We start from the raw sequence: 417,763 nt of genomic DNA, 5'->3' as shown, positions 1-417,763 counted from the left end.
TCAGTCCCAGTGTGGCCGATCACCCTCTCAGGTCGGCTATGTATCGTTGCCTTGGTGAGCCGTTACCTCACCAACTAGCTAATACAACGCAGGTCCATCTGGTAGTGGTGCAGTTGCACCTTTCAAGAAGCTATCATGCGATATCTACTGTTATGCGGTATTAGCTATCGTTTCCAATAGTTATCCCCCGCTACCAGGCAGGTTACCTACGCGTTACTCACCCGTTCGCAACTCATCCGGAAAGAGCAAGCTCCTCCTTCAGCGTTCTACTTGCATGTATTAGGCACGCCGCCAGCGTTCGTCCTGAGCCAGGATCAAACTCTCATTAAAAGTTTGAGTTCTCACTCATTTCTGTCACTGACAGATTTATTGTTTTTTTCATTGTTCAGTACTACAACTTATAGTTGTAGTGCCCTGCACATTGGTTCGTCTTGTTCAGTTTTCAAAGGTCTTTGTCTCTCGTTCTTATCGAGCGACAACTATATTAGTATATCACAGTCACTTTTCTCTGTCAACAGGTTTTTTTAACTTTTTTATTCCTATTAACTCAACCGCGATACACTCATAGTCCGTACGGGATTCGAACCCGTGTTACCGCCGTGAAAAGGCGGTGTCTTAACCCCTTGACCAACGAACCCTGAGCTTTTTCAACTCTTTCTATTATATACACTTTTACAATCTTGTCAACTAGTTTTTTAAAAATTAGTCAACAGGATTCGAGATTTACAAGTAGATTAGTACCTGCTATTACAATTCAGCAATTTGATTCAAGTTTACTTCTGCTACAGTATCATTACCAAACATTGAAATAATCATTTTCACTTTGTTATTATCAATTTCAGTGATTTTTCCTGTGTAATCAGTAAAGGCACCATCAATGATTCGAACTGTTTGACCAACTTCAACATTGATATTGAATTCTTGAACCGTTTGTCCCATTGATACCAAGATATCTCTGATTTCTTGTTCCAAAAGCGGAGTTGGTTTAGATCTGTTTCCGTGTGAGCCGACAAATCCCGTAACGTTTGGTGTGTTGCGAACTACAAACCAAGCTTCATCAGTCATAACCATTTCCACAAGGACATATCCTGGGAAGCGATTTTCTTCAACTTCTTTTTTCTTCCCATTTTTTTCAACTTGCACTGTTTGAGTTGGAATTTCCACACGTAGGATATTATCCAACATATTGTATGTTTGTGCACGTTGCAAGAGATTTTCTTTTACTTTATTTTCATAACCAGAATATGTTTGTAGGACAAACCATCCTTTATCAAAACTATCCATCTTTTTTCCTTTCTTAATGGTAAACTTCTTTCAGCCTATTTATATTATCTTAAAAAATGTTAATGAATCGGATCAATCCGCTAACGATTAACTGGTCAAAAATATAAATGATGACAACAAAGAAGGCAGTGTATTCCATGATAGATTTGAAATCTACCCAACTTTGTTTTCTAGTTGGCCAAGTTGTATCTTTAAGAAGTGTAAAGATATCCTTAATAAAACCCATTCTTATCTCCTATCTCGTTTCTCGATGTGTTGTGTATTTACCACAATGTTTACAAAATTTGTTTACTTCTAAGCGAGTCGGTTTTGGATTCCCACTAATTTTAATCGAGTAATTTCGCGAACCACAAACCGCACAGGCTAAACTTGCTTTTTTAAGTGCCATAGCGCCTCCATCCTATCTATTATAACAAGAATCCTTGTCTTTGACAAGTTAAATTACACCTTGCGTTTTCCTATTTTTAAAATAAAAAAGCCTAGGAATAATCCTAGACTCTATTTTACATTATTTTCCGAGGTAGTATTCAGAAACAACGTTCAAATTTTCGTCAAATTCGAATACCAATGGTGGGAAGTTAGGGATTTCCACATCCATGATTTCATCGTCTGACAATTGTTTGATGTGTTTTACAAGGGCGCGGATTGAGTTACCGTGTGCACCTACGAATACATTTTTACCATCTTTAAGAGCTGGAGCGATTTTATCTTCCCAGAATGGAAGAGCACGTTCCAAAGTAACTTTCAAGTTTTCAGCATCTGGAATCACTGAGTCGTCAAGTGAAGCATAACGACGGTCAGTATGAGCTGAATACTCATCATCGCGAGGCATTGCTGGAGGCAATACATCGTATGAACGACGCCAGATGTGAACTTGCTCATCACCAAATTGCTCAGCAGCTTCAGCTTTGTTTTTACCAGTCAAACCACCGTAGTGACGTTCGTTCAAGCGCCATGATTTTTCAACTGGAACCCAAAGTTGGTCAGATGCTTCAAGTGCAAGGTTAGTTGTTTTGATTGCACGTTTCAATACTGAAGTGTAAGCTTGGTCAAATTCAATACCAGCTTCTTTGATCAATTTACCAGCATCGATAGCTTGTTGAGTACCTTTTTCAGAAAGATCTACGTCAGCCCATCCTGTGAAAAGGTTAGCTTTGTTCCATTCAGACTCACCGTGGCGAGCGAAAACCAATTTTACCATTAGTTGGATTCTCCTTTTATTTTTCGAGGTTGCCCTCATTTATCTATTCTATTTTACACAATTTTTCACAAAAAAGCTAGTTAAAATCAACGAAAAAGAGAAGAGCTCTTGGACTCTTCCCTAAAAAATAATTTATTCTTCAATTCTAAATTGTTTCAAGCTTGCTAGGTACAAAGCCCCACCAATGACAAGGACAATTCCACCAATCCACCCAAGGAAAGGAATCAAGGCGACTACAGATCCAACGATAAATAGAATCGATGGTGCTAGTGAAATACGATTGTCATCCTTATAGTAGACAAGTGAGAGGATTCCAAGAATGAGGGTTGCAATTTTCACTAAAGAGAATACAACGAAAATAATTCCCAAAATAAGCCCTGCAGCATCTTCGTCTTCAGAAATGGCTGCAAGAAATACCATAAAAATTGGTAAGAAAGCTAAAATAGCTCCTGCAATAATACCAATAAATCCATCTACTTGTGCAAGTGTTTTTGTCTTCATAAATGTCTCCTTTTATTTTGATAAAGTATATTATACCATATTTTTATTAAAGTTTTAATTTTTAAAAAAATACAGGAATTTCTCCTGTATTTTTGTTAGACTATTTAGCTTCAAATCCTTCTGCTACTGCATCCGCAAAGTTTTCTTCGACGATGCTTGCACAGTGATCACAGATGGTTGCGTGGTAGTGGCGTTCTGCAGTTGTTGGATCGATGCGACGGCAACGGTCACAAACTTCACCAACTGCACGTTCAACTGTGAAGGCTACATCTTCAAAGCTAACTGCACCTTCTGGGGCTGGTCCTTCTGCAATGGTCAACTCAGAAACAATCAAGAGTTGAGCGACATTGCTATCAACAGCTCCAAGAAGTGTTTTCACCACTTCATTTGGATAAACTGTCAAGTGAGCTTCAAGAGATTTACCAATCACTTTTTCATTACGTGCTTCTTCCAAGGCTTTTTGAGCTTGACCACGGAAGTCCATGAAGGCTGACCAAGTATCCAAGATTTCTTCTTGGTTGGCAAACGTTTGTGCTTCTGGCAATTCTGACAATTGAACGAAGTCTTCTGCTTCAAACTCAAGGTATGACCAGATTTCTTCAGCAGTGTGAGGAAGAATTGGTGTCAAGAGTTTGGTAATTTTCACAAGAATATCATAGAAGACTGTTTGCATTTGACGGCGTTCAAGTGACTTAGCCCCTTCAATGTAAACAACATCTTTGGCAAAGTCAAGGTAGAAAGCAGACAAATCAACGTTGATAAAGTTCACTAGGGCTTTATAGATTGTCAAGAATTCAAAGTTTGCATAAGCGTCACGAATGGTCTTAACAAGTTGGTTAAAGCGGATGGTCATGTACTTATCAACAGAACGAAGTTCTTCGTAAGCGACTGCATCCTCAGCTGGGTTAAAGTCAGATGTGTTGGCAATCAAGAAACGAAGGGTGTTACGGATCTTACGGTATGTTTCAGAGACTTGGCTCAAGATATCCATAGAGATACGTACGTCGTTACTTGAGTCTACACTGGTTACCCAGAGACGCAAGATTTCCGCACCAAATTGTTTTTCAACATCGCTTGGAGCAATGGTATTTCCAAGAGATTTAGACATCTTCTCACCTTTACCATCTAATGTGAAACCTTGAGACAAGATTTGCTTGTAAGGTGCTACGCCATGGTTAGCAACAGATGTGATAAGTGATGAGTTAAACCAACCACGGTATTGGTCAGAACCTTCAAGGTAAAGGTCAGCTGGGTATTTGAGTTCTGGACGGTTGACCACTACTCCATTCCATGATGAACCTGAGTCGAACCATACGTCCATGATATCTGTTTCTTTCTTGAACTCTCCATTTGGAGAACCTGGATGTGTAAATCCTTCTGGCAAGAGGTCTTTGGCATCACGTTCCCACCAGATGATGGAACCATGTTCTTCAAAGAGTTGAGCTACATGCTCGATGGTTTCAGCTGTCATGATAGGTGTTCCATCTTCAGCGTAGAAGATTGGAAGTGGGACCCCCCAAGCGCGTTGACGAGAAATAACCCAGTCACCACGGTCACGAATCATATTGTAAAGACGGACTTTACCCCACTCTGAGTGGAATTTTACTTTTTCAATTTCGTCCAAGATTTCTTGACGGAATTTTGATACAGAAGCAAACCATTGTGGTACTGCACGCCAGATGATTGGTTTTTTCGTACGCCAGTCAAATGGGTAGGAGTGAGAGATTTCTTCTTGGGCAAGTAGCAAATCACCAAGTTTTTCAATAACTGTTGGGACAACCTTATCATAGAATTGGCCTTCAAACTCAGCGCCTGCGTTAGCCATCATGATACCGCGTTCGTTAACAGTCACAGCAACTTCTAGACCATTGGCAACACCGACATTGTAGTCATCCTCACCAAAACCAGGGGCTGTATGGACAATACCTGTACCAGAGTCTGTTGTAACGTGATCGCCAAGAATCACCAACTCATCTACAGCTGTATCCCATGGGTGTTCTGTCACGATGTGGTTCAATTCTGAACCACGGTGAGTAGCCAAAACTTGAACGTCAGACCAACCAAATTTCTCAGACAAGCTGTTCAACAATTCTGAAGCAACCACAAACTTACGAGTTTCGCCAGCTGGTTGCACCAAGACGTAATCAATATCCGCACCAACAGTCAAACCACGAGAAGCTGTGATGGTAAATGGAGTTGTTGTCCAAACAACAATGTAAGTATCTGTATCAAGGACACCTTTGCCATCTTTAACCTTATTAGCATAGTAAAGAGAAGTTGAAACTAAGTCATGGTATTCAATTTCCGCTTCAGCAAGAGCTGACTCAGATGACCATGACCAGTAAACTGGCTTCGCACCACGGTAGATGTAGCCCTTGTTAGCCATCTCACCGAAGACACGGATTTGCGCTGCTTCATAGTCAGGGGTCAAGGTTACATAAGGATTTTCCCAGTCACCTGAAACACCCAAGCGTTTGAAGTCTTCGCGTTGTTTATCGACTTGAGAAAGAGCGTATTCACGACAAAGTTTCAAGTATTCAACCAAATCCATCTCTTTGCGTTTGACACCTTGTTTTGCCAAAACTTGCTCGATAGGTAGTCCGTGTGTATCCCAACCTGGGATGTATGGTGCGTAAAATCCTGACATAGACTTAGAACGAACAATGATATCTTTTGAAATCTTGTTCATGGCATGTCCTACGTGGATATTTCCATTGGCATATGGAGGGCCATCATGAAGAGTGAAGTGAGGTTTTCCTTCATTCAACTCTTGACGACGTTGATAGAGTTTTGCTTCTTCCCACTCTTTTTGCCAAACTGGCTCTTTTGTAGGAAGGCCTGCACGCATTGGGAAATCTGTTTTTCCTAGGTTTAGGGTATCTTTTAGTTTCATGTTTACTCCTTTAATGTAAATTGACAATATAAAAACCACGACTCGCTAAAAAGGACGAAAATCGTGGTACCACCTTTGTTCGGAAAAAGAACTAGTCTTTCTCCCTCTTTTCCCGTAACGTGGGTAACGTCAAATCCTACTAACTTCAGACTTGATAACTTGAGAGGATAAATTTACCAACAGGGATTGTAGGACTTCCACCATCTCCTACTCGCTAGAAATGTGTTTGATAAATTCTTGTTCTCTAATGAGATTCTTATAAAATTAGAACTGACTCTTGTTGAGTGTTAGGATCGTCTTGAGATCCTTCCTCATGCGATGGTTCAACAGGAGTTTCAGCAACTGGCTGAACTTCAACTTCAGTTTCAGTTGACTCTTCAGCAGTTTGTTGCGTTTCCAACAATTCCTTGTTAGCTGCTTCAATACGTGCTTGAAGTTCTGCAACTTCTTCTGGAGAGAATTGACGAGTCATGTCAATCGGCTCTTCTTCATGGTATGACGATACATCTTCACCTAGAACCTCTCGGACAACTTCCTTGAAAGCTTCGTCACTCGTTTGAAGATAAGTTGCAGTCGGACGCAAAATTTCTTCCCAATCTGATGAATCAACAATAGCCAACTGACTTTCGATTGTTGATTTCAAACGTTGGTGGAAGACGCGACTCTTGTTCTTCAACTCTTCAGTTTCCACAGCAACTTTTTTAGCATTATCTGTAGCTTGTCGCAAAATTTCATTGGCTTTATACTTAGCTTCATCAAGTAAACGTTGAGCATCTTGCTCAGCCTGCTTAATGATGTTATTAGAACGGTCATTCGCAGCTTGTTTTACACGTTCAGCTGTGTCTTGGGCAATCAAAACTGACTGACTCAACGAATCTTTGATTTCGTCAAAATAAGATAGACGCTCTTCTAAATTTTTGATATGTTGATCCTTTTCATGATTGCTACGAACTAAATCTTCATAGTCCCGAACAACAATATCTAAAAATTCATCAACTTCTTCACGGTTAAAACCTCTAAACTGAACACCAAAGGTTTTATCCTTAATTTCTAACGATGTAATTGGCATATTTTCCCTCACTTATTTAATAAAAAATAGAATCATTAATTGCTTCTGGTTCTTGCTCGTTTGTTACTGTTCTTTTAGGAATATCAGTCGTATAATAGGAAAGACGTTCTTCTAGTTTTTTGATATAGAGTTCAGTTTCCTCTTTGTATCGGATTAATTCCTCTAATTCAAAATAAATCTTATCTAGAAATAGGTCAACCTCTTCCTGATCGTAGCCTCTGAATTTTCTTGAGAATTCCTTGTCAGTAATATCTTGTGGTGTAATTGACATATTTTCTCACTTGCTTAAAAGTAGTTGGACTGTTAGTTTTATCTTATCTTTCTTGGTTTGACCATTTTCTTTGAGCAAGATTATTCGGCCAAAGCGTCTCACACTGATTAAATCACCAAATTTTAACTGATAGTCAGACTTTTCAACTATATGATAATTGACCTGAACCAGCTTCTTTTCAACCAGAGCTACAGTTTGTGAGCGTGATAATTTCAATATACTAGATAAAAAGGCATCTAGTCGCAGGCTTGAAACCAAGATTTCCTTTTCTTGATACTCATCTTTAGACTCTATCTTATCTGAAAAAGGACGTTCTACTAAACTTACAGGCAGCTTGGAAATCTTTTTAATCCCATCCTGGAAAAGAGTGGTAAATCTTCGATCGACAATAATTTGGGCTTTCTCTTCTGTTACCAGAATGTCTCCAAATAACTTTCGGTCAATACCTAGCCGATTGAGAACTGTTCCCAGAATTTTTGAATGGGTTAGTTGTTGAAACTTGCTGGAATACTCAATCTCAAGCAAGGTCATTTCAAAATCTTCCAAACTTGGCGTAAAGTAATCCGGCGCTAGAATGACCCGAGCATACTCTGAAGGTACAAAACTAGTACTAGCAAAAGTCTTTACTCCTCTATTATTTCCCAATGTTTCTAAGATAAAGATTTGGTGAGGGTTTATAAAAGGAGATAAAATCGGTGCGTAATGTTCTTCTACCTGTCCTAACCACTCCAAACCCTTGTCGATAAAAGGGATATCTTCTGTTGCGAAATGTTGGTAAAGTTCTTTACTCATAAAACTACCAACAAATTGATGAGATAGCGACTTATCATGCGCAAGAGAATTAGGGCTATCCAAACAGAGAAATCCAAACCTGCGATTTGAAGAGGTAGACGTTTTAGAGGTTCAAGAATTGGTTTACACAAAGTCTCTAAAAACTTCCCCAACTGGGTGTTATAGGCATTTGGAAACCATGATAATAGAGCAAAAGCTACAAGTATCAGCGAATAGATATCTGTAGCATTTTGGATAAAACGAATTATTAGAAACATTAACGTACTCTATTTCTCTTCATGTCAAAGTCGTATCCTTCGCTTTGAGCTTCTTCAGGTAAACGAATATCTTCAATGTTTACCACAACACCAACAGGTGTCAAAAGATACATTGTGTTCGCTACTTTTCTTAACTCACCAGCAAGAACATGACGTGCTCCATCCAAGTAATCCAAACAACGACGAGCTTGAACTTCTGTCATATATTGGAAGTCAATCAAGATACTTTCATTTCCAGCCAACAAATCAACAATATCTGTTGCATCTTCATAACGGCGTGGGTAACGAACATCGATGGTTACTTTTTCAGTAGAGTGATGGCTTTCAATTGCTAGTTGTTGCTGACGGGCATGAAGTTTTGTAATATTCTTCTCTTTTGTCTCAACTGGTGAAGGTTCTTGAGCAGCAGAAGCTTGCTGAGGTAATTCTCTCTTTGGAGGAACTGAAGCTAGTGGACGTTCAGAACGTGCAGCGACAACTTCTGAAGCAACTTCATCTCCATCTTCTGTAAAGTAATCTATAAATTTATCAAATTTATCTTTTAATGACATGATTATTTCCTATTTAAAAAATGCAGTACCAATTCGAACGAAAGTCGAGCCACACTGAATCGCTTCTTTATAGTCACGGCTCATTCCCATACTTAGTTCTGTCATTGGCATATTGGGGAGTTGTTGTTCACGAATGTATTGTTGCAACTCTTGCGTTTCTTTAAAGATTTTTTGCAACTCTTCTGTTTGGGCTTCAAAGGGAGCCATGGTCATGAGACCAACATACTCGATTTTATCCAAGCTAGACAAGTCTGGCAAGACTGTCAATAGTTCTTCTTTTGAAAAACCATGCTTGCTTTCCTCTCCAGAAATATTGACCTGCAAAAAACATTTAACCGTACGATTGGCACGTTTTTGAATTTCTTGAGCTAATTTCAAAGAATCTAAAGCGTGAAAATAATCAACATAAGGAATGATATCCTTGACTTTTCTTCTTTGTAAGCTACCAATCAAGTGCCAAGTAACATCTTTATCACTTAAAGCATGATACTTCTCAAGAAATTTGTCAACACGGTTTTCACCAATGTGTTTGACTCCTTGGTCAATCAAATTTGCTGCAGTTGCAATATCAACATATTTTGTTACGGCAATTACAGAAACCGAACCGTCTTCACGGCCGGTTTCTTGAATTGCTTTTGTAACCTGTTGAAATACCTGATTTGTATTTTCTTTTAAATCCATCTCTATTAACGGTTTTTAAAGAATGGTGGTGTTTCCAACTCATCTTCGTCAGAAGATGGTGCTTCGAAACGTTCAACTGGAGATACGACTGATTCACCTTGACGAACAATTGAATCACGTCTCAAGTCCCAATCACCAAAAGCCGATGCTTTAGGAGCTTCAGTTTGACGTTGTGAAGGAGTTGGAAGTTCAGCTGTTTCAGCCAAATCAAAATGACGGTCATAAGTGTGAGTGTGAGCAGTTCTTACTGGTTCACGGAATGACGCTTGTCTTGGTTGTGGCGCTACAACTTTATCGACTGCATCTTGACGAACTCCAGTAGCAACAACAGTTACACGGATTTCATCTTTCATTGATTCATCAATAGAAGTACCGAGCCAGATATTTACGCCATGTCCAGCAGCTTGATTGACGATTTCAGAAGCTTCTTCTGCTTCAATCAAAGTCATATCCAAACCACCAGTTACGTTCACGATAACATCTTCTGCTCCATCGATAGTTGTTTCAAGAAGTGGTGAGTAGATAGCTTTACGAGCCGCTTCAATAACGCGTTCTTCTCCGCTACCGATACCAATACCCATAAGGGCATTTCCTTTGTTTGCCATCACCGTCTTCACGTCTGCGAAGTCCAAGTTGATCAAACCAGGATTTGTAATCAAATCTGTAATCCCTTGAACACCTTGACGAAGAACGTTATCTGCTTCAGACAAAGCTTCAAGAAGTGGAGTTTTCTTGTCAACAATTTCTAATAAGTTGTTGTTTGAGATAATCAAGAGAGTATCAACATGTTCGCGAAGTTCGTTGATCCCTTCGACTGCAAATTGACCACGTTTGCTTCCTTCGAAACCGAATGGACGTGTCACAACAGCAACAGTCAAAGCACCTAAACCTTTAGCGATACGAGCGATAACTGGTGCAGCACCTGTACCAGAACCACCACCCATACCAGCAGTGATGAAGACCATATCTGCACCACTGATAGCTTCAGTAATTACTTCTTCGCTTTCTTCAGCAGCCTTACGACCAACTTCAGGCTGTCCTCCAGCACCAAGTCCACGAGTTAATTTTGGACCAAGTTGGATAACTGTTTCAGCTTTTGTACTGCTCAAGGCTTGTACATCTGTGTTGGCTGCGATGAACTCAACACCTGAAACGCCTTCGTCAACCATGCGGTTAATGGCGTTTCCACCGCCACCACCGACACCAATTACTTTAATTACTGCACCTTGTGCTGCTGCTGTATCAAATGAAAATGTCATATTTTATCCCTCTATCCTATTCATCAAACATGCTTCCGATTAAGCTACGGAATCGCTCAGTCAATTTTGGTTTTTCTTCTGATTGATTTGAAGTTGCTGAGTCAGCAGTATAAGTCGGTTCTGCTGATTCAGTTGAAGTTGTACCAAACACTGAACGTTGAGAAGTTGCAGGTTTTTCCTGACTTGAAGTTCTGAAATCAATCGGTTGTTGACGCAAAACTTGATCTCCTCTGATAGCTCTTTGAGCCAAAACATTAATTTCTGTAAGGCTTCCAGCAAATTCAGACAAACTAATCACATGAGCAAATGCAGGATTGCGGATACCCACTTGGTTTGGAACGTAAAGTTTTACACGAACTCCAAGTACTTCTTGGGCAAGCTCAACGATACCTGGTAGAATAGCATTTCCACCAATCAGAGCAATACCACCTGGCAAGTCCAACAAATGTCTTCTTTCCAAATCTTGTTTGATTTGTTCAAAGATGTGTTTCAATCGAGCTGAAATAATTTGAGCCAAGTATTCTTCTGTAACTTCTACAGGTTCTACTTCACCAATCACTTCAACTTGGAAAGTTTCTTTGCTTGCAAGTTGCGGATAAGCTTCACCATAGTTCAGTTTCAAACCTTCTGCAATTTTCTTAGAAGTTTTAAGAACTTTTGAAATGTCTTTAGTGACGTAATCGCCACCTTCTTGGTAAACATTTGTGTATTGAAGCTCTTGATTACGGATAGTAGCAACGCTTGTTTGGCCACCACCCATATCGATAACTGTTGCTCCAAACTCACGTTCGCCTTCGTTAAGAACAGAGTTTACAATTGCAAGTGGTGAAATAATCACGTTATCGACTTGAACTCCAACACGTTCTACAGTTTTACGAAGGTTGTGAAGAATGGTTCTTGGACCTGTATAGAGAAGTCCACGCATTTCCAAACGAACACCCATCATACCACGAGGGTCACGAATACCTTGGAAGCCGTCTACTACAAATTCTTCTGGCACAAACGTAATCACTTCACGATCAGGTGTCATGCTCTTTGTCAAAGCAGATTTGACAACATTCTCAACATCTTGATCTGTAATTTCTTTTGTATCTGATGTTACAGGAATCATTCCCTGAGTTGGTTCCACTTGCAACAAGTTTGCTGGAAGCCCAACGTTTACTGATTTGATTGAAATTCCTGCTTTTTCTTCTGCTTGAGAAATAGCAGATTTGATAGCCGTTGCTGCGGCCTCGATGTCAACGATAATTCCATCCTTGACACCTTTACTTTTGGCGTTGCTAACACCGATTACATTTACTTCACCATCTACAAGCTCAGCAACTAATACTTTAATTGAGCTTGTTCCAATATCTAAGCCTGTAAAGAAACCATTTCTAGTCATTACATTGCGTCCTCTCTATCTTCCAAGTTTCACACTTTGATTTTTTAACAGCTACAAGAAGGCATAGCTATTCACAGAATATTATATCACAAAAATCCGATTCGTGCCTAATTTTTTGTGATTTTATCGAAGGTTTTTCATTAAATTTATTTTAATATTCCATTACAAGTCCCTCTTTTTTATTTTTTCTATGAAAAACAGTGTAAAAGAGTCAGAAAAGCTGAAAAATGCGGTGTAATTTATTGTGTTTTTTCAAGTATTTTCATGCCCAGTTCATTTCAATTTTACGTTAAGATGAAGTACTTAATTTTCCCCTAAAAAATCGTTCTCTGCTGATCTAATTTTTATACAAAAATGATTAGTTGTAACAAAAAAAGAAGTCCAAAAAGACTTCTTATTTTGTTAATTCTTTAAGAGCACTGGTTAGGTAAAAACCATCTCGTATCTTTTTACCAATATTTTTTGCATTTGCAATCAATTCTTGATAATCTGCATCTGATAGATTTTCGATTGTGTTTTTTAAATAATGAAGCGATTCTACTGCAATCCCACAGCCATTCTCAAGCACAAAATGAGACAAGGCAGACTGTTCCCACACTACAAGTGGGAATCCAGATGCCAAATAAAGGGATGCCTTGTGAGAATTGTTATAACGGAGGTACTCTCCGAATACACCACTACATGTTTCAGCACTATCGCCATCCCATACTAGCCCAAAGCCACCCTCAAGGGCTGCAGGTAGTTCGTCAGGTAAGAAAGAACCAAAGTAAGCCTCATTCTCTAAAGCTCTACTCTTATCAAATCCAACACCATAGAGGTTATAGATTGGGGTTTCTGGAAGAACATAAAGATACCCAGCTTTCTCTTGTGCCAAATTACCTGCTACAATAATTGGTTGGTCTTTTGTTTGAGTTGTCTTTTCTTGAAAATCTGGAATCAAATAGTCGAAAATGCCAAGACTAACAATCTTATCTTCTGCAATCCCTTTGTCCACTAAAACAGATTTCATGATTGGATTATGGGCAATCACTCCATCAGCTATCTTCAACAAACTTGATTCTTGAAGATGAACCCGAATCTTATGTTTTAAAGGTACTGTATCCAAATTAGCATATCGTAAAGCTTCCAAATCATGGATAATAAAGTAGACTTTCACCCCACTTCGCTGGATTTTTCTTACCAATCGAGTGGTGAAAAAACTATGGTGGAGCATGGGAAATTGAATCAATAATTGATCCCCTGATTTCAACTGAGAGAAAGCTTGAGCTAGAGCTTTCGCCTTGTGTTGTTGAGCTTTAACGGTTCCCATATGGTACCAATTATCAACTGTTAACAACAAAGGTTGATAACCTTCTCGTTTGACGATCTCCTCGACATCATTTCTAGCCTTATTTCCGGCGTTACGAGCACCAGAATCTTTTAAAAACTCTTCTTTTAGAAAATACTTCATGGATCTCTGTTTCTTTCAATCAAATTCATTTGCTACGACTTCCAAAGCACGCTCAATAACCACATGCATATCGTAGTATTTATAGTCTGCTAGGCGTCCACAGAAGATGACCTTGTCATTTTTGGCTGCTTCTTCTTGATATTTAGCAAACATAGCGTTGTTCTTTTCATCATTGATTGGGTAGTAGGGTTCATCCCCACGTTTCCAGTCAGCTGGGTATTCACGGGTGATGACTGTCTTCGACTGGGTTCCATACTCGAAGTGCTTATGCTCGATAATCCGAGTATAAGGAATCTCACGCTCGGTATAGTTGACTACAGCATTCCCTTGATAATTTTCCTCATCCAAGATTTCGTGTTCAAAACGCAGGCTGCGGTACTCCAACTCCCCATGTTTGTAATCAAAGTACTGGTCAATCATCCCTGTGAAGACTACTTTTTCTGCTGATGCTTCCAGCTCTTCACGATTAGCAAAGAAATCAACCCCAAGCTCTACTTCGACGTCGCCCAACATGTTTTCAATGATGACGTTGTAGCCACCGATTGGAATCCCTTGGTAACGGTCGTTAAAGTAATTATTATCAAAGGTCAAACGAACCGGAAGACGTTTGATGATAAACGGAGGAAGGTCTGTTGCAGAACGTCCCCATTGTTTTTCTGTATAGCCCTTGATCAATTTTTCATAGATGTCCGGACCAATCAACTTGATGGCTTGTTCTTCCAAGTTTTTAGGCTCAACATCTTTCATATCAGCCGTTTGCTCGGCAATCTTGTCTTTGACTTCTTGGGGAGTCTTGGTCCCCCACATAGCGTAGAAGGTATTCATGTTGAAAGGAAGATTATAAAGGTTCCCCTTGTAGTTAGCCACTGGTGAGTTGATATAGTTATTAAATTCAGCAAACTGGTTGACATAATCCCACACTTTTTTGTTGGAAGTATGGAAAATGTGAGCGCCATACTTGTGGACATTGATGCCCTCAACATTTTCACAGTAGATGTTTCCACCGATGTGATCACGCTTGTCAATCACTTTTACTTTTTTGCCACGTTTTGTAGCTTCGTGTGCAAAGATTGCTCCAGACAAACCTGCTCCAACGATTAAATAGTCATACATATTAAAACTCCGTTAATAAACTCTACAATTTCTTATTAATGCCGACTCAGGATCAGCAAAGGTTAGTTACTTTTTTAGAAAGGTATCATTTCATGTATTAGACCCGCCTAAAATTTTGTACTAGAGCTAAGTCTCATTTGATGCAACAATATCATTTGATTCTTTTTTGCTAAAGGTATTTGTTGTAAATAGCAAAAACATGAATATATTATATGTAGGAACAAACCAAAAGGCTTCAATCATACAGTTAAAAGCAATCAATGATAAAATCGCAACGAATAAATATTGACCATCCTTATACTGTTTTCTCGAGGCGACAACATAAATTACGATCAATAGGACTACAGGAACTATTCCATATGTAAACAACATCTGCACATAAGAAGAATCCACATAGTTATACCCAATTACAGATTCTGTTTTTCCACCTGATCCGATAAATTGAACGTTTCTAGTCCCAAATAGATGCACTTCAAATGTAGTAAATGCATTCCTGCCTAGAGCCAGCCTTCCCGTAATTAATTTGTTTATCGATACTAAAAATGGATCAGACCATGAAAACTTGTATGATAAATAGGTAACAACTGAAGCGAATACAACAGCCGAATAAGGTAGCAAGGCAAATATTTTTAATTTTTTCCCCTTGCTATAATAAAAATATGTAAAAATAACTGTCGCTAACAAGATTGACAAAGCATTTAAACGTGCATCACAGTATTTTATAATAAAAGCTGATAGCAAGAAGCCAAACAGAGTTCTGGACCATATCAATTTATCTTTTAAAAGATAAGAAATTGCTATAAATAGATAGAAGCAATGTGATGCAAAGTCGGTAGGATAAATAAACCCAAACGAATTTCGAATAACACCCGCACGATTATATTGCAGGTTAGGAACAATGCCAACCAGCGATAAAAGAAAAACTCCAACTACAAGAACACCAGCTACAATTACATAGTTCCTCAAAACTACTTTCATATCCACATTAACCAAGAGGACTAGTAGCAGCGAATAGACTAGAAAATTAAGCCTATTCGTTTGAAAATACACTAAAATCCCCGAAAGCAACAATAGAATAGAAAATATTAGATATTTGTATGAGACCCGCATTTTATGTAAAAAACGAAGCCCTAAAAGCAATACAACTAAAAATAGGAAATTTAGTTTAACTTGAAAAAAAGTCCTATCCAGCATCGTAGTTGATATGGTATTAAAAAACACCACTACAGATACAACAATGCTGACTAGTAAGTTTTCAAATTTAATTTTTATCATATTTTTTGAAAAAGAATCATACAGGGTGAATTATAAGAAAAAGAAATATCGAATTGAATGAGAAAAATAGTATTTCTTTAATCCCCTAGTTCACTTATACTCTTCTATCCTCCCTTTCCTAACTATTTAATCAACCAAAGCGAATTTAATCTTTACAAGAGTTTATTTCACAATAAAACTATAAGCTACTGAGATCTCTTATTTATTCCATACAATGTCACTTATTCAATAACTGCCGTTTCAACTCTTTTGGACTAATTACTTTTAAGAATAGTATTTGAGAAATGTAAATCACCGCTCCTATTACAGCAAATACCATAACATTTATAACAGGCGTAAAATTCACTGTAGTTTTTACAACGAATAGTACACCGTACATGAGAGCTGATGCTCCTATAATTTTAACTGTCGAAGCAAGAAAAGGCACTTCCTTTAAATAGTTTCTTGTAAAATATAGTTGAATAGCCCATACTAAAGCTTCTGTTAATACAGAAACAATGGCTGCTCCGATGTAACCTAATTTAGGTAGTAATAATAAATTTAAACCGACACTCACAATAGCTGGAATTGTTGTCGAAATCATAAATTCTTTATTTTTATTATGTGGAATCAATATTTGAATACCCATAATATTTGTCCAACCAATAAAGAACATTCTAAAAATCATAATTGCTATCGCATACTTAGCATCTTGGAAATCCTGTCCTAAGAAAAATTGGACGAAATCATCATTAACAATCAACACTCCTGCAATGATAGGAAAAATGACTAAATTGTATATTAAGAAAGACATCTGATGCATTTTGTTTACAGCCTTGTGATCTCCAGTAGATAGGAGATTGGCAACACGAGGAAGCATCACACTTCCTAATGAAGTCACTAGTGTAAGCAAAATATTGACCAATTTTAAGGCTTGGTCGTAAATCCCGACGTCTTTAGTTGAAGCTAATGTTCCTAGCATAGTACGATCCAAAGTAACATATAGCGAAATAGCTATTTGAGGCAAAAACAAGAGAATAACTGGTTTCAAGTGTTGTTTAGCATAGGTCCAATCAAAATGTGGTTTCCCGATAAATTCTCTAGCTGGCAACCACATGCTCAACTGCCCCAGCAACTCAAATATAGTCAACAAAAAAACATATAAATATAAATCGTTTGCTGATTTAACAAACAAGAAAATCGAAATAACACCTACAAGTTTGACAGTAATATTTCTAACCGTTATCTTACGAAAGTCTTCCAATCCTTGGAAGAGCCAGGAGATATCCATCCCCTTAGATACCAAGCTCAATCCCAAAATATATGCAACTGGATTCTGCATAAATGAAAAAGAGAGACACACGATAATGTATAAGGTGATTGAAAGGATTGTGGCACCAAGTTGCAAGGTATATATGCCCCAAAAGTTTTTCCCGATATCCTTCCTATGGCCTGAAATTTCTTTTGTTCCGTAGTTGGCAACACCTAAAGTAGCTAAAAGAATAAAGTAGGTAACAATTGAATTAAAGTAGCCGTATATCCCTAAATCATTTGAGCTAAATACCCGGGTCACATAAGGTGTCGTTATAATTGGAAGAATTATGACTAGTAGTTGGTAAGAGAGATTATATGCATAATTTTTTAAAACCTTCATTCTTACCTAACCCATCTTCTCTCTAATTTTTTCATACAGTTTTGGAGAAACCAAAAGCATCAAGTATTTCACTTTATTTTTCCCTGTTGTATTTGGATTAGGAATAATATCGTTAAAATATCTAGTGTATTCTTTTCTGATTTTATTGACATCCAAATACATATCTGAACTGAGCATAGCATGGACAACATGTAGACCATTAAAGACGTAGCGGACATTTAAAGCTCTTCTCATTTCCTTATCATTAGGATAGTCTCGTTCGATATAACTTCTATTCCATTCCATGGCCTTGTAAAAATCTAAGAGACGTTCACTGTACTTCGAATTAACAGTACTGCCCATGCGTCGGTAGTATTTATAAACACTTCTATACCCAACCGCAATTTCAGTACAGTAATGAATATGCTCGTAAGCCATCGCTAAATCTTCGTATATCATTCCCTCTGGATAAGGATACTGAAGTAAAATCTCTTTCTTATAGAGTTTACCACCTGGATGTGTTCCAACACTATTTCCGTAAAACATACGAACAAGGCCTGTATAACGATCTAATTTCTCACTATTTTCAAGAGAAATGTCGTCAGTATTCAATTCTGTTTGATAATTTCGTACTTCAACAATTGACGTGACGACTAAATCGACTACGTATTTATCTCTCAAAGCAACTAAATACTCGACGGCTTTTAAATCGTAATAATCATCAGAATCTAAAAACATAATCCAATCAGAAGATGATGCTTGGACTCCAATATTTCTGGCACGAGATTGACCTCCATTATCAATATGAAGTACTTTAATACGCTCATCTTCTCGAGCATATTGGTCACAAATTTCTCCTGAAGAATCTGTAGAACCATCATCTACCAGTATAATTTCTATATTTTTATAGGTCTGTTGTCGTAGACTTTCTACACAATAACTCAGGCAGTCTTCAACATTGTACACAGGTACAACAATAGAAACCTTATCCATTATCCCTATCCTTCCAAAATAATATCGACGATTCTTTCACAAGCTTTTCCATCTCCGTATGGGTTGCTAGCCTTACTCATCTTGTTATATTCTGTTTGGTTTTCTAAAAGAAGTTTAAAATTAGAGTAAATATTTTCTTCGTCCGTACCCACTAATTTCAATGTTCCAGCAGCAATCCCCTCCGGACGCTCTGTTGTATCTCGCATGACTAAAACAGGCTTCCCTAAGGATGGAGCCTCTTCCTGCACACCACCAGAATCTGTTAAAATCATGTAGCTTTGGTTCATGAAATTATGGAAATCGATGACTTCTAAAGGTTCAATAATTTTCATGCGTTCATTATCCCCAAATACTTTACTGGCCAACTCTCGAACCTTAGGGTTTTTATGAATTGGGTATACAACCTTAACATCTTCAAATTCATTTAAAATACGGTTAACAGCATTAAACATATGCTCCATTGGTTGCCCAAGATTTTCACGTCTGTGAGCTGTCAACATAATCAACTTACTGTCCTTAGCCCATTCTAAAATTGGGTGGTCATAATTTTCCTGGACAGTTGTCTTCAAAGCATCAATAACGGTATTACCTGTTACAAAAATATTCTCTCTTCCTTCTTTTAGCAGATTTTCCTTTGCAACTTCTGTCGGGGCGAAATTATAATCTGCAATAATGGAAGTGGTTTGGCGGTTGAATTCTTCAGGGAACGGACTTTGAAGATTATAAGTTCGCAAACCTGCTTCCACATGCCCAACCTTGATACCCATATAAAATGCAGCTAAAGCCGTAGCAAAAGTCGTAGTTGTATCACCGTGAACAAGAACGATATCAGGATTTTCTTGTTCAAGCACAGCTTGAATCTTATCTAGAATACTAGTCGTAATTGTAAAGAGAGTTTGATTGGCCTTCATAATCCCCAAATCATAATCTGGAACGACCTTAAAGACATCTAAAACTTGCTCCAGCATTTCCTTATGTTGTCCAGTTACACAGACAATAGTCTTGATTGAATCATTTTCCTTCAACTCATTTACTAACGGACACATTTTGATTGCTTCTGGACGTGTCCCAAAAACCAACATTACTTTTTTCATTTTGGTTCTCCCTGTATTTCTCTATACAATGCTCGATAGTTTTCCAAAAACATAGGATAACTAAATCTGTTTTCATAGTCTTTTTTTGCTTGGCTAGCAAGTTCCTGTCTTAGTGTTGCATCTGTAGCTAATTTATCAATAGCAGATGCTAGAGCAGCAGGGTCTTTTGCTGGGACTAAAACCCCATTTTTATTTGTTACAACTTCGTTTAATCCCGGTATATCCGTCGCAACTAAGGTTTTACTATTCATAAATGCCTCAATGGCAACTAAACCAAATCCTTCAAAGACTGAAGGCAAAACACAAAAATCAAAACTATTGATACATTCGACGATATCCTTGCGATATCCTAAAAAAATTACCGAATCTTGAAGATTTAGTTCTTTAACCTTGTTTTCCAACTCTTCTCGAAGCTCACCTTCACCAACGATAAATAATCGAATATCCTTAATAGTCAGTAAAGACATAGCATCAAGGAGATAAGTCAAGCCTTTTTGCTCAGATAACCTAGCAATACAGCCAAGTTTAATCCCACCATAACTGATAATCTCATCGACCTGGTCATCCGTTTCTTTTAAAACGACTCCATTATAAATAACCCTGCTATCAGTAATACCTACATCTTCTTTTAAGTTTTTATTTACAGCTTCTCCCACTGCCACACTTTTAGCATTTTTTAAAGCAAATCCATATAGAGGCAGTTTATCTTTAAAGACATTGTGGGCTGTATAAACGTGTATCAATTTTGGATGAACAAGTTTTAATAAACGGATATAAAAAGCAGCCATCCGATGATGAGTGTGGACTATTGTTATCCCTTTTTGTTTGATAATCTGGTGAATACTAAAGAGTAGCTTTAATACCGTCACAGGATTTTTGCTATCGATATCTAAAATTTTATGATGTTGAATCCCTTGAGCAGCCAGTTCGCTCTCCCAAAGCCCACCCGTAGATGCGACATGAACACTGTCAAACTCATCTTTTAAATCTGAGCTCAACTGGTAAACAATACGCTCTGCACCACCTATATCCATGGTACGCGAAATATGTAAAATACTATTTTTTCGATTTTCGTTTTTCATCTAAAACTCGCTTAATAAAAGTGGCATTCCCTACAAAATAACGTTTAAAGAGGCGTCTAGGTTCATTTGCCACGCGGAACAGCCACTCAAGATGCGCATTTTGCATCCATAAAGGAGCTCGTTTAATATGGCCAGATAAAACGTCAAAACTACCTCCGACTCCCATAAAGACAGAATTAACACCTTGATCCATAAATTTTTGAATGATGTATTCTTTCTTAGGAGAGGTGATCCCAACAAAAACAAAATCAGGATTTTTCTCACGAATGTCTTCTTGAATGCCATATTCATCTTCTTCAGAAAAATAACCATTGCGATGTCCAAGAACTCGTAAATTCGGATAATCTTTCTTAAAGATTTCCAACATATCTATTAAAACTTCTTCCTTGGCACCAAAAAAATAAACCGAATATGACTTTTCATTGGCTAAATGGAGCAACTTTTGCATCAAATCAATCCCAGCGACTCTCTCAGGAACTTGATAACCCAAAAAACGGGAAGCTAGAACAACTGAAGCACCATCTGCATTAATGATTTCAGAATCGTTCACTATCTTTTTAATCGATTCATCTGTTTGGCATTGATTAATTTTATCTGCATTCACTCCCATTAGGTGGAGTGGACGTTGTTCAAGAACAAATTTTTCAACGGCTTGGACAGTTTCGTCCATTGTTAAGGGGTCAATTCTGACCCCCATTAAATCAAAACTATTCAATTCAATCTCCCCACGTAGACTCAAAATGACCCTTACGCTCAGCTTCTTTTGGCAGTTGCATGTAATCACCGTATATTTTTGTCAAATATTCATCGGGATTTGCATGACAACTTATTTGTAAACTTTCAAATTCTAGTAATTGCGGTTCCCCAAACACTTCTTTTCTTGCGAGTTCACGTTCTCGATAGGAACCCAAGACATTCCCGACCATAGTACTAGTCTCGTAATCATATTGTTTGATGATACTTTGCAATTTTTTATTAATTTTTGAAGTGTTTAAAAGTTTATTTAATTTTAAACTTTTTGAAACTTTTACAATCGCATTTTCGAACGAGCCTCTATCTCTCTCATGTATACGATCGATAACAGAAATTTTAGATAAAGCACGATAGAATTTTATTTTATTCGTATGCAACCAGTAATGGATTCCGTCTTCTGGGTAACCATCTAAGGGAAAGATATCAATAAAAGGACTACACCATTCATTACCAAATTGAATTTGGATTGAAGTATCCATAATCGAAGTATTACCTAGATTATCATCGTGAAGTCTTAAAATAACACTTTCAGGAAGCTCTTGTTCACAAATTGTCAAGAATTTTTCATAATCTTTTCTAGGCATTCCTAAATCCATATCATCATCCCATGGGATAAATCCTTTATGACGAATGGCACCGAGTAATGTCCCACCCAAGGCGTAATAACGCAAATCATGTCTTTTACAAAGATCGATATAACTTTCTAAAAGTGTTAACTCTCCTAATTGAATTTCTCTCACTTTATTCATAGAATCATTTCGCTCCATCTCTCATCAACACTACTTTTACTGTTTTTAATAAAATTTCGAAGTCTTTCCAAATTGTCCAATCATCGATATAAGCTACATCTAGTTTGACAACATCGTCAAAGTTGGTAATTCCACTTCTACCACTAATTTGCCATAGCCCAGTAATGCCTGGTTTAAAACTCAATCGGCGTTTTTGTTCAGGTGTGTATTTTTCGTATTCATCAACCGTTGGAGGGCGAGTCCCTACTAAGCTCATGTCCCCAATCAGTACGTTCCAAAACTGTGGCAACTCGTCAATACTAGTTTTACGTATAAAGCGTCCAATTTCTGTAACTCGAGGATCATTATCCATTTTAAACATACCACCTTGCATGGTATTTTGATCCATCAATTGTTGCTTGATTTCTTCCGCATCTACCCTCATAGATCGGAACTTATAAAAAGTGAAATAGCGACCATTTTTACCGACTCGGGTTTGAGAAAAGATTGCTGGTCCACCATCTTTTCGAATCATTGGAACAAGGACTATACTTACAAGTCCACAAATGATTAGCCCAACAATTGCTCCTAAAATATCAATGATTCGTTTGGCAATAATATGACTCGGTTTATATAAGTTTGTAGAAAAAGTTACTACATTTAAACCAGCCATCTCATGAATTTGCTTATTTCTACCTAAATTTTTATCAAAGGCATTTAGATTGACTGTAACATCAATTCCCATTGTTTCAAATTGTGAAATAATGCTACCGATATCATAATCCTCACTAGGTAGGTTTACAAATACTTCGTCTACTACCTCATGAGTTGCATAATTAATGAGGTTTTCTCGAGGAATAACCGTTACTTTACTGTGTTTAAAATCCGGTTTATCTAGTACACTTACAGCAACAAGTTTTCCGCCAACATCACTTGCAGTCAACAAGCGGTCTATCACTTTCTCAATTCGAGATGTCGCAGTAATCAAAATGATTTTACGACTTCCCTTTAAATTATGGTTAAAATGGACCCAATATTTTTTGATAACAAAACTCAGAAAATAATTAAACACTCCGTACAAAGACAGGAAGTAAATCATACCCCTTCTAGAAATCACAAATTGATTTTTCAGAAAAAAACTAGAAAAACTAATCAGCAATGCAAAAAAGATGATGTATTTTACTATTTCTATCAATTCGGCGGATTGACTACGTTTAAAAAAATCCTTACCGTAGCCACTGATATAGAAGGCTGCAAAATGAAGAAAATACAGAACAAAAACCGTTTTTGCAACAATTTCTGTTTCAGATACAGAGATTAGTATATAAGCTAATATACTGACCAGTATACTCTGTATAAACGCTAGAGTTACGTTGTAGAAACCCCTTCCTTCCATTTTTTTCTCCCTTATTACCTACTTATTTCTTTCCGTAGGAACCGTAGTTCCCATATGATCCGTAAGAACCATATTTTTCAAGCTGAATATTAAATTTATTCAGAATAACTCCTAAGAATGGTGTTCCTGTTTGCTCTAACTGATCTTTCGCTTTTTGAACTTCTCTCCGTTTTGTTGCAGAAGCTTCAGTCACCAGGATAGAGGCATCACATTTTTGTACGATAATAGCCGCATCAATGACAACTCCTATAGGGGCTGTATCTACAATGATATAGTCAAAATATTTGCGTAAAGTCTCAATCATCGCTTCAAATTTTTCACTTTGAAGAAGAGCAGTTGGGTTTGGTGAGACAGCACCTGATTGAATGACAAACAAGTTTTCTACGTTTGTTTCACACAAACCATGAGATAGATCTTTGGTTCCTGATAAGTAGTCTGTCAAACCTGTAATTTTTTCTCGAGACTTAAAGACACCTGACATGACTGAATTACGAATATCGGCATCAATAAGGAGCGTCTTGTAGCCTGCACGCGCGAAAGCCCAAGCTATATTGGTTGAAGTGGTCGACTTCCCTTCTCCAGGTCTAACCGACGAAAGGGCAATCACTTTGAGGCCATCTCCACTCAACTGGATGTTGGTCCGTAGTGCGTTATAATACTCCTCAGCTTTTTTTACAGAGTGTAATCGTTGTTCTGATAATTCTAACTTTGCCATATTTCCCTCTTTACTTTAATTTCTCAAGATTTGGAATAACACCTAAAAGCGAGAGGTGCATCACTTCTTCGATATCTTCTGGACGCTTCACTCGATCATCCAACAATTCAACTAAAAGCACGATAACCGTTACGAATCCTACGCCTGCTATAGTGGCCATCATTGTATTGCGACGAATATTTGGTGAAGATGGCGATGTCGCTGGTCTTGCTTCCTCAAGTGTGGTTACATCCGACACTCTTGTTACAGAAATGATTTTCTGAGCAGCTACTTCTCTAAGTGCATTGGCGATACGACTCGCTTCCTCAGGTTTCCCATCTCGAACTGAGATTGATACGATACGCGTATCTGCAGGGACTGTTACTGAAACTTTTCTTCCAAGAGTTTTGGCATCCATAGCTAAGCTTTGATCAGCCACCACTTTTTCAAGAACATCCTGAGAAAGAATGATCTCACGGTAGTCTTTTACCAAGTATGAACCTGCCTGCAAGTCTTGGTTGGTCAAACCTGGCTTATCTGCTTGGTTACGATTGACTACGTAGATACGAGTGGTACTAGTATACTGTGGCTGGATCACAAATGAGCTATAAGCAAAAGCTACTAGGCCTGCTATTATTGCAGTTAAGACGATGAGGAATTTACGTTTCCAAAGCACTTTTACCAATTGAAATACATCAATTTCAAATTTTTCTTGTTCTTTCATCATTTCTCCTAAATTAGTTGGTCATTTATAATGTTTGATGGGTTTGTTTCAAAAAGTTCACGAGCTTTTTCTGCTCCGTATTTTTTAGCAATAAGCTCATAAGCTTCTTTCATATAAGGCGGACGATTATCCAGATTATGCATATCGCTAGCCACTACATGAACTAAGTCCTTGTCCAAGAAATACCTAGCACGTTTTTTCATAAACTTATAGGTATCTCCAAAAAGGCGAGGTTTTAAAACACTCGAACTATTAATCTGCATATAGCAACCCATATTGATGAGTTCCCTTACCTTTTTTTCATCATTTTCTAAAGCGTGATAACGCTCAATATGAGCAACCACAGGCGTAATCCCTAACATGAGAACTTTTGTCAAGGCGCTATGAATATCTCTATAGGGAGTATTCATACTAAATTCAATCAAGGCAAAGCGTGTGTCATTAAGCCTTGGAATTAAATCTTTTTCTAACTTTTCCAAAGCATCACTAGAAAAATAAATCTCAGCTCCGTACACGATATTCAAATCCGGTGCAATTTCTTGAGCCAACTGTTTGACTTCGCTAAAATTAGCTGCAATTTTATCTTCTGGTGTTTCAAACATCCCTTTTCGACGATGAGAGGTCGAAACAATGGTTCGAACACCTTGTGCATAGGCTTCCTCAAGAAGAGCCTTGCTCTCAGCTTTATTTTTAGGCCCATCGTCAACATCGAAAACAATATGTGAATGAATATCAATCATCTTATTTTCCTTCCATGGTATCTTTAATGGCCGTTTTAACAGCTTCCAAGCTTGTTGGATCGATTTCTAACATGTAAAGATTGCTATCTGGCATGGCGTAAGACGGAAGACCCATACGTCCAGTCCCTTTCAGATCTTGATTGGTAACGGTATATTTTCCACCGCTTGCCAACTGAGTATTGACAAGACTAACCATTGTTTCTGGTGGCATATTAGTCTGAATCGAATCCTGCAAGCTTTGAATAATGCTGTCATAGTTTTTCAGAGATTCCGCTGAAGTCAATTTCTGGATAATAGCCGCAATGACTTTTTGTTGATTACGACCGCGATCACCGTCACCATTAGCAAGCGAATAGCGTTCACGAACAAATCCCAAAGCTTGCTCAGAATCTAAATGAACATTGCCAACTGGGAAATGGTATTGTCCGTGACGCGATGTGAACTCTTGGTCGTTATAGACATCCACGCCTCCGAGAAGGTCAATCAACTTCAAGAAAGAAGTGAAATTGAGACGGGCATAGTAGTTCAAGTCGATACCATAAAGATTTTCTAAGGTATGGATAGAAGCATCTACGCCATAGATACCCGCATGCGTCAACTTATCGTTTTGGTTGTTTCCACCATCTGCAATAGGGACATAGGCATCTCGAGGAGTTGTCGTCAAGAGAATCTTCTTGGTATCTTGATTCACTGTCATGATGATATTGACATCTGAGCGCGAAACAGAACTGATAGGACCATAGGTATCAATCCCGCTGATGTAGACATTGAAAGAATTTCCTGTAGCTACCTTAGGCGCTTCCACTTTCTTGGTCAAGTCCTTGGTATATATTTTCTTGATCTTTTTAGCGTGGTCGGGATATTCCTGCTCAATCAGATTTTCAAAAACACCGTTTAAGACGATTGCTTTGGTTTCTCCATCTAACAAACTCTTATAGGCTGCTAAATAAGAAGAAGCTTCCTCAACTGTCAATTCCTTGCTTTGAGTTGTTTTAATGTCATCTATCAATTTTTGAATATTCTCAGCATCTGTTCCTGTTGGAGCAGTTACACTGGAAAGCTGAGAAACATTATTGATTTCACTGTCTGCTAGCACCGCCACACTCATAGTGTAGCTTGAATAATTTGACGTTGCATTAAATTGATTGGCAATACCGATAAAGCGATTTACAGCTACCAAAGCTAGAGAGCTAAATAAGACCGATAGCAATAGCACTATCAAGGTAAAAATTTTGGCTTTTCGCTTGACTATCAGCAACAGAGACAATAAAGCGATAAGAACTAAAACAGCTGCCAAGATAACATTAAAATAGCTAACTGCTAAAATCTGATATCTAAAAATCAGAAACAATAAAAAAGAAGCAAGAACAGCATAGATTAGCAGCAAACCTACATTTAAACTCTGCTGAAACTTACTAGATTTACCTTTTTTAATACGCCTATTTTTCATGGAACACCTCTTCAAAACATTTTAATTTAATTATATCATAAATTGCCTCTTAAGGCTATCAATACTAGTCAAGGGAGCGCTTACTTTTTTGAAAGCATTTGCATTTTTTATATTTACTATAGTTTTTGATGCTTTTTATGTTTTCAAAACACAATCAAAATAAAAAATAGAGCTTTTGAAAAGCTCTATTTTTTATTATTTAACGTGACTTTCGAATTCTTTTTGACTCTTTTCGACTGAATTTTTACGTTCTTGTTCCCATTTGGCTTTGGCTTCGTCAAATTGAGCAGTTGTCACCACTTCTGTTTGCAATCTCATATACTTGTAGTTGCTTCCAGTTCCTTTAATACCAACTAATGAGTAAGCACGTGTAAATGGTGTCACGCGTGTCACCGAAGCCCCACCACCATTTGACACAACTGGGATTAGAAGAGAACTATCAATCAACCAAGCTTGTGCATCTGCATAGTTTTCATAGCGTTTAGCAACATCTGTATTTTCTGCATCTGCTGTTTTTAATTTTTGAGTATATTGGTCCAAACCTAGACTAGTAATCTTACCTGCATCTTTGCTTGGATCAAGTCCCAAAATCTTGAGGTAGAATCCGTCCTCAGCGTTGAAAGGATTGAGGTAAGTTGAAGGATCTTGGTAGTCAGCTGACCATCCATCCAAGTTCAAATCATAATCATGATCTGCTGGAGTTGGTGCTTGAACCGTTGCATTTGTATAATCATCCGTAGACAATTGGATAACATCAACCACAACATTTTCAGAACCAAGTGTTGATTCGATTGATTGCTTGATTGAGTTTGTTCCTGCAAGCAAGGTCTTATTAACTTGATCCACTGGCAAGTCCAAATGAATTGGGAAAGTTACACCTTGGTCTTCTAATTCTTTTTTAGCCTCTGCAAACTGAGCTTGTGCTTTTTCTTTATTGAAGTAGCCGTCTTGAGCATCTTCAAGATTCATATTTGACCATTGTGTGCCATAGTTGACCAATTTTGAAGCAACTGTTTCACCAAAAGTCTTGTCACCTACTTGCACGAAAGTTGGTGGCACAAGCGTGTTACGAAGAGTATTTTTAGCCGCTTCTTCACCGTTTGATTGAGCTGAGTATGCTGTACGGTCAATAGCAAAGTTGATGGCCTGACGGAAGTTTTTATTCAAAACTGCAGCTTGAGTTGCCTGTTTTTGATCGTCGCTTGTTTTCGCAGTGTGGTTATAAGCACCACGGTTAACGTTAAAGTTGTAGTACCAAGATGTCGCATCTTGCAAGCTATAGACGATGTTGTCCTTGTATTTTTCCTTGGTCTTCGCAAAGTTCGAACTGTTTGGATAAACACCTGCAGATGAGTAGGCACCACTTTCGAAGTTACGGATTGTCAAGTCTTGGTCTGAACCGTCAAAGTATGCCAATTTTACCTTTTCAATCGTTACTTTTTCTTGATCATAATAATGTGGATTCTTCACATACTCAATAGATGACTTAGATGTAAAATCTCTTAACAAATATGGTCCGCTATAAAGAATGCTATCAGGTTTCAATGTTCCGAAGTCTTTACCTTTAGAAGCTAGGAATTCTTCATTAACTGGGAAGAGGATGCTATTAGTTGTTTTAGAGTTCCAGAATGGTTCTGGACGTGTCAAAGTATATTGGACAGTGTAATCATCTATAGCTTTAACACCAACATTTGAAAAGTCAGTATTAGCACCTGTTACATAATCATCCAAACCCTTGATAGAGTTCTGAATCAAATCGAGAGCTTGCCCCTTGTTGTCAGCAGCGTATTTGATACCAGTTACAAAGTCTTGTGCTTTAAGGGGAGCGTATTCTTCACCGTCAGCTGTAAACCACTTGGCATCCTGACGAAGTTTGTAGGTATAAGTTAAACCATCCTTCGAAACACTCCAATCTTCTGCAAGGGCAGGAATGAGATTCCCATAATTGTCATTTTCAAGCAAACCATCTACTAAGTTGGTAATCACACTAGTATTGTCACCAGAATAATCCAAAAGGTAGTTGAAGGTTGTTGGATCTGCACCAAATGTTGACGAGTAGGTTTTAGCATCTGTTGCGGATTTCCCACATGCAGTCAATAAGACCGCAGCAGCAAGTGTCAATCCCGCTCCAATCAATCGTTTTTTAAGTTTCATGATTCAACTTCTCCTTATATGTTAGGTTTTATAACATAAGATGATTTTATCAAATTTTATCCTAAAAGTAAAGTTATTTAATTTTTTGCTACCCGTCACTAAGATGAAAAAAAGAAAGAAACCCAGCATAAAAACTGGATTTCTTTCAGTATTGTACAGATTATTTAACGTGGTTGGCTAACTCTTTTTGGTACTTGGCATTTGTTTCAATTTTCTCTTTTTGCCATTTTTTGAGTGCTTCTTCGTATTCTTTAGCGGTTACAATATCATTTTGCAACTCTAAACCTTTGAAGACAAATGGATCACCCTTGATTCCAACCTGAGAGTAGGCTTTTGTAAATGGCACTGTACGACTCACGGTCGGAGAACCACCTGAAGATGCTACGGGGATGAGAAGCGAGCTATCAGATACCCAAGCTTGTGCTTTGGCATATTTTTCATAGCGTTTGTTCAGATCGCTCGTTTCAGATGCTGCATCGTCCAAGAGTTTCTTGTATTCATCAAGTCCAACTTGAGCCAACACTTCTGGATCTTTACCTTTTGTAATACCCAAGTGTTTAAGGGCAGATCCCTTCTTAGCATCTAGGATATTGAGATAGGTAGCTGGGTCTTGATAGTCTGGTCCCCAACCAGTTCCGTTCAAATCGTAGTCTTTTTGAGAAGGAACCTTGGCTTGAGAAGTAATACTCATTTTCTCATTATCAGTCATTTGAAGTACATCGATGACGACATTTTCACTTCCAAGTGCTGCTTCGATAGACTGTTTAAGAGAGTTGGTTTGCTGTACAGCGATGACATCTGTTTGCTCAACTGGAATATCCAAGTGAATAGGGAAGGTTACACCCTTGGCTTGCAATTCTGATTTTGCTTTTTCAAAGGCAGCTTTTGCTTTTGTTGGATTGTAAAGAGTATCCTTACCATCTGTCAACGCTACATCTTTCCACTGGTCTCCGTATGTTACCAATTGCTCTTGAGCCAGTTCACCGAAGGTCTTTTCACCAACCTGAACAAAGTCATAAGGTACAAGACTGGTACGGATAATCTTGTCTGCACCCTCTTCACCATTCATCTGCGCAGAGTATGAATGACGGTCAAGGGCAAAGTTGATTGCCTGGCGGAAGTTTTTATTGAGAAGTGCTTCTTTTGTAGAAGTCTTTTGCGCTTCGTCTGTCTTGGCTGTTTTATTGTAAGACTGACGATTTACGTTGAAAGTAAAGTAATAGCTAGTCGCTTCTTGCGGGCTATAAACAATTTTATCGCCGTATTCTTTCTTAGTTGAATCAAAGCTTGAACTAGTTGGGAAAAGGCGTGCTGTTGTATAGGCCCCTGATGCAAAGCTACGAATCAATGATTCTTGGTCAGATCCATCGTAGAAAGTAAGCTTGACGTGGTCAATCTTAACATTGTCTTTGTCCCAATAATTTGGGTTCTTTTCGTACTCAATGACTGATTTTGAAGTGAAGTTCTTCAAAATATATGGCCCATTATAGAGAATCCCTGAAGGTGCAGCTGCACCATAATCTTTACCTTGTGAATTTAAGAACTCTTCATTGACTGGGAGCATAGTCGCTGTTGTTACCTTGGAATTCCAGAAGCTTTCTGGTTGATTCAAGGTATATTGAACAGTGTAGTCGTCAACTGCTTTGACACCGACAGTCGAGAAGTCATTTGTTTCACCGCTAACGTACTCTGCCAAACCTTTGATAGAGTCTTGGATAAGTGTAAGGCCATCTGACTTACCATCAGCAGCATGCTTCAAACCAGTCACAAAGTCTTGAGCCTTGACCTCGGCGTACTCTTCACCTTCAGAAGTATACCATTTGACACCTTTGCGTAGCTTGTAGGTATAGGTCAAACCATCCTGTGAAACCGACCAATCTTCAGCAAGAGATGGAATCAAGTTCCCGTATTTGTCATTTTCCAAGAGTCCGTCGATCAGGTTAGCGATGACGTCTGATGTCGAACTTTTACTAGTTACGCTATAGTCCAATGTTGTTGGATCAATGGCATATACATATGAAAATGTTGTAGGAGCATCTGCTTTTTTCTCAGTCTTGCTACAAGCTGCTAAAAGAAGAGCTGCACTCATCGTTATCCCTGCTACTGCAAGCAACTTTTTCGATTTCATCGGTATTCTCCTTTAAAATACTATTTTTCACCATTATACCCTATTTTTTTATAAAAGCAAGGGTTTTCATGCAATTTTTTAGAAAATTCAAAATAATATTTTTTTAAGAAATTTCTACACTTATTTTAGAAAAAACTCAAGCATCTTGGACACTTGAGTTTTTTAGGTTTAATTGGCCAATTCGACACAGAATGCATCCCAAGGAGCTAGTGTTAGTTGCTCGAGCTTTTCTTGAACCTCGGTGTTAGCAACTAAGATTGATTTGAGAACCCCATTAAATTGAAATTCTTGTTCTTGATTTGAGAGGTTAGCTACTACTAGGAAACGACGTTCCCCGTCCTTGCGAATATAGGCAAAGACTTTCTCAGCCGTTTCTAATAATTCAAAGTCAGCTTGAACTAGCCAGCTGTTTTCTTTGCGAATCTGAACTAATTTTTGATAAGTATAGAAGATGGAATCTGGATTTGCTAAAGCCTCTTCTACATTAATTTTCGCATAGTTTGGATTGACTCCTAACCATGGTTTCGCGCTTGAAAAGCCAGCATAGTCTGTAGTATCCCACTGCATTGGGGTACGCGCATTATCGCGTCCAATTACACGAATGCTATCTATAATTTGCTCTAGCGGTACACCTTGTTCTAGCGCTTCTTTGGCATAGTTGATAGATTCAATATCTTCTACTTGCTCCAAGTTTTCAAATGGGAAATTGGTCATGCCAATTTCTTCGCCTTGATAAATATAAGGTGTTCCTCTCATGAGATGAAGCAAGATTGCATACGCTTTAGCAGATTTTTCGCGGTATTCTCGGTCATTTCCCCAGATAGAGACGATTCGTGGAAGGTCATGGTTATTCCAGAAAAGGGAATTCCAGCCATCCTCAACTCCTAACTCTGTCTGCCACTTGTTGAAAATCTCTTTTAATTTCCCTACATTTAGCTCTTTTTGGTAGTGCCACTTAGGTTGTCCTTCCTGATACTGAAGACAGATATGTTCAAATTGGAAGACCATAGACAACTCTTGACCTTCTGGATTCGAATATTTCTTGGCCTCTTCTGGATTTGCTCCCCAAGTCTCCCCTACTGTCAAAAGGTCTTTGCCGCCGAAAGTAGCCTGATTCATTTCCTTAAGGTAGGGATGAAGCATGGGGCCATTGTTGACAACCTTCTGGTCAGGTATCTTCCCAATCATGTCAATAACGTCCATACGGAATCCACCAATCCCTTTATCAATCCAGAAATTCATCATCTCATAGATTTCATGGCGGAGCTCTTCGTTTTCCCAGTTGAGGTCTGGTTGTTTCTTACTGAAAAAGTGTAGATAGTATTGACCAGATTTTTCATCATATTCCCATGCAGAACCACTAAAAGTAGAGGTTAAATCATTGGGTTTATCTCGCCAAATATAGTAGTCACGTTCGGGACTTTGAGGATTTTCACGCGCTTCAATAAACCAAGCATGCTCATCGGATGTATGATTGACAACCAAGTCCATGATGATTCGAATATCTCGTTTTTTAGCTTCAGCAATCAGCTGGTCCATGTCTTCCATGGTTCCAAAGATAGAAGCGATGTCTTGATAATTGGCAATATCATAACCATTGTCATCCATAGGGCTATCATAAACTGGTGAAAGCCAAATTGCCGTAATTCCTAGCTTAGCTAGATAGTCTAACTTGCTAGTAATTCCTGGTAAATCACCAATCCCATCTCCATTACTATCCTTGAAGCTTTTAGGGTAGACTTGATAGACAACTGCATTATGCCACCATTTTTCTTGCATATTTTCACCTCTTTTAAATTCACTTTACTCCATCATAGACTTTTTCCTCTATTTGTGCAAGCGTTTGCTTTATCTTTTTTCTTACTTTTGTGACTCTCTAGTTTCTTATCTTCTATTTTTTTTATATAATAGAAAATAGAGGTAAAAAAATGAAAAAACAAGCTTTTAGTTCTGAACAATATTTGAATCTGCAACGCGACCATATCTTGGAACGCATCAACCAATTTGACGGCAAACTCTACTTGGAGTTTGGTGGCAAGATGTTGGAGGACTTCCACGCTGCTCGTGTCCTTCCTGGATATGAGCCAGATAACAAAATCAAGCTCTTGCAAGAATTGAAAGAACAGGTCGAGGTTGTTATTGCCATTAACGCTAGCAATATCGAGCACTCAAAAGCTCGTGGAGACTTGGGCATTTCTTATGACCAAGAAGTGCTTCGTTTGATCGATAAATTCAATGAACTCGGTATCTTTGTTGGTTCAGTTGTCATTACTCAATATGCAGGCCAACCGGCAGCTGATGCCTTCCGTAATCAATTAGAGAAAAATGGGATTGACTCTTATCTTCACTACCCTATCAAGGGGTATCCGACAGATATGGATCACATCATCTCTCCTGAAGGTATGGGGAAAAACGACTATATCAAAACGAGTCGCAATTTAATTGTCGTGACTGCTCCTGGGCCTGGTTCAGGTAAGTTGGCAACTTGTATGTCCAACATGTACCACGACCAACTGAATGGTATCAAATCCGGTTATGCTAAGTTTGAAACCTTCCCAGTTTGGAATCTACCTCTCCATCATCCAGTTAACCTGGCTTATGAGGCTGCTACAGCAGACCTTGATGATGTCAATATGATTGACCCATTCCATCTCCAAACTTACGGAGAAACTACAGTCAACTACAATCGTGATATCGAGATTTTCCCTGTTCTCAAGCGTATGCTCGAACGTATCTTGGGCGAATCTCCTTATGCATCTCCAACTGACATGGGTGTAAATATGGTTGGTTTTGCAATCACTGATAACGACGCTGCAATTGAAGCATCAAAACAAGAAATTATTCGTCGCTACTACCAAACAGTTCTCGACTTCAAGGCTGAGAAAGTTGCTGAGTCTGCTGTCAAGAAAATCGAACTTCTCATGAATGATCTTGGCATCACACCAGCTGACCGTAAGGTTGCTGTTGCTGCTCGACAAAAAGCTGAAGAAACAGATGGGCCCGCTCTAGCACTTGAGTTACCTTCTGGTGAAATTGTCACTGGTAAGAATTCAGAACTCTTTGGTCCGACAGCTGCAGCCGTGATCAATGCTATCAAGAAGTCAGCGAACATCGATGCCGAAACAAAATTAATTGAACCAGAAGTTGTGAAACCAATCCAAGGTTTGAAAATCAATCACTTAGGTAGTCGCAATCCACGTCTTCATTCTAATGAGATTCTTATCGCTCTTGCAATCACAGCTATGCAGAATCCTGATGCTGATCGCGCTATGAAAGAACTCGGAAACCTCAAGGGAAGCGAAGCTCATTCTACGATTATCTTAACAGATGAAGACAAGAACGTTCTCCGTAAATTGGGAATTAACGTAACCTTTGATCCATACTACCAATACGACCGTTTATATCGTAAATAGATTGAAGACTCGTAAGAACTTCATATCAAGCATCACCCCTCCTCGATAGATTTCGAATCTCTCTTAAGGGGTGACTTTCTTTTATGCTAGAATTCTGACAATCTCCAATTATCTTCTTTTCTAATTATTCTAACATTACTTCGGGAGTTTATTAAAAATGAGAGAATTACTCAGCCAAAAAGAGCAAAGGCAATTAAAGATTTTAGAATATTTGTTTGAAAACCCTGATTGGATTTACCTAGATGATTTATCTAAAACCATTGGACACAATGCTCGCATCATTAAAAGTGATATCAAAGAATTACGTGAAATCTTTCCTGATTTTGATATTCGACACTCAACTGCGGGAATTATGATGGTGAATACAAAAAATAATGGCATCGAGCGAATTTACCAATATTTTTTACAGACGTCTGAATATTTTCAAATTTTAAAAGCATTTTTCCTTTTGGGTAGCCCCTTTACCTATGAGCATCTTGCCGAATCTCTGGATATTTCCCTCCCTTCTTTGAGAAAGAAAATTGCGGATATCAATAAGACACTTGATGGAACTTACCGCTTTAAGCTCAAGGTAACCCCAATCTCTATTATTGGAGATGAAAAAGATATTCGATTTTTCTTCTCCCAATTTTTCCACGAAGCTTATAATTTTCTGGACTGGCCATTTGAGGAGGTTAAGGAAGAAAATATAAATGATTTTGTCTCTTTCTTTATCAATTTGGCGAAATTCCCTGCAAAATATCAAAATCTTTACCAAATCAGAAGGCAGGCTACAGTCGATTTGCACCGAATGAAGAGAGGATATTTCGTTCAGTTATCAGAACAAAACATTTCCTGGTTAAATCCTATTTTCGACCAACTACCCGATTTTCAGCATCAGTTACAAGATTTGGCCCAAGGACTTAACATTAAAATCAATCCGGAAAATATCTATCAAATCTTCAGCCCATTTGCTGAACCTAGCCTCTTCTTCACAGTCGAAGACTTCCTAGCTGCTCGTCAATCTGACGAAAAAGTTAATTTGTCCTATCATGCTGCACGAGACATTCTGGACAACTTAACTCGAAAATTTGGCGTCCAATTTGCAAATACGGATACTTTAATTTGGAATTTGCACAATACTGCCTTACTCGAGCGAAGAGAAATCAACTCCGAATCGATCATTTCACAAAATAAAGACTATACACTTGGAAAGATTAAAAAATTCTTCCCTAATTTTTATGAAGCAACTGTCTTTGAAATGATGCACTATAAGAGTATTATGGGACAAAAGGAGAAGATACCTGCTCTTTCTCACCTGATCTACACCCTGTTTACTCACGCAGAGGGGCTTACAGATCAATTATTTGAACACAAAAAGAAAGTCAAAGTCTTAGTCCTCAGTGAGTATGACTTTGCCCATCCAGAATTCTTGATATCTCTCTACGAATTCCATACTTCAAATAACATCCAGTATGAAACTTGGGATAAAGAAACCCTAAATATAGAAGAAATTAGGCAAAGTGACTATGACGCTATTATCACTAATTTTGATATTAAAGAAATCGATAATAAGCGAATCATGAACATTAGCCGACTATCTATTCTGCAAGTTGTCAACGAACTCAATAAGATTTCCATGCAAGATTTATAATAAAAAAGTCTAGTTTAACTAGACTTTTTTTATTATTCTACCGTTACAGACTTAGCAAGGTTCCGTGGTTTATCCACATCAAGTCCACGGTGGAGGGTTGCAAAGTAAGCGACCAATTGAGTTGGCACGACCATTGAGATTGGTGAGAGGTAAGGATGTACGGTCGTAAGGACGATGTCATCTGTTTCTTTGGCAACATTCTCTTCTGCGATGGTGAGTACCTTAGCGCCACGGGCAGCAACTTCTTGGATATTCCCACGAGTGTGGTTAGCAAGAACTGGGTCTGACAAGAGGGCCAAAACAGGGGTTCCATCCTCAATCAAGGCAATAGTTCCGTGTTTGAGTTCTCCAGCCGCAAAACCTTCACATTGGATGTAAGAAATCTCTTTGAGTTTGAGACTGGCTTCCATGGCTACATAGTAATCTTGACCACGTCCGATGTAAAAGGCATTGCGTGTTGTTTCAAGAAGGTCACGAACTTTGCTATCAATCATTTCTTTCTCTGAAAGGGTTGACTCGATAGACTGAGCCACGATAGACAACTCATGAACCAAATCGAAAGCTTTGGCTTTTTCATTCCCATTTGCTTCACCAACCGCTTTTGCAAGGAAGGCAAGGGCTGCGATTTGCGCAGTATATGCCTTGGTTGAAGCTACGGCAATTTCAGGGCCTGCATGAAGCAGCATGGTATGGTTGGCTTCACGTGACAGAGTTGAACCAGGCACGTTTGTCACTGTCAAGCTTGGGATACCCATTTCATTAGCCTTAACCAAAACCTGACGGCTATCAGCTGTTTCACCAGATTGACTGATAAAGATGAAGAGTGGTTTCTGGCTAAGAAGTGGCATACCATAGCCCCACTCAGAGGAGATACCGAGTTCAACTGGCGTATCTGTCAATTCTTCTAGCATCTTCTTAGAAGCAAATCCTGCATGGTAAGATGTTCCAGCTGCAAGGATGTAGATACGGTCTGCATCTTGAACAGCCTTGATGATGTCTGGGTCTACCACTACTTGACCAGCCTCATCTGTGTAGGCTTGGATCAGTTTACGCATCACCGTTGGTTGCTCATCGATTTCCTTGAGCATGTAGTAAGGGTAAGTTCCCTTGCCGATATCTGACAAGTCAAGTTCAGCAGTGTAGCTGGCACGCTCACGACTGTTGCCATCATAGTCCTGAACTTCGACACTATCAGCCTTCACGATTACCAACTCTTGGTCATGAATTTCCATGTATTGGTTGGTTTCACGAATCATAGCCATAGCATCAGAGCAGACCATGTTGTAGCCATCTCCAAGACCAATCAAAAGTGGTGATTTATTCTTGGCTACATAGATGACATCTGGATTTTCAGAGTCAATCAAGGCAAAGGCATAAGAACCACGAATGATGTGAAGGGCTTTTTTGAAGGCTTCGAGAACTGATAAGCCGTCTTCTTCGGCAAATTTCCCAATCAAATGTACGGCGATTTCCGTATCTGTTTGTCCCTTGAAGTGGTGTCCCGCAAGGTATTCTTCCTTGATTTCAAGGTAGTTTTCAATCACCCCGTTGTGGACCAAGACAAAACGTCCAGTCTCAGATCGGTGTGGGTGAGCGTTGTCTTCCGTTGGTTTTCCGTGAGTAGCCCAACGAGTATGTCCGATACCAGTTGTTCCCTCAACACCTGCAGTTTTAGCAGACAATTCTGCAATACGACCAACAGCCTTGACTAGATGGTTTTCAGCGCCACCTAGGACAAAAATCCCCGCAGAATCATAACCACGGTATTCGAGCTTTTCAAGCCCTTGAATCAAAATATCAGTTGCATTTGTGTTTCCAACAACACCAACAATTCCACACATAGTATATACGACACAGACAAGCTGTGCTTTCCCCTTATCGAAATTGGTATAGTCTGATTTTCTGTTTTTAGAATCAGTGAAAACAGTATATACTTGTTTCTTTTACTTGTCAAGAATAAAAATTGGTATAGTTCAATCGCTTTTAAACTACAAACAAAAAACCATTCAAGAAATAGCTCTCGAATGGTTGGATACAACATTATTGTTACAATAAAATATATGTACGCCTAGAATCTTTACTGATGATTTTGCCTGAGTCCCAGATAGACATAGGTTCGAGTACGTGGACAATCTTTTTCCATCTTCACCCTAAAATAAAACCGATGTTCCCTACCATCCTTGGCATTCTCCTTGTTTAAGACAAAGTAGTCCTTTTGGTTAATGGCCATGGTTCGTAGAATATCATCAATCAAGAAAGTCAAGGGTACATTCATGGCAGAGTATTTTTGGAAATCTTCCTCAAAACGAATATAGTCATCTGAAAAATAGTCCATCTGCAATTTGTTTTCATATAACTCTTTTCTAGTCATCAACTTCCTCCTGACACAGTTGGATTGTGAGAATATCATCTAGCCTGATTAATCGATAGCCTTCATCCGTTCTAATAGAGATTTCTTGAGGAGATAATTCTCTTACTTCACCCAATATCGTGCTTTTATGATTTTTCTCCTTGACCATAAAAGAGCCTTTTAGTCGCCCAACGTAGAGCTGGGAAAGTAGCAACAACTTCTCGACTGGATTCAAATCTGTCGATAAATCGACACGATTTTTTTCTGCACGGAGTGAACTGGTATGCTCCGATAGAAAAAAGCCCATCCACTTCTGCATGCCTGGATCTTGATAGTCCCTCGCGGATTGGAAGGGCAAATAAGAGCGATCAATCATTTTAGTCCATCTAATCCTCCAGCAGAGTGCCCTCCGATCAGCTTACTTCTGGCAATACTTCTCGACGCCTCCTCTAAAGCAGTCGCCTTCAAGAGAGAAGTAAAGCCGAATTGTTCTCGAATGGAATCAATGGCAGTCTGGAGCCTTTCTTCTTTTTCTAGCTTGTCAACCTCATCAAAAAGGGAAATCAACGCAAAGGATTCGTCCACAAATCCTGAATAACTAACGGCAACACTCCTGACAGCCCCAGAAGTATATTTGCTATGGAATAATTGCAGGACATGCCCGACCAAAATACTGGTGTTATTGGTTGGCTCCACCTTCATCTGGGTATGGATGGAGCGTTTTTGTTCCTGCTTAGAAAAGCCAAGATGGATAGACACCACTGTCGTCTTCTTTCTGGCCCGTCGAAGCCTGACAGCCACCTGTTCAGCCATCTCTCGAAGGATAATTTCGATGTCTCGCTGCTTGACATAATCTCTCGGTAAAATTTGCGAATTGCCCAAGCCGTGAGATTTGGCTTTATAGGGCTTATGAACATTACTCTCATCAATTCCATTGGCATGAAACCACAAGCGAAGTCCAGCTTGACCAAGTTCCTTCTTCAGGAAATCCGGATTGCTATTGGCTAATTCCTTAATCGAATAGATTTCCAAGCTATTCAAGCGCTTCTCCATCCGATGCCCAATCCCCCAAAAGTCGGTCATCTTTGGAATGGACCAGACCTTGTCTTCCACATCCTGGTAAGACCAATTGGCTCGCATGGTCGGTGTGTGCTTGGCTTCATTATCCAAGGCCAACTTAGCAAGCAGGGGATTGGCATTCGACATGCCGACCGTCGAGTAAATCCCGGTCTGCCGCCAGATATCTCTCTGGATACGAGCCGAAAGCATGTCCAGCTTATCTTTACGAGAAATCTGCTGGTCCGGGACAAAATAATTGAGCGAACTGGTTAGGTCAATAAAGCCTTCATCAATTGAATAAGGATAAATATCATCTGGACTGCCATAATTCTGGAAAATGCGCTGAATTTCCATGTTGACTGCGATATACTTATCCATCCGAGGAGGGACAATAACGGTCACCCGAGCCCAATCTTCGATAAATTTCACATAGTCCGGGTCTGTCCGTAAGCCTTGTTTTTTGGCATTACAGTAGGAAAATTTACGCGTCTTAATATCAAAGGGCAGGTCATAGGCACGTCCGACATTTGCTTTCCCAAAAACCTTTTTAAACATAGGCGAGGAGGCAAGAATCAGCCCAACAGAATTATCCGCCCGACTCATAACACAAAGGGAGGTTTTAAGGGGATGGAGTCCTCTTTCCACACACTCAACACTGGCATAAAAGGACTTCATATCGACAAAGGCAATATCACTTTGGGGCTCTCTGGAATAATCAAAGTAGCCCATAGGCTATCCCTCCATGGGTACGAAATTGCCCACGATAATACCCACAATCCGCGGATCTTCTTCGTAAGAAATGTGAATATCCTTATATTTAGGATTGATGGAAACCAAACGTAAGCCATCTTCTTCTCGGTAGACCCGTTTGATATAGGTCTGATTGTTGCAGACCACTGCATAGACAGCACCGTCATAATCAAATCCGGTCTCTCGAATCAGAGCTACTGAACCATTTTGATATTTGGGTTCCATGGAATCTCCAGAGACCCATGAAGCAAAATCGTGAGCTAGTTCCTCATTAAAGTAAACCGTATCAAAGTTTCGATCATCATAAACCGAAGCACCAATCCCAGCGGACATGCGTTCATAGACATGATACTCGAAAAGTTTTTCTGAAATAGCAGTCACCTTCTTGACTTGTTCTTCTTGAGCCAAGTCGCGAGCATAGACTATCACCTTTTCTTTTCCTTTATTGGAAAGGCTATTATAGAGACGGACAATCTCGATTTGAGTAAAATAGCCTTTTGGTACTTTTAAAATCTCTTCTAGCTGTTTAACTTTTTCTTTAGAAGGCTCCTTGACTCCACGCTCCCAAGCCGAATAGGCCTGAAAACTAATGCCAAGCTGCTCCGCAATCTCTTTTTGTGTTAACTTTAACTCTTTTCTTCGAGCCTTGAGTTTTTCTGGTTGGTACATGGTTTCCTCCTAGTGGGATATTTCATCGTAGGTTGACTTTTTTCGAAACTCAACCATTTTGGTTTAGTTTTATTATATAAAAAAAGTAGACGAATGTCTACTAGAAATGTTGAGTTTTGGCAAACGACTGGTAATGATGATGCTATAGATTTCTTATATCAAATACTGCCGTATGAATCCACTCGTTATGCATTTGAAAGTCATTCTCTATGATTCTACTAAAGGTGAAACCATTTTTTAAAAGCACTCTCTGAGAGATCAGATTGTCCGTTGCCGTCCCTGCGATAATCTTATGTAAACCATAAGTAGTAAAGGCCTTTTCTAAAACGAGTTTAACCGCTTCACTTGCATAACCTAAATTAGTAACATTTTCTCCGATCCTATATCCAAGTTCTGCTGTTTTTCGATCATCCTCTAAGACACTTAAATTGATTCTTCCGACCATAGTACCTTGTGCATCTCTAATAAGATGCATGTAGACATCATGATTCTCTTGTTCCCTTAACAATTCCCTTGTAATTTCTTTAAAACCTTCTGAATCAAAATAGGTAGCTGGTCTAGGAGGTAAATTCCGCTCAAAATACTCCCGATTTTCTTTTTCAAAAGAATAAACATCTATGCTATTTTCTTCAGACATCAGCTCTAAACTTATCATTGTAAACCACCTCCTATCATTCTATAAATTCAAATGTACTCATGTTCACACAAAGTGACATTTACAGAATTTACAGAGATATCTTAATTTATTCATATCGTATCTACATTATAACACAACATACTATGAAGAAAAATAATACCCGTCAAGGTCCTCATAAATTCCAACATCTTGCTAAACAGGCTGGAACGCTTATGGAAGCTATTTTTGAAGCATACTTGATTAACCTTCATAAAATGATCACAACTCACAAATAAAGAAGAAAACCACCTCAAATTTGATGAGATGGTTAATCATTTAGTCTACTTTATAAAAAACTTGTTCTGAGCTAGTTGGAGCAGCTTGACCAGCAGTAAGTCTGTTTTTACTTAAGTCAGAATCTAACCCATCTATAATAAGTCCAGCAGGGTAAACACTCATTCCATACCCTGTAAAACCAGATCTAACACTGAATTCAATAGTTCCATGGTTACCCATGCTCACTTTCTCAATGTTCCCACTGTTTACTAATCCATTTTTATCAAATGTAAACTCTTGGCCAAGTCCATTTCTCCACGTTCCAACTAGAGTAGAGAAATCTCCATTTAGAATGGCTTGCTCATCTATTTTTTGTGATTTAGCATTCGTTTGCTCTTCTTGTGTCGAGATTTTTTCCTCAGTAGTCGTAACACTATCTTGAGTAGTCGTTGAACTAGTGGTTGTTGTACTAGTCGTTGTCGTACTAGTAGTAGAGACCTGTTCTGTTGTAGTATTTACTGCTTCTGCATCATGCTTCTTATGATTAAAGAAAAACATAAAACTTATCAGTACTATAGCAATTAAGCAACTTAACAGAATCAAAATCCAATTGATACCTTTTCCTATTCTCATTTATAACTCCTTTATATTATTCGTATTTAATTATATCATACTAAACTGATACTAGGAACAAATTATATAAGACAAAGACTAGTGGTGTGATTTTTGGGGGTGAACTCTCTTATTGAGGCTTAAAAAAGAACACCCCGAAAGGTGCTCTGTGTAAGTATCGTCATTCTTTCGAAGAACGTTTACTAAATTGTGATGCTTTACGAGCTTTTTTCAATCCTAGTTTGAAAAGTTTGGCTTTTAGGACAGCTCAAAAGCGCTTGATAGGAAACGTCCGAAGAGTTTCTGCCGATTTTGATTTCAAGAAATAGGAATAGATGTATCTAAAATAGTGAAATTTCTTAACGCAAAACTTTCAATCCTATCCTCTTCCTTCTTATCCTAATAAAGTTTGTAATATTGGAATAACAACGATAAATAGAACCGTACTTAGAGTCACCACATTCGTAGAGAATTCCACATCTCCTTTTCCCTGACTAGCAAGGATCGGAAGAACGGCTAAAGCTGGCGTAGCAGACTGAATCATAAAGGTCTTAAATTCAGCCGTTACCATATTTGGGGCAAAGAACTTCAATACAAGAAGCATGATTAGGGGAGCTAAAATAAAGCGTCCAACCAAAGTGACAATTGTATCTTTATCAAAACGAATCGTATTCAAGCCTGCCTTTGCAAGAACGATACCAATATAAATCAGAGAGAGGGGAGTGACGATATTTCCAACATAGGTTAAGGTATTCGTTGCGAAATCTGGAATAGAGATTCGAAGAATCAAAAACAGTAGAGCCACAAGAAAACCTACAAGCGGAGCTGGTAGCAATTTCTTCCAATCAAATTTACTTGTCTTCTTGCTTTGACCCGATTTACTGTCACTCGTCATCAAATACACGCCCAATGTCCAGGTGGAAATCGTGTTGGTAATATAGTAAATTAAGAAATAAGGAAGAGCCTGATCCCCAAAAAGAGCAACGTTTAAAGGTAAACCAATAAAAATAGTATTGGCATTCACAAAGGTATTAATCATGGTTCCTCGCCGTCCTGTACGAACCTTGAAAACCACAACTGCAATATAAGCTACGATATAGCCCAAGATAAAGGCCACAAATGTATAAAGGAGACCTCCAGAAAGACTGATTAGTTTATCTAGTGTTAGGTATTTCATCACCGACACAAAGATTGACGCTGGCAAGGCTACATTCATGATCAAACGAGATAGGTTAGGTCCAAAAGCATCTCCAAACCATCCCTTCACCTGAAGAATATACCCCAAAACAATGATAGCGATAATCGGAATGATACTCGTAATCGAGGTTAAAAAGAGTGACATAGGTATCCTTTCTAAATTGCTTAAGTCCACAGCCCATACAAATCTGTCGCTAGCGAAGGATAGACAGCAGCAATGAATTATTTATACTCTGGATACCACTTCAAATCACGAACTGCTTTGGCCATATCTATTTCCTTAGCACGCGCAAGACCTTGCTCTTGCGCTTTTTTAGCGACTGCTTCTGCTACTTTAATAGAAACATCTGCTACATACTTGAATGGTGGCAAGACAGGAGCTCCTGGTTGGCCTGGATTGACAATACCACTCAACGAATGAGCCGCTGCTCCAATCATTTCATCTGTCAAAAGACTTGCTTCAGAAGCCAGCATACCTAGACCAAGACCTGGGTAAATCAAGGCATTATTGGCTTGACCAATCACATAGTCTACACCTTTATAAGAAACCGTATCAGCAGGAATTCCTGTTGCGACAAAAGCCTTACCATCTGACCATTCAATCAAATCTTTGGCACTAGCTTCAGCTAGTTTGGTTGGATTTGACAAAGGGAAGATCATTGGACGTTCTGTATTTTCACACATAGCTTCTACAATTTCTTTAGTGAAGGTATTTGGCTGAGTTGAAGTTCCTACTAAAATAGTTGGTTTAACAGTTTTAACGACTTCTAATAGATCTGTTAATTTATCAGCATTAGGAAAATCCGACCGTTTCTTCGCAAACGGTTTTTGCTGTGGTGTCAAGTCATCCATATCATCAAAGAGAAGACCTTGTTTATCCACCATAAAGAAACGTTTATAAGCTTCTTCTTCGGAAAGACCTTCACTCACCATTTCACGAAGAACACGAGAGGCAATTCCTGCACCCGCAGTACCACCACCATAGCAGAGATAAACTTGATCGGTTAATTTTTCACCACTAATATCCAGTGAACCAAAGATACCACCCAAGGTAACGATTCCTGTACCTTGGATATCATCATTAAAGGTAGGAATTTGTTTCCGATATTTCTCAAGAATATTGGCAGCATTAGAACGTCCGAAATCTTCCCAGTGAAGGTAAAGTTTAGGGAAAAGCCGTTCTGCTGTTTGAACAAATTGGTCAATGAAGTCGTAGTAACGATCTCCGCGGACACGTTCATGACGATTTCCTAAGTAATTAGGATTGTTCCGAAGTTCTTCACGGTTAGTTCCTGCATCAATGACTAAAGGAAGGACCATAGAAGGATCGATTCCAGCAGCACCCGTATAGACCATCAATTTCCCAACAGAAATATCGACACCATTTGTTCCCCAGTCACCGATTCCAAGGATTCCTTCTGCATCTGTTACTACAATGAGTCGAATCTCACGGTCCCCTGCTGCATTTTTCAAAGTGGCTTCAATGTTTTCAGGATGATTAATATCAAGATATCCCGCATATTGGGGATCTACAAAGAGGTCACTATAGCCTTCAATGGTATCTGCAATGGTTGGGTCATATACAATTGGATTGAATTCTTCCAAATGTTGAGAAAAGAGGTAATAGAAAAGAGTCCGGTTGGTATTAAAGATTTCCATTAAGAACAAACGTTTTTCCAGATCATTGACCTTTGTTTGCATTTGTGCATAGGTTTGTGCCGCTTGTTCCTCGATGGTTTGAACGTAAGGTGGCAATAATCCAATAAGGCCTAGTTCCTTTCGCTCCTCTAAGGTAAAGGCAGTTCCCTTATTAAGGAAAGGATTGTTTAAAATATCATGTGCAGTCATAGTGCAACCTCCTTTTTATTTCTATTATACCACTTAAAATGAATTGTTTGGAAAACTTTGTTGTTTAAAAAATACTATTGTGTACGCATATGTTATAATGAGTCTACGAAGACAATTTTCTAATAAGCTCTTTATACTTAAAACACTATTGTTAATGGCACTTTAAGTTGTTATATTTTATAAAGTTCTGAACTCATAAAACTCTCGATGATCACTCTTTACTAAAAGTTTCGAGTAAAAGAAACTAATCATACAAATTGGCAATCCGAATTAAAATAAATATTATATAAGTTTGTTATACAATACTTTGTATTTTTTAAGATGTTTTTTTGTCATGCAAAACTTGTATTCTATTTATATGACGAATAAAAACTATTTACAACACTATATTTCCCAAAAAGTGAAATATTTTCGAACACAGAAAAAAATGAGCCAGGAAGAACTTTCGGAACAAGCGGGGCTCGGGCTTAAGTATATCAATCAACTTGAAAACCAAAATGTGAATCTGACCATTCACAGTCTTGAAAAAGTGATTGTCGCCCTAAAGATGACCCCAGAGGAATTTTTCAATTTTGATAGCCTTGAATCAACCTCTGATAAGACCGACAATCTTTCACTCAAAAGAATCAACATGAAGGTTAAACAACTCCCTATTGATAAACGAGAAAAGATGTTGGTCATTTTTGAAAGTATCTTAGATAACCTTTGATATCCCTGACTCACTTACATTTTAACCGGCGAATACTCGTATAGTCAAATTGTAGGATACGGATAAGATTTATTTATCTGGTGATTTCCAATTTTTTCTCCATTTAATGAAAGTGAGCCCATATGAATTTAAAAGATCTACAATATTTTTATGACCTCTGCCAGCTTCAATCCTATACGGAAGTAGCAAAACAACACAAAGTCAGCCAACCATCTATTTCTTATGCCATCAAGCGCTTAGAAGAATCTTTTAATTGCAAATTGATTCACCATGATCCTTCGCATCGTTCCTTCAAACTAACTCCTCAAGGACAAATCCTTCTAAGGCATACAGAAAAGATCTTACCTGAGGTCATTTCTAGTCGCAAAGAAATCAATCGTTCCTTAGCCCAATACTCTACTGTAGGATTCCCTCCTATTATCATTCAGTATCTCTTTGCTGCCTTAAACGAAAAAGATAAATTCGATTTTTTAAAAAAAGTACGCCCTATCCGTGGTGGCTCCGTAGAGTTATTAAACCTTCTCCTCAAGGGAGACCTTGATGCAAGCCTACTCGGATTGATTGAACCACTCAATCATCCTTCAATAGAGACACATGAACTCTTTCATAAAGAACTGTATGTCGTTTTATCTAAGAACCATCCTCTTGCTACCGCTCCTTCCCTCACTTTTGAAGATTTAGTAGATCAATCCTTTATACTTTTAGACGAACACTTTGTTCACCTGAAAGCTTTTGAACTCCTTAATCAAAAGCATCAAAACAAGGCAGAAATATTCTTTAAGAGTGACGACATTGTCATCATTAAAGAACTTTTAAAGAAAGGGATTGGCCTTAGTTTACTAGCTGATATCGCACTTTCTGATGAAGATGATGATTTAATAAAAATCCCTCTAATACCGGAGGACCAGATAACATTTACAGTTTATTATGCTTATCTCAAATCAGCTACACTGTCATCAGAAGTAGAAGCCTTATTTCATCTCATTAAATCATATGAATAGAAAAAAACTCTAACTATCAACTACCTGATAGCTAGAGTTTTTTACATTATAGGTATTAGACTAAAGCACGAAAAAATAGGATATGATCGCCGAATTTTTCATTTACCTGATGCCCTTCAAGGAGATTTCTAAGTATAAATCTACAAAATATCAATAAAAAAGAACACCCCGAAAGGTGCTCTTTGTAAGTATAGTAATTCTTTCGAATTAACGTTTACTAAATTGTGATGCTTTACGAGCTTTCTTAAGACCTGGTTTCTTACGTTCAACTTTACGTGAGTCACGTGTAAGAAGTCCTGCGCGTTTCAATGAATCGCGGAAGTCTGGGTCTACTTGAAGAAGGGCACGAGCGATACCGTGACGGATAGCTCCTGCTTGACCAGCGTATCCACCACCTACAACATTAACGAAAACGTCGTATGAACCTGCAGTTGAAGTAACTGCGAATGGTTGGTTGATTACAAGACGAAGGTCAGCGTGTGGGATGTACTCTTCAACATCTTTTTTATTAACAGTGATTTTACCAGTTCCTGGAACAAGGCGAACGCGTGCAACAGCGTTTTTACGACGTCCAGTACCTGCATATTGTGCTTGTGACATACTTTATTGTTCCTTTCCTTAGATAAGTCCTGAAATATCAAGAACTTCTGGTTGTTGTGCAGCGTGAGTGTGCTCAGCTCCAACGAATACTTTCAATTTCATACCTTGAGCGCGGCCAAGAGTATTGTGTGGAAGCATACCTTTAACTGATTTCTCGATCAAACGTACTGCATTTTTAGAACGAAGTTCACCAGCAGAGATTGATTTCAATCCACCTGGGTGGTTTGAGTGAGTGTAGTAAATCTTATCAGTTGCTTTTTTACCAGTCAATTTAACTTTTTCAGCATTAATAACGATTACGAAGTCACCTGTATCAGTGTGTGGTGTGAATGTTGGTTTGTTTTTTCCGCGAAGTACGCTAGCAACAACTGCTGAAAGGCGTCCAAGAGGTACATCAGTTGCGTCAACAACGTACCATTTGCGTTCTACTTGGCCTGGTTTAGCCATGAATGTAGTTTTGTTCATGATTTCTCCTATATGAATGTCGTTTTTGTTTACAGGGCGGATGTTCCGGTCCGCAAGTTATTTGAAAGGTTCCGGGGCCTTACAAATGGGGTAAACAATACCGCCTACTATTGTATCAAAAATCTCAGATAAAAGTCAAGAGGTTGGAAAAATATTTTTTTATTTCTGCCAGATTCGTAGTCTTCTTTCCCCCTTCTCCTCAAGCATGGTCTGAAAAGCTTTAGAGACTATGTAAATGGCGAAAGTCAAGAATAGCGTAACGACTAGATAATTGATCAAAGGACCGTGGTCTCCAACCAATGGTGGTTTTGTCAAAAAGCCATAATCTCCACCCGTCATTAGATTAACCACAAAGATCAGCGCATTAAGCGAAGATGTGATGATTAGGATTCGTTTGAAGTCCAATAAGCTAGCATCATAGTCCTTCAAAAGATAAATCAAGGAATTTCCAAAGAGGGCTAGGTGTCCGAATATAAAGGACAGGATAGCGATGTGGGGGAAGGGATAGGGATCTGGCACTGGATAAACAAAGGCCGCCAAAGTCCCAAAGGTTCCCAGCACAGCAAAGTACTGTTTGACTCTAGAGACACCAGGAATCAAAAGCACTACAAACATTGCTAAACGGCAATGATAAAAGGGCAGACTTTCTGTTAGAGGCATCTGGTTGACCAAATACCAACCGTAGAGCAGGATTAACTGCAGAGCCTGTAAAATCTGGAAAAATCGTTGGCAAACTTTTTTATCACCATAGCGATAGGCAAGAAATACAGTCAATGCCAATAAAGTAAATAGACTTCCATACCAAAGAAGATCAAATCGGGGTGGCTCCGTCGGCTGCGTGCTAAATAAAGCATCCCAAACATTCATGTAACTTTCCTCATTTTCATATAAGCTATTTTCTTACTTATCTCCATAGAGCCTAGCTTACATTTATTTCTTATAATTTTGTGTAAAAGAAACTGTCGATCTTAATATAAAGCAAAGCTTCTAATCGACATATTGTTCCCGCTCACCATGATAGACCTGCCATAGAATTTCCATTTGTTCTTGGGTTATTCGTTTTTCAGATAGGGGTGGGAGATTCTCAATATTAAAAAATTCAAGTTCCGCAATTTCTTGATTTTCTTGAAATTGCCCATCTAATAACTGACAGTCAAATACGAACTTTGCATACTGCTTGTTCTGAAGTTGAAAGCGGTTGGTATCAAAAACTGCCAATAAAGAACCTACCTCTACAGAAAAGCCTGTTTCTTCCTGGACTTCTTTTCGGATATTTTCCTTAGGGGAATAGCCTACTTCACCAAAGCCACCAGGTAATGCCCAAGTATCCTCTCCTTGTCCTCTAACCAAACAAATCTTCTGGTCTTGAACAATCCAAGCCCTTACATCCATCAAGGGAGTTGCATAGCTACCTGACGGCTGAAAAATTGCAGTCAATTCCTCTTTATTAAGCTCTGTTTGATCCTGTAATAAGCTCCATAAAATCTGACGTAAATCCTCATAGCGTTCACGGTCAAAGGGGTCCTTTGTATAGGTTAAACCAGTATCAGTGATAGCCAACATCCTCTGTAGATACTTAGCAAAATTAGTTGCACTCATTTTCTAAACTTTCTACTAGCTTAGCTAGATTCATAGAATTCGAACCTTTAAGCAGAATTTGGTCTTTAGTTCCAAGACTCTCCTTGACCTGCTTGACCATGGCTTCAAACTGGTCTTCATGAGCTGTTTTCTTAAAGTAATAAACATGACCGATTGGGAACATTTGACTGGCTAGTTGGGCCAATTCCGCAATGTCTTCACCATAGAAAATAACGGTATCAAGGACATCTGGTGAAAGACTCAAAATCATTTGATTATGAAGTTGAACAGACTGGCCTCCAAGTTCTTTCATATCCGCCAAAACTGCGATTTTCTTGCCACCTTCATTAGCTGGGATAGCAGAGAAAGTTTCTAAAATCAACTTCATGGCTGTTGGATTAGCATTGTAAACATCTGATAGGATATCTGCTCCATTGGTAGCTTTTTTCCACTCGGTACGATTTCGGGTCAACTCTAGATTTTGGAAGGCTTGACCAATCTGCTCCTCAGTCACTCCCTCTTGCAGGGCAACGTAAGAAGCAATCATAGCATTAGTCGCATTGTACTTACCTGTTACTGGCAAATCAAGGGATTTCTCCAAGAAATTAGCCTTGAAAGTCAAGCTATCCTTACGCTCAGTTAATTCTGTAATCTCGAGTTCTGCACCCGGACCAAAACGAACTACTTTTTGGTCAGCAGGTAGATAATCCTCTACAATGGGATCAGCTGGCGCCAAAAGCAAGCTACCGTTCGCCATTCCATCAGCAATCTGTAATTTACCTTTGGCAATCTCTGAACGATCTTTGAAGAAGGCTAAATGTGCCTCTCCGACCAGAGTCACAATAGCTGTTTTCGGATGAGCCAGTTCAGACAAAAGATGAATATCTCCCAAGTGATCCTGTCCCATCTCCAAGACCAACTTTTCAGTATCATCCGGCATATGGAGAACTGTATAAGGCAATCCAATCTCGTTATTGTAATTTCCTTGCGTTTTGTAGGTTTTGTAGCTTGTAGAAAGCAAATGAGCCAACATATCCTTGGTCGTTGTCTTCCCATTTGAACCTGTAACAGCAAAGACATCTACTCCTGTTTTTTGAAGGTAATAAGCTGCAAGAGCTTGAAAGGCTGTCAAAACATCCTCTACTAAAATGTAAGGATGACCCGCTACTTCCTTTTCTGACAGGGTTACAGCAGCGCAGTTTTCAAAAGCAGTCTCGATAAAGTCATGACCATCACGCGCCCCCTTGAGTGGCACAAATAGATCACCAGGTCCAATCAAACGACTATCAAACTCAGCCTTGACTAGCGCGCTGTCCGCATAGCTTGTCACATCATTTTTTGCACCGACAACACGCGCAACTTCGTGAATCGTAAGTTTCATGTTTACTCCTTTAAAAAGGGGCAGGGAGTCTTATCCCGCCCTTATAGCTATCTTTACAATAGGTGCGCTTCACGCTTGTTAAAGCTTTCTTTAGCAAGCTCAACCAAACGCTCGATTAGTTCTGGATAGCTAATCCCCATATTGTCCCAGAGCAATGGATACATAGACCACTGGGTAAATCCTGGCATGGTGTTGAGCTCATTTAGGAAAACTTCTCCCTTATCTGTATAGAAGAAATCACAACGTGAGAGACCAAGCCCGCCAATAGCACGGAAGGCAGCTTCTGCATTTTTACGCATGACTGCTACTACATCATCACTAATCTTGGCTGGAATATCCATAGTAATCTTGTTATCAATGTATTTTGCTTCGTAGTCATAGAAGGCTACGTCCTTGACAACTTCACCAGGTAGAGTGCTCTTGACATCATAGTTTCCTAAAAGCCCAACTTCGATTTCACGCGCATTGACGCCTTGCTCTACCAAGACACGGCTATCATATTTAAAGGCGAGTTCGAGAGCTTGATGGAGCTCCTCTTTATTTTCAGACTTAGAAATACCAACACTAGAACCCATATTAGATGGTTTGGTAAAGACTGGATACCTTAATTTTTCTTCAGCTTCTGCGATTTTAGAAGCTAAGTCATCTCCTTCAACAATAGCTACGTAAGGGACTTGGGCAATGCCAGCAGATTCCAAGACACGTTTAGTCGTGATTTTGTCCATAGCAAGGCTTGAAGACAAGATGTTGCAACCGACATAAGGCATTTTCAAGACTTCTAGGAAACCTTGAACGGAACCGTCTTCTCCCATAGGTCCATGAAGAACTGGAAAAACAACTGCGCTTTCTTCGTAGATGGCACTTGGAGCAATTTTCTTGTCCCAATCAATCGTTTCATTGGTCATGAGACGTTCATCTTGGCCAGGAGTTTGGGTAAATTCTTGGGTTTTGATGAAATCACCAGACTGGCTGATAAAGAAAGTTTTGACTGCAAAATGGTCATAGTTAACCGCACGCATGACACTCTCAGCTGACAACACAGACACTTCACGCTCTGCACTGCGTCCACCATATAATAGAATAATTGTTTGTTTCATATGATTGTCCTATTTCTACTAGAATACTCGCTTTTTAGTATATCACATTTGTTTATTTTTTTAAACTTGAATAGCACAAAAGAGACTGGATTAAAAATAAATCCAGTCTCTTGATTTCTTAAAGTCTTATCTGCTAACTAATTGCCTGTTCTATATTCTTACAGACTAAAGTTCTGTACGATTTTCAATAGCTCTTAGGAGCGTTACTTCATCTGCATATTCGATATCAGCTCCGACTGCTAGACCTCGTGCTAGACGAGTAACCTTAATCCCTGCAGGTTTAAGAAGTCGAGAGATATACATGGAGGTCGCCTCACCATCTGCTGTTGCATTGGTGGCCACGATAACCTCTGAAACTTCGCTATCCATGAGGCGAGTCATGAGACTTTTGAGGTTGATGTCATCTGGGCTAATTCCATTCATAGGGGAAATGAGGCCATGTAAAACATGGTAAAGTCCGTGGTATTCCTGGATATTTTCCATAGCAGCAACATCTCGGCTATCCTCCAGGACCAGAATCGTAGACTGATCACGGCTAGGATCGGTACAGATAGAACAAGGATCCTCATCTGTCAAACGTCCACAAATAGAGCAATAGGTCAATTCTCGCTTGGCTGCAAGGAGATTTTTTGCAAATTCATTGACGTCATCATCCGACATCCCAATAGTATAAAAGGCCAGTCGGGTTGCTGTCTTAATCCCGATACCCGGAAGTTTAGAATAACTGTCAATCAGTTTAGCTATAGGTGTTGGGTAAAGCATGGCTTCCTTTCTAGTTCATTGGATGGTGTTGGTTGTAGAGATTGATAATATCTCGGGCAATGGATGGTCCGATAGTATTGCTTAGATTGGTATTATGCGGGAAAACAACCGCAACTGCAATCTGAGGGTTATCTGATGGGGCATAGGCAACTGCATTAGTGTTGGTTGCCTTTTTACCATCAGCTACATAACTTTCGGCTGTACCAGTCTTACCACTGATAGAGACCGTTGCCCCATCTAAAAGGGGACGCCCTGTCGTAAGTGCACTAGTCCCATGTGACACCTGGTAAAATCCTTTTTGTAGAATGGCCATATCTGACTCAGAAATATTGATTTTATTCATTTCTGTACTGTCAACTTGCTTAATGAGTTCTCCCAGACCACCTTGCTCGTTGTTGTCATAGACACCTTCTACAATACGAGGAGATAAGCGGACCCCATTATTAGCAATGGTCGCCACATACTGAGCTAACTGCATTGGTGTGTAGTTATCGAACTGTCCAAAGGCATTATTTAGATAGTTAGCCAAATCATAGTCTTTAGGGATAAAGCCTGTTGACTCATCTGGTAGGTCAATTCCTGTAGAAACTCCTAAACCATATTCACCAAAGGTTGAACGAAGTTTTCCCATGGCAGATTCAAGTTGGTTGGTTTTGACTGTCATCTCTGGTTGATAGGTCTGACCCATCATTCCTAACGCAGTTTGAACCATGTAGGCATTAGATGAATATTCTAGAGCCTCAACTGCTGTAATCGGGAAAGAACCATAATAAGGGGTATACCAGGAATTGATAGGCGCAGAGCCTTGGAAGACGATTGGTTGATCTGTCAAGGTTTGATTTCCTGACAAGACCCCATTTTCCCAACCTGAACTGATGGTAGCTGCCTTAACGACAGATCCTGGTACGAAGACATTGGTTACTGTACCAAGTGAGTCTGGTGTCAAGTCTCCTGTTTCTAGATTGTGTTTTATTCCTGACATTGCCAATACAGCACCTGTCTTAGGATTAAGGGCTACTGCATAAACACCTTCTGAGTATTTAGCACCACCATTTGCAAGTTCAGAATTAAAATAACTCTTCAAAAGGCTGTCTACGCTATCTTGGAAGGACAAATCAATGGTTAATTTGATGTTTTTCCCCTTGCTACCTTCTTCGATATTTTCTACGCTCTCCATGTCTCCGTGCTTATCCAAATGGATTTCCTTGACGGTCCGTTTCCCTTGCAATACCTCTTCGTATTGCTTTTCAAGATAGGAAGTCCCGACTCGGTCATTGAGCGAATAGCCTTTTTTCAAATAAGTGTCTACTTCTTCTGCTGGAAGACCGGATTTTTCACTAGAAACAGTTCCGACAATAGATGAAAGAGACGTCTCTAAGATCTTTCGATCCCATGAGGTAGAGATAGAAATACCTGGCAATTCCTTTGAAGCAGACGCAATCACAGCTACCTGTGTATCGCTCAAAGGATCGGTTTGAATATTCCCAGTCGCAAAATTACCAACTGCATTGAGCTGGTTAAAAAGGTAGATAATCTTCTTTTCATCCTCTGAATAGTTCAGCTGATCAGAAGTGATACTCTCAGCAGCGTTGTTATAAAGTTGAGCTTCGGACAGCTGATTGCCATCAGAATCAAAACGTTTATCCTTAGGAAGAGCTTCAACTGTCTTCTTATAAACTTCGGCATCCGCCAAGTAGTAGTCAGCCATTTGTCGGTCCGTCAACTCTGGAGAAGTGACTGTGACATAAGTCAACAATTTTTTAGAAATATCCTTCAAATCAGCCGCAGTCATCTTGTTACTTCGTGTGAATGAAACAACTTGTTTAACGGTGTTTTGGACTAAAGGTTTTCCTGTTGCATCATAAATTTCTCCACGAGCGGAACCCATGGTTACTCGAGTTTGGCTAGCAGAAGCTAGTTTATTTTCATAAAAATCCTTATGAAGAACTTGCATATAAAGCAAACGGCCAATAATTGTTAAAAAAAGCAAAATGACGATTGCAAATAACAAATTAAGCCGTATCGGTATCGAGTGGCTATTGAATTTTCTCATACACATCAATCTCATTTCTAATCAAAATCACACTCTTCATTGTACCATAATTTAATCAGAAAATTATGGTAAAAGAAAAGACTTTTCCTTTTTGGCCCAAAAATTATTTTCTATGATATAATGGAAGTGTGCACTATTTTATTTGTTAGATTTATCAAATAAATTCAGGCAAATAGCTGTCAAAGGAGTCCCATGAATAAGCAAGATATTTCTACAATCATTGAGCTTCACTTTGAAGAAATGACCGATTTAGAGCAAGAAATTGCCCGCTATTTTCTGCAGGCAGATACCATAAACGATGACTTATCCTCTCAACAAGTCACGCAAAAACTTCATATTTCCCAGGCGGCGCTCACTCGTTTTGCCAAGAAGTGTGGTTTTAAGGGCTATCGAGAATTCATCTTCAAATATCAACAACAAAAAGACACTCTTTCTGCTCCTCAACAGGATATGAATCCTTTGACTCAACGAGTTCTCAGAAGCTATGCAAATGTGCGAGAAATTTCTCAAGGATTGATTGACGATGAGCAGTTGGAACGTGTAGCTCAGATGATTGAACAATCAGAACGAGTGTATTTTTTCGGAACTGGGAGTTCTGGTCTAGTCGCACGTGAGATGAAGCTACGTTTTATGAGATTGGGTGTCGTCTGTGAAGCCTTAACAGATCCAGACGGTTTTGCCTGGACGACTAGTATCATTGATGAAAAATGTCTGGTCTTTGGTTTTTCCCTCTCAGGAACAACACCGTCCATCATCGATAGTTTATTAGATGCCCAGGATATGGGAGCTAAGACGGTTCTATTTACAAGTTCACCGAATAAGGATACTCAAGCATTTACAGAAACCATTTTGGTCGCAAGCCAAAACCAAGCATCTTATATTCAACGAATTTCTGCTCAGATTCCAATGCTGATTATCATTGATTTACTCTACGCTTATTTCCTAGAGATTGATCGTGAAAGTAAAGAAAAAATCTTTAATAGCTATTGGGAGAATAATAGATTGAATGGTTATCGCAGAAACACAAGAAATAGAAAGCCCTGAAATTGAAAACAATTCAGGGTTTTCTATTTAAAATATTTTTCCCCACAAAAAGGAGTCCACTATGGGACTCCCTTTTTTAGTGTTTAAAACACTTTCTTTGATTTAGTCTCTGCTAATCCTTCATATCTTTTTTGAAGAAGAATAGCATCATTCCTGAAACAAGAGTGAGGGCAGGCAAGAGAGCTGAACTTACTTCTTCTCCTGTTGCCGGCAACTGTTTGCTAGCAGAATCTGCTACAGTTCCCTTCGCTTCTGCTAAAGGCTTATCTTCTCCCATAGGTTGTGGAGCAGGAGTTTCTACATTTGCTGGTGCACTTGGTTGAGCTGCATCCTTGTACACTACCGCATAGACACCTAGGTGTGGAGCTACAAATTCAAGTGCTGAACCCTTCTGTTCAAACTTCACTTCCTGCAATTCTTGATTTGCATTCATAGCATAGACATTGGCTACATCAGACGCCACAGCAACTTGAATAAGGGCTGCACCTTTCAATTTAACAGGTTCGCCTTTCTCATTCTTCAATTGAATTTGATAAGCATCGAAACGGCGACCTTCCAAGACCTGGTTAGCAACCTTATCGACCTCTAGAACAGAACCACCATTGAGGTCCCCTTCTCGAGCAATCAGTTTCAAGTTTGTTGATGAATCTTTCAAGACCTTCAATGTGCTATCAGTTGATGGACTTTCTTCCTTGGTTCCAACTTCGACAATGCGGTCTTGGGCTTCCTCACGTTCAACCTTAAGAACCTTACGGTTGTCACCATCGACTTCTACATAAGTCGTTACTTGTCCGTCTTTTCCTTCAGAAACGACTTGTTCCTTACCTTTAGCTAAATCAGCATTCTCACGGCGAACAGTCTTGAAGGCGATTGGTTCTTTCTCTACTTTTAGATTTGGTAGATTAAAGTCCAAATTCATAACGCCTTCTGTCGGCATAGCAGTTCCTTCTTGAGTACCTACTTCAACGATGCGGTCTTGAGCTTCCTCACGTTCAACCTTAAGAACCTTACGATCGCTGCCGTCAACTTCTACATAGGTCGTTACTTGTCCGTCTTTTCCTTCAGAAACGACTTGTTCCTTACCTTTAGCTAAGAGAGAATTTTCACGACGAATAGTGTTGAAGGCAATCGGCTCTGTCGTTACTTCAAGGCTTGGTTGAGTTACACTCAATTCTTTAACACCTTCAGCTGGAAGATTTGAATGTTTCTCTTCCTCTTCTGGTTTGCTTGGCTCCTCTGGTCTTGCAGGCTCTTCTGGAGTAGGTTCCTCTTTTGGTGTCGCCTGAAGATTGTTGATAGATGTCAAAGCGTCTTGCAAGGCCTTATCTACTGCATCCTGAGTCTTTGCTTCTTCAATAGCAGCTAAGGCTTGTTCTGCTAGCTCAACGAGTTTTTTCTTAGCTTCCTTGTCATCACCCAACTCAGCAGTTTTACTTTTAATAGCTTCGGACAAGCTTGCCATAGCTTTATCGTAGTCAATCTTAGACTCTTCTGGTTTGCTTGGTTCTTCTGGTTTTGCAGGTTCTTCCGGCTTGCTTGGTTCCTCTTTCGGAGCCGCTTGAAGCTGATTGATAGATGTCAAAGCGTCTTGCAAGGCTTTTTCAACAGCATCTTGAGTCTTCGCTTCTTCAATAGCAGCTAAGGCTTGTTCTGCTAGTTCAACTAGTTTCTTCTTAGCTTCCTTGTCATTACCCAACTCAGCTGTTTTACTTTTAATGGCTTCGGACAAGCTTGCCATAGCTTTATCGTAGTCAAGCTTAGGCTCTTCTGGTTTGCTTGGTACCTCTGGCTGTGTTGGTTCTTCTGGTTTTGCTGGCTCTTCTGGTTGTGTTGGTTTTTCTGGAGCTGGCTCCTCTTTTGGAGTTGCTTGAAGCTCATTGATAGATGCCAAAGCTGCTTGCAAGGCCTTATCTACTGCATCCTGAGTCTTAGCTTCTTGGATAGTTGCAAGAGCTTGTTCTCCAAGTTCAACGAGTTTTTCCTGAGCAGCTACATCATCGGCAAGTTCTGTTGCTTTTTTCTCGATAGCTTCAGTCAAATCTGCAATTGCCTTATGGTAGTCAACTTTAGACTCTTCTGGTTTTGATGGTTCCTCTGGCTGTGCTGGTTCTTCTGGAGCTGGCTCCTCTTTCGGAGTCGCCTGAAGACTGTTGATAGATGCCAAAGCTGCTTGCAAGGCCTTATCTACTGCATCCTGAGTCTTAGCTTCTTGGATGGCTGTCAAGGCTTGCTCTGTTAATGCAACTAGCTTCTTCTTAGCTTCCTTGTCATCACCGAGCTCAGCTGTTTTTCTTTCAATTGCTTCTGTTAGACTTGCCATAGCCTTGTCATAGTTTGGTTCTTCTGGCTGTTTTGGTTCTTCTGGAGCCGGCTCCTCTTTCGGAGTCGCTTGAAGCTGATTAATTGATGCTAAAGCAGCTTGCAAGGCCTTATCTACTGCGTCCTGAGTCTTAGCTTCTTGGATGGCTGTCAAGGCTTGCTCTGTTAATGCAACTAGCTTCTTCTTAGCTTCCTTGTCATCACCGAGCTCAGCTGTTTTTCTTTCAATTGCTTCTGTTAGACTTGCCATAGCCTTGTCATAGTTTGGTTCTTCTGGCTGTTCTGGTGTTGGCGTATCATCTGTGCCATAATTTTCTTCCTTATCTAGGATCGTTTGCAAAGCTGTTGCTGTTTTCAGAACTTCTTGTGCATTGGCATCACTTGCTGAAAGTTGCTTAGACAATTTATCCAAGTTTGACTTGAAGGCTTGACGTGCCTCTGGAGTATTCTTCAAGCTTGTCTGGTCAAACTTAACCAACTCATCCTTCCAGCTCTTCATGGCTTGGATTAACTCTGCTTTGGTATAAAGAGCACTATCTTCACCATGAGTGATGAACTGGTCAACTTGGATACCAATATTTCTCGTAGTATCATTACGTTTTGGATCCAATTGCAAGGTTACAGCATGCCAACCTTCTTCGAGTCCAGTCAAACGAACGAGAGTCTGACCACCTTGACGGGTAGTAGCTGTACCACTGAAGTATTTCTTACCATTGTATTCAGACGCATTCCCTAAGCCATCTTGATACTCAAGTTCTTTACCATCTAGAGTAACCTTGTAGATACCATGTCCAGGATCAACAAAACCTTTGATTTCAAGACCTGTTCCGTAGAAGTAGGCTGTTACACTAGCATTTTTCTTTTGCTCGTCATTCAATCGACCGAATGATGCCCAAGACTCAGTGTTTTGGTATTTACCTGAAGAATTGGTTTCATGGTTCCAACCTGGGCTATAGTCAAGCTGAGTTGCTTGATCGTCATAGCTTGTCTGGTCTTTTTGGAGTAGTTCTGCCTTCATCACTCGAATCGTAGCTTCTGAAGCAAAACCAAGAAGGGCATTGTCAGAAACGCTAGTCATTTTCACTTTGAAGTCAAAGATTGAATCAGCTTGTTCTGTAAAGTCGATAGTTGGGATAGTGATTGTTTTCTCAGTTTCACCATCTTGGAAAGTCAAGTCAACTGTTGTGTCCTTGTACACTTTACCATGAACCCCTGTTCCTGGTTCTGTTACAACATGGACTGTTGCTGTTCCTTTGCTACCACCAACACGTTTGATGGTTACAGTAACTGGTTGGCCTTTTTGAACTTCATAGGTAGTTTCTTTCATCTCAAACATACCTTTGCCGGCATTGTTAAGAGTGTAGATACCTTCAGTCGCAATAGGTTTACCAGTCTTGTTAACAAGTTTGATGGTATGTTCACCTGGAGCCAAATCATCTGTTTCATAAACCATCTGGCTACGTTTACGAGATGCATTATTGGTTTGCACGTCTGCAACCTTCTGACCATCTACGTAAACTGACATTTCACCGTGGTTTGGATCCACTGTAGATACTACATATGCTTTTGTTCCAGTGAAGCGGTAGGTTACACTTGCATCTTTTTGGTTTGTCCACATAGATGTTCCGCGGATACCTTCAGATTCGTCATACCAAGTTGTATTTTCTTTATCAGCTGTTGTATTTGAATGGTAATCCAATCCTAGAGGGTAGCCGTCTGTTTTCTCAATACTGCTTGGTGTCTTATAAACAGAGAAGTTTGTCAAAATAGGTGTCGCTTGTGCACCAGTAATGGTCACGCGAATTTTTTGTGCTTCTACTGGTTGACCTTGGATAAGGCGACGATAACCAACAGTTGACCCTTCACCGTATGGTACCCAACGTCCATTGAGCTCAACTTCAACCTTGAAGCCAGAGATACGTTGACCTTTAGCGATATCTTCTTTGAGTTCGACTACGTCAAAGCGTCTCTTTTGACCAAGATCGACAGTGAATTCACCTGTCTTAGCATCATTTGCTAGTGCCCAGCTCGTATCATCCTTACCATCTGTTAGGTGGCTTGCTTGATACAAGTGATTCTTACGAGTAGAGCTTGCAGTAACTGTTGCACCCTTAGCGAAGTCAGTCGCATACATTTGATCCAATGTTGCTCGGAATTCTTGCAAGCGAGCGACATCTGCATCTGCGAATCTACCTTCTTTATTTGGTGGAATATTGAGTAGAAGTGGCGTTCCACGACCAACAGACTTGAAGTAAATATCCATCAAATCTTTGATTGATTTTGGTTGTTGATTGTCATGGTAGAACCAACCTGAACGGATAGAAACGTCTGCTTCACCGACTGAGTACATATCTCCTTCTGGATCCCCATGATTGAGATAATCATTCTTCACATCGTCGGTGATTTTAGCTTTCTTGACTTTATGCCAAACTGGATCTCCAGCGATTCCACGTTCATTACCAATCCAACGTACGCTTGTCGGTTGAGCAGAGAAGATAGCGATATCCCCTTCAGCTTTCTTGATGTACTCGAACCACTTGTCAAAGGTATAGGTTACTTTTTGAGCTCCACTACCACGCGCACCGTCCATCCATACTTCGATGAATTTACCATTATTCCCGTATTTAGGATTGCCAAGGATTTCCTTGAGTTGGTTAAGGTAGTATTCGTTGTACTCTTTTTCAGTATTCACGTGATAGTTTGGATTATTTGCATCCCATGGTGATAGGTACACACCCATATTCATGTCATACTTAGTTGCTGATTTTGAGATTTCTTCAAGAAGGTCACCCTTACCATTTTTCCATGGACTAGCAGCTACGGTATGTTTTGTGTATTGAGAAGGATAGATGACAAATCCGTCATGGTGTTTAACGACCATAATTGTTCGTTTGAATCCGGCATCCTTCAATGTCTTAATCCACTGGTCTGTATCAAGGTTAGTCGGGTTAAAGTTTTGAGGATTTTCTCTACCGTTCCCCCACTCAGAGTTAGTATAGGTATTCATACCATAGTGGATGAAGGCAGCCAATTCTTCCTTGTGGTAGTCCAACTGAGCCTTGCTTGGAAGTGGACCGTAAGCAGCAATTTCAGTTTCTTCATCTTTTGGATCAACCACTGGAGTTACAGGAATTGCTGGTTTTGGATCTTCAATCTTTTCGTATTCAAAAATAACTTCATTCACCCCTTTATGCTTGATAGTTGCTTCTTGACTTGCATTGACTGCACGATAACCTGCAATTTCTTTAGCTTGGAATTTATGAACAAAGGAAACATCGTATTCTTTACCTTCGTTATTGTCCACATCTGCAGTCGTCAACTCTTTATCAGAGTCTTTCAAGCGATAGTGAACCTCAAAGGAACCTTTGTTAACTTTATAGACTACTTTAATGACACGAGTTCCTGCGGGAGCCTTGCTCACAACACTATGATCCTCATCCCAAGCGTCTTTCAATTGTTTATTGACTGGAGAATCACCAATTGAAACAATCTCATATTTTTCTTTATTCTTCTTGTAGAAATCTGTTTTTTCAATCTCCGATTTGTAGTTATAATTGAATTGTGCTCCAACTTCTGCCCTGTCTACAAAAGTATCGTTTTCTTTGACTGGGTTATCATTTTGGTCCACATGTTCGATAACAACTCGTCCATAGTCAACACCTTCAACTAGGGTCGCAAGTCCACTATTATCAAAGGCATACTTGTTTCCACCGATGACAGCTGTGGTATTTCTGAGTAATTGTCCTTTTGAATCAAAGTAATAGCGATTATCGTTGTCCCCTTGATACCAGCCTTCTTTGACACCGTATTTTTCAATGATGCCTTTAGCCCATGCTAGTTGTTCTGGAGACAAGACCAGACCTCCACCAAAGCGATCTTTTTCAGCAATGTTCATATTGTCAACAGTACCACGTTGGTGAATTCCGATGACTTTGCCATCACCGTTGATAATACCGCCACCAGAAAGGCCTGATACAGAAGTCAAACGATAGGTAACACCTACTGTTCCCTTATCATCATATTTTTCAGTACCTTTAACAACACCGTCAGCCTTATACAACTGTCCTGGAACAATCGGCTCCTTCAATTCTGGTGAGCTTGAATCTGTAGGATAACCAATGGTACTAACAGGTTCTCCAGCTTTGTATTCCCGATGCTCTGCCAGAGGAGTGAAGGTTGCGGCCTTATTTGGACTAGCGATTTGAAGTGGAACAGGTGCTACGACCAAGGCTAGGTCATTCTTGTAACCTTCACCAAACTTATCTTTATTCCAAAAATGGATATCCTTTTCCTTGAAAATAACCGTCTTCCCTGAGTTTGGTAGAGATCTGACCTTTGGACTATTTGAACCGACATTGTAGTAGAATTTAGCAGTATCACCACCACGGATAGATCCCGCATTGGTATCCGCATCCTTGACTAAGAAGTTGTGTGCTACTGTCAAGATAATATTTGGTGCAACAAAGATACCAGAGCCAGAATTGAGATAATCCTGCTTCCCACCATTTGCAAGTGGAGAGCTAAAAATGCTATAAACCATAGTCGCAGATGTAGCTGGTTGTCCTTCATAGTCAATATGTTTGAGATCCTGACCACCATTGATAATGGCTCTATTTTCTTTCTCTCCTCCAGTTGCACTTGCTTCTTCAGCTTTTAGAATACTCTTAGTTTCTACTTTCGGGCTATCCTTTTCTGATACAATAGCTGAAGTATCAATTTTTTTCACTGGCGTATCAGGATAAGCACGGTCAGGAATTTCTTCTGGAAGTAAATCTCCAGCCTCTTCACTAGTTTTAGCCTCTTCTGTTACTTTTTCTGTAGCAGGAGCTGCTTGTTTAGCAACTTCTTCATTAACAGGACTCACTACTTCTTTAGTTTCCTTAACTGCTTCCGCTTTTTCTTTATCAACATCGATTACTTCTTTTGCTTGACCTTCTACTTCCAGTTTTGGCTCTGTCACAACTTCGTTAGCGGCAACATTTCCAGATGCAAAAAAAGCCAGTCCAACTGCCACAGAGGCTACACCAACCGTTAGTTTACGAATACTAAATATACGACTTCTTTCAAAAAAATACTGTTTCATCAAATTCTCCTAATGAACAAAAGCAGTCAGCTACTGCAAGAGCCCAGTTTCTCTGGCGACAATTCTATTTCTCAGTGCTACTTTAAAACTCCTCTTCCTCCCACTCTTATCTTCTGTTTAAATTCATTTTAGAAATCGCTTACATTTTTTCTGAATAAAAAAATGACTTGATTTTGCAAACGCTTTTTCGAGATTTCTCAGTATAATAAATATACTATATTATTCCAAGAAATGCAAGGACTTCCAAAGTTTTATTAAAGTTTTACCTAACTTTTTTCCTGCCAAAAAAAACCTAAATTGGCAAAGCCAATTTAGGACTGTTTGGTTCTGAAATGATAATATGCTCCGAGCATACCAGCAGTATTCTGATGGTGGGCAAATTCAAGTCGAGTCTTGTCTGCCAAACTTGGAACAAGCGAATCTTTCAAAGCCTTACGGATTTTTGGTTTTAGGATGGCTTCCTGTCCCATGATGCCTCCACCAAGAATGACAACTTCTGGATTGGCAACATAACAAATATTAGCCAGACCCTTACCAAGGTAATCCACCATACGGTCAATCCCCTTCATACAGAGTTTATTGCCTTCAGTAGCTTCTTTGAAAATTCTGCGACCGTTCCACTGTTCCACTTCATCTCCATGTGCGTCTGCTACATACTTAACAAGAGCTGTCGTAGACGCTAAATCCTGGAAAGCTCCATCTTGCATGTGCAGATAACCAACCTCACAGGCAGAATTACTAAAGCCATGGAAAACTTGTCCATCAATGATTAAGCAACCACCGATACCAGTCCCAATTGTCAAGCAAAGGGTAATACTTGCACCTTTTCCTGAACCAGAGACAGCTTCAGCAAGCCCTGCACAGTTGACATCGTTTTCAATTTCACAAGGAATATTAAAGCTAGCTTCAATTTCCTTTTTAAATTGGGTTCCGGCATAATTTGGAATCTGTGGACCAGCATAGAAAATTTCACCCTTATCAGGATCAACCATTCCCGCTGAGGAAATGGCTACACCTGACACTGGTCCTTTTTCTAGATAGCTAGCTACGATATCTTTTGTTTTCTGTAAGATGTGTGGACCACCCTTATGAGCCTCAGTCGCTACTTCGTTAGACTCTACAAGTTGTCCATCTTGGTCAATTAAACCGTATTTGATATTAGTTCCACCAATATCAATTGCAACGTAATTAGTCATAAAGCCTCCTATTGATTAGAGGAAACGCTCCTTAGTTTCACGAATCAATTGAGCAGCTGCTTCTACAACTGGACGATCTTCTTCGGTCACTGGTGTAAGTGGAGAACGAACTGATCCGATATTAAGCCCTTCATTGATTTTCAAGACTTCTTTAATCACACAGTACATATTACCATGAGCTGCAGTCAATTTACCGATGATAGCGTTGATAGCGTATTGCAATTCGCGCGCTGTTTCTAGTTCTTTATCTGCAATCAATTGGTTGAGTTTCAAGAAGAGTTCTGGCATAGCACCATAAGTGCCACCGATACCAGCTTTTGCTCCCATGAGACGTCCGCCTAGGAATTGTTCGTCTGGACCGTTAAAGACGATATGGTCATCGCCACCAAGGCTAACGAATGTTTGGATATCTTGAACTGGCATTGAAGAGTTTTTAACACCGATAACACGTGGGTTCTTCAACATTTCTGTGTAAAGACTTGGAGTCAAAGCAACACCAGCCAATTGAGGAATGTTATAGATGACATAGTCTGTATTTGGTGCAGCAGCACTGATGTCGTTCCAGTATTTTGCAACTGAGTATTCAGGTAAGCGGAAGTAAATTGGTGGGATTGTTGCAATAGCATCTACTCCCAAGCTTTCTGCATGACGAGCAAGTTCGATACTGTCTTTAGTATTGTTACATGCCACGTGAGCAATGATAGTCAACTTGCCTTTAGCAACTGCCATCACTTCTTCCAAGATCAATTTGCGGTCTTCTACGCTTTGGTAGATACATTCACCTGAAGAACCATTGACATAAAGCCCTTGAACACCTTTATCAATAAAGTATTGCACCAAGGCACGAGTACGTTCTGGGCTTACTTCACCCGCATCATCATAACATGCGTAGAAGGCAGGAATGACACCTTCATATTTTTTTAAATCTGACATAGATTTCTCCTAAGATTTCTTATTTTCTGCACTGAGCAGATGATTTTTTACTATTTTAGTATACACCTTGTAAAAAGCGCTTTCAATATATCTCAGCCACTTAGATTTTAATTTCTATTCATCTCCCATAGCTTTTCTTGTTTGAAAGTAGTTTCATATCGTTTTCAATCTGCTTGATATTTAGCAAACAATTTTTCCATTAATCCAGCTTGGCAAAAGGCAAGTAGACCAAAACCAAAGAGTAGAAATGCTGAACCACCAAGCACTAGAGTAAAGCCTGATAGATAGAGAAGCATAATGATTAACAAAATAATCGCAAGCATCAAGAAGAACCAAACGAAGTTAAAACTGACCAAAAGTAAGCCCTTTTGGAGCACTTCTTTCCAAGTTAATTCATAGCGTGCAGCAATTGGATAGCTAGCCAACATAACTAGTGTTAAAAATATCAGAATTCCCAAACAAATAGCTTTAATGAGTTGAAAGGCAACTCCAGTTTGACTCCAAAATAGTGATAAGTCAACCACACTGATTAAAAAGATTCCTAATTCCAGCAATCCTAACTGAAAACCTAATTTCAAATTTTGCTTAAAGGCTCTAATGTAGATTTTGAAAACAGGAATACGACGGCTGCGTTTCACTTCAAAGATTGTCTGATAGAGACTGATTTTAGCTACTCCAATAGTCACAATAGGCAAACAAGACACAACAAAGAGTAGGTTAACCGTCACGATATCTAACACTTTCTCACAAAAACGCATCAGAAAGTTATCCGTATCAAATGCCGCTTTTATCAATCCAGATCCTTTATGTGCCATTGTTTGCTCCTCCTAACTGACTAATCGATTAAAATTTTAAATAAATATTTGCGAACTGTATCTTCCATACCTGCATAACCGTTAGGCTGATGAGGTTCTCCTGGGAAGAAAACTGCAAAATTGTGATATCCCAACAAAAGTGGGTATTGTTCGTGACAATGAACAAAGCCAATATCACTGGCTTCATCAAAGGCTACAGCCTCATCTTTGATGCGAGAACCGTAGCTAGAATACTCATGTCCTTCAACTAACAAATGCAAATCTGCATAGTTTTTATGATGCTCAAAGCGATCATTTTCTTCTTTGTTGAGAACATTTTCCTGTACAACTAGAAAGACCTTATCCCCATCAATATCGTATTTACCTAATTCAAAAGTATCCTTACGATGCTCATAGAGATAATCTATAGCTTTGTCCAGATTTGGGTGAATTCCCTTGTAAAAGCTAATGTTTTTTAAATCATCAAAAATCATAGTAATTTCCTTCGCTTCTGATGCTTATTTCTAATTTGATTTATCTTTTTATAATTTCCCTTAAATAGTGCGGACGGAAGGTAAAATTATCCAGTGGATGATTTTAGAAAACCATGAAATGAAAGACCTAATTTTTGAGCTCCTCGCTCATTCATTTCTAAGCTCAGGCTAAAATAGTTCCCCGAACTATTTTACTCTCAAAAACTCCGTCCAAGATAAGTACAACATACTTATCTTGAATACCACTAAGATGGAAAATAACTATTCTAAATAGTATCTAAAAAGTCAAAAATTAAGTTTATAAGTGTCTAACAAAACTTCCTGAAGTAACCAACTCCTCTCCATTTTGTAGACACTTATAATACTATATCGTTTTCAATAAATAGATTTTCCTATTCTCGATTAAAAATGAAGAGCAAACTAGGAAGCAATCCGCAGGCTGCTCAAAACACAGTTTTGAGGTTGTAGATAAGACTGACGAAGTCAGTGCCAATATCTACGGCAAGGAGTCGCTGACGCGGTTTGAATTCAATTTTCGCAGAGTATCATCCTTTGACAGCTCCCATAGTAATACCTTGAGTGAAGGATTTTTGGAAGACAAGGAAGACTGTTACGATTGGCACAGCTGCAAGAGCAGCCCCTGCCATAATTAAACCATAGTTGGTTGCCATCTCGGCCTGCATAGTCGCAACCCCGAGCGAGATGGTCAAGTTGTTACGAGATGTCAACATAACCAACTGCATGAAGTAGTCATTCCATGTATTGATGAAGGTAAAGATTGCAAGAGCTGCAAATCCTGGTTTCACAATAGGGAAGGCTACGCTCCAGAAAGTACGAATCTCACCACATCCATCGATTTTAGCAGATTCGAGCAATTCTGTTGGAATGTTTTCACTGAACTGTTTCATGAGGAAGACCCCAAATGGCCATCCGATCAAAGGCAAGATAACCGCCCAAAGAGTGTCATGGATTCCCATGAAGTTGACGATACGTACCAATGGTACAAGGACAACTTGTTTTGGAAGAGCCATGGCAGCGATAAAGATAGCGAAGAGAATGCGTTGTCCATAGAAACGTTTCTTAGCCAATACATAACCTGCTAGTGAAGAGGTTGCACAAACCAAGAACATTGTTACCAATGAAATGAAGACTGAGTTCCACATCCATTGCAAGGCTGGGTTTTGAACCATCAATTGTTGGAAGTTCTCCATTGTTGGAGCTTTAGGGAACCATTGTGGTGGAATCATAATGGTATCTGGTTGTGATTTGAATGCACCTGTCAAAATCCAGTAGAATGGAAAGATAAACAGTACAGTCAATAAAAGCAAGAAGATAGTTGAAATAACAGTGAAGGCTGTTAAAGGTTTCTTTTGTGTAGATTGCATAGCTGTCTCCTTTCTATTAATATTCTACGTCGTTTCCAAGTACTTTAAATTGAACAAAGCTGACGATAGCGATCATAACTGCCAAGAATACACCAATAGTATTGGCATAACCATACTCAGTCAATTGGAAGGCTTTCTCATATAGGTAGTACATAAGTGTACTTGTTGAGTAGTTTGGACCACCGGAAGTCAAAAGCTGAATCAAAGCGAAACACTGGAATGAGTTGATTGTTGTAATGATTGCGATATAAAGAGTTGTTGGAAGGAGGCTTGGCCATTTAATCTTCCAGAAAACTTGTAACTCAGTAGCTCCGTCGACACGCGCCGCTTCTACAAGTGAGTTATCAATATTACCCATTGCAGCGATGTAAAGGATGATTGGCTGACCAACTGAGGTTGTCAAAAGAATAATCATAATCGCCATCAAAGCCCAGTTTTTATCACCCAACCAAGAAATGTTTTGGCTAATGATATGGCTTGACTTAAGCACGAAATTCAAAATACCTGATAGAGGATCATAAATCCATTTCCATACAACCGTTACGGCAACACTACCCGTTACAACAGGAAGGAAGAATACGAAACGATAGAAGGATCTAGCAACTGCATTTTGTTGGTAAGTTTGTGATGCCACAAATAGTGAGAAGAGTACAACGACTGGTACAGATCCGATAACTAAGATTACGGTATTAATCAAAGATTTTGTAAAGACAGGGTCTTTAAACATGCGGATGTAGTTGTCAAGTCCCACAAACTCAAAGCTAGTCATCGAGTAGTTAAAGAAACTAGTGATGAATCCCATGATCATTGGAGCTAGGACAAAGACGGTAAAGAAGATTAATACTGGTGCTAAGAAGGCATAAGAAACAATTGTTTCTCTCATGCGAATTTTATTGACTTTCACAGTCGGCACCTCACTTTCAAATAGTTTTTGTTTTTTTGATTGTTGTCTGACATTGATGTAAAATCAAAATGAAATTTTTTCCAAGAAAAGCCTATGTAAGAACTTCATTTTAATTTTGACCTGTCAGTTCCTTACATTTTTTAAACAAAACTCCCCCTTTTCGTACACAGATGTGCACAGGGAAAAGGGGGGATTTTACTTTTTATTTAGGGCTTATTATTTAGCTGCTTTTTTGATTGTTTCATTCGCTTTTTCAGTGAATGTTTTCAAAGCTGCAGCAGGTTCTTCGTCACCATTAGATACTGATTGAAGCATTGGGAACCATAGAGTTCTCATTTCAGCAAATCCATCGATTGTGTTGTAGTATGGAGAGTAGTATTTAGTCCAACCACTGATTGTTTCCATACGTTTATCGTCGTAAAGTTTACCAAATGAAGTACGAACTGGGAATGCTCCTGTACGAACTACGTCTTTAGGACCCCACTCTTTATCATCAGCGATGAATTGGATGAATTTCTTAGCTGCAGCAACTTTCTTTTCATCCTTGTTGTTGAATACTGCAAATCCGTTTACAAGGTATTCAAGAGCTGGTTTACCAGAATCAGATGGGAATGGAACTTCTACCACTTCAACTTTACTTGCTTCCAATAATTTAGCTTGGATACCGTTTTGAGCTGGTGCCCAAAGGATTGTGTATGATGTTTGACCATTTGCAAAGTTTTGGATGTCTGCACCACCGTCAAATTGTGAACCGTTGTTCAACAAACCGTCTTTGATCCAGCTAGATGCTTTTTCAAGACCTTTAACGAATTTAGGATCGTCAGTTGTGTATTTAGTTACTTCTTTATCAGTTACAGATCCGCCATAAAGGTTAGCGATGAAGGCACGTGTTCCTTGGTCTCCCCCTTGACCTGAACTGAACAATGAACCTGGTGTGTAGCCTTTATCTTTAAGCGCTTTCAAAACTTTTTCGAAGTCATCTGTTGTCCAACCTTCTTTTACAAGGTTTGCAACTCCTGCGTCTTCCAACATTTTCTTGTTCATAGCCATGTAGAATGGTGCAGAACTGATTGGATACATGTAAGCTTTATCGCCTGCTTTACTTGCTTGGATGATGTTTTCGTTGTTAACATCTTTCACAAATTCGTCTGTAAAGAGGTCATTCAACTCAGCCAATTTACCATTTTTACCGTAATTAATGATACGACCTGGTGCATCGAAAAGTACATCTGGAGCAGTTCCAGCTTCAATAGCTGTCGTAATTTTTTCTGGACCAGATTTGAAGTCGATTGTTTCTAGTTTAACTTTGATATCTGGGTTTGCTTTTTCGAAAGCTTCGATGATAGATTTTTCATAAGTTCCTACACCGTCACCAGATTTTTCTTGAGTGAAGACTGGGAAAGCCCACCAAGTGATTTCAGTTTGTCCTGCATCACTTGCAGCGTCTTTTTTAGCGTCTGATTTGCCACAAGCAGCAAGAGATAGGACAGCAGCACCCGCAAGTACTGTACAAGCTAGTTTTCTAAATTTCATTAGTATTCTCCTAAATGATGATAAGCGTATCCGAAACGGATAATGAGTATTGACAACTTTGTATACGTTTACATTTTGTTTTACTAATCAACCACTCTCCTCGTGTTTTAATTGTCTTATTTGAGACCCGCAACAAAGCGTTCCGTGATCTCTTTTGGTCTAGTAATAGCGCCACCAACTACGATGCCTCGCACTCCGTAACCTAGGATTTGCTTAGCCTGTTCTGGTGTGTGAATCTTACCTTCTGCGATGACGTCTACTCCTGCATCACAAAGTTTCTTAATCAATTCAAAGTCTGGACCATCCACTTTCGGGCTATAAGATGTGTAGCCTGACAAGGTTGTTCCAACAAAGTCAATTCCTGCTTCAACTGCTGTAAGCCCTTCTTCAAAGGTACTTGTGTCAGCCATCAAGAGTTGATTTGGGTATTTTTCTTTGATTTGACGGATGAATTCTTGAATTTCCAAGCCATCATGGCGTTCTCTCTTGGTACAATCAAGAGCAATCACCTCAATATCTAGAGCCGCTAGTTCATCAACTTCTTTCATAGTAGCAGTGATGAACGGTTCCTGTGGTGGATAATCACGTTTGATAATTCCGATAATCGGAAGATTTGTAACCTCTTTGATTTCCTTAATATCCCGAACACTATTTGCTCGGATACCGACTGCTCCACCCTGCTCAGCCGCTTTGACTAGCAAGGGCATTACACCTCCCGCTTCTGTATAAAGCGGTTCATGAGGAAGTGCCTGACAAGAAACGATGATTCCATCTTTAATCTGCTCAATCAAAGCTTCTTTACTGATCTGTGGCATCTACTTTCCTCCTTTTCTTTTTTCTTATGAGCCTATTATATATCATTTTTAAAGCGCTTTCAAGAACTTGTGCTAGAATAGATTGAAGTTTCAAAACAATTTTATGAAACAGAATCTCCTGAAAGTAGTTTCAGGGAGAACTGCCCGAGTTAAATTCTCCTTTCATCCGCTTATTTCTACTAGAATATTCGCTTTCTGCAAACAAAAGAGCCTGTAACGAATGAACGTTACAGACCCTTCTAATATAAGTCTAAACCTTTTTTATAGAGACTTTTTAGATTCAATGTTGCCATTAATCTTCTTTTTTCTTAGCCATTCCAAACAAGCCGAGAAGCATTCCAACCATTCCTACAGATACTAGAGGAGTAGAAACCTCACTTCCTGTTGCAGGGAGGGTTGGTTGTTGTGGTTGAGCTGCTGGAGCTTGATATGTCTTGTCTTGCTGTGCTACTAAAGTGACAAGCGGTTTTTCTTCAACCTTATATTCCGGAAGTTCGTTTTTGGCTGCTTCGACTGCATTTACTCCGCCTGTGAATTCTGGAAGTTCATGCTTAAGGACTTGAACTGCATTTGCTCCACCTGTGAATTCTGGAAGCTCATTTTTGAGCGCTTCAACTGCATTTACTCCGCCTGTGAATTCTGGAAGCTCATGAACTGCAGCTTCGACTGCATTGACACCACCTTCGAATTCTGGGATTTCCACCGTTGGTGCTGGTTCCTCACCTGCTGTTCCAATAGCTTCTGTGTACTCAGGTGCCTCTGTTACAGCCGCTTCCTCACCATTCACGCCACCTTCGAATTCTGGGACTTCTACAGTTGGTGCTGGTTCCTCACCTGCTGTTCCAATAGCTTCTGTATACTCAGGTGTCTCTGTTACAGCTGCTTCCTCACCATTTACGCCACCTGTGGATTCCGGAACTTCTACTGTTGGTGCTGGCTCGTCGCCCACTGTTCCAATAGCTTCTGTATACTCAGGTGTCTCTGTTACAGCCGCTTCCTCACCATTCACGCCACCTTCGAATTCTGGGACTTCTACAGTTGGTGCTGGTTCCTCACCTGCTGTTCCAATAGCTTCTGTATACTCAGGTGTCTCTGTTACAGCTGCTTCTTCGCCATTTACGCCACCTTCGAATTCTGGGACTTCATGAACTGCCGGTTCCCCTTTTGAGGTCTCCACTGGATTATATTCTGGAACTTCATGTACTGCCACTTCGTCACCATTGACGCCTCCAGTGAACTCTGGAACTTCATGAATGGCAGGTTCTTTACCATTAATTCCACCAGGGATTCCTGCATCTTCAAGGCTAACTGGCAAATTATGCATGCTCTCAATCGCACCATCAACTATCTCTGTAACTTCTTGGCCAATATCTTCTTTTTTGACAACAAATAGCAGTGTTTTTGTATCGTACTGAGTTAAGAAGGTTGCTAGGTTTCCATTCGCTAATTTTAGAACAGGAGCTTGGTTTACCAAGACTTCTGAATCAAATTCTAGTGCAACAATATTGTTACCCATATCTACTGCACTTTTTACTTTTGCTTTAGTTGGTGCAACCATATCTTTGCTCAAGAAATCCCAGTTGAATTTCTTATAAGACAAAGTATACTCATTTTGATTGGCATCTGCATGTTCATAAAGTAAGCCAAATTCACCATTCCCAAGATCTTGCAATGAGTTATAGGCAAATTTACCACTTTGAATTGGATTATGTTTAAGCCAAGTTAATTCTCCGTTAGCTTCCACACGTGCCAAGTGTACCAAACCGTTGTAACGTCCTGGTCCACCTGCGTTACTGAGGACGATATATTCCTTACCATCTTGTACAGTATGAATAGCTGACATTTGAACATAGACATCTTTGACATCTGAATAGCGTTTTACATCTTTTTCCCAGGTCGCTCCGCCATCTTTACTTGTTGCAACCTGCAAATCTCCTGTCAATCCACGCATGAAGAGTTTGAGGTCTCCGTTGTTCAACTGAACAACAGTTGACTCAGTATTTTGAGCACCTGGATTATTCATTGTTGAAGAGTGAATTGTTTGGTTACCTACTGGACGGTTATCATTGACTGCTTCACCTGCTTGCCAAGTTTCACCATGGTCATCTGAGTAAATAACACGTGAAGACTGAGAACCACTCAAGTAAGATACGTTATTTGTAGTATAGACTGGGATAACGAGACGACCTTTGTGAGGTCCTGAGTGCAAGGCAATCCCTGTACCAGGTCCAGTACCTAAGAAGTGCATCCAGTCCTTGCGAATACCGTATGTAATATCTTTAGGTGCAGACCATGTTTTCCCATCATCATCACTATAAGACATCCAGAGATAGTTGGTATTTGAAACTCTAAAGATATTCTTGTCACTGTATTCGAAATAGACATTACCAATCAGTTCTTCACCCTTGTATAGATCACCCTTATCGCTATAAGCTGGTTTTTTAGGATCAACTACAACACGGTATTCTGTTTTTCTATTTTCAGGGTCAAAAACTTCACCATTTTCACGGATAGTATAACGTCCCGCATCACCTTGTTTGTACAAGACTTGATAAACCTTATCTCCAATTTGCTCATAGGCTTGTGGAGCTTTCCCAGGAAGAGAGAACACTGCTTTCCCTTCAAGGAACATATCATAAATTGAGAAAATTCTCTTGGTTTTCGGATCTTGGACTAAAGCCATGTCAATATTAACCGGAGATGGCCATTCTGGATTTTTAGCTTTTTCATTGTCACGAGGATTAGAGATGGTAATTCTATCTCCCCATGTCTTCCCATTGTCATCACTACGACGAACAACCATACCAATATCACCCCAGTCAGAGTGATGCAAGCGTCTTTCATCCGTTCCGGCAATCAAGGTACCTTTATCTGTCTTTAGAAGTGCAGGTATACGGTAACTTGCAATACCATCTTTATTTGGCTTGCGGTTCACACCACCTTCAAATACATCTAACTTTTCAGTTACTTCTGCACCTTCAGGAAGTTTTTTCGCCAATTCACCTCTTTCAAAGAACTGGCTACGTTTTTTCACTTCTTCTGGAGAAAGGGTACGATCATAAATCGTTAAATTACGGACCTTAAGATTAGCGCCCCAATGGTTTTTGCCTTTACGTTTCAATGTACCAATTTGCATACGATTGACATCTGGCATGTCTTGGATGAAACGACCAGACTGAGGACTTGTTCGCGACAAGACACCATTTACATAGACGCGAACTTGACCATTTGGTTGGTCTGCATTTGGTCTTTCAACTGTAAAGGTTACAGAGTTCCACTCACCTGGCTTAATCTTCAAAGGAGCAGTTTTATAATCACCATAGAAATGTTTCCCATTGGCATCACGACCTTCAACGATAGCAGTGTTATTAAGGATTGCCATGGTGAAGTATTCATCTACTTTGGTATCACTAGAAACTGAGAAAAGACTGTATAAATTTGGTGCAGATGCATCTGGTTTGAACTCCATATGAATAGTCGCATTCTGAAGTTTTTTAACCTTGTCCAGCTCGTCTTTCATGTCAACTATTTGACCATTTGAAGGATTGGTTTCAACATCCTCTTTTTCAACGACAACATTGGCATTTTCTAATTCTCTTGCGTAGAAGTCACGTGGGACGCTACCAACTTCCTCATTCTCAGTTTCTGCTGCTGGAGTCTCTGCTGCTGGAGTCTCTGCTGGAGTTTCAGTTTCTGTTGGTTTTTCAGAACCTGGGTTTGCTTTCAGCTCTTCACGGTTTACTTCAGTTCCTTTATCCGTCGCTTTTGCCAACTTATCAGCAAGTTCCTTATCAAGATTTGCTAGATTTCCTGATTCTACTTCTTTTGGCAATTCTGGCAAAGCTTGTCCAGCTGTTTCACCACTGGTTGCTGGAGCTTCTTGAGCTAAAACTGGTGAAGCACCAAAAACAACTGCTCCAATGACTACTGATGCAGCTCCTACTGTAAATTTTCTAATCCCAAAACGTTGTTTCCGTTCAAAATCTCTCTGTGTCATATATTTCCTTCCATTTTCCACAAAAATAAAGCGCTTTCTTTTTTGCTTAAAAATTTTTGCCCCTAGGGCTTTGAGCAAGAAAGAAACTGTATTGTTGATGGGTTTTTCCCATTCTTTTCATCTGAATTTCTGTTGCGTTTTTCTACTTTATATCTTAAAGCAAGCAACAATTTTACTCCTTTCAAATTGATACTACACTTATTATATAATATTTATTCTAAATTTTAGCCTAAGTAATCTATAATAGAATTTACTTTCAGATATATTTCTATGTTTCAAACTTTTTGAAACTACTTTCTTTACTCCTCAACAAAGAAAGCCCTGTTTTAGCAGGGCTATTTTTCATTTTTTTAATGACCTACATAGGTAAAGGGAATCTCACTACCACACAACCAGTTGTAAACCTGGTCATTGACATGGACATTCATAGCTTCGTGGGCATATTCTGGCATGAGGCGATAACTCTTCTCACAAGTCAAACGATTATAGATGGCAAATTGAGTAATCGGATAGCAGACATCGTCATCAAGACCTGTAATCATTCTCACCTCACCTTTTATTCGATGGGCAAGGTTTTTCACATCGATATAGCCAAGTGTCTCCATGATCTGTTCTTCTGTCTCATGGAAAGGATCATGGAACTTAAAGTAACGAAAAAGCTCATCATAAGCTTCGCTGGTATTCCCAATTTCTAATACTCGTCTAAAGTCTGACAAGAATGGATAGATGGCAACTGTTCGTTTAATCCGTGGATTGAGCCCTGCAGCCACTAAAGCCAGCGCTCCTCCTTGCGAAGCTCCATAACTAGCCAACTGCTCTTCATCTACTTGCGGGAGACTAGCTACAATCTCAACCAATTGATAAATATCTAGATAGACATCTTTATAGAAGAGTTGCTCTTTTCCTTCTACTGCGCCACGAATGATTTGACCCTTAACTGTATTTCCGAGAGGCGAACGCAAGCCGTCTTGAGAGTAACCAGATTGCCCACGGACATCCATCGATACAACCCCATAACCAGCGACCGTAAAGGCTAACATATCTGTCCAATCCCAGCAACGTCCCATATAACCATGGAAGTGGAAAATAACCGGTACTTTCTTATCTAATTTTGGTAAGACTACACGTGCATAAACAAGTCCATCACGTGTACCTTTAAAGGTTAACTCATAGCACTTAACATTTGGAATATGAAAGTCACGTTCCTCTAGTTGGTAATCTGGCAAGACCGAAACCTTGTCAATCTCCCCATCCCAAAAAACATCAAAATCCTGAGGTACTTCATCTCTTCCTTTATATGTTTTCATTTCTTCAACTAATGCTGGATTTCTCATAGAACTCTCCTTTATTTTGTAACCGTTATCATAACTGTAGCACATATGGGGAAGCAATGCAAGAAAGAAAGGGAAACGGAAAGTGGATTTAATGTCCGATCCCAGCAAGAATCCCTCTGAAAGTAGTTTTAAAAAAATAAAAAAGAGCGATTTCGCTCTTTTCTTAGTATTTAGGAGAAGGTTGAGTTTCCTTCTGAAATCTCTTTTGGTAATTTACTTTAATAGTCATGAGAGAGTCCTCGTTTCTTTTTGATGACTCTAGTATAGATACTCACCCTAAAAGCAAACTTAACATTATCTTAGAAAAAGCTTAATCCAAATATTCTTTTTTCTCGAGATGTAAGGCAATCATGTGCCACTCTGGATCCTCTCTCCAATTTGGGAGGGAGCTGATATAGCTAGCTACCTTTCTAGCTTCCTCAAGGATTGGGAAGTCTTCGATGATATCAGCTACATGGAACTCTGGTAGACCCGACTGTTTGGTCCCAAAAATTTCACCAGAACCCCGCATTTTCAAATCTTCTTCTGCAAGGACAAAACCATTGGTCGTTTCCGTCATGATACGCATGCGGTCTTTCCCAGAGTCAGTTTTTGGATTGGCCACTAGAACTGCATAGGACTGCTTGTCTCCACGACCGACACGACCTCTGAGCTGATGGAGCTGACTAAGTCCGAAACGGTCAGCATCCATGATAATCATGACTGTCGCATTTGGCACATTGACACCGACCTCGATAACCGTTGTAGAGACCAGGATATCTGTCTTTCTCTCTTTGAAATCCTGCATAATCTGGTCTTTTTCATCACTCTTCATCTTCCCATGTAAGAGAGCAACTTTTGCTTTTCCTTCAAAATGAGTTGTTAACTCCTCTGATAGAGCAATAGCATTTTTAAGATCCAAGGCTTCAGATTCTTCAATCAAAGGAGAGATAACATAGACTTGGGAGCCTTTCTGAATCTCACCCTCCAACCAAATCAAGACCTGTGGTAATTGCTCATGCTTGATCCAACGAGTTACGATCGGTTTACGCCCTGCTGGCATCTGGTCAATAATAGAAACATCCATATCCCCAAAGGCAGTGATGGCTAAGGTCCGTGGTATGGGAGTTGCCGTCATCATGAGGACATCTGGATTTTCACCTTTTTCCCGTAAAATACGCCTTTGCCCTACACCAAAGCGGTGTTGCTCATCAATGATAATCAGGCCGAGTCGGGCATAGTCCACGCCGTCTTGTATAAGAGCATGGGTTCCGATAATCACATCGGCTTCCCCCTTAGCAATGGTTTCCAAGACCTTGCGTTTTTCTGCAGCTTTCAGCGACCCTGTCAGGAGAGCTAATCTCAAATCAGGAAAGAGACTCTCTAGACTTTCAAAATGCTGCTCTGCAAGAATTTCTGTTGGAACCATGAGGGCAGCCTGATACCCTGCCGTTACAGCTGCATACATAGCAAGACCTGCAACCACTGTCTTCCCACTTCCTACATCCCCTTGTAAGAGTCGATTCATGTGATGGTCCGACTTCATATCTGTTAGAATTTCTTGTAGGCTTTTTTCTTGGGCTTGGGTCAAGGCAAAAGGCAATTTCTCTTTCACTGCAGTTAGTTTTTCCTGAGACCAATTTAGGACCAGACCACTTCCATGAACCTTATTTTCAGACTTGAGGGTCTGTAATTGCATTTGGAAATAAAAGAGTTCCTCAAATTTGATTCGACGGAGAGCCTGTTTGTATTCTGCCAAATCCTTAGGAAAATGCATGGCACGAACAGCCTGACTACGGGGCATGAGTTTGTATTTATCGAGCAAGGACTGGGGGATGTTTTCTTCTATCAAGAGGTCCAGTCCTTGATCAAAGGCGGTTTTAATGATTTTAACAAGTCCTGCTTGACTGATGCCTTGCGCTAGGCGATAGACAGGCTGGAGGTCATCCTCGACTTGGGCTAAAACCTTCATTCCTGTGAGGCTTGCCTTGGCACGATCCCACTTGCCAAAGACAGCCAAGGTTGCTCCTAGTTCAATCTTGTCAGCTAGGTAGGGTTGGTTAAAGAAATTAACTGCAAAAACAACCTCCCCCTGCTTGAGGCTAAAACGTAGGCGATTGCGCTTAAAACCATAATATTGAACACTGGCTGGTGTCACTACCTGACCAGATAAAACAGCCTTTTCACCGTCTTCTAGCTCTAGCACCTGCTTGGTCTTAAAATCTTCATAACGGAAAGGGAAGTAGAGTAAGAGATCTTGCAAGTTTTCAATTCCTAGTTTTGCATATTTCTCTGCTGATTTAGGTCCTACTCCTGGTAAGACATGCAAGGGTTGATGTAAATTCATGCTCTACTCCTTTCCTACTGTTTCTTAATAATATTCTCTTGGAATTCGATCACTGAGGAGACAAACCACCTCATAATTGATGGTTCCTCGGTAAACTGCTACATCTGTTGCAGTAATTTCTTTATCACCGTCTGAGCCAATTAAAGTTACCTTGGTACCCAATGGGTAAAGCTTAGGTATGCGAATGGTGATTTGGTCCATGGATACACGCCCTACAATGGGACACAATTGGCCATCCACCAGAACTGAGAAATTCTGCATGTCTCGTGTCCAACCATCTGCATAACCGATTGGCAAAGTGGCAATGACTTGCTCACTGTCTGCCTGATAAGTCGCTCCGTAGCCCATACAAGCCCCTGCTGGAACTTTTTTGACATGAACGATGGCTGACTCCAAGGTTAAGGCTGGTTTTAGTTTATAAGGCAATTCCAAAACTTGTCCACTTGGATTGAGACCATACATGGAATCCCCCATGCGAACAGCATTAAAAATCGTTTCCGCATGCCATAAAGTAGTTGCGGAGTTACTAGCATGAACCAATTCTGGGACTTCCTTCAAGTCATCTAGGATTCCCTTGAAATACTCTAGCTGTTGCTTAAAGTAGGTATCTGACTCTTCATCTGCAGTAGCAAAGTGTGTAAAGATTCCCTCGACAGAAGCACCATGTCCCTTTAGTAAAGCTTGAGCTTTTGCTACCTCGTTTGCACTTCTAAAACCAATTCGTCCCATGCCTGAGTCAATCTTAAGGTGAACGGTTAAACCAGCTAAGTCTGACTCAGTATCAAGGAGATTCTTAATCCATTCCAATCCTGCCACTGTCAAGGTAATATCAAAATCCTTAGCCAATGAAAAAGATTCGACCTCAGATACTCCTAAAATAAGAATTTTCTTAGCGATACCTGCCTGACGGAGTTCGATGGCTTCATCAATATTTGACACACAATAGCCATCTACATCATCCTGGATAGCTCTTGCAACAGCTATCGCTCCATGTCCATAGGCATTGGCTTTCACAACCGCCCATTTGAGGGTGCCTTTAGGAATGTGTGCTCCCATTTGTTGGATATTGTAGCGGATTGCTTCTAGATTAATAAGGGCCTTGGTTGGTCTATGTGGACTAGTTTTCATGATTTTCCTCCAAAATAACACTAGCTGTCACAAACTGTTCTGTATGGCTAATCGATAACCAAACATTTCCTGAAAATGGGGATTTGCTGAAGTAGGGAGCTCCCTTCTCATCATTCAAGACTTCCAAATCCTGAAATCCAAGCTTCCCAATTCCCGTTCCCATAGCCTTTGAGAAAGCCTCTTTAGCTGACCAACGACCAGCCAAATACTCAACCTGTCTGCGACCTTTGAGACTGGCAAAGCGCTCCATTTCCTTGTCTGTCAAGACACGCTGCGCAAAACCTTCTCTTTTTTCAACTGCATTTTGTATGGAAGCTAATTCTTCGATATCGATTCCGTGTCCAACTATCATTTTCATCAAAAGGAGTTGAGATACCCACAACTCCATCCTTTTCACTTATTTTGTTAAGGTAGTATAGATTTCTTCTACCAGGGCTACTGTGTTTTCCCATCCTAGACACGGGTCTGTAATGGAACGTCCAAAGATTTCTGGCTGGTTTTGGCGACCATCTGCTAAGTAGGATTCAATCATGAAGCCTCGAGCTACCTTTTTAATCTTCTCATTCCAGTCACGGTTGAGAAGAGTTTGGCGAACAATTCGAACTTGCTCCATATACTGTTTCCCTGAATTATCATGGTTAGTATCAATCATGATAAAGGGATTTTCAAGACCCATAGACTCGTAACGTCCGATAGCATCTAAGAGAGTTTCATAGTAGAAGTTTGGTTCATTTTTCCCATATTCATTCACAGCTCCACGTAAGATAACGTGAGCCAAGGGATTCCCTGAAGTTTCAACTTCTTGGCCATGGAAGAGAAAGGTTTGTTTGTTTTGTGCTGCATAGATGGCATTAAACATAACAGACAGATTTCCAGAGGTTGGATTCTTCATTCCCACTGGTGCATCGATTCCTGAAGCAACAAAACGGTGTTCCTGATCTTCTACCGAACGTGCACCCACGGCATGGTAGCTAACCAAGTCATCAACCAAGACCAGATTGGCCGGATACAGCATTTCATCTGCTGTAGTCAATCCTGTTTCTGTAATCACTCGATAATGAAGCTGACGAACAGCCTGCAAACCATTGATTAAGCTTGGAGCTTTAGAAGTATCTGGCTGATGAACTAAACCCTTGTAGCCATCTCCATTGGTACGTGGCTTAGCTGTGTAAACACGCATGACCATGAAAATCTTATCGGCTACTTTTTTCTGCAAGTCTGCCAAACGACGAGCATACTCAAGTACTGCTTCTTCATTGTCAGACGAACATGGTCCAATGACCAACAAGATACGGTCATCCTTTCCTGAAAGGATATCTGCTAGTTCCTGGTCACGACTTTCCTTATGTTGCAAGGTTTCTGCAGATAGTTGTGTTTCCGCCTTGATTGCTTCAATATCGATTTCTTGACCCTTCTCGATAAATGCCATATTATTCTCCTAGTCTTTGGTAGATTTCACGAACAAGAGCTTCAGTATTTTCCCATCCAAGACATGGGTCAGTGATAGATTTTCCAAAGACCTCTGGTTCATTTTGACGACCATCTTCTAGATAAGACTCAATCATGAAGCCACGAACATGTTTTTTAATCTTTTCATTCCAGTCGCGGTTAATCAAAGTTTGACGTACGATACGAATCTGATCCATATACTGCTTGCCTGAGTTGTCATGGTTAGTATCAATGATGATAAATGGATTTTCAAGTCCCATCTTTTCATACTGGGCAATAGTATCCATTAAATTATCGTAGTAGTAGTTAGGAATGTTTTTCCCGTATTCATTGAGGGCACCACGGAGAATGGCATGAGATAGAGGGTTCCCTGTAGTTTCGACTTCTTTCCCTAAGAAAAGGAAACTCTGCTTGTTTTGAGCCGCATAAATACCGTTGAACATAACATTGAGATTTCCAGAGGTTGGATTTTTAAAACCTGTTGCAAAATCTGCTCCACTAGCTACAAAACGGTGTTGTTGGTCTTCAACCGAACGGGCTCCAACTGCCATGTAAGAAATCAAATCATCTACCAAAGGAAGGTTCTCTGGGTACAACATCTCATCTGCTGTTGTCATTCCTGTTTCAGAAATAACACGGTAGTGCAAATGACGAACTGCCTTGATCCCATTGATGAGGCTAGGTGCTTCTTTGGCATTTGGTTGGTGAATCAAGCCCTTATATCCATCACCATTAGTACGTGGTTTTGCAGTATAGACACGCATAACCATAAAGACACGGTCTTTGACTTCTTCCTGAAGTTTTGACAAACGCTTAGCATACTCAAGAACCGCCTCTTCATTATCAGACGAGCAAGGACCGATTACCAACAAAATACGTTGGTCTTCCCCACGAATAATTGCTTCAAGCTCTTGATCACGTTGGAGCTTGTTCGCAAGTACTTGTCCTTCTAGTTTAGACAAACTACGTACTTCATCAATATTAATTTTAGGGCTTTTTGCTGTAAATACCATTATCCATCTCCTTATAAAGCAAACGGACGCCAAGCGAAAATTCACTTTTCACTAGGCATCCGCCTGAAAATTAGTCATTCTTAACGTCGTTTACCGTGACAGTTTTTAAATTTCTTACCAGATCCACATGGGCATAAGTCATTACGTTTTACTTGACTGAGGTCCAAATCAGCTGGAAGATTTGTCTGTTGGGCAGCAATATTTCGAGTTGCTGTCGTACTAATATGATGTTCGGTTTGTGGTCGTTCTTGTTCATGAATTTGTGCTTTCATCATCAAGCGAGTCACATCAAACTCAATTGAACCAATCATATCATTAAACATACGGAAGCCTTCTGCTTGATATTCCACGACAGGGTTGTTTTGGGCATAACCACGAAGACCAACTGCATTTCTCAACTGATCAAGGGCATCGATATGGTCAGTCCACTTGTTATCTACAACACGTAGAATCAAGACTTTCTGGAATTCTTTCACAGCTTCTTCATCACGAAGCTTCGCAACTTGGCTATCGTAGACTTTCAATGCACGTTGGTATAATTCATCCTTGATAGCTTGGTCTGACAAACCTTCTAGGTCTGAAAGTGAAATCGAATCTTCTGGGAGCAAGTTGTACTTGGCAAAGTTCAAGATTGCTTCAAGTTTTTCATCTTGTTTAGAACGAGCATGCCCATCGACAATTCGTCCAATCGTACGGCGAATCATGGCGTGAATTTCAGGAGCCAAGTCACGTTCTGCAGTGATAACATCATAGCGTTGTGCGTAGATGATTTCACGTTGTTCACGCATGACATCATCATATTGGAGGACTTGTTTACGAGTATCGTAGTTATTTCCTTCAACACGTTTTTGCGCTGCTTCGACCTGACGTGTCAACATACGAGATTCGATGGCTTCGTCAGACATGTTGAGACGTTCAAAGACACCCTTCAAACGTTCTGAACCGAAACGCTTCATCAAATCATCTTCGAGTGACAAGTAGAACTGTGACTCACCTGGGTCACCTTGACGACCTGAACGTCCACGAAGCTGGTTATCGATACGACGGCTCTCATGACGTTCTGTACCGATGACACAAAGACCACCAAGTTCACGAACCCCTTCACCAAGCTTAATATCGGTACCACGACCGGCCATGTTGGTTGCGATTGTAATCGCACCACGTTGACCAGCATTCATGATGATTTGCGCTTCTCTGTAGTGATTTTTAGCATTCAATACTTCGTGAGGTACGCCTGCTTCAACCAATTTCTTAGAAAGAAAATCACTGGTTTCAACGGCAACAGTACCTACCAAGACAGGCTGACCTTTTTGGTAACGCGCCTTAACATCTTCTACTACAGCCTTGAATTTTGCATCAAGACTAGCGTAAAGAAGGTCTGAATGGTCGATACGTTGGATCGGACGGTTAGTAGGAATTGGAATAACACGAATGTTGTAGATTTCGCGGAATTCTTCTTCTTCTGTTTTACCAGTACCTGTCATACCTGCCAATTTTTTATACATACGGAAAAGGTTTTGGTAGGTAATCGATGCTGATGTCTTAGTTTCATCTTGGATTGGCACACCTTCTTTAGCTTCAATCGCTTGGTGCAAGCCATCAGAGTAACGACGACCTTCCATGGTACGACCTGTAAATTGGTCGACAATCAAGATTTCTTGTTCTTCGCTGACCACATAGTCAATATCAAGAATCATGATGTAGTTGGCACGAAGGGCGTTGTCGATAAAGTGAGTCAAAGCCACATTTTCGATATCATAAAGATTTTCTAGTTTGAAGAAACTTTCAGCCTTGTCAATACCTGAATCAGACAAACCGATTGTCTTAGACTGAATATCAATGATATAGTCATCTTTATCCAAAGACTTCACAAAGTGGTCAGCCATATGATAAAGTTGGCTTGTTTCAACTGCATTAGCTCCTGAAACGATCAATGGTGTACGAGCTTCGTCGATCAAGATAGAGTCAACCTCATCGACCAAGGCATAGTTGAGCGGACGTTGAACCATGTTCTCTGCACGAACAACCATGTTGTCACGAAGATAGTCGAAACCAATTTCTGAGTTCGTTGAGTAAGTAATGTCACAGAGATAAGCTTCTTTTTTCTCCATTGGAGATTTTGCAGCCAAATTGATCCCTACTGACAAACCAAGCCATGAGTACAATTCACCCATCTCAGTCGCGTCACGCTCTGTAAGGTATTCGTTGACGGTAACTACGTGTACACCTTTTCCTGAAAGGGCATTAAGGTATACCGGCATTGTCGCTGTCAAGGTTTTCCCTTCACCTGTACGCATTTCTGGAACGTCACCGTGGTGAAGAACAATACCACCCATAACCTGAACCTTGTATGGGAAAAGTCCAAGAACACGCTTAGCTCCCTCACGTACAACCGCAAAGGCTTCGTACAAGAGTTGATCAAGCGTTTCACCATTTTGATAACGTTGCTTAAATTCTTCTGTCTTAGCTTGCAACTGCTCGTCTGTCAAAGCAGCCATTTCATCTTCGTGTTTGAGGACTTTATCAGCCATCTTTTCTAAGCGACGAAGTTCCCCTTTATCATTTTCGATGATTGTTTTTAATAAATTTGCCATTTTTTTCCTTACTTTAAATTCTGAATATTTTAGAATGTTCTTTTTATTGTAGCATATTTGCTCAGCTTTTTCAAGAAAGAATCCGTGTTTATACAAGCTAAAAAAGGCTCATTTAGAGCCTTTTTTTGTAAATGTTCAAACTATTGCTAATCATTGATTTTCTTTTAAAAAATTCAAGCCTACTCTTTGGTTGTAGAAGTACTAAAGTCAACCTTTGGAGCTGTCTTAGCTTCTTCGCTTTCTTTAAAGGTTTCTGCCTCTTTAAAATTCATCATATTAGCAAAAAGAACTGTTGGGAAGCTTCTTAATTTTTGATTGTATTCTGTTGCCACTTGGTTGTAATCCTTGCGGGCTACAAAGATACGATTTTCACTTCCAGCCAATTCTGTCATGAGTTGTTCCACATTTTGATTGCTCTTGAGTTCTGGATAATTTTCTGTTAGCGATATCAAACGTGAAATAGCTGAACTTAACTCTCCTTGAGCCTCTTGGTTTTCTTTTGAAGTCACGGAGCCATTCCCAATTTTAGCACGAGCTTCCGCAATCTTGGTAAAAACCTCTGTCTCATGGTTCATCTGGCCTTTTACAGACTCTACCAAATTTCCAATCAAGTCAGAACGACGTTGAAGAGCTGTCGCTACATCAGCTTGCGCTTGTTCGACCTTGGTTTGTTCAGAGACAAGTCCGTTATAAGTGCCTACTACTGAGCAACCGCCAAGCAAGATAATAGCCAGCAAAATGCCCAACACATAAATAATTCCTTTATTTTTCATATCTAAACCTGCTTATTTCTTTAATTTTTATACTAACATTACCAATCATCAGATGAACCTCCTCCATCGAAGCCGCCACCGTCCCAGCTACTAGAGGAGTCTGAATCTGAATCTGACCAAGACGAACCTGAATCGGATGAGTCACTGAACCACCATCCGCCGTCAGAGGAACCTCCTCCTCGGCCACCGCCGCCTCCTCTAATAATGGCTATAAATACGATAATGAAATAAATGATTATCCCGACTCCGAACACGTTGTCCATAGGGTCACTGTTCTTACGATGACTAGACGAGCTACTATTGCGACTCGATTTTTTCCCACTAATGCTATCAGAATAACGTTTGATATCAGAGGAGTCATCATCAGACGAGAAGGTCCCACTTCCTCTATAAAACTGATTGTCCAATCCTTTGGCAATCGCTAGAATTCCTTTACCATAGTCACCAGTTTTGAAATCTGTACGGCTGGCTGCCAAAATCTGCTTGGTTTGATAGTCCGTTATTCTAATGGCGGTGTTATTACTGGTTTCAATCCGCGACTTACGATCTTGAACAGACACGACGATTAGACTTCCAAAATTATCTCCTGAATAACCTATCTTCCATGCTCTGGCAGTTTCATTAGCCACCGTTTCGATGCTTTCTCCTTCCAAACTATCTACGATATAGACACCTATTTGAAGCTTTTCTGCCTTTTGACTATTAGCTTCATTCAAATCTCGAATTTGAGTAACTACTTCCTCTGTCAAATAATGATTTGGGTCATAGATACCATAGTCTGGTTTCTCAGGTGCTGTGAATGCTGACAAGAAGAGAAATACCATCAGCAAACCGAGCAATCGAATGAACAAACTATTTTTTAATAATCTGTATGCTTTCATCATAACCTCCTTATGCAAGGAAAATTGTTTAGAGAATTATAGCATTTTGAACCTTACAAAGAAAGTACGTTTTCATTACAAATCAGTGACAAGAACTAGGAAAATGATGTTAATTTGATGACAAATTCAGTTCTAGTCTCTTGATGTTGTTTCCAAAAAAGAAGGTCCGAGAAAGAGGACTTCACTTAGGGATTTTTAGAAAAGCAGATTTTGAGTGACGCCTTCAAGCGGTGACAAAAGAAATAACGACCTTACAAAAGTAGCAATGCTCCTGTGTGGTCGTTTTCTTATTTGGTAATGTAATTAACTACTTTCCTTAAACATTCTAGACTACTCTCTGTAGATATGTTTTCTCCACTCCCTGGCGCGGTAAGAGTGAGATTGCCCCACATAGAGTTTTGATTTAAATATTCTAATAAAACATTTTCATATGTTCCACTAGCTGAAGAAGAAGTACTTCCTGGCTCAGACCATCTCCATCCCCCCATTGCATGATAGACAAAACTATCAATCACAATTCCTGACAGATGATAACTACTAAAATATGTGTCTCTTATGAACCTAAAGTGTTTACAAGTATCTAGCAATAAACCATTGCTACTAGAGTTTTTGTTTTTCATTGTTTCTTGCTCAGCCTTTGGATTTGTTGAACGCCAGTTCCCACCCATATTAGTATCAGGATATTTGTATGTACCATCCCAAGAGCCATACAAGTCTGTTTTTTTAAATGCTGGAAGAATTTCAAATTTCATTCCGTCACTAAAGTTTATTTTTACAACTTGCCCATCGGCACGTACCTTGCTACGAGGATATGATGAAATAATCGCTTGACGAACCGCTTGTAATAAACGTGATTGTCCATTACCTTTTATCACATCATGTTTTAAATACACATTCTCAGGCAAAACAACCAAAATATCTATATCACTTGTGTCAATTGCAGTTCCACGTCCATATGAACCAACATAGAAGCTATTTTGCGTATCACTTGAAATACCCCAAAATTCTTTATTAATGGCGCCTGTAACGGTATGATAACGTTTTGAAATAGTTGAACGAATACCCTGGTCTATTACTTCGCCTCTCTTTTTTATATAATTACTCATTTTTCTTACCTCCTATGTAGAGAGTTAGGAAGATTACAGTTTATTTCCTCATCAGTAAATTGATTGTCATGATTCACATTTAATGCAGTGCGTGCTTTTTTTACAGCTTTGTCAGTAGTGCGTGGTGCTTCAGCATATAGGACAGCTAACTTTTCTACAATATCCTCATACATATCTGCTAACTCATTTACTGTTTTTTGTTTTAGATGAATTAACATTAATAGCAATTTTAATTCATCCCTAATTTTCAACATTTTCTGAGCAGAATTATTATGAGCTGAAACTAATGTCTGTAAATCAAAAGATTTAAAGAAAGCACTAATGAAAACTGATACAAATGATATTAATGCAGATAACACTTTCAACCACATTTGATCTGTAAATATTAAAGAAACAATCCCAACCGATGTTAGGGATGCAGTTGCTATTTTAATAGTTTCCATGCATTTATATTGTAAAAAATATATATCAGCCTGTTTTTCTTGGATTTTGTGTGACCATACAACACTTCCGAAAGTATTTCTTACAGAATCTTCTAATATAGAATATTCATTATCCATGAAACGAACCTCCTTTGTTATTACGAACCTCAATAAGCATTTTCTGGAATATTTGAGAGTTTAGATATTCTTCTTTAATTACATCCATATTGTATCCATTTACCTTTTCAAAGTTAGGCAACCATATGTTGCCGTTATAGCTTTCTTTGTTTTTCAATTATGTTTAAGGTATTCTTTAAACTCTTCTTTTTTAGCATTTGTATCAAACACAAGGATGCATTCCATAAATCTATCATGTGCTATTGTCTCATCATCACCATCTGGATAATAGTAAAACTCATGAACAATATATTCAATTGAGTCTTTAATGAAATACTTAAACGCAATATCCCAATGATGATATTGTGTTAATGATACACCATCAGTTCTCGGAGAAGGTGTAAAATAACGACCACCATCAAGCGATAATCCTTCTAATGAAGCAAGCATTGTTTGGTAATAATACAAATTGATATTATACCATCTAGGGTGAATATCGGTTTGATTAAACAAGTAATATTGATATCCATTTTTACTTTCGTCTATATTATTCTCTATAGTAAATTCAGGTGAAAATCTGTAATACCTTTTCTCTGTACAACAATAGTGGGGAGAATAATCCCACAAGTCAGATCTTTTCAAATAAAGCATCATTCTTTCTAATGGCGGTGAAAGTAAGCCGAAACGTTTTTTTCATAGTGTCTCTATTTGCGATAAATCAGCAGATTTATTCTTTGGTGTTTTTGAATCCATTACTCGTGTGTAGATATTATTAGCCATTACAGACTGATAATGATCAGTTAAATAAAATGGTGTTGTATTACTGTTGTGTATAACAATTACATCTATTTCATTTTTGCCGAAGGAGATATTTTTAACACTGACAATAGGTCTAACTCCACTAGCAAAATGCTTTTCTCTTAAAAAATCAACCAATTTCTGTGTGTTTTTCTGTTTGGATCAGACTTCACAGAGGAAAATGAATAATCATTTTCCTCATCAACACCAATAATAATATAAGCATCTCTATTCACAAGATTGTTAGCCATACAAATAATATCATGTAGTAAATCAGCTTTCTTGTCTTGGGAATACCATTCTCGTTTAAAATCCCAATAGTTGCCTTCCTGCTTTAGTGAAATTAACTTTTTGATATCATATTTGTTCATTAAATATATACCTCCAATCATTCACAACTAACACTATTGTTACTAGCTATCCAGCAATTACATCTTCTATAATCTGCTTAACTTTTTTATTGCTTAACTGTGTATGGAACGAAACAGTGTATCCATCGATAGTAAGTTGCTTGAAGAAAGCCTCAGCACATTTTATCTTAGCATCTTCAATACCACGAAGTGTAGACTTATTTTCTACCAGCTTTGTTTCCACAATAATGTTCAATTCTTTTGTTCCGTCTTTATGCTTAACAACATACATAAAGTCAGGGCTATAGTTTTCGCCGACTATCGTAGGAATAGCAACGCTTGATTTTGGGATTTTTCCGTAGACTACAACCTCATCAATATCAGTCATGATATTAGCTTTTTCAAGAGGTGAGTCAAAAACAATCTTATCATACAGATATTTGTCTGAAGGTGTACCTTCAGCAAATTTTGTACCTACATTTCCTTGTTTAATAACATCCCTAGGCGTTCCGTCTTTGTAAGTTAATGCAGTTTCGGTTACAGGCTGAGCAGATTGTTTATACTTAAAGCGGGTTTGCATCCTCTCGATACGCCAATCTGTAAAAGCAGATACAATATTTGCTACAGAATATTCGTTTATGTATTCTTCAGGAATGTCCTTCTCCTTGGAAAGTTCACACATAGCTTTGTGAATTTCGGTAATAGGAAGGCTTGTCTGTTGGCTAATTCTTTTCAAAAACTCATTATAAGGAATAGAGCGTTTTATCGAATAAGATACACCTGTACCCTCCCTAGCAACCATCGCATTTCCTTCTGTTTCCACTTGATCTCGATGACTATACAAGGTTACATTACCGAAAATTCCAATTCTTCTCAAAATATCATACAATGCCTGCGGGATTTCATCTACCAAATCCACATCATAGAATAAGTAATATTTGTGGTTGATGCGTTCCCATAGCTCTTTTAATTCAGAGTATACAGCTTTTCTTACATGAATTACTTCTTTCTTATTCTTGTTAACATCAGTAACCTTATTGCTGCCTACACCTGTAGCAAATTCTGGATAATCCGCATAAAAAGCATCTCTGTTTTCGATTCGAATCTCAGAGTTACGATTTATGTATTTTTTACTCATCAATTCTATGAACAAGTCATCCGGGTCAACACCACGCTCTTTAGCAACTTTATCCAATGCATCTTGAGAAAGAGTAAGAGTTTCTGGTAATTCACCATTAATTTCATCAACAAGTCTTTCAGCAAAGTCAGCTTCAGTAAAGTCAACAATATAATTAAGCTTAAATTCCTCGTTAGAGATACGGTTACCATTTTCATCGACAGGAAGACGAAGGCCACGACCTACCTCTTGCAATTTGCTGTTATCACTTCCGCTGGAACGTAATTTTGCAATTGTGAATACATTAGGATTGTCCCATCCTTCTTTCAAAGTCCATTTAGAGAACAGAAATCTTCTTGTGTTGAATGAACCATCCTCTTTACGAAGCGAAATAAGACCTTTCTTATTATGAAGGATATCAGCAACTTCATTTGCAATAGCTTCATCTGAGTCACTATTATCCTGTGCAAAATAACCGGCATGACAAGCAGGAATATCGGCTTTGCTTGCTTCAAGGTAGTCTTTGTATTCCTGTTCGTTATCCGGAAGTGTTAGTAATAATTCTTCGATTTTCTCAAGTAACAATCTTTCAAACATCATTTTCAGATAAGCCTCTTTGCCGTCTTCTGAATCACGGTAAGAAGTAATATCATCAATGAAAAACAGTGCCAGAGTTTTAATTTTGAATTGTCTTCCAGAGAAATTCTGACGTTCAGTTTCAAAATGTCTCTGAATTGCCAACTTCAGCATTTGTTCTTGATAAGATGAAGAATAAATATCTGTGTTGAATTCTTCACCTTGATATTTAACTTGTCCGTTTACCAACTCAATGAAGTTTTTACCAATAGCACTGATTGTAAGTCCCTCAAAAGATGAATCAATTATAGAAAGCGAATCCCCCGGTGTAAGTGTATAAGTCTTTGTTTCCTCGCCACGTTTTTTGAATTGGAAAGTAGCAGAAGTTTTTGATACTACGGATAATAGTTTAACCTTTTCTTCCTTTTTTGATAAGGGTTCAAAATGTTCCTTCGCAATGCCTTTAATCAAATTTAGATTGAAGGAATCACAAGCATTAAGTTCATATACAAGGTTATTAAAGTCCTTAAAAGTTACCTTATTTCTTCCTTTGCCAACAGTTGTATCCGGGAAGGTTGCTCCATAACGAATAATAATCTGTGGACATAATTCTTCAACAATTGCTTTATATGCTTTCTGGTCACGAGAAAATCTATGTGGTTCATCAATAATTACAACAGGCTTTGTTGCTTTTAATGCATCAAAAGGTCTATAAAATCCCTCAACTAAATAATCGTAGTCTGATCGAGTAAGCATGTTACCATTTGTCAGCAACTGCATATTAACAAGTAATACATAAATCTTGTTTGAGTTCTGGCATGAGCCTGTTACAAAATCACGTACAGCAGGAGGCATAGCTAAAAAGCCTTTTTTCTTTTTCTTTGAACTTTCCAATACGCTTAATTCGATGTCACAGTTATAGCCACACGCATCAGAAAAGTGATGTTTTACATAAGTATCATCAATAAACTGTGATGTACCTGCCTTAATTGGAAGAGAAGGTACGGCAATAATAAACTTATTAAAACCAAACTTTTTATGCATCTCATAAATTGTTTGTGTATATACATAGGTTTTTCCTGTACCTGTTTCCATCTTAATATCAAGGTTCAGGTAATCTCCATCATCTTTGCATCCTCGATAGTCAGCACGAATATTTTTTTGAACTTCCATCAAATTGTGAACCAGACGAAGTTCTTTTCTATCAAATGTTGGGTTTTCGTAGGCAAGTTGCGGTTTTATCATTGTGATTCCATCAAGGGCAGAAATTATGGCATCAACAGCTTTTTGCTGATGGTCTAATTCTCTTTCTAGTATTAGTTCCAAAAATCTGTACCTCCTTAATATCTGATATCCAGATTGATTTTCAAATTCTTTTCAGAATCACGGAGAATCTTTACATTTGTCTTTAAGTTTTCCATTTCAACATAGTTGAAGCTGTAACCGAAGAGAACTATATTTTGAGGGTTAAATGCTCCTTCTGTATTGTACTTCTCTACAAGGGCTTTTATTGCTTCTTCCGTTAGTCCCGGATTGATAAGGTATAAGTGGTTCTCGCACCAATATGCTGTGTATCCTGCAAGGTCAACCATCTCACACTTATTTACAAATCCATAATTATCATGCACTAACCAAGTTGTAAGCACAGTTGCAGTGCCGAACTCATCATATACAGTTATATCAGTGATAAATCCGGTGTTATCGAACTTTTCGATTTTATCTAATGTTGTTTGGCTTACTTCATGTAAGGTATAATGCTTAAACCCAAGGTCAGCGGTAGTATCGGGGCATTCTTCACGCATCTTATTTGCTGCTCGTATGATTCGTTCTAAACCAAGATAGTCAATAGTATGAGGTCTGTGGGCAGAATCTAAAAAAGCAGTATTTTTCTTTATATTTCTCAATGTTTCTCCAGAAGCAGTCTTCAATTTATCATCAAGATTTTCTGGTAATTGTATCAAAATGCATGAAATATTACTGTTCCTTTCTTGGTTCAATTCATAAACAGCTTGCATTGTTGTAGCCGAACCACTGAAAAAATCACACACAATTCCTGTCGTTTGTCCAGAAATACCCATGTGCAATACTCTTTTTATAAGTTCTACCGATTTAGGATAATCAAATTCAACATCTGGTAAAATTGCTTTTAGAGTTCTTCTTGCTACATCTGTTGATAATTCGCCACCCTGCCAAAATGACTTGGCTTTTGAAGTTCTTTCTTCACCTTCGTCAAATTCGTCAAATTCATCATCAAGTACAACAGGGTTTAATGCCGGATTCAAATACACTCTGTGCTTTATTCCCCATCTTCCTTTATTGTTTTTATCTGGATGCAGAATATTAAGCGAATTAGCAACATGGTCTTTTCCCCATCTCCAACGTCCATCGCTACCGTCTCCGCGTAACGGAATAATTTTTTCATAACCATTTAAGGCATTCATAGATATATCCCCAGTTTCCGGATTGAAATATATAGGGAAGTACATATTAGGTCTGTCTTCACGTCTATCAGGACGTCCACGCTTGCGTAAATCTCTCAATGCATACAAATTACCATTTTCATCAGTATATTTGTATTGTTTTTTTTGTTCATCTGTTAACGGCAAACCACCAGACACAAAATTTTCACTAACATACATCAATAAATATTCGTGTGTAGTTGCAATATTTGCTCTATCATTGCGTCCTTTTAAATTGTTGACAACGGCAATTTGCCCTGCAAAGTTCTGTTCGCCAAATATATCATCACAAACCAGTTTTAAATTACCTTGTTCATTATCATCTATTGATATGAAAATAACACCATCTTTTGATAATAGTCCTTTTGCCAACTGCAAACGAGGATACATAAACATCAACCACGCTGAATGTGACGCACTGCCCCTGTTTGTCAAATCGAGAATACGCTGTGCTTGTTCCTCATCAATACTAAGTTTCTCAACAAGTTCTTCAACAGTAAAGTTAAACTTATCATTATACACAAAGCCATCAGAGCCGGTGTTATAAGGAGGGTCAATATAAATGCACTTTACTTGTCCAGCATATGATTTAAGTAGATGTTTTAGTCCATCAAGGTTATCACCACTGATATATACATTTTCACTGTTGATATTTTCAGGAAGACTGTTGTGAGCATCATCTGGAACAATTACAGTTTCTGTATCAAGCGATGCCAGCATTTTTGCATAGTTTTTACCTAAAAACTTTAATTCGTATCCCTCACGGGAAATATCAATCTTATCCTTTAAGAATTCGGAAAATCTTACCATGTCAAAAGTACCATCGGCACGAAAGCATGATGGGAAATTTTCTTTCAAAATGTTTATTTCTTTCTGATTTGGTGTAGCTAATTCATTCGCTGTAATAATGTCCTTAATCATTTTGATTTACTCCTTACTTCAAAATCAAGCCATGCCTCTTCAACACCCGAATAATCAACATCGTTTTTAAGGCAGAACTCTTTTATATTTTTCATTGCATTTAGGTTAGGCTTTGCTTTACCGCCTTCCCATCTATTCACAGTAGAAAATGCCACCTGTACTTCTTTGGCAAAATCTTGCTGTGTCAGAAAACATCGTTGTCTGATTCTTTTAATTTCTTCTGGAAATCCCATGTTGCATCTCCTTTTACTCAAATATTTCGATAATATAGCGTTATTATATCATGTAATTATGAATTTTTCTACTTCCTGTGACTAACTCGTATAGTTGCAGGATATTTTTTATCTTTCTTCAAAAAACATCCTTTTTCATCTTCTCCCAAGGCTAACAGATAGACGGACAGAAAAAGTCCTTCAATTGCAAGAAGCCAATTAACAACGACTCATCTGAATGGGTTATCTTCAAGAATATTCATGAACCGATTATAGATCAAGAAACTTTTGATATTGTTCAGCGAATCCGAGATGGTAGGCGAAGACTTACACCTATGGGTGAAATACCTGTATTGAGTGGAATGCTATTCTGTGCCGACTATGGTGCTAAAATATATCAAGTCAAGGTAAGAGGCTGGACACACGAGCAGGAACATTTCGTATGTGCTACATGCAGAAAAACCAAAAGTGGTTGTTCTTCTCATCAGATTCATAATGTTCAGGTTGAAGAAATTCTGCTGAGAGAAATAAGAAAGATTAATGCTTATGCCCGTGAACAAGAAGATGAATTCGTAGAGCTTGTAACCAAGCAAAGCGAAAAGGCACTGAACCAGTAGCTTCGTAACAGCCACAAGGAGCCGGAACAGGCAACTACAATAATCACAAACCTTGAAACAATTATCCAAAAATTTTATGAGGATAACATTGATGGCAAGATTTCTGATGAACGATTTATGAAGATGACTGAACCCTATGAGGCAGAGCAGAAAGAATTACTTAAGCGAAAAAATGAGCTACAGTCTTTCGTAGACCAGGCAAAAGAGCAATCCTTGAATATAGACTCATTTCTCAAAGTGGTACGAAAGTATACCGATATTACTGAAATCACGGGTGAGATTATTCGAAGTTTTGTTGAGAGAATTGATGTTTACAAGCCTGAAAAGGTGCCGGGAACAAGAATCAAAAAACAGACAATCTGCATCCATTGGAATTTCATTGGTGCAGTTGATATTCCCACAGAATAAACAAAAACGGCATAACCTACAATGCTGTAAGTTATGCCGAAATTTTAAAGGGTTAAAAATCCCTTAGCGAGTCAACCTAACCTTCTTCTTTTCATTCTTTTATTTTCGTTTTCTTGCGATCAGATGGATCGGTGTCCCTTCAAAGACAAAGGCCTTGCGAATTTGATTTTCCAAGAAACGCAAGTAAGAGAAGTGCATAAGTTCTTCTTCATTGACAAAAATCACAAAGGTCGGTGGTTTGGTTGACACTTGTGTCGCGTAAAAGATCTTGAGGCGTTTCCCTTTGTCTGTCGGTGTTGGATTGATGGCAATAGCGTCCATAATGACATCATTCAAGACAGCTGATGGGATACGAGTGTTTTGACTTTCACTGATTTGTTTGATCATCTCTGGCAGTTTATGGAGACGTTGCTTGGTCAAAGCTGATACAAAGATAATCGGTGCATAAGTCAGGTATTGGAACTGCTCACGGATATCCTCTTCCCAGTTTTTCATGGTGTGGTTATCTTTTTCAAGGGTATCCCACTTATTGACCACAATAATCATCCCTTTACCAGCTTCATGGGCAAATCCAGCGATACGCTTGTCATATTCACGGATGCCTTCTTCAGCATTGAGGACCATCAAGACTACATCCGAACGGTCAATGGCACGCATGGCACGCATAACAGAGTATTTCTCTGTATTTTCATAGACTTTACCAGACTTACGCATACCCGCGGTATCAATCATGGTAAACTCTTGCCCATCCGCATCTGTAAAATGGGTATCGATAGCATCACGAGTTGTACCAGCTACAGGACTGGCAATGACGCGATCTTCTCCCAAAATAGCATTGATCAAGCTAGATTTTCCGACATTAGGACGACCGATCAAGCTGAATTTAATGACATCTGGATTTTCTTCTTCAACTTCATGTGGGAGATTTTCTACGATAGCATCCAGCACATCTCCAGTACCAATCCCGTGTACAGATGAAATTGGTAGAGGTTCCCCCAATCCAAGAGCGTAGAAATCATAGATATCATTTCGCATTTCGGGATTATCGACCTTGTTAACTGCAAGGATAACAGGTTTATGAGTTTTATAGAGTTTACGGGCTACGTATTCGTCAGCATCCGTGATTCCTTCTTTACCGGAAACTACAAAAACGATGACATCTGCTTCTTCCATGGCAATTTCTGCCTGGTGCTTGATTTGTTCCATAAATGGAGCATCAACATCGTCAATCCCTCCAGTATCAATCATACTGAAAGAACGGTTGAGCCATTCACCAGTAGCATAAATACGGTCCCGTGTCACTCCTTCGACATCTTCTACGATTGAGATGCGTTCCCCTGCAATACGGTTAAACAGGGTTGATTTCCCAACATTGGGACGTCCTACGATGGCAACAGTTGGTAAGGCCATGTTTTCTCACTTTCTACAATAAGTTCTTTTGTTCAAGATTTTCTCTTGTTGAGCTTGGTTCAGGCTGACCGAATTGCTCTGCAAGACGTTGACTCCAAGTGGTAGTCGCACGAGCTCCTGCATATTCAGTCTGCACACGGTCATAGGCTTCAATAGCCTCAGTTGTTTGTTCTTGGTATTCTTCCTCAAAAACAACATTTTCGAGTGGCAATCTTGGTTTTACATCATGTTTTTGGTTCGGCACACCGAGTGCAATTCCAAAAACTGGGTAGGTATAGTCAGGAAGCTTGAACAATTCTGCTACTTCAACAGATTTGTAGCGCACCAAACCGATAATTACTCCACCATAGCCTAGGCTTTCTGCTGCAAGCAAGGTATTCTGTCCAGCCAAGGCTGCATCTACTGAAGTAATGAGGAGTCCTTCCACCCCTTGAGGTTGGAAAGTATCGGTATGGAGACGAGCCCCTTTTTCTGCACGATTTAAATCTCCTACAAAGAGGAGGAAGGCGGCAGACTGACGAATCGCTTCCTGAGGAACAAGCTCAAAAAGAGCATCTTTCTTTTCTTGACTTCTGACTAGAATCACAGAATAAGATTGGAAATTTTTCCAAGAAGAAGCCATTTGGGCAGCTGATAAAATCTCATTCAAGTCCTCTTGAGGAATCGCTTCTTCTTTAAATCTGCGAACCGAAGTATGAGATTTCATTAAGGTGATTGTTTCACTCATCGGCGATTTTCTCCTTCTAGTCGTGTTTCTTCTGCTAAATAACGGATACGCTCCATAACGCGTCTAGCTTCCCATGTTTCATCGTTTCCGTTCTTGCCTTTAGCAAAATGTTTTTCCAAATCTTCAAAATTGAAATTTGAGGTAAAGAAGGTTGGCAAATCTTCCTGCATACGATATTGGAGAATGACTTGCAAGACTTCATCACGAACCCAAGGCGTTGATTGCTCGGCGCCAATATCATCCAAAATCAAGACTTCAGCTTGCTTGATTTCATCCACCAAATTCTTAACATTCCCATCTCCGATAGCATTTTTGACATCAATGACAAAGCTAGGATAGTGAAGAAGAGTTGATGAAACCCCACGTTTTTCTGACAAATCATGGGCAAGGGCAGCCACCATAAAGCTCTTTCCAACTCCAAAGTCTCCATAGAGATAGAGACCTTTTCGGTTGTCTGGGTAATCATTAACAAATTTAATCATTCTATTTAGAACAGTTAAACGTGCAACATCATCACGATAAACATCTAAAAAACTGACATTTTTCAAACTAGATGGCAAATTGATTAAGTTTAGACGCTTCTTAATAGCTGCTTCCTTTTCAGCCGCGATTAGTTCCGGAGTTTCCTCATAAGATACATCCGCGTAACCATGATTCATGACTAAAATTGGCTTATAACCACGAGCAATATAGTCGGTATCTCCACGAAGGAACTTATCACGCTCGGTGATGTATTGGTTAAACTTAGAGATACTACGATTCAATTCCTCTTGGTTGAGAGATTCCTTCTGGATAAAAGCCGCAACATCTGGATCTTTTACAATTTGCTGAACCAAGTCCTGGTATTGAAAACGGCTAGGATGACCTTTAAGTACATCTCCTACACTTTCCATCTATTCCCCTCCATTATCTAATTTTGCTAACAATTCTAGAGTTTGGCGTTCCATTTCTTCCAACTCCTCAGCTGATGACGTATTTTTATATTCTGGATTGCTCCATTTTGGGACATTGCTTTTGGTTTGGCTTGGCTTCGCTGATTTTTGTTCTTGCCCCTTTTGATTCTTCTCTCTGATTCGAAGCACAGCATCTTCAGCAGAACGAATCTTGTTATAAGAGTAATCATTGGCCACTTTCATGGCATATTTTTCATTGAGATTGGCCGAATCAACCTTGTTGAAGGTCAATAGTATAACGACATTGATAACTTCATCAAGCAAGCCTAAGTCTGCCATCTGTTTTAGCAAATCACGTTCGGCTTGGATAATTCCAGCATTTCGGGTTTGTTTGATTCCCGCTAAAAATTCCAGGGCCGTTTTGCTTTTAGCTTCTCGGATGATGGTTGCTTCTTGAGGACTAAAATCCGACGAAACAGGCTTTTGCGCTAATTTTTCACGCATGCGCTTGACAGAAATAACTTGTGAAACAGCTGTTCCTTTAGCTAACTGATAGGTTTCAAACCAGGTCCATTTTTTCTCATCAGCGATTTTAAATAACTCTAAAACATCTGACTGTTCATCTTGAAAACGGAGACCATCTCGAGCCATGAGCTGACGAAAATGCTCCAAATCAAAATCATTTTTAAAATCAGCTTTTACTGGTGTCTCATCATGACTAGCCAATTCTTCTATCTCTGGAAAGGCCTGACTCAAATGAACCGTCAAAGCTTCTCCGTCTGCAGCCTCTTGACGTAAATCAGAAACTGCTGGCTCACCGATTTTTTTCTCCAATAAGGTACGATAAACCGTATGACGCAAGAAATCTGAGCTAGAAATCGTTGGATGAATAGCAAGTTCATAGCCGTCACCCTTTTGATAGAGGGTAAGCAAGTTGAAAGCTGACAAGATTTTAAAAGCTTTCAAGAGCCTGTCCATCCCAAAATTGAGATGATTGAGGATAGCTGCAAAAAGGTGTTCCTTTTGTCCATTATCCCAAAAAGCTAAGGTATAAAGGTAAAGACTCAGCGCATCCTGACCGATAATCGGGAGGTAGCACTGCACCAAAGTTGTGGGATCTTGCGACACCCGATTATTCTTTAGAAAAGAAAAACGATCATTAGGCTTCATTTATTTTTCCTTTTTCTTCTTTGAAGATTGCGTAATTTGTTTGAGAAGATTTTCGAGCTCACTCACGTCTTTAAAGCTACGATAGACGCTGGCGAAACGAACGTAAGTGATCTCATCCAGTTCAGCCAATTCTTCCATGACAAGAGAACCAATATCTTCACTTTGAATTTCATTATCATTGCGACTGAGGAGTTTTTGTTCGATACGATTGACCACCATGCCAATCTCATCACTAGACACCGGACGTTTTTGAGCCGAACGAATAATCCCGTTAAAGATTTTATCTCTGGAGAACTGCTCCCGTGTGCCATCCTTCTTGACCACAACCAGCGTTCTCTCTTCTACACGTTCATAGGTCGTAAAACGATGCTGACATTCTTCACACTCACGTCTTCTTCTAATCGTATTTCCTTCTTCAGCCTGACGGCTATCGATAACACTTGATTTAGTAGCGCCACATTTTGGACAACGCATGCCTTCCCTCCTTGTCGTTTTCTTTTCATTATACCATTTTTTTAAGCAATTCCCAAAATAATTCTCCTTTTGGCTTGACAAGTTTTTTGTTTAGTTGTATTATTTAAGTGACACAAAAAGAAGTTGTAGAAAGGAGACCGTGATGTCCTGGACATTTGATAACAACAAACCCATTTATTTGCAGATAATGGATAAGATCAAACTGCAAATCGTTTCTCATAAACTAGAACCCAACCAACAACTGCCAACTGTCAGAGAACTGGCTAGCGAGGCTGGCGTCAATCCTAATACCATCCAGCGTGCCCTATCAGACCTAGAAAGAGAAGGCTTCGTATACACCAAGCGTACTGCAGGACGTTTTGTCACAGAGGACTTGGACTTAATCCTCCAATCCCGGAAACAACTATCAGAAGAACAACTGCAGCAGTTTGTAACAGGCATGGTAGAATTTGGCTATGAAAAAGAAGAACTACCAACTGTTTTGAGAGATTATATTGAAGGAGTTTAGACTATGACCTTGTTAACGTTTGAAAATGTTTCAAAATTCTATGGAGCAAGCCCTGCTCTTCAAAATGTTTCCCTTGAAATCCCAGCAGGAAAGATTGTGGGACTTCTTGGTCCAAATGGTTCTGGAAAAACAACCCTGATTAAACTAATCAACGGCTTGTTACAACCTGATGGAGGGCGTATTCTGATCAACGATATGGAACCAAGTCCAGCAACTAAGGCCATTGTTTCTTACCTACCTGATACGACCTATCTAAACGAGCAAATGAAAGTCAAGGAAGCTCTTACCTTTTTCAAGACCTTCTATAAAGATTTCAATCTGGAACGTGCTCAAGGTCTTCTTCGTGACCTTGGTATCGATGAGAATAGCCGCTTCAAGAAACTCTCAAAAGGGAACAAAGAAAAAGTTCAGTTGATCCTTGTCATGAGTCGTGATGCTCGTTTGTATGTCCTTGACGAACCAATCGGTGGTGTCGATCCCGCAGCTCGTGACTACATCTTGAACACCATCATCAACAACTACTCTCCAACTTCGACTGTCTTGATTTCAACTCACTTGATTTCAGACATCGAACCAATCTTGGATGAGATTGTCTTCCTCAAGGATGGAAAAGTTGTCCGTCAAGGAAATGTGGATGATATTCGCTACGAATCAGGAGAGTCTATCGACCAGCTCTTCCGTCACGAATTCAAAGCCTAGATAAAGGAGATTCTTATGTTTTGGAATTTAGTTCGTTATGAATTTAAAAATGTCAACAAATGGTTTTTAGCCCTCTATGCTGCTGTACTATCCCTATCTGTCATCATAGGAATTCAGGGCAGCACCCTTACTAGCACCTATTATCAAGACAAGGGTGTTGTCATGTTAGTATTTCTATCTCTGGTTTTTGGGGGTCTGGTTATTACTTTGAGTATCTCAACCTTGATTTTGATTATTCAACGATTTAAGGGAAGCGTTTACGATCGTCGTGGCTATTTAACTCTCACCCTGCCAGTATCTGAACACCAGATCCTCTCCGCTAAACTTCTTGGAGCCTTTGTTTGGTCTTTGGCAAGTACAGTGGTTTTCCTTTTTAGTCTTTACATCATCATATCCATGATTCAACCAGACGTCTTAATATCCAACGTTGCCGATTTTATTCTCAAAAATTATCAAGATGATTTCTGGTTAGCCTTGATTTCCTATATCGTTAACACTCTTGCAAGTATCCTTTGTATCTACTTTTCTATCTCTATCGGTCAACTCTTTAATGAATACCGTACAGCTCTTGCGGTTGTCGCCTACATCGCTATCCAAATAGTCCTTGGTTTTATCACCCTAAATCTTCGCATCGATTTCGACTACAATTGGGTATTATCCTTTGAAATTTTCAAGGACTTAATCCTTAGCGTCGGCTTCTATCTCGGCACCTACTATATCTTAAAGAATAAAGTTAACCTTCAATAATCAATAACCCCCTAGCAAAAAAATTTGCTGGGGGTGTTTTATTCTTAATTAAACAGATAAAAGGCCAAGAAATACTTGACCTTTAACTCAATATTAAACCAGCTACGATGGGACTGATAAAGACATACAGCAGACCTGTGACACCGATTGCCAAACCAGCCATGGCACCAGCGACTGATCCGTAACGGAAGGCTGTCCCAGTTCCAACCGCATGACCTGTTCCTCCCAGGGCCAGTCCAACAGCTACTGGGTCGTCTATTTTTAGCCATTTCAAAAGTGTTGGTCCAATAACGCTAGTCAGAATGCCAGTTGCTACGACCACTACCAAGGTGATTGTTGTGATCCCTTGAAGTTTATCCGTAATCCCAACTGCCATCGCAGTCGTTACTGACTTAGGAAAAAGTGAAATCGCCAAGAAGAAATCCATGCCGAAAAATTTGGCGACTAGTGCTGTAAAAATGGTATTCACAATGACTGCTAAAAAACTCCCAAGTAAAATACTTCTAACATGGTGCTTCATGAGGTGAAAACTTTTATAGAGAGGAATCCCGAGTGCTACTGTCGAAGGTACAATCAAGTTATTCAAATAAACCCCACCTTGATAATAGGCGGCGTAAGAAATACCAGTCAATTTCAGAAAAGCTATGATAAACAATGTTGCTAGCAGTAAGGGAGTCGTCAGAGGATGAGGGTATCGTCTAAAGATAATCATGCCTCCAAGATAAGCTAGGATAGACAAGGCTATCCCAAAAAGTGGATTGGATACAAATTCGCTCATTTGGCACCTCTTTCTTCGTAATCACCTTCATAACGCTTTTTAATAAACTGAACCACCAGCGCAATCAAGATAATATTGATCACTGCCGCAAAAAAGACAATCAAGACAATGGGCAATAAATAGGGAGCAATCACATCAAATTTCTCCATAATCCCAACCGCAGGAGGCAGAAAGAGAATGGTCATATTAGCCAGGAGAAAATTCCCAACCATGTTGACATGACGTACCCGCAACCACTTGAACTGCAAAGCCAAAAATAAAATAATCAAACCAATAATGCTTCCAGGGATAGGCAAATGGAAAAAGCTAGAGATTCCCTCACCAATCAGTGAAATGACAAAGAGAATCATTAACTGAACATATAACTTCATCGTTTACTCCACAAATAGACTTTCTGCATACCAGTTTACTACTTTTTCAGAAAATTTCAAGGAAATACACAAGAAACATCCTTCTTGCTATCTCATCTAAAAAGTTGTATACTAATTGCGTGCGCAAGCATCTTAGATGTATAAAGCTATTTACAACTATTATATAGGAAAGGAGATTGACGTGACTTACTTAGATAAATGGTTTGACTTCAACCGCCGACAAGTAGAATTAGAAGCTATTTTAGAGCAAACGATCGCTGAGCAAAGCGAACAAAGTCTAACGCTCAAAGAATTCTACCTCTTGCACTTTTTAAATCAGGCTCAAGAAAAATCTTTGAGACAGATTGACTTGCCAGATAAACTTCATCTGAGCCCTAGCGCTGTATCACGGATGGTGGCACGCCTAGAAGCCAAAAACTGTGCTTTACTTAGTCGGAGATGTTGTGACCAGGACAAGCGAGCTAGTTTTATCTGTCTCACTAGTGAGGGCCAGACGACTCTTGCTTATCTACAAAAAGCAGTCGAAGAAAGTCTTGAAACAAAAGCAGACTGGTTGTTCTAAATTTTCCAAAAAACTTGCGTGCGCAATCAATTTTCTTGACATTCCCTTTTCCAAGGAGTAAAATGAAGACATGATTTAGCAAAGGAGAATCCTATGATTGAAATCACTTATCTGGATGCCAGCAAGCAAGAGAGAACAATGACCTTCGAGTCATACGAAGAATTTGAACGTTCTCAACATGCCTGCCTGATTGGTGTCGCAGACTATTACCCTGTCCAAAAACTAACCTACAAGGGGCATGTTCTGGACTACCATGGGACTTATGGAGATGTTTTCTTCTATCTCATGAAACAAGATTTAAGCCAATATAAATAAAAAGGAGAAATACTATGGCAAAAGCAATTACAGATGCAACATTTGAACAAGAAACTAAAGACGGATTGGTCTTGGTAGACTTCTGGGCAACTTGGTGTGGTCCATGTCGTATGCAAGGTCCAATCTTGGACAAATTATCTGAAGAACTTTCAGAAGATGTCTTGAAGATCGTTAAAATGGACGTTGACGAAAATCCGAATACAGCTCGTGCATTCGGCATTATGTCTATCCCTACTCTTCTTTTCAAGAAAGATGGACAAGTTGTTAAACAAGTGGCAGGTGTCCACACTGCTGAACAAATCAAAGCCATCGTTGCTGAATTGAGTTAATCACAAATCCCCCCCACTTCTCATGTGGGGGATTTTAATATATAAAAAACCTACTCTCCAATGTGAAGAGTAGGTTTTTTTAAGTTTCAATTATTCTTCAGTTCCAAGGAAGTTTTTAGCAACAAGGGCTGCAAGAACTCCACCAACGATTGGGGCAAGGATGAAAATCCAAACTTGTTGAAGAGCTGCGCCACCTACAAAGACAGCTGGCGCCAAGCTACGAGCTGGGTTTACTGAAAGTCCAGTGACGTTCAAACCAGCTAGAATCAAAGCTGTCAATGACAAACCGATCACCAAACCAGCGATTGCGCCATTACCTTTGCTTGCTGAAGTTACAGTCATGATAACCAAAACAAACAAGAAAGTTGCGATTGTTTCAAACAAGAAACCACCAAAGACAGTTACTCCATTTGCCAAGGCATTTTCACCAAGGCTTGCAGTTGACATACCTGAATTTGCCAAGAGGAAGAAGACAGATCCAGATGCAAGGAAAGCACCAACTACTTGTCCAAGGATGTAGTTTACAAGTTCTGAAGATGACAAACGTTTGTTCACAAACATAGCGATAGAAACAGCTGGGTTCAAGTGAGCACCTGAAACAGTTCCAATTGAGAAGGCTGCGACTACGATTGCCAAACCAAAGGCAAGAGCAATCCCAAGGTGTCCAAGTCCTTCAACACCATTTCCAAAAACAACAGCTCCTGTTCCGATGAACACAAGCATAAATGTACCGATCAATTCAGCAACAAATTTTTTCATGTTAAGTCTCCTTTTTTTCAAAAACTATGTATTAGTCTATCAGAAGAAGGAAAGGGTTTCAAGAAATGTGCTTGGAAACTTTGTGTAAGTTTTCGCATTTAATAGTCGAAATCTAATATTGAAAAGATTGAATTGCTTCTTTCAAGTCATCTTGTAAATTATTTCTCTGGTCGAGTTGAACATAGACTTCTAATAGACAAGATCTAAAATTGGAAAATTTATAAAAATCTTCCGTCGCTTCTATCGGGAAATCAAGTGACTTTATCCAAGAGGTTAGTGTCGCTTGATCCACCTTGCCTTGCAAAATAGGTTCGTAAAGCACTCTGGCTAAGCGCCATTCCTCATCATCCATAAATCGAATCGAAATTCTTTTAAACATAGGACCAAGGATCTCAAACACTTCATAAATTCGACTTGCAGAAAAGTCTGGATGACAAACGACTTCAGTCAAGAGATCCGCTCCATGCGCAAAAGCATGTACCCAACCATACTGGCTTGAAAAACCAGTCGTATCCTCTTCTTTTTCAAGGTAGTGCAACCCTTGATCGAGCATCGTATTTCTGATATCAGTTTTAAGCACTTGATAATAAAGAGAGTGTTGGTTGCCATCGGAAGATAAGAGATTGGCATAAATAAGGGCCCTAAAAGAACGGTCAAGCGTTGAAGCTCCTAGCTTATCGAGCTCTTTATCTAGTCCACCATCAGAAACAATCATAGCAGATATAAATTGAAATTGCTCCTTTGTAAATAACTCTTCTTGGATCCCTCTAGCCAAACTGGTAAAAACCAATTCATCGCGAATTTCTGGACTCGAATCCCCTAAGTGCTCAAGTAACCACTGGAGTTCCTCCTGATGATAACTTGGTTTTTCTTCTGCTATTTTTCTAAGTAACTCTTGATACATGGTCAATACCTCTACATTTCTAGCAACTTGATATAATCTAGACCCCATTTCTCGACAGCATCTAAAACAACTCTGAATTCCTGCCCCATTTCAGTTAAGCTGTACTCAACTCGTGGTGGAACTTCGGCATAGACCTTTCGTTGAACAATCTTATCCTTTTCTAATTGACGGAGATGACGTGTCAAAATAGTTTGAGTAATCCCAGGCAATAATCTCTGCAATTCTTTAAATCGTTTGGTACCCGTACTCAACTGATAAATGATTACCAGTGCCCATTTCCCCGTTAAAACCCTCTGCGTTGTCGCAAATGGACAAATACCATACTCACTCACTTTATTTGGCATAAAATATCTTCTTTCTATTTTTTAAAAAAAATTAATCTTTTAGTATCAATAAAAGTACTACTTTTGATACCAGCTATCAAAAAAGTGTCTACTTGTTTTTTTGTTTGTAACTGTTACAATTATATCATAAAAAAGAAATGGAGAATAGATATGTCAACAAACTTAGAAATTTTCAATGCTTATAACCAAGCTTTAATTGCTGGTGACTTTCCTGGTGTCTTTGAAACGATGGCAGACGATATTGTCTGGCATCAACCTGGTACTCATAGTATATCTGGTACAGTTGTTGGTAAGGACAAGCTAGGAACTCACCTGGCTACATTTGCTGAGAAAACTAATGGAACCTTTAAGGTGATAACAAATTGGGTTTCTGACAATAAGGATTTAATCGCAGCCAATGTTACTTTTCTTGGAACACGGGCTGATGGTACTGAACTCAATATGAACGGGATTGACCTCTTCCGTATTGAAGACGGGAAAATCAAAGAAGTTTGGCTCTTCTCTTCAAATCAAGCTGAAGAAGATAGCTTTTGGGGATAAGAAAAACAGATTGGAAAAATCCAATCTGTTTTTCTTATACTCATAACTCAGCACTGTAGGCGATAATCTGATCAACCGTATTAGACAAGAACTGAATGGTATCGCGGAGAGGTTTATCAGTTGAGATATCTGCTCCGATAATCATAGCAGACTCAAGTGGTACCTGATTTGAGGAGATTGAGCCAGTCTTCAGCTCCAGTCTCAGATAGTTTTTTAACTCTTAGAGGGTTAATTTTTTCCAAAAACCAGTCTTTGTTTGACACTAATTTCACAAAGGTATATACTAAAAAGTGATAGGACTTTTTTTAGAATCTATCACAACTCACTTATAACCCTTTGCTGTTCTTTTATGAACGTTGAAATGGTATCACGGATACCAAAGGAGGAATCATATGTCTAAAGTAGCTATTGTTACAGGTGCAGGTCAAGGAATCGGTTTTGCAATCGCAAAACGCTTGGTCCAAGATGGTTTTAAGGTTGGGGTATTAGACTACAATGCTGAAACAGCTGAAAAGGCAGTTGCTGAGTTGTCAGCAGAGAATGCTTTAGCTGTTGTAGCAGATGTGTCTAAACAAGCGGAGGTTGCTGCAGCTTTCCAAAAAGTTGTAGACCATTTCGGAGACTTGAACGTTGTGGTAAACAACGCTGGTGTCGCTCCGACTACACCTCTAGATACGATTACAGAAGAACAGTTCAATCGTACCTTTGCTATTAACGTCGGTGGGGTAATCTGGGGAGCACAAGCTGCTCAAGCTCAATTCAAAGCACTTGGTCACGGTGGTAAAATCATCAACGCTACTTCTCAAGCAGGTGTTGTTGGAAATCCAAACTTGACTGTTTATGGGGGTACAAAATTCGCTGTTCGTGGTATTACTCAAACATTGGCACGTGACTTAGCTGATTCAGGTATCACTGTTAATGCGTATGCACCTGGTATCGTTAAGACTCCAATGATGTATGATATCGCTCACGAAGTTGGGAAAAATGCAGGAAAAGACGACGAATGGGGTATGCAAACATTCGCAAAAGATATTACATTGAAACGCCTATCTGAGCCAGAAGATGTCGCTGCAGCGGTTAGCTTCCTTGCTGGACCAGATTCAAACTACATTACAGGTCAAACCATTATCGTTGATGGTGGTATGCAATTCCATTAAGATACATAAAAGAGGTTGGAAAATTATCCAACCTCTTTTATCATCTCCACGATTCCAATTTTCGGAGTCATTTTTTTGTTAGTTAAACTAATCTTTCATCAAGACTAGGAATACTCTCCTGCTCTAAATAGTGTGATTTGCCCTGTTTTAATAGAACACAAGATTAGGAACAGTTTGGATATCCATTTTTTCTGCGAAATCATCAAAAAATTAAAGATTCCCATTGCCGCCATGGATACGTTTATTGACTCTTTCGCGCGCCATTTCAAGAGCATAAAAAATCACCTTTTCTAGGTGATTTTTTCATAGTCTCTTATTTTTCCAATTCAAGCAAAACACTAATGGCTGATAGAGAATAAAGTGGCGCTGTTTCTGCTCGTAGAATGCGAGGCCCAAGTCCTGCAAGGACTGCTCCTTTGGCTTCAAAAGATTCAATTTCTGCAGGGGATAAACCACCTTCTGGACCAAAGATAAAGAGCAGTTTAGCTCCCTTTTCTAACCCAGCAACAGCTTGGATAAGCGCAGCTGATTCTCCTTCTTTGGCTGACTCTTCATAAGCAACCACGACACGATCAAACTGATCAAGTTGTGCTAAGAAGTCTGATTTTCTCTCAAACAGCTTTATGCTCGGTACCAAATTCCGCTTGCTTTGTTCTGCTGCTCCAAGGGCAATTTTTTCTAGTTTCTCAACCTTTTTCCCCAATTTCTTGCCATCCCACTTGGCAACTGACCAGTCGGCAGGAAAGGCCCAGATTTGGCTAGCCCCCAGTTCCGTCACCTTTTGAGTGATAAACTCCAGCTTGTCCCCCTTGGGAAAACCTGATGCGATGGTCACTTGGACTGGCAGTTCCACATTGTCAGCTAGTTCTTCAACCAATTCAAACTGACGAGCCTCTACATCTAGCACGCGCGCCAAATGCTTGATCCCGTCATTAAAGACTAGGGTCACTTGGTCATCCTCTTTCAAGCGCATAACTTGAAACATGTGCTTGCTGGTTTCCTTGTCCTCGATAGTGACTGGTGAGCTAGCACTGCCTTTGACAAAATACTGTTGCATTCTAACCTCCAATCACACCAGAAATATCCTTGGTCTTCTTGAAGACACAGGCATTCCACTCCCCTTGGATCATATGGGTTTCAAGGAAAAATCCAGCTGACTCCGCCGACTCGCGCACCATGTCCCACTTGTCCTTGATAATCCCACTCATGATGAGGTAGCCTTCGTCCTTAACCAAACGATAAGCATCCTCTGTCAGATGAATGAGGATATCCGCCAAGATATTAGCTACAATCACATCTGCTTCAATCTCAACACCCTTAAGCAAGTCTCCTGCTGCTACATGGATGTTTTCCATGCCTGGATTGAGTTCAATATTTTCCTGAGCGACCCGAACTGCTACATCATCTAGGTCATAGGCAAAGATTTCCTTAGCACCAAGTAGAGAGCTAGCAATGGAAAGAACCCCTGAACCTGCCCCCACATCGATCACCGTTTCACCACCACGAAGGACCTGCTCCAAGGCAAAAAGACTCATCTTAGTGGTTGGATGCGTACCTGTCCCAAAGGCCATACCTGGATCTAGCTTGATAATCTTTTCGCCCGCCGTCGCTTCATAGTCCGTCCATGATGGCACGATGGTCAAGTCATGGGTAATGCGAGCTGGTTCATAGTATTTCTTCCAGTTGTCCGCCCAGTCTTCCTCAGCCAAGGCAGTCGTGCCCATCTTGACCTCTCCCAGATCCATAAAATCTGTCAATTCTGCCAAGCGAGCCTGCAAGTCCGCTTCAACCGCTGCCACATCCACCGTTTCAGGATAGTAGGCTGTCACCACGATTTCTTCCTGTTGCTCCACCTCAGGAAAAATCTCACCAAAGCGGTCCACATTACCCACATAGTCCATGCTGTCTTCGATTGCAACCCCTTGGGCGCCTAGCTCAATCAGGAGGTTAGAGACTAGCTCCTCCCCCTCACGCTTAACCGTTACTTTTAACTCTTGCCATGTTTCCATAATTAAGATACCAAGCCCATAAAACACAAAGCCAAAATAGGAAACTCTCTTAAGACACTTATGTTTAAGAGAAGTTTATCTTTTTGGCACAGTGTTTAGGGCGGGTTCAGTTTAGAAATTTAACCGAACCGTCCTTTCTAATCACTTACTTTTAAATAATCTTTTAATCTCCCCTGTAGCTGGGGCACTGCTTGTTTAGAATTGAGAAATTCCTCAATAGGCATCAGTTTATAGGCCTGTCCTTCATCCCCAAAGGTGATACTGTCAAACTGATCCTGACTTAACTGACCGACCATAAAGACAGACTGCCGACCTTCAAAGAGCACGCTGGGATAGACCTTGCTCCAAAGTAGACAGTCTTCATCTAAATGAATTCCCAGTTCCTCATAAACTTCACGCGCTGCGCACTCGAAAGGACTTTCGTTTCCTTCACGACCACCACCTGGCAACTCCCACATGTTGGGACAAGGGATATCGTCCTTGTCATCACGTAAGATAGTCAAGACCTTATCCCCACAAATCAAGGCAATCTTAGAGCCCGTAAAATCAAACTTTTTATCAATACAATCCAAATTCATAATCATTTCTTCCTAATATCTCGGATAAGGGTAAAATTCTCCCTCTTCCAAGCCGACTTTTCCTTCTTCAAAGACTTCTTGATTCCATTCCATGGCAAATTCTTCTGCTTCTGGGTCTTCCAAAAAGTCCATGAGGGCATCTAGCCCAACCTCTGCAGTATCTTTGAGAAATAGCGCAAAATAAGCTAAGAATTCACGAGAGAAACCTTTTTTAGGTAGATACGGAATAACAGTTAAATAGTCTTCTGCATTAACTGTTGACTTGGCAGGATTGTAAAAAAGCACCGCTTCTTCAAAGAGGATATCATCTGACGAAACCTCTCCGTCTTCATCTAACATCTCCACTCCTGCAGAATTTCGTGCCTCTAACAGAAAACTCACTTCCACCGCATGATTGCGCTTGTCCCAGCTAATCTCATAATCAAAAGGAAAGTTCTTGTCCAACTCTTCTTGTAAAACATCTAAAAATCCGTATGTTGCCATTTTATCCTCTTTCTGTATGACTCTTTAATCGCCCCGAATACTCGGAAATATGCTAAAATAGATACTACCATATTACCACATTCGTATCAGAAAATCCATGTTAGAAAGGACTGCTATGCCAGACAATCTCGCACTTCGTATGCGCCCCAAAACCATCGACCAGGTCATCGGTCAGGAGCATCTGGTCGGACCAGGAAAAATCATCCGCCGTATGGTGGAGGCCAACCGCCTGTCATCCATGATTCTCTATGGACCTCCGGGCATCGGAAAAACCAGTATCGCCTCAGCCATCGCTGGAACGACCAAATATGCCTTTCGGACCTTTAATGCAACAGTTGATAGTAAAAAACGACTCCAAGAAATCGCTGAGGAAGCTAAATTCTCAGGTGGCCTTGTACTGCTACTAGACGAGATTCATCGTCTCGACAAGACTAAACAAGACTTTCTCCTGCCTCTCTTGGAAAGTGGTCTAGTCATCATGATCGGGGCGACAACTGAAAATCCTTTCTTTTCTGTCACTCCAGCCATCCGCAGTCGTGTTCAGATTTTTGAGTTGGAACCCCTGTCTAACCAAGATGTCAAAGAGGCCATTCAAATCGCCCTCACTGACCCTGAACGAGGATTTGATTTCCCAGTTGAGTTAGATGAGGATGCCCTTGATTTTATCGCAACATCTACCAACGGAGACCTCCGTTCTGCCTTTAACTCACTGGACTTGGCAGTTCTCTCCACTCCAGAAAATAATGACGGTATCCGTCATATCACGCTGAATATCATGGAAAATAGTCTCCAGAGAAGCTATATCACTATGGACAAGGATGGAGATGGACACTATGATGTTCTATCTGCCCTTCAAAAGTCCATCCGTGGCTCGGATGTGGATGCTAGTCTCCACTATGCTGCTCGCTTGATAGAGGCCGGTGACCTTCCTAGCCTAGCTCGTCGTTTGACTGTGATTGCTTATGAAGATATTGGCTTAGCCAATCCTGAAGCCCAGATTCATACTGTAACTGCTTTGGATGCAGCACAGAGGATTGGATTCCCCGAAGCCCGCATCCTCATTGCCAATGTTGTGATTGATTTGGCCCTTTCTCCAAAATCCAACTCAGCCTATGTGGCTATGGATAAGGCTCTGGCTGATCTTAAATCATCCGGTCACCTACCAATCCCACGTCACTTGCGTGATGGTCACTATAGTGGTAGCAAGGAACTAGGCAATGCCCAAAACTACCTCTATCCACACAACTACCCAGGTCACTGGGTCAAACAAGAGTACTTGCCAGAAAAAATCCGCAACCATAGCTACTTCTCACCAGAAGATAGTGGAAAATACGAACGTGCCCTGGCTCAACGCAAGGAAACCATTGATAAATTACGAAACTTATGAAATCCTTTTCAAAATTTTTAATTTTCCCTTGATTTTTTTTGAAAAAGTGGTATCATATAATCATAGAAACGCTGTGGTGTACGACTTCACATTTAAGTGTTGACCGACTATTTTTTGTATTATTAGGGAAACAAAAGTCTTCTAACAGCATGTAGGCCGTCTCACACGGAAACAGCTTCAGTTAGAGCGAGTTGCCCACCTGCTTAATTGCGCGGGTTCAATACAAACCGTGAAGTTTCGGCACCAATACAGCTTTTTATTTGCCTCCTTAGCTCAGTTGGTAGAGCAGTAGACTCTTAATCTATGGGTCACAGGTTCGAGCCCTGTAGGGGGCATCTAAATCAACAGGAAAAAGCCTTGATTTATAAGGCTTTTTTGCTTGTCTATAACTGATTTGCCCCATCATTTGCCCCACATTTTTTTATGAGCAATCTTTCCAGACATCTCTGATTACGAAAAACAAAAAAGCTATCCTACCTTTGCAAATTTGGATAAGATAGCAGAATATTTTAATGCAACTCCAACCCAACTATTTGGAACGAGTAAAGAGATTGAGTTAGAAAAGAGTGTTCTTGAATCTAATGAATACTCTGATAAAGTAAGTGAGATTTTAAAAGCTGTCAAATACATCGAAGATTTTCTAGAAACTGATGGACAGTACTTAGAGGATTTACTTTACTTAACAAGAGGCAACCAACTATACACAGAAGATGGAGATGAGTTGTATATTGATCCAACTTCTCAGAAAAGAACACTTCATAACCAATATGAACCTGGTTTTATTGAAGCAAGGGATAAATCTCCACTAGAACTCTTAATTGAAAATAAGGAATTGTTTGATAAATAGAAAAAGCGAGGATAACCTCGCTTCAGATTGAAGTTAAAATCTTTAGAAGACACTTTTATAAGGACTTTGTCTTCAATCTGTGAAAAGGAGTGAAAACTCCTTTTCTTTTTGTAAGTCAGACTGAAACTTCCAAATTGTTTATTTATTTTATTGACATTTTCTATAAAAATAAGTATAATAGTTTTATTAGCAAACTATACTATATAGGGGGTATTGAAATGAAATTTTCTAATCGTTTACTGCTATTCCTTGCAGGAGTTGTTTTTGTCCTTTTAGGACTTTTCCTATTTACAAACCCAGTAGCTAATCTTGTTGCTTACAGCTGGTGGATTTCATTTGGTTTACTGGTTTCTTCTATAGCAGCTATTTTAGGCTATTTCTCTGCACCAAAAGAGCTTCGCTCACCTGTTTATCTTTTCCAAGGATTTGTTAGTCTTCTCTTAGCTCTTTACCTCGTTGCTTATGGCTTTGTGACCCTGCCGGTCGTCATTCCGACCATTGTAGGAATTTGGTTAATTGTAGAAGCCATTATTGCTTTCTTTAAAGGCAATCGTCTAAGATTGATTTTCCCTATTATTGGTAGCAATATCACGTGGGTAGCCTTGCTTGAATTTTTACTAGGTCTAGTGATTCTGTTCAATCCAGTGGCTACAGGTGTCTTTGTCGTTTATGTCATTGCCTTTTCAGTTTTAGTTACTGGCTTCACCTACATTATTGAGGCCTTTCGTAAATAGTCTAGTTGCTATTTCTATCGCATTCAAAAAAGCTGGGAAATCATATTCTCAGCTTTTTTGTCTCTTTAATTATCACTTTTTCGCATTCCATTCTGCGTAGAAATTTGTTTTTCCATTTTATCCTCCGATTTGAACTCGCACTGACATTTATTTATAACAACACTATATATCTAGTATGGCATAATCATTAGGTATTATAGATTTTCAAACCAAATAGGAAACCTCTATGAGTCATTCGTTATTTTTGCCCCATTTTTAAATTCTGACATTGAAAATACCTAAAAGTATTTCCCTAAAATCAGCTATATTTCAACATTTTTGTTTATTTTCAATATGAAAAGTTCTTACAAATTCATGTCGTTATCCTGAGAATAGTTAGAATAAATTAAAATAAGGTCTTTATCTAACACGAAAGCCACATATGTTTATTTTTCATTAACTTGTGTAATGAAAAATAACTGAAAATCTTTTGCATCTTTCTGAGTCGGAAAGTCAATTATAATATTGTCCAACGCAGTACCAAACCACCTATTTGCCGACCTTTTTCTATTGCTTTTACAGATAGGAGTATTCTTCCCTTAGCCAGCCAACGGTTTATCGACTTCATCCTTGCTAATAAACACCTGCTCTGTTAAGACGGGACACTCTTATCCCAAAAAAGTTCCAAAGTCTCACCTGACTCTGGAACTTTTTGATTTCTACACTTATTGTTTGGCTTCCTGTTTTAATTGTTGCACCTGTTCCTCGTACTGGACAAGCTCCTTGTCTTTTATATTGATAGTCGCTTCTGCTTCAGCAATGCGGCTTCTCAGATCTTGAGTCTTGCTATGGTGATAGCTAATACCAATAACACTACCAGCAATGATTCCGATTACTAGACAAGTAAAAATCACCAAAATCAAGGAAGCAGATAGTTGTGTAAAGACAAGACTGACAGTTACTGTTTGACGATTGAGCAGACCAAAGCAGATCACAATGACTAATAAGATCAAACCGCCAATTAGATAAGCCTTATCTTTCAGTGACAATTCATTAAATTTTTTTAGCATAAGTTCCTTTTCTCCTGACTATGTTGATAGAAAACTACACAACATTTAGATATTAACCGAAGCCATTCTACCAGAAAAATTCGATACTGTCAATAATTATTTGATTAACACTCCGTAACTCTACTTGAGTATTTACACATAATTATTGACAGTATCCCGATTTGATCTCGCACTGACATTTATTTATAACAACACTATATATCTAGTATAGCATAATCATTAGGTATTATAGGTTTTCAAACCAAATAGGAAACCTATATGAGTCATTCGTTATTTTTGCCCCACTTTTGCCCCATTTTTAAATCCTGACATTGAAAATACCTAAAAGTATTTCCCTAAAATCAGCTATATTTCAACATTTTTGTTTATTTTCAATATGAAAAGTTCTTACAAATTCATGCAGGGGGCATCTAAACAACAGGAAAAAGCCTTGATTTCAAGGCTTTTTTGATGTCAAATAACTTTTTGTAGCAAATCATTATAAAGGTTTTCCAACCTTATCAAACTTATCATTTATTCTCAATCAATTGCTAGCAATATTTGATAAGACCAACTGTTTTTTACAGTACAGAGCTAGTCTATAATTAACTAAACTATACTAATTTGTGCCCATATTACATGGCCAATCCGCATAGAGATTAAAATGGGCTATTATGAATTCATAAATTTTCGCAACAGAACAAGAGCAAGTCATTTAGAAATAAAAGAGAAGAGAATCTTTCACTCTCTTCTTAGTATATCTTATTAAATTCAGTCTTTCTCAATCTACCTGATTTTCCTTTGCAACGACAAATTCTTTAACCAATCGATAGATAACAGCAAATATGGGTGTAAAGAATATCATCCCAAGTAAGCCAAAGAGATTGCCTCCAATACTAGCAGCCGCAAGCGTGAAAAGGGCTGGCAAACCAATAGACTGACCTACAACTCTAGGATAAATAAGGTTTCCTTCAATCAGCTGTATAACTTGATATAGAAGAAGAGAAAGTAAGGCTTGAGTAGGACTCACTGTGAAGATAAAAATCGCTCCCACAACACAAGCAATCATAGGCCCTACATAAGGAATGAACGATAGCACTCCTGCAAAGATACCTGTCATTACTCCATAGGGTATCCCAAACACGCTGTAACCAACCGCTATCATAACTCCTATGATAACTGCTTCAATCAGCTGACTCATCAAAAATTGGTCATAAGTCTCTAGTGCTACTTGTCCAATGTAAGTCAACTTTATCACCACCTTCTCTGGAAGAAAAACTTTTAGAAGTCGACTCGTCATCGCTGCCAAATGTTCCTTACTGGATAAAAATAAAAAGGTGAAGACTATAATCAAAAAGGCATTCATCAAACTTGAAAAAATATTGCCGATATTACTAGTCAGACCTGATAAAAAACCTATCAAAGCTTGGCTAATAGAGCTAGACTGTCCCTGAATTCCTGATACGATAGTTGACAACATGTCTTTGGTTACAAATTCCGAGCTGCCTAGCAATTTCCCAAGTTGAGTAAGGACTGTTGAAAGGACTGTTCCCAGCTGACTAATAGTCTGGGCTAGGGTTGGCAGCACCAAAACCAAAAGAGCAATCACGATTAAGATAAGAGCTAGGAAAACAAGTACCATGGCAATCGGACGACGCAACTCTGCCTTTACCTTCAATTTAACTAAGTACTGTTCAATTTTTTTCATGGGAACATTGAGCACAAAAGCAATAACAGCACCATAAATCAAGGTTGATATTACATCAAAGAGAGAGATTGCTCCTGATATAAAGCTCGATGCATTCAGAATTACAAGAGCAACCAGCCCTATAAAAAGGATTAACGGGGTGTATTTTCTAACTAACTTCATAAATTCTCCTTAATAAACATGTTTAGATACGACTATACTATTTGGTTTTTCAAACTCTCGGTCAAGGTAGGCTTGATAAGTTCCTGGTGCGATAAATCCTTTTGGTGAGAGGATATCTGTTCCAGCTTGACCGACTATGGTATCAGCCAAGAGCACACAGTTTGTGGACAAGACAAAGTAGGATTTAAACTTAGATTTGATAAATTTATAAAGTTCCCCATCCGTCTCATGTCTGATTTTATAAGCGTAGGTGTAGTCTTCCTTACCATCTTCCGTTTTAATTTTATCTGCGCTTGGCTCCCAAGGAATCGTTAGTTGTTTTAATTCAGCTAATTTTTCCTGAACCGCTTCTTCCATTTCCGGTGTCAAATCTATTCCGTAACCAAATAGCGTTTTTTGACTCTCCCGTTTACATAAGTCAATGTACTTATCACGGTCGCAAAAATATAAAACACCATCTCCAACCATACCAAATAAGGTCTCAGATGACGGATCATAGTTTCCATAAGAAATCACACGTCCTTGATAACAAAGGTCCACATGACCAATAGCTGAAAATAGAGAAGTCTCCGCTGTATGAACGAAAATTTCAAGATCTGCTGTCTTACCAAACTTCACCATTCCAAGATGGATATCCTCTCTCTCATCAGCATTTTCCTGCATGAATTTGTTGATTTTTGCTAAAGTACTTGCAGGGATGAGAGCGGCTAGGACAATAGGTAAGCTCATTCTTACACGACGTTTGAGATGGTTTTTCCCAATTTCCCCCTCAAACAAGAAACCGTCACGGATATTGGACACACCATAAAGGAAAAAATAAGCCCCTAAAACAAAGAGTTGAAAGACAGAATTTCCCGTAGAGGACAAAAGACTAGTCCCACCAAGAAAAACTAGTACGAGACCATCTAGTAAGAAACGAAAACGAGGTCGAATTTTGTTTTTGCGGTAGAGAACATAGGTGACAAGGTTGATACTAGCATGAAAAATCTGAGAAATTCCAATCACAAGAGCCAAAATATAAATTGGCACATCAGTAGCAAGATTCGAGCCTAGCAAATATCCCATCACTAACAATTTAACCAGTGCAACTCCCAAGGTGTCCGTTGACTGACTTTTTTTGAAAATACGTAATACTAAATCTAAGACCGTTGCTATCCAAGCTAAAAACAGAACCAGTCGAATAACCGTCACTGGCAACCAAGTTCCCGTGACCATCAAGATAAGACCTAGCAGAACAAACAAGAAACCCTGAACAAGTAATTTCTTACCTGTCAGACCTAAAGAAAGAATTTTTTCCATAAAAGACCTTTCAAAAATAATAATTAAGCCCTTTGATCAAATTGACTGGTAAATAGCTGACGGCACAAACAGCCTGTGCCAGCAAGACATGGCGACTGACTGTAGCAATGTCACCATCTTGTCTTTTGCACTTCTGAAATTTGTTTTATTGAGTCGAAATCAGAGCTTATAAAAACTAGCTAAACTCGAGAGATAAGTACAATTGAGACGAAAAAATGTCTAACCAATACTACTTGTAAAGGTAAGAAAATATTATTTCTATTCTATTAATGATTTATATACTATCTATTGTGACACAAAACTCACTATAGTTCAACATTTTACTAATTAAAAATCATAAAAGAAGTTTCAAGTCCTCATAACGCTTTGAAAAGAACAAAAAAACGGAATGAAATAACATATAATTAGATTATTAAACAAAGTTTACTAGGCACAAACTAAGATATGTTTGATCAAGCAGAGAGGGGAGATGCTGTTTCTTTAAAACAAGTTTATCTCACTATTTTTTATGAACTGCCTTTCCAGACATCTCTAATCTGATGACACTCTTCAAAAATATTTTAAAAATTTAAAACAAAAGTCTTGCTTTTCATTTTATTTGTGATATACTTGTTCTCGTATTAGATACAAGTTATCCAAAGGAGTTTATATGGATACAAAATTTTCAGTAGCCTTACATATCCTAACCATGATTAGCGAGAGCAAGGATACCTTAAGTTCACAAGCTCTGGCTGAGAGCGTCGGAACCAACGCTAGTTATATTCGTAAGGTGATTGCCTTATTGAAAAACGCTGGCTTAATTACTTCCCATCAAGGAAAAACAGGCTATCAACTCAGTAAGTCCCCAAAGGAAGTGACCTTACTTGAGATTTATTTTTCCACACAAGAAGTCAACCACATCAGCTTATTTCCCGTTCACCAAAATAGCAATCCGGATTGCCCAGTAGGGAAACATATTCAAGCTGCCATTTCGCCACTATTTGCTAGCGCTGAAGCTCAACTTGATAAGGAACTAGCCCAGCAAACCTTAGAAGATGTCATTAACAATCTTTATAAAGATGCCAAACAAAAACGAAACTGATTTGCATGCAGATCAGTTTTAAAAAGACTATGCTTGTATCTCTATCGGATACAACAAAAAATAGAAAAGGGTAGACAATGAAAGTCGCACAACATACTACTTATAACAAAAACAATATCACACTAAACATCACAGAAATCGCAAAACCAAGCATCACAGACAAAGAAGTTTTGGTCAAAGTCACCGCAGCTGGTGTTAATCCTCTGGATAACATGATTTCCCGTGGTGAAGTAAAGGTGATCGTCCCTTACAAACTTCCACAAACTGCTGGAAATGAAGTGGTCGGTATCATTGAAGAGACAGGTAGACAAGTCAAAAATCTCAAAGTCGGAGACCGAGTTTTTGGGCGTTTACCACTTAATCATATTGGTGCCTTTGCAGAATACGTAGCTGTCGATAGTCAGGCTCTAGCCAAGGTTCCAGACTATCTGTCTGACGAGGAAGCCGCTGCTGTTCCTTTGACTGCCTTAACCATTATGCAAGCCTTAGAACTCATGGGGGCTCAAGCTGGCAAAACCATCTTTATCTCTGGTGGTACAGGCGGTGTCGGCGGTATGGCCATTCCGATTGCTAAGGCTAAAGGTTTGAAGGTCATTACCAATGGGGCTGGAGATAGCGCTGAGCGTGTATTGAACCTAGGAGCAGACCGCTTTATCGATTATAAAACAGAGGATTATACAAAAACTGTTAGCCAGGTTGATTATGTCCTCGATACCCTTGGTGGCGCTGAGACTGAAAAACAAATGTCTATCATGAAAAAAGGTGGTCAGCTTGTTTCCCTCCGTGCTATGCCAAATGGTGACTTTGCCAAACGCATGAACCTGCCAAAATGGAAACAGATGATTCTTGGCTTAGCTGGTCGCAAATTTGATAAGATGGCTGACAAATACGGCGTTCACTACCATTTTATCTTTGTGGAAAGCAATGGTGCTCAATTACAAGAGGTAGCTGACCTCTTTAGCAAATTAGAAATCAAGCCATCTATCGATACAGTCTATCCATTTGAAGAAGTGAATAGCGCCTTAGACAAGGTCGCTAATGGTCGCTCACGTGGAAAAACTGTCCTCAGCTTTAAGAAATAAAAAGGAAAAGACAATGTCATATCTTACAACTAAAAATCAATACATCACTGTTGAAGGGAACAAAATTGCCTATCGCGAACTCAGCAAAGGCAAATCAAAACTACCTCTTCTGATGCTGGTCCACTTGGCAGCAACCCTCGACAACTGGGATCCAAAACTTTTGGACTTGATTGCTGAAAAGCACCATGTGATTGTGGTCGACCTTCCTGGTGTGGGAGCCAGTCAAGGAAAAGTGGCCCCAACCATTTCTGGAATGGCTGAGCAGACGATTGCCTTTATTCAATCCCTTGGTTACGATAAAATCAATCTCCTAGGTCTTTCTATGGGAGGGATGATTGCCCAAGAAATGGTCCGAATCAAGCCTGATTTGGTCAATCGTCTCATTATAGCAGGAACAGGACCTCGAGGTGGAAAAGAGATTGATAAGGTCACAGGGAAAACATTTAACTATATGTTTAAAGCTGGACTCGAGCGCATCGATCCTAAACGCTATATCTTCTATAACCATGATGAACAAGGAAAAATCGAAGCTTTGAAAGTTCTCGGACGAATGGGAATGCGAACCAAGGAATTTGCGGACAAAGACATGAGTGTGCCTGGTTTCTTGACTCAACTCAAAGCCATTAAACGTTGGGGGAAAGATTCTCAAGACGACCTAAGATTTATCACCCAACCAACCTTAATCGTCAACGGGGACAAGGATATGCAGGTTCCAACAGAAAATTCTTATGATATGCATGAGAAAATAAAAGATAGTAAGCTGATCATCTATCCAAATGCTGGTCACGGTTCGATCTTCCAATATGCAGAGGAGTTTTCAAAAGAACTCATTGCTTTCTTGGAGGACTAATATGGTCAAAACGATTCTGATTACAGGTGCTACTGACGGTATCGGTAAACATTTGGCAAAGAAATTAGCCAGTGAAGGCCATCAGGTCATCCTCCATGGTCGCAATCCTCAAAAACTTGAGCTGGCGCTTCAAGAGGTTCGGGCCGTTTCCTTGAGAGGCAGAGTTTCGAGCTACTTGGCAGATTTTTCAAAATTAGACGATGTTTATCGATTTGTAGGGGAAATCAAGCGAGACTTTCAAAGGATCGATGTCTTGTTTAACAATGCAGGCCTGTATGCAGGAAAAGAACGAAAAGCGAGTGCTAAAAATGTCGAGTTGACTTTTATGTTATTCGTTCTCGTTCCCTATCTGTTAACAACTGAGCTAAGCCCCTTGTTAGAAAAATCGGCTGACAGCCGTGTCATTAATACTTCTTCCTATATGCATCATTTTGCCAAGGTCAAGGATTTGGACTTTGGATTTGAGAAAGAATACAATCCAGGATTGGCCTACAATAATTCAAAACTTTACACTATTTGGATGACACGCTATCTGGCAAGAGACTTCTTTTTAAGAGGTTCAAACATCACCATCAATGCCTATCATCCTGGTCTTATCTCGACTAACTTAGGGAATAATTCTAGTGATGAAAAGACAAAAAAGTCTCTCTTCGGACGCCTGATGAAGTCTCTCTCGAAAGATCTAGATCAGGGAATCGAAACAGGCTATTATCTCACCTTATCAGAGGAAGTCAGGGGCTTGACTGGCTACTATTTTGATGAAAAGAAAGTCAAGTCTGTATCTGAAAAAGGCTACACATTTGAAAAAGCACAAGATTTAATCAATTACTGCAATGATAAAATTGAGTTGTTTAAACAGAAATATGCTCTGCTTAATTAGAAAAAAATTCTCTTTCCATTTTGCTAGAAAGAGAACTACCAATTCAGGGATAAAGGAATTCGTGTCACGAGCGCCTGCAGTATTGAGCAAGACACTCTTTGGAGCAGCTAAAGCCTCTCCTGTCTTTTGGTCATAATAAACAGCCTGTCCATTGCATTCGCCGATAAAGACACGACGGCGTCATAGAAAAAACACCTTTACCTCTTTCTATTTCCTTTGTTATATTTTAAATTGGTTAGAAAGCAAGGGCGTTTCTACACCCTTACTTCTTACTGGTATTCTTAGTTACGGTAAAACTGGTTATCTTTGTCGCTTACAGATTGACCGATAGACAAGACATCTTGACTGCCATCTGTACCTGTCACTTCGTTTTGGACTCCAGCTGGGGTAAAAATCAGTCGTGCCCCTTGCCCACCACCGACAAGATGAATACCTGTTGAGTAGTAGCCGTCTTTTTCCTCTACTTGCCCCATCTCATAATTAAAGGTTCCTTTTGAACTTTGGATCGTTACAATTCCATCAGATGTAACTGTTGCAGTTGTCCCTGCATAATTTTCCCAAGTTCCCACAAATTTAGCGTAAGCTTCTTGTGAATTTTGCTTATCTTCCTTTTGTTCTGCTTGAGTCGTTTTAGCATCTGACCCACTACTTGCCTCAGACTTCTGCCCCTCTTTTTGGCCTGCTTCTGTTTTACTTGCTGAAGCCGTCGTTACTTGAGTTGTTGTTTCCTTTTGGTTTGAAGCTGAAGTATTCTTGTCAGCATTTCCACCACAAGCAGCTAATGTAATAGCAGCTAACAGGGTCAGTACTGATAGACTTGTATAGCGCAATGTTTTGTTAGTCATAAAAATCTCCTTTGAAATATGTCGTTTAAAGTAGCTAGCCTAGTTTTACATATAATTTTGATGGCTAACTCATTGCTTTCAGTTTATCATTTATTTCGTTTTTATTCAATAGCTACCCTACATAGAAAAAAGGCTCATCCTATTAGGAATTAGCCCTTCTATCTCTAGTCTTTATTTCATTGCTTTTTAGTAGATAAACATGGCATCGCCAAAGCTAAAGAAACGGTATTTCCCATCGATAGCATGTTGGTAGGCTTTGAGGACCAATTCACGGCCTGCAAAAGCTGAGACAAGCATGACCAAGGTAGACTTTGGCAAATGGAAATTAGTAGAAAAAGCATCCACCACCTTCCAGTCATAGCCTGGCTTGATAAAGATATTGGTCCAGCCAGAATCGGCCTGGATTTGGCCGTCAAACTTGCTTCCGATAGTCTCTAGTGTACGGATAGAGGTTGTCCCCACAGCAATGATACGGCCACCATTTTCTTTGACCTGACGCAAGGTCGCTGCAGCTTCCTCAGACAATTGATAAAACTCTGAGTGCATCTCGTGCTCATCCAGATTATCTACTGAAACAGGTCTAAAGGTCCCAAGTCCAACATGCAAGGTCAGGTAGACTAGGTGAACGCCTTTATGCTGGATCTCTTCTAGTAGTTCTTTTGTAAAATGAAGGCCTGCAGTCGGAGCAGCGGCTGAGCCACTCTCCTTGGCATAGACGGTCTGGTAACGTTCACGATCATCCAATTTTTCGTGGATATATGGAGGCAAAGGCATTTCTCCCAGACTTTCAAGTACTTCTAGGAAAATTCCTTCATACTCAAAACGGACAATACGACCGCCATGGGTTAATTCCTCAGTCACGACTGCGCTTAGTCGACCATCACCAAAGACAACACGAGTACCAACCTTGAGACGTTTGGCTGGTTTCGCCAAGACTTCCCACTCGTCTCCTGCTGTGTTTTTCAAAAGCAATAGTTCAACGTGGCCCCCTGTTTCTTCCTTTTGACCATGAAGTCGGGCTGGCAAGACACGGGTATCATTCATAACCAGGGCATCACCTGGCTCTAGCATGTCAATAATGGAGTGAAAGTGGCGATCTTGAAATTCTCCAGTTTTGCGATTAACCATCAAGAGTTTAGAGGCATCGCGCTTTTCCAGAGGAGTCTGAGCAATCAATTCCTCCGGCAAGTGAAAATCAAAATCATTTGTATTTAATGTCGTCATTCTTCTTTTCTCTTCTCATTTATTCAAATTACTTATCAAAGCGAACTTCTTCAAGTAGGTACTCGATGAAGCGTTCACCCATCTTAGACAAGCTAGTTTTCTCATGCTGGATATAAACCAGTTCAATGGGATCATCAATATCAAGTGGAATCGAAACGATATTGTCTCCATTGAGGTTACTATTAAGGATACCAGTCGCGATGGTATAACCGTCCAAACCAATCAAGAGATTGAACAAGGTCGCACGGTCACTAACAACGATGGATTTCTTATGGTGTTCTTGTGACAAAATCTCTTCTGAGAAATAGAAGGAATTATGGGTCCCTTGGTCATAGCTCAAATATGGGAAGTCTTCTAGGTCTGCCAACTGCACCTTGTCTCTCTTAGCAAGAGGGTTGGTCTTGCTGACAAATATATGGGGTTGGGCTGTAAAGAGATGGTGGGCAACGAGATGGTTGTCGTCCAACATCTTCGAAAGAACGTCCCGGTTATAGCTATTTAAAAAGAGAACTCCTACTTCACTTCGGAAGTTCTTGACGTCGTCGATGATCTCCCAAGTTCTGGTTTCACGCAAAAAAAGCTCGTACTTTTCCATATCGCTTTTCTTAAGCAAGGAAACAAAAGCATTGACCACAAAAGCATAGTGCTGCGAAGACACACTAAAAAGCTCGCGATGAGCGATTGGGTTCTTATAGCGTTCTTCTAGAAGTTGCGTTTGCTCGACAACCTGACGGGCATAGGATAGAAACTCCATCCCATCACGTGTGAGGGTAATTCCCTTAGGATTTCGGATAAAAATCTCAATTCCCATCTCATTTTCTAGGTCACGAACGGCATTTGATAGACTCGGTTGTGTAATGAAAAGTTGCTTGGCAGCCTCATTCATCGAACCAGTCTCTACGATTTTGATAATATAGTGTAATTGTTGAATTCTCATGTTTTTATTGTACCATACTTGAGGCAATATAAAAAGGAACAGTCACTGAAAGCCAAGCTAGCCGCATATCAGTCTTTTTACAGCTCATAAAAAAGAGGTTGGAAGATTTCCAACCTCTTTTTCTGTTCTAGCAAGTTAAAACTAGCTGTCTTTTCTCCAAAAGATGGCTAATAAAATCATGGCTCCTAAAACTGATGGGATAATAGCCGTATCAGCTAAGATAGGCCCCCAAGTTCCAAAAAGCATTTGACCCAGGAAAGCACCAATCCAACCCAGGAACATTTTCCCGAAGCATCCCATCCGTTCTCCACGATTGGTGATAGCTCCTGCTAATAGTCCGATCAAAAGACCGACAAACATACTTCCAATCATAGTTTCTCCTTAAATTGCCCAATCTCCATTGCGGAAGAGTGGTACGCGTGTTCCATCCTCACGGATACCATCGATATCCATTTGGTTAGAACCAATCATAAAGTCAACGTGAACGTCTGAACGATTAAGTCCTGCAGCTTCTAGCTCTTCTTCGCTCATCTCTGCTCCACCAACAACGCTCGTTGCATAGGCTGCACCGATAGCCAAGTGATTGGAAGCATTTTCGTCAAAAAGGGTGTTAAAGAAGGTAATACCTGACTGTGAAATTGGGCTTGGATCTGGTACCAAGGCACATTCACCCAAGGCACGCGCACCAGCATTCTTAAAGACGAGGTCCTTCATTACTTGATCACCCTTTTCAGCTGTGATATCAACGATTTGACCATTTTCAAAGGTCACTTTGATGCCTTCGATGATATTTCCGTTGTAGCTGAGAGGTTTTGTAGAAGTGACATAACCATCTGCGCGACGGAAATCAGGGGCTGTAAAGACCTCTTCTGTTGGCATATTTGGCAAGAAACCTTCGCCTTGAGCATTGATCGCTCCGGCAGATTCCCAAACGTGGTTCTTCGGCAAGCCAAGTGTCAAGTCTGTTCCAGGAGCAGTGTAGTGAAGAGCTGAGAATTGTTCTTTGTTGAGTATTTCCGCCTTGCTCTTGAGGATAGCAGCATGTTCTTCCCAAGCCTTAACTGGATCTTCTTCGTAGACACGGCAAGTCTTGAAGATTTGGTCCCAAAGGAGGTCCACTGCTTCTTCGTCGCTCGCAGCATTTGGAAAGACTTTCTTAGCCCACTCAAGTCCAGCAGCGGCTGCTACAGTCCAGCTAACCTTGTTAGATTGAGTTGCGATACGCATTGGCTTCATAGCAATTCCCATTGCTTTAGCAGAAGCTGAGAGCTTTTCAGCATCTACTCCGTTCAATGCACCCGGATCAGAAGAACGAACACCGAGACGACTTGCTTTATTTTCAAGTAGGTAGTTCATCTCAGCAATCTTGTAATCTGGCACATTGTCCAAACGCTCCATCGGCGCGTGAAGGAATTTCTCACGGTTTACAAAGTCATCTGCCCATTGAACGATAACTTCGTGGGCTCCAAGTGCATAGGCTTCTTTGACGATTAAGTGAGCCAACTCGCGTTGCTCCACATCGATAGAGAGAGCTAAGGTATGACCAGGTTGCACGTTCACTCCGTTTGCAACCAATAACTTAGCATATTTTTCTAGATTTTCTTTAAAATTTGGTAAAACCATTCTGTTTTCTCTTTTCTATTTTTATTTTTCTTTCAAAGCAGAAAGTAGCCCTACTAGTGCAATAGTACCTGACAAGAGTGCTGTCGATAGAAGAATTGTCTGATCAGCAAGTTCCAATTGATACTCAAACACCTTCTCAGCTGGCTTGTCTTCCGCAAAAATTCTTAGTTTCATGAAATATCCTCCGTTCTACCTCTTAAAACAAATCATCAAACAAGCTCAACTGATTATCCTCTGGCATATTACCGAGAATGCCCATTTCATCCATCTTTTCAACCAAGGTTGATGATAGTCCACCACGCTTGCGAAGTTCTGTTTTAGAGAGGAACTCACCTTCTTGGCGTGCACGGACCAATTGCTTGGCAACGTTCTCTCCTAGGCCATCCATAGCGACAAATGGTGGGATGAGGGTATCTCCGTCGATGATGAATTCGGTCGCATCACTGCGATAGAGGTCCAACTTCCCAAATTTGAAGCCACGTTCCCACATTTCATTGACGATTTCAAGCGTTGTATAGAGGTCAATTTCTACGTTAGAAGCTTCATTGTTCTTGCGCTTTTCAGCAATTTCTTGCATCTTGCGTTTGATAGCATCCAAGCCTGCACCCATGATCTTGATATCAAAGGCCTTGGCACGGATGGAGAAGTAAGCACAGTAATAATAAATCGGATGGTGAACCTTGAAGTAGGCTACACGAAGGGCCATCATAACGTAGGCTGCCGCATGGGCTTTAGGGAACATGTACTTGATTTTCCCACAAGATTCGATGTACCATTCAGGTACATTATTCGCCTTCATGGCTTCGATATAACCGTTGCGCTCTTCTTCTGATATTTTAAGCCACATTCCCTTACGCACACGCTCCATGATGGTAAAAGCCATCTTTGGATCTAGGCCAGCGTGCATCAGGTAAACCATGATGTCATCCCGACATCCGATAACGGTTGACAGGTCCGCAATTCCTGCCTTGATCAAGTCTTGGGCATTCCCCAACCATACGTCGGTACCGTGAGACAAACCAGAAAGCTGAAGCAACTCTGCAAAGGTCGTCGGATGGGTTTCATCCACCATTCCCCGAACGAAGTTGGTCCCAAACTCTGGAATTCCAAGCATACCGGTCGAAGTCCCGATTTGTTCAGGTGTCACTCCCAGGATATCTGTACCCGAAAAGAGAGCCATGACACCAGGATCATCCATAGGAATATCATTTGGATCAATGCCTGATAGGTCCTGAAGTTTCCGAATCATGGTCGGATCATCATGACCAAGAACATCGAGCTTGAGGACGTTCTCATCAATATCGTGGAAGTTAAAGTGAGTAGTCTGCCATTCAGCAGTCACATCATCGGCAGGGTACTGCACTGGAGTAAAGTCATAGACATCCATATAGTTAGGAATAACAACGATTCCCCCTGGGTGCTGACCGGTCGTCCGTTTAACACCAGCAGCTCCTTGAGCAAGGCGCTCTACTTCGGCTTCACGGTAGAACTTGCCATAGTCACGCTCGTAACCCTTGACAAATCCATAGGCTGTCTTAGCAGCCACCGTACCTACCGTTCCTGCACGGAAAGCATATTCTTCCCCAAAGATATCACGTACATCCAAGTGGGCGCTCGGCTGATCCTCACCTGAGAAGTTCAAATCGATATCAGGTACCTTGTCCCCGTCAAAACCAAGGAAGGTCTCGAAAGGAATATCCTGTCCATTCTTGCTGAGCTTATGCCCACAGTTAGGACAGTCTTTATCTGGCATATCAAATCCTGAACCGTAAGAACCATCTGTGATAAACTCACTGTACTGACACTGACCACAGACATAGTGAGGCGATAGCGGATTAACCTCGGTAATCCCAATCATGGTCGCAACAAAACTAGATCCAACAGACCCACGGGAACCAACCAAGTAGCCTCGTTCGTTTGAACGGTGCACTAGCATTTGCGAAGCCAGATAAATCACGGCGAAACCATTCCCAAGGATAGAAGTCAATTCCTTTTCAATCCGTAGATCAACGATATCAGGCAGTGGATTTCCATAGATTTCAAAGGCTTTTTTATAGGTTAACTCGGCAACTGTTTCTTCAGCTTTGTCAATGAAAGGCGTGTACAAATCACCCTTTACAACCTCAACAGGTTCAAAGATTTCTGCCAGGGCATTGGTATTTTCAATGACAATCTTACGAGCCAAATCTTCTCCTAGAAAGGCAAATTCGTCCAACATTTCATTGGTCGTTCTAAAATGTGCCTTGGGTAGCGGAGCTGGTTGGGCAGCTTCTCCATGACCAATAGTCCGGTTAATCATAGCTCCCTGACCTAGACTTCGGACGATGATTTCTCGATAAATTTCATCCTCAGGTTCGAGATAGTGGACATTTCCTGTCGCAAGAACTGGTTTTCCAAGGCGCTCTCCAACCTCTATCAAGCTCTTGATGATGGTGTGGAGTTCCTCCATATCCTTAACCTGCTCTTTGGCAATCAAAGGTGCATAGATAGCCGGAGGCATCACCTCGATAAAGTCATAGTATTTAGCTACTTCAACTGCCGCATCTACTCCTTGTGACACGACTGCATCAAAGACTTCTCCTTCCGTACAAGCCGATCCCAAGATTAAACCTTCTCGATGGGCATCCAGAACCGTACGTGGAATTCGTGGAACTCCTTCAAAATACTGGGTGTTTGAGAGAGAAACCAGCTTAAAGATATTTTTTAAGCCCACCTGATTTTTCACATAGATGGTCGCATGCTTGACTCGAGCTTTTTTATACGAATCTGGGCTGATTAAATCAAGGTTTAATCGTGCCAAATCTGTCACACCATGTTTTTCTGCCACTTCCTTGATAAAGATAAAGAGCAGACGGCCAGTTGCTTCTGCATCGTAGTTGGCCATGTGGTGGTGTTCTAAAGCAACACCAAAACGTTTAGTCAAAGGTCCTAGACCATGACGTTTGTATTCGGGATAGAGATTTCTAGCGAATTCTAACGTATCAATGACAGGTTGTGTGATTTTTGGCAGTCCATGACGCTCGTAGTTGGCGTTCATAAAGCCAACGTCAAAGGTTGCATTGTGGGCTACAAGAACGGTATCTTTACAGAATTCTTGGAATTCTTTCAGAACTTGAACCAAGGGTTTGGCATTTTTTACATGGTCATCCGTAATTCCTGTCAATTCAGTTGTAAAGGCTGATAAGGGGTGCCCAGGATTGATAAATTCATCAAATTCAGCAATGATATTCCCCTTATACATCTTGGAAGCTGCCACCTGAATCAAGTCATTATAGATAGCTGAAAGTCCTGTGGTTTCTACGTCAAAGACTACATAAGTAGCTTCAGAAAGATCCATCTCCACTTCGTTATAAACGATAGGAACACGGTCTTCAACGATATTGGCTTCCATCCCATAAATGAGCTGAATACCAGCTTTCTTTGCTGCCTTATAACCATGAGGGAAGGATTGAACATTACCGTGGTCTGTGATTGCTACCGCTTTGTGGCCCCATTTTGCTGCTGTTCCAACGATTTCCTCGACCTCAGGAAGAGCATCCATGGTCGACATGTTGGTATGGGCATGAAACTCAACGCGACGCTCACCTTCTGGCATCAAGTCCTTGCGTTCATGGTGAACAACTTCCTGCACATCTTGCACATTCATGGTCAAATCTCGTGTGAAATTATTGACCTCGACATTTCCACGAACACGGAGCCATGAATTTTTCTTAATGATATCAAACTTCTGAGCTTCTTCTTCGTTTCGGATCCATTTTTGCATGGAGAAACTAGACGTATAGTCCGTCATCTTAAAATTAATCAAGACACGACCCGTTCTAGTCACTTTATGTTCCACATCAAAGACAACCCCTTCAAAAACCAGACGATTTTCTTCGGTATTGACCTCAATCATTGGAGTTATCTCTGCCTTGTCGAGTTTAGGCTTAGCAGCTACCTTCTTAGCTTGGAAATCAAAGACAGGTTTGTCCTCAACTGGAGGTGGTGGTGCCATCTGTTCTAACTGTTCCATAGCTCGAAGGGTCTCATCATTGGCAGCCTGAACAATCATTTGATTTTCAGAATGGAAAGCTTCCTGCTCTTCCTTTGTCAAATCTTCATTTTTCTCTAAATGGCATGTAAACTTAGGAAAACCAAAGAGCTCAAGTTGTTTGCTAAGATTTGGCAAATGGTTTTTTCTGAAATGCTCTGTATCTGCTGCTTCAGAGGCCTCAATAATCAATTGATCATTTTCAAACCGAACCTGAAAATCCTGATACATGGTCCGAAAGCCTTGACTAGAACAAGGGCCAGCTGAAAAAGCCTCCCGATAGTAGGCCTGTAAAAGCTCTCTTGAAAAATCTTGATCTTTCGTTTTAATTTCGAAAGTCGCTTGATTTCCCGTTTTTGAAAATTCTTCTTTCAATCCCTTCTTCAATGCTAAAAAGAGTTCAAAGGGGAGGATATTCTCAAAGACAAAACGAAACTCCCAAATGTTACTTTGCTTGTGTACAATAACTTGTTCAATTTCAGCCTGGGAGAAGGCCTCATGATTTCTTATCTCAGCGGGAATTCCCAACTGATTCATTAAAATTTCAAAAGTGGTTGACATCCATTTTCCTCACAATATACTCCTTCTATTTTACCATATTTGAGGCAATTTTAGCTATTTCTACCAAACAGAAAAAGAAGCCACAAAGTGACTTCTTTTAAAGTGACGGTGAATTATTCTTCACCTTTGTTTTTCTTAATGATTTCTTCTTGTACTGACTTAGGTACATCTTCGTAGTGGTCGAATACCATCATGAATGTACCACGTCCTTGTGATGCAGAACGAAGAACTGTTGCGTAACCGAACATTTCAGCAAGTGGAACATAAGCACGAACGATTTGGCTGTTACCGTGTGCTTCCATACCATCTACACGTCCACGACGAGCAGTTACGTGACCCATAACATCACCAAGGTTTTCTTCTGGAACAGTGATTGTTACAAGCATCATTGGCTCAAGGATAGCTGGTTGTGCAGTCTTAGCAGCTTCTTTAAGCACAAGAGATGCAGCGATCTTGAAGGCAGTTTCAGATGAGTCGACATCGTGGTATGAACCATCGTAAAGCTTAGCTTTAACGTCAACCATTGGGTAACCAGCAAGAACACCGTTAGCCATAGATTCTACCAAACCTTTTTCAACCGCTGGGATAAATTCACGAGGAACCACACCACCGACGATTGCGTTTTCGAATTCGAATCCTTTACCTTCTTCGTTTGGAGTAAATTCAATCCATACATCACCGAATTGACCTTTACCACCAGACTGACGTTTGAAGAATCCACGTGCTTGAGTAGAAGCGCGGAATGTTTCGCGGTAAGATACTTGAGGAGCACCTACGTTCGCTTCAACTTTGAACTCACGACGCATACGGTCAACAAGGACGTCAAGGTGAAGCTCACCCATACCAGAGATAACTGTTTCACCAGTTTCAACGTTAGTTTCAACGCGGAATGTTGGATCTTCTTCAGCCAATTTTTGAAGGGCGATACCCATCTTGTCTTGGTCTGCTTTAGATTTTGGTTCAACCATCAATTGGATAACTGGTTCTGGAACGTTGATTGACTCAAGGATGATTTTAGCTTTTTCATCTGTCAATGAGTCACCAGTTGTAGTGTCTTTCAAACCAACGGCAGCAGCGATATCACCTGAGTAAACAGTGTCGATTTCTTGACGGCTGTTAGCGTGCATTTGAAGGATACGTCCGATACGTTCACGTTTACCTTTAGAAGTATTCAATACGTAAGAACCTGATTGAAGAACACCTGAGTAAACACGGAAGAATGTCAAACGACCTACGAATGGGTCAGTCATGATCTTGAAGGCAAGAGCTGCAAATGGCTCTTCATCAGATGCTGGACGAGTTTCTTCTTCTTCAGTATCTGGGTTGATACCTTTGATCGCAGGGATATCAAGTGGGCTTGGAAGGTAGTCGATAACCGCATCAAGCATCAATTGAACACCCTTGTTCTTGAAGGCAGAACCACAAAGTACTGGGTAGAATTCAACGTTGATAGTCGCTTTACGGATACCAGCTTTCAATTCTTCGTTAGTGATTTCTTCACCTTCGAGGTATTTCATCATCAATTCTTCGTCAGTTTCAGCAACTGCTTCGATCAATTTTTCACGGTATTCTTGAGCTTGGTCAAGGTATTCAGCTGGAATATCTTCTTCAAGGATATCTGTACCAAGGTCGTTAGTATAGATTTCAGCTTTCATCTTGATCAAGTCAATGATTCCGCGGAAGTCATCTTCAGCACCGATTGGCAATTGAATTGGGTGTGCATTTGCTTGAAGACGATCGTGAAGTGTGCTTACTGAGTAAAGGAAGTCAGCACCGATTTTGTCCATTTTATTGGCAAATACGATACGTGGAACCCCGTACTCAGTTGCTTGACGCCAAACTGTTTCAGTTTGAGGCTCAACACCTGATTGTGAGTCAAGAACTGTAACCGCACCGTCCAATACACGAAGAGAACGTTGTACTTCGATTGTGAAGTCCACGTGTCCTGGTGTGTCGATGATGTTTACGCGGTGGTTGTTCCATTGAGCTGTTGTCGCAGCAGATGTGATAGTGATACCACGTTCTTGCTCTTGCTCCATCCAGTCCATTTGAGACGCACCTTCGTGAGTTTCACCGATTTTGTGGATTTTACCAGTGTAGTAAAGAATACGCTCAGTTGTAGTTGTTTTACCAGCATCGACGTGAGCCATGATACCGATATTACGAGTTTTTTCAAGTGAAAATTCGCGTGCCATGAGGTTTGTTTCTCCTATATTTTTTATTTCTATTCTATTATAACACGATTTCAATAAAAACGGATAGGCAGGACCCACCCGTTCTCAATGTTTATCTTGTTTAGTTGGTTTCAACTTGTGAGATGGGAAGTTGAATTGAACTCGGGCTAAAGTTAGTTAGCCGATATTAGCTCAATTGAACCCGGGCTAAAAGCTCAAGTTAACTGATTTGAACCCGAGCGAGGCCCGGTGCAAAAAAGATAAACTGCTTTGTGTTCACGGAACACTGCATCAGTTTCCTATTTTTGCCTTGGGCCTTTGCCGCTCTTGGTATCATTTTATTACCAACGGAAGTGTGCGAAGGCACGGTTAGCTTCAGCCATACGGTGAGTGTCTTCACGTTTCTTAACTGCTGCACCAGTGTTGTTAGCAGCATCCAAGATTTCTTTTGCAAGACGGTCTTGCATTGTGTGTTCACCACGAAGGCGAGCGATTGTTACCAACCAACGAAGTCCAAGTGTTGTACGACGTTCTGGACGAACTTCAACTGGGACTTGGTAGTTAGATCCACCAACACGACGTGCACGTACTTCAAGTACAGGCATGATGTTTTCCATAGCTGTTTCAAATACTTCAAGTGCATCGTTACCAGTAGCTTCTTTGATTTGTTCAAAAGCACCGTAAACGATTGAAGCAGCTGTACCACGTTTACCGTCAAGCATAACGCGGTTGATAAGACGAGTAACTAATTGTGAATTGTAAAGCGGATCTGGCAATACGTCACGTTTTGGAGCTCTATTTTTACGACTCATTTCTCTTTATCCCCTTTCCTTATGCTTTTTTCGGACGTTTAGTACCGTATTTAGAACGGCCTTGTTTACGATCGTTAACACCTGCAGTATCAAGTGCACCACGGACGATATGGTAACGTACCCCTGGAAGGTCTTTTACACGTCCACCGCGAAGAAGCACCACGCTGTGCTCTTGCAAGTTGTGTCCGATACCTGGGATGTAGGCAGTAACTTCGATAAGGTTGCTCAAACGTACACGAGCAAATTTACGAAGGGCAGAGTTAGGTTTTTTAGGTGTCATAGTTCCAACACGAGTTGCTACACCACGTTTTTGTGGTGAAGAAACGTTTGTTTGAACTTTTTTATGACTGTTGTAACCAACGTTCAAAGCTGGTGATTTAGATTTTTCTACTTTTGATTTACGCGGTTTGCGAACCAATTGGTTAATTGTAGGCATCTACATTCTCCTGTGTTTTTTTATTTTTGGTGATGATACACTTGGTGACAGCTATCATCTGTGTGTACTTTTGCAACATTTGTCAGCACGTCCCTGTACACTCTTGAGAGACCAAAAGTAAAAAGTACCGTCTAACATTGTACCACTTTTTTTCTATTTTTGTCAATATATTTCTTCTTATTTTTTGACTTCTTTACTCTAAAATCTCTTTGAAAACGGTCACCTACCAGATAGACTCTTCAACCGACCACATAGACAAAGCTTCTTGTAATTGTCAAAAAAATGGTGTTTAATAGACTTGTAAGTAAGAGATCTCTATTACAACTAGATAAAGGAGAAATTATGAAAGTCAAACTCGACATTGATCAGCAATATGCAGAAGAACAAATCATCATAGAAGCACCTGCCTTGTCTTCAAAAATTCAAAAAGTTCAGGACTTTGTCCAATCTCTGAATCAAAAGGAGACCATCAAAGGAAAATTTCAAGACCAGGTCTACTTGATTCAGATTAGCAAGATTCAGCGTGTATACATTGAAAATCGTAAGGTTCTGGCCGAAACGGATAGCCAAACCTATACACTTGACATTCGTCTCTACCAAGCAAGTGAAATTCTACCTGCTTCCTTTATCCAAATTTCCCAATCGGAAATTGTCAACATTGATGCAATTAGTCATCTAAAACTAACCTCTAACGGCTTGATTGAAATTTATCTAAAAAACGAAAGTTTTACCTACTCATCTCGCCGTTACCTCAAAACCATTAAGGAGAAATTAGAACTATGAAAAAACAAGTATTCCACGATGCCACAACTGGTATCCTCATTGGCCTCACCCTATCTATTATCTTTTCTTTTATCTATTCGCCAAGCTACTACGCACCTCTAAGCTATGAATCGCCCGTTGGTCAATTCATGAGAGAGCATCAAGTCCATGGTTCTCTAGTCTTGCTTTACTCTACGGTTATCTGGGCAGCTATTGGAGTTCTCTTTAGTTTTGGTAGCCGTCTATTCGCTCAAGATTGGAGCCTTCTTCGTGCGACTGTCACTCACTTCTTCCTCATGCTACTAGGCTTTGTACCTTTAGCAATCCTAGCAGGCTGGTTCCCATTAAACTGGCTCTTCATCCTCCAACTCATCCCAGAGTTTGCAATCGTCTACCTCATCATCTGGGTCGTTCTCTACAAGAGAGAATCAAAGAAGGTTGCCCATATCAACCAATTATTGGCTAAGAAAAAATAAGACCTAAAAACCCACTCACAAAACGGAGTGGGTTTTTGCTTATAATTTTTGTTTTAGCTCTAATAAGAGATTCATGGCTTGCATCGGTGTCATATTGTACACATCTACTTGGGCCAATTCTGCTAGGATAGGATTTTCTTCCTTTTCATCAAAGAGAGACATTTGCTCATTGACAACATTCCTTTGATTGATAGAAATTGGATTTTCCTGACCTTGGCTCTCTAGTTGAGTTAGAATCGCATCCGCTCTTTTTAGCAAGTCTGCTGGCAATCCTGCAATCTTAGCAACGTGAATACCGTACGATTTGTCTGCTGGACCTGGTTCAATCTTATGAAGGAAAGTGACCTGACCATTTTGCTCAAGCGTAGCCACGTGTACATTTACTAGATGTTCAAGACTAGCTTCCAGACTGGTTAATTCATGGTAGTGCGTTGCAAAGAGAGTCTTGGCACCAATATGCTCATGGATATACTCGATAATAGACTGGGCTAGAGCCATACCATCATAAGTTGCGGTTCCTCGACCAAGCTCATCAAAAAGAATTAATGAATCCTTTGTCGCATGACTAATGGCATTATTAGCTTCCATCATCTCTACCATAAAGGTGGACTGACCTGAAACCAAGTCATCTGCCGCTCCGATACGGGTAAAAATCGCATCAAAAATTGGCAGTTGAGCACTTTCTGCAGGGACATAAGAACCCATCTGAGCCATAACCGCTGTAATGGCTAGTTGACGCATGTAGGTTGACTTCCCACTCATGTTCGGACCTGTAATTAGTTGAATGCTAGTATCTTCATCCATCTGGATACTATTGGGAATATAGGTCTGAGCTCCCATGACCTTTTCAACAACTGCGTGACGACCATTCTGGATATCAATCCGCGACTCTTGCCCAAACTCTGGTCGAATCAGATGTTGTTTTTCTGCAACTACTGCCAAGCCTTGCAAGACATCGACAGCAGCGATTCCTTGAGCCAGAGCCTGTAGACGTTGGATATACTTGCCGACCTCCTCACGAATACGCATAAAGATTTCGTACTCTAGGTTTGCTGATTTCTCACGCGCCTCTAACATTTCTCCCTCGATACGCGCCAATTCCTCTGTCCCAAATCGCTCAGAATTTTTCAGCGTAGCCTTTCGGAAAAAGTGGGCTGGTACGTTACCGAGCTGCGAGTTGGTCACATGGAAATAGTAGCCGTCTTTTTTATTGTAGTCAATCTTGAGAGTATTGATGCCAGAGTTTTCTCTTTCCTTGGCCTCGATCTCAGCAATCCAGCTAGTCCCTTCTCTCAGCACACGACGGTATTTATCCAAGGTCTCATCAAAGCCCGTTCGGATAATACCACCTTCGGTAATCACGTGGGGAGCCTCTGGGGCAATGGCAGCACTTATCAGGCTTTCCAACTCAGGAATAGCATCTAGTTGTTCAATTAGATAAGCTAGAGCTGGTTGCTCCATTCCTTCTAAAATGGCGCGAATTCGTGGAACACTTCCTAAGGTAGTTGCTAATTGCAAGAGGTCTTTGGGGTTGCTTTTGCCAAAAGATACTCGACTAGCCAGACGTTCGATATCGTAGACTCCCTTGAGGCTTTCCGTTAAATCACTGCGCTCAAAGAAATAATCCAGAAAGACTTGCACAACCTCCTGACGTTCTATGATACGATCTAAATCAATTAAGGGACGTTGAATCCAAGAACGTAGAAGACGCATACCCATTGCAGTTTTAGTCTCATCTAGCAACCAGAACAGGCTCCCTTGTTTCTTACCTGAGCGAGCATTTTCAACCAAATCAAGACTAGCCTTGGTCGCAAAATCCATCTGCAAGAAATCTTTGATTTCATAACGAATAACAGGTTTTAAGTGATTCAACTCTCGCATCTGCGTCCGATGAACATACTGAAGAAGTTTCCCACTAGCTGCTCCTTCAACAGTTGCCAATCTTGAATCCAACAGATGAACGTCTTCATATATTTCTTGTTCATAGGAAAGCACTAGATTCATTTGACGACTGAGAATCTGCTCTTCCGCTTCAGACAAGTCGTAACCAATCACCACTTCTCTGGCCTTGAGATTACGGATTTCACCACAGACTAGAGAGAAATCTGATAATCCCGTTACATAGAAATCACCTGTCACTAGGTCCATATAGGCTAGTCCATACTGGGAACCTTCACGATCAATAGCCACTAAAAAGTTATTGTGACTATCTGGCTTACTACTATCAACCACTGTCCCTGGTGTAATGACCTGAACAACCTCGCGCTTAACGACACCAACAGCTTGCTTAGGGTCTTCCATCTGTTCAGCGATGGCAACCTTGTAGCCACGTTCAACTAGAACGTCAATATACTGTTGGGCAGAGTGATAAGGAACTCCAGCCATGGGAATCGGATTTTCAGCATTTTTATTGCGACTGGTCAGTGAGATTTCTAGTATCTGTGCAGCATTGACTGCGTCTTCATAAAACAACTCATAAAAATCACCCATGCGAAAAAGCAAAAAAGCATCTGGATATTGTTTTTTGATATCCACATACTGTTGCATACCAGGTGATAATTTTTCAGTAGTCATTTACTCTCTCCTTGTAAAAACAGTCCTGAGAGAAGCTCTCAAGACCTTATCTATCTTCCATTAACTCTAGCAAGCGTTCTTCCATGACTTTAGCTGCATGTTGATCCTTACAGATAACCAACAAGGTATTCGCTCCGGCAACAGTACCTAAGATCCACCCATCTTTATTTGAATCTACTACATTGGCTAAAACGGATGCTTCTCCAAGTTTAGTGTGGAGAACCAAGGTGAATTCGGCTCTTGCAACACCCTCTAAGTGATGTGAAAGGAATTCGACCAGATCAATCTTCTCTGTCTCATTTGCTAGCACATAGTAAACAACATCGTTTTTCTTAACTTTGGTTAAGCCAAGCTCTCGCAAATCACGGGATAATGTCGTTTGTGTCACAAAGACATCACAGGCTTCCAATCGATCTTGAATTTCCTTTTGAGTTCCTAGTTTTTCTTCTGTAATCATTCGCTTGATGAGCTGATGACGTTCTCTTTTTCTCATAAGATCCTTTCGATTGCATATTTATTACATTTTACATTTTTTTAATAAGAACATTATATCAAAAAAACTGGATATTTCAAAAAAATTCTCTTCTTTCCAAAAAAATGTAGTAAATTGTGTTAAAATAGTAGAAAAGCCCTAAAGGAGCCCTAAATGAATACAAAAGAATTGATTGCTAGCGAGTTGGCTAGCGTCATTGATAGCCTGGATCAAGAGGCTATTTTAAATTTACTAGAAACACCTAAAAACTCAGATATGGGAGATGTCGCCTTCCCTGCCTTCTCATTGGCAAAGGTTGAACGTAAAGCTCCTCAAATGATTGCTGCTGACATCGCTGAAAAGATCAATAGCCAAGCTTTTGAAAAGGTTGTAGCAACAGGTCCTTACGTAAACTTCTTCCTTGATAAAGCTGCCATTTCTGGTCAAGTTCTACAAAACGTTATTACTGAAAAAGAGCACTACGCTGACCAAGAGATTGGCAATCAAGAAAATGTTGTCATTGACATGTCTAGCCCTAATATTGCTAAACCATTTTCAATCGGTCACCTTCGTTCAACAGTTATCGGAGATAGCTTGTCACATATCTTCCAAAAAATCGGCTATAAAACTGTCAAGGTCAACCACTTGGGAGACTGGGGCAAACAGTTTGGAATGTTGATTGTTGCCTACAAGAAATGGGGTAACGAAGAAGCAGTTAAGGCTCATCCAATCGATGAACTCCTTAAGCTCTATGTCCGCATTAATGCTGAAGCTGAGAACGACCCAAGTTTGGATGAAGAAGCACGCGAATGGTTCCGCAAACTTGAAAACGGCGATGAGGAAGCTCTTGCTCTTTGGCAATGGTTCCGCGATGAAAGCTTGGTAGAATTTAACCGCCTTTACGATGAATTACAAGTTGAATTCGACAGCTATAACGGAGAAGCTTTCTACAATGATAAAATGGATGCAGTTGTAGACATCCTTTCTGAAAAAGGACTATTAGTCGAATCAGAAGGTGCTCAAGTTGTGAATCTTGAAAAATATGGAATTGAACACCCAGCTCTTATCAAGAAATCTGACGGTGCTACACTCTACATCACACGTGACTTAGCTGCGGCCCTCTACCGTAAAAACGAATATCAATTTGCTAAATCGATTTATGTCGTTGGTCAAGAGCAATCTGCTCACTTCAAACAACTCAAGGCTGTCTTGCAAGAGATGGGCTATGATTGGAGCCAAGACATTGTCCATGTTCCGTTTGGATTAGTAACAAAGGAAGGGAAAAAACTTTCTACTCGTAAAGGAAATGTTATCTTGCTAGAGCCAACTGTCGCAGAAGCCATCAGCCGTGCTAAAGCGCAGATCGAAGCAAAAAATCCTGAACTTGAAAACAAAGACCAAGTTGCTCATGCTGTTGGAGTTGGGGCCATTAAATTCTATGACCTTAAAACCGACCGTACAAATGGCTACGACTTCGACCTCGAAGCCATGGTATCCTTTGAAGGGGAAACTGGTCCTTATGTCCAATACGCTTACGCTCGTATCCAATCAATCTTGCGTAAAGCCGATTTCAAACCTGAAGCAGGTGCCAACTATAGTTTGAACGATGCCGAAAGCTGGGAAATTATCAAGCTAATCCAAGACTTCCCACGTATTATTAAACGTGCAGCTGATAACTATGAGCCGTCTATCATCGCTAAATTTGCAATCAGCTTAGCTCAAGCCTTTAACAAATACTATGCCCACACTCGTATCTTAGATGAAAGCCCAGAACGTGACAGTCGCCTAGCTCTCAGCTATGCAACAGCAGTTGTCCTTAAAGAAGCCCTTCGTCTGTTGGGTGTAGAGGCGCCAGAGAAGATGTAATTCGTTACAAGAGACTGAAACTAAAGTTCCTAGTCTCTTGACGGCAATCGCTATCGGGCGATTTGCCTAAACGCCTCACTAGTTTTAGGACATAAATATAATCGATTTAGGGGCCACGACGTCGTAAATAAGGCGACTTGCCTAAACGCCTTACTCATTCATCTAAACAAAAACGAGTAGAGAGGCGCTTTACAGTATCATCACTCAAAAAGTGAAAAACTTTACTTTTATCTTACCACCTACTTCTTTATCACTTAGGGAGAATTTTTATGAGCCAGTATGCTTATATTCTAGTTGTTATCAGTCTTCTTTTTCTCTTTCTTGTCAACAAATATGAAAAAGAGAAACTTCAAAGACTTCTTCAGAACCAACTATTGAAAGATCAAGCTTTTCGTGCAACTATCAAAGAGAAAATCCAAACGATAGAAAACATCAATGATGTCATTGACTACATTAACAAAGGTTACCGCTTAGGAATTCCCATTTCAAAAGAAATCGTTGACGAAATTCGCAAATAAGAAAAACTCGAGATACCATTTCTCGAGTCTTTTTTATTTATTTCTGACAGCTAAGATTTCTACCAGGATAACAATCCCTAAGGATACCATGGTTCCAAATGGTGCTGCATCTTCATCAAAAATTTTATCAGAAAACATCATCAGACTAATTGCCAAGAGCAACAAAGCACTGCATAGCATAATATCCTTGAAGCTTGGTTTGCGTTTTATATACTTTAAAAATGATCTCTGTAATTTACTCATTTGAACTGTTCTCTTTTGAAATAATTCTATGATCCATGGGATAAAAATCTAGCCCAGCAACTCTATCCTCTTACAAGGATTCAAGTTCATAAAGCTCTGCAATAATACCTGCAACCTTTTTGATATCTCCTAGCATTCCGCGCATCTCAAAGTCAGCTAGGACTGGAAAACCAAAGCGCTGGCTATATTGCTTGGCGGTCAAACAGTATTGGTTATTGAAATTGCGGTTACCCGATCCTACGACACCAAAACACTTGCTAGCATTATCACCATATGCGATAAAGTCACCTACTGGAGTGGTCAAGATTTCCACATCTCCATTATCAACGCCATTGCCACCTTCTAGGTAAGTCGGTAGAAAAGCCACATATGGATTGGTCATCTCAAAGAAATCTTCTCCTTCCTTGACCAAGTCTTTAATATGAATTTTTTCCACATCAATATTCGCATACTGCTCCAACAAATAAGCTTTCAAACGTGTCACAAAACTCTCCGTGTTCCCGCTCAGACTGATATAAACTAAGGAAATTTTTTTCATCTTTTCCTCCCTCTTTCTCGAATCCAAAAAAATAACTACCAAGATTGTATCTTGATAGTTATCCTTTGTCAACTCTTAGGCGAGTTCTTCCTCTTGAGATTCTGTTAGTTCTTTTTGCTGACGCCATATTTTATAAAAGACGATTCCCAAAAAGATAACATTGATGACGATGAATATGATAGTGGTTACTTTTGACATGACTTCCATTCCTAAACGAAGGGTGTCATCTTTAATCAATTGCATAGCATCTTGTAGATTCATATTGTCATGGACTAGTCCAACAATGGCTAGCAAGGCATATCCAACATAAGTGTAGTTTGCCAACTGCAAGTTCTTACGAATTAAGAAAACAAAGGCTACTACAACTAAGATAGCAGATAGAATAATTAGTATCGTGTTAAAAATAGAGTGAGATGACTCAGACACTTGGTGGGCATAGTTAACAGCATCTTCTATTTGTTGAGCACTAAGTGTCCCAACATTTTCTTGGCTAGCACGAAGGGCGTCCTTACTAGGTACTGGAGTGAGTATTCCAACTACTGCCAAGAATGAACTAATCGCTGATAACACCAATAAAACCCATAGATAGATTGGTTTCTTTTTCATAAAAGTAACCTCCTCATATTTTTTAAACTTATTATAGCATATTTTAAAATGGATAACAAAAGTTAGAGGGTGACCTCAATCTGCTTGCGGTAGGCCTTTGGAGACTTTCCACATAGTTTTCGAAAGACCTTGTAGAAATACCCTACATTACTATAACCAACCGTATAGCAAATATCCTCAATACTATCGTTTGTAGACAGCAAGAGTTGCTGAGCTGCTTTAATCCGTTGCTTATTTAGGAGTTCTGCAAAAGTTGAATTGGTTTCCTTCTTGATTAACTGACCTAAATACACAGGATTGATAAAAAGATCCTTGCTGATATCCTTGAGAGAAAGCTCTTTTTTATAGTCTCTACCAATAACTTCAAGTACACTGACGACATTTTCATTCATGCGGTATTGACCAAAGAAGGACGTCAAGGTTTCCTTGGTATAAGCCACTAAATCTTCAAAGTTTGTAATGGCATGAATTCTTTTGACAATATCTGTCATATCATCTGCTTTCAAATGCTCAAAGAGATGGAAGACGTCCATAACAAACTGAGTAAATAGTTGCTTGGTAATGGACACCCTCGGTGTATTTTCTAACACAATCTTCTCAAGTAGGTTCAACTCCTCGATAATCTGCTGAAGATTACCCTGAATAATCACCCGATAGATGGGTTCATAATAAGAAAAGAGACTTTCGGATTGATCTAGATTGACCGATCCATAAAAGAGAGTTTTTTCAACATCACGTTTCCACTTTTCAAAGTTGATTTGATAAGGAGCCTTAAAAGGCATGACTAGCAAACCCTCAAATTCCTGATCGGCAAGGACAATCTGCCAGTCCTGACCGAGAACATAGTAGGGAATGACAAAATCCCCTTGTTTCTCTTGGGAGAGTCCAATCCACCAGTTTTCTTTTTGGGTGAGATGAGTCTTGAAGGCTTCTTCATCTAATTGCTGACTCAAGATTTCTGGCTCATGCACTTTCTCACGAAGTTGACCAAGGATTTTCTCAAGTAAATGCTCCAGTTCAACCTTATCAACTGGTTTGACAAGATAATCTACAACATTGAGATTCATAGCTTTCTTGACATATTCAAATTCTTGATAGCCGGAAAGAAGGATATAGTAAGCCTCTGGCAAGAGTTCCTTCATTTCCCCAATCATTTCAAGTCCTGTTTTATCAGGCATGTTGACATCAGAAATGACGATATCTACGGGATGTTCTCGAACATAGTCCAAAGCGTCGTCAGCATGATTGGCTGTTGCAACGACTTCCATATCCCATTTTTCAAAAGGGATCAAACGCTTAAGTCCTTCTGTAATCATGTACTCATCGTCAACTAATAGTACTTTATACATGTTTATCCTTTCTCTTCATCCTGAATGGTAATTCTATATTGAACACCTTTTTGTTCAGCTGATTCTACATTGATGTTATAGCGGTCTCCAAAGTAGAGCACAAAGCGTTCGTGGATATTAACAATCCCAATAGACTGTTGTTGCCCCTTATAATCTGCTGTGTGTTCAAAGGTTCTTTGAGCCAGTTTAGCTTGAATTTCTGCTAGTTTTTCAGCAGACATCCCACGACCATTATCGGTTACCAAGATTTCGATATAACCTTCTTTTTTCAAGGCCTTGATACTGATAACATTATCCGTTCTTCTGTGGTCAACTCCATGGGCAAAATAATTTTCCACTAACGGTTGGAGGGTGAACTTTGGAATACGCATTTCTTCCAATTCAGGGTCAATCTTAAATCCATAAGCAATGGATTTGGGATAGCGAACCATACAGAGATAACTGTACTTCCGACAAAACTCCACTTCTTGTTTGAGTGTCGTTTCTCGCTCGTCGGAAATATTATTGCGTAGGAGACTACTGAACTCATAGATGATATCTGCTAATTCATTTTGATTCTCCATTACAGCATACATCCGCAAAAACTCCAGAGTATTGTACATAAAATGCGGATTTATCTGAGCCTGTAGCGCTCGCATGTTGGCATCTTTTTGATTGAGTTCCAGTTGATAAATATCATGAATATTACTTTCCAACCTGTCCAACATATCATTTGTCGTCTCAGCGATCAAAAGCAATTCTTGATCCTTTTTATCGGTGTTAATCCTCTTGGTTTTCTCTCCCTTAGTAATGGCTTGGATAGAGTCCACCAAGTCCACAACCTGACTTTGATAGTCAGAAAAAGTCCTTCTTAAGGTCATATATAAAATGATGATAAAGAGGGCGCTCAAACCTAAAATAAGTGCCGAACTCGCTAAAGTCCCACTCCAAACATAATCCTTTGGTACAGCTACTCGAACTTGATAACCATGAGCAGTTGTTCCTACCAGCCAAGATTCATTCGTTCCCTTCGCTCCAATATAGAACATATCTGTTTCATATGGTGCAATGACCGTTACGGCAACAGGAATTGTTCCCCTGGTATTGTCAATCGCCTTATAGAGGAATTCTGGTTCTACGGAAATATAAATGACCCCTAGAGCTTGGTCCGATATAGGATCAGACACTGGAACAGCGAAACTATTGGCATCCGGTTTAAAGCTCTCAGCCGGAATCTTCTGTCCACTACGATTATCTCTCTTGGATACAAAGACGTCCGTTGAATCCTGTAGAACAATCGCAACACCACTCACGAAATCATTTCGCACGTAGATATCATCAATATTTTCATAAATGGAAACAGAAATATAAGGCGACGCCTTGCGTTCTAACTGCCAGTAAAAATAATCCGGCGTGCTGAGACTAAAATATTTGTAAATCCCTTCGATGCGGGCTTGATTCTCGACCAATCCCTGAGCTAGGCGGGTTGACTCTCGATAATAGTATTCAACCTCATCAACTGTTCGAGCGAGAACACGCTGACCGACACGATTGGCTTCCCTTTCACGCATATCCCAGTCTGCATAAGAAATCAAGAGAGCAAAGCAGGAAATGATGATAATCATCACCAGACTATAGATTCTGAGAAGTGAGTGGAGGCGAAACTGTTTGGTCTTATTTGGTTGCCAATTTTTCATGAATACTTTCATAAACAGGCTCCAATAAATCACTAATAAAGAAGTGCCACATTCCAATACCTACAAAAGCGATGAGGGCTGGCATATAGAAGCCAATAATGGCTAACAAGACGCTACCAAGCAGAACCTTGGCCACTGCTGATAAACTCATAAAAATTCCGATAAAGGCAAGCTTTAGGGTGTTTTTATAGGATAATTCAAAGTATACCTGCAACTTTAAAGATACCGTATAGGCCAAAAATACCAAGGCTACTAAAAAGATATTTAGAAAGGTTGCTGCCAAGTGGATAATGGTCTGGTTTGGCAACTGAATCATCAGATACAAACCATAAATCAAAATTAAGTCAATCCCTATAAAGGTGTAGAAACTAAGATTGCTCTTTACAAAATTGCTCTTAAATAAAGCCCATGCTTCCTTGAAACGATAAGCACGATAAGAATAACCGTGTTCTGCATATAAACTCATGAGGGTTGCACTAGCGGGTGCTATACCAAAGACCACTCCTCCTGCTAATGTCAATAACCAAAAATAAGCCGTCGCAATCATCCCCAAAAAGAAACGATGAAAGACTAGCTCAATGAAATTTCCCACGGTTTGCCTCCTATACATTAATCTAGTTTTATTATAACATATTTCAAGCGCTCTCAAAAATAGGAGCAATAAAAAATAAATACATTTATTGGTGTAATAACGATATTTGTACTATAATAAAGATAGATAGAGATACCGATTAATAATCAAAGAACAAAGGCTTTACCAGGGCAGATGGATATGTTTGAAAATTAGATAATTACTATTCAACTTAATTATTGGTTTGACAAAATAACGAAAGGGGTACAAGACATGACTATTTTTATTTTAAGAACTACCGTGTTTTGGATTGCTCTTATTTTGAGTCTTTTCTCTGATAAATTGTTCAAACAACAATATGTAAAAATCGTAAAAATAATTTGCGCTATAATCATGTTAGTCGTATCATTATCATATCTGTTCTAAGTTATTTTAAGAATACAGGAATTTGTTTGTCCTGTATTCTTTTTTCGTCAAATGTACATTGATAAAATAAATAACAAGTTGATAACATCAATCAAATTAGAAGCGAAAAAGGTAGAGATTGAACTGAAATATAGTGACATGTATTGAAATTGGAAAAAAGAAAAAACGCTTAAAATCAGCATTTTTCTTATGTATTGATTCGTATTGAATGCTTACTTCACTTCTATAAAAAGATTAAATAATTTCTATTTTAGCTGTTAGAAACGTTGGTACATCAATGTTTTTAGAATGCTACATAATAAAAGGTAGAGTGAATGGTAGAGTAGTAAAAATAGTTGTTATCCTAGTTGATAAAAAAAATCTCTGATTTCCTCATCTTTTATAAAATAATATATAATTTTCCCCTCTCTTCTAGTATCCAAGATGTTTTGATTGGCTAGTTTACGAAGATGGTGGGAGGCAGATGCCATACTGAGATTTAGTAAACAGGCTATATCACAGACACAGAGTTCTTCAACAGCAAGGAGATAAAAGATGATATTTATCTGTTTATTATCGGTAAACTTTGATAAAATACGAAGTGATTTTTGGACTTTTTCCTTTTCAAGGTAGTTCGTTGCGGTTGTAACATTTTGTTGATTAATAACATCCACTTGGCAGATACTATCTTTTTTCATAATTTTTTCTCCTAGCCGAACACAGTCCTTAGCATGTCAAAGCTGTTGTTTTCAATCAGGATATACATCCCCAATCCTAAATAGACAACGGCAATAAACCATCTGCTATATTTTTCCAAAGTTTCTCCAACAGAAGGGACTTGTGCTAATTTTTGGGCAGAAAAAACCAAGAGATAAATCATGACTAGAAAAGTAAGTAAAGTCACTATCAAATTCGCTAAATTTAAGGTGGTAAAATATGGGACAAAGACACCAATATTGTCAGCGCCACAACTTGCAAAAGTAATCATAGCGACTAGAAAAATCAGGTTTTTATTGTCTTTTCGCAAACCATCTTTTGCAATAGCTTCTCCATCAGAATCTCCTAAAAGCAAAACTTTGAGGCCTAGGAAAATTGGAATCAAACCGAGTAAACCTAAAATCTCTTTACTAGGAATATAATTTAAGACAAATGCAAAAAGCAAACTTAGGAATATTAGACTAACAGAGTCTAGAAATTGTCCTAAATAGATGTTAATGATGTCCTTTCTGCTTTTTCTTTTGGCAAAAAATAACATTAGGATAATAAGTAAGTCTACGGCTGTCCCAGAATACAGGATTATTGAAGTAACAATATTTTGAATCATAAAACACCTCATTCAAATATATTTTTGAATGTATTCTAACATTAACCTTTGTAGATGTCAACTTAAAATCCACCAATTAATAATTGCATGTCAATATTTGTATTGTGAAACTAGTTTCAGAAATATATAGTCTTAAAGTATGTCCACTGCCAATGGTTTTTTCAATATTTAAAAGGAGAGAACCAATTTGGTCCTCTCCAGGGTATAATTTTCCACCAACCCACTACAGTTGACAAAGAACCGTTATTCTCAAATGAGACAACTCCTTTTAGTTTTTATAACCTCAGCTTCTCGGTCTCTTACCTACTTTTAATAGAAAGACTACGAAGGACGATTCTTAAAGTAGTCAGATTGTGCAATATCGAAAGATTAGATGGGCTTAACCAATTTAACAACCCAAATCCAATTAAACTTCCATTTATTACAACTGTTTCTTGAATATTTCTTTGAATTAATTTCTGCAACGATTCAGATAAAGAATTCAATTCCTCGAAGAAATCTAAACGATTATCTAATAATAAAATATCACTCATCTGCTTAGAAATATCAGCACTTTCATTCATCACAACCCCAATATCTGCAAGCGTCAAGGCAGCAGAGTCGTTTAACCCGTCTCCAACCATCAAAATAGTTCGGCCAGCTTTCTGTAATTCCTGAACCAACTGAAACTTACCATCTGGTTTTAAATCAGTATAAACGTTGTCAAATGGCAGATCTTTAACCAACTCTTCTGTTCTAGCCAACGTATCACCAGTTGCCAGAATCAGTTTTTTCCCTTGGCGCTTTAGCTTTTTCAATGCAACTTTCGCCTCGCTTCTCAAGGGAGTGTGGATACAAAACATCCCAATTAATTCTTTCTTATAAGCCAAAAACAATAAATTGTAATGAGTCTTATATTGCTCAATCAAGGCCAGCTGCTCAGAACTAATTCTTACCTGTTCGTCTTGCATTAGTACATAATTTCCAATGACAACCGATTGACCATCAATTTGCGATTTAATCCCTTTGCTTGCAACATACTGAAGCTTGCCATGCATTTCTTCGTGTTCAATGCCTTCAATTTCAGCTTGTTTAACAATTGCATTGGCAATAGGATGATAGATATGTTCCTCCAAACATGCACTTATTCTTAAAATATCTTTCTCAGTATAATCTCCGAAAGGAAGAACCTTTTCAACCAAAGGATAACTCGTCGTGATGGTACCCGTTTTATCAAACAAGAAAGTATCCACTTCCAGATATTTTTCTAATACATCACCATCTTTAATAACCATTTCTCGATTTAGACCTTCCTTTATGGCCGTAAGGTAGGCTACAGGTGTGGATATTTTTAGAGCACATGAAAAATCCACCAATAAAAAGGAAATGGCTTTTGAAAACGAACCTGTTAACAGATAAGTCAAACCAGCACCTAAGAAGTTATATTTTACAACCTTGTCTGCCATCCTAATAAAATGACGTTGTTTTGTCTTCTTACTCTCTTCAGATTTTTTCATCAGATTGATGAGTTGCAAAATACGACTGTTTATCTGATTATCAGTCACACGAATTCTTAACTCTCCTGTTTCCAAAACAGTATTCGCACATACAGAATCTCCCTCTTTCTTTTCAACAGGGAAGCTCTCTCCAGTCAAGGAACTCTCATTGACCATGCCTAATCCTGAAACCACTTGGCCGTCAAACAAGATTTCATTACCTTGGGAGACAACTAATACATCACCTACTTGAACATCAGAACTCTTGATGCTGATGACCATGTCTCCCCGCACTAAGAAAACATCACTTTCTTTAGCAAGAAGGCTTTGTTCCAAATCTGTTGCTGTTTTTTTTAAAGACCACTGATCCAGATGATTACCCAAATCAAGCATAAACATGATGTTGCTAGCTGTCTTGGATTGGTTCATAAACAAGGACAACAAAATGGCCGAACAGTCCAAGACCTCCATGGTTAGTTCCTTGCGCGCTAAAGTTTGATAGGCTTCTTTGACATAACCCAAAGCCTGATAACAAGTCCAAATATAACGAATAGGGTAGGGTACAAAACTTCGAAACAGCAAACGCTTAATCGCTGCACCCGATACAATTGAATAAGCACTCTCTTCTCTACGAATGGGAAGAGTCATCAAGTCCGAAACTTTCCCCTTGTCAATTTTTTTTAAAAAGGCCTCTGCATTTTCTAATACAGAGAAGCCTTCTTTCATACGTAGAGTAAAGTGCTGCTGATCCATATAAAACTGAATAGAGTCGATCCCTTTTTCATCTTTAGCCAAGGAACGAAGATAATCTTGAATATCCAAGGTCAGTGAAAACGAGGACGATAATCGGATATGTTGATATCCTCTGTGTAGCACTTTAAAAGACATATTATTCACCTGTCAGGCTATCTAATTGTTCTTCTTTCTTTTCCTGTTCGTATAAATATTTAGCGTCTTGTAAAACATCATCACCGTGTTGTTTTACAACAGAAACAGATGCATCCAGTCCATCTTTCAATTTGTAAGCTTTAGCCAAGGCCTTAGAATAGCCTTTCTTAGCTTCTTTACTTGCTAAGACTTTCAAGCCAAGCGTCCCAAATGCTACCCCTCCTAAGAAGAGAGATGATTTTTTCGCAACTTTTGCGACGTTTAATACTTCTTTTAACATGTTTATTTCCTCCTTGTAACTATTGTAGCGAAAAATGACAGCAAAAGCAATTGCTGATATCTGATATATAGATAAAATTCTCTATACTGATATTTAATTATATTATGATGAAAACAATATACTTTATTTTTTGATACTGTCAATAATTATGTGTAAACACTTAAGTAGAGTTACGGAGTGTTAATTAAATAAGCTTTCAAGTGTATCAGAACATTGACCAAACCCTTTATGGATTCGTTGACTTTGCTTGAAATTATAATCTTCAAACAACGTAACTAAGTAACGTTCCAGAGCCTCCTCATTAGGAAAAAGAACCTTCTTTTTCGTTTGATGTTTGATTTCTTTGTTAAGAGACTCAATGAGGTTTGTCGAATACATGCTGTGCCAAATCTGGTAGGGAAACTGATAAAAAGTTAAAAGATTATCCGTCTTCTCCAGACTTTCCATGACTTTCCTATACTTTGGTTTCCATTCGGCGAGAAAGTCCTCTAAAGCTTGTCCTGCCATTTCTAAATTTTCAGCACGATAAATCATTATAAATTGCCCCAGAATAACCGCTCTATCTGCTCGTTTCACTTTACTAGCTAGATTTCGACTAATATGAATTAAGCAACATTGTTGTTTAGCTAATGGGTGAGCCTGACTGATAATCTGCTCAAGCCCCTTAAAGCCATCTGTAACTACAAGAGAAATCTGTTGGATTCCTTGGTTTTGAAGCTTGTCTAACAGGGTGGACCAAGAAGCATTGTTTTCTTGAGGCAACTGTGCATAGCATATCTCTATGCGACTAAAGTCGCTAGAGCTATCCTAATTGCGCACCGCCAGTTCTCATAGAAAAAAACACCTTGCAAGATGCAAAGTGTTTTCGTTTGTATTCTGCTGTCCAGTAACGAATTAACGTTTACTAAATTGTGATGCTTTACGGGCCTTTTTCAAGCCTGGTTTGGAAAGTATGAATTTCAGTTGGACTAAAAACAGCGTAATATCAAGACTTTTCTCCGCTTTTATAAAAGCTTTTTTCCAATCAAATTCAACTAATTTTATCCGAATGGTGTGGATTTTACCCCCAAAATTACAGAGAATGGAGCTGATAAACACTAAACGTTCACACCATTAGTTAAATGATTTTTTGTTCATCATTTTTCTTAGATGATAGAACTTCTAATTTATTTCTTATTCAAGCAAAAACAACCTGCTATAAGTAAGAAAGAGGAAGATACAAGAAAAACACGGCGTAAAAACCGATTCAGTTCATTGTCCTCAATCCTTGTCTGCTTCATTTTCTTTTACGAGATCGTTTTGTGAATCTTTTTCAGAGAGTTTTTGATCAATATACTTGTCAATGTTTTCATAAAATTCCTTGGTCGCTTCACTATCTAATGTTGGCGAGTTCTGAACTTGATTCACTTTCAATTGAACAGATTGAATACCGTAAGAGGCTTGTTTTTGGTGGAGTGTTTCTAATTCTTCTTCTGAAATCGGATCTCCAACAACCGTCAAGACCAATTCATTGTTACTTGACTTGTAGACTTGATTAATAACCGTATAATTGGCGAACTCTTTTCCTACAAACTGTTTGATCCCTTCTTTGCGCGCTTGTTCTATTGTCAGAGTAACTGCCGAATAGCTAGCTGGAAGAATCAACAATACAATCAAAGATATCAAGCCAATTCTCATTTTAATGCTCAGCTCTTTAAATGAAGTTAAAGGAGATTTTCTCATCAAAATTCTTGTTCCAACAATGTTGGCTAGCATGATAAAGACACAGTTGATCAAGAAAAGATAGAGAGCCCCCAATAAAAATCGTACATTCCCATTAGCTAAACCATAGCCAGCAGTACAGATAGGCGGCATCAGAGCTGTAGCAATGGCTACTCCTGGCACGATATTGTTTGCTTCTTTTTTCCTTGAACCGATCACACCAGCAATCCCACCAGCAATAGCAATGAGGACATCCCAAATGGTTGGAGAGGTTCGTGCAATCAACTCGCTACTTGCATAAGACAAGGGAGAAATCCAGAAATACAGAGTCGAGACAAGCAAACTGACCAACACTTGAGTCAATAAAACCTCTAGAGATTGCTTGATTAAACGCGTATCAAAAATAGCTAAACCGAATCCCAGTCCAACAATCGGTGTCATGAGAGGTGAAATCAACATGGCTCCTATAATGACAGCTGTTGAATTCATATTTAGTCCGATAGAGGCAATAAAAATTGCACACATCAAAATCGCTGTATCTCTCAATCGAACATGAAGGTCATCGTATAATTTCTCACGGTATTCCCGTGTTGAATAATTGGCAGTCATTTGTCCTCTCCTCTTTCCTTATTTAAATTGGTATAATAATTAAAAATAACAGCTGATAAACAGCCAAAAAATATGAGCCCATAAATCGTCAAGAAGACACTGGTAATCCTTCCAATCAAGGTCACAGCTAGGAGATCCCCGTAGCCGACAGTCGTCGAAGTCACAAAAGCATACCAAAGACCGTCTCCGTAATTTGTGATAGCAGGTTCAACTAGGAAAAGCACGCCTCCTGACCCAAAAACAAAGGTCACAAAACTCAGAGCAAACCGAGTAAAACCCGTAACCTGCATAATATGCCATAACATTTTTAAACGTTTCATTTGTTCTCCTTATTCATACTAGCTCCTGACCGAGCCGTTTTTTTCCAATAATCAAAGTGAAGATAGGACATGATCTCCATCAGAGAAAGATAGACAAACTGATAGATCTGATTTAAGCTGATTATCAACTGATATTGTTTGAAAAATGACTGGAAGAAAGACCAGATATGACTGTCTTGAATCAGTCCCTTCTTAATATCAGACAGGATATTAGCTAAAGCTCCCAAGGACTGAAACGGTAAATCCTTGACATTTATATAGATCCGGTCCACCACATCATTCAGACTGGTATCTTGGATGGCATGAAATTCTCCAAAGAGAACTCCTGCCGCTCCAAGAGTAGAAACAAATTCCACCAAATAATTTCTGAGGAAATTTTCTCAACCTTTTCCCATAATGTGTTTAGTGCCATCCATAACGATCCCAACCAGAAAAAGGAAAGAAAACAAGCAAAGAAATTTTGCCGTAAATCCCAAAAAGCTTCAAGACTTGGTGTTGTTGGTTTTTCTAACTCTAAAACCAAGATGGTCATAATAATTGCTAGAACAGCATCTGTCAATACAATTAATCTGTCTTTCTTCATCGGATTGCATCCCCTTTCTTTTTTGTAACATTCTATCTTATCGCATAATATTGGATATTCTTTCATAATCCGACTACAAACAAAAATAAACCAAAAAGTATGTCCCTATTATACTATATTTAACTCTAGAAGTATTCATCCATCTAATTAATAAATATATCATATTTCACAATAAGTGAATACTATCAAAGATTCATCCCCTTTCACTTCATCATGTAGTGTTGCTTAGATTTATCAAAAACAACCAAATTTGTATTAATTTCAAGTATCACCTAGTTACAAAAATTTGGGGTGAACAGAAAAAGCATCCCGTATTTTTGATACGAAATGCTTTCAATAAGTTTAAATAAGTTTTAACGTTTACTAAATTGTGATGCTTTACGAGCTTTTTTCAAGCCTGGTTTGGAAAGTATGGATTTCAGTTGGACTAAAAACAGCGTAATATAACGGCTTTTCAGAACTATATCTACTAATTAATTTCATAAAATATGAATCATTATTTTTTAAATAGGGGAATAGTTTAGGTCTGTAAGAATTAACTTATACACTTACAAGGTTTATTCTGATCGACTTTATAACTGTCTACGAAAAAAAGACAGAAATGAGAGATTGAGTGTGGGGAAAAAACTATTAGGTGTAGTTTCAATACTTCTACTAATGCTTTTGCTTATATTTAATGCAAGTAAATAGTCAATTCGTCCGAGCATTTCCTTCTCCATCTCCGTAGCAGAAAGTTGAGTTTATTTAACAAACTGATAAAATAATAGAGAAACTAGTTATTTCGAGGCCCAATCATGAACCTATCAAACGTATTTCAAAAATTATCCCCAAATACTCCCATCTTACAAGCTACCTTTGGTCTGGAGCGCGAATCTCTACGAATCAATACTGAAGGCCGTGTCGCTCAAACGCCACACCCTGAAAAATTGGGTTCTCGCAGTTTCCATCCCTATATCCAGACAGATTATAGCGAACCTCAACTAGAGCTCATTACACCGGTAGCACAGTCGACCACGGAAGCTCGTCGCTTCCTCGGGGCCATCACCGATGTGGCTATTCGCTCAATGGATAAGTCAGAATATCTTTGGCCTTTATCCATGCCACCTGTGATTGTAGAAGAAGAGATTCAGATTGCCCAGTTGGAAAGTGACTACGAGTATCAATACCGAGTTGGTTTGGCAGAACGCTACGGCAAATTGCTCCAGTCCATATCTGGAATTCACTATAATTTTGAACTCGGCAAAGATCTGACCCAGCAGCTCTTTGAAGTCAGTGATTATGACGATTTACTGACCTTCAAGAATGCCCTCTATCTCAAGTTAGCTCAGAACTTCTTGCGTTATCGCTGGCTCTTGACCTACCTTTACGGAGCAAGCCCGCTAGCAGAAAAAGGGTTTTTGACAGATGAAATTGGTTGCGTGCGGTCGATTCGTAACTCCAACTACGGCTATGTCAATGCCCCCGATGTTCACATTTCCTTCTCTTCACTGGAGCAATACGTGACCGACATCGAAAACGCTGTTGGATCTGGGCAACTGTCCGCCGAAAAAGAATTTTACTCTGCTATCCGTTTACGCGGTGCTAAGACTAGCCGGGAATTTTTGACTAAGGGCATCTCCTATCTAGAGTTCCGCAACTTTGACCTCAACCCCTTTGAGCCACTGGCAATCAGCCAAGAAACACTAGACACCACCCACCTCTTTGCACTCGCACTCTTGTGGCTAGACGACATGGAGCAAGTCGACGAAGAATTGGCAGTAGCTGCTACTCTCAACAACCAAATCGCTCTCAGCCATCCCCACACACCACTTCCTAAAGAGGCTGACCCTAAACCTATCGTGACAGCCATGAAGGACATCGTCGCTCACTTTGGACTGGATGACTATTATAGCCAGCTTATCACTAAGGTGGAGGCCTCTCTTCTTGATCCACGTTTGACCCTTTCTGGAAAAATAGCAGAGCAGGTTGAAGAAGGGTCCCTTGAAAAATTTGGCCAACAACAAGGACAAGCCTTTCATGACTACGCTTGGACAGCACCTTATGCCCTCAAAGGCTATGAAAACATGGAACTCTCCACCCAAATGATTCTCTTTGACGCCATTCAGCTGGGCTTGAACGTAGAAATTTTAGATGAGGAAGACCAATTTCTCAAACTCTGGCATGGTGACCATGTGGAGTACATTAAAAATGGCAACATGACATCCAAAGATAACTACGTAATTCCACTGGCCATGGCTAATAAGGTTGTGACCAAAAAGATTTTGGACAAGGCTGGTTTTCCAGTACCTGCGGGAGCAGAATTTGCTAACAAGGACGATGCCTTACGGTACTACGGACAAATAGCCAACTCTGCTATTGTTGTCAAACCCAAATCCACCAACTTCGGTCTGGGCATTTCCATCTTCCAAGAGTCAACAAGCCTTTCTGGCTATGAAAAAGCCCTAGACATCGCCTTTTCGGAAGATAGCCATGTGCTAGTCGAGGAGTTTGTGGCAGGGACCGAGTACCGTTTCTTTATCTTGGATGGAAAATGCGAGGCTGTCGTGCTCCGCGTTGCGGCCAATGTCGTAGGCGACGGAAGCTCAAGCATCCGAGAATTAGTCGAAAAGAAAAACCAAGACCCTCTGCGTGGTCGCGACCATCGCTCACCTCTTGAAATCATCAATCTGGGTGATATTGAATTACTCATGTTGGAACAGCAGGGTTACACACCTGATACAGTCTTGCCTAAAGGTAGCCAAACCTTTCTGCGTGGTAATTCTAATATCTCAACTGGAGGCGACTCCATTGACATGACTGACCAGATGGGCGAGAGTTACAAACAACTAGCTGCCGATATGGCGACTGCTATGGGGGCTTGGGCCTGTGGAGTCGATTTGATTATCCCAGACTACACCAAGCCTGCTAGTAAGGAGCTACCAAATTGCACCTGTATCGAACTCAACTTCAATCCTGCCATGTACCTGCACGCCTATACTTACGTAGGGCCAGGACAACGTATCACACCGAAAATTTTACGGAAGTTGTTTGGAGAGATATGAGAATAAGATCAGAGATTTTCTGAGCTTACTTTTTTATATTTGATAAATGGTAAAATATAGTGCAACAAAAAACTCATAGAGCCCAATCTCGTGTAAACTGTAAGTAACCACACTAAACAGAACACGGGAGAAATCTATAAGCTACCATCATATTACCATAATTGAGCGAATTAAGATAGAGACTTACCTAGAATTAGGTCTCAAACCCTGCCAAATAGCTAGAAAATTAGGCGTTCACAAATCAACCTTCTCAAGAGAATTAAGTGTGGTAATGACACTTACTCTGCACAAGCAGCACAAACACACAATGAACAATTGGCGAAGCAGAAGGGAAGAAAATCGAGTTAGACTCCTGTGAATTGAAGTAGGAAATTAAAGAGCGATTACAATCTTCATGGTCTCCAGAACAAATTTGTAGTCGTTATCAACTTGAAAATAGGTCCATGGTGTCCTTCAAAATCCAATTTGTAAAATTAAGCTAGAAAAAAGCATCTCGTATTTTTGATACGAAATGCTTTTAATAAATGTAAATAAGTTTTAACGTTTACTAAATTGTGACGCTTTACGGGCCTTTTTCAAGCCTGGTTTGAAAAGTCTGGATTTAAGTTGAATTAAAAACAGCGTAATATCAAGGATTTTCGGAACTATATATAATGATTAATTTCATAAAATATGAATCAATATTTTTAAATGGGGGAATAGTTTAGTTCTATAAAAGATTAAATAATTTCTATTTTAGCTGTTAGAAACGTTGGTACATCAATGTTTTTAGAATGCTATATAATAAAAGGTAGAGTGAATGGTAGAGTAGTAAAAATAGTTGTTATCCTAGTTGATTAAAAAAATCTCTGATTTCCTCATCTTTTATAAAATAATATATAATTTTCCCCTCTCTTCTAGTATCCAAGATGTTTTGATTGGCTAGTTTACGAAGATGGTGGGAGGCAGATGCCATACTGAGATTTAGTAAACAGGCTATATCACAGACACAGAGTTCTTCAACAGCAAGGAGATAAAAGATGATATTTATCTGTTTATTATCGGTAAACTTTGATAAAATACGAAGTGATTTTTGGAATTTTTCCTTTTCAAGGTAGTTCGTTGCGGTTGTAACATTTTGTTGATTAATAACATCCACTTGGCATATACTATCTTTTTTCATAATTTTTTCTCCTAGCCAAACACAGTCCTTAGTATGTTAAAGCTGTTGTTTTCAATCAGGATATACATCCCCAATCCTAAATAAACAACCGCAATAAACCATCTGCTATATTTTTCCAAAGTTTCTCCAACAGAAGGGACTTGTGCCAATTTTTGGGCAGAAAAAACCAGGAGATAAATCATGACTAGAAAAGTAAGTAAAGCCACTATCAAATTCGCTAAATTTAAGGTAATAAAATATGGGACAAAAACACCAATATTGTCAGCACCACAACTTGCAAAAGTAATCATAGCGACTAGAAAAATCAGGTTTTTATCATCTTTGCGCAAACCATCTTTTGCAATAGCTTCTCCATCAGAATCTCCTAAAAGCAAAACTTTGAGTCCTAGGAAAATTGGAATCAAACCGAGCAAACCTAAAATCTCTTTACTAGGAATATAATTTAAGACAAATGCAAAAAGTAAACTTAGCAATATTAGACTAACAGAGCCTAGAAATTGTCCTAAATAGATGTTAATGATGTCCTTTCTGCTTTTTCTTTTGGCAAAAAATAACATTAGGATAATAAGTAAGTCTACGGCTGTCCCAGAATACAGGATTATTGAAGTAACAACATTTTGAACCATAAAACACCTCATTCAAATATATTTTTGAATGTATTTTAACATTAAACTTTGTAGATGTCAACTTCAGCTCCATCAAAATATAGATAAGAAGGTAGTGTACCAAACATTAAAAAGCCCTGCCATCGAAATGATAGCAGGGCTCAACTTCAATATCCAGATGATATATTTATCTAAAAAAGGTAGAGAAAAAGGTAGAGTTTGGACTGAAATATAGTGAAATGTATTGAAATTGAAAAAAGAAAAAACGCTTGAAATCAGCGTTTTTCTTATGTATTGATTCGTATTGAATGCTTACTTCACTTCTGTAAGGGTTAAATAATCGGCCTGTACCCCTTGTCATATCAAGGAGTATAGGTTTTTGAAGAAAAAAGGTAGTGATAAAGGTAGTGATTGTATTAATCTGTGAGTTCTTGTAATTTATCCAGAAAAATATCAACTGCTTCGAATTTTTTCTTTGGTGCTAGTTCAGCATATGTATCCATAGTTGTGGTAATAGACTTATGTCCCATCCTATGTTGTAGCTCTTTCCAGTTAGTTCCGGCATTGAGCATCATAGAGGCATGTGTATGTCGGAATAGGTGAAACCCATAATTTGGTAGTCCCAATTCGATAAGTCGTTTTTTTAGAGTTGCACGCTCATTTCTATCACACATATAATTTCCATAAATCGTAGGAAATATCAATTTGGATCTTGGTAAATGATGTTCTTTAAAATAGAGATTCATTTCTTGATGAAATTCCCTTAGTCCTTCTAAAGTTGATATCGGAACAGCAACTCTACGATTACCGGCATCAGTTTTAGGAGAATTCTTACAAATAATCCCTCCTTTTTGGTTCAATTTTTTATTAGCACTTTTCCACATTAAAGTTTTATTGACAATGATTTCATTAGTTTCAAAATCAAGATCAGTAATTTCTAAAGCTAATAGTTCATTGATTCGTAGTGCTGAAGCCAGTAATGTATTACAAATGATTTTAAACCGCCGATTTGCTCTCGTGTTTGGTAGTGTGTCAAGGTAAGCTAGCCAAAGTTTTAAATCCTCATCATGAAGGACCATGATACGTTCTTTAATGGCTTTGGGTTTTGGTGGTATCTTGATTGTCTTTGCAGGATTGGTTTTCAAACCGCAATTTGTTATTCCAAAATCAAAAATATCACTCATTTTATGTGCCATTGCACCAAAATCTTTTGCACTGCCTTTCGGGGCACGTTTTTTTCCAGATTCAATTGCTTGTTTGGCTTTTTTTACTAATCGATTTAGCCATAATTGAATATCTGATGCTTCGATCTGCTCAGGTTTATAATTGCCAAATTGTGGAATGATGTAAGTATCTAAGTACCCTCGAACACGGTTTATTGTGTTTTGCGAAGATACCCAAGTTTTAAAATGGCTAAACCAAAATTCAGCTAAACTTTCAAAATTACCAATTTGGATAGTTTCTTTAATAGTTGACCCAGATTTTTCAAATTGAATTTTGGATTCAACAATTTTTCTATCTAAAGCTTTTAATGTTTTAGCAGTGATTGTTCTTGTAATTCGTTTACCAGTCTTAATATCTGTTCCGATATAAACACCTTTGATTGAATAGCTTATTTCACCGTTCTGCTTGGTAGTTTTTATAACTTTTTTATTGTTGTGTTGAATGGTTTCTTTATTCATATTGCCTCTTAATTCGGATATTTAAAAGACTAAAATAAGACCCTCACCTTCTTTTAAGATGATTTTATTTTAGCATATTCCTGAGTTGTTTGTTGCATTCCTGCTTTACTATTAAGTTGATAGAAATTTAATGATGTCTTGCCGTTTATAGTAGACTGTTCTCGTTCCTTCAATAGGTGGTTCCAGACGAGCTAGTCCTTTTCTTTCCCAACTCTTCAGCGTGTTAGGTGATATATTCAATTCTTTTAGAACTTCTTTTTGAGTTATAATTTCCAAGTGATTGGAGTTGCTTTTTTTGTCAAGAAGGTTCACCAATACTTGAAGAAGATTTTCAATTTTATCTAGTTTTACTTGTTGTAGTGCATCCATATAATTATCCTTTCTAATGTCCAATAACATAGGTAAATTGTTTGGCAGTTTCTGCATCAAATGTGCGGTAACTAATTATTCCTAACCCTTTTACATTACACTCTGAGACGAGAATTGAACCATCTGATTTGACCTGTTCCACAAATGAAATGTGTCCGTATATTGGATCAGCTCCAGCTTGTCCAGGGCTAAATGATAGAGCAGAGTGCTCTGTTGGTGTGTGGGTTGTTGTAAAGCCTGGTTTATTCATCCATTGTCCACCATTTCCCATAAATGGATCAAAGTTGACTCCGACTTGTTTTCCACGGTTGAAGACATACCAGGTACATTGTCCCCATGGATAAGTGCTTGTGATATAGCCAGTAGTGTCAATAGCTGTTGTTAGACTGTAGCCAACAGGGATATCGTTTGAAGTTACTCCTCCACCATCTCTAGTTTTTCCTGTAGTTTGTTCAGGAGCTTTTGGAGTTCCTCCATGTTCATCAATGAAGGCATCCAGTTTTTGCATGGTTTCTGCACGTCTTTTTCCGGATCCTGTAGTATCTGTGAAATAAACACCACCATCGGTAGAAGGATTTAGAGTACCATTCGCAAACTTTTTAGCCTTGTCATCTTGAATTTTGAAGGTTTGGTTTTTATTTCCAATGATGGTTTGTTGGGTTAGTCCGACAACCGCAACCTCGTCATTAAAGTTATTGGCATATTCTGGATTGGAATCATAAGCCCCAAAACCAAACATATTGGCTCCAGGATTAGTGGCTACCCCAGCAGTTCCAAGGGAACTTTCATTCAGTGCGATCGCAACGATTCCACGGACATCAAGATTAGATTTAGCTTCCCATTCGAGGAGCTTTTTTCCATTAATTCGGTTCTTATCATAGGAGATTCCTAACGTATCTAAAAAGCCGTCTAATTGCTCTGCTGTAATACCGAAGCGATGAACCAGTAGGTTGTGAGTATAGGGATCTCCATCTGACCAGTGATCCGCATAAGTCACTCCATTTTGGGATTGAGGTGAGCCATTCGTTCCACCACCTCCGACAGCCCCCATAAGGATAATGATGATGAGGACCGGTAGAAAGAGAGGAATGAGACCGGCTAATAGAAACCATTTTAGTTTTTTCATCGAATCTCCTTTCTAGTTAATGTCTTATATAAGCAGTGAACAGAACAGTCCCAAAACGCCATTTTGCATCTAAAACGACTGAATAGGACTTAGCTTGTAAGATGATTTTGTCTCTTTCTTGTTCTGATACTGGAAACAAAAGAAGGAAATCGACTGAGCGTTTTCCTTCTTGGTAGGCTTGATAAAGAGTTTCTTCAAGAACTCTTGGAAAAGCAGTTCTTGAGCGTATCTTGGTATTCATATCATTCTCCTCTAAGTTGTCTTAAGCGTTCTGTTAATCGGTCTCTTCGTTCAATATTGGTTCTCAATTTATCATCTCGTGTCATGGTTTTCCTATAAGCACGAGTGAAGGCATTGGATCCTTGGGCTTTGTACATGGCTTGAGGATCTTTATATTCCTCTAATTTGTGCTCAATACTATTAATGCGGAGCTGTTTAAATGGAGAAATCCACTCTTCTTTAAGAGTTTGAAATTCCTCGTTTGAACTTGGTGTTGGCTCTACTGTGATTGCAGATTCCATTGAAGGAGTTGGTGGTATTTTTTCTTCAACTGGTTTAATCCCTTCTAGCGTTTGCTTTGTTTTCGGAATGCTTGGTTCTGGAGCATCTGGACTTATCGGAGTCTCAAGTGTTTCTGCTGGGAGCACTTCATCAGGTTGGTGCTCTGATCCCTTATTGGTAAAGAAAGATCCGACATTTTGGAAGTGACTTTTGGCATTCATCACCATTCCGGCTCCGAAACCAGCACCTGCTAAGGCAAAATTCCCAAGATGTTGAGCAGATGAAAGACTTCTCGATGGTACTTGTGAAGCTACCTCTCTGGTCTTTGTGACCCCTTTTTCAACTTTGTTTCCAATATCATTCGCAACCATTCGAGCTTTGGATCCAAGAATGAATTGGATCAGTTCAGCTTTGTATTTCCATAGAAAGAAATATACGAGTCCCTTTGAGACGACTGAAATGAGTAGTTTAAAAACAAGGCCAAAGATAATCAAGGATGGGAGTGTTTTAAGAATGCCATCAAAGCCTGTAATGATAATGTTTTCGATCATTTTCTCAATATAGAAAACTAATAGAGTTAATAGACTTGTGATAGCTGGGAAAAGTAACCCACCAAACATGACTTTCAAGACTCCAAAAATCAGATCCTGCATTCTTGGCACAAAAGACATTAATAGCACAATTGGAAAGAGCAGGATCATCATCAGAACGAGTGTCTGAGCAATGACATTTAACATTTGAATCAAAATAACTGGTATTGCTAATACAAAAGCGTCAAAAATTTTAAAAATGACATAAAACATACGAGTAAAGATGAAATCAGGCATTGCCGAAACCCAACGGTTCTTTTCGCCATCTTCATTAGCTCCATTGCCTAGTTCATCTAGATATTTAGAACGGTCTTTGGATTTAACCGCTGTAAAGTTTCCATTTTTATCGCCTGTTCCTAATACCTTACTATTGTCAAAAGTTTCTTGTTTTCCATTTTGGCTATTCTTATATTTACCATTTTCTTGGCCAGTATTGACAAAGACATAGGCTTTATAAGAGGTTTCTGCTATATAACTATCTGCCATGGAATCACCGATTTTGATCGTCTTATTTTTTCCATATTCTACTTTAATATGAGTGATATTTTTAGTGACCTCTTTAGAGACATTATTGATTGTATCAAGCAGATAAAGACCACCAGAGGTCCCTGCAACTGTTCCAAAGTAACCAAAGCCAAGGATGAGAACTAGAAAAACATGAAGGAGTGTTCTTGAAAAGGATCCTTTGGAAAAGAAATATTGGTAAAAAAGGTAGAAAGCTAAGATCAGAAGCAACATTGAAACAAGTGAGTTCTTGGCAACTCCACTTCCATTTGAACCGATAAATCCTTTCCAGATATTCATTGCTCCATTAAATACATAGTTCTTATAGCTAGAGTAGAGATCAATTTTTTCAAGAATTCGAATCAGCAAAGAAAAGAAGCCCACCACTGCGTTTAGAATGAAAAAGAAGAAGTTGACGAAAAGCTCATTAATCAGAACCCAAGCCCCGTTAAAGGAAGCGAACCCAGTAGGCTCCATGTAAGACTTGAGAGAGAAGATATCAACTCCCCTTAGTTTGTCAAAAGCTTCTTGCATGGGTTCACCTCCTAACTAGCGTATTTATTTTCAAGGCTTGATGATACCGTAGCTTTCATTGGTTTTAGAAGCATATCAATATCTTCAAAGATGTTGTGTACGGAAATCATATTGAGATTGCCATACACGTCATAGTATAGGCATTGACCAGAGATCATATTGTCAATCCATTCGAGATTGCTTTCAGTGACTTCGAGATTGACATGTTTTAAGATATCTTCTCGTTCAGACTTTTCATAGAAAGCAAAGATAGTCCCAAATCCCGTTGTATCATCGTCATTTTCTGCATCATGTACAGATTGAGTAATCAGTGCCAAGGTATTGTTTTTGGAGCGTCCAATCCGACGCATATTTTTGATAACGGCTTTTCCTTCTGCGGACTTCATAAGAATCCATGCTTCATCAAAGAACTCAATAGTATCTTCATTTTCATTTCGTTCTCCAAAGTGAGTACAGAAAGCACCCAGCGCAAACATGAGGGTAATAGAGTTGCGTTCGTGATCTGAAATCTTTGTGGAATCGTCTTTTGGTAGCTTGAGGTTATTGACCTCAAGGATGGTCACTCGTGATTCATAGTTAAGTCCTCGATTAGTCCCATCTGAAAAGGCTAGTTCCAAGATAGAGTTTGTGACAATTGAGGTCAGATAACGACCAACCGAAGCAATTTCAGAGGAAGTAGAGTCTCTCAGAACTTTTAGGACGTGTTTAAATCCGACTTTCTCACCAGCGACTCGTTTTTCTACAATCGCATTAATAGCTTCTGTGATCGCTGTTTTCTGGTCCATTGTGACATCATCTACAGCTTGTAGTAGAAACTCAAGCATATTCTTTGCGACCTCTACAGCTTGTTCTTTATCTAGAACGACAATAGGATCTAAGACTCCGTGGTTTGATGGAAGCGAGCTATCTAGTGTCACAAAGTTAAAGTTCTCAATCTGTTTCTTGCGTTCAGGATAGAGATGTGCAAATTCAGGTGAGTTGATCACTTCTTGATAGTGATTTCTAAGTTCACGTTTAGGGTCAATATAAAGGGTTTTAACATTTTGTAAAGCCACACTTAAAAAGATGATCTGAGCAAGGAAGGATTTTCCTTGACCTGTTGCCCCCGTAATAATGATGTGTGGGTTCTTGGTAATCTTTCCAGCGATATCTTCTTTATTTCCTACTGTCGCATTGTAGAGAACAATGTTCTTTGAGGAATCAATAGCTTTTGCAATATTGTCCCAACGGCCTGTCCAGTTATCTACTCGGCCGATATACCAACCGATACGGTTTCCAGAAGAGGTATTGGTAAAAGGCATGAGTTCTGAAAAGCCACGAGCTGTGACCATATGTGTCCAGGTGCGAGATTTCTTTTGGAGGTTTTCTCCATAAAGCAGAGCTTGAAAGAGATAAGGTCCGTCTTGAGAGGCTTCACTAATTTCGACTCCCATATCATCAAAGTAGTTCAAAACCACTTGTCGTCTTTGACGGAGCTGATTCACACTTGAAGCAGAGATAATCAGATAGGCTCCATATTCGATGATATCTTCCTTGTTTCCGACTTTCTTCATTAAGTCCTTTAGGGAGATGGAACCCATAATGATCTCATCTTGTTGGACAGTATCGGTGTTTTCTGCCTCTTCCATGATGTTTCTGTAACGTGTATTCGATCGTCCCATTCGTCCCTTGATCTTGTTGGTATCAATGAATTCTGCCTTGATTCGTAGCTCAACGGGAAAGTTTAAGCGTTGGATAAATTCGCCAAGATGAAAACCATTGAATTGAACAGGAAATTTACCAACCGGAAGAATAGTCACAAAAGAAGATCCATAAGGGCTTTCTAGCTTAAGAAAGCCACCTTTTAGGACTTTGATCAAGGTATCTGTGATATTGAATTGAGCACGATTAGCGAGCACCTCCTTCTTGTAGTGAGGGATATAGCGAAGGTACTGCATCCGCTGGTAATAAAAGAGTTCTTCATTAGATAACCGTTTTGCCCGAAGGACAGAGAAGGCTTGAAAAATAGTGAATTCATCACTTTTATAGTCTTCATACCAAGTGGGACTTAATTCATATTCATAGCCGAGGCCTTTTGCGATTTTTTCAGTGAGTTCATTAAAGCTCTCATAGGCCAAGTCTTTGACGGTAGCTCCGTGATTTTGTTTGCGCAAGGTCACTCCAACGACCCAGTCAAACTGATAAGGAATTTCCATTTCATCCGTTAGACGATCCACCGTGTAAAGAAGAAGTTCTTCTCCTAGTTCTCGGCTGTCATCTGCTAGAGCATCTGAAAAGTCCCGCATTTTCTCCTCTAAAAGATAGTCTTTAGGAATCAGAGATATTTCAAAGAACTTGTTTTTCTGGAGCTTCTTCATCATTTGAGCAACAGTGATTTTGTGTTTGCCCTTTTTTTCATCATCCGTAATCGTGATAGGAGTGTTTGGAATACGATAATAAGCAACGACGGTTTGATCTTTTTTGAGAGCTAGGTTTTCATGTGTTTCCCTAATAGGATAGGTTAAAGTAATACTCATAGGTCCTCCTTTTCTATAGATTTGTTTTTTCAAAGACAATTTCTTCTACAGGCTCTATCCGATCTTCATGGTAGATAGCTTTTTTATTGATCTTAAAGTCCCAAAAGTAAATCAGGTAATCTCCAATAAAGACGTGCATCTTCTTACCGTGAGGCTCATATTCCGTATAGAATTTGGCCAATTTGTAAGGGAGATACCAATAGAGCAAGAGAGAAATTGAATGAGTGATTTTTGCGAGTGGCACAAAGATAAATCCTCCAAAGAGTAACATGGCCACAAAGACGATGATAAAAACAATGAAAAAGGACAACTGCATAGGTGTCGCAAAGTACCATAGTCGAGTGCCCTTTTTTGTCTTAATTTCTTGGATCCAATAAGGAGCATTTAGGCCCTTACTGTAATCATAAAGTCTTTCTTCATTCATACTTAGAGTCCTGATTCAATACCGAAGAGTCGTAGGAACCAGCCGACTGCTTTTAGGATATCTTGTCCTTTCGCAATCGAAACAATAACGGCATAGAAACCAACGACTGAAAATAGTTGAAGCCAAGAGCTATTCCGCCAAGCCTTGATCGCTAAGAGAACGGCAATGGCTGTTAGGATCCAAATTCCATCTCCCTGAAGGAAGGTTCGTAGATTGTTTGTATTCATAGAGTTCTCCTATTCTTTATCATTTGCATAATTTAGTGGAATGGTGTGTTCAAGTTTTGAGACATAGTAGGTCTTTTCTTTTTCTGAGAGAGTAAAGGTGAAGTTTTCTGAGTGAGTGGTGCCTCCAACTTCAAAAGTAGCTTGGACATAAGCAATTAGATCATTACCGTCCTGTTTAAGATAAGTGTAGTCGATCGTTTTGAAAGTGCTATTTGAGATGATATCCACATTTTTAGCAATCAGATTAAGATTATCTTGGCTTGTGGTGTAGTTGGTAAAGAAAATCTTGAGGAATTTCTCTACTTTCTTTCGCTCGCTGTCTGAAAAATGATCATTGGCAGTGAGTTGGAGCTTATCATCTTCGCTAAAGTGTCCAGCTTGTGAGGATTCAATGGCAGAAAACCAAGGAAGGCCAGAAACGTAATATTTTCCATCTTTTTCATCAAAAGGAATATTGAAACCTGTCACAATTTCTTTTTCTTCTGTGTTGTTATCCCGATGGATGCTTTCCTTGTATTTAACCTTATAGGTCGCAACTTTCCCTTCTACAGTCACTAACTGAGAATAGACAAGTGAGCTGGGATTTCGAACTTGCCCTTGAGATTTTACATCAGGGATGAAATTGTAAAATTTATTTAAGTAGTCAACTTGAGCTTTTTGTTTATCGCTTTCTTGTGGAAGAGTGAAATAGGCATAGACGTAGTCATTCAAGTAATACTGGAGTTTATAGTCATATTTTCTACTCGACTCCATAGGCTGTGTCTGTTGCTTTTGGGTGGATTCTACTTGGGCTTGTAGTGTACTTACCTTATTTGAGAGTGTGATAGCACGGATAGATCCCAAGAAACCAACAAAAAGGAGGAAAGAAATTCCTCCTATGACTGCGATATTGACGGTCTTTTTATTGGTGACTTTTAGCTTTGGTGGGCCTCCTTTTTTCTCCACCTTTTTAAAGTGTGAAAGATATTCTTTCGCTTGAAGCAAGTAGCGTTTAGCTTTATCCATAGATCCTCCTTTAGAGACCAGCAAGCTCAATGAGCTTTGATCCTTTTGCATAAAGGCGCTTATTGGCTTTTTCGATCTCACCATTAATGTAATAGTAGCCTCGTAGCTCAGTTTGGAGTTTTTCGATCAGGTCAGGCTTTAGGTCTTTGGCTTCTTCTTTTTTTAGGAGACTATTTAATTCTCCAGCCTTGGTCCAAGCCTCTCTGTGATCTTTCTTTTTAAGTAATTCTCCCAGTTCATTCGTGACTTGAGAGACTTTCTTTTCAAAAATAGTTTTAGTGGCCATTTCAATTTCCTTTCTAAATTTTTCTTGATTGTCTTTGATGGTCTTTTGGATATAAGTAATGAGTGAGGGGCGCATTTTTTTATTTACGCTCAACACTTGACCATCTAGCGTGAAACAGGCATGTTCATAGTTATAGAACCCTCTACTATCTGGAAGATCTTCTGTACATCTGCCAGCGCATTCGTAGTAGAAGTCTTTGCCCTTTCGTAAGAGGATATACATACTCCAGAATTCTTGTTCTGGAAGAAGCAGAAAGTCTGCTTGATAAATATTCTTTAACATCTCAAGAAGCCTCAAGCAGATCATCGTAGCCTAGAGCTTGGTAGATAAAATCTGAATCAAACCAGAGCCAGTCATTGATTTGTCCTTCTGTTGGAGTATCGCCAGAGAAGATATCCTCACAAATGACGGTTAGAGTATCTACTCCACCACGTTCACGGACAGTGTTCAAGGTGGTTAGTCCACCAGACCAAGCTTTAAAGTTTTCTAGTGAATTGATTTGAACTTTGTATTCCATATAGTTTTTCCTTTCTAGTGTTCATAGTGTTTATTGGCTTTGAGAAGTCGTAACATGGCTTTTCCTCGATCAGTGATCTCTCCGCTATTCTGAATCATTTTCATGTATTCTGTTTGGAGGATCTTGTCCGCTTCAGTGACTAGTGCAAGGGAGTTAGCAACTTGATAGGTCAGCCAGCGAATCGTTCGCTCAATACTGTAAGGCTGTGGGTTGGTTGAGAGTTTCAAGGGTTCGACGCCTCCAAAGAGACGTTGCCACTTTTCATCAGGTTTATAAGCTCCAAAACGAGTAACACCATCATAGACTTGGATTTCTTTATTGACGATGCCTCTAGCGATTTCTCCGAGATCTACACCATTGATGTATTCCTCTACAACTCCTTGAGCTTTCTGATCTGAAAAGCGGAGTTCATAGCGATTCCAGATACCAAAAATCTCCAAGGATTCGTCCAAGGAGATGTTTTCCATCCGAGCAATTTCATAGCGCTTTTCATAAAAGTTGAAGTAGAGTTGACTTTGACGGCTCCCAAAATAAATGGACAAGCCGTGATTAGCTTCCATGTCTTCATTATCTGTGAAAGATCCACCACCCGTGATATTCCATTTCTTGATCGTGTCTAGGACAATCTCTTTGGAATAGAGTTTATCAATCAATTTGGGAATTTGAATTTGTTCGTCCTCGTGACCATATCCCTTATATAGTTCATCTAGAGCGATATCGAGTCGCTTCACCCGAACGTCTTCATAGGAATAAAGAATGTTTTGAAGAAAGATCTGCCAAGTGATTCCCTTGTCTTCTAGAAGCAATTCCAACTCACGGCATCCTTGTCCAGATAGTTGAAGACAAGTTTGGTAATCATTGGTCACAGACTTATCAAAGAAATCAAAAATCCAGATGTTCCCTCGTTGCCATAAGTGGGTATAATTCATGAGACGGGTTTCTTGATCTGTAAATTCGCTAAGGTGGCAGTGAAGGAAGTTTTCACAGAAAGCATCTAAATCCTTTAATCTAGGAAATGTCAATCGTAGATAGTCAATTTGAGCTCGAAGACTGTTTTTATCGCAATCTTGATAGTAACCAAGTTTTTCTTTAAGTTCTCTAAACTTATCAATCGTCAGTCCTCTTTCGCCTGTTTCATAAGAGCGGTAGGTTCTTGTAGGTAGATTAACAGCTTGTGCAAATGCTTTTTGACTAAGTCCTGTTTGTTTTCTGAAATTCTTAATATGAAAAGGACTAATTTTGTCCATTCATCGCAACACCTCTTTCTAACAAAGTGACACACTTTTTTGACGAAAGTGACACACTTCATAAAAATTGAAAACTCAACTCCCATAAGGAATGAGGAGGGGTGGACTTGGCGTTTTTGCCAATTGTAACCCCCCTATTAGAAAACGGGGGTTGAAGTTTCATCATGACCTAGAAACTTCGGGCTACGGTCTGCGCCTGACCTGCGGTCAGGCTTGCCCTTGCCCTTGTCCTAGCCCATGATGAACAATCGTCGCTTCAACTGCTTTTGGATAAGACCTGCGTCCTCCCTCTTCAAATTGAGCGAGGATTTCAAGAAGAAGTTTTTCTTGAAAAGGATCCACTAGAATAGCGGATACAGTCCGTTCAAAGATGATCCCTTGTTCTGTTAAGAGATAGATAATCTTGCGTAAGGTTGGCATTTTAAGATTTTGTTCGTCTGCGAATTCTTTGAGTGGTCTCTTGTTTGATTCGTTTTCTATAGTCTTCTCTTCCTCTATAGGATCAATTGTTTCAACTGGTGGTTTATATTCCTCAAATACTGAGAATTCTTCTCCTTCAAACTCCATAATCGAAATTTTAGAGTAGGCATCATAGAAGGAAAAACCTTGATCGAGTGGTACATAGGGAGAGAAAAACTCACCAGCCAGCTCACCGTTGTTTGCGATATAGCCCCGTCCTTTGACCTTAACTCCATTGATTTCATCCAACTTTTTGAACTCTTTGGTTTTATTAGCATCTCCAAACATCATGTCATATCCTGTTGATTCTAAATGACCGACGGAAAGACGCTTCATAAAGTTATCCCGAAGAGCAGTTTTGATAAATTCCCCATCGGGCCGTTGCATAGCAAAGATGATAAAGACTCCAGCTTGACGACCTTCTAAAACTAACTGAGAGAGATATTCCATCAGTTCGGACTGTTGGCTATAGTCACGGTCAATCTTTGCCATAAGAGCTGCCCACTCGTCTACAAGAATGAATTTTGGTTTCATGTCATAGTGAGTAAAGTTCTTTCCAGCTTGGAATTTTGGCGAAGTGGACATCCTTTCATAGCGTTTTTCCATGAACTCTACATTCTCTTTAAAACAGTTGATGATATCTTCCTTACTAGTATAAACACGGCCATGAAAGACTGGAATTTTCTTTAATCCAGCAAGGTCCGAATTCTTTGGGTCACAGATATCGACAAAGCCAATTTTAGCTAATGCATAAATTATGGTCATGAGAACAACTGTTTTTCCTCCACCTGTTCCACCGCCGATGAGAAGATGAGGTTCTTCAATATAATCCCAAGATACATCTTTCATGAGCTGGAGTTTGGATCCCTTGACTGTTACTTCATTAATGGTGATCCTGCTATCAATTCGGTTAATAGCAATTTCATATTTGATAAAGCGATTATCAAAGGTTTTATTGCGAAAGTCCCCGTTAAACATGACTTCAAGCGTAGCTCCTAGATTTAAAAAGCGATCTTGGAACTTATTGCCTTCTAGAATGAAGCTCACTTCAATCTTGTAGCGAGACTGTTTGACATACACTTGAGGTAAGGTGATTTTTTCAATGATCTTGTTTTCACGTTTAACCTTTTTAACGAGATAGAGGTTATTTTCTAGCAAGAAACGAGATAGGATTCGAAGACTATTGAGCTTTTGAAAAAAAAGTACCTTCCTGTAGCAAACACGATTAATAAACCAAGATAAGATCAAAGAAAAGATAAATCTAGCTCCTAGAAAATATCCTTGAGGTAAGGGATGGACTTTTAATTCTTCTAGATGTATGTAGCTGTAATAACTAATAGCCAACAAAAAAGGAAACCACCAGATAAACCATGTGATTCCCTTTAGTTTACGATGAAAAACTCGAACTCTTTTTCCACGATAGGTAAAGAGTTTCATCCTGAATCACCTCCTAGTTCTCCTTCTTATTTTCTACTGGTTTGTTTTCTTTAGTTGGTGCACTTCCAGCTTTTTTCTTGATTTTAGAAGCAAAGAGCTTATAGATATCATTACGATTGACATGAGTATGCGTAATAACAATATCTTCCAGTTCAACTTCTTCTCGGTATTTAATGCCTAAATCTTCAATTTCAGACTCAGACATATCTGCGATAGTGAAAAAGAGTGTTTCGTGCTGGACAGAAGAATGAATCCCTACAACAATTCCACGGATCTCACCTGTATTGACTTGTACAAACGATCCATCAGGATTCCGTTGTGAGCGATCCACTTCAAAGATGATATCAGGACCTTCAACACCTCGGAAAGTCAGTTTTCCAAGGACAGCTGGGACATCTAACCCGTCTGTAATAACACGATAAGTCTTGTCAGCAATTTGTAGTTTTTCTCCGTAGTTTAATCCAATTTTAGCCATGTGATTTTCTCCTTTAATTTCTTATTTTTTAATTACCAATTTTTCCGCAAATACATTAAGATAAGGTGCAACAGTATTGCCATTTAAAGCAGTGTCCGGGAAAAAGATTGGGTTAACCGCTTCTACTAGAGAATCTTCTGGAAAGACTGTTGTAGAGGCTGGTGTAATGACATGAAAGGCACCGTGCTCTGCACTATTTAGAATGTGACGTTGGTATTTACCTTCTTTTCCAAAAATAAATTTCGGAGCATTTCCTAAACGTTCATAGTAAGCAGGGCCAATAAATTCTGGTTTCATTTTAAGTGTTTCTGAGATCATAAGATTTTCCTTTCAGAGTGTAAAATAAAAAGAGCTAAGCTAGTTGCTTCACTCTTGAGTAATAGTGTGTAAAAAGTTTGCGTTTAAACATACGACTATAGAATTGAATATCCCCATGAGCATAGCCATTTCTACGAGCATCATCTGCGAGATGGTCTAAATCAATTTGAGCTTGAGCATAAAGTTTAGCCTGTAGTTTATCAGATTCACTAAACATGCCATAGGTAAATTCGTAATTATCATAGAGTCGTTTACATTGTAATGCGAAAAAAATTTGTCATATCATTCTCCTTTATTGTAATAAGTAAAAAAGCTACTAAGTGAAAAAAGGAAAGAACTTAGTAGCTTGAGAGTAGGTCTATCTAATTAGATAGACAGCAGTAAAGAAAAGTTATTTGGTTGGAAAGATTCCTCTTTCCACGGTGGCAACGTTTAGCAAGGTGCTTTGCGTCAATTACCATCGCTTTCCCAGCCAATCTCTTTAGGTAGTCATTATCATACCCTTAAGATTCTCTTACGCCCTTTGGCGAAGCTAGTTCACTTTACTATTCGGAAAAGTGCGAAAGTCCGAAATGCGTGGAAGCCCACAAGAATTGAATCTTGTTTTATATCTTCACTTCAACCATAAAACGGACTTGACTTTTAGTATCAAAACATTTACAATAAAGGTACGAAGTTTATGTGTAGTTCTGATGATCAGTCCTCTGGTTGTCAGACGCACTTTTTATTTAATTGTCAATGATCGTGATTTAGCCTTGAAGATAAGGTTATTATTTTCAATCGCTATACAACTATCAGTTGTTGTTTATATTATACAACCACTAGTTGTAAATGTCAACGATTTTCTGCAAAATTTTAAAATAATTTTTTGAGGTCACATATGGAATTCGCAGAACGCTTGAAAACACTAAGGAAACAAGTAAAACTAACACAAGCTCAAATAGCTGAAAAACTAAATATCTCCCAACAGGCATATGCTTCATGGGAGCGAGGAGTAAAAAAACCAACACAAGACAATCTTGTTAAGATAGCACAAATTTTAAATGTGTCAGTTGACTATTTAGTAGGAAACTCAGAAGAAAAATCAGATGAACTAGATAATATTGAATTGCTTTTCCGTATGAATTCAAAAGGCTTAACCGATGAAGAAAAAGAAATCTTTAAAAAAGAATTGATTGAATTTATGGAAAAACGGAAGAAAGCGTTTAGTAAGGGAAATTAATTTTCTACGGAAATAAAAGAGTTGAGACTTGAACGTGGATTAACCAAAGTACAAGTAACTAAAGAATTGGGTGGAAGTACAGGAACTATTATTCAATGGGAGAAAGATATGATATCTAATTCTTTGGGAAATGCAGTGAGTATAACAGATTTTTTTGAGATTCAAAAGAGTTAGTATTAAAAATATAAATTTAAAAGGAGTATAGTTATGACTAATATTAGATTTAATAATTTACCCAAATTGCTTAATAGTATGAGAACAAAGGGTTGGGTGATTGATAGCTTTCTATTTAATTATAACAATCACCGATACATTGTAATCTTAAAAACATATAGTGAAGCAGAACGAAAACCTAGTAAGTTTGCACAGGTTAAGTTAGAATTTATAAAAGCAGATGAGATTGAAAGCTCAATTTATGCGTATGCTGATTTTTATGATGTTCATTTTCACACAGCAAAAGAATTTTGTGATTTTTTTAATATCGATAACCAAGGGATAGGGAGAGATATTTTTAATGATTTTTCGAATATTTTTGCAAGATTTATTCCAGAAGAAAAAGTAGTCGAAAAGGATGAGCAACTACGTCAAATTCAAGGGGGAAGATGCGAAGGTAACGATCCAAATGCAATTTACTGCTATGATGTCCAACGAAATGGAAGAAGAAATGGTCGAAACAATACCAGGAGCATTGAAAATAGTAATAAGGCTGAGACATTGAGACCAACACTCTACAACAAATATAAAGATGATACAAATCTAAGTTTTTATTTCTCTGCGAATCCGGAAGATCATCGAACTGATGAAGAAATTTTTCAATTAGTAGCGGGTAGAATTTAACACATCTTTAAGTCAGATTCAAGTGTAACAAATTATTTTTAGATAGCAGTTGGTTTCTAAGACTGTAGTGGACATCTGTCCACTTTTTTTATATAATAAACTCAACCAAATTAGTTTAGTTTTGTAATTTATACTTAAAGGAGGTATCATTCTTTGGATGAATTGTATACAAGAATAAGTAAGTCTACAAAACATGTGTTATACCAGTACATGAAAGATAATGATATTTCATTACTTAACTATAATTTCAATTACTTCTTTCAACATTGTATTCAAAAATCTCAGATTCAAGTGATTAGTCACCACTTCTCAAATCATAAAATTGAAGGATTGACTGTTATTGATGAATTAGGTATTAGTTTTTCTTATGAAAAGGATAATCCGATTGTAAAGCAGAATTTTACTCTGTGTCACGAACTGGGGCATTTCATACTTAAGCATGAAGGCACTTATTTTGCTGAATCTATTGATAATCAAGAGAGCCTACTAGAGCGAGAAGCAAATATTTTCTCTGCTGTAGTATTAATGCCTGACATTGTTTTGTTGTCAAAGATTTATTATAGTTGCGACACCTTTCAACATATTCAAAATAGCCTGGATGTTTCAAAACAAGCACTGTTTTTTCGCCTCTTAGATCTTTTACGAGAATATTATCCTGGGAAAGAAGGATTCATTAAGCAAGCTATTGAGGAATATATAGAAGGACAAAATGCTACACTCCTTCTTCTATTTCACAGTGTCAAAGAACAAATTATTAAAGAGTTTAATAACTATCAAGCTTCTCTTATTACAAGGATAGAGCAATCTATGAACAAAAGAGCCTTTGTTACTAGCCAAGAGTATCCAGAACTTCTAGATCAAGAGAATTGGAAAACAATAAAGACTTACTGTGACAATTTAAAAGTATGGCTTATTTATGATAGAGGAAAATCAATAGCTTATGTTTGGGATAAAAATAAGCTAACAGACAAAGAAGCAAAACAAAAAGCTGAATTGAAATTATTGTTAATGTGAGGTAAATGATGTACCAACCAGAAAAACTAAAAGCTCGTAGAAAAGAGCTAAAAATGACTCAAAAAGATATTGCAGATCAATTAGGTATTACCTACCAGGCCTATTCTGCATGGGAGCGTGGAATAAAACAACCATCTAGAGTAAAAATAAAGCTTTTGGAGCAGATTCTAAATGTTCCAAAAGGTTATTTTACAGAGGTCGAAATCATCCGACTATATAATACTTTATCGGATGAAGGTAAGAATAATGCACTTAGTTATGTCAGAGGACTAGTTCAAAAAGAAAAATGTAAGAACATTGTTTCAATGTCAGAAAAACTATACGAATACCATGTTTACGAACAAATGTCTGCTGGTATCGGTTCATCGGTGTACAACGATCAAAACTATGATACTGTCTATTTTGATGAAGAACTAGCCCATGACTTTGCCTCATGGATTTCTGGTGACTCAATGGAGCCCAAATATCAAAATGGCTCTGTGGCTCTCATTCGTGAAACAGGGTTTGATTATGATGGTGCAGTATATGCAGTAGTCTGTAATAATCAGACATACATTAAAAGAGTTTACCAGGAAGAACAGGGTTTACGGTTAGTTTCTATCAATCCAAAATATCGAGATATTTTTCTTTCGTATGATGAAGATCCTAGAATTGTAGGGATTATTGTAGGGAATTTCTTACCTGTTGAACAGTGATATTGTTAATGTAAAATAATAATAGTGTATTATTTTTTTGTTTATGGAGATTGAAAATGGGAAAAGAAAATAATGAAATAAAAAAGGCATATGATGAATTACTGAAAACTAAAAATAAATGTGGGAAATATAGTAAAACATTGTTTCACATCCATACCCCAGCATCCCATGATTACAGGTTATTTAAAGTTTGGAACGATTTATCAGAGAAAGAATGGAATAAACTATCTGTAGAAGATTATCTTTTAGAAGTAAAAAATAATAAGCTTTTTCCAGAAGAATATTTTAAAACAAAAGATGGTGATAGTATTATTTATAATAACTATCAAAAAAATGGTTTTGAAAATGAAAAAGAGCAAATATCAAGATTGTTCAGCTACTTTTTAATTGGGAACTATAAAAATTTTTCTCGAAAATAAGAACCTTGCACGATTTACTCATTACTTAGCCAATACTAGAGTTTATACTAGTTACTGTAATGATGATCATCTAAAAGAAGGAAGGAGGCAACCTTATGTCTAAAAATACAAGTCGTCCAGAGATTGATTCTCTAAGTTTCGAGGTTGAAAACCAAGAACTTTCCGGGAAATCAGGAGCTAGTGGTGCATAGCTTTTAAAATGACACTAGCAGGTCGCTGTGGATTGTGTTTCACCTGTTCCTATGAGTATACGAGAAATAATGTTTGTTGTTAGATAAAACAAAAGGAAAATTCTTGAGTTTTATTACAAAACATTGACAACACTTTGATTTGGTGTTATATTTACGAGGAGAAATACAAATGAAACAAGACCATTTTGAGATTGATTCTTTGGATTATGAAATTAATAGCCAAGAGTTAAATATTAAATATACTGCTGGGTGACGTACGACTGTTAGATTAACAGTACAAGGTCGCTGTGGTTGGTGGTTTACATATTCTTATGAATGTACTTCGCCAAACGTGCGCTGTGGATAAAACTACCTCTATTTTTTGATAGGAGGATAAAATGGAAGGAATTATTGGAACACTAGAATTCTATGCACCTGTACTGGTCTTAGGAGTTATTGTCATAGGGATTGTTTACTTTATGAAAAAAAGAAACGATCGCAAATAATCAACATCGACCGATACCTGAAAAAGGTATCGGTTTTTTATAACTTGAATATACTGCACAAAATACTCATGGAAAACCTTGAAAGAAACCGTATAATGAGAGAGTAATAAAGAAACGGAGGAATGAAATGATGAAACAGCTTATTGTGACAGGATTAACGAAAACATTTGGTCAAGGGGATAATATCGTTCATGCTTTATTAGATGTGAACTTGTCCGTTGAAAAAGGTGAATTTCTGGCAATTATGGGTGCCAGTGGTAGTGGAAAAACAACACTCCTCAACTGTATTTCAACGATTGATAAACCAACATCAGGTGAGATTCGATTTGAAGATTTTGACATCATCCATGCCAAGGAAAATGAACTAGCTGACTATCGTGCTAAAAACATTTCCTATATTTTCCAAGCCTACAACTTGGTGGAAACCTTGACGGTCTATGAAAATATCATTCTACCTCTTCAAATTCAGGGGAAAAATATCAAAAAACATCAGGATAAGATTGAGGAAATTTTGGATAAGTTGGCCATTCAAAACTTAAAAGATAAGTTTCCTAATCAGTTATCAGGTGGCCAGCGACAACGTGTGGCAACTGCTAGAGCCTTGATTGATGATTCTAAACTGATTATCGCAGATGAGCCGACAGGAGCCTTGGACTCTGCCAATTCTGAAAAACTGATGGCACTTTTGCAGGAAATCAATAAAAGTTTTGGTATTACCATTTTACTGGTTACGCATGACCCTGCCGCAGCCAAGTACTCTTCACGGATGGTGCTACTTAGCGATGGAAAGATTATGGATGATTTGGAACGTAACAGCTTATCTAATGAACAGTATTTGCAAGAGATTTACAGCCGTACCAGATAGGAGGAAGAGAGTATGTATCCAAAATTAATTTTACGAAATGTATTTCGAAATTTACAGACTTACACCATCTACTTTTTCAGTCTAACCTTGATTTATAGCTTGCTCTATGCTTTTAATGCTTTACCAAGCCATCCAGTGATGCAAAGTTTATCAGGGGCAAAGGAAATGTTGACGACGGTGATGAGTCAGTACATGGGCTTGCTTTCCTATCTGATTCTATCGGCGATTGCCTTTCTCGTCGTTTATTCCACAAACTTTGTCCTGGGACGTCGTAAGAAAGAGCTGGGACTTTATGCAACGCTGGGAATGAAGAAGAAGCAGATTATCCGTACCCTGTTCTTTGAAACCATGCTGGTCAATATCTTTTCCTTGATTCTAGGTTTCTTGCTTGGCTTGATTTTACTGGTCATTCTATCTAAGGTTGCATCTGAGTTTTTTATGGCCAATTACTTTGGTAGTCTGCTTTTTTTTGATAGCAAGTCTGTCATCTTACTAGTTTATTCCTATTTGGTAACCAGTTTTATTGTTGGTGTCATGGACATTCTTACCTTTAGAAAGCAAAATATCATTGCACTCATTCAAGAAAATGGGGTCAAGAAATCTGTCTTGGCAAAAGGCAAGCCAGTTCTTCAAGCACTTCTCTTTATTCTTTCGACAGCTGTTATCGGTTTTGGTGCTCTCTATTTTTCAGACTATCACCATCTATCATTCTTGAAAAGCTGGGGTATCTTGCTGGTATCTGTCTTCGTGATTTTTGTGATTTTATTTTACAATACCTTGAGCCATTTTATCTTGGTTTCCCTTAGAAAACTGCCTCAAACCTACTATAACAAACTAAACAGTTTTAAAATTCGTCAATTTTCAAAACAAGCTGATAGTAATTCGGTAACGTTGGCTGTCTTATCCTTGACCTTGACACTGGCTCTCAGCTTACTAGTTTTTAGTGGTAGTGCCTATACGACTATGAACCGAGAGCTGAACAAATACTCACCTTATGATGTAACTGTCAATCTTTATCGTGGTCAAGAGTTCCAGTTTTCTCAGGAATCTGTCAAAGACAGATTGAAAGCAGATGGATTTGACTTTAACCTCATCAAAGAGGAGTACAGCTATCCTATCTATTCTAGTGATTTAACCTATAAAGATTTGATTGATACTAGCAATCTCTGGGCGCATGATAAGGAACTTCCTGAATCAAAAGTACCGATTTTAGGAATTTCTGCCTACAATCATCTCCGCAAACTGCAAGGGGAAAAAGCGGTTGACTTGGCAGATAACCAATTTCTGGTCAATGCAAACTATAAAGGAACTGCCAAGCAGATCCAGGACTTTCTATCAACGACCAAAACCCTCATGATTAACGGTCATTCTCTCAACCTTGCCTCTTCGAATCCACTTGAAACAGTTTACTTTTTATCGTCAGTGGGTACAAATGATACAGGAACCTTAATTGTACCAGATAAGGTAGTAGTTGGATTGACGGAAGACCACACGACCTATGTTGCCAATTTCAAAGAAAATATCGACAAACGGAAAGTAGAAACATTCTTAAGTCAGTGGATAGAAAAATACTACTTCACTCGTGATGGAGCAGAGTTGAATCCGTTCACCTATCAAACCAAAGGAAGAATTTTTGAGATTTATCTTGGATTTATGGGCGTCATTGTCTTTGTCATGATTTTTGTCAGTGTTATTTTTATCATTATTTCCCTCAGTATCTTGTCCCTTCAAACTTCTACAAGTGCTTTGGATAGTGTCAATGATTATCAAATCTTATATCTTCTTGGGAATAAGAGGAAGCAAAATCGCTCTATTCTTTTGCAACAGATTCTAAGTTATTTCTTGGTTCCGCTGGTCATCGCAGGTCCGCTAGCATTTGCCTTGAGTACCGCTCTTTTGGGCTATTTTGAGAATTTCGCTAATACCAGCATTTCTATTGATATCACCTATCTGGGAGTAGCGGTTTTACTCTTTGTCCTTTACTTGCTAGTGACTTACAGAGTAAGTTGGCAAATTATTGAAAATTAAGTCAAATACCAGAGTTGCCTATCCTGCAATTCTGGTATTGTGTTATAATAATATTAAAGTAGTTCAGGAAGTAGATACATATGAAACAGTTTGTCAAATTGTTCTCGAAAAACTCACTTTTATTGTGGTGGTTGACGATTTTGAATCATCTAGCTTTAATGATTTATATTTATCATAGGATCCCTCTGGACTTTTCGACAGATTTTTCCTTGCAGATGGTTTTATTGCTGATTATTGCTTTAATTGTATTTAGCTATATTTGTAATATTGTGACCTTTCGGTATAGTGAGTTGAAACTTTGGTTGCTCCTGATGATGTTTCTCATTAGCTGGCAATCCATATTTAATCAAGGAGTTGCGAGCACCCTGTTGCACTTTTTTGATATTCTTCATCCGCTCAACTCTTTTTTATTGGTGTATAGTTCTCTGTCTATTATCTTTCTGGGAGAGAAAATAGGAGAAGAACTGTTGAGTGTGTCCTTTGTGTTGACACTAATCACCATTAGTTCATATCTGTTAAGTCCTTCAATTTTTCTATTTCTGTCCTTGTTTGCGTCTTTCTTTTTAAACCTTGTTCCCTTGATTTTACTGATTTTATATCATAAAGAGTTGAAAAGTAAACTCAAGTATCAGAGACGAAATTTGTGGATATTAGCTTTGATATTGCCTCTTTCTTATTTCTTTTTGTATATCAATACGAGGGGCTCAGGAGTGATGAACCTAGTCTGGTATCTAGAAATTCTTGGTATCTTAGCTTTTTTACACTTCAAAACAATTATCAGCTCTCTTCAAAAAAAGGTATCAGAGTTAAAATTGTCCTATATAAAAGCTTTTTCACGCTTGTTTTTACTGGTTATGTTTTTGTTAGTAGGCATTTTCATCATCTTTCGTCTAGATTTAAACACGAGCTTTTTGGTCTTGAATATCATGTTACTATTGTTCGGGATTTGTTCGGAAGAATTGATTCGCCTCTTTCGTTCTGCTGAAATGCTAGATTCTGGGGATTATGTAAAAGTTCTCTTTTTAAAGCGTAACCGTATGGTGAAAAATCTGCTGGCAAATGAAGATACAGAACAACAGTTCTCCGAATTTCTTCACAATGAAATCCTGCAAAATGTTATGGCAATAAAAAATTTCAATAAATATAGTAGCAATCAAGCTTTTGGTGAACAGATCAATCTGGTAACAGAGGAGTTGGTTCAGCGGATTCGTGAGCGGATGGATTATTATCAGCCAATGGTAGAAACAGACGAGCAGTTAGACATCCAGTATCAAGGGCTGATTAATCGGATTGTCAAACGCTATCACGCAGAAAATGAAGTAGTCACACAGTTTCCTGCCCACTTTAGGCTTTTATCTCCTTACGATAAAATTGCCTATCGTCTGGTTGAGGAGTTGGCGACCAATGCCGTTAAGTACGCTAGTGGTGGAAGGATTTCGTTGAAGATTGATGTGCATGATGACGCTATTTTTATCATTTCTGAAAATGACTTCCTTCAAACAGAAAAATCCTTAGGTTATGGCTTGAAAAATATGTCTAATAAAATTAGTGTTTTAGGTGGTCAAATGCAGATTTTTGAAAATAATAAGAAATTTCGTGTAGAAATTACTCTCCCGATTGATAAGGAGTTGTGTTATGAAAATTTTGTTAATTGATGATCATAAATTATTTAGCCAAAGTATCAAGATGATTTTAGAGTTATCGGAAAACATTAAAAAGGTCCAGTTAGTGGATAATTTTTCGACTATTTCGGAGATTGCTTTTAATGACTACGACATTATTTTGATTGACATCAACCTGACGAGTCTGTATCAAGATGATGGGCTGACCTTGGCACAAGAGATTATCGACAATGGTTGTTCTAGTAAGGTTGTGATTTTGACAGGTTACAGTAAAAAAATGTATGAACACCGAGCTAAAGTTATGGGGGCTTATGGCTTTCTGGACAAAAGTATGGACCCAGATGAGTTGGTGAAAAAACTGGAAAAGATTTATCTAGGTGGTAAGGTCTTTTCAGATGAAGTGATGGTAGAGGTGCTAACACCACGAGAAATCGAGATACTAGAACTGGTTAGAAATGGCTTGACCATTGATGATGTCTGTGACAAGGTCTATGTTAGTAAACGTACAGTTTCCAATCATTTGGCCAATATCTTTTCAAAATTGGGAGTGACTAACAGGCAGGAGGCGATTCATATCGCTGAGCAGTTGGGTTATTTTCCACCAGATTAGAAAGCTGCAGAAGATGTAGCTTTTTTAATTAAAAAATTTTCAATTACAGTATAGCACAGGAAGTGATTTTTTGCGCTTTTTTCTGCTTTTTTTCAAATAAAAACACCTATTCGGCAAAATAGGTGTGAATGATGTTATTTATATCCATATTGTTTTAGTGCGTTATTATATGCTTCGCTATCTTTAAGATAGTAGTCGTACTTAACTCCACTAATATCAACAGAAAAGACCCCATCTTTAAATGAATATTCTTCTGTTCGACTTGCAATATTTTGTCCAGTTAATTCGATCGTATTCTTTTTTTTGTTAATGGTAAAGCTGTCGGCTTCTCCATGCTCAATGGAAGCATTTTCTCCTTTAATAGTAAACGCCAACTCGTTTCTTTCACTTGAGATCCAATAATACTCACCATCTAAAGATTGGTAGTTGTTTTTTGAGCAAGCAATTAACGTAATTATTGATAATGACAACAATAATATGCTAACAATTTTTCTCATGTTTCTCGCCTCCTTTTATAATATTACTATACCAAAATAATGTTACAAAACTGTATTAATGTCTGTTATAATGGAAATTTCAAATAATGTCCATTATAACAGACATTAGTAAATTATAGAAAAAGATCTATATTTGGCTATAGTTTTACTAAATCTCTACGACTATAGATTAAAAATGTATACACTTCTATTTTACAAGTTCAACTTAAGAAAATCCCAATTACAACCATTTAACAAGTAATATAAAAAGAGTTCAATTGTCAATCCCTTTTTTAGATAAAGAAAATAATAATGGTGCTAATTAGGATTAATACCTAAATAAGTTTTAATTTTCTTTTCAAGAAAATCAATATGTTGGTTAATTTCAGTTTGTTGCTTATGAAGTTCATCAAGTTGAAAAAATAGTAGTCTAAGTCGTTGAGGAATTGTGGAGTCTCCTTTATATCTTAGGTCAGCGTATTCTTGCATATTTTTAATAGACATTCCCGTCTTTTTTAATCTAATAATGAATTGAGCCCACGCTATATCAGAGTCATCATAGTATCTACGATTATTTTCTTCTCTGTGTGAGTAAATCAATTTTTCTTGCTCATAGTATCGAAGTGTGGGAATAGGAAGTCCAGTTTTTTTAGCAAATTCTCCAATAGAATAGTAAGCCATAATATTTCCCCCCTTTATTTTTTATTATTTTAGCATAATTTTTAAAAAATTAAAAAATTTTCAGTTTTCTCTTGACATAAAGTGCGCTTTACTATGTAAAATACATAGTATCAAAGGAATTTGATATAAAGCTAGGAGAGGAGGTAATACCATATAGACGAAAAATTGGTTTGAAGGAATAGAGAGCTCCAAAGGGGCTTAGTGATAAGGCTGTCAAGAACCTTGATGGGAGCAGCGACTCTTATAAAAAATGCAAATAGCAATCTGTAAAGGAGAAAATAGTATGGAACAAACGAAGAATTATACTTGTATTACTGGAGCCAGTGCTGGTATAGGAGCGGAGACAGCAAGACAATTTGCAAAATTAGGAACGAATCTTATTTTAATTGCTCGGCGTCAAGAACGACTAGAAAAATTGAAGCAAGAGATTTTGAACCATTATCCGGATTTAGATGTTGTTATTAAAGTTGTTGATTTATCGAAGTCCAGTAATGTTTTTGCTCTTTATGAAAGCTTGAAAAAATATCACATTACTACGCTAATAAATAATGCTGGTTTTGGAAATTATGATAAGGTTGAATCTCAAGATTTAGAAAAGATAATAACATTAATCCATCTAAACATTGAAGCTTTAACAATTCTATCAACTCTATATGTGAGAGATTATAAAGATTGTAAAGGCGCTCAATTGATTAACTTATCATCTAGAGGCGGATACATGATGGTTCCAAATGCAGTTACATACTGTGCAAGTAAATTTTATGTCAGTGCTTTTACAGAAGGCTTGGCATTGGAACTAGAGGCAAATCAACATCAATTAAAAGCTAAGGTTTTAGCTCCAGCTGCCACAAAAACGGAATTCGGTCAAGTTGCTACAGATTCTAAAGAATATGATTATGATGAGCATTTTGCTAAATATCACACAAGTGAAGAGATGGCACAATTTTTGATGGAATTATATCAAAGTGACAAAGTTGTTGGTTTAGTTGATGTTACAAATTTTGAATTTCATCTTAGCGGACCACTACTTAATTATTAATTATTTTAATAAATAGATATAATATGTATTGAATAATAATAGTTGTAGCCATTTTATGACAAGAAAAAAGCTTCTGAAATGTTAGATTTCAGAAGCTTTTTGTCTATCTATTATGATTTAAACCTTGGTAAGTTATAATTTTCTGTGATATTTAGGATATTTAAAAATATAGAAGTATTTTTGTAGACTAATTTACAATTTTTCCAGTATTTTACCAAGTAGTTCTTCTAACTTTCTTAAATCTCCATAGACTGTTCCGTCCATATAAAGATTGTAAACCTCGTCATCTTGCTCAACACGTATTTGTGCAGAATATCCTTTTGACAGTGCTAAGGAACGAATAACTTCTCGTTGAGTTCGTCCATTACCTTCTCGGAAGGGATGGAAATAATTAAGATTATCAAGAATTTTTGCTAATTGTTTAATAATCCCATCTTTTGAATTAGCAGTTTGATAATAGGTATGAATAAGGCGGTTTATATATACTTGGGCAGTACTGAAAGATTGTATTGACATAAAAGGATTCCCATTTTTTGAGATATTCACCTTGCGAAATTGCCCCGCCCAAGCATAGACATCTTGAAATAAATATTTATGAATGGCTAAAATATCACTAATGGAATATACTTCAATGGTTTTCAAGCGCAAGTCTGCAAGCCTTTTAGTAACGAATAAATGCTCATTCCGATAGGCTTCTTCAATATTTGTAATATTTTGTTTGTTGATTAAGACTGTAGAATTTGGATAGGTATATTGGTGATTGGGGTCAATGTACTCATAGCCTTCGTATTGATTTTTAACCAATATTCAATTCCTTTCGTTTGTTGATAACATAAGTTTTTAAATCAATCACATCTTGAACAGTAGGTTCATAATTTTCAATCATTGATGACCCAATAGCATACCAGACAGTATCAAAATCTGAAAAGTTATCAAAGGGAATTCCTAAAATTGTTAATTCTTCTTTATTCACATCAAGAGTCATGGCACACCTCCTTATATAGAGTTATCCTTATTATACCATAAAATCGGTATTTTCACCTAAAGGATAGAGAGCAAAAGATATATGTAAGCGTATAGATTAATACTTACAGAACTAAAAATATTCCCCTGTTTTTAACCCAACTGAAAACCCATACTTTCCAAACCAAATGTTACTATTTGTAAGTAAAAGAACAAATAACAAAAAGAGGAGCTTCACACTAAAGTTCCTCTTCTTTTAAATATCCGAATCATTATTTTTATTTCAAAAAAGGTAGTGAAAAAGGTAGTGATTCGATTGATTTATATTGCAATGTAGTGAAATTTGAAATTTCAAAAATTGCTTAAAATCAAGGTTTTTAACGTCTATTGACGTGTAGTGAACCCCTATTTCACTTCTGTAAACACAACGTGTTTGCGAAGTTTTGGTGAGTATTTCTTCAATTGAAGACGGTCTGGAGTGTTACGTTTGTTTTTAGAAGTAAGGTACAAGCGTTCACCAGATTCTTTGTGTTCAAGTGTAATATTTACGCGCATGGTATCTCCCTTCTATTATTCAGCTGATGCAGCTTTAGCGATCTTACGTCCTTTGTAGTATCCTTTAAGTGATACGCGGTGAGAACGTGAGTAATCTCCAGTAGTTTCGTCAAAGTTTACAGATGGAGCTGTTACTTTGTAGTGTGTACGACGTTTGTTTTTCTTCGCTTTTGAAGTGCGACGTGCAGGTACTGCCATTTTGATTTCTCCTTTTAAGATATAATTCAGTTAGGTTTGATTTTCATCAACTTTAATAGTATATCAAAACTTTTTTGTAAAGTAAAGTTACTTGACAAAAAAAGATTAATTTTTTTATAGTTCATTATTGAATTGTCTGAAAATTCAAGAATTTTCTTCTGTTATTCATGCGAAAAATGTGCTATAATGGAACAAACTGAAACGGGAGGGACTTGAATGACAGAATTAGATAAACGTCACCGCAGCAGTATCTATGATAGTATGGTTAAATCACCAAACCGTGCTATGATGCGAGCAACCGGGATGACAGATAAAGACTTTGAAACACCGATTGTAGGGGTCATTTCAACCTGGGCAGAAAATACACCATGTAATATCCACTTGCATGACTTTGGGAAATTGGCTAAAGAAGGTGTCAAATCTGCTGGTGCTTGGCCGGTTCAATTTGGAACCATTACGGTAGCAGATGGGATTGCCATGGGAACGCCTGGTATGCGCTTCTCCCTAACGTCACGTGATATCATCGCGGATTCTATCGAAGCTGCTATGGGTGGTCACAACGTAGATGCCTTCGTCGCTATCGGTGGTTGTGACAAGAACATGCCTGGTTCTATGATTGCCATTGCCAATATGGATATCCCAGCTATTTTCGCCTACGGTGGTACTATCGCCCCTGGAAAACTAGATGGCAAAGACATCGACTTGGTTTCTGTATTTGAAGGAATCGGAAAATGGAACCACGGTGATATGACGGCTGAAGACGTGAAACGTCTCGAATGTAATGCCTGCCCTGGCCCTGGTGGTTGCGGTGGTATGTATACAGCTAACACCATGGCTACTGCTATCGAAGTTCTCGGTATGAGCTTGCCAGGTTCTTCTTCTCACCCTGCAGAATCTGCCGATAAGAAGGAAGACATCGAAGCAGCTGGACGTGCTGTCGTTAAAATGCTTGAACTTGGGATCAAACCATCTGATATCTTAACTCGCGAAGCCTTTGAAGATGCCATTACAGTTACTATGGCTCTAGGGGGTTCTACAAATGCCACTCTTCACTTGCTAGCCATTGCCCACGCGGCTAATGTTGACTTGTCGCTCGAGGACTTCAATACCATCCAAGAACGTGTCCCTCACTTAGCCGATTTGAAACCTTCTGGTCAGTATGTCTTCCAAGACCTCTACGAAGTTGGTGGTGTGCCTGCAGTTATGAAGTACTTGTTGGCAAATGGATTCCTTCACGGAGACCGTATCACATGTACTGGTAAAACTGTCGCTGAAAACTTAGCTGACTTTGCAGATTTGACACCAGGGCAAAAAGTCATTATGCCACTTGAAAATCCTAAACGTGCGGACGGTCCGCTTATCATCTTGAACGGGAATCTTGCTCCTGACGGTGCAGTTGCCAAGGTATCCGGTGTTAAAGTTCGTCGCCACGTTGGTCCAGCTAAGGTATTTGACTCTGAAGAAGATGCTATCCAAGCTGTCTTGTCAGATGAAATCGTTGATGGCGATGTTGTCGTTGTTCGTTTCGTCGGACCTAAGGGTGGTCCTGGTATGCCTGAGATGCTATCACTTTCTTCTATGATCGTCGGTAAAGGCCAAGGAGACAAGGTGGCCCTCTTGACTGACGGACGCTTCTCTGGTGGAACTTATGGACTGGTTGTTGGACATATCGCTCCTGAAGCTCAGGATGGTGGACCAATTGCCTACCTTCGTACAGGAGATATCGTCACTGTCGACCAAGATACTAAAGAAATTTCTATGGCCGTATCCGAAGAAGAACTTGAAAAACGTAAGGCAGAAACAACCTTGCCACCACTCTATAGCCGTGGTGTCCTTGGTAAGTACGCCCACACCGTATCTTCTGCATCACGTGGTGCCGTTACAGACTTCTGGAATATGGGACAATCGGGTAAAAAATAAGCAAATTAAAAGCAAGTCACTGTAGACTTGCTTTTTTTGTGTTTTTCAAAATAGGAACAACTATCGTGGAGGTAGTCCTAAAGCTATACGTCCATAACGGCTAATACGTGTGATCTTCCAGGCAGGAGACCAGGTCACCTCAACCTTGACATCCTCAATCCCATCAATTTGTTTTAAACCTGCCACAATCTCAATCGGCAGACTTTCTGCACAGTCACAAGCAGTATCGGTGAAGGTCATGACAATCGTACAAAGTCCAGCCTCATCTAAATGAATCTCATAAATCAATCCAAGATTGTATACATCTAGTTCTACATCTGTATCATATACTTTTTCGAGTACTTCAATGATTTGGTCTTCCAAGGCTAGAGCGCGGTCATTAATCTTGATGTCTTCTCTCATTGCATTCCCTCCATTTTTTTGACTGCTCCTATTTTCTCATAATTCTGACAATTTGGCAAGTTTTTCCCAATCCTGTTTAAAACAAAAAAGTAGAGATAGAATCTCTACTTTTTAGTGTTTATTTTGATTTGACAGGTTTATCTGCAAGAGCTTTGACGGCAGCATTAATAGTTTCTGCGTAAAGTTTAGCTCCTTCATCCTGCTTGGTAGTATCACTACCGAAGTGAACCTGGTCTGTTCCCTTCCAAATATCTGGATGATCTTTGGCTACCTGGTTCCAATCTGCAAGTGCAATATATGGATATTTTTGTGCCAGTTCACGTGCATAGCTTGCGTACTGTTCTACGTAAGGTTGCGTTTCCTGCGTTGTATCACCCTCGTATGGAGTTACAAGGACAAGCTGATGTCCCTTAGGTAGATTTGTTATCAGTAGATCCAAATCAGCCTTATAATCTTCAGGATTATTAACACCAGTCGCGATGACTACAATTTTAGGCAAGGCTTTATTCTGACTGTAATTCAGCATCAATGCATTTGCCTGTTTGGTGTTTCGACTGACCTGACCATCAATCTGAGCATCTGGTAAGATTTCTTTCAGCCCTTCGGAAGCACGCAAGGTGACAGAATCTCCAATGATGGACACGCCATCAGCTATGTTGTAGCGACTGGCTTCTGCTTGTTCTGCCATCGTTTTTGTTCGAGTAATATTAGTTTGGGCTTGATTGAGACCAGTAACCATCAAATCCGTTTCAAATGCGCCTACTTGAGGAGCAATCAGTATCACGACTAAGGTGATCAAACTAAGAACTCCCACACTACCAGCAAAGATTGGTTTGATGTGCGGAATTTCTTCTGCCATTCGCAAGAGTTTACTGGACTTCCCTGCAATGAAAGGTTCGATCATATAGAAAGAAAGGGTAGCAAAGAGATAAGAGAAGATAATTGTTAGAATCACTGCCGGTATATTCCCCATCAATTGAGAGAAAATAATATAAAACGGCCAGTGGAAAAGATAAACAGCATAGCTGGTATCTGCTAAAAAACTGATAACCTTTGGTTCTTCGATTGTCGGAGTTTTCTCGTGCAACAGTCGTGCTGCAACAATCATCAGAAGCGCAGCCAAGCTTGCCAACAAGAAACCAAACAAATAGGCAAAGAGATAAGTGAATTTTACAAAGAAGGTCAATAAGAGCAAGACTCCTAGACCCGCCCCAAAGACTAGTAAGGTTTGTCTCAAATCCAAGCTTCTATTCAAACGTTTGAGAAGAGGCGTTACATGGCGAACACCTACCAAGGTCGCAAGTACACTTCCTAAGAAGAATGGAAAGACATGAGTCAAAGTTGAGAAGTAGAGTGTTGAGTAGGAGCTAACGATAAAGCTACCAATAAACATAGAAAGGAAGCTAATCATAAAAGTTGCTGAGGAAAGTAGGAAAATCATTCCTCGTAGTTGTCCACTTGTCTTTGCACGTTTGGACAAGAACCAGACTGCTAGGCCCCACAAGATATAATAATGAACTTCAACTGCTAAGCTCCAGTTGTGAACAAAGAGGTGAGGGATAAATTGAGATTCATAACTCCCTCCTGTCAGCATTTCATAGAAGTTAGTCATAAATCCTAGAACACCGGCAATCTGACCACCAATTCCTGCCACATAATCTTGGCGAACCAAGAAGGTGAATGGCATGATGACAAGAATCATTAAAACAACCGGTGGAAAAATCCGATAGAAGCGTCGTCTAAAAAATCCTAGGACATCAATCTTACCTTTTTGTCCAAATTCTTCTAATAATAGTGAAGTAATTAAAAAACCTGAAAATGTGAAGAAGACGTCAACCCCAAAGAAACCTCCTGGGAAAAGCGTCTGAAAGAAATGGTACAAGAGTACCAAAAGCAAACCTGTAATCCTAATTAAGGAAAACCATTTAATACGCATACGAGTTTATTCTCCATTCATTAGATTAGCAAAAAAGCCATCTAATTTTCAATCCATAATACCTTTATTTTATCAAAAAAAACAGAAAAATCCTAAGATAAAACTTAGGATTTTTAGCTAACATTAAGTTAAATTTAGAAATTACGTCCAGACTTGTTATAGCCATATTTTTCAACAAAATGCTCACGGAATTCCAAGAGATTGTCATCCATGATAGCCTGGCGAACCTGCTTCATGAGGTTGAGCAAGAAGTAGAGATTATGGTAACTTGTCAAGCGGATACCAAAGGTTTCATCAGCCTTGAGCAAGTGACGAAGATAGGCACGGGTGTAGTTCTTACATGTGTAGCAATCACACTCAGGATCAAGTGGTGTGAAGTCCTCCGCAAACTGGGCATTCTTGACAACCAAACGACCTTGACTGGTCATACAAGTCCCGTTACGAGCGATACGAGTCGGCAAGACACAGTCAAACATATCTACCCCACGAATCACCCCATCAATCAAGCTATCTGGCGCTCCCACTCCCATCAAGTAACGAGGTTTGTTCTCAGGAAGCAGTTGAGTAGTAAAGTCCAAAACTGCATTCATCTCCTCATGGGTTTCTCCAACTGCTAGTCCTCCGATAGAGTAGCCTGGGAAATCCATGCTTATAAGATCATAAGCTGATTGACGACGAAGATCTTCAAATCCTGCCCCCTGTACAATCCCAAATAAACCTTGATCATGCGGACGACGGTGAGCCTTTAAACCACGCTCTGCCCAACGGCTAGTACGTTCAATCGATTTTTTCACATAATCATAAGGTTGATAAAATTGAGGACATTCATCAAAAGACATCATGATGTCTGAGCCCAGATTGTTCTGAATAGAAATGGCCTTTTCAGGTGAAAGAAACATCTTAGAACCGTTGAGGTGGTTCTTGAAGGTTACCCCTTCTTCTGTAATATTACGGCTATCCGCTAGGGAATACACTTGAAATCCACCGCTATCTGTCAAGATTGGTTGGTCCCAATTCATGAACTTGTGAAGACCTCCAGCACGGGCAATGAGTTCGTCCCCAGGGCGAAGCCACAAGTGATAAGTGTTAGAAAGGATAATTCCTGAACCCATCTCTTTCAATTCTTCTGGCGACTGAGTCTTGACCGTTGCCTGAGTCCCTACTGGCATAAACATAGGCGTTGGGAAGGTACCATGGGGTGTGATAATCTCACCCAAACGAGCTCCTGTGTGTTTTTCTTTTTTAATCAAGCGGTATTTGATTGGCGAATCTGACATTTTTTACCTCCGAAGCTGGGAAAGACAGTCCTAGTTCTTACTTTGTGCCCAAGGGCATACTGTATGATTCTATCAAAAAAAACAGGAACTGTCACGAACTATGGTATAATGAAAGAATGAAGTACCCAAAAATTAATTTAAAAGAAGTTCGCCAGCAGGCTAGACAATTTCAAGCTGAACACCCACGTCTGCTGCTTGTCTTTTTATTGCCAAGTATTCTCTTGATTCTATCGAGCTTTATCAGACCTTTATCCCTACTTGATGAAGGCATTCTTGAACAGTCCTTCTTGAGTTTTCTAGGGATTACAATCCAGTCTGCTCTCTTTCCGATAGCCGTTGGATTTACAAGTTCCATCATCCTAGCTGGTGCTCTCTTTACCACGATTAATCTTTACAGAATTTCTGAGATAGAGCTTTCCTTTAAAGATAGTCTGTCCTTGCTTGACAACCGCTTCTTTACCCAAACTTTTCTAACGCTCTTACTCAAGCGTTTCTACCTCTTTTTATGGAGCATTCCTAATCTTTTTGGAGTCTACTTGCTCTTTTATAGCAGTGCCATGGCTCGTAAATTTGTGGAACTTCATCCCGAATTTCCATCTGTCGACGTGACAAATCCAGATATCGAACACTTCCTACTTACTTTCGCTCTCTATTTCTTTGGTAGCGTCCTAGTAATGATTTTAGGAACCATTATCTATCTGCCACAGTATTATGCCTATTCCCAAGTTGAACTACTTTTATGTGACACCCTTGCAATCGGAATTGCCAAACCGAGCCGCGTGCTTCATACCAGCCGCTTTCTCATGAAAGGCTATAAGTTCCAACGCTTTGTCCTTGATTTACAGCTACTTCCTTGGTACATCCTTATCTGGATTAGCTTTGGAATCGCAAGTATCTCTATCTTCCCTTATATCTATAGTAGCCAAATCTTCTTCTATCAAAGACTGCTTGAAATCAAGCGGAGAAAAGTTTAACAGTAGTTATTAAAAACCAGCACCTTCATAGAAAGTGCTGGTTGTTTTTATTTTAATAAGAGGATACTCAAAAGAGTTATGATCGCTGGACCACCTTGCTTTAGAATGATTTTTTTATCTGCTGTTAAGGCACCATAGGTCGCTGCTCCTATGACAAACAATACAAAGATTGTTACGATTTCTAAGCTATGTGAGAAATAAATTCCATAGATAAGAAATACCCCAATCAAGGCATTATAAATTCCTTGGTTTTTAAACAATGAGGTGACAGATGGTCGTGCTAATTCTTCCTTGTTCATGTTAAAGACACGGCTGGTTGCGTCTGATTGGGTTGCGATACTTTCCAAATAAAAAATATAAAAATGCTCGAGGGCAACGATAGTTGCTAAGATAGTAGTAATGATTGACATCGTTTTCTCCTTAAAATTCTATTTTTTCTAAACCTGAGACTAGTTTTGTTAGTAAAGTTATCAGCTCTCTCTGCTCAGTTGTCGATAAAATGCTCTCCATCTGTTCCTTCACATTCAAGTGATATTTAGGTGGATTAACTAATAGTTGATTCTTGGCTTCTTGGGTTAATTCAACTAAAACCTCTCGTTGATTAAGCGGATTACGCTTACGAGTCACATAACCTTCTGACTCCAGTATCTTAAAATGACGAGTCAAAGCTGCCTGGTCAATCTGTAACTTCTCTTGAACGGCAGTTTGGTTACATGGTGACTTTTGCAATAAAAACTGCAGAATTTGATAGCGTGTCAAACTTATTCCCAATTGTTTCTCAAAAAGTTGAGTAATCGTCTGATCTACCAAATGGAGCTGGTACAGTAATTCATTGATTTCTGACATTTCTATTCCTTTGTTAATATTTGATTTGTCAACTATTGACTTATCAATTATAATACAAGCAGGTTAAAAAACGCAACTATTTTGCTCACTCCGAAAACATAGCCTCTTGGTTTCAATCCCAAAAGGCTATGTTTCTTATATTCTAGATAAAATCCAGCACTAACCTACCAAATCTGCTCGAAGGATTTCTCCCTCTTTATCAATGACGACTTCAATGGCATGGCCTGCAAAAATTTCCTCGCTATCATCATAGTAGAGGGTCAATTCCCCATCTTCGTTGATCGATAGTTCACTCAAGGAAAGTGAGTTGGTGAAATACTCTTCTGTTAACTCCACATCATTTTCATCCGAATCTATCCAGTCTTGAGCTGCTTCCCACAGTTCTTTGACAATATAGTCTTTAATCCGAGCATCTTGGACTTGGAAGGTTTCCATAAATTTCTTTAGATCATCGAAAGAACTTGGAGGAAGACTTTCATCTGCATCCGCAACAAAGATAGCATGAATCTTACCGCCCTCATAAGTGATGAAGCCTTCAAACCAAGAATAGGCTCTATTTAAGGTGAATTCACCAATATCGTCTTGAATGATGACTGGTTTTTGATAGGTTTCAATCAAGGTCTCTAATCTAGCATCCGTGGATTGGTCATCTAAATATTCCAGCAAACGATAGCAGTTGTTAGCTACTTCTGACATATATGGCTCTAGTTCCATGAAGGGGCGTTTTTGACATTTGATCCGATGAATTTTGTAGGGTTCAAAACTAAATCCCCATCGCTTTTCTTCAAATTCTTCTGGAGTCAGGAGCCATTCCAAACGTCCTTCACGTTCAGAGAATTCCTGGGTTGCGACATTGACACTAGCTTTAAAATTTACTGACGGTACCTTGCATCCATCTTTTAAGGAGATTGCTCCACTTACATTTTGGAAGGTAAAAATCAAGAGCTCAACAATTTCTCCGCAAAATTCCTCTTCAAAATCATCTCTTGTTTTCTCAAATGGAGTTTTTAATCGGTTTGTCATCTTTATCATCCTTTCTCTCTATGCTTAAAATCGTTGGTATAGTTTTGTATTCGCTTACATTTTATCATGTTTGATATTTTTTTCACTTGTAAATACTATTTTTACAAAAAAAGAAGCTACACTTTTAAATGTATAGCTTCTTATTATTTTTAATTCATAGATACGTGAACGTGGTCATAGTGGTTTTCTGTGATACTACCACGGTCTGGCATTGGATTCCAAGTGTAAGCCGGTCCATATTTACTTGGGTATGGTGCGTAGAAACGTTGTTTCCAGATGATGTAGCTAATGCCACGGCTAGCTATATTTTGGATAGCATAATCTGCAATTTGATCACCTAGGGCTGAACTTACTGGAACCATAAAGTCAATAGCAAGACCTTTTCCGTGATCCCCACTATCTCCTGGGCGGTAACCACTAAATGATGTGATACCAAACAAGTTAGCTACTTCTTCTTTAAAGGCAGCCGTTTGTGGTTGAAGACCTGCATTTTCTGATTTTGAAGCTGCAATACTTGCATAATCAGGAGCCGCTGGCGCTGTATAAGTTGCTGATGCACCTTGACTTGGTTCAGCTTGATAAGTTGCTGGAGCTGACTGAGCTTCTGTTACTTCTTCAGTAGTAGCTTCTGTTGTAGTTGTCTCCTCAACTGTAGTCGTTGGTTCTTCAACAGTTGTAGTTGGTTCAGCGACCGTAGTTGTTGGTTCAGCGATCGTAGTTGTTTCCTCAACAGTAGTTGCTGTTTCTTCAGCTGGTGCTGCAGGTTCTGTTACAGCTTCCTCATTAGCTTGTGAATCTGTTGTTTCTGCTACAACTTCTGTTTCTTCAACTGGTTGCGTCAAATCTTCAACTTGTACAGTTTGGTCATCAACAGTGACTTGGTTATTTGTCAAATCTGCTGTCGCAGTTGTTCCTTCACCACCGTCTTCTTGAGGTGTGTATACTTCAACTTCTGTTACTTCTTCATCTTCGTTAACAGTTGTAGTAAGAACTGTCTCAGGGAAAATCAAATCAATATTGCTGATTTTGTTCAAGTTGGCAAGGACATTTAAGTCTACTCCCAAAGCTTCCGCAATTGTGCTTAAAGTATCCCCATACTTGATTGTGTAACTTGTTTTGTTTTCACTTTTAGAAATATCGTTTTGAATTTGCTCAACGGTACGTGGTGACCATACAATTTCTTCTGCTTGAGTCGCCAAGGTAGGGGCAAGTGATAGAGCTACTGTTGATGCTAAAATAATTCGTTTCTTCATACTATTCAAACTCCTTTTCAAATGTAGTACCTTTCTATCATAACATAAAGAAAAAAGAAAAAAAGCCCTTTGGGGGCTATTTAATAAAACTGTCTAGTCTCTGTAACAAACCACATTAATTGAAATAGTATGTATGAATTTTGTCACAAAGCTGACATATTCTCTTTCATAAAACTTTCATAAAGAGAGAGAAGGAATATCCGCTAAACAAGAAATCTGATGATTGCAATCCACCGGAGTTCCAAGGAAATTGATACTCTGGATGCCACTGTTTTGAGCAAATTCGATATCCAAAGTACGGTCCCCTATATAAAAGGTGCGGTCTGGTTTTAAATGGTATTTACTGATAAGGTAGGTCGCTGCTTCTGGATTTGGTTTCCGAGCAAAACCGCTCTGGCTTGTCAAAATTTCTGTGAAATAAACATCCAAGCCCAAATCTCGTAAAATAGTCAAGGCATTATCACCTTTGTGGGTGTAGACAAATTGCTGAATTCCTTGCTGATTTGCCCAGGCTAAAACCTCGCGCGCCCCCGGCATCAATATGACCTGGGCATTCTTTTCAGCCAAGCTCTGAGCACGGACTTGATTGAGCCTATCAACATCTAAGCCTCTTTCTTCTGCCACTTGCACTAGTAAATCCTGGACAGAGTATTTCAAGATAAAAGCTCGAACTTTTTCCTTGTCAAAAGGAATGGAAAACTGTGCATAGGTCTCCTCAATTCCTGACAAAATAGCTTCATAGGAGTCCAATAAGGTCCCGTCTAAATCCCAAATAAAAGCCGTTTCTTGCATTTCTTATCCTTTCAATGTCATATAAGATTTGTAACGATAGCGTAGGAAAATCCAACGGAAACCATTATCCAAAAGCGTTCCTGCCCAGATACCAGGCAAACCCCAGCCAAGAACAATTCCCATCAGGTAACTAGTCCCAATACGGATGCACCACATTCCAATACTTGTCGCATAAAAGGGAAGTCGGGCATTTCCCAAACCTTGCCAGACAGCTGTATAAATGACCGTTCCCGTTGTCATAGGAGTCCCTAAAAGTGAAAAAAGAGTCACTAAAACACTGGCTTTGATAGCCACAGGGTCGCTGGTGTAGAGATAGCTTAGTGGTGTCCCGAGAGCATAGATACTAATCGTTAAAGGCAACATGAGAAAGAAAGACAAGCAAAAAGTTTGCTTACTTAGTCTGTCCACCCTTGCCCAATCATTCTCCCCAACTGCTCGAGCTACCTGCATGACTGTTGCTGTCGCAACACCAAAAGCAGGTATATAGTTGAACTGAGTCAAAACTTCACCGATAGCATTTCCCGCGACTGCCTCCGTACCAAAGGAAACAACCAAGGCAATTATGACTACATCACCAGCCCTCATCATGAGACGTTCTCCCGCTGCAGGTAAAGCCAAGGTCAGCAGGTCTTTATCCAGCCCAAACGTCGGTCTCATATATGGAAGTTTTAATTGTGACCACAAAATCACAACCCCGACCAACCGAGACAAAATAGTCCCCCAAGCTACACCAGCTATCCCCATATCAAGGATAAAAATGGCGACACTTGAAAAAACAATATTTAAAGCATTGGATAAAAAACTAACATAAAGCGGCAGTCGAGGATTGTGGGTAGCGCGAATCAAGGCCCCTAAACTAGTCATTAAGCCCAGGAGAACGATTGTCCCGCCAACTAAAGATAGGTATAAGCCTCCACTTTCAGCCACAACCTGTTCAGTACCCAAAAGACCAATCATCTCTTGACCTGCAAAGATGGACAAGCTACCTAAAATTAAACTCAATAGCAAGGTTATCTTGAGAGCTTCTGTCACATGGTAGGCTAGTCTAGACTGATCTTTCTGTCCCACACTTTTTGATATAACACTAGAAATTGCTGCTCCCAAGGCAATAAAAATAGCCTGATAAATGGTGATAATATTTCCAGCTACAGACACACCCGAAATGGCGATCAACCCCAGATTAGCTACCAAGTAGCTATCGACCATCCCCATGAGCATCTGCAAGAAATTTTCACCCATGGCAGGTAAAGCTATGTTGAGAATATCCTTATTTTTCTTAAACAATCCTTCCTCCTGATGAAAAGAAACTCAGTTAGTTTCCCAACCGAGTTTACTTCCTCTCTTTTAAAGTCCTAAATAAGATTCTACTGCTGCCTGCATATCTGCCACTGCAACAGTTGTCTTGTGACGAACTGGAGCTGTTTCAAGGCCATCAACTGCTGGTGGCACTGCCACTCCTGAAATTTCGTGCAACTGAGCCAAAGCTTCAAAGTCGGTCAAGCCTGATTTCCCTGTTACAGCTTCTACTGCAACTACTGGGAATTTATATGGACTAGCTGTTGAAGCAATCACGGTCTTAGCCACATCGCCTGTCCCCGCTTGATATTTTTTATATACGGCTGAGGCAACTGCTGTATGAGGGTCCTCAATATAAGAATCTGACTCATAAACACGCTTGATTTCTGCTGCTGTTTCTGCTTCCGTAGCATACTCTGCTGCAAAAAGGTCAAGAATCTCTGCATCAAAATCTGTCAATTCATACTGACCTTGGCTATTCAAAGCATTCATGAGTTCAGCTGTCTTAACCGCATCATTATCCAAAAGATGGAAAATCAAGCGCTCCAAGTTTGAAGACACTAAGATATCCATAGATGGACTAGTGGTTACCTTAAACTCACGCTTCTTGTCATAAACACGAGTTTTAAAGAAATCTGTCAAGACATTGTTGTCATTTGAAGCACAGATTAACTTGCCAACTGGTAGACCGATTTGTTTTGCGTAAAAGGCAGCTAAGATATTTCCAAAGTTCCCTGTCGGTACGGTGAAGTTAACCTTATCACCTGCATTAATTTCGCCAGTTTTAACAAGCTGAGCGTAGGCATAAACATAATAGACAATCTGTGGGACCAAACGACCAATATTCATAGAGTTAGCTGATGAAAACTGGAGCTTGTTGGCTGCCAATTTCTCACGAAGAGCTACATCATTGAACATATGTTTCACATTGGTTTGAGCATCGTCAAAGTTTCCATCAATAGCGATAACATGGGTATTTTCGCCCGTTTGAGTGGTCATTTGCAACTCTTGTACCTTACTGACACCGTCTTTTGGATAAAAGACGATAATTTCAGTACCTGGAACATCTGCAAAACCTGCCATAGCAGCTTTCCCAGTATCTCCAGATGTTGCTGTCAAGATGACTATCTTGTTTTCCAAGCCGTGTTTCTTAGCTGCCGTTGTCATAAAGTATGGCAAGATAGACAAGGCCATATCTTTAAAGGCAATGGTTGAACCGTGGAAAAGTTCCAAGTTGTATTGGCCATCAAGTTTTACAAGAGGGGCAATTGCTGGTGTATCAAACTTGCTGTCATAGGCGTTGGTGATACAGTAGTCCAACTCTTCTGCTGTAAAGTCGTCCAAGAAAGCTGACAAGACAAGCTTAGCTACTTCTTGGTAAGAAGCGTCCTTTAATGTTTCAAAATCCAAGTCCACCTTTGGATAGCTCACTGGAGTAAACAAGCCTCCATCTGTTGCCAAACCTTGCAAAATCGCCTGACTGGCTGTTACTGTATTGTTCGCATCACGCGTTGATTGATAAACTAATGTCATAAATCTCTATCCTTTATCTATAGTCTCATTCATTATAACATGATTTTTCAGAAAATTCTTCCGTTATAAGAAAATTATACGTCCAATTCTTCTTTCAAAGGTTCTAAATAAGTCGTTTCACTCTGACCTCTCCTCTCAAGTCCTTGCTCTGCTATCGCTAGCAAATCTTTGGAGAACTGGACAATCCCAGATGTTTCTTCATCTGTGAGGTGTTTCTTAGAAAATTGTCTTCTCAAAGACTTGTAGTCACGACCAAAACTTTCAAAGAAAGGAGCTGTTTCTAGGTAAGCTTCAAGCTTGTCAAGATTCACCAATAAACCTAGATGAAAGGCTGCTGAAGCAAAAGTGCGGTCTAGTGGCTGGGTACAAACACTACGAAATTCGACCGTTCCTCGAGTTGTTAAATCTTGGAATTGGTAGCTACGGTGCGTTTGGAAATCCTTCTCTTGAGGGGCAAGCAGAGTCTCTTTCCCATTTAGAGTATAAGCAGGAATTTCATCAGTAGCTAGGTAATCTCTAGCTTGAATCGGAGAAAAATAATAGGTTTCTCCATCTCGTTCTGCTGTGAAAATCGCAGAATGGTCTAAATAATCAAAGAAATCATCTTCATCTTTAAAGAGTCTGGTATTGACACCAACATTCTCTGGATAAATCCCATGCATAGATTCTTCCCAAAAAATATCTCGTGAAATCCGAGTGTCCCAGTCTGCTCCAGAAAACTCAGAATTGGCAAACAGGTAAGCTTTGGCTGCCTCTATCTGTGTGAAAGTATTGATGACACGTAGGTAGTTAGCGGTCGAAACATCCAACTGGACTTGACTCCCGCAGATGAAGGCTCCATATTGTGGGAAGTCATGCAAATTAGCTCTCTCTTGGTGACTCCCCATACGCAGATAATCCATCAGCATCTGATAGCGTGGATAAGCTACAGGTCTATTATCATTGATATCCCAGTTCGGGTGAATCCCCCAACCTTGGATAGCATGTTCCTTTTCACCTAGCTTTTCTTGGATTACCTTCATATAGGCCTGAAAACGTCCTTCAACCTCTTGGATATTCTGAGCCCTACCAAAGGCAAACTCCAAGGTTGTATAAGAAACTTCAAACAAAATCCGATCTTGACTCGCCGGTTCTACAAGTTGAATCGAATTGCCCTCCTGGTCTACCTTTTCAACTTCCAGACTGAGAGCATCAACCAAAAAATTCATCAAGTCCTTGCTGACTTCAATATCTGTAGGTTGGCCTTTCGTATGAACGATAGGAAACTCCAACTCAATACCGATGTAGAGATCTGGATTTTCTTTGATATTTTTTAAATAGCGGTCTTTTAATAACTGAATTGAAGGGGACATACATACCTCTCACTCTAACTTCTTATACTAGAAAATAAATTACTCTCTATTATACCAAAAACTCCTAGAGATGAATCTTAGAAAATCTGTTTGTAAGCTCACTCCCTATATTTGAGACCAAATAAGTTCCTCTTTATATGAAATTTTACATGAATACGTTAGATATTATTGTGCAAATTTCACAGTATCATCAACCAGTTAAGCGATTTCATATATTTTTGCATAAATCTCCTTGCATTATATTAAATATCGTGATATAATTCACATATAGACAAAAAAGAGGGCAGTTCAAATTTGACTTCACTTGAATCACGATTTAAGGCAAGCCCCTTTTCCTCTGCACCTCAACTACTAACCAAGGAGGATAGCTATGAAAGCTGTTGTTGTAAATCCAGAAAGCACTGGTGTTGCTATTGAAGAAAAAGTGCTCCGTCCGCTCGAAAATGGCGAAGCACTTGTTGAAGTTGAGTATTGTGGTGTTTGCCATACAGACCTCCACGTTGCCCATGGTGACTTTGGAAAAGTTCCAGGACGTGTTCTCGGTCACGAAGGGATTGGTATCGTAAAAGAAATCGCTCCTGATGTTAAGAGTCTAAAAGTTGGTGACCGTGTCAGCGTAGCTTGGTTCTTTGAAGGGTGTGGCATGTGTGAATATTGTACAACCGGACGCGAAACCCTTTGCCGTACAGTAAAAAATGCTGGCTACTCAGTTGATGGTGGTATGGCAGAACAATGTATCGTAACTGCAGATTATGCCGTTAAGGTTCCAGAAGGTCTCGATCCAGCCCAAGCTTCTTCAATCACTTGTGCCGGTGTTACTACATACAAGGCTATTAAAGAAGCAAAAGTTGAGCCAGGCCAATGGGTTGTACTCTATGGTGCTGGAGGACTTGGTAACTTAGCTGTTCAATATGCTAAAAAAGTATTCAACGCTCACGTTATCGCAGTAGATATTAACAACGATAAACTTGCTCTAGCTAAAGAAGTCGGTGCTGATATCGTGATTAATGGTCTTGAAGTCGAAGATGTTCCAGGCCTTATCAAAGAAAAAACAAACGGTGGTGCTCACTCAGCTGTCGTAACAGCTGTATCAAAAGTTGCCTTCAACCAAGCAGTTGACTCTGTTCGTGCAGGTGGTCGTGTAGTAGCTGTCGGACTCCCTTCAGAAATGATGGATCTAAGTATCGTTAAAACAGTTCTTGACGGTATTCAGGTCATCGGTTCCCTTGTTGGTACACGTAAAGATTTGGAAGAAGCTTTCCAATTTGGTGCTGAAGGTCTCGTTGTTCCAGTTGTTCAAAAACGGCCTGTCGAAGATGCCATTGCTGTCTTTGATGAAATGGCTGCTGGTACCATCCAAGGTCGCATGGTTCTAGACTTTACTCATTAAGATAGATAATAAATTCCAAAACGAGGTAGGGACAAAAGACCCCACCTCGTTTTTTAGCAATAAAATTTTGATATAGCAATTTATTGAACTTAAAGTTCTTTTTTTTTACGCTCAAGAACACTATTGACAAAACGTCATTTTACTATCCACATTCTTTAAGCATCCAACGGTTGAAGTATAGGGCTAGAAATAAGATACCGATTTGCTTCGTCGATTTCTGTACTATGACTTTTTTATATTAAATTTCCCATACTTACCTTCAAAATCTTATCTAAAGATATTGATATGTCAATGTTTGGAATGACAGGTTTGTTACGCTGCTTTTTAGGATTTATTATAAGTAGTTGATTTTTTGCTGAAAACGGTTTATACTTAAAGAGTCTTAAAGTTTTCTTAAACTACAAGTCAAACATTTTATAAGGAGGAATGACAATAATGAGTATCGGAATCATTATTGCGAGCCACGGTGAATTTGCCGCGGGTATTCATCAGTCAGGATCTATGATCTTTGGTGAACAAGAAAAGGTTCAAGTTGTAACCTTTATGCCAAACGAAGGTCCAGATGATTTATACGCCAAATTCAACAATGCTGTGGCTGCATTTGACGCAGAAGATGAGGTTCTAGTCTTGGCTGACCTTTGGAGTGGTTCTCCATTTAACCAAGCTAGTCGCGTAATGGGAGAAAATCCTGAGCGTAAATTTGCCATCATCACTGGACTTAACTTGCCGATGTTGATCCAAGCCTACACAGAGCGTCTTATGGACGCGAATGCTGGAGTGGATAAAGTCGCTGCGAACATCATTAAAGAAGCTAAAGATGGCATCAAGGCTCTTCCAGAAGAGCTAAACCCAGCTGAGGAAGTTGCAACTGCTGCAACTGCTGCAGCTGCTCCTGTAGCCCAAGCTGCTATCCCAGAAGGAACAGTTATCGGAGACGGTAAATTGAAAATCAATCTTGCTCGTCTTGACACACGTCTTCTTCACGGACAAGTCGCAACTGCTTGGACACCAGATTCAAAAGCAGACCGTATCATCGTTGCTTCAGATAACGTTGCAAACGACGAATTGCGTAAAGAGTTGATCAAACAAGCTGCTCCTAACGGAGTGAAAGCTAACGTTGTTCCAATCAAAAAATTGATTGAGGTTGCAAAAGATCCTCGTTTTGGTAACACACACGCCCTTATCTTGTTTGAAACACCTCAAGACGCCCTTCGTGCTATCGAAGGCGGTGTGCCAATTAAGACTCTTAACGTTGGATCAATGGCTCACTCAACTGGTAAAACAATGATCAACAACGTATTGTCAATGGACAAAGACGACGTTGCTACATTTGAAAAAATGCGTGATCTTGGTGTTGAATTTGACGTACGTAAAGTACCAAACGACACTAAAAAAGATTTGTTTGACTTGATTAGCAAAGCTAACGTTCAATAATTAACATTAAATAGAAAAGGAATAAAACCATGTCAGATATTTCAATCATTTCTGCTATCTTGGTTGTAGTTGTTGCCTTCTTCGCAGGTCTTGAAGGTATCCTCGACCAATTCCAATTCCATCAACCAATCGTAGCATGTACCCTTATCGGTCTTGTAACTGGTAACCTCGAAGCAGGGGTTATGCTTGGTGGATCACTTCAAATGATCGCCCTTGGTTGGGCTAACATCGGAGCTGCCGTAGCTCCTGACGCGGCTCTTGCTTCTGTTGCTGCTGCAATTATCATGATCAAAGGTGGTAACTTTACTACTGAAGGTATCGCAGTCGCAACTGCAACTGCAATCCCTCTTGCCGTAGCTGGACTTTTCTTGACTATGATCGTTCGTACAATCTCAGTTGGTTTGGTTCACACTGCAGATGCTGCTGCTAAAGAAGGAAACATTGCAGCTGTTGAACGCGCTCACTACTTTGCCCTTGCTCTTCAAGGTCTACGTATTGCTATCCCAGCTGCACTCTTGCTTGCAATGCCAACTGAAGCAGTTCAAGGAGTATTGGAACTTATGCCAGAATGGCTTAAAGGTGGTATGGCTGTCGGTGGTGCCATGGTCGTTGCCGTTGGTTACGCTTTGGTTATCAACATGATGGCTACTCGTGAAGTATGGCCATTCTTCGCTATCGGTTTTGCTCTTGCAGCAATCTCTCAATTGACTTTGATTGCCCTTGGTGTCATCGGTGTTGCCCTTGCCTTCATCTACCTCAACCTTTCTAAACAAGGTGGAAACGGTGGCGGAGGAGCTGCAACTTCTAACGATCCAATCGGTGATATCCTAGAAGACTACTAGAAAGGGGAACAATCATGGCTGAAAAAATTCAATTATCAAAATCAGATCGCCAAAAAGTTTGGTGGCGTTCACAATTCCTTCAAGGTTCATGGAACTACGAACGTATGCAAAACTTGGGTTGGGCTTACTCTTTGATCCCAGCTATCAAGAAACTTTACACTAAAAAAGAAGACCAAGCCGCTGCTCTTGAGCGCCACCTTGAGTTCTTCAACACTCACCCATACGTAGCTGCTCCAATCATGGGGGTTACTCTTGCACTTGAAGAAGAACGCGCAAACGGTACTGACATCGATGATGCTGCTATCCAAGGTGTTAAGATTGGTATGATGGGACCTCTTGCTGGTATCGGTGACCCAGTCTTCTGGTTTACAGTACGTCCTATCCTTGGTGCCCTTGGTGCATCACTTGCAGCAACTGGTAATATCGTTGGACCACTTCTCTTCTTCTTTGGATGGAATGCAATCCGTATGTCTTTCCTTTGGTATACACAAGAGTTTGGTTACAAGGCTGGATCTGAAATCACCAAAGACATGTCAGGTGGTATCTTGAAAGACATCACTAAAGGAGCTTCTATCCTTGGTATGTTCATCCTTGCCGTTCTTGTACAACGTTGGGTATCAATCAACTTCACTATCAACCTTCCAGGTAAACAATTGTCAGAAGGTGCTTACATCGTCTTCCCAGAAGGTCCTGTTACAGGTGGAGAATTGAAGGGAATCCTCGGCCAAGCACTTAGCGGTTTGAGTTTGGATAGCGTTCAACCACAAACGCTTCAAGGTCAGTTGAACTCATTGATCCCAGGATTGATGGGACTTCTCCTTACTTTCCTTTGCATGTGGTTGCTTAAGAAAAAAGTATCTCCAATCACAATCATCCTTGCACTCTTTGCAGTTGGTATCGCAGCTCGTTACTTCGGTATCATGTAATCTCGGTGAGAATATACAAACAAAAAAGAATCAGGTTTATCACCTGATTCTTTTGGCTCTTTGTCAAATAGTGTTGATGAAGAACCTAATGAAAAAAGAATCCAACAAAAATTGGACTACCTGTCTCCGGTTGAATACCGAAGACGGTAGCCCTAGGGTGTTTTTATTAAATTCTCACTTTTTGGGGTCAGTCCCTAAGCCTGATAGTAGTTTCTTGTTCATACTATTCCCCTTTAGTCATTTACTACTTTAAGTCCCATTGTTTTAGCTACTTCTTCTGCTTTTGATCCCTTAGGTGTATGAATTTCTACATCTGGGTTACAGTTATCTACAAAATAGAATATGTCTGTAATTTCTGTTACACTTGCTGGAATTGTAATGGATTTAATTGACTTTGTGCCCCAGAATACTAATGTTCCAATACTCTTTGTGCCTTCTGGGAAAGTTACTTCTTCAAGAGAACTACATCCATTGAAGATATCATCTTCTACTGTTTCTATTGACTTACCTAAGTATACATACTTTAGAGCACCATCAATCGCAAATGCAGCTTTCGATAGATAACGTACTGTATCTGGTAGAACGATTGCCTCACAGTTCTTTAGGTTTGCTAGACCACGTTCTCCAATTGCGATAACAGGTTTTCCTTTAATTTCCTTTGGTACACGAACAACCTTATCGTCAGATGTACAACTATAGATAACATAACCTTCTTGCCATTCATCATATGTGAAGTACTTTTCATCTGTCTCTGGGAAGTCTTTGAAGTTCTTCTCAGTTACTTCAGAGTTGTTTGTTGTGGTATTTTTTGTTTCTATTGTAGAAGTACTTGTTGTGGTATTTTGTTTTGACTCCTTAGGTCCGCATCCTACTAAACCTGATAAGAGTACTGCTGCACATAAGCCTGATAATAGTTTCTTGTTCATTATTTCTCCTCCTAATATATTAATATCTTTAAGTATTTATAACTATAGTTCCTTAATTTTCCCAGTAAAAAACGAAAGGCACCACAAGTTATTTATATGTTTTCTTTAAACGATTCATGTACTTCTGTCGCAACTTCTCGCCCGTCTTTAATTGCGGTTGCGATAGATTGAGGACCTAAATATGCATCACCTGTTATTATTTATTTCTATTGTATTCTGATGTTGACCGAAAGTCAAATTTTTACCTTTCATCTAGAACACTAAAGTCTACTTTTGTTCAATTGCTGCAACGACAAGATCACATGGAATAATATGTTCACTACCTGCCACTTCATGCGTTAATCTTCTTCCACTTTCATCTGATTCACCAAGTTCCATTGTAATAACCTTTACACCAGTTACTTTCCCACTCTCATCACGCAATACTTCTTTAATATTCTCTAAGAAATGGAATGTAACACCTTCATTGTGTGCATCTTTGATTTGTAGTATAGCTTCTAGTATATTGTTCATATGGTCATCATCCTTTTGTTTTAGGTTTAGGCGCTTTTAATATAATGGATGTTGGCCTTTTTGTATACACTAAAATAGGGTTGGTGGAAAATTTCCATCAACCCTAAAAATTATAGAACCACACAAAACCCTGACCAGAGATGGTCAGGGTTTTGTATTTCAAAAATTATTCTGTAAATTCTATAGTTACTTTTACTTCAGAATCCATTGAAGAAAATATTGTTTTATAATAATTGATTGCAGATTCTTTAATTTCACTCTTAAATTTATCTAAATACTCTGCTTGTTTATCACTAGAAAGTTGGTTTGTGACCAATTTCCCAGTATCAACATCTTCTGTAGTCCCACTTAATAACTCTCCATGACTATCATATAAATCATAAGGATCATCTTTTGAAAGTTCAACACCAATTACTTCCAATTTTGGAACAATAACCTTATATTCTTTTTCGCTTATTTGTTCAACCTTTACACTACTTTTAATTCCAAATTTAGCGTTATAATTTAAAATTACTAATGCTGCTTTTTTAGAGAACGGCACATCAAACCCAAAAACTTGAGTTGTTTTTGTTTCAGAAATAATTTCATTAATTCCCGCATTCAAAAATACAACTTCATTCACTTTTTCAATACTTTCGATATTAATTGACGATTTGACTTCTGATTTATGTTCCTTAGGTAAGAAAAATAGCACTCCAATAGCTATAATAGCTATTAATACCAGATTCAATAGAACACTAAACTTATTAAATTTCTTCTTTAATATAGACAAGATAAAAAAACCTCACTTTAAATAATCTATCTAAATTTTACACATTCTAAAGAAAACAGTCAATATTTTTTCGTACTATCTTCTAAAATTAATTGTGCCTATTAAAAATGAAATTAGTTTGTTGCATTTGATTATATTTTTTGAACACCAAATCCATTTAAAATTGAGTGCTATTTTGAGCACTAAAAAAGGGCTCTTTGTCAAATAGTGTTGATGAAGAAATTTAGGAAGGGATTAAGCAACTAATTGTTGCTTAATTCCTTTTTGTTTTGGGCCAAACATTTTTGTTATTAAAATAATCCTATTTCTAAAATAGTAATAGTTTCTAAAGCCGTAGGCATTTCTTTTAAGCACTTTTATTTTATTGTTTATTCCTTCAATAGGGCCTTTTGTTCTAGTTGGATACTCACAAGTATTTTGAATATATGGCAAGTAAGTCATAAGAGTCTTTAATACTCTTTTTAAACCAGGAGATAGGTCTAATTGCGTAGCTGCTTCAATCGTTTCCTTGAATTCTATATAATCTCTATCCTGTATACATTCACGAGGTGAATGTACAACCTCATAATCATTTTTTAGAGATGGATTGTTTTCTAAGATATAATCTACGATTCCTTTACTTGTTATGAAGCTTTCAAAAAGCTTATAACGATTATATTTATAGTTCTGAAGTTCATTAGGGTTCTTTAAAATTAACTTCCAATAATGTTTTAACTTTCGATATAATTTAGGATTTTTATAACGATGCTGATTCATGATACGTACCCGAGTTCGATTTAGTTCTCTATTCAAGGCTTGTACAATGTGAAAAGGATCAATGATAATTTTTGCGTTAAGAAACATTTCTTTTATTAATTGAATGTACGGTAAGTACATGTCGATTGAGATAGTTTTTACCTTTAATCTTGTCTTAGTCTCAAAACGATGAAAATATTGTTTTAAACTGTAAGATTTTCTATCACGTACAACATCGACCAGCTTGTGTGTAGTGCTATCACAAATAATGAAGCTCATATTACTATCGGAAGCTTTGACGGATTTAAATTCATTAAAACACAAATGTTCAGGGAAATCATGTAATGGTTTAATCGTTAATAATCGTGCTGTATCATCTATGATACGTCTTACAGTATGAACTGAAACATTTGATTCTTTTGAGATATATATTTCAGATACTGTTTCACTTATTTTTGCCTTAATTTCATTTTTTAATCGTTTCGAGATATGACAGTATTTTTCTACAATTCGACTAGTATCTGCAGTAAATGAAGAACCACATTCTCTACAGAGAAATCTCTGATTTCGTAGATTTAAGTAGGCTGGAAGGCCTGAAACAGAACAGAGAGTGATACGAGAAGTTTTCGTCCCGTTTTTAACTATATTGTTATTTTGGCTAACGCACCCACAAACGGCACAAAATTCTGGTTTATGCGTATATGTAGCTGAATAAAATAAAGATTTTCTATTTTTTAATATCTTCTCTTGAACATTATTATCCCAAATAATGTTTTTATCTTTGATTTGTAGTGTAGCTTCTAGTATATTGTTCATATGGTCATCATTCTTTTGTTTTAGGTTTAGGCGCTTTTAATATAATGGATGTTGGCCTTTTTGTATACACTAAAATAGGGTTGGTGGAAAATTTCCACCAACCCTAAAAATTATAGAAACATTCTTTTTATATCTCATTTATTCTGCCAAGGCACCCATTGGATCCCATGGTGCAAGGACGATTGGTTCTGCTTCATAAGCAGCTCGTTCTTCTGCTGTCAGTAATTCTTTACGGACAACGATTTGGTAAGTATATTCGTCCATCCAAGCATCTGAAGCAACAAAGTAACCATCTGTTCCGACCTTGTCTCCCCATGAGTTTTCAACTTTCCACTTAGTTGATTTACCATTTTCATCCAAATCAACACCTGTCAAGACCATAGCGTGGGTCATCAAGCTTTCGCTGTAGTCCAAACGTCCAGCCTTGTCTTGAGTGAGTTGAATATCCATACTTGATTCAAAATCATAGACATCTGTCGCAAGGATTCCTGCTTTACGGTTGCTGAGCTGGCCGACATCTGAACCAAACCAAACAGTTTCTCCTATTTGCATTTGGGCAATGGCCAATTCCTTCAAGCGTTCCATCGGTACGTTAATGTAGCGAACTGCACGGCTACCAACAACATTTCCCAACATCTCAACTGTATAGGATTTGCCATATGGTTTATCAGCAGTTGGAGCATTGATCACAGAAACGTAGTCTTCTAGTGGAAGATCGACATATTTCTTGTAAAACTCTTGTGGAGTGATGCCTTTTTCGCTTTGGTAGTTGTCATCCTTATCGCGATAAGCAAAGTTAAATTGACGTGGTGGGAGCCCCAATGACATAGCAAGGAAGTTAAAGATTTCTTGCAAGAGGTCTTCTTTCTTGGCTTGAACAGTTGCTTGGTCAGCGCCAGAAGCCAAGAGGTCACGCAAGATTTGAGCATCTTGACGAAGCAATTTGTTAAGGATTGCATTGAGCTCACGGCTACTGCTAGATGAAACAGACTCTGGATAAACAGACTTAGGAACGACACCGTATTTCTCAAAGAGAGAAACTACCATATCCCACTGACCACCATCTTGTTGTGGGGTTTGGAGTAGGAAGCTAACCTTGCGGCTTGTCAATTCTTGGTCAGCAGTCGCAATCACTTGCTCCAAGAACCAATTAGATTTTTCATACTTATCCCAGAAGAAGGTGTGGGCTTGTGACAATTCAAAGTTTTCAAGTTTGTATTGAGAGATGAGTTTGTGGCGGAAAGTATTAAGTGCCGCAAACATCCAGCAACGGCCAGATGCTTTCTGGTTAGTGACCTTGTCCTTAGTCAAGTCAAGTGAGAAAACAGGTGTGTTGTCTACATGGCTTTGGCGACGCTCTAGGGCTGCAAAAATTCCATTGTGGCTAGCTGCATTTTCGATAGCTTGGTATTTTACATTTGCTTCATAGTTGGCAAATAATTTATCTGTAAATGATTCTTGAATCGCGTTCATAAAATCCTCCTTTTTTCTTACTGTCTATTATAACTCTTTTCACAAAGGAAGCAACCAAAAACTGAAAAAGGTAGGGATATTTCCCCTACCTTTTCCGATTATCCAGTTTATTGAACACTTTCAAGCAAGCCTTCTAGTTCTTCCTTGCTTAAACGACGCCATTCTCCACGTTTCAAATCCTCATCCAAGGTCAAAGTTCCCATGGTTAAACGTTGCAAGTCCACAACTTCCTTACCACAGTAGGCCACCATCCGTTTGACCTGGTGAAATTTCCCTTCTGCAATAGTCACTCGGACCAGGCTTTGATCCTTCTCCCTATCAATAGACACAAGCTCCAGTTTGGCAGGCTGACAGGTAAAGTCCTTGAGCGGAATTCCTTGCGCAAATGTCTCAATGTCTTCATCTGTCATGATTCCATCGACTCGTGCCAGATAAGTCTTATCCACATGGCGTTTTGGTGAAAGAAGAGCATGAGCTAGCTTGCCATCATTGGTCAAGAGCAAGAGCCCATGCGTATCGATATCCAAACGTCCTACTGGGAAAACTTCCTTTGAACGAGCCAAGTCATCCAACAAATCCAAAACAGTCTTATGTTTGGGGTCTTCAGTCGCTGATATAACACCCTGGGGCTTGTTCATCACATAGTAAACAAACTCTTCATAGTGTAAAACTTGCCCGTCAAAGCAAATCTCTTCCGTGTCTTCATTGATTTGCAACTTAGCAGACTTTGCTTTCTTGCCATTGACCGTCACGCGCCCAGTTTTTAGAAAGTTTTTGACCTCAGTCCGACTCCCAACAGCGCAGGCAACTAAATATTTATCTAATCTCATAGGGCTATTATATCATAAAAAGAGAGCGCCTTTCGCTCTCTTTTTCTTGTATTTGCTTTCCCGGATTTATTTTTTTATCATACTTTCTATTCCTTTGAAAAGAATATCTGAAATAGCTTCTGGATAGCTATCATAGCCATTCTGTTCTGTTAGGGCATCAATGATATTTCTAATTTGCCCATCCAAGATAATGGTTACTGCAGGAACGAGTTCATCTGAACCTTCTTTTTTAAACATCTCTTGCATAATTGATACTTTGTTACTCATATTTACTCCAATCTTTTTTAAAAATTTTATTCATAGTACTCCACGAGACTTACTATTCCTTCTCACCTTCCGCAACCAAATCATAAGGGAAATACGGAAGTCCTTTATTAGTGAATCGTTAACTAAAGTAGTTTTTTAATAACTTTATTCCGTCTATGTACATTATTGACCACACAGATGTAGAGAATGAATAAGAGAACCGAATAAATCAGCAATCCTAAAAACTTTGCATAGACTAGGTAAACTATCAAGCAACCTATCAAACTGACACTACTAATAATATTAAATACGAAAGCAAGAGTTCCATTTTTCTTTGCTATTTCTAAAAATTCTGCGTACTCAATATCTGTAAACAATGCAGGATATAAGTCCAAGTCTTTGTCATAATAGTCAACTACAAATTTCCCTATGAGCAAGGAAAGACAGGAACATAGAATGAAGCTAGAATATTTGATAGTAGGGATATCAAAAATGGTTAAACCATTCAGCAATCGAATAATGGGGAGAGATAGCAAAGTGAGTCCAAGAGTATAGTAATGGTGATTCTTAGATGTTCTCTCGAGAATTGAAAAGTAAAGTTTCTTTTCTTTTAAGTCATAATAGACTATTTTGTTTTGATACAAGCCTAGATTAACTAGTTTCCTATTGTTTTTCATTCTTTTAGTCATTTTTCAACATCTCTTTCTCAAACCAATGGACTTCCATTTACTCTATTCTCAGAAAATCTCTAGCCTTACTTCTTATACTAGAGAAATCTTTGACCTTTGTCAACATTTCTCTGGTGTTTGCCCTTGTTTAGAACTATCCTTATCTCATGTTCACAACAAAAAAAGCCGCCTGATTGGGCGACTTAATTTTTTTATAGGGAGATTATTATGAAAAAGTTTTAGGAGTATAAGTTAAGGTTTTCTTAACTTATGAGATAAGTATACAGCTCCTATCTTAAAGTTTCCTTAAGTATTTTTAAATGTGAGATTTTTCCATTTTTCTCGCCAATTTTTCTTAGATAAACGCTGTTGATAAAGCTTCATCCGGTCTTGATTTTCTAAAAAATGGGGAGTTGGAGAAACCTGAAAGTTCAAAATATCCTCTAAACCATAAGGAGCAAAGAGCTCTAAAGTTGCGTCAGCTTGCAAGCGAAGACCTATCGCCGTACAACGTTCGGGATATTTACTCATAGCGTCACAGGAATTCACATACGGTTCCGTATGGGGACTATGCTGATGCATATAGACTTGATTTTTCAACTCCCACTGATACTGGGGGAAGTCCTCTCTCAACTTGTTTTCTATTGTCAGCGTTTCTTCATAACTCACCTCTGGGTCAAAGAAAATGACGTCCACATCCGTTTCACGGTCAAAGGCTGGTTTCTCTGACAAAAGATTCCAGATAAAATTTCGAACCGAACCAGCTGCTAACCAGGAATCGTTCAACTCCAAGTCACGGATGGCAGTCAGAATAGCCATCATGTCAGGATTTTCCCTAAAAGAGTCTAAAATTTCAGTCTCATTTTTCAATATATTCATACCCCAAATGCTCATAAGCCTTGGCTGTCGCAACTCGTCCTGAACGAGTTCGCATGATAAATCCTTTCTGGATCAGGTAAGGTTCATACATATCCTCTACTGTCTCACGCTCTTCGGCGATATTAACCGAAAGAGTTCCTAGACCGACAGGACCGCCGCCATACATCTCAATCATAGTGCGAAGGATTTTTTGGTCTACATAGTCCAAACCTTCATGGTCTACATCCAGCATAGTCAAGGCCTTATCCGTAATCACATCATCAATCAAGCCATCGCCCATAATCTGAGCAAAGTCACGCACGCGCTTGAGAAGACGATTAGCAATACGAGGAGTTCCACGACTGCGTAAAGCTAACTCGGAAGCAGCTTCATGGGTAATTTCCATCTCAAAGATATCTGCCGTCCGCTCGACAATCTCTGTCAAGTCAGCATGGGTATAATATTCCATGTGGCCTGTAATCCCAAAACGGGCACGAAGAGGATTTGAAAGCATCCCAGCTCGTGTCGTTGCCCCAATCAAGGTAAATGGTGGCAAATCTAGATGGACACTACGGCTAGCTTCTCCTGCACCAATCATGATGTCAATGTAGAAGTCTTCCATGGCACTGTATAGCACCTCTTCTACCGACATAGGCAAGCGATGAATCTCATCAATAAAAAGAACATCTCCTGGCTCCAAGTCATTCAAAATCGCTACCAAATCACCGGCTTTTTCGATAACGGGACCAGACGTTTGCTTAAGATTGACTCCCAATTCATTGGCAATGACAAAAGCCATGGTCGTTTTCCCGAGACCTGGAGGGCCAAATAAAAGAACATGATCCAGCGCCTCATCACGCATTTTTGCTGCCTCGATAAAGATTTGAAGCTGATCCTTGACCTTGTCTTGTCCGATATATTCACGTAAATATTGGGGACGGAGGGTACGTTCTACCAACTCCTCATCACCCATGATTTCATTATCTAAAATTCTACTCATGTTCCTATTATAGCAAAAAACCAGCCTACAAACAAAAAAGCCACCTGATTTGGTGGCTTCTTTAGGGAGATTATTATGAAAAAGAAAAGTTTAGGATTTCTATTAAATAAAGTTAGGAGGTCTTTACTTAATAATTATATGGTACAAGAGAAGACTTAAAGTTAACTTAACCTATAATTTTTATTTTTTTGCTAGAGATTTTAACTACTACCAGCCAAAGCAGAAAAGTTAGGAGGCAGATACTCACCACTATTAAGTATGTTTCTTCCTTTGTTATAAGGTTCTGCCAATTAAGCCGGATTCCTAATTTTTCTTGAAACTCTTCTAATAAGCTACTATTCCCCATAAATGTAGTTTCTAATTGCTCCTTCATTAAGACCTGTCTATAGAGAGAAGCAAGATAGGTAGCCGGTGTGCACTTCATGAGAACTTGAGCGAAGTTAGGAAGAATTCCCATTGGTACATAAGTTCCTACTAAAAATCCTGAAACTGTACCTACAATTGTAGCCAATTTACCCAGACTATCTACTGACTGGAAATGATAAATCAAGAGTACATTTACCAATGTTGAAAGGAGACTACTTAGCAGCATGATTAAACTTATTTCAAATAGCTTACTCATAGCTGGAATTTCTTGAAAATAAAGGCTCATAACAATAAGCATAAAGGCTTGCATAACAAAGGAAATGATAAGGCTACTAATAAGATAAGACAGTTGCAAGCCCCAGCTCCCTAAGTCTGTCAAAAAGAGATCCTGATCCACTTGATTTTCACGGTCTTGTACCATCTGGGTCAAAGCTGTAAAACTTGTTGTAATCCCAGTCACAGCCAAAGTTCCACCCATCAGCCAGTTATTTAAAAGGCTCTTATTATCAGGAAGTTGGGACCAGGCATCCATCAAATTTTTCTGCAAAAAAATGATATAGAGTAGAAAGGAAATCAAAGCTCCCAGTAATGAGAAAAAGACTCCTGAACGATTACGAAAATACAACAAAAAATCACGTTTTAATAAGGCTAACATTAGCGCACCTCTCTTCCTGTAAGGGCTATGAAGGCATCATCCATAGTTCCTGGACGAAATTCAAAGCCAGCAATCTTCTCACGAACTTGGGTCAAATAATCAATAGCTTCCAATTGGTTCTCGGGATAAAGACTATACTCAAACTCATTTTCTTTTTCCACAGGCATATTTTTAGGTAAGAATTTCTCCACTTGCTTGTCTTTAAAACAAATTTTTAAAAGATTGGAAGCGTACTCACTTTTAATCTCAGTAGCAGAACCTTGGGCAATAACCTTTCCATGATCTATAATATAAAGTTGATCTGCCTCATCTGCTTCATCCAGATAATGAGTCGTTAAGATAATAGTCATCCCTTCATCTCTTTGTAGACGATACAATAAATCCCAAATGGATTTGCGGGTCTGAATATCTAGTCCAGTCGTAGGCTCATCTAGAAATAAAATATCGGGATTGGATAGGAGAGCCCGAGCAATATCAACTCGACGTTTCTGTCCTCCTGATAAAGTTCCATAAAGTTGTTTCTGAAAAGCAGTCAACCCTAGTTGATTGATTAAATCTTCCACACGACCACCTTTAATCCCCTTATACTGCTGGGCTCGAATGGTTAGGTTTTCTTTGACTGTCAACTTTTCATCCAATACACTTGCTTGAAAAACAACTCCAATCCTAGTATTGGGCGCATAGATGATTTGACCATTAGTTGCTCGTTTAAGTCCGATTAACATTGAAATCGTTGTCGATTTCCCAGCCCCGTTAGGTCCTAATATTGCATTAAAACTCCCTTTTTTAAACTCTAAATTTATATTTCTAACTGCTATATGGTCTCCATAGTTCTTAGTGAGACCTTTTGCTTGTAAAATCATATTTCTTTCCTCCTTTTCACACTCTCAGTTTAACAAAAAGGAAAAAGAAAAAATATACTTTGGAGCTATGTGGTCGAAATGGATGATTATGTGGTCAATTTTATTTTAAAATTTCTACAGGTGAACATAAAAAAAAGCCACCGAATTTGGTGACTTCTTTAGGGAGATTATTATGAAAAAGAAAAGTTTAGGATTTCTATTAAATAAAGTTAGGAGGTCTTTACTTAATGATTACATGATACATGAGTAAACTTAAAGTTAACTTAAGATAAAAGAATTATTTTAATTTTTTTCGATCCACCCAAATCATTCCTGTACAATCATAAGTAGATAAGGTTTCAAACCCCAGAGAACGGTAAAACCCCAATGTTTTTTCAGTCTGTTCAGTCGCTAGTTGTACTTGGTAGGCACCCTTATAGTCAGCTAAGACTTCTTTCATCAAGTTACTACCAATTCCTTGACGCTGATAAGTAGGCAAGACAATCAAATCCTGGACAAAAACGGATGAAAAACCGTCTCCAACCAGACGCACTAAACCAACGATTTTCTCACCATCACGGGCAAGATAAGTCGCTAGCGAATGAGACAAGGCCTGCTCCAACATCTGTGGCTGATTGGTATAGTTTGTCCAACCAACTGCCTGATAGAGATGTAAAACGTCATCAATTGAAACAGATCTTTCTTTTGTAATCTTAATCATAGCAAACCTTTCTAGCATTGCCTAAGCGATTTTATCTGCTGCCCATTTTTATCAAAATTTTCAGGACGCAACCACGCTTCCAAGCGAGCTCTGACTTGAGGCCAGTCCTTATCGATCATGGACAACCAATCCGTATCTCTGGTACGACCTTTATAGATAACAGCTTGGCGGAAGGTTCCTTCATAGACAAAGCCCAAACGTTCTGCTGCTTTTCTAGATGGAAGATTGAGGGCGTCGCACTTCCACTCGTAGCGACGAAAGTGGAGTTCTTCAAAAACATAGCGAGCTAGCAAATAGTGAGCTTCTGTTCCCATCCTGGTCTGTTTGAGAGCCGGAGAAAAAGTCACCGCGCCAACTTCAATGGTGCGATTGGCTTGGTCAATACGCATGAGAGAAAATGTTCCCAGCGCCTTTCCAGTTGCTTTATCGATAATCGCATAATAGAAGCAATCCTTACGCTCAAGCATCTGCTTCAAAGCTACGATTAATTCTTCGAGATTCTCTACTGGTGGTTGAAAGAGATAGGTCCACATCTCTCGAGGTGATTCTGGACCATAAACAGCCAGCAAATCCTCCGCATGCTTTTCTACTGACAGAACTTCAATAATCGTATACTGCCCCTCTATCCGTACAAGTGAAGGCAAAACTCCAGGTGTATCGTCTACAGATTCACCAATCATCTGACCATATTCATTTACTGGCATAGCTTTCTCCTTGTCTCCCACTTATAAGTTTAAAGATGTGAATAGTATATCACATCTCACAGGTGATCTACAAAAAATCCTCTCGTTTATGGAGGATTGATCAAATATGGAAACGAGTGAGTTAATGCCCCTTGTGCTTCTCTCTACGTTTTTGCTGTTTGCGTTCGAATTTCTCTTGTTTGAGCAATTGTCTTTGGACACTAGATTGATGTTTTGAAATCTTTTTCCTTTCCTCATACTGCAACTGCAATAGTTCTTTCGACTTGGAAGAAACTTTCTGCTTTACTTGTTTTTTCACAGCTCGCTGTAATCGTTTAGGATTCTTGATTTTTACATGCTGCTTAACTGTAGCTTCTGGACTAAAAGATAATTGAGTAAACTGAGTCTGTAAGATCTCTAGAATTTCATCATCTTTTGGCTCCTGACCAAATGTCACACGACAAACTTGATAAGTTTCTCGATACACTTGTTCGAACAAACCATGCCAAAATCCATCTTCAAAATAAACTGTCAATCCAATTGAAATTGTTTCCACGACAGCACCTCCTTAAATCTACCCCTAAGAATGGACAACCAAGGAGGAAGGTTGCTGATAGGCTTGCCTACGTCTGGACTACCAACCAGAACTGTGTTTTTATCTTAGTTGGAACTATTATAGCATATTTATAATCTATTTTTATTTCTTCTTCAAATGCCTATCAAAAAAATGAATCGTAGCTAGCCAAGAATCCTTACTCTCTCTCATCAATAAACGCCAATCTTTTCGATAACGGTGATTTGGTTGATAAGCCACTGTCAACATGTGACCTGTTTCATGATATTTTTTAAATGTAATGTGGCGTCCTTTATAATCTGAGACAATATCATCAATTGCTGACGAGGCATCCCATATTTCATCAACAGTACTTCCGAGCAATAAGATTGGTGAATGCATTTGACCGATATCTATCTTAGCAGAACGATCTTTAGGGAAGCTTTTTCTAAAAAGTTTGCTGAACAGATAATCTCCAAGTCGAAACTTTTGATAGGGAAGTTCTTTTTGCAAATGCGTCCAAGAAGAAGTATGAGAGTTCCATTTCCCTTTTATCCCTTCATATATCACATCAGAGGGTGAATTTAGTACCAAACATTGAACGTCATTAAAAAGGCTCTCCTCAGCTAAAACGAATTCTGCTCCCTTAGACCGTCCATATATTCCAATTTTTTCACTATCTACTTGAGGATGCTGACGTAGATAATTCTTTGCTTCCACAAGGCTCTCTAAAGGAATACGTTCCAAATGTTTTGGTAACCCCTCTAAACCAAAGTAGGCAAATGCTAGGCAAATATAACCTCTAGAAGATAAAAGCTGAGCTATATTCTGTGCCTTTTCAATCCGTCCTTCACTACCGCTCACAATAATCAAAGCTGGTGTTTTTATTGCCTTTTTATCATAAAAGAGTCTCCCACGAAAATGTTCCCCGTAAATATCTTGATGACTAATTTGCGAACTCATGTAACGTCTTGTAAAAATTCTCTCTGCAATGACAGTATTTCCTTGCATAATTTTGATTTTCACAAAAAACCGATCTAGTAAAGGAATTTTAGAAAGAGAGGTTGGAAGTTTCTTTCTCTCATTGGTCAAGGGCTTAGCATTAAAAAATAGTCCCATTGTTGAAATGCCTTCATAAGAGCCAGAACAAGATGGAGTTCGTGAAATATCAATAATACCATTCTTATCTGATACAAAAGTCCCTGTTGATCTCCATAAAACATCATGAGCTAAAAACATGGGAGCATTGATACAATAATAATCAGTTAGGTGCATCTCGACTCGATATGTTTCTCTTGGTTTTAAGCCATTGATGACAATATTAAAAGATTCGTCTGCTAACTCAGACTCTGAGATAAGTTCAATTTGTATATTCATTTCTTCCTCTTTTTTGTTAATGTGATTAACAATATAGTTTTAAAATTACCGCGACTTTTACCACGGCAATTCTCCCCACACCTTTTCAATATCATCCATCAATTTCACAACTGTTTGAAGTTCCCCCTCGCTATAGTTGTTTAAAACTGAAAAGATTGATTTTTCAATATATGCTTGTTGCTCCTTATGGATTTTAAAAACTTCGATTCCTTTTTTAGATAATCTCAGATATTTATTTTTTTCATTATCCGGTGCAAATTCAAAAGCAACGAGGTCTTTCTTGGTTAAACGTCTAACACTCTGAGTAATGGCACTCCTAGACACTTCAAGTAACTCAGATAATTTCACTAGATTCACAGGTTGATTGCGGCCTATCAGGTCGATCAAATGGACTTCATTAATAGTGATTGATTTATCAATACTGTTCCTATGCTGAGCTTTTTTCAACTGTTCAAAAGCTAAAGCAAAGCTGTTAAAACGATTATTAAACTTATGCAGTTCTTTCTTATTCATGGTTTCCTTCTTTTTGTTAATCATATTAACAAAATACCAATTTCTTGTCAAGAAGAGTCAAAAATCCTCCAGAGCTGAACTCTGAAGGATTCATTTTTATTTCACAACAATATTTACAAGCTTGTTAGGTACACTAATCACTTTCACGATTTCTTTGCCATCAATTTCTGCTTTGACTTTTTCGTCAGCCAGAGCAATTTCTTGCAATTCTTCGCGTGAAAGATCTTTAGCGACCATGAGTTTAGCACGGACTTTACCTTTGATTTGGACGACGATTTCGATTTCGTTTTCAACCAATTTGCTTTCGTCCCATGTTGGCCAAGCTACATAAGAGATAGACTCGCCTGTTGCTACGACTGTTTGCCAGAGTTCTTCTGCCAAGTGAGGGGCAAATGGGGCAATCAATTGGATGAAGCCTTTGGCGTAATCCACATAGAGTTTATCTTCCTTGTTAGCAGCGTTGACAAAGACCATGAGCTGGGCAATGGCTGTGTTGAATTTCATGGACTCGATTTGCTCTGTGACAGCTTTAACGGTTTCGTTATAAACCTTGTCTAGAGCGCCATTGTTTTCCGCAACGATTTCTTTACTTGTGATCAAACGGTACACACGATCAAGAAACTTACGACTTCCTTCCAGACCTTCTTCAGACCAAGCGATAGAAGCATCGAGTGGTCCCATAAACATTTCATAGACACGAAGGGTATCGGCACCGTATTGTTCCACCACATCGTCTGGGTTGACCACGTTCTTGAGGGATTTCGACATCTTAGCTGGTGCTTGCTCCAATTCTTCCCCTGTTTCCATGTGGAAGAAGGAACCGTCACGTTTTTCAACCTTGTCAGTCGCTACAAGAGCACCACGGTGGTCACGGTAGCTAGTTCCCAAGATCATTCCTTGGTTAAAGAGTTTTTGGAATGGCTCTTTAGTCGGTACAACACCAAGGTCATAGAGGAATTTATGCCAGAAACGAGCGTAAAGCAAGTGGAGCACCGCGTGTTCTGCACCACCCACGTAAATATCTACTGGCAACCATTGTTTGAGGAGGTCCTCATCAGCCAATTTTTCTGTGTTATGTGGATCGATATAGCGGAGGTAGTACCAGCTTGAACCAGCCCATTGCGGCATGGTGTTGGTCTCACGACGACCTTTGACGCCATCTTCACGAGTCACTTCCAGCCAGTCTGTCAAGTTAGCTAGTGGGCTTTCACCAGTACCTGAAGGGCGGATGTCCTTGGTTACCGGCAAGACAAGTGGCAATTCACTTTCTGGAACGGCTGTTGAAGTTCCATCTTCCCAATGAATGATTGGGATTGGTTCTCCCCAGTAACGTTGACGGCTAAAGAGCCAGTCGCGGAGACGGTAAGTTACCTTCTCTTGACCACAGCCTTTTTCTTCCAACCAAGCTACAATCTTGGCGATAGCATCTTCTTTGTTAAGACCGTTCAAGAAGTCAGAGTTGACGTGAAGGCCATCTTCTGTGTAGGCAGCTTCAGCTACATTTCCACCTTCCAACACTTCTACGATTGGAAGTCCAAACTGTTTAGCAAATTCCCAGTCACGCTCATCATGGGCAGGCACAGCCATAACAGCACCTGTACCATAGCTAGCGAGAACGTAGTCGGCAATCCAGATTGGGATTTCTTTACCATTGACAGGGTTGATAGCATAAGCACCCGTCCAAACCCCTGTTTTTTCCTTGGCAAGGTCTGTACGAGCCAAGTCTGACTTGAGGCTAGCTTGGTGTTTGTAGTCAGCAACAGCCTCTGCTTGTCCTGGACTTGTGATGGCATCTACTAGCTCATGCTCAGGCGCCAAGACAGTGAAGGTCGCCCCAAAAAGGGTATCTGGACGTGTCGTAAAGACGGTGAATTCCTTGTCAGTCCCTTTCACTTTGAAAGTTACATTGGCACCAGTTGATTTCCCAATCCAGTTGCGTTGCATGTCCTTGATAGACTCTGGCCAGTCAAGGTCATCCAAGTCAGTCAGCAAGCGCTCTGCATAGGCAGTAATTTTGAGCATCCATTGGCGCATTGGTTTGCGGACAACTGGATAGCCACCACGCTCAGATGTTCCGTCAGGAAGGACCTCTTCGTTGGCGATGGCTGTTCCTAATTCTTCAACCCAGTTTACTGGCACTTCCGCTTCATAGGCCAAGCCTTTTTCGTAAAGCTTAGTGAAGATCCATTGCGTCCACTTGTAGTAGTTCGGATCTGTAGTATTGACTTCACGGTCCCAGTCGTAAGAGAATCCAAGCGCATTGATTTGGCGTTTGAAGTTGGCAATGTTTTCTGCTGTGAATTCCGCTGGGTCATTCCCTGTATCCATAGCATATTGCTCTGCAGGCAAACCAAAAGCATCCCACCCCATTGGGTGAAGGACGTTGTAGCCTTGCGCACGTTTGAAACGGCTAAGGGTATCTGTTGCTGTGTAGCCTTCTGGGTGTCCTACGTGAAGACCCGCTCCAGATGGATAAGGGAACATGTCTAATGCATAAAACTTCGGTTTTGAAGCATCTGTTCCTGTCTTAAATGTGTGATGGTCAGCCCAGTATTTTTGCCACTTAGGCTCAATTTCCTTATGATTGTAAAAACTCATGCTATTTCTCCAATTTTATGATGTTACTATTATACCATTTTTGGGGGAATTTGAAAGTCGAGAAATGTTCTTTTGGGCTTGGATGGAAAGAAAGACTGAATCGCAAATCCAGCTTATTTAGCAGTATAAGAAATTAGCTAACACTTGAAATTAACTTATATCGATTATTTATCTCTTCCATCTTTTTCCCCTAACGCCTTTGACTCATATTCCTCGTTTTAGATTTCTTTAAGGTTTTTATTATATCCTATAGAACTCTGCAAATTATAAACATTAAGCAAGTCGTAGAGTAAAAACGTTCGTAAAAAAGGAGACTCTTATGAAAAAACTACTATTCTTTCTCTCTTGTGGATGGATATTTCTTACTTTATCAGGATGTTCTTCAACAACAGAAGCGGAAACTAGCTCTGAAAAAGATTCAGATAACACTTTGGTTATCTACTCGCCTAACCCTGAAGACCTTATCGAAGAAACAATCCCAGCCTTCGAAGAAAAATATGGTATTAAGGTTGACTTAGTACAAGCCAGCACTGGTGAATTGTTCAAAAAAGCTGAGGCTGAAAAAGAATCCCCTGTAGCCGATGTCATTTTCGGAGGCTCCTACGCCCTCTTCTCTTCTAACGAAAATCTTTTTGAACCTTATATTTCTCAAGAGAACGACCAGATAATCCCTGAATATCAAAATAAAACTGGATTCTACACGCCTTATACACTTGATGTCAGTGTCATCATTGCCAATTCAGCTCTTACAAAAGATATTAAAATTGAAGGCTACAATGATCTACTCAATCCTAAATTAAAAGGAAAAATCGCAACTGCTGATCCAAGTAATTCTTCTAGCGCCTTTGCTCAATTAACAAACATGCTCGTAGATCAGGGGGGCTATGAAAATGAGCAAGCTTGGACATATGTGAAAAATCTATTTAGCTTAGTAGATGGGAAAATTGCTTCTAGTTCTTCAAATGTCTACAAATCAGTCGCTGACGGAGAAATGGCTGTCGGACTCACCTATGAAGATCCTGCATTGAAACTCTTAAACGATGGCGTTGATGTAAAAGTCATTTATCCAAAAGAAGGAACCGTCTTTTTGCCTGGTAACGCAGCTATTATCAAAAATGCCAAACACATGGAAAACGCTAAAAAATTTATCGATTTCCTTCTTTCTCAAGACATTCAGGATAAACTAGGAACTGAAACAACCATTAGACCCATTCGAAAAAATGCTAAAACCAATAAAAATATGAAATCAATGACCGAAATCAATATCGCCACTGAAGATTCTGATTACGTCATCCAAAATAAATCAGCTATTCTTAAAAAGTACAATGATATTTTCACTAATATTCAATCGAAACAGTAAAAGAGGTTCACTATGAGTGAGATCAAAATTATTAACGCAAAAAAAATCTACCATGACATTCCTGTCATTGAGAATTTAAATGTTACGATCCCAAAAGGAAGTCTTTTCACCATTCTTGGACCTTCAGGTTGTGGAAAAACGACTCTTCTTCGAATGATTGCAGGCTTCAACAGTATTGAAGGCGGAGAATTTTACTTCGATGATACTAAAATCAATAATATAGAACCCAGCAAACGCAACATCGGTATGGTTTTCCAAAACTACGCTATTTTCCCACATTTGACTGTTCGAGATAATGTTGCTTTTGGTCTTAAACAAAAAAAGGTTCCAAAAGATGAATTAGTTCAACAAACTAATAAATATCTGGAACTAATGCAAATTGATCAATACGCAGATCGAAAGCCCGATAAACTCAGTGGTGGACAACAACAACGTGTCGCCTTGGCACGTGCCTTAGCTGTTAATCCAAGTGTTCTCCTCATGGACGAGCCTCTTAGTAACCTGGATGCGAAACTTCGCTTAGATATGCGCCAAGTTATTCGAGAAATTCAACACGAAGTGGGAATTACAACTGTATATGTGACCCACGACCAAGAAGAAGCCATGGCCATTTCTGACCAAATTGCTGTTATGAAAGACGGTGTTATTCAACAAGTCGGACGACCAAAGGAACTCTATCATAAACCAGCTAATGAGTTTGTGGCAACATTTATTGGTAGAACAAATATAATCCCTGCTCGTTTAGAAAAACAAGCTGATGGAGCTTACATAGTCTTCGAAGACAGCTATTCTCTTCGTATGCCAACTCTTGACCAAATTGACGAGCAAAACATCCGTGTTAGCATTCGTCCTGAAGAATTTATCCGTGATGAAAATGGCCCAATCGATGGAACAATCACCGATAGTGTTTATCTTGGACTCACCACTGAATATTTTGTAGAGACTGCATTTTCTTCAAAAATACAGGTGAGCGAAGAATCAACTTTTGAAGAAGATCTTCAAAAAGGGGATCGAATTCGTCTACGAATCAATACTCAAAAGTTAAATGTCTTTTCTGCAGATGGTTCCCAAAATCTTATTACAGGAGTTGGCTATGAAAGGTAAAAAACTAAATATTTGGACAGCCTCCTCATTCTTCATCTTTCTTACCTATCTTATTTTTCTTGTTTATCCAATTATTATTGTACTCAAGCAGGCACTAATACATGAAGGTAGTTTCTCTTTAGAAAATTTTGTTACTTTCTTTAGCAAATCTTATTATTCTGAGACACTCATTAATAGTTTTAAGGTTTCCGTAACCGCCACAATTACTTCTGTCGTTGTTGGTACCTTGCTAGCTTATCTTTTTTCAATGTATGACTTCAAGGGAAAGAAATTTTTACAAATTTTGATTATCATCGCATCCATGTCAGCTCCCTTTGTAGGTGCCTATTCTTGGATTCTACTTCTTGGTAGAAACGGAGTTATCACAAAATTTCTAACCAACACACTACATTTGCCAGGCTTTGATATCTACGGCTTTAAAGGTATTGTACTTGTCTTTACACTCCAACTTTTTCCTCTCGTATTCCTATACGTAGCTGGAACCATGAAGAGTATCGACAACTCCCTCTTGGAAGCCGCTGAAAGTATGGGGGTATTTGGATTCAAACGAATGATAACAGTTATTTTACCCCTTTTAGTTCCAACTTTACTTGCTGCTGCCCTACTCGTATTTATGAGGGCATTCTCCGACTTCGGAACTCCTATGTTAATTGGTGAAGGATATCGAACTTTTCCTGTTTTAATTTATAATCAATTCATTAGTGAGGTTGGCGGAAATTCCGCATTTGCATCTGCTTTAGCAATCATGGCGATTATCATTGCTTTAACAATCTTTCTTATCCAAAAATATATTTCTAATCGCTATAGTTTCAGCATGAATTCTCTCCATCCAATTGAGCCGAAAAAAACTACAAAAGGAAAAATGGTAGCAATTTATGCAACAGTTTACGGAATTGTCTTATTTTCTGTTCTACCTCAATTATTTTTGATTTATACCTCTTTCATAAAAACATCAGGTATGGTATTTGTCAAAGGCTATTCTCTAAATAGTTACAAGATTGCCTTCAATCGCATGGGAGCTAGTATTTTTAATACGATTCGCATTCCTTTGATTGCTTTGATTCTAGTTGTTTTATTTGCATCATTTATCTCCTACCTAGCTGTTAGAAAACGAAATTTGTTTACAAACTTAATTGATAGCCTTAGTATGGTACCTTATATCGTACCAGGAACAGTTCTCGGTATTGCCTTTATCTCTTCATTCAATACAGGTATCTTCGGAAGTGGCTTCCTTATGATTACAGGAACAGCCTTCATCTTGATTATGTCCTTATCTGTAAGAAGACTCCCTTATACAATCCGCTCATCTGTTGCTAGCTTACAACAAATATCACCTAGTATTGAAGAAGCAGCTGAGAGTTTAGGAAGTAGCCGTCTCAATACTTTCAGTAACATCACTGTTCCAATGATGTTACCCGGTATTATTTCTGGAGCTATTCTATCATGGGTAACAATGATTTCAGAACTATCTACTTCTATCCTGCTATATAATGCCAAAACAAAAACTATGACCGTAGCAATCTACACTGAAGTACTTCGCGGGAATTATGGTGTGGCAGCAGCCTTATCTACAATCCTTACTGTCTTGACAGTTACTTCCTTGTTATTGTTTATGAAGATTTCTAAAAACAACAGTATTACGCTCTAGTTTTTCTTCTAAAGACAGCCAAATGACTTATTGGCTGTTTTTTTATTCTCTCTTACTCAGTTTGCTCTTCATAAATAATATAGATGCAAGATAAGGCTTTTTATGGTAGAATATAGGAAAGTGCTTTCTCAGAAGGAGGGGAAAATGAACAAACAAACCATCGCTGTTTTAGGGCCTGGTTCTTGGGGTACTGCTCTGTCACAAGTTTTAAATGACAATGGACACGAAGTTCGTATCTGGGGAAATATTCCTGACCAAATTGACGAAATCAATACACAACATACCAACAAACGCTATTTTAAGGATACTGTTTTAGACGAAAAGATTGTTGCCTACCATGATTTAGCAGAAGTCTTGAAGGGCGCTGACGCTGTTTTGTTCGTAGTTCCAACTAAGGTGACAAGATTGGTAGCTCAACAAGTGGCTGCTGTCTTGGACCATAAAGTGGTTATTATGCATGCTTCAAAAGGTCTCGAGCCAAATAGTCACAAACGTCTTTCAACCATTCTTGAAGAAGAAATTCCTGAAGAGTTCCGCAGTGAAATTGTGGTTGTATCTGGTCCTAGTCACGCAGAAGAAACAATTGTCCGTGATATCACCTTGATTACTGCTGCTTCTAAAGATTTAGAGACGGCTCAGTATGTTCAGATACTCTTTAGTAACCACTACTTCCGTCTTTATACCAATACAGATGTGATCGGAGTGGAAACAGCTGGTGCTCTTAAAAATATCATTGCTGTTGGTGCAGGGGCCCTCCATGGACTTGGCTTTGGAGATAATGCTAAGGCAGCGATTATCACGCGCGGGCTTGCGGAAATCACTCGTCTAGGAGTCAAGCTTGGAGCAAATCCACTGACTTATAGCGGACTTTCAGGTGTTGGTGATCTAATCGTTACCGGAACTTCTATCCACTCACGTAACTGGCGAGCAGGTGATGCTCTTGGGCGTGGTGAAGCCTTGGCAGATATCGAAGCCAACATGGGAATGGTCATCGAAGGAATTTCAACAACCAAAGCTGCTTACGAATTGGCGCAAGAGCTTGGAGTCTATATGCCTATTACCCAGGCTATTTACCAAGTTATTTATGAAAATGTTAATATTAAGGATGCTGTTTCTGAACTCATGAGTAACGAGTTCAAGGCAGAAAACGAGTGGTCTTAATCACCGTTAGAAAGGATGCTCATGAAGCAAAAAGTTAGAAAAGCTGTTATCCCTGCTGCGGGACTTGGAACTCGTTTCCTACCTGCAACCAAAGCCTTGGCAAAAGAAATGTTGCCAATCGTGGATAAGCCAACCATTCAATTCATCGTAGAGGAAGCTCTTAAGTCTGGAATTGAGGACATTCTTGTTGTAACAGGGAAGTCAAAACGTTCTATCGAAGACCACTTTGACTCAAACTTTGAACTAGAATATAACCTTAAGGAAAAAGGAAAAACAGATCTCTTAAAATTAGTTGATGAAACAACAGGCATGCGACTTCACTTCATCCGTCAAACACACCCACGTGGACTCGGAGATGCCGTTTTACAAGCCAAAGCTTTCGTTGGGAATGAACCTTTTGTGGTGATGCTCGGAGATGACCTCATGGATATCACTGATGACAATGCTGTCCCATTGACCAAGCAACTTATGAATGATTACGAAGAGACTCACGCTTCTACTATCGCCGTAATGCCTGTACCACACGAAGAAGTTTCTGCCTATGGTGTCATCGATCCTCAAGGAGAAGGAAAAGATGGACTTTACAGTGTTGAAACCTTCGTTGAAAAACCAGCACCTGAGGACGCACCAAGTGATTTAGCCATTATTGGTCGTTACCTCCTCACACCAGAGATTTTTGGTATTCTTGAAAATCAAAAACCTGGTGCCGGAAATGAAATCCAGCTAACAGACGCTATTGATACCCTCAACAAAACTCAACGTGTATTTGCTCGTGAATTCAAGGGGGCTCGTTATGATGTTGGAGACAAGTTTGGCTTTATGAAAACTTCAATCGACTACGCACTTAGACATCCTCAAGTCAAAGATGACTTGAAAACTTATTTGATTAACCTTGGGAAAGAACTCTCAGGAGAAAAATAAGCCCTTAAACCAGGTTGAAAATACCTGGTTTTTTTGTTGTCTAAACACCTCCAAAGCTCGTCCAAGACTAATTTCTTGCAATCATTGCTTTTATGGTATAATAATAAAGAGTGAGGAAAGAAATGAAAAATACATTATTATCTATGAAAGAAAAAGGACTGGCTTTCCTTCAGTCCCTAAAATCAAAACTAAAAAATATACATTTAGGTAAAGGTGGCCCTAAAAAGTCTAAAAAGAAAAAGCAAACCAAAACGAATATTTGGACTATCTTTGCTAATATCTTACTAGGAATCAAGGCAACCTTTAATACCCTATTCATCATCGCCTTCCTTGGTGGACTTTTAGGTACTGGGGTTGTTTTCGGTTATGCTGTATCTCTATTTGACAAAGTGACCGTTCCTCAAACAGAAGATTTGCTCAAACAAGTGAACGATATTTCATCCATCTCTGAGATTCGCTATGCTGACGGAACTATGATTGGTGCTATCGAAAGTGACCTTCTTCGGACATCTGTCGCATCAGATGCTATTTCAGAAAATCTCAAACAAGCTATCGTTGCGACCGAGGATGAACATTTCGCCGAACATAATGGAGTCGTTCCTAAAGCAGTTATTCGTGCCAGTCTAGGAAATTTTATCGGACTTGGTTCTTCTAGTGGTGGATCGACACTAACCCAGCAGCTCATCAAGCAACAAGTGGTTGGGGATGCTCCTACACTAACTCGTAAAGCTACTGAAATCGTAGATGCCTTGGCCTTAGAGAGAGCAATGAGTAAGGACGAAATCTTGACCACCTATCTCAACGTCGCTCCATTTGGTCGTAACAATAAGGGGCAAAATATCGCAGGAGCTCAACAAGCAGCTAAGGGTATTTTCGGTGTTGATGCCAATCAGCTAACGATTCCACAAGCAGCATTCTTAGCAGGCTTGCCACAAAGTCCTATCTCCTACTCACCTTATGAATCTACTGGAGAGATGAAGAGCGAAGAGGATATGGAACTGGGTATCAAGCGTTTCAAAGATGTTCTTTACAATATGTACAGAACAGGAGTCCTCAGCCAAGAAGACTACGAAACCTATAAAGCATACGACATTAAGCAAGATTTCTTGCCAGCAGAAAGTGTAAACCTAACTTCTAAAGGTTATCTCTACTTTACTGCACTTGATGAAGCAACGAATCTCATGTATGATTACTTGGTGAAAAAAGATAATGTTTCCGCTCAAGAACTCAAGAACGAATCTATCCAGAAATCCTATCGTGAATTAGCTGAAAAAGAAATTCAAAATGGTGGTTACCGTATCACAACTACAATCGACAAAGCTATCTATACAGCTATGCAAAATGCTGTAGCAAATTATGGCTACCTTCTAAATGATAATAGTGGTCAACCTGAAGTAGGAAATGTCTTGATGGATAACCAAACGGGAGCTATCTTAGGATTTGTAGGAGGACGAGATTACCAAAACAATCAAAATAATCATGCTTTTGATACTAAACGCTCTCCTGCCTCTACTACTAAGCCACTATTAGCTTATGGTATTGCTATTGACCAAGGATTGATGGGAAGTGCTAGTATCCTATCAAACTATCCTACCAACTTTGCCAACGGAACTCCGATTATGCACGTCAACAGTCCAGGAACAGCTATGATAAACCTTAAGGAAGCCCTCAATTATTCATGGAACATCCCTGCCTACTGGACCTATCGTATGCTTCGTGAAAAAGGAGTTGATGTCCGCTCCTACATGGAAAAAATGGGGTATGAAATCCCAGAATATGGTATTGAAAGTCTTCCTATGGGAGGAGGAATTGAAGTTACTGTAGCTCAACATACAAACGGATATCAAACACTAGCCAATAATGGTATTTACAATAAGAAATATATGATTTCAAAAATTGAAAAAAGTAGTGGCGAAGTGATCTATGAACATAAGAACGAACCTGTTCAGGTCTACTCAAAAGCTACTGCAACCATTATGCAAAGTCTACTGAGAGATGTACTTTCATCCCGGATAACTACAAGCTTCCAAAGCGATCTTTATAGCATAAATTCCAGTCTAGCAGGTGCTGATTGGATTGGTAAAACTGGTACAACCAACGAAGAAGGTGATATGTGGCTCATGCTTTCAACTCCAAAATTGACTCTTGGAGGCTGGGTCGGTCACGATGATAATAGTCCCCTAGCTAACGGCGCATACTTCCGTAATGCTAAGTACATGGCTAATCTGGTAAATGCTATTCAACAAGCTTCTCCTTCTGCTTGGGGAACTGAGCGTTTCAGCCTTGATTCGAGTGTCACCTCTTCTCAAGTCCTTAAGTCGACTGGACAGAAGCCTGGCAAGGTCACTATCAACGGCAAAGAGATTGACGTTACTGGAGAAATGGTAACAAGTTACTGGGCTAACCAAGCTGGTGCTCCAACTACTACCTACAAATTTGCCATCGGTGGAAGTGACTCTGATTACCAAAAAGCTTGGAATACGATTTTGGGAAGTCTACCAAAATCATCTAATTCCAACAATAATAACTCAAACAACAGTAGCAATAATAACAATAATCAAAATAATAATAACAACAACAATAATAATAGCAACAACAACAGTAATAACGGTAATAATAACAATAATACTACCAGTGATAGCAACGACTCATCTTCAAATAGACTACAACGTTAACCTTTCTATATGAATCAGTATCAAAAGAATATTTTTAAGGGAACCATTTACTCCCTCCTATCTGGATTAATATGGGGTATTTGTGGCATTTTAGGAGAATTCTTCTTTACGCATTATCAAGTATCATCCGGCTGGATTACTTCCATGCGACTAAGTATTGCAGGTGGTTTCGTGCTTATCTTCTCTAGCTTTAAGTTTCGCTCACAGCTATTCGATATCTGGAGAAAGCGCAAAAACTACCTGCCTTTTCTGGCTTATGCCATCTTAGGAATCTTCTCCGTTCAGTATTTCTTTTATCTCTGCGTAGAATACTCTAATGCGACAACGGCAACCATCCTACAATTTATCAGTCCTGTCTTCATTCTCATATACAACCGTATCATCTACAAGAAAAAAGCTTCTAAAAAAGCAATCTTCTATGTTTTAACTGCTATGCTTGGGGTCTTTTTGATGGCTACCAAAGGCGATCTCTCTAAGTTATCCATCACTCCTATCGCCTTACTAACTGGACTTCTCAGTGCGCTGGGTGTCATGTTTAATGTTATTTTGCCCCAGCCATTTGCTCGAAAATATGGTTTTGTTCCCACTGTTGGTTGGGGAATGATGCTGGCTGGACTCTTTAGTAATTTTCTCTACCCTGTATATAGAATTAGCTTTCAACTAGATTGGGTGAGCATCTTGATTTGTTTGACCATTGCCTTTTTGGGAACAGCTTTTGCCTTTTTCCTATCTATGAAGGCTGTATCGCTGGTATCCCCATTGGTGGTGTCAGTGGTCAGCGCTAGCGAACCTTTATCATCTGCTATTCTAAGTGTTCTATTTCTAGGTTTAGTCTTGGATGGGTATCTGCTATTAGCTATGATTTTGATTATTATTCCCATGATCTTCTTATCCATCGAAGAATCAAAGGATAAAATGAAAGAATCTTCTTTTAACACTTAAGGCTTCAATTTTGAAGCCTTTTTTGGTAGAATAGTAAGCATTACAAAGAGTGAGGAGACATCTCTATGACTGCTACAAAAATGAATGCACAAGAAATTATCCAATTTATCGCAAATGCTGAGAAAAAGACCAGCGTAAAAGTAACCTTTGAGGGGCAACTTGCCGGAGCTATCCCTGCTTCTGTTACCAAGCTTGGAAATGTTCTTTTTGGAGACTGGAAGGATATCGCACCTCTTCTTGAAGGACTAACAGAAAATAAAGACTATGTTGTTGAGCAAGACGCTCGCAACTCAGCTGTACCTCTCCTTGATAAACGCGATATCAATGCTCGTATTGAGCCAGGCGCTATCATCCGTGACCAGGTTGAGATTGGCGACAACGCTGTTATCATGATGGGAGCTGTTATCAATATCGGTGCAGAAATCGGAGCTGGCACTATGATTGATATGGGAGCTATTTTAGGTGGACGTGCTATTGTCGGTAAAAATAGCCACGTCGGTGCCGGTGCTGTTCTTGCAGGCGTTATCGAACCAGCTAGTGCAGAGCCTGTCCGTGTCGGTGACAATGTACTCATCGGTGCTAACGCTGTGGTTATCGAAGGTGTTCAAATCGGTAGCGGATCTGTTGTTGCAGCAGGTGCCATCGTCACTCAAGATGTCCCAGAAAATGTTGTGGTGGCAGGTGTTCCGGCTCGTGTTATCAAAGAAATCGATAGCCAAACCCAACAAAAAACAGCGCTAGAAGATGCGCTTCGTACCTTGTAAATAGTAACAGAGGCGGAAACTTTCCAGCCTCTTTATCGTATCAATAGAAGGAAATTAGATATGTTAGATTTGATTCAAACTCGACGCGATCTTCACCAAATTCCTGAGATCGGTTTAGAAGAAGTCAAGACTCAAGCTTATTTGCTCAGTGTCATTGAGAAATTAACAGTTGGTAAAGATTTTGTTCAAATTCTCACTTGGCGAACAGGTATTTTAGTGTATTTACAGGGAAGTCAGCCAGAACGTACCATCGGTTGGCGGACAGATATCGACGGACTCCCAATCGTTGAACAAACAGGTCTTGCCTTTGCCTCTCAGCACCCAGACCGTATGCATGCTTGTGGACATGATTTTCACATGACCATTGCCCTAGGAAGTCTCGAACGTGCTCTAGAAAACCAACCTAAAAACAATCTCCTCTTTCTCTTCCAGCCTGCCGAGGAAAACGAAGCAGGTGGTATGCTCATGTATGAAGATGGAGCATTTGGTGACTGGTTGCCTGATCAATTTTATGGGCTTCATGTTCGTCCAGACCTAAAAGTCGGACAGATTGCGACCAATACTCATACACTCTTTGCAGGAACTTGCGAAGTCAAGATTCGTTTCAAGGGTAAAGGTGGTCACGCTGCCTTTCCACATCAAGCAAACGACGCTCTGGTTGCAGCTAGCTATTTTGTCACTCAAGTTCAGTCGGTTGTCAGCCGTAATGTCGATCCTATCGAGGGAGCTGTCGTCACTTTCGGTGTCTTTCAAGCTGGAACAACCAATAATGTCATCGCTGATACAGCTTTCTTGCATGGAACGATTCGAGCTCTCACACATAGCATGAGCCTCTTGGTTCAAAAACGTATCAAAGCCATCGCTGAAGGTGTCGCAGCTGCTTTTGATATGGATGTGGAAGTTGAACTCAAGCAGGGAGGTTACCTACCTGTCGAAAACAACCCTGAATTAGCCCAGGAATTGATGACCTTCTTTGATGAAAAAGAGGGAATTGAACTAATCGACATCGAACCTGCCATGACAGGAGAAGACTTTGGTTATCTTCTCTCCAAGGTTCCTGGTGTTATGTTCTGGCTTGGAATTGATAGTCCCTATGCTCTTCACCATCCACAGATGAGTCCTAAGGAAGAAGCTCTGGCTATCGGTGTCGAGGCTGTATCAAGCTTTTTAGCAAAGAAAGCTGCGGAGTAAACAATGAAAAAAGCCCTACGCAAGCAGGTCTTGCAAGAACTCAAATCTCTATCAGCCGAAGAAAAGGAAGTCATGGACGCTTGGTTGACTGAGCAACTACTTCTACATCCCTTCTACAAGGAAGCAAAAACCATCGCCACTTACCTGTCTTTTCCTCATGAATTTCAGACAGCTAGACTCATTGAACAAGCTCAAAAAGATGGGAAGACACTCCTCATTCCCAAAACCTATCCGCATGGGAAAATGGACTTTGTTCTATATGAACCAGAGAAACTCGAAAGAAACTCTTTTGGACTTCTTGAACCTCAAGGAAACTTCACAATCCTTGAACCCTCTCAGATTGACCTGATTCATGTTCCTGGTCTGGCCTTCAATCCTTCTAGATATCGGGTTGGCTACGGTGGTGGCTACTACGACCGCTACTTGGAGCATTTCCCAGGTCCTACTATTAGTACGATTTATCCATGTCAGATTCAGAATTTTCAACCTGAGCACTACGATATTCCTATTGAGGAGGTACTCATCTATGAAAGAAATTTTTGATCGTCGTTATCCTGTCACGAGCTTCTTTCTACTCGTGACAACCCTGGTTTTTGTACTCATGTTTCTAACCAGTGGTTTCAACTATACCAGCGCAGCCACCTTATATAAATTCGGAGCTGTGTATCCCCCTGCTATCAAGGCCATGCCTGAACAAATCTGGCGCTTATTCTCCGCAACCTTTGTCCACATTGGCTTGCAGCACTTTTTAGTCAATATGCTATCCCTCTACTTTTTGGGACGTCAGATGGAGCAAATCTTTGGCTCCAAACAGTTTTTCTTTATCTACCTTCTATCAGGTATGATGGGAAATCTCTTTGTCCTAGTTTTTAGTCCCAATGCTATTACTGCAGGTGCTTCAACTGCCCTCTACGGAATGTTCGCATCTATTGTCGTACTTCGGTATGCTACACGCAATCCCTACCTCCAACAGCTTGGTCAATCCTATCTCTCCCTCTTAGTCATCAATCTAGTAGGTAGTATTTTAATGCCTGGTATCAGCCTTGCTGGACATCTAGGTGGAGCAGTCGGTGGTGCATTGCTGGCTATCATCTTCCCAGTCCGAGGAGAACGAAAAATTTACAGCCCAGGCCAACGTGGTCTAGCAACCCTAGCCTTTATTGCTTTATCAGCTCTACTACTCTTTATCGGATTACTTTAAGTCAAAGAAAAACCATTGGAATCTCTCTCAGAGAGCTTTATTTCCAATGGTTTTTTTGAATCTATTTGAAAAGTAGCTTAAAATCCATTATTTTCACTGAGTTCTTTGAACCAGTGACCTGATTTTTTCAAGCGGCGTTCTTGTGTTTCTAAGTCAAGCTCGACCAAACCATAGCGGTTTTTATAGCTATTGAGCCATGACCAGCAATCGATAAAGGTCCAGATTAAGTAGCCTTTACAGTTAGCACCGTCTTCAATGGCGCGATGAAGTTCAGCCAGATGCCCTTTGACAAAGTCAATACGGTAATCATCCTGAATCATTCCATTCTCACGGAATTTGTCTTCACCTTCAACGCCCATACCGTTTTCAGTCAACATCCACTCGATATTGCCATAGTTTTCCTTGATATTTTGAGCGATATGGTAAATCCCTTGCTCGTAGATTTCCCAGCCACGGTGCGGATTAATCTTACGACCAGGCATGATATAAGGTTCATAGAAATGCTCTGGCAAAAGCGGGCTGTCAGGATGCTTAGCAAAACGTGGCGCCATGACACGCAAGGGTTGGTAGTAGTTGACTCCAAGGAAATCTACTGTGTGCTCACGAATAAGCTCCAACTCTTCTGCTGTAGAATCTGGCAACAAATCATGATCAGCTAAAATTTCCACTAATTCTTCTGGATAAGTTCCCAAAACTGACGGATCTAGGAAAGATTGTGCTTGAAATAGATCAGCAATGCGTGCAGCTTTGACATCGGCAGGATGCTGACTACGTGGATAAGCTGGTGTCAAGTTGAGGACAATTCCAATCTTAGAATCAGGCAAAACCTCATGGCAAGCTTTGACCGCAAGAGTGCTGGCTAGTTGTGTGTGGTAGGCAACCTTAACGGCAGCTTTAGCATCCACCTTATGAGGATAATGGGCATCATAGAAATAACCAAACTCTACAGGAACGATAGGCTCATTGAAGGTAATCCATTGGTCTACCAAGTCACCATAAGTTTCAAAACAGAAACGCGCATAGTCTTCATAAGCCTTGATGGTCGCCTTATTTTCCCAACCATCGCCATCCTCTTGAAGGGCAAAAGGCAGATCAAAGTGATAAAGATTGACTAAAAGACGAATGCCCTTAGCCTTGATGGCTTCAAAGACCTGGCGATAGAAAGCCACACCCTCAGGATTGACTTCCCCACGACCCTGTGGGAAAATACGAGACCATTGGATAGAAGTTCGAAAGGCTGTGTGACCAGTTTCTAACAATAGTTCGATATCTTTTTCCCAGTTTTCATAGAAGGTCGATGTCTTATCTGGTCCAATCCCATTATAGTAGCGATTTGGTTCCACTTGGAACCAATAATCCCAGAGATTATCTCCCTTGCCGTCACCAGGCACTCGCCCTTCTGTCTGTGGCCCAGAAGTTGAGGAACCCCAGACAAAATCCTTTGGAAATTTTAGCATAGCTCTACCTCTTTTTACGATTTTAATGTTTACTTTCTCTCATTATAAAGAAAAAACAAGGCAAAAACTAGTTACATTTTTGTCTTGTTTTTCTTCTGATTATAGATTTTATTTATTTGTTAGGATTTCAAGGGTTTCAAGCAAGCTATCTGCGTGAACTTCAATCGTATCACCAGTCGCCTTGATCTTGACTTCTACGATGCCATCAGCTGCTTTTTTACCGACAGTGATACGGATTGGAAGACCAATCAAGTCGCTGTCACTGAATTTAACACCGACACGTTCGTTACGGTCATCCGTCAAGACTTCGTAGCCTTTGTTGACCAAGGCTTCTTCGATACGATCTGTCAATGCAAGGCTTGCTTCATCCTTGACGTTAACTGGAATCAAGTGCACATCAAATGGCGCCAATTCTTTAGGGAAGTTGATTCCCCAAGCGTAACGGTATTCACCTTTTGGAGTTTTGTTAACAAAGAGGCGAGCGTGTTGCTCCATAACTGCTGAAAGGAGACGACTAACACCGATACCATAACATCCCATGATGATTGGCACAGCACGACCATTTTCATCCAAGACATCTGCTCCCATACTTGCTGAGTAACGAGTCCCAAGTTTAAAAATGTGACCAATCTCGATACCACGCGCAAAGTTGAGAACACCTTGTCCGTCAGGAGAGATTTCACCCTCACGAACTTCACGGATATCGACATACTCGGCAGTGAAATCACGGCCTGGGTTGACACCAGTCAAGTGGTAACCATCTTCGTTGGCACCAGCAACAGCATTGCGACTATCTTGCACCTTGCGGTCTGCGATAATCTTGACATTTTCAGGAAGATTGACTGGCCCGAGTGAACCAAAGTCCGCTCCCAATAATTCTTTCACTTCCGCCTCGGTTGCAGGTTCTAAGAAGTCTGCACCAAGGTAGTTTTTCAATTTGACTTCATTGAGTTGGTCATTGCCAACGAGTAAGGCAACAACTGGCTCCTCGTCTGCGATATAAACCAAGGTCTTGATTGTTTGCTCTTCAGAGACATTCAAGAAAGCAGCAACTTCATCAATCGATTTGACACCTGGTGTTTCCACGCGAGCTACTTGATCTTCAGTCACAACACGGTTGCTTGGTTTGTAGGCGTTGGTTGCCATTTCCAAGTTAGCTGCATAGCTTGATTCACTTGAGTAGGCGATAGTATCTTCACCAGAAACCATCCATTTGAGCAATTCTGCCTTGATTTCTTCTTGCACTTCTACAGGAATCTCATCAAATGATGCGACTGACTTGTCTAAAACAACCCAACGGTCAAGGTCTGTACGAGCAGGTGTGATGGCCATAAATTCTTGGCTATCCTTACCACCCATAGCTCCACCGTCACCGATGATGGCTTTGAAGTCCAAGCCACTACGAGTAAAGATACGCTCGTAAGCTGCTTTGTACTCATCATAGGTTACATCCAAGCTATCGTAGTTAGCGTGGAAGCTATAGCCGTCTTTCATGATGAACTCACGGGTCCGAAGAAGTCCATTACGTGGACGTTTTTCATCACGATACTTAGGCTGGATTTGGTACAAGTTCAAAGGCAATTGCTTGTAAGACTTGACAGAATCACGGACAATTGCTGTGAACGTTTCTTCGTGCGTTGGACCTAAGATAAAGTCTGACTTCTCACGATTTTTCAATTTGTACAAGTCTTCACCGTAGGTTTCATAACGGCCAGATTCACGCCAAAGGTCAGCACTGAGAAGGGCTGGAGCCAACATTTCAACAGCGCCCATCTTGTCAAACTCTTGACGCATGATGTTCTTGGCTTTTTCGATTACACGGTTAGCAAGTGGCAGGTAAGAATAGACTCCTGCTGATACTTGGCGAACATAACCAGCACGCAACATAAGGGCGTGGCTGATAACTTGAGCATCGCTTGGCATTTCGCGAAGCGTTGGAATAAGCATTTTACTTTGTTTCATATTTTTCCTCTAATTCTTAAAAGAAGGTACGCATGATGTCGTTCCAAGTCACGGCGATCATCAAGACAACCATAATCACAACTCCAACTAGAGTAACATAGGTTTCAATTTCTTGTTTCAGTGGTTTGCGGCGAATAGCCTCGATGATATTGAGCACGATTTTTCCACCATCTAGTGCCGGGATAGGAATCAAGTTGAAAATCCCGATATTGATGGAAATGATAGCCAAGAAGAACAAAACATTCTCAAGACCATTTTTAGCAGCGTCACTACTTGCCTTAAAGATAGCAACAGGTCCACCCAATTTATTCAAGTCAGGTTGGAAAATCAAGTTTTTCAAGGCATTGAGAATCCGCAAGGCCGAGTCAGCTGCAGAGGTGAATCCACCTACAAACATAGACCAGATATCTGATTTGAGTCTTGGTTGAACACCTAGAATATAGCGACCTTGGTTTTCCTCAGGGGTCACACTGACTTGCTTCTCAGTCCCATTTTCAGAGACTGTTACATCCAATACAGGCGCTGTTTTATCTTTGGTCTCTACTTCAACTGCCTGAATCAAATCTTGCCAGTTACTAATTTCGTGTGAACCGACTTTAGTGATTTGTGCTGTATTTTCAACACCGACCTTAGCAATCGCGCTATCAGGGATGATACTAAAGTTATTGCTTTGCGTATCTCGAACGCCACCTTGCATGAAAATCAAAATCCAAAAAACGATGACTCCTAGAATAAAGTTATTCATAGGACCTGCAAAGTTGGTAATCAACTTGCCCCAGACAGTCGCATTTTGATACTGAACATCTAGCGGAGCGATACGAACTTCCGTCCCATCAGCTTCTACAATGGTCGCATCATGGTCTACGGAGAAAGTTTTTTCCTCTTCCAAAACCAGACCTGTGATAAAGAGTTTATCCTCAAAGTCAAACTGGGTTACCTGCATAGGAAGAGCCGTTTGGTCGACCTTCTTACCAGAAAGATTGATGCGCTTCACCTTACCATCTTCGGCCAAGGTCAAACTAACAGGAGTTCCTGTCTTAATCTCTGTGGTATCCTCTCCCCAACCTGCCATGCGGACATAACCACCAAGCGGTAGGAGACGAATCGTGTAAGCAGTCCCGTCTTTCCCGATATGGGCAAAGATTTTCGGACCCATACCAATGGCAAATTCACGAACCAGAATTCCAGACTTCTTAGCAAAGTAGAAATGGCCGAACTCGTGAACCACCACGATAATTCCAAAAACAAGGATAAAGGTTAATAATCCTAACATTTAATATTTGTTCACCTTTCCTTAAAATAAGCCAAAGAGGTGCATAATAGGGAAAACAGCCAACATAGAGTCAAAGCGATCCAGTACTCCACCATGGCCTGGGATAAAGAAGCCCGAATCCTTGACACCAAAATGGCGTTTCATAGCACTCTCAATCAAGTCACCCAATTGCCCTGCAATACTAAAGAAAATAGCAAAGAGCATCATTTTGTAAATGCCGTAAGGAAGGGCAACCGTACTATCCACTAACATAAAGATAAGAGTGACAAGCATGGCAGCTAAAATTCCACCAAAGGCTCCCTCGATGGATTTGTTCGGAGAGACTCTCGGAGCCAATCTTCTCTTACCGAAATTCATTCCGACCAAGTAAGCACCACTATCAGTTGCCCATACGATACAGAGGGCCAAGAGGGCTTTATCCAAACCTGCGATTCGAGCATCCACTAAAGCATTGAATCCAAAACCAACATAGAAACTCATAGCAATCGGGTATACAGCATCTTCAATGGTGTAATTCTTGCTAAAAACAGTGCAACCTAACATGGTAAAAATCACAACACCATATGCGACAACATTCCCATCTACAGGTAAAAATGTCAAGTAGTTTTCTAGGGGGATTGTCAGTGCGAAAGTCGCTAACAAGGTCAGCAACCCCTCAGGAGTCATGGTGTTTAACCCTTTCATCTGAAGCAACTCGTTCACCCCTAGCATAGCTAGAAGTCCCATAGCAATCTGTAACCAAAGCCCACCAATCACCAAGAGTGGGATAAAGATAGCTAGGGCCAAAGCGGCAAATATTGTCCTCTTTATTAAGTCCTTTTTCATAATGTTCCTATACTCCTCCAAATCGACGATTGCGGCGATTATACTCTGCAATAGCTTCTTTCAAAGCTTCCTCATCAAAGTCAGGCCACAAGACATCTGTGAAATAAAGTTCACTATAAGCTGCTTGCCAAGGCAAAAAATTACTCAATCGAAGCTCACCACTAGTTCGGATGATTAAGTCCGGGTCACGCAAGGTTTTCGGCAAATGTCCTGTAAAGAGGTATTCCCCAATCAACTCTTCCGTAATATCGCCTGGATTCACCTTAGCATCCAAAACATCCTGCGCAATCAACTTGACTGCTTGTGTAATTTCAGCTCTTCCACCGTAATTAAGGGCAAAGTTAAGAATCAAACCTGTGTTTAACTTGGTCAACTCTTCTGCCTTTTTCAAAGCTTCAAAAGTCTGTTTCGGTAAACGATCCGTTTCCCCAATCATTTGGATCTTCATGTTCTTTTGGTGCAATTCGGGGACATACTTATCATAAAATTCAACAGGCAAGTTCATGATAAACTTGACTTCCTGGTCTGGACGTGTCCAATTTTCAGTAGAGAAGGCATAAACAGTCATAGCCTTGACACCCATATCACTAGCAGCAATGGCTACCGTTCTCAAAGCATCCATCCCAGCCTTATGGCCAAAGACACGCGGTTGCATCCGTTTTTTAGCCCAACGACCATTGCCATCCATGATAACTCCGATATGTGCTGGCACCACGGCTGGTGTTTCTGTTACTTTATCTTTTTTTAAAAATCCAAACATGATTGTATTCCTATTCAAAAATCTATCGTTTCATTATACCATATTTTTCGCTTTTCTTCTATCATATTCTCTTATTCTAATGCGGAATTCCCTATAGGACTCCTATCTTTCTAAACTAAGAAGCCTTGCATTTCCCAAAGAAAGTTGATACAATAAAACATAAAGATTTATCCTTGTTCAATCACAGGGGTTTTTTATTGAAAGGATCTTATCATGTCAAAAAAACTACAACGTAAAAAACAATTAAGAAACAGTCTTCGTCGCTCAGGTGCACTTTCAAATGCTGTAAACAAGGTTGTCGAAGAAACAAAAAAAGTTGTGAAGCATGCTGAAAAAGCAGCAAGTGAGGCAGGAAAAGCAGTCTCTAAGCAAGTAGAAAAAGCTGTAGAAGCAACTAAAGAGCAAGCCCACAAGCTTACAACTTCTGTTGAAGATTTCGCAGCTGACCTAGGCGGACTTCCACTTGACCGTGCCAAGACTTTCTACGATGAAGGGATTAAGTCTGCTGCTGACTTCAAAAACTGGACAGAAAAAGAACTCCTTGCTTTGAAAGGAATCGGTCCAGCTACAATCAAGAAATTAAAAGAAAACGGCATCAAGTTCAAGTAATCTTTCTTGTCCCTTGCATTTCCGTCAAAAACTTGTTAAAATAAAGCCATTAGAGGTGTTTTGAGTCCCACATTTTACAGAAAGTGGCGGAGCTGAGAAGTCCACAAATGTGTCAAAACTGGTTGCTAATGGATGAAAATGAAATAAACAAAGTTGCGGGCTCTGCCCGAAATTGGGTGGTACCGCGGATAAACACATTCGTCCCTGTCAAATTAATGACAGGGGCGATTTTTCTTTTACACCCTTAGCCAAAGGAGGTTGTTATGAAACAATCTTTCAAAACAAGTAAACTCTACTATGGTTTTCCTATCTTCATCTTAGGGTATCAGGACCAGAACTTTGGGTACAATATCACAACCTGCAGTTCCTCTTATAGTCTGGGCGATTGGCTAGTCATCGGTGTTGGCGCTGAGGAAAATGCAACTGACCAGATTAAGCATTATCAACAGTTCACCGTGAACATTCCTGATGAAAACTGCATGCTTGAGATGGAGCAGGCTGGCTTTATCAGCCATCGGGAGAAATTGAAACATTTGGGACTTGACTACGAGATTTCTGAACAGACTCAGGCGCCGATTTTAGAGGCTTGTCCGGTCGTATTGGATTGCCAGGTGGATAGGATTATCGAGGAAGATGGCATCTGCCATATCTTTGCCAAGATTATCGACCGTCTGGCTGATCCAAAGCTCTTAGATGATAAGGGCCATTTTAAAAATGACCGCTTTGCGCCGACTTACTTTATGGGGGACGGTCATCAGCGCGTTTACCGTTATCTGGATGACCGAGTCGATCCCATGGGAAGCTTTATCAAGAAAGCGAGGAAGAAGGATGACAAGAGCTGAACTGCCAGAACGAATAGAGACTGACCGACTTGTCTTACGAGTTCGTACAGTAGCTGATGCTGAGGATATTCATGCCTACGCTAGTCTGCCAGAGGTTTCTTATCCAGCTGGTTTTCCGCCCGTTAAGACCTTGGAAGATGAGATTTACTATCTAGAGCATATCCTTCCCGAGCGGAATCAAAAGAACAATCTCCCAGCTGGCTATGGAATTGTTGTTAAAGGGACTGATAGGGTTATCGGTTCTGTTGACTTCAATCACCGCCACGAAGACGATGTGCTGGAGATTGGCTATACCTTGCACCCGGACTATTGGGGCCGAGGTTATATACCAGAAGCAGCGCGTACCTTGATTGACTTAGCTTTTACAGAACTGGAGCTTCACAAGATTGAACTGTCTTGCTTTGGTTACAACCTTCAAAGTCAACGAGTCGCTGAGAAGCTTGGTTTCACCCTTGAAGCTCGCATAAGAGACCGCAAGGATGCCCAAGGAAACCGCTGTGATGATTTGAGATATGGCTTGCTGAGGAGCGAGTGGGAAGCTGAATAATTAAGTAGTGATAAAAAATTGCATAGTATTAATAACATATAAAGTATTGAGGTATAAAAATGGAAAACGAAAGTTTAGATTTAATTATTAAGGAAGTAGAAAATCAACAGGAGAAAGAGTTAGTTCGTTTTGAATCAAACTTATCTGAAGGAATAAATAAGTATAAAGAAGTATTACCTGCTGATTTAATAACACCCCAGCTACAAGAAAAAATTGACAATGAAGTAAAATTACAATTAGTTGAATTTCAAAAAAGTATTGACTTAAAACCTAAAGCATTATACCATGCTTTAAAAGTGGAAGCTGAACTCAATCCAGATATTGAAAAAGATGAATTAAAGAAAAACGCTTATGATTTCTTGGAAAAAACAACAAAGAACAAATATCTGAAAAAAATTATTCGCGAGCTAAAAAAAGGAGTATAAAATGGCAAAAGTTGGGGATTTAGCTGTCAAAAGTGGAAAAGCTGTTATTAAATTTATGTTTGAATTGATAACAGATTATCTAAAAAGTGAAGAATTTAAAAAACAAATGAAAATCATGGTTGAAACTTTAGTAACTAAAATAGTTGAAAAAGTTATAGAAGAAAAGAATAGAAATAACTAGAAAGGACACACACATGTCTAAAGAACTTTCACCTAAATACAATCCAGCCGAGGTTGAGGCTGGTCGTTACCAAAAATGGCTTGACGCTGATGTTTTCAAGCCTTCAGGCGATCAAAAGGCTAAGCCTTACTCAATCGTTATTCCACCACCAAACGTAACTGGGAAACTCCACCTTGGTCACGCTTGGGATACGACTTTGCAGGATATCATCATCCGTCAAAAACGCATGCAAGGTTTTGATACGCTTTGGCTTCCAGGGATGGACCACGCTGGTATTGCCACTCAGGCTAAGGTTGAGGAGCGCTTGCGTGGTGAGGGCATTACACGTTATGACCTGGGTCGTGAGAAATTCCTCGATAAGGTCTGGGAATGGAAAGACGAATATGCCACTACTATCAAGGAACAATGGGGCAAGATGGGGCTCTCTGTAGACTACTCTCGTGAGCGTTTCACTCTTGACGAAGGTTTGTCAAAAGCGGTTCGCAAGGTCTTTGTGGACCTTTACAAGAAAGGATGGATCTACCGTGGTGAGTTTATCATCAACTGGGACCCAGCAGCTCGCACAGCCCTCTCTGATATTGAGGTAATCCACAAGGACGTCGAAGGTGCCTTCTACCACATGAACTACATGCTAGAAGATGGCTCACGCGCCCTTGAGGTTGCGACAACTCGTCCTGAGACAATGTTTGGGGACGTTGCGGTTGCAGTCAATCCAGAAGACCCACGCTACAAGGACTTGATCGGTAAAAACGTCGTCCTTCCAATCGCTAATAAACTCATCCCAATCGTTGGAGATGAGCACGCGGATCCTGAGTTTGGTACTGGTGTCGTGAAAATAACACCTGCCCACGATCCAAACGACTTCTTGGTTGGTCAACGCCATAACTTGCCACAAGTTAACGTCATGAACGACGACGGAACTATGAACGACTTGGCCTTCGAATTTGCAGGTAGGGACCGTTTTGAAGCTCGTAAGGCAGTCGTTGCTAAGTTGGAAGAAATCGGTGCCCTTGTTAAAATCGAAAAACGTGTCCACAGTGTTGGTCACTCAGAGCGTACAGGTGTTGTGGTTGAGCCACGCTTATCTACTCAATGGTTCGTCAAGATGGACCAATTGGCTAAGAATGCCATTGCCAACCAAGACACAGATGATAAGGTAGAATTCTACCCACCTCGTTTCAACGATACCTTCCTCCAATGGATGGAAAATGTCCATGACTGGGTAATCTCTCGTCAGCTCTGGTGGGGTCACCAAATCCCTGCTTGGTACAATGCCGAGGGTGAAATGTACGTCGGCGAAGAAGCTCCCGAAGGTGACGGATGGACTCAGGACGAAGACGTCTTGGATACGTGGTTCAGTTCTGCCCTTTGGCCATTCTCTACCATGGGCTGGCCTGATGTCGACTCAGAAGACTTCAAACGTTACTTCCCAACTTCAACCTTGGTTACAGGTTACGACATCATCTTCTTCTGGGTGTCTCGTATGATCTTCCAATCCTTGGAATTCACTGGTCGTCAGCCATTCCAAAACGTCCTTATCCACGGTCTTATTCGTGACGAGCAAGGACGCAAGATGTCTAAATCTCTCGGAAACGGGATTGACCCAATGGATGTCATCGAGAAATACGGTGCCGATGCCCTTCGCTGGTTCCTTTCAAACGGTTCTGCACCAGGTCAAGACGTGCGCTTCTCTTACGAGAAAATGGATGCTTCATGGAACTTCATTAACAAGATTTGGAACATCTCACGCTACATCCTCATGAACAATGAAGGCTTGAACCTTGAGCAAGCAACTGCCAATGTCGAAAAAGTTGTTAAGAAGGAAGCTGGAAATGTTACTGACCGCTGGATTCTCCACAACCTCAATGAAACCATCGGAAAAGTCACTGAAAACTTTGACAAGTTTGAGTTTGGTGTTGCTGGACACATCCTCTACAACTTCATCTGGGATGAGTTTGCGGACTGGTACGTTGAGTTGACCAAGGAAGTCCTTTATAGTGACAACGAAGAAGAGAAAGTTATCACACGTTCTGTTCTCCTTTATACTTTGGACAAGATCCTTCGTCTCCTTCACCCAATCATGCCATTCGTGACAGAGGAAATTTTTGGACAAATCTCAGAAGGTTCTATCGTCACAGCAGAATACCCAACTGTCAATCCAGCATTTGAAGATCTTGCGGCCCACACTGGTGTCGAAAGCCTCAAAGACTTGATCCGTGCTGTTCGTAATGCGCGTGCGGAAGTAAACGTAGCACCAAGTAAGCCAATCACGATTCTTGTTAAGACAAGCGATAGCGACTTGGAAGCCTTCTTTAACAGCAATGTCAACTACATCAAACGCTTCACAAATCCAGAACACTTGGAAATCGCATCAAACATCCCTGCACCTGAACTCGCGATGTCAAGCGTCATCACAGGAGCAGAAATCTACCTGCCACTTGCTGACCTCCTCAATGTCGAAGAAGAATTGGCTCGTCTCGACAAGGAACTCGCTAAATGGCAAAAAGAACTGGACATGGTCGGTAAGAAACTCTCTAACGAACGCTTCGTAGCCAATGCCAAACCAGAAGTCGTCCAAAAAGAACGCGACAAACAAGCCGACTACCAAGCCAAATACGATGCGACCGTAGCGCGTATTGATGAGATGAAGAAGTTGGTGAAATAAACACAGAAACACGGTGGTAAGCCGTGTTTTTTTCTTTAGTTTGTGATAAAATTGTGATAATAAATTTTAATGACTGAAAGAGAAAGAATGAAATACATAGATTTATTTGCAGGGTCAGGTGGTTTATCCTTAGGGCTTTATAATGCTGGGTTGCATGGAATATTTGCAGTTGAAAAAAATAAAGATGCTTTTAGTACTTTAAAATACAATTTAATTGAGAGAAGAAATCATTTTTCATGGCCGAACTGGCTTGAGATGAAAAATTGGGATATAAATGAACTTTTAGAAGTTCATAGTAAGGAACTTGCTGCATTAAACGGTTTCGTTGATTTAGTTGTAGGTGGTCCACCATGTCAAGGATTTTCCATGGCAGGAAAGAGAAAAAATGATGATATCAGAAATCAATTAATGCATTCGTATATTGAGTTTATCAAATTAGTTCAACCTACTATGTTATTTTTTGAAAATGTTCAAGGTTTTACTGTAGAATTTAAGGACCAAAAGAATAAACAAAAATATTCTGATATTCTTGTTTCGGAGTTGCATGAATTAGGATACAACTTAGATTATAGAATTGTAACTATGTCAGAATACGGTGTTCCTCAAAATAGGAAACGGTTCATTCTATTTGCATCCAAAAATGAAAGCTATGAAGTTTTTTTTGACGAATTATTGAAAAATAAAGATTGTTTTTTAAAAGATAGAGGTCTAAAAATACCAATTACAATTTCTCAAGCTATTAATGATTTGAAAAAAAGTCATGGAGAAGTCAGTAGTAAAGACACTAAGGCATTTAAAAATGGGAAGTATGGTCGAGCAACTTCAGCATATCAAAAATTAATGAGAAACAACATTGAACGAGGCGCTTTTCCCGATAGTCATCGATTCGCGAAACATAAAAGTGAAACAATAGATTTATTTAAACGTTTAATGACTGCTTCCGAAAAAAGTATACGAATTACACCATCTATGAATCTGGTTGAAGGTTTAAAGAAGCGTGGAGTAACTCCTTTAAAGAAAAATTCGATCTGTAATACGCTTACTTCTATTCCGGATGATTATATACATTATGATGAACCTAGAATCATGACCGTTAGAGAACATGCTAGAATACAAAGTTTTCCAGACGATTATGAATTCAAAGGACCATATACTACAGGGGGTGAACGACGAAAAACGGATGTTCCTAGATATACTCAAGTCGCTAATGCTGTTCCACCTTTGTTTGCGGAACAAGTTGGACTTACTTTGCTGAAGATTATTAGGGAGTAATTTATGGCTGAATTTACTTTTAGAACAAATTCAAAGTTAAAAACACTAGTTGGACAAGAATTAATAACAAATAACAATATAGCTATATTTGAATTGATAAAAAATTCATATGATGCTGGCGCAACAGAAGTAGATATTCAATTTCATGATTTTTTATTTGTAGACAAAGGGTGGAAATCTTCTGAAAATTCAAAGATTAAAATCATCGACAATGGAATTGGTATGACTGTTGAAGAAGTGGATAAGTATTGGATGGAACTTGGAAATTCCTCTAAAGAGAAAAATAAACTACTTCGTTTGGATTCTAAAAAAATGGGTGAATTAATCACTCGATTTGCAAACGGTGAAAAAGGCATTGGTAGATTTGGTGTTGATAAAATTGGTGAAGAATTAATTTTAGAATCTATTGGACAATCTAAACTAAATGAGAAGGTGATAGTATATTTTGATTGGAATAAATATGATGATAGGAGTAAACTATTACAAGAAATAAAAAATGAGTATTATATTGAATTTCTTGAACAAAATATTTCCTCTGGTTTATCTCTAACAATAAAAAAATTACGAGATGAATGGGAGAATAACAATATTGAGAAACTAAAAAAAGATATTTCAAAATTTTTATCTCCCATTGATGATGAATCAGATTTTAAAATTAAAATATCATTTTACGTTGAAGGAGAGGTAAAAGAGTCTACTCACTTAAAAAATGATACTTTTGAGCATTTGAAATGTAAAATTGAAGCAGACCTGGGATCAGATGGTATAGCTGAAATATCAATCAAAATAGATGATGAAATAGAATATGTTGAGCGTGTACAAATCTTCGAAAAACAATCTCCTTTTGGTAGAACATTTGTTGAGATTTATTATTTAGATAAAGGTGAGAAAATTTCTTTCACGAGACGGATGGGAATTCGTCCCTCTGATTATGGCAATATAAAAATTTTTAGAGATAAGTTTCGTATTGTACCTTATGGAGAACCTCATAACGATTGGCTAGAAATTGATAGACATCATGCTCAGGGAATGTTTAGAACTTTTGGTACGAGAGATTTAGTGGGCAATGTTTTTCTAGATGGTAAAGATTTATCACAATTAGATGCGTTAAAAGAAGCAACTGATAGGGTTGGCTTTATTGAAGATCGACCAGAATTTGAATCATTAAAAGATTTTCTGTGGAACTTAATTTCAATGTTTGAAAACTTTATCTTCAATAGAATAAAAAAACAAGCTCAGGATGGTTATGATACTGTTAAAAAAGAAACTTCAGAACTTAAAGTAGATATTGATACGAAGGTTAAAGAACTTAAAGATACTATTGATGGTTTAGTAATTGCACCTGAAGATAAGAAAATATTCTTAGATAATATTGCCTCCACAGAAGTCTTACTGAATGATAGAATTGATAAGATTGAGAAGGCTTCTGATAAAATAGAATCTAAGATCAAAATTTATTCTCAGTTAAGTAATCGTGAAGGTATTTTATTTGAGATGCTTCATTCTATAAAAAATAAACTAGTTGTTCTTCAGGGACAATTGATTTATTATCAAATGATTATTGAAGAGAAGAATTTAGATATTGATTTAAGTGTTTTATATACTTTATATGAAGATATTGCAAAATTAGTTGAAGGTTCCTTAGATAGAGTTAATTCTACAAAACTTCATAAAAAAAATGAAATTCTAAATGATATAATTGATAGAATTTCTGATCAGTATGAATCATATCTACATCAAAAGAATATCAGTCTTGAGATTGTTTGTCCAAAAGAAACTGACCATGTAAAAGTTTTTTGTGCTAGAGAGTCATTACTAACAGTATTTGATAACTTGTTAAACAATTCAGTCAAAGCGCTAGAAGGGATTGATAATGCAAAAATTAGAATAATGATTCAATTGAATGATAAAGAAATTGCAATCTATTTTTCAGATAATGGTTGTGGTATTCCAAAAGACAAATATGCCACTGTTTTTTCCTTGTGGAGTTCAGAAACGAGTGGTACAGGCATTGGGTTAGCATCAGTTAAAGAGAATCTAACAGATATTAATGGAACAATCCATTTAGTTGATATTGAGGAAGATGATTTTTCTACATCTTTCTTAATAAAATTGCCTAGGAGATAAATATGGAAAATGTTTTTAAAATTTTAGTAATTGATGATGAGCGACAGATAGAAAGTAACTTTCCACTATACGAAATGCTCATTAAAAGCAAAGGAATAAATTCAAAATTTTCCTTGGTTTCTAATGAAAATGAGTATGAAACTATCAAACACGAAACTTTTGATGTTTTAATGGTTGATTATAATTTAAGAAATGGTTTTTTTCAGTCTGCAGATAAGACTGTCGGGACCGATTTTATTCGTGATTTTAGAGAAGTCAATATGGTAGATAAAATTGTTTTTTATTCGACAGATTTCAAATACCAAAATAGAGTCACAAATATTGAAGCAAAATTAAATATTACTGACGAAGAGTTCTTCAGATTGATTAATGACTATAAAATTGATGGGATAGTTCCTAAAAATAATCCTCATTTAATTGCAGATATTATCGAAAAATGTGTGAAGGATATTGATCCAATTATTCGATTTTTAAAGGAAACTAAATTAAAATACGAGAAGAGTGGTGACTATTTGTATTTTGAGTCTGATGGAACAGAGTACACAATTTCAGAAATTTTAAAAGAATATCAACTAAATTCAGAAGTTGGAAAAAAATTTGGAGTAGAATTGCTAGAAACAATGTCTACCGTATTGTTAAACTATAAATATTAAGGATGATAGTATGCCTATTGTGTTATTTAAAAATAGATTAGATGATAACATGAAACGATTTGGTAGTTTTTTAAAAAAAATACAAGATAATTCTACTAAAAGAAATATTAGCTTGATATCCAGTGACAGAAAAAGAGATTATATATCGAATATTGACAGCAATAACACCAATATCTTTGTATGTCATGGTTCTAAAGATTCTCTCTACCATCGGTTTCATTGTTCTCCAAAACAAACTTTGCTTGATGCTAACACTGTATTATCGTTAGGAAAAGTAATTGCTATATCTTGTGGAACTGCGAGATACTTAGGTAAGGAACTTGTTCAGAATGGAAATTGTACAGTATATTTGGGTTTTAATACTAAGATACACTTTAATAAAAAAAACTCTAAAGATTATATCTCTCCTTACTATTCACAGTATATAAAAGATCTATATAAGGAGGTTTTTGAAAATGTGCTTACTAAAGCAATTGACCATAGTTGGACATTTGAAAAAACCAGAAGAGTACTTGAATGGGAGTTGAGAAAAAAATCAATACTCAAAGCAGAAATCAAAAAAAGAAACTATCCACATTTTTATAAAGCAAAAGAAATAAATCAAACTGTTGTAGCAGTTACAAATGTTGCTAAAAATATAGTAATACATGGAAACGGTGCAGAGAAAGTCGAATAATTTAGAAAGCAGGTTACTACATGACAAATTCTGTAAGTTCGAACCGACCTGAGAAGTACAACATTGCAGCTTTCTTCTCAGGTGTTGGGGGAATTGAGTTGGGATTTGAACAGACCAACGAGTTCAGAGTGGTGTATGCCAATGAATTTGATAAGTATGCGCGTCAGACTTATCAGTTAAACCATCCAGACACCTATTTGGATGGTCGTGATATTCACGATGTTCAGCCAGAGGACATTCCAGCTGAGCGCGTGGATGTGATTATGGGAGGTTTCCCATGTCAGGCCTTTAGTATTGCGGGTTATCGCAAAGGCTTTGATGATGATCGTGGCGATCTTTTCTTCGAATTGCTTCGCATGATTGAAGGACGTAAACCTCGTGCTATCTTCATCGAAAACGTCAAGAACATGGTCGGTCATGACCATGGCAATACCTTCAAGGTTATTCGTGAAGCCTTGACCGAGAACAACTACTTCATCAAGTGGAAGGTTCTCAACGGGAAAGACTATGGAAATATCCCACAAAACCGTGAGCGTATCTACATTGTTGGTTTTGATACCAAGGAAGCTTATGATTTGTTTGAGTTCCCAGAGGAAATCAAGCTCACGACTTCTCTTCAAGACGTCATTAATTTTGGTGACCAGCTTGATGAGGTCTACTACTACCGTGAAGGTAAGCAGAATTTCTACGATCAGTTGAAGTTTGAAGTCACCAGTCAAGATACAGTTTACCAGTGGCGCCGTCAGTATGTCCGTGAAAATAAAAACGGCGTTGTCCCTACCCTGACAGCAAATATGGGAACAGGTGGACATAACGTTCCATTGATTTTGACGGACAGTGGCGAGATTCGGAAGTTGACTCCCAAAGAAACCTTTAATGTTCAAGGATATCCTAAATCCTTTAAAATCCCAGAAGGGGTTTCCAATGGTCAGCTCTACAAACAAGCTGGAAACAGCGTAGTCGTTCCCGTGATTAAACGCATCGCAGAGAATGTTGCTATGGCCTTAAATGAGAGCCAAGGGCAATCTCAACTTAACCGCTCAGGAAAATTTGCCATCATCTATACCAAGATGAATGGTCAATTTGAAGGCCAATCCTATGTCAAGGACTTTGTAGATAGCTATGAGCAAGCTCTTGAAAAAATCAAGGCTTATGATGATGGTTTAGCCGTTCTGTCAGATGAAGAGTATTTGAGACTTGTAAAAAAACAAGGAAAACTCGAATTTTACAGTATTAATTAACGAATATATAAGAGGATTAGTGAAAAACTAATCTTCTTTTGATATACTGAAAATAGAAAAGAGGGCGCTTATGTGGGAACATCTAAAGTCTGAACAAAAAGAAAAATACAAAACCTTAATTACCAACTTTGCTAGTTTGAGCCAAGCTTTCTCTCAAAAGGCAGAATCCGAAGACGAGGAACAAACAGAACATTCTGTCGCTCCGATTGTCAACTCCAAATTTCAGGAGACTGTTTTTCAAAAAGCCTTTAATGCTGTAGGGGAAGATATCGCCAACACCTCCTATGATGCCTCTGTCGTTGTAGATGAAAATCATAAATATCTAGTGGGTATCAAGTCTTTTGGGATTAATTCTGGAGACCAAAAAATCGCTCAGTTTAAGAAGGACTCTCAAGATTGGACAGACTTGTTGGGTGATATCAAGTTTCATGCAGATATTGTTGCTGATAAAGAAACAGCAGACAAGGAAAATTATCAACGCTATGAAGAGTTGGCTCGAAAGATTGCGACTTTGAGGAATCAGAGAATCGAATCTTCTAAGGCGCAAATCAAGGGATTCAACTCGGACTCGGTCAATGTTGAAGCTGTTTATCACGTTCTAATGCCAACACCAAAAGGAGAAAATCCAAAGATTTTTGTCGGTGAAACGACTTATATACCAGTCGATATTGATAATCTGGTCATTGAAGGATCAACTACCAAAAACAATCCAACTAATTTCCGATTTACAGATGGGCAACACCACTACAAGTACACAGCAGCTGACAGCCAGCTCCACATGACTTTTAACAATAAAGACATTGTTGTAGACACTTGGGATGTCCATTACATCGAAGATCCTTTTTCTCTCTTTGAAAACCTTCATTTACTGACAGCTGAAAAGGAACAATCCGATATCTTAGAAACGGTGTCTTGGGTAATCACAGACAAACATGGAAATGTAGAAGAAAACTCTGGTTTCAATGCCTTTAATGGTGGTTCAAAACTAGCCAAAAAAGATCGCCTGCCACGGATTTTAAAGATTCAGGATAAATTCAAGGATATTTTAGCTCCAGAAGAACTAGCTTTTGTGACTTTCTCCCTAGAAGAAATTCTCTTGAAAAAATGGACCAGCAAGGAAGAAAAAGTTCAGATGAAGGCGATTCGTGAGGACTTGATTCACTTTGCCCATAATACTGGCAATGAAAAACTCATTAAAGAAATTGAGCAACTCGTTTATCGTCCAGTTAGTGAGGTTTACATTCCCTTACCTGACTCCAAGAACTTCCATGACGAAAAGCCCGACTTCTTTGGCCCTGGATTTGGAACTTTTGAACCTGGGACTAAAAAACTAGCTCTATCCAAAGAGGAAAGAACCTTTAAACTAAGATTTTTACCTTCTGGTGATGTCATCAATGCCTATATCAACCAAGAAGCTGGTAAGGCTATTCAGTCAACTGATAAGCAAGAAATTCTTGGAAATTGGATCTTGCGTGGCGTTTTCCAGTTGAAGGAACGAGAAGTTTTGACAGGTCAAAGACTCAATGAACTAGAAATCAACGGAATTCGATTGACCAAGTTTAAAAATGGCGAAATTGGAATTGAATTTATCTGGATTGACACCGAAAACCCACCAAGCGATGCTATCGGCTGGGTAGCAAAATAGACTTGAATAACACAAAAAATCTCTTAGATTCATTTCTAAGAGATTTTTTCTTACTTCTCCCCTCACAACCAGCCTTCTTCTTCGGCAGTTTTGGCTGCTTCGGTTCGGTTGCTGGCGTTGAGTTTGGAGAGGATATTGGTCATGTAATTACGGACGGTACCGTTTGAGAGGTAGAGCTTGTCCGCAATTTCTTGGTTGGAGAGCCCTTGAGCCACTCCATGTAGAACAGCGACTTCCTGCTCGGTCAAGGGATTGGGATGTGTCATCATGACTTCCATCAGCTCTGGAGAATATTCCTTGCGTCCCTCTAACACCGTATGCAGGGTTTGCATAAGCTCGGAGATGCTTCGCTCTTTCAAGACATAGGCGTCGACTCCTGCTTTGACCGCTCGTTCAAAATAGCCTGGACGTTTAAAGGTCGTAACGATAACCACCTTGGTTTCAGGCACTTCTTGTTTGATCCACTCGAGCGCTTCTAGTCCCGTCTTTACTGGCATTTCGACGTCAAGGATGGCAATGTCTACTGTTTCTTTCCCCAAAACCTCAATAGCCTCGGCTCCATTTTTCGCCTGCAAGACGGTCTCCACATCTGGTTGAAAGCTTAAGAGCTGGCACATGGCATCTCTAAGCATACTTTGGTCTTCTGCGATTAATACTTTCATCTACTTTCTCTCCTTATAAGGCAGATGCACGCGCACCTCTGTGGGATCTTTCAAACTGACCAGCTCTACTTGACCTGAGAAGGCTGCTGCACGGTCACGGACTGTATGAAGTTCATTCCCTTTTACATTTGCAAATCCTTTCCCGTCATCTCTAACTGTCAGGACCAATTCCTGATCTGTACGTTCCAGTTTTAGATAGGCTTTTTTAGCTCTGGCATGCTTGATGATATTGGTTGCCAGTTCTAACAAAATCATAGCAGCTGTCGACTCCACATCTTGGGTCAAACTAGCCTTGTCCAACTGATTGTCAACCTCAACTTCAATCCCAGCAATCTCTAGCATCTTTTTGACAGTCTCAAGCTCTGAAGCTAGGGTCCGTGATTTCAGATTTTCCACAATGGTTCGCACTTCATTCATGGAATCCTTGCTGATCTGGTGAATTTCTTTTAATTCCTTTTCCACCTGTGGATAAGCCTCCATCTGAAACAACTGCAAGGCCAAATCTGTCTTGACACTCAGCATAGCAAAAGTATGTCCCAGACTATCATGCAAATCCTGACCGATACGACTGCGTTCATTTTCAGCAAGCAATAGGTTTATCTGGGCATTTTGCTTAGCCTGAGCTTCTTTTAAATCCTCCACAATACGAATCCGAACCAAGCCAAAAGTCATTAAATCGATAAAAGTGAGAATTCCAAGTAGATAGACTAGAAACTCAACTTCAACTTCCTGAAAAATCAAAAGTTGCCCCACAACAAGGACTTGAGCAAGGAGAAAAGTTCGGACATGTAAAGAATTAAAACTACGTACGCCGAAATGATAAATTAAGAGATTGGCAAGGAAAAAGAAGAACCAGATATAATTTACACCAACAAAGGCAGTATAGCCAGCTACATAGGCTAGCATGATAACCCAACAGAGCCAGGATAAACGCTGACTCTTGGTGGTTAAAACACCTAAGTAAGCCAAGACAAATAGAATATCAATCAACAAATGCCAGCTAGGAAGCTCCCCAGTCACTACAGGAACGATGGGAAAAACCATAAAAATCAAACTGGCCCAATACATATAATCTATGCTTTTCAGTCTTACAAGCATTAAGCATTCTCCTTATGACCTTGAAGGTAAATGGTCAAACCAAACAAAACTGTTGAAAAAACAAGTAGATAAACTGTGGCTGATAAATTGATACCACCCTCGTTTAAGAAGGTCTTGAGCAACTCCATCAACTGATAAGTTGGTAGGCACTTTCCGATTGCTTGCATCCAGTCTGGAAATAAAGAGATGGGCATCCAGAGTCCGCCTAAAACAGCCAAGCCTAGATAGAGAAGATTGCCCACGACTGACATCAACTGACTAGAAGGCAAGAGTGTCAAGGTCAATCCAAGTGCTACAAAGGCAACACTTCCTACTATCAGCAAGAACGCAGCCCCAATCCAGTTTCCTAGAGGCATATCCACACCTCTGACCAAGTGCCCAACTGAGAAAACAACCAGGATTGAAACTAAATAATCAACCATCATACTTGTTATCTTTGATAGATAATATTCTACCATATTTACCGGGGTATGGCGTAATGTTTTCTGCCAGTTGTTGATTTTATCTGTATGTAAGACAGCTGGGAATGAAAACATAGCTGTCGACATCATAGAAAAAGCTGTCATGGAGATGAGGTAGTCGCGCATAAAGTTATCTGGTCCACCGGGTGTGTCCTGGTACATGCCTGAAAAGAATAAATAGAAGGCCGTCGGCATCCCTACGGATAATAGATAATAGACTAATTGTCGTTTGGTCAATAGAAATTCTATCTTGTTTAGTGCGATCCATCGTTTCATCTTAGTCATCTCCCTTTTGTGTTTCTTCAAAGATTGTATCCAACAAGCTACGATTATTGACTTCAATTTCTTGAATCCTACATCCTGCTTGCACTAATAGTTGCCAAAAAGCATCCGCTTCACGTGTGACTACTTGCAAAGCATCTTGTTTTTGTGACCAGTTTTCAACCAAGTTAGACTGCTCAATGACTTCCTTGTATACTAGAGGAAGGATAAAGTGCTTTTCAATCTCCTCACTGCGCATGGCTAGAGGTGTCGTATCACGAATCAACTCTCCCTTATTTAAGACCAAAATCCGGTCAGCTGTATGCTCTACTTCTTCGATATAATGGGATGAATAGAGAATGGTGACTCCCTGCGCTTTTAGCTCCTGGACAATTTCCCAAAAGCGTTGACGGGTTGAAGTATCCATGGCCGCAGTTGGCTCATCCAAAAAGACAAGTTTTGGTCGGCCAATCAAGGTCAAGACAAAAGAGAAGAGACGCTTTTGCCCACCTGACAATTTTTCTGCCAATTGCTCTTTTTGTTGCTGGTCAAACTGCAATAGTTGATCGATCTCCTGATTGTTCAAGGGATTTGGATAAATGCTTTGAAAAAAAGCAATCAACTCTTTGACCTTTAATTTCTGAACGATGACATTTTCTTGAGGGAGGTAGCCTCTAATATAGTCTAACTGAGAACTCGTCACTAGCAAGCCTTGGATGGATACTTGACCGCTGGTGACTAGTTTGTCTCCAAGCAAACAGTCCAAGAGTGTTGTCTTTCCAGCACCATTTGGGCCAATCAAGGCAACGCATTCGCCTTCAGCCACCTCAAAGGAAATATCCTTCAATATAGCCTTGCCCTTAATGCTTTTATTTAGGCTTTCTACCTTAATCATGTTCATGATATTCTCCTTTCAACCACTCCTTCCCCATCGGAAAGGCGATAAAAATCATAAATCCTAGACCCCAAGCACCGCGAATGACTTGGTGAAGGAAGGCTTGGTCAAACCACCCTGTAAACATTTCGACCAACCATACTACTAGTGATAGTGCAATGAAGAGATAGAGAATCGCTTTTTTCATTTTTCAAACTCCTTTTTCACATCTGAGACTAATTTCAAACCTTCTCGGATCAACCAAGACATCATACCAAATCCTGCAAATAGCTCCCAAGGAAAATGATAGAAGCCTTCATCCAATCCTGAGAACATGAGATAAGTCATGACTCCTGCTGCTACTAAACTCATTGCGACAATTACTTTATGTTTCATTTTTTCTTCCTCCATTTGATACATCTAGTATAATTCTTTGAAGGTAGAATCACTAGAAGCTTCTGTCATGAGGAAATATGACAAATGTCACAAAAAAAGAAAGTTGATTCCTCAACTTTCTTTTTCTATTATTTAATCTTTATTCCACACTGAAAAGATATGGATAAACCGGTTGTTGACCTTGGTGAATTTCTACTTCGACATCTTCGAATTCTTCTGCGATTTCTTGAGCAATTTCATTTGCCAATTCTTCGCTTCCGTCTTCTCCAACATAGAAGGTTACGATTTCACTATCTTCATCCAACATATGTTTCAAAGTTTCAGTCAGAGTTTGGTGCATGTCAGGGTTTGATACGAGGATCTTACCGTCTACCATACCAAGATTGTCATTTTCGTGAATTTCCAAGCCGTCAATCGTTGTGTCACGAACGGCTGTTGTTACGCTACCGCTGACCACATCACCAAGGGCTGCAGTCATGCGTTCTTGGTTTTCTTCGATAGACTTGCTTGGGTCAAATGCTAGAAGGCTAGTCAATCCTTGAGGAATTGTACGAGCTTCTACTACAACAGCTGGTTGTTCCAATACTTCAGCTGCAGATTGAGCTGCCATGAAGATGTTTTTGTTGTTTGGCAAGAAGATGATGTTACGGGCATTAACTTTCTCAACAGCCTTGACAAAGTCTTCTGTCGAAGGGTTCATGGTTTGTCCGCCCTCGATGACATAGTCCACACCTTGAGCACGGAAGATGTCTGCCAAGCCTTGCCCAGCTACTACTGCGATAAGAGCATATTCTTTTTCTTCAGCTGGCTTGCTGACTTGAGCTTCTTCTTTTTCTACTTGCGCTTCGTGTTGGTTACGCATGTTATCCACTTTAACCTTGACCAAGCTACCATATTTTAGACCTTCTTGCATAACAAGTCCTGGATCTTCTGTATGGACGTGAACTTTAACGATTTCGTCGTCATTAACAACAAGTAGAGAATCCCCAAGTTCGTTCAAATAGTTACGGAATTCTTCGTAGTCAAACTCTTTAGCATAAGTTGGACCTTGTTTAAGAGCAACCATGATTTCAGTACAGTAACCAAAGGTAATGTCTTCTGTTGCCACATGTCCAGCTACAGATTTGTGGTGTTCTGCATTGATCATCTCACCCATATTTGCTGGAGTAGCTACAAAGTCTTCAGAAGCACTGTATTCACCAGTAAGAGCTGAAAGGAATCCTTCATAGATGAAGACCAAACCTTGACCACCTGAGTCCACAACTCCAACTTCCTTCAATACTGGAAGCATTTCTGGAGTTTTAGCAAGGGCTGCTTTAGCTCCTTCCAAGGCTGCACGCATAACTTCAACTGCATCATCTGTCTGTTCTGCTTTTTTCTTAGCACCGATGGCAGCACCACGTGATACGGTCAAGATAGTTCCTTCAACTGGCTTCATAACAGCCTTGTAGGCTACTTCAACACCTGATTGGAAGGCAAGGGCTAGGTCTTTCCCTGTTAACTCTTCTTTTGTCTTGATGGCTTGTGAGAATCCACGGAAAAGCTGAGAAGTGATAACTCCTGAGTTTCCACGCGCACCCATCAAAAGACCTTTAGCCAAGATACTTGCAGCCTCACCAACAGTTGAAGCTGGTTTGTCTGCGACTTCCTTAGCACCATTTTCAATGGTCATTCCCATGTTTGTTCCTGTATCTCCATCTGGAACTGGGAAGACGTTCAATGAATTGACATATTCGGCTTGCTTGTTCAAACGAGTTGAAGCAGCCTGTACCATTTCTTGAAATAAGCTTGTAGTAATATTTGACACGATTATTCTCCTACAACTTTGATATTTTGAATGTAGACATTCACAGTTTGAGCAGTGATTCCAAGTTGATTTTCCAAACTAAAACGTACACGCTCTTGGATGTTTTTTGAAACTTCACTGATTTTTGTACCGTAGCTCAATACAGTATATACATCAACTGCAATACTACCGTCTTCAGCTGCTTTAACGACTACACCTTTTGAATAATTTTCCTTACCAAGAAGGGCTTGGAAATTATCTTTGAGGGCATTTTTACTAGCCATACCGACTACACCAAAAATTTCAGTTGCTGCTCCGCCTACAACAGTAGCGATCACATCATCTGTCAGTTCGACTTGACCATCTTTTGTATTAATTTTTACAGTCATTTTTTTTACCTCAAATAGTTGATACTCTATTTTATCATATTTCAGCCCAACTGTAAAAGCAGAATGATGTATCATCGGATATTTGCTTGATTTTTCAAATGATTTCAGCTTTCGAGCAAAAGAAAAAGACCCTGTAGGTCTTTTCATGTTTATTAAACGCGTTCTACTTTTCCTGATTTCAAAGCACGAGCTGAAGCCCAAACTTTTTTAGGTTTACCATCGATAAGAACAGTAACTTTTTGAAGGTTTGGTTTTACGGCACGTTTAGTTTGGTTCATCGCGTGTGAACGGTTGTTTCCTGATACAGTCTTACGACCTGTAAAGTAACATACTTTAGCCATTGTGTTTTCCTCCTATTAGATCTAATATAGCGGATGTGCTAGCACCACATACCGTACTATGTTATCACACTTTCTTATTTTTGGCAAGGGAATTGGAAGACTTGTTTGTGTCTAAATTTTTGGGAACAATCAAATATCCTTATAACTCAATAATAAAGCGAGATTTTTCAGACAAAAAAAACTGGAAAAAGTTCCTCACTTTACCCCAGCCCTTGACTATATTGCACTTTTTATGCTACAATATTGTTTGACTGATTAAGCAAAGTGTGTGTTTGTCTTAATCGGTGGTGTAGGAGTTGCTGCTTCTACACCTTTTTCGTTTTTATTTACTTTATTATTGTAACACACATTAGACAAAAAAGCAACTGTTTTGCATAAAAACATGACAAAAACACCTCTAAAAATTCTCTTTTTTAGAGGCTTTTGTCTGCCCTCCAATTCTATTTATGTCCTCTTTTTCTGATGACAGCACCGTGTGGCTTATGGTTAATACGAAATCCTGCGCCTAATCCTGTATCCCTAAATTCTTCATACTCTTGTCTCCAAGCTCCAAAAAACAGCTCGTATAGCTGATCAATTCGTTCAATAAGAATCATCCTGGACATGGTACAAGCCCCTTCGATGGACCAATACATCCCTCGATGTTTCATGCGGTAAGTGACCTTTCGGTGCTGACTCTCCATTACCCCGATTCCCCGTGAGGACAATCCTCTAAGTTTAGGTGGTCTAGTGTCACAAAAATTTCTTAATAATTTCTTACGAAAATTGTAAAAATTATCAAGAGCTTCCTGACTTTCTATGAGAGATTCAACTGTATCTAGTACGGTCTGAAGCAGGCTCTTCTGATGATTTTTGATGGCCTTAAAAGCAAGATCAAGTAGTGTAGATGGGTACGGCTTCAGGAATCTTTTTAGTTCTTCATTGACATGATAGGCATCCCAGAAATGCTCATGACGTTTAATCCGTAGAGCTTTCTTGATTTCTTGAAATATTCTGCGAGAATATCCTTTACCATTGTCAGAGTTAGTGATAAGAAGAGTTCGGTCAGTGATTTCAAAATGATTGTAGAGATAGTCGATCAATTCTTCCTTTGCTTGTTCATGGCTTGTATGGATAATCTCATGCTTATTCTCCAGTACATACCGATTATTACCAACCTTCTTCGCTCCAGTATGAATCAGAAAATGTGCTAAGTCTGTATTGTGTCGTTCATCATTGCTTGATGTTGTCTTGACGAGCACACCATCTCCCTCCAGGTAGATTTTATCTGCCTGGATTTTTCTCGGTTGCTCATCACCTTTAAAAAGCCGATAACGTTCCCTCTCCGAAAAGAGCCTGCCTGCCATTTTTACAGACTTCAACACAGCATCCTTTGTTATCTCCAAGCGATAAGCCATCTTAACTGTTCGACAAACTTCACGGTAAGATAAAACGGAAGCGTGTTTTGCCATGTGAAAAATCAACTCAGGAGAATAACGCATATACTTTTCTAGACCTAGCCACTCATCTACGGGATAACAGCTTTTCTTTCCCTTTCGCCAGCGATTTCTAGAAAAGGTCACCTCTCCAAATGTAAAGACAACGGTCCTCTCTGTACTATCTATCCGCTTATATCCCCTCAATCTCATGGAAGAAGCTATCTGCTCGTCGTAATCTCTTACTTGCTTCAGGAATTGCTGCTCACGTTTGCGATCTAGTTCTGCGACAAATTCTTTTTCATCAAATCTAAACATACTCTTTATTTTACTGAAATCATGACTAGATTGAAAACATCACAAACTTTCTACAAGACCCTTTCAAAAATAAAAGCCTTCCCTTATTGGGAAGGTTATTTAATTATAAATACAATTATAAGTATAATTATATTTATAGCGATAAACTTTCGATTAGCTTATCAAGGTAATCTGATGCAGACTTTGCACCAGCTGCTTTAGCAATTTCATCCAATTTTTTCCGATTGCTTGGTTTCAAAGTAAACTGAAATTGTTTCTTACGTTCAAAGCTTTCAAACTCAACTGCGACTTCATTTGGAGTCCGATCAGGTTGGCTGCTCGCTTCAATGATCTGTGATATTTCTTTTTCCTTAGGGGTAAATGCCATGATAATCTCCTTCTAATTATATTTATAATTGTATTTGTGTTTATAAATATAATTATATTGTATCATAAATTTTTGAAAAAGTCTGCTCCAGCTCAGCGAAAAACTTTTTGTGTTTTTGATAAAGCTCAGGATTCTCCTTCATATCTGCAATAGAGATCTTATCAATCGTGGAATGATTGAATAACTCTTTTGCTGGTACGATGCCTAGAAGGTTGTCCGTTCCCTTCTCTTTAGCTTCAAGTCCCAGAGCTTCCAGTAACTCTCTTGATGATCCATAGTTCGGTCGGATCATATTTGCTAAGAAATATAGCTCAGCAGTAATGTATGATTCCCTTGTACGATAGTCAATTACATCCTTTCTGAATGCTTCTAACCGAGTTGATAGATTGAATTTGGCATTATAACCAAACTCTGAAGGAGTCAAGGGACTAATAATAGCGTGACTGACCGCAACAGCATTTTTAGTAGCTGTCGCAAAGTCTGGTCTACAATCAATCAAGATATAGTCAAACTGATCCAACTTTTTCTTTTCGTAGTTATCCTCTAGCCAAAGATAAAGTAACATATTTTTCTTATCGCTGTTCTCCAGATCTCGTTCCACCGTGTCAAGCTGAACTGAACCTGGAATTAGACTGATATTTTCCTTGACTTGCTTAATATCCACATCGCCACCTTTAAAAGCATTGGCAATTGTATTCTTGCTCTCATAGATATTGTAACACTGAGTCAAATTACACTGATGGTCTAAGTCTATAAAAAGAACCTTATGACCTTTCTTAGCTAACCATTCTCCATAATTAAATGTCAAAGTTGTTTTTCCAACACCGCCTTTAATGGCAGCAAATGTGATAATCTTCATTTGATATCCTCCTGTTTTTCTATACTTCTATTATACCATTATAATTATATTTGTCAATATGTTTATAATTATATTTATAATTATTTTCATAATGAAATTTCTCTTCCCCTTTCACCAGCGATTCCTAGAAAAGGTTATCTCTCCAGATATAAAGACAACTGTTCTCTCTGTACTGAAATCAAGACTAGATTGAAAACATCAGAAACTTCTACAAGGTTTTTCCATCTTCAAAACGTCGGTCAACTTTCTCTTCTCGACTACGCACGTGCTCCTTAACATCTCTATAATCTGTGTAATGTTTTAGAGTATCGTCAAAGAACTCTTGTAAGGCACCTTTTTCAATTTGGAATTGTTTGATCAGTTGACTGACATCTTCCAGTCCCATATCTTTTGGAACTCCTAAATCATCCAATAGTTGTACCGCCGCAAGACTATTTTCTGGAGATTGCTGGATGGCTAAAAGTGCTCCTTCAATTTTATGATAACGTCCAAGTCGCTCATCTAGCTGTCTTAATTCCTCCTGGGTAGCCTCTATCTTTTCATTAAAGCGCTCCTCCAAATGTTGAAATTGTGTTCCATCTGTCACACCGTGCTCGACTAAGAAATTATATTCCTTAATCAGTTCACGCATAGAGGAAATTTGAGCGTTTTTAGTTACAAGTGTTTCTCCATTTTGTTTGGCCAATTGCCTTGCGACAGTCAAGCCCATCATGTACCTATTTTTTTGAGATTGATCAGGATTGAGAAAATAAAAATAGTCTTTCTCTTTGATATAGATGATATAATTTCCATCCTCATTTTTATCAACTTTATGAGAAGGTATTAAAATTGTGCCACTATTTAAAGCTCCCATATCCATCTGCACGTAAATGCCTTGCTTGCTTTCTTGCTCGACCTGCCAGGATTCCACTTCCAATTTCAATTCAAAATCATTTGCCGTTTTTTCTTTTGATTCTTGATATTGTTCTTTCAATTCCTCCACATCAAAAACTAACTGATTCTTAGAAATTCTCTCTTTTATTTTTTCAAGAGAATAGAGTCCTTTCTTCGATAATGTATCATCTCGGACATTTCTTTGTTGGGGCTGGTCAAGCAATTTATACTTCACAAATTTGCCAGAAAAATCAATCTGAAGGTCAAGCGCAACTGCTTTTTGTTTAAAGTCTTCCAACGACAGCGAGTGCTTCAGAAGAAAATCTAGACGATCCTTGATTTCAAATCGATAATTATTTTGTCTTCTCCAAGCAGAATACTTTGTGTAAGAATTTTTCATAGTAGGCTCAATAATTTTGGCACCATAACGTGCCGCATGTTTGTCCGATATCGCCCTCAAATTTTTCAGGGTTTTCTTTTCCCAACGAAATTTTTTAAGCGTTGAGGTATTGGTTGTATTGAGTATGATATGATTATGAAGATGATCTTTATCCGTGTGTGTCGCAATCACAAACTCATAATTCCCACCTGTCAATTCCAACATTGTCTGACGGCCAATTTCATGAACTTGCTCAGGGGTCAAGTTGTCATCAGGAGAAAAAGACTGGATAATGTGATGAGCCAATACTTGTTTTCCTGAAGATAATTCTTTCAAGTCGTCATCTCCTTTTTTAAAGGCTGCGGCCAATTTTGTCATGACCATTTCTTCATCTGCTACACTAAAATCAGAGATCCCATTGCCAGATACTAGCTTCATTTGAAGCTCACCATCATGATAGACAAGAGGAAAATCAAGATCACTTTCTGCAGTTCCTGATACAAGAGTTTTCGCTTCATTCAGAATATAATTAACAGCTCTCTTCAGATTAGCTGGTGTTTTAATTTGAGTTGGAGATTTAATTACTACCATTCTTCTATATCACTCCTTACCGTTCGTTTCCGTTCCTGTAGACTCTGTTTTTCTGCGCTAGAAAGTTTGGCAGCTACCATCTCTTTCAACTCAGATAGATAGTCAATAACTTGTGCTACTTCCTCTGGCCTAACCCCTTGATTTTCGTTAGCGTGCTTGGCAATTTGGTTAATGTTCGTCCCAACTCGATTGATGGCAACTCGAAGGTCTTTCAATTCAGAAAAATCAATTTGCACCACCTTCCCTTGCACCAATTGATTCTTCGCATAGTATTGAAAAGATGGAACTCCCATTTGGGCCATCGCTGTTTTAATTTGACGATCTTCCTCTGGTGTTAGTCGTATCAATTTTTGTATATAGCGTTTTCTATTTTCTCGTTTCTGCATTATTTTTTATCCTCTTTCTCTCAGAGTCTCTGGCATTTTCTGACCAGGCATCCGCCCCTGACTTCCTTCCGGCAAGCGTAGCAAATGGATATCCATTTGCGAAATTTAAAAAAATCAGAGAAGGAGAACCTTGTAGTTTTCCTTCTTGATTTTCTCAGTTTTGGGGAAATCCCCAAGCCCCTTTCTTATATCTTTTGGAGTATAACTTCTAACAATTTATCGTAACCAACTGAAGATGTTTTTGAAAATAGATGATTGCTTATCACTATTTTCTACACTTTTTTCTTCCTGATTTTTTAACTTCTCAGCTAGGACAGAAAGTTGTTGAGTAGTTAGAGGCTGGAAAATAGACTGCCCAATTTGTATTTCTGTCAGTAAGATTTTTTCAGTGAGTACAGCTTGAAATTCTTCATCTGTAATCATCTTGAGTAGCTCAATATTTTCTTCTTCCCACTCCAAAAGAGCAGGATCTCCTTCAGGAAGTTGGGACTGTTCTTCCTCTAGTTGCTCCAGAACTTTTTGGCGAGTCAAGTCTTTAGCGTTTGGCGATACTCCTTGAACTCTGTCTCCATCCATGATTGGAATAAAGTCTGAAAGGATGATAATCAGTTGTTCTTCTTGTTCATTAGTCATGAGTGTTGTCCTCCTTGATGATGATTTGTTTTTAATTTGACCTTGGGTTTATTTGGGGTGTCCCGTTCGGTCATTTCGAGAAACCCTTCTCTTTTTTTGATTGTACATCTGCTTTCAACTCCTGCTTGTGATCTTCGACAGCCTGCTTGCTCTGATCTTTAAACTTCTCCAGTTTTTGTTCAAAACTACGCTTCGTTTGTTTCTCCTGACTCAATCTTAATTGTTCCAATGCTTGATCCATCCGAACCATTAAACTTTTAGCTTCTTGTTGGACAATATCCAACTGTGCTTCTAAATCAGCAAGTGTCTCCTTATCAGCAGACCACCCAGATAGATAGGCAAAGGAATAATCTGACGTATCAATACCATAATATGAAGAAACAACATAAGCGACACTTTCAGCCTGGAGTTCAGCAGTGCTTCTAGTTAGTTTTTCCTTTTGAGGATTATCTGCATGATGCAACTCTGCATGAGCCATCTCATGTAAGAAAGTTTTAATAATTTGGGACTTGTTCATCTCATTACTACGTAAAACAATTTGATTTTCTGGGACAGAATAATATCCACGTCTACTGTTTTCCATCTCTTCAAATCGAACCGATACATCATTTTCTTTTGCAATAGCCATCAGGGCACGGTAAAGATTGGCATAGTCCAAATCAGTCAGCTGTTCTTTCACTTCTGGAGCTTTTGGCATCTCCTTTCCTTCTGTCTGACTAACATCAAAGACTGGTACTAAACCAAAGAATGTAACTGTTTCTGGTTTCCCGTTTTTATCCAATATTGGTTGGTTATTCTCATCCTTTTTGATCTTCGTCATAGGTTTAAAAATACGTAAAGCCTTCTCGCCCTTTTTTACATGACGGCCAAAGTTTTCTTTCCACTGTTTGAAAGAAGCTACTTGCCTTGCTTCAGGATTTTGTGCAAGAATTAAGCGTAAGTTGCGATTAGAATAATTATTTAGTTGACTCATTTTCGTTAGATAGTCTTTGTACTTATCTGAGTCCAGGAACTCCTTAATTCCTTCTTTAAGATGACGGCTTAATCCTGCCATATCTTTATTTTGAATAAAATCTGCGACTGCAAGACTGCTAGTTGCTAAAACAACTTCTTCAGCTTTTAGCTCCTCGTCGGCATCTATTATTTCTTTCCGATTATTTTTAGTTTCATCTAATTCAGATTGAACCTTTTCTATAGCTTTTTTATCTAATTTACTAGCATATTCTATATATTCCTCTGAAAATCTTTCATCCATCATCTCAGAAAGTGGGTATAGTTCAGATCCTATATCGTATCTTATACCGAATGTATAACTTTCTCCTTTTTCATTTTCAATATCAAAACTGGTTTTATAATATCCATTTCCTTCAGGTCTTAAACGCTCATTTTCAAAATATAGAATTTCTATAAATTCTTCGTATGGTACTAGTTCATCTTCTTCAAACCTATCTCGAATAGCCTTGTTTTCACTCCAATTAAATCGAATGTATAGTCCTATATCTGTATTTTGAGTTAAATCTGCGACTGCAAGACTATCAGCTGCTAAAACAACTTCTTCCGCTTGTAGCCCCTCCTCGACATCTGGTTTAGAACCTGGTTTCGATCTAAAATCATACGGATTTGTTCCCTGCAGCAACTCCTCCTCATCAGAAACTCCGTCAGCATCCGCATCACGTTTCAACTCCTGCTTGTTGTGGCCTTGTTCTTCTAGTTTGATTTCTTCCTCTTGTGTTTTTTCAAACTCATCTCGAATTTTTTCGATAGTTTGTTCAACTTTTTCTGATAAATCTTTAATCTCTTTTTGCCATTTTTCTACAAGAGCTACTTGTTCCATAGGTGAGTCCTTGACACCCAACTTCTCAAACCAAGCAGATAGATTTTCGACCTCAACACTATCCATTCCATCAAAAGAAATAAATCCTAGACGACTATCATGACTACTATCCGAAAAACCAATCGGACTATTTTCTAACACTCCGAAAGGCACTTGAGACAAAAGTTGATCTGCGTAAGGTGTATCTTCCAAAGCGTAACTAAACTGGGAAATATCTAACTCACTCGCCAATCTCTCCAGATGATACTGAGTGAATATGTCCCCATCTATCTTCATCAATTCTGGGTACTCCCTCATTTCTCGTGTTCCAAGTCTTTCTTTATGAGCGATTGGGTTAATCTCCTCACCGATATTGTAACGAACGCTATCCTGGATCAGTTCACCATCAGGAGCGTAGATACTAAACTGGACCTTTGTTGGAGAGATGTAGCCTTCTGGGCGACCATCAGTCACTTGTTTTATCCCTTCCTGATGCAACGAATAAAAGCTCTGATTAGCCTTGTAAAGCTCTCTAGCAAAATCTTGATAAGATATCAGCTCTGTTTCTTTAAAGGGCAATTTAGGCCCATCTGGGCGCTCTTCTGCCCATTGGACTCGTACATGGTAGTTCTCCTTATAGATATGGTCTTGTTCCCACTCTTTATAAAAATCTGAATTTGTATCTAGGAGATGATCTTCTCCAGCTGCAGCAACAATCTGATCAAAATTATCATTGTGCTGTTTTGCATAGTCAAGATACTGATTCCAGGCTTGATGAAATTCTTCTGGAGTTTTTGAGATATCACCTGGCACACCTAAATTATAGACAGTATCTAGGACTTGAGTAAACGTAGCCGAATCAAGTGAAGTTTTATTCGATGTGTCCTCTGGAGCAATATGTTCAATTTCTTTAGTTGTATCAGGCTTGATTTCCTCAAACAAGCCATTTTTCATAATGGATTGCAATTCTTTGCCCCCATCCTTAATATAGTCCTCATTGATCGATAGCTGTTCAATGTGGCCATTACGTTCACGGAATACTGCAAGAATAGGAGTTTTATCTGCCGTCTCCAGTTCTTTGACCAGTCTGGCTCTAGATTGAAATACTGATACTGGAATATAATTTTCTTCTTCCAGCTCTTTAAACAGTAAAATAATATCTTTATCATCAGACTTTATAAGACTGTCAAAGCGCCCATTATATCGTCTAAGATTAGTTAAGTCATCAAAATAGAAAGACGTACTTTCTGTTGCGACTGAAAGATCTGACAGGACGTTGATTTTGTCAAAAGCTGCATCATTGTTAGCCAAAAGAATATTATCAAAGTGCCCGTTTCCCTCTGCAAAATCACGTAAAGTTTTTTCAGGTGTCTGCCCTGGTGCAAGTGGCTTGATCCCCGTCAAGTGCATGAAGTGTTTTTCTTCAAAATTTACTTGTACAGTCTTATCAGGAGTGACATAATAAATCTTAGAGTTAGCCAATTCAGCCAAATAATACTGCGCTGCATTCTGTATAGTTTGACTACGAATTGGACGATTCAATTTAGCTAATTCATGCGAGGAAATAGAATGATAGTGGCCATCATTACTTGACTGAAACTCTTCATTTATGCTAAAATATAATAAATGAGAGGATAACGTAGGGCGACTGGTAACAGAGCGTTCAAAGGTACCAACTTCTGGTACGGGTGTGGGACTGCCTTCAGCCTTGGGCTGTAAAGACCCCTGACTACCATTGGTCCTCTCATTTTTTTGATACTCTGAATTCATATTTTGCTCTTGAGACTTCCCAAGAGCTTTTTCTGTGCTCTGATTTTCTTCCAGTGCTCTACTAGAATCTCCAAGAGGATTGGAAGGTTTTTCAAAGGTCACTGTTTTATCTGAATCAATAACCATCTGTTTTTTAGGCTCTACTGAAAAGCTGATATTATCCCAGTTCTGCTTCAGCCATTCCGCATCTTCTGGAGATAGATTACTATTATCTATGTTCAATTCAGAACTCTGATAATCTTCTAGGACTAGTTCACCTTGCTTTTTTTGTTTGGCAAGTAATTCATCCACCTTCAGTCGTTCCTCATCTGTTTTCGGATGATACTTGGTTTGGGAAGATAATTGAAACTCTCCTTCTTCAGTCAACTCCAGGGCAACTCTTCGTAACCCTTTTACAAAATACGTATTTGGTTGCTTTTGCCACTGATTCACTAGACCTTCATCAATCAAAGCTTGAGTTCCTGGCTGAATGCTCGTTTTGTCCATTTGTTCAGATATAGCTTCAAGTCTAGTCAACTCTTCTTGATAGCGTTTGAGAGTAGCTTTAGTAAAGAACGACTCCCCACGTTTAGCTTTTTCTAACTCTTCACGGATTCTAGGTATATTTTGAACACTCATATCCAGACCACTTCCCTGACGATTCAACCCCATTTCTTTCAAATGTTGTTGGTGCTCCAGGCGCTCTACTCGCTCTTCCTGTTGCTTAATTTCATCCATCTTTGAGAAAACTCGACCTTCTATTTGCTCCTGTTTGCGCATAAAGTTAGCACCGCCTCGTTTATCATTCATAGGCTGGCCATTTGTTAGGGATTGATGAGAGTAGACCGCATTGATTACCTCATCAGCTTCTCCTTTGAGTCGCTCTAGCTTTCGTCTAGCTTGCGCCAAGCGACTATTATCTGGTTTTTCTGCTTCATACTCAACCCCTGCTTCATGTACTTCCGACATAGTATGTTGCCTTTCTTTCTCTTGATTGACAATCCTTGTATATTCCTGATGGACTTCTTCCTTCGTCAGTTGCCTAGCTGAGACAAAGGTTTTTACATCATCTGCAGTTAGCTCTTGCGCTTTTGCGAGAGCTATTTCTTTCTCAAAAAATCCCTGGTAATGCCAGGACTTTTCATCTGCTGTGTAAACGTGCGCCAGCTCCTTAGGAGCTTCATTCCCCCTCTTCAGGAAATCATTCCAATCTTTCTTTTCCTGGTTAAGCTGGACGATAGGTGGAATGGCAATCTGGACTGGAATCCCCTTCTCCTGCAATTGAGTGATAAAATTCTGTCCTGCAGTATCATTATCTACAGCCAGCGTGATGAGATCATCGTATTTGTGATCTTGGAAAAGTGTGGAAGTTTCCGCTGCAACAGATAAGAATCTTGAGGTACGTGCTAGCTCACTAGACTTGGTATAATCCCTTTCATCCATAGGAATATCCCCTCGCTCCTGTAATATTTCAAGAACATAGTGGGATAATACTCCCTCTTTCAATCCTTCCATCGCAACCAGTCGAACATCGTTTAATTCGTCCTTATGAAGCTCATAATAGCTCATAAGGTCAATGGGTGCCTCCGTTACAATTAAACGTTTAGGAGACCCTATAGACACGTTTAATCCGCTGATAGCTTCTGATTGATACATGACTTGTTTCAAGTATCCTTTGCCAGGATGACGTTCTTGATCAGGAACAAGTCCCTGGAGGCTCGCACCTACCAGTTGCTGATTTCTGTCCAAGTATTTAAAAACCAAGACATCTTCTATAACACCATCTTTATCCTTACGTTTAGCTTGGGCTAATACTCCCTTCTCCATGAAAAAGTCGATTGTATCATCAGAGAGACCTCTAATCTCCTTGAGATAGGTTCTCGCCTCCACAAATGGTTGCTCATAAGGTGCTAGTGTATAGTTGAAAGGTTTACGTTCTTCCTCTACTGGTTTTGCTTCAGGAAAGGAACCTGTCTCTAAGAATACCATGGCTTCCTTATAGCTGACATTTTGCATTTGCTGTACGAGATTGATAGTATCACCAAAGAGGTTTTGAGAATACCAATGCCAAGTATTCTTCACAGTATCAATCTTAAACGAGTCATGCTCAGCCCAATAATACTCTCGATGTGATTTCCTCTTCATTTCCATTCCGAGGCTACGAGCTACTTCTAAAATATCCAGCGATTTTGCCTGTGCTTTTGTTAAAGGCATACTCTTTCCTCCTCTACTAATTCCTTAAATAAAAGATATCCTTCAGGAGTTGCATCTAGTTCACTAACAACTATTGGATCTTCCTGACTCGTTGTCACAAAAAGATGAGGAGCTAATTGATAAAAAGTCTCCTCATCTGCCTGTTTGAATAGCTGCCAAATAGCATAACGTTCTGTGGCTAAATTTTCTAGCTTTAATGCTAGAACCTGCGAGATACTCTCCAGGTATCCTAATTGTGTTTTAGGTGTTTCCATCCTACTATCCTTTCTGTATGTTAGGCCACGAATAACTCTTTTAGCTGCGGAGTCAAATCGTTGGCATATAAAAGCAAGCCGTCGATGTCTGTTCCTTTTCGAGTGTATTCGTACCAGTTTTCTTTGTCTTCAGGAGAACTTGCAATCTCATCTTTTCTAGGATGATCATAGACACTTGCTTTTTTATCTCTGAAGACATTTTGTTTAGAAATAAAGACCAATCCTTCTTCTACCCCAATTCTTGCGACTTCATCTGGAGTTAGAAGGGGACGGCCTTGAATTTGTTTATTTTCACTTGATGATCCATTACGATAACTATGCGATTTTGAGGTGGATCTAGTACGTATAGTCTGCTTACCTGACCTTGTAGAATAGTATTCCATCGTATCCTTGTCATTTGTCCCTAAAAATAGGTGAGTAGCACAGTTATTAAAGATGGTCTTCCAATCACTTTTATAAAGTGATTCTAGCTGATTGACAGCTTGGATGATAATCTTAATAGACATCTCACGACTACGAATAGAAGAGAGGACCTGGGCGAAGTTTGGAATACGGCCAATTTGTGCAAACTCATCGAATATAAACTGAATGTGGCGAAGATTTTTTCTATTGTAGCCAGGTACTTTCCCTTGCAAGATATCATCAGCCTTATGTGTAAGAACCTCAAAACCAATCGCAAACAAGATTGAGGAAAGAAAATTAAAGGCGTTATTGGTTTCAGGAATAGCAATAAAAACGGCTGTCTTTTTCGTATTCCAGGTATCCATTTCCATGGTATCCTCACTAATCAAGTTTCGGACATCTTCGTGATCGAAGATAGAATAACGAGAAGACAAAATCGCTACCACACTGTTTCTTGTCTCGCCTCTGAAATTTTGGAATAATTTCCACTGTTTATAAGCATAGTTGTTAGGTTGATGTTCGTTCAGTTCTTCAAACATCTGCTCGACAGGGCTTGGTACATCTGGATCCTCTCGATACATATTTCTTAATAGATCCGCAACGTGACCCAGGTTTGGCATATATAACTGGACTCCAGTTTCAGGATCCTTAGAGTCAAAATAGAGATAACCAATCAATGCACGTTGCAGCATCAACTCTGCTTGAACCCAGAAGTCTTCTCCAGTATGCTCACTCTTCTTCGTTCCCTCAGTAATTGATTCAGAGATACGATCAATATCTAGCTCAGACTTCATGTAATGAAAAGGATTAAACCGATCTGAATTCTTGAGCCGAATCAAATCAAAGATTTTAACAGCAAAGCCAGCTTTTTCAAGCATCTTCCCAACTTCGTGTACCAGGTTTCCTTTTGGATCTGTCACAACAAAGTTTGAGTTCATCTGCATTAAATTTGGCAATACAAAAGTAAAGGTTTTACCGTCTCCTGGAAGACCAATGACAATCACATTTTTATTGAGCTGGACATTGTAGGCTAAGCGAAAGTTAAATAGGCCCATTTTGACCTGTTTTGAAAAAATCATATTCTTTTCAAAATCAACGTCTTCAAACCGTCTCATTTCCTTCAAAGTCGCAAAACGAGCACTACCTTGTTCTTCTCCCTGACGATATAAATTCTTATCCATAGAAGCATAGACAAGCATTGGGAGGCCGAAGCCAATCAACCCTGCATATAAGGCTCCTGAATCAAAGAAAACACCGAAAGAGAAACGTTCCCAGTGTTCTAGCAACCAACGTAGTCGCAACATTCCCATGAAAGGTACTGCTGCAGTCGAAAGTTGGTAGTAATGGTAAAAGGACTGGAAAATAACAAATGAAAATAGCCCCACCACCAGGTAGGGCCATATAGGTTTTCTAATCATCGTGCTTTCTCCTTACCAATATCCTTCGTAACTACTGGCATCATTCCCTTATAGACCTTATTTGTTTTATAGTAGTTGATTTTCTCTTCAGGAGTCATTTCATGTGGCTTCTTCAGAACCTTTTTCGCAAACTCTTCCAATTTTTCTGGGCTTTTCGTGATGTCTGCTAACATTTCTTTGAGAGCCTTTTCTACCAAGGTGCGATTTTTTGTTTCAAAGAAGAGATAGGTTGTACCATCTTTTTGATGATAAGTAAAACCCACCTTATACTCTTCCAAGTAATGCTTCAACTTGGCCAAATGAACTTCACTATTTAATAAAGTCTCGACATCTTTTTTTGATTTTGTGGCCATAAAGTCATTAAAGCGTGTCTCACCTTCAAATGTTCGATTTGCTGCCTTATGTTGTTTCTTGTCATAATGGGCTTTTGCGAGGGCGTACAGAGCTTGTATCGTCATCTCCAGGGTAACTTTTCCTTTTAACGCCAGAGAATGACTGATTTTTTCTTGATCCATGTAAGACCTCCTTTATTTTGGATAATTGGACAGTTCTGGCTTAGCAATAACCTGGAATCCGTAAGGTGCTGAAGGTTCTTCCTTCACAGTAACTACCAAGCGTTTCTGACTTCTGTTCTCACCATCTTTCACGGCTACTACATAAGTTAGCTGATAAGTTGTTTCATCAACCATCAAGCTAGATTCCAAAATCACAGACTGCAGTTGACCTGCTTGTCTATCTATCGTTAATTGAGGAGCTACGAAATCAGCTATTTTCCCTTTATCAGAGTAAAAGGCTGGCAAAAAGTAACGAGAAAAGGCATCTAGTTCCCCTGTTTTTGACTGAATGGTTTTTAGATTTGAAAGTTCCTCAGATACGGCCGTGAGTTGCTTTTCTTGATGGTAAACTAACGTAAGTGATAAGCCAGCAAGTGTCAGACTTCCTACTAGACCCAATAACACCAAAACTCTTCCTAAAAACACCCCAAAAGAGCGCTTAGAAGAGGGGCGAGGTTTGGGAGTTTCATGTTTCATTGAAGAGACTTCAGCGTTCTCCTCAGGAGTCTTCTCTAGACGTTTTGTTTTAGTTTGGCGCTTAAAGAAAGAGGTTTTTGCTTCTTTTGGTGCAGCCTCCTGGTTATTCAACGTACCAGGCTTCAGGAAGAGGCTGTCTGCGATTCCCTCAAATGGTAAATAGACATCTTCTTGATAGATCACTACATTCTTTTTATCTAGTTCCTCTACTAATAAAACAGCCTCTGCCTCCTGATATTTAACCTTGGCATTTTCTCGCTCCAGAGCTTGATACACAAGGTCTCGATTCTTATACGTTGTGGTCGTGTTTTGTGTCAGATTGGTCAGACGGTACATGTTTTTCAGCTCCTTTCAATTTTCCTTCAGCAAGAGCTGTTTCAATATCAGCCCAGGTTAAATTATGTTCGGCCAAGTAGTTTGACCGTTCCTCATGTTTGGCCAGAATGATTTGAGTTTCTAGCTCCTTCAGTTTCTCTTCTTCCTTCTTGGCCTTTGTCATATAGTCAGCTAAGCGGTCTTCCGCTTTCTGTTTTTGTTTTTCCAAAGTTTCTAATTTTGTCATTCTTCCTTTTTCCCTTCTGTACTTTGCGTTTGGTTAGTGCTTGGTTTGTTTAATGATGGAATACTCGCCTTTTCACTTGCGCTCAGGCTGTCCACAATCAAAATAGGATCAATATGATTGACCAGGTATTTCCCATCTTGCTTGCTGAAGCGAATCCGTATGGTTCTTGAAGATCCTACGTTTGTTTGGGCATTTGTATAATCATACTTCTTCTGTAACTGTGTCTGAGTGTATCTCACTTGAGCTAAGGCAACATTGTTTTCTTTATCGATGTAGATGGTAGAAGACTTCATCTGTGTATCCACTACATAGCCCTTGTAGGTTTGTACCGATGGTTCTTCTTCAGAGTTCACTTCCTGATTGTAAGCAGCTTCTGTCATATAGGGCAAATAACGATTTCTATTTTCGCCAAGATCCTGCTTATTGAAGTAAGCCGTCAAAAATTCTTTTACATATTCTTGCGTTAGTTCGCTTCCCTCTGCTTTGGTTTCTTGTTGCGTGGATTCAGCTTCCTGTTTAGCTTTATTTTGCGCCGAGGTTGCTGCACCAATCCAGAATACGAAACCTAAAACTAACACAACTCCTATAAGGATTCCTCCTATTTTAAGGAGTTTTAATTTCTCCATATCTATCATTTTCATGATTTACCTTCTTTCTTTTTAATTCGGTGTCGCAAACGTATAGTAGTAAGCTGGATAGAGGACAGAAAAATGGACCTTATCCTGTACTCCTCGGATATTACATTCCGAAACAAGGAATGATCCGTCGGAGTTTACAGCTTCCACTATCGCAACATGCCCATATTCACCTGGTGTCCCACCAAATCCACCTAGAACTGATACAACAGCTCCTTTCGTTGGCGACGTACTATATCGCCATCCTTTTGCGACCAGGCTTGCCACCCAATCCTGACCATTGCCAAGGTAACCATAAGCTCCTGATAAGTCCGTAATCGTTCCTAGCTCGACTAAACGGTTATACGCATACCAGGTACATTGACCAACTGGGTAGCCACTTCCTTGTTGTGTGGTCATAGAAGCCTGTGTAGGAGGGTGATCCACTTTCGACTGATACTCTGCAGGGAAATCCCAGGAGGATGCTAAGGCTCCGCCTCCTCGAACTTGTTGAGTAAGAAAAGCATGGATCTGCTTAGCATTATTTTGGCGTTCTAAGACCTTATCTCCAGAGTTCCCTTCCCAGTTAACCAGGAAACGCTCTGTAAGTGTCTCTACGTTTTCTGTGCTGGTTAGAATCGATGTCAGTTCAGTGATGTAGTAAGGAGTATCTCCCTCTAACATAAAGTCTAACTGCAGTTCTAAATCGTACCACTTTTTATTTTTTGATTTTGCATAATTCAATAATAGAGTGTGCCTAGTGGAACCATCCGCTGTATCTGTCCACTGACCTAGTCCTAAGCCTCGATGGAGAATATTTGGGTATCTTCCGTTATAAATAGCGGGTCCAGAAATAGCTAACCAGGACTCATCATCCCAGGAAGAAGAATCAGCCCCTACTGGTGGGTTAAGGTAATCTCCTTCAGCACGTTTAGGATTGATATTACTTTCTGTTGCAAAATTTCCAAGCATGGCTGCCAAACCATTATCTGTCAGCCCTGGTACCTTTTGCTTCAAGTAGTCTTTTATCGCTCGTGATTTTTGTCCTAAATCACCATCAAGTGTAGTAATGACTGAGGTTGTCTGATTGTACGTGACAGATTGAAAGTAAAAGCCTGGATTGACTGATGTCCACTTTTCTTTCTTATCCTTTGTCTCTTTTTCCTCCAGTTTTTGATACTGAATGACCTGGTAACCATTTGCCGTTACCTTCCCAACCTCGTCTCCAGCTTTGACCTGATCACCGTCAGAAACACGGATATTTCCTACCTCTTCATAAGTAAAGATTGCTTTATCTGTTTTGATGGATACAGTAGTATCATCTGTCACACTGACTTTACCTGCTATAGGAGCCCTTATGGCCTGTCCCGTTGAGGCTTTTAGTTGTGTTTTCTCATAAATTTCACTCTTAGAAGTGTAACCAAATCTTTTCAAAATAACTAGAGGAGCTTGATAAGAAGAGTCATCCTCCAGGTAAAAAGGATTAGCTAGTTCTTGATAAGAAGGATAGCGACCAACTTCTTTAGTCAACTCCTCTAATTCTTTATACTCTTCTAGTTCACTGTCACTCAATTTGGCCCATTTTAATTTCGAAGACGAACCATATAAATCAGCCATCTTCTTCAAATTATGTGGATCATCATTCAAATGATTCCAAAGGTCATTCAAGGCATCAGAATAGTGATTAAAACCTAATGTACCAGCCCATTCACCACCTGTTCCGTCTTTCCAGGAACTCTCTGGTTTCCAATCACTACCGTAGCGAAAGTTCATGAAGAAGAGCATATCATCGATGTTGGTCCAATAGTCAACCTTATCATTTGACTTCTCTCTATCACGTTTACTGATCTGAAGCCAGGACTTATTAAGGTCAAATTCATTTTGTTGGACGGGACCACTGCCTCCAAAAACAGACATAAATATCCCAAATACTGCAAAGATAAGAAACATTAAAAAAAAGGACTTGACAGCTAAAGGATTGGCTAAAATCGAACGTAGTAATTTTGACGCAAACTTAAAGACTTTTCCTGTACGTTTTGATGCCTTCCCAAACTTTGAACGTGCCAGTCGCTTTTTGGCATGTTTCATTTTTTTGCTGAGTTTTCCTTCCCAGGAGAACTCTCTAGGTGTTCGAGTATACCCTCGCCCTCTGATAAAATTATAGCTTTTATTAAGCTGACCATAACTATGCTTAATAGTATACTTAGATAGCTTTCCTGCAACTTTTGCAGCTCTTTTAGAGGCATTTACCTGATACTTGGCTTGCCGAATATTTTGTCTAGCTTGAACCCAATCTCCAAGAATATCATTATCTCTGATTGTCTTCTCAACATCATGCCTCAGCTTCATTTTGGCACTTTGTTTTGTTCGTCTCTTTATACGATTGGGAATATAGCTATCATCAGCCTTTTTAGCTCGTTTATAGAGCGTTGTTGCAATTTGTTTTTCCAACTTTGCTCGATCACGTTGTTGCTTAAAGAAAAGACCTCTAGCTGTTGCTTGAGGTCCTTTATGTAGTTTATAATTTTTGTTCGCTAAGCGATAATTCTTCTTAGCTTCTTTAAATGCAACTTTTGAGTCTAAACGTGCTTCTTTAGGCTTTTTTTCAGCATTGAGGGCTTTTCCTTCTTTGATTCTCCGCTTGCGCTCCTGTTTTAATTGTTTGCGATCACTTTCAAACAAAAGAAATCACCTCTCTTTCTATTTTTTTAACTATCCGTCGCAACCAATTGATACAGTTTGGTATCTTTAGGGATAGGATTTTCAAATGGAACAATCGTATCTCCAGCCACAATCAAACCTGTACCTTTTGCTTTTGGTCGCAAAACAAATCGCTCCAGTGAAGGTGTAAGAGGAATTACCTGCTCCAGGGCTTCTAGGTCTGTCCTCTTCAGCTTCAGGAGGGCTAAAAACTCACAGTTTGCGACTAGCTTTCTACCTTCCTCTGTAGATAAAACAGTCTCTGGGTTTTGTGTAATCCCTGTTGGAATAGCCCCGTACTTACGAATACGTGAGTATAGTTCTGTAAAGAAGGTTGCTTGCAGCTTATTTTTAAAGTATAGCTGCAACTCATCAAAGTACAGCCATGTAATAGCTTTCCCTTGATTATTGACTACCTGGTTCCAGATAAAGTCCTGAATCACCAGGAGGGCGAATGGCTTCAATTTCCCACTCAACTGCTTGAGATTGAAGATAATAAAGCGACTATTCATATTGACGTTTGTAGGATGTGCGAAAATATCATTTGATCCAACCGTATAAGGTTCAGCTTTCAGCGCCAACTCCTTGGCCACATCTTCAGGTTGACGTTCCAAAACGGCTTGCCAAGCCTTAAATGTTGGTTTTTCAAATTCCTCATAGGTCTTTCTCGTTACACGGTCAATCATCGCAAATTCATCGTCTGATACCTCAGAGAATATATTTTCAAACAAGGTTGATAAGAGGTTTGATTTTTGGCCAATCGGGTCACTATCTTCTGCCTGCAGTTTATCCTTATCAGGAAGATCCAACAAGTTAAAGTGATGTTGCGATCCAGGAGCGATTGTGATGATTTCTGCACCTAATTCTCGGCCAATACCAGTGTACTCATCTTCAGGATCGACGATAATAATATTATCTTCAGGGTAACGTAGAGTTGTAGGAATTATCTCTCCTCCTTTAGCAAGAACAGACTTTCCTGATCCTGAAGTTCCAAAGATACAACCTGAACCTGTATTCAAGTCTTTCTTACGGTCAACTGTGATAGCGTTCTTTGATAGCTGATTCTGGCCATAATAAATTGCACGTGGACTGTTAGATCGAAGATCTACGTTGGTAAATGGGACTTGTGTGGCCAAGTTACTGGTAGTCATATCTCTCATAAAACGGCGTTTTACGTTGATAAATGGAATCCCAATCGGTAGAATCGTATTCAAGGATTCTTCCTGGTACAAGTAACACTTATCCAGTTCTACCGTATTCTTACGGACAGATCGTTGAACCTGCTCTGTGTAGATATTCAACTCTTCCAGAGTGTCAGCCATGAAGAAAATCGTCATCACACCTGAAAACATTTTTTGGTCATTGTCCTGGAGTTCTTCAGTCCACTTCTCGGTTTCACGAGATGTCTCCACAGCCTTCCCACCAACGGCCAAGTCACTTCCATAGCCTTCTTTGGCTGCAGCCTTCTGACTTTTGATCATTTCCCTGCGTACACTTGACTTAACTGTCTTGATTTTCTTCAAGGCATCTGCAGTATCATAGGGCTTCGCATGTAGGCTGATAGCAAGTTCAATTCCTGTATCCAGGATATTCTTGATCAGTTTGTCATTCAAGAAGGTAGGATATTGTCTAACATACATCACCCTTGCGAAACAATCATCAATTTTCATATGATCTTTTTCAAACTTCAGATAGTTTGGAGCTACAAAATCCCTGGTGGATAATCCAGAAATAGCGATGTCTTCATAGTTAAAATCAATAAAACCTTCTCGCCTCAAGAGTTTTCGGAAGATAAGAAGACGATCTAAGCCCTCTAACTCCTTAAAGGAGATTCCTAAGCCACTGTATTGACTTTCAATCACGCTGGCTGTATCATCTAGGATTCTTCTAGCTTGATGATCCTGGTCTGTTTGGGTAGTAATCGTCAGATATTTTTCCACCTTGAAGGTATTTTGTTCCTGAGAGAAACGATCATTGATCATCGCATTGTACTCTTTACGATAATCGTCATATCCATCCCCAACTAAATCATAGCGGATAGAAGATAAGCTATTGCTTTCTACTCGACGATTCAGGATCAATAGCTGCATATCATTGTCAATATCCAGAGAATTAAAAATATCAGCGTTTGTTTCAATGATATCAATTCGCTCATCATCTGTTGCAGTAATATAGCTTGTATCACCTAGGCGATAGGTCTTTGAGAATTGATCATTTGTAATTTTCATGAGCCCATCAGGCATCAACCATTGATAATTAAGACTATTCTGTGTAGATGCCGTCATGGTACGTCTTAGACGTTTGGCCCGTTCCCGTTCTTCCTTAGAGAGTTTCAGGGTTTTCTTTCGGCCGAATAAATTCATTTCTTGTATATTCCTTTCTGTCATAATCTGTCTGATAAGAGCGTTCCTGCTTAGTCAAAAGGAAACGGACCTCATCTTTAATTTTTTCATCAATATAACACCCGAAAATAACAAAAGGCGCTAATAATAAAATATCAACGCCATAAAGGATTATATCAGGTGCCTTCAGCCAATAGAGGATGGTGGTGACAACTACTGTCAATGCGATACCAAATAGTAGCACTAACTGTCTCAGTGTCATATACCCTAAAACTGGCCTTTCGTAGCTATCTAAAGCCTTTAAAAATTCACTGCCTAAACGTGTCATTCTGTTCCTTTCTTCCAGTTATCTTTTCTAAAGAAAATAAATTCACTTCCACAGGCTAAAATAATACCACTTACGAGAGCCAACCAATGTGGTTGCAGAGCCCTACGGCACAAGTAATAGAAAAAGAGAGTCCTAAGTAAAAACAGTAGCCCCCAGACTACTGTTTTTAAAATAACTCTCCAAATATTTCCTAGCACTTGCTGATTTTTCTGTGAGTGCTTTTTAAACATTTCTCCTCCTAGTTCACCTGCACGATATTTTTGGCCATGCGTTGGCTACCAAAGAGCATCATGATATAAATAATTCCTTTAGCGATGGAAACTAAAGCACTTGTCCAAGCTCCAGTTTTCTCAACTGTCAGGAGATCGTTAGTTACAATGGCTGGATAAAGCATGATCACAACTACTAAGATCAATCCCTGGAGGACAGCTGCAATATAGAGCTTAAAGAATCCGAAGCAGATTGGGCGCAAGCTATCTACCATGTAACAAGCGACAATAATTTTAGCAATTCCCTTATACGTGTAGAGCGTAAAGGAACGCAACAAGATCAACAACTTAGTCGAGATCTGACCGATAAAGTCAACGACCCAATAAATAAATTGAAGCATCCCTTTTGATATCATATTTAATCCTTCATATTTTGGTGTTTCAGCCTTATAAGGATCAAGACTAGCGCTAGATACTGATTTTATAATGACATTAAATAACCAAGACAAAGCATCAAAAATCGCATCCACATAGAGGATTAAAAAAAGGGCAATGGCATATTTAAGGATTTCTTCAATCCAAAGCTGAAAAGATAACTCCCCACCATTGCTTTTAAGATGCTGGTGCCAGTTCATGAGGTTGATCCCCATAAAAAGGAGAAGAAGCAAAATGGCTACCTTCTCCATCGAACCCGAAATAGTTTCCATCAGTTCATAAGCTGTCGCATTATAGTCTTTCAGACTCATGGTTAGTTGATCAAGTGTGGATTGGTTCATAAAACCACCTCCTTTTTCTTCCTCTTACGAGCCAAGAGTTTGAAGACCTGTTGCCAAAGCGGTAAAGAGGGCTTTTAGGACGGCACCAAGAAGAGCGCCTAAAATCAAACTTTGAATTCCTTTATCCTTCTTGTCATCCAATTCACGTTTGATTCCTACTGCTAAGTCCCAGGCACCCCAAGCGGCCCAACCAATACCGATAATTCCACCGATATTCCCAATTTTGTTAATAAAATCTACAACTGCACTCATTATTTTTTCTCACTTTCTTTTATAAAAAGGTACTAAGAAAGATTCCTAGTACCCACTTTGTTTATTTAATACTATATTTCATCCGTTGGACGAAAAGTTAGAGAGAGGGCTGTAATTACAGCCAAGACAACGATAATAGTCGTTTCCCACCAGTGATAGATTGGAACACCTTCTGGCATTATCCAATTTTTAAACCAAAGTTCAACACTTGCTGGAGCGGTTCCTTCTTTTGTTAGAAATGCCCAATAACACAGGACAAGAAACGCAACTACAACCTTAAACACAAACCAACCAATTGCTGTCGCAATCAAGCTCTTAATCAGATTAAAGATAAAGAGGAGAAACATGAGTGGAGTCGCAACCATCAAAACAGCAGCTCTCGCAATAACACTCGGTAGATTCTTTATTCCTGACCAGATGGCTTTCCCTAGCCAACGTAGGCCTTTTTTCCACTTCTTCTCTTCTTCAGGTTTGGTGACTTCTGATTTTGTTTTAGTTGGGGTATAGTATCTGTATCCACTTCTAGTCACATGTGCATCCATTTTCGTGTCCTTTCTCATCTCTTTTCCCCCTCTTTTTTATGGCTTCATTATACCATAGATGAGGGGGAATTTCTAGATGTTCTATTTTTTATACTTACGAAGACCTACAAGACTCAACAATCCCAAAATCATTCCCACAACTGGAAGCATGCTTGCTGCTGATCCTGTATTTGGAAGTGATGGTTGAGGATTTGGTTTTCCAGGTTCTTCAGGTTTAGGTGGCTCTGGCGTTGTGGTTGTCACTTTAGCCGTCATCTCTTGTGAATTTACTGTATTGATAAAGGTATTTTCAACCTTCCCAGCTGCAATGCGTTCGACTTCTAGATAGAAGTCTGCATCAAACGTGCCTTTTACACCTAATGAGTTTAAGAAGTCTTTGTCAATAGTGTAAGCCCACTTACCGTCTTTTTCGTTCCATGTTACTTTAACAATCTTCTTGATAAAGTCTGAGTTTGTGCTTTGGTCGAACTCAAAGGTAAAGGCATAAGAGCTACCTTTGGGAATCTTATCTCCTGCCTTAATCACTTTACCATTCTTCAGAATAACATCGTATGGCAACGTTAGATCTTTTTCTGCTGTGTACTCTGTACCCTTGATGATACCTTTCCAATTACCAGTATAGCGATCATGCTTCAAGTCAAGCATATCAATACCGTCATATTGGAAGAGGCTATCGTGTTTAGTAGGCACGGTTACACCGTCAAGTAGATAGCGAATATATTGGCCAATCTGTACTTCTTGACCGTCCAAGACTTTCTTATTATCCTTTTGGTCCAAAGCGTGTTTCTCTGGCTTCACATCTGGTACTTCAACAGTCACAAGGTTTGACTGATAGCTGTTACCAAAGTCAATTTGTTTAAAGTTATTTTTGACTTTCTCCCCTGCTTTAACCAGGAGCTTAGCTGGAAGATCAATCGTCACGTTTTTACCCTTAGAAACATAATTCTTGTAGTAAGCAGCGTTGTCTTTTGGAACCCACATATAGAACTCACCTTTTGGTGACAAGTTCAATTCCTTCAGGATATTCTTGATTGCATCTGTACGTCCTTTGTCTGAAAGCACGTGATGCATGTCAAACAAGCTTTTTACGTCTTTACCAGCAGCAGTCATTTTGATATTACCTTGATAAACTGAGAATGCACCATCTTGGACATCATCCAAAATAGCAAACTTCTTACCAAGTGCTTGTGCTGAAGCAAGAGTTTTGGTGTATGGACTATAATCAGTCACCAATCGGAAGGTCACGTTGCGATCAAATGTTGTTGCACCGTTGATATCCTTACCAGAACGATCCAGAACAGCTTTGACTGGTTTTGGTGGTTTTGGTGTTTTGGTAGTAACAGTGTTTGAGTACACCTCGTATTTATTCACTAACACTTTATAAGTGTTGTCATAGAAACCTTTATCATAGATTGGCTTCCAGCTAATCACAGGAGCTGCTAGACGCTTCCCTTCGTAGGTTGCAGTAAAGGTATACGTATTCTTTCCTGAATCATAGGCAACGTCCCATCCTGCTTTCTCTGCAGCTGCCTTTGTAACAGCAACATCAGGAACTGCTCCAGCTTCGAGTGGATCAATGATGGTAATCTTATCACCTTTTTTAAGGTTCGCATAAATATTGTCATGATGCAATGTATAAAGCTGAGTAGCATTTTTAGCTACTGTTTGACCGTTTGTATTGGTCTTATCTGTATCTGCTACAGATTTGCGGACAACTGGCTTATACTGCAATTTGTAGCCGTGATAGCTTGCAGATAATTTCTGATTTTTGGTTTCAGAAAGAGTTTTAAGCGCCAAGGTTGGCTTAACTGGATTCTTCGCTTTGACCAATTCAGCTGATACAGGTTCTGGCTTAACTGGCTTCACGGTTGTTTTAGTAATGGTTGCAGTAGCTGGAACTTCAACAACTGGCGTTACAACCTTCGTATTCAAAGCGAACCAATAGGTTTGGCCATTTGGATTAACTGGTCCATCCCATTGGATAAATTCGGTTGTGAAGGCTGTCCCTTTCTTGAAAACACCAAGTGCAGCGCCCTTGTATTGGTAAGGTGAGTCAGATGTATCCCAAAGATGACCTACATCTTCTTGGCGGTTGTAGTCTTCAGCGTAAACATAACCATAATTCTTGTTATAGGTTACAGTTGAGCCGTTAATTTCAACATGAGTTCCGTTAATGGCTTTCGCACCTTCCCAACCAATAATATTATGGTTGAGTGAGGAATAGGTCAGTGTTGCAGGAGTCTTTTCACTTGCTTGGAAGGCTACTTCTTTCCCATCCACATTGTAGTAGTAGGTATCCGTAACCAAGAAATTCATGTAGTCTGCTGCTCCACCAGCTCCATCATTACGAGCTACTACGAATCCTTCTGTTGGATCATTCAGGACATAGACATCATTCAATCCTGTCTTCCCTTGATTAAGAATCTCGAATTTTCGATGGATACGAGAAATATCATGTTTTTTGCCATCCGCAGTTGAAACAGTCAAACCTTTCAGATTAGTGTAGTCAACTTCTGTTTTCCATCCAGTGCCAACATCCTTGTATTTCAAGACTTTAGTTGAGTCAAGAACTCGAGTATACCCTGATGTCCCATTTGATGAGGCAATGTAATCTTTAGTAGTTACATTCGCTCCTGAAGCAGAGGACTTCATTGTTGCTTCAGGATTTGCTGTCGCAACGCTGAGGGCTTGCAAGACTACTTCTTTTGTGTACCCTTCTGTACTTGTTTTAGATTGAAGTTCATTGTATTTCTTCTGCCAGTCCGCTTGTGCTTTCTTAGCCTTGTCATAAGCTACTTGGTTTTGTTTCCCAATTTGCTTAGCTTCATCAGCTGAAGAAATTTCTTGGGTTTTAGAATTGAGAAGTACACCAGATTTTTTCAAATCCGCTGATTTACGATCAGCATCTTGGTTGACTTGATCACTAGCATTCTTCTTCTCTGTGTAGGCAGCCATGAGGGCTTTGTTAAGCTCCACTTTGCTTTTTGCAGTCGCAATAGCCTGGTCATTTTGTTTCTTCAATGCTTCTACTTCTGCGACTGAAGAAACCGTACGTGTAACGACTTTAACGTCAACCTTTTCTTTCTTCAGCTGTTCAGATGCGCTTTCTACCGCTTTGTTTAGAGCAGTAGCTTGTTCAACAGTAGCATCATACTTAGATTTTTCATCTTGGTATTTTGTTACGGCTTGTTGGTTCTCTGACAAGACCTGTTTAGCTGTTTGAGTAGCTTTCTTGTTTTTGTCTGCTGAACCATCTGTAGCAGTCGAACTGTCATTCGTCACTGTGACAGTTGTTTCCCCTTCATGCTTGGCTTTTTCATCAGCTACAAATTGATTGTTAGCTTGAATAGCTTTTTGCGCTTCCTTGAAGGCTGTATTGTTTTCAACTTGTTTTGTAGTCGCTTCTTCAAGTTCCTTGACTTGCTTGTCCTGATCTTGTTTAATCTCAGACTTAGACTGTTCAAGTTTTGGAGCAGTGGTATCTGTTCCCTTATCAACAATCTGAGTTTCAGAAACGTTCACCCCTGCTTCTTTTGCTTTTTCAGCAGCCTTTGTAACTGCTCCATTATCAATCGCTACAGACTGGCTTCCTGTTGCTTTACCAGCTTGTGTAGCATAAATGTTATTGTCGTTTTTGCTTTCAGGCTGAACTGCTTCATCCGCAAATGCTGAACCTGCAGAGAAGGCTACAATACCTGCAACTGCAATTCCTGATACTAGGCCTTTAGCCCATTTTTTCTTACGGAAATATCCGTGTCCTTGTGTTTTTTCTGTCATTTTTCTTTCTCCTTCACTTAATTAAAATAGTTTCTTCTTGTAGAAATAACCTACTGCCGTCAACAACATAGCCCCAATAGTACCTAGAATGCTTTCTGCAGTTCCAGTGTTTGGAAGTGTTTTAAGTTTGCCTTCTTTATCAGTAACAGAGATAGTCTTATCTTCGTTAACAGTACCACCGATCTCTTCAGGAGCTACTACAGATCCATTTGAAAGGACTACGTTTCCGTTTTGCGTGCTAACAATTGAAGCTCCTGTATTCGTTTCAACTGGTTCTTTTGTCACGTCATGCACTACTTGACCTGTTGAAGTTGAAGTAGTTCCAATTTGTGACTTCCCTTGCTGGTTCGCTTGATCAGTTGTTTTTAGCTTTTCAGCTGGTACACCATCAAGGCTACCTGCATTATCCTTGTCCTGTGGCTTGTCTGAAGGTGCTGGTTTATCTGTTGTCACTCCGTCAAGACTTCCTGCGTTGTCTTTGTCTTGTGGTTTATCTGATGGTGTTGGTACACCATCAAGGCTACCTGCATTATCCTTGTCCTGTGGCTGTTCAGAAGTTGCTGGTTTATCTGTTGATACCCCGTCAAGACTTCCTGCGTTGTCTTTGTCTTGTACACTTGGCGTTGTTGGGTCAACTGGAGTAACTGAAGGCTCTGTTGGCTGAGTTGCTGGTGCCTCTGTTTCTGTTGAAGCGCTAGGTGTTGTTGGCGTAACAACTTCTGTCGCTGGAGCAGAAGAATCAATTGGTGCAAGCTCGTCTGCTGATACATAACCAGCTTGTGCAAGTGCGATAGTTGAAAGTGCTAGTGCAGCTAATACATTTTTCTTGTTCATTTTGATTTTTCCTTTTCTTTATTTAGTTTGGCGATTATAACCTCTTCCAGTTAAACGAAGTTCCATTCCTGATGGTGTCTTAACTTTTCGAGCTATAACTTGAGCATCTCTCTTAATAGTGCGAATTTGATCATAAACCTTTTTATAAGGCAAATGAAATTCAACATCCCTTAAAAGACCGTCTACGTATCCTTTAGCCTGTTTGACTGCATAGTCTGGCTTCAGGATAAGGTCTGTGCCGTCCTCTAAACGAGCCGTCGCACCTCCTTGTTTTCCTAAAACTTTTAAGTCCTTTAGGCTGACCGTTATTTCATCTATCATAGATTTCTCCTTGAAGTTGAAAGGCGAAATTTACGCCGTGCTGTGTAAAAACGTATTTTTACATCGGTATTTTATACGCTGGGTTTATAGTCTAGTAACCCTTACTCCTTCAGCTTATGATCATTATCATGCTTTTTCGTTCAGTGGCTGGACTAGATATCCTTTTCTAGTTTGCTACTCGCCCCCGTTTCTTTTTTATCCATAGCCACGCTGCATCAGGGCAAGCCTTGTATTCAGTTTTCAAAGGTCTGTAGTTTAATGACTTCTCGGTCAATATAGATTTAACTTTACTAGGTTTAGTCCGATTCTGATCCTAACAGGTATTCAATGGTTACCCCAAAGTATTCTGCTACTTTTTTAGCATTTTCAAGACTTATCTGACTATATCCTGTTTCCCAGTTCGATATGGTGTTACGAAATACTCCTATCTGATCAGCCAAGGCTTGCTGAGACAGTCTAGACTGCTTTCGTAATTCTTTAATACGATTTTGTGTTTGTTTCCTCACATCTACTTGTCTCCTTCATCATTTGGACTTGATAGTATTTCATCATCCAGCAAAGAAGCATTATCCACTTCCTTTATAACTTTGCCAATAGTACAACCAAAGAGCAATAATAAACCGATGACGAATATAATCATTAACCCTAGCTTAAACAATCCCATGAAATCAATCCTCTTCCTGTTGCCATGATAAGAAAATTTGGCTGAGTTTCTCAGCTCTTTCTTTTTTCGGTAAATCAAAAGCAGCTTTAGGAACCATGTAGATTTTCTCCTTCGGGCTACGACCTATCGTTAGCACTTTACCATCAATTGGTCTAAACTCATCTTTTAACATGTTTCAACTCCCTTAGACAATTCTGATAAATAGCTATTGAGTTTCATCTCCGACAGTTTATCTGGATAATAGTATGCAATCAGACTAGGGCACTCATCAGGGAATTTTCTAGAGTGCTCACTTTGTCCTGATAACTCCATAAAGCCCTGTTCTTTTTCGATAAGCAGAGCCATTTTCCAAAAACGAATCATCATTTTGTAGAAGTAGGCTGGGACATTCTGGATTGGTTTTCCTTCAGCCTCTCCTGTTTTAATTTTGAAAATCAATTTATCAAGCTCACGTTCAAGATCCTGTAACCACACCTCTCCATAAATTTCTTGATTCGCTAAGAGGTTCTTGTAATCTGTCTCAACTTTACGTTTTGATTGATAGATTTTATTTTCAAGAATTTTTGCATCTTTTCCAAACAAACTGAGTTTCTGAACTAGTTGAGGAGAAAGAAAACCATGTTGTCCCATTTTGAATGCTTCAGAAATTGATAAATCAGATAAAGATGACTCGCCCTCGTATCGATTAGTATCGTATGAGGACTCTGTCTGACTCCTCTCTGTATTTATTCCGTCCGGTTCGTGGACGTTTTGAAGTCCATTTTGCGGACGTCCGTTTTTGATACTTTCGCTATTATCAAGGCTTTGGGGTACTTTTTCATAGAGAACTTTACCAAAAGCATTAACCCTCTTCAGTAACTCACCATCAGATGAATAGTGCTCCACTATTTCTAAATTAGCATCCACTAGCTGTAGATAAAGTCTATTTGGCTTATTGAGCCCTTGCCTAACTTCTCGTAAGAGACCATGTTCTTGCAGTTCTTTCTTAATCTTAGTAACCTTCATCTTTCCCTTGTCCAATAGCAGCATCAGGTCAGAAACTGTAAAAATTAGAAAGACTGCTCCATTTTCATCAACGTAATCTCTATTGCCCTTCTGGAATGAACTGATACTTAATTTACAACGATTATAAAGAGCACCGTAAGCCAACTTAGCATCAGATGAAAGACCTGTGTAAGAACTAGTCAATTTGAGATAGCCGTTCTCATTGTGTTGAATACGGGTGAAAAATATTTCTGGAATTTGATAAAAAGTTAGAGTAGCTAGTTGGTCAATCGTGATATCTGCCATTAGTAGCCTCCTACAACTTGTAACCTCAAGCCACCAGCTTCAGGAAAATAAACAAGATGAGTTTGTTCTAACTCTTCAATAGCTGCAATAGCACGGCTTCTAGTCCATCCCATTGTATTCATCAAATCTAAAATCATTACGTCTCTAGTCAACCTTGAGACCTTTGTTTTGTGTTGTTTCATAAGTAATCCTTTCTTTACTTGATTAGTCCAAAATAGATGAATAGTGCTAATAAAACTGCAAAAGCATTGATGGTGAAAATAACTAGAAAAAGCACATAGGGTTTATTTCTGTGATAAGAGCTAAGAAACATGCCGTATGAAGCAATAGCAAAAATTAGATTAAATATAATCAGAATACTCATCGAGTTTTTCCTTTCTTAATTTAGATTATAGAACTGCACTCCTTATCTGTTAGAGAATATCCTTTTCCTTTCACACATATCCCATCAATTCTGGATTATCTGACATTTTTTCTCCTTTCTTTAATTTTTGCAACGAAAAAAGAGAGCGATTTTCTCGCTCTCTCAAGATATATGATATTTAATTTTTCATTTTCCCAAAACTCTAGACACTTACGGAAGACTTTTTTTATTTGACGTAGACGACACCAAGTTTCCCGAAAGCTACGTCTCCACGGATAATCAAGGTTTTGCTGGTTGGGGCTACAGGAGCATCTGCCTTGGCTGCACCACAGAAAGTTTCCACCTTAAGATCTACTCTCCAGTGTTGGGGAACATAGACAACTGCATTCCCAAATCCGACTTCTATCTTCAAGGTTGCGCTATCACCTAACATCTCTGCATTGTCATAATAAATCTTGGCATTCCCGAAACCGACTTCAAACTCGTCTTCTACCAAATCTTGGTTCTGCTTGTAAAAAGTTCCGCTACCAAAGGCTACTTCCTTTTCTGTAAGAATGGTCTTTTCACCGTCATACCACCATTTTTTCCCATTCCAAGTCCGGTTAGTATGAGTCAACATACTTACTCCAAGCACGATTAGAACTCCTGCCCAGAACAGTGATTGATTGGGGATTGGTAAAATGTCATAAAAATGATTGGCAATCAATAGGGCCACTAGGGCTGTAAAAGAGGCTGAAGTGAAGTGGCGACGAAGCAAAGCTCCAACTGATTGATAGGCAAAAAATCCAATACCAATCAAGGGCCAAATCTGCCCTCCAAATGAAGGGATTCCAAAATTCCCCTGTAACAATACTAAAGCTGCCAATACTAGCAACACAATACCAAATGCTTTCTTTTTCATCTTCTTACCTCATGTTTCTTAGATTTTCTTTTAGGAGGGATTGGTAATGCCGTGACACGTGCACCTCCTTGTGGGTCTGATAAAAGGAAATAGTTCCTGTACCTGAGAAGGACTTGTCCACCGAGTAGACCTGCCGAAGATTGGCAATGGTCGACTTGGATACCCGACTGAAATAGCGAGGCAGGATGGACTCTAACTCATAAAGCTTGAGTCGAACCTCGTAGGCATCTTTCTGGGTATGGGCGTAAATCTTGCTACCTTCTGTCTCAAAAAAGAGAATTTCTGACAAGTCCAAATAGTACTCACCCGTCCCCTTATAAAAAATCAACCTAGGAGCCTTGGTTTCTTGCAAGAGTCGTTGCAAGTCAGCTATTTCATCTGTCAGGGCTGCAGCCTTGATGACAATCTCTGTCTCAGTTAATTCACTATCAATCTCGATTCGTAACTTCATCCTATCTCCTTTCTGCATCTACTATACCAAAGCCCATAAGACTTTACAAGGGCAAAAAAGCAAGTGGTCATTTTTGACCCGTAAGTGGTTACGAGGCCAAACCCACTTGCTTTGATTTTTACAACATAAAGAAAAGAATTCCCCAGAGGAGTCCACAGGCATAGCCTACTAGAACATCCTTGGGATAATGAACGCCACCCAAGACTCGGACCAGACCGAGAAGAGCTGACAAGACCAACAAAATCAACCCCGCAGACAAATTTGCGTGCAGACAAGCCATGGAAATGATAGCCGCTGAAAAGACATGGCGGCTGGGCATTGAATTGCCAGAACTGTCCTTGTCCAGTAGCGGGATAATTTCCCAAGCTTCATAAGGACGGGGTTGATTGATCCACTTACGAACTAGCGTCAATAGGACAAAGCCAGAAGCTGGCACCAAGATATAGGTGGCAAATTCTTTCCCCAATCCCTTGCTCATAAAACTTGTCCCCAACAGGGTCAAGTATGCCAAGGGCATCAGGACTGTCATCATGCGATTAAAGACTCGCATCAGTTGCAAAAGCTGTGGATGTCTAAGGAGATTTGATTTCCTTTTATCATACCACTCTTGATAGTTTTTCATATATTTTCTCGTTATTTTTAGATTTTACACAAGAAGCCTACTAGCTTCTCCTACTCTAGTATAGTGCAGAAAAAGAAGGCCGTCAAGCCTTCTTTGGTTTTATTCTTCTACTTCATCTTCTGTAAATTGACTATTGTAGAGGTCAGCATAGAAACCACCCTGAGCCATAAGTTCCTCATGATTGCCTTGCTCGATGATATTTCCATCCTTCATAACCAAAATCAAATCGGCATTACGGATAGTTGACAAGCGATGGGCGATGACAAAGGAGGTGCGTCCCTCCATCAAACGGTCCATGGCTTTCTGAATCAACTCCTCTGTACGTGTGTCGACTGAAGATGTCGCTTCATCAAGAATCAAGAGCGGTGCATCTTTGAGAAGGGCACGAGCAATGGTTAAGAGCTGTTTCTGTCCGACTGACAAGGTCACTGTATCATCTAAAACAGTATCGTAGCCATCTGGTAGAGTCATGATAAAGTGGTGGATTCCTACTGCTTTTGCTGCTTCAATCATTCGTTCATCACTAATCCCTGTTTGGTTGTAGATGAGATTATCACGAATGGTTCCTTCAAAGAGCCAAGTATCCTGCAAGACCATTGAAAAGGCATCGTGCACTTCTGAACGTTTCATCTTCTTGGTATCCACACCATCAATGCGAATGCTTCCTTTATCAATCTCATAAAATTTCATCAAAAGATTAACAATAGTCGTCTTCCCAGCTCCGGTTGGTCCAACAATGGCAATCTTTTGCCCTGCATGAGCTGTCGCAGAAAAGTCATGAATGATGGTTCGCTCAGGTGTGTAACCAAAGGAAACTTGATCAAAAACTACTTCACCTTTCGTATCAATCAATTGTGTTTCCTTATGAGATTCATCTTCCATCTCAGCTTCTCCTAGAAACTCAAATACACGAGTCATAGCTGCACTGGCTTGTTGCAAGCTGGTAATCCCTTGGGCAATTTGTGATAAGGGTTGAGAGAAGGTACGAACATAAACCATGAAGGCTACGATGATACCAATACTGATATGTCCTTCAAGAGCTAGGACTGCACCGACGATGATTACCAAAACATAGCTAAAGTTCCCAACAAAGATCATGGCTGGCATCATGATTCCAGAAATAAATTGAGATTTCCAAATACTATCATGTAGGTCTTGATTCAATCCTGCGAATGTTTCTTTAGTAGTATCCACAGCGTTATAGCTGGTCACAACATTGTGGCCTGAGTACATTTCTTCCACATAACCATTGACAGCTGCTAGATTGTTTTGTTGAGCTTTAAAATAACCTTGTGACTTAGCCATAATGACTGAGACAGCAGCAAAACCTACAAGTGTTGAAACAACTGTTACCAATGCCAAAATCCAGTTCATGCCAAACATGGTAATCAAAACAGCAATCAGTAGAAAGCTAGCTGATAGAACTGTTCCCAGACTTTGGTTGAGGGACTGAGCTGCCGTATCGACGTCATTGGTTACACGAGAGAGAGTATCTCCTTGAGAATGACGGTCAAAATAAGCAAGTGGCAGACGGTTAATTTTTTCAGCGATAGCTGTCCGCAAGCGTTTTGAAAAATGTTGGATACTCGTTGAAAAGATATAGGCTTGAGTATAGTTGAGAATGGCACCAAGCACATACAAAACAGCCAAAAAGCTGGCGATGCTAGACACAGCTACCAAATCGATTTCTGTAGCCAAACCATCTGAAATCAAGTTGGTGATTTCCTTAATCTTAGTTGGTCCATAAACAGTGATAATACTTGAACATACAGCAGCCACAACTGCAACTAGTAGAGGAAGTTGGAGACCTGCTAGAAAAGGTTTATATTGTTTCCAAAAGGACATCTTCTTATTTTCCATGTTCCAATTCCTCCTTCGATAGTTGTGAATAGGCAATTTCTTGGTAAACTTCATTAGTAGCAAGAAGTTCTTTGTGGGTGCCTTGCCCCACGACTTTACCCTGATCTAAGACTAAGATCAAGTCAGCATCCATGATGGTTGAAATACGTTGGGCAACGATCAACTTGGTCATAGATTGCGTTTTTTCAGCTAGTTCTTGGCGTAAGATACGGTCAGTCTTGTAGTCCAAGGCCGAGAATGAATCATCAAAAATGAGAATTTCTGGTTTACGAGCCAAGGCACGCGCAATAGCCAAACGTTGTCTTTGACCTCCTGAGAAGTTAGTCCCACCTTGAGCCACTTCTGAAGCTAGACCTGCTTCCTTATCTTCGATAAAGTTTTTAGACTGGGCCAACTCAAGAGCTTGCCACATAGCAGTCTCGCTTAGCGGAGTTTCCGGACTCTTACCAAAGTCTAGATTCCCCTTGACATCTCCTGAGAAGAGAACAGCTTTTTGTGGGATATAGCCGACTTTATTCCGTAAATCTTCCAAGTCATAGTTCTGTACATTGACACCGTCTACTAGGATTTCCCCATCTGATACATCATAAAAACGAGGCAAGAGGTTCACAAGCGTAGATTTACCAGAACCAGTTGAACCGATAAAGGCAATGGTTTGTCCTGCTTCTGCCTTGAAGCTGACATGTTCTACAACTGCTTCTGAGTTTTTAGAATAGCGGAAGGTTACGTCACGATATTCCACTTGACCTTGAATAGATGAATCTGCCGTCTGTGGTTGACTAGGATTTTCAATAGAAGAATACAAGTCTAGCACTTGATTGATACGTCCTGCAGAAACCAAGGTACGAGGAAGGACGATAAAGAGAGCACCCATAAGCAAGAATCCCATCACGACCTGCATGGCATAAGACATGAAGACCACCATATCACTAAAGAGTGGTAGACGGTCTGTCAGGCTAGCATCATTGATGATATAGGCACCAATCCAGTAAATAGCTAGACTCAAGCCACTCGAAATCGCCATCATAATGGGATTCATAATAGCCATCAATCGGTTGACAAAGAGATTGAGACGAGTGACTTCATCGTTGGCTGCTTCGAATTTTTTATCTTGATAATCTTCAGCATTGTAAGCACGAACCACTCGAATCCCTGTCAAGCTTTCACGAGTAATACTATTGAGTTTATCTGTCAATTTCTGGATGACAGATTGTTTTGGAAAGGCCAGAGTCATGAGAACTGTTGTCATCAGAACATTGACGATAACAGCCACCACTACTGCCCAGAGCCAGTATTCAGATTTGCCAAGGATTTTTCCAATGGCCCAGATAGCCATAATAGGCCCACGAGTGACTACCTGGAGCCCCATAGTAAAGAGCATTTGAATCTGCGTGATATCATTAGTCGTCCGAGTCAAGAGACTTGGGATTGAAAAACGTTTAATCTCTGTCTGCGAGAAATCTAGAACACGATGAAAAATATCGCTTCGTAAATGAGTTGTGTAAGACGCTGCAACGCGAGCAGCAAAAAATCCAACAGTAACGGATGACAGAAAAGCAAGTAGAGACAAGCCTATCATCTTAATGGCTGGTGACCAAAGTGCACCCATATCCGTACCTGGAGTTCCAATCAATTCTGTAATTTCTGAAATGTAAGTCGGTACTTCTAACTCTAGATAGACCGAAAAACAGGTAAAGAGGACAGTCAAGAGAATCATTCCCCACTCTTTTCCTGTGATACGCTTAGCGAGTTTTTTCATCTTCCCCTCCTATTTTTTCTACATTGGCTTGTAATTGAGCCATGACTTCCTCAAAAATAGCTAGTTTTTCTTCAGATACTCCATCGAGTAAACTGCGGTCAATTCGTTCAAAGAAAGACTTGACCTGCTTCATTTGAGAGCGAGATTTTTCAGTCAAATGAACAAATTTTGCCCGTTTATCACTTGGACTCGCCTCCAACTCCACCAAACCATTTTGCACCATGCGCTTCACTAAATTGCTGGCAACTGACTTGGTGACATTGAGTTCTTGTTCAATATCCTTGATAAGCGTCAATTCTTGATCCTGCTCACGACGATCTAAAAAACGAAGAACCTGACCTTGCGGTCCACCCATGACTTCAATACCACAACGTTTGGCTTCTTTTTTTACCATCAGGTGAAGTTGATGGCCGAAACGTTTAAAGACCAACATCGGTTTATCCATGATTTCCCCCTTCTAAACAAAATAGTTCCCACGAGAACCAATTGGTTTTCATGAGAACTATTTTATCACTTTCAAATAGGATGTCAAGAAAAAAAGTTCCCAGGAGAACTATTTTATTTAAAATTGACATTAGGGCTTATTTTATCTATAATAAACACTATCTTACACAGATAAGATTCAAGCCTGACTAGAAATGAGAAACTTACAAATGAAACAAAAAGAAGAGAAAATCTTAGGAATCATAGCCATCATCTTGGGGATGCTCGCGCTTCTTGATTCCTGGTTGCCAACCATTAGCGTACTAGCCTTTTTCTTTGCCATTATCGCTATAGTCCTAGGAGTTTTTGGTATCGGCCGTAATCTCAAAAATCGTAAAATATTGGCTATTATCGGAACGAGCCTAGGTATTCTATCTATTTTCCTTGTCTTAATGACGCAAGTATTACCTTCTGGTGTTTTTACTGACTTGGCTAAAAACTTTCGTCACCCCTACAGAAGTCTAACCTCTTTAACAGAAGATGAGGAATTTGGAAAATTGCCAGATTATAGATCAGATGAGGATAATGATCAAGAGGATACGGAAGATACCGATTCCTTCGCTTGGACCCAGGAGCAATTCGATGCTTTGATCGAAGGTGACACCTCGAATCGAGGAAAAGGCGGCTCCAACTACAAAGATATCATCAGCAAGCATGGACAGCCAGATTCTGAAATTGAGTCAACTTCAGGCGACTATGAGATTAAAAAAATCTCCTATGTCTCACTCGGTTCTAATACTAAGACAGTTGTACTGACTTTCGTAAAACAGGAAAACGGACAATTTCTTCTCATCCGTAAATTTGCCCTAGGATTAGACAGAACAGCGCAAACTGATGATGGAGTGAAAGTCTAATATAACTAAAAAGCGAACAGGCTTGATAGCTGTTCGCTTTTCTGTTAGAATCCATCTACATTGGTATAGATCTTTTGTACGTCTTCGTCGTCTTCAAGTACGCTGTATAGTTTTTCGAATGTTTCCAAATCTTCACCTGACAACTCAACTTCTGATTGAGGAATCATCTCAAGTTCTGTCACTTGGAATTCTTCGATACCAGATTCACGCAAAGCCACAATAGCCTTGTGAAGGTCAGTTGGAGCTGTATAAACAGTGATTGTTCCTTCTTCTGCTTCTACATCATCTACATCGACATCTGCTTCAAGCAAGAGTTCAAAGATAGCATCAGCATCATCACCTGCAAAGACGATAACACCTTTGTTGTCAAAGAGGTAAGATACAGAACCTGAAGCCCCCATGTTTCCACCGTTTTTACCAAAAGCAGCACGGACATTGGCAGCTGTACGGTTAACGTTTGAAGTCAAGGTATCCACGATAAGCATAGAACCATTTGGCCCGAACCCTTCGTAACGACCTTCTGTAAAGGTTTCGTCTGTGTTTCCTTTTGCTTTATCGATAGCCTTATCAATCACGTGTTTTGGCACTTGCGCTTGTTTAGCACGATCGATAACAAATTTCAAAGCAGTGTTTAGTTCTGGATCTGGTTCACCTTTTTTAGCTGCCACATAGATTTCTACACCAAATTTTGCATATACTTTAGAGTTAGCTCCATCTTTAGCCGTTTTCTTAGCTACGATATTGGCCCATTTACGTCCCATTTGGAATCTCCTTTTTTCACATTTTAATCTTTCTTATTATAACACAAGTCTATCCGATTTTCACTAGAGGAAATGGATTTTTCTTTTATAAATGAAGCTAGGATTGCCCGCTAACAGCCAATATTTTCTTGCCTTCTTTTATCCAAGGGTGCTGGGAAAGCGAAATATAAAGCTGGGCAGTCATAACAAGCCAAAGTAGCGGTTCACATAGAATCACACCTGTATAACCTGCCCAAGGAATAATCCAAGCGACGAAAACAATTTTCCCGATAAACTCGATAAAGCTTGATACAAGTGGCAAGAATTTTTGACCGAGACCCTGCAAGCTATTTCTATAAATCAATAAAAGACTCAAAAACGGATAGAATACTGAACTGATACGTAGATACAAAGCCCCATTTTCAATCAAGTAAGCGTCTGTCGAACTTGCTAGGAAAGAAACTAGGCTAGGACTTGCAAAAAATAGGAACACACAAGCAAAGGTCGCCCAAGACATACTCAAATAACTCCCTATACGAAGACCTTGAACGATACGTTCGGGACGTTTCGCTCCAAAGTTTTGAGAGATAAAAGTCGTCATCGAAGCCGAAATAGCTGTCATTGGCAATAAGGCAAAGGCCATGATTCTACGCGCTGCCGTTTGGGCGCTGATAATCACTGCTCCAAAGCCATTAACAGAGGATTGCAGGATGACGCTTCCGATAGAGACAATTGACCCCATCAAGCCCATGGCTAGACCTTGTTCCAAGAGATCAATATAGAGAGCCTTGTTCCATTTGAAGTGCTTCAAGCCTGGAAGGAGCTCTGGAACACTCTTTCGGATATAGGAATAACAGAGAATAGCGGACAAACCTTGCGAGATGATAGTTGCAAGACCTGCAGACTGAACCCCCAACTGCAGTTGTGTAATAAAATATAAATCTAGAATGACGTTAACAATGGCTGAAAAGATAAGAAAGGCAAGCGCTGCAAGGCTATCACCAATCGAGCGTAGTAATCCTGCAAAGAGATTATAGGCAAAGCTAACTCCCACGCAGCTAACAATCATTGAGATGTATTCATAGGATTGGGGGAGGATTTCTGCAGGTGTTTCGAGATATTGTAAGAGCGGATAAAGACCGAAGAAACCCATCAGCATCACAAGACCACTCAGAATTGCACCTAAAATCCAAGTCGCTGCGACAGCTTCCTTAATCTTTGCAAAATTACGAGCACCATAAAGACGAGCAATAACGACTCCCATCCCATTTCCGACCCCGAGAGCAAATCCAATAATCAAATCAAAAATAGCTGTCGTAGCTCCGACTGCCGCCAAGGAATTTTGTCCTAAAAAACGCCCAACAATCAAAATATCAGCTGTATTGTATAGTTGCTGAAAGATGTTGGACAGTAAAATCGGTAATGCAAAACTAATCAGTGAAGGAAGGATAGGACCATGAATCAGGTCCACCGTTGATTTTTTATTCATAAGGCTATTATATCAGCTTTCAAGTAGGGGAACAAGGGAGTTTCGTTAAGAAAGCGTTGCCTAGATAGAAACAATCTGGTATAATCGTGACAGAAAAGGAGGGTATGTATGAGCTTAACAAGCCAGTTAATTACAGATGTATTCCCAGACCTTGACAAAGTTGAACAATTAAACAAGGAAGCCTTCCCTGAAGAAGAACGCGTCTCTTTGGAGGAATTTTTAAGTTACCAGGATAGAGATGACGCCCACTTTTTTGCCTTTTATAACGAAGAAGAATTTGTCGGTTTCGCTTTTGCCATTTCTAATCAAAAAGCTTTCTACATTAGCTTCTTTGCCATTATGCCCCATCTCCGTAGCCATGGATACGGGAGAAAAATCATTGAAAAACTCATTGATTTTTACCAGCGTACCATGATTCTTGAAGTGGAGCGATTAGACGAAGACTGTGACAATCTCGAACAAAGAAAAGCCCGCATGGACTTTTACTTACAAAATGGCTTTAAAACTGCCAACGCCTTCTTGGAATACGAGGGAATGAGTTTCGAAATTCTCTATCGTGGCGACTACTTTGATGAAGAGGCCTATCGGAACATCTTTCAAAAATTGCAAGAAGAGAACTACTTCGACTTTCGTATCGAATACCGACGCTTTAGTGACCACTAGTCATCATGAAACAAAAAGTAGCAGTTTTACTGCTACTTTTCTTTTTATTCTTCAATTTCGATTTCAAGAGCGTCGCCCAAATCAAGTGTTACTTCTTGGTTAGAATCTGCATCAGTTGCTGCACTTGCTTTAGAACCTTCTTCCTCTTCAATTAAACCATATTGAACACGAACTTGGTGATCAATTTCATCAAAGATTTCTGGGTGATCTGCCAAGTATTTCTTAGCATTCTCAGAACCTTGTCCGATTTTTTCACCCTTGTATGAGTACCAAGCACCTGCTTTTTGGATAATATCCAAATCACTAGCAATCTTCAAGAGTTCGCCAGTTCTAGAAATACCTTCACCGTACATGATTTCAACAAGAGCTTCTTTGAACGGTGGAGCCACCTTGTTTTTCACAACTTTGATTTTAGTTTCTTTACCGACGTTGGTGTCTTTTTGGTCACCAGTTCCCTTGATTTGTGTGCTTCCACGCACATCCAAACGGACAGAAGCATAGAATTTAAGGGCGCGTCCACCAGGAGTTGTTTCTGGATTTCCGAACATAACCCCTACTTTTTCACGTAACTGGTTGATAAAGATAGCAATTGTCTTTGTCTTATTGATAGACGCACCCAGTTTACGCATAGCCTGACTCATCATACGAGCTTGAAGACCAACGTGGCTATCTCCGATATCCCCATCGATTTCCGCACGAGGAACAAGGGCTGCAACAGAGTCGATAACAACAAGGTCAACTGCACCTGAGTCGATCAATTTCCCTGCAATTTCAAGACCTTGCTCACCTGAGTCTGGTTGTGACAAAAGCAATTCGTCAATGTTCACTCCAAGAGCTGCTGCATAGGCTGGATCAAGAGCGTGTTCCGCATCGATAAAGGCTGCAATTCCACCTTCTTTTTGTGCTTGTGCTACAGCGTGAAGGGCAACCGTTGTCTTACCTGATGACTCTGGACCGTAGATTTCGATGATACGTCCCTTTGGATAACCACCTGAACCGAGTGCAATATCCAGGGCCAAAGAACCTGAACTCATCACTTGTACTTTTTGCTCGGCACGTTCACCTAAACGCATGATTGAACCCTTACCGAAGTCTTTTTCAATCAATTTAAGGGCATCGTTCAAGGCTTTTTCACGATCAGCTCCAAATTTTTTGCCGATTTCATCTAATTTTTTTGTTGGTTTTTTCGCCATTTTGTTCTCCTATATTTTTATAATTCTTAGAACCTTCTTCTATTATATCAAAAGTCAGTCACTTAATAAAGCTTTGCGAACCAAGTTAAAAGCATGCATAACTGCAATTTTACGAACATCTGCTCGGCTTCTTCCAGCTATATTGACCTGAACAACTTCTGTGCCTGATGCTTGAGACAAGCCGATAAAAACTGTACCTGCAGGATGCCCTTCTAGACTATCCGGACCAGCCACACCTGTCAAGGAAACTCCAAAGTCCGACTGGGTTTTAAATCGTGCTTGCTCCGCCATTTTTTCCGCTGTAAATGCTGACACGACTCCATGTTCTTCCAACTCTGCTTGTGGAATATCTAACATCTTAGCCTTTTCTTCCATGCTATAAGTGACAAAGCCACCTTTAAAGATAGCTGACACTCCCGAAAAGTCTGCCAAAGTTGATTGGAAAAGCCCTGCTGTCAAGCTTTCTGCAGCTGTTATGGTTTTATGCTGCTTTTTCAACTCCTCAACAACTACGCTGGATAGACTCGTTTCCTCACCATAGCCATAGCAGATATCCTTTAAAGCAACACCTTCAAAAGTCTGGCGGGCAAGAATTTGAACCTCAAGACGATCTAAAGATTTTCTTGCTTCTTCTTGACTAGTAGCCTTGGTAGACAAACGCAGAGTCACTTCTCCCGTTTTTGCATAAGGCGCTAAGGTTGGGTCTGTCTGCCCTTCAATCAAATCTGACAAAATCGTCACAAGCTGACTCTCTCCAATACCAAAGAAACGTAGGACACGTGAGTACAATTTAGCTCTAGTTGTCAATCTTGGCAGCAGTTCATTTAAAACCATGGGTTTCAGTTCACTTGGCGGACCTGGTAGGACAACGTAAGTCACGCCAGCCACTTCAACCATGCCTCCGACTGCTAGTCCTATTTCATTCGGTAGCGGGGTCGAACCCTGAACGATTTGCGCCTGACGTTCATTATTTGGAGTTCGAGCATAGTCTGGGCGATGAGCAAAAAAGTCATCTAGTTTAGCCTGCGCTTGCGCATCAAAAGTTAAACCACGCCCTAGAAACTGGGCCAAGGTTTGTTTGGTCAAATCATCCTCTGTTGGTCCCAATCCTCCTGTTAGGATAACCAAATCACTACGCTTCTGAGCAATCTCCAACAAGGATAAGAGTCGAAATTCATTATCTCCGACAGCCGTCTGAAAGTAGACATCCACACCGATTTCAGCCAACTTTTCAGATAAATACTGTGCATTGGTATTGACAATTTGACCTGTTAGAATCTCTGTCCCAACAGCTATTATTTCCGCTTTCATTTTTTCCTCCTACCTATCTATTCGGATTTCTTTGAAAAAATCGCAGGAAAATTCCTACGATTTTAATATTCATTTCTTATTGTTCTTGTTGTCCTTGCTCTATAACAGAACCAGTCGTTTGTGGCAAACGCCCATAAATATTTTCATACAAAACTGCATTTGTCTCCAACTCGGTAACTTCTGGTTTGTCTAATGAACGGCGTAAAAGATTTTGCATCTCTAACATATGCTCAGATGTCACGATTTGGTAAGATATTCCGTCAATCATTGCATCTTCTCCGCGCAATTGCTGAGACTCAATATTCTTAAAGGAATCCTGATAGCCCATCAACTGAGGAATTGTTGTTGTTGTAATCTCAATATTGGTTTGCATGTTATCACTAAGAGCCTTCAAAATTTCTTGGTAGTGGCTGACACTATTCAAACTAAGGATTTTTTCGACAATCTTTTGAATGACCTCGCGCTGACGTTTCTGACGGCCGTAGTCTCCCTCTGGATCCTGATAGCGCATGCGTGAATACACCAGAGCCTCTTCACCATTTAATGTTTGCTCTCCAACACCGATAGAAATCGTATTAAACGGCTCTTGGTCTTGAATAGAGATAGGGAAACCTAGAGTGTTGTTTACTGTAATACCTCCGACAGCATCAACCATTCTTTGAAGACCGTGCATATTGACCATCACATAGCGGTCGATATGGATATTCATCATTTTTTGAATGGTCGAAATGGCAAGCTCTGCCCCACCATCAGCATAGGCAGCGTTGAGTTTAGCTTCTCTAACACTACCATCTGGTTGTTGGATTTGTGTCAGAATATCACGTTCCAAACTCATCATAACGACTTTCTTGGTTTTAGGATTCACTGTTACCAAAATCATTGAATCACTATTTCCTGCCCATGGGTCTGTACGTTCAACATTCCCCGTATCTACCCCCATCAATAGGATTGTCAATGGTTCAGTTGCCTCGATAACCTTGGTTTCTTCTCCGATTTGTTTATAGGTTTTGGCTAAAGTCTGTGTACTTTGTTGGTAGATAGTATAGGCATAAGCTCCCACACCAAGCACTGTCACAAGAACAAAGCCTAAAAACATTCCGATTATTTTTTTTACCATATATTTATTCGTCTATCAGTCGACCCATCAGGTAAACATCAAGAAACTCTCCTCCTTCTATACAAGCGCCGCGTTCCTGCTGGCCTTCAATGATGAAGCCCAGCTTTTTATATAGATGAACAGCTGCCAGATTTCGTTTTTGAACTGTCAATTGTAAACGTCGAATACTTCCGCTAGATTGGGCCCACTCAATAGCTTCTTCCATCAAGATACTACCGAGACCATTTCCCCAATAGGCTTTTTTGATACCCAAAAAGATATCCCCAATATGCCGCACTCGCGGACGTTGATCAGCCGTTATATTGATCACTCCTGCCAATTCTTCATTCAAATAAGCTAGTAAAGTAATCTGATTATCCGACTGGTCCTGCTTATCAATAAAACGCTGCATTTCGGATTCACTCATTGCAATTCCATTTTCATCCAGACTGGTAAAACTAGACTCATGACCAATCTGATCCAAAAGTGCAATAAGTTCTGTAGCATCCTCAACTTCTGCTTCACGAATTAATAAATCATACTCCATTCGTAAGCCTCTTCAAAAGTTCTGTCGCTCGTTGACCATGAGCATGAAAGACAATTTCGCGCCCCTCATCATTTTTTAGAATTTCTAATTCGAGATAGTCTGATGGGAGAGCCTCGCCTAATAGGTGCCCCCACTCAATAACCGTTACACCTGAACCAAAAAGAAATTCATCAAGGTCGATTGAATCTGCATCTCCTTCGATGCGGTAAACATCCAAGTGATATAAGGGTAGGCGTCCTTCATATTCTCGAACAATGGTATAAGTAGGACTTTTGATCATTTGATGAATCCCTAGTCCTTTAGCTAGACCTTTTGTTAATGTGGTTTTTCCAGCACCTAATTCACCAGTCAAAATCAATACATCATTTTTCTCTAGCAGAGAGCCGAGCTCTTGTCCAAGAGCAATGAGTTCATCTTCATTTTTTGTGTGCATGCTACTATTATACCAAAAAGTTTTCTTTTGTGATATCTCCACTAATAAAAAAAGAGGAGTTTCCTCCATCTTTTTTTAGGTTTAATCATTAGTTAAGAGCCATGCTAATGTAGTTCAAGATGAACAAAGCATCCAAAATCCAAATCATGACATGCACTTCTTTGATTTGACCTTTAACAATCTTTGTCAAAGTATAAGTCAAGAAACCAACGGCAATCCCTTGTGTGATTGAGTAGCTGAATCCCATAAAGATAGAAGTGAAGAAGGCTGGAACTGCTTCTGACATATCGTCCCAAGGGATATTTTTCAAGTTAGAGAGCATCATAATTCCGACAATAATCAAAATTGGTGCTGTCGCAGCTGAAGGAACAATCGCTAGAAGTGGGCTAAAGAAGCTTGATAGGGCAAAACAGATAGCAACAACTAAGGCTGTCAATCCAGTACGTCCACCAGCACCGATCCCTGCTGCTGACTCAATATAAGTTGTAACGTTTGAAGTACCTGCAATGGCACCAACTGATGTCGCCACCAAGTCAGAATATAGAGCCTTATCCAATTTAGCTGATTCATTGTTCTCACCACTTGTAGCGATGATACCAACTTTTTCACCTGTACCGATAAGAGTACCAATTGTATCAAAAATATCAGTCAATGAGAAGGCAAGAATAGCCATCAAGGTTTCAGGTAAACGTGAAGTATTTGAAATCAGAGAACCCAAACCTTCTGAACCAAGGGCTGCACCAAATAAAGTTCCAAGGTCGTTAACTGCTGCTGAAAGATTGTTGCTAGCAAAATCGATTCCTGACAAATTAACAAGACCAACCGCAATAGCAAGGACTGTCGTTGTTAAGATAGAAAGGATGATCCCACCTTTGATACCTTTAACAACAAAGAAGATCGTAATAGCAAGACCTGCAAGAGCTACTAATACAGCTGGAGTATTGAAATCTACCAAACCTGGAACAGCTGCTGAGTTTGCAGTAAGAGCCGCTTGAGCCTTATCTGCTCCTTCACCTGCTACAGTATAAGTACCGGGGTCAATTGAGAATTTCAAAAGGCCAGCATTCTTGATACCAACATAAGCAAGGAAAACACCAATACCAGCTGAAATTGCTGAACGAAGTGTTGTAGGAATAGACTCAATGATCATTTTACGAACATTGGTCAATGTAATAATCAGTGAAATAACTCCACAGATGAAGACCATCCCAAGAGCTTCTTTCCAAGTATAACCCATTCCAAATACGACTGTAAAGGTAAAGAAGGCGTTAAGTCCCATACCTGGGGCTTGAGCATATGGCAAGTTAGCATAGAAGGCCATCATCAAAGTTCCCACAACAGAACCGATGATTGTTGCTAAGAATACACCCTGAACAGGCATTCCTGTTTGTGAAAGCATTTGAGGGTTTACAAAGAGAATATAACTCATTGCAAAGAAAGTTGTTAAACCAGCAAGAACCTCTGTACGGACATCTGTCCCGTGCTCTTTTAGTTTAAATAATTTGTCCATTTTTAATCTCCTTTGTCATTTTACGAACAATATGTCTATTATATCATCAATCATTCATATTTTCAAGCTGTTTTTCCTATTTTTAAAAATTCTTAGAGGATATAATTCTTCTTATTTTTGCTTATAGTCAGCTTTTCTTTCAGCTTTTTGATATAATAGGAAACATCTTATCTGAAACCAAATTCGGGAGGATTTTATGACTAAAAAAATGATTGCCGTGGACTTAGACGGTACCTTACTTAATGGAGAAAGCAAACTCTCTGACTTTACAAAAGAAACCATTAAAAAAATTTCTAAGAAAGGTCACCATGTGGTTATCGCAACCGGTCGCCCATATCGTATGGCCAAAGATTTTTATGACCAACTTGAACTTGAGACTCCTATGATTAACTTTAACGGTTCGCTCACTCACCTACCTGGTAGGACTTGGCAACATGAAAAATGCCTTACTGTGGACAAAAAATATCTCTTGGATATCGTGAAACGAAAAGAGGAGATTGAAGCAGACTTTATCGCAGGTGAATACCGTAAAAAGTTTTACATTACAGCACCGGACAAGGAAATTGCCGATCCTAAATTGTTTGGTGTTGAAAACTTTCGCCCTGAAAATCAATTCAAGTCTGACTTAGTGACTAAGGGGCCTAACTGTATTTTATTACAAACTAGGGCAGATGATAAATATGCACTAGCAGAAGAGATGAACAGTTTTTACAAGCATCAACTCAATATTAACACTTGGGGTGGCCCTTTGAACATTCTTGAATGTACTCCAAAAGGTGTTCACAAGGCCTTTGCCCTTGAATACCTTCTAAATGTCATGAATATAGACAGACAGAACCTGATTGCCTTTGGTGACGAACACAATGACCAAGAAATGCTCTCCTTTGCAGGTAGAGGATATGCCATGAAAAATGCTAATCCTGCACTGTTACCTTTTGCAGACGAGCAATTACCATTGACCAATGAAGAAGATGGTGTCGCCCACTTTTTACAAGAACGATTTCTCTAAAACCATGACTGCTATTTCAACAGTTCTATACTTTTGGGTAAAACAACCCTTAAAGTATGGAACTTTTTTCATATAAAATTAATAAAAAAGATTTGAATCTGTTTTACCTAGATCCAAATCCTTAAAAATATTTATTTTTTTAAAACAATACGGTCTGAAACCTCACGATCCATGTTATCGATGATTATTTGATTCTCCTCAGCTACATAAATCTTGACGTCATCTCCGATGATGACTTTCTGACTTTCAGGTTCAAAAGTTACCTTCTTAATTTCCTGGTCGCCATCAGGTTCTACTTCTGTCCATATTCCAGTATTACCAGTAACTACGAGAGTAATGCTATCTCCCTCATCTTGCCCTTTATAGGTCCCATCAATGTTAGTTACTGAGCTAACAGTCGAACTAGAAACAGTCGTTTCTGCTGACTGAGTAGTCGTTACTTCCGTACTAGTACTTGCTTGAGTTGAAGGAGCTGCCTGCTCTTTTGGCGAACATGCAACTAAGAGACTAAGACTTGCCAAAGAAGCAAGAGAAAGTGTGAATTTTTTTAGTGACATGATGGCTCCTTTCTTTTAGTGGCTTAAAATCAGAATAACCCTGCCGAGCCACCACACCTTTACTATAACAAATAAAGATAGGAGGGTCAATCAAATGACTCTGAGGCCATGAAACAAGCGCGAACCTCTGATATAAAATAGAGAGATCCTGTCACAAATAGCAAGTCTTGCTCCCCTGCAGAACTCTCAAAATTATCTATAAAATCTCGATATGAAGCAATGCTTGTATAATCTCCAAAGTCTTGCTCTTCCAAGGAACCCTGATAGTCAAAACTCGTAACATAGAGAGCTATATCAGGTAAATGCTCTGTTAAATAAGTAAGCATCCCACTATAATCTTTCCGCTTTAGCGCACCAAATAGGATGTGAGGCTGATACCCTTGCTGGATTTTTTCTTGGATAAACTCCACCAAACGCTCTAGAGCTGGTAAATTGTGAGCTCCATCCAAATAGATGTGCTCAGTGACAGCTTCTAGCCTTCCAGCCCATTTAGTAGCTTGCAAGGCAGCACGTACTGCTTCTTGATCTACTTTCTCGTTTCTTTGTACCATAAATAGTAGAAAAGCCTGCAAGGCAAGAGATGCATTTTCCTCCTGATAGGTTCCCTCTAATCCCAATATTAGGTGGTTAAAGTCAGCTAGAGAAGAATAGAAGTTCCCATTTCGGAAAGAAAAATCTTTATTGGCTTGGTAGAGACTTACACCCAAATCAGTAGCAGTTTTTTGACAAACGAGTTGGGCTTCCGGTGCTAAATTTGCAATCACAGCTGATTTCCCGGGCTTAAAAATTCCTGCTTTCTGCTCTGCAATTGCTGTTAAACTATCGCCCAAGGTTTCCTGGTGATCGAGGCCGATTGATGTGATGATTGCAATTTCTCCTGTCACCACATTAGTGGTATCAAGAAGTCCACCTATCCCAACTTCCAGTAGGACCAAATCTACTTTTTGCTCTTTAAAATAAAGCAAAGCAATCAAGGTCAGCAACTCAAAAAAAGATAGCTGATCGTGGGTTTCTAGAAGTCTTTGCTCCATTGCTTTGACTTGATCTGCTAAACGAATAAAATCTTCGTCCGATATAGGCTCACCATTAATAGAGATACGGTCATGGATGCTGACAATGTGGGGCGAAGTAAAGGTGCCAACCGTTTTCCCATGGGCAACAAAAAGCTCCCTCATAAAAGCAATAGTTGATCCCTTGCCATTTGTCCCTGTCACATGGATAATTGGATAGGTTTGCTCAGGATTCCCCAGCAAATCCACCGCTCTTTGCATCCGTCCCAATCCTGATCTGAAATTCAAGCCAATCCGACTATGAAGCCATTCTTCAACTTCAAACATGCTTATCTCCTTAATCCTTAATAAAAAAGCGAAGAATTTCTTCGCTTTTTACTCATTTTGCTAGATACTAGCTAAATTTTATTTTTAGCGTCAGGCTAAAAACGTCCACTGGACTTACCATCTCTCTCTTATTTCAAGGAACTGGGCTAAAAACGTTCCCCAGATGTTCCAACTCTCTCTAGTTTCTAGGAGTTGGGCTAAAAACGTCCACTGGACTTACCAGTTCTCTCTTATTTTAAGGAACTGGGGTGATACAGTCTCCCAGACTACCTGCGTTTCTATTTTCTAGCGCAGGGCTAAAAACATCCCCCGGATGTTCCAACTCTTTCTAGTTTCTAGGAGTTGGGCTAAAAACGTTCCCCGAACGTTTTTACTCCTCCATAAAGCTGTTGAAGACTTCTTCAATCATGTTCCATTCATCTTCTGAATCTTCAGGGATTGGTTGCAATTCACCTTCAGTTCCATCTTCATTTTCGATGAATGAGTATGCTTGGATTTCAACTTCACCGTTTTCATCTTCTTCTGCATTAACTGGTACAAGAAGAACATAGTTTTTACCAAATTCTTCTTTTCCGTCAATAGTCAAAAGGATTTCAAATAAAGTTTCGTTTCCTTGCTCATCTACAAGTGTAATAAGTTCACGTTCTTCGTGATCGTGGTTGTGATCGTGTGACATAGTTTCTCCTCTGTCTTAAAATTTTCTATCTAAATAATTTTGCAAAATCAACTGAGCTGCTAATTTATCAATAACTTTTTTACGCTTATTGCGACTAACATCTGCTTGCTCAATCAACATGCGCTCAGCAGCAACCGTGGTCAGGCGCTCATCCTGGTACTCCACTGGCAAGCCAAAGAGTTCTTCCAGTTTTGCTCCATACGCTTGACTGGCTTCCACCCGAGGTCCACTGGTATTGTTCATATTTTTAGGTAAACCAACAACAAAGCGCTCTACCTTATAGGTGTCAACCAATTCCTTGAGTCGTTCAAAGCCGAACTCTCCTTGATCTTCATTGATTTGGATGATTTCGAGCCCTTGTGCTGTAAACCCTAACGGATCGCTAATCGCTACTCCTACTGTTTTGGAACCAACGTCCAACCCCATAATTCTCATTGGTTATAGATCGACTCCTTGTCCCTTAAGGTAGTAGCGGACCAATTCTTCAACAATCTCATCGCGTTCGTATTTACGGATTTGATTTCTTGCGTTATTGTAACGAGGAACGTAGGCTGGGTCTCCACTGAGAACATAGCCCACAATTTGGTTAATAGGGTTATACCCCTTCTCATTCAATGAAGCATAGACTTCTGTCAATGTTTCACTAATTTCTTTTTTATTGGAATCATCCAATTTAAAACGTACGGTTTCTTCAGTAAATCCCATTCTAACACCCTCTTTCCTTAGAATAGTACTATTATAGCACATTCACAGCCATTCTACAAATGACACAGCCTGATTTTGCTGATTTTCTGTGACTTCCTTACTGGACAGTCGCGCCACTTGCAACTCGATTTTCAATATATTCTTCTGGTTCATTTTTTAGTAGATTTTCTAATCCCACATTTTTTAAATATTCGCTTTCGCTTGCCTTTTTAACGTCTAGAACTTGAAAATCATAACTTGTTTTTGTTTCAATCTCGATTTCACTTAAAAGATTGGTTTCAAGGTTAAATCCAGGAATTTTACGTGCTTCTTGGACCGATTCATCCTTGTCTTCTCCTTCTTTCAAGGCCTTTTTTGCTTCCTCTAATCCATGCTCTGCAATAAAGTTCTTGAGGTCTTCTGAAACTTGTCGTTTTTGCTGAATCGTTAAGGTCAAGAACTGTTTGCCCTTATAGGTAATGGTCTGGGTTTGTTGAACCCCATTTTCGTCAGCAGGTAGAACAAGCGTCTTTGTTACAACTGTATTGTTATTGGCATTTTCTAGAACTGGCAAAGTTGATTGAAGAGCTTCTGTCGTTGTATCTTTAGAAGGTTCCGCAGACTCTTTTTTCTGTCCACAGCCAGCTAGCAAAAATAGGAGCGCAACTGTACCGATAACTATCTTCTTCATATTTATTTTTCCTTATTTATCTATCAAATAAGGCTAGGAGTCACTCCCAGCCTTTATGTTTTATAGTGCTGCACGTAAACGTGCTTCTGCATTTTCTACATTGCGGACAGAGCGTGGCAAGAAGGCACGAATGTCATCTTCTTTATAGCCAACTTGTAAACGTTTCTCGTCAACAAGAATTGGACTTTTTAGGATGCGTGGTGTTTCCATGATTAAATTAAGCACTTCATTGACACTCAAATCTTCAATATCAACTCCAAGAGCTTTAGCGTAGCGATTCTTTGATGATACAATGCTCGCAATTCCATTGTCTGTTTTTGTTAGAATATCTAATAATTCTTCTCGCGAAATTCCTTCTTTTCCAAGGTTTTGTTCTTTATAACTTAACTGGTGGGCATTGAGCCAGGTTTTAGCTTTTTTACAGCTAGTACAACTTGAGACTGTATAAATTTTGATCATGTACCTACCCCTTTCGCTACATGTTACTATCAGTTTATTCTATTATACCATAAAAAACATCGGACTTGCGACCTATTTTTAAAAAAATTTAACTTTTTCCCCAGTTTTCTATCTTTTTTCTTGACAAAAACCGAACTATAACCATTCTTTATATTTCTTAATGTAACATTTCTTAATAACTGTGACGCTAAACATGTACAAGAAAATAATACAGGTTAGGAACAAGAAATAAGGAAGTCCTAATGGAGCTAAACGAAGAATATTTACTAGCGGTCCATAAGGCAGACTAGTTACGAAAATTGCGGCAACCAAGGTTGTCAAGATTACAAGCCAAGCTGGTCTGCTTTGTACAAAAGGAACTTTTGCCGTACGAAGCATATGGATAACCATAGTTTGAGACCACATAGATTCGATGAACCATCCTGTTTGGAACAAGATAATAAACTGAAGGGCAGATTCAGAACCATGAACATAATGATAGCCTGTCATCAAAGGAACAATAATAAAGTAGAGGAAAATAAAGGTCAAAATGTCAAAGACAGATGAGATTGGACCCATCCAAACCATAAATCTAGTAATGGATTTTGCTTCCCATGTATGGGGTTGTTTTAGGAAGTCTTGATCCACATTATCAAACGGCAATGCCACACAAGATAAATCGTAGACTAGGTTTAGGACAATGAGATGAACAGGAGCCATTGGTAAAAATGGCAAGAAAATACTTGCAACCAATAGAGAGAAGATATTCCCAAAGTTTGAACTAACGGTCATCTTAATATATTTGGTCATGTTAGCGTAGACCTTCCGGCCTTCAACGATACCCGTTTCAAGAACCATGAGATCCTTGTCCAGCAAAATAACATCAGCTGTTTCCTTTGCGATATCTACTGCTGTATCAACGGAAATTCCAACATCTGCCACCTTCATAGATGGGGCATCATTAATACCGTCACCCATATAACCAACGGCATGACCATTTTTCTTCAATTGTAGAATAATTCGAGCTTTTTGGTCAGGAGATAATTTGGCAAAGACTGTTACACTTTCAACCGCTTCTGCCAATTCTTGGTCTGTCATTTGATCAATGTCAGCACCTAAGAGCATATGTTCAACGTCCAATCCAACCTTTTCACAGATAGCTTGGGTTACTTTCTCGTTATCTCCAGTTAAAATTTTTGTTTTGACACCATGCTCAAGTAGAGCTTGAATAGCGGGTGCTGCAGATGGTTTTGGTGGATCCAAAAAGGCAAGGTAACCTGTAAGGATCATGTCACTTTCATCAGTCACAGCATAGGCATAATCTTCACGTAGACCTGACTTGTAACCAACACCTAATACACGTAAACCTTGACGATTTAATTGACCAACTTCTGCCAGTACTTCTTGGCGAATACCTTCCGTAATAGGGATTATTTCTCCACGATATTCCACATGTGTCGAAATGGTCAACATTTCTTCCAAGGCGCCTTTGGTCACCATACTAACAACATTGCTATCATCTTTGACGATAACACTCATGCGTCTGCGCTCAAAGTCAAATGGAAGTTCGTCGATTTTTTGGAAGCTAGTATCCAAATTTTGTAGAATAGCATGTTCTTTAGCTTCTTTTTCAGTTCTACTGATAATGGCACGGTCCATCAAGTTTTTCAAACCGGTTTGGAAATGTGAATTTAGATAAGCTCTTCTTAAGACCGCCATATCCAAATCACCGTGAATATCCAAAGGATATTCTAAAACAATCTCATCCTGCGTTAAAGTTCCAGTCTTGTCCGTACATAGGATATCGATTGCTCCTAAGTCCTGGATAGCATTAAGTTTTTTGATAACCACCTTTTCCTTGGCCATGATAATAGAACCTTTGGCCAAGCTGGCTGTAATAATCATTGGAAGCATTTCTGGTGTAAGTCCGACACCAACACTCAAGGCAAAGACTCCAGCCTCTAGCCAGTCTCCATCGGTCAAACCATTTGCGAAAAACACAATCGGAACCATGACAAGCATCAAACGGATCAAGAGCCAAGAAATGCTGTTCATTTCACGTTCAAAAGAAGTTGGTTCATCGTAGGTGTTGAGAGTCTGTTCAATAGCTCCCATCATGGTGTCATCACCAACAGCTAAAACCATAGCTGTAGCACTTCCTGAGATAACGTTTGTCCCCATGAATGCCAAAGATTCTGCTTCTAGTAGGCTATCTACATTTTGATTGGTGGCTTTATTTAAAGCAAGTTTTTCGACTGCATCACTTTCTCCAGTCAAACCTGACTGTTGAACAAAAAAGTCTCGTGATTCAAATAAGATGACATCTGCTGGAATCATATCTCCAGCGCTCAATTTCACGAGGTCTCCCACAACCAAGTCATCGATGGGTAACTCTTGTTCAAGACCATCGCGAATAACAGTTGCTGTATTGACAATCATTTTTGAAAGATTGGTTGTTGCCTTGTCACTCCGCAATTCTTGGACAAAACGGATACCTCCTGATATCAAAATCAAGACAACGATAATGATAGAGGTCGTAGGATCCTCTTGGCCAGGTTTGGCAAGCCAGACGTTTGTAACGAGAGAAATAAAGGCAATCACAAGTAAAATGATTGTGAAAGGATTGATAATGGACTCATAAATCTTTTTAAAGATGGAATCCTCTTGACCCTTGGTAATGGTGTTTTCACCATATAGGTCACGGTTTTCTTCAACTTGTTCTTGGTCTAAGCCTTTTAGACTTGTATGGTAAAAAGCTAGACTCTCTTTGAATGGAGTTTGAATAGCTGTTGCTAGTCTTTCTTTTGTAGTTTTCATTGGTTTCTCCTATCTATATGAATAGTGATTTCATACACAGGGACCAATCACTTTATAAGGACAGAACGACACAAATCAGCGATTGGCTGTGTATGTGCGGTTCTGGATGATCGTCAATTTGCATCGTTTGTCTCCTTTCTTTGTTTTAAAACAGCAGAAAGTCCTGCCATAAAATGGCAGGACTAAAAAACTTATTGTCTGTTTTCGTTCAAGCTTTAACTCCATAGGGCGATGTAATGAGCTTAGTCTTGACCTTCGCGACCAGGACTGTTGACCAACGAGTAGTGTCTCCACTGTTTTGCGGTAGTCATCCGTATCCCTATGGTAGCCTCACCTACCGTTTTCGCCTTTCAGTATAAACCTTTAACTAGTAAAAGTCAACGATTTATCTCATTTTTCTTAGATTACGATTAATTCTTTTGGAGCAAGGGTTAATAACTCACAACCTGTATCTGTAATCAAGATATCATCTTCGATACGAACTCCGTATTTCCCTTCAATATAAATACCAGGTTCATCAGTCAAGACCATTCCAGATTTAATAACTTCTTTGGAAGTTTGGCTAAAGTAAGGTTCTTCGTGGATATCAAGTCCAATACCGTGCCCGATACCGTGTGTAAAGTATTCTCCATAGCCTGCTTCCACAATAATATCACGAGGGATTTTATCAAAATCACGGAAACCTAAGCCATCCTTAGCTTGGTCAATCAATGCTTGGTTAGCCTTTAAAACAGTGTTGTAGATTTCTGCTTGTTCGTCACTGACATGGCCTAGATAGATGGTCCGTGTCATATCACTCACATAATGCTCGTAAAGGCAACCGAAGTCCATAGTAATGGCTTCGCCTAGTTCTACTGGTTTATGCATTGGGTGAGCATGGGGTTTAGAAGAGTTGATTCCACTCGCTAGGATGGTATCAAAAGACAAGCCTGCCGCTCCCAACTCACGCATGCGGAAGTCGAGGAAATTGGCAATTTCAATCTCAGTCTTCCCTGGCTTAATAAATTCAAGGGCATCGTGGAAAGCTTGGTCTGATATTGAACAAGCCTTACGAATCGTCGCAATCTCTGTCTCGTCCTTTATCATACGAAGCGCTTCAACAAACTGAGTTTGTGGAACTAGTTCCAAACCTTCAAAGGCGGTTTGCATGCGATGATAATAAGAAACTGAAATCTCATCTTCAAACCCGATACGAGAAAGACCCATATCTTTTGCAATTTTTGCGATAGTAGCCAACTCGTCACGCTCTGCAAAAATCTCAAAACCAGTAACTTCTTGCTTAGCAGCGATAATATAGCGAGCATCTGTCACTAAGACCTGACGGTCACGACTGATAAAGACTGTCCCATTTGAACCCCAAAATCCTGTCAAATAGTAGACATTTTTAAGGTTATTGATAATGATTCCATCTAGTTCTTTTTCTTGCATTTTATCGAGAAATGCTTGCACACGTTTATTCATGATGTAACTTTCCTTTCAAATACTGTCCTGTATAGCTTGCTTCATTGGCAGCTACTTCCTCTGGAGTTCCTGTTGCAATGATGGTACCACCACCAACACCGCCTTCTGGACCTAAATCAATGATATGGTCTGCTGTTTTGATAACATCTAGATTGTGCTCAATCACGAGAACTGTATTGCCATCATCGACAAAGCGAGACAAAACGGTAAGCAGACGAGCGATATCCTCGGTATGAAGACCAGTTGTCGGTTCATCTAGAATGTAGAAGGATTTACCGGTCGAGCGTTTATGGAGCTCACTAGCCAGCTTCATACGCTGCGCTTCTCCACCAGAAAGTGTCGTGGCTGGTTGTCCCAAGGTCACATAGCCTAGACCAACATCCTTGATAGTCTGGAGTTTGCGTTGAATTTTCGGAATGTGTTTGAAAAATTCCACTGCGTCATTGACCGTCATATCCAAGACTTGCGAGATATTCTTTTCCTTGTAGTGAACTTCTAGCGTTTCACTGTTGTAGCGAGTCCCATGACAGACTTCGCAGGCTACGTAAACATCTGGCAAGAAGTGCATCTCAATCTTGATAATCCCGTCACCCGAGCAAGCTTCACAGCGACCGCCCTTGACGTTGAAACTGAAACGCCCCTTCTTATAGCCACGAATCTTGGCTTCATTTGTCTGAGCAAAGAGGTCCCGAATATCATCAAAGACACCTGTATAGGTAGCAGGGTTGGACCTCGGTGTTCGTCCGATTGGACTTTGGTCAATATCTATCAGACGGTCGATATGTTCAATCCCTGTAATGGTTTTAAACTTACCAGGCTTGTCTGAATTGCGATTGAGCTTTTGTGCAATAGCCTTTTTGAGGATGCTATTAATCAAGGTAGACTTCCCTGAACCAGATACCCCTGTCACCGCAATGAATTTTCCTAGTGGGAAACGAGCGGTGATGTTTTGCAAGTTGTTCTCACGCGCGCCTATCACTTCGATAAAGCGTCCATTTCCTACACGACGTTCTGACGGCACTGGAATCGCGCGTTTCCCTGACAGATACTGTCCTGTAATGGATTTGCTGTTGCGAGCTACCTGTTTAGGCGTTCCTGCAGCAACAATTTCTCCACCAAAGACACCTGCACCAGGGCCAACGTCAATCAGATAATCAGCTTCTCGCATAGTATCTTCATCGTGTTCCACCACGATCAAGGTATTCCCCAAGTCACGCATCTTTTTCAGGCTGGCAATCAGGCGGTCATTGTCCCTCTGGTGAAGACCGATGGATGGCTCATCAAGGATATAGAGAACTCCTGAGAGATTGGAACCAATCTGGGTCGCCAAACGAATACGTTGACTCTCCCCACCTGATAGGGTTCCTGCCGAGCGGGATAACGTTAAATAGTTAAGACCCACGTTATTGAGGAAGGTCAAGCGGTCCTTGATTTCCTTCAGGATAGGACGAGCGATAATAGCCTCATTTTCAGATAGGGTTAGCTGGTCAATAACTTCCAAATGGTCTGCGATGGAGAGGTCTGAAATTTCTCCGATATGGAGTCCTTTCTCTCCTCCTACACGAACAGACAAGGCTTGGTCATTGAGACGATAACCATGACAGGTGCCACAAGTCAGCTCGTTCATATAGAGACGCATTTGTGTACGAGTGTAGTCGCTATTTGTTTCATGATAGCGACGCTTGATATTTCCAACCACTCCTTCAAATGGAATATCGATATCACGAACTCCACCGAATTCATTTTCATAATGGAAATGGAATTCCTTACCATCTGAACCATAGAAAATGAGATGTTTCTCCTCCTCAGACAAGGCCTCAAAAGGAGTATCCATATCCACTCCAAAGGCTGTCATGGCTTGTTCTAGCATATTTGGATAATAGTTAGAAGAGATAGGGTTCCAAGGTGCTAAGGCTCCCTCACGAAGGGTCTTGCTAGCATCTGGTACGACTAAGTCCGTATCAACCTCTAGCTTGATCCCCAAACCATCACACTCACTACAAGAACCAAACGGTGCATTGAAAGAGAAGAGACGAGGTTCTAGTTCTGGAACTGTAAAACCACAGACTGGGCAGGCATAATGTTCTGAAAAGAGTAACTCCGAATCATCCATAGTATCGATAACCACATAACCTTCTGCGATACGAAGGGCTGCTTCGATGGAATCAAAGAGACGACTACGGATACCTTCCTTGATGATAATACGATCTACCACCACATCGATGGTGTGTTGTTTATTTTTTTCAAGTTCAGGAACTTCGGTCACATCGTAGACAACTCCATCGACACGGACACGGACGTAACCATCCTTTTGAATCTTTTCAATCAGAGTCTTATGTTGCCCTTTTTTCTTACGAATAACAGGAGCCAAAATCTGCAGACGCTGGCGCTCTGGCAATTCCAATACCTTGTCTACGATCTGTTCGACAGACGAAGCCTTGATAGCCCCATGTCCATTGATACAGTAAGGTGTTCCGACACGTGCATATAGGAGACGCAGATAGTCGTTGATTTCCGTCGTTGTCCCAACCGTCGAACGAGGATTTTTACTGGTCGTCTTCTGGTCAATAGAAATGGCAGGGCTGAGACCATCGATAGAGTCCACATCTGGTTTTTCCATATTGCCCAAAAACTGACGAGCATAGGCTGATAAACTCTCTACGTAGCGGCGTTGCCCTTCTGCATACAGGGTATCAAAGGCAAGACTCGACTTGCCCGAACCCGACAGCCCCGTCACCACAACTAGCTTGTCACGTGGAATTTCCACGTCAATATTTTTTAAATTATGGGCGCGTGCCCCATGGATGACAATCTTATCTTGCATGTTACTTCTTTCTAGTCCATTGTTGCTTTCCATTATACCAAAAAAAGTGAAATTCTATTACCAAAAAAGCCGATTTTGTAGTATAATAGTACGGTGCTAAAAATCACTTAAACACAGAATAGATTAGGAAAGGATAGGAGATATGAAACAAGTCTTTCTCTCAACAACAACTGAATTTAAAGAGATCGATACGCTCCAGCCGGGCACTTGGATCAATCTCGTCAATCCTACCCAGAGCGAATCGATGGAAATTGCTTCTGCCTTTGATATTGATATCGCCGACCTCCGTGCACCACTCGATGCGGAAGAAATGTCTCGTATCACTATCGAAGATGAATACACTCTGATCATCGTGGACGTTCCCATTACTGAAGAGAGAAATAATCGCACCTACTATGTGACTATTCCCTTGGGGATTATCATCACAGAAGAGGCTATCATCACCACCTGCTTGGAGCCTCTCCCACTTCTAGATGTCTTTATCAATCGGAGACTTCGGAATTTCTATACCTTTATGCGTTCGCGCTTTATCTTTCAAATCCTCTACCGCAACGCTGAAATTTATCTGACAGCCCTTCGTTCAATTGAACGTAAGAGTGAGCAAATCGAAACCCAACTTCACAAATCTACTCGAAATGAAGAATTGATTGAACTCATGGAGTTGGAAAAGACTATCGTCTACTTCAAGGCCTCTCTTAAGACAAACGAGCGCGTGATTAAAAAATTGACCAGCGCAACTAGCAATATCAAGAAATATCTCGAAGACGAAGACTTACTGGAAGATACCTTGATTGAAACGCAACAGGCCATCGAGATGGCGGACATCTATGGAAACGTCCTTCACTCTATGACAGAGACCTTCGCTTCTATCATTTCAAACAACCAGAACAATATCATGAAAACCTTGGCCCTCGTGACCATCGTTATGTCCATCCCGACCATGATTTTCTCAGCCTACGGTATGAACTTTAAGGATAATGAAATTCCTTTAAACGGAGAACCGCATGCTTTTTGGCTCATCGTCTTTATCGCCTTTGCTATGAGTGTTTCTCTCACTCTTTACCTCATCCATAAAAAATGGTTCTAAACAGGAGTTATTATGTCACAGATTGATTTAAAAGAATTAACCAAGAAAAACCAAGAATTTATCCACATTGCAACCCAACAATTTCTCAAGGACGGAAAAACCGACGCTGAAATCAAGGCCATCCTTGAAGAAGTCATTCCTCATATCCTTGAAGAACAACCAAAAGGTGTAACTGCTCGTTCAATTTACGGAGCACCAACTCACTGGGCTCACAGCTTTAGCGAAAAAGAGCAATACGAGAAAGAACATCCAAAGGAAAACGACGATCCAAAATTGATGATGTTGGATTCAGCCCTTTTCATCACAGGACTGTTTGCAGTAGTTAGTGCCTTGATGAGCTTCTTCTCAAACCAACCAGTGGCTTACGGATTGGTAACACTTATCAGTGTAGGGGCCTTTGGTGGAGTTGCCTTTTACCTTCTCTACCACTTCATATACCGCTACTACGGACCAGATACTGACCGTAGCCAACGCCCTCCATTCTGGAAATCACTTTTGGTTATGTTAGCAACTATGTTTGCCTGGGTTCTCATCCTCTTCTTGAGTAACTTCCTTCCACAAGCCATCAATATTAGTCTCCCACCACTTGTTTTGTTGGTGATTGGAGGAGCACTTCTTGCCCTACGTTTCTACCTCAAAAAACGTTTCAACATCAAGAGCGCAAGTGCTGGACCAGCTAGATATTAAGATAAACAAAAAAAGTAGTGTGTTTTACAGACAGACTACTTTTATTATGGCTCCAAAGCATTTTTTGATTCTCCAAAGAAAAGTAGCTACATTTTCTAAAAACGTTCTAATGTAACGGCTCCCCTTAAAATCCCGAGGTTTTGTCCTTGAATCCAAGTTGTTTTTCTGTTATACTAATAAAGTAATAAGGAGAAGTATATATGACTAAACAGAGAATTAATCAAATTGTTGGTTCAATTGGTGCCTTTATCGGAATTATTGTATTTATAGCCTACATCCCCCAAATTTTTGCCAATTTACAAGGAAATAAAGCTCAACCATTCCAACCTTTATCAGCAGCTGTTTCTTGCTTAATCTGGGTCATTTATGGATGGACAAAAGAGCCTAAGAAAGACTGGATTCTAATCATTCCAAACTCGGCTGGGGTTATCCTTGGCGGACTGACCTTCCTTACTGCTCTATAAGAATGCAACTACTATAAAAAGCAACCACATCGAGCGGTTGCTTTTTTGCTTACTTTCGTGATCTAAAAGCCTTTTTCTGATTCTAATTCTTGTTGTTTCCCCTCTTCTTTTGTGATACAATAGCATCAATCTATTTCTAGGAGGATGAGATATGGTTTCTACTATTGGTATTGTTAGTTTGTCTAGTGGCATTATCGGAGAAGACTTTGTCAAACACGAAGTGGACTTGGGTGTCCAACGTCTCAAGGATCTGGGACTTAATCCTATCTTTTTGCCCCATTCGTTAAAAGGCTTAGACTTTATCAAGGACCATCCTGAAGCGCGTGCGGAGGATTTGATGCAAGCCTTTTCTGATGATAGTATCGACATGATCCTATGCGCCATCGGTGGAGATGATACCTATCGTTTGTTGCCCTACCTTTTTGAAAATGACCAACTAGAAAAAGTTATCAAACAAAAGATTTTTCTTGGTTTCTCGGATACAACCATGAACCATCTCATGTTGCATAAACTAGGTGTTAAAACTTTTTATGGTCAATCCTTTTTAGCAGACATTTGTGAATTAGACAAAGAAATGTTAGCCTATAGCCTTCACTACTTCAAAGAATTGATTGAGACGGGAAGAATCTCGGAAATTCGACCTAGTGACGTTTGGTATGAGGAAAGAACTGACTTCAGTCCCAAAGCTTTGGGAATACCTCGTGTCAGCCATGCAAATACAGGTTTTGACTTGCTACAAGGAACTGCCCAGTTCGAGGGAAAAATCCTCGGTGGTTGCCTCGAATCCCTCTACGATATCTTTGACAACTCTCGATATGTAGACAGTACAGAACTCTGCCAAAAGTACAGACTCTTCCCTGACTTATCCGACTGGAAAGGAAAAATCCTCTTGCTAGAAACAAGTGAAGAAAAGCCTGAACCTGATGATTTCAAAAAAATGTTGCAGGCTTTAAAAGAAACTGGGATATTTGAAGTCATCAGTGGACTCTTGGTCGGAAAACCTATGGATGAAACTTTCTATGACGACTATAAAGAGGCACTATTGGATATCATTGACAGCAATACCCCGATTGTCTATAATCTAAACGTTGGTCATGCCACACCAAGAGCAATTGTTCCCTTTGGAGTCCACGCGTATGTAGATGCAACGGAGCAAGTCATTCGCTTTGACTATAACAAAGAAAGCTGAGATGAATTTCTCAGCTTTTTCTATATTCTCAAATACTTTCGCTATCTGTACTCACTACTTACCGCTTTTCCATTCACAATCATTCTCGTGGTCATCAACCAGACCTGCAGCTTGTAAAAATGACAAGATGGCGACTGGGCCTGTGAACTTGAAGCCTCGTTTTTTGAGATCTTTGGATAATTTCTCAGATAGACCTGTTTTGGCAGGCGCCTGGCTGTAATCAGGCACATCATTCACAATCGTCTTTCCACCGACAAAAGACCAAAGATAGGCATCAAAAGAACCATAGTCTGCCTGCACTTGTAGAAAGGCCTGGGCATTGGCACGTGTCGCAAAAATTTTAGCTCGATTTCGGATAATCGCTACATTGTCCATTAAAGCTTCCAATTCAGAGTCAGTCATCTCTGCGACCGCTTGAATTTGATATCCGTGAAACGCTTCTCGGAAGGCTTGACGTTTATTGAGCACTGTTTCCCAAGACAGACCAGCCTGATAGGTTTCCATGCAAAGCAACTCAAAAAGCGTCTGGTCGTCATGTAGGGGTTGTCCCCATTCCTCATCGTGGTAAGCTATATAGAGGGGGTTGTTCATTTTAACCCAACCACAGCGTTTTGTCATATAAATCTCCTATTTGACCAACATTTTAAGGGCCGACTTGATATAGTTCTCAGCTGTGTCTGTCGTTCCTTCAAAGAATTTCTTAATTTTCTTAAGCTCAGTTGCCTTGTAGCCCAAAGCCAACATGGCTTCCATAGCTTCTTCCAGTTCTTGGTTGTCACTGCTAGATGGAGCTGCAGCCTTAGCAGGGAGATCGTCTCCTGCCACGACAACTTTCCCTTCTAAGTCCAACACCATCTGTTGGGCTGTTTTCTTACCGATTTTAGGGAACTTGGTCAAGTAGGTGATGTTCTTAGTCTCAATAGCTTGAACGAGGCCTGCATTGTCATCAGCTGCGATGATAGCCAGAGCTGAAACTGGGCCGATGCCTGATACAGAGATTAAGCTGAGAAAGAGCTTTTTCTCGTCTTCTGAACGAAAACCGTAAAGCAAATGAGCATCTTCACGGATGACTTGATGCACATAGATTTGCGCTTCTTGGTTGACTTGTCCTGAGTAGGCATAAGGGTTAGCTACATGCAAGATATAACCGATACCATTTGCCTCAAGGACGATATATTTAGCAGTAATTTTGGTAATAATACCCTTTAGATATTCGTACATAATTTTCCCTTCAATTTATACTCAATGAAAATCAAATCTAAACTAGGAAGCTAACCTTAGGCATAACTTGAGTTAGGCAAGGTAAAGCTGACGAGGTTTAAAGGGATTTTCGAAGAGTATTAGTATTTTCCTAGCTCTCGTAGGCTTGTGTGATTTTCCTGAATGCGACGGAACATCTTTTCCATGTCCGACTTGGTAAAGTGGACCAAAACAGGGCGTCCGTGGGGACAGTTGTATGGGTTGTCACATTGGGAAAGCTGATAGAGGAGTTGCCTAGCTGAGTGGTCATCGATACGATGGTTGGCCTTGATGGATCGCTTGCAGGACATCATAATGGCTAGTTCAGCTCGGTATTTCTTGATTGAAATTTCCTTGGTCAAGAGGAGCATGTCGCACATCTCATAGATTCCAGACTCGATTTCCTCCTCTGCCATCCAAATGGGATGTTCGCGCAAGATAAACTGATTCTCCCCGTACTCTGCTAGAAAGACACCAACTTCCTCTAAAAGTGACATTCTTTCCTTGAGACGAAGGGCATCATCCGCAGGGAATTCAAAGATATAAGGCACTAGGAGTTGCTGCTGGCTCTGGTCAACATTGCCAATGCTCTCACGGTACTCCTCATACTTAACCCGTTCCTGAGCCGCGTGCTGATCTATGATGTAGAGCCCATCTCGACCTTGGGCAAAGAGATAGGTTCCATGCATCTGACCGAAAAATTCCAACTCTGGAAAGCTTGAAGATTCTTCCCGCTCCAACTTGTCATAAGCCTTATCCAAACTAGCTAGATCTAACTCTGGATGGTCCAGTTGGTCATAGCTAGCAGGCTTTCTCTCTGCAAAATGCAGTTTAGCTGGCTTGGTCATCTGGTCCAAGGCTTCCTTAGCAAACAGATTCAAATCCTGTCTTTCTTCCGTCAGATTCACCTGATGGTCTGCCACCTCAGCTTGTGTCGGTCTGGTCGGTTCATTTTTTTCATAATAGAGCGTATTTTCTCTCAGTGGCAAAGTCGTTTGCTCTACTTTTTCACGATTGCGAACAGTAGATTTTGCCAGATTTTCCAAGGCATCTGGAATCAAGGTCTGTTCCTTGAGACTCTTTGCAATAGCTTCTGAAACCAGCGCCATTAGTTCTCTTTCCTTGGAAATCCGCACCTCTTGCTTGGTTGGATGCACATTGACATCGGCTAAGTAAGGGTCAATCTGGATGTGAATGACAGCCAGTGGAAAACGCCCCACCATGAGCTTGCTACCGTATCCATCTAAAATGGCACGATTGAGCAGGAAGTTTTTGATATAACGGCCATTGATAAAAAGGCTGATATAGTTACGATTAGCCCGTGTCAATTCAGGCAATGAGACAAAACCTGAAATTTCAAAATCTAGGTCAGCATTCTCAATCTCAACCATTTTTTTGGCACTGACTAAACCATAAATCCCAGCAATGGCTTGACGCAGTTGACCCGTACCAGCTGTTCGTGTCATTTCCTTGCCATCGCTAATCAGGCTAAAGGAAATCTCAGGATGGGCTAACCCCAGACGATTGACAATATCAATGATATGAGACAACTCTGCCTGCTGGCTCTTCATATACTTGAGACGAGCCGGTGTATTGAAAAAGAGATCTTCCACACAAACCTTAGTCCCTACAGGACTGGTCGCAGGAATAATTTCCTCAACTTCTCCCCCACGAGCCACTAGCTTGGTCCCGTGACTGGCACCGTCCACCGCTGTCAACAAAGTCAAAACACTAACAGATGCGATAGAGGGCAGGGCTTCACCACGAAAGCCGAGGGTCCGAATCCGAAAAAGATCCGCTTGATTCTTAATCTTACTGGTTGCATGACGACGGAGAGCCAACTCGACTTCATCGTGGGCAATCCCGTGTCCATTATCGGTGATTTGGATTTTCTTAAGCCCAGCTTCCTCGATTTCAACGATAATCTGGCTAGAGCCAGCATCAATTGCATTTTCAATCAGCTCCTTAACCACACTAGCAGGACGTTCGATTACTTCTCCTGCCGCGATTTGATTGGTCAAGACTTCTGGCAATTCAATAATATGAGACATCTTTCAGCCCCTTTCTTAACTATTTTTATCTATTTCTCTGAAAACAATACTCTTCAAAAATCTCTTCAAACCACGTCAGTCTCGCCTTGCCGTATATGTGTTACTGACTTCGTCAGTTCTATCCACAACCTCAAAACAGTGTTTTGAGCAACCTGCGGCTAGCTTCCTAGTTTGCTCTTTGATTTTCATTGAGTATAAGCTAGTGCTATTATACCATATTTCACTCGTTTCCAAAAAAGTCCGAGTAGCAACTTTCTTCCCGATTTTACTAGGTTATTTGCCAAGTTTGTGGTAAAATAGGTAGAAATAATATTTTAAAAAGGAGAAAAGACACATGCACATTTTTGATGAGCTAAAAGAGCGTGGTTTGATTTTTCAAACGACTGATGAAGAAGCTTTGCGTAAAGCCCTAGAAGAAGGTCAAGTTTCTTATTATACTGGCTACGATCCAACTGCTGACAGCCTTCACCTAGGTCACCTTGTCGCAATCTTGACAAGTCGTCGTTTGCAGTTAGCAGGTCACAAACCATATGCGCTCGTTGGCGGTGCTACAGGTCTCATCGGAGATCCGTCCTTCAAAGATGCTGAGCGTAGTCTCCAAACAAAAGACACAGTAGATGGCTGGGTCAAGTCTATCCAAGGACAACTTTCTCGCTTTCTTGACTTTGAAAATGGGGAAAATAAAGCTGTCATGGTCAACAACTACGACTGGTTTGGCAGCATCAGCTTCATTGACTTCCTCCGTGATATCGGAAAATACTTCACTGTCAACTACATGATGAGCAAGGAGTCTGTGAAAAAACGGATTGAAACAGGGATTTCTTACACTGAGTTTGCCTACCAAATCATGCAAGGGTATGACTTCTTTGTTCTTAACCAAGAGCACAATGTTACTCTTCAAATCGGCGGATCAGACCAATGGGGAAATATGACCGCTGGTACCGAGTTGCTTCGTCGTAAGGCTGACAAGACTGGTCACGTAATTACTGTTCCACTGATTACAGATGCAACTGGTAAGAAATTTGGTAAATCTGAAGGGAATGCTGTTTGGCTCAACCCTGAAAAGACTTCTCCATACGAAATGTACCAATTCTGGATGAACGTTATGGACGCTGACGCTGTTCGTTTCTTGAAAATCTTTACTTTCTTGTCATTAGACGAGATTGAAGACATCCGTAAACAATTCGAAGCAGCACCACACGAACGCTTGGCTCAAAAAGTCTTGGCTCGTGAAGTCGTGACTCTTGTCCACGGAGAAGAAGCCTACAAAGAAGCCCTTAACATCACTGAACAACTCTTTGCAGGAAATATCAAAAACCTTTCTGTCAAAGAACTCAAACAAGGACTTCGTGGCGTGCCAAACTACCAAGTACAGGCAGACGAAAACCACAACATCGTTGAACTTCTCGTATCTTCTGGCGTGGTTAACTCAAAACGCCAAGCCCGTGAAGACGTACAAAACGGTGCTATCTACGTCAACGGCGACCGTATCCAAGACCTGGACTATGTCTTAGGAGATGCAGATAAGTTAGAGAACGAACTCACTGTTATCCGCCGTGGTAAGAAAAAATACTTCGTCCTTACATATTAAAAAACAGACTGGAGGCATTTGCTATCCAGTCCTTTTTTTGCTAGACTAAAACTATGAATACAAACCTCAAACCCAAACTCCATCGCTTTGCTTCTGCTAGTGCCTTTGCCTGTCCTATCTGCCAAGAAAATCTGACCTTGATTGAGACTAGCCTCAAGTGTAGCAACCGCCATTCTTTTGACCTAGCAAAATTCGGCTATGTCAATCTAGCACCACAAATCAAACAATCGGCCAACTACGACAAGGAAAACTTTCAAAATCGCCAGCAAATCCTAGAAGCTGGATTTTATCAGGCTATCTTAGAAGGCATCTCAGACATACTAGCGACTAAACCATCCGCAAAAACTGTCTTGGACATCGGTTGTGGCGAAGGTTTCTACTCTCGTAAACTCCAAGAAAGTCACCCTGACAAGACCTTCTATGCCTTCGATATTTCTAAAGATTCCGTCCAAATCGCTGCTAAGAGTGAACCCAACTGGTCAGTCAATTGGTTTGTCGGTGACCTGGCTCGTCTTCCTATAAAAGACGCCAGCATGGATATCCTGCTTGATATCTTTTCCCCTGCTAACTACGGTGAATTCCGCCGCGTTTTATCTCAAAACGGTATCTTAATGAAGGTCATTCCTACCAAAAATCACCTTAAAGAAATCCGCAAAACTGTACAGGAGCAGCTGACAAAGAAGGACTATTCCAACCAAGATATCAAGGAACATTTCCAGGAACATTTCAGCATCCAATCTAGTCAGATAGCTTCCCTGACCAAATCCATTACAGCAGAGCAAAGACAGGCCTTACTCAGCATGGCGCCCCTACTCTTTCACGTTGACCAAAGCAAGATTGACTGGAGCCAACTGACAGAGATTACCATCGAAGCAGAGATCCTGGTTGGGAAAGCACTGTAAATTAGTTTAAATATGAAAAAACGCATCTTTAATAGATGCGTTTTTGTTTAATCTTAGTTCAAGTGCCAGATATCTTCGTTGTACTGAGCGATTGTACGGTCAGATGAGAAGAATCCTGCTTTAGCAATGTTGACGATCACTTTATCCAACCATGCATCACGGTTTTCGTAATCAGCAAGCATTTGCTCTTTCACTTTGATGTAGTCTTCCAAGTCAAGAAGAGTCATGAACCAGTCTTTGTTGATCAATTCATTGTAAAGACGTTCCAAGCGTTCTTTCTTACCAACTGCAAGAACAGCGTCGCTCACGATAAAGTCAACCAATGGTTTGATCGCTTTACGAGCGTAGAATTCGCTTGATTTGTAAGCTGATTTTGCATAAAGGTCGATAACAGTTTCTGAATCTTCACCAAAAATGTAGATGTTTTCGTCTCCAACCAACTCAGCGATTTCCACGTTAGCCCCGTCCATAGTACCAAGAGTCAAAGCTCCGTTCAACATGAATTTCATGTTACCAGTACCTGAAGCTTCTTTAGAAGCAAGTGAGATTTGTTCTGAGATGTCACATGCTGGGATAAGGAAGCTTGCTGCAGTAACATTGTAGTTTTCAACCATTACGACTTGTAAGTGTGGGGCTACTGCTGGGTCGTTAGCAATCACTTCTGACAAGCAAAGGATCAAGTGGATGATGTCTTGAGCGATTGTGTAGGCAGGAGCTGCTTTACCACCAAAGAATACTGTGATTGGACGAGCAGGGATATTACCAGCCTTGATGTCTAAGTATTTGTGAATCACATACAAAGCGTTCATTTGTTGACGTTTGTACTCGTGAAGACGTTTGATTTGGATATCAAAGATTGAGTTTGTATTGATTTCCACACCTTGGTGTTCTTTCAAGTGACGAGCCAACTTACGTTTGTTGTGAGCTTTGATGCTTTCCAATTTTTCTTTGACAGCAGCCTTGTCTTCGTATGAAAGAAGGTCTTCCAATTTAGAAGCTTCATGGTGCCATTCGCGTCCAAGGATCTCATCCAAGTAGTGAGACAAGCTTGGGTTAGCATGCATGAGCCAACGACGGAAAGTGATACCGTTTGTTTTGTTGTTGAATTTTTCTGGGTAAAGATCGTAGAAAGCTTTCAACTCAGAGTTCTTCAAAATTTCTGTATGAAGAGCGGCAACCCCGTTTACACTGTATCCGTAGTGGATATCCATGTGAGCCATGTGAACACGATCGTGTTCATCAATGATTTGAACAGCTGGATCTTTGTATTCAGCACGAACACGACGGTCCAATTCTTTGATGATTGGTACCAAGTGAGGAACCACTTCTTCCAAGAATTCAAGAGGCCATTTTTCAAGGGCTTCAGCAAGGATTGTGTGGTTTGTGTAAGCAGTCATGCTACGAACGATAGAGATTGCTTCATCAAGTTCGATACCACGTTCAGTCAAAAGACGGATCAACTCAGGAATCACCATTGATGGGTGAGTATCGTTGATTTGTACAACTGCGTAGTCAGCAAGGTCATGCAAGTTGCTTCCTTTTTCGATGGCTTCATCGATGATCAATTGAGCACCGTTTGAAACCATGAAGTATTGTTGGAAGATACGGAGTAATTCACCTTGTTTGTCGCTATCGTCTGGGTAAAGGAAAAGAGTCAAGTTGCGAGCGATGTCTGTCTTATCAAAGTTAATGCCATCTTCAATGATAGATGAATCAACTGAATCCAAGTCAAACAAACGCAAACGGTTTTTAGTAGCCGTCTTGTAACCAGGTACATCGATATCGTAAAGAGTAGATGTCAATGTAAAGTGAGCAAATGGTACTTGGTAGCTACGGCTTGAGCGAACCAACCAGTTTTGGTCAGTCAACCAAGCGTTAGGAATAGTTTCTTGTTGGTTGTTTTTAAGCACTTGTTGGAAAAGACCGAAGTGGTAGTTCAAACCAACACCGTCACCATTCAAACCAAGTGTAGCGATTGAGTCGATAAAGCAGGCTGCCAAACGTCCCAAACCACCATTACCAAGTGATGGTTCCAATTCTACTTCTTCGATTTCGATCAACTCTTTACCTGCATCAGCAAGTTCTTTTTTAACTTCGTCATAAAGACCAAGGTTAATCAAGTTGTTTGACAAGAGTTTACCAATCAAGAACTCAGCTGAGATGTAGTAAACTTTTTTCTTACCAGTGTTGACTGGTTTTTGGCTGCTAGCAAGTTTGCTGTAGTTAAGAAGAGCAAGGTAAAGCTCTTCGTTGCTACATTCTGCGATAGATTTATTGTAACGATTTTGTACAAATTCTTTTAATGGTAACATTTTTGTGTCTCCTGATATTGTCTTATTTCTTTAATTCTACCAAATTTTCATTAATTCGGCGATAAATTGTAGTCAAGTCAAGCAAAGTTTCTTCGACAGCAGGAGTCAATTGATCCTCTGTCATACGCCATGACCAGTTTCCACCAAGAGTAGATGGGAAGTTCATACGAGCTGAACCATCCAACTCTAGCAAATCTTGCATAGTAGCGATAGTCATAAAGCTTACTGATGAAAAGGCTGTACGAAGCATAGCATGTACTACTGTTTCGTATTCCTTGCGGTTTGTATAGCGTGCCATGTACTCACGTGTTGGATCGTCAATCTCATCACGGTACCAACCAAGAACAGTGTTGTTATCGTGTGTTCCTGTATACATAACTGAGTTTGCTGGTGCCAAGTGTGGGCTGTCGATACTTTCATGTTCTGGGTTGAAGGCAAATTGAAGGACTTTCATTCCTGGGAATCCAGTACGCTCACGAAGCTCGATAACTTCATCAGTCATGAATCCAAGGTCTTCTGCGATGATGTTCAAGTCACCAAGTTCTTCTTTAACCGCTGCAAAGAGTTTGTAGTCAGGTCCTTTCACCCATTTACCAGGTGCCGCTGTTTTAGAACCAGCAGGAATTTCCCAGTAAGACTCAAATCCACGGAAGTGGTCGATACGAACGATATCGTAGATTTTGAAGCTTTCACGCAAGCGTTCAATCCACCATTTGTAGCCATCTTTGTCCATAGCTTCCCAGTCATAGATTGGGTTACCCCAGAGCTGACCAGTTGCAGAAAATTCATCTGGTGGGCATCCTGCGATGCAAGTCGCCTTACCGTTGACATCTGTCTTGAAGAGATGTGGATTTGCCCACATATCGCTTGAATCTTCCGCTACATAGATAGGCATATCTCCGACAATTTCGATATGGTTGTCATTAGCATATGCTTTCAATTTCAACCATTGTTGGAAGAAAAGGTATTGGGTTACACGGTGGTAAACAAGCTTGTCAGCTAATTTCTCACGGTAACTTTCAAGAGTTGAAGCTTTGCGAGCACGAGCATCAGCATCTGGCCATTCAGTCCAAGCAAGATTGTCAAAATGCTCCTTGATTGCCATATACTCTGCAAATAGTTCAAGCCATGATTGATTTTCTTGAGCAAATTTTTCGAAGTCTTTGACATCTCCGGCTTCAAGGAAACGTTTGACAGCTTTCTCTAGAAGTGGACGACGTGCATAGTAGATTTTAGCATAGTCAACTTCAGTTGGGTTGCTACCAAAGTCCACACCTTCAAGATCACTTGCTTCCAACAAACCTTGCTCCACCAAAATATCAAGGTCGATAAAATGAGTGTTTCCAGCAAAGGCTGAGAATGATTGGTATGGAGAATCTCCATAGCTGGTTGTTCCTAAAGGAAGGATTTGCCAGTAACGTTGCTTTGTACGAACCAAGAAGTCAACGAAATCATAGGCGCTTTGACCAAATGATCCGATTCCGTATGCTCCTGGAAGTGATGAGATGTGCATCAACACACCGCTTTGACGTTTTTTCATATTAGCACCTCAAGTGTTTATATTGTTAATTATTTCAATTTTTGCGCAAACGTTTGCGCTAAGTCAAGTATACCCCATTTCTAAAATAAATGCAAGCGTTTGTAAAAAAAACTTTTTCTCTACTTTTTATTTCCGAAATCGGAAATTCCCTATATTTTAATTTTCCGCCTCCATTTGTTTCGTCTTCTATTTATGCAATCGTTTTCCTTCAATTATTTTTGAATTGAAATTTACACGATTTCCTATTTCTCTTCTATTATACAAACAATTTTAGGAATTAGCCAGTCACAAGCTTTTTAAAATTTTTTCAAAAAAATACTTGCAACCGTTTTCTGTTTGTGCTATACTATGGTCATAAGGGAAAACGTTTGCGTTCCCTAGACTATAAAATTTGTTATTCTTTAGGAGGAATACACTATGTCATCTAAATTCATGAAGAGCGCTGCTGTGCTTGGAACTGCTACACTTGCTAGCTTGCTTTTGGTAGCTTGCGGAAGCAAAACTGCTGATAAGTCTGCTGATTCTGGTTCATCTGAAGCGAAAGAAATCACTTTCTACGTTGAAGATCAATACAAAGCCTTTGCTGAATCAGCTGCAAAAGCTTACGAAAAAGAAGCTGGTGTAAAAGTTACTATTAAAACTGGTGACCAATTAGGCGGACTTGACAACCTTTCACTTGATAACCAATCAGGTAAAGCTGCTGACGTTATGATGGCTCCATACGACCGTGTAGGTAGCCTTGGTACTGACGGACAACTTTCAGAAGTAACTTTGAGCGACGGTGCTAAAACAGACGATACTACTAAATCTCTTGTAACTGTTGGTGGAAAAGTTTACGGTGCTCCAGCCGTTATCGAATCACTTGTTATGTACTATAACAAAGATTTGATTAAAGAAGCTCCAAAAACATTTGCTGACTTAGAAAACCTTGCTAAAGATAGCAAATATGCCTTCGCTGGTGAAGATGGAAAAACTACTGCTTTCCTAGCTGACTGGACTAACTTCTACTACGCATACGGACTTCTTGCTGGTAACGGAGCTTACGTATTTGGTGACAATGGTAAAAATCCTAAAGATATCGGTCTTGCTAACGATGGTGCTATCGCAGGTATCGAATACGCTAAAACTTGGTACGATAAATGGCCTAAAGGTATGCAAGACACTGAAGGTGCTGGAAACTTGATCCAAACTCAATTCCAAGAAGGTAAAACAGCTGCGATCATCGATGGTCCTTGGAAAGCTCAAGCATTCAAAGATGCTAAAGTAAACTACGGTGTTGCAACTATCCCAACTCTTCCAAACGGTAAAAACTACGCAGCCTTTGGTGGTGGTAAAGCTTGGATCATCCCATCAAGCACTAAGAACCTTGAAGGAGCTCAAAAATTCGTAGACTTCCTTGTTTCAACTGAACAACAAAAAGCATTCTACGATGCTACTAACGAAATCCCAGCGAACACTGAAGCTCGTGCTTACGCAGAAGGTAAAAAAGATGAGTTGACAACTGCCGTTATCGAACAGTTCAAGAACGCTCAACCAATGCCAAACATCTCTCAAATGTCAACAGTTTGGGACCCAGCTAAAACAATGCTCTTTGACGCTGTAAGCGGTAAGAAAGATGCTAAAACAGCTGCTAATGATGCTGTAACATTGATCAAAGAAACAATCCAACAAAAATTTGGTAACTAATTGATTGATTCAAGGGAGATAATTTAAACATCTCCCTTGATTTTTAGATATATTGACAATGTTTTCAGCAATTTTGCTGATTAGCATCGAGCTCAATGCTCGTATCTTATGAAAGGAGCACTCATGGAACAAGAACCAAAAAAAGCAGCCTTGCTTTCATTGATTCCTGGGTTGGGACAAATCTACAACAAACAAAAAGCTAAAGGTTTTATCTTCCTTGCTGTAACAATGGCTTTTGTCCTCTATTTTATAGTACTTGCAGCACCTGAATTGAGCAACTTAATCACGCTTGGTGAAAAACCTGGCCGTGACAACTCTCTCTTCATGTTGATTCGTGGTGCTTTCCACTCTATTTTTGTAATTGTTTATCTAGCCTTTTATATTCTCAATATTAAAGACGCTCACACTATTGCAAAACGTATCAATAATGGCATCCCTGTCCCATTGACACTTAAGGATATGATTAAAGGTATCTATGAAAATGGATTCCCTTACTTGCTTATCATTCCATCTTACGTTGCCATGACATTTGCAATCATCTTCCCGGTTATTGTAACCTTGATGATTGCCTTTACTAACTACGATTTCCAACATTTACCACCAAACAAACTCTTGGATTGGGTTGGATTGACTAACTTTACAAATATCTGGAGCTTAAGTACCTTCCGTTCAGCCTTCGGTTCTGTCCTTTCTTGGACTATTATCTGGGCTTTATCTGCATCTACTTTGCAAATCGTACTCGGTATCTTTACAGCTATTATCGCTAACCAACCATTCATCAAGGGGAAACGTATCTTTGGTGTTATCTTCCTTCTACCTTGGGCGGTTCCAGCCTTTATCACTATCTTGACATTCTCAAACATGTTCAACGATAGTGTTGGTGCTATCAATACCCAAGTTATCCCTCTCTTTGCTAAGGTTCTTCCATTCCTCGACGGGGCACTCATTCCTTGGAAAACAGACCCTACTTGGACTAAGGTTGCCTTGATTATGATGCAAGGTTGGCTTGGATTCCCTTATATCTACGTCTTGACTCTCGGTATCCTACAGTCTATTCCAAATGACTTGTATGAAGCAGCTTATATCGACGGTGCAAACGCTTGGCAAAAATTCCGCAACATTACTTTCCCAATGATTTTGGCCGTTGCGGCACCTACTTTGATCAGCCAATACACCTTCAACTTCAACAACTTCTCTATCATGTATCTCTTCAATGGTGGTGGTCCTGGTAGTGTCGGTGGTGGAGCTGGTTCAACCGATATCTTGATCTCATGGATCTACCGTTTGACAACTGGTACAGCTCCTCAATACTCTATGGCAGCTGCTGTTACCTTGATTATTTCAATCATTGTCATCTCTATTTCTATGATTGCATTCAAGAAACTACACGCATTTGATATGGAGGACGTCTAAGATGAATAACTCAATCAAAATCAAACGTAGACTGACTCAAACCCTTACTTATCTTTACTTAATTGGACTTTCAATCGTTATTATCTATCCTCTTTTAATCACGATTATGTCAGCCTTTAAGGCCGGTAACGTTGTGGCCTTCAAGCTCGACAGCAATGTTAATTTCAGTCTTGATAACTTCAAAGGGCTCTTTACAGAAACCTTGTACGGCACATGGTACCTCAACACTTTGATCATCGCTTTGATCACTATGGTTGTTCAGACAAGTATTATCGTACTTGCTGGTTATGCCTATAGCCGTTACAACTTCTTGGCTCGTAAACAAAGTTTGGTCTTCTTCTTGATTATCCAAATGGTGCCAACAATGGCCGCTTTGACTGCCTTCTTTGTTATGGCCCTCATGTTGAACGCCCTTAACCATAGCTGGTTCCTCATCTTCCTCTACGTCGGTGGTGGTATCCCTATGAATGCTTGGTTGATGAAAGGTTACTTTGACACCGTGCCAATGTCTCTTGATGAGTCTGCAAAACTAGATGGTGCAGGACACTTCCGCCGCTTCTGGCAAATCGTTCTCCCTCTTGTTCGCCCAATGGTTGCTGTACAAGCACTCTGGGCCTTCATGGGACCTTTCGGAGACTATATCCTCTCTAGTTTCTTGCTTCGTGAAAAAGAATACTTTACAGTTGCCGTTGGTCTACAAACCTTCGTCAGCAATGCGAAGAACTTGAAGATCGCCTACTTCTCAGCAGGTGCTATCCTCATCGCTCTTCCAATCTGTACACTTTTCTTCTTCTTGCAAAAGAACTTCGTTTCAGGACTTACAAGCGGTGGCGACAAGGGGTAATATACCCTCGCCACCCTTTTCATTTTTGACCTTGTACATCAATTGTCTGGTGAGAAACAAGAGCTTGCTGAGATTACCTTGTTAGTTAGTGGACGAATCATAACATACATTCACTTTTACCAAGGATTCTACTATCCCCGCTTGAAATAAAAAACATTTCTCTATATAATACTCATATAGAAAAATGCCTATAGAAAGAGATTTATGTTACCATATCCATTTTCTTATTTTAATAGTATTTGGGGATTTCGTAAGCCCCTCTCTCATCGTTTTGGTCTAAACTGGTTTCAACTGATTTTTACCAGTATTTTCTTGATTAGCTTATCCATGGTGCCTATTGCTATCCAGAATAGTTCTCAGGAAACCTATCCTTTAGAGACGTTCATCGATGATGTCTATGCTCCATTGACGGACGAAGTCGTTCATGATCTAGCTACCAATGCTCAGATTGTAGATGGAAAACTAAGCTATACTGGTTCGACTCCTCATCAAGCTTCTGTACAAATCGGGGCTACTGCTAGTTCAAGTTTCCCTGAGGAATTACTTCTTAGCTTTGAACCCGAGCAACTCGTCATCAGTAAGCAAGGAAAAGAGTTAACCAGCATCCGCTATCACGCTATCACAACTGATAGCTTCCAAAACAAGGAAAGCTTGACTCAGGCTATTTCAAAAGACTGGTATCAACAGAATCGCGTCTATATCAGTCTCTTCCTGGTCTTAGGTGCTAGTTTCCTCTTTGGACTTAATTTTTTCATTGTAGCTTTAGGTGCTAGCCTTCTGCTCTACTTCACGAAAAAATCACGTCTCTTCTCATTTAAGACCTATAAAGAGTGCTATCATTTTATTTTGAACTGTTTAGGATTACCAACTTTACTTACCCTGATTCTAGGTCTCTTGGGGCAGAATATGGCAACTTTGATTACTGTTCAAAACATTTTATTTGTTCTATACCTGGTCACTATCTTTTATAAGACTCATTATCGTGATCCAGACTACAAAAAGTAGGAGATTATTATGCCTGTTACGATTAAAGACGTGGCCAAAGCTGCAGGAGTTTCTCCTTCAACCGTAACCCGTGTTATTCAAAACAAATCAACGATTAGTGACGAAACAAAAAAACGAGTTCGAAAGGCAATGAAAGAACTCAATTATCATCCTAATCTAAATGCTCGAAGTCTTGTTAGCAGTTATACGCAAGTTATTGGCTTAGTCCTTCCAGATGATTCAGATGTTTTCTACCAAAACCCTTTCTTCCCTTCTGTTCTTAGAGGGATTGCACAGGTTGCCTCAGAAAATCACTATGCCATTCAAATCGCCACTGGAAAAAACGAAAAAGAGCGTCTTGACGCTATTTCTCAGATGGTCTATGGTAAACGCGTTGATGGTCTTATCTTCTTGTATGCCCAAGAAAATGACCCTCTGGTTAATCTAGTCGTCGATGAGCAATTTCCCTTCCTCATTCTTGGGAAATCACTTTCCCCATTTATCCCACTTGTAGATAATGATAATGTACAAGCTGGCTATGATGCTACAGAATACTTTATCAAAAAAGGATGCAGTCGAATTGCCTTTATCGGAGGTACTAAGCGACTCTTCGTAACACTAGACCGTCTGACAGGTTACGAGCAAGCACTTCAAGAACACAATCTGCCTCTTGATAATCACCGTACCTTCTTTGCAGACGAGTTTCTAGAAGAAAAGGGCTATAACTTTAGTAAACAACTCTTTAAATATGACCCTCAGACCGATGCTATTATCACAACAGATAGTCTCTTAGCTGAAGGTGTCTGTAACTACCTCAACGAACACCAGCTTGATGTTCCGGTTCTAAGCTTTGATTCGGTGAATCCAAGATTGAATCTAGCTGCCTATGTTGATATCAATAGCCTTGCTCTTGGCCGAACTTCATTTGAAACCATTCTGCAAATCATTAATGATGTCAAAGAGAATCGTCAAATCTGCTATCGTCAGGTGATTGCACACGAAATCGTTGAAAAATAAAAAACCAACTCTCTATTTTGAGTTGGTTTTTTTGTATTCTATTTACCTGAACAACTAGTTTTCAACTTCGACAAATCGTCCAAGAATATGAACATTCTCTGAGACCGATACAAAGGCTGTCGGATCAACTTGTTTCATAATCTGTTTAAAATCATTGAACTCTGCACGAGTGATAACCGTAATTAAAACTGCCTTACGCTCATGGTTATAAGTTCCTTCAGCATCATGGATCATCGTTGCCCCACGGTGCAATTTGTTGTGGATTTTCTCAATCACTGCATCTGGATTGCTAGTGACGATCATGGCCTGCATGCGTTTCTGTTTGGTGAAAACTGCATCTGTTACACGGCTTGAGACAAAGATCGTAATCATGGAATAAAGGGCATATTTCCAACCAAAGGTCAAGCCTGCAATCAGCATGATTGTCCCGTTCACTAGGAAGGAGATGCTTCCGACGTTTCGTCCTGTCTTCTTACGAATGGTAAGACTGACAATATCCGTTCCACCACTGGAAATGTTATGGCGTAAAGCAAAGCCGATACCAAGTCCCATGACTACCCCACCAAAGAGAGCATTGATGATGGGATCCTCTGTCAAGACCACCACTGGCACAAATTGGATAAAGAGCGAGCTCATGGATACCGTGATAAAGGTAAATATCGTGAACTTATGCCCAATCTGGCGCCAAGCTAAAATCATGAGTGGTATATTGATACAATAGAAAGCTACAGAAATTGGAATATGGAAATTAAACCAGTAGTTACTAAGGCTTGAGATAATCTGAGCTAAACCTGTTGCTCCACTTGAATAAACGTGTCCTGGTTGGAAGAAGAAATTGACGGCTACTGCTGATAGAAAACCATATACCAGAGAAGCTGAAATTTTTTCATCGTATTTTTCTCGGGAGATACTTTGCAAAACACGTAAAATCTTCACCCGATAAGCAAAGCGGCGCAGATAATGGTACCACTTTTTAGTTAGTTTCGTTTGTTTCATCTTGTTCTACTTGTAGATTGAGTTCCTCTAATTGTTTAAGAGCTACTGTTGATGGTGCTTGGGTCATTGGGTCAGTTGCTTTATTGTTCTTAGGAAAAGCAATCACTTCACGGATATTTTCTTCGCCTGCTAAGAGCATTACAAAGCGGTCAAGTCCGATAGCCAAGCCACCGTGTGGTGGGAATCCATAGTCCATGGCTTCCAAAAGGAATCCAAACTGGTCATTTGCTTCTTCTGTTGAGAATCCAAGGGCCTTGAACATACGTTCTTGAAGTTCTTTTTGGTTGATACGAAGGCTACCGCCACCAAGTTCATAACCGTTCAAGACGATGTCGTAGGCAATAGCACGAACCTTAGCCAAATCACCTTCAAGCTCATGAGTAGTATCTGCTTGAGGAAGAGTAAATGGATGGTGGGCGCTCATATAACGACCTTCTTCTTCAGACCATTCAAACATTGGCCAGTCAACTACCCAGAGGAAGTTAAATTTGTCGTTATCAATCAAGCCAAGCTCTTTGGCAATACGTCCACGAAGGGCTCCAAGTGTTGCATTTGCTACTTCAAGCGTATCAGCCACAAAGAGAACCAAGTCTTTATCTTCAAGACCAAGCGCACTTGTTAAATCGCCTTGAATGCTAGTCAAGAATTTAGCAACAGGTCCGTTTAATTCACCGTCAACAACCTTAACCCAAGCAAGACCCTTAGCACCATACTGCTTGGCTACTTCTGTCATCTTGTCGATGTCTTTACGTGAGTAGTTGTCTGCTGCACCTTTGACGACAATGGCTTTAACAGCAGGTGCTTCTGAGAAGACTTTAAAGTCCACACCTTTGACCACTTCTGTCAAGTCCTGAAGCAACATCTCAAAACGAGTATCAGGCTTGTCAGAACCATAAAGAGCCATGGCATCATCGTACTTCATACGAGGGAACGGAAGCGTTACTTCAATCCCTTTTGTTTCCTTCATCACGCGCGCAATCAAGCCTTCTGTGATATCTTGGATTTCTTGCTCAGTCAGGAATGAAGTTTCCAAGTCGACCTGGGTAAATTCAGGCTGACGGTCTCCACGCAAGTCTTCATCGCGGAAACATTTGACGATTTGGTAGTAACGGTCAAATCCCGCATTCATCAACAACTGTTTTGTAATCTGCGGACTTTGAGGAAGAGCGTAAAAATGCCCTTTATTAACACGAGATGGAACCAAATAGTCACGCGCCCCTTCTGGTGTTGACTTAGAAAGGAATGGCGTTTCCACATCGATAAATTCCAACTCATCCAAGTAGTTGCGGATCGAATGTGTCACCTTGGCACGAAGTTTAAGATTTTCCAACATTTCTGGACGACGAAGGTCAAGGTAACGGTAACGTAGACGCGTATCATCGTTAGCCTCAATGCCATCCTTAATTTCAAATGGTGTTGTCTTAGCTGTATTGAGTACAGCAAGAGCTGTTACATTCAGTTCAACCGCTCCAGTCGCCAACTTATCATTTGCTTGCTCACGTGCAGCAACTTGACCAGTCACCTCGATGACATATTCACTACGAAGGCTCTCAGCTGTTGCCATCACCTCTGCTGATACTTTTTCAGGGTTGATAACCAACTGCATAATCCCTTCACGGTCACGAAGGTCGATAAAGATCAAGCCACCCAGGTCACGACGACGGGCAACCCAACCCTTCAAGGTAATTTCTTGTCCGATGTGTTCCTCACGAACACGACCAGCATACATACTGCGTTTCATTTCTTCTCTCCTCTTGTATTCTGTTACTATTTTACCATAAAAGCGCAGGCTCTTCATGAAAATCATCAGAAAAGTTGAGAGTTTCCTGCGATAAATGAAAAAATCCAGCAAAGTCTTTCGCTGGATTTGGTATTTCTTTATTTTTTTCGCTTTTCAGCAATCTCCGCTGCCTTTTTAGGGAGAACAATCTCCGTTGCATAGGCTGTCGCAAATCGCATAATACCTGCAATTGGTGCAAAGATAACTGCTAGATGATTATAAAAGAAATCCCCTTTAAAAGCATAGGCAAGCGCTCCAATAATAAGGAAGAGAACAACTGCCTGAATCACTGCTAATAATATCACTCGTTTCATGACTTCCTCCTGAGTCTATTATAGCATGATAATCATTAAAAATCCGATTAAATTATTCAAGGCATGTAGAGCTATACTATAGGCCAGACCACCCTTGCTGATGTAAGCCAGTCCCAAGCTAAAGCCGAGTGAAGCATAGACCAGGAACTGTTGAGGAGTCCCAGGGAAATGAACAAGTGCAAAAATGATGGTGCTTACAAGAAGAAAGAGAACTGTCTGCTTGACGTTATCTTGTTGAGGAAAGACATAGCGAGCTAACATTCCTCTAAAGGTCAATTCTTCTGTAAGAGGCGCAAAGAGCACTATCATAAAGAAAGAGAAAAGAGGTTGATTATGAGTCATTTGTTCTAACATCTGTTGATTGACTGATGGATCATTTGGTAAGAAATTTTGTGCTGCTATGACAAGAACCAATACCAAGGCAGGCAACCAGATGTATTTGTTAAGGGCTGTTTTTTCAATCGTAACGGTTCCTGTCTTATACCACTTGTAAGTAACGAAGGTGAAAATTCCTGCCAATAAGACATAAATTGGGACAGCAACATATTCAGGCGCACCCATTTTCATAGCCACTAAACCTACGCCCTGAATAAAACTATAGACCATAATAAATGATAAGAAAGTAAGGCTATACCAGCCAATGTTTTGAAGTGTTTTCATAATATTCTCCTATTTGAAATAACGTTTTGTTTTTCGCAATAGTGCCACATTCGTATACATATGGATGACAACTGCCACGAGTAGAGCAACCAATTGTACTTGCCCCAATACCACAGATAAAACTACTAAGACAACATAGATACCAGGAATGAGGAGCTGATTAACCTTGAACAAGATCAAGTAAGCTTCTTCCATCTCAGCCTGTTTTTCTCCCTCATCATAAGTATCGAGGTAGTCTAAAACTTCCTTGGGAGTCGCCGTAATAGAAAGTTTGTAGTTACGAATCTTGCTGGTGATTTTGAGACAGTAAGCACCTGCCCAGATACCTAAAACTATCAAAAGTAAGGATGCTACTGATGGGCCCAAAGCTCCCAAATCTATAAGTAGACAGGATAGCATACTAATTTGGCAAACATTCCAAGCTACCGTACCATAATCTAAGAAACGATACATAGCAAGATAGTCTTGTTCGTTTTCTTCGTCCTCTTCTTCTCTTTGATAACTCTGATAAGCCTGATGGCTTTTTCTAATGAAATAAAAGGTTAGAATTACCGTAATCAGCCCTAGACCAAGAAAGATTGAGTACAAGGCAATGATTACTTGAGCTTGACTGATACCTAAAGGATTAACACCAAGGAAACCAGCAAATATTCCTAATAAAACTCCTGCAATAAAAAGCTTCAGTGCAAAAATGATATGTTTCTTTTCCATATTTCAACCTCTTTCTAAAACAAACCAGACAACCATTGACCAAAAGTTTTACCTGATTCAAAAATAGCGGTCAAGCCTTCTGATCCAAGTGAGACCAAAAGCAAACAAACAACGACTAAGAGAATAGCTTGATTTCTAGCTTTTTTTGCTCCATCCCCCAAGGGCTCATTGCCAAGCCAACCTGCTAGATAGGCATAGAGAGTTACTGTTATAATCCCGACCTCAGTCGAAGAGAGGAATAACAAGACTGTCACCAAACGAACGATATTGGCTTGAATATTAAAATAATTTCCTAAACCTGCACAAACACCGGCAAGTGCTTTGTTCTCAGTATCGACTTGAAAACCCGCTAAAAACTCTTTCATAACTTTTCTCCTTTTAGGATCTCTTTAAACTTTATCTTTCTCTCTACCCATCTAAAGACTAATAGTAAAACTATGTTAATCCAGAAGAGGTATTTACTTTCAACAATTGTAAACCAACCAAATAGGCTTCCAATCATAGCCAAAAGATTTACGATAAACACAACTATAGATAGATAGATAGATAATAAATCACTTTATACTTGTTCATCACTCATCCTCCTCTAAGCGGAAGACTGACTCGACTGGCTCATGGAAAATTTGAGCAATCTTCAGGGCAATGACGATGGATGGGGTATACTCATCCCGCTCAAGCAAGCTGATGGTTTGCCTGGACACGCCAGCTAGTTTGGCCAGCTCTGTTTGATTCAGGCCATCGCGAGCCCGAAGCTCTTTTAGACGATTTTTCAGCATGTCTTTTTTCTCCTTTGTTCTTATCTTGATTTTATTGTAACATATCTTTTTATTTTTGACAAGCATATTTGTCAAAAAGTTTAAGATTTTTGTCATTTTGTAAAAGAAAACGGTCAGGAATGGTATCCTGACCGTATTTTTTTATAGTTGATAAAAAATTGCTTACTCAGCTGATGGAGTGTCTTGACTTTATTTCAGCTGGTTTTTATCATCCTTCTTGTAATCTCTTCTGACGATATAAAGCGTTGTTAGACTGATGAGAGTCAATGCAGCTCCTGTAACCCTTCCTTTTTGGGAGAAGACAAATTCTACTTTGTGTTGTCCGGAAGTAATCGGGAATGAAATAAAGCTGTTCCATGCTTTTGTCACAGGGACATCCTTGCCATCTACTTTCACCTTCCAACCCTCACTATAAGGGATAGAGGTCATCATGTATTTACTGTCGTCAGTAATATTCACTGAACCGACGATATGAGTATTCGAGAATTTCTCAACTTGTAGACCTTGTTCCTTCCGCTTTTCTAAAGCACTTTGAATTTGACTGATTTCTGCGCGGTAAACTCCTGCGTTTGAAAGGTCAACCTTGTCTGTTTTAAAGCGGAACTCCAATACAGACTCTTGATTCTCTGCATTGTCAGCGATTTGCCATAGTTGACGTTGCGTATTTCTCTTGGAATGAGTGAACCACTTGCCGTTCAGAAGGACGGAGTAATCTTTCTCTGAATTTAGACTTGCTGGTACGAAGAAATAATAGGTCAAATTTGTTCGCGGAGTAATTCGGTAACGAACCACTGCATCCTTAGAAGAATCCACCCGCCTGTAGACTGCAGTTCCTTTTTCTTTGTCGACATTTTCCTCAGTAAGATTTTCTGTTTCAACATCACCATAGGCTAGGGGTTTGAAGTAGTCGAGGTAGTTTTCCTCGCCTTTTTTCACGCCTTCCATAGAGTTAAGGATGATATTTTGATTTTGGATAGCGTTATTTCTACCAAAGTTGATGTTTCTTACCAAATCATTTGTTCCATAGGCTAATGGGAAAGAATTTGGATTTTCGTACACGATATAGCGTTCATCTTCGTAAACCTTCTGCGTGAAATAACGCTGCATATCAAAACGACTGGCAAAACGTGTGAAATACATTCTCTCAGGATGAGCTTCTTTCTCAGTAGGATCCAGGTCTTTGACATCCATATAGTAGCGAACACCGTATAAGGCATCTGTTAACAAGGTCCCATTTTCATACTCTGTCGCTGCATTAATCCCTTGGTCACCCATAAAGGCAAATTGATCCATGGTCGTACGCTCTAAGCTTGAACTGAAGGTACTTAAACCTGGGTAGGAAACAAGCGATGGCACTGTTTTTGAATAGGCAAAGGTTGTTGCAATTCGATAGAATGGTTGATCTGCCTGTTTTTGAACATCATCTGTCACTTGTTTTACAGATACCGTCGCATCCACAAACTTGTCTACATCTGCATACCCAAAGGTCACTTGAGATAGATAGGCATTATAGCCTAACTCAAAGATTGTTAGGGCAGACACGGCAAGAATGGCTAGTCTGGTCATTCTTGTTCGCAATAAGAAGATAACTGCCAAATAGACCAACAAGGTTAATACAACCTGAGATAAGAAATATCCTGTTTGGAGAAGAATTCCTAAAAGAAGGACGACAGCACCAGCTATCAATAGCACCATTTTTTTCACTTGAGGAGCTTTACGAGAACGACTCCAATAGAGATAAGAGCAGGCTGCAGTGATAGCTATTAGTAATACCCAAAACACAAGAAGATTCTTTGATAGGAATTGAGTCAAAGCTTCTGGCTGGGTTTTTGGAAGGTAGGTGAATTTCTTTGTATAGAGATAAATTGCTGATAAAACGAGCAACACCACTGAAAGTAACTTCCCTCTGCGAGAAATTTCTACTTGTCCCTTAACTACTTGATAGGCTAAAACGAGCATAAAGAACGAGAATAACCATGAGAAACGGAAGAAGAATCCAGCTGGATTTTGTCCCATATGCCAGATTTTACTTACAAATTCATTGACAAAGGAAATCAAGAAGACAAGGGTGACCGCACCTGCAGCCCAACGTTTTTCCTTGGCTACCTGCTTCGATGTAAAGTAGAGGATAAAACCTAGAAATCCTAAAGCACCAATGTAGATATTTGGAAGGTTAGGTCCGGCCGACCAGCCTGAGGCAGTATCAAAACCACCGATAGCTAACTTCGACAGGATATCCACGGGGTTGATCTGAAAGGCGAAGGAGAACTTCATGGCATCTCCAACCTGCCCCTTACTCTCAAGGAGATTATAGAAAACTGGCACAATCAACACCGATGCCGTAGCAACCCCAATGACAGAGAAGGCAAATGCTTTTACCAAAGGACTCAAGAAGTGTTTCAGCTTCTGTTTCAGAGATCCCTGAATAGAGAGGCGTGGTGAAACATAATAGCAAGAGTATAGGACGATAAAAATCGAAATCATATAGCCCATATAGAACTGCAGAAAGACTGTTAACCCTAGAATAAAGGCATAACGATAGGGTCTCCCTCCATCCAAGAGTTCTTCCAGATAAACGATAACGAGCGGCAGCATAATCATGGCATCATAGAAAATGACGTTCATCTGATAGGAAACGAGCATCCCTGAAAGAGCATAGGCTGTTGCAAACAAAGGCACCAACCACACACGAGATTCTGCTCCCTTATAGCGCTTAATCAGGAAATGAGAGAAAGAAAATCCGATTGTTCCATATCTAAGCCAAATAATCAGAAAAACTGCTAAACCATAGTGTTTGAAGGGAATAAGAATATAAAAAATATTAAAGGGACTCATCAAGTAATAGCCCAAAACCCCTATCATGTCTCCACCGAGAGATTTAGTAAAAGAGTAAGTCAGGCTACTCAAATCACCAGTAAGTACCGCATGTTTAAGTAAGCCAAAAAAGCTGATATACTGCTGACCAAAGTCAACTGCCATCAGACTTTTATTCCCAAAAGGATAGCTACCCATGAAAAACCATACAACCAGCATAATTGTCATCGGTAACAAGGCACTTATCGTATAAAGCAAGGCTTTAGGGTGTTTCCCTTTTAATTCTTGCCAACGCATTAACCACTTATCCATGTTTGTTTTCTCCTATACCATTTTAACCAATCTTATCTTTTTCAGCTTGGTCAATATTACTTTTTGCGACGATAAAGTGAGGACGTTGCTTCACCTCGTAATAAATCTTTCCAATATACTCTCCAAGTACTCCGATGAAAATCAATTGCACACTACTAAACAAGATAATGGCTGCTATTGTTGTAAAATAGCCACTTGTATAGTCGGAAGAAAAGATAAATTTACAAAATTCATAAACAATGTAGAGAAGAGACAGAGCCATACTGACAAATCCAAATTGGATACAAATTCTAAGCGGTCGGTCATTAAATGAGATAATCCCCTGGAAAGCATAGTTCATAGACTTCTTAAAGCCAAATTTACTTTTTCCTGCCTTACGAACTTCATTTTGATAAGGAATAACCTTCTCTTTAAAACCGATCCACTCATAAAGCCCTTTGTTAAATCGATTGTACTCCGGCAGTGAAACAAATACATCCACAGCTCTCTTACTGAGGAGACGTAACTCGGATTTTCCATCTGTCAATTTAACGTCCATGGAGTGATTCGAGAATTTATAAAAACTACGAGCAAAGAAGCTTCCTACAAATGACTCCCCTTCTCGAGTTCTCTGACCGCTGACAATGTCATATCCTTCTTTATAAGCTTCTACAAAGAGAGGGATAAGGTAGGGCGGATGTTGCAAATCACCATCCATCACCATAACTGCATCACCAGTCGCATACTTAAAACCAGCAAGAATTCCACTCTCGCGTCCAAAGTTTCTACTAAAGCTGATATACTTGACCCGTGGGTTTTCATTGGCAATAGCATCGATTAATTCTAGTGTGCTATCGCTACTGCCGTCATCCACATAGAGAATTTCGTAGTCAGACAGTTCTTCCGATAAAATCATACTCTCTAACTGCTCAGAGATGGCTTTATGCGTTTGAGCGAGAACTAATTCTTCATTTAAAAGAGTGATAAGAATTGATAGTTTCATCTAAATACTCCATAATATCTACTTTTTTAAAAAAGGGAGAGAGCCATGCTCTCCCCTATCTAAAGAAACTCAACTATTACTTATTAGAATATTTACGTTTCAATACAACTGTGCCTGATAAGATGACGATTCCTGCAAATACCAAGCCAGTTCCTACGGCTTCTCCAGTTTTAGGAAGTTTTGGTTTCTCATCTGTTGTAGTCGTTGATCCTTCTGTTGTTGAAGTGGTTGTTGGCCCTTCTGTTGATGCGGTCGTTGAAGTTGTCGTTGATCCTTCTGTTGTTGAAGTAGTTTTTGGCTCTTCTGTTGTTGTAGTTGTAGAAGTTGTCGCTGGTTCTTCTGTTGTTGTAGTTGTAGAAGTTGTCGCTGGACCTTCTGTCGTTGTAGTTGTAGAAGTTGTCGCTGGACCTTCTGTCGTTGTAGTTGTAGAAGTTGTCGCCGGTTCTTCTGTTGTTGTAGTTGTAGAAGTTGTCGTTGGTTCTTCTGTCGTTGTAGTTGTAGAAGTTGTCGTTGGACCTTCTGTCGTTGTAGTTGTAGAAGTTGTCGTTGGTTCTTCTGTCGTTGTAGTTGTAGAAGTTGTCGTTGGTTCTTCTGTCGTTGTAGTTGTAGAAGTTGTCGTTGTGGTTGTTGTGGTCGTAGTTGTAGTTGTAGTAGTCTTATCTCCACTACCCTCACCTGAACCTGTTTCTAAACGGGTCAAGGCCTTAATTGGAGTACGCTTTTCGAAGTTGCTTGCTGTCCATTCCAAAACATTGGCAACTTGAGTATCTTTTGGAAGTTCCGAAGTCAACTCTGTTGTGTACTCAATGTACATCGCCCAATTCCAGTTGTCACCAAAGTTAATGGTGAAGCCTGTGATTTTTCCATCTGCATTTCGAGTGAATTCAGCTTTTTTGCTAAAGTTATCGATTGGTTCCAATTTAAGAAGTGCTGCTTCATTTGGAATTTTTTCTGGTTGAGTCGCATAACGAACTGCACGGAAAGAGCTTTCTACCAATACTTGTCCACTATCACTAAAGTCATCCTTGATGACCATGTTGTTCAATTTATCCTGAACAGCGTTCAAAACAACACGCCACTTGATGCGGTTAGGATTTTCTGAATCTTGGTAACCATATTTCATTTCATAGTCACCAGCTTCACCGTCTGTTTTATTGTAATTGAGGGTATATTTTTCTGTCCCGAATTGGAAAGTATAGTTACCTGATTCTGGTAAGTTGGTTACGTTTGGACGAACAGAATATTTCAAAGACATTACCTTATCCTTGTAATTCTTAGAGAAATAATCTGTAAAAGTAATCGTTACTTTTTGAGTGCTTGGATCTGTCACAGCATTCCCAATTACTTCACCACTGCTATGGGTGATTGGAAATTCTAGCTTGGTGATCAAGCCCAATTCTTTAGGAAGGTCAAGTACCAGTACATCGCCTTCCTTAATTTGTTGAGTATCAGGAAAAGAAATAGTATTGGTTGCTTCCAAAACTTTACCTGTTCCGATTTGAGTGTCAGATGTCAATGGTTGACCATCAACAGTGATTGATGTTTTATTGGTATAGTCTGTAACATCAGCTGCAAATACTGTTGTCAGTACCGTCAAAGATAACACGATTATACCCAAAAATGCAAACACGCGCATCGTGTTCTTTTTAAAATAATTCATGGTTGACTCCTCTTAATTAATCAAATATATCATAGCATTTTTTGAATTCGTTTACAAGCTATTTTTTATAATATTCCACTTTCCCTTCCGAAAACGTTCAGTTTCCTCAACCTTTTATACAAAAATAGTCTTCAATGGTCGGATTTTTTATTAAATAAAAACCAGGAATAAAACCCTGGTTCATTACTTTACTATTAAGAGCCTAATTTTTCAAATACTTCTGAGAAATTTTTACTAATAGCTTCAAGAGAAACTTCTACTTCTTCTCGAGTTTGGTTGTTCTTGACCTGCACTTGACCGCTTTCGACTTCACTCTCTCCTAGAGTGATAAGTGTCTTAGCTCTAAAGATATCAGCCGACTTAAACTGAGCTTTGAGTTTGCGGTTAAGGTAATCTCGTTCTGCCTTGAAACCTTGTTGACGAAGAGCTTGTACCAACTCTAAAGCCTTGATATTTGCTCCTTCACCAAGGACAGCAATATAAACATCTAGGGCGTTTTCGATAGGTAGGGCCACACCTTGCTTTTCAAGAACTAAAAGGAGACGTTCTACACCAAGTCCAAACCCAAAACCAGCAGTCTCAGGACCACCAAAGTAAGCAATCAAGCCATCGTAGCGACCACCTGCGCAGACTGTTAATTCATTACCCTCGATTTCAGTGATAAACTCAAAAATCGTGTGGTTGTAGTAGTCCAAACCACGCACCATGTTGGTATCGATGATATAGTCTACTCCAAGATTTTCCAGCATCTGACGCACAGCATCAAAGTGGGCTTGGCTTTCTTCGTCAAGGTAATCCAAGATAGATGGTGCATTCTCCACAGCTGCCTTGTCTTCTTTTTCCTTAGAGTCCAAGACACGAAGAGGATTTTCTTCCAAACGACGTTGACTATCCTTAGACAAGCTATCTTTCATAGGTGTCAAGTAGTCAATCAAGGCTTGACGGTAGGCTGCACGACTTTCAGGATTTCCAAGAGTATTTAGATGCAGTTTGACACCCTGAACACCGATTGCTTTCAAGAAGTGGGCTGCCATAGCGATCGTTTCCACATCAGTAGCTGGATTGCTAGAGCCAAAACACTCCACACCAATCTGGTGGAATTGGCGCAAGCGACCTGCTTGTGGACGCTCATAGCGGAACATTGGACCCATGTAGTAGAACTTACTTGGCTTTTGCACTTCTGGTGCGAAGAGTTTATTTTCCACATAAGAACGAACGACTGGAGCAGTTCCTTCTGGACGGAGGGTAATATGACGGTCTCCCTTGTCGTAAAAATCGTACATTTCCTTGGTTACGATATCAGTTGTGTCTCCAACAGAACGACTGATGACTTCGTAGTGCTCAAAAATAGGGGTACGTACTTCTGCGTAGTTGTAGCGTTTGAAGATTTCACGCGCAAAGCCTTCAACGTACTGCCACTTGGCAGACTCAGCAGGTAAGATATCCTGCGTTCCTTTTGGTTTTTGTAATTTCATAGGGAATCCTCTTTCTAACTTAATAGTCCTATTTTACCATAAATGAAAGGATTGGGACAGTCTGAAAAGAAGACGAACACCTAAATTTCATTTTTGAGATTGAGACTTGTCAGAAGAATAGCTATCAGAGAAAGACCTACGAAAAGTATCCAAGTCAACTGTATATCCCATACCGCCACCAGTGAAAAACAGGCCGTCCCCACTGGTATAGATAGAGTAAACAACAAACCTAAAAAATTACTGGTACGAGAGAGAACCTCTGGAGCAAGATTTTTCATGAGCAAAGCACTAATTTTAGGGGAAATTTTACCAGAGATATACATGGTAAAAAAGACGAAAAACATCCCGAGCAAGACTTGGTTTAACAAATTAGATAGACCAACTAGACTGGCTCCTAATGTAACCCACATCATTAATCTAGGCAGAGATTGCTTCCCAAAATAATCATTGCCCGTAAGACTACTGATGATAACCGCTAATAAGGTAATCAATTGTAAGATAAACAAGGCATCCTTGTAGGAAAAATCCAGTAAGGAATGATTTAAAAGGAAGATGTTATAGATACCACCTAAAGCACCTCCCAAAGCATTGATAAGTAAGATAGCAAAGAGCATAAATCCAAAGTTTTTCTGTCCACTTTGAAGAAAAACGAGACGTAGGTTTCGGTAAATCGTTAAAAACTGATCTTTGATAGAAAGCTTCTCATTTTTCATTGATTTACTATCAGCAAATGGAGTTGATAAGCTTAATTCAGCCCTTCCTAAAAAGAGAATGAGAGCTGACACTAGGAAAAATATGGCATTGATTCCAGCTACGAGCGAAAAGTTCTGTGTCGACACCCCTAATAGCCAAACTCCGAAAGCCTGCCCGCCAATCGCAGAGATGTAGGTAATAAACTGCGAAAAGGAATAGGCCTCCATCAAATCTGACTCTGCTACTTTTTCTTTAACGAGAGGCATTCGCAATCCACCAGCAAAATCACTGGCTACATCACTAATGACATTGATGAGGCAAAGGGTCGAAAAGGCAAAGAAACTAGCTTGCTGAACAACTAGGGCTGCTAGAAAAAATAAAACCGCCTGAAATAAACCGACATAGGTCATCCATTTGACCTTGTCCCTCGTGTAATCTGCACGAATTCCAACAAAAACTGTAAAAAGAGTTGGAAGCATCATCACAACATTAGCCACGGCAACGGCAACAGAAGCCTCTGGTAAAGTCGAGGCATAGACCACAAATACTAAATTAAAAATTGAAGCTCCAAAAGCATTGAAAAATCGTGATAAACTCAAGATTCGATAAGCTTGATTTCTTAGTAATAGTTTCATATAGATTCCTTTCTCACATACTACTTTTATGGTAGTTCTAGTATAGCATCAAGAATCCTTTGAGAAAAATTTTTTGAATATATGCAACAAACTAAACTCATAACGAAAACGATAGAACTTGCTAATACTAATAAGTATCTTCCTAGCCCTATCGTTTCAATTTAATTTATCCAGTTGCAGATATTCAACACTCTATGACACTTCTATAATAGTCTGCAGATTTGCTACAACCAATTATCTCGAAAATACGGACAGCATCTTCCATCTTTTTTCGACCTTCTTCTACCCTTCCTTGTTTACTATCAAGCAAACCTTCTGCCCATAGGTAGACTATTCGAAAATAGGTTTCATTTTCTTCAAAGAAGTTCTTTTCAATTTGTTTTTTGAAATAAAGGGCATTGGTAAAATCATCAACTTCAATACAGGCCATAAAACCATTGAGGAGCAAGGTGTGCATCATATTCCGATTTTTCCCAACTCCTTGCAAGAAATCTGACTTCCGCAACATTTCCCGAGTATACTTTGTCAAAAGCTGGACTGATAAAAGAGGAGAGCAGGAAGAAAAGAACGAAAGTTCATAGAGCCCCCAAATTTCAACAGAAAATAGATAATCATGTAGGACTCTTTCTTCCTCAGAGGTCAATGTAACCGTCACATCAATAGCTTTCATATAGGATTTTATCAAAATAGCATTGAGAATGTGTTGCTGTTTATCCTTTGAAAAAGGATGTTGTTGGTATTCTCTCTGATAGAGAGTACTCAGGGATATTAAATCTTGTGGGTCGATAGCCTCAAACATTCTGTTTCTAAATTCAGAATAGGCATCCTGATGAAAACCTCTCGCCAAAAATAACAATTCTTCCATACTCGCATGAATATTCTCCAAAGCTGTGATTAACTTTGGAGCAGATATGTCACTCTGACCATTTTCAAAACGCGACAATAAGGATGCTGAAAAGCGTCCACCTGTTGCTTTTCTCAAGGAGATTTTTCTGGACTCCCTTAACTCTTTAAAAACTTTTCCTAAATTCTTCATCCTCTTACCACTCGTCTTTTATTTTTTCCTATTTTACCACATTTCCTAATAAATACTAGTTCCAAACCAGTATTTACAATCTCCCACATGCATGATACAATGAAAACCATCAGATATACGAAGGAGAACTTATGAAAAAGAATATCTTGACAACCCTTGTTGCTGCCCTTGTCTACTTTCTCTGTATCGGAGTGGGGGTTCTACTAGGGAACCTTGTCGACCACACTGGAAATATGTTTTACGCCCCTGCCTTTTCTGCTCTTGTGGGTGGTAGCGTCTATATGATCCTTTTAGCAAAGGTTCCTCGTTTTGGAGCTATTACTACGATTGGACTTGTAATTTCTCTATTTTTCCTCGGGAGCAAGCATGGTGCTGGAGCCTTTCTGCCAGGAATTATCTGCGGTCTTGCAGCAGATGGCATCGCTCACCTTGGCCACTACAAAGATAAGGTCAAGAACCTTCTTTCCTTCCTAGTTTTTGCCTTTGGTACTACTGGTCCCATCCTACTCATGTGGTTGACCCCTCAAGCCTATATCGCAACTCTAGTCGCTCGTGGAAAATCTCAGGACTATATCGATCGCATTATGGTTGCACCGAATCCTGCTAACATCCTCCTCTTTATCACAAGTGTTCTCATCGGCGCTTTACTTGGTGCCCTGATTGGACAAGCACTTAGTAAGAAATTCGCAGATAAAACATCATAAAAAAGAGCCAGATGGCTCTTTTTTATTTATGACTTAATTTCTTGGTCAACAAGTCTCCCAAGAACTGAATTGTAAAGATAATCAGAATAATGATAAGTGTCGCAAGGACTGTCACATCATGATTGAAACGGTTAAATCCATAAGCGATAGCTACGTTACCGATACCACCTGCTCCGACCGCTCCCGCCATAGCTGTTTCACCGACGAGGGAGATCAAGGTCACAGTCGTCACACGAATCAAGTCTGGTAGACCTTCTGATAGATAAACACCCACGATATCCCAGAAAGTAGCTCCGCTGGCTTGCGCTGCCTCAATGACACCACCATCTAGCTCAGCCAATACCACCTGTACTTGACGGGCAAAGAAGGCAAAGACTGCAAAAGATAGGGGTACAATAGCCGCATTTGGACCAATGCTTGTTCCTACGATTAGATGAGAGAAGGGTGACAAGACTGCCAAGAGAATGATAAATGGCACCGCACGGAAGATTGACGTGATCTTGTCTAAAATCCAGAAAACAACTTTATTTTCCAAGACACCACCTGGAGCTGTCAAGACAAGGAAAAGCCCTGCAACCAGCCCTAGGAAACCTCCAATGATAAAGGAAAGAACCGTCATATACAGGGTCAAGTAGATTGCTGTTCCCCAGCCAGCTTGACCAGACCAACCCATCTTGTAGACGTTTGGTAAATATGTTTGAATCAAGTCTGCCATCTCACTGTCCTCCCTTCAATACTTTTAGTTGCACACCAGCCTGACGGATAGCATCTTGAGCGCTTGCCAAGGCTTCTTTTTCCCCTGACAAGACAACCACAAGCTCACCCACAGGAGTGCCGTCAAGAATTTCAATGTTTCCATAGAGAATATTGGCTGTTACTTGGTAGTGCTTATACAATTCATTCAGAAGTGGTTCATCTGTAGAAGCGCCTGCATACTTGAGTTGTACCAAAATGCTGTTTTCAGATAAGTGCTCTACGATTTCTTGCTTTTCAATCTTGACCATAGCTTCATCGATACCTGTCGCCGTTGAGATAAAGTCCTGGGTCAATGGTTGCTTAGGATCTGAGAAGATTTCAAGAACGCTACCCTCTTCAATCAGACGACCATCCTGCATGACTGCTACACGGTTAGCAATGTCTTTGACAATCTGCATCTCGTGTGTAATCAGGACAATGGTCAAACCTAGTTTACGGTTCAATTCTTGCAAGAGTGACAAAATCTGTTTCGTTGTCTTTGGATCCAGAGCTGAAGTTGACTCGTCCGAAATCAAGATTTTTGGATCATTGGCCAAGGCACGCGCAATAGCCACACGTTGCTTTTGACCTCCAGATAGTTGTGAAGGATAGTTTTCGGCACGGTCAGCCAAGCCCACCAAGTCCAACAACTTAGCTACTTTAGCCTTCTTTTCTTCCTTGCTGAGTCCAGAGTGTTTGAGAGCAAAGGCTACATTTTCCTCTGCTGTTTTCTGGCTCATAAGGTTAAAGTGTTGGAAAATCATCCCAATATCTTGACGTTTATGGCGTAATTGCTCCGCAGTTAAGGTAACCTTGCCATCAAAAATTACATCATTATCTACAGTAATTCGACCTGCAGATGGTTTTTGCAAAAGGTTAATAACACGAACTAGGGTTGATTTCCCTGCTCCAGAATATCCTACAATTCCGTAGATATCTCCTTCTTGGATGTGAATGGTCACATCCTTGACCGCTGTGATGGTTCTTTTCTTTTGGTGAAAAGTCACATCGATCTGATCTAATTTGATAATATCTCTACTCATAGCTTCTAATCAGCTCCTCTACTAATTCAATATGGGTGTAATAATCGGCGATTCGCACATTTTCATCTCCACCATGGTCTCGGCTATTAGCATTTCCTAGACCAAAGGCAACCATAGGTACTTCTAAGGCATCAAAGACTGTATGCATAGGACCTGTCCCAGCCGTTGTTGGCAAGACCGATACGCCCTGTGGATAGAATTTCTTGGCCAGCTCAATAACATTGAGAATAGATGGTGCACTCATATCACTTCGATAACTCATCTCACCCAAGGTATAGTACAATTCTACCTTATCAAAACCGTTTTTGTCTAGTTGTTTCCGGATTTTCTCCAAAACATCATGTGGTTCTAAGCCAGGAACCAAACGAACTTCTAGTTTAGCGCTAGCTTCTGCTGGCAGAATTGTTTTAACTCCTTGACCTTGATAGCCTGACTGAATTCCTTCTATATTGAGCGCTGGTTCAAAGAAAAAACGTTTTAGAAAAGCTGTACGTTCCTCTTGTAAAAGTGGCAATTCCAAGCCATAAATCTGACTGATTTCCTCTGGATTGCGTTGGGCATAGGTTTCAACCAAGGCCAACTCACGTTCATTAGGCTCCTGTACATGATCGTACAATCCTTCTACCAAGATACGGCCGTCGGCAGCGCGAAGACTAGTCAAAGCTTGAATGAGATACCATGGAGCTGATTCGATGACTCCACCATAGCTAGAATGAATATCGACGTCTGCACTCTTGACCTTGGCATCAAAGGTTACAATCCCCTTGTTCCCACCAGAGATTTCTAACTGTTCCAAGGCATTCTTTGTCCCTTGTTCCCAGACCAATAAATCTGCCCCACGGAGTTTATCTGCATGTTTTTCTAGATATTTATCTAAGTCCATAGAGGCAGATTCCTCTGCCCCTTCCATGATGAAGCTGATATTGACTGGAAGATCATCGTGATCTTGCATGTATTTTCTCAGCGCACTGAGTCGAGCAGTGATATGCCCCTTGTCATCATCAACCCCGCGTCCATACATAATGCCATCACGCACAGAGAGTGTAAAAGGATCCTCTGTCCAAACTTGATCACCATCTGCTGGTACTGTGTCATAATGGTTGTAGAAAATGATAGTCTTGGCATCTGGACGTGAACTTTTGAAATTCGCCATGACAAAAGGTGCTGTATAGCTCTCGTCAATCTCGACCTCTGCACCTACGCGCTTGAAAATCTCGCCTAGATAACGAGCCACCTCTTTAAGGCCGACTTGTTGGGCAAAGACTGATTTTTTAGAAATCAGGGTACGCAAAACTTCAAAGTAATGTTGCGCTACATGATCCTTTTCAAACTTTTCAATTTGTTCTTCTTGGCTAGGGAAAACCATTTTCTCTCTACCTTTCTACTAGGACTTGTACCTTTAGAATCAATACAAGTGGATTTCATTTGTTTTAGGCTCTATATAAAAGCAAGAGGTGGAAAAAATCTCTCCCACCTCCCTGTGTTTATTACCAAACTGGTTGATCCAAGCCGTCTGAAGTTTCTTCGATGACTTTTTTCACTTCGTCAGTGTGGTAAGCTGCGATAATTTTCTTGATGGCATCAGCTTTAGGTGATGATTCCCAATCTTTTTTCGCAACGATGATGTTATACCATTGTTTTGAGTTTTCGTCAGCTTGCTCTTTAAAGAGTGCTTTCTTGTAGTCCAATTTTGCTTCTGTAACAAAAGTGTTGTTTACAACAGCTGCATCAACTGATGACAATGAACGAGCTGTTTGGCTAGCGTCCAATTCAGTGATTTTCAAGTTCTTTGGATTTTCTGTGATGTTTGCGATTGTCGCAAGTGCAGTTCCTGAAACATCCAACTTAATCAAACCAGCTGATTGAAGAAGGTAAAGGGCACGGCTTTCGTTAGTAGCATCATTTGGAATTGCGATTTCACCCTTATCTGGGATTTCTTCCACTTTAGTGTACTTGTTTTCACTTCCGTTTAAACCTGAGTAAAGGCGGATTGGTGAGATATAAGTATCTGCAATCGCTACAAGATCTTTACCGTTTTCTTTGTTCCAGTTGTTCAAAAAGTTGTAATGTTGGAAAGCGTTCAAGTCTACTTCACCATCAGCAGTTGCTTTATTTGGTTGTGAGTAGTCTGTAAACTCTGTGAATTCCAATTTAATTCCGTCTTTTTCAACCAATTCTTGGACTTTATCCCAACGTGCTTCTTCTGAACCACTACGGTTAACAGTCGCAATTTTAACTGTAGTTGTATTGTCCGCTTTCTTGTCTGAATTTCCGCAAGCTGCAAGTGTAAGGCCTGCTACTGTAGCAATAGCTGCTACGCTTAACCATTTTTTGATTTTCATGATTCATTCTCCTTTTAAAATAATACCGTAATAGTATCTCATACTTTATTTGATTTAGCAAATTGTTAATAGATAGGCAGACATATAGTTTGAAACTATACATATTAAGCTGATATTAGACCTATCCTCGGATTTATCATTCTATAAAAAAGCCATCTAGCTGATTGCTAGATAGCTTTTAAGATTTATTCACCTTGTCTTCTGCGTCGTGTTACGATGCCTGCTAAGCCGAGACTCGCAAGTAAACCGTAAACTCCAAACAGAGTCGTTTGTTCATCTACACTTGAGTTTGTTCCTGTATTTGGCAATGCTTTAGTAGAAGCTTTTTTGCCGAGTTTATTAGCTTTTGCTCCTTGAGATTTGTCAGCAAGTTTACGAAGATCAAATTCTGGAAGTTGGTCTTGAATTGGTGCATTTTTTGGTAGACCGATAATAATTCCGTCTTTTTCACCAATTCTTAGCATATTTTCTGCTTCAAGTACATCTAATAAAGCTTGCAGCTTCGCTTTAGCTTCTGCTAGAGCTGTTTGAGCCAATTTCAATTCAGCTTCTGCTTGATCACTAACTTTCTGTGCATTTGCTTTATCAGTTTCTGCTTGCTTCAAGGTTGTTTCCAAATCTGATGCTTGACCTTTCAAGGCTTTTGCTTTATCGCGTTTTTCTTCTGCATTTTTAATGGCTGTAGCCAATTCTGCTACCTTGGCTTGCAAGGCTTTTAGATTTTGACTTGCTTTAGTTGCCTCTTGTGATTTCGTAGCAACTAAGTCAGCTTTTGCTTTCGCATCTGCAGTCAAGGATACCAAATCAGATTTAGCCTGTTCCAAGTCCTTTTTAACTTGTTCACGAGAACTTACTAAATTATTGGCTTGTTTATTTAATTTATCCAAAGATGCCAACAAATTAGCTTTTTTAGTTTCAGCAGCTACTTTTTTAGCATCTTTATCAGCTTTTTCTGCTTGCAATGATGCAAGTTCAGCCTTAATCTCAGCAGATTTGTCAATAACTGTTTTTTCAACGTATACAAAGTGATGCTCAGGCAAGAACTTCATGCGTTTACCATAGAAAGTCGGATGCAATTTATCATCTTCCTTAAAGGCATAGAAATTAGATGTGTATTCCTTCACTGTTTCAGGTGAATAGGCATTACTTGTATATGTATAATAAATGTTATTAGGATTTTTTCCTTCAATCGTTCCTTGGGCAACTCCTACTTTCCCTCCAACCGGTGTAAGAAGGGCTCTGCGGTGTCCGTAGTCGATTCCTTTTATATTATTAAAGTCTGCATACCAAGCTAAAAGGGCTTCATAAGCAAACTGTTTATAACTCATAATCTTATCGTAATTATAAATCGTTTGACCATTTTTAACTTCCACAAAGTTTGGTCCACCATCTGTTCCAGGAATTGCATATTTCATTCCAATATTTTCTACACGAACATCTTCTCCATCTGGGTGTGTGAACTTGGTATCATGGCTTAAAACTCCAGTGGTAGCCATTTCATTTGAACGTTCTTCTGCATGTTTAATGTAGGCTTCGTCTAGAGCTAAATCTTGTGTAACACCATTAGCGCGACGGAGTTCATTTGCTACCTCAATGAAAGCTTCTGTCAATTTGCGATTATCCACAACAAACTTAAAGACTGGTCTTGTTTTATATTTGTGATTAACTGCATCATATGGGTTTGCATTATAATCAGCTAAAGCCTTAGTGAAGCGTTTCATTTCGTCAGTTGCTTCCACTTCAACTTCACGAACACCTTGGAAGGCAACATTTTCCATCAAAGGATTACCTGAGGCGTCTTTAGGACGATATTGTTTGTTATAGTCATAACCATCCTCAGATGCTGGAGCTTTACGGCCTTGTTCTTCTGGATTCAAGGCTTTTTTCAAAACTGTTGGTTTGTAATTGTCAAGTTCCTTTTGTTTATCTGCTATCTTATTCGCTACTTCACTTGCTGCTTTAGTCTGTTCTTGAAGAGACTGCTCTGCCTTTTTAACCTCTTTTTCTGTATTAGAGATTTGATTTTTAAGACTTCCATCAGTCATACCATCTAGTTCAGCTTGTTTAGCTTTTACCTCTGCCGCTTTAGCATCACGCTTTTCATTGGCAGATTGGCTAGCTTCTTTAGCTGCAGTTTCTGCAGATTTAGCTGCTGTTTCTGTAGATTCTGCGTTTGCCAAAGCTTTGTCAGCTTCTGTTTTTTCAGCGCTCTTCTCAGATGCTACTTTTGATTCTTCTTCGATGATAGCATCAGCATTTTTAGCGATATTGATAGCTTCTTTGGTCTCAGCAACCTTTTTATCAGCCTTTGCTAAGTCCTTTTTAGCATCCGCTTCTTTTGAAGCTTTTTCATCTACAGACGCTTGAGCTTTCTTAACTTCCTTTTGCGCATCTGTAATCTGTTTTTCAGATGATGATTGTGCGACAGCTTTTTCCTTAGCATCTACAGGCTTTTCATTAGCCTGAACCTCATGATTCATTGCACCCGCTGCTAACAAAGCAGCAGCTAATGTAAATGAGGATAAAAACTTTTTGTGTTTCATAACAATCTCCTTTAAATGTATTATTTAATATTATAAACCATTCCGACGGCCTTTGTCAAAGAATATGAGGTATTACAGCCGCTTTTTTGAATGTGCTTACATAAAAAATACCCCTGTCACTAACAGAGGTATTTTTAAATTATTTAATGTCAGCTTCTGCTGGCAGGTAAGAGCCACCAAAGAACTGTTGAGATAGTTTTTCAAGCGTTCCATCTTTATAGAGTTCTTGGATGCGTTTGTCCACAAAAGCCTTCAACTCATCTTGACCTTTGGCAAGAAGTGGGTAAACATAAGGTTGTTGGTCACTTGGGAGTTCGATGACTTTCAAATTATCCAAACCTTGGTTTTTGATAACTGTCTCTACACCGATCTTGTCAAAAATCTTATAGTCAAATTGTCCATCGCTCAAACGAGACATGATTTGTTGGAAGTCAGCTTTTGTATAGTTAAGGACAGTTGGGTTATCTGTGTGTTGTTTGTTGTACTCTTCCAACTGTTTCGCTGATGTTGTTCCTTGAACGACTTCAGTAGATTTTCCACCGATATCATCAAGTGATTTGATGCTGTTGTCATCTTTCTTAACTACAAGAACGTTAGGGTTTTTAGCAGTTGGTGCTGCGTAAAGATATTTTTCTGCACGTTCTTTAGTGTAGCTGATGTTGTTAACCGCCATTTGGTAACGATCTGCGTCAAGACCTGCAAAGACACCTGACCATTCTGTCTTTTCAAACTTGACATCATATTTGTCAGAGTCTTTAAAGATAGCACGAACAACTTCGATTTCGTAACCAGTCAACTCACCATTTTCTTCATAGTTAAATGGTTTTGGTGAAGCGTTGGTTGCAACGATAATTTCTTTCTTACCAGATGTTGCTTCGCTAGTTGCAGCATCTTTCTTCTCACCACCTGAGCAAGCTGCTAATACACCTGCGGCAACAAGCCCTAGGGCAGCAAGTGATGAATATTTAACGATTTTTTTCATGATATTTCCTCCAAAATAAAATACAGTTTTATCTTAACAGAAAAAAAGTAATTGCGCCATTATATGATTTCTATATTTGCCATAGGTTTTCTTTATGGCTGACTAAAAGACCAAACGGAGGACTGCTATCAAGGCCACTCCAAAGAGAACTGTACCCACCAGATTGCGGTAGCGAAAGGCTACAAAGGCTGTTGGAAAGACTGCTAAAAAGTCTAACCATTTTATCTGTGGGAAGCTTCCAGCTTTTCCGCTCACAACACTTGAAAGAATCAAAGCGAAGATAATAGAAACTGGGAGGAATTTTAAAAAGTGCTCTACAATAGGTGGCAACCCCTTGTACTTGGCAAGGATAAAAGGAATCATTCTCGGAATCCAAGTCACCAAGCCAGAAAAGACGATTGCCATTAAAATATACTTACTGACCATCCAAAATCACCCCCATTGTACAACCCAACAAGGTCGCAAATAGGACAGCTAGCGACTGAGACACTACTGTCAAGAGCACAAAAAAGGAAACAGCAACAACTCCAAGAATGATGAAGAGATTGCGTAAGGGAATCCGTTTTTGCATAATTTGAAACTGGGAAGTGAAAATCCCGATAAACATTCCCACTAGGGCAAAATCTAGACCAAAAACTTCCGGATTTGGCAAAAGGCCACCTAGAGCAGTTCCGACAACTGTTCCCAAAAACCAAGAAATATAGCTATTGAGATTGTTTCCATGCATCCACATAGGGTTGACCTTATCCGTATGAACTAGCTCTCCCATCAAGACCCCATAAGTCTCATCGGTCAAGAGACTGGACATGCTGATATTATGCCAGAGACTGGACATGCTGATATTATGCCAGAGACTGGTATGACGGAAATAGGTCGACGCATGCAAACTCAGCAAGAAGAGACGCAGATTAATCAAAAAGACCGTCATAGCAATGGCTGCCACAGGGGCTTGAACTGCTATCAAGGCTATCATGGCAAACTGAGCACTCCCAGCATAGACAAAGAGGCTCATCAAGCCCATCTCTACAGGGGTTACATAAGGGGAACCGATAATGCCACAAGCAAGACCAATGCTAACATAGCCCAGAGCCGTTGGCACCGCAGCCTGCACACCATCCCAAAATCCTTTTTCTTTCATAAACCTCCTCACTATTCATTCCTTCATCAACTACTTTCCAGACAGTCAAAGCAAAAATTATTATAACACATTCAAAGAGTAGAAAACCGTCTGGAATTTGAAACTAATAGCAAGTATCAGACCCTGAACAGTATGGTTCATTATGGATACATGAGAAATTGATCAATTCGAATTCTATACTTATAGCCTTCATTTTTTTCAGTATATTCATCTTCTATCGGGTAGACATCAACCCAGAGTTCTCTCCTTTGGCCTTGCAATTTGACTTTATAGCGATAGCCATCATCGTATAATCCTACTGTCTCGGTAGTTACGGATTTGAAAGTCGGAAGATCTTCAATTTCTTTTTTTATAGTCTGGGATAAATTGTAGAGCGCTACTTGTTGCTCCATTTTTGAAGCTACAGGAATATGAACTGTTACTTCTTCCAAGCGATGTGATTTTGAAAATGTGAAATCCGCTCGACCTGTATAACCATTCAATGCAATATTTTCGTAATGATAGAAAAGTCGGCCTGTTTTATAGAAATAAGGATCCCTTGCATGCCAAGTGTCCCGAAAGGCGGTTTCCGTTTCTTCTATCACTTCATCAGCTTCTCCAAACACTTTTTCAAGAGATTTGAGGGGCATATTGAATGACAGTGACTCAAATAGAATCAATTGTGTCTTTGGAATATGCTGGCAAGCTGACATGCAAAGCAATAAAGCTCCAAGAGCAAGCACAACGTTCATTGTTTTTTTAAATTTCATATTTCTACTATACTAAAAGATTCCGGCATTTGTCCAAGATAAAAGAGTTAACACTGAGCTAACTCTTTATTCCATGGTATCAAAAGCCAGGCTAGGTTTTGCATTCAGCTCCAAGTCTGCAAAGTTTTCTTTATTCCACTCACTAACGCTAGCATAGGCAATCATACCCGCATTGTCTCCGCAAAGACGTAGAGGTGGAATGATAACCTTGACATCGGTGATTTCAGCCGCCAAACGTTCTCTAAGACCTTTATTGGCAGCCACACCACCAGCCACGACTAGGGTTTTAACAGGGTATTTCTCCAAAGCCTTCTTGGTTTTCGCCATGAGAATATCCAGGACAGCTGCTTGGAAGGATGCACACAAGTCCGCTGTAGACAAACTTTCTCCCTTTTGCTCGGCATTGTGGTGGAGATTGATAAAGGCAGACTTCAAACCTGAGAATGAAAACTCCAGATTGTCTTCCTTAATCATGGCACGAGGGAAATCATATATATCCTGACCTTGATGAGCCAACTCATCAATCTCACGACCTGCTGGATAGGTCAAGCCCATGACACGACCGACCTTATCATAGGCCTCACCAACTGCATCATCACGAGTTTCCCCAACAATCTTATAATCACCAGCCTCAGAAACATAGACTAACTCTGTGTGGCCACCACTAACCAAGAGGGCTAGCAAGGGAAACTCCAAAGGTTCGACACTTTGAGCCGCCATGAGGTGACCAGCCATGTGATTAACGGGAATTAGAGGTAGGCCATGCGCCCAAGCAAAGGCCTTGGCAGCTGACAAACCAACCAGCAAGGCCCCGACCAAGCCCGGTCCATAGGTGACCGCCACAGCTGTCACATCCTCTTCGGCAATCCCTGCTTCTGCTAGCGCCTCCTCAATACAGGCTGTAATGACCTCGACGTGGTGACGACTCGCTACTTCTGGCACTACGCCACCAAAACGTTTGTGACTCTCAATTTGGCTAGCAATGACATTGGACAAGAGCTCGTCATCGTTTTTTAAGACGGCAACACTGGTCTCATCACAGGATGTCTCAAATGCTAAAATATATCTATCCTTCATCTATTTCTCTCTTCATGATAATGGCGTCCTCAACTGGATCATGGTAATAGGCCTTTCTCTCAGCGATGACCGCCATTTTTTCTTTCTTGTAAAATGCTTGCGCTCGGTGGTTGGACTTTCTGACTTCGAGGAAAATTTCCTTATCTGTGGGCAATTGAGCAAACAAGGCTGTAGCAATCTCCTGACCTTGATAAGCTTTTTTAACAGCGATTTGTAGGACTTCTGCTTCAAAGAGATTCTCCTGAATTGCTAGAAAACCTATCACTTCAGCCCCATCATAAGCCAGAGCATACCAGGTCTGATCTTTGGACAAGTCTGCTTGGATTTGTTCCAACGTCCAAGGGCTGACTGGATAAACATCCTCCATAACTGTGTAGATTGCTTGAGCAACATTCGGTTGCTGTTGGATTCGTTTAATCTCTATCATAGGCGTTTAATGTAAGACTCGCCAGACTCGGCGTGGTTCTTGAGCCAATTTTCCTCAGCTTCGACACGTTTGAGGTAGTTTGGTACAAAGTCATGTAAAGAGTCTGCTTCCTTGTCCCAGGCCCAAAGAGCTAGATTCGCTGCGTTTGGTAAAGTTTCTTGATAGTTCGCCTGTGGTAATTGCTCTTGAATCTGCTCGACAAAGGCACCCACTTCACCGACAAAGGTTACCTGGTCAACATCCTTGACTTGCTCTAGGACCTCCTCGAAAGACAAATGCGCCTCTGGAAATATAGGCTGCGCAGTTTCGTAAAACCCTGCATATACATTGTTGCGACGCGCATCCATCAGAGGGACTACCAGTCCTTCCTGCTGGCTCGGTACCAGAGCTAAAAGGCTAGACATCCCTACTAACTCAATGTTTAAGGTATGAGCCAAGGTCTTGGCAGTTGCTACTGCAATTCGTAAACCTGTATAGCTACCCGGTCCCTCTGCCACGACGATTCGATCCAAATCCTTAGGTGTCAAATCTAGACTGGACATCAAAAAATCGATAGCAGGCATGAGGGTAATACTGTGATTTTTCTTGATATTAATAGTCGTCTCGGCAAGAAGCTGCTTGTCCTCTAAAATGGCTAAAGACAGAGCCTTGCTGGACGTATCAAAAGCTAATACTTTCATAACACATTCCTATCTTTTTGTCTGTTTACTATTATACTACAAAAGCTGACACATGGGAATTTTCTTTGTTTTGAAACAAGAATGCCCTGCCAAATAGACAGGACAAGCACTCAAGAATTCAAACCAAAGTAAAATACGAACCAGACCACATAGGTTACAAGAAGAAGGAAGAACGAATACAGAGTCACGAAGCTAATCTTCCAAAGGAGCTTGGCTTTCCGATGCTCTAGCAGAGTATACAAAATATTGCCACCGTAAACACAAGCAACAAAAATAGCGAATGCCAAGATACGAATTGCAATAGCTAGTTGAAACATATCCTGCCCTCCTTCATAAGGAAAAACCTCTTTTCTAACTTTATTATAGCACGTGATTTCAAAGTCTTCAAATACTTGTATCGGGCAAAATGAAACATATTTCAAGCTCCTTACTTTCATGTTTCCTGCTTTTACTAATTCCCCTTTTTATGTTATAATTGAGATAATTGTAACGAATCAAGGTCAATACAGGCAGAAAATGAAATAGAAACAAACAGCTTCAAGCTGGTAATTTTTTGAATACAGCTGACCTGAAAACAGAAAGGAAACACATGATTTACAAAGTTTTTTATCAAGAAACAAAAGACCGTAGTCCACGTCGTGAAACAACACGCTCACTTTACTTAGACATTGATGCCAGCTCAGAACTTGAGGGACGTATCATAGCCCGTGAACTTGTTGAAAAAAACCGTCCAGAATTCAACGTTGAATATATCGAGCTCTTGTCAGACAAATTGCTAGACTACGAAAAAGAAACTGGCGCATTCGAAATTACGGAGTTCTAATATGGCCTATACTCTTAAACCAGAAGAAGTGGGCGTTTTTGCCATTGGTGGTCTAGGAGAAATCGGTAAAAATACATACGGAATCGAATACCAAGACGAAATCATCATCGTTGATGCAGGGATTAAATTCCCCGAGGATGACTTGCTTGGTATCGACTACGTTATCCCTGATTACTCTTACATTGTCGAAAATATCGACCGCGTCAAGGCTCTCTTGATTACACACGGACACGAGGACCATATTGGTGGGATTCCTTTCTTGCTCAAGCAAGCAAATATCCCTATCTATGCAGGTCCACTAGCCCTCGCTTTGATCCGTGGAAAACTCGAAGAGCATGGCCTTTTGCGCAATGCTACACTTCACGAAATCAACCACAACACTGAGTTGACCTTTAAAAATCTTAAAGCAACTTTCTTTAGAACAACTCACTCGATCCCAGAACCTTTGGGAATTGTTATCCACACACCTCAAGGAAAAATCGTTTGTACCGGTGACTTCAAGTTTGACTTTACACCAGTTGGTGAACCTGCAGACTTGCACCGTATGGCAACCCTAGGTGAAGACGGAGTACTTTGCTTACTCTCTGACTCGACAAATGCTGAAGTGCCAACCTTTACAAACTCTGAAAAGGTCGTTGGTCAGTCTATTATGAAGATTATCCAAGGTATCGAGGGACGTATCATCTTTGCATCCTTTGCCTCAAATATCTTCCGTCTCCAGCAAGCGACTGATGCCGCTGTCAAAACAGGGCGTAAGATTGCTGTCTTTGGACGCTCTATGGAAAAGGCTATTGTTAACGGAATCGAACTTGGCTACATCAAAGCGCCAAAGGGAACCTTCATCGAACCAAATGAAATCAAAGATTACCCTGCAGGTGAGGTTCTTATCCTCTGTACAGGTAGCCAGGGTGAACCTATGGCGGCTCTCTCTCGTATCGCTAACGGAACCCATCGTCAAGTGCAACTCCAACCTGGCGATACGGTTATCTTCTCATCTAGTCCAATCCCAGGAAACACCACTAGCGTTAACAAGCTGATTAACATCATTTCTGAAGCTGGTGTTGAAGTTATCCATGGTAAGATTAACAACATCCATACATCTGGACACGGTGGTCAGCAAGAGCAAAAACTCATGCTCCGCCTCATCAAACCAAAATACTTCATGCCTGTTCACGGTGAATATCGCATGCAAAAAGTCCATGCTGGACTTGCCGTAGATACTGGAGTTGAAAAAGACAATATCTTTATCATGAGCAATGGTGATGTCCTTGCCCTTACTGCAAACTCTGCTCGTATCGCTGGTCATTTCAATGCTCAAGATATCTACGTCGATGGAAATCGAATCGGTGAAATCGGAGCAGCAGTCCTAAAAGACCGTCGAGACCTATCCGAAGACGGTGTCGTACTTGCCGTCGCAACGGTAGACTTTGAGTCTCAGATGATTATTTCTGGACCAGATATCCTTAGTCGTGGTTTCGTCTACATGCGCGAATCTGGCGACTTGATCCGTCAAAGTCAACGCATCCTTTTCAATGCTATTCGTATCGCTTTGAAAAACAAGGATGCCAGCATCCAATCAGTCAATGGCGCTATCGTAAACGCTATTCGACCATTCCTTTACGAAAATACTGAGCGTGAACCAATCATCATTCCGATGATTCTCACACCAGATGAAGAAGAATAATACAAAACTCTCTGAAGCTTAAAGGCTTCAGAGAGTTTTTCTTATTTAACAACAAGATCGTAACGAGTTTTGCTGGTGAAAGTTTCACCTGCTTTGAGAATGACTTGATTTTTAAGGTCACTGTGAATAGCATCTGGCAAAGCCTGTGCTTCAAGAGCAATTCCATTGTGCTGCATCATTGGCTGACCCGCAATAATGACACTATCATCGACAAAGTTTGCGGTGTAAACTACAAAGCAAGGTGCTTCTGTCTTGAAGAGAAGGAAGCGACCTGAATTTTGGTCATAGAGGAAACCAGCATTGTCATGTCCTGCAGGCAGAGCAAATGGGTGGTCCAAACCAGATACGAGTTGGATTTGCTCATCTTCTTCTGCAAAGATATCTTTCAACAAGGCGCCATTGTAGATATGTTTGACCACATCACGATTAGCATCTGGAGCTTTAGCTGGGACACCGTCAGGAGCGATTGGATAAATACCTTCTGTATTCAGTTGGAAAACATGGCGGTCAACCGTCTGAGTGAAATCGCCAGACAAGTTAAAGTAGCTATGGTTGGTCGGATTGACCAAGGTATCCTGGTCCGTCGTCACCTTGTAGCTAACTTCGTAGGCCCCATTTTCTTCTAATTTGTAGCTAATCCAAATCTTAAGATTACCTGGGAAGCCTCCTGTACCGTCTGTTCTTTCTGTGTAAAGAGTCAAACCATGGTCGCTCACCTCGACTAGCTCAAACAAACTAGAATCCCAACCTGTTGAGCCACTGTGGTTACAGTTGCTTGCGTTATTGACTTCGAGTTCATAGGTTTTCCCGTTCAATTCGAATGTCGCACCTGCGATACGACCTGCAACTGGACCTACACTCGCTCCATGTTTAGGACTGTTACCTACATAGCTGTCAAAATCATCAAAGCCTAGGATAACATTGGCAAAATTACCAGCCTTATCAGGAGTTACATAGCGTAGAATCGTTGCACCATAGGTCATGATTTCTAGTTGGTAGCCTGCTTCTGTTTCAAAGCGATAAGCGACAACATCCTTGCCATCAACTTTCCCAAATACACGTTCTGTGTATGTTTTCATCCTTTTCTCCTTATTATTTGAATTCGTGAATAATAACACCTTGAACGACGCGGTTTACTGTACCTGTAGGTGATGGTGTATCAGGTCTGTTGCCAACCTTAAGCGAAGTCAAGAGAGCAAATAGTTGACCATAAACAATATAAGGGAATACACGGTAAACGTCATTCAAGACACTGCCACAGCCAAGTGCTACTTCCTTAACGTTTTCAAGACCAAAAGCTTGATCACTCAAGAGAACAACGCGACGAGCGATTTGGTCCCCTGCAACTTCACGAACCAAGTCTAAGTCATACTTACGAGTATAGTTCGTTGTAGTACCAAAAACTAAAACTACAGTATCTTCATTGATAAGAGATTTTGGACCGTGACGGAAGCCGACTGGACTTTCATACATTGTCGCAACCCGACCAGCAGTCAATTCCAAAATTTTCAGTTGTGCCTCATGAGCAAGTCCGAAGAATGGACCTGCACCTAAGTAAATCACTCGGTTAAAGTCTAGGTCAACCAACTCTTTCACATCTGCCACATTGTCAAGAACTTTACGAGCAAGACTAGAAAGCACTTCAAAACGTTCAGCTTTAACAGCAAATTCAGTTGGATCGAAGACCAAAAGTGCTGTCAACATCATTGAAGTAAAGCTTGATGTCATAGCAAATCCAGCATCGTTAGAAGCTGCCGGTTGCAAGAGCAAGAGGTTGCGATCATCACCGTGAGCTTGAAGTGCTAATTTCCCTTCAGCCGCACAAGTGATCGTTACTTGATAAAGATCGTCAACTAAAGCCTTAGCCAAGTCAACTGTTGCCACACTCTCAGGTGAGTTCCCGCTACGTGCAAATGATACCAAAACAGTTGCCACATCTTTTTTCAAATAGGTTTGTGGGGTGGCAACGATATCTGTTGTCGCAATAGCATTGAAATTCCATTTACGTTCGTCATAGACTTCCTTGAAGTATGGAACCAAGGTATCACCTACATAAGCTGAAGTTCCAGCACCAGTCAGGATAACCTTGATATAGTCATGTTTATCTGCAATTCCTTGCAAAAAGGCTGCAATTTCATCACGGCGTGCTTGGTATGATTCAAAAGCTTCCTTCCAAACATCTGGTTGTTGGTAAATTTCGCGTGTGGTGATCTCTGCTCCCAACTCAAGCAAATCTTCTTTTGTATAATCTAGCATTGAAAACCTCTAATCTAATATTGTTTCATGATTGAAAACATGGGAATGGGAGTCGCTCCCATTCCCATGTATATTTTCTATAAGATGATTTAACGTTTTAACGCAATCACATCTTATACTCAATGAAAATCAAAGAGCAAACTAGGAAGCTAGCCGAAGGCTGTACTCAAGTACGGCAAGGCGAAGCTGACGTGGTTTGAATTTGATTTTTGAAGAGTATTATTCATCTTCATCGTCGTCGAAGCTTGCCAATAAATCATTAACTTTCACAATGCTTTCTGAAGCACGACTCTTATAGTCCGCATCCATTCCAGTTAGACTTGCATTGATAAATTCAATGACCATCGGAAGGTTCATTCCTGCATAAAGTTCAATGTCGCGACCTTCCATAATCAAACGACTCACCACGTTACATGGAGTTCCGCCAAGAAGATCCGCAAAGACTAGGAAATCATCCAATCCTTCAACAGCAGCTTCAAATTTTGCAGTAAATTCTTCTGGTCCATCTTCTGGAAGAAGAGCAACCGCATGAATGTTGTCTTGTGGTCCCATAATCATCTCTGTGCTACCTTTAAGTTCTTCACAAAAACGACCGTGACTCACTAAAATCAATGATTTAGTCATAAACTATGCGCCCATTCCAAGTGCAAATTTACCAAGAGCAGAAAGAGCCAAGGCAAGCACGATAATGATACCGATAGCTTTTGTAGAGTTCATGCCTTTCTTACCAAGCAACCAGAAGATGAATGCAGTGAAGATTGCTGGAAGCAAACGTGGGAAGATTGAGTTCAAGATGTCTTGGAAGTCAATCATCTTTTCACCGATTGGCAATTTGTATGAAATTTCAAAGTTGATCATTGTTGCTACAAGAGCACCCATCATGAATACACCAAGTACAGATGCAGCTTCAATCAAAGCTGTCAAAGTACTTTGCATGTTGTTGATAAGGTTAACCCCTTCTTTGTATGCAAATTCCAACTGTTTCCAACGGAAGATGTCATACGCTACTGCAACTGCGATCCAAAGGAAGATACCCCAAGGTTGACCAGCGATAGCCATTGTTGCAGCGATAGATCCCATGATAGCAGGTACAAGTGAACCAAAGATTGTATCTCCAAGAGGAGCGAATGGTCCCATCAAACCTGTCTTGATACCGTTAACCGCGTCTTTTGAGGCAACGCCATCTTTTTCTTCCATGGCAAGGTCAAAACCAGCGATGATTGTGTGGAAGAATGGTGAAGTGTTGAAGAATTGAGTATGAACTTTCATCATTTCTTTCAACTCAGGAGTTCCATCTCCATACATTTTACGCAATTGTGGCAAGATCATGTAAAGGTAACCTGATGCTTGCATACGTTCGTAGTTCCATCCCAATTGGAAAGTGAACAAGCTACGTTTGTTAATTTGATTAAAATCTTCTTTTGTTAATTTGTAATTAGAATTCGTCATCTTCAATTTCCCCACTTTCTGATGGTGTAGAAGGTGCTGCTACAGCAACTTTTTGGCTGTTCTTGAAGTGAACAACTGCAAGGAAGATACCCACGATAGAGATACCGATCATAGACAATCCTTTGAAGTTGTTAACAAAGCCAATTTTTTCAGCAACTTCAGCAGGAAGAGTGCCAATGATTCCAGCAACTGCTCCACCAAGACTTGTTACGTTTGAGTAAAGTACAGTCAACATAGCTGTCAAACCGAATCCCATAGCAAGGTAGTGAAGGTTACGTTTAACTGGAAGGTAACGAAGCAAGATAGCGAATCCAAGACCTGGAAGCATACGACCTGCAAGAGTCAAACCGTCTGCAACCCATTGGTATTCTTTAACAAGGTTTACAACACCTTGTACGAATTCTCCACCGAAAGCAAGGGCGAAGAATACTGGAAGGGCACGAGATAGAGCCCAAGGAACTGCACCAAGAAGATAGTTACGTTCGATTCCTTTATAGTCAAAGCGTTCGATCGCAGCATCAATACGGTGAGCGAAGAATGTTGTAGTCATACGACCAAGTACGTCGAAGTAAGTCAAAAGTGCTGCTACTGGTACAGCGATTGTAGTGATCGCAAGGTCTGTTTCGATTCCTTGTGAAACTGAGAAAGCAGTCGCAAGAACCGCACCAGAAGTTGCGTCGATACGAGAAGCACCACCGAAGGTACCTACCCCAAGTACGAACAACTGCAAGCTACCACCGATAAACAAACCAGTTGTCAAATCTCCCATGACTAAACCAGTAATGAAACCAGCGAATACAGGCGAACCTGCAGAAGAAACGATCGTCAACTCATCACAGATTTGATAAGCTGAGTACAAAGTGAGAAGTAAAATTTGCCACCATTGTATCATAACAATGACCTCCTAAAAATTTTTTCCTATTTTAATAAGCTCAAAAAGTCTGAAACTGGATCATTTGGAACCATTTGAGCAGTAAGTTTAACACCTTTTTCCGCCAATTTGTGGAAATCTTCTACGTCTTTATCAACAACGTTAATAGAACGTGTGATAGCACGAGTTTCTGGTGTTTGAGACATGTTGCCGACATTGACAGTTTCAAGTGGCACACCTGCTTCTACCAAACCGAGGAAACGGTCAGGTTTGCGTGCTACAATCAAAAGACGTTGGCTATCATATTTACCAGCAAGGATATTCGCTGCTGCTTTATCAACTGGCAAAATACTAAGTTTTACACCTGGTGGTGTTGCAAGTTTCAAGCCGCTTTTTTCAACATCATTATTCACAACATCATTGTCAACGACCATGATACGTGAAACATCAAGTTTAGCAGACCATAGGTTTGCGACTTGTCCGTGAATTAAGCGCCCATCGATACGGCATCCTACAATTGTCATAAGTTTTCCCCCTTTATAAGTTTTAGTGTAGGTTTACAAGTTAAATGTATGTGTTCCTTATACTCCCCTTCTGTTTCAAAGATAATGATGCGGTTGGTACCTTCTTTGAGATAGCTATGTGGAATATAAAGAGATAAGGTTGGACCGACATTCCAGAAACGACCTAGATGATGTCCGTTGATATAAGCAATCCCTTTACCAAACTCAGATAAGTCTAAGTAGGTATCCTTTGGCTCCTTGACTTCAAAATCAAAGGCGTAAAAGGCGGGTTGCCCTTCTGTCCATCCCTTAGAGAAATCAATATTTTCTGGGTTATCAAGAGGAAGTGGATATTGCTTCCAGTTGAGCAAGAAATGCAAATCTTTACAAACACCTGTGCGAATTCCTTTTCGCTGCGTATCTGCTAAGAATTTGTGTCCATAGTTGACACGCCCCATATTTTCAATAAGGATGTCAAATCTAGAGAACGCTTTCTTTTCACCTTGATAAAAGATATCTTCACCGATTTCTGTTTGGTACTGTGTTGCCACCCATTTACCATCGATAAAGAGCTGAGCTCTATCTCGTCCGTCAATAATTCGAATGCGTTCTTCATCCGCATCCCAACTTGCTTCCGTACGATAGAGTAGGTAGCCGTAACCTTGTCCCAGCTCTTCCATTTTCTTAGGGTAGAGACTTTCAATCGGACTTGTCAGGCTATCCAAGGTTTCGAAAAGAGAAACTTTCTCGACCAGTGGAATGTTTTCAACTTCCATACTCTCTTTGTAAAGCGGTTCAGATTGCGGATACTCAGGATAGTAAGTCGCCATCATTTCTTTCACTGCAAAATATTTAGCAGTTGGGTTTCCAGCTTCATCAAGAAGAGCGTCATAATCATAAGATGTTACTTGTGGTAGATCAATGGTTCCTCGAGCTGAACAACCATTCATAAAACCAAAGTTCGTTCCACCGTGGAACATGTAAAGGTTAATAGAGCCTTGCTCTAAAACCTCGTGGACAGCTTCTGCTAATTCCTCAGGTTCACGCTTGATGATTGGTTCTTTCCATCGATTGAACCAGCCATCCCAGAATTCCATACACATGAGTGGCCATTTCTTGCCGTGCTCATCAAAGAATTCTTGCATCTGCGAGAAATTATAAGTAGCCTTGGAACCAAAGTTCCCTGTCACAAAGAGATCATCCTCAATTAAGGTTCCAGCCTTAAGAGTTGCTCGCCATGGTCCATCTGATGTGAAAAGCGGACAAGTAACTGCTCGTTCTTCCATCAAACGTCGAATTCCCCTCAAGTAGGTCTTGTCCTCGCCATAGGAACCATACTCATTTTCTACTTGCATCATGAGAATGTTCCCACCGTTTTCCAATAATCTCGGAACTAGACGCGGAAGCAACTGATTATAGTAGCGACCAACCATGTCAATGAAAGCCGGGTCAGATGACCGAATTCTCATCTCCTTGGTCAAGAGCCATGCGGGTAAACCACCGAATTCCCACTCTGCACAGATAAATGGAGAAGGACGTACAATTGCATATAAGCCCAAATCTTGTGCAGTTTGAAGAAATCTCTCTAAATCAAGATTAGCTTCAAAATTAAAGTGTCCTTCAACAGGTTCATGCATGTTCCAAGCGACGTAAGTCTCAACTGTATTGAAGCCTAATGCTTTGAGGTTGTACAATGAATGATGCCAATCTTCCGCAGGAACTCTAAAATAGTGAATGGCCCCAGACAAAATCTTGAATGGTTTCCCATCCAGATAGAAATCATCTTTAATTTCAAATCTTGCCATTCTTCCTCCCCTAAAAGCGAAAAGTTTGCGCTTTCATTTATTGTTATATCAACTATAAACCAATCGGGGAATAATGTCAATAGTTTTTGAAATTTTCTTTAAAATTTTTCTATTTTTTTACTGAATCTTTTCTAAAACTCCTCTCAAATCCCATAAAATCAACATTCTGAAAAACTAATCAAATTATAGAGGAAAATACGAATTATTTATATGTATTCTAATTTCTTATTCTGATAGTTTAATTTTTTTAAGTGCTTTTCAGCTATTTTTAAGAATTTATGTTAAAATGATAAGTGGAGAAGGAAAAAAATGAGGTGAAAATATGGCAATTCCAAAGTATCAATACATTAAAGATGAATTGAAAAATAAGATCATTTCTGGTCAATTTGCTAGTGGAGATAAGTTCTACACTGAAGCAGAATTGATTTCCATGTATGATGTTAGTTCAATCACAGTAGTTCGTGCCTTGAATGACCTTGCCAAAGACGGATATATCGTCCGCCAACAAGGTAAGGGAACTTTCGTAGCTCGTGCACGTAAGCATAAACTCGTTGAATTTTCTGATGTAGAAATCTTCGAAACCAAAGATGATAAAGTAACTGTTCTTTCTATAGAACGTGGAAACGATCTTAAATATTTAGAAAAACTCGGCCTACGTGGCGATCAATTCTATTATAAGATTGAACGTGTTCGTGAAACAAACGGTGTTACCTATATCTATCACAATTCATACATACCTGAACAATACATCAATGCCAACTATCCAAATCTTGAATACTATAGTTCTATCTATACTCGTTTCAAATTGGACTACCACATTCACATGAATGACGAGCATTTTGAAGAAATTAACGAAATTGTATTTCCGACTCCAGAACATGCCGCTTCTATTTTAGGAATCGACACTAAATTCCCAACTGTCTTCCAAACTAAGACAACTAAGCTTGAAGCAACCGGTCAAGTTTTGGAATACATCGAAACTTATAAACGTTCTGATTTCTACAAAATTAAATTCATCTCTTGTGACCGTGGTCACTAATTTATAAAAAACCTGAGGCAACTGTCTCAGGTTTTTTATATACCCATTATAGCATCAGCTCCCTTCCCTGAGAATAGCATTTCAAGCAATTCTATAATTAGTAACCTTTTTACTAAAAAATAGTCAAAATTAGAAAAATATATCTTAATTTATAAATTATTCTATTTTTTATAGTAATTTCCTCAAAAACTTGACTTTATTTTAGTTAGAACATACAATAGGATTAGTATGTGAAAACGCTATCAAAAATTCAAAAGGGAGGTTTTTTTAATGAAACCAGAAAATAAACAGCGCTTCTCTATTCGTAAATATGCAATCGGAGCAGCTTCTGTATTGATCGGCTTTGCCTTTCAGGCTCAAGCTGTTGCGGCCGACGGAGTTGTGCCTGCTACAACAGATAATCAGCCTGCTGTCCAAACTACTGGAGAAGTCACTCCACCAACGAGTGAAGAAAAACTCGAGACTGCTCCAACAACAGAAAACGCTACTCCAGCTGCTCCAGTAGCAACTACTGAAGCACCAAAAGTTGAACTTGCTCCTGCACCTGTCGTAGCAGAACCAGTCGCAGCAGAAGAAACTCCAGCTAAACCAGAAGTTACTGAAGAAGTTAAGCAGACAGAATCTGAAAAAGAAAAAGAAGAAAATAAAGAAGTTGCTAAAGTCGAAGCACCTGCAGTCGCTACAGAGCGAGCAGCTCAAGTAAATGAAAAACTGGCTAAAAAGAAAATCGTTTCAATCGATGCAGGGCGTAAATACTTCTCTCCTGAACAACTGAAAGAAATCGTCGATAAAGCCAAACACTATGGTTACACTGATCTTCATCTCCTAGTAGGAAACGATGGCTTGCGCTTCATGCTTGATGATATGTCTCTAACTGTAGGGGACAAAACATACGCAAGCGACGATGTTAAACGTGCTATTGAAAATGGAACAAATGCCTACTACAATGATCCAAACGGTAATCATTTAACCGAAAGTGAAATGACTAACTTGATTAGTTATGCTAAGGATAAAGGAATTGGACTTATCCCAACAGTCAATAGCCCAGGTCACATGGATGCTATCCTTAATGCCATGAAAGAACTTGGTATTGAAAAACCTAACTTCAACTACTTTGGTAAAGAATCTGCACGTACTGTTGACCTTGATAATGAAAAAGCAGTTGCCTTTACAAAAGCTTTGATTGATAAATACGCTGCTTACTTTGCTGGAAAGTCTGAAATCTTCAATATCGGGTTGGATGAGTATGCTAACGATGCTACTGATGCCAAAGGTTGGAGTGTGCTTCAAGCCTATAAATGGTATCCAGAAGATGGCTTCCCAGATAAGGGTTATGATAAATTTATCGCCTATGCTAATAACCTAGCTCATATCGTCAAATCTCATGGTCTGAAACCAATGGCCTTTAACGACGGTATATACTATAATAGTGATACTACTTTCGGTACCTTTGATAAAGACATTATCGTGTCTATGTGGACTGGTGGTTGGGGCGGTTACGATGTTGCCTCATCTAAACTTCTATCTGAAAAAGGACACCAAATCCTCAATACTAATGATGCTTGGTACTATGTTCTCGGACGTAATGCTGACGGGCAAGGTTGGTATAACCTGGACCAAGGTTTGAATGGTATTAAGAGCACACCGATTACTTCTGTTCCAAAAACTGAAGGTGCGGATATTCCTATTATCGGTGGTATGGTAGCTGCTTGGGCCGATACTCCATCTGCACGCTACTCTCCATCTCGCCTATTCAAGCTTATGCGTCAATTCGCAAACTCTAACGCTGAGTACTTCGCTGCCGACTACGAGTCTGCTGAACAAGCTCTTAAAGAAGTTCCAACAGACCTTAGTCGCTATACAGCCGAAAGCGTAACAGCTGTTAAAGAAGCTGAAAAAGCCATTCGTTCTCTTGATAGCAACCTTAGCCGTGCTGAACAAGATAGCATTGACCAAGCAATTGCAAAACTCCAAGAAGCCGTTAGCAACTTGACCTTCACTCCTGAAGCTCAAAAAGAAGAAGAAGCTAAACGTGAAGTTGAAAAAGTTGCTAAAGATAAAGTCATTTCTATCGATGCTGGCCGTAAATACTTTACTTTAGATCAACTCAAACGTATCGTAGATAAGGCTAGCGAACTTGGTTACTCTGACATTCATCTCCTCCTTGGAAATGACGGACTTCGCTTCCTTTTGGATGACATGACGATCACCGCAAACGGCAAGACCTATGCAAGCGACGATGTAAAAAATGCCATCATTGAAGGAACAAAAGCTTACTACGATGATCCAAATGGAACTACTCTGAGCCAAGCTGAAATTACTGAACTTATCCAGTATGCTAAAGATAAGGGTCTCGGGCTCATCCCTGCTATCAACAGCCCAGGTCACATGGATGCTATGCTTGTCGCTATGGAAAAATTAGGCATCGCAAACCCTCAAGCTAATTTTGATAAAGTTTCAAAAACAACCATGGACCTTGAAAACGAAGAAGCAATGAACTTTACAAAAGCCCTTATTGGCAAGTACATGGACTTCTTTGCAGGTAAGACTAAGATCTTTAACTATGGTACAGATGAGTATGCCAATGATGCTACCAATGCTCAAGGTTGGTACTACCTCAAGTGGTATGGCCTCTATGGTAAATTTGCTGAGTACTCAAATAGTCTAGCTGCTATGGCTAAAGAAAAAGGCTTACAGCCAATGGCCTTTAACGATGGCTTCTACTACGATGATAATGACGATGTTGAGTTTGATAAAGATGTCATCATCTCTTACTGGTCTAAAGGCTGGTGGGGTTACAACCTTGCATCTCCTCAATATCTAGCAAGTAAGGGTTACAAAATCCTTAACACTAACGGAGACTGGTACTATGTTCTAGGCAATCATAAAAATGACGAAGCCTACCCTCTATCAAAAGCAATTGAAAATACTGAAAAAGTACCATTCAAGCAACTAGCTTCAACCAAGTATCCGGAAGTCAATCTTCCAACAACTGGTAGTATGCTAGCCATCTGGGCAGACAAACCTCAAGCTGAGTACAAGGAAGAAGAAATCTTTGAACTGATGACTGCCTTTGCAGACCACAACAAAGACTACTTCCGTGCTGACTACAAGGCTCTACGTGAGGAACTTGCTAAAATCCCTGAAAACTTAGAAGGATATAGCACAGAAAGCCTCGATGCTCTCAAGGCTGCTAAAGATGCTCTGAACTACAATCTCAACCGTAATAAACAAGCTGAATTAGATACGCTTGTAGCCAACCTTAAAGCTGCAAGACTTGGCCTCAAACCAGCTGCAACTCACTCAGGAAGTCTTGACGAAAATGAAGTTGCTGCCAACGTTGAAAATCGACCAGAGCTTATCACAAAAACAGAAGAAATTCCTTTTGAGACTGTTAAGAAGGAAAATCCTAACCTTCCAGCAGGACAAGAAAAAGTTGTCACCGAAGGTGCCAAAGGCGAACGTACAATCTACGTCTCAGTTACTACTGAAAATGGTAAGGAAATCGAAACAGTTCTTGAAGAAAAAGTCACAAAAGAAGCTGTCAACCAAGTGGTTGAAGTTGGAACTCCAGTCACTCATGTCGGTGACGAAGAAGGAGTCGCTCCTGTTGCAGATGCCAAACCACGTGTTGTGATTGAGGACGAAGAAATTCCGTTTACAACTATTACTCGTGAAACTGATGTCTTACCTAAAGGAGAAACTCGTGTCGTAACTGAAGGCGTCAAGGGTCGTCGTAGTCATTTCTATTCTGTGTCTACTGCTGCTGACGGAAGCGAAGTTAAAACATTGGTTACAAGTGTTGTCGCTCAAGAACCAGTCGCTCAAGTGATTGAAGTTGGCAACCCTGTCACTCACCTTGGCGATGAACATGGTCAAACTGCTATCGCTGAAGAAAAACCAAAACTAGAGATTCCAAATGCGACAGCTCCTGTTACAGAAGAAAAACCAAAACTAGAGATTCCAAATGAACCAGCTCTAGCAACTGTTCCTGCTGAGGAAAACAAAGCCCTTCCTCAAGGCCCAGCTCCTGTAGCAAAAGAAAATAAACTTCCTGAAACAGGAAGCCAAGGTTCAGAATGGTTAATTGCTACTGGTCTTATGACTGCACTCACAGCTTACGGACTTAGCAAGAAAAAAGATTAATACTCTTCGAAAATCAAATTCAAACCACGTCAGCTTCACCTTGCCGTATATATGTTACTGACTTCGTCAGTTCCATCCACAACCTCAAAGCAGTGCTTTGAGCAACATGCGACTAGCTTCCTAGTTTGCTCTTTGATTTTCATTGAGTATAAGCACAAATAAAAAGCGAGACAAAAATCTCGCTTTTTATTGTTATCATTAATCACCCAAACCGATGCGTTCGAAGATTTCATCCACACGTTTGGTATAGTAAGTTGGGTTAAAGATTTCATCAATTTCTTCTTGAGTGAGACGTGAAGTCACTTCTGGATCTGCTTCAAGAAGTGGTTTGAAGTCGACTTGGTTATCCCATGATTGGGCTGTCTTAGGTTGAACAAGGTCGTAAGCTTGCTCACGCGTCATACCTTTTTCAATCAAGGTCAGCATCGCACGTTGACTGAAGATAAGACCAAACGTAGAGTTCATGTTACGGATCATGTTTTCTGGGAAGACCGTCAGGTTCTTGACGATGTTTCCGAAACGGTTAAGCATGTAGTCAATCAAAATAGTCGTATCTGGTGTGATGATACGCTCAGCTGATGAGTGCGAGATATCACGTTCGTGCCAGAGAGCGACGTTTTCATAAGCTGTTACCATGTGACCACGAATAACACGCGCAAGTCCTGTCATGTTTTCAGAACCGATTGGATTGCGCTTGTGAGGCATCGCTGAAGACCCTTTTTGACCTTTGGCAAAGAATTCTTCCACTTCACGTTGCTCAGACTTTTGCAGACCACGGATTTCCGTTGCCATGCGTTCAATAGAAGTCGCAATGCTCGCAAGAACTGCAAAGTACTCAGCGTGAAGGTCACGAGGAAGGACCTGTGTAGAGATTTCTTGAGCACGGATACCAAGCTTGTCGCAGACGTATTTTTCAACAAATGGTGGGATGTTGGCAAAGTTCCCAACCGCACCAGAAATCTTACCAGCTTCGACACCAGCAGCTGCATGCTCGAAACGCTCGATGTTGCGTTTCATTTCGCTGTACCAAGTCGCCAATTTAAGACCAAATGTTGTCGGCTCAGCGTGCACACCGTGCGTACGACCCATCATGATGGTGAACTTGTGCTCCTTAGCCTTATCAGCGATGATGTTAGTGAAGTTTTCAAGGTCACGACGGATGATATCGTTGGCCTGCTTGTAGAGGTAACCGTAGGCAGTGTCGACCACGTCAGTAGACGTCAAACCATAGTGAACCCACTTACGCTCTTCACCAAGCGTCTCAGAAACCGCACGCGTGAAGGCAACCACATCGTGACGAGTCTCTTGCTCGATTTCCAAAATACGGTCAATGTCAAAGTCCGCTTTTTCACGAATCAAAGCCACATCTTCCTTAGGGATTTCCCCCAACTCAGCCCATGCCTCGTCAGCCAAGATTTCCACCTCAAGCCAAGCACGGTATTTATTTTCTTCACTCCAAATATTCGCCATCTCAGGGCGAGAATAACGGTTGATCATTGTTTTATTTTCCTTTCTTTTGATGTTTCACTTAAGTGAGACGAATGTCAGCAACTTCCTTCGAAATCTCATGACTAAATCTTGAGCCTAAAGTCTCAAGATAACTTTCTAAATGTTGAATAATTAGGTAATCATAGTTATTTTCAAAAATATAATTGTTGTTTTCTATTATATTTATCACAAATTACCAGTCAATACAAAGCTATGTCTATTTAATCTCACCAAATTTTCTTAAAATTTCAGAATCATTATTTTCTTTATTGATATCATCACTATAGCAGAAACTGATACTAGTGTCAGTTTCAAAATATCTAAACAAATTTGGTCGCAACAATTTGGTTTTATCTGAATTAAACTCACTTCGTTGTCCCCCGTTTGAATTTCTTTTTACACCATAACAATAAATTTTATTCGGATTCTCTGCGTCACTCTGACTTAGAGAACTTACTAAAGCTGCTTGTTCATTATCCGTTCTTTGTTCAGGAACTTTTTTTGGTACTGAATTACCTAATTGATTTGTGAATTGCTTTAGTATATCACCTAAATTATCACCATACTCAATTCCAAAAAATTCTCTTAAAATTCTAGCTTCTACGAACAATCTTTGACTATTTGCCTCAACTTGTAACTCATGGACTAAATTGTCAGCTTCTATAAAATGTAGCTTCACTGATGCGTACTTTTCAATCCTTTGCTCCCTACCAACAAATCGCTTTACAAGGACGATATACTCTACTCTTTTATAGATAAAGATAAAACTACAGATAGTCCATTGCTTTGCCACCATATCATTTTTTAAGTCTTTGAGATTTTCTAACATGATAAGATTATTCTCCTACCTTTCAATTTAAAATGTAGTCTTTTATCCAAATCTAATTCTATATATGACAGTAATTCTATTTTTTTCTGCCGTCAATAAATGCAACTACTGAAACAACTGCAGCAAGTACTGTTGCCGTTTTCCCTGCATTTTCCTTTACAAATTTAACAGGCTTATTTATAATTTTCCCAATCTTATGTACTTGGTTTCTATCCATTTTTTACTCCCTTTAATAATTCCTGACCTGAAAATTCAATTGTAATAATATCATCATCTGACAATTCAGTTACTCCAATTTTTCCAATAAAATCAATCGGCTCAATACACCATTTTAACCGCCTTTGCTCCTCAATACTTATTTCCTGCAATTCTACCAATTTTGAGACATACTCATGGTTATCGTGTATTAAGGTCTTGATAGGTGCATAAACAGTGTCAATTAATCCATTGTTTCCTGTCACTGTGTATATTTTAGCTAGTAAATCACTTGCCTTTACAATATATGAGAATTGGTCATTTAATTCTGCAAAGCTATCTGAGACGCTCTCATTAAAATTGTTATCCAAAGCTGATTTTAATAACAATATAAAATTATTTTGGGGGATGGATAAATTTTTAGCCACAACTCCTTCAAATTCTTTTATAATAGATGCTCGCCCTTCGTTTAACTGATTAATCGCATTCAATAACAGATGCTCTTTTTGAGGATTTTCATCGCTCATTAATAAAGCTTGCTCTATTGTACTTTCTGCACCCAATATTTTGGACCGCCTATCATCTTTTTGACCTTGTTTAATATCTAAAGAAATCTGTTTTACTTCTGACAGCAATAACTCCAGTTCATCTACTTTTTGAGCTTCAACCAACCGATTTACATTTGTCATGACATTTTGTAAAGCTTCAGGATTGTCTAATACAATTTTTTCCAGTCTAGCCAATGAAACAATATCGTTATTAGTCCCTTTTGATACAAAATTTGGTAATAAAGACTCCATATCAGCCGTTTTTTGAAAATTAATATCTCCACTATTAAATTTGTTTAGCTGTTCTTGAGTAAATTTAACAACATATATTTCTTTAGGATCAATATTCTGTTTCACTTCATTATAGGAGTTAATGATCGTTGTAAAATAATTTCCAACTTTTTCAAACATCTTACTTTTATTTTGAAAAAATCTAATATCAAGTTGATTACTATTTTTCTCTTCCTCAATGAGTTTATCGTTCTTTAAAGCTAACTCTCTCATTTTGCAGCTCCTACCTTATCCCCTCCAAACCTCGTATGTCTCATTACTAAACAAGTTCACACACCCATTTTGTGGTTGTGTTTTTCTTGTTTGTCATACACCTGCAAATAAACAATTGAGATTTCTTATAATTCCCTACCAAGTATCATTACAGTTTCTACAATAAAATGCTTTTCTATCCCTCATTTTATGACAACATGGACATTCCACTAAGTCATCCTCACCTGTTGCATAAAGTGTTCGGTGCGCACACTTTGAGCAGTAGAATGTATCACCTTCATCCCACAATCTATTACTATCAGTATTACCACAGTTTGCACATTTCATAGTACTCTACCTCAATTCATTAATACTCCTAAAAACTCCACTTTTCAACACAATAGGTAAGATTCATAAATTAAAAATCTATCCCTTTCCCAAATTCTTCCACACTATCCGGCACATCACTAAACAAAGTCACATGCCCCATCTTGCGGTTGTGCTTTGCCTCTATTTTACCATACATGTGGAGGTGGGCGCTTGGATTTTCTGTGACATATTTTTCAGCGGCCTCGACATGCTGGCCGAGGACATTGAGCATAACAGCGGGTGCATGCAGTTTGATAGCTGGAAGCGGTGCTCCGAGAACACCTAAGATATGGGTATCAAACTGGGAGAAATCACAGGCTTCGATCGAATAGTGTCCTGAGTTGTGGGGGCGTGGGGCAATCTCATTAACGATAATATCATCAGCTGTCGCAAACATTTCCACACAAAGAGTCCCAGACAAGTTCAGTTGTTCTGCGATTCGCACAGCCATAGCTTTGGCTTTTTCAGCTAGACTTTCTGAAATGCGGGCTGGCACGATGGTCTTAGACAGGATATTGTTGCGGTGGATATTTTCCTGAACTGGAAAAACCTTCACGTCCTTGCCATTTCCTGACACGATGACAGAAATTTCAAGGTCAAAGTTGACAAATTCTTCCAAGACACAGTCTGCTGAATCAGCTAGTGCATAGGCTTCTTCCAAGTCTGCTTCTGAACGAATAACCTTTTGTCCATGCCCATCATAGCCACCGGTCGCCGTCTTGAGGACATAGTTTTTCGACGAGTCAATATCTGCCAAGTCTTGACTTGAAGTCACAACCTTGTAAGGGGCCACAGTGACTTGTGCCTTGCTGGAAAGAAAGTCCTTTTCAAAAATGCGATTTTGCGAAATACGAAGCAGGTCGGTCCCTTGAGGAAGTTGTCCATCCTTGATAACGGCATCCAAACCGTCGGCATCCACATTTTCAAATTCATAAGTGAGAACATCACATCGGTCTGCCAACTGACGAAGGGCGTCCACATCATTATAAGGAGCCACGATGATCTCCGCCACGCGAGAGGCCGGACAATCCGCCGCAGGATCCAGCGCGATAACATTGTGCCCCATGTAGATAGCAGAAATCGCCATCATCTGACCAAGTTGGCCGCCACCGATAATTCCGATTGTTTTAGATGAGCTCATTTGTAGACTCCTCTGCGATTTTTCCTTGTTCTTCAACAAAATTAGCAAGTGCAGTCGCGATGGTTTCGTCTTCTACTGAGAGGAGACGGAGGGCAAAGAGGGCAGCGTTAGTCGCACCCGCTTCACCGATAGCCATGGTTGCGACAGGCACCCCACCTGGCATCTGAACGATAGAATAGAGCGAATCCACACCGCTAAGAGCACGTGATTTGACTGGTACACCAATAACAGGCAGAGTGGTTTTGGCTGCTACCATGCCTGGCAAATGGGCTGCACCCCCAGCACCTGCAATGATAACCTTGATGCCACGGCTACGTGCTTCTTCGGCATATTTGAACATGAGGTCTGGTGTACGGTGTGCGGAAACAACTTTCTTTTCGTAAGCTACACCGAAGTGGTCTAGGACTTCGGCTGTTTTTTGCATGGTGGCCCAGTCGGATTTTGAGCCCATGATAATGGAAATAATTGGTTTAGTCATAATTTTTCCTTTTTTCTTCTTTTTTGATAATGGTCTTAGGTGGTAGGGACGGAAGCAAACCTTAGGCTTCATTCCTAAACTTTGAACCTAGGGTCTCAAAGCTTCCCCCGACCAGAACAGAAATTATTCTGCTCTTTTCACCACGGCGACCATTATCTTACTTTGGCTCGCTTTCGCTCGCCATGACAACTATAATATCTGTTAATCTTTTATGGCCTTGCTTCCGATATCTGTTCGATAAAAGAGGCCTTCTGTGTTTTGGTTGTTGAGTTGGTTGTAGATGATGTTTTGCCCGTCTTTGACGGTGTCTGCTGTTGTGACTAGCATGTAAACACGTCCGCCATTTGAAAGAAGGCCTTGTCCATTTTCAGCGAATTTGGCTCCGGCATAGTAAGTGATGATGTCACCCTCTGTCTTGGCTGGAAGTTTGACACCTTTCTCATAAGCGAGTGGGTAGCCGTTTGATGCTACAACCACACCTAGTGTCACACCCTTGTCCGTCCAAGTGATGGCTGGCTCTTTGCCATCCAAAATGTCAGTAATGTTTTGCGCAAAGTCAGATGTCAAACGAGGCAAGATGATTTGCGTTTCAGGATCTCCAAAGCGAGCATTAAACTCGATGACTTTGGGTCCATCAGCTGTCAAGATAAGCCCTGCGTATAGGACACCAAGATAGGGGCGCCCTTCTTTAATCATCCCTTCGAGGACTGGCTTGACAATAGTCTCCACTGCCGTATCAACTACACTCTGTGGTAAGTGTGGAACTGGCGCATAAGCACCCATCCCACCAGTATTAGGACCCTTGTCGCCATCATATGCACGTTTGTGGTCCTGAGCCGTTGGCATGATGTAGAACTTGTCCCCATTGACAAAGGCAAAGAGAGAGAACTCTTCCCCGTCAAGGAATTCCTCAATGACTACACGCGCACCTGAGTCACCAAATTTATTGTCCAAGAGCATCTCATGAGCGGCTTCGACGGCTTGCTCAACTGTCTCCGCAACGACGACACCTTTCCCAAGGGCCAAACCATCCGCCTTGACGACGATTGGAGCGCCTTTCCCCTCGATGTAGGCCTTGGCTTCCTCGAAATCTGAAAATGTCCCATAGGCTGCTGTCGGAACGTCGTATTTGACCATGATTTCCTTGGCAAAATCCTTGGACCACTCCAGCTCAGCCGCAGCCTTTGTCGGACCAAAGGCTTTGAGACCAGCTGCATTGAAATCATCCACGATACCAGCTGCAAGGGCGTCATCTGGACCGATAAAGGTCCAAGCAATGTCATTTGCTTTTGCGAAGTCAATCAGCTTAAAATGTTCGGAAATAGAGATATTTACCAAATCCAAACCATCTAAGGTCATCCCGTCATTCCCAGGAGCCACGAAAACTTGCTCAACGTCTTTAGACTCCAACAACTTTTTGGCAATCGCATGCTCACGACCACCTGAGCCGACAACTAACAGTTTCATCTTACAACCTCTTTTGCGAATTATTTACTATCATTATACCACAGACGTTCGTTTTAATCTTATTTCACTCCGCGTTTTTACACAAAAAAGGAAAGAAACTGTTTTCTTTCCTTTTGTTTTTTAATGTCTTACTCCGTTATATATTCTTCTTTCAACACTTTAGCAATATTAGGTTCCAATAAATTAACAAAATACTTTTTCAAATTTAAAATATTATCAACCTGTTCTTTATCTAACCTAAATGAACGACCAGTTTGAGGTTCCTTTAATGGACGTAATAGATCTTTGCCAGTTGCCCATACTAATTTTCTTGCCTGTGGTTGAAAAGGGTTTACTCCCGTCCCTGGCATTATTCCCCCGATAAATCCATTTGAATTTGCAGTACTTGAACTTTTGTTTATCAATGTAATAGTAGCAAATCCTAGCGAATCTTCGCCAAATACAACAATAATGAAAGGACGAATATCATACTCTGATTCACTATTAGAATAATAATTAAGTTCTTTTTCAATTCCATATTCATACTTATTATTTTTAAAAATATTTTTATTTAATTTAACCACTGTTAAATCATCATCATTTAGCGCATGCTCTTTACTATTAAATTCTATCGGATTGTCATTTTTTGAAAAAATCATAAATACATCTGGATTTGATCCAAATTTTCCTTCGAACGCTATCGAAGAAAAGGCATAAAAACCATGCTTGTAATCACCTCTAAGTTTCCATGACATTGTACTTTGACCAACTAAAGGAAAATGTATATTTTCAATCCTACTTTTTCTGATATATCTTCTTTTATTGATAACATTTATTAATTCTCTAAAATCCGGACTAATTCCAATGGTTGGTCCTGACAACGATATTCCCATATTTAATTTTATAAATGACATCTTAACTTCTCCATTCTATTAATTTACCTAATTATATAGAGATACCAAGTTCTCGTATAATCCTCATTTTTTAATGTCTAAAATGTCTCATGCCTGTGAAGACCATAGTCAAGCCGTATTTATCCGCAGCTTCGATAGATTCTTGGTCACGGACTGAGCCACCTGGTTGGATGATGGCCTTGATGCCTGCCTTAGCGATTTCTTCCACGTTATCTGCAAATGGGAAGAAGGCGTCTGAAGCAAGAACAGCTCCGTCAAGACGGTCTTTAGCTTGGTCAATGGCAATACGGACAGAAGCCACACGGTTAGTTTGACCAGGGCCAACACCAAGTGTCATATGGTCGTTGGTGATGATGATACCGTTTGATTTGACGTACTTGATGGCTTTCCAAGCAAACTCAAGAGCAGTCGCCTCTGTCTCCGTTGGTTGGCGTTTGGTCACCACTTGCCAGTCAGCTGGACTTTCTTTGACAACGTCTTGGTTTTGAACGAGAAGGCCGCCGACAACTCCTGTGTATTCTGCTTCCACTTCACTAGCGTCTTGAGCGTCAAATGGCAACTCCAGGATGCGCAAGTTTTTCTTTTTATTGGTCAAAATGGCTAGCGCCTCATCCGTATAGTTTGGTGCAATGATGATTTCAAGGAAAACGCCGTGCATCTTCTCAGCTGTCGCAGCATCCACCTCACGGTTGAGAACGACGATCCCACCGAAGATAGAAACTGGATCAGACTCATAAGCATAGTCCCAAGCAGTCTCGATGTCATCAGCCTGACCGATTCCACATGGATTCATGTGTTTGAGAGCCACAACGGTTGGACGTTCTTTGAAATCACGAATGATACGAATGGCCGCATCCGCATCACGGATATTGTTGAATGACAATTCTTTACCGTTAAGCTGTTTAGCTGAAGCAATCGAATAATCCGTTGGTAAGGCTTTTTGATAGAAATCGGCATCCTGTTGAGGGTTTTCGCCGTAACGCATTGGTTGTTTAAGGTCATAGGTCAAAGTGAGTTTTTCAGGTTTTGTTTCTCCCACTTGAGCTGTGAAATACTCTGCAATCAAGGCATCATATGAAGCTGTGTGACGGAAAACCTTAGCTGCCAACCGTTGACGAGTTTCGTAACTTGTTTCGCCCTTAGCTCCCAATTCTTCCAAAACCACAGCATAGTCAGCAGGATCCACCACAACTGTTACGCCGGCGTGATTCTTCGCTGCTGAACGAAGCATTGATGGCCCACCGATATCGATGTTTTCAACCGCGTCAGCGTAGGTCACATCTGGTTTGAGGATGGTTTCCTTGAATGGGTAAAGGTTAACCACAACAAGGTCGATAAGTTCAATATTATTGACCTTAGCCGCCTCTAGGTGACTATCGAGATCACGACGAGCGAGAAGCCCACCGTGGATATTTGGGTGGAGGGTCTTGACACGACCGTCCATCATTTCTGGGAATCCAGTCACATCGTCAATGGCAATGGTATCTACCCCAGCATTGTCAAGGGCAACCTTGGTACCACCCGTTGAGATGATATCCCAACCAAGTTTTTTGAGTTCTTGGGCAAATTCAACGATGCCCGCTTTGTCTGAGACACTAATTAGTGCGCGTTTAGTCATTTTCTCTCTTTTCCTTTTTAAAAAGTTCTTTCTCTGCTACAGTCAAAAATTTTCGTTCCACTCTAGCTCTTCCTTATTTTCGTGCAACTCCCAAATGTTCCAAGACTTCTGGGTAGAGCCTATACTCTGTTTCGTGGATACGAGTTTCGAAAGTATCAAGAGTATCCCCTTCAAAGCGTGGGACACGGACTTGTTTGATGACCTTGCCAGTATCAACACCCGAATCCACCCAGTGAATGGTCACACCAGACTGGTCCACACCTGCATTCCAAGCATCTTCAATGCCATGAGCTCCTGGAAATTCTGGCAGATAAGCTGGGTGAATATTGATGATACGGCCTTCATAAGCTGCTAGCAAGGTTGGACCAACGATTTTCATATAGCCTGCGAGACAAACCAAGTCAATCTGGTGCTCATCCAAGAGTTCGACGATGGCTCCTTCATAGTCTGCCTTATTCTCAAACTCTTTAAGTTCAAAGGCATAAGATAAAACCCCTAGCTTTTCGGCACGTTCTAAGACATAGGCATCCCGGTGATCTGAAAAGACAAATTCTACTGGAAATTGTTCTGCAATCACCTGAAAGTTTGAGCCGTTGCCAGAGGCAAAAACAGCAATCTTTTTAGCCATTATTTAATCACCACACTTGCGCCATCTTTCTTCACAATACGACCGATTTCATAAACTGGTTCGTCGAGAAGTTCTTTGACACGTTCCACATTTTCTGGTTTAACCGCAAGCATGAGACCAATCCCCATGTTGAAGATTTCAAACATTTCTTCATGTTTGATTTGGCCATATTTTTCAAGGGCTTTGAAAATTGGAAGAACTGGAACTTTGCTTTCATCAATTTCAGCAGCCAAGTCATCTGCGAACATACGAGGTACATTTTCGATGAAACCACCACCTGTGATGTGGGCAATTCCATTCACCAATCCTTCTTTGATGAGTGGCAAAGTCGCCTTGACATAGATACGAGTTGGCTCCAAAAGAACCTCCTTGAGTTTCTTGCCTTCCAATTCTGGGAGAACTTCCTCACCTGTATAATCGGCAAAGACACGACGAACGAGCGAGTAACCATTTGAGTGGATTCCGCTTGAAGCAAGTCCAAGAAGGACGTCACCTTCAGCCACTTTTGAACCGTCGATGATTTGAGATTTTTCTGCAACACCGACTGCGAAACCAGCCAAGTCATAGTCGTCTTCGCCATACATACCAGGCATTTCAGCCGTTTCACCACCGATGAGGGCCGCACCTGCTTGTACACAGCCTTCAGCCACACCAGCAACCACTTGTTCTAGTTTAGCTGGTTCATTTTTCCCAGTCGCCACATAGTCTAGGAAGTAGAGGGGCTCTGCACCTGCAGCGATGATATCATTGACACACATAGCCACACAGTCTTGACCGATGGTATCGTGTTTGTCGTACTTGATAGCAAGCATGAGCTTGGTTCCAACACCGTCAGTTCCTGAAATCAAAACTGGCTCTTTAACACCTGTTTTTGAAAGGTCAAACATACCACCGAAACCACCAAGAGCTCCCATAACACCCGCACGCTCTGTACGTGCTACGTGTTTTTTGATGCGCTCAACAACTTCATAACCCGCTTCAACGTCCACACCAGACTGCGCATAAGCATTTTTATTCGTCATTTGTTTATTCCTTTTCCTTTCCTTCAATGGGGAATTTTATTTGTAAAAACTCGTTTTTTCTTCCAGACTTCTACGATATTCTTCTTCATAGTCATAGAGAGGAGTTGGATATTTCCCATCAAAGTAAGCCACACAGAGACCGCCATTTGGCGCATCTGTTTCAATCCCAATAGAGTCAATCAAGCCATCAATAGAAAGATAAGTCAGACTATCCGCACCAATGATTTGGCAAGTTTCCTCAACGGTATGATTAGCCGCAATCAACTCCTGACGTGTCTGGATATCAATTCCGTAGAAACATGGATAGGCAAGAGCAGGACTCCCAATGGCAACGTGAACTTCTGATGCCCCCGCTTCTTTCAAGAGTTGGACAATACGACGTGATGTTGTTCCACGTACAATGGAGTCATCAATCATGACCACACGTTTGCCTTTAACGACACCCGAAACAGCAGACAATTTCATCCGAACTCCTTGCTCGCGCAATTCTTGAGTCGGCTGGATAAAGGTCCGTTGTGTATATTGGTTCTTGATAAGGCCCATTTCATTTGGTAGCCCAGACTCTTCCGCAAATCCCATAGCTGCACTGAGTGAGGAGTTTGGCACACCGACCACAATGTCGGCTTCATGCTTGAACTCTCGTGCCAACTGAGCTCCCATCCTCTTACGAGCTGTATGGACATTAACACCATGGATGTTGGAGTCAGGACGAGCAAAATAGATATATTCCATGGAACAGATAGCCAGTTGAGTATCGTTTGTGTAGCTATCATACTGGATACCATTGTCGTCAATAATGACAATCTCGCCTGGTTTCACATCGCGAATCCACTCCGCACCGATGACTTCAAAGGCACAGGTTTCAGATGAAACAACAACTGCTCCATTAGCCATTTTCCCGATTGATAGAGGTCGGAAGCCGTTTGGGTCAAGGGCTGCAATCAACTTATCTTCAAACATCAAGAGATAAGCGAAACCACCTTTGACAAGACTAAGTGCTTCCTTGATTTTACCCATCAAGTTTGGATTGTGGCTACGACGAATAAGATGAGCCAAAATTTCTGAATCTGAAGTTGAGCTGAAAATCGCTCCTCTTTGTTCCAATTCTTGCTTGAGAGATTCTGCGTTGGTCAGATTCCCATTATGAGCCAGACCAAACTGCATATCATGGAAGCGGAAAAGGAAGGGCTGGATATTGTCTACAGAAGCTTCTCCCGCAGTCGCATAACGCACGTGTCCAATCGCTCCAGTCCCTGTCAATTTATCCAAATTAGCAGGATTTTTGAAGACTTCTGATAAAAGCCCCATATCACGATGGCGCTTCAATTGTCCGTGGTCATTGGAGAGGATTCCTGCCCCCTCCTGACCACGGTGCTGAAGACTGTGGAGACCAAAATAGGTCAACTTAGCAGCATCTGGATGTCCCCAGATACCGAAAACACCACATTCTTCATTAAGAGATTTTACTTCGTATGTCATTTTATATACCTTTTATTTTCCAGTAAAGTATTTAACAGCTGATGCAAAGAGATATTGGTCTTTATTTCCTGGAATATTTTGGAAGAGACCGTCTTCGAAACGTTCTGAGTGTCCCATCTTCCCAATGATTTGACCGTTCTTGCTTGTGATACCTTCAATCGCATTGACAGATCCGTTAGGATTGTATTTAGAATCCATGCTTGGTTTACCTTCGAAGTCAACATATTGGGTAAAGATTTGACCATTATCACGAAGCTCTGCAAATTCTTCAGCTGTCACGACAAACTTACCTTCACCGTGTGATACTGGGATGGCATGGATGTCACCAACTTTCACGCCAGCAAGCCATGGTGAGTTGGTGTTGGCAATCCGTGTTTCAACCATCTTAGCCACGTGTTGGTTGGCATCATTGTAGAAGAGAGTTGGACTAGTACTGTTTGCATCTTCAAAGTTACCGTATGGAAGAAGACCTGATTTGACAAGAGCTTGGAATCCATTACAGATACCGATAATCAAACCACCACCTTCGATGAAGCTGTCAATGGCTGCACGTACTTTTTCATTAAGCAAGATGTTGACGATAAATTTAGCAGATCCATCGGGTTCGTCAGCGGCTGAGAAGCCTCCTGCAAAGAAGATAATGTTAGCTTTTTCGATATTGTCAACCATGGTGTCAACAGACTTGACAATCGCTTCTTCATTAAGTGTTACAAATGGTACCAAGTTGACTTTGGCACCTTCTTTTTCAAAGGCCTTAGCTGAATCGTACTCAGAGTTAGTACCTGGGAATACTGGGATGTAAACCACAGGTTTCTCAACTGTTTCTTTAGCTTTGATCACAGCATCTGATGCCACAGCAGGTACTTCTTCCAACTCAGTTGCTTGTGCAAATTCCGTTGGGTAAACCTCTTCCAATTTACCTTGAAAGGCACTGTCAAGTTTGTGTCCATCAAGCGTTACACCATTGACAGTAAGTGTAAAGTCAGCTACTGTTTGTCCGATCTTGGCAATCCCTGAAATTTCTTCAGGCGATGTGAAGACGAATCCACCCAATTGAGCTGTCAAGGCAGTCTCAAGATTTTCAAGGGTTACAGTGGCACCAATATGGTTACCAAATGTTGCAAGGGCAAGAGCTTCAACCACACCACCATATTTGACAGCTGATGCAGACGTAACTTTATGGGCAGCTTGGATGGCTTCAAACTTAGCAAAGTTAGACTTGATGAGATCGAAGTCAATTTCTTGTGCCAAATCTTGACCAGAAATATAGTAAATATTTTCACCAGCAGCTTTAAATTCTGGAGAAAGAATCTTACGGCTATCTGCAGTTGTTACCCCAAAAGCAACCAAGGTTGGTGGTACTGTCAATTCTTCAAAGGTACCAGACATCGAGTCCTTACCACCGATAGATGGCAAACCAAGTTGAATCTGAGCTTCGATTGATCCAAGAAGAGCAGCTACTGGTTGACCAAAACGCTCTGCTTGTTTATCCATACGCTCGAAATATTCTTGGTAAGAGAAACGAGCCTTAGACCAGTTTGCACCAGCAGCAACCAAACGAGCTGTGGCTTCGATTACTGCATAAGCCGCGCCATGATATGGAGACCATTCTGCTACATAAGGGTTGAATCCTTGCGCCATAACAGAAGCAGTTGTTGTCACGCCATGTTGGACTGGCAATTTCTGTACAGAAGCTTCCGTTGGTGTGATTTGGTAGCGACCACCGAGTGGGTGATTGACTGTTGAACGACCAACTGAGCTATCAAAGATGGTTTGTAACCCTTTTTGACTGGCATGGTTAAGGTCAGCCAAGACTTCAAGAGTATCAGCTTCAAGGGTTTCAGCAGATGTTTGACGTTCTTCTGGCAGCTTGACATCCTTGTCAACCACCTTAGCATCTACGACTACACGCACACCGTTTGTATCAAGGAAACGACGTTCCAAATCAACGATGGTTTCACCATTCCAGTGCATGACAAGATTTGGTTTTTCAGTTACTGTTGCAACGACAACTGCATCAATGTTTTCTTTGTTACATTCAGCTACGAAGGCATCTACGTCTTCTGGACGAACTACCACGGCCATCCGTTCTTGAGATTCAGAGATAGCAATTTCTGTACCATTCAAGCCTTGATATTTAAGAGGCACCTTGTCTAGATCAATTTCAAGACCATCTGCCAATTCACCGATAGCTACACAGACACCACCAGCACCAAAGTCATTTGATTTCTTAATCAGACGTGTCACATCCCCATTCCGGAAAAGACGTTGAATCTTCCGTTCTTCGATGGCATTCCCTTTTTGAACCTCAGCACCAGCTGTTTCAACAGATTCAACAGTTTGAACTTTAGAAGAACCTGTCGCACCACCGACACCGTCACGTCCAGTCTTACCACCGAGCAAGATAATCACATCACCTGCTTCAGGTTTTTCACGGACAACATTTTCCTTAGGAGCCGCACCGACAACTGCACCTAGCTCCATACGTTTAGCAACGAAACCTGGGTGGAAGTATTCACGAACATAAGTTGTTGCAAGACCAATTTGGTTACCGTATGAAGAATAGCCGTGAGCCGCTGTTTTAGAAATCACTTGTTGTGGCAATTTACCAGCACGTGTTTCTGAAATCGGGGCTGTAATATCACCAGCACCTGAGATACGCATGGCTTGGTAAACATATGAACGACCTGACAATGGGTCACGAATGGCACCACCGATACAAGTAGCCGCTCCACCAAATGGTTCGATCTCCGTTGGGTGGTTATGAGTTTCGTTTTTGAACATGAGAAGCCATGGTTCTTTGACACCATTGACATCCACTTCAATTTCAACTGAGCAAGCATTGATTTCATCAGACACTTCCATGTCATCCAAACGACCATTAGCACGCTCATAACGACCAAAAATAGTCGCCATATCCATCAAGGTCTGAGGTTTTTCTGTACGTCCCAACTCATCACGCATGGCAATATACTTGTCATAAGTCGCTTGCAATTGTTTTTCAAATTTAGAAGCTGAGAAGTCGATGTGTTTCAACTCAGTCTCAAAAGTTGTGTGACGGCAGTGGTCAGACCAGTAAGTATCCAACACCTTCAACTCAGTCTCAGTTGGAACACGTCCAATAGAATTGAAGTAATCTTGAATGAAGAGAAGATCATCCACTTCCATGGCCAATCCTTGCTCTGCCTTATACTGTGCAAAATCTTCTGCCGTATAAGTTTCAAAGAAATCCAAACTTGGAATGGTCTTGTCAGACTCAGAAAAATCCTGTTTCGCAATACCAACAGTGATGTCTTTGAAACGAGAATCCACTGGGTTCAAGAGGTAGTTTTTGACAGCTTCCAACTCATTCACATCAATATCCTTGTTGACCAAGTACAGTTGTGCTGTATTCACTGTTACATCATTTGAACTACCAAGCAACAGCAAAGCTTCTTGTGAAGATGCCGCACGTTGGTCAAATTGACCAGGCAAGCTTTCGATAGCAAAGAAAGCATAGTTAGTTAGGTCTGCTTGCACAGTCGCTTCATCTAAAACAGTATCAGTCACTTGCTCAGAGAAGATATGTTTTTCCGCACGCGCAAACAAGTCCTCTGCCAAACCAAAAACATCGTAAACCTGAACGATACGAAGATCCTTCAAGGTTTTCAACTGAAGATTATGCTGTAATTCTTTTACTAAAGAGTCAGATTTCACACGAAAATCAGCTTTTTTCTCAACGAAAATACGTTTATCCATTTTAGTTCCTTTATTTCTATTCAAATAAGTTATTGAAGACGAAGGTTTTCTGTTTCAAAAAAATCACTTCAAGCCCTGCAATTTTTCCAATACAACTTCATAAACATCTGTCAAGCTACCAAGATCACGACGGAAAACATCCTTGTCCATATGGTGCCCTTCCGCATCCCAAAGGCGACAGTTATCTGGTGAGAATTCGTCTGCCAAGATGATTTTGCCATCCTTATCAAAGCCAAATTCCAATTTGAAGTCAATCAACCGAAGACCAATTTGTGCAAACCAATCTTTCAACAATTCATTGATACGACGCGTTTCTTCCTTGATATAAGCAATTTGTTCATCATTGGCAATATCCAAGAACTTCACATGCTCATCATTGATGAATGGATCATCCAACTCATCGTTCTTATAGTAAAATTCAACGATAGGAGTTTTCAAGTCCAAACCTTCTTCAACACCGAAACGTTTTGAGAAAGAACCCGCAGTCACGTTACGAAGAACAACCTCCAAAGGAATGATGGCAACCTTCTTGTTAAGTTGTTCTGTATCAGAGATACGTTCAATAAAGTGTGTCGCCACACCAGCTGCATTCAATTTTTCAAAAATAAGAGACGAAATCTGATTATTCAGTACACCTTTGCCTTTGATAGTCTCTTTGCGAGCACCATTCAGCATGGTAGCTTGGTCCTTATAAACGGACCTAATCACATGTTCGTCTTCTGTAGTATAGATATCTTTAGCTTTTCCCGTATAAATAAGTTTGCTGGACATTTTATTATTCGCCTTTCGTATTACTTGGCCTCATTCTAACACAAAAACAAGCATAAATCAAATGTTTTACGAACGTAAACGCATTCCCTTCTGAGTTTTATAAAAACTGTAAATCGTTTTAAGATTACAGTTTTTAAATATTATTTAAGAAAAAGTGATCATTATTCCCAATTCAAAAAATCATCCAAATAATAGCGTAAATAACTTTTCTTGCCTATGATTATTTGTAAGTGGCCTTCTAAACCATACCTAAGATTTTCAGCTTGTTCTCGAGTTATTTTTGTTTCCGCTTCTATTTTAAAGAAATTTCCTTGGTCAGTTTTGGTTGCAATTGTATCAATACTAGTGATAGTAGAAACAAGTTTCACTTGACCATTAGCGCCATTAGTCGTGGTAAAGCGTACAGAATCTCCAATCTTGATTCCCACAATATCTTTTGAACTAAGATAGGCCGTCAATTTTGTTTTCCCTTCTCTATCTAATAGTGGATATAATTTAGCCAGTAATGTTCCTTCTGTGACGACCGCAGATTGATTCCTTTCAGGATTGAGATAAAGAACTCCGTCTTCCTGGGCTCTTATTGTTCCTTTTTCAAGTAAGCTAGTTTGATTTTTTTTGCCTATTTCTCTTTCTAAATCATCTTGCTCTACAGCTATCTGCTCTTGTACAGTCGAAGAATTCTGAGAAAAGAGACCTATATTTGGCTGTGCAGTACTGTTCTTAAGGTTACTTGTTTTACTTTGATGATGTCTAAAACTCTCCAACTGATTAACATTGGCTTCATACTGAATCACATCTCCAACCTCCTGATACTGAACAAGTAAATCTCCTCGTTGCACTTGCTTGTTCTCTTCCAGATAATTAACTACCATCCGCCTATTACTAGTTGACTGGATATTAGCAATGATACGACTAGGTTCAACTGTAGCTTTCGAAGATAAACTAATTTCCTTTTCTGCAAACATTGCAAATCCAAACATAAACACTACCAAAAGTGACATAGGAAAAATCACTCGACTGGAAAAATTATGATAACGTCGATTATAAAATTCCGCACTTTCTAAAAATTCAAGGTACATTCTTTCTCCTTTCTAACAGTTAACTAAATGAGCATAAAAACTATTTCGAGCAAGCAAGTCAGCATGATTGCCCTCTTCGACAATCTTACCTCGATCCAAAACAACAACTTTCTCCACCCGTTCAGCAATAGTCAAGCGATGAGCAATGAAAACCAAGGTCTTATCTAGATTCATGAGATTGTCCACTATCCGTTTCTCTGTTAAGATATCTAGACTGCTCGTCGCCTCATCCAAAATCAAGATAGGGGCATCTGTCAAGAGAGCACGCGCCAAAGCAATCCTCTGGCGTTGACCACCAGAAATCCCGGCTCCATCAGAAGTCAATTCTGTCTGGTAATTCAAGGGCATACGCTCAATATCTTCACGAATTTCTGCTAGCTCAACTGCACGTAGTATATCCTCCTGAGTCGTACCCTCCTTGGCTCCAAGGAGAAGATTTTCTAATATTGTTCCATTAAATACATAAGGTTGCTGAGGTAAATAGTTGATATGTTGGCGCAGAGACTTTTTATCAATCTGATTTAAATTCATATCCCCAAGTCTGATTTCTCCCTGACTTGGGTTGAAAAAATTAACCATCATCTTAGCCAAGGTCGACTTCCCTGATCCTGAAACCCCTACAAGAGCTATTTTAGAGCCCTGTTTGATGTTCAAATTGATATCCGATAAGATATCTTGACCATAATCATACTTGTAGTGAATTCCCTTAAAAGTCATATCTCCTTGAACCATGCTCAAATCCTCTACCATTTTCTGTCCTTCAAACTCAGAGTTGACCCGATACACCTCGTTGAGACGACTATTCGCAACTTGAGCTGTTTGGAGCTTACTCTGAAGGTTGATAATGTTTTCTAAAGGATTGGTGAAATAATAAAGAAGCGTATTATATGTAATCAACTGGCCTAAACTCATCTTTCCATCCATAACGAAATTAGCACCCATCCATAATACGCAGACATTTAGCAGCAGTTGAGCAAATTTTTTAAGAGCTTTTTGCTGACTTTCTGCTCTGCTATAAGTAAAGGACCTTTTCAGATAGTCCACAAATTCCCTATCAAGCTTTTGGTAGCGTGTTTTTTCGCTAGCTAAGGATTTAATCGTTTCAATACCATTAATATCCTCTATAATAGAAGATGATAGGGTTGCATTTGCTTCCATGGTATCCCGGTTCATCTTTTCAAAAGGTTTCATAAAAGCAATAATAATTACAGCATAAATAGGAAGCCCCAATAAGCTCATGAAAAAGAGATTACTATTTTGCAAAAACAAAATTATGGAAATCATCAACATCATAGATATATCCAAAAAAATTGAAATAATGGTTGAAGCCAAGGCATCTATGATACTATTAGCATCTGTAAATCGTGACACGATCTCCCCCGTCCGACGTGTTGCAAAAAAGGACATAGGTAGATTAAAAATATGTTTGATATAAGATAAAATAACATCAATCGATAGACGTTGCCCAAGGATAATTAAAAGGTAATCTTGAGCAAAAGACAAAATCTGTTGAAGAGCATAAACGATAACAAGGCATATAGAAATAATACTTAGGGTCGAAGACGTCTGATTCGGTACATAAGTATCAATAATAGATTGTAGATAGTATGAACCAACGATGTTAATAAAGGTTACTAGAACGGTCGCTAATATGATATTGGTGATCAAACCTTTCTGATTTATCAAAATAGGTAGAAAAGAAGTCAAACTCTGATTCTTGTCCTTATGTGGCTGATAATTTGGGGAGGGAGCCACAAAGATAGTTGTCCCTGTCCATTCTTCTTCAAATCTTTCACGCGATAGTTTGGTCAATCTAACCTCTGGATCTGGATCAGCTATATGAATGTTCTGCTGATCCATCCCTGTCACTACATAATAATGAAAGAATTCTTTGTCCTTAAGCACGTGAACCACAAAAGGAAAGATTAAATTTGGAGAATCAAACAAAGTCATGTCTGCTTGAATTGCTTGTGGCTCAAAACCTAATGTTTCCGCAGCCTTCACCAGACCCAAAGCTGTCGTCCCATTTATAGTCGTTTTGGCTAATTCACGCAGACGTGCTAATGAATAATGGCTTCCAAAACAGCCAAACACCATGGCCAATGAAGCCACTCCACAGTCCTTCTGATCCATCTGTGAGCGATAGTGTTTTTTTCTGAATTTCATATTCTTATCCTTTTCTTAACAACCTAATTAAAAGTTCTGTAAGACTATTTTAGCCAAACAAAATAAGAAATTGATAACTCTTTCTAAAAAAACAGTATCTACACCCAAATAGCACTTTTAAAAGTTTAAGCAAGCATTTGGATTTTATAATTCGTTAAAATAAATATTCCACACGACAAAAAAACAACATGCTCTGCATGTTGCTTTTTTTATATTCTATTTTTGATAATTTCTAATACATCTGCGACGCTTTGGAGATTATCAATTTCTTCATCACTAATTTCGATTCCAAATTCATCCTCAACGGTTAGGACAAATTCCATCAAATCTACTGAATCAGCATCCAAATCATCCTTTAAGCTCAAGTTTTCGGTTACGACAAAGTCTTCTCCTTGACGCTCTTGAATGATGGTTACGATACGGTCAAAAATTTGTTGATCTGTCATATTATTCTCCTTATTCCCCTGAAAATTCACGCGCAGTTTGGGCAACTACATCTGTCTCAAGCATAGTACGAATCTGGCGTATTGTGCTATAGACAGCCTTGGCATCACTTGATCCATGAGTCTTAACTACTGGTGCCTTAACACCAAACAAGACCGCACCCCCAACATCTGAATAGTTGAGCTGTTTTTTCAAACCTCTAAGGTTATCCTTAAGAAGGAAAGCACCTAGCTTGGCTCTAAGGCCGCCACCTACAATAGCATTTTTAAGCAAGCCCATGATTCCCATAGCAGTCCCTTCAATAGCTTTGAGCACAGCGTTTCCCGTGAAACCATCTGTTACGACTACATCAGCAACACCATCCATCAAATCACGCGCTTCCACGTTCCCGACGAAATTCAAACTCTCGTCAGCCACTAATAGGTCATAGGCTTCCTTGCGGAGTGGATCTCCCTTGCTGCTCTCTGTACCGTTGTTCAGAAGGCCAATACAGGGATTTGCAATACCACGAACATTTCTAGCATAGAAGGAGCCTAGGACTGCATATTGATGAAGGTGATGGGCTGTATTTTCTGCATTGGCACCAAGGTCAAGCATGTCAAAACCTTTTCCATCAATAGTTGGCAAGGTTGACATAAGACCTGGTCGATCGATATTTTTGATACGACCAACGATGAAGAATCCCGCTGCCAACAAGGCGCCTGTATTTCCTGCAGAGAGAACTGCATCCGCTTCTCCATCTTTGACAGCCTTAGCTGCCAATACCATGCTAGCATTTTTCTTCTTACGGATGGCTTTTGTAGGCTCATCATCTGAGTCGATTTTTTCATCAGTATGGATAATACTAACGCGCTCTGTAGCTGTTAGATATTGCTTGATTTTGCTTTCGTCTCCGTAAAGTTGAATCTCAATATCTGAAAAGTCAGCAAGGGCTTGATTAACTCCCTCTACAATAGCTTGTGGTGCGTAATCGCCACCCATTGCATCAACTGCGATTTTTTTCATTTGTCTTCCTCTTTCAGTAGTTGTCCCCAGTCGGCTAGGGAATCAATAAATTTCTTTGATTTCAGATGAATGCCGACATATTCCTCGTAGATTTGGTCCATAAACTTGCGCAAATCCTGCTTGATTTCGGACTTAAGTGAGATAGTCTCCAAGGTCTCAAAATCAATGGCTTGAAATTGATTGAGCAGATAAGGAATATTGGGATTTAAATGACATCGTTTCTCATCTTCATGGTAATGATTGGGACAAAGACAACCCCCGTATTTGAAGGAGAAGTCAAAGGCTTGCCCCACACGATGACAAAAGGTACACTCATTAAAGTTGAGACTGATTCCAAAACGTGTCAATATTTGAATTTCAAAAATATTGGTCAAAACTTGATAATCCAGACCCTCTTCCATCAGCTCTAAAGTCTTTTGCAAAAAAGCAAATAAGGGAGCATCTTCTTGGTTATCCTGCAAACTCGCATCTGCCAAGGCTGCAACGTAAGTCGCATAAGCCATAACAAAGAGGTCACTATTGATTTTCGGAAAAGTCTTCACCTCATGATAATCTTCTATATAACTAAGTCCATCGTCATTGACTTTTAGGAGAAAATGGGCTAAGACTAAAGGTTGAATGACAGGAGTTAGTTTGGATTGGCCGGCGTGTTTGACAAAAAACATGCGCTTCCCTGCCTGTTCTGTAAAGATTTTAACAAGCTTATCATCCTCTCGAAAATTTCGATTGTAAAGTACTAAACCCTGACTCGTAATCGATTGAATCATGCTTCTCTCATGTACTCCTCAAGTCGTTTCATAGCTTCTCTGATGGTTTCCATGCTAGCTGCATAAGATAGGCGAACATAGCCCTCTCCATACTGACCAAAGGCAGCACCAGGAATAAAAGCAACAGCCTTCTTCTGGGCAAAATCCTTCAGAAAAGCAAAAGAATCTTGATTATAGCCTGCCGGAATCTTAGCAAAGATATAAAAAGCACCGTCCGGCTTGATGATTTCAAACCCAAGCTTAGTCATCTTCTCAATAATGTAGTCCCGACGTTGGATATATTCCTTCTTCATGGGTTCTGCATCGTTCTTACCAGCTGTCAATGCTTCCACCGCAGCATGTTGCGCCATGGTGTTTGCAGCAGTTACCAAATACTGATGACTCTTGATGAGTTGAGCTGTGAAGTTTGCTGGTGCAAAGATAAAACCTAAACGCCAACCTGTCATGGCATGGGATTTAGAAAGACCGTTAATGATAATTGCCTGATCTCTCAACATAGTCCCCAAAGATACATGATTTTCCCCTGTATAGGTCAATTCTGAGTAGACTTCATCACAGACTACGAAAATCTCATACTTACGTAAAACAGCTGCCAAGGCTTCTAATTGCTCGCGACTATAAGTAATTCCTGTAGGGTTAGCTGGATAGTTGAGAATAACTGCCTTGAGCTTGTCACCTTGCTCTAAAATCGCTTTTTCTAGCATTTCTGGAGTTAAGACAAAACCATTCTCAGTCGTATCAATCTCGACAATCTCTGCACCAACTAGATTAACTATTGGCTCATAGCCAGGATAGGCAGGAGCTGGCAAGAGAACCTTGTCTCCTTCCTCCAAAATAGCTGTCAGAGTAGCTGATAGAGCCTCTGTCGCACCAATTGTGACCAAAATTTCATTCTCTGGATTATAATCTAGCTGATATTTCTCTTTTACAAAATCACTCGCCGCCTGACGCAATGTCAACAAACCGCTCATCCCTGTATAGTAGGATTGATCTTGGTCAATGGCTCGCTTTGCAGCTTCCTTGACATGATCTGGCGTTGTAAAATCTGGTTCTCCCAAGGTCAATCGCAAGACACCAGGAATCTCTGAAATAGCCTGGTCAAATTGACGAATCAAGGAAACTTGTATCTTATCTAATTGTTTATTAAAGCGTTTGGTTAAATCCATATATATCCTCCTTGATCAAAGAACATATATCTATTATACTACAAAAGCTCTCTGACCGCAAAATTCCGTTAATTTACAACCTTATTCCTACTTTCTATTTTACTTTTCTGACAGATAAGATTATAATAAGGAGTATTTATTTTCGGAGGTTTTTATGTCATTTCTATCAAAAAATTGGGCAGGACTGTTAGCCTGTCTTATTATATCTATCATTTCTTGGGTTTTAGGAGGCTTTCTGCCTGTTGTGGGAGCACCTGTTTTCGCCATTTTTATCGGAATGATTCTCTACCCCTTTCTCACTCCCTATAAACAACTGGATGCTGGTTTGACTTATAGCTCCAAAAAATTGCTTCAGTATGCTGTTATCTTGCTTGGGTTTGGACTCAATATCTCACAAGTTTTCGCAGTTGGAAAATCTTCCCTTCCTGTCATCCTCTCAACTATTTCAATTGCTTTGATTATAGCTTTCTTTTTCCAACGCTTTTTTAACCTTGATACAAAGCTAGCTACTTTGGTTGGGGTAGGCTCTTCTATCTGTGGCGGTTCTGCCATTGCAGCGACTGCTCCTGTTATTCACGCCAAGGAAAAAGAAGTAGCCCAAGCCATTTCTGTTATCTTTTTCTTCAATGTCTTGGCAGCTCTTATCTTTCCAACTCTAGGTTCTTGGCTCCATCTTTCCAACGAAGGTTTTGCTCTCTTTGCGGGTACTGCAGTCAACGATACATCCTCTGTAACAGCCACAGCTAGCGCCTGGGATAGTCTTTACCAAAGCAATACTCTCGAATCTGCTACTATTGTCAAACTGACACGCACCCTGGCTATTATCCCTATTACTCTCTTCCTCTCCTACTGGCAGAGCCGTCAACAAGGAAACAACCAAGGAGTAAAGCTTAAAAAAATCTTCCCCGTTTTCATTCTCTACTTCATCCTAGCTTCTCTGCTAACTACTCTTCTCACATCTTTCGGTGTCAGCAATAGCTTCTTTTCACCTCTCAAACAACTCTCCAAATTCCTCATCATCATGGCTATGAGTGCTATTGGTCTCAAAACCAACCTCATTGCTATGATCAAATCCAGTGGAAAATCCATTCTTCTTGGAGCCCTTTGCTGGATTGCCATCATCCTGACTAGTCTTGGTATGCAAACACTCATCGGCATTTTCTAATACTCTTCGAAAATCTCTTCAAACCACGTCAACGTCGTCTTGCCGTACTCAAGTACAGCCTGCGGCTAGTTTCCTAGTTTGCTCTTTGATTTTCATTGAGTACAACATAAAAGGTAGCCCATCAGCTACCTTTTTATTGTTCAAGAATTAAACGTGTATGTTCTCTCTTAATACAACGGTTCATCACGATGTCATCGCATCCCCCAGCACGCAAGATTTCTTCTGCTTCCAAACTTTCAAGTCCTAGTTGTGCCCAGAAAATCTTAGCATCCGCCTTGAGAAAGTCTCGTGCTACATCAGGTAAAAATTCACTGCGACGATATACATTGACGATATCTACAGGGAAAGGAATTTCAGCTAGACTGGCATAAGCCTTTTCTCCCAAAATCTCGCTACCTGCAGCTTTAGGGTTAACTGGAATAATTTTATAGCCACGAGCCTGCATTTCTTTAGTCACTCGATTGCTAGTGGTTTCCTCACGATCGGATAAGCCTACTACAGCTAGAGTTTTACTGGTTGCTAGATACTGACGGACCACTCCATCACTTGGATTGATAAATTCTTGAGTCATAGAAACCCTCCTTTTCATCAGTATAGCACATTTTGAAAAGGCTTGCAGTTTTTGACTACAAAAAATTTCCTAGCAAGAGGAAAATCTGCTAGGAAACTCGTTTATTCAAGTGAAAGTTTAGATTTTTTTCTCGATACTAAATAATGGAGAAAGAGGACGTTTTTCATGGATACGTACAATCGCATCACCTAGGAGATGAGCGATAGAAATTTGTTCAATCTTATCAATTAAACGTTCTTCTGGAAGATAGATAGTATCCAAAACAACCAATTTTTTAATGGCTGATTTCTGGATATTCTCCATTGCTGGACCAGAAAGAACTGGGTGCGTACAACTTGCGTAAACTTCAACAGCTCCTGCTTCTGCTAGAGCATCAGCCGCATGACAAATGGTTCCAGCTGTATCAATCATATCGTCAATCAAGATACAAGTCTTACCTTCTACCTTACCAATGATATTCATAACTTCACTAGTATTCATCTTGTCTACACTACGACGCTTGTCGATAATGGCAATTGGAGTTTTCAAAAATTCTGCTAATTTACGAGCACGAGTCACCCCACCGTGGTCCGGGCTGACAACGACATAGTCAGAACCAACCATGCCACGACGCTCAAAGTAATCCGCAATCAATGGAGCACCCATCAAGTGATCCACCGGAATATCAAAGAACCCTTGAATCTGTGCAGCGTGCAAATCAATCGTCAACAAACGATCAACTCCAGCTACTTCAAGCATATTTGCAACGAGTTTTGCAGTGATTGGCTCACGCGCTCTTGCCTTTCTATCCTGACGTGCATAACCATAATAAGGCATAACAACGTTGACAGATTCTGCACTGGCGCGCTTCAAAGCGTCAACCATAATCAAAATCTCAAGTAGATTATCATTTACTGGTGAGCTAGTTGATTGTAGAATAAAGACGTGTTTTCCACGGATCGATTCTTCGATATTAACTTGAATTTCTCCATCTGAAAATTGACGAACAGTCGATTTCCCCAACTCTATCCCAATCTCTTGCGCCACACGCTCTGCCAATTCTCTATTTGAAGAAAGGGCAAACAGCTTTAAATCAGAAAAAGACATGATTTCCTCCGGTATTTATGTATCACTTGTGTTTTTCACAACATTTTTCCATCTACCATTGTAGCGCTTTTTTCTCGATTTTTCAATAAAAAATAAGACAAGAGTAGACATTTATCCTCTTGTCTTATACTATTTTATATTAGTGATATCAAAGGTAAAACTTGTCAACCTTTTCATCCTACTTCATGCTACTCCAGAAACTTTTAATTAGAAAGTTAGTATATTTCCCTCATACTACCTGTATCCACATCGTAAACAGCTCCTGAAATAATAACATCATCTGGAATTAAGGGGCATTCTCGCAGCAATTTCATATCCTCTCGAACACTCTCATCGATGTCTTGAAACGGTAAAAAGTCCTGTCCAGATACATCAACTCCCAATTCACATTTTAGGTGCTCTTGAAAATCCTCGTTATTGAAGGTTTGAGCCCCGCAGTCTGTATGATGAAGAACCACAATTTCTCTTGTCCCCATTTGTTGTTGGGAAATTACAAGTGAACGAATCATATCCTCAGTCACTCGACCACCCGCATTCCGTAAAATATGGGCATCTCCCAGAGCTAACCCCAGAGCTGGCGCAACGTGTAGACGCGAATCCATACAAGTTACGATTGCAACCTTTGTCTTGGGTTTAATGGATAAATGCAAATCTCCATGTAGTTCTACATAAGCTTGATTGGCTTTTAAAAAATTTTCAAAATAGGACATGACAACTCACTTTCTAGTCTGCCAGATAATTTGAACACCAAATTATTTATCTCCTATCTTACCATCTTTTCTTTGTCTTGTCAGCTGTCAACTTTCATATAAAAAACTGGGACAGAGACATCCAGCAACTAGCTTGGGTTTCTGTCCTAGTTTTTTTAATATTATGAACCTTTTTGGATATACTTGTTAAGAGAGCCTGCAAAGCTCTGAAGATTGAGACTTTGTACATAGACCTCACCGGTACCTCGGAAGGTATTCACCACTCCTTCGCCTGTACCAATAGACTGCCAGAAACCATTTTCTAAGTGGATATTATAGTCTAAAGATTGACTCCAAGCTACCACATGGGCATTGTCGATGGTTATTTCTTGGTTTTGTAGCTCAATTTTCTTAATAGACCCAAAGGCATTGGCCAAAAGAGTTCCCTGACCTTGGGTTGTCATCACAAAGAGACCGCCTTGCCCTCCGAACAGAGCTTTCCCAATAGACTGGCGCTCCATTGTATAGGAAGCTGTACCATCAAGAGCTAAAAAGGCTCCATCATTCAATCGGTACTGCTTTTCGCCTAGCTCAAGAGCAATCACTTGACCAGGAGTATCTGGTGCTAAAGCAAGGTTTCCGTTGTCAGACTCTGCAACAGCTTGAGTGATAAAGGTACTTTCACCAGAAACCATTGAACGCCCTACAGCTTTGACAAAACGTCCCAAACCAGAACCGCTTGCATTAAGCTGGGTATTGAGACTTACATTAGGTGTGTGGTAGACCATGCTACCGCGCTGAATAAAGACCGTTTCCCCCTGATTGAGCGACAACTCTACCAAAGGAAACTGCATGTGACTGTCCATAGAAAATTTCATCAGAAATTCCTCCTTACTTTTAATAAATGTTTGCAATAAAATAATTAGTAATCTAAACCTGAGTAAAACGATTAGGAGAATACTTTTTTCAAGACTTCCTGAATAGTCGTCACCCCAATCACCTGAATTTCCTTAGGTGGTTTAATGCCAGTCAAAGAATTTTTGGGTACATAGATCTTTGTAAAGCCTAGTTTAGCAGCTTCATTGATCCGTTGTTCGATACGATTTACGCGCCGAATCTCTCCCGTCAAGCCCAACTCTCCTACAAAACATTCCTGAGGATTGGTTGGTTTGTCCTTGTAGCTCGAAGCAATAGCCACTGCAACAGCTAAGTCAATAGCAGGTTCATCTAATTTGACACCACCAGCTGATTTGAGATAGGCATCCTGATTTTGCAAGAGAAGCCCTGCACGTTTTTCCAAAACAGCCATAATCAAGCTAGCACGATTGAAATCAAGCCCTGTCGTCGTACGTTTAGCATTTCCAAACATGGTCAGCGTCACCAAGGCCTGCACTTCCGCAAGAATTGGACGCGTCCCCTCCATGGTGACAACGATAGAAGAACCCGTTGCCCCATCCAAGCGTTCTTCCAGAAACACTTCACTAGGATTAAGAACTTCAACCAAGCCACCTGACTGCATCTCAAAGATTCCAATCTCGTTGGTCGAGCCAAAACGATTTTTGACTGCTCTCAAGATACGGAAGGTATGGTGGCGTTCCCCTTCAAAGTAAAGCACCGTATCCACCATATGCTCCAACATACGAGGACCAGCCAGAGTACCTTCCTTGGTCACATGCCCTACGATAAAGATAGCAATGTTATTGGTCTTGGCCAGCTGCATGAGTTCAGCTGTCACCTCGCGTACTTGGGAAACCGACCCTTGTACCCCTGAAATCTCAGGAGACATAATGGTCTGGATCGAATCGATGATAAGAAAGTCTGGTTGGATTCGCTCCACCTCAGCTCTCACGCTCTGCATATTGGTCTCAGCATAGAGATAAAACTCACTATCAATATCCCCCAAGCGCTCTGCACGGAGTTTGATCTGTTGAGCAGACTCCTCCCCACTGACGTAGAGAACAGTCCCCACTTGAGACAACTGGGTTGAGACTTGTAAGAGAAGGGTTGATTTTCCAATCCCTGGATCTCCACCGATAAGGACGAGACTTCCTGGTACCACACCCCCACCGAGTACACGGTTAAATTCCTCCATCTCAGTCTTGGTTCGATTGACATTAATAGAAGTTACTTCAGCCAACTTCATAGGCTTGGTTTTCTCACCTGTCAAGGACACACGCGCATTTTTGACTTCTGCAACCTCAACTTCCTCCACAAAAGAAGACCAAGCTCCACAGTATGGACAGCGTCCTAAATACTTTGGTGAGTTGTACTCACAATTTTGACACACAAATGTCGTTTTTTTCTTTGCGATGATAAACCTCTTTCTAAATTTCTACCTCACACTCAATTACTTGGCAAAAATCAATCCTCTCGTCTGGTACAAATTGGCGCATGAGCATTCGATGGGCTACAACTACAACAGTTTGATGTTCCCGATACTTAGCCATGCATTCTAGAAAACGAGTCTTCATCTCTACAGCTGTCTCATATTGAACAGGAGAATTTGGGAGCAACTTCCCATTATTTTCTAAAAATAGTCTTCTAGCTTCTTCAAATCTATCTATGCCACTTTCATAGACCTGCCATTCATGCAATAATGGCTCCACTCTCAAAGGAAGCCCAGTAGCACAAGATACATAAGAAGCCGTTTCTAATGCTCGCGTCACTGCAGAAGACACCAGAATATCAGCTGAGCCAAACAAAAGATTTTTGCAAAGTTCCTGAGCTTGCTTTCTTCCTTTCACCGATAAAGGGGCCAAGTCTATCCCAAATCCCGTATAAGAACGCTCCTCTAATTCACGATAATCTGGCTCTCCATGACGGATAAAAATAATTTTCATATTAAGATCCCCATAAAACTATCCAATCTTGATTCCGCAATCTTGCCACTGCTTCAGTGTTTTAGAGAATTTCTTCTGGTTGGCAACTCCGACAGCAGCCAAATCGACAGAAACCTGATAATTCTCCTTGGTAGCTGCCAAAACGGAAGCCTTAACACAGCCATTACCATCTACCCCTACAAACTCTATGCTTTTAGCACCGTTTTCCTCTAAAAAATCTTTTAAATCCGGATTAGTAAAGCAAGAAGCCCGACGCTTCTCAAAGATACGAGAAGATACAAGCGACAAGCCGGTCGCAAATTTCTTCTTTCTGTCTTTTCTCTCCCAGAAAAAACGATTGAGAATATAGATAACTCGGTCGCTGGGATAGGTAGCAATTTTGTCATTTACAGCTGCAGTCAGTTCTTCATGATATGCTTTTCCTACAGCAACATAATCTGACTGCATGTCTACAACTAATAAATAGTCTGCCATTTTATTCCTCTATTTCCCAGTTGATCCAAATCCACCAGTACGTACTCCCTCTGCCTCATCTCCGTCTGCGATTAAAAATGGTGCAAAGACAGCCTGAACTACACGTTCCCCAACTTCAAGAACAACTTCTTGGTCGGTAATGTTTTTCATCTGTGCAAAGATATGTCCTTCATTCCCAGAATTACCATAGTAGTCCCCATCAATGACACCCACAGAGTTGATCAAGACTAACCCCTTCTTACGAGGGTTTGAAGAACGATCATAAAGATAGAGTACCTCTGTTGCTTTCATATAAGCCTTGACCCCAGTTGGAACGAGGACGATTTCTCCTGGTGCAATCACTGTACGCTCCGCAACCTTTAAGTCGTAGCCAGCTGCATGCGCTGTCTCACGCTTTGGTAGCAATTTTTCATCTGTAAAACTAGAAACTAATTCAAAACCACGAATTTTCATATTATTCCTCTTTTTAATCATTTATTCTAGGCTATTTTATCTTATTTATTCGAAAAAAGCACGAAAAAAGAGCACACAATTCACACTCGCTTAGGGCTGCTGGATTCCTCCCCTGACCCGCTTCACGCAGAACTGTTGCTCCACTAGTTATTATACCACATTCTCCTCTATTTTTAAAGAGAAATTATTTTTTCCGTCGATTTCGGAAAAAGTCTTGCATAATCTCTGCGCACTCATTCTCTAAAACGCCTGTTTCAACGTCCACACGGTGATTGAGCCTCTCATCTGTTAAAATATCGTACAAGCTCCCAGCGGCGCCAAATTTCTGGTTTTTAGCCCCGTAGACCACGTTTGGAATCCGTGCGAGACCAATTGCCCCACTACACATAACACAAGGCTCAATGGTCACAAAAAGCGTACAATCGAGCAAACGCCAACTCTCTTCGCTCAAATTAGCATTCTCTATGGCCATAATTTCCGCATGCATGACTGCCCGTTGCAACTCCTCACGAGCATTATGCCCACGACCAATAATTTGTCCGTCCTTAACAATTACACAACCAATCGGGATTTCATCATGCTCTAAAGCAATCTCTGCCTCTTTTAAGGCCTCTCTCATAAAAGCTTCTTTTTCTTCAAGCGTGTAATTCATCTCTTCTCTCTTCCTAGCTATCAATTCTATCATTATAGCATGTTTTCCTAGACAAAAAAAGAGCTCTATAATATTTGCTTTAGATAGTATTCAATCTCTGGTTTGTAGAAATAATACTATAAAAAGAGTATAATAGTAGCAAAATTTATAGAAACATTAGAAATCATGAACTGAGAGTAATGGAGACAACTGATATAAAATATCCAAATCTGTCGGAAGATTTTTAACTATAAGTCTCCAAGAGATGATTATCCTGAGATTTAAATATTAAACAAGATGAAAGGGTAAATAATGAAATTAGAATTTTTACAGGATGAACCAAAACTTACCTTGATGTTTCCATATAAAGATACATTTAATAGAGTAGGGGGACCATCCATGATATCTATATCTGTTATGATTCTCTGGATTCTGAAGCGTCTGATGACTTACAATACTGATTTTGCAGACAAGATTGTTATGGCGGTAGCGCTGATTTATGCTCCCCTCCTTATATGGTTTATGGGGTATTATCTCTTCATAAATGGAGTAAAATTAGAAATTTATAAAAACAATATTGTTCAATATTATACCTATAGCAGCAGAGGCCACAGCCTATTACATTATCAATTTGGACTTCAAGATATCGAACAAATAACCATTAAAAAGCGTCCTTTTAATTGCGTAAAGTTAAGCATAAAAATTAGAAATCCTATTTTTTTAGAAGGACATGAAAAAAAACTAAATAAGCTAGTCAGAGTCAGTATCATCACAGACAAACTAAAAGCAGATGCTTTTATGCACGAAATGAAGCAATTTCAAAGTGATAAATCAGATAATCAAGTAAGCTGATTCAGAAAAAATTCAAGTTTGTCTAACTTACAAATTCTCAAGAAAATAGTTCACTGAAGAGGCTGGGATCAGAAATCCCAACCTCATTTTTTCTTAGTTATGCGCCTTCGATATGATGGCAAATTGAACGATTTGTTGGTATTTGAGAATTCAAAAAGCTTCTTTTACCAAAACTTCTTTTCTCAATTCACAACTTTAACCAATTTACCCAAATGTTGAAACCTCACAGATCTGGTTGTACCAAATCGAGAGTTGGTCTAAAGATTTCTGTCCCACTGTTTTTTTCTTTGTCTTAAAAGTAAAGAAGCCACCTAAATATGACTTAAAAGCTGACAAAAAAAGCCACCGAATGCGGTGACTTTATAGGGAGATTATTATGAAAAAGAAAAGTTTAGGAAATTTGTTACAACAAGTTAGGAGGTCTTCTTGTAACTGTCTATAGTATATCCAACCTGTCTTAAACAAATCTTAAAAAATCTCCTATGACCAAACACTTTCTAAAATATTTGTCTGTTCACGACCAGGACCTACTGAGAATGTAGAAATACGAACACCCACCAATTCGCTAACACGGCGAACATAGTTACGTGCATTTTCAGGAAGGTCTTCCAAAGTACGTACTCCAGTGATATCTTCAGACCAACCAGGCAATTCTTCGTAGATTGGTTTACAACGTTTCAATTGTTCGAGACTAGCAGGGTAGTAATCAATACGTTGACCATCAAGATCATAAGCTACACAGATTTTTACTGTATCCAATCCACTCAAAACATCGATAGAGTTCAAAGAGAGATTTGTGATACCAGAAACACGACGGCTATGACGCATAACAACTGAGTCGAACCAACCTACACGGCGAGGACGCCCAGTAGTTGTCCCATACTCATGCCCCACTTCACGAATACGATCACCAACTTCATCAAATAGCTCAGTTGGGAAAGGACCATCACCTACACGACTTGTATAAGCCTTACATACACCGACAACTTTGTCAATCTTGCTTGGACCTACTCCAGAACCAATTGTCACACCACCAGCCACTGGGTTTGATGAAGTAACAAATGGATAAGTACCTTGGTCAATATCCAACATGACACCTTGTGCACCCTCAAAGAGAACCCGTTTACCATTATCAAGCGCGTCGTTCAAGATAACAGAAGTATCAGTCACATATTGCTTGATTTGTTGACCATACTCATAGTATTCTTCAAAAATATCATCAATTGAAATAGGTTCACTATCATACAATTTTACAAATTGACGATTTTTCTCAGCAAGATTGCGTTCTAAACGTTCACGAAAGATTTCTTTATCCAAAAGATCCGCAATACGAATTCCAACACGAGCGGCCTTGTCCATATAAGCCGGACCAATTCCTTTAATTGTAGTACCAATCTTATTATCACCCTTAGCTTCTTCTTGCAAGCGATCTAACTCGATATGATAAGGCAAAATAACATGCGCACGATCAGAAATTCTAAGATTATCTGTTGTAACACCTTCTTCATGCAAATAAGACAATTCTTTCACAAGAGATTTAGGGTTGACAACCATTCCGTTTCCAATTACAGAGATTTTTTCTGGGAAGAAAATTCCAGAAGGAATCAAGTGTAGCTTAAATTTCTTTCCATCAATCACAATCGTGTGACCTGCATTGTCACCACCTTGATAACGAGCAATCACCTCCGCATTAGCTGAAAGAAAATCTGTAATTTTTCCTTTTCCTTCATCACCCCATTGGGTACCTACAACAACAACTGAAGTCATAATAAATTTTCGTCTGAGCCTAAGGGCTCGTCCTTTCTCATATACATGGTGGGAATCTCACCCACAATTATATCTTACAATTTATTATAAGAAAAAAATACTATTTAATCAAGGATAAACACTAGAAAAGATTAGGGTTTTCCATTAATTCTAAATTAAAATTTTAACAATATCTAGTATTTTCTATATATTTTTAATTGTTTGTAAAATAACGTTCGTAATAAATAAAAATTGACTACATTTAATAACAAAAATTTAGATTATTTCCAAGTAAATGATTAAGATAAAGACGATAAGCAGCCCTAAAGTGACATAGAATAAAGTCTTTCTCATCCCTTATTCTGAAACGAACTAAATAATAAAGTAAAAATTTTAAATGAAACGATTCCCAATCATCATTATACTGAAAAAGTAACGGATATTCCCCTTCAATCTGTTTGAGAAAAATAAAACAATTATCATAATACTTTTGAAGCATATAAAAAACCTTTCTTATTGATAAAACTAGTCTATCAGAAAGGTTAAGTAAAAAGGTAATTAATCCTGTATAATAAAAAATTCAAGCTAAACTAACTTCAAATAAACGAAAGAAGTAAGAATAGATGAAAAAAAGGCTCAAAAAAAATTCAATAAGCATATTGAAAAAACAAAAAAACGTTCTAAGGAACGTTTAAGAACTCCGCCAGTAGGACTCGAACCTACGACATCATGATTAACAGTCATGCGCTACTACCAACTGAGCTATGGCGGATAAAAGCTAAGCGACTTCCATATCTCACAGGGGGCAACCCCCAACTACTTCCGGCGTTCTAGGGCTTAACTTCTGTGTTCGGCATGGGAACAGGTGTATCTCCTAGGCTATCGTCACTTAACTTTGAGTCT

At 39.8% G+C, this 417,763-nt stretch carries 396 protein-coding genes, 3 tRNA genes, 2 rRNA genes, 1 other RNA gene, 8 pseudogenes and 1 riboswitch; of the genes and pseudogenes, 95 read left to right on the top strand and 315 right to left on the bottom strand.

Features of this window, described 5'->3' with window-relative positions; genetic code table 11:
• The 34 genes and pseudogenes from QM382_RS07865 to QM382_RS07700 all read right to left on the bottom strand — a co-directional run.
• Positions 1-330 (bottom strand): 16S ribosomal RNA (locus tag QM382_RS07865); the annotation flags it as partial.
• Between the two features lie 235 nt (positions 331-565).
• Positions 566-637 (bottom strand) — tRNA-Glu (locus QM382_RS07860).
• 110 nt (positions 638-747) lie between these two features.
• Entirely contained in the window at positions 748-1,284 is a 537-nt protein-coding gene (gene nusG / locus QM382_RS07855; protein ID WP_214262781.1) for a transcription termination/antitermination protein NusG, read from the bottom strand.
• Positions 1,285-1,333: 49 nt separating this feature from the next.
• On the bottom strand, positions 1,334-1,510 hold the full coding sequence (gene secE / locus QM382_RS07850; RefSeq protein WP_004254104.1) for a preprotein translocase subunit SecE: 177 nt from the start codon (positions 1,508-1,510) through the stop codon (positions 1,334-1,336).
• A gap of 9 nt (positions 1,511-1,519) precedes the next feature.
• A complete protein-coding gene (gene rpmG, locus QM382_RS07845; RefSeq protein ID WP_001809375.1) occupies positions 1,520-1,672 on the bottom strand; it encodes a 50S ribosomal protein L33 in 153 nt (50 codons plus the stop codon).
• 120 nt (positions 1,673-1,792) lie between these two features.
• Positions 1,793-2,485 (bottom strand): phosphoglycerate mutase, encoded by a 693-nt coding sequence (locus QM382_RS07840; RefSeq protein WP_414272943.1) that lies wholly within the window; start codon positions 2,483-2,485, stop codon positions 1,793-1,795.
• A gap of 132 nt (positions 2,486-2,617) precedes the next feature.
• On the bottom strand, positions 2,618-2,986 hold the full coding sequence (locus tag QM382_RS07835; RefSeq protein WP_303407598.1) for a hypothetical protein: 369 nt from the start codon (positions 2,984-2,986) through the stop codon (positions 2,618-2,620).
• A 100-nt stretch (positions 2,987-3,086) separates the two neighbouring features.
• Entirely contained in the window at positions 3,087-5,879 is a 2,793-nt protein-coding gene (gene ileS, locus QM382_RS07830) for an isoleucine--tRNA ligase (protein WP_414272942.1), read from the bottom strand.
• A 256-nt stretch (positions 5,880-6,135) separates the two neighbouring features.
• Complete coding sequence (locus QM382_RS07825; RefSeq protein ID WP_178894634.1) at positions 6,136-6,948, bottom strand: DivIVA domain-containing protein; 813 nt, start codon at positions 6,946-6,948, stop codon at positions 6,136-6,138.
• 16 nt (positions 6,949-6,964) lie between these two features.
• Positions 6,965-7,219, bottom strand: a complete 255-nt coding sequence (locus QM382_RS07820) for a DivIVA domain-containing protein (protein ID WP_178894633.1) — start codon at positions 7,217-7,219, stop codon at positions 6,965-6,967.
• 6 nt (positions 7,220-7,225) lie between these two features.
• Positions 7,226-8,011 (bottom strand): RNA-binding protein, encoded by a 786-nt coding sequence (locus QM382_RS07815; protein ID WP_414272941.1) that lies wholly within the window; start codon positions 8,009-8,011, stop codon positions 7,226-7,228.
• A complete protein-coding gene (locus QM382_RS07810; RefSeq protein ID WP_006153053.1) occupies positions 8,008-8,268 on the bottom strand; it encodes a YggT family protein in 261 nt (86 codons plus the stop codon). Before QM382_RS07810 ends, QM382_RS07815 begins: the two co-directional genes overlap by 4 nt.
• Positions 8,268-8,819, bottom strand: a complete 552-nt coding sequence (locus tag QM382_RS07805; RefSeq protein ID WP_254730830.1) for a cell division protein SepF — start codon at positions 8,817-8,819, stop codon at positions 8,268-8,270. Before QM382_RS07805 ends, QM382_RS07810 begins: the two co-directional genes overlap by 1 nt.
• 9 nt (positions 8,820-8,828) lie before the next feature.
• Positions 8,829-9,500: a YggS family pyridoxal phosphate-dependent enzyme gene (locus QM382_RS07800; protein WP_414253985.1), complete on the bottom strand. Its 672-nt coding sequence runs from the start codon at positions 9,498-9,500 to the stop codon at positions 8,829-8,831.
• A 5-nt stretch (positions 9,501-9,505) separates the two neighbouring features.
• Entirely contained in the window at positions 9,506-10,759 is a 1,254-nt protein-coding gene (gene ftsZ / locus QM382_RS07795) for a cell division protein FtsZ (RefSeq protein ID WP_414253986.1), read from the bottom strand.
• 16 nt (positions 10,760-10,775) lie between these two features.
• Positions 10,776-10,976 (bottom strand): cell division protein FtsA C-terminal domain-containing protein, encoded by a 201-nt coding sequence (locus QM382_RS07790; protein ID WP_414254204.1) that lies wholly within the window; start codon positions 10,974-10,976, stop codon positions 10,776-10,778.
• Positions 10,952-12,143: pseudogene (gene ftsA / locus QM382_RS07785) on the bottom strand (cell division protein FtsA); the annotation flags it as partial. The pseudogene ftsA and the gene QM382_RS07790, both read right to left, overlap by 25 nt.
• 394 nt (positions 12,144-12,537) lie before the next feature.
• The gene (locus QM382_RS07780; protein WP_414272940.1) at positions 12,538-13,593 is read right to left on the bottom strand and encodes a galactofuranosyltransferase; all 1,056 of its coding nucleotides are present in this window, start codon (positions 13,591-13,593) and stop codon (positions 12,538-12,540) included.
• Between the two features lie 15 nt (positions 13,594-13,608).
• Positions 13,609-14,706 carry a UDP-galactopyranose mutase gene (gene glf / locus QM382_RS07775; protein WP_195184116.1) on the bottom strand — a complete coding sequence of 366 codons (1,098 nt, stop codon included), beginning with the start codon at positions 14,704-14,706 and terminating at the stop codon, positions 13,609-13,611.
• Positions 14,707-14,832: 126 nt separating this feature from the next.
• Entirely contained in the window at positions 14,833-15,981 is a 1,149-nt protein-coding gene (locus tag QM382_RS07770; RefSeq protein ID WP_195184117.1) for a polysaccharide polymerase, read from the bottom strand.
• Positions 15,982-16,198: 217 nt separating this feature from the next.
• A complete protein-coding gene (locus tag QM382_RS07765) occupies positions 16,199-17,614 on the bottom strand; it encodes a flippase (protein ID WP_195184118.1) in 1,416 nt (471 codons plus the stop codon).
• Positions 17,615-17,620: 6 nt separating this feature from the next.
• Complete coding sequence (locus tag QM382_RS07760; RefSeq protein WP_195184119.1) at positions 17,621-18,586, bottom strand: glycosyltransferase family 2 protein; 966 nt, start codon at positions 18,584-18,586, stop codon at positions 17,621-17,623.
• A 5-nt stretch (positions 18,587-18,591) separates the two neighbouring features.
• Positions 18,592-19,680, bottom strand: a complete 1,089-nt coding sequence (wecB, locus tag QM382_RS07755; RefSeq protein WP_414272939.1) for a non-hydrolyzing UDP-N-acetylglucosamine 2-epimerase — start codon at positions 19,678-19,680, stop codon at positions 18,592-18,594.
• Positions 19,677-20,762, bottom strand: coding sequence for a glycosyltransferase family 4 protein (locus QM382_RS07750; protein WP_195184121.1), 1,086 nt, complete (start codon positions 20,760-20,762; stop codon positions 19,677-19,679). Before QM382_RS07750 ends, wecB begins: the two co-directional genes overlap by 4 nt.
• Positions 20,737-21,459 carry a WecB/TagA/CpsF family glycosyltransferase gene (locus QM382_RS07745; protein WP_195184138.1) on the bottom strand — a complete coding sequence of 241 codons (723 nt, stop codon included), beginning with the start codon at positions 21,457-21,459 and terminating at the stop codon, positions 20,737-20,739. Before QM382_RS07745 ends, QM382_RS07750 begins: the two co-directional genes overlap by 26 nt.
• A gap of 19 nt (positions 21,460-21,478) precedes the next feature.
• On the bottom strand, positions 21,479-22,264 hold the full coding sequence (locus tag QM382_RS07740; protein WP_195184122.1) for a LicD family protein: 786 nt from the start codon (positions 22,262-22,264) through the stop codon (positions 21,479-21,481).
• Positions 22,265-22,268: 4 nt separating this feature from the next.
• Positions 22,269-23,639 carry a sugar transferase gene (locus QM382_RS07735; protein WP_195184123.1) on the bottom strand — a complete coding sequence of 457 codons (1,371 nt, stop codon included), beginning with the start codon at positions 23,637-23,639 and terminating at the stop codon, positions 22,269-22,271.
• 22 nt (positions 23,640-23,661) lie between these two features.
• The gene (locus QM382_RS07730; RefSeq protein ID WP_024056818.1) at positions 23,662-24,354 is read right to left on the bottom strand and encodes a tyrosine-protein kinase; all 693 of its coding nucleotides are present in this window, start codon (positions 24,352-24,354) and stop codon (positions 23,662-23,664) included.
• Positions 24,355-24,364: 10 nt separating this feature from the next.
• Entirely contained in the window at positions 24,365-25,057 is a 693-nt protein-coding gene (locus QM382_RS07725) for a capsular polysaccharide biosynthesis protein (RefSeq protein WP_195184124.1), read from the bottom strand.
• Between the two features lie 8 nt (positions 25,058-25,065).
• A complete protein-coding gene (gene cps4B / locus QM382_RS07720) occupies positions 25,066-25,797 on the bottom strand; it encodes a capsular polysaccharide biosynthesis protein Cps4B (RefSeq protein WP_414272938.1) in 732 nt (243 codons plus the stop codon).
• A gap of 1 nt (position 25,798) precedes the next feature.
• Positions 25,799-27,247, bottom strand: coding sequence for an LCP family protein (locus QM382_RS07715; RefSeq protein ID WP_414272937.1), 1,449 nt, complete (start codon positions 27,245-27,247; stop codon positions 25,799-25,801).
• Between the two features lie 195 nt (positions 27,248-27,442).
• The gene (locus tag QM382_RS07710) at positions 27,443-29,401 is read right to left on the bottom strand and encodes a peptide ABC transporter substrate-binding protein (protein WP_414272936.1); all 1,959 of its coding nucleotides are present in this window, start codon (positions 29,399-29,401) and stop codon (positions 27,443-27,445) included.
• A 160-nt stretch (positions 29,402-29,561) separates the two neighbouring features.
• Positions 29,562-31,529 carry a peptide ABC transporter substrate-binding protein gene (locus QM382_RS07705; protein ID WP_414272935.1) on the bottom strand — a complete coding sequence of 656 codons (1,968 nt, stop codon included), beginning with the start codon at positions 31,527-31,529 and terminating at the stop codon, positions 29,562-29,564.
• A gap of 168 nt (positions 31,530-31,697) precedes the next feature.
• Positions 31,698-33,308: a glycoside hydrolase family 13 protein gene (locus QM382_RS07700; protein ID WP_414272934.1), complete on the bottom strand. Its 1,611-nt coding sequence runs from the start codon at positions 33,306-33,308 to the stop codon at positions 31,698-31,700.
• Between the two features lie 149 nt (positions 33,309-33,457).
• Between QM382_RS07700 and QM382_RS07695 the strand changes: the two genes are divergently transcribed.
• On the top strand, positions 33,458-34,942 hold the full coding sequence (locus QM382_RS07695; RefSeq protein ID WP_049496042.1) for a DUF1846 domain-containing protein: 1,485 nt from the start codon (positions 33,458-33,460) through the stop codon (positions 34,940-34,942).
• Positions 34,943-35,099: 157 nt separating this feature from the next.
• Positions 35,100-36,575, top strand: a complete 1,476-nt coding sequence (locus tag QM382_RS07690; protein ID WP_414272933.1) for a M protein trans-acting positive regulator PRD domain-containing protein — start codon at positions 35,100-35,102, stop codon at positions 36,573-36,575.
• A 32-nt stretch (positions 36,576-36,607) separates the two neighbouring features.
• Here QM382_RS07690 and glmS read toward each other — a convergent pair whose 3' ends face one another.
• The 6 genes from glmS to QM382_RS07660 form a co-directional block, all read right to left on the bottom strand.
• Positions 36,608-38,416 carry a glutamine--fructose-6-phosphate transaminase (isomerizing) gene (gene glmS, locus QM382_RS07685; protein ID WP_414272932.1) on the bottom strand — a complete coding sequence of 603 codons (1,809 nt, stop codon included), beginning with the start codon at positions 38,414-38,416 and terminating at the stop codon, positions 36,608-36,610.
• A gap of 236 nt (positions 38,417-38,652) precedes the next feature.
• Positions 38,653-38,946: a DUF5960 family protein gene (locus tag QM382_RS07680; protein ID WP_414272931.1), complete on the bottom strand. Its 294-nt coding sequence runs from the start codon at positions 38,944-38,946 to the stop codon at positions 38,653-38,655.
• Entirely contained in the window at positions 38,939-39,301 is a 363-nt protein-coding gene (locus QM382_RS07675) for a hypothetical protein (protein ID WP_414272930.1), read from the bottom strand. The genes QM382_RS07680 and QM382_RS07675 overlap by 8 nt, the downstream gene beginning before the upstream one ends.
• Positions 39,298-40,713, bottom strand: coding sequence for a Y-family DNA polymerase (locus tag QM382_RS07670; protein WP_414272929.1), 1,416 nt, complete (start codon positions 40,711-40,713; stop codon positions 39,298-39,300). Before QM382_RS07670 ends, QM382_RS07675 begins: the two co-directional genes overlap by 4 nt.
• A 3-nt stretch (positions 40,714-40,716) precedes the next feature.
• On the bottom strand, positions 40,717-41,403 hold the full coding sequence (locus tag QM382_RS07665; protein ID WP_414272928.1) for an XRE family transcriptional regulator: 687 nt from the start codon (positions 41,401-41,403) through the stop codon (positions 40,717-40,719).
• A 142-nt stretch (positions 41,404-41,545) separates the two neighbouring features.
• Positions 41,546-42,058: a GNAT family N-acetyltransferase gene (locus QM382_RS07660; protein WP_414272927.1), complete on the bottom strand. Its 513-nt coding sequence runs from the start codon at positions 42,056-42,058 to the stop codon at positions 41,546-41,548.
• Positions 42,059-42,183: 125 nt separating this feature from the next.
• Here QM382_RS07660 and QM382_RS07655 point away from each other — a divergent pair, with 125 nt between their 5' ends.
• On the top strand, positions 42,184-42,315 hold the full coding sequence (locus tag QM382_RS07655) for a hypothetical protein (protein ID WP_414272926.1): 132 nt from the start codon (positions 42,184-42,186) through the stop codon (positions 42,313-42,315).
• A gap of 40 nt (positions 42,316-42,355) precedes the next feature.
• Here the strand turns inward: QM382_RS07655 and QM382_RS07650 are convergent, their stop codons facing one another.
• From QM382_RS07650 to QM382_RS07640, 3 genes are all read right to left on the bottom strand, one after another.
• Positions 42,356-42,853, bottom strand: coding sequence for a DUF6287 domain-containing protein (locus QM382_RS07650; protein WP_414256295.1), 498 nt, complete (start codon positions 42,851-42,853; stop codon positions 42,356-42,358).
• A gap of 448 nt (positions 42,854-43,301) precedes the next feature.
• Positions 43,302-44,249 (bottom strand): AEC family transporter, encoded by a 948-nt coding sequence (locus tag QM382_RS07645; RefSeq protein ID WP_414272925.1) that lies wholly within the window; start codon positions 44,247-44,249, stop codon positions 43,302-43,304.
• Between the two features lie 77 nt (positions 44,250-44,326).
• Positions 44,327-45,952 carry a malolactic enzyme gene (locus QM382_RS07640; RefSeq protein WP_414272924.1) on the bottom strand — a complete coding sequence of 542 codons (1,626 nt, stop codon included), beginning with the start codon at positions 45,950-45,952 and terminating at the stop codon, positions 44,327-44,329.
• A 358-nt stretch (positions 45,953-46,310) separates the two neighbouring features.
• Here QM382_RS07640 and QM382_RS07635 point away from each other — a divergent pair, with 358 nt between their 5' ends.
• Together QM382_RS07635 and QM382_RS07630 are read left to right on the top strand one after the other, a co-directional pair.
• A complete protein-coding gene (locus tag QM382_RS07635; RefSeq protein WP_414272923.1) occupies positions 46,311-46,661 on the top strand; it encodes a helix-turn-helix domain-containing protein in 351 nt (116 codons plus the stop codon).
• A 122-nt stretch (positions 46,662-46,783) separates the two neighbouring features.
• On the top strand, positions 46,784-47,662 hold the full coding sequence (locus tag QM382_RS07630; protein WP_414272922.1) for a LysR family transcriptional regulator: 879 nt from the start codon (positions 46,784-46,786) through the stop codon (positions 47,660-47,662).
• 207 nt (positions 47,663-47,869) lie between these two features.
• Here the strand turns inward: QM382_RS07630 and rpsI are convergent, their stop codons facing one another.
• The 9 genes and pseudogenes from rpsI to pbp2b form a co-directional block, all read right to left on the bottom strand.
• Positions 47,870-48,262, bottom strand: a complete 393-nt coding sequence (gene rpsI / locus QM382_RS07625; RefSeq protein ID WP_002893764.1) for a 30S ribosomal protein S9 — start codon at positions 48,260-48,262, stop codon at positions 47,870-47,872.
• Positions 48,263-48,280: 18 nt separating this feature from the next.
• A complete protein-coding gene (gene rplM, locus QM382_RS07620) occupies positions 48,281-48,727 on the bottom strand; it encodes a 50S ribosomal protein L13 (RefSeq protein WP_002876943.1) in 447 nt (148 codons plus the stop codon).
• A gap of 159 nt (positions 48,728-48,886) precedes the next feature.
• Positions 48,887-49,594 (bottom strand): TIGR02206 family membrane protein, encoded by a 708-nt coding sequence (locus QM382_RS07615; protein ID WP_178894581.1) that lies wholly within the window; start codon positions 49,592-49,594, stop codon positions 48,887-48,889.
• A gap of 120 nt (positions 49,595-49,714) precedes the next feature.
• Positions 49,715-50,140 (bottom strand): annotated as a pseudogene (locus QM382_RS07610) (NUDIX domain-containing protein); the annotation flags it as partial.
• A gap of 65 nt (positions 50,141-50,205) precedes the next feature.
• Positions 50,206-50,326: pseudogene (locus tag QM382_RS07605) on the bottom strand (NUDIX hydrolase N-terminal domain-containing protein); the annotation flags it as partial.
• A complete protein-coding gene (locus tag QM382_RS07600; RefSeq protein WP_414272921.1) occupies positions 50,313-51,686 on the bottom strand; it encodes a UDP-N-acetylmuramoyl-tripeptide--D-alanyl-D-alanine ligase in 1,374 nt (457 codons plus the stop codon). The pseudogene QM382_RS07605 and the gene QM382_RS07600, both read right to left, overlap by 14 nt.
• A 53-nt stretch (positions 51,687-51,739) precedes the next feature.
• Positions 51,740-52,783: a D-alanine--D-alanine ligase gene (locus QM382_RS07595; RefSeq protein ID WP_414272920.1), complete on the bottom strand. Its 1,044-nt coding sequence runs from the start codon at positions 52,781-52,783 to the stop codon at positions 51,740-51,742.
• A 165-nt stretch (positions 52,784-52,948) separates the two neighbouring features.
• Positions 52,949-53,545 (bottom strand): recombination mediator RecR, encoded by a 597-nt coding sequence (recR, locus tag QM382_RS07590; protein ID WP_006152788.1) that lies wholly within the window; start codon positions 53,543-53,545, stop codon positions 52,949-52,951.
• A 10-nt stretch (positions 53,546-53,555) separates the two neighbouring features.
• Positions 53,556-55,598, bottom strand: a complete 2,043-nt coding sequence (pbp2b, locus tag QM382_RS07585) for a penicillin-binding protein PBP2B (RefSeq protein ID WP_414272919.1) — start codon at positions 55,596-55,598, stop codon at positions 53,556-53,558.
• Between the two features lie 192 nt (positions 55,599-55,790).
• Between pbp2b and QM382_RS07580 the strand changes: the two genes are divergently transcribed.
• The gene (locus tag QM382_RS07580) at positions 55,791-56,642 is read left to right on the top strand and encodes a MurR/RpiR family transcriptional regulator (RefSeq protein WP_414272918.1); all 852 of its coding nucleotides are present in this window, start codon (positions 55,791-55,793) and stop codon (positions 56,640-56,642) included.
• Positions 56,643-56,754: 112 nt separating this feature from the next.
• Here the strand turns inward: QM382_RS07580 and QM382_RS07575 are convergent, their stop codons facing one another.
• The 27 genes from QM382_RS07575 to QM382_RS07445 all read right to left on the bottom strand — a co-directional run bounded on the left by QM382_RS07575 (position 56,755) and on the right by QM382_RS07445 (position 95,692).
• Positions 56,755-64,044 (bottom strand): alpha-L-fucosidase, encoded by a 7,290-nt coding sequence (locus QM382_RS07575; RefSeq protein ID WP_414272917.1) that lies wholly within the window; start codon positions 64,042-64,044, stop codon positions 56,755-56,757.
• A 311-nt stretch (positions 64,045-64,355) separates the two neighbouring features.
• Complete coding sequence (locus tag QM382_RS07570; RefSeq protein WP_414272916.1) at positions 64,356-65,240, bottom strand: ROK family protein; 885 nt, start codon at positions 65,238-65,240, stop codon at positions 64,356-64,358.
• Between the two features lie 15 nt (positions 65,241-65,255).
• Positions 65,256-66,173, bottom strand: coding sequence for a dihydrodipicolinate synthase family protein (locus tag QM382_RS07565; protein WP_414272915.1), 918 nt, complete (start codon positions 66,171-66,173; stop codon positions 65,256-65,258).
• 164 nt (positions 66,174-66,337) lie between these two features.
• Positions 66,338-66,988 (bottom strand): YesL family protein, encoded by a 651-nt coding sequence (locus QM382_RS07560; protein WP_004250816.1) that lies wholly within the window; start codon positions 66,986-66,988, stop codon positions 66,338-66,340.
• Positions 66,989-67,008: 20 nt separating this feature from the next.
• Positions 67,009-67,461, bottom strand: coding sequence for a YhcH/YjgK/YiaL family protein (locus QM382_RS07555; RefSeq protein WP_263394386.1), 453 nt, complete (start codon positions 67,459-67,461; stop codon positions 67,009-67,011).
• A 545-nt stretch (positions 67,462-68,006) separates the two neighbouring features.
• A complete protein-coding gene (locus QM382_RS07550; protein WP_004250812.1) occupies positions 68,007-68,846 on the bottom strand; it encodes a carbohydrate ABC transporter permease in 840 nt (279 codons plus the stop codon).
• Positions 68,847-68,862: 16 nt separating this feature from the next.
• Complete coding sequence (locus QM382_RS07545; RefSeq protein WP_053092415.1) at positions 68,863-69,729, bottom strand: carbohydrate ABC transporter permease; 867 nt, start codon at positions 69,727-69,729, stop codon at positions 68,863-68,865.
• 237 nt (positions 69,730-69,966) lie between these two features.
• On the bottom strand, positions 69,967-71,283 hold the full coding sequence (locus QM382_RS07540) for an ABC transporter substrate-binding protein (RefSeq protein WP_414272914.1): 1,317 nt from the start codon (positions 71,281-71,283) through the stop codon (positions 69,967-69,969).
• A gap of 116 nt (positions 71,284-71,399) precedes the next feature.
• Positions 71,400-72,098: an N-acetylmannosamine-6-phosphate 2-epimerase gene (locus QM382_RS07535; RefSeq protein ID WP_006152943.1), complete on the bottom strand. Its 699-nt coding sequence runs from the start codon at positions 72,096-72,098 to the stop codon at positions 71,400-71,402.
• A gap of 292 nt (positions 72,099-72,390) precedes the next feature.
• Positions 72,391-76,095 (bottom strand): SIALI-17 repeat-containing surface protein, encoded by a 3,705-nt coding sequence (locus QM382_RS07530; RefSeq protein ID WP_414272913.1) that lies wholly within the window; start codon positions 76,093-76,095, stop codon positions 72,391-72,393.
• Positions 76,096-76,445: 350 nt separating this feature from the next.
• Entirely contained in the window at positions 76,446-77,429 is a 984-nt protein-coding gene (locus QM382_RS07525) for an acetylxylan esterase (RefSeq protein ID WP_414272912.1), read from the bottom strand.
• Positions 77,430-77,739: 310 nt separating this feature from the next.
• Complete coding sequence (gene recG / locus QM382_RS07520) at positions 77,740-79,755, bottom strand: ATP-dependent DNA helicase RecG (protein ID WP_414272911.1); 2,016 nt, start codon at positions 79,753-79,755, stop codon at positions 77,740-77,742.
• Between the two features lie 24 nt (positions 79,756-79,779).
• Positions 79,780-80,883 (bottom strand): alanine racemase, encoded by a 1,104-nt coding sequence (alr, locus tag QM382_RS07515; protein ID WP_414272910.1) that lies wholly within the window; start codon positions 80,881-80,883, stop codon positions 79,780-79,782.
• Positions 80,873-81,235 (bottom strand): holo-ACP synthase, encoded by a 363-nt coding sequence (acpS, locus tag QM382_RS07510; protein ID WP_025170401.1) that lies wholly within the window; start codon positions 81,233-81,235, stop codon positions 80,873-80,875. Before acpS ends, alr begins: the two co-directional genes overlap by 11 nt.
• A gap of 45 nt (positions 81,236-81,280) precedes the next feature.
• The gene (locus QM382_RS07505; protein WP_414272909.1) at positions 81,281-82,312 is read right to left on the bottom strand and encodes a 3-deoxy-7-phosphoheptulonate synthase; all 1,032 of its coding nucleotides are present in this window, start codon (positions 82,310-82,312) and stop codon (positions 81,281-81,283) included.
• A gap of 1 nt (position 82,313) precedes the next feature.
• Positions 82,314-83,345: a 3-deoxy-7-phosphoheptulonate synthase gene (locus QM382_RS07500; protein ID WP_414272908.1), complete on the bottom strand. Its 1,032-nt coding sequence runs from the start codon at positions 83,343-83,345 to the stop codon at positions 82,314-82,316.
• Positions 83,346-83,425: 80 nt separating this feature from the next.
• A complete protein-coding gene (secA, locus tag QM382_RS07495) occupies positions 83,426-85,939 on the bottom strand; it encodes a preprotein translocase subunit SecA (protein ID WP_414272907.1) in 2,514 nt (837 codons plus the stop codon).
• A 179-nt stretch (positions 85,940-86,118) separates the two neighbouring features.
• On the bottom strand, positions 86,119-86,712 hold the full coding sequence (locus QM382_RS07490; RefSeq protein ID WP_414272906.1) for a LemA family protein: 594 nt from the start codon (positions 86,710-86,712) through the stop codon (positions 86,119-86,121).
• Positions 86,713-86,750: 38 nt separating this feature from the next.
• Positions 86,751-87,593 (bottom strand): TPM domain-containing protein, encoded by an 843-nt coding sequence (locus QM382_RS07485; RefSeq protein ID WP_414272905.1) that lies wholly within the window; start codon positions 87,591-87,593, stop codon positions 86,751-86,753.
• A gap of 287 nt (positions 87,594-87,880) precedes the next feature.
• Positions 87,881-88,699 carry an SMODS domain-containing nucleotidyltransferase gene (locus tag QM382_RS07480; protein ID WP_414272904.1) on the bottom strand — a complete coding sequence of 273 codons (819 nt, stop codon included), beginning with the start codon at positions 88,697-88,699 and terminating at the stop codon, positions 87,881-87,883.
• A 5-nt stretch (positions 88,700-88,704) separates the two neighbouring features.
• Positions 88,705-89,259 carry an SLATT domain-containing protein gene (locus tag QM382_RS07475; RefSeq protein ID WP_414272903.1) on the bottom strand — a complete coding sequence of 185 codons (555 nt, stop codon included), beginning with the start codon at positions 89,257-89,259 and terminating at the stop codon, positions 88,705-88,707.
• A 153-nt stretch (positions 89,260-89,412) separates the two neighbouring features.
• Positions 89,413-89,892: a hypothetical protein gene (locus QM382_RS07470; RefSeq protein ID WP_414280775.1), complete on the bottom strand. Its 480-nt coding sequence runs from the start codon at positions 89,890-89,892 to the stop codon at positions 89,413-89,415.
• Between the two features lie 39 nt (positions 89,893-89,931).
• Complete coding sequence (locus QM382_RS07465) at positions 89,932-90,174, bottom strand: hypothetical protein (protein WP_414272901.1); 243 nt, start codon at positions 90,172-90,174, stop codon at positions 89,932-89,934.
• A complete protein-coding gene (locus tag QM382_RS07460; RefSeq protein WP_414272900.1) occupies positions 90,159-90,407 on the bottom strand; it encodes an RNA-binding domain-containing protein in 249 nt (82 codons plus the stop codon). The genes QM382_RS07465 and QM382_RS07460 overlap by 16 nt, the downstream gene beginning before the upstream one ends.
• A gap of 46 nt (positions 90,408-90,453) precedes the next feature.
• Positions 90,454-93,405, bottom strand: coding sequence for a type III restriction-modification system endonuclease (locus QM382_RS07455; protein ID WP_414272899.1), 2,952 nt, complete (start codon positions 93,403-93,405; stop codon positions 90,454-90,456).
• Between the two features lie 14 nt (positions 93,406-93,419).
• On the bottom strand, positions 93,420-95,459 hold the full coding sequence (locus QM382_RS07450; RefSeq protein ID WP_414272898.1) for a site-specific DNA-methyltransferase: 2,040 nt from the start codon (positions 95,457-95,459) through the stop codon (positions 93,420-93,422).
• Complete coding sequence (locus QM382_RS07445) at positions 95,456-95,692, bottom strand: helix-turn-helix domain-containing protein (protein WP_414272897.1); 237 nt, start codon at positions 95,690-95,692, stop codon at positions 95,456-95,458. Before QM382_RS07445 ends, QM382_RS07450 begins: the two co-directional genes overlap by 4 nt.
• Positions 95,693-95,850: 158 nt before the next feature.
• Here QM382_RS07445 and QM382_RS07440 point away from each other — a divergent pair.
• The 3 genes and pseudogenes from QM382_RS07440 to QM382_RS07430 all read left to right on the top strand — a co-directional run.
• Positions 95,851-95,979, top strand: a pseudogene (locus QM382_RS07440) (recombinase family protein); the annotation flags it as partial.
• 27 nt (positions 95,980-96,006) lie between these two features.
• Positions 96,007-96,288: a zinc ribbon domain-containing protein gene (locus tag QM382_RS07435; protein ID WP_414272896.1), complete on the top strand. Its 282-nt coding sequence runs from the start codon at positions 96,007-96,009 to the stop codon at positions 96,286-96,288.
• 123 nt (positions 96,289-96,411) lie between these two features.
• Complete coding sequence (locus QM382_RS07430; RefSeq protein ID WP_414272895.1) at positions 96,412-96,696, top strand: DUF4368 domain-containing protein; 285 nt, start codon at positions 96,412-96,414, stop codon at positions 96,694-96,696.
• A gap of 99 nt (positions 96,697-96,795) precedes the next feature.
• On the opposite strand, the gene der is transcribed toward QM382_RS07430, so the two are convergent.
• The 5 genes from der to nrdR are packed head-to-tail and all read right to left on the bottom strand — an operon-like array spanning position 96,796 to position 101,370.
• Positions 96,796-98,106: a ribosome biogenesis GTPase Der gene (gene der / locus QM382_RS07425; RefSeq protein ID WP_414272894.1), complete on the bottom strand. Its 1,311-nt coding sequence runs from the start codon at positions 98,104-98,106 to the stop codon at positions 96,796-96,798.
• A 13-nt stretch (positions 98,107-98,119) separates the two neighbouring features.
• The gene (locus QM382_RS07420) at positions 98,120-98,833 is read right to left on the bottom strand and encodes an NADPH-dependent oxidoreductase (RefSeq protein ID WP_414272893.1); all 714 of its coding nucleotides are present in this window, start codon (positions 98,831-98,833) and stop codon (positions 98,120-98,122) included.
• A complete protein-coding gene (dnaI, locus tag QM382_RS07415) occupies positions 98,830-99,726 on the bottom strand; it encodes a primosomal protein DnaI (RefSeq protein WP_414272892.1) in 897 nt (298 codons plus the stop codon). The genes QM382_RS07420 and dnaI overlap by 4 nt, the downstream gene beginning before the upstream one ends.
• Positions 99,727-100,896, bottom strand: a complete 1,170-nt coding sequence (locus tag QM382_RS07410) for a DNA helicase (protein ID WP_414272891.1) — start codon at positions 100,894-100,896, stop codon at positions 99,727-99,729. It abuts the gene before it with no gap.
• Positions 100,897-101,370: a transcriptional regulator NrdR gene (nrdR, locus tag QM382_RS07405; RefSeq protein WP_004250782.1), complete on the bottom strand. Its 474-nt coding sequence runs from the start codon at positions 101,368-101,370 to the stop codon at positions 100,897-100,899.
• 142 nt (positions 101,371-101,512) lie between these two features.
• On the opposite strand from nrdR, the gene QM382_RS07400 reads away from it, so the two are divergent.
• From QM382_RS07400 to QM382_RS07390, 3 genes are read left to right on the top strand one after another with little or no spacing between them, the layout of a single operon-like run.
• A complete protein-coding gene (locus QM382_RS07400; protein ID WP_006149409.1) occupies positions 101,513-101,878 on the top strand; it encodes a GntR family transcriptional regulator in 366 nt (121 codons plus the stop codon).
• A gap of 3 nt (positions 101,879-101,881) precedes the next feature.
• On the top strand, positions 101,882-102,577 hold the full coding sequence (locus tag QM382_RS07395) for an ABC transporter ATP-binding protein (RefSeq protein WP_263394366.1): 696 nt from the start codon (positions 101,882-101,884) through the stop codon (positions 102,575-102,577).
• Positions 102,578-102,592: 15 nt separating this feature from the next.
• A complete protein-coding gene (locus tag QM382_RS07390; RefSeq protein ID WP_414272890.1) occupies positions 102,593-103,324 on the top strand; it encodes a hypothetical protein in 732 nt (243 codons plus the stop codon).
• A gap of 82 nt (positions 103,325-103,406) precedes the next feature.
• Here QM382_RS07390 and QM382_RS07385 read toward each other — a convergent pair whose 3' ends face one another.
• The gene (locus QM382_RS07385) at positions 103,407-104,102 is read right to left on the bottom strand and encodes an LrgB family protein (RefSeq protein WP_414272889.1); all 696 of its coding nucleotides are present in this window, start codon (positions 104,100-104,102) and stop codon (positions 103,407-103,409) included.
• The gene (locus QM382_RS07380) at positions 104,099-104,473 is read right to left on the bottom strand and encodes a CidA/LrgA family protein (protein ID WP_004250774.1); all 375 of its coding nucleotides are present in this window, start codon (positions 104,471-104,473) and stop codon (positions 104,099-104,101) included. The genes QM382_RS07385 and QM382_RS07380 overlap by 4 nt, the downstream gene beginning before the upstream one ends.
• 181 nt (positions 104,474-104,654) lie before the next feature.
• Between QM382_RS07380 and QM382_RS07375 the strand changes: the two genes are divergently transcribed.
• From QM382_RS07375 to trxA, 3 genes are all read left to right on the top strand, one after another.
• Entirely contained in the window at positions 104,655-105,035 is a 381-nt protein-coding gene (locus tag QM382_RS07375; RefSeq protein WP_414272888.1) for a MarR family winged helix-turn-helix transcriptional regulator, read from the top strand.
• A gap of 93 nt (positions 105,036-105,128) precedes the next feature.
• The gene (locus tag QM382_RS07370) at positions 105,129-105,350 is read left to right on the top strand and encodes a DUF4649 family protein (protein WP_414272887.1); all 222 of its coding nucleotides are present in this window, start codon (positions 105,129-105,131) and stop codon (positions 105,348-105,350) included.
• A gap of 14 nt (positions 105,351-105,364) precedes the next feature.
• Entirely contained in the window at positions 105,365-105,679 is a 315-nt protein-coding gene (trxA, locus tag QM382_RS07365) for a thioredoxin (protein WP_001029581.1), read from the top strand.
• Positions 105,680-105,769: 90 nt separating this feature from the next.
• On the opposite strand, the gene QM382_RS07360 is transcribed toward trxA, so the two are convergent.
• The 3 genes from QM382_RS07360 to QM382_RS07350 all read right to left on the bottom strand — a co-directional run bounded on the left by QM382_RS07360 (position 105,770) and on the right by QM382_RS07350 (position 107,686).
• Entirely contained in the window at positions 105,770-106,438 is a 669-nt protein-coding gene (locus QM382_RS07360; protein ID WP_414272886.1) for an MIP/aquaporin family protein, read from the bottom strand.
• Between the two features lie 112 nt (positions 106,439-106,550).
• Positions 106,551-107,342 (bottom strand): DUF2785 domain-containing protein, encoded by a 792-nt coding sequence (locus tag QM382_RS07355; RefSeq protein ID WP_414272947.1) that lies wholly within the window; start codon positions 107,340-107,342, stop codon positions 106,551-106,553.
• Between the two features lie 11 nt (positions 107,343-107,353).
• Positions 107,354-107,686, bottom strand: a complete 333-nt coding sequence (locus QM382_RS07350; RefSeq protein ID WP_001133064.1) for a winged helix-turn-helix transcriptional regulator — start codon at positions 107,684-107,686, stop codon at positions 107,354-107,356.
• Between the two features lie 150 nt (positions 107,687-107,836).
• On the opposite strand from QM382_RS07350, the gene QM382_RS07345 reads away from it, so the two are divergent.
• Positions 107,837-108,226, top strand: coding sequence for a nuclear transport factor 2 family protein (locus QM382_RS07345; RefSeq protein ID WP_414272885.1), 390 nt, complete (start codon positions 107,837-107,839; stop codon positions 108,224-108,226).
• Positions 108,227-108,266: 40 nt separating this feature from the next.
• On the opposite strand, the gene QM382_RS07340 is transcribed toward QM382_RS07345, so the two are convergent.
• Positions 108,267-108,371, bottom strand: coding sequence for an oligoendopeptidase F (locus QM382_RS07340; RefSeq protein ID WP_369076500.1), 105 nt, complete (start codon positions 108,369-108,371; stop codon positions 108,267-108,269).
• A 247-nt stretch (positions 108,372-108,618) separates the two neighbouring features.
• Between QM382_RS07340 and QM382_RS07335 the strand changes: the two genes are divergently transcribed.
• Positions 108,619-109,383 (top strand): (S)-acetoin forming diacetyl reductase, encoded by a 765-nt coding sequence (locus tag QM382_RS07335; RefSeq protein WP_004250763.1) that lies wholly within the window; start codon positions 108,619-108,621, stop codon positions 109,381-109,383.
• A gap of 313 nt (positions 109,384-109,696) precedes the next feature.
• Here QM382_RS07335 and QM382_RS07330 read toward each other — a convergent pair whose 3' ends face one another.
• The 4 genes from QM382_RS07330 to QM382_RS07315 all read right to left on the bottom strand — a co-directional run bounded on the left by QM382_RS07330 (position 109,697) and on the right by QM382_RS07315 (position 112,453).
• Positions 109,697-110,440, bottom strand: a complete 744-nt coding sequence (locus tag QM382_RS07330; protein WP_125391594.1) for a 16S rRNA (uracil(1498)-N(3))-methyltransferase — start codon at positions 110,438-110,440, stop codon at positions 109,697-109,699.
• 1 nt (position 110,441) lies between these two features.
• A complete protein-coding gene (prmA, locus tag QM382_RS07325) occupies positions 110,442-111,392 on the bottom strand; it encodes a 50S ribosomal protein L11 methyltransferase (protein ID WP_125391595.1) in 951 nt (316 codons plus the stop codon).
• A gap of 137 nt (positions 111,393-111,529) precedes the next feature.
• Positions 111,530-111,970 carry an NUDIX hydrolase gene (locus tag QM382_RS07320; protein ID WP_414272884.1) on the bottom strand — a complete coding sequence of 147 codons (441 nt, stop codon included), beginning with the start codon at positions 111,968-111,970 and terminating at the stop codon, positions 111,530-111,532.
• Positions 111,971-111,982: 12 nt separating this feature from the next.
• On the bottom strand, positions 111,983-112,453 hold the full coding sequence (locus QM382_RS07315; protein WP_070888840.1) for a DUF3013 family protein: 471 nt from the start codon (positions 112,451-112,453) through the stop codon (positions 111,983-111,985).
• Positions 112,454-112,568: 115 nt separating this feature from the next.
• Here QM382_RS07315 and QM382_RS07310 point away from each other — a divergent pair, with 115 nt between their 5' ends.
• From QM382_RS07310 to QM382_RS07295, 4 genes are all read left to right on the top strand, one after another.
• On the top strand, positions 112,569-113,840 hold the full coding sequence (locus tag QM382_RS07310) for a replication-associated recombination protein A (RefSeq protein ID WP_414272883.1): 1,272 nt from the start codon (positions 112,569-112,571) through the stop codon (positions 113,838-113,840).
• Between the two features lie 262 nt (positions 113,841-114,102).
• A tRNA-Lys gene (locus QM382_RS07305) sits at positions 114,103-114,175 on the top strand.
• A 95-nt stretch (positions 114,176-114,270) separates the two neighbouring features.
• A complete protein-coding gene (locus QM382_RS07300; RefSeq protein WP_225305933.1) occupies positions 114,271-114,687 on the top strand; it encodes a helix-turn-helix domain-containing protein in 417 nt (138 codons plus the stop codon).
• A gap of 218 nt (positions 114,688-114,905) precedes the next feature.
• A complete protein-coding gene (locus QM382_RS07295; RefSeq protein WP_006150850.1) occupies positions 114,906-115,421 on the top strand; it encodes an HdeD family acid-resistance protein in 516 nt (171 codons plus the stop codon).
• A 704-nt stretch (positions 115,422-116,125) separates the two neighbouring features.
• Here the strand turns inward: QM382_RS07295 and QM382_RS07290 are convergent.
• The 3 genes from QM382_RS07290 to QM382_RS07280 form a co-directional block, all read right to left on the bottom strand.
• On the bottom strand, positions 116,126-116,470 hold the full coding sequence (locus QM382_RS07290; RefSeq protein ID WP_004250751.1) for a lipopolysaccharide assembly protein LapA domain-containing protein: 345 nt from the start codon (positions 116,468-116,470) through the stop codon (positions 116,126-116,128).
• Positions 116,471-117,230: 760 nt separating this feature from the next.
• Complete coding sequence (locus QM382_RS07285; protein ID WP_414272882.1) at positions 117,231-118,319, bottom strand: AI-2E family transporter; 1,089 nt, start codon at positions 118,317-118,319, stop codon at positions 117,231-117,233.
• A gap of 9 nt (positions 118,320-118,328) precedes the next feature.
• Positions 118,329-119,618 carry a DUF308 domain-containing protein gene (locus tag QM382_RS07280; protein WP_414269449.1) on the bottom strand — a complete coding sequence of 430 codons (1,290 nt, stop codon included), beginning with the start codon at positions 119,616-119,618 and terminating at the stop codon, positions 118,329-118,331.
• Positions 119,619-120,267: 649 nt separating this feature from the next.
• On the opposite strand from QM382_RS07280, the gene QM382_RS07275 reads away from it, so the two are divergent.
• The 4 genes from QM382_RS07275 to QM382_RS07260 all read left to right on the top strand — a co-directional run bounded on the left by QM382_RS07275 (position 120,268) and on the right by QM382_RS07260 (position 123,511).
• The gene (locus QM382_RS07275) at positions 120,268-120,699 is read left to right on the top strand and encodes an Rrf2 family transcriptional regulator (RefSeq protein ID WP_060955225.1); all 432 of its coding nucleotides are present in this window, start codon (positions 120,268-120,270) and stop codon (positions 120,697-120,699) included.
• 77 nt (positions 120,700-120,776) lie between these two features.
• On the top strand, positions 120,777-121,781 hold the full coding sequence (locus tag QM382_RS07270; protein WP_060955224.1) for an NADP-dependent oxidoreductase: 1,005 nt from the start codon (positions 120,777-120,779) through the stop codon (positions 121,779-121,781).
• A gap of 13 nt (positions 121,782-121,794) precedes the next feature.
• Positions 121,795-122,631, top strand: a complete 837-nt coding sequence (locus QM382_RS07265) for an alpha/beta fold hydrolase (protein WP_060955223.1) — start codon at positions 121,795-121,797, stop codon at positions 122,629-122,631.
• A gap of 1 nt (position 122,632) precedes the next feature.
• On the top strand, positions 122,633-123,511 hold the full coding sequence (locus tag QM382_RS07260) for an SDR family NAD(P)-dependent oxidoreductase (protein WP_250307650.1): 879 nt from the start codon (positions 122,633-122,635) through the stop codon (positions 123,509-123,511).
• A 281-nt stretch (positions 123,512-123,792) separates the two neighbouring features.
• Here QM382_RS07260 and QM382_RS07255 read toward each other — a convergent pair whose 3' ends face one another.
• The 10 genes from QM382_RS07255 to rpsL all read right to left on the bottom strand — a co-directional run bounded on the left by QM382_RS07255 (position 123,793) and on the right by rpsL (position 136,153).
• A complete protein-coding gene (locus QM382_RS07255; RefSeq protein ID WP_414272881.1) occupies positions 123,793-124,356 on the bottom strand; it encodes an ABC transporter substrate-binding protein in 564 nt (187 codons plus the stop codon).
• 186 nt (positions 124,357-124,542) lie between these two features.
• Positions 124,543-125,580 (bottom strand): tRNA preQ1(34) S-adenosylmethionine ribosyltransferase-isomerase QueA, encoded by a 1,038-nt coding sequence (gene queA, locus QM382_RS07250; RefSeq protein WP_142558730.1) that lies wholly within the window; start codon positions 125,578-125,580, stop codon positions 124,543-124,545.
• A 28-nt stretch (positions 125,581-125,608) separates the two neighbouring features.
• Positions 125,609-126,517 (bottom strand): LysR family transcriptional regulator, encoded by a 909-nt coding sequence (locus QM382_RS07245; RefSeq protein ID WP_004250738.1) that lies wholly within the window; start codon positions 126,515-126,517, stop codon positions 125,609-125,611.
• A 141-nt stretch (positions 126,518-126,658) separates the two neighbouring features.
• A complete protein-coding gene (locus QM382_RS07240; protein WP_006149365.1) occupies positions 126,659-126,889 on the bottom strand; it encodes a GlsB/YeaQ/YmgE family stress response membrane protein in 231 nt (76 codons plus the stop codon).
• 9 nt (positions 126,890-126,898) lie between these two features.
• Positions 126,899-128,140 carry an aminopeptidase gene (locus QM382_RS07235; protein WP_414272880.1) on the bottom strand — a complete coding sequence of 414 codons (1,242 nt, stop codon included), beginning with the start codon at positions 128,138-128,140 and terminating at the stop codon, positions 126,899-126,901.
• 21 nt (positions 128,141-128,161) lie between these two features.
• Complete coding sequence (locus QM382_RS07230; protein ID WP_049530728.1) at positions 128,162-128,314, bottom strand: hypothetical protein; 153 nt, start codon at positions 128,312-128,314, stop codon at positions 128,162-128,164.
• Positions 128,315-128,336: 22 nt separating this feature from the next.
• A complete protein-coding gene (locus tag QM382_RS07225) occupies positions 128,337-132,731 on the bottom strand; it encodes a PolC-type DNA polymerase III (protein ID WP_414272879.1) in 4,395 nt (1,464 codons plus the stop codon).
• A 113-nt stretch (positions 132,732-132,844) separates the two neighbouring features.
• On the bottom strand, positions 132,845-134,926 hold the full coding sequence (gene fusA, locus QM382_RS07220) for an elongation factor G (RefSeq protein ID WP_414272878.1): 2,082 nt from the start codon (positions 134,924-134,926) through the stop codon (positions 132,845-132,847).
• Positions 134,927-135,246: 320 nt separating this feature from the next.
• Positions 135,247-135,717 (bottom strand): 30S ribosomal protein S7, encoded by a 471-nt coding sequence (rpsG, locus tag QM382_RS07215; protein ID WP_000087873.1) that lies wholly within the window; start codon positions 135,715-135,717, stop codon positions 135,247-135,249.
• Between the two features lie 19 nt (positions 135,718-135,736).
• Positions 135,737-136,153, bottom strand: a complete 417-nt coding sequence (gene rpsL, locus QM382_RS07210; protein ID WP_001142333.1) for a 30S ribosomal protein S12 — start codon at positions 136,151-136,153, stop codon at positions 135,737-135,739.
• Positions 136,154-136,495: 342 nt separating this feature from the next.
• Between rpsL and QM382_RS07205 the strand changes: the two genes are divergently transcribed.
• Both QM382_RS07205 and QM382_RS07200 read left to right on the top strand, forming a co-directional pair.
• Positions 136,496-136,936: a LytTR family DNA-binding domain-containing protein gene (locus QM382_RS07205; RefSeq protein ID WP_414272877.1), complete on the top strand. Its 441-nt coding sequence runs from the start codon at positions 136,496-136,498 to the stop codon at positions 136,934-136,936.
• On the top strand, positions 136,933-137,391 hold the full coding sequence (locus QM382_RS07200) for a DUF3021 domain-containing protein (protein ID WP_414272876.1): 459 nt from the start codon (positions 136,933-136,935) through the stop codon (positions 137,389-137,391). Before QM382_RS07205 ends, QM382_RS07200 begins: the two co-directional genes overlap by 4 nt.
• Positions 137,392-137,430: 39 nt before the next feature.
• On the opposite strand, the gene mutS is transcribed toward QM382_RS07200, so the two are convergent.
• Together mutS and argR are read right to left on the bottom strand one after the other, a co-directional pair.
• Entirely contained in the window at positions 137,431-139,965 is a 2,535-nt protein-coding gene (mutS, locus tag QM382_RS07195) for a DNA mismatch repair protein MutS (RefSeq protein ID WP_414272875.1), read from the bottom strand.
• 46 nt (positions 139,966-140,011) lie between these two features.
• The gene (argR, locus tag QM382_RS07190; RefSeq protein ID WP_004250715.1) at positions 140,012-140,458 is read right to left on the bottom strand and encodes an arginine repressor; all 447 of its coding nucleotides are present in this window, start codon (positions 140,456-140,458) and stop codon (positions 140,012-140,014) included.
• A 153-nt stretch (positions 140,459-140,611) separates the two neighbouring features.
• On the opposite strand from argR, the gene argS reads away from it, so the two are divergent.
• Positions 140,612-142,303, top strand: a complete 1,692-nt coding sequence (gene argS, locus QM382_RS07185; protein WP_178894532.1) for an arginine--tRNA ligase — start codon at positions 140,612-140,614, stop codon at positions 142,301-142,303.
• A gap of 269 nt (positions 142,304-142,572) precedes the next feature.
• Complete coding sequence (locus QM382_RS07180) at positions 142,573-142,821, top strand: MarR family transcriptional regulator (RefSeq protein ID WP_178894531.1); 249 nt, start codon at positions 142,573-142,575, stop codon at positions 142,819-142,821.
• Between the two features lie 33 nt (positions 142,822-142,854).
• Here the strand turns inward: QM382_RS07180 and QM382_RS07175 are convergent, their stop codons facing one another.
• The 15 genes and pseudogenes from QM382_RS07175 to QM382_RS07105 all read right to left on the bottom strand — a co-directional run bounded on the left by QM382_RS07175 (position 142,855) and on the right by QM382_RS07105 (position 155,389).
• Positions 142,855-143,064, bottom strand: a complete 210-nt coding sequence (locus tag QM382_RS07175; protein WP_178894530.1) for a hypothetical protein — start codon at positions 143,062-143,064, stop codon at positions 142,855-142,857.
• A gap of 70 nt (positions 143,065-143,134) precedes the next feature.
• Positions 143,135-143,602, bottom strand: coding sequence for a class Ib ribonucleoside-diphosphate reductase assembly flavoprotein NrdI (gene nrdI / locus QM382_RS07170; protein WP_070678690.1), 468 nt, complete (start codon positions 143,600-143,602; stop codon positions 143,135-143,137).
• 75 nt (positions 143,603-143,677) lie between these two features.
• A complete protein-coding gene (locus QM382_RS07165) occupies positions 143,678-144,208 on the bottom strand; it encodes an ABC transporter permease (protein ID WP_254730071.1) in 531 nt (176 codons plus the stop codon).
• 62 nt (positions 144,209-144,270) lie between these two features.
• Positions 144,271-145,557 carry a response regulator gene (locus QM382_RS07160; RefSeq protein WP_414272874.1) on the bottom strand — a complete coding sequence of 429 codons (1,287 nt, stop codon included), beginning with the start codon at positions 145,555-145,557 and terminating at the stop codon, positions 144,271-144,273.
• Positions 145,558-145,559: 2 nt separating this feature from the next.
• Complete coding sequence (locus QM382_RS07155) at positions 145,560-147,233, bottom strand: sensor histidine kinase (protein WP_414272873.1); 1,674 nt, start codon at positions 147,231-147,233, stop codon at positions 145,560-145,562.
• Positions 147,211-147,843 (bottom strand): YesL family protein, encoded by a 633-nt coding sequence (locus QM382_RS07150; protein WP_414272872.1) that lies wholly within the window; start codon positions 147,841-147,843, stop codon positions 147,211-147,213. Before QM382_RS07150 ends, QM382_RS07155 begins: the two co-directional genes overlap by 23 nt.
• 725 nt (positions 147,844-148,568) lie before the next feature.
• Positions 148,569-148,907, bottom strand: coding sequence for a Cd(II)/Zn(II)-sensing metalloregulatory transcriptional regulator CadX (gene cadX / locus QM382_RS07145; protein WP_371605869.1), 339 nt, complete (start codon positions 148,905-148,907; stop codon positions 148,569-148,571).
• An 11-nt stretch (positions 148,908-148,918) separates the two neighbouring features.
• Entirely contained in the window at positions 148,919-149,533 is a 615-nt protein-coding gene (locus tag QM382_RS07140) for a CadD family cadmium resistance transporter (RefSeq protein WP_414272871.1), read from the bottom strand.
• Positions 149,534-149,832: 299 nt separating this feature from the next.
• Positions 149,833-151,896, bottom strand: a complete 2,064-nt coding sequence (locus QM382_RS07135; RefSeq protein ID WP_002893754.1) for a heavy metal translocating P-type ATPase — start codon at positions 151,894-151,896, stop codon at positions 149,833-149,835.
• A 1-nt stretch (position 151,897) separates the two neighbouring features.
• Complete coding sequence (locus tag QM382_RS07130) at positions 151,898-152,176, bottom strand: DUF6110 family protein (RefSeq protein WP_002893755.1); 279 nt, start codon at positions 152,174-152,176, stop codon at positions 151,898-151,900.
• A gap of 180 nt (positions 152,177-152,356) precedes the next feature.
• Positions 152,357-152,947 (bottom strand): annotated as a pseudogene (locus QM382_RS07125) (transposase); the annotation flags it as partial.
• A gap of 489 nt (positions 152,948-153,436) precedes the next feature.
• Complete coding sequence (locus QM382_RS07120) at positions 153,437-154,486, bottom strand: DUF389 domain-containing protein (protein ID WP_000126416.1); 1,050 nt, start codon at positions 154,484-154,486, stop codon at positions 153,437-153,439.
• On the bottom strand, positions 154,483-154,806 hold the full coding sequence (locus tag QM382_RS07115; protein WP_000825751.1) for a potassium channel family protein: 324 nt from the start codon (positions 154,804-154,806) through the stop codon (positions 154,483-154,485). The genes QM382_RS07120 and QM382_RS07115 overlap by 4 nt, the downstream gene beginning before the upstream one ends.
• Positions 154,803-155,162, bottom strand: a complete 360-nt coding sequence (locus QM382_RS07110; protein ID WP_000397555.1) for a hypothetical protein — start codon at positions 155,160-155,162, stop codon at positions 154,803-154,805. Before QM382_RS07110 ends, QM382_RS07115 begins: the two co-directional genes overlap by 4 nt.
• Positions 155,087-155,389, bottom strand: a complete 303-nt coding sequence (locus QM382_RS07105; RefSeq protein ID WP_006151097.1) for a TMEM175 family protein — start codon at positions 155,387-155,389, stop codon at positions 155,087-155,089. Before QM382_RS07105 ends, QM382_RS07110 begins: the two co-directional genes overlap by 76 nt.
• 794 nt (positions 155,390-156,183) lie before the next feature.
• On the opposite strand from QM382_RS07105, the gene gshAB reads away from it, so the two are divergent.
• Positions 156,184-158,430, top strand: a complete 2,247-nt coding sequence (gene gshAB, locus QM382_RS07100) for a bifunctional glutamate--cysteine ligase GshA/glutathione synthetase GshB (RefSeq protein ID WP_414272870.1) — start codon at positions 156,184-156,186, stop codon at positions 158,428-158,430.
• Between the two features lie 136 nt (positions 158,431-158,566).
• Positions 158,567-158,888 (top strand): annotated as a pseudogene (locus QM382_RS07095) (transposase); the annotation flags it as partial.
• 365 nt (positions 158,889-159,253) lie between these two features.
• Here the strand turns inward: QM382_RS07095 and cadX (QM382_RS07090) are convergent.
• Positions 159,254-159,592, bottom strand: a complete 339-nt coding sequence (gene cadX, locus QM382_RS07090; RefSeq protein WP_414272869.1) for a Cd(II)/Zn(II)-sensing metalloregulatory transcriptional regulator CadX — start codon at positions 159,590-159,592, stop codon at positions 159,254-159,256.
• Positions 159,593-159,603: 11 nt separating this feature from the next.
• Positions 159,604-160,218, bottom strand: a complete 615-nt coding sequence (locus tag QM382_RS07085; RefSeq protein ID WP_021002064.1) for a CadD family cadmium resistance transporter — start codon at positions 160,216-160,218, stop codon at positions 159,604-159,606.
• Between the two features lie 28 nt (positions 160,219-160,246).
• On the opposite strand from QM382_RS07085, the gene QM382_RS07080 reads away from it, so the two are divergent.
• Positions 160,247-160,432: a FanG protein gene (locus tag QM382_RS07080; protein ID WP_080566886.1), complete on the top strand. Its 186-nt coding sequence runs from the start codon at positions 160,247-160,249 to the stop codon at positions 160,430-160,432.
• Positions 160,433-160,613: 181 nt separating this feature from the next.
• On the opposite strand, the gene QM382_RS07075 is transcribed toward QM382_RS07080, so the two are convergent.
• From QM382_RS07075 to QM382_RS07000, 16 genes are all read right to left on the bottom strand, one after another.
• Positions 160,614-161,879 (bottom strand): tyrosine-type recombinase/integrase, encoded by a 1,266-nt coding sequence (locus QM382_RS07075; protein WP_001031496.1) that lies wholly within the window; start codon positions 161,877-161,879, stop codon positions 160,614-160,616.
• Between the two features lie 111 nt (positions 161,880-161,990).
• Positions 161,991-162,248 carry a MerR family transcriptional regulator gene (locus QM382_RS07070; RefSeq protein ID WP_000339502.1) on the bottom strand — a complete coding sequence of 86 codons (258 nt, stop codon included), beginning with the start codon at positions 162,246-162,248 and terminating at the stop codon, positions 161,991-161,993.
• Between the two features lie 13 nt (positions 162,249-162,261).
• Positions 162,262-163,374, bottom strand: a complete 1,113-nt coding sequence (locus QM382_RS07065; RefSeq protein WP_000734464.1) for a CHAP domain-containing protein — start codon at positions 163,372-163,374, stop codon at positions 162,262-162,264.
• Positions 163,375-163,390: 16 nt separating this feature from the next.
• Positions 163,391-163,615: a hypothetical protein gene (locus QM382_RS07060; RefSeq protein ID WP_001092961.1), complete on the bottom strand. Its 225-nt coding sequence runs from the start codon at positions 163,613-163,615 to the stop codon at positions 163,391-163,393.
• A 1-nt stretch (position 163,616) separates the two neighbouring features.
• Positions 163,617-165,503, bottom strand: coding sequence for a conjugal transfer protein (locus QM382_RS07055; protein ID WP_414272868.1), 1,887 nt, complete (start codon positions 165,501-165,503; stop codon positions 163,617-163,619).
• 11 nt (positions 165,504-165,514) lie between these two features.
• A complete protein-coding gene (locus QM382_RS07050) occupies positions 165,515-168,019 on the bottom strand; it encodes an ATP-binding protein (protein WP_414272867.1) in 2,505 nt (834 codons plus the stop codon).
• 13 nt (positions 168,020-168,032) lie between these two features.
• The gene (locus QM382_RS07045) at positions 168,033-168,443 is read right to left on the bottom strand and encodes a conjugal transfer protein (protein ID WP_049503699.1); all 411 of its coding nucleotides are present in this window, start codon (positions 168,441-168,443) and stop codon (positions 168,033-168,035) included.
• A gap of 2 nt (positions 168,444-168,445) precedes the next feature.
• Positions 168,446-168,670: a TcpD family membrane protein gene (locus QM382_RS07040; protein WP_001095596.1), complete on the bottom strand. Its 225-nt coding sequence runs from the start codon at positions 168,668-168,670 to the stop codon at positions 168,446-168,448.
• A gap of 9 nt (positions 168,671-168,679) precedes the next feature.
• Positions 168,680-169,675, bottom strand: a complete 996-nt coding sequence (locus QM382_RS07035; RefSeq protein ID WP_000356392.1) for a conjugal transfer protein — start codon at positions 169,673-169,675, stop codon at positions 168,680-168,682.
• Positions 169,676-169,685: 10 nt separating this feature from the next.
• A complete protein-coding gene (locus QM382_RS07030) occupies positions 169,686-170,243 on the bottom strand; it encodes a conjugal transfer protein (protein WP_414272866.1) in 558 nt (185 codons plus the stop codon).
• Between the two features lies 1 nt (position 170,244).
• Complete coding sequence (locus QM382_RS07025; protein ID WP_000456042.1) at positions 170,245-170,478, bottom strand: hypothetical protein; 234 nt, start codon at positions 170,476-170,478, stop codon at positions 170,245-170,247.
• A 14-nt stretch (positions 170,479-170,492) separates the two neighbouring features.
• A complete protein-coding gene (locus QM382_RS07020) occupies positions 170,493-171,725 on the bottom strand; it encodes a replication initiation factor domain-containing protein (protein WP_000357951.1) in 1,233 nt (410 codons plus the stop codon).
• Between the two features lie 207 nt (positions 171,726-171,932).
• On the bottom strand, positions 171,933-173,621 hold the full coding sequence (locus tag QM382_RS07015; protein WP_414272865.1) for an FtsK/SpoIIIE domain-containing protein: 1,689 nt from the start codon (positions 173,619-173,621) through the stop codon (positions 171,933-171,935).
• A 13-nt stretch (positions 173,622-173,634) separates the two neighbouring features.
• The gene (locus tag QM382_RS07010; protein WP_001062573.1) at positions 173,635-174,096 is read right to left on the bottom strand and encodes a hypothetical protein; all 462 of its coding nucleotides are present in this window, start codon (positions 174,094-174,096) and stop codon (positions 173,635-173,637) included.
• 21 nt (positions 174,097-174,117) lie between these two features.
• On the bottom strand, positions 174,118-174,414 hold the full coding sequence (locus QM382_RS07005; RefSeq protein ID WP_000622652.1) for a hypothetical protein: 297 nt from the start codon (positions 174,412-174,414) through the stop codon (positions 174,118-174,120).
• A gap of 34 nt (positions 174,415-174,448) precedes the next feature.
• Complete coding sequence (locus QM382_RS07000) at positions 174,449-174,631, bottom strand: hypothetical protein (RefSeq protein WP_000490640.1); 183 nt, start codon at positions 174,629-174,631, stop codon at positions 174,449-174,451.
• Positions 174,632-175,294: 663 nt separating this feature from the next.
• Between QM382_RS07000 and QM382_RS06995 the strand changes: the two genes are divergently transcribed.
• The 11 genes and pseudogenes from QM382_RS06995 to QM382_RS06945 all read left to right on the top strand — a co-directional run bounded on the left by QM382_RS06995 (position 175,295) and on the right by QM382_RS06945 (position 184,402).
• Positions 175,295-175,636, top strand: a complete 342-nt coding sequence (locus tag QM382_RS06995) for a helix-turn-helix domain-containing protein (RefSeq protein ID WP_000393503.1) — start codon at positions 175,295-175,297, stop codon at positions 175,634-175,636.
• A 21-nt stretch (positions 175,637-175,657) separates the two neighbouring features.
• Positions 175,658-175,810 (top strand): helix-turn-helix domain-containing protein, encoded by a 153-nt coding sequence (locus QM382_RS06990; protein ID WP_004248846.1) that lies wholly within the window; start codon positions 175,658-175,660, stop codon positions 175,808-175,810.
• A 33-nt stretch (positions 175,811-175,843) separates the two neighbouring features.
• Positions 175,844-176,473 (top strand): DUF6037 family protein, encoded by a 630-nt coding sequence (locus QM382_RS06985; RefSeq protein ID WP_000181942.1) that lies wholly within the window; start codon positions 175,844-175,846, stop codon positions 176,471-176,473.
• Positions 176,474-176,626: 153 nt separating this feature from the next.
• The gene (locus tag QM382_RS06980; RefSeq protein WP_000344060.1) at positions 176,627-177,487 is read left to right on the top strand and encodes an ImmA/IrrE family metallo-endopeptidase; all 861 of its coding nucleotides are present in this window, start codon (positions 176,627-176,629) and stop codon (positions 177,485-177,487) included.
• A gap of 8 nt (positions 177,488-177,495) precedes the next feature.
• Complete coding sequence (locus QM382_RS06975; protein WP_000284678.1) at positions 177,496-178,182, top strand: helix-turn-helix transcriptional regulator; 687 nt, start codon at positions 177,496-177,498, stop codon at positions 178,180-178,182.
• A gap of 56 nt (positions 178,183-178,238) precedes the next feature.
• Complete coding sequence (locus QM382_RS06970) at positions 178,239-178,601, top strand: hypothetical protein (protein WP_000514152.1); 363 nt, start codon at positions 178,239-178,241, stop codon at positions 178,599-178,601.
• A 459-nt stretch (positions 178,602-179,060) separates the two neighbouring features.
• A pseudogene (locus QM382_RS06965) lies at positions 179,061-179,138 on the top strand (salivaricin M family lantibiotic); the annotation flags it as partial.
• 269 nt (positions 179,139-179,407) lie between these two features.
• Positions 179,408-180,142 carry an ABC transporter ATP-binding protein gene (locus QM382_RS06960; protein ID WP_050543105.1) on the top strand — a complete coding sequence of 245 codons (735 nt, stop codon included), beginning with the start codon at positions 179,408-179,410 and terminating at the stop codon, positions 180,140-180,142.
• 12 nt (positions 180,143-180,154) lie between these two features.
• A complete protein-coding gene (locus QM382_RS06955) occupies positions 180,155-182,170 on the top strand; it encodes an FtsX-like permease family protein (protein WP_000283299.1) in 2,016 nt (671 codons plus the stop codon).
• 926 nt (positions 182,171-183,096) lie between these two features.
• On the top strand, positions 183,097-183,825 hold the full coding sequence (locus QM382_RS06950; RefSeq protein WP_414272864.1) for an ATP-binding protein: 729 nt from the start codon (positions 183,097-183,099) through the stop codon (positions 183,823-183,825).
• On the top strand, positions 183,806-184,402 hold the full coding sequence (locus tag QM382_RS06945) for a response regulator transcription factor (protein ID WP_000698198.1): 597 nt from the start codon (positions 183,806-183,808) through the stop codon (positions 184,400-184,402). Before QM382_RS06950 ends, QM382_RS06945 begins: the two co-directional genes overlap by 20 nt.
• A gap of 134 nt (positions 184,403-184,536) precedes the next feature.
• On the opposite strand, the gene QM382_RS06940 is transcribed toward QM382_RS06945, so the two are convergent.
• Both QM382_RS06940 and QM382_RS06935 read right to left on the bottom strand, forming a co-directional pair.
• Positions 184,537-184,899, bottom strand: coding sequence for a hypothetical protein (locus QM382_RS06940; RefSeq protein WP_001227153.1), 363 nt, complete (start codon positions 184,897-184,899; stop codon positions 184,537-184,539).
• Between the two features lie 297 nt (positions 184,900-185,196).
• Complete coding sequence (locus tag QM382_RS06935; RefSeq protein WP_000332322.1) at positions 185,197-185,559, bottom strand: MerR family transcriptional regulator; 363 nt, start codon at positions 185,557-185,559, stop codon at positions 185,197-185,199.
• 283 nt (positions 185,560-185,842) lie between these two features.
• On the opposite strand from QM382_RS06935, the gene QM382_RS06930 reads away from it, so the two are divergent.
• Positions 185,843-186,598, top strand: a complete 756-nt coding sequence (locus tag QM382_RS06930) for an SDR family NAD(P)-dependent oxidoreductase (protein WP_049489283.1) — start codon at positions 185,843-185,845, stop codon at positions 186,596-186,598.
• 192 nt (positions 186,599-186,790) lie between these two features.
• On the opposite strand, the gene QM382_RS06925 is transcribed toward QM382_RS06930, so the two are convergent.
• From QM382_RS06925 to rpmF, 4 genes are all read right to left on the bottom strand, one after another.
• A complete protein-coding gene (locus QM382_RS06925; protein WP_000240414.1) occupies positions 186,791-187,402 on the bottom strand; it encodes a Fic/DOC family protein in 612 nt (203 codons plus the stop codon).
• A complete protein-coding gene (locus tag QM382_RS06920; protein WP_000171299.1) occupies positions 187,395-187,583 on the bottom strand; it encodes a hypothetical protein in 189 nt (62 codons plus the stop codon). The genes QM382_RS06925 and QM382_RS06920 overlap by 8 nt, the downstream gene beginning before the upstream one ends.
• 383 nt (positions 187,584-187,966) lie before the next feature.
• The gene (gene rpmG / locus QM382_RS06915) at positions 187,967-188,116 is read right to left on the bottom strand and encodes a 50S ribosomal protein L33 (RefSeq protein ID WP_001265622.1); all 150 of its coding nucleotides are present in this window, start codon (positions 188,114-188,116) and stop codon (positions 187,967-187,969) included.
• A gap of 15 nt (positions 188,117-188,131) precedes the next feature.
• Complete coding sequence (rpmF, locus tag QM382_RS06910; protein ID WP_000290417.1) at positions 188,132-188,314, bottom strand: 50S ribosomal protein L32; 183 nt, start codon at positions 188,312-188,314, stop codon at positions 188,132-188,134.
• A gap of 216 nt (positions 188,315-188,530) precedes the next feature.
• Between rpmF and ilvD the strand changes: the two genes are divergently transcribed.
• Positions 188,531-190,234, top strand: coding sequence for a dihydroxy-acid dehydratase (gene ilvD, locus QM382_RS06905; protein ID WP_414272863.1), 1,704 nt, complete (start codon positions 188,531-188,533; stop codon positions 190,232-190,234).
• A gap of 60 nt (positions 190,235-190,294) precedes the next feature.
• On the opposite strand, the gene QM382_RS06900 is transcribed toward ilvD, so the two are convergent.
• The 3 genes from QM382_RS06900 to tgt all read right to left on the bottom strand — a co-directional run bounded on the left by QM382_RS06900 (position 190,295) and on the right by tgt (position 193,849).
• Positions 190,295-190,636, bottom strand: coding sequence for a metal-sulfur cluster assembly factor (locus tag QM382_RS06900; protein ID WP_223333996.1), 342 nt, complete (start codon positions 190,634-190,636; stop codon positions 190,295-190,297).
• 118 nt (positions 190,637-190,754) lie between these two features.
• Positions 190,755-192,572: an acyltransferase family protein gene (locus QM382_RS06895; protein ID WP_414272862.1), complete on the bottom strand. Its 1,818-nt coding sequence runs from the start codon at positions 192,570-192,572 to the stop codon at positions 190,755-190,757.
• A gap of 134 nt (positions 192,573-192,706) precedes the next feature.
• Positions 192,707-193,849 carry a tRNA guanosine(34) transglycosylase Tgt gene (gene tgt, locus QM382_RS06890; RefSeq protein WP_414272861.1) on the bottom strand — a complete coding sequence of 381 codons (1,143 nt, stop codon included), beginning with the start codon at positions 193,847-193,849 and terminating at the stop codon, positions 192,707-192,709.
• A gap of 116 nt (positions 193,850-193,965) precedes the next feature.
• Between tgt and QM382_RS06885 the strand changes: the two genes are divergently transcribed.
• Complete coding sequence (locus tag QM382_RS06885) at positions 193,966-194,823, top strand: DUF975 family protein (protein ID WP_414268749.1); 858 nt, start codon at positions 193,966-193,968, stop codon at positions 194,821-194,823.
• Between the two features lie 47 nt (positions 194,824-194,870).
• On the opposite strand, the gene QM382_RS06880 is transcribed toward QM382_RS06885, so the two are convergent.
• From QM382_RS06880 to QM382_RS06845, 8 genes are all read right to left on the bottom strand, one after another.
• On the bottom strand, positions 194,871-195,233 hold the full coding sequence (locus QM382_RS06880) for a DUF1304 domain-containing protein (RefSeq protein WP_303405607.1): 363 nt from the start codon (positions 195,231-195,233) through the stop codon (positions 194,871-194,873).
• Positions 195,234-195,243: 10 nt separating this feature from the next.
• Positions 195,244-195,669: a MarR family winged helix-turn-helix transcriptional regulator gene (locus QM382_RS06875; RefSeq protein ID WP_303405605.1), complete on the bottom strand. Its 426-nt coding sequence runs from the start codon at positions 195,667-195,669 to the stop codon at positions 195,244-195,246.
• Between the two features lie 159 nt (positions 195,670-195,828).
• Positions 195,829-196,692: a DUF2262 domain-containing protein gene (locus QM382_RS06870; protein ID WP_303405603.1), complete on the bottom strand. Its 864-nt coding sequence runs from the start codon at positions 196,690-196,692 to the stop codon at positions 195,829-195,831.
• A 149-nt stretch (positions 196,693-196,841) separates the two neighbouring features.
• Positions 196,842-197,945: a LysM peptidoglycan-binding domain-containing protein gene (locus QM382_RS06865; protein ID WP_414272859.1), complete on the bottom strand. Its 1,104-nt coding sequence runs from the start codon at positions 197,943-197,945 to the stop codon at positions 196,842-196,844.
• 177 nt (positions 197,946-198,122) lie between these two features.
• Entirely contained in the window at positions 198,123-198,737 is a 615-nt protein-coding gene (locus QM382_RS06860) for an HAD family hydrolase (protein ID WP_414272858.1), read from the bottom strand.
• Between the two features lie 3 nt (positions 198,738-198,740).
• Positions 198,741-200,021, bottom strand: coding sequence for an MATE family efflux transporter (locus QM382_RS06855; RefSeq protein ID WP_414272857.1), 1,281 nt, complete (start codon positions 200,019-200,021; stop codon positions 198,741-198,743).
• 60 nt (positions 200,022-200,081) lie between these two features.
• The gene (gene thrC / locus QM382_RS06850) at positions 200,082-201,566 is read right to left on the bottom strand and encodes a threonine synthase (RefSeq protein WP_414272856.1); all 1,485 of its coding nucleotides are present in this window, start codon (positions 201,564-201,566) and stop codon (positions 200,082-200,084) included.
• Between the two features lie 74 nt (positions 201,567-201,640).
• On the bottom strand, positions 201,641-202,918 hold the full coding sequence (locus QM382_RS06845) for a gamma-glutamylcysteine synthetase (protein WP_414272855.1): 1,278 nt from the start codon (positions 202,916-202,918) through the stop codon (positions 201,641-201,643).
• A 370-nt stretch (positions 202,919-203,288) separates the two neighbouring features.
• Here QM382_RS06845 and adhP point away from each other — a divergent pair, with 370 nt between their 5' ends.
• The 5 genes from adhP to QM382_RS06820 all read left to right on the top strand — a co-directional run bounded on the left by adhP (position 203,289) and on the right by QM382_RS06820 (position 207,660).
• A complete protein-coding gene (gene adhP, locus QM382_RS06840; RefSeq protein WP_070678633.1) occupies positions 203,289-204,308 on the top strand; it encodes an alcohol dehydrogenase AdhP in 1,020 nt (339 codons plus the stop codon).
• A 435-nt stretch (positions 204,309-204,743) separates the two neighbouring features.
• Positions 204,744-205,742: a PTS sugar transporter subunit IIB gene (locus tag QM382_RS06835; RefSeq protein WP_371620852.1), complete on the top strand. Its 999-nt coding sequence runs from the start codon at positions 204,744-204,746 to the stop codon at positions 205,740-205,742.
• Positions 205,743-205,771: 29 nt separating this feature from the next.
• The gene (locus QM382_RS06830; RefSeq protein ID WP_006151319.1) at positions 205,772-206,584 is read left to right on the top strand and encodes a PTS mannose/fructose/sorbose transporter subunit IIC; all 813 of its coding nucleotides are present in this window, start codon (positions 205,772-205,774) and stop codon (positions 206,582-206,584) included.
• Positions 206,585-206,598: 14 nt separating this feature from the next.
• Positions 206,599-207,510 carry a PTS system mannose/fructose/sorbose family transporter subunit IID gene (locus QM382_RS06825; RefSeq protein WP_006151300.1) on the top strand — a complete coding sequence of 304 codons (912 nt, stop codon included), beginning with the start codon at positions 206,599-206,601 and terminating at the stop codon, positions 207,508-207,510.
• 60 nt (positions 207,511-207,570) lie between these two features.
• Positions 207,571-207,660, top strand: coding sequence for an IS3 family transposase (locus QM382_RS06820; protein WP_367400507.1), 90 nt, complete (start codon positions 207,571-207,573; stop codon positions 207,658-207,660).
• Between the two features lie 83 nt (positions 207,661-207,743).
• Here QM382_RS06820 and QM382_RS06815 read toward each other — a convergent pair whose 3' ends face one another.
• The 17 genes from QM382_RS06815 to leuS form a co-directional block, all read right to left on the bottom strand.
• Complete coding sequence (locus QM382_RS06815) at positions 207,744-208,436, bottom strand: leucine-rich repeat domain-containing protein (RefSeq protein ID WP_263394322.1); 693 nt, start codon at positions 208,434-208,436, stop codon at positions 207,744-207,746.
• A 267-nt stretch (positions 208,437-208,703) separates the two neighbouring features.
• Positions 208,704-208,949: a hypothetical protein gene (locus tag QM382_RS06810; RefSeq protein WP_004250643.1), complete on the bottom strand. Its 246-nt coding sequence runs from the start codon at positions 208,947-208,949 to the stop codon at positions 208,704-208,706.
• 166 nt (positions 208,950-209,115) lie between these two features.
• A complete protein-coding gene (locus tag QM382_RS06805) occupies positions 209,116-209,721 on the bottom strand; it encodes a DUF4230 domain-containing protein (protein WP_004250641.1) in 606 nt (201 codons plus the stop codon).
• Between the two features lie 234 nt (positions 209,722-209,955).
• Positions 209,956-211,272: an ISL3 family transposase gene (locus QM382_RS06800; RefSeq protein ID WP_414272854.1), complete on the bottom strand. Its 1,317-nt coding sequence runs from the start codon at positions 211,270-211,272 to the stop codon at positions 209,956-209,958.
• Positions 211,273-211,410: 138 nt separating this feature from the next.
• Complete coding sequence (gene pepC / locus QM382_RS06795) at positions 211,411-212,745, bottom strand: aminopeptidase C (protein ID WP_004250638.1); 1,335 nt, start codon at positions 212,743-212,745, stop codon at positions 211,411-211,413.
• A 107-nt stretch (positions 212,746-212,852) separates the two neighbouring features.
• Positions 212,853-213,575 carry a pseudouridine synthase gene (locus QM382_RS06790; protein ID WP_414272853.1) on the bottom strand — a complete coding sequence of 241 codons (723 nt, stop codon included), beginning with the start codon at positions 213,573-213,575 and terminating at the stop codon, positions 212,853-212,855.
• A gap of 66 nt (positions 213,576-213,641) precedes the next feature.
• Positions 213,642-213,842 (bottom strand): hypothetical protein, encoded by a 201-nt coding sequence (locus QM382_RS06785; protein WP_049496993.1) that lies wholly within the window; start codon positions 213,840-213,842, stop codon positions 213,642-213,644.
• 953 nt (positions 213,843-214,795) lie between these two features.
• Positions 214,796-215,368 (bottom strand): nucleotidyltransferase family protein, encoded by a 573-nt coding sequence (locus tag QM382_RS06780; protein WP_195184314.1) that lies wholly within the window; start codon positions 215,366-215,368, stop codon positions 214,796-214,798.
• Entirely contained in the window at positions 215,349-216,347 is a 999-nt protein-coding gene (gene ruvB, locus QM382_RS06775) for a Holliday junction branch migration DNA helicase RuvB (protein ID WP_006153029.1), read from the bottom strand. The genes QM382_RS06780 and ruvB overlap by 20 nt, the downstream gene beginning before the upstream one ends.
• Positions 216,348-216,513: 166 nt before the next feature.
• Positions 216,514-217,368, bottom strand: a complete 855-nt coding sequence (locus QM382_RS06770) for an ABC transporter permease (protein ID WP_195183381.1) — start codon at positions 217,366-217,368, stop codon at positions 216,514-216,516.
• Positions 217,368-218,231 (bottom strand): ABC transporter ATP-binding protein, encoded by an 864-nt coding sequence (locus QM382_RS06765; protein WP_178894502.1) that lies wholly within the window; start codon positions 218,229-218,231, stop codon positions 217,368-217,370. Before QM382_RS06765 ends, QM382_RS06770 begins: the two co-directional genes overlap by 1 nt.
• 277 nt (positions 218,232-218,508) lie before the next feature.
• Complete coding sequence (locus QM382_RS06760; RefSeq protein ID WP_414272852.1) at positions 218,509-218,931, bottom strand: GNAT family N-acetyltransferase; 423 nt, start codon at positions 218,929-218,931, stop codon at positions 218,509-218,511.
• A gap of 11 nt (positions 218,932-218,942) precedes the next feature.
• Entirely contained in the window at positions 218,943-219,635 is a 693-nt protein-coding gene (locus tag QM382_RS06755; protein WP_414272851.1) for a GNAT family N-acetyltransferase, read from the bottom strand.
• Between the two features lie 121 nt (positions 219,636-219,756).
• Complete coding sequence (locus QM382_RS06750) at positions 219,757-220,170, bottom strand: YjdF family protein (RefSeq protein WP_414272850.1); 414 nt, start codon at positions 220,168-220,170, stop codon at positions 219,757-219,759.
• A gap of 141 nt (positions 220,171-220,311) precedes the next feature.
• The gene (locus tag QM382_RS06745; protein ID WP_414272849.1) at positions 220,312-221,544 is read right to left on the bottom strand and encodes an acyl-CoA thioesterase/BAAT N-terminal domain-containing protein; all 1,233 of its coding nucleotides are present in this window, start codon (positions 221,542-221,544) and stop codon (positions 220,312-220,314) included.
• 57 nt (positions 221,545-221,601) lie between these two features.
• Entirely contained in the window at positions 221,602-222,057 is a 456-nt protein-coding gene (locus QM382_RS06740; RefSeq protein WP_414272945.1) for a MarR family winged helix-turn-helix transcriptional regulator, read from the bottom strand.
• 96 nt (positions 222,058-222,153) lie between these two features.
• Entirely contained in the window at positions 222,154-224,655 is a 2,502-nt protein-coding gene (leuS, locus tag QM382_RS06735; protein ID WP_414272848.1) for a leucine--tRNA ligase, read from the bottom strand.
• A 319-nt stretch (positions 224,656-224,974) separates the two neighbouring features.
• Here leuS and QM382_RS06730 point away from each other — a divergent pair, with 319 nt between their 5' ends.
• The 11 genes from QM382_RS06730 to QM382_RS06680 all read left to right on the top strand — a co-directional run bounded on the left by QM382_RS06730 (position 224,975) and on the right by QM382_RS06680 (position 237,622).
• A complete protein-coding gene (locus QM382_RS06730; protein ID WP_178894495.1) occupies positions 224,975-226,015 on the top strand; it encodes an ABC transporter substrate-binding protein in 1,041 nt (346 codons plus the stop codon).
• A 12-nt stretch (positions 226,016-226,027) separates the two neighbouring features.
• Positions 226,028-227,119 carry an ABC transporter ATP-binding protein gene (locus QM382_RS06725; RefSeq protein WP_414272847.1) on the top strand — a complete coding sequence of 364 codons (1,092 nt, stop codon included), beginning with the start codon at positions 226,028-226,030 and terminating at the stop codon, positions 227,117-227,119.
• Positions 227,109-228,767 (top strand): ABC transporter permease, encoded by a 1,659-nt coding sequence (locus tag QM382_RS06720; RefSeq protein WP_414272846.1) that lies wholly within the window; start codon positions 227,109-227,111, stop codon positions 228,765-228,767. Before QM382_RS06725 ends, QM382_RS06720 begins: the two co-directional genes overlap by 11 nt.
• Before the next feature lie 144 nt (positions 228,768-228,911).
• On the top strand, positions 228,912-229,928 hold the full coding sequence (locus QM382_RS06715; RefSeq protein ID WP_414272845.1) for an NAD(P)H-dependent glycerol-3-phosphate dehydrogenase: 1,017 nt from the start codon (positions 228,912-228,914) through the stop codon (positions 229,926-229,928).
• Between the two features lie 21 nt (positions 229,929-229,949).
• Entirely contained in the window at positions 229,950-230,849 is a 900-nt protein-coding gene (gene galU, locus QM382_RS06710) for a UTP--glucose-1-phosphate uridylyltransferase GalU (RefSeq protein ID WP_414272844.1), read from the top strand.
• A 122-nt stretch (positions 230,850-230,971) separates the two neighbouring features.
• Positions 230,972-233,524, top strand: a complete 2,553-nt coding sequence (gene pbp1b, locus QM382_RS06705) for a penicillin-binding protein PBP1B (RefSeq protein ID WP_414272843.1) — start codon at positions 230,972-230,974, stop codon at positions 233,522-233,524.
• A 9-nt stretch (positions 233,525-233,533) separates the two neighbouring features.
• On the top strand, positions 233,534-234,466 hold the full coding sequence (locus tag QM382_RS06700) for a DMT family transporter (RefSeq protein WP_414272842.1): 933 nt from the start codon (positions 233,534-233,536) through the stop codon (positions 234,464-234,466).
• A 65-nt stretch (positions 234,467-234,531) separates the two neighbouring features.
• On the top strand, positions 234,532-235,230 hold the full coding sequence (gene dapD / locus QM382_RS06695) for a 2,3,4,5-tetrahydropyridine-2,6-dicarboxylate N-acetyltransferase (protein WP_049496951.1): 699 nt from the start codon (positions 234,532-234,534) through the stop codon (positions 235,228-235,230).
• 60 nt (positions 235,231-235,290) lie between these two features.
• Complete coding sequence (locus tag QM382_RS06690) at positions 235,291-236,421, top strand: N-acetyldiaminopimelate deacetylase (RefSeq protein WP_049496947.1); 1,131 nt, start codon at positions 235,291-235,293, stop codon at positions 236,419-236,421.
• Positions 236,422-236,424: 3 nt separating this feature from the next.
• Positions 236,425-236,964: a 5-formyltetrahydrofolate cyclo-ligase gene (locus QM382_RS06685; RefSeq protein WP_049496943.1), complete on the top strand. Its 540-nt coding sequence runs from the start codon at positions 236,425-236,427 to the stop codon at positions 236,962-236,964.
• Positions 236,948-237,622, top strand: coding sequence for a rhomboid family intramembrane serine protease (locus tag QM382_RS06680; protein ID WP_049496938.1), 675 nt, complete (start codon positions 236,948-236,950; stop codon positions 237,620-237,622). The genes QM382_RS06685 and QM382_RS06680 overlap by 17 nt, the downstream gene beginning before the upstream one ends.
• A gap of 77 nt (positions 237,623-237,699) precedes the next feature.
• Here the strand turns inward: QM382_RS06680 and QM382_RS06675 are convergent, their stop codons facing one another.
• The 5 genes from QM382_RS06675 to QM382_RS06655 form a co-directional block, all read right to left on the bottom strand.
• A complete protein-coding gene (locus QM382_RS06675) occupies positions 237,700-239,079 on the bottom strand; it encodes a glycoside hydrolase family 1 protein (protein WP_414272841.1) in 1,380 nt (459 codons plus the stop codon).
• Positions 239,080-239,187: 108 nt separating this feature from the next.
• The gene (locus QM382_RS06670) at positions 239,188-241,041 is read right to left on the bottom strand and encodes a proline--tRNA ligase (protein WP_414272840.1); all 1,854 of its coding nucleotides are present in this window, start codon (positions 241,039-241,041) and stop codon (positions 239,188-239,190) included.
• A 16-nt stretch (positions 241,042-241,057) separates the two neighbouring features.
• Positions 241,058-242,314, bottom strand: coding sequence for an RIP metalloprotease RseP (rseP, locus tag QM382_RS06665; protein ID WP_414256384.1), 1,257 nt, complete (start codon positions 242,312-242,314; stop codon positions 241,058-241,060).
• A gap of 21 nt (positions 242,315-242,335) precedes the next feature.
• Positions 242,336-243,139: a phosphatidate cytidylyltransferase gene (locus tag QM382_RS06660; protein ID WP_414272839.1), complete on the bottom strand. Its 804-nt coding sequence runs from the start codon at positions 243,137-243,139 to the stop codon at positions 242,336-242,338.
• 7 nt (positions 243,140-243,146) lie between these two features.
• Positions 243,147-243,899, bottom strand: a complete 753-nt coding sequence (locus QM382_RS06655) for an isoprenyl transferase (protein ID WP_414256388.1) — start codon at positions 243,897-243,899, stop codon at positions 243,147-243,149.
• Positions 243,900-244,112: 213 nt separating this feature from the next.
• Between QM382_RS06655 and QM382_RS06650 the strand changes: the two genes are divergently transcribed.
• From QM382_RS06650 to QM382_RS06595, 12 genes are all read left to right on the top strand, one after another.
• Positions 244,113-244,508, top strand: coding sequence for a helix-hairpin-helix domain-containing protein (locus QM382_RS06650; protein WP_004250587.1), 396 nt, complete (start codon positions 244,113-244,115; stop codon positions 244,506-244,508).
• 263 nt (positions 244,509-244,771) lie between these two features.
• Positions 244,772-245,350 carry a flavin reductase family protein gene (locus QM382_RS06645; protein WP_414272838.1) on the top strand — a complete coding sequence of 193 codons (579 nt, stop codon included), beginning with the start codon at positions 244,772-244,774 and terminating at the stop codon, positions 245,348-245,350.
• Entirely contained in the window at positions 245,337-245,897 is a 561-nt protein-coding gene (locus tag QM382_RS06640; protein WP_414272837.1) for a GNAT family N-acetyltransferase, read from the top strand. Before QM382_RS06645 ends, QM382_RS06640 begins: the two co-directional genes overlap by 14 nt.
• 59 nt (positions 245,898-245,956) lie before the next feature.
• Positions 245,957-246,322, top strand: coding sequence for a hypothetical protein (locus QM382_RS06635; RefSeq protein WP_045613811.1), 366 nt, complete (start codon positions 245,957-245,959; stop codon positions 246,320-246,322).
• A gap of 1 nt (position 246,323) precedes the next feature.
• Complete coding sequence (locus QM382_RS06630; protein WP_045613813.1) at positions 246,324-246,503, top strand: hypothetical protein; 180 nt, start codon at positions 246,324-246,326, stop codon at positions 246,501-246,503.
• Between the two features lie 13 nt (positions 246,504-246,516).
• On the top strand, positions 246,517-249,168 hold the full coding sequence (locus QM382_RS06625; RefSeq protein ID WP_414272836.1) for a valine--tRNA ligase: 2,652 nt from the start codon (positions 246,517-246,519) through the stop codon (positions 249,166-249,168).
• 87 nt (positions 249,169-249,255) lie between these two features.
• Entirely contained in the window at positions 249,256-250,440 is a 1,185-nt protein-coding gene (locus tag QM382_RS06620) for a DNA cytosine methyltransferase (protein ID WP_414272835.1), read from the top strand.
• A 3-nt stretch (positions 250,441-250,443) separates the two neighbouring features.
• Entirely contained in the window at positions 250,444-252,567 is a 2,124-nt protein-coding gene (locus QM382_RS06615; protein ID WP_096753419.1) for a sensor histidine kinase, read from the top strand.
• Between the two features lie 2 nt (positions 252,568-252,569).
• Positions 252,570-253,220, top strand: a complete 651-nt coding sequence (locus QM382_RS06610) for a hypothetical protein (RefSeq protein ID WP_414272834.1) — start codon at positions 252,570-252,572, stop codon at positions 253,218-253,220.
• Between the two features lie 10 nt (positions 253,221-253,230).
• Positions 253,231-253,896, top strand: a complete 666-nt coding sequence (locus QM382_RS06605) for a hypothetical protein (protein ID WP_096753420.1) — start codon at positions 253,231-253,233, stop codon at positions 253,894-253,896.
• A gap of 20 nt (positions 253,897-253,916) precedes the next feature.
• A complete protein-coding gene (locus tag QM382_RS06600) occupies positions 253,917-255,137 on the top strand; it encodes a DNA cytosine methyltransferase (RefSeq protein ID WP_414272833.1) in 1,221 nt (406 codons plus the stop codon).
• 70 nt (positions 255,138-255,207) lie between these two features.
• The gene (locus tag QM382_RS06595) at positions 255,208-256,782 is read left to right on the top strand and encodes a hypothetical protein (RefSeq protein ID WP_414272832.1); all 1,575 of its coding nucleotides are present in this window, start codon (positions 255,208-255,210) and stop codon (positions 256,780-256,782) included.
• Positions 256,783-256,844: 62 nt separating this feature from the next.
• Here the strand turns inward: QM382_RS06595 and QM382_RS06590 are convergent, their stop codons facing one another.
• The 43 genes from QM382_RS06590 to QM382_RS06380 all read right to left on the bottom strand — a co-directional run bounded on the left by QM382_RS06590 (position 256,845) and on the right by QM382_RS06380 (position 299,365).
• Positions 256,845-257,444, bottom strand: coding sequence for a response regulator transcription factor (locus tag QM382_RS06590; protein ID WP_414272831.1), 600 nt, complete (start codon positions 257,442-257,444; stop codon positions 256,845-256,847).
• The gene (locus tag QM382_RS06585) at positions 257,445-258,542 is read right to left on the bottom strand and encodes a sensor histidine kinase (protein WP_414272830.1); all 1,098 of its coding nucleotides are present in this window, start codon (positions 258,540-258,542) and stop codon (positions 257,445-257,447) included. It lies immediately after the preceding gene.
• Positions 258,542-259,279 carry an ABC transporter permease gene (locus QM382_RS06580; protein WP_254724696.1) on the bottom strand — a complete coding sequence of 246 codons (738 nt, stop codon included), beginning with the start codon at positions 259,277-259,279 and terminating at the stop codon, positions 258,542-258,544. The genes QM382_RS06585 and QM382_RS06580 overlap by 1 nt, the downstream gene beginning before the upstream one ends.
• Before the next feature lies 1 nt (position 259,280).
• Positions 259,281-260,165 (bottom strand): ABC transporter ATP-binding protein, encoded by an 885-nt coding sequence (locus QM382_RS06575; RefSeq protein ID WP_414272829.1) that lies wholly within the window; start codon positions 260,163-260,165, stop codon positions 259,281-259,283.
• Positions 260,152-260,346 carry a hypothetical protein gene (locus QM382_RS06570; protein ID WP_000709296.1) on the bottom strand — a complete coding sequence of 65 codons (195 nt, stop codon included), beginning with the start codon at positions 260,344-260,346 and terminating at the stop codon, positions 260,152-260,154. The genes QM382_RS06575 and QM382_RS06570 overlap by 14 nt, the downstream gene beginning before the upstream one ends.
• Entirely contained in the window at positions 260,343-260,549 is a 207-nt protein-coding gene (locus QM382_RS06565; RefSeq protein ID WP_025170070.1) for a hypothetical protein, read from the bottom strand. Before QM382_RS06565 ends, QM382_RS06570 begins: the two co-directional genes overlap by 4 nt.
• 124 nt (positions 260,550-260,673) lie before the next feature.
• On the bottom strand, positions 260,674-262,341 hold the full coding sequence (locus QM382_RS06560) for a DAK2 domain-containing protein (protein ID WP_414272828.1): 1,668 nt from the start codon (positions 262,339-262,341) through the stop codon (positions 260,674-260,676).
• 2 nt (positions 262,342-262,343) lie between these two features.
• Complete coding sequence (locus tag QM382_RS06555; RefSeq protein WP_000216443.1) at positions 262,344-262,709, bottom strand: Asp23/Gls24 family envelope stress response protein; 366 nt, start codon at positions 262,707-262,709, stop codon at positions 262,344-262,346.
• Positions 262,710-262,861: 152 nt separating this feature from the next.
• On the bottom strand, positions 262,862-263,050 hold the full coding sequence (rpmB, locus tag QM382_RS06550; protein ID WP_001140948.1) for a 50S ribosomal protein L28: 189 nt from the start codon (positions 263,048-263,050) through the stop codon (positions 262,862-262,864).
• A gap of 440 nt (positions 263,051-263,490) precedes the next feature.
• Positions 263,491-264,783 carry an ISLre2 family transposase gene (locus QM382_RS06545; RefSeq protein WP_414272827.1) on the bottom strand — a complete coding sequence of 431 codons (1,293 nt, stop codon included), beginning with the start codon at positions 264,781-264,783 and terminating at the stop codon, positions 263,491-263,493.
• A 133-nt stretch (positions 264,784-264,916) separates the two neighbouring features.
• Positions 264,917-265,150, bottom strand: a complete 234-nt coding sequence (locus QM382_RS06540) for a hypothetical protein (protein ID WP_000886110.1) — start codon at positions 265,148-265,150, stop codon at positions 264,917-264,919.
• Between the two features lie 52 nt (positions 265,151-265,202).
• Positions 265,203-266,009, bottom strand: a complete 807-nt coding sequence (locus QM382_RS06535; protein WP_006155178.1) for a ParA family protein — start codon at positions 266,007-266,009, stop codon at positions 265,203-265,205.
• 208 nt (positions 266,010-266,217) lie between these two features.
• Positions 266,218-267,852: a relaxase/mobilization nuclease domain-containing protein gene (locus QM382_RS06530; protein WP_414272826.1), complete on the bottom strand. Its 1,635-nt coding sequence runs from the start codon at positions 267,850-267,852 to the stop codon at positions 266,218-266,220.
• Positions 267,846-268,238: a plasmid mobilization relaxosome protein MobC gene (gene mobC / locus QM382_RS06525; RefSeq protein WP_185774013.1), complete on the bottom strand. Its 393-nt coding sequence runs from the start codon at positions 268,236-268,238 to the stop codon at positions 267,846-267,848. The genes QM382_RS06530 and mobC overlap by 7 nt, the downstream gene beginning before the upstream one ends.
• A gap of 216 nt (positions 268,239-268,454) precedes the next feature.
• On the bottom strand, positions 268,455-268,871 hold the full coding sequence (locus QM382_RS06520) for a hypothetical protein (RefSeq protein WP_414272825.1): 417 nt from the start codon (positions 268,869-268,871) through the stop codon (positions 268,455-268,457).
• 70 nt (positions 268,872-268,941) lie between these two features.
• Positions 268,942-274,647, bottom strand: coding sequence for a PBECR4 domain-containing protein (locus tag QM382_RS06515; RefSeq protein WP_414272824.1), 5,706 nt, complete (start codon positions 274,645-274,647; stop codon positions 268,942-268,944).
• Positions 274,638-274,901 carry a hypothetical protein gene (locus tag QM382_RS06510; protein WP_070683687.1) on the bottom strand — a complete coding sequence of 88 codons (264 nt, stop codon included), beginning with the start codon at positions 274,899-274,901 and terminating at the stop codon, positions 274,638-274,640. The genes QM382_RS06515 and QM382_RS06510 overlap by 10 nt, the downstream gene beginning before the upstream one ends.
• A 20-nt stretch (positions 274,902-274,921) precedes the next feature.
• Positions 274,922-276,721, bottom strand: a complete 1,800-nt coding sequence (locus QM382_RS06505; protein ID WP_414272823.1) for a VirD4-like conjugal transfer protein, CD1115 family — start codon at positions 276,719-276,721, stop codon at positions 274,922-274,924.
• Positions 276,718-277,236 carry a hypothetical protein gene (locus QM382_RS06500; RefSeq protein ID WP_414272822.1) on the bottom strand — a complete coding sequence of 173 codons (519 nt, stop codon included), beginning with the start codon at positions 277,234-277,236 and terminating at the stop codon, positions 276,718-276,720. The genes QM382_RS06505 and QM382_RS06500 overlap by 4 nt, the downstream gene beginning before the upstream one ends.
• A gap of 12 nt (positions 277,237-277,248) precedes the next feature.
• Positions 277,249-278,088 (bottom strand): hypothetical protein, encoded by an 840-nt coding sequence (locus QM382_RS06495; protein ID WP_414272821.1) that lies wholly within the window; start codon positions 278,086-278,088, stop codon positions 277,249-277,251.
• A complete protein-coding gene (locus QM382_RS06490) occupies positions 278,042-278,314 on the bottom strand; it encodes a hypothetical protein (protein ID WP_006154975.1) in 273 nt (90 codons plus the stop codon). Before QM382_RS06490 ends, QM382_RS06495 begins: the two co-directional genes overlap by 47 nt.
• Positions 278,311-278,955 carry a hypothetical protein gene (locus QM382_RS06485; protein WP_006155080.1) on the bottom strand — a complete coding sequence of 215 codons (645 nt, stop codon included), beginning with the start codon at positions 278,953-278,955 and terminating at the stop codon, positions 278,311-278,313. Before QM382_RS06485 ends, QM382_RS06490 begins: the two co-directional genes overlap by 4 nt.
• A gap of 18 nt (positions 278,956-278,973) precedes the next feature.
• The gene (locus tag QM382_RS06480) at positions 278,974-281,610 is read right to left on the bottom strand and encodes a phage tail tip lysozyme (RefSeq protein WP_414272820.1); all 2,637 of its coding nucleotides are present in this window, start codon (positions 281,608-281,610) and stop codon (positions 278,974-278,976) included.
• 26 nt (positions 281,611-281,636) lie between these two features.
• A complete protein-coding gene (locus QM382_RS06475; RefSeq protein WP_414272819.1) occupies positions 281,637-283,991 on the bottom strand; it encodes a VirB4-like conjugal transfer ATPase, CD1110 family in 2,355 nt (784 codons plus the stop codon).
• Positions 283,951-284,298 (bottom strand): PrgI family protein, encoded by a 348-nt coding sequence (locus QM382_RS06470; protein WP_006155160.1) that lies wholly within the window; start codon positions 284,296-284,298, stop codon positions 283,951-283,953. The genes QM382_RS06475 and QM382_RS06470 overlap by 41 nt, the downstream gene beginning before the upstream one ends.
• A complete protein-coding gene (locus QM382_RS06465; RefSeq protein ID WP_247942795.1) occupies positions 284,295-284,528 on the bottom strand; it encodes a hypothetical protein in 234 nt (77 codons plus the stop codon). Before QM382_RS06465 ends, QM382_RS06470 begins: the two co-directional genes overlap by 4 nt.
• Before the next feature lie 8 nt (positions 284,529-284,536).
• Positions 284,537-285,283: a hypothetical protein gene (locus QM382_RS06460; RefSeq protein WP_414272818.1), complete on the bottom strand. Its 747-nt coding sequence runs from the start codon at positions 285,281-285,283 to the stop codon at positions 284,537-284,539.
• 24 nt (positions 285,284-285,307) lie between these two features.
• The gene (locus tag QM382_RS06455; protein WP_223334590.1) at positions 285,308-285,535 is read right to left on the bottom strand and encodes a hypothetical protein; all 228 of its coding nucleotides are present in this window, start codon (positions 285,533-285,535) and stop codon (positions 285,308-285,310) included.
• A gap of 71 nt (positions 285,536-285,606) precedes the next feature.
• The gene (locus QM382_RS06450; protein WP_414272817.1) at positions 285,607-286,095 is read right to left on the bottom strand and encodes a hypothetical protein; all 489 of its coding nucleotides are present in this window, start codon (positions 286,093-286,095) and stop codon (positions 285,607-285,609) included.
• Between the two features lie 63 nt (positions 286,096-286,158).
• Complete coding sequence (locus tag QM382_RS06445; RefSeq protein ID WP_414272816.1) at positions 286,159-289,854, bottom strand: SspB-related isopeptide-forming adhesin; 3,696 nt, start codon at positions 289,852-289,854, stop codon at positions 286,159-286,161.
• Between the two features lie 21 nt (positions 289,855-289,875).
• Positions 289,876-290,688, bottom strand: a complete 813-nt coding sequence (locus QM382_RS06440; RefSeq protein ID WP_414272815.1) for an LPXTG cell wall anchor domain-containing protein — start codon at positions 290,686-290,688, stop codon at positions 289,876-289,878.
• Between the two features lie 18 nt (positions 290,689-290,706).
• Positions 290,707-291,009, bottom strand: a complete 303-nt coding sequence (locus QM382_RS06435; RefSeq protein WP_006155216.1) for a hypothetical protein — start codon at positions 291,007-291,009, stop codon at positions 290,707-290,709.
• Between the two features lie 296 nt (positions 291,010-291,305).
• Positions 291,306-291,515 (bottom strand): helix-turn-helix transcriptional regulator, encoded by a 210-nt coding sequence (locus QM382_RS06430; protein WP_101776599.1) that lies wholly within the window; start codon positions 291,513-291,515, stop codon positions 291,306-291,308.
• A 2-nt stretch (positions 291,516-291,517) separates the two neighbouring features.
• Positions 291,518-291,673: a hypothetical protein gene (locus QM382_RS06425; RefSeq protein ID WP_000522391.1), complete on the bottom strand. Its 156-nt coding sequence runs from the start codon at positions 291,671-291,673 to the stop codon at positions 291,518-291,520.
• A gap of 4 nt (positions 291,674-291,677) precedes the next feature.
• Positions 291,678-291,845, bottom strand: coding sequence for a hypothetical protein (locus QM382_RS06420; protein ID WP_414272814.1), 168 nt, complete (start codon positions 291,843-291,845; stop codon positions 291,678-291,680).
• A complete protein-coding gene (locus tag QM382_RS06415) occupies positions 291,839-292,963 on the bottom strand; it encodes a replication initiator protein A (protein WP_125398643.1) in 1,125 nt (374 codons plus the stop codon). Before QM382_RS06415 ends, QM382_RS06420 begins: the two co-directional genes overlap by 7 nt.
• Positions 292,963-293,100, bottom strand: a complete 138-nt coding sequence (locus QM382_RS06410; protein ID WP_000599578.1) for a hypothetical protein — start codon at positions 293,098-293,100, stop codon at positions 292,963-292,965. The genes QM382_RS06415 and QM382_RS06410 overlap by 1 nt, the downstream gene beginning before the upstream one ends.
• Positions 293,101-293,553: 453 nt before the next feature.
• Positions 293,554-294,228 carry a LiaF transmembrane domain-containing protein gene (locus QM382_RS06405; RefSeq protein ID WP_414254116.1) on the bottom strand — a complete coding sequence of 225 codons (675 nt, stop codon included), beginning with the start codon at positions 294,226-294,228 and terminating at the stop codon, positions 293,554-293,556.
• 4 nt (positions 294,229-294,232) lie between these two features.
• On the bottom strand, positions 294,233-294,679 hold the full coding sequence (locus QM382_RS06400; protein ID WP_214262632.1) for a LytTR family DNA-binding domain-containing protein: 447 nt from the start codon (positions 294,677-294,679) through the stop codon (positions 294,233-294,235).
• A 118-nt stretch (positions 294,680-294,797) separates the two neighbouring features.
• On the bottom strand, positions 294,798-295,301 hold the full coding sequence (locus tag QM382_RS06395) for a phosphatase PAP2 family protein (protein ID WP_414254117.1): 504 nt from the start codon (positions 295,299-295,301) through the stop codon (positions 294,798-294,800).
• A gap of 99 nt (positions 295,302-295,400) precedes the next feature.
• On the bottom strand, positions 295,401-297,161 hold the full coding sequence (locus QM382_RS06390; protein ID WP_414254118.1) for an ABC transporter ATP-binding protein: 1,761 nt from the start codon (positions 297,159-297,161) through the stop codon (positions 295,401-295,403).
• Entirely contained in the window at positions 297,151-298,920 is a 1,770-nt protein-coding gene (locus QM382_RS06385) for an ABC transporter ATP-binding protein (protein WP_414254119.1), read from the bottom strand. The genes QM382_RS06390 and QM382_RS06385 overlap by 11 nt, the downstream gene beginning before the upstream one ends.
• On the bottom strand, positions 298,904-299,365 hold the full coding sequence (locus QM382_RS06380; protein WP_214262628.1) for a MarR family winged helix-turn-helix transcriptional regulator: 462 nt from the start codon (positions 299,363-299,365) through the stop codon (positions 298,904-298,906). The genes QM382_RS06385 and QM382_RS06380 overlap by 17 nt, the downstream gene beginning before the upstream one ends.
• A gap of 208 nt (positions 299,366-299,573) precedes the next feature.
• Here QM382_RS06380 and QM382_RS06375 point away from each other — a divergent pair, with 208 nt between their 5' ends.
• The gene (locus QM382_RS06375; RefSeq protein WP_414254120.1) at positions 299,574-300,257 is read left to right on the top strand and encodes a hypothetical protein; all 684 of its coding nucleotides are present in this window, start codon (positions 299,574-299,576) and stop codon (positions 300,255-300,257) included.
• Between the two features lie 44 nt (positions 300,258-300,301).
• Here the strand turns inward: QM382_RS06375 and QM382_RS06370 are convergent, their stop codons facing one another.
• Both QM382_RS06370 and QM382_RS06365 read right to left on the bottom strand, forming a co-directional pair.
• Complete coding sequence (locus tag QM382_RS06370) at positions 300,302-301,018, bottom strand: YebC/PmpR family DNA-binding transcriptional regulator (protein ID WP_006146163.1); 717 nt, start codon at positions 301,016-301,018, stop codon at positions 300,302-300,304.
• Positions 301,019-301,115: 97 nt separating this feature from the next.
• On the bottom strand, positions 301,116-302,486 hold the full coding sequence (locus tag QM382_RS06365) for an MATE family efflux transporter (RefSeq protein WP_414272813.1): 1,371 nt from the start codon (positions 302,484-302,486) through the stop codon (positions 301,116-301,118).
• A 108-nt stretch (positions 302,487-302,594) separates the two neighbouring features.
• Between QM382_RS06365 and QM382_RS06360 the strand changes: the two genes are divergently transcribed.
• A complete protein-coding gene (locus QM382_RS06360) occupies positions 302,595-303,149 on the top strand; it encodes a GNAT family N-acetyltransferase (protein WP_414272812.1) in 555 nt (184 codons plus the stop codon).
• Between the two features lie 44 nt (positions 303,150-303,193).
• On the opposite strand, the gene recA is transcribed toward QM382_RS06360, so the two are convergent.
• The 6 genes from recA to QM382_RS06330 form a co-directional block, all read right to left on the bottom strand.
• Positions 303,194-304,342, bottom strand: coding sequence for a recombinase RecA (gene recA, locus QM382_RS06355; protein WP_414272811.1), 1,149 nt, complete (start codon positions 304,340-304,342; stop codon positions 303,194-303,196).
• 54 nt (positions 304,343-304,396) lie between these two features.
• A complete protein-coding gene (locus QM382_RS06350) occupies positions 304,397-305,653 on the bottom strand; it encodes a competence/damage-inducible protein A (RefSeq protein WP_414272810.1) in 1,257 nt (418 codons plus the stop codon).
• Between the two features lie 76 nt (positions 305,654-305,729).
• Positions 305,730-306,770 (bottom strand): biofilm formation/cell division transcriptional regulator BrpA, encoded by a 1,041-nt coding sequence (gene brpA, locus QM382_RS06345; protein ID WP_263394286.1) that lies wholly within the window; start codon positions 306,768-306,770, stop codon positions 305,730-305,732.
• 4 nt (positions 306,771-306,774) lie between these two features.
• Complete coding sequence (locus QM382_RS06340; protein WP_414272809.1) at positions 306,775-307,296, bottom strand: N-acetyltransferase family protein; 522 nt, start codon at positions 307,294-307,296, stop codon at positions 306,775-306,777.
• Positions 307,286-307,729, bottom strand: a complete 444-nt coding sequence (gene tsaE / locus QM382_RS06335; protein ID WP_251937505.1) for a tRNA (adenosine(37)-N6)-threonylcarbamoyltransferase complex ATPase subunit type 1 TsaE — start codon at positions 307,727-307,729, stop codon at positions 307,286-307,288. Before tsaE ends, QM382_RS06340 begins: the two co-directional genes overlap by 11 nt.
• 88 nt (positions 307,730-307,817) lie before the next feature.
• A complete protein-coding gene (locus QM382_RS06330; protein WP_195183424.1) occupies positions 307,818-309,239 on the bottom strand; it encodes an NCS2 family permease in 1,422 nt (473 codons plus the stop codon).
• A gap of 196 nt (positions 309,240-309,435) precedes the next feature.
• Here QM382_RS06330 and QM382_RS06325 point away from each other — a divergent pair, with 196 nt between their 5' ends.
• On the top strand, positions 309,436-310,248 hold the full coding sequence (locus QM382_RS06325) for a Cof-type HAD-IIB family hydrolase (RefSeq protein WP_414272808.1): 813 nt from the start codon (positions 309,436-309,438) through the stop codon (positions 310,246-310,248).
• A gap of 131 nt (positions 310,249-310,379) precedes the next feature.
• Here the strand turns inward: QM382_RS06325 and QM382_RS06320 are convergent, their stop codons facing one another.
• The 10 genes from QM382_RS06320 to uvrA all read right to left on the bottom strand — a co-directional run bounded on the left by QM382_RS06320 (position 310,380) and on the right by uvrA (position 321,733).
• Positions 310,380-310,805, bottom strand: coding sequence for an SP_0198 family lipoprotein (locus tag QM382_RS06320; protein ID WP_414272807.1), 426 nt, complete (start codon positions 310,803-310,805; stop codon positions 310,380-310,382).
• Positions 310,806-310,891: 86 nt separating this feature from the next.
• Positions 310,892-312,142: a bifunctional folylpolyglutamate synthase/dihydrofolate synthase gene (locus QM382_RS06315; RefSeq protein WP_414272806.1), complete on the bottom strand. Its 1,251-nt coding sequence runs from the start codon at positions 312,140-312,142 to the stop codon at positions 310,892-310,894.
• A 370-nt stretch (positions 312,143-312,512) separates the two neighbouring features.
• On the bottom strand, positions 312,513-312,818 hold the full coding sequence (locus tag QM382_RS06310) for a DUF1292 domain-containing protein (RefSeq protein ID WP_000017624.1): 306 nt from the start codon (positions 312,816-312,818) through the stop codon (positions 312,513-312,515).
• A 15-nt stretch (positions 312,819-312,833) separates the two neighbouring features.
• Positions 312,834-313,253, bottom strand: a complete 420-nt coding sequence (gene ruvX, locus QM382_RS06305; RefSeq protein ID WP_070678388.1) for a Holliday junction resolvase RuvX — start codon at positions 313,251-313,253, stop codon at positions 312,834-312,836.
• Positions 313,254-313,256: 3 nt separating this feature from the next.
• Entirely contained in the window at positions 313,257-313,523 is a 267-nt protein-coding gene (locus tag QM382_RS06300; protein ID WP_004250500.1) for an IreB family regulatory phosphoprotein, read from the bottom strand.
• Between the two features lie 97 nt (positions 313,524-313,620).
• On the bottom strand, positions 313,621-314,193 hold the full coding sequence (locus QM382_RS06295; protein WP_414272805.1) for an SP0191 family lipoprotein: 573 nt from the start codon (positions 314,191-314,193) through the stop codon (positions 313,621-313,623).
• 60 nt (positions 314,194-314,253) lie between these two features.
• A complete protein-coding gene (gene spx, locus QM382_RS06290) occupies positions 314,254-314,652 on the bottom strand; it encodes a transcriptional regulator Spx (RefSeq protein ID WP_000591164.1) in 399 nt (132 codons plus the stop codon).
• 135 nt (positions 314,653-314,787) lie between these two features.
• On the bottom strand, positions 314,788-317,448 hold the full coding sequence (mgtA, locus tag QM382_RS06285) for a magnesium-translocating P-type ATPase (RefSeq protein WP_414272804.1): 2,661 nt from the start codon (positions 317,446-317,448) through the stop codon (positions 314,788-314,790).
• Positions 317,449-317,640: 192 nt separating this feature from the next.
• A riboswitch (M-box (ykoK) riboswitch) is annotated at positions 317,641-317,797 on the bottom strand.
• Between the two features lie 50 nt (positions 317,798-317,847).
• Positions 317,848-318,909 (bottom strand): M24 family metallopeptidase, encoded by a 1,062-nt coding sequence (locus QM382_RS06280; protein ID WP_414272803.1) that lies wholly within the window; start codon positions 318,907-318,909, stop codon positions 317,848-317,850.
• The gene (gene uvrA, locus QM382_RS06275) at positions 318,902-321,733 is read right to left on the bottom strand and encodes an excinuclease ABC subunit UvrA (RefSeq protein WP_414272802.1); all 2,832 of its coding nucleotides are present in this window, start codon (positions 321,731-321,733) and stop codon (positions 318,902-318,904) included. The genes QM382_RS06280 and uvrA overlap by 8 nt, the downstream gene beginning before the upstream one ends.
• Positions 321,734-321,875: 142 nt before the next feature.
• On the opposite strand from uvrA, the gene QM382_RS06270 reads away from it, so the two are divergent.
• From QM382_RS06270 to QM382_RS06255, 4 genes are all read left to right on the top strand, one after another.
• Positions 321,876-322,820 (top strand): magnesium transporter CorA family protein, encoded by a 945-nt coding sequence (locus tag QM382_RS06270; protein ID WP_004250490.1) that lies wholly within the window; start codon positions 321,876-321,878, stop codon positions 322,818-322,820.
• A gap of 12 nt (positions 322,821-322,832) precedes the next feature.
• Entirely contained in the window at positions 322,833-323,507 is a 675-nt protein-coding gene (locus tag QM382_RS06265) for a DUF1129 domain-containing protein (protein WP_016466360.1), read from the top strand.
• Positions 323,508-323,707: 200 nt separating this feature from the next.
• On the top strand, positions 323,708-323,971 hold the full coding sequence (locus QM382_RS06260) for a SemiSWEET family transporter (RefSeq protein WP_004250486.1): 264 nt from the start codon (positions 323,708-323,710) through the stop codon (positions 323,969-323,971).
• 151 nt (positions 323,972-324,122) lie between these two features.
• Positions 324,123-325,160: a S66 family peptidase gene (locus QM382_RS06255; RefSeq protein WP_414272801.1), complete on the top strand. Its 1,038-nt coding sequence runs from the start codon at positions 324,123-324,125 to the stop codon at positions 325,158-325,160.
• Between the two features lie 54 nt (positions 325,161-325,214).
• Here the strand turns inward: QM382_RS06255 and QM382_RS06250 are convergent, their stop codons facing one another.
• From QM382_RS06250 to mutL, 3 genes are all read right to left on the bottom strand, one after another.
• The gene (locus QM382_RS06250) at positions 325,215-325,778 is read right to left on the bottom strand and encodes a DNA-3-methyladenine glycosylase I (protein ID WP_414272800.1); all 564 of its coding nucleotides are present in this window, start codon (positions 325,776-325,778) and stop codon (positions 325,215-325,217) included.
• Positions 325,779-325,787: 9 nt separating this feature from the next.
• Positions 325,788-326,381 carry a Holliday junction branch migration protein RuvA gene (gene ruvA, locus QM382_RS06245; RefSeq protein WP_414272799.1) on the bottom strand — a complete coding sequence of 198 codons (594 nt, stop codon included), beginning with the start codon at positions 326,379-326,381 and terminating at the stop codon, positions 325,788-325,790.
• Between the two features lie 119 nt (positions 326,382-326,500).
• Positions 326,501-328,450, bottom strand: coding sequence for a DNA mismatch repair endonuclease MutL (gene mutL / locus QM382_RS06240; RefSeq protein ID WP_414272798.1), 1,950 nt, complete (start codon positions 328,448-328,450; stop codon positions 326,501-326,503).
• Between the two features lie 334 nt (positions 328,451-328,784).
• Between mutL and tyrS the strand changes: the two genes are divergently transcribed.
• Both tyrS and QM382_RS06230 read left to right on the top strand, forming a co-directional pair.
• Positions 328,785-330,041 (top strand): tyrosine--tRNA ligase, encoded by a 1,257-nt coding sequence (gene tyrS, locus QM382_RS06235; protein WP_315640316.1) that lies wholly within the window; start codon positions 328,785-328,787, stop codon positions 330,039-330,041.
• Between the two features lie 53 nt (positions 330,042-330,094).
• The gene (locus QM382_RS06230) at positions 330,095-330,943 is read left to right on the top strand and encodes a putative RNA methyltransferase (RefSeq protein WP_414272797.1); all 849 of its coding nucleotides are present in this window, start codon (positions 330,095-330,097) and stop codon (positions 330,941-330,943) included.
• Positions 330,944-330,996: 53 nt separating this feature from the next.
• Here the strand turns inward: QM382_RS06230 and glgP are convergent, their stop codons facing one another.
• Both glgP and malQ read right to left on the bottom strand, forming a co-directional pair.
• The gene (gene glgP / locus QM382_RS06225) at positions 330,997-333,255 is read right to left on the bottom strand and encodes a glycogen/starch/alpha-glucan family phosphorylase (protein WP_414272796.1); all 2,259 of its coding nucleotides are present in this window, start codon (positions 333,253-333,255) and stop codon (positions 330,997-330,999) included.
• Between the two features lie 22 nt (positions 333,256-333,277).
• On the bottom strand, positions 333,278-334,795 hold the full coding sequence (malQ, locus tag QM382_RS06220) for a 4-alpha-glucanotransferase (RefSeq protein WP_414272795.1): 1,518 nt from the start codon (positions 334,793-334,795) through the stop codon (positions 333,278-333,280).
• 417 nt (positions 334,796-335,212) lie between these two features.
• Between malQ and QM382_RS06215 the strand changes: the two genes are divergently transcribed.
• The 5 genes from QM382_RS06215 (at position 335,213) to QM382_RS06195 (ending at position 340,739) form a co-directional block, all read left to right on the top strand.
• Positions 335,213-336,481, top strand: coding sequence for an extracellular solute-binding protein (locus tag QM382_RS06215; RefSeq protein WP_414272794.1), 1,269 nt, complete (start codon positions 335,213-335,215; stop codon positions 336,479-336,481).
• A gap of 123 nt (positions 336,482-336,604) precedes the next feature.
• Positions 336,605-337,894: an ABC transporter permease subunit gene (locus tag QM382_RS06210; RefSeq protein WP_414272793.1), complete on the top strand. Its 1,290-nt coding sequence runs from the start codon at positions 336,605-336,607 to the stop codon at positions 337,892-337,894.
• A 1-nt stretch (position 337,895) separates the two neighbouring features.
• Positions 337,896-338,738 carry a sugar ABC transporter permease gene (locus QM382_RS06205; protein WP_254724668.1) on the top strand — a complete coding sequence of 281 codons (843 nt, stop codon included), beginning with the start codon at positions 337,896-337,898 and terminating at the stop codon, positions 338,736-338,738.
• A 204-nt stretch (positions 338,739-338,942) separates the two neighbouring features.
• Complete coding sequence (locus QM382_RS06200; protein WP_414272792.1) at positions 338,943-339,743, top strand: DUF1189 domain-containing protein; 801 nt, start codon at positions 338,943-338,945, stop codon at positions 339,741-339,743.
• A gap of 9 nt (positions 339,744-339,752) precedes the next feature.
• Positions 339,753-340,739: a LacI family DNA-binding transcriptional regulator gene (locus tag QM382_RS06195; RefSeq protein ID WP_414272791.1), complete on the top strand. Its 987-nt coding sequence runs from the start codon at positions 339,753-339,755 to the stop codon at positions 340,737-340,739.
• Positions 340,740-340,793: 54 nt separating this feature from the next.
• Here the strand turns inward: QM382_RS06195 and QM382_RS06190 are convergent, their stop codons facing one another.
• From QM382_RS06190 to QM382_RS06125, 14 genes and pseudogenes are all read right to left on the bottom strand, one after another.
• Entirely contained in the window at positions 340,794-341,735 is a 942-nt protein-coding gene (locus tag QM382_RS06190) for a YitT family protein (protein ID WP_178894439.1), read from the bottom strand.
• The gene (gene aspS / locus QM382_RS06185; RefSeq protein ID WP_414272790.1) at positions 341,713-343,476 is read right to left on the bottom strand and encodes an aspartate--tRNA ligase; all 1,764 of its coding nucleotides are present in this window, start codon (positions 343,474-343,476) and stop codon (positions 341,713-341,715) included. The genes QM382_RS06190 and aspS overlap by 23 nt, the downstream gene beginning before the upstream one ends.
• A gap of 137 nt (positions 343,477-343,613) precedes the next feature.
• Positions 343,614-343,829, bottom strand: coding sequence for a hypothetical protein (locus QM382_RS06180; RefSeq protein WP_049496767.1), 216 nt, complete (start codon positions 343,827-343,829; stop codon positions 343,614-343,616).
• An 18-nt stretch (positions 343,830-343,847) separates the two neighbouring features.
• Positions 343,848-344,489, bottom strand: coding sequence for a CPBP family intramembrane glutamic endopeptidase (locus QM382_RS06175; RefSeq protein WP_195183463.1), 642 nt, complete (start codon positions 344,487-344,489; stop codon positions 343,848-343,850).
• Positions 344,490-344,498: 9 nt separating this feature from the next.
• Entirely contained in the window at positions 344,499-345,200 is a 702-nt protein-coding gene (locus tag QM382_RS06170) for a DUF3169 family protein (RefSeq protein ID WP_414272789.1), read from the bottom strand.
• A 14-nt stretch (positions 345,201-345,214) separates the two neighbouring features.
• The gene (locus tag QM382_RS06165; RefSeq protein WP_414272788.1) at positions 345,215-345,565 is read right to left on the bottom strand and encodes a PspC domain-containing protein; all 351 of its coding nucleotides are present in this window, start codon (positions 345,563-345,565) and stop codon (positions 345,215-345,217) included.
• A pseudogene (locus QM382_RS06160) lies at positions 345,562-345,773 on the bottom strand (hypothetical protein). Before QM382_RS06160 ends, QM382_RS06165 begins: the two are co-directional and overlap by 4 nt.
• The gene (locus QM382_RS06155) at positions 345,773-345,976 is read right to left on the bottom strand and encodes a helix-turn-helix transcriptional regulator (protein ID WP_000916944.1); all 204 of its coding nucleotides are present in this window, start codon (positions 345,974-345,976) and stop codon (positions 345,773-345,775) included. Before QM382_RS06155 ends, QM382_RS06160 begins: the two are co-directional and overlap by 1 nt.
• Positions 345,977-346,165: 189 nt before the next feature.
• The gene (gene pgfM1, locus QM382_RS06150; RefSeq protein WP_414272787.1) at positions 346,166-349,102 is read right to left on the bottom strand and encodes a glycosyltransferase PgfM1; all 2,937 of its coding nucleotides are present in this window, start codon (positions 349,100-349,102) and stop codon (positions 346,166-346,168) included.
• 22 nt (positions 349,103-349,124) lie between these two features.
• Positions 349,125-350,084, bottom strand: a complete 960-nt coding sequence (gene pgfS, locus QM382_RS06145; RefSeq protein WP_414272786.1) for a glycosyltransferase PgfS — start codon at positions 350,082-350,084, stop codon at positions 349,125-349,127.
• Between the two features lie 76 nt (positions 350,085-350,160).
• Entirely contained in the window at positions 350,161-351,744 is a 1,584-nt protein-coding gene (locus tag QM382_RS06140) for an Ig-like domain-containing protein (RefSeq protein WP_414272785.1), read from the bottom strand.
• Between the two features lie 194 nt (positions 351,745-351,938).
• Positions 351,939-353,219 carry a histidine--tRNA ligase gene (hisS, locus tag QM382_RS06135; RefSeq protein WP_414272784.1) on the bottom strand — a complete coding sequence of 427 codons (1,281 nt, stop codon included), beginning with the start codon at positions 353,217-353,219 and terminating at the stop codon, positions 351,939-351,941.
• A gap of 80 nt (positions 353,220-353,299) precedes the next feature.
• Complete coding sequence (locus QM382_RS06130) at positions 353,300-354,547, bottom strand: transporter (protein WP_414272783.1); 1,248 nt, start codon at positions 354,545-354,547, stop codon at positions 353,300-353,302.
• Positions 354,548-354,731: 184 nt separating this feature from the next.
• The gene (locus QM382_RS06125; protein WP_414272782.1) at positions 354,732-355,583 is read right to left on the bottom strand and encodes an Rgg/GadR/MutR family transcriptional regulator; all 852 of its coding nucleotides are present in this window, start codon (positions 355,581-355,583) and stop codon (positions 354,732-354,734) included.
• 131 nt (positions 355,584-355,714) lie between these two features.
• Here QM382_RS06125 and QM382_RS06120 point away from each other — a divergent pair, with 131 nt between their 5' ends.
• The gene (locus tag QM382_RS06120) at positions 355,715-356,287 is read left to right on the top strand and encodes an MptD family putative ECF transporter S component (RefSeq protein WP_414272781.1); all 573 of its coding nucleotides are present in this window, start codon (positions 355,715-355,717) and stop codon (positions 356,285-356,287) included.
• Between the two features lie 22 nt (positions 356,288-356,309).
• Here QM382_RS06120 and QM382_RS06115 read toward each other — a convergent pair whose 3' ends face one another.
• From QM382_RS06115 to QM382_RS06055, 13 genes are all read right to left on the bottom strand, one after another.
• On the bottom strand, positions 356,310-357,002 hold the full coding sequence (locus tag QM382_RS06115) for a methionine ABC transporter permease (protein ID WP_195183473.1): 693 nt from the start codon (positions 357,000-357,002) through the stop codon (positions 356,310-356,312).
• Position 357,003: 1 nt separating this feature from the next.
• Positions 357,004-358,065: a methionine ABC transporter ATP-binding protein gene (locus tag QM382_RS06110; RefSeq protein ID WP_223339651.1), complete on the bottom strand. Its 1,062-nt coding sequence runs from the start codon at positions 358,063-358,065 to the stop codon at positions 357,004-357,006.
• Positions 358,058-359,431 (bottom strand): M20 family metallopeptidase, encoded by a 1,374-nt coding sequence (locus tag QM382_RS06105; RefSeq protein WP_414272780.1) that lies wholly within the window; start codon positions 359,429-359,431, stop codon positions 358,058-358,060. The genes QM382_RS06110 and QM382_RS06105 overlap by 8 nt, the downstream gene beginning before the upstream one ends.
• A 121-nt stretch (positions 359,432-359,552) precedes the next feature.
• Entirely contained in the window at positions 359,553-360,407 is an 855-nt protein-coding gene (locus tag QM382_RS06100) for a MetQ/NlpA family ABC transporter substrate-binding protein (protein WP_414272779.1), read from the bottom strand.
• 185 nt (positions 360,408-360,592) lie between these two features.
• Entirely contained in the window at positions 360,593-362,950 is a 2,358-nt protein-coding gene (locus tag QM382_RS06095; RefSeq protein ID WP_414272778.1) for a hypothetical protein, read from the bottom strand.
• A gap of 139 nt (positions 362,951-363,089) precedes the next feature.
• The gene (locus tag QM382_RS06090) at positions 363,090-363,932 is read right to left on the bottom strand and encodes an amino acid ABC transporter substrate-binding protein (protein ID WP_414272777.1); all 843 of its coding nucleotides are present in this window, start codon (positions 363,930-363,932) and stop codon (positions 363,090-363,092) included.
• A 102-nt stretch (positions 363,933-364,034) separates the two neighbouring features.
• On the bottom strand, positions 364,035-364,358 hold the full coding sequence (locus tag QM382_RS06085) for an AzlD domain-containing protein (protein ID WP_414272776.1): 324 nt from the start codon (positions 364,356-364,358) through the stop codon (positions 364,035-364,037).
• Positions 364,348-365,070: an AzlC family ABC transporter permease gene (locus tag QM382_RS06080; RefSeq protein ID WP_414272775.1), complete on the bottom strand. Its 723-nt coding sequence runs from the start codon at positions 365,068-365,070 to the stop codon at positions 364,348-364,350. Before QM382_RS06080 ends, QM382_RS06085 begins: the two co-directional genes overlap by 11 nt.
• Positions 365,071-365,210: 140 nt before the next feature.
• Entirely contained in the window at positions 365,211-365,819 is a 609-nt protein-coding gene (locus tag QM382_RS06075) for a hypothetical protein (protein WP_195183477.1), read from the bottom strand.
• A gap of 66 nt (positions 365,820-365,885) precedes the next feature.
• Entirely contained in the window at positions 365,886-366,896 is a 1,011-nt protein-coding gene (gene tsaD / locus QM382_RS06070; protein WP_414272774.1) for a tRNA (adenosine(37)-N6)-threonylcarbamoyltransferase complex transferase subunit TsaD, read from the bottom strand.
• A complete protein-coding gene (gene rimI, locus QM382_RS06065; RefSeq protein WP_414272773.1) occupies positions 366,886-367,323 on the bottom strand; it encodes a ribosomal protein S18-alanine N-acetyltransferase in 438 nt (145 codons plus the stop codon). Before rimI ends, tsaD begins: the two co-directional genes overlap by 11 nt.
• Positions 367,320-368,003 (bottom strand): tRNA (adenosine(37)-N6)-threonylcarbamoyltransferase complex dimerization subunit type 1 TsaB, encoded by a 684-nt coding sequence (gene tsaB / locus QM382_RS06060; RefSeq protein ID WP_414272772.1) that lies wholly within the window; start codon positions 368,001-368,003, stop codon positions 367,320-367,322. Before tsaB ends, rimI begins: the two co-directional genes overlap by 4 nt.
• Positions 368,004-368,113: 110 nt before the next feature.
• A complete protein-coding gene (locus QM382_RS06055) occupies positions 368,114-368,320 on the bottom strand; it encodes a hypothetical protein (RefSeq protein ID WP_414272771.1) in 207 nt (68 codons plus the stop codon).
• Positions 368,321-368,592: 272 nt separating this feature from the next.
• Between QM382_RS06055 and QM382_RS06050 the strand changes: the two genes are divergently transcribed.
• Both QM382_RS06050 and rnjA read left to right on the top strand, forming a co-directional pair.
• On the top strand, positions 368,593-368,826 hold the full coding sequence (locus QM382_RS06050) for a DNA-dependent RNA polymerase subunit epsilon (RefSeq protein WP_006149161.1): 234 nt from the start codon (positions 368,593-368,595) through the stop codon (positions 368,824-368,826).
• 1 nt (position 368,827) lies between these two features.
• Positions 368,828-370,510 carry a ribonuclease J1 gene (gene rnjA, locus QM382_RS06045; RefSeq protein WP_414272770.1) on the top strand — a complete coding sequence of 561 codons (1,683 nt, stop codon included), beginning with the start codon at positions 368,828-368,830 and terminating at the stop codon, positions 370,508-370,510.
• A gap of 41 nt (positions 370,511-370,551) precedes the next feature.
• Here rnjA and QM382_RS06040 read toward each other — a convergent pair whose 3' ends face one another.
• From QM382_RS06040 to QM382_RS06010, 7 genes are all read right to left on the bottom strand, one after another.
• Positions 370,552-371,589, bottom strand: a complete 1,038-nt coding sequence (locus QM382_RS06040) for an aldose epimerase family protein (protein WP_414272769.1) — start codon at positions 371,587-371,589, stop codon at positions 370,552-370,554.
• Positions 371,590-371,602: 13 nt separating this feature from the next.
• A complete protein-coding gene (locus QM382_RS06035; RefSeq protein ID WP_070676974.1) occupies positions 371,603-372,766 on the bottom strand; it encodes an SIS domain-containing protein in 1,164 nt (387 codons plus the stop codon).
• Between the two features lie 219 nt (positions 372,767-372,985).
• On the bottom strand, positions 372,986-373,390 hold the full coding sequence (locus tag QM382_RS06030; RefSeq protein ID WP_000167445.1) for a PTS sugar transporter subunit IIA: 405 nt from the start codon (positions 373,388-373,390) through the stop codon (positions 372,986-372,988).
• Between the two features lie 3 nt (positions 373,391-373,393).
• Positions 373,394-374,215, bottom strand: coding sequence for a PTS system mannose/fructose/sorbose family transporter subunit IID (locus QM382_RS06025; protein ID WP_263394237.1), 822 nt, complete (start codon positions 374,213-374,215; stop codon positions 373,394-373,396).
• On the bottom strand, positions 374,202-375,107 hold the full coding sequence (locus QM382_RS06020) for a PTS mannose/fructose/sorbose/N-acetylgalactosamine transporter subunit IIC (RefSeq protein ID WP_016466413.1): 906 nt from the start codon (positions 375,105-375,107) through the stop codon (positions 374,202-374,204). Before QM382_RS06020 ends, QM382_RS06025 begins: the two co-directional genes overlap by 14 nt.
• Before the next feature lie 26 nt (positions 375,108-375,133).
• Complete coding sequence (locus QM382_RS06015; protein WP_414272768.1) at positions 375,134-375,610, bottom strand: PTS sugar transporter subunit IIB; 477 nt, start codon at positions 375,608-375,610, stop codon at positions 375,134-375,136.
• Entirely contained in the window at positions 375,607-377,394 is a 1,788-nt protein-coding gene (locus QM382_RS06010) for a glycoside hydrolase family 35 protein (RefSeq protein WP_414272767.1), read from the bottom strand. Before QM382_RS06010 ends, QM382_RS06015 begins: the two co-directional genes overlap by 4 nt.
• Before the next feature lie 322 nt (positions 377,395-377,716).
• Between QM382_RS06010 and QM382_RS06005 the strand changes: the two genes are divergently transcribed.
• Positions 377,717-378,433, top strand: coding sequence for a GntR family transcriptional regulator (locus tag QM382_RS06005; RefSeq protein WP_414272766.1), 717 nt, complete (start codon positions 377,717-377,719; stop codon positions 378,431-378,433).
• A 270-nt stretch (positions 378,434-378,703) separates the two neighbouring features.
• Positions 378,704-382,579: an LPXTG-anchored beta-N-acetylhexosaminidase StrH gene (gene strH / locus QM382_RS06000; RefSeq protein WP_414272765.1), complete on the top strand. Its 3,876-nt coding sequence runs from the start codon at positions 378,704-378,706 to the stop codon at positions 382,577-382,579.
• 198 nt (positions 382,580-382,777) lie between these two features.
• Here the strand turns inward: strH and purB are convergent, their stop codons facing one another.
• The 20 genes from purB to QM382_RS05900 form a co-directional block, all read right to left on the bottom strand.
• A complete protein-coding gene (gene purB, locus QM382_RS05995; RefSeq protein ID WP_223334707.1) occupies positions 382,778-384,076 on the bottom strand; it encodes an adenylosuccinate lyase in 1,299 nt (432 codons plus the stop codon).
• Between the two features lie 208 nt (positions 384,077-384,284).
• On the bottom strand, positions 384,285-384,896 hold the full coding sequence (locus QM382_RS05990) for a DUF6037 family protein (RefSeq protein ID WP_045610825.1): 612 nt from the start codon (positions 384,894-384,896) through the stop codon (positions 384,285-384,287).
• Positions 384,897-384,972: 76 nt separating this feature from the next.
• Positions 384,973-385,113: a hypothetical protein gene (locus QM382_RS05985; RefSeq protein ID WP_186822567.1), complete on the bottom strand. Its 141-nt coding sequence runs from the start codon at positions 385,111-385,113 to the stop codon at positions 384,973-384,975.
• The gene (locus QM382_RS05980) at positions 385,106-386,143 is read right to left on the bottom strand and encodes a hypothetical protein (RefSeq protein WP_075232290.1); all 1,038 of its coding nucleotides are present in this window, start codon (positions 386,141-386,143) and stop codon (positions 385,106-385,108) included. Before QM382_RS05980 ends, QM382_RS05985 begins: the two co-directional genes overlap by 8 nt.
• A 397-nt stretch (positions 386,144-386,540) precedes the next feature.
• Entirely contained in the window at positions 386,541-387,632 is a 1,092-nt protein-coding gene (purK, locus tag QM382_RS05975; RefSeq protein ID WP_075232289.1) for a 5-(carboxyamino)imidazole ribonucleotide synthase, read from the bottom strand.
• Positions 387,619-388,110, bottom strand: coding sequence for a 5-(carboxyamino)imidazole ribonucleotide mutase (gene purE, locus QM382_RS05970; RefSeq protein ID WP_075232288.1), 492 nt, complete (start codon positions 388,108-388,110; stop codon positions 387,619-387,621). The genes purK and purE overlap by 14 nt, the downstream gene beginning before the upstream one ends.
• A 201-nt stretch (positions 388,111-388,311) precedes the next feature.
• Positions 388,312-389,577 carry a phosphoribosylamine--glycine ligase gene (purD, locus tag QM382_RS05965; RefSeq protein ID WP_414272764.1) on the bottom strand — a complete coding sequence of 422 codons (1,266 nt, stop codon included), beginning with the start codon at positions 389,575-389,577 and terminating at the stop codon, positions 388,312-388,314.
• A 128-nt stretch (positions 389,578-389,705) separates the two neighbouring features.
• Positions 389,706-390,470, bottom strand: a complete 765-nt coding sequence (locus QM382_RS05960; RefSeq protein WP_414264230.1) for a hypothetical protein — start codon at positions 390,468-390,470, stop codon at positions 389,706-389,708.
• 70 nt (positions 390,471-390,540) lie between these two features.
• Positions 390,541-392,088, bottom strand: a complete 1,548-nt coding sequence (gene purH, locus QM382_RS05955) for a bifunctional phosphoribosylaminoimidazolecarboxamide formyltransferase/IMP cyclohydrolase (protein ID WP_414272763.1) — start codon at positions 392,086-392,088, stop codon at positions 390,541-390,543.
• A gap of 73 nt (positions 392,089-392,161) precedes the next feature.
• Positions 392,162-392,716, bottom strand: a complete 555-nt coding sequence (gene purN, locus QM382_RS05950) for a phosphoribosylglycinamide formyltransferase (protein WP_414272762.1) — start codon at positions 392,714-392,716, stop codon at positions 392,162-392,164.
• Positions 392,716-393,738: a phosphoribosylformylglycinamidine cyclo-ligase gene (purM, locus tag QM382_RS05945; RefSeq protein ID WP_414272761.1), complete on the bottom strand. Its 1,023-nt coding sequence runs from the start codon at positions 393,736-393,738 to the stop codon at positions 392,716-392,718. Before purM ends, purN begins: the two co-directional genes overlap by 1 nt.
• Positions 393,739-393,774: 36 nt before the next feature.
• Positions 393,775-395,217, bottom strand: coding sequence for an amidophosphoribosyltransferase (gene purF / locus QM382_RS05940; protein WP_045613307.1), 1,443 nt, complete (start codon positions 395,215-395,217; stop codon positions 393,775-393,777).
• A 12-nt stretch (positions 395,218-395,229) separates the two neighbouring features.
• The gene (locus QM382_RS05935) at positions 395,230-398,955 is read right to left on the bottom strand and encodes a phosphoribosylformylglycinamidine synthase (protein ID WP_414272760.1); all 3,726 of its coding nucleotides are present in this window, start codon (positions 398,953-398,955) and stop codon (positions 395,230-395,232) included.
• 63 nt (positions 398,956-399,018) lie between these two features.
• Entirely contained in the window at positions 399,019-399,726 is a 708-nt protein-coding gene (gene purC / locus QM382_RS05930) for a phosphoribosylaminoimidazolesuccinocarboxamide synthase (protein ID WP_414272759.1), read from the bottom strand.
• A gap of 161 nt (positions 399,727-399,887) precedes the next feature.
• The gene (locus QM382_RS05925) at positions 399,888-400,805 is read right to left on the bottom strand and encodes an HlyD family efflux transporter periplasmic adaptor subunit (protein WP_414272758.1); all 918 of its coding nucleotides are present in this window, start codon (positions 400,803-400,805) and stop codon (positions 399,888-399,890) included.
• Positions 400,806-400,817: 12 nt separating this feature from the next.
• Positions 400,818-402,971, bottom strand: coding sequence for a peptide cleavage/export ABC transporter ComA (gene comA / locus QM382_RS05920; protein WP_414272757.1), 2,154 nt, complete (start codon positions 402,969-402,971; stop codon positions 400,818-400,820).
• A gap of 209 nt (positions 402,972-403,180) precedes the next feature.
• The gene (locus QM382_RS05915) at positions 403,181-403,417 is read right to left on the bottom strand and encodes an acyl carrier protein (RefSeq protein WP_414272756.1); all 237 of its coding nucleotides are present in this window, start codon (positions 403,415-403,417) and stop codon (positions 403,181-403,183) included.
• A gap of 10 nt (positions 403,418-403,427) precedes the next feature.
• A complete protein-coding gene (gene plsX / locus QM382_RS05910; RefSeq protein WP_414272755.1) occupies positions 403,428-404,420 on the bottom strand; it encodes a phosphate acyltransferase PlsX in 993 nt (330 codons plus the stop codon).
• The gene (gene recO / locus QM382_RS05905; protein WP_414272754.1) at positions 404,417-405,187 is read right to left on the bottom strand and encodes a DNA repair protein RecO; all 771 of its coding nucleotides are present in this window, start codon (positions 405,185-405,187) and stop codon (positions 404,417-404,419) included. The genes plsX and recO overlap by 4 nt, the downstream gene beginning before the upstream one ends.
• Positions 405,184-406,353 (bottom strand): pyridoxal phosphate-dependent aminotransferase, encoded by a 1,170-nt coding sequence (locus QM382_RS05900; protein WP_414272753.1) that lies wholly within the window; start codon positions 406,351-406,353, stop codon positions 405,184-405,186. The genes recO and QM382_RS05900 overlap by 4 nt, the downstream gene beginning before the upstream one ends.
• A 154-nt stretch (positions 406,354-406,507) precedes the next feature.
• Between QM382_RS05900 and QM382_RS05895 the strand changes: the two genes are divergently transcribed.
• Positions 406,508-407,518: a YeiH family protein gene (locus QM382_RS05895; protein WP_178894398.1), complete on the top strand. Its 1,011-nt coding sequence runs from the start codon at positions 406,508-406,510 to the stop codon at positions 407,516-407,518.
• A gap of 133 nt (positions 407,519-407,651) precedes the next feature.
• Here QM382_RS05895 and QM382_RS05890 read toward each other — a convergent pair whose 3' ends face one another.
• The 10 genes from QM382_RS05890 to tadA form a co-directional block, all read right to left on the bottom strand.
• Complete coding sequence (locus QM382_RS05890; RefSeq protein WP_414272752.1) at positions 407,652-408,089, bottom strand: CoA-binding protein; 438 nt, start codon at positions 408,087-408,089, stop codon at positions 407,652-407,654.
• 117 nt (positions 408,090-408,206) lie between these two features.
• On the bottom strand, positions 408,207-409,175 hold the full coding sequence (locus QM382_RS05885; RefSeq protein ID WP_373076121.1) for a ribose-phosphate diphosphokinase: 969 nt from the start codon (positions 409,173-409,175) through the stop codon (positions 408,207-408,209).
• Between the two features lie 215 nt (positions 409,176-409,390).
• A complete protein-coding gene (locus tag QM382_RS05880) occupies positions 409,391-409,885 on the bottom strand; it encodes a beta-class carbonic anhydrase (RefSeq protein WP_004250355.1) in 495 nt (164 codons plus the stop codon).
• A 161-nt stretch (positions 409,886-410,046) separates the two neighbouring features.
• Entirely contained in the window at positions 410,047-410,742 is a 696-nt protein-coding gene (locus QM382_RS05875; RefSeq protein ID WP_414272751.1) for a TIGR00266 family protein, read from the bottom strand.
• Positions 410,743-410,813: 71 nt separating this feature from the next.
• Positions 410,814-412,175 carry a DNA repair protein RadA gene (gene radA, locus QM382_RS05870; RefSeq protein WP_414272944.1) on the bottom strand — a complete coding sequence of 454 codons (1,362 nt, stop codon included), beginning with the start codon at positions 412,173-412,175 and terminating at the stop codon, positions 410,814-410,816.
• A 13-nt stretch (positions 412,176-412,188) separates the two neighbouring features.
• Positions 412,189-412,704: a histidine phosphatase family protein gene (locus QM382_RS05865; protein WP_142559085.1), complete on the bottom strand. Its 516-nt coding sequence runs from the start codon at positions 412,702-412,704 to the stop codon at positions 412,189-412,191.
• 18 nt (positions 412,705-412,722) lie between these two features.
• Positions 412,723-413,178 (bottom strand): isochorismatase family protein, encoded by a 456-nt coding sequence (locus QM382_RS05860; protein WP_414272750.1) that lies wholly within the window; start codon positions 413,176-413,178, stop codon positions 412,723-412,725.
• 9 nt (positions 413,179-413,187) lie between these two features.
• On the bottom strand, positions 413,188-413,631 hold the full coding sequence (locus tag QM382_RS05855; protein WP_414272749.1) for a dUTP diphosphatase: 444 nt from the start codon (positions 413,629-413,631) through the stop codon (positions 413,188-413,190).
• 53 nt (positions 413,632-413,684) lie between these two features.
• An RNA gene (ffs, locus tag QM382_RS05850) (signal recognition particle sRNA small type) lies at positions 413,685-413,783 on the bottom strand.
• A gap of 32 nt (positions 413,784-413,815) precedes the next feature.
• Positions 413,816-414,283 (bottom strand): tRNA adenosine(34) deaminase TadA, encoded by a 468-nt coding sequence (gene tadA / locus QM382_RS05845; protein WP_247913310.1) that lies wholly within the window; start codon positions 414,281-414,283, stop codon positions 413,816-413,818.
• A 291-nt stretch (positions 414,284-414,574) separates the two neighbouring features.
• On the opposite strand from tadA, the gene QM382_RS05840 reads away from it, so the two are divergent.
• Positions 414,575-415,114, top strand: coding sequence for a hypothetical protein (locus QM382_RS05840; RefSeq protein ID WP_414259872.1), 540 nt, complete (start codon positions 414,575-414,577; stop codon positions 415,112-415,114).
• Positions 415,115-415,594: 480 nt separating this feature from the next.
• Here the strand turns inward: QM382_RS05840 and QM382_RS05835 are convergent, their stop codons facing one another.
• From QM382_RS05835 to rrf, 4 genes are all read right to left on the bottom strand, one after another.
• Positions 415,595-416,881, bottom strand: coding sequence for an adenylosuccinate synthase (locus tag QM382_RS05835; RefSeq protein ID WP_414272748.1), 1,287 nt, complete (start codon positions 416,879-416,881; stop codon positions 415,595-415,597).
• Positions 416,882-417,122: 241 nt separating this feature from the next.
• Positions 417,123-417,359, bottom strand: a complete 237-nt coding sequence (gene comW / locus QM382_RS05830; RefSeq protein ID WP_414272747.1) for a sigma(X)-activator ComW — start codon at positions 417,357-417,359, stop codon at positions 417,123-417,125.
• A 199-nt stretch (positions 417,360-417,558) separates the two neighbouring features.
• Positions 417,559-417,632: transfer RNA gene (locus tag QM382_RS05825), tRNA-Asn, on the bottom strand.
• 5 nt (positions 417,633-417,637) lie between these two features.
• Positions 417,638-417,753 (bottom strand): 5S ribosomal RNA (rrf, locus tag QM382_RS05820).
• Positions 417,754-417,763 lie beyond the last annotated feature (10 nt).

Source organism: Streptococcus infantis (assembly GCF_047465185.1).
GTDB lineage: Bacteria > Bacillota > Bacilli > Lactobacillales > Streptococcaceae > Streptococcus > Streptococcus infantis_O.
Note: the sequence above shows the minus strand (reverse complement) of the source record. Positions and strands in the feature narration are given on the sequence as shown.

Coding starts and splice junctions, on each gene's coding strand:
- nusG (WP_214262781.1), bottom strand. CDS start 1,284: ATGGATAGTTTTGATAAAGGATGGTTTGTCCTACAAACATATTCTGGT.
- secE (WP_004254104.1), bottom strand. CDS start 1,510: ATGGGTTTTATTAAGGATATCTTTACACTTCTTAAAGATACAACTTGG.
- rpmG (WP_001809375.1), bottom strand. CDS start 1,672: ATGGCACTTAAAAAAGCAAGTTTAGCCTGTGCGGTTTGTGGTTCGCGA.
- QM382_RS07840 (WP_414272943.1), bottom strand. CDS start 2,485: ATGGTAAAATTGGTTTTCGCTCGCCACGGTGAGTCTGAATGGAACAAA.
- QM382_RS07835 (WP_303407598.1), bottom strand. CDS start 2,986: ATGAAGACAAAAACACTTGCACAAGTAGATGGATTTATTGGTATTATT.
- ileS (WP_414272942.1), bottom strand. CDS start 5,879: ATGAAACTAAAAGATACCCTAAACCTAGGAAAAACAGATTTCCCAATG.
- QM382_RS07825 (WP_178894634.1), bottom strand. CDS start 6,948: ATGCCAATTACATCGTTAGAAATTAAGGATAAAACCTTTGGTGTTCAG.
- QM382_RS07820 (WP_178894633.1), bottom strand. CDS start 7,219: ATGTCAATTACACCACAAGATATTACTGACAAGGAATTCTCAAGAAAA.
- QM382_RS07815 (WP_414272941.1), bottom strand. CDS start 8,011: ATGAGTAAAGAACTTTACCAACATTTCGCAACAGAAGATATCCCTTTT.
- QM382_RS07810 (WP_006153053.1), bottom strand. CDS start 8,268: ATGTTTCTAATAATTCGTTTTATCCAAAATGCTACAGATATCTATTCG.
- QM382_RS07805 (WP_254730830.1), bottom strand. CDS start 8,819: ATGTCATTAAAAGATAAATTTGATAAATTTATAGATTACTTTACAGAA.
- QM382_RS07800 (WP_414253985.1), bottom strand. CDS start 9,500: ATGGATTTAAAAGAAAATACAAATCAGGTATTTCAACAGGTTACAAAA.
- ftsZ (WP_414253986.1), bottom strand. CDS start 10,759: ATGACATTTTCATTTGATACAGCAGCAGCACAAGGTGCAGTAATTAAA.
- QM382_RS07780 (WP_414272940.1), bottom strand. CDS start 13,593: ATGAAGTATTTTCTAAAAGAAGAGTTTTTAAAAGATTCTGGTGCTCGT.
- glf (WP_195184116.1), bottom strand. CDS start 14,706: ATGTATGACTATTTAATCGTTGGAGCAGGTTTGTCTGGAGCAATCTTT.
- QM382_RS07770 (WP_195184117.1), bottom strand. CDS start 15,981: ATGATAAAAATTAAATTTGAAAACTTACTAGTCAGCATTGTTGTATCT.
- QM382_RS07765 (WP_195184118.1), bottom strand. CDS start 17,614: ATGAAGGTTTTAAAAAATTATGCATATAATCTCTCTTACCAACTACTA.
- QM382_RS07760 (WP_195184119.1), bottom strand. CDS start 18,586: ATGGATAAGGTTTCTATTGTTGTACCTGTGTACAATGTTGAAGACTGC.
- wecB (WP_414272939.1), bottom strand. CDS start 19,680: ATGAAAAAAGTAATGTTGGTTTTTGGGACACGTCCAGAAGCAATCAAA.
- QM382_RS07750 (WP_195184121.1), bottom strand. CDS start 20,762: ATGAAAAACGAAAATCGAAAAAATAGTATTTTACATATTTCGCGTACC.
- QM382_RS07745 (WP_195184138.1), bottom strand. CDS start 21,459: ATGGGGGTCAGAATTGACCCCTTAACAATGGACGAAACTGTCCAAGCC.
- QM382_RS07740 (WP_195184122.1), bottom strand. CDS start 22,264: ATGAATAAAGTGAGAGAAATTCAATTAGGAGAGTTAACACTTTTAGAA.
- QM382_RS07735 (WP_195184123.1), bottom strand. CDS start 23,639: ATGGAAGGAAGGGGTTTCTACAACGTAACTCTAGCGTTTATACAGAGT.
- QM382_RS07730 (WP_024056818.1), bottom strand. CDS start 24,354: ATGGCAAAGTTAGAATTATCAGAACAACGATTACACTCTGTAAAAAAA.
- QM382_RS07725 (WP_195184124.1), bottom strand. CDS start 25,057: ATGAAAGAACAAGAAAAATTTGAAATTGATGTATTTCAATTGGTAAAA.
- cps4B (WP_414272938.1), bottom strand. CDS start 25,797: ATGATTGATATTCATTCACATATTGTTTTCGATGTTGACGATGGGCCT.
- QM382_RS07715 (WP_414272937.1), bottom strand. CDS start 27,247: ATGAAAAATAGGCGTATTAAAAAAGGTAAATCTAGTAAGTTTCAGCAG.
- QM382_RS07710 (WP_414272936.1), bottom strand. CDS start 29,401: ATGAAACTTAAAAAACGATTGATTGGAGCGGGATTGACACTTGCTGCT.
- QM382_RS07705 (WP_414272935.1), bottom strand. CDS start 31,529: ATGAAATCGAAAAAGTTGCTTGCAGTAGCAGGGATAACGATGAGTGCA.
- QM382_RS07700 (WP_414272934.1), bottom strand. CDS start 33,308: ATGCAAGAAAAATGGTGGCATAATGCAGTTGTCTATCAAGTCTACCCT.
- QM382_RS07695 (WP_049496042.1), top strand. CDS start 33,458: ATGAAAAAACAAGCTTTTAGTTCTGAACAATATTTGAATCTGCAACGC.
- QM382_RS07690 (WP_414272933.1), top strand. CDS start 35,100: ATGAGAGAATTACTCAGCCAAAAAGAGCAAAGGCAATTAAAGATTTTA.
- glmS (WP_414272932.1), bottom strand. CDS start 38,416: ATGTGTGGAATTGTTGGTGTTGTTGGAAACACAAATGCAACTGATATT.
- QM382_RS07680 (WP_414272931.1), bottom strand. CDS start 38,946: ATGACTAGAAAAGAGTTATATGAAAACAAATTGCAGATGGACTATTTT.
- QM382_RS07675 (WP_414272930.1), bottom strand. CDS start 39,301: ATGATTGATCGCTCTTATTTGCCCTTCCAATCCGCGAGGGACTATCAA.
- QM382_RS07670 (WP_414272929.1), bottom strand. CDS start 40,713: ATGGGCTACTTTGATTATTCCAGAGAGCCCCAAAGTGATATTGCCTTT.
- QM382_RS07665 (WP_414272928.1), bottom strand. CDS start 41,403: ATGTACCAACCAGAAAAACTCAAGGCTCGAAGAAAAGAGTTAAAGTTA.
- QM382_RS07660 (WP_414272927.1), bottom strand. CDS start 42,058: ATGATAAGTTTAGAGCTGATGTCTGAAGAAAATAGCATAGATGTTTAT.
- QM382_RS07655 (WP_414272926.1), top strand. CDS start 42,184: ATGAAGAAAAATAATACCCGTCAAGGTCCTCATAAATTCCAACATCTT.
- QM382_RS07650 (WP_414256295.1), bottom strand. CDS start 42,853: ATGTTTTTCTTTAATCATAAGAAGCATGATGCAGAAGCAGTAAATACT.
- QM382_RS07645 (WP_414272925.1), bottom strand. CDS start 44,249: ATGTCACTCTTTTTAACCTCGATTACGAGTATCATTCCGATTATCGCT.
- QM382_RS07640 (WP_414272924.1), bottom strand. CDS start 45,952: ATGACTGCACATGATATTTTAAACAATCCTTTCCTTAATAAGGGAACT.
- QM382_RS07635 (WP_414272923.1), top strand. CDS start 46,311: ATGACGAATAAAAACTATTTACAACACTATATTTCCCAAAAAGTGAAA.
- QM382_RS07630 (WP_414272922.1), top strand. CDS start 46,784: ATGAATTTAAAAGATCTACAATATTTTTATGACCTCTGCCAGCTTCAA.
- rpsI (WP_002893764.1), bottom strand. CDS start 48,262: ATGTCACAAGCACAATATGCAGGTACTGGACGTCGTAAAAACGCTGTT.
- rplM (WP_002876943.1), bottom strand. CDS start 48,727: ATGAACAAAACTACATTCATGGCTAAACCAGGCCAAGTAGAACGCAAA.
- QM382_RS07615 (WP_178894581.1), bottom strand. CDS start 49,594: ATGAATGTTTGGGATGCTTTATTTAGCACGCAGCCGACGGAGCCACCC.
- QM382_RS07600 (WP_414272921.1), bottom strand. CDS start 51,686: ATGAAACTTACGATTCACGAAGTTGCGCGTGTTGTCGGTGCAAAAAAT.
- QM382_RS07595 (WP_414272920.1), bottom strand. CDS start 52,783: ATGAAACAAACAATTATTCTATTATATGGTGGACGCAGTGCAGAGCGT.
- recR (WP_006152788.1), bottom strand. CDS start 53,545: ATGCTTTACCCAACACCTATAGCTAAACTGATTGACAGTTATTCTAAA.
- pbp2b (WP_414272919.1), bottom strand. CDS start 55,598: ATGAGAAAATTCAATAGCCACTCGATACCGATACGGCTTAATTTGTTA.
- QM382_RS07580 (WP_414272918.1), top strand. CDS start 55,791: ATGAATAAGCAAGATATTTCTACAATCATTGAGCTTCACTTTGAAGAA.
- QM382_RS07575 (WP_414272917.1), bottom strand. CDS start 64,044: ATGAAACAGTATTTTTTTGAAAGAAGTCGTATATTTAGTATTCGTAAA.
- QM382_RS07570 (WP_414272916.1), bottom strand. CDS start 65,240: ATGACTAATTACGTTGCAATTGATATTGGTGGAACTAATATCAAATAC.
- QM382_RS07565 (WP_414272915.1), bottom strand. CDS start 66,173: ATGTCAGATTTAAAAAAATATGAAGGTGTCATTCCTGCCTTCTACGCA.
- QM382_RS07560 (WP_004250816.1), bottom strand. CDS start 66,988: ATGGCACATAAAGGATCTGGATTGATAAAAGCGGCATTTGATACGGAT.
- QM382_RS07555 (WP_263394386.1), bottom strand. CDS start 67,461: ATGATTTTTGATGATTTAAAAAACATTAGCTTTTACAAGGGAATTCAC.
- QM382_RS07550 (WP_004250812.1), bottom strand. CDS start 68,846: ATGCAATCTACACAAAAGAAACCTTTAACAGCCTTCACTGTTATTTCA.
- QM382_RS07545 (WP_053092415.1), bottom strand. CDS start 69,729: ATGAGAGAAACAATTGTTTCTTATGCCTTCTTAGCACCAGTATTAATC.
- QM382_RS07540 (WP_414272914.1), bottom strand. CDS start 71,283: ATGAAATTTAGAAAACTAGCTTGTACAGTACTTGCGGGTGCTGCTGTC.
- QM382_RS07535 (WP_006152943.1), bottom strand. CDS start 72,098: ATGCCACAGATCAGTAAAGAAGCTTTGATTGAGCAGATTAAAGATGGA.
- QM382_RS07530 (WP_414272913.1), bottom strand. CDS start 76,095: ATGACACAGAGAGATTTTGAACGGAAACAACGTTTTGGGATTAGAAAA.
- QM382_RS07525 (WP_414272912.1), bottom strand. CDS start 77,429: ATGAGAAATCCAGCATTAGTTGAAGAAATGAAAACATATAAAGGAAGA.
- recG (WP_414272911.1), bottom strand. CDS start 79,755: ATGAATTTACATCAACCCTTGCATGTCTTACCAGGAGTAGGACCTAAA.
- alr (WP_414272910.1), bottom strand. CDS start 80,883: ATGAAAACTAGTCCACATAGACCAACCAAGGCCCTTATTAATCTAGAA.
- acpS (WP_025170401.1), bottom strand. CDS start 81,235: ATGATAGTTGGACACGGAATCGATATCGAAGAATTAGCTTCCATACAA.
- QM382_RS07505 (WP_414272909.1), bottom strand. CDS start 82,312: ATGGCATTTATCGAGAAGGGTCAAGAAATCGATATTGAAGCAATCAAG.
- QM382_RS07500 (WP_414272908.1), bottom strand. CDS start 83,345: ATGGTATTTACAGCAAAAAGCCCTAAAATTAATATTGATGAAGTACGT.
- secA (WP_414272907.1), bottom strand. CDS start 85,939: ATGGCAAATTTATTAAAAACAATCATCGAAAATGATAAAGGGGAACTT.
- QM382_RS07490 (WP_414272906.1), bottom strand. CDS start 86,712: ATGAAAAATAAAGGAATTATTTATGTGTTGGGCATTTTGCTGGCTATT.
- QM382_RS07485 (WP_414272905.1), bottom strand. CDS start 87,593: ATGAAAGCATACAGATTATTAAAAAATAGTTTGTTCATTCGATTGCTC.
- QM382_RS07480 (WP_414272904.1), bottom strand. CDS start 88,699: ATGAGTAATTATATAAAAAAGAGAGGCGAAGTAATAGACCAGGGTATT.
- QM382_RS07475 (WP_414272903.1), bottom strand. CDS start 89,259: ATGGATAATGAATATTCTATATTAGAAGATTCTGTAAGAAATACTTTC.
- QM382_RS07470 (WP_414280775.1), bottom strand. CDS start 89,892: ATGATGCTTTATTTGAAAAGATCTGACTTGTGGGATTATTCTCCCCAC.
- QM382_RS07460 (WP_414272900.1), bottom strand. CDS start 90,407: ATGAACAAATATGATATCAAAAAGTTAATTTCACTAAAGCAGGAAGGC.
- QM382_RS07450 (WP_414272898.1), bottom strand. CDS start 95,459: ATGATTAAGGACATTATTACAGCGAATGAATTAGCTACACCAAATCAG.
- QM382_RS07445 (WP_414272897.1), bottom strand. CDS start 95,692: ATGGGATTTCCAGAAGAAATTAAAAGAATCAGACAACGATGTTTTCTG.
- QM382_RS07435 (WP_414272896.1), top strand. CDS start 96,007: ATGGGTGAAATACCTGTATTGAGTGGAATGCTATTCTGTGCCGACTAT.
- QM382_RS07430 (WP_414272895.1), top strand. CDS start 96,412: ATGACTGAACCCTATGAGGCAGAGCAGAAAGAATTACTTAAGCGAAAA.
- der (WP_414272894.1), bottom strand. CDS start 98,106: ATGGCCTTACCAACTGTTGCCATCGTAGGACGTCCCAATGTTGGGAAA.
- QM382_RS07420 (WP_414272893.1), bottom strand. CDS start 98,833: ATGAGTGAAACAATCACCTTAATGAAATCTCATACTTCGGTTCGCAGA.
- dnaI (WP_414272892.1), bottom strand. CDS start 99,726: ATGGAAAGTGTAGGAGATGTACTTAAAGGTCATCCTAGCCGTTTTCAA.
- QM382_RS07410 (WP_414272891.1), bottom strand. CDS start 100,896: ATGAAGCCTAATGATCGTTTTTCTTTTCTAAAGAATAATCGGGTGTCG.
- nrdR (WP_004250782.1), bottom strand. CDS start 101,370: ATGCGTTGTCCAAAATGTGGCGCTACTAAATCAAGTGTTATCGATAGC.
- QM382_RS07400 (WP_006149409.1), top strand. CDS start 101,513: ATGTCCTGGACATTTGATAACAACAAACCCATTTATTTGCAGATAATG.
- QM382_RS07395 (WP_263394366.1), top strand. CDS start 101,882: ATGACCTTGTTAACGTTTGAAAATGTTTCAAAATTCTATGGAGCAAGC.
- QM382_RS07390 (WP_414272890.1), top strand. CDS start 102,593: ATGTTTTGGAATTTAGTTCGTTATGAATTTAAAAATGTCAACAAATGG.
- QM382_RS07385 (WP_414272889.1), bottom strand. CDS start 104,102: ATGAGCGAATTTGTATCCAATCCACTTTTTGGGATAGCCTTGTCTATC.
- QM382_RS07380 (WP_004250774.1), bottom strand. CDS start 104,473: ATGAAGTTATATGTTCAGTTAATGATTCTCTTTGTCATTTCACTGATT.
- QM382_RS07370 (WP_414272887.1), top strand. CDS start 105,129: ATGATTGAAATCACTTATCTGGATGCCAGCAAGCAAGAGAGAACAATG.
- trxA (WP_001029581.1), top strand. CDS start 105,365: ATGGCAAAAGCAATTACAGATGCAACATTTGAACAAGAAACTAAAGAC.
- QM382_RS07360 (WP_414272886.1), bottom strand. CDS start 106,438: ATGAAAAAATTTGTTGCTGAATTGATCGGTACATTTATGCTTGTGTTC.
- QM382_RS07355 (WP_414272947.1), bottom strand. CDS start 107,342: ATGTATCAAGAGTTACTTAGAAAAATAGCAGAAGAAAAACCAAGTTAT.
- QM382_RS07350 (WP_001133064.1), bottom strand. CDS start 107,686: ATGCCAAATAAAGTGAGTGAGTATGGTATTTGTCCATTTGCGACAACG.
- QM382_RS07345 (WP_414272885.1), top strand. CDS start 107,837: ATGTCAACAAACTTAGAAATTTTCAATGCTTATAACCAAGCTTTAATT.
- QM382_RS07340 (WP_369076500.1), bottom strand. CDS start 108,371: ATGATTATCGGAGCAGATATCTCAACTGATAAACCTCTCCGCGATACC.
- QM382_RS07335 (WP_004250763.1), top strand. CDS start 108,619: ATGTCTAAAGTAGCTATTGTTACAGGTGCAGGTCAAGGAATCGGTTTT.
- QM382_RS07330 (WP_125391594.1), bottom strand. CDS start 110,440: ATGCAACAGTATTTTGTCAAAGGCAGTGCTAGCTCACCAGTCACTATC.
- prmA (WP_125391595.1), bottom strand. CDS start 111,392: ATGGAAACATGGCAAGAGTTAAAAGTAACGGTTAAGCGTGAGGGGGAG.
- QM382_RS07320 (WP_414272884.1), bottom strand. CDS start 111,970: ATGAATTTGGATTGTATTGATAAAAAGTTTGATTTTACGGGCTCTAAG.
- QM382_RS07315 (WP_070888840.1), bottom strand. CDS start 112,453: ATGGCAACATACGGATTTTTAGATGTTTTACAAGAAGAGTTGGACAAG.
- QM382_RS07310 (WP_414272883.1), top strand. CDS start 112,569: ATGCCAGACAATCTCGCACTTCGTATGCGCCCCAAAACCATCGACCAG.
- QM382_RS07295 (WP_006150850.1), top strand. CDS start 114,906: ATGAAATTTTCTAATCGTTTACTGCTATTCCTTGCAGGAGTTGTTTTT.
- QM382_RS07290 (WP_004250751.1), bottom strand. CDS start 116,470: ATGCTAAAAAAATTTAATGAATTGTCACTGAAAGATAAGGCTTATCTA.
- QM382_RS07285 (WP_414272882.1), bottom strand. CDS start 118,319: ATGAAGTTAGTTAGAAAATACACCCCGTTAATCCTTTTTATAGGGCTG.
- QM382_RS07280 (WP_414269449.1), bottom strand. CDS start 119,618: ATGGAAAAAATTCTTTCTTTAGGTCTGACAGGTAAGAAATTACTTGTT.
- QM382_RS07275 (WP_060955225.1), top strand. CDS start 120,268: ATGGATACAAAATTTTCAGTAGCCTTACATATCCTAACCATGATTAGC.
- QM382_RS07270 (WP_060955224.1), top strand. CDS start 120,777: ATGAAAGTCGCACAACATACTACTTATAACAAAAACAATATCACACTA.
- QM382_RS07265 (WP_060955223.1), top strand. CDS start 121,795: ATGTCATATCTTACAACTAAAAATCAATACATCACTGTTGAAGGGAAC.
- QM382_RS07260 (WP_250307650.1), top strand. CDS start 122,633: ATGGTCAAAACGATTCTGATTACAGGTGCTACTGACGGTATCGGTAAA.
- QM382_RS07255 (WP_414272881.1), bottom strand. CDS start 124,356: ATGACTAACAAAACATTGCGCTATACAAGTCTATCAGTACTGACCCTG.
- queA (WP_142558730.1), bottom strand. CDS start 125,580: ATGACGACATTAAATACAAATGATTTTGATTTTCACTTGCCGGAGGAA.
- QM382_RS07245 (WP_004250738.1), bottom strand. CDS start 126,517: ATGAGAATTCAACAATTACACTATATTATCAAAATCGTAGAGACTGGT.
- QM382_RS07240 (WP_006149365.1), bottom strand. CDS start 126,889: ATGATTGGAAGTATGTTTGTCGGTCTTTTGATCGGACTATTAGCAGGA.
- QM382_RS07235 (WP_414272880.1), bottom strand. CDS start 128,140: ATGGTTTTACCAAATTTTAAAGAAAATCTAGAAAAATATGCTAAGTTA.
- QM382_RS07230 (WP_049530728.1), bottom strand. CDS start 128,314: ATGAAACTAAGAATTTTTGCGGAAGACAAGCCAGCTGAGAAGGTGTTT.
- QM382_RS07225 (WP_414272879.1), bottom strand. CDS start 132,731: ATGTCAACCACTTTTGAAATTTTAATGAATCAGTTGGGAATTCCCGCT.
- fusA (WP_414272878.1), bottom strand. CDS start 134,926: ATGGCACGCGAATTTTCACTTGAAAAAACTCGTAATATCGGTATCATG.
- rpsG (WP_000087873.1), bottom strand. CDS start 135,717: ATGAGTCGTAAAAATAGAGCTCCAAAACGTGACGTATTGCCAGATCCG.
- rpsL (WP_001142333.1), bottom strand. CDS start 136,153: ATGCCTACAATTAACCAATTGGTTCGCAAACCGCGTAAATCAAAAGTA.
- QM382_RS07205 (WP_414272877.1), top strand. CDS start 136,496: ATGAAAGTCAAACTCGACATTGATCAGCAATATGCAGAAGAACAAATC.
- QM382_RS07200 (WP_414272876.1), top strand. CDS start 136,933: ATGAAAAAACAAGTATTCCACGATGCCACAACTGGTATCCTCATTGGC.
- mutS (WP_414272875.1), bottom strand. CDS start 139,965: ATGACTACTGAAAAATTATCACCTGGTATGCAACAGTATGTGGATATC.
- argR (WP_004250715.1), bottom strand. CDS start 140,458: ATGAGAAAAAGAGAACGTCATCAGCTCATCAAGCGAATGATTACAGAA.
- argS (WP_178894532.1), top strand. CDS start 140,612: ATGAATACAAAAGAATTGATTGCTAGCGAGTTGGCTAGCGTCATTGAT.
- QM382_RS07180 (WP_178894531.1), top strand. CDS start 142,573: ATGAGCCAGTATGCTTATATTCTAGTTGTTATCAGTCTTCTTTTTCTC.
- QM382_RS07175 (WP_178894530.1), bottom strand. CDS start 143,064: ATGAGTAAATTACAGAGATCATTTTTAAAGTATATAAAACGCAAACCA.
- nrdI (WP_070678690.1), bottom strand. CDS start 143,602: ATGAAAAAAATTTCCTTAGTTTATATCAGTCTGAGCGGGAACACGGAG.
- QM382_RS07165 (WP_254730071.1), bottom strand. CDS start 144,208: ATGAAAAAGAAACCAATCTATCTATGGGTTTTATTGGTGTTATCAGCG.
- QM382_RS07160 (WP_414272874.1), bottom strand. CDS start 145,557: ATGTATAAAGTACTATTAGTTGACGATGAGTACATGATTACAGAAGGA.
- QM382_RS07155 (WP_414272873.1), bottom strand. CDS start 147,233: ATGAAAAATTGGCAACCAAATAAGACCAAACAGTTTCGCCTCCACTCA.
- QM382_RS07150 (WP_414272872.1), bottom strand. CDS start 147,843: ATGTATAGGAGGCAAACCGTGGGAAATTTCATTGAGCTAGTCTTTCAT.
- cadX (WP_371605869.1), bottom strand. CDS start 148,907: ATGAAAAAAGATAGTATCTGCCAAGTGGATGTTATTAATCAACAAAAT.
- QM382_RS07140 (WP_414272871.1), bottom strand. CDS start 149,533: ATGATTCAAAATATTGTTACTTCAATAATCCTGTATTCTGGGACAGCC.
- QM382_RS07135 (WP_002893754.1), bottom strand. CDS start 151,896: ATGTCTTTTAAAGTGCTACACAGAGGATATCAACATATCCGATTATCG.
- QM382_RS07130 (WP_002893755.1), bottom strand. CDS start 152,176: ATGTTAAAAGAAGTATTAAACGTCGCAAAAGTTGCGAAAAAATCATCT.
- QM382_RS07120 (WP_000126416.1), bottom strand. CDS start 154,486: ATGACTGCCAATTATTCAACACGGGAATACCGTGAGAAATTATACGAT.
- QM382_RS07115 (WP_000825751.1), bottom strand. CDS start 154,806: ATGAAACGTTTAAAAATGTTATGGCATATTATGCAGGTTACGGGTTTT.
- QM382_RS07105 (WP_006151097.1), bottom strand. CDS start 155,389: ATGAAGAAAGACAGATTAATTGTATTGACAGATGCTGTTCTAGCAATT.
- gshAB (WP_414272870.1), top strand. CDS start 156,184: ATGAACCTATCAAACGTATTTCAAAAATTATCCCCAAATACTCCCATC.
- cadX (WP_414272869.1), bottom strand. CDS start 159,592: ATGAAAAAAGATAGTATATGCCAAGTGGATGTTATTAATCAACAAAAT.
- QM382_RS07085 (WP_021002064.1), bottom strand. CDS start 160,218: ATGGTTCAAAATGTTGTTACTTCAATAATCCTGTATTCTGGGACAGCC.
- QM382_RS07080 (WP_080566886.1), top strand. CDS start 160,247: ATGTATTTTAACATTAAACTTTGTAGATGTCAACTTCAGCTCCATCAA.
- QM382_RS07075 (WP_001031496.1), bottom strand. CDS start 161,879: ATGAATAAAGAAACCATTCAACACAACAATAAAAAAGTTATAAAAACT.
- QM382_RS07070 (WP_000339502.1), bottom strand. CDS start 162,248: ATGGATGCACTACAACAAGTAAAACTAGATAAAATTGAAAATCTTCTT.
- QM382_RS07065 (WP_000734464.1), bottom strand. CDS start 163,374: ATGAAAAAACTAAAATGGTTTCTATTAGCCGGTCTCATTCCTCTCTTT.
- QM382_RS07060 (WP_001092961.1), bottom strand. CDS start 163,615: ATGAATACCAAGATACGCTCAAGAACTGCTTTTCCAAGAGTTCTTGAA.
- QM382_RS07055 (WP_414272868.1), bottom strand. CDS start 165,503: ATGCAAGAAGCTTTTGACAAACTAAGGGGAGTTGATATCTTCTCTCTC.
- QM382_RS07050 (WP_414272867.1), bottom strand. CDS start 168,019: ATGAGTATTACTTTAACCTATCCTATTAGGGAAACACATGAAAACCTA.
- QM382_RS07045 (WP_049503699.1), bottom strand. CDS start 168,443: ATGAATGAAGAAAGACTTTATGATTACAGTAAGGGCCTAAATGCTCCT.
- QM382_RS07040 (WP_001095596.1), bottom strand. CDS start 168,670: ATGAATACAAACAATCTACGAACCTTCCTTCAGGGAGATGGAATTTGG.
- QM382_RS07035 (WP_000356392.1), bottom strand. CDS start 169,675: ATGGATAAAGCTAAACGCTACTTGCTTCAAGCGAAAGAATATCTTTCA.
- QM382_RS07030 (WP_414272866.1), bottom strand. CDS start 170,243: ATGTTAAAGAATATTTATCAAGCAGACTTTCTGCTTCTTCCAGAACAA.
- QM382_RS07025 (WP_000456042.1), bottom strand. CDS start 170,478: ATGGAATACAAAGTTCAAATCAATTCACTAGAAAACTTTAAAGCTTGG.
- QM382_RS07020 (WP_000357951.1), bottom strand. CDS start 171,725: ATGGACAAAATTAGTCCTTTTCATATTAAGAATTTCAGAAAACAAACA.
- QM382_RS07015 (WP_414272865.1), bottom strand. CDS start 173,621: ATGAAACTCTTTACCTATCGTGGAAAAAGAGTTCGAGTTTTTCATCGT.
- QM382_RS07010 (WP_001062573.1), bottom strand. CDS start 174,096: ATGGCTAAAATTGGATTAAACTACGGAGAAAAACTACAAATTGCTGAC.
- QM382_RS07005 (WP_000622652.1), bottom strand. CDS start 174,414: ATGATCTCAGAAACACTTAAAATGAAACCAGAATTTATTGGCCCTGCT.
- QM382_RS07000 (WP_000490640.1), bottom strand. CDS start 174,631: ATGTTTAGTGAATCTGATAAACTACAGGCTAAACTTTATGCTCAAGCT.
- QM382_RS06995 (WP_000393503.1), top strand. CDS start 175,295: ATGGAATTCGCAGAACGCTTGAAAACACTAAGGAAACAAGTAAAACTA.
- QM382_RS06985 (WP_000181942.1), top strand. CDS start 175,844: ATGACTAATATTAGATTTAATAATTTACCCAAATTGCTTAATAGTATG.
- QM382_RS06975 (WP_000284678.1), top strand. CDS start 177,496: ATGTACCAACCAGAAAAACTAAAAGCTCGTAGAAAAGAGCTAAAAATG.
- QM382_RS06970 (WP_000514152.1), top strand. CDS start 178,239: ATGGGAAAAGAAAATAATGAAATAAAAAAGGCATATGATGAATTACTG.
- QM382_RS06960 (WP_050543105.1), top strand. CDS start 179,408: ATGAAACAGCTTATTGTGACAGGATTAACGAAAACATTTGGTCAAGGG.
- QM382_RS06955 (WP_000283299.1), top strand. CDS start 180,155: ATGTATCCAAAATTAATTTTACGAAATGTATTTCGAAATTTACAGACT.
- QM382_RS06950 (WP_414272864.1), top strand. CDS start 183,097: ATGTTACTATTGTTCGGGATTTGTTCGGAAGAATTGATTCGCCTCTTT.
- QM382_RS06945 (WP_000698198.1), top strand. CDS start 183,806: ATGAAAATTTTGTTAATTGATGATCATAAATTATTTAGCCAAAGTATC.
- QM382_RS06940 (WP_001227153.1), bottom strand. CDS start 184,899: ATGAGAAAAATTGTTAGCATATTATTGTTGTCATTATCAATAATTACG.
- QM382_RS06935 (WP_000332322.1), bottom strand. CDS start 185,559: ATGGCTTACTATTCTATTGGAGAATTTGCTAAAAAAACTGGACTTCCT.
- QM382_RS06930 (WP_049489283.1), top strand. CDS start 185,843: ATGGAACAAACGAAGAATTATACTTGTATTACTGGAGCCAGTGCTGGT.
- QM382_RS06920 (WP_000171299.1), bottom strand. CDS start 187,583: ATGACTCTTGATGTGAATAAAGAAGAATTAACAATTTTAGGAATTCCC.
- rpmG (WP_001265622.1), bottom strand. CDS start 188,116: ATGCGCGTAAATATTACACTTGAACACAAAGAATCTGGTGAACGCTTG.
- rpmF (WP_000290417.1), bottom strand. CDS start 188,314: ATGGCAGTACCTGCACGTCGCACTTCAAAAGCGAAGAAAAACAAACGT.
- ilvD (WP_414272863.1), top strand. CDS start 188,531: ATGACAGAATTAGATAAACGTCACCGCAGCAGTATCTATGATAGTATG.
- QM382_RS06900 (WP_223333996.1), bottom strand. CDS start 190,636: ATGAGAGAAGACATCAAGATTAATGACCGCGCTCTAGCCTTGGAAGAC.
- QM382_RS06895 (WP_414272862.1), bottom strand. CDS start 192,572: ATGCGTATTAAATGGTTTTCCTTAATTAGGATTACAGGTTTGCTTTTG.
- tgt (WP_414272861.1), bottom strand. CDS start 193,849: ATGTCAGATTCGCCAATCAAATACCGCTTGATTAAAAAAGAAAAACAC.
- QM382_RS06885 (WP_414268749.1), top strand. CDS start 193,966: ATGAAGTACCCAAAAATTAATTTAAAAGAAGTTCGCCAGCAGGCTAGA.
- QM382_RS06880 (WP_303405607.1), bottom strand. CDS start 195,233: ATGTCAATCATTACTACTATCTTAGCAACTATCGTTGCCCTCGAGCAT.
- QM382_RS06875 (WP_303405605.1), bottom strand. CDS start 195,669: ATGTCAGAAATCAATGAATTACTGTACCAGCTCCATTTGGTAGATCAG.
- QM382_RS06870 (WP_303405603.1), bottom strand. CDS start 196,692: ATGACAAACCGATTAAAAACTCCATTTGAGAAAACAAGAGATGATTTT.
- QM382_RS06865 (WP_414272859.1), bottom strand. CDS start 197,945: ATGAAGAAACGAATTATTTTAGCATCAACAGTAGCTCTATCACTTGCC.
- QM382_RS06860 (WP_414272858.1), bottom strand. CDS start 198,737: ATGCAAGAAACGGCTTTTATTTGGGATTTAGACGGGACCTTATTGGAC.
- thrC (WP_414272856.1), bottom strand. CDS start 201,566: ATGACATTAGTTTATCAATCAACGCGTGATGCGAACAATACAGTAACA.
- QM382_RS06845 (WP_414272855.1), bottom strand. CDS start 202,918: ATGTCCCCTTCAATTCAGTTATTAAAAGACCGCTATTTAAAAAATATC.
- adhP (WP_070678633.1), top strand. CDS start 203,289: ATGAAAGCTGTTGTTGTAAATCCAGAAAGCACTGGTGTTGCTATTGAA.
- QM382_RS06835 (WP_371620852.1), top strand. CDS start 204,744: ATGAGTATCGGAATCATTATTGCGAGCCACGGTGAATTTGCCGCGGGT.
- QM382_RS06830 (WP_006151319.1), top strand. CDS start 205,772: ATGTCAGATATTTCAATCATTTCTGCTATCTTGGTTGTAGTTGTTGCC.
- QM382_RS06825 (WP_006151300.1), top strand. CDS start 206,599: ATGGCTGAAAAAATTCAATTATCAAAATCAGATCGCCAAAAAGTTTGG.
- QM382_RS06815 (WP_263394322.1), bottom strand. CDS start 208,436: ATGAACAAGAAACTATTATCAGGCTTATGTGCAGCAGTACTCTTATCA.
- QM382_RS06810 (WP_004250643.1), bottom strand. CDS start 208,949: ATGAACAATATACTAGAAGCTATACTACAAATCAAAGATGCACACAAT.
- QM382_RS06800 (WP_414272854.1), bottom strand. CDS start 211,272: ATGAACAATATACTAGAAGCTACACTACAAATCAAAGATAAAAACATT.
- pepC (WP_004250638.1), bottom strand. CDS start 212,745: ATGAACGCGATTCAAGAATCATTTACAGATAAATTATTTGCCAACTAT.
- QM382_RS06790 (WP_414272853.1), bottom strand. CDS start 213,575: ATGAGATTAGATAAATATTTAGTTGCCTGCGCTGTTGGGAGTCGGACT.
- QM382_RS06785 (WP_049496993.1), bottom strand. CDS start 213,842: ATGAGTAACAAAGTATCAATTATGCAAGAGATGTTTAAAAAAGAAGGT.
- QM382_RS06780 (WP_195184314.1), bottom strand. CDS start 215,368: ATGAATATATTGAAAAATGAGACTGAAATTTTAGACTCTTTTAGGGAA.
- ruvB (WP_006153029.1), bottom strand. CDS start 216,347: ATGAGTAGAATTTTAGATAATGAAATCATGGGTGATGAGGAGTTGGTA.
- QM382_RS06770 (WP_195183381.1), bottom strand. CDS start 217,368: ATGTTAGCCTTATTAAAACGTGATTTTTTGTTGTATTTTCGTAATCGT.
- QM382_RS06765 (WP_178894502.1), bottom strand. CDS start 218,231: ATGATTTTACAAGCAAAAGGTCTCACTAAGAACTATGGAGACCATATA.
- QM382_RS06760 (WP_414272852.1), bottom strand. CDS start 218,931: ATGATTAAGATTACAAAAGAAAGATCTGTTTCAATTGATGACGTTTTA.
- QM382_RS06755 (WP_414272851.1), bottom strand. CDS start 219,635: ATGCCAGTAAATGAATATGGTCAGATGATTGGTGAATCTGTAGACGAT.
- QM382_RS06745 (WP_414272849.1), bottom strand. CDS start 221,544: ATGAATATACAAATTGAACTTATCTCAGAGTCTGAGTTAGCAGACGAA.
- QM382_RS06740 (WP_414272945.1), bottom strand. CDS start 222,057: ATGAATAAGAAAGAACTGCATAAGTTTAATAATCGTTTTAACAGCTTT.
- leuS (WP_414272848.1), bottom strand. CDS start 224,655: ATGAGTTTTTACAATCATAAGGAAATTGAGCCTAAGTGGCAAAAATAC.
- QM382_RS06730 (WP_178894495.1), top strand. CDS start 224,975: ATGAAAAAACTACTATTCTTTCTCTCTTGTGGATGGATATTTCTTACT.
- QM382_RS06725 (WP_414272847.1), top strand. CDS start 226,028: ATGAGTGAGATCAAAATTATTAACGCAAAAAAAATCTACCATGACATT.
- QM382_RS06720 (WP_414272846.1), top strand. CDS start 227,109: ATGAAAGGTAAAAAACTAAATATTTGGACAGCCTCCTCATTCTTCATC.
- QM382_RS06715 (WP_414272845.1), top strand. CDS start 228,912: ATGAACAAACAAACCATCGCTGTTTTAGGGCCTGGTTCTTGGGGTACT.
- galU (WP_414272844.1), top strand. CDS start 229,950: ATGAAGCAAAAAGTTAGAAAAGCTGTTATCCCTGCTGCGGGACTTGGA.
- pbp1b (WP_414272843.1), top strand. CDS start 230,972: ATGAAAAATACATTATTATCTATGAAAGAAAAAGGACTGGCTTTCCTT.
- QM382_RS06700 (WP_414272842.1), top strand. CDS start 233,534: ATGAATCAGTATCAAAAGAATATTTTTAAGGGAACCATTTACTCCCTC.
- dapD (WP_049496951.1), top strand. CDS start 234,532: ATGACTGCTACAAAAATGAATGCACAAGAAATTATCCAATTTATCGCA.
- QM382_RS06690 (WP_049496947.1), top strand. CDS start 235,291: ATGTTAGATTTGATTCAAACTCGACGCGATCTTCACCAAATTCCTGAG.
- QM382_RS06685 (WP_049496943.1), top strand. CDS start 236,425: ATGAAAAAAGCCCTACGCAAGCAGGTCTTGCAAGAACTCAAATCTCTA.
- QM382_RS06680 (WP_049496938.1), top strand. CDS start 236,948: ATGAAAGAAATTTTTGATCGTCGTTATCCTGTCACGAGCTTCTTTCTA.
- QM382_RS06675 (WP_414272841.1), bottom strand. CDS start 239,079: ATGCTAAAATTTCCAAAGGATTTTGTCTGGGGTTCCTCAACTTCTGGG.
- QM382_RS06670 (WP_414272840.1), bottom strand. CDS start 241,041: ATGAAACAAAGTAAAATGCTTATTCCAACGCTTCGCGAAATGCCAAGC.
- rseP (WP_414256384.1), bottom strand. CDS start 242,314: ATGTTAGGATTATTAACCTTTATCCTTGTTTTTGGAATTATCGTGGTG.
- QM382_RS06660 (WP_414272839.1), bottom strand. CDS start 243,139: ATGAAAAAGGACTTAATAAAGAGGACAATATTTGCCGCTTTGGCCCTA.
- QM382_RS06655 (WP_414256388.1), bottom strand. CDS start 243,899: ATGTTTGGATTTTTAAAAAAAGATAAAGTAACAGAAACACCAGCCGTG.
- QM382_RS06650 (WP_004250587.1), top strand. CDS start 244,113: ATGTCAAAAAAACTACAACGTAAAAAACAATTAAGAAACAGTCTTCGT.
- QM382_RS06645 (WP_414272838.1), top strand. CDS start 244,772: ATGAAACAATCTTTCAAAACAAGTAAACTCTACTATGGTTTTCCTATC.
- QM382_RS06640 (WP_414272837.1), top strand. CDS start 245,337: ATGACAAGAGCTGAACTGCCAGAACGAATAGAGACTGACCGACTTGTC.
- QM382_RS06635 (WP_045613811.1), top strand. CDS start 245,957: ATGGAAAACGAAAGTTTAGATTTAATTATTAAGGAAGTAGAAAATCAA.
- QM382_RS06630 (WP_045613813.1), top strand. CDS start 246,324: ATGGCAAAAGTTGGGGATTTAGCTGTCAAAAGTGGAAAAGCTGTTATT.
- QM382_RS06625 (WP_414272836.1), top strand. CDS start 246,517: ATGTCTAAAGAACTTTCACCTAAATACAATCCAGCCGAGGTTGAGGCT.
- QM382_RS06620 (WP_414272835.1), top strand. CDS start 249,256: ATGAAATACATAGATTTATTTGCAGGGTCAGGTGGTTTATCCTTAGGG.
- QM382_RS06615 (WP_096753419.1), top strand. CDS start 250,444: ATGGCTGAATTTACTTTTAGAACAAATTCAAAGTTAAAAACACTAGTT.
- QM382_RS06610 (WP_414272834.1), top strand. CDS start 252,570: ATGGAAAATGTTTTTAAAATTTTAGTAATTGATGATGAGCGACAGATA.
- QM382_RS06605 (WP_096753420.1), top strand. CDS start 253,231: ATGCCTATTGTGTTATTTAAAAATAGATTAGATGATAACATGAAACGA.
- QM382_RS06600 (WP_414272833.1), top strand. CDS start 253,917: ATGACAAATTCTGTAAGTTCGAACCGACCTGAGAAGTACAACATTGCA.
- QM382_RS06595 (WP_414272832.1), top strand. CDS start 255,208: ATGTGGGAACATCTAAAGTCTGAACAAAAAGAAAAATACAAAACCTTA.
- QM382_RS06590 (WP_414272831.1), bottom strand. CDS start 257,444: ATGAAAGTATTAATCGCAGAAGACCAAAGTATGCTTAGAGATGCCATG.
- QM382_RS06585 (WP_414272830.1), bottom strand. CDS start 258,542: ATGCTTGTAAGACTGAAAAGCATAGATTATATGTATTGGGCCAGTTTG.
- QM382_RS06580 (WP_254724696.1), bottom strand. CDS start 259,279: ATGAAACGATGGATCGCACTAAACAAGATAGAATTTCTATTGACCAAA.
- QM382_RS06575 (WP_414272829.1), bottom strand. CDS start 260,165: ATGAACATGATTAAGGTAGAAAGCCTAAATAAAAGCATTAAGGGCAAG.
- QM382_RS06570 (WP_000709296.1), bottom strand. CDS start 260,346: ATGAAAAAAGCGATTCTCTATCTCTTCATTGCACTATCACTAGTAGTA.
- QM382_RS06565 (WP_025170070.1), bottom strand. CDS start 260,549: ATGGAGGAAGAAAAAATGAAACATAAAGTAATTGTCGCAATGAGTTTA.
- QM382_RS06555 (WP_000216443.1), bottom strand. CDS start 262,709: ATGACTGTAAAAATTAATACAAAAGATGGTCAAGTCGAACTGACAGAT.
- rpmB (WP_001140948.1), bottom strand. CDS start 263,050: ATGGCTAAAGTATGTTACTTTACAGGTCGTAAGACTGTATCAGGAAAC.
- QM382_RS06545 (WP_414272827.1), bottom strand. CDS start 264,783: ATGTTTAGATTTGATGAAAAAGAATTTGTCGCAGAACTAGATCGCAAA.
- QM382_RS06540 (WP_000886110.1), bottom strand. CDS start 265,150: ATGGCATTTACCCCTAAGGAAAAAGAAATATCACAGATCATTGAAGCG.
- QM382_RS06535 (WP_006155178.1), bottom strand. CDS start 266,009: ATGAAGATTATCACATTTGCTGCCATTAAAGGCGGTGTTGGAAAAACA.
- QM382_RS06530 (WP_414272826.1), bottom strand. CDS start 267,852: ATGGTAGTAATTAAATCTCCAACTCAAATTAAAACACCAGCTAATCTG.
- mobC (WP_185774013.1), bottom strand. CDS start 268,238: ATGCAGAAACGAGAAAATAGAAAACGCTATATACAAAAATTGATACGA.
- QM382_RS06520 (WP_414272825.1), bottom strand. CDS start 268,871: ATGACTAATGAACAAGAAGAACAACTGATTATCATCCTTTCAGACTTT.
- QM382_RS06515 (WP_414272824.1), bottom strand. CDS start 274,647: ATGCCTTTAACAAAAGCACAGGCAAAATCGCTGGATATTTTAGAAGTA.
- QM382_RS06510 (WP_070683687.1), bottom strand. CDS start 274,901: ATGGAAACACCTAAAACACAATTAGGATACCTGGAGAGTATCTCGCAG.
- QM382_RS06505 (WP_414272823.1), bottom strand. CDS start 276,721: ATGATTAGAAAACCTATATGGCCCTACCTGGTGGTGGGGCTATTTTCA.
- QM382_RS06500 (WP_414272822.1), bottom strand. CDS start 277,236: ATGGATCAAGAAAAAATCAGTCATTCTCTGGCGTTAAAAGGAAAAGTT.
- QM382_RS06495 (WP_414272821.1), bottom strand. CDS start 278,088: ATGTACCGTCTGACCAATCTGACACAAAACACGACCACAACGTATAAG.
- QM382_RS06490 (WP_006154975.1), bottom strand. CDS start 278,314: ATGACAAAATTAGAAACTTTGGAAAAACAAAAACAGAAAGCGGAAGAC.
- QM382_RS06485 (WP_006155080.1), bottom strand. CDS start 278,955: ATGAAAATGATAGATATGGAGAAATTAAAACTCCTTAAAATAGGAGGA.
- QM382_RS06475 (WP_414272819.1), bottom strand. CDS start 283,991: ATGAATTTATTCGGCCGAAAGAAAACCCTGAAACTCTCTAAGGAAGAA.
- QM382_RS06470 (WP_006155160.1), bottom strand. CDS start 284,298: ATGACACGTTTAGGCAGTGAATTTTTAAAGGCTTTAGATAGCTACGAA.
- QM382_RS06465 (WP_247942795.1), bottom strand. CDS start 284,528: ATGTTTAAAAAGCACTCACAGAAAAATCAGCAAGTGCTAGGAAATATT.
- QM382_RS06460 (WP_414272818.1), bottom strand. CDS start 285,283: ATGAACCAATCCACACTTGATCAACTAACCATGAGTCTGAAAGACTAT.
- QM382_RS06455 (WP_223334590.1), bottom strand. CDS start 285,535: ATGAGTGCAGTTGTAGATTTTATTAACAAAATTGGGAATATCGGTGGA.
- QM382_RS06450 (WP_414272817.1), bottom strand. CDS start 286,095: ATGAGAAAGGACACGAAAATGGATGCACATGTGACTAGAAGTGGATAC.
- QM382_RS06445 (WP_414272816.1), bottom strand. CDS start 289,854: ATGACAGAAAAAACACAAGGACACGGATATTTCCGTAAGAAAAAATGG.
- QM382_RS06440 (WP_414272815.1), bottom strand. CDS start 290,688: ATGAACAAGAAAAATGTATTAGCTGCACTAGCACTTTCAACTATCGCA.
- QM382_RS06435 (WP_006155216.1), bottom strand. CDS start 291,009: ATGATAGATGAAATAACGGTCAGCCTAAAGGACTTAAAAGTTTTAGGA.
- QM382_RS06425 (WP_000522391.1), bottom strand. CDS start 291,673: ATGGGATTGTTTAAGCTAGGGTTAATGATTATATTCGTCATCGGTTTA.
- QM382_RS06420 (WP_414272814.1), bottom strand. CDS start 291,845: ATGTTAAAAGATGAGTTTAGACCAATTGATGGTAAAGTGCTAACGATA.
- QM382_RS06415 (WP_125398643.1), bottom strand. CDS start 292,963: ATGGCAGATATCACGATTGACCAACTAGCTACTCTAACTTTTTATCAA.
- QM382_RS06410 (WP_000599578.1), bottom strand. CDS start 293,100: ATGATTTTAGATTTGATGAATACAATGGGATGGACTAGAAGCCGTGCT.
- QM382_RS06405 (WP_414254116.1), bottom strand. CDS start 294,228: ATGAAAAAGAAAGCATTTGGTATTGTGTTGCTAGTATTGGCAGCTTTA.
- QM382_RS06400 (WP_214262632.1), bottom strand. CDS start 294,679: ATGAAGTTACGAATCGAGATTGATAGTGAATTAACTGAGACAGAGATT.
- QM382_RS06395 (WP_414254117.1), bottom strand. CDS start 295,301: ATGAAAAACTATCAAGAGTGGTATGATAAAAGGAAATCAAATCTCCTT.
- QM382_RS06390 (WP_414254118.1), bottom strand. CDS start 297,161: ATGGAAAATAAGAAGATGTCCTTTTGGAAACAATATAAACCTTTTCTA.
- QM382_RS06385 (WP_414254119.1), bottom strand. CDS start 298,920: ATGAAAAAACTCGCTAAGCGTATCACAGGAAAAGAGTGGGGAATGATT.
- QM382_RS06380 (WP_214262628.1), bottom strand. CDS start 299,365: ATGGATAAACCGATGTTGGTCTTTAAACGTTTCGGCCATCAACTTCAC.
- QM382_RS06375 (WP_414254120.1), top strand. CDS start 299,574: ATGAAACAAAAAGAAGAGAAAATCTTAGGAATCATAGCCATCATCTTG.
- QM382_RS06370 (WP_006146163.1), bottom strand. CDS start 301,018: ATGGGACGTAAATGGGCCAATATCGTAGCTAAGAAAACGGCTAAAGAT.
- QM382_RS06365 (WP_414272813.1), bottom strand. CDS start 302,486: ATGAATAAAAAATCAACGGTGGACCTGATTCATGGTCCTATCCTTCCT.
- QM382_RS06360 (WP_414272812.1), top strand. CDS start 302,595: ATGAGCTTAACAAGCCAGTTAATTACAGATGTATTCCCAGACCTTGAC.
- recA (WP_414272811.1), bottom strand. CDS start 304,342: ATGGCGAAAAAACCAACAAAAAAATTAGATGAAATCGGCAAAAAATTT.
- QM382_RS06350 (WP_414272810.1), bottom strand. CDS start 305,653: ATGAAAGCGGAAATAATAGCTGTTGGGACAGAGATTCTAACAGGTCAA.
- brpA (WP_263394286.1), bottom strand. CDS start 306,770: ATGGTAAAAAAAATAATCGGAATGTTTTTAGGCTTTGTTCTTGTGACA.
- QM382_RS06340 (WP_414272809.1), bottom strand. CDS start 307,296: ATGGAGTATGATTTATTAATTCGTGAAGCAGAAGTTGAGGATGCTACA.
- tsaE (WP_251937505.1), bottom strand. CDS start 307,729: ATGCACACAAAAAATGAAGATGAACTCATTGCTCTTGGACAAGAGCTC.
- QM382_RS06330 (WP_195183424.1), bottom strand. CDS start 309,239: ATGGACAAATTATTTAAACTAAAAGAGCACGGGACAGATGTCCGTACA.
- QM382_RS06325 (WP_414272808.1), top strand. CDS start 309,436: ATGACTAAAAAAATGATTGCCGTGGACTTAGACGGTACCTTACTTAAT.
- QM382_RS06320 (WP_414272807.1), bottom strand. CDS start 310,805: ATGTCACTAAAAAAATTCACACTTTCTCTTGCTTCTTTGGCAAGTCTT.
- QM382_RS06315 (WP_414272806.1), bottom strand. CDS start 312,142: ATGTTTGAAGTTGAAGAATGGCTTCATAGTCGGATTGGCTTGAATTTC.
- QM382_RS06310 (WP_000017624.1), bottom strand. CDS start 312,818: ATGTCACACGATCACAACCACGATCACGAAGAACGTGAACTTATTACA.
- ruvX (WP_070678388.1), bottom strand. CDS start 313,253: ATGAGAATTATGGGGTTGGACGTTGGTTCCAAAACAGTAGGAGTAGCG.
- QM382_RS06300 (WP_004250500.1), bottom strand. CDS start 313,523: ATGGGATTTACTGAAGAAACCGTACGTTTTAAATTGGATGATTCCAAT.
- QM382_RS06295 (WP_414272805.1), bottom strand. CDS start 314,193: ATGAAGAAGATAGTTATCGGTACAGTTGCGCTCCTATTTTTGCTAGCT.
- spx (WP_000591164.1), bottom strand. CDS start 314,652: ATGATCAAAATTTATACAGTCTCAAGTTGTACTAGCTGTAAAAAAGCT.
- mgtA (WP_414272804.1), bottom strand. CDS start 317,448: ATGAAAACTACAAAAGAAAGACTAGCAACAGCTATTCAAACTCCATTC.
- QM382_RS06280 (WP_414272803.1), bottom strand. CDS start 318,909: ATGAATAAACGTGTGCAAGCATTTCTCGATAAAATGCAAGAAAAAGAA.
- uvrA (WP_414272802.1), bottom strand. CDS start 321,733: ATGCAAGATAAGATTGTCATCCATGGGGCACGCGCCCATAATTTAAAA.
- QM382_RS06270 (WP_004250490.1), top strand. CDS start 321,876: ATGAAACAAGTCTTTCTCTCAACAACAACTGAATTTAAAGAGATCGAT.
- QM382_RS06265 (WP_016466360.1), top strand. CDS start 322,833: ATGTCACAGATTGATTTAAAAGAATTAACCAAGAAAAACCAAGAATTT.
- QM382_RS06260 (WP_004250486.1), top strand. CDS start 323,708: ATGACTAAACAGAGAATTAATCAAATTGTTGGTTCAATTGGTGCCTTT.
- QM382_RS06255 (WP_414272801.1), top strand. CDS start 324,123: ATGGTTTCTACTATTGGTATTGTTAGTTTGTCTAGTGGCATTATCGGA.
- QM382_RS06250 (WP_414272800.1), bottom strand. CDS start 325,778: ATGACAAAACGCTGTGGTTGGGTTAAAATGAACAACCCCCTCTATATA.
- ruvA (WP_414272799.1), bottom strand. CDS start 326,381: ATGTACGAATATCTAAAGGGTATTATTACCAAAATTACTGCTAAATAT.
- mutL (WP_414272798.1), bottom strand. CDS start 328,450: ATGTCTCATATTATTGAATTGCCAGAAGTCTTGACCAATCAAATCGCG.
- tyrS (WP_315640316.1), top strand. CDS start 328,785: ATGCACATTTTTGATGAGCTAAAAGAGCGTGGTTTGATTTTTCAAACG.
- QM382_RS06230 (WP_414272797.1), top strand. CDS start 330,095: ATGAATACAAACCTCAAACCCAAACTCCATCGCTTTGCTTCTGCTAGT.
- glgP (WP_414272796.1), bottom strand. CDS start 333,255: ATGTTACCATTAAAAGAATTTGTACAAAATCGTTACAATAAATCTATC.
- malQ (WP_414272795.1), bottom strand. CDS start 334,795: ATGAAAAAACGTCAAAGCGGTGTGTTGATGCACATCTCATCACTTCCA.
- QM382_RS06215 (WP_414272794.1), top strand. CDS start 335,213: ATGTCATCTAAATTCATGAAGAGCGCTGCTGTGCTTGGAACTGCTACA.
- QM382_RS06210 (WP_414272793.1), top strand. CDS start 336,605: ATGGAACAAGAACCAAAAAAAGCAGCCTTGCTTTCATTGATTCCTGGG.
- QM382_RS06205 (WP_254724668.1), top strand. CDS start 337,896: ATGAATAACTCAATCAAAATCAAACGTAGACTGACTCAAACCCTTACT.
- QM382_RS06200 (WP_414272792.1), top strand. CDS start 338,943: ATGTTACCATATCCATTTTCTTATTTTAATAGTATTTGGGGATTTCGT.
- QM382_RS06195 (WP_414272791.1), top strand. CDS start 339,753: ATGCCTGTTACGATTAAAGACGTGGCCAAAGCTGCAGGAGTTTCTCCT.
- QM382_RS06190 (WP_178894439.1), bottom strand. CDS start 341,735: ATGAAACAAACGAAACTAACTAAAAAGTGGTACCATTATCTGCGCCGC.
- aspS (WP_414272790.1), bottom strand. CDS start 343,476: ATGAAACGCAGTATGTATGCTGGTCGTGTTCGTGAGGAACACATCGGA.
- QM382_RS06180 (WP_049496767.1), bottom strand. CDS start 343,829: ATGAAACGAGTGATATTATTAGCAGTGATTCAGGCAGTTGTTCTCTTC.
- QM382_RS06175 (WP_195183463.1), bottom strand. CDS start 344,489: ATGAAAACACTTCAAAACATTGGCTGGTATAGCCTTACTTTCTTATCA.
- QM382_RS06170 (WP_414272789.1), bottom strand. CDS start 345,200: ATGGAAAAGAAACATATCATTTTTGCACTGAAGCTTTTTATTGCAGGA.
- QM382_RS06165 (WP_414272788.1), bottom strand. CDS start 345,565: ATGAAAGAGTTTTTAGCGGGTTTTCAAGTCGATACTGAGAACAAAGCA.
- QM382_RS06155 (WP_000916944.1), bottom strand. CDS start 345,976: ATGCTGAAAAATCGTCTAAAAGAGCTTCGGGCTCGCGATGGCCTGAAT.
- pgfM1 (WP_414272787.1), bottom strand. CDS start 349,102: ATGGATAAGTGGTTAATGCGTTGGCAAGAATTAAAAGGGAAACACCCT.
- pgfS (WP_414272786.1), bottom strand. CDS start 350,084: ATGAAACTATCAATTCTTATCACTCTTTTAAATGAAGAATTAGTTCTC.
- QM382_RS06140 (WP_414272785.1), bottom strand. CDS start 351,744: ATGAATTATTTTAAAAAGAACACGATGCGCGTGTTTGCATTTTTGGGT.
- hisS (WP_414272784.1), bottom strand. CDS start 353,219: ATGAAATTACAAAAACCAAAAGGAACGCAGGATATCTTACCTGCTGAG.
- QM382_RS06130 (WP_414272783.1), bottom strand. CDS start 354,547: ATGAAACTATTACTAAGAAATCAAGCTTATCGAATCTTGAGTTTATCA.
- QM382_RS06125 (WP_414272782.1), bottom strand. CDS start 355,583: ATGAAGAATTTAGGAAAAGTTTTTAAAGAGTTAAGGGAGTCCAGAAAA.
- QM382_RS06120 (WP_414272781.1), top strand. CDS start 355,715: ATGAAAAAGAATATCTTGACAACCCTTGTTGCTGCCCTTGTCTACTTT.
- QM382_RS06115 (WP_195183473.1), bottom strand. CDS start 357,002: ATGGCAGACTTGATTCAAACATATTTACCAAACGTCTACAAGATGGGT.
- QM382_RS06110 (WP_223339651.1), bottom strand. CDS start 358,065: ATGAGTAGAGATATTATCAAATTAGATCAGATCGATGTGACTTTTCAC.
- QM382_RS06105 (WP_414272780.1), bottom strand. CDS start 359,431: ATGGTTTTCCCTAGCCAAGAAGAACAAATTGAAAAGTTTGAAAAGGAT.
- QM382_RS06100 (WP_414272779.1), bottom strand. CDS start 360,407: ATGAAAATCAAAAAATGGTTAAGCGTAGCAGCTATTGCTACAGTAGCA.
- QM382_RS06095 (WP_414272778.1), bottom strand. CDS start 362,950: ATGAAACACAAAAAGTTTTTATCCTCATTTACATTAGCTGCTGCTTTG.
- QM382_RS06090 (WP_414272777.1), bottom strand. CDS start 363,932: ATGAAAAAAATCGTTAAATATTCATCACTTGCTGCCCTAGGGCTTGTT.
- QM382_RS06085 (WP_414272776.1), bottom strand. CDS start 364,358: ATGGTCAGTAAGTATATTTTAATGGCAATCGTCTTTTCTGGCTTGGTG.
- QM382_RS06080 (WP_414272775.1), bottom strand. CDS start 365,070: ATGAAAGAAAAAGGATTTTGGGATGGTGTGCAGGCTGCGGTGCCAACG.
- QM382_RS06075 (WP_195183477.1), bottom strand. CDS start 365,819: ATGAAATTTAAAAAAACAATGAACGTTGTGCTTGCTCTTGGAGCTTTA.
- tsaD (WP_414272774.1), bottom strand. CDS start 366,896: ATGAAGGATAGATATATTTTAGCATTTGAGACATCCTGTGATGAGACC.
- rimI (WP_414272773.1), bottom strand. CDS start 367,323: ATGATAGAGATTAAACGAATCCAACAGCAACCGAATGTTGCTCAAGCA.
- tsaB (WP_414272772.1), bottom strand. CDS start 368,003: ATGAAAGTATTAGCTTTTGATACGTCCAGCAAGGCTCTGTCTTTAGCC.
- QM382_RS06055 (WP_414272771.1), bottom strand. CDS start 368,320: ATGTTTCAACTAGCTATTGCAATTCGTATCTTGGCATTCGCTATTTTT.
- QM382_RS06050 (WP_006149161.1), top strand. CDS start 368,593: ATGATTTACAAAGTTTTTTATCAAGAAACAAAAGACCGTAGTCCACGT.
- rnjA (WP_414272770.1), top strand. CDS start 368,828: ATGGCCTATACTCTTAAACCAGAAGAAGTGGGCGTTTTTGCCATTGGT.
- QM382_RS06040 (WP_414272769.1), bottom strand. CDS start 371,589: ATGAAAACATACACAGAACGTGTATTTGGGAAAGTTGATGGCAAGGAT.
- QM382_RS06035 (WP_070676974.1), bottom strand. CDS start 372,766: ATGCTAGATTATACAAAAGAAGATTTGCTTGAGTTGGGAGCAGAGATC.
- QM382_RS06030 (WP_000167445.1), bottom strand. CDS start 373,390: ATGACTAAATCATTGATTTTAGTGAGTCACGGTCGTTTTTGTGAAGAA.
- QM382_RS06025 (WP_263394237.1), bottom strand. CDS start 374,215: ATGACGAATTCTAATTACAAATTAACAAAAGAAGATTTTAATCAAATT.
- QM382_RS06020 (WP_016466413.1), bottom strand. CDS start 375,107: ATGATACAATGGTGGCAAATTTTACTTCTCACTTTGTACTCAGCTTAT.
- QM382_RS06015 (WP_414272768.1), bottom strand. CDS start 375,610: ATGACAATTGTAGGATGCCGTATCGATGGGCGCTTAATTCACGGACAA.
- QM382_RS06010 (WP_414272767.1), bottom strand. CDS start 377,394: ATGGCAAGATTTGAAATTAAAGATGATTTCTATCTGGATGGGAAACCA.
- QM382_RS06005 (WP_414272766.1), top strand. CDS start 377,717: ATGGCAATTCCAAAGTATCAATACATTAAAGATGAATTGAAAAATAAG.
- strH (WP_414272765.1), top strand. CDS start 378,704: ATGAAACCAGAAAATAAACAGCGCTTCTCTATTCGTAAATATGCAATC.
- purB (WP_223334707.1), bottom strand. CDS start 384,076: ATGATCAACCGTTATTCTCGCCCTGAGATGGCGAATATTTGGAGTGAA.
- QM382_RS05990 (WP_045610825.1), bottom strand. CDS start 384,896: ATGTTAGAAAATCTCAAAGACTTAAAAAATGATATGGTGGCAAAGCAA.
- QM382_RS05985 (WP_186822567.1), bottom strand. CDS start 385,113: ATGGATAGAAACCAAGTACATAAGATTGGGAAAATTATAAATAAGCCT.
- QM382_RS05980 (WP_075232290.1), bottom strand. CDS start 386,143: ATGAGAGAGTTAGCTTTAAAGAACGATAAACTCATTGAGGAAGAGAAA.
- purK (WP_075232289.1), bottom strand. CDS start 387,632: ATGAGCTCATCTAAAACAATCGGAATTATCGGTGGCGGCCAACTTGGT.
- purE (WP_075232288.1), bottom strand. CDS start 388,110: ATGACTAAACCAATTATTTCCATTATCATGGGCTCAAAATCCGACTGG.
- purD (WP_414272764.1), bottom strand. CDS start 389,577: ATGAAACTGTTAGTTGTCGGCTCAGGTGGTCGTGAGCATGCGATTGCC.
- QM382_RS05960 (WP_414264230.1), bottom strand. CDS start 390,470: ATGTCATTTATAAAATTAAATATGGGAATATCGTTGTCAGGACCAACC.
- purH (WP_414272763.1), bottom strand. CDS start 392,088: ATGACTAAACGCGCACTAATTAGTGTCTCAGACAAAGCGGGCATCGTT.
- purN (WP_414272762.1), bottom strand. CDS start 392,716: ATGGCTAAAAAGATTGCTGTTTTTGCCTCTGGCAACGGCTCAAACTTT.
- purM (WP_414272761.1), bottom strand. CDS start 393,738: ATGACGAATAAAAATGCTTATGCGCAGTCTGGTGTGGACGTTGAAGCG.
- purF (WP_045613307.1), bottom strand. CDS start 395,217: ATGACATACGAAGTAAAATCTCTTAATGAAGAATGTGGTGTTTTCGGT.
- QM382_RS05935 (WP_414272760.1), bottom strand. CDS start 398,955: ATGGATAAACGTATTTTCGTTGAGAAAAAAGCTGATTTTCGTGTGAAA.
- purC (WP_414272759.1), bottom strand. CDS start 399,726: ATGTCCAGCAAACTTATTTATACGGGAAAAGCTAAAGATATCTATACT.
- QM382_RS05925 (WP_414272758.1), bottom strand. CDS start 400,805: ATGTACCTTGAATTTTTAGAAAGTGCGGAATTTTATAATCGACGTTAT.
- comA (WP_414272757.1), bottom strand. CDS start 402,971: ATGAAATTCAGAAAAAAACACTATCGCTCACAGATGGATCAGAAGGAC.
- QM382_RS05915 (WP_414272756.1), bottom strand. CDS start 403,417: ATGACAGATCAACAAATTTTTGACCGTATCGTAACCATCATTCAAGAG.
- plsX (WP_414272755.1), bottom strand. CDS start 404,420: ATGAAAAAAATCGCAGTTGATGCAATGGGTGGCGATTACGCACCACAA.
- recO (WP_414272754.1), bottom strand. CDS start 405,187: ATGATTCAATCGATTACGAGTCAGGGTTTAGTACTTTACAATCGAAAT.
- QM382_RS05900 (WP_414272753.1), bottom strand. CDS start 406,353: ATGGATTTAACCAAACGCTTTAATAAACAATTAGATAAGATACAAGTT.
- QM382_RS05895 (WP_178894398.1), top strand. CDS start 406,508: ATGTCATTTCTATCAAAAAATTGGGCAGGACTGTTAGCCTGTCTTATT.
- QM382_RS05890 (WP_414272752.1), bottom strand. CDS start 408,089: ATGACTCAAGAATTTATCAATCCAAGTGATGGAGTGGTCCGTCAGTAT.
- QM382_RS05885 (WP_373076121.1), bottom strand. CDS start 409,175: ATGTCTTTTTCTGATTTAAAGCTGTTTGCCCTTTCTTCAAATAGAGAA.
- QM382_RS05880 (WP_004250355.1), bottom strand. CDS start 409,885: ATGTCCTATTTTGAAAATTTTTTAAAAGCCAATCAAGCTTATGTAGAA.
- QM382_RS05875 (WP_414272751.1), bottom strand. CDS start 410,742: ATGAAATTTTCTATGGACAGTCACATGCAGTTTCCTTTGGTAGAGTTG.
- QM382_RS05865 (WP_142559085.1), bottom strand. CDS start 412,704: ATGAAAATTATTTTTATCCGTCATGGAGAGCCAGATTATCGTGAATTA.
- QM382_RS05860 (WP_414272750.1), bottom strand. CDS start 413,178: ATGGCAGACTATTTATTAGTTGTAGACATGCAGTCAGATTATGTTGCT.
- QM382_RS05855 (WP_414272749.1), bottom strand. CDS start 413,631: ATGAAAATTCGTGGTTTTGAATTAGTTTCTAGTTTTACAGATGAAAAA.
- tadA (WP_247913310.1), bottom strand. CDS start 414,283: ATGAATTACACGCTTGAAGAAAAAGAAGCTTTTATGAGAGAGGCCTTA.
- QM382_RS05840 (WP_414259872.1), top strand. CDS start 414,575: ATGAAATTAGAATTTTTACAGGATGAACCAAAACTTACCTTGATGTTT.
- QM382_RS05835 (WP_414272748.1), bottom strand. CDS start 416,881: ATGACTTCAGTTGTTGTTGTAGGTACCCAATGGGGTGATGAAGGAAAA.
- comW (WP_414272747.1), bottom strand. CDS start 417,359: ATGCTTCAAAAGTATTATGATAATTGTTTTATTTTTCTCAAACAGATT.